The following is a 461,373-nucleotide window of genomic DNA, read 5'->3' on the forward strand; positions in this document are numbered from 1 at the left end:
GTCGCCGGCGCTGGCCATCAGTTCGAGCACGATCCACGCCAGCGGCAGGCCGAGCACGGCGGCCAGCCCCAGGCCCTTGAGCATGTCCGCCAGGAACAGGCCGGGCGTCATCTTGTTGAAGCCGAAGCGTTCCTCGAGGCGGAACTGGCGGTACCAGTCGATCGGCACGTCGATCAGCCCGGAGATCGCGGCGAATGCCACCAGCAGGCCGATCTGGTAAGCCATGCCGCCGCCGGTCAGGCCGAACACCTGCACCGACAGCCATTGCAGGCCGCCCAGCAGGGTGAACCCCACCAGCACGGCGGCATTGATGAACATGGTGACGATGCCGAACTTGGTGCGCGCCACTGTGTAGTCGGCCGCTTTCTGGTGCGCGGCGAGCGGAATCGTGGCGGCGAATTCGGCGGGCACGGCGCCGCGATTGGCCAGTACGTGCCGCAGCTGGCGCGACGCCAGCCAGAAGCGGACGGCCAGCGTGAGCAGCAAAAAGGCGACAAACAACATTGAAAACGCGTGTGAATACATTCTGTGCCTGTGAGAAAATGGCGGTTTAGTCTGGCCAAGAGAGAATTATGTCACAAGCGAACGATACTTCCGTTACCACTCCGGTCGCCCCCCAGCAGCAGCGTCCCAACGAGATGAACCTGGTCTGGGTCGACATGGAAATGACGGGCCTGGAGCCCGATACCGACCGCATCATCGAAGTGGCGATGGTGGTCACCGACATGCACCTGAACGTGCTGGCCGAAGGGCCCGTGCTGGCGATCCACCAGTCCGACGCCACGCTCGATGCGATGGATTCCTGGAACAAGGGCACGCATGGCCGCTCCGGACTGATCGACCGCGTCAAGGCTTCCACGATCTCGGAAGAACAGGCCGAGGCGGAATTCATCGCCTTCATGAAGCAGTGGGTGCCGAACGGCAAATCGCCAATGTGCGGCAACACCATCGGCCAGGACCGCCGCTTCATGGTGCGCTACATGCCGAAGCTGGAAGCCTTCTTCCACTACCGGAACGTGGACGTGTCGACCCTGAAGGAACTGTGCCGTCGCTGGAAGCCGGAAGTGGTGTCCGGCTTCAAGAAAGCGCAGAAGCATACCGCGCTGGCCGACATCCTCGAGTCGATCGAGGAATTGAAGTACTACCGCGAGCACTTCATTAAGCTGTAATGCGCAAGCTGTAGTGCGCAAGCTGTAGGGCGCAAGCTGCAGGGCGCCGGCCGTGAAGCCGGAGCGGTGCGTTCCCGACGTACCGCACCGGACGCCATATCACCGCCGTGGCGGCGCGCGACGATTGCCGTGCGCCACGTTGCGTTGAGTCAGCTCAAGCATGCCGGCGAACGGCCGGAGTGCCCGCCAGCGCGGCACTACCATGTCCTGATGACCACGACATGGAGCTGCGATGAACCGTCCGTTCCGCTATCGCCTGATCGATGCGCTGCGCGGCACTGCCGCGCTGGACCTGCTGGACGATTTGCGCGAGCAGCAATACTGGCCGGCCAGCCGGCTGCTGGCCGGCGCCGAAGCGCGCCGCGCCGAATACTTCGCCGCGCTGCGCCGCGACATTCCCCTGTTCCGCGACGCCAGGCACTTCGATGACTTGCCGGTCATCGACAAGCGCTTTATCAACACCCACCACGAAGCCTTGCGCAACCGGCAGTACCGGGGCCGGGTACTGCGCAAGAAAACCAGTGGTTCCACCGGCGAGCCGACGGTCTATTACACCGGCACGCCATCGCAGTCCTACCTGTGGGCCGGCCTGTTCCTCGCCTGGGAAACGGCGGGGTTCCGGCTGGGCGAGAAGGTGGTGTACCTGGCCGGTTCCGCGCTGTTCCGCCAGGGCTGGCAACTGGGCGCATTCTACCGGCTGATGCGGGTGGAGATCATGTCGGCCTTCGACATGTCCAGCGCACGCATGGACGACTACGCGCTGGCGTTGCGGCAGCGCGGATACCGTTTGCTGTATGGCTATTCCTCGGCGATCCACCGGCTGGCGATCCACGTGCTGCAGCGAAGGGGCGGGGCGCGCACGTCGCTGCGCGGCATCGTCTGCACGGCCGAAACGCTGACCGAACGGATGCGGAACGACATCGAACGGGCGTTCGGCGTGCCGTGCTTCGGCCAGTATGGCTGCAACGATGCCGGCGTTTCCGCGTTCGAGTGCGAAGCGCGGCAGGGTTACCACCTGATCTCGCCGCGCTGCCACGCCGAAGTGCTGGGCGACGGGCGCCTGGTGTCCACCGACCTGTCCAACCAGGCCATGTACCTGCCGCGGCACGACACCGGCGACCTGGTCCGCATGTCCGGCCGGGCATGCCGTTGCGGCCGCGGTTTTCCGCTGATCGAGGAAGTGCTGGGGCGGCAGTACGATTTCCTGGTCGACGCGGCCGGCAATCCGATGCACTACCAGTTCTTCATGTTCCTGCTGCGCGAGGATCGCCGCGTCCATTCCTTCCAGGTCGTGTACGACGACGAGACGCTGGTGCTGAACCTGCACACGGTTCCCCTGAGCGGGGCCGAGCAGGCGGCGATGGCCAGGCCTTACCGGGACCGCATCGCCGCGTCGCTGGTGTTCGGCGACATCCGCTGCGTGTTCAACCAGCCGTATATCGTGCAGGCCAACGGCAAGCACCGCTTCCTGCTGCGCCGCAGTACCAGTGTCATGACGGGTTGACCAAGCATCGGGGTTGACCACGCACCGGGTTGATCACGCACCGGGTTGACCGCACGCTACCGCGGCGCAATCGCCGCGCGCGGACAGTACCGGCCGGGCGTTCGCTGTTGTCAGGCGTCCGGCGTGGCGCCGCAGCACTTCTTGTATTTCTTGCCGCTGCCGCAAGGGCAGTCGTCGTTGCGGCCCACCTTCGGGTCTTCGCGCTTGACGGTGGTCACCGGCGCCTTGCGGCGCGGGATCCAGAACTTGTGGATCGCCGGCAGGTTCGCCTCGATCTCCAGCGCCAGCTTGTGCGCCTTCAGCGGATCTTCCACCTCGGGCAATTCCTCTTCCTCGATCTCGTCGGCGCCCAGCAGGTAGATCGGGCGCATCAGGTCACCGATCTCGGAATCCCAGATCTCGTCCCACGAGCCGGGGCGCAGCTCCATGCCTTCCCAGAAGCCCCAGCACCACGCTTCGGCATTCATCAGCGGCTTGCCGTCTTCCTCGTATTCGACGAACAGGGGCTCGAATTCCTTCGGCGCCACCTCGAACGTGATCGTCACTTCGTTATAGAAGCGCATGATCAGGTTGAAGATGCGGTCCGCTTCCTTCTCGTTCTTGTATTTCGGCGCCTGCTTGCCGTCGTCGCCCCAGATACGCGGGATCCACTCGGACGGCATGATGGTTTCCGGGCCGATCGCGATGGCGGTCATGTAGCCGTGCAGGTGGTCGAGCGTCATCGCATCTTCCGGAGTGCGCTCGCCCAGCAGGAACTGGTCCAGGTCGTCGAGTTCTTTTTCGGAGAGGGGCTGGTCGAGTTGCATGGTGGTTTCTTTCAAAGGTAATCCGACAGTATACGCTGGTCGCCGCGCCGTGGCGAGGCGCGCCGCCGTACAATGGCGGCATGACCACTGCATCCACACATCCATTTGCCGCCCTCGGCCCCGACTGCGTGCTCGATGCGCTGGCCGCCGTCGGGCTGTACGGCGACGGCCGCCTGCTGGCGCTGAACAGCTACGAAAACCGGGTTTACCAGGTGGGCATCGAGGATGGCAAGCCCGTCGTCGTCAAATTCTATCGGCCGGGGCGCTGGAGCGACGCCGCGATCCTCGAGGAACACGCTTTCCTGGCCGAGTTGCACGGGCAGGAAATTCCCGTGGTGCCGCCGCTGGCGATCGATGGCCGCACGCTGCACGGCTTCGGCGGGTTCCGCTTCGCCGTCTTCGAGCGGCATGGGGGCAGGGCGCCCGAGCTGTCCGATCCCGGTGTGCTGGAATGGACCGGCCGCTTCATCGGCCGCATCCATGCCGTGGGCGCGATCCGGCCGTTCGCCGAGCGGCCCGCGCTGGACATCGACACGTTCGGTATCGCCTCGCGCGATTACCTGCTGGCCAATGATTTCCTGCCTGCGGAACTGGTGGATGCTTACCGCAGCGTTGCCGCCCAGGCGCTGGACGGCATCCATCGCTGTTACGAGCGGGCCGGCAGCGTTCCGCAGCTGCGCCTGCACGGCGATTGCCATGGCGGCAACGTGCTGTGGACGGACGCCGGGCCGCACTTCGTCGATTTCGACGACGCCCGCATGGGGCCGGCGGTGCAGGACCTCTGGATGATGCTGTCCGGCGAGCGGCCGGAGATGGTGCGGCAATTGTCCGACATCCTGGCCGGCTACGAGGATTTCGCCGAATTCGATCCGCGCCAGCTGTACCTGGTCGAAGCCCTGCGCACGCTGCGGCTGATGCATTACGCCGCCTGGCTGGCGCGCCGCTGGGACGACCCGGCATTTCCCGCGGCATTCCCCTGGTTTAACACGCAACGCTACTGGCAAGACCGGATCCTGGAATTGCGCGAGCAGGTGGCGCTGATGGACGAACCGCCGCTGTGGCCGGTCTGAGCCGCGGCAAGCGGCGAATTGGCGGGGAAAACCCGCTCTGCTCCAGCCCTGGCCGTGGCTGAACGGCCGGGATAATGACAGCTCGGAAATCCCGTAACCCTCGAGCGAGACTGTCATGCAAGCACAATTGGCCCACACCCTGCACGTCGCCTACTCCGCCGATGACGCCGACCACGACCTGGCCGAACCGGCCGAAGCGGCCAGCGTAGTCAAGCCGGACCGTGCCGACGCGGAAATGCGCGCCATCCAGCAGGCGATCGCGCGGGTGGAAGCGGAAGCCAAGGCCGCGTGCGCCGCGGAGAGCCGGGCCCATGCCGAGGCCCGAGCCCGCTCACTGGCCGAGGACCGGGCCGCGATGGATACCGCCGCGGCCGCCGTCGCGCTGCAGAATGCCCAGGCTGCCGAGGATGTGATCGCCGCCAACCGCGAGCGGCTGGAAAGCCTGCGTGCCGCGGCCCAGGCCAGCGTGGCCAAGCTGGAAGCCGTCAAGCAGGAAACAGCCGAACTGCGTGCCCGCGTGGAAGCGGACAACCAGATCCGCCAGGCCGCCGAGGTGCGCGCCCGTGCCGAAGAGGAATCGCGCCGCCGCGCCGCCGAGCAGATGGAGGCGGAGGCGCACCTGGCCGAACAGGCCAACCAGGCCGCAGAGGAATTGCAAAAGCACACGCAGCACGCGCGCCTGCAAGCCGCCGAGCGCGTCGCCGCCGTGCAGGCCGCGAAAGAAGAAGTGATCGGCATCGCCACCGCCGATGCGCGCATGGCCACGCTGGCACGTGAACGCGAGCGCCACGCTTTTTCCGCCCGCCAGACCGCGCAGCAGCTGGCCGAGGCCGAAGCCGAGGCGCTGGACGCGACCCGCCAGCGCGAGCGTGCCGATCACGTGGCGCTGGAATCGGCGTTCGCCCGCGCCGCTGCCGAAGTACATGCCGCCGAAGAGGCCCGGGCCCTGGCCCACCTGGAACAGGAACGCGAAGCGATCGCGCTGGCGAAGGCCGAGTCGGACCGCAGCGCCGCCATGTCGCTGCACCTGCGCCTGCAGACCGAAAAGGAAATCCGCGACGCCGCCCAGCACCGCGAGCGCCTGGAAGCGATGGCCGCCACCACGGCGCAAGCGCGCCGCGATGCCGATGCCCGCATCATCGCCGCCACCGAAGCGCGCATCGCTGCCGACCGCGAACTGCATGCCGTGGCGCTGGGCCGCGCGGAAGCGGAACAGCAGGCCGAATTCGATGCGCGCGGCAAGCTCGAGGCCGAGCGCCACGCCACGGACCAGGCAAGGCTGCGCCAGCAGGCCGAACAGGCCGCCGCCGAGGCCGCCCGCGCCGAAGCGGAAGAGCAGGCGCGTGCCGCCCGGCTCGCCGAGGAGCGCGCCGAACTGTCGCGTGCCGCCGCCGCGCTGGCGCAGGCAAGGAACGATGCCGAAAGCGCCGAGGTGGCCACGCTGGCCGAGCACGCGGCCGCGCTGGATGCCGCCAGCGAACTGGCGCGCCAGAAGGCCGATGACGCGGCCCGCCTGCTGGCGGCGGAGCAGGCCCGCGCCGCTGCCGAGCAGGAAGCGATTGCCGCGTTGAAGGCGCGGCTGGTCGAGGAAGAGCGCGCCACTGCCGCCGCCGAGGCACGTGCCGCGGCCGAACGCGAGCAGGCCGAAGCCGCAGCCCGCCATGCCGCCGCGGAAGCGCGCCGTGCCGAGGCGGTTCGCGAAGAGGCGGCCGCGCTGGCGATGATGGCCGAACAGTGCGAAGTGGAAGTGCAGCAGAAGGAAGAAGCGGCCCGCGCCGCTGCGGCGCAAGCCCGCCTCGGCGCCGAGCTGTCCGAGGTGCACCGTGAGCGGGCCCGCGCCGAACTGGCCAAGGCGGCCGCCGTGCAGGCGCAGATCGAGGCGGAACGCGCATTCATCGCCCGTGAGGAAGCCGCGCTGGCGCTGCTGGAGCAGCAGACGGCGCAACAGCGCGCCGCCGCCGTGGCCGAGGAAGAGACGGCGCGTGCGATCGAAAACCGGATGGGTTCGGAAATCGCGATCGCCACCACCGCCCGGGAACGCGCCGATGCCGAGCTGGCCGCCGCGGCCATGCTGCGCGAACGGGAAATGCTGGAATCGGCCGCCGCGGCGGCCGCCCGCGACAAGGCGGCACACCAGCAATCGCTGCTCGAAGCGGCCCGGGCCCACGCCGCGATGCAGCGCAAGGCCGCCGACACGACCGCCGCGCTGGCCGCCGCGAAACAGGCGCTGCTGGAACAGGAAACCGCCCGCTACGAAGCCGCCCAGCGCTCGCTGAACGCCGTGCAGCGCAAGCTGCAAGCCTGAAACAGGGGCGCGAAAGCAGGACAAGAACAGGGACGGACCCGAAAACAGGTACGACCCTGTTTTCAAGGAAACGTGGCTATGGTCGAGTGCACGACGGTTCCAGGAGCAGCCAGTCGCCAACTCGCCCCTGCCCCAGCCGGCACCATCCGTAAAAAAGGCTGCCGAGAAACTGGGCAGCCTTTTTTGTTTCCTGGAAAACAGGGTCTGTCCCTGTTGGTTGACTTCCTTACTGCACCTGCACCTTCTCGATGAAGTACTCGGTATTGCCGAAGCAGGTGGTCGGCACGGCCTTGTGCTGCTCATAGCTCAGCGTGACGCGCTTGCCGACGGCGGCCGTCAGCTGGGCGGCCACGGCATCGTCGCGCACGCTGAAGTGGAATTTCTCCGGGATCGCGCCCGGCATCGAGGTCAGCAGCATTTCGCCTTCCCAGGTCTTGCAGAACCAGCCCACCTTCGAGAATTTCTGCAGGAAGCCGTTGCGCTCGCCCTCGGAATACGAGAAGTTGAGCGTGGCCATGGCCCAGCCCCAGAACAGCAGGGCTGCCACGACAAGGATGCCGATGAGGATCAGGAGGGGAGAGCGTCGGGTGCGTTGGATCATGGTGGGCTGGTCAAGGTTGAAATGCTGCGATCTTACTGCATGCGCATCTGTTTACGGTACTTCACCGACGAGTACAGCGACACCACGATGAAGGCCACGCCGGACAACCCGGTGAACCACTCCGGCACGTGGTACCGCACGCTGGCCAGCATGATCACCGCCAGGATGCCGATGGCGTAGTGGGCACCATGCTCCAGGTAGATGAATTCGTCCAGCGTGCCCTTGTGCACCAGGTAGACGGTCAGCGAACGCACGTACATCGCCCCGATCGCCAGCCCCAGCATGATGATGACGACGTCGCTGGTGATGGCGAAGGCGCCGATCACGCCATCGAAGCTGAACGAGGCATCCAGCACTTCCAGGTACAGGAAGCCGCCGATGCTGCCACGCTGCACCACCTTGGCCAGGTCGCCGTTGCCTTCGCCTTCATGCTCTTTCTCTTCCAGCAGACCCGACAGCCAGCTGACGCCCAGGTAGATGGCGATGCCCGTGATGCCCGCGTACAGCACGGCGAAGCGGTGGGTTTCCTCGACCAGCTCGACACAGACCAGGATCGCCAGCAGCGCCAGCAGTACCGACAGGCTGCCCGTGCCGATCTTCACCGCCGCTTTCTCGATCCAGTCCAGCCAGTGCACTTCCTTTTCCTCGTCGAAGATGAAGTTCAGGAAAACCAGCAGCAGGAACGCGCCGCCGAACGCCGCCACTTCGGCATGCACGCTCATCAGGTGGCGCGAGTACTCGGCCGGCTCGGTGGTGGCCATGGTCCAGACCTGGACCAGGTCCAGCCCGGTGGCCACGGCCACGATGGCCAGTGGAAAGACCAGCCGCATGCCGAACACGGCGATCAGGATGCCGACCGTGAGGAACAGCTTTTGCCAGAACGCGTTCCAGTCCTTCAGCACGGAGGCGTTGACCACCGCGTTATCGAACGACAGGGAAACTTCCATGATGCCGAGCACGCCGGTGATCCACAGCGCCGTGAACAGGCCGGCCATGCCGCGCTGGCTGTAGCCCCACCAGCCGGCCAATATCATTAATGCCACGGTGACGATGATTGAAATCCTGAAATGCTTCATGCCCCATCCTTCATCAAGAGTTATTAGTTATGAAGAAACTGCGTGAACCAAAACTGCGTGAACGAAAACTGCGTGGAAGAAAACAGCGCGGAAGAAAGCAGCGGAAATAAACCAGCATGCCCGGCGATTCTACTTGAGCCGCTTCCTTCGGGGAGCCAGCTTCTGCGATAATGAAGAATTGCCAAAAAGGAATTCGAAAGTCACTCATGGATATCGCCTATCTCGTTACACCGCTGCTCACCTGGATTACCGTTGGTCCCATCAAATTCCTGATCAACAGTATCCGCGCCCGCAAATGGGCGTTCAATCTGGTGGGTAACGGTGGTTTCCCCAGCAATCACAGTGCCGTGGTGTCCAGCATGGCCACGCTGATCGCGCTGCGAGAGGGGATCGGCCATCCGGCATTCGGCGTGGCGGTCACGCTGTGCTTCATCGTGATCATCGATGCCAATAGCCTGCGCCAGCACGTGGGCCGGCAAGCCGCCGCGATCAACCGGCTGGCGGACGGTCGCCCGGATCACAAGTGGCTGCGCGAACGGATGGGCCACACGGTGGTGGAGATCTGCGGCGGCCTGGCAACCGGCATCGCCATCGGGCACCTGGTCCACGCCCTGTTCGGCCGGGGCTGACCGGGCAGGCGGATTCGGCCAGGCGTCCTGCCCGTCCCGCCTCATGTCCGATTCCGAGGTCATCCTGAAGCCCGCATCTTCCAATCCCTGCCGGTCCGGACATGGCCAATCACCGGGTGAAATGACGTGGCGGACAATGCCGGACGTCCGCCGCAATATCGTCCGGCTTCCCGGTCGTCCGGCCGTCCGGCAAGGTCTCTGCAGTCTGTCCATGCTTTTCAGCAGTCCAGCCACATTTTCCCGCAGTCTGGCCCCGGGTGAATTGACACTGCCTGCCGCACTGGACATACTCGGCGCTCCCGGTCATACAAAAAACATAACGCAGTCCATCAGCTGTACTTAATAAGCTCAGCAGTCCAAAACTCTCGGAGATCTTCATGTTGCGAAATACCTTGATCGCTCTCGCCGTCGCCACGAGCCTCGTCGCCTGCGGAAAACCACCCGGTGCCGATGGGGCCGCGAAAGGGGAGGAAAAGAAGACAGCCAGGCTGCTGGTCGCACCGGAAGATCTGCTGACCGTGCACAGCAACGCGCTGGCTTCCGGCCCCGTGATTACCGGCTCGATCCAGCCGGAACGCCGCGCCGACCTGCGCGCCGAAGTGTCGGCCATCGTGCTCCAGGTCCTCAAGGAGAATGGCGAACCCGTGAAGAAGGGCGACCTGCTGGTCAGGCTGGACGATACGTCGATTCGCGACAGCCTGTCGTCCAGCGAGGAGGGCGTTCGCAACGCCAAGCAGGTGGTCGACCAGGCCCAGCGCATGCTGGAGCGTAACAAGACGCTGCGCGCCTCCGGCATGACGTCGATGCAGGCGCTGGAAGATGCCGAGGTGCGCCTGAATACCGCGCAAAGCGAGCTGGCCGCTGCCAGGGCGCGGGCCGTGCAGGCCCGCCAGCAGCTGGACCGCACGCTGGTGCGCGCGCCGTTCGATGGCATCGTCAGCGACCGCAAGGTGTCGAGCGGCGATACCGCCCAGATCGGCAAGGAACTGATCAAGGTGATCGACCCGAACAGCATGCGCTTCGAAGGTCTGGTGTCGGCCGACAAGATCGGTGTCGTCAAGGTGGGCCAGCCGGTGCTGTTCCGTGTCAATGGCTATCCGGGCCAGAATTTCCAGGGCAAGATCCGGCGCGTGGATCCCGCTGCAAACGCTGTCACGCGCCAGGTCGAGGTGCTGGTCGACTTCGCCGGCACGTCGCAGCCGCGCGTGGCCGGCCTGTATGCGGAGGGCCGCGTCGAGAGTGAAACGTCGGATACGCTGATGGTGCCGGAATCGGCAATGGTGCAGGCCGGCGACGACCGCTACGTGTGGCGCGTGAAGGATAACAAGCTGACCAAGGTGACCCTGGCGATCGGCTCGCGCGACGAGCGCACCGGGCAGTGGCAAGTCACCAAGGGCCTGGCGGCCGGCGACACGGTGCTGCGCGCACCCGGCTCGACCGTGCAGGACGGCCAGCCCGTGCAGATGACCGCGGCGAAGAACGTTGCCTCCGCCAGCGGCAATGCCGCCAACAAAGGCAACTGAGCCTGACCAGGATACGTCACCATGTTCCTTTCCAATTTCAGTATCAAGCGCCCTGTCGCGACGGTCGTGCTGATCGTCACGCTGATGTGCGTCGGCCTGCTCGCCCTGAGCAAGTTGCGCGTCAACCAGGATCCGGACGTCGAGATTCCGTTCATCGTCGTCGCCATTCCCTACCCGGGCGCCTCGCCCGAGACGGTCGAGCGGGAAGTGCTGAACCGCATCGAGAAATCGCTGCAGAGCATCACCGGCGTTACCGAGATCAACGGTACCGCCGCCGAAGGTTCGGCAACCATCCTCATCAAGTTCACCTTCGAGCGTAACCTGATCGAAGCGTCGGACGATATCCGCAACGCGATCGCTTCGGTGCGCTACAAGCTGCCGAAGGAGATGCGCGAGCCGATATTGCAGCGCATCGACACGTCGGCCCAGCCGATCATGCAGCTGTCGCTGTCGTCCACGGCGCAGAGCCATGCCGAGATCTCGCGCCTGGCCGAGGACGTACTGGCCGAGAAGTTCCGCGGCATCGATGGCGTGGCCACGGTCAACGTGGATGGCGCACTGCGGCGCGAGCTGTCGGTGCTGCTGAAGGCCGAGAAGCTGCGTGAATACAATGTGTCGATCACCGACGTGGTCAATGCGCTGGACAAGCAGAACACCAATGCGCCGGTCGGCAAGCTGCGCGGCGCGCTGGACGAAAAGAGTATCCGCCTGGTCGGCCGCATCGAACGGCCGGAAGAGTTCCAGCAGGTCGTGGTCCGGCGCAATGGCGACGAAGTGGTGCGGCTCGGACAGGTCGCGACGATCGAGGATGCCTTTGCCGAGGTCAACGGCCTGTCGATGCGTTCCAACCAGCCCAACGTGGGGATCTCGATCATCCGCTCGCGCGACGCTTCCACGGTCTCGGTCTCCAAGCTGATCCATGCGATGGTCAAGGAAATCGAGCCCACGCTGCCCAAGGGCACCACGCTGGAGATCACCAACGACGGGGGCGAGGATGCCCAGAGCAGTCTCAACAACGTTATCGAGGCACTGGTGCTGGGTGCCGGGCTGACCATCTTCGTGGTCTACGCCTTCCTCAATTCCTGGCGCTCCACGCTGATCACGGCGCTGTCGCTGCCTACGTCCGTCATCGCCGCCTTCATCGGCGTCTGGCTGTGCGGTTTCACGCTGAACTTCATGACGCTGCTGGGCCTGTCGCTGGCCATCGGCGTGCTGATCGACGATGCGATCGTGGTGCGGGAAAACATCGTGCGCCACATGCAGATGGGCTCCGACCGCCGCACCGCCGCCATCAACGGCACCAACGAGATCGGGCTGGCGGTGGCCGCCACCACGTTCTCGATCATGGCCGTGTTCATTCCGGTGGCGTTCATGCCGGGCATCACGGGCGAATGGTTCCGGCCGTTCGCGCTGACGGTCACTGCATCCGTCGCCGTCTCGCTGCTCATCTCGTTCACGCTGGACCCGATGCTGTCGGCGTACTGGGGCGATCCGCCCGGCCACCACGATGCGCCGCGCAAGGGCGTCGAGAAGGTGCTGCAGCGCTTCAACCACTGGTTCGACCACCAGGCCGACCGCTACGGCAACGTGATCGCGTGGGCACTGCATCACCGGCGCTGGATGGCCGCGATCGCGGTGGCCAGCTTCGTCGCCGCCATCGGGCTGCAGATGAAATTCGGCGGCGGCTCGTTCCTGCCGACCACCGACTTCGGCACCATCATGATCGACGTGCGCACGCCGTCGTCCTCGAGCCTGGAGTACTCGAAGCTGAAGATGGTCAAGGCGGCCGAGATGGCGCATTCGATCAAGGAAACCAAGGCGACCAGCACCTACGTGAACCTGACGGGCGGCCGCATCTACGTGGACATCGGCAAGAAGAAGGAGCGCGACCGTTCCGCCACCGAGGTGGCAACGGAACTGCGTGAGAAGCTTGCGCAACTGGTGGGCGCCGAATACACGGTGCTGGAAGACTTGAACAACGGTGCGCGCAAGCCGGTGCAGATCGAGTTCATGGGCGAGGATTCGCGCAAGCTGATGGAAATCACCAGCCGCTTCATGGATGAGCTGAAGAAGGTGCCGGGCGCGGTCGATGTCAGCCTGTCCGAGCAGGATCCGAAGGATGAGCTGCAGATCGAACTGAACCGCGGCCTGGCGAACTCGATGGGCATTGGTGCCGGCGACGCCGCCACCGCGCTGCGCGTGGCCTTTGCCGGCATCGAAGTGGGCGACTGGGTCGATCCCACGGGCGAAACCCGCGACGTGGCCGTGCGCCTGGCGCCGGAAGACCGCACCAACGCGGAAAACATCGAGCGGCTGCCGATCGCCGTGTCCGGCACGAACCAGATGGTGCCGCTGGACCAGATCGCCACCGTCACGATGGGCAAGGGCCCGGCCAAGATCCAGCACAAGGATGGCAAGCGGGTGATTTCCGTGTCCGCCAATGTGCAGGGCCGCTCGCCGGGCGAGGTGACGGCCGATGCGATGAAGCTGGCGAAGTCGATGGACTTCCCGCCGGGTTACGGCCTGGCCGTGGCCGGTTCGGGCAAGGACATGCAGGAAGTGTTCACGCAGATGGGGATCGCGCTGGTCGCCGGCATCGGCCTGATGTACCTGATCCTGGTCATCCAGTTCGGTTCGTTCACGGCGCCGGTGGCGGTGATGCTGTCGCTGCCGCTGTCGCTGATCGGCGTGGTCGTCGCGCTGCTGCTGACCAAGGGCACCATCAACCTGATGAGCCTGATCGGCGTGATCATGCTGATGGGGCTGGTGGCGAAAAACGCGATCCTGCTGCTGGATGCGGCGCGCAAGCGTGAAGAAGAGGGCTATGGCCGCGAAGATGCGCTGATGTACGCGGGCCGCATGCGCCTGCGTCCGATCCTGATGACGACGTTCGCGCTGATCGCCGGCATGCTGCCGGTGGCGATCGGCCACGGCGAGGGCGGCGAGTTCTACCGTCCGCTGGCCGTGTCGATCATCGGCGGCACGATCACGTCGACCGTGCTGACCTTGCTGATGGTGCCCACGTTCTACGACAGCATCGAGATCACCCGCGACCGCATGTTCGCCAAGTTCAACCGCCGCGCCGAGCGCTGGAACGTGGCCGTCGCCGGCGTGATGACCTTCGTCGAAGCCATCCTGGCGCTGACGTTCGTGCGGCTCATCTATCGCCTGATCATGAAGGGCGTGCACAAGATCACCGGCCGCGGCACCAAGACGCCGCCGCCGATGGCCGAAGCCGCCTGATCACTACCGTCTTTCTCCGTTGGGGCCGCCACTCGCGGCCCCTTTTTTTGGGGTACTGCAGGCAGGAGCAGGGGGGACGTCGCGAGTGTTGTAAAAATCCTGGGGACTGTCCCTGCAGGAGGGACTGTCCCCATGTGGTTTCCCCATATGGTCCGTGTTGTTTTGCAACCAGCTGAGCGGTGGAAAACCTGCAGATTGGCGATGCAATTAAAACCAAAAAGTGCGCATTGTCTAGCGGATTGATCAAGCAAATTGTTACGAGAGTTGTTTTGACACATGTTGCAGTGCGAAAAACGTACGCTCGTATCAAAATTTCTGATGGTGTAGTATGCTCGCCCCGCAGCCCCAGCCGTTAGAGGGGAGCAATTATTCGAATGGCAAGAATAGACAGCGAGACTACCTTGGATAAAAAATACCTGACCCTGATCATCACGGCCGCGCTGGCGACCGTGTCCGTAACTGCCGGCGCTTCCGGCTACCGCTTCGGCTCGCAAAGCGTGTCGTCGCAAGGCACGGCCGAGGCCAACGGTGCCGAGGCGGCTGACGCTTCCACCATCTTCGCCAACCCGGCCGGCCTGTCGCGCCTGGAAGGCCGGCAACTGATGACCGGCGTGACCGGCCTGGTGCCGCACTCCACGTACTCGGACAGCGGCTCGACCCGCTTTGCCAATCGCGCCGGCACCCGCAGCACTGGCGGCCAGGCGCTGCAGGACGAATACGCGCCGACCGCGGTGGCGGCGCCCTCGCTGTACTTCAGCCAGAAACTCAACGACCAGTGGACCGCCGGCTTCGGCATGTTCGTGCCGTACGGCGCCAACCTGGCGTATGACTGGGACTGGTCCGGCCGCTACGCGCTGACGGACATGAAGCTGACCGCGATCGCGCTGAACCCGTCGGTGGCATTCAAGATCAACGAGCGCCATTCGCTCGGCTTCGGCATTACGGCCGAATTCATGAAGGCCAGCCTGGGCCAGATGGTCGACGTGCCGGGTTCCGTGGCGGCATCGCAGGCGGCCGGCACCGGCGCCGCGCTGGTCCGCCAGATCGTCGCACTGGGCGGCAACCCCGCTGCGCTGGCCTCGATCAGCGACGGCCGCGCCGAAGTCGAGGGCAAGGACTGGGGCTACGGCTTCAATGTCGGCTACCTGTACCAGCCGGCGCCGGGCACCCGCTTCGGCATCGCCTACCGCTCGCACATCGACCACAAGCTGGGCGGCGGCGCCGACTGGGATTTCTCCACCGTGACCAGCGACCGTGTCGTCAATGGCGTCATCGAGGCGGCATCGCACCATGAGGATTCCGCCGCGCGCGTGAAGCTGCGCACCCCGGAAACCCTGTCGGTGAACGGCTACCATGAGTTCAACGATCGCCTGGCAGGCGTGTTCGACGTGACCTGGACGCGCCACTCGCGCATGCAGAACATCAACATCGAATTCCTCGGCACCGACAACGGCGACGAAGTGATCCGCCAGCAGTGGAAGAACACCGTGCGTGTCGCCCTGGGCGCGAACTACAAGCTGAACGACCGCGTGCTGCTGCGCGCCGGTATTGCCCACGACGACTCGCCAGTGCGCAGCGACGAGCTGCGCCACGCCGCGCTGCCCGATTCGGACCGCAACCAGCTGTCGTTCGGCGCCAACTGGAAGCTGTCGGCCAACTCGTCGATCGACGTGGCGTACTCGTACCTCGATTTCAAGCAGGCCAATGGCAACTACACGAACGATTGCCGTCCGGGCCTGCTCGCCTGCACGGGCAATGGCGAGACCACCAAAGGCAGCTGGAACACGCACATGAACCTGCTGGGCGTGGCGTACAACTACAAGTTCTGATCGCGCCGCCTCGGCGGCATGCGCAGGAAATGCCGCCACGGCGGCACGAAAAAAAAGCCGGCACCTCGCGAGAGGTGCCGGCTTTTTACCTGGGTGCCGATCAGCGGTTCGGCGTGGTGCCGGTGCCCGAGGTGCCCGTATCGCCGGTGGTGCCCGACGTGCCGGACGTGCCGGTGCCCGAGGTGCCGGTGCCGGTCGTGCCGGTCGCCGGCGTGGTGGCGCCGTCCGCCGGCGGCGTCGTCGTGGTGGCGTCGGCCGGTGGCGTGGTGGTGCCGCCGGTAGTGCCCATGTCGCCGCTGGTGCCGCTGGCCGGCGGGGTGGCCGGTGCGGCCGGGGTGGTGCTCGTATCCGGCGTTACCGCCGGTGCCGTATCGGTTGCCGCCGGCTGGTCCGCATCGCGGTTCTTGCAGCCGGTCAGTGCGGCGGTGCCCAGCACTGCTGCCAGGATCAGGGCGGACGATTTACTCAGCTTAATCATGTCGACTCCTCATAAAGTGGGTGGGGTGCAACCACCGCCGGCGGTGGGACCGCCGGAATGGTTGCAGGTTCGAGATGTGCCTGATGTTAATAGCCGCTATCCCCCTCAGGCTGGGGCAAGCGTACGCAACAGGGCCGGTATTTCGGCCGAAATCTCCCGTGCCAGGTAACCCAGCACGCCGTACCGGATCGACAGCTGTTCGCCGGCGGACGCATGCAGCGCGATCCCCCATGCGGCAGCCTGCTCCAGCGTGGCGCCACGCGCCACGAGGCCGGCGATGATGCCTGCCAGCGTGTCGCCCGAGCCGGAAATGGCCAGGCCGACATTGCCGCCCTGGTGTTGCCACTGCTGGCCGTCGGGCGTGGCGATCACGGTGGTGGCGCCCTTCAGCGCCACGATCGCGTTCCAGCGCCGCGCGGCCTCCTGCGCCGCCTCGAGCGGGGCGTCGCAGATCCGTTCCTTGTCGCGCCGCGTCAGGTGCGCCAGTTCGCCGGCGTGCGGCGTCATCAGCACCGCTTCGCGGAAGCGGAAATGTTCCATGTCCTTCGGCTCTTCCAGCAGGTGCGGCTCGCCCTGTGCCCGCACCGCGCCCATCGCCGCCGCATCCAGGATCAGCGGCGTGCCGGCGAAGCGCGGCAGCAGGGCATGCACCAGTTCCGCCGTGGCGGCGTCGTCCTGCATGCCCGGGCCGACCAGCATGGCGCCGGGCTTGCTGCCGGCCTTGCCACTGGTGTTGCCGAACATGTCGCCGAGGCGGCGTGCCGCTTCCACCGTGAAACCGCCGCTGTTCGTTTCGGCCAGGCCGATCACCCGGGCCTCGGGGATCGCCGTCGCCACCAGCGGCGCCACGCTGGCGGCCGTGGCCATCGTCAGCTTGCCGGCGCCGGCCCGCAGCGCGGCCGTCGCCGCCAGCATCACGGCACCCGGCATTTCGCGCGAGCCGCCCACGATCAGCACATGGCCGCGGCCCTCCTTGTCGTCGTCGAACGAGGGTTCGGGCAGTGCCCATTCCCGTAACGTGGCGGCGGTGATCTCGGTTGTCATCGATGCTCCTGTCGTCATGCTTTCGGCGCGGCCGGCTGGTCCTTGCTTTTCGTGACCGGGGTACCGGTGGACGTCAGCGGGGCAACGAAGTTTTCCAGGTCGAGCACGAGCTTGCCGCGCTTGCCGGCGGCCGGGTCGAACCGGTAGGAAGTGACGCTGCAGTTCGGCACATCGGCGGCGCGGTCGATGGCCAGGATCGCATCCTCGTCCATTCGTTCCAGCAGGTAACGGAAGCAGTTGACGATCACCTGGTGCCCCACGATCAATACGCGTTCGCCGCGGTATTCGCGGGTGATGGTATCGAGCACGCTGCGCAGGCGCAGGATCACGTCGCACCAGCTTTCGCCACCCGGTGGCCGGAAGTAGAACTTGCCCACGTGGCGGCGCTGTTCATGCAGTTCGGGGAACTTGTCGGCAATGCCCAGCGGCGTCAGGCGGTCGACGATGCCGAATTCCTTCTCGCGCAGCCGCTCGTCGGTCGCCACTGTCAGCAGCTCGTCGCGATCGAGGCAGTCGACCACCGCCAGCGCCGTTTCGCGCGCCCGCACGTAAGGCGAGAACAGCACCACGTTGGGCCGCTGCTCCGGCGGCAGCGCACCGAACCATTGCCCCAGCGCGGCCGCCTGGCGCTCGCCCAGTTGCGACAGCGGCACGTCCATGTCCCGTTCGGCGATGTCGATCAGAAACTGCGAGGCCGCTTCCGCCGCTTCACGCGCGACGTTGCCGGCACTTTGTCCGTGCCGCACGATCCAGATCTGTTGAGGCCACTTTTGTTCCATCGCCGTCCGTCTCGATAATTCGGTTTGCGAATACTAGACGAAACTGCAAAACGGTGGCGCGAGATGGCGGCCCAACCGCGCGCGGCGGCGCGGCTTCCTCAGGCGGGGGTGGTTTCCGATTCGATATCCGCATCGGCATCGTCATCGCGCTCGAACACGGCGACATCCGTCTCGCCCATCACGCGCGAGGTCAGCGTGCCGGCCGTGATCGCGCCGGAAACGTTCAGCGCCGTGCGGCCCATGTCGATCAGCGGTTCGATCGAGATCAGCAGGCCGGCCAGCGCCACCGGCAGGTTCATCGAGGAAAGCACGATCAGCGCGGCGAAGGTGGCGCCGCCCCCCACGCCGGCCACGCCGACCGAGCCGATCGTGACCACGGCCAGCAGCGGCAGCAGGAACGACACGGTAAACGGATCGATGCCGACAGTGGGGGCGATCATCACGGCCAGCATTGCCGGATAAATGCCCGCGCAGCCGTTCTGGCCGATGGTGGCGCCGAACGATGCCGAAAAATTGGCGATGCCTTCCGGCGTGCCGAGCCGCTGCACCTGCGTCTGCACGTTCATCGGGATCGCGCCGGCGCTGCTGCGCGACGTGAACGCGAATGTCAGCACGGGCAGGATCTTTTTCGCGAAGCGCAGCGGGTTCAGCCCGGTGCCCGCGACGATGGCGAGATGAACGCCGAACATCAGCAGCAGCGCGCAGTAGGAAGCGGCCACGAAGCCGATCAGGTCCAGGATGTCGGCATAGCTGGAGGTGGCGACCACCTGGGCCATCAGCGCGAAGATGCCGTAGGGCGTCAGCCGCAGCACCAGCGTCACGATACGCATCACGATCGCGTGCGCCACCTTCACCGCATGCTCGAACGACACGAACAACTCCGGCTTCTTGTCGGCAATGCCGATCGCGGCAATGCCGACGAACACGGAAAAGATGACGACGGCGATGGTCGATGTCTTGCGCCCGCCCGTCATGTCGAGGAACGGGTTGGCCGGGATGAACGACAGGATCATGTTCGGCAGCGAGATCGCCTGCGCGTCGGCCAGCCGGCCCTCGAGGTAGGCACCGCGGGCAACTTCGGCCGCGCTGGAGGTCAGCCCGGCCGCCGACAGCCCGAACAGCTTGGCCATCAGGATGCCGATCGCGGCGGCCACCGCCGTGGTGGCCATCAGCGTGCCGATCGTCAGCGCGCTGATCTTGCCCAGCGACTTCGCATCGCGCAGCTTCAGGATCGCCGCCACGATCGAGACCATGATCAGCGGCATCACGATCATCTGCAGCAGCTTCACATAGCCGGTGCCGACGATATCGAGGTATTCGCCGGTGGTCTTGATGGTGGCGCTGTCGGCGCCGTACAGCGCCTGCAGCGCCGCGCCGAGCACCACGCCGAGGCCGATCGCCGTGAAGACCCGCACCGTGAAGGTGGCATGCCGGCGCTGCTGGTGGTAGAGGAACCCCAGCAGGAGCAGGGCGGCGGCGAGGTTGAGCAGAACGGGAAACGTCATCGTGATCCTGACCGGTTGAGGAGGCAATAAAGGAGTCGAAAAGATACTGGCCGCACTGGTGGGTGCGGGGAAATCGGGTAATAAAGTTTGGCAGCCATCGGAAACTGGCTGGCGAAATCAATGGATTGGCGTGGCTTCGACGAATTTTACCGCTGTAGCGCCGCTCGCGTGCGACTGCCCTGCCGTGCCCATGCGAATATTGCCTCATATCCTTATAAGTGAAATAACATGAAAGTCCTGCAAAAACTGTTTGGTGCCGGTTATATCGCCGTCGCGGTGTTCTTCCTCGTCTGCGGCATCGCGCTGGTCGGCATGGCGGCGTGGGAAATCTGGGAGGCACTGACGGCCGCGGTCGACGCCGAAACGCCGCCCCGCTTCGTCCGCATCCTCGAGTGCATCGGCCTGTTGACGATCGCGGTCGCCTCGTTCGAACTGGGGCAGACCGTGCTGGAAGAGGAAGTGCAGCGCGAAGCCAGCATCAGCACGCCGACCCGGGTGCGGCGCTTCCTGTCGCGCTTCCTGGTCGTGGTGGTCGTTTCGCTATCGATCGAGTGCCTGGTGTCCGCCTTCCAGTCCCTGCACGGCCATCCGGAACTGTTGCCGCACGCCGGCGTGATCGGACTGTGCGCCGCCGGACTGCTGGTGGCATGGGGCATCTTTGTCCGGCTCAACATCCCCGCCGAACACCTCGAGCCGCAAGCCATGCAGGAGGCCCAGGAAGAGGACAAGCACATCTCCACCTGAGTCCCCTGCGCGCCGCGCTGCACGGCGTTGCCGATTGGTCTTGCCTTCTCCGCTACAAACGGTCGCTGTAAGGTGACTGCAACAAAAAAAGCCGTGTATCCCGTAAAGGTCCGCCGCATCGCGCCGTAATCCAACCATGTATGTTACATTTCCGTGTGGAAATTAATTTTTCGGGTGGAGAGCCATGACGGTCAAGATTCAGGGTCCTGTTGTTTTCGGCAGCATGATGGACGATGTGCAAGAAGGAACGGATTGGGGCGATGTCTTCACCGGCGGCTTCGGCTGGACCGGCGATTACGGCGACGATGCCGTGTTCGGCCATGGCGGAAACGACACGATCAATGGTTCCGATGGCTACGACACGCTGAACGGCGGCGCGGGCAGCGACCTGGTCGACTACAGCGGGGCGTCCGGCGCCGTCACGGTGCACCTGGGCGACGGCACCGCAGCCCTCCAGCTGGAAACCCACAACTGGCGCAACGAACTGCTTGAAATGGACACGCTCGTCTCGATCGAGCGCGTGCAGGGTTCCGCCTTCGACGACCATCTCGTCGGCGATGGCGCCGACAACGTGCTGGCCGGCGGCGCGGGCAACAACACGCTCGACGGTGGCCTGGGGATCGACACGGCCAGCTATGCCGGCATGGCGGGCCCCGTGACGGCCAACCTGTACACCCGCCAGTCGAGCACCGGCGAGGGTACCGACACGCTGCGCAGTATCGAAAACCTGACCGGCAGCGATTTCGCCGACATGCTGATCGGCGATACCGCGGCCAACCGGCTCGATGGCGGCGCCGGCAACGACGTGCTGCACGCCGGCGCCGGCAACGACGACCTGGTCGGCGGCCTGGGCGACGACACGGCCGTGTTCACCGGCCAGCGCTCCGAGTACGCGATCGTCACGCTGCCCGATGGCCGGGTCACCGTGAGCGACCTTCAGGCCGGGCGCGACGGCAGCGATACGCTGGCCGGCATCCGCCACCTGAAATTCACCGACGGCACGTTCGACCTGGCCGGCGTCGATCGCCTGGTGGCCACAGGCGGGCAGGCAACGTCCGTGACGACCCTCGCCGATGGCACCTATGTGATCGCCTGGCAGGCGACCGATGGCAGCGGCAGCGGCGTGTTCTTCCGCCATTTCGACGCGAACGGCTTGCCGATCGGCGACGTCACCCGGATCAACGACGCGGCCGATGGCGACCAGGCCGCCCCGACGATCGCCGCGCTGTACGACGGCGGCTGGGTTGCCACCTACGCCAGCGGTTCGGACATCGCGCTGCAGCGTTTCAGCGCCGATGGCAGCAAGAACGGTGCGGAAATCGTGCTGGGCGGCGCCACCGGCAAGCTGGCGCCGAAAGTCACCGCGACCATCGACGGCGGTTTCGCCGTGACCGGGCATGCCGCGGCGGCCGGCGGGGGCAGCGATGTGCGGATCAGCCGCTTCGACGCCGATGGCGCCTCGCGCAGCGACCTCGTCGCCGGCACGTCGGTGGCCGCCGCCCACAGTGCGGTCGCTGAGCAGGACAATGGCTACATGGTGGCCTGGCAGGCGGCCGACGGCATCCTGGTGCAGCAGTACCGCTGGGACAACGAAGCGACCGCGGCCGAAGTCAAGCTGGCCACCAGCGGCGTCGTCGGCAGCATCGGCATTGCCACGCTGTACGGCAACGGCGGGCTGGAAGTGGCCGGCACGGTGGTCAGCTGGATCCAGGATGACGGCAACCCCGCCACGGCGGACGATGCGGTGATGGTGCAGCGCTTCGACGCGGCCGGCGCACGGATGGGCGGACCGGTCACGGTAGCGGCGGCCGATTTCCAGCAAGACGCGGCCGCCACCGGCTTGCGCGACGGCGGCTTCATCGTCGTCTGGAGCAACGTGGCCGCCGACGGTACCGCGTCCGTGATGGGGCGCCATTACCACCCCAACGGCACCGCCGCCGGCGCCGCATGGCAAGTCAACCAGGTGAAGCTGACCGGGCAGGTCGGCGCGCCCGCCGTGGCCGAAACGGCCGACGGCAGCGTGATCGTCAGCTGGACCACGACCACGGCCGATGGCGGCAGCCTGGTCTGGCAGCAGATGGTCGACCATGACGGCGCCGCCGAATTTGCCGCGTCGAGCAGTTCCGGCCAGCCGCCGGCCGCGCCCCAGTTCACGGTGCAGGAGGCCGATGCGCCGGGTACCACCCAGGCATCCGCCCTGGCCGGCCCGGTGGCGAACGACCTGCAGATCATCGACGAGGGCAGTTTCAACACCGGCAACCTGCTGGTCACCGGCACCGGTGCCGCCGGCGCGACGATCACGCTGTTCGATGCGGGCGCGCAGGTGGCCCGTGTGACGGCGGACGCGGCGGGCCGCTGGCGCGTCGAACTGAGCAGCCTGAAGGCCGGCGCGCACAGCTTCAGCGCCGTCGCCGTCGACGCCCTCGGCCAGACCAGCCAGGCCAGCAAGACGGTCGTGCTGGTCGTGCTGGGCACGCTGGAAGGCACCGCCGGGAACGACGGCGCCGATTACTTCACCGCGCTGGGCGCGAACGACACCGCCCAGGCACTGGACGGGAAGGAAGGCAACGACACGATCCATGGCGGCGGTGGCGCCGATACGCTGGCCGGCGGCGCCGGCGACGACACATTCCTCGTCGATAACAGCGGCGTGACCATCGTGGAGCAGGCTGCCGGCGGTACCGATACCGTGCGCGCCAGCGTGGACGCGACCCTGGCGGCCAACGTCGAGAACCTGGTCTTTACCGGTACCGGCGGGCGCGTGGGTACGGGCAATGCGGGCAATAATGCACTGGCCGGCAGCAGCGGCAATGACAAGCTGGACGGCGGTGCGGGCAATGACACCCTGGACGGTGGCGCCGGCAACGACACGCTCGATGGCGGCAGCGGCGCCGACGCGCTTGCGGGCGGCGATGGCAATGACCAGTATGTGGTCGACGATGCCGGCGATGTCGTTACCGAGAATACCGCGGCGGCGGGCGGCACCGATACCGTTGCCACCACGCTGGCCAGCTACACGCTCGGCGCCGGCGTCGAGAAACTGGTGCGCACCGGCACGGCGGCGTTTACCGGCATCGGCAACGCGCTGGACAACGACATGACCGGCAGCGCCGGCAATGACCGGCTCGAAGGCGGCGCCGGCAATGACACGCTGCGCGGCAATGGCGGCAGCGACGTGCTGGCCGGTGGCATCGGCAACGATGCGCTGTACCTCGGCACCGGCAGCGCCACCGTCGATGGCGGCGAGGGCACCGACACCCTGTACCTGGCGCGCGCGATCGGCGAGTACAGCCGTGCCAGCAGCGGCAGCGGACTGACGCTGACGGGCCCGGATGGCGAAGTGGTACGGGCCAGCAACGTGGAACGCTTTTCCTTTGCCGGCGGCACGCCGGTCGACCTGGCAACGCTCACGGTCAGTGCGTCCCCGGTCAGCCAGCAGCTGACGGGCACGGCCCAGGCCGACCAGCTCAATGGCGGGACGGGCAACGACACGCTCGACGGCGGCGCCGGCATCGACACGCTGGCCGGCGGTACCGGCAACGATACCTACGTGATCGACGTGGCGGGTGACCGGATCAACGAACTGGCCGACCAGGGCATCGACACGGTGCATGCCAACCTCACGGTACGCGGCACGACGTACGTCCTGGCGGACAACGTCGAGCATGCGACCGTCACGTCCACTGCTGCCGTGAACCTCACGGGCAACGGGCTGGCCAACCAGCTGACCGGCAACGCCGCGGCCAATACGCTGATCGGCGGCGCGGGCGACGATACGCTCGATGGTGCCGCCGGTTCCGACCGGCTCGATGGCGGCGCAGGCGACGACACCTACACGGTCGACACCTCGGGCGACAAGGTCATCGAGCTGGTGGACGGCGGGCGCGATACCGTGCTGTCCAAGTCCGCCGTGCTGACGCTGGCGGTGAACGTGGAAAACCTGCGGTACACCGGTACCCAGAAGGCAACGCTGACCGGCAATGCCAGCGCCAACGAGATCGTCAACGGCAATGGCGGCGGCCGGCTTTCCGGGATGGCCGGCGACGATACGCTGGTCGGCGGTACCGGTGCCGACAGCCTGGTCGGCGCCGACGGCGACGACGTGCTGCAGGCCGGCGGTGGTGCCGACACGCTCGATGGCGGAGCTGGCGACGATACCGCCGTGCTGGACGGCGCGCGCGGCGCGTGGACGATCACCCGCACCGCCGACCGGACCCTGGAGTTGAGCAGCGGCGGGGTCAAGGTGCTGGCGCGCGACGTCGAGAACCTCACGTTCGCCGATGGCACGCTGGCCTTCGGTGCGCTGATCGTCTCGGGCACCGCCACCAGCTGGAGCGACGCACTGGCAGGTACGGACGGCGCCGACGTGATGAACGGCCTGGCGGGCGCGGACACGATGACCGGCCTGGCCGGCGACGATACCTACCTGGTCGACAACAAGGACGACAAGGTCGTCGAAGCAGCCAGCGGCGGCGTCGACACCGTGGAAATCGCGATTGCCGCCGCGAATGTCACGTACGTGCTGGCAGAGAACGTCGAGCATGCCACGGTGACGTCGAAGTCGGCCGTGAGCGTGACCGGCAACGGCGCAGCGAACAAGCTGACCGGCAATGCCGGGATCAATACGCTGTCGGGCCAGGACGGCAACGACACGCTGGACGGTGCCGCCGGTAACGATGTGCTGAACGGTGGCGAAGGCAACGACAGCCTGCTGGGCGGCGCCGGCAACGACAAGCTCGATGGCGGTGCGGGCAACGACATGATCGATGGCGGTGCCGGCACCGATGTGATGAGCGGCGGCGCGGGCGACGATGTGTACATCGTCGATATCGCCGGGGACCGCGTGACGGAGCTGGCCGGCCAGGGCAATGACACGGTGCGCACGGCGCTCGCCACGTATGTGATGGGGGCCGAGCTCGAACAGCTGGTCTACACCGGCAGTACCGTGTTTACCGGCACCGGCAACGCGCTGGCCAACCGGATCGAAGGCGGCATCCGCAACGACAAGCTGGCGGGCGGCGCGGGCAATGACACGCTGGTCGGCAATGGCGGCAACGACACCCTCGATGGTGGCGACGGCAACGATACCGTGGTACTGGACGGCCTGCGTTCCACCTACACCATCGAAGCCACCGCCAGTGAAACGCTGCTGTCGTCCGGCACCGTGAAGATCGTGCTGAAAGGCGTGGAAACGGTGGTGTTCTCCGACCGCACGCTGACGGTGGCCGACCTGCTGGTGGGCGCCGCCACGGCCGGCGGCGACTCGATCACCGGCACCAGCGGCGACGACACGCTCGATGGCAAGGTGGGCGCCGATACCATGGCCGGCCTGAGCGGCGACGATACTTACCTGGTCGATGCGGTGGGCGACAACGTGGTGGAAAACGCCGAGCAGGGCACCGACACGGTGCGCATCGCCTTTGCGCAGGCCAGCCAGACCTACGTGCTGGCGGCCAACGTGGAGAACGCGATCGTCGCCAATACGGTGGTCACGCATGTCACCGGCAATGCCGGCGACAATGCGCTGACGGGCAACGCCGGCATCAACACGCTGTCCGGCGGCGAGGGCGACGACAGCCTGTACGGCATGGCCGGCAACGACAAGCTCGATGGCGACGCCGGCAACGACCTGCTCGACGGCGGCGCCGGCAGCGACGTGCTGGCCGGCGGGGTCGGCGACGATATCTATGTCGTCGACAGCAAGGGCGACAAGGTGATCGAGCTGGACGGCGAAGGCTACGACATCGTCCAGACAGCGTACTCGTCGCACACGCTGGCGGCCAACGTGGAAGACCTGGTCTATACCGGGACCAGCACCGCGGCCTTCTCGGGCACCGGCAACGACCTGGACAACCTGATTTCGGGCGGCCGCGGCAAGGACCGCCTGTCCGGCGGCGCCGGCAGCGATACGCTGTCCGGCGGCGCGGGCGACGATGCGCTGACCGGCGGTGCCGGCGACGACGTGTTCCGCCTGGACCTGGGCTCGAACGACACGGTGGCCGACTACAAGGCCGGCGAAGATACCGTATGGTTCGATGTGACGGGCCTGAAGCTGGGCGCCGGCGGCGCCGTGCAATCGGCATCGACGGGCGGCTTCTCCGCCGAAGCCAGCGTGGTGGTCTTCGAAGTGAACGCCAAGAAGCTCGACGTGGCCAGCGCCGCGGCGGCGATCGGCAGCGCCGGCGGGGCCTATGCGAACGGCGACGTGGCCTTCTTCGCGATCGACAACGGCACGGCGACCGGCCTGTATAAATTCGTGTCGAATGGCGCCGACGCTGTCGTATCGGCCGGCGAACTGACCCAGGTCGCCACGCTGACCGGCGTGAAGGATGCGTCGCTGGTGGAGTTCGACCTGTTCTTCGGCTGATCGCAAGCCTTCGTTAAAGATCGCATAGCCTGCGTTAAAAAAAGCCGCCCGGCACGAGCCGGGCGGCTTTTTTGTTTATCGGCCAGTGGCGCAGGACAGCGCGGTGGCGTGGCGCCGGTACGGCCATGGCAGGCAGCGCAGCGCGCGGCCGGCGAACAGGCCGTTGAACACGCCGTACAAGGCGCAGGCGGCGGTGGCGAACACGGTATTCCCGGCCAGCGCAGGGGCGATCGCGCAACTGGCCGCCACCGCGTATTTCGTCGCGAACGTGGCCAGCATCAGTGCCAGCGGCAGCCAGCTGCCGCGCTGCAGGACGGTAGCGGCCGTGGCGCCCGGCGCGATTACCCGCGGTGCCTGCGCCGTGAAGCGCCACGCCAGCATGGCCGCGGCCAGCGTGCCGGCCAGCCAGCTGGCCGCCGGCACCCCGTCGAAGCCGAAGCGGTTGGCCATGTCCTGTACCGACAGCGCCAGCAGCACGACAGGCAGGACCAGCGCCTGGCGCAGCGTCACCGCGCGGTCGCGGCTGGCGGCGAGGCCGCGCCAGACCAGCACGCCCAGCAGCAGCCAGATATGGAACGGGGTGTGGGTGACGATCTGCTGCAGCATGGCTTGCTCCTCGTGTGGTGACCGGTGGTCGATGAGGAGAGCATGCCTGGGCGCGCCGGCCGAAGCGAGGCGCCTGCGACGGAACCGCGCCGCCAGGCCGCGAAACGGGCCTGGGGCGGCGCGAAAAAACTGGCGAAGCGCCGTCGTCTCTAGAAGCCCGCCGGGCGCTCGCCGGCCACGCCGGAAAGCCGTTCGAGGGCCATGCCGGCACGGGCCAGCGTGCCTTCGTCGAACAGCCGGCCGATCAGCGTCACGCCATGCGGCACGCGCCGCGGCGGCGCGAACTTCGGTACCGGGCGCGAAGGGTGGGGCGCCCAGTCGCTGCGCGCCTCGCTCACCTGCACGAAGCCGGTGCGCAGGGTCAGCGACGGGTGGCCGGTGTGGTTCGAGATCGTCAGCATTTCATCGCGCAGCGACGGCACCAGCAGCACGTCGATCTGCGCGAACACCTTGGCCATATGCTCCGCGACCATGCGGCGCATGCGGTCGGCCTGCACGAAATCGACGGCCGACAGGAAACGCGCCTCGCGCAGCAGGTTCGGCCAGGCGTCCGGTGTCTGCTGGGACAGCAGCTCCATCTTGCCGGAGAAGGTCCATTCCTCGAACGCGGCGGCCGCTTCCGCGAACAGGATGGTGTTCAGCGAACCGTAGGGCCAGTCCGGCAGCGCCACCGGCACCGGCTTCATGCCGGCCTTCTTCGCCAGTCCCAGCGCGGCCCGGTCGACCTCGGTGCCTTCCTTCATCCATTCGGGCAGGTAGCCCACGCGCAAGCCGCGCACCGGCGCGGCGGGATCGAAATCGAGCCTGGCCGGCACGCTGGCAACGTCGCCGGCATCCGGGCCGCTGATCGCCTGCAGCACCAGCATCGCATCTTCCACCGAGCGTGTCATCGGGCCCAGCTTGTCGAGCGACCAGCACAGCGTCATCGCGCCCGTGCGCGGCACGCGGCCGAACGTGGGGCGCAAGCCGGTCACGCCGCAGCGCGTGCTGGGGCTGACGATCGAGCCGCCCGTTTCGCTGCCGATGGCGAAGGCTACCAGCGCCGCCGCCATGGCCGCGCCGGGGCCGGCGCTGGACCCGGAAGCGCCTTCCTCGGGCAGCCAGGGATTCATGGTCTGGCCGCCGAACCAGATGTCGTTCATCGCCAGCGCACCCAGCGACAGCTTGGCCAGCAGCACGGCGCCCGCCTCGCGCAGGCGAGTGATGACGGTGGCGTCGGTCACGGGCGTGCGTTCCCTGAGCGGTTCGGCGCCCCAGGTGGTGGCGATGCCGGCCGTGTCCAGCAAGTCCTTCACGCCATAGGGAATGCCGTGCAGCGGCCCGCGGTAGCGCCCGGCGGCGATCTCGCGGTCGGCCGCGCGCGCCTGTTCCAGCGCCTGCTCCGGCAGCAGCGTGATGATCGAGCGCAGCCGTGGATCGAACTGGCGGCAGCGCGCCAGGTAGATCTGCGTGAGCCGCTCGGAAGTCAATTTGCCGGCTTCGATCCAGCGCGACAGCTGGGCCACGCTGGCGTAGGCGATGTCGGCATCGCTGGCCGGCAGCGCGCCGGCATCGGCGTAGCCGCGCACGAAGCGGGCCCGCGCCGGGCCGGCCTTCATGCCGGGCAGCAGCGGATCGAAGCGTGACATCGGTACCACGCTGTCGTCGATGGCGAGCTTCTTCGGGCCGGCGCGGCGCGCCGTCAGGCCGGCCAGCGTGGTGGGCCAGGCCTGCGCGGCCATCTGGCGCTGGGCCGGCGTCAGTGTCACCTGGAGCAGCTTTTCCGCCTCCGCGAAGGTGGCGGGCGTCACTTGCGGCCCGGCCGGCGGCAGTGCGCCGAAGGTGGGCGGCGCTCCGGCGGTGGCGGCCGGCGGCTCGGCCGCGGCGGCCGTGGCGGTGGTGGTGGCGGTAGTGGCGGCCAGCAGGCCGAGCGGGGCATTGATCAGGAAGCGGCGGCGGTCGGTCATCTCATACGGAAGTTTGATTGGCGAGAAAATGAAAAATTCGCAGTCAAGTCTATCATCGGGGCGACATGGCAGCGCCCGTTGCCCTATAGTTTCACGTTTGTACCATTAACATCAAGAAGGAGCCCGCATGCCCACCCTCAACATCAACGGCACCGACACAGCGCTCGACGTGCCGGACGACATGCCCATCCTGTGGGCCTTGCGCGACGTGGCCGGCCTGACCGGCACCAAGTTCGGTTGCGGCGTGGCGCTGTGCGGCGCCTGCACCGTGCACCTGGACGGGCAGGCGATCCGTTCGTGCGTCACGCCCGTCTCGGCGGCCGCGGGCAAGAAGATCGTCACGATCGAGGCGATCGGCAACGACCCGGTCGGTGCCAAGGTCCAGGACGCGTGGCGCAAGATCGATGTCGTGCAGTGCGGCTACTGCCAGTCCGGCCAGGTGATGGCCGCCACCGCGCTGCTGGCGGCGACGCCGAAGCCGAGCGATGCCGACATCGACAACGCCATGTCCGGCAATATCTGCCGCTGCGGCACCTATGGCCGCATCCGCGCCGCGATCAAGATCGCGGCCGGCACGGTCACCGTCAAATGAAGGGGCACGCCATGGGAAACATGCTTGAAACAGTCAACGAACAGCTGGACGAGCGCGCCCGGGGCCGCCGCCGCTTCCTGCGCGTGGGCGCCGCCGCCGGAGGCGGCTTGCTGGTCGGCTTCGTGCTGCCCGGCTGCAATCGCAAGGAGAGCGACCGCCAGGAAGCACCGCCGGAAAAAGCGGTAGGCCATGCCGCCACCAAGGTGTCGGAAGCAGCGGGGCTGGCGCCGAACGCCTTCATCCGCATCGACCGCGAGGGCCTCGTCACGCTGATCATGCACAAGGTGGAAATGGGGCAGGGTACCTATACGTCGATCCCCATGCTGATCGCCGAGGAACTGGGCGTGGACCTGGCGAAGGTGAAGCTCGAACATGCGCCCGCCGACAACAACCTGTACAGCGATCCGCTGCTGGGCGGCCAGGTGACGGGCGGCTCGACGTCGATCCGCGGCGCGTGGAAGCCGCTGCGCGAAGCGGGCGCCGCCGCCCGCGCGGTGCTGGTGCAGGCCGCCGCGCAGACGTGGAACGTGGCACCGGATACGCTGCGGGTGGCCAATGGCGCCGTCACGAACGGGGCCGGCAAGACGCTGCATTACGGCGAGCTGGTGGATGCCGCCGCGAAGCTGGAACCGCCCAAGACGGTGACGCTGAAGGATCCGGGCGCCTACACGCTGATCGGCAAGAAGCATGCGCGGCTCGATTCGCCGCCGAAGGTCGATGGCAGCGCGCAGTTCGGCATCGACGTGAAGCTGCCGAACATGGGCATTGCCGCCGTGTCCGCCTGCCCGGTGATCGGCGGCAAGCTGATCGCGTCGAACGACCCGAAGGCGCTGGCCGTGCCGGGCGTGCGCGAAGTGCTCAAGATCGGCAATGCGGTGGCGGTCGTCGCCACCAATATGTGGGCCGCGAAGCAGGGCCTGGCCGCGCTCGCGCCGCAATGGGATTTCGGTGGCAACGCCGGCGTGACCACGGCGGGCATCGTGGCCGACATGATGGAAAAATCCAAGGCCGGCGGCGCCGTGGCGACCGACGAAGGCAACGCGCTGAAGGAACTGGACGGCGATGCCAAGGGCGGCCGCAAGATCGAGGCGATCTACGAAGCGCCGTTCCTCGCCCACGCGACGATGGAACCGATGAACTGCGCGGTCGACCTGCGCGCCGATGGCTGCGACCTGTACTGCGGCACCCAGGTGCCCAGCCTGGCGCAGGGCGCCGCCGCCAAGCTGACCGGCCTGCCGCTGGAAAAAGTGAAGGTGCATAACTTCTACCTGGGCGGCGGCTTCGGCCGCCGGCTCGAGGTCGACTACGTGACGCAGGCGGTGGCGTTCGCCAAGGTGCAGGCCAGGCCGGGGCCCGTGAAGTTCGTCTGGACCCGCGAGGAGGATATCCAGCACGACATGTACCGGCCGTACTACGTCGACCGCCTGGCCGCGAAACTGGACGACAAGGGCATGCCGCAGGCGTGGTTCCATCGCGTCACGGGTTCGTCGATCATGGCGCGCTTCGCGCCGCCGGCGGTGAAGAACGGCATCGACCCGGACGCCGTCGAGGGCGCGGCCGACCTGCAGTACACGATCCCGGCGCTGCGTGTGGAATACCTGCGCCATGAGCCGCCGATCCCGACCGCGTTCTGGCGCGGCGTGGGGCCGACCCACAATGTGTTCGTCGTCGAGAGCTTCATCGACGAACTGGCGCACGCCGCGAAGCAGGATCCGGTGGCGTACCGCCGCGCGCTGCTCGACAAGTCGCCGCGCCTGCTGGGCGTGCTGAACCTGGCGGCGCTGAAGGCGGGCTGGGGCAAGCCGATGAAGGCCGTGGCGGGCCGCAAGGTGGGCCGCGGCATCTCCGTGCAGTTCGCGTTCGGCAGCTACATGGCGCAGATCGCCGAGGTATCGGTGGGGCCGGAAGGCGACGTGACCGTGCATCGCGTGGTCTGCGCGCTCGATTGCGGCCAGCCGGTCAACCCGGACGGCATCGTGGCGCAGATGGAAGGCGGCATCGTGTTCGGGCTGACCGCCGCGCTGTGGGGCGAGATCACGCTGGAGGCCGGCCGCGTGGTGCAGACCAATTTCGGCGACTACCGGATGATGCGGATGAACGAGGCGCCGAAGGTGGAAGTGCACATCGTCGCCAGCAAGGATGAACCGGGCGGCATCGGCGAACCGGGGACCTCGGGGATCGCGCCGGCGCTGTGCAACGCGATCTTCGCCGCCACCGGCCAGCGCATCCGGAAACTGCCGGTGGCCACGGCGCTGAAGAAAGCCTAGCCGCCTTCAACCGCCACCAGCCGGGCTTACCCGCGCTGGTGGCGCCGCTGCCGGCAAGGCAGGGAGTCGATCAGTTCCAGCAGGCTGTCCGGCCGCACCGGCTTGACGAGGTACTCGTCGAAGCCGGCGGCCAGCGCGTTGGCGCGGTCCTGGGCCTGGCCGTAGCCGGACAGCGCCACTGCGAACACCTGGTCGCCGCCGGCGCGCAGCCGGCGGATCACTTCCAGGCCATCGAGCCCCGGCAGGCCGATATCGCAGATCAGCACGTCGAAGCCGCCGCCCTGCGCCAGCGCCAGGCCCGCGCTGCCGTCGTAGGCCGCCGTGACGTCGTGCGCGTCGAGCATCAGGAAGCCCTTCAGCGTATCGCAGACATCCACGTTATCCTCGACCAGCAGCACGCGGCATGCCTCGTGCTGCACGGCCGATGCCGCCGGATGTTCCGGCGTGGCCGGCATCGGCTCGCCGGCCGGCAGGTCCACCGTGAAGACGCTGCCCCGGCCGGGGCCGGCACTGTCGCCCTGCACGGTGCCGCCGTGCATGTGCACCAGGTTGCGCACCACGTTCAATCCGACGCCGAGGCCACCCTCGGAACGGGCCAGCGAACGGGGGCCCTGCGTGAACAGGTCGAAGATATGGGGCAGCACGTCGGCGGCGATGCCGGTGCCGTTGTCGCTTACCGTCACCCGCACGCCCGCCGCGCCGGCGCCCGCTTCCAGCACCAGCTGGCCGCCATCCTGGGTGTACTTCGAGGCATTGCCGAGCAGGTTGGAAAATACCTGCGTGAGGCGCACGCGGTCGCCGTTCAGTGTGAGTTCCGGCGCCGTCACCCGCACTTCCAGCCGCTGGGCCCGCTCGACGATGCGCGGCTGCACGGTTTCCACGGCGCGTTCGATCACGTCCGCCAGCGTGACGGGCGCCACGTCCAGCGTGATGCGGCCGCTGCTGATGCGCGCCGCGTCGAGCAGGTCGTCCAGCAGGCGGGCCATGTGCTCGGTCTGGCGGCTGATCACATTGCGCAGCGTGGCCAGTTCCGGCGTCAGGTCGGGCATGCGCTCCAGCATGGCGGCGGCCATGCTGATCGGGGCCAGGGGATTGCGCAACTCATGGGCCAGCATGGCCAGGAACTCGTTCTGGCTGCGGTTGGTCGCTTCCGCCTCGTCCTGCAGCGTTTGCGCCGTGACGGTGGCCTGCACCAGGTAGCTGTTGGCCTCGCGCAGCAGGTCGTTTTCAAAGCGGGCCTGGCGCAGCGCGAGCCGCAGCTCGGCCACGTGCTGCGAATCGTTGTGCTGCGGCTGGTCCAGGTCCGCCATCACGTCAGCCGCCGTCGCGTTGCGCGGAAGGGTGGCCGGACAGCATGCCGTCGAAGCGCACCTTGCTTTCCTCGATCTCGATGCCGGCGTCGGTGATGCGGAAGGAGCGCAGCGCGCTGCTGTGCGAACAGCCTCGCAGCTTGACGACCGAAATCACTTTCGTCAGCTCGCCCTGCATTTCCACGTAGCGGGTGGCGATGATGCCGTCCGTCAGGAACGACACCTCGGCATCGGAGAAGCGCAGCTCGGTGAAGCGGTCTTCCAGGCCCATCGTGACCATCACCGTCACGCCCCGCTTGGCCAGGTGCGACAGGATGCGGAACACGGTCACGCGGAATTCGCGGCGGAACTCGGGCGCCAGGTACAGCAGGAACTCGGACAGCGAATCGATGACGACGCGCTGCGCGCCGGTCTCGTCGATCGCCGCCAGCAGGTCTTGCAGCAGTTCGTCAGCGGTCAGGTCGAGGGCCTGGGTCTCGACGATGCGAACGTGGCCGCCCTGCACCATCTCCGCCAGCGCGGCATTGCGCAGGCGCGACGTACCCTTCTCGAAATAACAGGCCACGCCTTTCTCGCCCTGCCGGGCGCCTTCGGCGAGGAATTGCGTGCCGAGGATGGTCTTGCCGGAACCCGAGGGGCCGGCCACGAGGATCGAGTGGCCTTGCGGGATGCCGCCGTGCAGCAGCACGTCCAGCGTCGGCACGCCGCTGGAAATGCGGCGCGGATCGCGGTCCACCGGCACGCCGGGCAGCCGGTCGGAGGCCAGCGGCGGCAACAGGCGCGGGAAGATGCGCACGCCGTCGTCGCCCATGCGGAAGGTGTGCATGCCGCCCATGTGGGCCTGCCCGCGCATCTTGACGACGCGGATCTTGCGCACGATCGAATTGTCCTGCTGCGACTGCGACAGCGCCAGCACGCCGTCCGCCACGGTCATGATCGGGTTGGCTTCGGCTTCCACGTGCACGTATTCGCCGATCAGGAACGTGGTGGCTTGCCAGCTGGTCATCCGCGTTCCCAGTTCCTGGATGAAGTGCTGCAGGTCGGCGATGCCTTCGCTGCCGTTTTTCGCCGTCTGCGCCACGGAGCGGAACGAGTCGACGAACACCAGGCTGGGCGAGAATGCCTCGACTTCGCGCATGATGCGCTCCAGCACGCCGGAGAAATCACCGCTGCGCAAGTCATCGGCCAGGTTGACGTAGCGGATCGCGCTGCCGACCTTGTCGAGTTCGAAGAAATCGTATTGCTGCTGGTAGCGCAGCATCTTCATCGGCGGTTCGCCCAGCACGGTGAAGAACAGCGCGCGCCGCTCGGGCGTGGCCAGCGCGAACATCATCTGGTGCGCCAGCGTCGTCTTGCCGCTGCCGAGTGCCCCGGCGATCAGATTGAACGAATACTCGCCCAGTCCGCCGCCGAGCAGGGTGTCCAGCCCCGGTACACCGGTCTCCAGCAATCCCAGACTTACTTTTCCGCTCATTTACTTCTGCTCCCCTGCATTGTTTGGTGCCTGTACGCCGTTCCACGCGGTATCGATCAACTTGGTCGTCAAGCCTTCGCCGATCAACTCGGTCAGCAACCGTGCAAACGTGGCCAGCAGGGCTTCGTTCGCCTGCGCCGCCTGCGCCGGCTCCGCCCTGGCAAGGTCTTCCAGCAGTGTCCGGAACAAGGCATCGAGTGGCTGCGACGATGGACCCGTGGTGAGCCAGCCATGCTGTGCCGCCAGCAGCCGCCCGGTGCGCCCGTACAGTGCGCTGAAGCCGTTTTCCCCGATCAGGGGGCTCAAGTGCAACGCCAGCGAGCGCCAGGGCAGCAGGTGCCGCTCCGCCGCATCCGCACCGCCGGGCTGTGCCAGCATCGCGCGAATCAGTTGCGTGCGCTTGTCGTCTTTGTTATCCATGCATGCTGATCAGTGTGTAGGTGCTCGAGCGGAAATGCGCAGCCGCCGTGTAGCGCCATTATAAACGTTGCCCGATGAGCACGAATGGCACGTCGCCGATCGTGCCGGGGCATTGTCGCATGCGGCCTGAAAAGAAGGGGCGCGGGGCGCCCCTTGGGGCGAGTTTACGCACGCGCTTGACCGAGCACCTAATAAACCTGCATGGCCGCGTTGCAGCGTCGCGCCATGGGATACCGCCCTTGACGCCACTCCTGCCGTGGGGGTTTCGTCAGGTGCTCTAGGGCCGGGGGGCAGGCTGAGTGTCTAGCGGCAGGAGTGGTCTCGTCATAATCCGTATGTCGACGCGGCGGTTCGGCGCCTCACAGGCGATTCGCTGTGGGTGGTTTTTGCATGAGGTGATGACAGGCTCGCTGGAGCCTTTCGACTCGACGGCGATCATCAGTTCCATTCTGAGCTTTCGCGCTTCCCTGATCAGGTACAGTTGCACCTCTTCTGCTCGGCGTAGCGCGAGCCATTTGTTATGGGCGAGCGTCCCGACTGAGTCAGCATGTCCTGTAACCCGGATTTGTTCGACCCTTGGCGCCGAGGCGCTGATGGACCGGAGCAATTCGGCAAGTTGCTGCTTCCCTTCGTCACTCAACGTGAAACCATTGAAACCAAAGGATGAGTCGGCCTGGAGCGAGAGCAGCATGACCGGGCAGGACGAGCTCCGCTTTGCCAGCCGCTTGTCGACTTGGTCGAGGCGCAGTGCGCGAAACAAAAAGTCGACTTCCATTCCCTCTATCGCGGCGGTTGGAATTAGTACGGCCTTGATGTGGTACCCGCTCGCTTTGTCCTGTTCGCGGGAAGCGATACGCAGATAGCTCTCGCTGCCAACGCGCGACATGACGTGAACGTTACATACGTCGAACGCTTTTTCGCCGATCTCTTTGCAATCGAGCTCCAGATAGGGGGACAGCAATGGGCATGCCTTTCCTGACATCACGATCCGATTTGCACTGAAGTTGCCCAGTTTGGTAACGTGCGCGACACTCATCGGTAACACGCCCGGTGCGTGTGCCAGGATACTGGCGACCGGCGGAAGCGCGAATACCATCAGCGCGCATAGAATCCAGGCGCGGCGCCACCTAGGAGAATAGACAAGGTGAATGGCGAAGTAACCGACGATAGCGACCACCGCACCGGTCCAGAAGATGGCTTGCGCTGCAGCCTCCAAGTCGTCGTTCTGAAGGTCCGACGCGCCGCTCAGCAGCAGGAAGACAAAGCTAAGGGGGGAAGCGGTTAACAGGCCCACAAATATGGTGTTGCCGAAGCGGGTGATCCAGATGCCGCGCACGCGCCGCCATGCGCACAGCCGGTGATAGCGCAGAGCATTTTCCGGCGTGTAAATTTTGCTGTGCCGACGGCGGTGGCGCGACCGGACTGCGGTAAAGTACAGGCAGAAGATTAGTAACAGGAAGCTCAGGTACAGGAGCAGGACCCAATCCATGTCCCAATTCATGTAGGCGTAGCCAAGCAGGGCAAAACCGAAGAATATGAAGCAAGCTGCTGCTGTCACGACAAACCACAACAGCTCCATATTGAAATGTGCGTCACCATGGCGACGCGGCCTTGCCCGGATCCAAACGCCGATCATAACGTACGGCGATAGCAGCACAGCGGAAAACAATGCACATAGGGGCAGGACGACGAACGACAGGGAAAGCAGCAGACCGCCTATTGCTGCGGGGTCGAATGGTGGAAAATACGTGATATACACGAAATAGCCAAGCAGGCATGTCGTGCCTAACGCCGTCACCGTGGAAGCCACGAGTTTCAGCACACTCTCGTTGAACCAAGCCGGGCCTTTATCTTCTCGTAGAGGTTTTTCGGGTTCCGTGGTCACGTGTCAACAGCTCCTGGCGTCGAGGATGGTTTCTCCAACGACCGAGTATAGCCCGACGTTACTTGTGGGGCGAGTGCTTGCCGCCCGCTCCGTATCCCGACGTGCCTGGCGAAAAGCTACTTGCCCCGTGCCGCCCGCCAGCATTAGTTCGGCGCGTACGCCGGCCAGTTCCGGCTGCGCGGCAAGTTTCGTTACCTCGGCAATGTACTCGCCTTGCTGCAAGGCGATAATGGTGAGGTGGCGGGTCTTGCGCAGCGGGTCGCCATGCGAGCTGATGCATAGCGACTCCAAGGTCCGCTCGGCGACCACGGTTCCGCCGCGCGACGCGCGTACCACGATGCGCAGCGGCATCGGGCGTCCGAGACAATCACGTGCAAACGACGGTACCTGCGCATAGGGCCGGCCGTCGCAGTACGTGTTGTGGCGGTTGCCGATCGTCACGTTCCGGCGCATGGTATCGTCATCGGCGAACCTGAACGTGAACAACAACTGATACGACTTGTCGACAGGCGCCTTGAAGCGGGCTGTGGCGGTCGCGTCCGCCTGGTCCATCCGAATCGGCACGCCGTCGAAGAGTGGCGAGATGGCGCACTGCCACGTCACGACATGACCAGGCCGATTACCGGGTTGGCACAACGCGAATAGGCGATCGGTCCTATCGGCACTTCCTTTCTCATAAATATTGCCGTTATTGCACCGGTCACCTGTGCCGGCGGGGTGCAAGCAAACTATCACCGGCCGTGCTATCCTGCCCGGCTTTGTTTTGTCGTCGAACTAATTCATGCAACAAGTAGCACTGTCCGATACCACTCCCACCATCATCGCGCCGCGCGGCGCCGGCATGGCCGAGCTGGCGCTGGCCATCGGCGGCCTCGCCATCGGCACCGGCGAGTTCGCGTCGATGAGCATCCTGCCACTGGTCGCCCAGGATCTCGGCACCACGCTGCCCGACATGGGCCACATGATCAGCGCCTATGCGCTGGGCGTGGTGGTGGGCGCGCCACTGATCACGATCTTCATGGCGCGCATGCCGCGCCGGATGATGCTGATGTGCCTGATGCTGATGTATGCCGTCGGCAATATCCTCGGCGCGCTGGCGCCCACGCCGGGGCTGCTGATCCTGGCCCGCTTCGTGGCTGGCATTCCGCACGGCGCCTATTTCGGCGTGGCCGCGCTCGTGGCGGCGGCGCTCGTCACGCCCGACAAGCGGGCCCAGGCCGTTGGCCGCGTGATGCTGGGGCTGACCGTCGCCAACATCTTCGGCGTGCCGCTGGCCACGTGGCTGGGGCAGGCGATGGGCTGGCGTTCGGCATTTGCCATCGTCGGCGCGCTGGCACTGCTGACCGTGGCGATGGTGTTTGTCTTCCTGCCGTTCATCGCCGCCGGCAATGCCAGCATCCGCGGCGAACTGGGCGTGTTCCGCCGCTTGCAGGTGTGGCTGACCCTGCTGATGGTGGCGATCGGCTTCGGCGGCATGTTCGCCATGTACACCTATGTGACGCCGACCCTGCAGCAGATCACGCACGCGTCGCCGCTGGAGATTTCCGTGCTGCTGGGCCTGATCGGCGTGGGCATGACGGTGGGCAGCCTGGCCGGCGGCTGGCTGGCCGACCGCAATCAGACAGCGACGATCTTCGGCGTGCTGGTCTGGGAAGCGCTCGTGCTGGCCGCGTTTGCCTACACGAGTGCCAACCTGTGGCTTACCGGCCTGAACCTGTTCCTGATCGGCACCGGCATCGCCGTGGTGCCGGCGGTGCAGACGCGCCTGATGGACGTGGCCGGCGATGCGCAGACGGTGGCCGCGGCACTGAACCATTCCGCCTTCAACATCGCCAACGCCCTGGGCGCCTGGGCCGGCGGCATGACCATCGCGGCGGGCTACGGCCTGCAGTCGACCGCGCTGGTCGGCGCGATCCTGCCCTTGGGCGGCATCGCCGTGCTCGCCATATCGCTGGCCGTGGAGCGCAACAGCGGCCGCCGCGCCGCGGTTCCCGCAGCGTAGACACTTCCCGCATGCCGGCGTCATTAAAAAAAAACCGGTGACAGGCTCCGTTTTTTTGAAAACCGGTGACAGGCTCCATTTTTGAAGAAACATTGCAAATTAATCGGAGCCTGTCACCGGTTTTCTGGACGGTGCCGGAAGCCTTTGCGCCTGGTGGCGCACCTGTGCAACGGCGCGCCGGGCTGCGAGCTATACTCGTGGCCCGATATGAAACAGTGCGGCAATGACGGAAGAATTCGACGACGATCGGCTGAGCAGTGATCTCGGCCTGGCGCAGCGCGGCATCGCGCTGATGAAACTGGAGGGCAGGGTGTTCCTGCGCTTCGACGGCACCGCCGAGGCGGCCGGGCTGCGCGTGCCCTACGCCCTGGTGCCGGCACAGGGCGTGCTGGCCAAGCCATCGAAATGGCGCAAGCTCGATGCCGAGGCGCGCGCCGCGCTGGTCCGCGAACGCTCGACCGAGCGGGCACTGCGCGAACTGCACGACAGTGTCGACGCCTTCGTCGCGGAACTGGCGGGTGAATGCGACGAGTTCGGCCTGGCGCCGATGGATTTCCTGCATTCGCTGGCCGATGTACAGACATCCGAACCGGCTTCCGTGGTGTTCGACCGCATCCGCCAGCGGCTGGGCCATGCGGTGGAGCGGCAGCGCGAGGAGCAGCATGCCGAGCGCACCCGCCAGAGCATCAACCTGGCCGAATATCCCGCCTCGTTCGAGGTGGCACGGCGCCTGCCGCGCAAGTTCGTCGCGCTGCTGGGCCCTACCAATTCCGGCAAGACCCACAAGGCCATGGAAGCGCTGGCCAAGGCCGCCAGCGGCGTGTACCTGGCGCCATTGCGGCTGCTGGCGCTGGAGAACTACGAGCGCCTGCTGGAAGTCACGCGGCACGGCAAGCCGCTGGCCGTCAGCCTCGTCACGGGCGAAGAGCGCCGGATCGCGGAAGATGCCACCCATGTCGCCAGCACGGTCGAGATGCTGGATACCCGTACGCCGGTCGACGTGGCCGTGATCGATGAAATCCAGATGCTGGCGGACCGCGACCGCGGCGCGGCCTGGACCGCGGCCGTGTGCGGCGCGCCGGCCCGCACCGTGTACCTGGTGGGGGCGCCGGAGGCACGCCGCGCGGTGGAAGCGCTGGCCGAGCGCCTCGAATGCCCGATCGAAGTGCACGTGATGAAGCGCAAGGGGCCGCTGTCGATGGAGCCGGGCCCGGTGCGCAAGGTGAAGAACCTGCGCCCGGGCGACGCGTTGATCGCCTTTTCGCGGCGCGACGTGCTGATGTGGCGCGACATGGTGGCCGAGATGGGCCATTCGGTGGCCACCGTGTATGGCAACCTGTCGCCCGAGGTGCGGCGCGCGCAGGCCCAGCGCTTCCGGGACGGCGAAGCCGACATCGTGGTCGGCACCGATGCCATTGCGATGGGCTTGAACATGCCGATCCAGCGCATCGTGATGACTTCCACCGTCAAGTTCAACGGCGTCGAGGAAGAGGAAATCCCGGCACCGCTGGCGCGCCAGATCGCCGGCCGGGCGGGGCGCTACGGCATCCACGAGGAAGGCCTGGTGGCCGGCTACGACCCGGACAGCCACGAGGTGATGCGCTCGCTGCTGAAGGAAAAGCCGGTGCCCCTCAACACCAGCGGCTTCGCGGTGGCGCCCACCCTGGAACACCTGCACCGCATCGCCGCCGTGACGCAGGAAACCTCGCTGGCCAAGCTGCTGAAGCGCTTCATCCACAACATCGACGTGCCGGACGGTTTCTTCTATCCGCGCATCACCGAAGACCAGATGGAGCGCGCCCAGTGGCTCGACACGCTGCCGCTGTCGGTGGCCGACAAGTTCGCGCTGTCGCTGGTACCCGTGTCGACCAAGGTGCTCGCGCTGCAGCGCGCCTGGGAACACTGGTGCGTGGCGCTGTCGAAGAAGCGCATCACGCGGCTCCAGCCGGACGACCACCAGCTGCACTACATGACCCTGCAGGAAGTGGAAGATACCTGCCGGCTGTATTCCGCCTATGCATGGCTGGGCTACCGCCTGCCGGAACATTTCCCGGACATCGAACTGGCGCTGGAACTGTCGCGCTCGGCGTCCGAGCGGGTCGATGCGATGCTGCAGGACCAGAACACGTCGTCACGGCGCCGGCACCACCGCCGCCGCTGAGCGCCCGGCAACGCCGGCGCGGAAAAACGGTGACAGGCACCAATTACTTGGAAATGTTTCTCCAAAAATGGTGCCTGTCACCGTTTTTTTAATCGGAGCCTGTCACCGGTTTTCGGCGTTTGAAGCGTGCAAGTGGATGAGCAGCGGATGCTGGTAATTGGTAACGTTTTCATCCACAATGGCCGGCACGTTCATTTCCGACAGGATTGCGATGCCGCCAACTTCCTCCCGCCTCGATCTCGTCGATGCCCTGCGTGGCTTCGCCATCGTGTCGATCATGCTGCTGCATAACCTCGAGCATTTCGACCTCTACCACAAGCCGGCCGGGCAGCCGGACTGGCTGGTGGCGCTGGACCAGAATGTCTGGGACGGCATGTTCTTCCTGTTCGCCGGCAAGGCTTATCTGATCTTCGCACTGCTGTTCGGCGTGACTTTCCACCTGCAGTTCTCGCGCCGCGCCGCGGCCGGGGAAGACTTCCGGCCCCGTTTCGCCTGGCGCATGGTCCTGCTGCTGGGTTTCGGCATGCTGAATTCGCTGTTCTACCAGGGCGACATCCTGTCGTTCTACGCCGTGATGTCGTTCACGCTGCTGCCGGTGGCCAGGCTGGGCAGTCGCACGGTGCTGGCAATCGCCGCAGTCCTGCTGCTGCAACCGTACCTGTGGGCCCAGGTCCTGCAGGCGCTGCCCCAGCCGGATGCGAAGTTGCCGGACCCGGCGTCCTGGGCCTGGTTCGCCCGCACGACCGAGTACATGACAGGCGGCACGATGCTGCAGACCTACCTGGGCAACGTTACCATCGGCAAGACGGCGGCGGTGCTGTGGAGCTGGGAAAACGGCCGCTTCTTCCAGATCCCGGCGCTGTTCATGCTCGGCATGCTGGCCGGCCGCGCCGGCGTCTTCGCGCTGTCCGACGCCAACCGCGCCTTGTGGCGCCGGCTGCTGGTGGCCGCCGTGGTGTGCTTCGCGGTGCTGTATGCCGCCACCAGGGGGCTCGATGCCGCCGTGACCGGGCAGGCGCTGCAACGGCCGTTGATGGCGATCGTCAAGTCATGGTCGAACTTCGCGCTGATGGGCGTCATCGTTGCCGGGTTCGCGCTGCTGTACCAGCGCGGCACCCTGCTGCGGGTACTGGATGCGTTCGCGCCGCTCGGCCGGATGAGCCTGACCAGTTACGTGAGCCAGTCGATGGTGGGCACGGCGCTGTATTACGGTTTCGGTTTCGGCCTGTACAAGATCACGGGCGCCACCGCATGCCTGCTGATCGGTGCCGTGCTGGCGGTACTGCAGGGCCTGTTCTCGGCATGGTGGCTGAAACGCCACAGGCAGGGGCCGCTGGAGGCGCTGTGGCATCGCCTCACCTGGCTCGGCGCACCCGCTACGGCACTGGGTCGTCCAGCCAGCTGAGCCGCCCGTGGCCCGCCTCGTTCAGGCGCGCCACGAGTGCCTCGGCGGCATTGTCCGGCAGGCTGAAATGGAAGACCACGGCGTCGCCATGCGCCGCGTCCAGCAACGTGGCACCGGCGGCATCCAGCTCGCGCCGCAGCATGCCTTCCAGCGCATACGGCACGGCGCAGCGCAGTTCGCGCGACTTGACGATGGCGACACGCTCGGCCTGCAGCAGTGCCTGCGCCACGCCATCCGTGTAGGCACGCACGAGGCCGCCCGCACCCAGTTTGACTCCGCCGAAATAGCGCACCACGGTGGCCAGCACGCCTTCCAGGTCCTGGTGGCGCAGCACGTCGAGCATCGGCCGGCCTGCCGTGCCGCTGGGTTCGCCATCGTCGACCGCGGCTGACTGTCCGCCGGCCAGCAATGCCCAGCAGACGTGGGCAGCGCCGGGATGCTCGGCCTTCAGGCGCGCCACGACGGCCTGCGCGGCGGCGCGGTCGGCCATCGGCTGCACGCAGGCGATGAAGCGGCTTTTCTTGATCAGCAGTTCGGCGGAGCAGGGGGCGGCGAGGGTGTGCGGCATCGGTGCGGAAAGAAGGGAGGGCCGCCGATTGTAACCGGCGGCCCGGCCGCGCCGGAAGATGGGCGGTCACCCGGCATCGGCGGCCGCGTCAGGCGTAGCTGCGCAGGCGCGCCGCGAACTCGCGCAGCGCGCCGATGCCGGACAGCTCGGCGCGTTCGCACCATTCGCGCAGGTGCGCCAGCAATTCCTCCGGCGCGGCATGCTGGCGCTGCCACAGTTCGGCCAGTTCGGCACGCAGTTGCTGCATCGTCAGCAGGGCGCCGCGGTGGCGCAGGAACAATGCCAGCGAGGCCGCCTGTTCGCCTGTCACGAAGCCGGGATCGCGGCGCAGCAGCCGGTCGACCTGGGCCAGGAAGCGCTTGTCGAACTTCACCTCGTGCGCTTGTCTTGCATCTTGCCGGAACGCGCGCCGCAACATGCGCGCGTAGCGGGCCATCACTTCGTGCCGGTTGGCGATGATCGCGTGCAGCGTGTGCAGGTCCGCTTCCGGCTTGGGCGCCGCGCGGAGCGGCCGCGGTGCCACGCGCGCCACGCGGGCGAGCCGGCAGGCCTGCAGCAGGCGGATATACAGCCAGCCGACGTCGAACTCGAACCAGCGCGACGACAGGCGGGCCGATGTCGGGTAGGTGTGGTGGTTGTTGTGCAGTTCCTCGCCGCCGATCAGCAGGCCCAGCGGCCCGATATTGGTGGCGGCATGGGGACCGTCATAGTTGCGGTAGCCCCACCAATGGCCCAGGCCGTTGATGATGCCGGCCGCCGTGACGGGAATCCACAACATCTGTACCGCCCACACGGTGAGGCCGATGGCGCCGAACAGCACCACGTCGAGTACCAGCATGAGTCCGACCCCTTGCCACACGAAGCGGGAATACACGTGGCGTTCGACCCAGTCGTCCGGGGTGCCGGCGCCGTATTGTTCCACCGTGACGGGGTTGGCCGCCTCGGTCCGGTACAGTTCCGAGCCTTGCGTGAGCACGCGGCGAATGCCGAATACGGCGGGACTGTGCGGGTCGCCGTCGACCTCGCAGCGGGCATGGTGCTTGCGGTGCACGGCCACCCATTCGCGCGTGACCATGCCCGTGGTGAGCCATAGCCAGAAGCGGAAGACATGGCTGGCCGCCGGATGCAGTGTCAGCGCCCGGTGCGCCTGGCAGCGGTGCAGGTAGATGGTGACGGCGGCGATGGTGACGTGCGTCAGCGCCAGTGTCGCGGCCACGATCGCCCATGCGCTCCAGTCGAGTACGCCATGGTCGAGGAATGCGAGCAAGGCGGAAATGGCATCCATGCTGTTCTTTCCGTGACGGCAGGTGACCAGCATAGTCCCTTTTGGCGGGACCGTCGATGCATGCGCACCACACGGCTTCGCGCCGGTGCGATGGAAATGCCGGGCTGCGCGCGCAGCCCGGCATCAGGCGCCGGTCAGGCGCGCGCCAGCTGGCGGCGGCGCAGCGCGGCCACGCCGATCAGGCCAACGCCCAGCATCAGGTAGGTGGACGGTTCCGGCACGGCCAGCACCTGTACCGTGGCGGTGCCCAGCGTGGTGTCGATGTCGAGCTGGCCGCTGTCGAGCAGCAGCGTGTCGAAGAAGCTCACCGTCGAATTGCCGGCGCCGACAGCCTGGAACGAAATCGTGCCGAGGCTGCCCGTGCCGGACACGCCGGGAATGGCGCCGAGCAGCGAGCTGAACACGTAGGAAACCGTGCCGGCCGCGTTGTCGAAGCTGCCCGTGGAATTGAACGTGCCGCCGAGGAAGTCGCCCAGTTCCACGCTGCTCACTTGCAGTACGGTCGGATCGAACTGCAGGGAAAACTGGTAGCTGTACAGGTCGGTGACATCGACCAGTTGCACATCCAGTTCGACCGTCTGCCCAACGGTCGACGGGTTGGGCGCCGCAACGGGCGTCAGCGTGGCCGCATAGGCCTGCATGCTCGCCGCGCTCAGCAGCGCCGCGCCCAGGTATTTCTTCCATCCACTCATCTTGTTTCTCCTTATGCCGGGTGGGCAATATTCAGTACGTGATCGGGTACCTGATCGGGTACCTGAGCCGGTACGTGATTCATCGGAATTCGCTCGGTCAATATTCGCTTCATCGAAATGCGATGGTCATCCGTGCCGGGGCGAGCCCCGGCCGGTAGTGCCTCGTGACGCAGCAAGCTGCGTCACGAGCTCGACAACGGTCAGTTGCAGGACGTTCCCTCCGGCACGAGACGTGCCACGTAAGTCAGGTCCCGCACGTTGATGACGCCATCCTGGACGACGTCGGCCCGTGGATCGAAACCGGGCTGGCCGGTGCGCGTGCCGAAGGCGGCGCGGATGACACCCAGATCCCCACAGTTTACGACGCCGTCGGCGTTGACGTCGCCCGGCAGGTTGATCGTGAAGTTGGCGTTCGACACGTCGAAGAACACGTTGCCGAGTGCCTCCACCTTGAGGCGGGCGGTCTTCGAGGCCACGGCGGGCAGGGTGACCGTGGCGCTGCCGTCGTTCGGCGTGCTGGCGGCCAGCGTGTGCGGCCACGTCTTGCCGCCATCCGTCGACAGCGAGATCTTCACGTTGTCGACGCCGACCGGCGCCGTGTCGGTGTTGGCCACGCTCCACGTCACGGTCTGGGTCGCACCCGCTTGCAGCGTGCCGGCCGCGTTATGCGACGTGACCAGGAATGGCCCGGCACCGTGGGCCAGCACGAGCTTCGTATCGGCGCTGTTGACGCCGCCACGGCCGTCGCGCGCGGTCACCCGGAAGTTCAGTGCCGCCGGATTGGCGTTGCCTTCGTAACCTACGTAGGCCACGGTCGGCAGGAACTCGGCATAGCACTCGATATGGGCGGCGGTCGGCGCGCCGGAAGGCGTGGGGCAGGCGCCGCTTTCCGCATTGGTGTTGTTCGCCAGGATCTGGTCGATGTCCGGGAAGACGCGCGTCGGGTCGGTCGTTACCTGGTTTTCGCCAGGCGAGTTGTACTTGATCGTGTCCTGGCTGCTGACGAGGGCGCGCTTGCCGAACTGGCTGAACAGCGGGCCGTTCGTTTTCACGTTATCGGTCAGCGCCGTGCCGTCGAAGCTGCCCTGGTCGTTCTGCTCCCACAGGTAGGTGACGGTGTCACCGTCCGGATCGGTGGCACTGCCGGTCAGTGCGAATGGCGTGCGCACCGGGATCGTGTAGGCCGCCGGCGCGCTGACCTGCGGGGCGCTGTTGCCGCTCGACGTCACGCTGCCGCCGCGCATGGTCAGGCCGCCGGCGACGATCTCGCCGGTGAAGCCGGTCACGCCGGCGGAGAGGTTCGCCAGCCCCAGTTGTGGCACATTGGTGTCGGCCAGGGTGCCGCCGAATGTGACCGTGAAGCCGGTATTGCTCACGGCGCTGACAACGGCGGTGGCGCCGGCCGGCCAGCCGGCGATGGCCTGGATTGCCGCACGGATGCCGCCGGCCGTGTAGTTCGTGCCGCGCACGATCGGCGCGGACAGGTTGCCGTTCCAGCTGATCTGGAATTGCTGCCCGTTCGTGGTGAAGTTGCGCAGCACGCCCGCCTGCACTTCGTTGTTGGTGGATTCGGCGCCCGACGTGTAGGCGACGATTTCATCGAAGCTGCGTTGCGACCAGTACGGGTCGCTGTGCGGCTGGATGTCGTCCGTATCGCAAATGCCGGCGTAGGCCATGATCGACGTGCCGCTGCCGACTTCGACGGAAGTGTCCGGATTGCGGTTGCCGCCGGCGCAACTGCCGTTCACGCCGTTGAAGGTGTGGTTGCCCGAGAACTGGTGGCCGATTTCATGGGCCACGTAGTCGACGGCGAACACGTCGCCCACGGGGGTCGGCACGCCCGTGCAACCCTGCGCCTTGAACGCGCCGCCGACCACGCCGAGGCTGGCGATGCCGCCGCCATTCAGGCCGAAGCCGATGTGGCCGATGTCGAAGTTGCTGGCGCCGACCAGCAGGCCGGTCACGATGCGGTTGCGCCCCAGCGTGCTGCCGCCGCAGCCTTCGGCTTGCGAGGGCGTGTAGCAGGCCGCACCGCCGCACGGGCCGTTGGCGCCGGTCATCTGCGCGTCGGTATCCAGGTTCAGCGCATCGGTGGCGTCGACCAGTACCAGGCGGATCGACGTTTCATCTTCGTAGATCTGCGTGACGCGGTTGATCAGCGTGACCTTGGCAGCCGTGACGTTGGCCGAGCCACCGAAGTAGTTGGCGTAGGTGGGATCGGTTACCAGTGCCAGGCGATACGTGCGCAGCTGGTTGCCGACGGTGGCACTGGCGGCCGCGCCGGCATTGACCACGTGGTAGCCGGCGGTGGTGGTGGCGCGGCCATCGCTGGCCACGACTTCGAACGCGCCGGTGGAGCCGGCCGGCAGCGTCAATGCCACGACGCCGTTGCTGTCCGCGGTGGCGGTGGCGGTCTGCAGTGCCACGGTTTCACCTTCGGCGCGCACGGTGATGCTGACGCTGGCGCCCGGCGTGAAGTTCAGCCCGCGCACTTCCAGGTTGTCGCCTTCCTTGTAGAAGCCGCGCGACAGCGTCAGCTGCGCTTCGCCCAGCGCGGCTTCCACCAGCGGACCATGCTGGTTGGCCAGGTCGCGGCCGTAATAGCTGGCATACAGGCTGTCGTCGAGATGGTAGTACGGATCGACGTACCAGCCGCCCTTCGGCGAGCGCACCGAGGCGTGCAGGCCCAGCTTGGTGATGTCCATCCGCAGCGTGGCGGACGGGTCGTCGATGCCCTTGCCGCGGTAGGTCTTGATGTCGGGGTGCTTGGCCGCCAGGCCCGGTTCCATGATCGGCGATTCGACCAGGGCGAAGCGCTGGAAGCCGCCGTCCGGGTGGGGCAGGGAAATCGTCAGGGAATCGGGAACTTCGCCGAGGCCGCGTTCCAGCGGCGCCGCAGCCGTCACGCCCTTCATGCCATTCTTGTCGAGCGTGGCCGCGTGGTATTTCTTCAGTTTCAGCGCGGGCTTTCGGGCGCCGCCGGTGCTCAGCCCATCGGCCGGCTTGGCCACGCTTTGCCAATGCGGCGCGGCGCGCTGGGTGGACACTGCGGAAGTCGCCGTCTGTGCAGCGTGCGCGATCGGCGCGGCGGCAGTGAAGGCGAGGGCGATACAGAGGGCCAGGGAGGATCGCACGCCCGGTGCGGCGCGCATCATCTGGTTCCCGCCGTGGTGCGGCGGGGTCGACGGCTTGATTCTCATGCAATGTCCTTTCGCGACTGGTTTGCTCTACTCGGTGGTCTTGTTGTGTTGCCTCTTTGGTGCCTGTTCTAGTGCCTAGTGCCTGTTTCAGTGCCTGTTCTAGTGCCTGTTTTAGTACCTCATCCATGCCTCTGCGGTGCTTTTTGCTGCGTCCTGGTGCCGGCATCCCTGTGCATCCGCCGTCTGTGCGGCGGTGGTCCTGGTGCCTGATGCAAATAAGGCAATAGAACTCAACCATACTATTGCCGGCTTGTTACATAACTCAAGCACAATCTTTGGCGGCGTTGTAAAGACGTTGAAAAGCTTGCATTTCGCACTGGCCAAGGTGCCTTGAAAGGTCTTTGTTGCCGGGAATGGCCGGGTTTTCCGGCCGGCGTTTTCGGCCTGCTTTTTTGGCTTGCGTTTTCGGTCGGCATTCACGGCCGCGATATCGCCAGATCGCGAACAATGGTTGCGCCGCGATACAATGGCCGGTTTCTTTTTCGGGCGCGCGCTTGCGGCCGCTCCAGCAACCGTCTTGAACAGTAACCACTATCCACTTGAAAGCCGTCCCGATGCCGGGCTGGTCCGCGACCGGCAGCTGGTCGGCGCCACGGCGCTCGCCGCCCGGATCGCGGATGGCGCAGTGGCATCGCGGTGGCGCGTTGTCGAAGCCGGTTGCGGCACGGCGCACCGCTTCGCCGCGGCGCACATCCCCGGCGCGGCTTACCTGGATACCGCCGAGATCGAAGGTGGCTCCTTGTGGAACAGGGTGGCGGATGACGCGTTGCTGCGGGTGCTCCTCGCACATGGCATCCGGCACGATACGACGGTGATCCTGTATGGCCGCAACAACCTGGCGGCGGCGCGCGTGGCGCACCTGCTGCTGTACGCGGGCGTGGCCGACGTGCGGCTGCTCGATGGCGGATTCGCCGCCTGGCTGGCCGGCGGGTACCCTTGCGAAAGGGGGCCGGCGCGGCCATCCGGCGCCGCAACCGACTTCGGCGCGCCGTTCCCCGCCCATCCGGAATATGTCGTCGACATGGCGGCGGCGCGCGCCTTGCTGGCGCGGCCGGACGCGGCGCTGGCCAGCATCCGCAGCGAAGCCGAATTCCTCGGCAAGGTCTCGGGCTACAGCTACATCGCCGCGCGGGGCGACATCCCCGGCGCGCGGTGGGGCAGGGCGGGCGACGACGGCGACGTCAACAGCATGAGCGCGTACCACCTTGCCGATGGCACCATGCGGCCGGCCGGCGAGATCGCCGCGATGTGGGCTCGGAACGGCATCACGCCCGACAAGCGGATCGCCTTCTATTGCGGCACCGGCTGGCGCGCATCGATGGCGTTCTTCTACGCGTGGCTGATGGGGTGGGACGATATCGCCGTGTATGACGGCGGGTGGCTGGAGTGGAGTAATGAAGCGGCTGGCGGGAAACGGTGTATGGCGGGAATGGGCTGACCTGCACCCGGGTCAATTGGATGAAACGCCAGCTCAGCGTCGGCGCCTGCGCCGGCACTCCCTGCAGCCATTCAGACAGGTCTGGCTTCGATCCGGAAATGCCGCGAAAACTTGAGTTTCCGGGATACCCCAGTCGGATCGGAAACGAAGGGAAAAGCAAATTCCGGGCTTTTAAGTAGTACAAGACGCCATTCGGTGTCGGCGAAAAAATGAAACGTCACGGCATCGGGCAAGTGCAGGCGCAAGTCGGCAAATACGCCGGTGGAGTAGATCACACCGAGCTCGGCGGCATCGACCAGCACCATGTCGGCACTGAGCATATAGATGCGCAGCGTATCTTCGAAGGCAATGTCATCGGTGAAGAACGCTATGCGGAAGCCGTTCCATCCGATGGCCGCTTGCAGGATCGCTCCAGTCATGATCACGCCGGTGGGCTGACCGTTCAACACCAGTTCAGAAGATGCCAGCGCCGACTCCGTGTACGGAGATGCCAGCCGTGCTGAAAATTCGCGAGGTTGGAGTAATCTCACAGGCGCGCCTTACCAGATGAAGCCCGCACCGAAGGCCGCCAGGGCGCCTCCGACGAACGCGCCTGCAGTCATGCAACGGCGTTATCGAATACTTCTTCGTCGGATCGCGGCATCGTAAACTCCCGTCAAAGGTGTTCAACGAGACTACCTGGGTTCACGCGGAATGAGCGCAAGATGTGAAAAGTCCGTTGACCATGAGAGCGGGGAAGCGGCGGAAGGTCTTCCGAACCGGGCACAGGGGGCCGGAAAACAAAAAAGCCCACGAACCGGAATTCGTGGGCTTCTTCGAGGATTCTTGGTAGGCCGTGCGGGATTCGAACCTGCGACCAACGGATTAAAAGTCCGCTGCTCTACCAGCTGAGCTAACGACCCAAGGTAAAACCGAATTCAACAACACAACGCAAACAACGCAACATCCTGCAAGTGGTAGGCCGTGCGGGATTCGAACCTGCGACCAACGGATTAAAAGTCCGCTGCTCTACCAGCTGAGCTAACGACCCCCTGCAAGACTGACGATGCTGCTGTTTCCTTCGAGTGGTAGGCCGTGCGGGATTCGAACCTGCGACCAACGGATTAAAAGTCCGCTGCTCTACCAGCTGAGCTAACGACCCTCCGAAAGAAGCGGGATTATAGGATGGCCCGGCTGTTCCTGTCAAATGCTTAGGAGCATCGAATTATGCTGCGAACGGCCGGCCCCCCATCGGGGGAAGCGGGCCCGGCCAGGCGAAGGCTTACTTGGCGCCCAGGCGCTCCTTGGCGGTCCGCGCGGCGGCCGAGTTGGGGTAGGCCTTGATCAGCTCGTTCAGCGTCTTCTTGGCGTTGTTGACGGCTTTCAGCTCGGCCTGGCAGCTGGCGATGTTCAGCATCGCGTCGGCCGCCTTCGGGCTGTCCGGGTAGTTCTTCACCACGGCCTGCTGGGCCACGATGGCGGCCTTGCAGTCGCGCTGCAGGTAGTAGGCGCTGCCCAGCATGTACTGCGCGTTGGCCGCGTACGGCGAGCCGGGGAAGCGGCGTACGAAGTTCTGCAGCGCCGTGGCCGCGCCTTCGTAGTTTTCTTCCTTGAACAGCTGCATGGCCGCGTCATGGGCATTCTGCTCGGCCTGGTCGACCGATGCCGTCTGGCCGTCGATTTCCACCTGGCGCGGCTCCAGCGCGCGCAGGCGCTTGTCGATGTCGGCGTACAGGTCCTTCTGGCGCTTCGCGGTGACTTCGATCTCGTTCTGCAGGACTTCGACCTGGCCGCGGAGGCGGGCGATCTCCTGCATCGTCTGGTCATGCTGGGCGATCAGGTCCAGCGTCGACGTCTTGTCCGCCTTCGTGTCGAGTCGGCTGTTGAGTTCTTTCGTCAGCGCTTCCACCTTGGCGCGCAGGTCGAGGATCGCGCGGCGTGCTTCGTCGTCATCGAAGACGCCGGCGGAAGCGTGCAGGGACAGCGTGGCAACGGCCAGCGCAACGGCCGTCTTGGCGAATTTGATCATGTTCTAAACGCTTTCAATGAAAAAAACGGGGCAGCGCGCAGTATAACCCTGCGCGCTGCCCCGTCCACACGTGAGCCGGCTCGTGGCTCAGGTATCGCTTCCGCTATTACTTGTACACGATGTCGGCGCGGCGGTTCTGTGCCCACGCTTCTTCGTTGCTGCCGGTGGCTTTCGGCTTTTCCTTGCCCAGCGAAACGGCTTCGATCTGGCCGTCGGACACGCCCAGCGCGACCATCGAGCGCTTCACGGCTTCGGCACGCTTCTGGCCCAGGGCCAGGTTGTATTCGGCGCCGCCGCGTTCGTCGGTGTTGCCCTGGATCAGGATGTTGCGGCCGGTGTTCTTGGTCAGGTAGTCGGAGTGGTTCGTCACGACGGCCTTGCCATCTTCACGCACGGCGTAGCTGTCGAAGTCGAAGTACACGCTGCGCTGGGCCAGCACGCCTTGCGGATCGTCCAGCGGGTCGATCGACTTGGTTTCGACCGGTGCCACGGCGCGGGTATCCTGGGCTGCGGCAGGCGCTTCGGCCGGCTTGCTTTCCACTACGGGTGCCGGCTCGGAAACCTTGACGGGGCTCGAGCAAGCTGCCAGCAGGGCGGCGCTGCTGATGATGAAGGCGATGCTTTTTACGTTACGCATGTTGATTCTCCTGGTCATTGTGAAAGGTCTTTACTGCCTGTTTTACTTCATGAAAGGACCCCAGGTGGGTTCCTTTATTGCGCCGGCCTGAATGGTCAGGCGTTGCTTGACCCGGCCGTCCACCGACACCACCGCCAGGGCCTTGCGCCCGCCCGATTCGGTCGAGTACAGGATGTACTTGCCGTTCGGAGCGAAGCTGGGGGCCTGGTCGTTGGTGTTATCCGACAAACGTTGCTCCTGGCCGCTTGCCAGATCCAATACATAGAGCTGGAAGTTGCCGTTGCGCCGGGAAATATAAGCCAGCGTCTTTCCATCGGAGGAAATGCGCGGGCTGATGTTGTAGCTGCCGTTGAAGGTCACGCGCTGCGCTTCGCCGCCGTTTACGCTCATCCGGTAGATCTGCGGGCCGCCGCTGCGGTCGCTGGTGAAGTAGATCTGCTGGCCATCGGCGGAGAACTGCGGTTCGGTATCGATGCCGCTGCTGTTGGAGATGCGGCGGATGCCGCCGCCGCTGCTGTTGGCGATGTATACCTGCGTGTTGCCGGTCTTCGACAAGGCCAGGGCGATGCGGCTGCCATCGGGCGACCAGGAAGGGGCCGAATTGCTGCCGCGTTCGTTGGCGATCACGGTGCGCTGGCGCGTGATCAGGTTTTGCACGTAGATGACGGGCTTTTTCTGTTCGAACGACACGTAGGCCACCCTGGTGCCGTCGGGCGACCACGACGGCGAAATGATGGGCTCGTTCGACGACAGGGCCAGCTGCACGTTTTCGCCATCCGCGTCGGCCACTTCCAGGCGGTACGAGCGGCCCTGCTGGGTCACATAGGCGATGCGGGTGGCGAAGATGCCGCGCACGCCGGTCAGTTTCTCGTAGACGTCGTCGGCGATCTTGTGGGCCGACAGGCGGGTGAATTGCGCCGGGGCCTGCTGGTCCAGTTGCGAGATCTTCGTGTTCTGGATGGTCGACATGAGCTTGTAGCGCACGTCGTACGTGCCGTTCGGCTGCTTCTGCACGGTGCCCACCACCAGCGCATCGGCGCCGCGCGCCTTGTATGACGAGGCGTCGACGCTGTTCACGTCGGTAATCGTGCCGGCATCGATCACCTTGAAGGCGCCGCTGCGTTCCAGGTCGGTCTTGATGACCTTGGAAATCTGCGTCGGCGACTGGCCTTCGTCGACGAAGGCGGCCACGGCCACGGGGATCTGGTTGCTGCCGACGCCGGAGATTTCCACGCGCAACTGCGCCTGGGCGCCCAGGCTGGCCAGCATGCCAGCGGTGAGGAACAAGGTAGGTAGTTTTTTCATGTCAAGGCAAGTCTTTCAAATTAAACGTCGCGTTGATATCCCGCTCGACCGTGCCGTCTTTCTTTTTCGGCAGAGGCGACGATTTGGAAATCGCGTTCTCCACGGCGGCATCGTAGGCGGGAATTCCGCTGCTCTTGATCTTTCGGACCGAAACGATTTCCCCAGTCGGCAATTGCGTGATCTTGAACTCGGCGCGCGGATTGCCGGGAACGTCCTGGCTGCCCGCGTAGCTGATGTTGCTCTTGATCTTGGCCGTGATCGCGGCCACGTAGCCACTGTCCAGGCGCGGCGCGGTCGATTTCTCGGCCGTGCCCGAACTGCCGCCCGCCGCGCCCGTGATGCGCCGCATTTCCTCGGCGCGCAGCTTGGCGATGCGGTCGGCATCTTTCCTTTCCGCGGCCTTCTTGTCGGCCAGTTGCTTCTTCTTGGCGTCGTCTTCTTTTTTCTTCTCGGCTTTTTCCTCGGCGAGGCGGCGTTCCTTTTCTTCTTCCTCGCGTTTTTTCCTGTCGTCTTCCTTCTTCTTCTGCTCGGCGAGCTTGCGATCATCGGCGAGCTTCTGCTTGCGCAGCTCTTCCTTTTCCTCGGCGATGCGCTTTTCCTCTTCCTTCTTTTTCTTCTCGCGTTCCTTCCGCAGCGCGATCTCGGGATCGGGCTTCGGTGGCGTTACTTCACGCGGCGGCGGCGGGGCAGGGGCGGGCGGCGGCGGCGCCGGTTCCGGCTCGGGCCGCGGCTCCGGTTCCGGCTCCGGTGCCTCGGCGGGCGGCGGCGGCGGAGCGGCCTGCTGCGTCGTCAAGTCCCACACTTCCGCTTCCACGGCCACCGGTTCCGAACTCTGCCAGTTGATGCCACCCCACAGGAACAGGAACAGCAGCGCGTGCGTGGCCAGCGCGAGACCGAACGCGCGCCAGCCGCTGTCATGCCGGGGGACCCGGTACGGGCCACCCTTGTTTGCTTCACTCGTCGCCATGCCTTACTTCGTCGCCAGACCGACGCGGTTGATGCCCATCTTTTTCGCTTCGGAAATCAGCTGTATCACGTCGTCGTACTTGCTTTCCTTGTCGCCCGCGATCAGGACCGGATAGTCGGGATTTTCCTCGTGCAGCGCCGCCAGCTTGCGCACCAGCGCATCGCGGTTCGGCGCCGTCTCGGGCGCATCGGCATTCTTGCCCGCGATGCCGATCGACAGCGCACCATTGGGCTTGATCGTGACCTGGATGTACGCATCCGGCGGGCGCACCGATTTTTCCGCATGCGGCAGGTCGATCGAACTGGGGTTGTTCGAGCTCGGCATCACCATGAAGATGATCAGCAGGCAGAGCATCACGTCGATGTACGGCACGACGTTGATCTCGGACTTCAGCTTGCGGCCGCGGCCGCCACGCATGCTGCCACTGTTGAAGGAAGACGCCATGATGGACCCCTATCGCGACTGGCGCTGCAGGATGTTGGAGAATTCCTCGACGAAGCTTTCAAAGCGGATCGCCAGGCGGTCGATGTCGTGCGAAAAACGGTTGTAGGCCACCACGGCCGGGATTGCCGCGAACAGGCCGATCGCGGTGGCGATCAGTGCTTCGGCGATGCCGGGCGCCACGGCCGACAGCGTGGCCTGCTGCACGTTGGCCAGGCCGCGGAAGGCGTTCATGATGCCCCACACGGTGCCCAGCAGGCCGATATACGGCGAGACGGAACCGACCGACGCCAGGAACGCCAGGTGCGATTCGAGCACATCCATCTCGCGCTGGAACGCGGCGCGCATCGCGCGGCGAGCGCCGTCGAGCAGCGCGCCGCCATCGAACGTTTCACGGTTGGCCGCCACGGCCTGCTTGCCCTTGATGAACTCGCCCATGCCCGCTTCGAAGATGCGCGACAGCGCGCCATTGTTGGCGCGGTTGCTGCCGGCGGCCTGGTACAGCTGGTGCAGGTTGCCGCCGGCCCAGAAGGTTTTCTCGAAGTCGATCGTCAGGCGGCGCGCGGCGCGCACGTCGAACCATTTCTTGAAAATGTAGGTCCAGCTGACGATCGAGAGGCCGAGCAGCAACGCCATGATCAGCTGGACGATCAGGTGGGCGTTGGAGATGAGGGCGATGAAGGAAAGATCTTGGGAACCGTTCATTTATGAATTAGTTAGAATGTAAGTACGGCAAAGGGTCATGCTGGCGGTGGCATCCGCCTGCCCATCGGTGACGCTGCCCGGCTGGCGCTACGCTACATAGGCACGCATGCGCTCGGCCACTTCGTCGGGCACGGCGCGGGGACGCAGCGCGGAATCGACGCAGCCGATCTTGACCAGCGCCGTGTTGAGCAAGGTCGTGCCACGCCATGCCTGCTGCCGGAACACGATGGAGGCACGGCCAAGCTTCTCGATAACTAGTGTTAATTCTAGGGCATCGTCCAGTTTGGCCGGCGCATGATAGTCCGCGCTCACGTTCTTCACCACGAACATCGCATCATGGGCTTCCAGCAGCGCCTGCTGGCCAACGCCGATCGCACGCAGCCATTCGGTACGCGCACGTTCGAAGAACTTCAGGTAATTCGCGTAATAAACGATGCCGCCCGCGTCCGTATCCTCGTAATAGACACGGACTTCCCAGGTGAACTCTGATGGCATGATCATTTGTTACAAGTGTTATTAGGCAACATTCTACGTCATTTAGCACACAACGTTGCCAAAAGTTTGCTGACAGCATGTCAAGCTGGGCAGTTAAACAAATCCCCTGCAAACGACCAATACTTGTAACAATCGCTTACGAATGATTCGCCTGGGCAATGCACGGCGGAGCAACCGTCAGCCGGCGCGCTTGACCGCCAGCGGTCCCGCCGCCTGGCAGGTCGGCATCAGCTCGATCATGTTGATGTTGACATGCGGCGGCAGGGTGGCGATCCAGTACGCGGTGGCGGCGATGTCTTCCGCCGTCAACGGCGTGGTGCCTTCGTACACTTTCGCCGCCGCGGCATCGTCGCCCTTCAGGCGCACGTTCGAGAATTCGGTGCCGCCGCACAGGCCCGGCGCGATATTGGTGGCGCGCACGCCGGTGCCCACCAGGTCCGAGCGCAGGTTCAGCGTGAACTGGTCGACGAAGGCCTTGGTAGCGCCATAGACATTGCCGCCGGGGTAGGGGAAGCGGCCGGCCACCGAGCCCAGGTTGATGACCAGCCCGCTATTGCGTTCCACCATGCCCGGCAGGACGGCACGGGTCATCGTGACCAGGCCGGTGCAGTTGGTGGCGATCATGGTTTCCCAGTCTTCCAGCGCTGCTTCGTGCGCCGGACGGATGCCCAGCGCCAGCCCGGCATTGTTGATCAGCACGTCGATGTCGCGCCAATCGGCCGGCAGCGCCGCCAGTGCCGCGTGGATGGCCGCCTTGTCGGTCACGTCCAGCGGCACGGCGCGCACGTTCGGCCCCAGTTCGCCGGCCAGCGCTTCCAGCCGGTCTTCGCGGCGGCCGGAAATCAGCACGCGGTGGCCGTTGGTGGCAAAGATGCGCGCCATCGCGGCGCCGAAACCGGCGGTAGCGCCGGTGATGAAGACGATCATGTGCTTTCCTCGAGGTTGCGATTGTTGGCGGGATTTGGTCAAAACGGTCCGGCGAAGCCGGTCAACCCCCGATTGTAGCCGAAGCGACAGCATTGTGGTCGCGCTACCAATGGCGCGGGACGCCTGGCGCGGCACGCTTCCTTGCTCTTGCACAGTACATCACATACAATCTTGGCTCCATTTATGTCTCACGTAACTGGCGAAAAGCCAGCGGCGCCACCGGCACCGCGGGCGAAAGGTGGGGATCCACCGGGGAACGTGAGATGTCACAACGCCGTTCGCCTGGGCAGCCACGATGGAATCGCGCGAGTGTACGTGCGACCGGGCTGCCTTCGCTTACCCGGCCTTCGTCATTCGATCCTATCTGCCAGTCCTAATCGGAGTAATTTCATGTTCGCAAAAGATCACACCCTCGCCGCCATCGACCCGGAACTGTTCGGCGCCATCCAGAACGAGAACAAGCGCCAGCACGACCACATCGAACTGATCGCATCGGAGAACTACACGTCGCCGGCGGTGATGGAAGCGCAGGGCTCGCAGCTGACGAACAAGTATGCGGAAGGCTACCCGGGCAAACGCTACTACGGCGGCTGCGAATACGTCGACGTCGTCGAGCAACTGGCGATCGACCGCGTGAAGCAGCTGTTCGGCGCCGAAGCGGCCAACGTGCAGCCGAATTCCGGCTCGCAGGCGAACCAGGGCGTGTTCTTCGCCGTGCTGAAGCCGGGCGACACGATCATGGGCATGTCGCTGGCCGAAGGCGGCCACCTGACGCACGGCATGGGCCTGAACATGTCCGGCAAATGGTTCAACGTGGTGTCGTACGGCCTGACCGCCGAGGAAGACATCGACTACGCAGCCATGGAAAAGCTGGCCCACGAGCACAAGCCGAAGCTGATCATCGCCGGCGCGTCGGCCTTCTCGAAGAAGATCGACTTCGAACGCTTCGCCGCCGTGGCCAAGGCGGTCGGTGCCTACTTCATGGTGGACATGGCCCACTACGCCGGCCTGATCGCCGCCGGCCTGTACCCGAACCCGGTGCCGCACGCCGACTTCGTCACATCCACCACGCACAAGTCGCTGCGCGGCCCGCGCGGCGGCATCATCCTGATGAAGGCCGAACACGAGAAGATCATCAACTCGGCGATCTTCCCCGGCATCCAGGGCGGCCCGCTGATGCACGTCATCGCTGGCAAGGCCGTGGCCTTCAAGGAAGCCCAGTCCGAAGAATTCAAGGCCTACCAGCAGCAGGTGGTGAAGAACGCCGACGTGCTGGCGAAAACGCTGATCAAGCGCGGCCTGCGCATCGTTTCCGGCGGTACCGAGTCGCACGTGTTCCTGGTGGACCTGCGCGCCAAGAACCTGACCGGCAAGGAAGCCGAGGCGATCCTGGGTTCGGCCCACATCACCTGCAACAAGAACGGCATCCCGAACGACCCGCAAAAGCCGTTCGTCACGTCCGGCATCCGCCTGGGCAGCCCGGCCATGACCACGCGCGGCTTCAAGGAAGCGGAAGCGGAAGAAGTGGGCAACCTGATCGCCGACGTGCTGGACAATCCGCAGGATGCCGCCACGATCGAGCGCGTGAAAGCCGCCGTCAAGGTGCTGGCTGACAAGTACCCGGTTTACGCGTAATCGACACGTTGTTACTATCGGGGCGCCGGGCTGCGAGGCCCGGCGCTTTTTTTGATTCCACCCGGTCCCGCCATGAAATGTCCGTTCTGCCAGCACGATGAAATCCACGTCCTCGATACCCGCGTATCGGAGGAAGGGGATGCGATCAAGCGCCGGCGGCGCTGCGGCAAGTGCGACAAGCGCTTCACGACCTACGAGCGGATTGAACTTTCCATGCCGTTCGTGGTCAAGAAGAATGGCAGCCGCACCGAATACGCGGAAGCCAAGTTGCGCGGCAGCCTGATGCTCGCGCTGCGCAAGCGCCCGGTGGCCGCCGCCGCGGTGGACGACGCGGTCAAGGCCATCGCCGAAAAACTGCTGACGAGCGGCAAGCGCGAAGTCGATTCGAACCATATCGGCGAACTGGTGATGGCCGAGCTGAAGCGGCTCGACAAGGTGGCGTATATCCGTTTCGCGTCCGTCTACAAGAATTTCGAGGATCTCGCGGAATTCCAGGATGCGATCGAAGAGGCCGGGCAAGAGCGCAAGCGGCAGGAATAAGTAGCTGGGGCAGTAGCTGGGGCGGCGGGGGCTCGCATCGTTTCGCCAGCGCTTTGACCAGTATCGTTTCACCAGCGCTTTTACCAGTATCGCTTCACAGCATCGCTTCCCCGGCACCGTTTCATCGGCGTGGCCCACGCTATCCCTCCGGTTTCACCGTCCCGCGCTGGCGCTTGCCGTCACGAGCAATCCACCGCGGCGCCATGACAACGGCTTGCAAACGCTTGCAAGTCCTTTGCGCAACATTCCTCCAGATATTCTTCACCTGACCGGCCTGTTCTTGCGGGCGCTCAACCGCTTCAGTTCGCTACCGCCTAACTTGTACGGCAGAGCTGAAGGAGGTCGTGATGCGCCAGGTTGCCGGGTTCACCTTGCTGGAAGTGCTGATCGCGGTCCTGGTGCTCGCACTGGGCCTGATCGGCGGCACCGCCATGCAGTTGCATGCGATGCGCACGCGGCACGAATCGGCGCTGCTGTCGGCTTCGGTCCAGATGGCCACCGCGATGGCCGACCGCATCCGTGCCAATGCCGGGCTGGTACCCGCCATCTACCTCGGCGTTGATGTCAACGCCCATGCCGGACCGGTACCGGCCGCGCCGGACAATACCTGCCGGGACCAGCCATGCGATGCCGCGCAGATAGCCCGGCTGGATGTCTACGAACTGTCGCGGCAGGTGCGTGCCGCGTTGCCGGCGGGCCGGGCCCGCGTTTGCCGCGATGCGCAGCCGTATGTGGCGGGAAGGCTGCGCTGGGCGTGCAGCGGCGCGGCGGGTGACCCGGTCGTCGTCAAGGTCGGCTGGCGCGGCAAGCGGCCGGATGGCACGCCCGAACAAGACGGGGGCACCGTGCCCGGGGTGGCGATCGCGGTGGCGGGAGTCCGGCCATGAAGGGGCGGCAAGCCGGCATCGGCCTGCCGGAAATGCTGGTGTCGATGGCGCTCGGCCTGTTCGTCGCGCTGGCGGCGTCTGCGATGCTGCTGCTGGCGAACCGCGATTTCACCCACCAGGCAGCCGGCACGCGGCTCGACGACGGCGGCCGTTACGCGCTCGAATCGATCGGCCTGGCGCTGCGGCAGGCCGCCTGGAGCGACCTCGACAGCGGAGTGCCGCCGGCGGACGGCGACGCCGGCATCGGCGGCCTGGATGCCCGCACGCTGCCACGCATGGCGCCCGGCCTCGATGGCGCGCTGGTGGCCGGCAACGTGCAGGGCAGCGACGTGCTGGCCGTGCACTTCGGCGGGCTTGGCGCCGGCGGCGGCGACGGTTCCATGGTCGATTGCGCCGGCTTCGCGATCGGTGCCGGGGAAGCGGGCTGGAGCATCTTTTATGTCGGCGTCGCCGACGATGGCGAAACGGAATTGCGCTGCAAGTACCGCGCGCAGTCGGGCAACTGGAATGCCGACGCGATCGTGCGCGGTGTCGATTCGTTCCAGGTCTTGTACGGGCTCGACACGGACCAGCCGGCGGACGGCGTTCCCAACCGCTACCTGAACGCCAGCGGCATCCGCGCGCTCGACGCGGCCCTGGTGCTGGCCGGTGCGACGCCGCAGCAACGGGCGCAGGACCTGCGCCGCAAGACGCACTGGAAACGCGTCACCGTGGTGCGGGTGGCCTTGCTGTTGCATGGCGACGCTCATTCGCACACTGGCGCGCCGCCGGTGCGCTACCACCTGTTCGGCATTCCGGCCGGGCTGGACGACCCGGGCACCGTGATCGACGAAAGCACGCTGCCCGGACCATGGCGATGGCGTGCCCGGCGCCTGTTCGAACAGGCGGTACTGCTGCGCAACCGGGGCCCTTGACGATGCGCCGGCGGCAAGGGGGCGTCGCGCTGGTGGTCACCCTGGTGATGCTGGTGGCTGTGCTGATGCTGGCGGCAACGGCGGCGGGCATGGCATTGATGGGCGAAAAGGCGGCACGCGCCGGGCGGGACCGGCAGGTGGCGCTGCAAGCTGCGGAGGATGCGCTGATGGATGCGGAACGCGATATCGAAGAGGCCGGCCCCGAGCGGGCGGCATTGTTGGCGGCACCCGGCGATTTCGGGCCGGGCTGCGGCAGCGGCGCGGCGCTCGGCCTGTGCGGGCCTGCCGGGCCGGATGAAGCGCCGGCCTGGCAAGCCGTCGACCTGGCGGCCGATGGTGCCGAAGGTGCGGCGGTCGCCCTGGGTCACTTCACGGGCGCGGCGATGCAGACCGGCCAGGGCGCGCTGCCGATGCGGCGGCCGCGCTACATCATCGAACGGCGGCCCGACCATCGCCCGGGCGAGGAAGCCGGCGCCGCGGCGCGCTATTACTACCGCGTGACGGCCATCGGCTTCGCCAATCGCGAAGGGGTGCAGGTGGTGCTGCAGTCCGCCTGGCGCCGGCCCGGCGACTGAACGGGAGGATCCGATGGGCAGCTCCAGCAGCGTTGCCATGCCATCGCGCGGTGGACCTGGTGCGCCATCCCGGCGCCACCTCCGCGGCTGTATTTCACCGCGCCTGGCGCCGAACCTGGCGCTGGCCGTGGCCGCCGGCCTCGCGCTGTGCTGCGCGGTGGGCCTGCCGATGGGCAGCGCGCACCCGCCGCCCGTCGCGCTCGATGACCAGCCGGCCGCCCTGGCGTGCAAGCTTCATCGCACGGTGCAGGGCCCGCCCGTGGCCATCCCTACGGCACCGCCACCGCCATCAGGAACAGGCACGGACGGCGCGCCATCGGATGCAGGCATCTTCCGCGTCACGTACGACCTGGCGGCCGGCAGTGGCACGCTGCACCGTTTGCCGCTCGTCCAGGGCGAGGATGGCGATGCCCGGTTGCTGGCGCCACTGTGGGATGCCGCGGCGGTGCTGGCGACCACGCCGCCGGCCGCGCGCCGGATCTTCACGAGCCACGGCGACGGCCCGCGCGCCGGCACGACGGTACCGTTCGATTGGGCGTGGTTGTCGCCCTCGCAACAGGAGGCGCTCGACCGGCCGCCCGGCGGCACCGCGGGCGATGGCCTCGGCCCGGACCGCGTGGCGTGGCTGCGCGTCGACCGGACACTCGAGGGCGGCACGTTCCGCGCCAGGGCCGGCCTGCTGGGCGACGCGGTGCACGCCACGCCGCTGTATCTCGCCGCCGGCGCGAACCTGCATGGCGATGCCGCCTATGCGGCGTTCCAGGCGGGCACGTTGCGGCGTCCACCCGCCGTCTACCTGGGCGCGAACGATGGCATGCTGCACGCGTTCGATGCCGGCACCGGCGCTGAACTTTTCGCCTATGTGCCGGCGAAGCTGGTGCCGGTGCTGAACCAGCTGCCGGCGCCCGGCTACACGCATCGCGCATACGTCGATGGCCCGCTGGCGGCTGGCGAAGCCCTCGTCCGCGGGGCGTGGCGCAGCGTGCTGGTGGGTGCGCCCGGTGCCGGCGGCCGGGGACTGTTCGCGCTCGACGTCACCGACCCCGCCGCCTTCGATCCTGCTTCCAGTGCGAGCCTGGGCGCCCTGTGGGAGTTCACGGAGCGCGACGATGCCGCCATCGGCCACGTGATGCAGCCGGCGCAGGTGACGCGGCTCCAGCTGCGCACGCGCCATGGCAAGCCCGAGTACCGCCACTTCGCCGTGGCCGGCAATGGCATGAATGGCCGTGGTGCCGCCGGCGCGCTGTTCCTGCTGGCGCTGGACAAGCAGCCTGCCGAACGCTGGCGCCTGGGCGGCAATTATCATCGCCTCGACACGCCGCCCGGCGATCCGGCGCTGCCCGCCGGCCTTGGCGCGGCGGCGCCCGTCACCGACGCACACCACGTGCTGCGCCATGCGTATGCGGGCGACCTGCAGGGCAGGCTGTGGCGCTTCGATTTCACCCGCAACGCGCCGTGGCGTACCGACCCGGCAATGCAGCCGGTCTTCGTGGCCCGCGACGCGGACGGGCGCCCGCAGCCGATCACGCAGCCGCCGCGCATCGTGCACGCGGAAGGCGGCGGCTACCTGGTGCTGTTCGGCACCGGCAGCCTGTATGGCAGGGAAGAGCGCGATCCGGCACGCTTCGCGCCGCAGTCGTATTACGCGGTGTACGACGATCCCGCCGCCACGCCAGGCAGGCCGCTGGACCGTGCCGACCTGCTGGAGCGGCGCGCCGAGGGCGTGGCCGGCGGCGCCCACGTCATCCTGTCCGGCCGCGCCGCTTCGGTCGGCCCCGGGGACCGGGCCAGGGGCTGGTACTTCGACTTCGCCGACGGCGCCACCTCCGGCGAACGCAGCGTGGCGCCCGGCACGATCGCCGACGGCAAGCTGGTCTTCGCCACCGTGGTGCCCGGCGGCGATCCCTGCGCGGACAGCGCCAGCCGCACCTACGTGCTCGATGCGCTGGCTGGCTGGCCGGCGGACGCCAGCGGCGCGCCGCTGCCGCGTGGCGTGACGGGCGTGCTGGTGTCCGACCTGATCCACGGACCGCCCATGCTGCTGCCAGGGCGCCGCACGCTTGCGCCGCGCGATCCGACGGGGCGCATCCAGGTCGCGCGCGACACGGCGGTCGTGCGGTTCGGTACGCAAGGCGGGCCGGTCGCCGGTGGCACCAGCAGCGCCGGCTGGCCGGCGGGGCGCCTGGCGTGGCGCGAAGTGGCGAACTGGCGGCAGTTGCATCGCAAGGCAACGCAGGGGGAGCGGCCATGACGGCGCGCGGGCATCGGGCAGGCTTCACGCTGATCGAACTGATGGTCGTGGTAGCGGTCGCCGGCATCCTGGCCGCGATGGCCTATCCCGGCTACCAGCAGCATGTCACCCGCACCCGGCGCACCGAAGGGCAGGTTGCACTGCAGGCGCTGATGCAGCAGCAGGAGCGCTACTTCACGCAGAACAACCGCTACCTTGCCTTCAGTGCCGGCAGCACCGACGCGGCCGAGGCGCAGCTGTTCCGCTGGTGGTCCGGCGCCAGCGCCGCCAGCAGCGCCTACGAAATCGAAGGCCGGGCCTGCGATGGCGAAGCCATCGCCGACTGCGTGCAACTCATCGCCACGCCCGGCACCGCGCGCGTGGACACCAGCCATCGGGACCCCTCATGCGAACAGTTGATCCTCACCAGCACCGGGCTGCACCTGGCCACCGGCCCGGCCACCCGCTGCTGGCGCTGACACCGCCGGCCCGCCGGCCATCGCGCCCGGCCGCGTTCACGCTGGTCGAAATGCTGGCCGCCGCCGCCGTCGCCGCCATCCTGCTGGGCGCGGCGGTCCCGGGCTTTCGCGCGATGCTGGAACGCCATGCCGTGCGCGCCGCCGCCGCCGACCTGCTGGCGGCCCTGCACCTGGCCCGCTCGCTGGCGATCGGCCGCGGCGAAAACGTCGTCGTCGCGCCCGCCGATCCGGCCGGCACGGCCTGGCGCGACGGCTGGACCGTGTTCGCCGATACCGATGGCGATGCGCGGCCCGGGCCGGGCGAAACGGTGCTGTTCCAGCACGGGCCGGCGCCCGACGGGCTGCGCATCTGGTCGCGGCTGACGCACGCTGCGCCACCCTGGTATGTCGCCTATAATAGTGCGGGCCGTTCCTGCCGCGCGGGCAACAGCCTGGCCGCCAACTGGGGCACGCTGTCGCTGCAGCTCGGCCGTACACGGCGCAACATCAAGATCAACATGCTGGGCCGCGCGCGGCTGTGCGACCCGGGTGTGGAAACCGGCTGCGGCATGGCTGGCGAATGATGGCAGCATACTATTTTTCGGACCATGGAAAGCAACGACGCTCACAACGCGGCCCCCGCCGTGGACGATCCGGCCGGCCAGCACATCACCGATGATCTGGCCGGCATGCGCCTTGCGCTGCAATGGGCGGAGCGGGGTCTGTACACCACCTCGCCGAATCCGCACATCGGCTGCGTCATCGTGAAGGATGGCCTCGTCATCGGCGCCGGCGTCACCCAGCCGGCCGGCCAGGACCACGCGGAAATCCAGGCGCTCAAGGATGCGCAGCGCCGCGGTTTCGACGTGCGCGGCGCCACCGCCTACGTGACGCTGGAACCGTGCAGCCACTATGGCCGCACACCGCCGTGCTGCGACGCGCTGGTGCGCTCCGGTCTCGGCCGCGTGGTGGCGGCGATGGAAGATCCGAATCCCCTGGTGGCCGGGCAGGGCATGGCGCGGCTGGCGCAGGCCGGCATCGCGGTATCGTCCGGCCTGCTGGCCGACGAAGCCCGTGAGCTGAATATCGGCTTCTTCTCGCGCATGACGCGGCAACTGCCCTGGGTGCGCATGAAAAGCGCTGCCAGCCTGGACGGCATGACGGCGCTGCACAACGGCGCCAGCCAGTGGATCACCGGCCCGGCCGCGCGCGACGATGGCCATGCCTGGCGGGCCCGCGCCTGCGCGATCCTCACCGGTATCGGCACCGTGAAGGCGGACGATCCGCAACTGAACGTGCGGGCCGTGGAGACGCCGCGCCAGCCGCGCCGCATCGTCGTCGACAGCCGGCTCGACATCGACCCCGGCGCCCGCGTGCTGCAGGGCGGCGGCACATGGATCGTCTCGGCCGTGACCGACCACGAACGCGAAGCACGGCTGCGCGACACGGGGGCGGAAATCCTCACGCTGCCGAATGCCGGCGGCAAGGTCGACTTGCCCGAGCTGATGCGCGAGCTGGCCCGGCGGCAGGTCAACGAGCTGCATGTCGAGGCGGGCACCAAGCTCAATGGCTCGCTGGTGCGCGAAGGCTGCGTCGACGAACTGCTGTTGTACCTGGCGCCGGCGCTGCTGGGCGATGCGCAGGGCATGTTCGCGCTGCCGGCGCTGGCCGACCTGGCCGGGAAATACCCGTTGAAATTCCACGATGCGAAGATGGTGGGAGACGACCTGCGCATCCTGGCCCGCTTCGTCGACAAGGCCGGCAGCCCCGGCAAGCCACACTAGAACACTCATTGGAAAGAGAAGAGCACCCATGTTTACTGGAATCGTCGCCGCTGTCGGCAACATTGCATCCGTAACCCCGCTGCCCGGCGGCCATGACGCCGGCGTGCGCCTCGTGATCGATGCCGGCGGCCTGCCGCTGGCCGACGTGGCGCTGGGCGACTCGATCGCCATCAACGGCGCCTGCATGACCGTGGTGGAAAAAACGCCGGACAGCTTCGCCGTCGACGTGTCGCGCGAAAGCCTGAACTGCACCGCGGGCCTGGACAGCGTGGGCGAGGTCAACCTGGAAAAGGCGCTGACCCTGCATGAACGCCTGGGCGGCCACCTGGTGTCCGGCCACGTCGATGGCCTGGGCATCGTGCGCAAGTTCGAGCCGGTCGGCGAATCGTGGGAGCTGGTCGTCGAAGCCCCGGCCGCGCTGGGCAAGTACCTGGCGTTCAAGGGGTCGATCGTCGTCAACGGAGTGTCGCTGACCGTCAACCGGGTGGAGGATGTCGCCGGCGGCTGCCGCTTCTCGATCAACCTGATCCCGCACACGATCCAGGTCACCACGCTGAAGCACCTGAAGGTGGACAGCAAGGTGAACCTGGAGATCGACCTGATCGCCCGCTATGTCGAGCGCATGCTGTCGGTCGGTAAAGACGTCCAGGGCTGACCTGCCGATGAAGACGCTGGCCGGCCTGCTGTTCGCTGCATGCTGCGCCGGCACGGCGCAGGTCGGCATGGCGACCGGCCACATGCCGGTCGTGTTCGAACCGGCCGGCCCGCAGAAGATGCCCGGCCGCGAAGTCTGCAAGGACGATCCCGCCCAGGCCCCGGGCAACGACACGGCGGCCATGGCGGCCCTGCTGGCAGCGCCCGAATACGCCTCGGTGCGGCCGCTGTTCAACGCGGCCCAGCCGCAGGTGATGTGGTGGATCCGCAATGCCGCCTCGATGGACCTGCAGGCGCTGCTGACGGCGTTCCACGAAGCGAACCACATGCTCGACTTCGCGCTGTCCGCCTGCCACGGCAATCGCGCAGTCTTTCATTTCCGCGGCGAGATCCACGTGACCGACTACGTGCGTGGCCAGGCGCCCGGCTTCGTGCTGGCGGACAGTGAAATCCCGGCCGACATCAAGGCCCAGCCGAATGGCCGCTATGCCGTCTACTTCGGCAACCGCAACGTCAACCGGGGCGATTTCTTCCCCCTCATCGATGAACTCAATGCCCACGTGGCCGGCGCCGAGTTCGAGGTGGCCCTTGCCGACACGCCCGTGTACCGCGCCATGGCGGCGCGGGCCAATTCGATCAACGGCAATATCGGCGGCATGGCCGACTTCATGCTCTACACGGCCGCCTACCTGAAGGCATTGCGCGCCGCCGATCCGGATGCATGGAAGCGGCTCGTCGCCCGCAAGAAGATGATGGCCCATGTGCAGCGGCTGTGGACCGCCGCCGAAGCCGTGCTGGCCAGGGCGGCGCCGCTGGCGCCGGAGCACGGCGGCTTGTACCAGTATCCCGCGGCCGCGCTGAACGCGGCCTACGCGCCGGCGCTGCTGGCGGAACTGGAGGCCGCCGGCATCCGCCACGGCGGCCGCGCCCCGCAGCCGAAGGCCGTGCAGGCGCCGGTCAGCGCGCCTTCCGCGGAGCGATGAAGTCCTGCATCACCGCCGCCTTCAGCAGGTCCGGCGGCAGGATGCCCTGGGCGATGACGAAGTCGTTGAATTCCTTTTGCCGGAACCTGTCGCCCAGTTCGATCTCGGCCAGCGTGCGCAGCGCGCGCAGCTTCACATACCCGTAGTAGTACGAGGTGGCCTGGCCCGGCGAGCGGTAGGAGTAGCGGTCCACCTCCGACTGCGCGAACGGTTCCGACAGCACCACTTCGCGCATCAGGAAGGCCTTGGCCTGTTCCGGCGTCATGCGGCCCAGGTTGACCGCCGGATCGAGCATCGCCCGCGCCATCCGCAGCAGCCGCATCTGCAGCGACACCAGCTGGCTTTCCGGCGGCATGTGGGGCAGCATCAGCGCTTCCGAATACAGGCCCCAGCCTTCCACGTTGGTGCTGTTGAAGGCGAAGTTGGCGCGCGCGATCGACATGCCCTGTTCCACCATCGAGGCGAACTGCAGTTCGTGGCCGGGGCGCGCCTCGTGGGCCGACAGCGTCCACGCCATCGCCTCGTAATCGAAGTCGTCCATCTTGCCCTTCGATTTCGGGTTCGACAGCGGGATCACGAACTCGCCGTATTCGCCGGTATTGCCGATCAGGCGGGGAGGGCTCATGAACGGCGCCGGCGTGGCGGCCGCCTCGGCATTGGTGGCGGTGCGGATGTTCGGCGCCCGCTCGGGCAATGCCACGATGTCGTGCTTGCGGATGATTTCCTCGATTTCGTGCACGCGCTTGCGGTAATAGGGCAGCAGCTGGTCGGCCGGGATCGAGGTCTTCTTCAATTCCCGGATCACGTCGCGGTAGTCGGCGGACGGCAGCTTGCGCTGCGCGGCGACGGTGGCGGCGACCACCTGCATCTGGTCGCGCAATTCCTGGAAATCGAAGCTGGCGCGCTCGATCATCTGTTCCGGCGCGATATCCACGCCCACGTTGACGAGGCGGTCCGTGTACAGCGCCGCCGGCAGCCTTACCTCCTTGCGGGCGCGGGGCAGGACGCTGGCGCGGGTCCAGTCGTCATAGGCTTTCACCTGCTGTTTCAGCGTGGCGAAATCGGCCTCCCAGCCAGTCAGTTTCGCGGCCTTGAACAGCTCGGCGATGCCGTCGAGGTAAGTGGGGTTGTTGTTCAGGCCATCCTCGATCTCGGCCACGTACGGGCCGATCAGTCCCTTGCGCGCCAGTTGTTCCTCGCCGCGCTGGCGCGCCAGCGTGGCCAGCGGGGTGTAGCCCTGTTCACTGCCGGCATAGCGTTTCAGGCGCACCAGCGCGGCCTTTTGCCGCTCCGGCTTGTTGCGCGGGTCGAGCAGCGCCTGCAGGCCGCCGTACATCAGCTCCGCCACGTTCACGTGGGTCAGCAGGTACTGGCGCTCCAGCTTCATCGTGGCGATCTTCTTGGTGCGCGAGTCGATCAGGATGTCGAGGTCCTGGCGCACCTTCGGGTCCGTTTCGGCGGTGCGCAGCTGGCGCAGCGATACCAGGCGTTTTTGCGCATCCGCCAGCTCGCGTTCATAGTTGCGCGGCTTGAAATCGGCGACATCGGCATCGAATTCCTCGCTGCCCAGCGACGACGCGTTCTCGGGCAGGTACCTGCCGGCATCCTGCAGCACGGGTTGCGCAAGGGCGTCGCTCTTCGCGACCCAGGCGGGAGCGGCGGTGGCAAGCGCGCTGCACAGGAGCAGGGCGGTCAGGGTGGCAAGGCGGCCGGTGCTTGGCATGAAGCTTCCTTTCTGGTGAGGACCCGGATGGGCGAAGGCCCGATTGTATGCCGTGGCGCGGCCCGGTTGACGTAAACTTCAGGCATGACGATCTCCGACCTTCGCGAAGCCCTGCTGTTCCTGCTGCTGGCCGGGCTGGCCGTGCCCCTGCTGCAGCGCCTGCGCATCAGCCAGATGCCGGGCTTCCTGCTGGTGGGGCTGTGCTTCGGCCCCCATGGCCTGGGCACCTGGGCCGCCGGCCTGCCGTGGCTGGCCGACATCACCTTCCACGACGTCGAGGGCGTCAAGATGTTCGGCGAGCTGGGCATCCTGTTCCTGATGTTCATGATCGGCCTGGAACTGTCGCCGGCCCGCATCTGGGCGCTGCGGCGCGACGTGTTCGGCAGCGGCGTGCTGCAGCTGGTGCTGACGGCGGTGGCGATCGGCGCGATCGCTTTCGCCTTCGGCAACCCCGCCGCGCCGGCGCTGACGATCGGCATCACGCTGGCGATGTCGTCCACCGCGGTCGTCATGCAGCTGCTGGGCCGCGCCGGTACGCTGGCCACGCCGCTGGGGCAGGCCTGCTTCGGCATCCTGATGCTGCAGGACCTGGCCGTGGTGCCGGTGCTGATCCTCGTCGAGGGCCTGGCCGGCAGCACCGGCGGGGCATTGTGGTGGACCCTGCTGCTTGCGGTAGCCAAGGCCGCCGCCACCATTGCGCTGGTCTACGTGGCGGGGCGCCGCCTGGCGCGCCCGCTGTTCACCGCATTCGCCGTGCAGCGCCAGCCCGAAGTGTTCGTGGCGCTGATCCTTCTGCTGACGCTGGGCGTGGCGGCAGCCACCGCGGCGGCCGGGCTGTCGATGGCGCTGGGCGCGCTGCTGGCCGGGCTGCTGCTGGCGGATACGGAATTCCAGTACGAAGTCGAGATCATCGTCGAACCGTTCCGCGGCCTGTTGATGGGCATGTTCTTCATGGCGGTGGGCATGGAACTGGACTTGCGCACCGTGGCGCAGTATCCGCTGCTGCTGCCGCTGTCGGTGATCGGCCTGGTGTGCGTGAAGGGGGGCGTGGTGGCGCTGGTGCTGCGCCGGCTCGGCTGGCGCCAGGCCGCGCAGGCCGGCCTGCTGATGGGACAGGGCGGCGAGTTCGCCTTCATCATCCTCGGCTATGCGGTCGGTGCCGGGCTGCTGGCCGGACCGACCGGCCAGTTCATGCTGGTGCTGGTGACCGCCAGCATGCTCGTCGCGCCCGGTGCCGCCGCGCTGGGAGCGCGCATCGGGCGCAACGCGGCGAACGCCGGTGGTGCCGTCCCCGATCCGGCGGAGCATGCGCACCGTGCCGGCCACGTCATCATCGGCGGCTACGGCAGGGTGGGGCGGCTGGTGGCGGACGTGCTGGCGCGGCAGGGCATCGCCTGCGTGGCGGTGGAGCGCGACCACCAGCTGGCGGCGGCCGGCAGGGAGGGCGCATCGAACGTGTTCTCGGGCGACGCGTCGATGCCGGACATGATGGCGCGGCTCGGCGTCGGCCGTTCCGCCGGCGTGGTACTGACCATGGACGACCCGAAGGCGGCTTTGCAGGCAACGCACGCGCTGCGCCGGCAGTATCCGTCGATCCCCATCTTCGCCCGCGCGCGCGATGAAAAGCATGCCCGCCTGCTGAAGGATGCCGGCGCCAGCGGGGTGATTTCGGAAACGGTGGAGTCGGGCCTGCAGCTGGCCCATTTCGCCCTTGGCGCGGCCGGCATGCCGGAGGGCGCGGCCAGCTTCCACATCGGCGTGGAGCGTTCGGAACGGTTGGCCAGGCTGGCGCCCGAAGATCGCGAGGCGCCACGGGCGGGAGAGTGAAGGCCGCCACGTGAGGAACGGTGACGGGCTCCAATGCCGTTCAGTTAGGCGCTGCCGACACTTTGGAAGCGCATGCATTCACCCCAACAGCGAAGGGCAGGGGTCAGACCCGCCGGGTCTGACCCCGGAATTTGCACTTGGGGTGGGCGGATCCAAGCAGCAGCAAGAAAGGCGCGCGCCGCGCACCGCCTTACAGCAGCGTGGCTTCCAGCGTGATGTCCGCCTTCAGCAATTTCGACACGGGGCAGCCGGCCTTCGCCTTGGCCGCCAGTTCCTGGAATTTGGCCTCGTCGGCACCGGGGATCTTCGCCTGCAAGGTCAGGTGCACGGCGGTGATGGCGAAGCCGTCGTCCTGCTTTTCCAGCGTGACATCGGCCCTGGTCTCCATCTTCTCGGCCGTCAGGCCCGCTTCGCCGAGGATCAGCGACAGCGCCATCGTGAAGCAGCCGGCATGGGCCGCGCCGATCAGTTCCTCGGGGTTGGTACCCGGCTTGCCTTCGAAACGGCTGGCAAAGCCGTACGGGTACTCCTTCAATGCGCCGCTCTGGCTGCTGATGGCGCCCTTGCCATCCTTGATGCCGCCGGACCAGACAGCCGAACCGTTCGTCTTCATCGCGATCTCCTCCACAGGGTTGGTTGGTATAGCCCCCGTATCTTATGCCGGCCGGCCCGGCGCGACGTCTTGCTTGTGGTAGAGGCGCCGGCCGGCCGGATCGTTCAGATGAAACCCGGCCGAAATGCAGCCGAATTTCAGCCGAAGCGGGCCACCGGCACGCCGGCCACGTCGAGCTGCACGGAGAACAGCGCACCCGCCTGCGGATCGGCGTCCCGCGCGGCCGCATCGAAGCCCTGCCAGGCGCTGGTGATGTACAGCGTCTTCAGGTCCGCGCCGCCGAACGCCACGGACGATGGCTGGTTGACCGGCATGGGGATGGTTGCCAGCAGTTCGCCCGAGGGGCTGTAGCGGCATACGCGCGCGCCGCCCCACTGGGCGATCCACACGCAATCCTCGCTGTCCACCGTCATGCCATCCGGCGAGCCTTCGCCTTCGCCGAACTGGCGCCACAGCGCCGGCGCGCCCAGGCTGCCGTCGGCGTTCACCGCGTAGGCGTAGGTGCGGTTCAGGAAGCTGTCGTTGTGGTACATGGTGCGGCCGTCCAGGCTGAACGTCGGGCCGTTGCAGATGTGGTACTCGGGCAGCGCAACGTGCAGGCTGCCATCCGGGTCGAGCCGGAACAGCTTGCCGTCCGCGCGGCTCACGTCGCGTGCGTTCATCGAGCCGGCCCAGATGCGGCCCGCCGCGTCGGCCTTCGCATCGTTCAGGCGGATGCCGGTATCGGCGCCGGGCAGCCGGTGCAGGTATTCGAAACGCGGGGTGGCCGAGGCGGTATCCAGCCAGAGCCGCACGAAGCCGTCGCGCAGGCCGGCCATGTAGCCGTCGCCATCCTTGCGGGGAATCAGCCAGCACACATAGTCAGGCAGCGGCCAGGCGTGGCGCGTGCCGCCGGCATCGAGCGCGTGCAGCGTGTTGCCGACCAGGTTGACGAAATACAGGCGGTTCTGTTCGGGAATCCAGACCGGGCCTTCGCCCAGTTCGGCGCCCAGCGGCCACAGGTTTTGCGGTGTCATGGTAGTCCGGTAAGTTGAATGAAAGCTGAACGGGGAGCGCTCATCCACCGGAATTTACCCGAAAACGCCGGGCGCGTGGGCCGGCCGCGCGGGCCTGCGCGAAATTGTGATCGCAGCGCTTGCGCGGGTTATCGGTCGGCCGTGCCCACCGGTACCACGGGGTGTTGCGCCTGCGCCAGGTCGAACGCTTCGCGCACCGCCGCGCGCAGCTCGGTGTCGTCCCAGGGCTTGCCGAGGAACTTGTGGATCGCGCCCCGGTCGATGGCCTGCTGGATGCTGGCCACGTCCGCATAGCCCGACAGGATCATCCGCACCGTATGCGGATGCAGCTCGCGCACCCGCGCCAGGAGTTCCGTGCCGTCCATGTGCGGCATGCGCTGGTCCGACAGCACCACCTGCACGTCGTTGCTGGCCAACAGCTCCAGCGCCTGGCGCCCGCTGCTGCCCAGCAGCACCCGGTAGCCTTCGCGCCGGAATGCCCGCTCCAGCGCATGCAGCACGCCCGGTTCGTCGTCGACCAGCAGCAGCGTGCGCGCAGCCGGCGGCGGCAGCGCCACGGTCGCCAGCATCCGTTGTTCGAGCAGCAGCACGGACAGCTCGTCCACCGGCAGCGGGCGGCTGAACAGGTAGCCCTGGATCTTGTCGCAGCCCATGTCGCGCAGGAACGCCAGCTGGCCTTCCGTCTCGACCCCTTCGGCCACCACCACCAGGTTCAGGCCATGCGCCAGCGCCGTGGTGGCGCGCGCGATGGCGGCGCTGCGCGGATCGGTCGTGATGTTCTTCACGAAGGTCTGGTCGATCTTCAGCTTGTCGAGCCGGAAGCGCGACAGGTAGCCGAGCGACGAGTAACCGGTGCCGAAATCGTCGAGCGAGATCGACACGCCCATCGCCGACAGCTCGTTCAGCTGCATCTGCGTGTGCTCGCTGTCGTGCATCATCACGCTTTCCGTCAGCTCCACTTCCAGCCAGCGGGGCGCCACGCCGTTGTCCCGCAATGCCTTGCTGACCACGGCGGGCACCGTACCGGTGGCGAACTGGCGGGCCGACACGTTGACGGCCACCGTCATCGCCGGCAATCCCTTCGCATGCCATGCCTTCATCTGCCGGCACGCTTCCTCGATCACCCAGGTGCCGATGTCGAGGATCAGGCCGCTGTCCTCGGCCAGGGGGATGAAGTCGCCGGGCGGGATCATGCCCAGTTCCGCGCTTTGCCAGCGCAGCAGCGCCTCGACCCCGGTGACCCGGCCGTCCGCCAGCGACACCTGCGGCTGGAAATACAGGCGCAATTCGTTGCGCTCGACGGCATGGCGCAGGTGCACCTCGAGCGACATCCAGCGCAGCGCGTGCGCGTTCATTTCGCCCGTGTAGAAGTGGAAGTTGTTGCGGCCGGCTTCCTTCACGTGGGACAGCGCCACGTCCGCGCCCGTCAGCAGCGCCCCTGGCGTGACGCCGTCGCGCGGATAGATGCTGATGCCCACCGAGGCCGTCACATACAGGTCCTGGTCCGCCAGCCGCACCGGCTCGGCCACCTGGTCCATCAGCCTGCGCACGGTGACGATGATGTCGTCCACGGCCTGGAAGCGGATCAGCACGAGCGCGAATTCGTCCCCCCCCAGGTGCGCCAGCGTATCGCCGGGCGGCACGATGGCGGCTACGCGGCGGGCGATTTCCTGCAGCAGCGCGTCGCCGGTGGCGTGGCCGAGCGCGTCGTTCACGCGCTGCAGCCGGTCGATATCGAACAGCAGCAGCGCCACCTCGTTGCCGCCATGCTGCGCCGCCGTCAATGCCAGCTGCAGCCGGTCGTTCAGCAGGTTCCGGTTCGGCAGCAGCGTCAGCGGGTCGTGGTTGCTGACGAAGTCGAGCTGCGTGTGTGCTTCCTTCAGCGCGCTGATGTCGCTGGCCACGGACACATACGCCACGATCTCTTCACGCTGGTTGCGCACCGCGTTCATGCGCACGCGTTCCGGATAGACCTGGCCGTTCTTGCGGCGGTTCCAGACCTCGCCGGACCACTGGCCCTGGGTTTCCAGGCTGTGCCAGATGGCGCGGTAGAACGCGCTGTCGTGCCGGCCGGAGTCCAGCAGCCGCGGATGCTGGCCGAGCACCTCGCGCTCGCTGTAGCCGGTGGCCTGCTCGAAGGCGGGATTGACGGCGATGATGGTGGCGTCGGCCTTCATCATCATGATGCTGTCCTGCGCACTGTCGAATGCCTGGGCCGACAGCCGCAGGCGTTCCTCCAGTGCGCGGCGCGCGGTGATGTCGCGCAGGATGCTGGTGAAGATCGCTTCGCCGTTCACGCTGACCGCCGACAGCGCCAGCTCGCCGGTGAACTCTTCGCCACCCTTGCGCTTGAGCGTCAGTTCGACGATGCGGTTGCTGTACAGGCGCTCGCCGTGCTTGCGGTAGCGCTGCACGCGCTCGCGGTGCTCGGCCAGCGAGCATTCGGCGATCAGCAGCGTGATCGGCTGGCCCAGCATTTCCTGTTCCTTGTAGCCGAACATCGCCTCGGCGGCGCGGTTGAAGTGCAGGATGCGCTCGTCCTGGTCGGAACCGATGATCGCATCCGGCGCCGACTGTGTCATGGCCCGGTAGCGCGCTTCGCTGGTGCGCAGCGCCGCATCGGCGCTGCGCCGCGCCGACGCTTCCATCTGCAGCTGTGCCGCGTGGCGCTGCACCACCTCGTACAGGTTCATGTTCTCGTAGGCGACCGCCAGCTGCGCGGCCAGCATGCGGATGAACTGTTCGTCGGTATCGTCGAAGCAGGGCGCGCCGCGGCGGTTCGCCGCATACAGCCAGCCGTACAGGTGGAACTGGTCGCGCACGGCGAGGCCCAGCAGGTTGGCCACTTCAGGATGGCCACCCGGCAGCGCCGGCATGTCGCCATCGGCCCGGCAGCGGCGCAGCCCCTCGTGCTGGTCCATCATCGAGCCGGGGAACGCGCCGCGCTCGACCAGCACCGGCCGCACCAGGCCCACGTCGATGCCGACCGCTTCCACGTGCTGCACGCCGCTTTCATGCGCATCGAGCAGGCACAGGACCACGATGTCGGCATGCAGGATCGTGCTGGCGGCCGTGCAGAAGCGGCGCGCCATCGCACCGGCGTCGCGTTCGCCATTCAGGCGCAGCGACAGTTCGTGCAGCGCCGCCATCCGCTGCACGGTGTTGTCGGGCGATGCCGGCGCGCTTGGCATGGCGTTGGTCGATCCGGCAGCTGGCGTGGCATCGGAGGGCGCCGGGGCCGGTGGAGAATCGAAGAAAGCCGTGGCCGGTGGCGAATTGAAGAACCCCGCGGCAGCCGGCGCGGCGGCGCGGGCGACTTCGGCGGTCGACTTGGAGTACGCTTCATCCAGCCCCAGTTCCAGGTTCATGGCATCCAGGATCGCTAGCGGCTCGGCGGGTTTCGGCAGCACCGTGCGCACACCGCATGCCGCGCCCATCGCCCGCATTTCGGGCAGCGAGTACGTGGCGGAGAAAAAGATGACCGGCGTGGCGGCCAGTTCCGGCGTGGCGCGCAGGCGCTGCACGAACTCGTAGCCGTCCATCGTGGGCATCAGGATGTCGGTGATGACCAGGTCCGGGCGGTGGCGGTGGCACAGGTCCAGCGCCTGGGCGCCATCGGCCGCTTCGAGCACGTTATGCGGAGTGAAACCGAGCAGTGTCAGCAGGTAGTCGCGGTTGGTAGGGCGGTCATCGACGATCAGAATGGTGGGCATGATACCTTTTCGACAAGTCGATCCTGTAATTTCATGCTACTCCGCCATTCCCGTGGCGGGCGCACGACTGTTGTCTTTGGTAGCCCGAGCGGCAGGAAACGCACCCTGTACCGTACGGTCTGCCGGCCGATCATAGCCAGTACCGCAGAGGTTGCAAATGGTTTTGTTGGTTTTCAGATAAGCATGACAGATTGTTCCATTGGAATGCGGCGCATTCTCCGGCCCACTGGATAGTCGGGTGAAAGTGCGCCAAATCCATTAAAATAGCGGGTTGCGAAACACGCCAAGGATTTATTACATGACTATCTCCAGCACCGAAGAAATCGTCGCCGAGCTGCGCGCCGGGCGCATGGTGATCCTGGTCGATGAAGAAGACCGCGAGAACGAGGGCGACCTGGTGCTGGCGGCGGATTTCGTCACGCCGGAAGCCATCAACTTCATGATCCGCTATGCGCGCGGGCTGGTTTGCCTGACGCTGGCCGAAGAAATCGTCGACCGCCTGGAACTGCCGCTGATGGCCACCCGCAACGGCACTTCGTTCGGCACCAATTTCACCGTGTCGATCGAAGCCGCCGAAGGCGTGACCACCGGGATCTCGGCGGCCGACCGTGCGCGCACCATCCAGGTGGCCGTCGCCAAGGGCGCGCAGCCCTCCGATCTCGTGCAGCCGGGCCACATCTTCCCGCTGCGCGCCGTCAAGGGTGGCGTACTGATGCGCGCTGGCCACACCGAGGCGGGTTGCGACCTGACCGCGATGGCCGGCCTGACCCCGGCCTCGGTGATCTGCGAGATCGTCAAGGACGACGGCACGATGGCGCGCCTGCCGGACCTGCTGGAATTCGGCAAGGAGCACGGCCTCAAGATCGGCACCATCGCCGACCTGATCCATTACCGCAGCGCCAAGGAATGCATGGTCGAGCGGGTGGCCGAACGCGAACTGCGTACGGCGCACGGCGATTTCCGGATGATCGCGTTCCGCGACACGCCGAGCGGCAGTGCCCACCTGGCGCTGGTGCATGGCGACATCTCGGCCGACGATGAGGCGCTGGTGCGCGTGCACCAGCCGGTGTCGATCCTGGACTTGCTGGAAACCGACGCGACCACCCACTCGTGGAACGTGTCCGCTTCGCTGAAGGCCATCAAGGGCGCGAAGCAGGGCGTGATGGTGCTGCTGAACTGCGGCGAGACGGCCGAGCAGCTGTTCGGCCAGCTGGCCGCGCTGAACAAGGATGCCAAACCGCAGGGCCGCGCCGCCAGCATGGATTTGCGCACCTACGGCATCGGCGCCCAGATCCTGCGCGCGATCGGCGTGCGCCGCATGAAACTGCTGGCGAGCCCGCGCAAGATGCCGTCGATGACGGGCTTCGACCTGGAAGTGACCGGCTACCTGGCCAAACCCGAAGCTTGATTCTTCCCCACACTATATAAGAGGCCCATCATGACCGTAGGAACCTACGAAACCAATTTGAACGGCGAAGGCCTGCGCATCGGCATCGTCCAGGCCCGCTTCAATGAAGACGTGTGCCACGGCCTGCTGTCGGCGTGCCTCGCCGAACTGAAGCACCTTGGCGTGGCGGATGAAGACGTGCTGCACGTGACCGTGCCGGGCGCCCTGGAAATCCCGCTGGTGCTGCAGAAGATGGCCGAATCCGGCCAGTTCGATGCGCTGGTGGCGCTGGGTGCCGTGATCCGTGGCGAAACCTACCACTTCGAGCTGGTGTCGAACGAATCCGGCGCCGGCATCACCCGCATCGGCCTGGATTTCAGCATTCCGATCGCCAATGCCGTGCTGACCACCGAGAATGACGAGCAGGCCGAAGTGCGCATGGCCACCAAGGGTGCCGATGCGGCGCGCGTGGCCGTCGAGATGGCGAACCTGGCGATCGCGCTGGAAGAGCTGCAGCCGGACGTCGCGGACGACGAATAAGCTGCAACGAGAAATACAAAGGAATAACCATGAACGATAAAGCTGTGCACGCCAACCCCAGCAAGAACCGCACGCCGCGTCACCGCGCGCGCGAGTTCGCGCTGCAGGGTCTGTATCAATGGCTGCTGAACAATGAGCCGGCGAAGACGGTCGTCAACAACATCCGCGGCGCCCACGGCTTCGAGAAGGCCGACGGCGATTTCTTCGCGGCGCTGCTGTATGGCGCGATCGAGCAATCGGTCGAGCTGCGCGAAGGCTTCGCACCGCTGGTCGACCGGGGCATCGGCGAGCTGTCGCCGATCGAACACGCGGTGCTGCTGCTGGGCGCGTTCGAACTGAAGAACCACCCGGAAATCCCGTACCGCGTCGTCATCAACGAAGCGGTCGAACTGACCAAGTCGTTCGGCGGCATCGACGGCCACAAGTACGTCAACGGCGTGCTCGACAAACTGGCGCCGAAACTGCGCGCCGACGAAGTGGCGGCGGACAAGAAGCGCTGATCCACCGTCTTCGCACTCAAGCCACCTGCAGATGGCTTTTTTGTTGCCTGAAAAATGGACGGACCCTATTTTCCAGGCAATGTTTCCTGGAGCTGAATCGCATCCATTCACCCAAGTGCAAATTCCGGGGTCAGACCCGGCGGGTGTTTTGTCGGGACACATGGGTAACATCTGTCGGGAGACATAGGTAACACCTTTTATGATCATTGCACATCCATTAACGGGAGCGTGCAATGCCTTGGAAGGAGTCCACCTCTATGTCATCCCGACTGGAATTCGTGCTGCTCGTACTGAGCGCTTCGGCAAACATCGCTGAGCTTTGCCGCCGATTTGGCATCAGCCGCAAGACTGCTTACAAGTGGTTGGAGCGTTATCATGCTGAAGGCGAAGGGGGCCTGCAGGATCGCTCACGGCAGCCGCATTGTTCGCCCTGCACCGCTGACGGTGAGCTTGAGATGCAAGTTCTGGCGTTGCATTTTGAGTACCCGTACTGGGGAGCTCGCAAGCTTTGCGCGCTACTGCCGGATACGGTCAAGCGGCCCCATCACAGCACCGTTCATGCGATCTTGCAGCGCCATGAGTGCCAGGTTCTTGGCGTGCCGATTAGTCAGAGCGTCGTGTTCAAGCGCTTTGAGCATGAGTTGCCCAATGACCTTTGGCAGATGGACTTCAAAGGACACTTTGCACTGACAGACACAGCTGCGGGTCGGTGTCATCCGCTGACAATTTTAGATGACCACTCGCGATTTAGCCTATGTATCGCTGCTTGCGGTAACGAACGCTACGCCACTGTGCGCACGGCATTGCAGTCGACATTTGAGCGTTACGGAATGCCTGCTCGCTTCACCGCCGACAACGGCCCGCCATGGGGCAGCACAGGTCTCATCGGACTGACAAAGCTTGAGGTATGGCTGGCACGGCTGGGTATTGCTGTGGGCCACAGCAGGCCAAACCATCCGCAGACTCAAGGTAAGGATGAGCGTTTCCATCGAACCTTGAAACTTGAGGTAATAGGGCGAAGAGGCTACGGCTCGCTTGCTCAGTGTCAGAGCGCGTTCGATGCTTGGCGCGAGATCTATAACGCTGTACGACCTCACCAATCGCTCAATCAGCAGCCACCGATTAGCAGGTACCGGTGTAGCGGCAGGTCCTTTCCATCGGTCCTGCCACCTGTCGAATACCTCCCCGATGACCAGATCAGGAAGGTCGACAAGAACGGCTACCTCTCCTACGGCCATCACCGCTACTTCGTCGGCGAAGGCCTGCATGCTGAATCTGTGGCGATCCGTCCAACTTGCACCGACGGTCTACTGGAGGTCTTCTTCTGCAAACATAAAGTTCGGGAGATAGACCTCCAGAATCCGTCGTAACATAGGTCCATGATGTGTAACCCATGTCTCCCGACATGTGTTACCTATGTCCCCCGACCATACACCCGGCGGGTCTGACCCCAGCCCTTCGCTGTTGGGGTGAACGCACGCGCTTTCAATGCGCCGGGTAACCTTCAACTCAACGGCGATTGGCGTCCAACCCCGTTTTCGACAACACTTCCGCTAAATCCGGCGCCTGTAGCTAATGCCGTTAAGTTAAGGCGACATGACTATTTGAGTTGGCGTTGGGGTGCTTGGTGTCGGACATTTTTTCCGAGCGCTTCATCCGGAAAATCTGTCGGACACTGGTTTTTGCTCAGGAATCGGCAAGCTCATGCGAAGACCGGTCGGTCCGCCGCAGCGGTCCGGAGGAGGATGACTGCAAGCCATCACCGCGTGACAGGCGCGAAGCATGCTTCGCGAAACCCCTGCCAAGCCACCAATACGCCATCGCCCCGAACTACGTCGAATTCCGCTAACTGAACGGCATTAGGGACTGTCCCCGAACTCAGGAAACATTGCGGCGCAAGCCGGAGCCGGTGACGAATTTCCAGGCAATAAAAAAGCCACCGCAAGGTGGCTTGGATGCGATGACTGGGGCGGTTACAGGCCGGCCAGTTGCTCCGCTTCGGTTTTTTCCGTGGTAGCAGGCTCGGCGGGCTGCGGCTCGCGGCTCGCGGTCACCGTGACCGGGGCGGGGGCAGGGGCGGGAGGCCGCGTGAAGGTCGGTACTTTCTTGCCGGCGGAAACCTGCTTGAGGCGCTTCCATTCGGCCAGTACGCGCGAGCCGTAGCCGTCGTCCGTTTCAAAGGCGGCGGCGCCGACGTAATACTTCAGGCCAGCCTCGACCGAGCCGCCGCGCTTCACGTAATCCTTCAGGATCAGCGAGCCGACGCGGATGTTGGCCACCGGATTCAGCGCGGCCTGTACGCCGCCCATTTCCTGGAACTTGTCGTGGTGGACCTTCGACATCACCTGCATCAGCCCTTGCGCGCCCATCGGGCTTTCGGCAAACGGGTTCAGGCCGGATTCGATCGCCATCACGGCCAGGATCAGCAGCGGGTCGATCTTGATTTCACGGGCCGTCATGTAGGCGGTCGAGACCAGCATGTTGGCCGCGTCGTTGGCCACGCGGTAGCGCTTGGACAGCCAGTCCGTTACCCACTGCTGTTGCTTGCGGGTGCCCATCAGCGCCTTTTCATCGGCGGCGCTGAGCGGCTTGCCGCTGTCCGCGGCGGCGGTGATGGCTGGTGCTTCCATCAGTTCGTGCAGCGGCGGCGCGGTCACCGTGCTGGCGGCGGCTACCGGTGCGGGCATGGCGGACTCTTGTGGAGCCAGCGATTTCGTCAGCATGTGCGCCAGGTCGGGGCGAGCCCACAGTACGGCCAGGATGACGATGGCGGTCACGCCGAAGATCGTGAAGGCGTGTTGCGCAGTCGTGAAGACGCTGCGCAGGGTGATGCGCTGCGCGCCGAAGCGCGCGGCCGGTCCGGAGACCAGCGAGCGGCCGGCGGTAGCCAGCCCAGTGAAACGATTGATCATAGAACTCCCTGCAATGTCCGTAAAAGCATGCCCCCGCCGCGCGTGGTCGCGCGACACCGTTGCTGTGCAATTGCCGTGCATCAGATGTGTTATCGTCCGTCGCCGCCGTGGAGGCGCGCGAGCCGGAACGTCTTCATTGCTTGCCTGAGCTGGGATCCGAGCGGATGTGGTCGGTCACCAGTCGCAATACAACTTTTTTCGGGGAGCAGGTTTTCAACTCCGGCTTCGAACTCTGTAGTCGAAACATGCCGGTGAAACCGTTGAGGCAGACGCCTCGAGAAAAACACTCCTTAAAATGTCATGTGGAGCCCCGACTCCGTGAATGAATGAGCGACACGTAGTTGGCATTTTTGCCATGTCCTCTTCAAGTAGGTCGAATTGTAGAAGCCGTTTTATATCACGTCAATACTAACGAACGCGTTCTTTATAACTTTTGGATATGGTATTGTCGAGCAAGGGTAGGCAAATGCTAATAGAATCAACCACTTGTCCGGATGACTTGCAGCCGGCCGTCGAACGAGAAAAAAACGTAAAATTTGTATGAAATATTCAGATCTGCGGGATTTTATTGCCCAGTTGCAAAAAATTGGTGAATTAAAGTCAATTTCATTGCCAGTTTCGCCACATTTGGAGATGACCGAGGTCTGCGACCGCACCTTGCGGGCCGGCGGACCTGCTCTGCTGTTTCAAAATCCTACAAATTTCACCATGCCCGTGCTGGGCAACCTGTTCGGTACCACGCGCCGCGTGGCGCTGGGCATGGGCGCCGAGAACATGCAGGAACTGCGCCGCATCGGACACGTGCTGGCGCGCCTGAAAGAGCCGGAACCGCCCAAGGGGTTCAAGGACATCATGGACATGGGCTCGCTGGTGAAAGCCGTGTGGGACATGGCGCCGAAGGAACTGCGCGGCGCGCCGTGCCAGGAAATCGTCTGGGAAGGCAACGACGTCGACCTCGGGCGGCTGCCGATCCAGCATTGCTGGCCGGGCGACGTGGCGCCGCTGATCACGTGGGGCCTGGTCATTACCAAGGGCCCGAACAAGAAACGCCAGAACCTGGGCATCTACCGCCAGCAGGTGCTGGGCCGCAACAAGGTAATCATGCGCTGGCTGGCGCACCGGGGCGGCGCGCTGGACTTCCGCGAACACTGCATCCGGCACCCCGGCCAGCCTTACCCGGTGGCCGTGGCGCTGGGAGCCGATCCGGCCACGATCCTCGGCGCGGTCACGCCGGTGCCCGACACGCTGTCCGAATACCAGTTCGCGGGATTGCTGCGCGGCAGCCGCACGGAACTGGTCAAGGCGATCGGCAGCGAGTTGCGCGTGCCGGCCTCGGCCGAGATCGTGCTGGAAGGGCATATCTATCCGGACGAGAACCACCCGTCCGGCTATGAACATGCGCTGGAAGGGCCGTATGGCGACCATACCGGCTACTACAATGAGCAGGACTGGTTCCCCGTCTTCACGATCGACCGCATCACGATGCGCCGCGACCCGATCTATCACTCCACGTATACAGGCAAGCCGCCGGACGAACCGGCGGTGCTGGGCCTGGCCCTGAACGAAGTGTTCGTGCCGCTGCTGCAAAAGCAGTTCAGCGAGATCACCGACTTCTACCTGCCGCCGGAAGGCTGCAGCTACCGGATGGCCGTGGTGCAGATACGCAAGCAGTACGCGGGCCATGCGAAGCGGGTGATGTTCGGCGTGTGGAGTTTCCTGCGCCAGTTCATGTATACCAAGTTCATCGTGGTGGTCGACGAGGATGTCGACATCCGCGACTGGAAAGAGGTGATCTGGGCGATCACGACCCGCGTCGACCCGACGCGCGATACCACGCTGGTCGACCATACGCCGATCGACTACCTCGACTTCGCTTCGCCGGTCAGCGGCCTGGGCAGCAAGATGGGCATCGACGCCACCAACAAGTGGCCCGGCGAAACCACCCGCGAGTGGGGCACCACGATCCAGATGACGCCCGAGGTGAAGCGCAAGGTGGACGAGATCTGGCAGCAGCTGGGCCTGTAATGCCGGTAATTTCCTGTTTTGCGCCAGACCCGCTATAATGAGGTCTGGCGGGCCCCTGCGCATTGCGGCATGGTTTACCTGGTCAGGTCGGGAACGAAGCAGCCAAAGCCGTTCACCGCAAGTGCCGCAGATCAGGCTCGCCTCCCGATCATTGAAAGAAGCTGCCCCGGCAGCTTTTTTTACGCCTGCCTTTATTTCCCCGTTTTTTTCGTCCGCATCCTTATTCCCCGTATCACTACAGTACCGTTCACTACAGTACCGTTCACTACAGTACCGTTCGGCCGGCCATGGCGCGCGGGCTATTGTTGGCCTCACCGGCCCTGGTCTGCGGTAAAATCCCGGCATGTCCTATCAAGTCCTCGCTCGCAAGTACCGTCCCCGCAACTTTGAAACGCTCGTCGGCCAGGAGCACGTCGTGCGTGCGCTGACGCATGCGCTGGGCACGGGCCGGCTGCACCACGCCTACCTGTTTACCGGCACGCGCGGCGTCGGCAAGACCACGCTGTCCCGCATCCTGGCGAAATCGCTGAACTGCACCGGGCCGGACGGCAACGGCGGCATCACCGCCACGCCATGCGGCGCCTGCGAGGCATGCCGGGCCATCGACGGCGGGCGCTTCGTCGACTATATAGAGATGGATGCCGCGTCGAACCGCGGCGTGGACGAGATGGCGCAGCTGCTCGAGCAGGCCGTCTACGCGCCCAGCAACGCACGCTTCAAGGTCTACATGATCGACGAGGTGCACATGCTCACCAACCACGCGTTCAACGCCATGCTGAAAACGCTGGAAGAACCGCCCGAGCACGTGAAGTTCATCCTGGCGACGACCGATCCGCAAAAGATCCCCGTCACCGTCCTGTCGCGCTGCCTGCAGTTCAACCTGAAGCAGATGCCGCCCGGGCACATCGTCGGCCACCTGGAAAACATCCTGGGCCAGGAAGGCGTGTCGTTCGAACAGCCGGCCCTGCGCCTGCTGGCGCAGGGCGCGCATGGCTCGATGCGCGATGCGCTGTCGCTGGCCGACCAGGCGATCGCCTATGCCGCCGGCGCCGTCACGCTGGAAGCGGTGCAGGGCATGCTGGGCGCGCTGGACCAGTCGTACCTGGTGCGCCTGCTCGACGCGCTGGCCAGCCGCGATGGCGCCGACCTGATGGCGGTGGCCGACGAGATGGCCAGCCGCAGCCTGTCGTACAACGGCGCGCTGCAAGACCTTGGCACGCTGCTGCACCGCATCGCGCTGGCGCAGACGGTGCCTGCGGCCGTGCCGGAAGACTTGCCGGAATACGCGGACATCATCCGCCTTGCCGGCGAATTCGATGCGGAAGAGGTGCAGCTGTATTACCAGATCGCCGTCCATGGCCGCAACGAGCTGGGCCTGGCGCCGGACGAATATGCCGGTTTCTCGATGACGCTGCTGCGCATGCTGGCCTTTCGCCCCGGCGTCGGTGGCGCCGAAGCCGCACCTGGCGGCGCCCCGGCCAACACGCCGCTGATGTCGCGCCCGGCGCCGGGCAGTTCGCCGGCCCGCGCGGCCGCCGCCGCGGCGGCACCAGCCGTGGCATCGGCTGCGCCGCAGGCGCCACGCGCCGCTGGCCCCGCGGCCGCCAGCCAGCCCGCGGCCAGCCATGCCGCCGCGCCGCAGCCCGCCGTTGCGCCACAACCCGCCGCGGCACCGCGCGCCGCCGTCTTCACGCCGCCGCCCTCACCGGCACCCGCGGCACCCGCGGCACCCGCCGCGGCAGCCCGCCCATCCGGCCCCGTGAGCCCGGCGCGCGCCGCCATCAACGCGGCGCTGGAGGCGGCCCGCGCGGCGACGATGGCACGTACCGGCGCGCGTCCGCCGATGCGCCCATCCGCTCCGGAAGAGCCTGCGCAACAGGCACCCGCCATTCAGGCGCCGGCACCGCAGGCAGCCGCGCCGGCCAAGCCATTGCCGTGGGAAGAGGCGCGGCCGCAGGGCGATGCCGCGGTGCTCGAAGCGCCGCCCGCCGTGCAGGTCCGCCCGGCACCGCCGGAAGAGGACGACCTGCCGCCATGGGTCACCGAATTCTCGGATGACAGCGCGGTGGCTGCCCCGTCGCAGCGCGCGCCGAACCGGGCCGAAGCCCCGGCACAGCAGCGTGCCGATGTCCGCGCCGAAGCGCCTGCCCAGCATCGCGCCGAAGCACCCGCGCCAGCGGCGCCGGTGGCGGCGGCGCGCCAGCCGGCCCCCGCCCAGGCGCCCTATGCCTACGTGATCACGCCGGTCCCCGAACTGGAGTGGGACGGCAACTGGCCGCTGCTGGCGGCGCACCTGCCGCTGCGGGGCGTGGCGCAGCAGCTGGCCACGCAGGCCGAACTCATCCAATGCACCATCGACGGCAATGCCGTCGTATTCCGCCTGCGCTGCCCGATCGACACCTGGCGCACGCCGCCGAACGTGGAGAAACTGACGGCGGCGCTGGCCGAGCGCTTCAACCGCCCCGCGCGGGTGGAAACGGAACTGGGCCCGGTGTGGTACACCACCGCCGCCGAGCAGCAGGCGCACCGCGAAGCATGCCAGCGCCAGGCCGAAGACACGGTGCACAACGACGCGTTCGTGCAGGCGATGGTGCGCGAGTTCGGCGCCTTCGTCGTGCCCGGCTCGATCGTGGCCCCGATCACACCGGCTCACTGAAGCCCGCCCACAATCACTTAACCGCTACGGAGAAACACATCATGATGAAGAACCAGCTCGCCGGCCTGATGAAGCAGGCCCAGGCAATGCAGGACAATATGAAGAAGGCGCAGGACTCGCTGGCTTCCATCGAGGTGGAAGGCCAGTCCGGCGCCGGCCTGGTGAAGGTCGTCATGACCTGCAAGAACGACGTCAAGCGCGTGTCGATCGACCCGTCGCTGCTGGCCGACGACAAGGACATGCTGGAAGACCTGGTCGCCGCCGCCTTCAACGACGCGGTCCGCAAGGCCGAAGCCACCGCCGCCGAGAAAATGAGCGGCCTGACCGCCGGCATGAACCTGCCGGCCGGCTTCAAGATGCCGTTCTGACGGCGGCACGGGGCGCGCCATGTTCATCATCACGCTGACCTACCTGAAGCCCAACGAGGAGATCGATGGTCTCCTCGCCGCCCACCGCGCCTTCCTGCGCGAGCAGTATGCCAACGGCATGTTCGTGCTGTCGGGCCGGATGGTGCCGCGCACCGGCGGCATCATCATCGCCGATGCCGACAGCCGCGCGGACGTGGAAGCAGTGATCGAACTGGACCCGTTCAAGCAGGCCGGCGCGGCCAGCTATGCGATCACCGAATTCGTGCCGACCATGGCGGCCGATGGGCTGGAAGCCTGGCTGCCCGATCACCAGGCGTGAACATGGCGAAGCACCTGGCAACCCGGTTGGTGTCCTAGCACATGGCGAAATCGCTGGAATTCCTGACCGAGGCATTGCGCCGGCTGCCCGGCGTGGGGCCGAAGTCGGCGCAGCGCATGGCCTTCCACCTGCTGCAGCACGACCGCGAAGGCGCGGCCATGCTGTCGCGCGCGCTGTACCAGGCGGTGGAATCGGTCAACCATTGCGCGCTCTGCAATACCTTCACCGAGGCGGACGTCTGCGACATGTGCGCCGACGACACGCGCGACCGCCGCCTGCTGTGCGTCGTCGAAACGCCGGCCGACCAGGCGATGATCGAGCAGACGCTGACCTACAAGGGCCTGTACTTCGTGCTGATGGGCCGCCTGTCGCCGCTCGACGGCATCGGCCCGAAGGACATCCACCTGGAAAAGCTGCTGGCCCGCGCCGCCGATGGCGTCGTCGGCGAAGTGGTGCTGGCCACCAATTTCACCAACGAAGGCGAAGCCACCGCGCACTACATCAGCGAGATGCTGAAGGCGCGCGGCCTTGCCGTGAGCCGCCTGGCCCGCGGCGTACCGGTCGGCGGCGAACTCGAATACGTGGATGCCGGCACCATCGCCCGGGCCATGCTGGACCGGCGCAGCACGTAGGAGAAGGCGTTGTTGACACTGATGCCGTTTGGCTAAGCGTTACACAGCAACTTGAAAGTGCATGCATTCACCCCAACAGCGAAGGGCTGGGGTCAGATACCGTCTTGTTTTGCAAGGCCCGAATTCAAAAAATTCGGGTCGAATGGCTTGCCAGAGCAAACCACGCCGTAAATCAGATGAACCAGCTTGCGCATGACGGCGCCGGTGACGGCCTTGGGAGCCATGCCATTGGCGCTCAGGCGCTCGGCAAAGGTCTTCAGCAAGGTGTTGTACCGCTTGGCGACCATGCCAGGCATGTACAGTGCACTACGCAGATCATTGTTGCCGATCTTGCTCATGCTTGTCCGACCGCGCACTGATGTTCCAGAGCTTTTTTGCTTTGGACTGACTCCAATAAATGCCGCAAGTGCCTTGGCCGATCCGAAGCGCCTAATGTCACCAATGTGGCCCAGGACCTTAGCTATCGTAGTGCTGCCAATGCCCGGAATACTGCGCATCAGATCGGCGTCATGTTTCAGGCCAGGATGCCTGTCGATGTGATCGTCGATCTCCTTTTCCAGCTCGGTGATCTTTTGATCGAGCCATTGCACGTGCTCATCGACGTTTTTCACCAAGTCGGCCTGACCGGCAAAATCATGAGCTTCCATCCGGTTCTTTTCCTGTTGCCTGATGTCCTTGAGCGCAAGCAGCCGATCGCTCAAACCCTTGAGTTCACGCTGTTCCTTTGGAGGTGGCACCCAAACTGGCGGCCTCTTCGCAGCACAGAATCGGGCGATCAGCCCGGCGTCAATTTGATCGTTTTTGTTGCGGATGTTTTCGGACTGCCCAAAACCTTTGATGCAGCCTGGATTGATGACGCTCACCATAATGCCCGCATCGTGCAACCACAGAGCAAGCGGCTCGCTATAGACACCGGTCGCTTCCAGACACACGTGAGCGCTGTCTGGAGAGACCTTCTGCTTGACCAACCATTGAACCAGTTCCTGGTAACCCTCCGGCGTATTGCTGAGCGTCTTCGATTTCGCTTTGCCACTGACCAGCAGAACAATATCGAGCTTCTTCTTACTCACATCAACGCCAACTACCGGGGTTACTGCCATTTCCATCATTTCCTCTCTCGTATGCGGGCTTAGCGTAAGAACGCCGTCCCAAGATACCGTACGGACTTCAATGAAAGAAACAGGCAAGGCCACCTATCTGACCCACAGGCTCGAAGCCTTAATCCCGAGCGGTGTGACCTTGCCTGGCCGGAACTGCAGCGGAAGTATCCACTGAATTGTCGGTACGCTCAAGATACGAGACCCGCCGGGTCTGACCCCGGAATTTGCACTTGGGGTGGGCTTAACTAAGCGGCGTTACTGTCCGACCCCAGCACATCGCGTCTCAGGAACGAACGCCGTCCCCACCAGCATCTCCCCGATCGCTTCCCCCGAGGCGGGCCTGCCCAGCAGGTAACCCTGCGCCATGTCGCAGCGGTATTCCTCCAGCAGCGCCAGCTGTTCGCGGGTTTCCACGCCCTCGGCCACCACGGCCAGCTTGAGCCCGTGCGCCATGGCGATGATGGCGCGCGTGATCGCGGCGTTTTCCGAATCTTCCGGCAGTCCGTTGATGAAGCTGCGGTCGATCTTCAGCGCGCGCACGTCGAAGCGCTTCAGGTAGTTCATCGACGAATAGCCGGTGCCGAAATCGTCGATCGACAGGTACACGCCGATCGTCCGCAACTGTTCCAGCGTGGCCAGCGTGGCCACCGCATCGTCCATCAGCGTGCCTTCGGTCAGCTCCAGCTCCAGCAGGCACGGGTCGAGACCCGTATCGGTCAATACCGACAGCACCGTCTGCGCCAGGTTCTCGTCCTTGAACTGGCGCGCCGACAGGTTCACCGCCACCCGCACCGGGCGGCCGGCCTGTTCCTGCCATTCGCGCGCCTGGCTGCACGCGGTGCGCAGGACCCAGGCGCCGATCGGCACGATCAGGCCGGTCTCCTCGGCCAGCGGGATGAAATCGTTCGGCGCGATGATGCCATGCTCCGGGTGGCGCCACCGCACCAGCGCCTCGGCGCCCACCAGCCGCGCGCTGCGCACGTCGATCTGCGGCTGGTACTGCAGGTATAGTTCATTGTTCTGCAGCGCGCGGCGCAGGCCGATCTCCAGCTTCACATGGCTCATCATCTGCGTCGTCAGCGCGGAGCTGTACAGCTTCGCGTTGTTCCGGCCGCAGTTCTTCGCATGGTACATCGCCGTGTCGGCATACTTCAGCAGCGAGCTGGAATCGTCGCCGTCCTCCGGGTACAGCGAGATGCCGATGCTGGCGGTGACGAAGATCTCGTGCCCGTCCAGGTGGAACGGCCGGCGCATCGCATCCTTGACGCGGTGGGCCACGTTCAGCGCATCCTCCACGCGTTCCAGGTCGGGGATCAGGATGGTGAATTCGTCGCCGCCCAGCCGCGCCAGGTTGTTGCCGCGCCGTTCCGGCATGCCGCGCGACGGCACTTCGCCGAGTCCCTGGTGCGCCACCACGTCGCCGGGGCGGATGGTTTCATGCAGCCGCTCCGACACCACCTTGAGCAGCAGGTCGCCCACGTCGTGGCCCAGCGTGTCGTTGATGCGCTTGAACGAATCGAGGTCCATGAACAGGATGGCGAACTTGCGGCCATGCTGGCGCGAGCGCTCCAGTTCGCGTTCCAGCATCTCCAGGAACGCCTGCCGGTTCGGAATGCCGGTCAGGCTGTCGCAATAGGCCAGCCGGCGGATCTGTTCCTCGGTGCGCTTGCGCTCGCTGATGTCGCGCACCAGCCCCAGGACTTCGCCGGCGCCGGTGCTGACGAGGCGGGCCTCGAAGTGATGCACGGTGTCGTCCCGTTCCAGGGCATAGTCGACCGAACGGATCGAGTGGGTGTCGAGCACCGTCGCGAGCTGCTCCAGCAGGCGCTCGGCGATGGCGCGCGGCAGCACGTCGCGCACGTGCCGGCCAACGCACTGCTGCTCGGTGAACGCGGCGCCGGGATCGTGGCCCTGTTCGTAGTCGAGGTAGTAACCGTCGGGGCTCATGCGGAAGAAGGTATCCGGGATCGCCGCCAGCACGGCGCGGTTGTGCGCATCGGCGATGCGCAGGCGGGCGATGGCGTCGCTGGCGCGCAGCACGTACAGCACCCGGTGGCCGAGGATCGGCCAGTTGATCGGCTTCGACACGAAGTCGGTGGCACCGGCTTCGTAAGCCTGCGTCACGGCCTTCAGGTCGTCGTCGCCGGTCACCATCACGATCGGCACCGCGGTGGCATGGCCGCGGCCCTGTTCGCGGGCGCGGATGGCGCGGCATACTTCGAAGCCGTCCATGCGCGGCATTTCCACGTCGAGCAGCACGAGGTCGGGCGCCAGCCGGTCGAAGCAGGCCAGGGCCTGGTCGCCGTCTTCGGCCTCGATCGTGTCCAGCCCGACCTGGGCCAGCATTTCCAGCATCAGGAGACGCATCACGGGATCGTCGTCGGCCACCAGCACGGTACCGCGATGAGAGGGGAGGGGTGCTGCCATTCTAGGTCTCCTTGGCGAACATGGATGAGAGCGTGTCGCGTACCGTCGTGTATTCCCGCTCCATCGACGAGAGCAGGACGGCGGCGTCGCCGTTGATATCGTTGCGGCCCAGCTGTTCCATGTCCTTGCTCAGCTGGGCCAGCGTTTCGGCGCCGATATTGGCGCTCGAGGATTTCAGGCTGTGGGCCACCTTGCGCAGCGACCCGGCATTGCCGGCCGCGATCGCCTCGTGCAGCGAGGCCAGGCGCCCGGGCGTGTCGTCGATGAAGGCGTGCAGCACGCGCCGCAGCAGGACCTCGCCCTTGTCCGCACTGAGCGCGCGGATGGCGTCCAGCGCATGGCGGTTGATCGCACCGCGTACCGATGCATGGCGGTTGAGCGCGCCGAATGCCGGCGCAGATTGCGGCGCTGTGCCGCCGGATACCGTCCTGCGCGCTTCATCGTGGTGTACCAGCGCCGCGCGCGGCAGGGCGATCCAGCGCGACAGCGTCTCGGACAGCATGGCTTTCGTGAAGGGCTTCGACAGGTAGTCGTCCATGCCGGCGGCCAGGCAGGTTTCGCGGTCGCCCTGCAATGCGTTGGCGGTGATCGCGATGACCGGCAACTGGCGCGCGCGGCCTTGCTGCTGCTCGTGGCGGCGGATTTCGGCGGTGGCCGCGATGCCATCCATCACCGGCATCTGGCAATCCATCAGCACCAGGTCGAAGTCGCCTTCCTTCACGGCCGCCAGCGCCTCTTCGCCGTTGCAGGCGCGGTGCACGTGCAGGCCGAGGGCTTCGAGCATCGCGCTGGCCACTTCCACGTTGACGGGGTTGTCTTCCGCCAGCAGGACCGTGTGGCTTTGCCGCGCCGCTGCCTGCGGCGCCGTTCCCGCCTGCGCCATGGGCCCGGGCGGCAGTTGCGTCAGGCGGGCCGGCGCTGGCGGCGAGGCCACGCGCATGCCTTCGCTGGCCCGCAGCGGCGTCACGATGCACTCGTACAGGTCGCTCTCGCGGGCCGGCTTGATCAGCTGGAAAGCCACGCCCGCTTCGCGCCGCTGCACCGTGTCGGCCGCATTGCGCTCGGTCGACAGCAGCAGCAGGCGCACCGGCGCCAGCACCGGATCGGCCTTGATGTCCGCCGCCAGCACCAGGCCGCCCACCTTCGGCACCTCCATGTCCAGCAGCGCCACATCGTAGGGCTGGCCGCTGGCGAGCGCCGCGCGCAGCAGGCGCGTGGCTTCCTCGGCGCTGTCGGCGCCGTCGCATTTCAGGTGCCAGCGCGCCAGCGACCCTTCCAGCGCGGCGCGCGATTCGTCGCTCGCATCGACCACGAGGGCACGCAGGCCCCTGGTCGTCTTCTGGTTGAACGAGGCGTCGTCGGCGTCCACGCGGCGCTTGTCGAAGCGCACGGTGAACCAGAAGATCGAACCGCGGATCAGCGCGTTCTCGACACCGATCGTGCCGCCCATCAGTTCCACCAGTTGCTTGGAAATCGCCAGCCCCAGCCCGGTGCCGCCATGCTTGCGGGTGGTGGAGCCATCGGCCTGCGAGAACGAGTCGAAGATGCGCGTGCGCGCATCGCGCGACACGCCCACGCCGGTATCGTGCACTTCGACGCGCAGGCCGACCGACTGGGCATCCTCGCTGATGACGGCGATCCTGACCGTGATGCGGCCCGCATCGGTGAACTTGATGGCATTGCCCAGCAGGTTCACGACCACCTGGCGCAGCCGGTTCGGATCGCCGATGACGGCCACCGGGATGTCGTGGGCGATCTCGAAATCCAGCGCCAGGCCTTTCGCCTGCGCCTGCGGCGAGAACACGTAGTCGATGTCGTCCAGCAGTTCGCGGAAATTGAAGTGGATGTATTCGACTGTCAGCTTGCCCGCTTCCACCTTGGAAAAATCGAGGATGTCGTTGATGATCACCAGCAGGTGTTCGCCGGAGCGCTGCACCATGCTGGTGTAGTGCCGCTGCAGTTCCGAGAGCTCGGTGGCCAGCAGCAGTTCCGTCATGCCCAGCACGCCGTTCATCGGCGTGCGGATCTCGTGGCTCATGGTGGCCAGGAAGGCACTCTTGGCCTGGCTGGCCGCTTCCGCCGCGTTCTTGGCCTTTTCCAGCTGCTCGGTGCGCACGCTGACCTGGCGTTCCAGCTGGTCGCGGTACTGGGCCAGCTTGCCGTCGCGGCATTCGATCTGGGCCAGCATTTCATTGAAGCTGTCGATCAGCGTGCCCAGCTCGTCGGTGCGCTGGTGCTGCACCTGCGCGTAGGTCTGGCTGGACGTGACGCGCTGCGCCGCGGCGATCAGTTCGCCGATCGGCTGCGCGATGCAGACCGTGAAGCGCCTGGCCAGCCCCAGCGCCACCACGAACGAGATGGCCGCCGCGGCCGCCGTGATGCCCACGCTCTCCAGCATGCCGAGCCACATGCGCGCGGCGGCGGCCTCGATCATCACCGCGCCCACCAGGTGCCCGGCTACGTACACGGGCCGCACCACCCGCAGCGTGCCTGGGACCCAGCCTTGTATCGCGCTGTCCATCGCGCTGTCCATCGCGCTGCCCACCGTGTCGCGCGGCGTGCCCGCTGTTGTCTCCGTTGCAGTACCGGTGATTGGATCCGCTATTGGCGACGGCGCCATGTCGGTTGTCATGCCTGTTCTTGCGACCGCTGGCGTACCCGCCGTCGTGCTCATTCGCGCGCCCGCCGCCGCGCGCGCCAGCGTCTTCGCCGGTGGCGTCGTGGCACGCGCCGTCTTCAGGGCCGCCAGCCATTCCGGGGGGAGGGCCGGCGCCGGCTCCTCGCTGTCGGCCGGGAAGGTGGCGAAAGGCTTGCCGCTGCCGTCATACAGCACCGCCTGCGTGATCTCGCCCTGCACCGCGAGCGCCGCAAGCGCCTGTTCGGCCGTTGCGGCCTCGGCACGCAGCAAGGACGCCAGGGTGCCGACGGCGATGACGTCCGCCAGCGCAGTGATGTGCCGGGTCTGGTTTTTCGACTGGTTAAGTACACAGGTCAGGGCGAACGCGGCAAAGACCAGCAGCAGCGCGCTGCCAGTGGACAGCACGGCGATGAGGGTCAGTTTCCTGCTCAGGCCCGAACGTTCGAAGTCAAGCATGTTCGCCGCCGCTCAAGGATTCCATTCGGAAAACTTTATCTGTTCAGAAAGGCGACACCTTGAGCTTTATCTACGTTTCCAGAGGTAAATTTCCCGTTGTAAATATAATAATTGTCGAGTTACACTCGGTTTTTCATTCGGAAAGGGCAGATCATGAGTGACAACGGCATCGACGCGGCCTTCTGGGAACGGGCGGACGCGATTATCCACCTGGCAAACGAACAGGGCACGAAGGTGCCAAACAGCAACGTCAGCGCATCGCTGCTGTATGCCGCCGCCCGCTTCAACGCCTTCATCGTCGCCAGCGGCGCCACCAGCGCCGAAGCGATGGAAAAGGACAAGGAAGAAGCGATCCGCTACTTCACCGATGAGTATCGGAAAATGCTGAGCCAGAACCTGGACGACCACATCGCCAACTTCAACACCTACATGCCACGCACCCCCCAGCAGTAATGTTGCAAAAAAACCGGTGACAGGCACCGATTATTTATTTTAAAACCGGTGACAGGCTCCGATTATTTTCGAAATCGGAGCCTGTCACCGGTTTGAGGCAACGCCTGTTGCAGAATAATCGGAGCCTGTCACCGGTTTTCGGGAAATATTTCCGGTATGGACGGGGTTACGGTGCGGCGGGGGCGCCCAGTGCCTTCAGCCGCTCGACGGCGTTGGCATTCTTCGGGTTCAGCGACAGCGAGCGCCGGTAGTTGTCGATCGCCGCCTCGCGCTGCCCGGCCTTGGCCTGCGCCTCGCCCAAGCTGTCGTACAGGTTGGCGTCCTTGGCATGGAGCTGCGTGCCGAAGCGGAAGATGGCCACCGAGTCGTCGAGCATGTCGTCGCGCAGCAGGGCATAGCTCCAGCTGTTGAGGTCATGCGGTTCGAGCTTGAACGTGGGGCCCTGCGCCAGCAGCTCCTGGTGGATCGCCGCCGCCTGGTCGAAGCCGCGGGCCGCCAGTTGACCGGCGAAGTGCTCCAGCGTGGGCGGCACGCCGCTGCCGGGCCGCGCATCGAGCGATACCATGTGCCGCGGCACGCCGTTCGCCACCGGCTTGTTGGCCATGAAGGCGCGCGCCGCCGCGTCGTCCTTCAGGTAGCCGTCGTATGTGTCGGCATAGGTCATGCGGTTCAGCAGGCTGAAATCCGTGCTCTTCTCGCGCTGGTTCGATTGTTCGATCGAGTTCGGCCGCTGCGCCATGTACAGCATCGGCACCGCCAGCCGCGCCGGCGTCACATAGCCTATTGCCGACTTGCCGCCATCGACCATCTGCGGGAAGTAGCGCACCGAGCCATCCAGGCTGACGAGCGCCTTGATGCGGTCATCCTTCGCGGCGGCCACCACGTTGGCCAGTCCTCCCCAGCTGAAGCCGGCCACCGCCAGCCGCCCGGCGTCCGCATGGGGCAGCGTGCCGGCCTGGGCGATCAGCCAGCCGATGTCGGCGGCCTGGGTTTCCACGCCTTCGATATCGGCAGTCATCGAGCGCTGGCGGGCTCCCTGCGAAACGCTGGAGAGCACGATGTAGCCATGGCTTGCCAGGTATTCGCACAGGTCGGCATTTTCCGTCGCCCGGGCACTGAAGCTGGGCGCATAGATCACCACGGGGAATTTGCCCGCCTGCGCGGGCGCGTCGCGCACTGCCCGCATCGGGCGCGCCACCCCGGCCCGCCCCATGCAAAACGGCCCGGCCGCTTGCGCGACCGGGCCGTCCCTGGCAGGTGTTTCACGAAACGGGGAACCGCGTCAGCAGCAGCCGCCCCGCTTGCCGGCACCGCCGTAGCGCGCTTCCTGGCGTTCCTTGAAGAACTCCTCGTAGCTCATGATCGGCTGGTCCGGATGGGTAGCCTCGCAGTGCGCCACGTAGGTGTCGTACTCCGGCAGGCCCACCATCAGCCGCATGCTCTGGCCGAGGTAGCGGCCGGCCTTGACGATTTCATCGAACATCTCTGCCTCGCGACGTTTACTGCGCGGCCGGCATCAGCTGCGCCGGCGTTTCCTTGTGGCTCGGGTGGGCCGCGGCGTGGGCGCGCAGCGCCATGCGCACGCCGAACACCAGCACCGACAGCACCACCACCATGAAGAAGGCAGCGAGGCCAGCATTGATGTAGTCGTTGAAGATCACCTGGCTCATCTGCTCGAGCGACTTGGCCGGGGCCAGCACTTCGCCCTTGTCCAGCGCGTCCGAGTACTTGTCGGCGTGCGAAAGGAAGCCGATCTTCGGATTCGCGTCGAACACTTTCAGCCAGCCGGCATACAGGGTGCAGATCAGCAGCCAGATCGTCGGCACGATGGTCACCCAAGCATAGCGGGCGCGCTTCATCTTGAACAGCACCACGGTGGCAAGGATCAGCGCGATACCGGCCAGCATCTGGTTGGCGATGCCGAACAGTGGCCACAGCGTGTTGATGCCGCCCAGCGGGTCGACCACGCCCTGGTACAGGAAGTAGCCCCACGCCGCCACGCACAATGCCGTGGCCACCAGGCTGGCGAACAGGTTGTCGGTTTCCTTCATGGCCGGAGCGAAGGCGCCCAGCAGGTCCTGCAGCATGAAGCGGCCGGCGCGCGTGCCCGCGTCCACCGCGGTCAGGATGAACAGCGCCTCGAACAAGATCGCGAAGTGGTACCAGAAGGCCATCATGGCCTGGCCGCCGATCACGTTGGACAGGATGTGCGCCATGCCCACCGCCAGCGTCGGTGCGCCGCCGGCGCGCGAGATGATGGTGTGCTCGCCCACGTCCTTGGCCATCTGCGTCAGCATTTCCGGGGTCACGTAGAAGCCCCACTGCGAGATCGCCGCGGCGGCCGATTCCGGCGTGGTGCCGATCAGCGCGGCCGGGCTGTTCATGGCGAAGTAGATGCCCGGCTCGATGGTGGATGCGGCGATCAGCGCCATGATGGCGACGAACGATTCCATCAGCATTGCGCCGTAGCCGATGAAGCGGGCGTGCGTTTCGTTCTCGATCATCTTCGGCGTGGTGCCGGAGGAGATCAGCGCGTGGAAGCCGGACACGGCGCCGCAGGCGATGGTGATGAACAGGAACGGGAACAGGTTGCCGGACCAGACCGGGCCGGTACCGTCGATGAACTTCGTGATCGACGGCATCTGCAGCGTGGGTGCCACGATGATGATGCCCAGCGCCAGCGCGACGATGGTGCCGATCTTCAGGAACGTCGACAGGTAATCGCGCGGCGCCAGCAGCAGCCACACGGGCAGCACGGAGGCGATGAAGCCGTAGCCGATCAGCATCCACGTCAGTTCGGTGCCGGTGAACATGAACATCGGCGCCAGCGCCTCGTGTTCCTGCACGTACTGGCCACCGACGATGGCCAGCATCAGCAGCACGAAGCCGATGATCGACACTTCGCCGATGCGCCCCACGCGGATATAGCGCGAGTAGATGCCCATGAAGATGGCGATCGGGATGGTGGCCATCACGGTGAACGAACCCCACGGCGAACCGGTGAGGGCCTTCACGACGATCAGCGCCAGCACGGCCAGGATGATCACCATGATCATGAAGGTGCCCAGCAGGGCGATGTTGCCGGGGATCGGCCCCAGCTCGGACTTGATCAGGTCACCCAGCGAGCGGCCATCGCGGCGCATCGACAGGAACAGCACCATGAAGTCCTGCACGGCGCCCGCGAACACCACGCCGGCCAGGATCCACAGCATGCCGGGCAGGTAGCCCATCTGCGCGGCCAGCACGGGGCCGACCAGCGGGCCGGCGCCGGCGATCGCGGCGAAGTGGTGCCCGAACAACACGTTCTTGTTGGTGGGGACGTAATCGAGGCCGTCGTTGTGCTTGTAGGCCGGTGTCATGCGCCGCGCGTCGAGCTGCATCACGTCGCGCGCGATGAACAGGCTGTAGAAGCGGTAGGCGATCAGGTACACGCACACGGCGGCGATGACGATCCAGATCGCGCTGATCGGTTCACCGCGCTTCAGGGCCACCACGCCCAATGCGCTCGCGCCGGCCAGCGATAGCGCTGCCCAGCCGAATTTCTTCATTACGGGGTTCATGTTTCCTCCAGTTGTTTGCCGCGTTGCGCATGAGCGGGTTCACGCGCAGCCCATCACGGCTTTTATATATAGCAAGTATTCATGACCTGTATATCTCCCACAAGCGCACTTCTACGCAGATGTGCTGCGTAGTATTACGTAGAAAGCCACCCCGGCGCGCAACGTACAATCGCGCCATGAAACTCCGGCAAAAAGTCATCTTCCTCGCCATCACGCCCTTGATCCTGGCGCTGTGCGCGATCGCGCTGGCGGTGTGGCACCAGTCGGCCTTGCTGGCCACGCAGCAGAAGGCCGCCATCGAGCAGGCCTACCTGGCCAGCAAGGAAGCGGAACTGAAGCATTACGTGGCGCTGGCCGCGCACTCGGTGGCGCACCTGTACGACTCCGGCCGCACCGACCCGGCCGCGCAGGAGGAGGCCAAGCGCATCCTGGCTTCTCTCAGCTTCGGCGACGATGGCTACTTCTTCGTCTACGACATGCAGGGCAACAGCCTGATGCACCCGCGCCAGCCGGAACTGGTGGGCCGCAACCTGTATGCGATGCGCGACAACGCCGGCAACCCCACCATCGTGCGGCTGCTGGCGCGGGCGCGCGAGGGCGGCGGCCTGGAACGCTACCAGTGGGTCAAGCCGTCGACGCGGCAGGAAGTGGCCAAGCTGGGCTACGTCATCCCGATGCGGCGGTGGGGCTGGATGATGGGCACCGGCATCTACCTGGACGACGTGGAGCGCGCGCTGGCGAAGATCGACACGCAGCAGCGCGGCAACATCCAGAACACCATGCTGTGGATCGCGGCGATCGCGATCCTGTCGGCGCTCGCGGTCGGCTTTTCCGGGCTGGCGCTGAACATCAGCGAGTCGCGCGTGGCGGACGCGAAGCTGAAGGCGCTGGCCCAGCGCGTGGTCGAATCGCAGGAAGAGGAACGGGCGCGCCTGTCGCGCGACCTGCACGACGGCATCAGCCAGTGGCTGGTCTCGATCAAGCTGCAGATCGAGGCCGGCATCGAGCGGCTGTCCGGCCAGCCCTCGCAAACGGACAAGGCGCTGGCCGTGTTCGAGCACACGGCCGGGCAGCTGAACAAGGTGCTGGGCGAAGTACGCCGCATCTCGCACAACCTGCGCCCGGCTGTGCTGGACGATATCGGCCTGGCCCCCGCGCTGGCCCATCTGGCCGAGGAATTCCAGCACGACAGCGGCATGCCGGTGCGGTTCAGCGCCGCGGGCAGCACCGAGCGGCTGCCGGAAACGGCCAACACGGTGCTGTTCCGCATAGCCCAGGAAGCGCTGACGAACATCGAACGGCATGCGCGCGCCAGCCGGATCGCCGTCGCCCTGGCGGGCACCGCGCACGGCGTCACGCTGTCGATCGGCGACGATGGCGTGGGCTTCGACCCGGCCGATATCGCCCAGCACCCGAAGCGGGGCATCGGCCTGCGCAACATGATGGAACGGCTGGAAGCCATCGGCGGCCGCCTGGAACTGGACTCTTCCCCGGCCGGCACCACGGTGCGGGCCCATATCGATTACGGAACGTGACATGACGATCAGGATACTGCTGGTGGACGACCACCCGCTGGTGCGGGATGGCTTGCGGGCGCGGCTCGAAGCCGTGCCGGGATTCGAGGTGGTGGCCGAAGCCGGCAGCGCCGCCGAGGCGCTGGAAGCGGCCAGCGTGCACGCGCCGGGCCTGGTGCTCATGGATATCAATATGCGCGGCACGAATGGTATCGAAGCAACGGCGGCCTTCCGCGCGCGGTTCCCGGATATCGCCGTGCTGATCCTGTCGATGCACGACAAGCAGGAATACGTGTCGCAGGCGATGGCCGCCGGCGCCCGCGGCTACGTGCTGAAGGATGCGCCGGGCAAGGATATCGTGGTGGCCATCGAAACCGTGATGTCCGGCGGGATCTATTACAGCGCGGCGCTGGCCCGGCAGCTGGTGCGCGCACCGGCGCAGGAAGAATTGACTTCGCGCGAGCAGGAAGTGCTGCGCCACATCGCCAACGGCGAATCGAACAAGCAGATCGCCCGCGAACTCGACCTGTCGGTGCGCACCGTGGAAACGCACCGCCTGAACATCAAGCGCAAGCTCGGCATCGAAGGGCAGGCCGAGCTGATCAAGTTTGCCGTGCAGCGGGCACGCGACCTGTAGGCGCCCGGGGTCGGCAGTGGTCGGCGGTCGTCGGAAGGTGGTAGAAATGACAACTGTAGCAGGGAGTTACCGGAAGTAAGCGATTTTCTGTTGCTCGAATTGAACAGGGACCGGTGCATTTTGCGACTCCGTACCGTGCATGACCGTCTGGCGGTGGTTTTCTGATATATTCCCAAATGCATCTTTTTGCTTAATTGAAATATTCAGATAGCAATAGCCGATAGGTTTTGCCCTGCGCAGGGGGCGTGCTGTCCGTTCCAGCTTGCATGACCATTGCGCCCAACCGCAACGAGAAAACGATGTTCCAATCCGACCTGTTCCCCGTGCTGGGACTGGAAGCCGTAGCCGATACCCGGTATCAATGGACCGCGCTGGCCGTCCACCCGCATTCCGCCAGCGCACAAGGCGCCACACTGCTGGCATTGCTGAGCCAGCCCGACGCGCAAGCCGCCTTCGCTCCCCTCGACTGCATCGTTCCGCTCGCCGATCCGCTTTCCATCGACGCGCCGCAGGCCGCGCTGCTGCCCGCCGCCCGATTCGTGCTGCAGGTACCGGCCGCCGCGCTGCAGGATGCCGCCGTGCGCAAGCATTGCGCCGTGCTCGCCGAGCAGGGTTTCCGGCTGCTGGTGGAAGGGGAGGCGGGCGTGCATGCGCCGCAGGCCGGCATCCGCGGCATCGCGCATGGCGGCAAGGGCCTGCCGTCCGCGCTGTCGCTCCTCAGCCTGCCGGGCCCGCACTGGGCGCACGACGTGGAAGATACCGCCCGTTTCGCCGCCTGCCGCGATGCCGGCATGGGCTGGTTCAGCGGACCTTATTCGCGCCGCCGCGTCGCGGAAGCCGGCGACGGCACCTCGCGCAAGCGCCTGCTGTCGCTGCTTGGCCTGCTGGCGCAGGATGCCGATTCGCGCGAGCTGGAAATGCTGCTGAAGCAGGATCCGGCGCTGTCGTACCACCTGCTCAAGCTGGTCAACTCGGCGGCCTTCGGCTTCACGAACCCGATCCACAACTTCGGCCAAGCGATCAATGTGTTGGGCCGGCGCCAGCTACAGCGCTGGCTGCAACTGCTGCTGTACGCCCGCCCGCAACAGGATGGCATGCCGAACCTGCTGTTGCCGGAAGCGGCGCGGCGCGCCGCGCAGATGGAAGCGCTGTGCAAGGCCCAGGGCGGCGACCGCGACCGGCAAGACCTGGCCTTCGTGGTTGGCGTCTTCGCGCTGCTCGATGAACTGCTGGCGATGCCGATGAGCGAGATCGTTGCGGCACTGACGCTGGACCTGGACGTGGTGGGCGCGCTGCTGGACCGCGCGGGCCCGTTCGGCGCCATGCTGGCACTGGCGGAACAGCAAGTGCCCGATCCCGCCGCCATCGCCGCGCTGGGCCTGACGCCCGCGCAGTTCTGGGACAGCCAGCTGCAGGGCTGGCGCTGGGCGATCCAGGTCAGCAGGACCATCTGATGTCGCTGCACCCGCCGCCGGCACTCCCCTCCCGGACTCCATTGCCAGCAGCGCCGCGTTATGCGACGCGGTCCTGCGCCTGCGCGGCCCGGCCCTGGCCGCCGAACTGGGACGCATCGCCGGCGAAGTGACGCACAGCCCGTGGGCCCGCTACGTACCCGCTGACACGGCACCCGCCAGCGCGCCGCCGCCGGACGCGCTGGTGCAGGACATCGCGCACGACGATTGCCGCCTGGGCCGCTTCGAAGTCGCCGGCGGCCCAGGCGGCCCCGCCGAGCGCCGCAGCCTGGAAAACCTGGCCCGCCTGGCGGCCGGCGTGCTGCACGTGCACTCGCTGGCGCAGCGCTCCACCCACGCCTACGCGCAGGTGGAAGCGATGCTGCAGCACCAGGCGCAGATCCTCGACCAGATCCACGAATCGGTCGTCACGATGGACCAGCATGGCTTCATCACGAGCTGGAACAAGGGCGCCGAGCGCCTGTTCGGCTACACGCCGGTGGAAGCGATCGGCCGCAACATCCTGTTCCTGTACGACGACGAAGACCCCACTTTCCACGACCCGTTCCTGATGCAGGGCGGGCGCCTGATGGAAGTGCGGCGCAAGAAGAAGTCCGGCGAAGTGTTCTGGGCCAGCCTGTCGCTGTCGCCGCTGGTCGACGCGAACGACCGCTCGACCGGCCTGATCGCCTACCTGACCGACATCACCGAGCGCAAGCAGGCCGAGGAACGCATCCACCACCTGGCGTACTACGACGCCCTGACCGGCCTGCCGAACCGCACGCTGCTCACCAAGCTGGTGGACCAGGCCCTCTCCGTGGCGCAGCGCACGAAGTCGCACGGCTGCGTGCTGTTCATCGACCTGAACCGGTTCAAGCTGATCAACGACACGCTTGGCCGCGTGGCCGGCGACCAGCTGCTGCGTGAAGTGGCCCAGCGCTTCCGCATGGCGCTGCGCGAACAGGACGTGGTGGCGCGCCTGAACGGCGACGAATTCGCGGTGGGCCTGTTCGAACTCACCCAGCACTACGAAGCGGGCACGGTGGCGCAAAAGCTGATGGCCGCGCTGTCGCAACCGTTCCTGATCGATGGCCACGACCTGCGCGTGGGCGCCGCGATCGGCATCAGCGTCTACCCGGAGGATGGCCAGGACGCCGAAACCCTGCTGCGCCAGGCCGACATCGCCATGTACCGCGCCAAGCAGGGTGCCGAAGTGGATGGCGTGGCGTTCTACAGTGCGGACATGAACCAGGGCATGCATGAGCGCATGCGCATCGAATCCGGCCTGCGCCACGCGCTGGGCAGCAACCAGCTGCTGCTGCACTATCAGCCCAAGTTCTCGATCGGCGACGGCAGCATCATCGGCGCCGAAGCCCTGGTGCGCTGGCAGCACCCGGAACGCGGCATGGTGCCGCCCGGCGAATTCATCCCGCTGGCCGAAGCCACCGGCCTGGTAGTACAAGTGGGCGAGTGGGTGCTGGAAGCCGTGTGCGCCCAGGCGCAAGCGTGGAAGCGCGCCGGCATGCGGCCGATCCGGCTGGCCGTCAACGTCTCCGCCCGCGAATTCACCGCCACGCTGCCCGACCGCGTGCAGAACACGTTGCGGCGCTACGAGCTGGAACCGGAGTGGCTGGAACTGGAAATCACCGAGAGCACGCTGATGCACAACATCGACCGCGTGATCGCCATCATGGACCGCATCTCCGCGCTGGGCGTCACGCTCTCGCTGGACGATTTCGGCACCGGCTACTCGAGCCTTTCCTACCTGAAGCGCTTCCCCATCGACACCCTGAAGATCGACCGTTCCTTCACCACCGGCATCCCGCACGACAGCAGCGACTGCGCCATTGCCAGCACCATCGTCAGCATCTCCCGGCAGCTCTCGCTGCGGGTGATCGCCGAAGGGGTGGAGACTGTCGACCAGCTAACCTTCCTGGAGCGCGCAGGTTGCGACGAGGTGCAGGGCTACCTGTACTCCCGGCCCTTGCCGCCTTTGGAGTTCGAGCGGGCGCTTGTCGAGAAGGGCTGGGCGCCTTCCGCTGCGCACTCTGGCGGTGGGGAATGATTTCTGTATAATGCGGGGCACTTCGGGTTGGCTTGCTGTTGCCCGAGTCAAAAGGAAGCGTGGCCGAGTGGTTGAAGGCAGCAGTCTTGAAAACTGCCGACGGGGAGACCCGTTCGTGAGTTCGAATCTCACCGCTTCCGCCATTAAAATCCAATAAGTTGTTGAATTTAATGGGATTTTCAGAATTTACCGTAGGGTTACCCCCGTTTCTACCCACAGTTGCGTGCGAGCTTCATGCTTTCAGCGAAGGAGTTGACTTCGTTAAGCGACCATCGTGTGCATTTCCGTGACAGGCGGATAGGAGCAGGGAAGCCTGCCTTAGTAGTGCACCACAGCCATGCAGTGCTAACGCCAATCCCAAGAATGGTTGCCACATTGGTTACGGGGATAAGACGGTCAGTGTGAGTCATGTAAAACCTCCTTCAAAAAGTTAAAGCCGAAGCCTCCTATGTGTGTGTTTGCAATAGGCGTGCAGGATCGCCAGTAGTTCGCTACCATTCGCGAATTATCACACTGCTTCATCGTTTCTGCAATTAAAATCTTATGGTGCTGTAGCATCGGATGTCGGGCATGGTTCCCGTTAAAAACGAGGAATGCCCGTATAACCATCGCTTGTGTTAACACATTTCCAACAGGTGCAACCCTGATGTTGTCTAAATTGAAATATCGTGGTGTGGTTCTGGAGTTGCGATGAACCCCGCTAGCTTGGCTGCCAGGGTCGCGAAACTGGATGCCCACGCATCACGTCTGTTGGATGCATTCCTGATCTTGCGAGAGCGTTACGCGATGTTGCATCCGATGTTGTTTGATGAGCGGGTGCCTGCGGGGTATGGGTCGGGTCAGCGAACATGGGGTTACCAAATCCTTCGACATTCGCTCTTCTTGTCATGCTGCCAGGACATTGCAAAGCTCGTCATGGACGACTACGAGCGGACGCCTAGCATTAGGAAGTTGGTAGCGTCACTGGTGAACGATGATGTCCGTTCAACGCTAAAGGCGCAGTTCTGCGATGTTTCGCCAGCAGTAATGAGACAAGAGCCTGATGAGGGGCTTGCCGCACTACTACGTGACATGGATGCAAGGGAAGCTCTTGAGCGGGGCGTGGAATTTGACCGGCATTATTCGGACTTGGTGAGTGCGTGGGACCGTCTGTCCGTCTCTGCCACTGTCAAAGGTTTTGTGACTATCCGCGACAAGGTGTCGGCTCACAATGAGATTCAGTATCGGGACGACGCGTACGTGTTTTTCGACGTTGCGTCAGCCGGGATTGCTTGGGGTGACCTGAACAGAACCATTCGTGAAATGCAGCACGTAGTCGAGTTACTAGGTTTGGTTATCCGTGGTGCAGGTTTCGCCTGGGAGGCGCTAGATGGTCAGTTGCAACGGGCTGCTGCGGGTTTCTGGTGCACTGAGGGGTGACTATGGTCGTTGCGCCGGTCTTGATCGCGGGTCATAGCAGCCGGGTCACGTTATCATTAATATCTTAGCCAAGTCATCAATACCCTATGCAAAGATATAGCAGTACGTTGGCGGTCCCGAAGATGGACTGCCCATCCGAAGAGCGGTTAATCAGGATGGCGCTCGATGGAAAGCCTATGGTGCAAGAGCTTTCCTTTGATCTGTCCAGTCGCGAACTGCGAGTAGTGCATACCGGCGACGTAGCTACAGTAGTCGGGATTCTGGAACCTTTAAAGCTCGGGGCTAGGGTCAAGGACTCGGTGCCTCTGGCGGCAGACGCAACTGATCGTGCATTCAAGAGCATCTTTTCCGTTCCGAAAATGGATTGCCCATCCGAAGAGCGGTTAATCAGGATGGCATTGGAGGATCGTCAAGATATTCGCTCGTTGTCCTTCGATCTAGCTCAGCGAGAGTTGACCGTGATTCACCTGGATGATGTCGAAGGTATCCTTGGCCGGTTACAGCCGCTTGGCTTGGGGGCGGTGCTCAGCGGTTCTTCGCTGATTGCCGGGGAAGAAGCGATCCAGCAGGGGCAGTCGGACGATGTAGGTGAGGCTAAGGCATTGCGCTTGCTGCTGGCAATTAACGCCGTAATGTTCGTCTTTGAACTGGCTCTTGGTCTGTGGGCGCAATCTGCGGGTCTGTTGGCCGATTCTCTGGATATGTTCGCTGATGCTGCCGTGTACGGACTTGCTTTGTATGCGGTCGGTAAGGCAGCTAGCATGAAAACCCGTGCAGCGCATCTGGCAGGTTGGCTTCAGCTTTTGCTGGCGCTCGGTGCTCTCGCGGAAGTTGTTCGACGGTTTGTCTTTGGCAGTGATCCCGAGTCGGCTCTAATGATGGGCGTGGGGATGGTGGCCTTGGTCGCGAACGTAGCCTGTTTGATGCTAATCGCAAAGAAGCGGGATAGCGGGGTGCACATGAGAGCCAGCTACATCTTCTCGGCCAATGATGTCATTGCCAATCTTGGCGTCATCGTTGCTGGTGTGTTGGTGGCTTGGACCGGTTCCTCATACCCCGACTTGATTATCGGCACCGTCATTGCCGTAGTCGTCCTCAACGGTGCACGCCGAATTCTGCGGCTCAGATAGTTAATGCGGAGTGGTGGAGGGGATGCCAATCACTCCGTTATCGTTATGCTAACGCTATCCTTGGTTGTGCTTGGGATAGCTGATAAATGTGCTGCATCTTGCCGATCATGGCATCAAGCAGGTTATCGCCGGTCTTAATCTTGATCGGTACATCGCCGTTTACGACGGGTTTGCTACTTGTAATGGCAGCGACCGTCTTGTTTCGCTTTGGCCGGGAAGCGGAGAAAATCTGGCCTTCGTTCTCCCACTCTTCGTCGTGTTTGTCTCGGGCCTTGTAAATGTAACTGAGCCATTCCATAGCGTTTGCCAGTCGATCCGTTGCCTTTTCGGTAGCTCGATTGGTTGGGCCTAGGTACGGAAGTTGGGCGTAATGATTCTCGCCATGAATCTCGTTCTTCGGTGCTGCAATGAAGGGATTGTTAAGTCCTTTCTTGCTACATTCAATTGCTAGCCAGCAATCCTCGTACGTATTCAGCAGAGCTTGTGGAGGTGATCCGTCAGCGTCCACCAAAACGAAGATGTGGAGGTGTTCACCTCGCTCGCTGTTGCATTCTCGGGCAGAGAACCATTCGTGTTCGACCTTAGCGCGAGTAAGTCGTTGGCATAGTGCTGTCAGTACCTTCTTGTGCTGGCGATATGTATTACCAGACAAGATCAAATGGTACAGCCGGGGTTCCCGGTAATAGGTTAGGCACTGAATGATTCGAGTCTTGGCGGCTCGATATGCACGCTTACCTTTCGGGTGCCATCCTGCGTTCTTGCGTTTCTTTCCATGTACTACGTTATCGGGGTACGTGATTGTTGCCTTTGGCATGGGATTGTTCCTTTCGTTTAGTCGATAGTCCTCCTTGGCCTGATCCGGAGAGCAGACGCATTGATTCCTTTGATTTCGATGTTGGTTAATGGGTAGTCGGAAGACTGCCCCGTACTGACTGTCCCTGTTATTTTGGTGGACAATAGATAGGCTTGAGTAGAAGCCAGCTAGGGCTTACTTCTCAGCTACTACTACTACGACACTAAGGTAACGGGGATTTCCTCCTATGAAGGAGGCATTGCTCGGAGGATGCAGGGAGCGGCTAAAACGTAGAGCCTATGCGGCTTGCAGCGATGGCCGTGCACTGAAATGACGATGAATGTAAAACGTTCATAGCGAGCATTGTCAACCAGATACTTTAACACGGTTCTTTGCAAATTGCAATCGCTAATTGCAGGCCGGTTTAAACGGCCTTGGTGGCGTTTGTGCCGTTCAGGCTGGATTGGGTGCCTGAATGTATTGGGGCGCCTTCTTGGTGCCTTAGAAGGCCCCCTATTCGATTCATGGTGCGTGGGAGGGGGCGTACTTGCACTGTTACCCCATCTTGGGTACGGCTGGTGCCAGGAATTGAATAATGAACAAGGCTATCACATGCAGAACGGTACGAAATGCTTAATACTGCGTTGCCATCTCTGTCTGCGCAACAGAGCTTGGTTTTTCTTCGGTGCAATACACTGCCCAGTCATTCATTAATTCACGTCGCTTGTCAAACAGGTCGGACCGGAAGTACGCTGCCTCTGTTTTGTCTTTCATCGTATGAGCCAGGGCGGCTTCACAGACAGCATGGGGGTAGCTCGTTTGTTCCGCTGCCCAGTCCCGGAACGAGGATCGGAACCCGTGGACTGTGAACTCGTAACCAAGCCTGCGCAAAGTGGCCGTAAATGCCATATCCGAGTACGGCTTGCCCTTGTTGTTCGGGAAGATGAGCTTCGGGTGTTTCCCTCTTTGCGCTTCCAGAATTTCCAGTGCCCGTGGGGACAGAGGGACGCGGTGTTCATTACCTGACTTCATGCGTTCGCCTGGAATGATCCGGCGTTTTCCATCAAAATCAATCTCAGACCATTCTGCAAGACGTACCTCGCCAGTACGGGCGCCTGTCAGCACAATGAATTCCAGCGCCAACTTTGCCGAATCATCGCTGCCAGAGGTGCGAATCGCTGAAAGAGTAGATGCGACATCCTTGTAAGCGCACGCAGCGAAGTTGCCCCTGTTGCCTCTGCCAGCCGGCAATGCCCTTGTAATCTGTGCCCAAATCCCTGCGTCATGGTTGTGCCTATAGTCCTTGGCAGCCGCCCAGTCGAGTACTGCATGGATGCGTTGCTTTACCCTTGCCGCTGTCGCTGATTTCGTCGTCCAGATCGGAGTCAGGGCAGCAAGGATGTCTGCCTTCGACACGTCAGAGACGGCTTTCGTGCCGAATATCGGATACGCGTACGTTTTCAAGGTGTTCGTCCACTGGGAAGCGTGTTTCTCATTTCTCCACGTGTGCTGGTGTATCTGATGGTATTCCTCTGCACATTCAGCAAAGGTACGTTGCTGTTGCAAAGCGTTTCGTTCGTTATCCCTTGCGGTGATTGGGTCAATACCACTCTTCGCTAGTAGACGGCTAGCCGTCGCCAATTCCCGAGCTTTTGCTAGTGGTACGTCAGGGTAGGAGCCTAGCCCCATCTGACGCTCTTTCTTGTTGAGCGTGAACCGGTAAATCCATGACTTAGAGCCGGTAGGGGATATCTGTAGGTACAAGCCACCGCCATCCGGGAGGTATCCAACAGTCGTCGCCTTCTTTACCGCCACCGCACTGAGTCGTTCCACCTGTCGCTTACCCACGTTTCTACCCCCGTTTGTGTTGTAGATTCCAGTGTATCCGAATGGATGAGCTTAGACAAATACATGGCGTAATTCATAGGGAAGTCAGAGAGAGGCGGGATGGTAATGGATGGACTTGGATTAATAGTTAGACGGACACCGCTTCCGCCAGAGAACAAAGCAAAAAGACCGCCGCGGCGGTCTTTTTGCTTTTCTGGCGCAAGCGAGGAGAGCGCCTGCGCGCTCTCCGCGTGAGATTCGAAGGGCGCACGCCTGCTGGCGCAGCCCTATCCGAATCGCCCATCTGTCGTAGAGAAGTGATTTCCGCCCTGCGGAAATCACTTCTCTACGGCTTCGCGCGCCCTGCGCGCGCTCGTTCACACCGTTCAATGCGGCGTACGCGCCGGCTTGCCGGCGGCGTACGCCGCTCCAGCGACTCGGCGGAGCCGCGTCGCGCTTCGCTTTGCGACCTCGACTGTAGTGGTCGTGCTGCTAGCTTGCCTGGATTGTGCAGGCCTTCCAGGCGCCAGTCGCCGCATTGCGAAAGGGATGCCGCCGCTAGCGCGGACGCCTTCCCGTACTCGCAGGCGCTCATCAGCATATCGTCCAGTTGCATGGAAACCTCCCATCCGACGCTTTGACCGCGTCTTGACCAAATTGACGCGTGGCTTGGCATTGCCGCGTCGAAAACGCTGCCGAGGAACCGTTCGCCTATGAATATGCGGAAACCCAATGTTCATTCAACAAGTTCCTGCGAGTAAGATCGCAATCTTCGCTCTCAGGGAGTTGACAGAGCAATCCCCGAGCTTGCTGAGCATTATTACATCAATTGTAGAGGTTTCTCATCCTGTATTGGTATCATGGAAATATTTGTTATACACTGACCTGGCGTCGATAAATATCTCAATCAAGAAACTAATGGACGCCCAAGATGCCGACCGACATTGCCGAACTTCGCTCTCCATATGTACAGGTGCTCTCCTGTTGCGAAAATACGCTTGATACCTTAAGACGCGTGGAGCAGTTGCGTGACTGCATGCTGCCGGCGAAAGCCTCGCTGATTGTACGGATCGTCGTTACCAACGATGAGCCAACACTGGTGATGGGGGCCGAGAGAGCACGGGAGCTCGATGACTTGGCCGACCTCCTGTTAATTTATACCAGTATGCCTTGCTCTGAACTGGCCAGGCGAGTACAGCATGCCTTGTTGTTGCCGCTTACTTCATGGCAGCCGGTTAGCTGCGACATTACGGACGTTATATCCACTGTTCAAAGCGGCGCGAGTGGCCGCATGTTCTTTGCAACCGGAAAAGCGATGGGAGAAAATAGGACGATAACTGCAATGAGGCACGCAGTGGAAGATTTGAAAAGACAGCGTGGAAGCTTGCCCGAAGCGAGCGGCACCGTTATTGTCGTACGCAGCCCTGTGGGCGGTATTCCTCCGCTTGACCTGAAGCTCACATATACCGAGTTTAGAAGCACATTCAAAGCGCCGTGGCATATCCAGGGGTTGGCATACGATGGTGCTGCAGACACAGTCGAGGTGGACATACTGCTTATGATCTAAAATCTGATTGCAATGGTCTCTGTCACTAATGATGGCGTCATGGGATTAATGTATTGGATGAGTAGGTAGTCGAGTCTTGATTTTATTGATGAGGTAATTCATGCAAGAAACAGATAAATATCGCCTTAAGATATTGAAGACTTATTCAATAATGGTCGAATTTGACGGTGCTCCGCATCGTAGCAATGTACCAGGGCCTATAAAAGATGAGACTTTTGCTCAGTGGAAAAAACGAGTCTTGGGGCCGGGCGTTTCGAACGTCAGCGTTCTGGCGCCCTGGGAGCCAGCATCTCAAACGCGGATGCATACCGTCCAAGGATGGTCGGATCTTGAATGGCCGAAATTGATTGCCAGAGAGGTTACAGCAAAAAAGAACCAGGAACGCGATCGGCTTGTCAGTAAGGAGACTGACAAGGTCAGGAAGTCCTACGATCGATTCTCGGCAGAGACACTCCATGACCTCGTATCGACCATGGAAACCGACCTTCATCCAGCTGCAAAGGAATTTATTGGCAATAGGCTCGCGCAGCATAAAGATCTTGATACCCGGGAACTGGTCGGTTCACTCATTCGCGCCTACAATAGCGCGCTCTGCGAATTGCGTACGCAGCGTCATGCAAATCAATCCAAACAGAGAATTGCCATGGATGATCATGACCTTTCGGGGCCATCTGTCAAATGAAGCAATGGACGGAAAGAATCTCTGCGTTAACGGAGTTATGTAAATGCGGTTGATGTAAGCTTTCCCGAAGGCAGGACCAGTGGGCCTTGATCTCCAGTGTCCGTTCTGATTAATTGTATCGATCTATAAAGAGATTCATATGCTCAATGCGGAAATGTTTCAGAGGTTTGTAAGCGATCCAAGGCTCGGGGAGGCGATCGAATCTCTTAAAAGATCAAACGACATCTTCGACATCATCCGTCCATCGGAAAATCAGCATTCCGAGATCCTGAAGTGGTTGTTCAACCCTCGGGAAGGACATGGGCAGGGCGATATGCTACTCAAGGACTTCTTGACTGCGGCATATGGGGCTGCCAAAGATTGCACCTATTCGAACAAAATATTCTTCGAACACTGGACTCCTAGCCGCATAGCGAGTACGGGATTCCACTCGATATTCCTAATTCGCGAATACCGGCTTCGGAGCGATAAGCGACTTGACCTGTTGATGGTTGATGCGGACAACGAGTTATTCATCGTCGTCGAGAACAAGCACGGCGCACGATTTGGCGCAACCCAACTTGAAGAGTACTACACGGAAGTTGCAGCCGAATTGCGTCGGCGGCCCGCGTTTGCCAGCTTCAAAACCGCATATATTGCACTGAACCGGAACTATGTTAAGCAAGAAGGCGATTTTGAAAGCAGTGATAACCTGTCCAGCAGATGGGCACATGTGGATTACCAGTGGCTAGAGAACGGAGCAAAGAGAGCCGAAATGCAGATGCGTAGAGGGAATCAATCAGCCTCGTTGGTGGTTGCTTACTGTCAGATGCAGACCGATTATGCACCCAAAGAAGAAGAAAAACTTGCTGATACGCTGGCAATTCTCGTCCAGGAATACCGGCAGATACTTGGGGATTTCGCCGAGGTTCGGAAAAAAGCACTATCCGAGCTCACTCCAAAGGAATTGCAGGGGGATATGTGGATATATGTTAACCATCATTCCGAAATTATAGATCGAATGCTTGAAATGAAGTCGCTCGCATTCGTAGAGACTGGAATGAAAGGGAAACTTCCGCAGTGCGCTTTAATTTCGGAATACGGGGCACACTATCTGAGTATTTTCGAAAAGTCCTGGCAAAAGCTGATGAATTCGGATGGCATGTGGCCATTGTATTTGCATGTCCGGCGTATGAAGAATGCGAAATCTTCCGGTGTCAGTTATAGCATATCAACCGTTTATTGCGCCAGTGCGGCGGATGAGGCTTTGGAGCTGCAATTGAGGGATGCGCTTACGCAAGAGTTTCCTGAACTGGCAAAAGGGAAACTCGTTGCAAATTATCGCACGCTGGGTCGTCAGATTAACCTCACTGAAAAAGATGTCGAACCAAAGCTTCTGAAGCTTTTCGAACGCACGGCCAAAGTCATTGGCGAGGTGTTGGGTTAGCTGTGATGTAATGAGGCTGGCGGCGACATTCTGCTGAAATCTGTTGGCTTCGACATTGACACTCCGCTGTTCGACTGGACGTCGGAGCTTAGCCAGCGAATGCGACAGGGGCCATGATTGCCTGTCGCATCGGTCGGGCCACGGGGTTCGAACACTTCGCCATAACCACCCTTGCCGAGACTGCGCAGCACCGTGTAGGACGGCGAAGGCGCCTGCCGCGATGGTATGGCGAGTGTGGAGGCGGTGAGATCCATGTCGACGATATGGGCCGTGAGCGCGACTGGCCCGGCGGCCAGGCAAGCGGATGTTCGGTTCTAGCATAGCAGTGAACAGGGGAGGGGAACACCGGTGGCTTTCCGCGCGCACCAGCTAGCATTACGCTACTCGCCGCGCCGCATGGCAAGGTTGGCGGCAAGGATGGCGAGTGATTCAGCTGGCGCAGCCATTGGCCAGCTCCGGACAGGCATATTCGGGCGCGAACCGCGTGCAATCTGGGGATGCGCCGATTTGCCTTCATCTGCTGGGTTTTCCGATCAGTCGGAATCCGGATATGAATACTCCTCAAAGCCTCGTGATAGCCGCCATCCTCGTGGCGGGTTATCCCTTCCTGCATTCGATCATCGAGCGAATCCTGTATCCCATCCGGCCGGTGGCCATTCCCAAGACGCTCGCGCTTCCCGTTCTGGTCGAAGGTAGCGCAGTTCCAAGGCAGGACGCCGTCGACGCGATATCGATGCCCTCGTTCGTGCACCCTTCGCTGCGTGCGCCGTGCCAGGTATCGCGCAGAGCACGCACTTCCATGCCGGGCTGGTTGGCTGACTCCGCTTCCCAGCGGCGTGTTCACTATCTTCTCGCTTCTGCCAACTAGCTCGAGACGGTGCACAGCCAACGCTTACTGTCGTTACGCAGGGATAGTCATTGATCTCGCTCGCTCGTATTTCTGTTGCAAACCAACTTCTGTCTGTTGCGCCGGATCAAGAATCGCTATCTGATCCACCCCTGACCAAGGAGACAGAAATGGCAACCGATGCATATTTGAAGATAGATGGGATCAACGGAGAATCTGGAGACGAACGACATCGAAACTGGATCGAAGTGCAAAGCGTTGTCTATGCAGTTCACCAGCCAAGAGCTACGGTCCTGTCGACGGCAGGCGGGCATACAACAGGCAGGGCTAACCTCTATCCCATCACGTTTCAGAAACTGGCCGACCTGGCTTCCCCTATCCTTTTGCAAACCTGCGCCGTTGGGAAGACCCTATCCAACGCAGTATTCGAGTTCATAAGGGCTGACGGGGACGGCAAGCCGATTACGTACTTCAAGATCGAACTCGAAAACTTGATTATCGCAAGCATTACTCCGGATAGCGGCGATGGGGGAATTATTACTGAGCGGGTCCAGTTCGCGTACGCCAAAATCAAGTGGAATTACATACGCCAATCGATAAAGGGCGGAATGCAAGGTAATACGCAGGGCGGTTGGGATTGCTCCACTCATAAAGTATGCTGATCGGAGGAGCTATGTCTAAGCCCTATGACGGAGCCCGAATGATCATATGCCCTCTTGAGGAGGCAGACTTCAGACATGCCTGTGCGGTTATTGTGTCTGGCGACAGCTTCAACCCTTGTGGTCATGCGTTACTGCACGTCGGGAGTAACTGGAGTTGGTATGCGCATATTTCGGGCCCTTACGACATGCCTAAATTTATGCACGAGAGTGAATTCACGCGGTACCTGAACGAAAACGGCAAGCGGGAGATTCGTCGTTGGCCTATCGTTCTTAAGAACCCTAAAGGCGCGCATGATAAACTGCACGAACTGATGGAAAAGCCGTGGCTATGGGGAGGCTTGATTCACAATTGCGCTTCCTTTGTAGAGGAAGTGGTGCAGGCAGGCGGTAGTGAGGCTGGGATCTATCTGAATTGCCCTAGGGCGGAGTCATTTTCATGAAAACCCTACTCATTTCGATTGGCATTGCTTTTCTGGTAGCTGGAATTGTATATGTCTCGATAATTTTGTTCTATCCGAAAATGAATCTCGATTATGCGTTTGGTCTCCTTCTTTATTCTTTCGTCGGCTCAGCGTTCGTAACAGCGCTGGTGTTAATTTTTCGGAATCGTCGTCGTTAGTTGCGGGAGATGACCACATTTCTCGGGAAAGCAAAAGGCCGCTGCGGCGGACTTTTGCTTTAGGGGCTAATGTAATTGGAACAATTGCGTCCTACTGCACCGTCGGGAATTTCGGATAAGCACTCTGAACTCTACTCTTTGAATAGCATCGAATAACCGAAGCCAGCTCACTACTTCAATATCAAACTCGAATGGCTTTGTGGCGTTGTTCATGATAATTGCGCATCCTTCATCGAGGAGGTCGTGCAGGCAGGCGGCAGTGAGGCTGGGATTTATCTGAATTGCCCTATAGCGGAGTCATTCTCATGAAAAGCACATTCATTTCGATTGGTGTTGCTCTTCTGGTAGCTGTAGTTGTGTACTTATCGATAATCTTCTTCGATCCGCGAATGAGTATCGATATAGCGTTCGGCCTCATTCTTTATTCTTTCGTTGGCACAGCGGTCCTGACGCCACTGGTGCTATGGTTGCGGCGTCGTGGCCGCTAGGTAGTTCCGTCAGATCGAAAGTGCCCAGTTTTAACCCACCATCGCTAGCACATGACTTCCCATAGGCATTCTTCAGGTTGAAACCATTGGGCACGTTACGTAAAAAAAGCAAAAGACCGCCGCAGCGGTCTTTTCCATTTCAGCGAACGGGACGAAAAGACCTGCATCCCGGGGCACCATTCGGCAGCGCTAAGTGCCCGCCACCCGGATCAGTGGCTACGCGCCTCCTCATCAATCTTCGAACTGGCCGCGGTATCCCGCATGAACCAGCAAACCACCAGCGTGCACGCAATCACCCCAGTCACATACCAGTAGAACCCACTCTCCAGGTTGATCGACTTGAACCACAGCCCCAGGTATTCCGCCGTGCCGCCGAACACCGACACCGCGACGGCATAGGGCACGCCCACGCCGGTAGCGCGGATGGAAGCGGGGAACAGCTCGGCCTTGACCAGCGCATTGATCGACGTGTAGCCCGAGACGATGATCCAGGCACAAGCGATGAGCGCAAACGCTTCCCACGGGCCGCTGGCGTTGCGGATGGCGGTCAGCAAAGGCACCGTGAAGATCGTGCCGAGCAGGGCGAACGCCACGAGCAGCGGACGGCGGCCGATCCGGTCCGACAGCGCGCCATACAGCGGCTGCAGGCACATGGCGAACAGCAGCGAGGCGGCCGAGACAGCCGTGGTCTGCGCATCGGTCAGGCCCACGGAAAGGCGCAGGAACTTCTGCATGTACACGGTGTAGACATAGAAGGCCAGGGTGCCGCCCATCGTCAGGCCGATCACCAGCAGCACTTCCTTCGGATGCTGGGCCAGCTGCTTCAGGCCGCCCATCGGCTTGGCCTTCTTGCGCGCTGCCTCGAAGGACTGCGTCTCGGGCATGTCATGGCGCATCATCAGCGCGACCAGCGCCAGCAGCGCGCCAATCACGAACGGGATACGCCAGCCCCATTCGCGCAGTTGCTGGTCATCCAGGAAGTAGTTCTGCAGGACCAGCAGCAGCACCAGTGCCAGCAGCTGGCCGCCGATCAGCGTGACGTACTGGAAGCTGGCGTAGAAGCCGCGCCGTTTCGAGTCCGCCATTTCCGAGAGATAGGTGGCGCTGGCGCCGTATTCGCCGCCCAGGCTGAGGCCTTGCAGCAGGCGCGCCAGCAGCAGGATGCACGGCGACAGGATGCCGGCCGTGGCGTACGTCGGCGCACAGGCAATCAGCAGCGAGCCCACGCACATCAGCAGTACGGAAGCCATCAGCGCGACCTTGCGGCCATGCCGGTCGCCCAGGTGGCCGAACAGGATGCCGCCGAGTGGTCGCACGAAGAAGCCCAACGCGAAGATGCCTGCCGTCGACATCATCTGCGCGGTGGGGTCCTGGGAAGGGAAGAACGAGCTGGCGAAATACAGCGCGAACGCCGCATAGCAGTAGAAGTCGAACCATTCGACCAGGTTGCCCGCCGAGCCGACGAAGATCGCACGCAGCCGCGCGCCGGAGATGCGTTCGCTGGTGTCGGGGCGAGCGCCGCCGATCGCCTTGCCTGTGACTGTATTCATGGGTTGTCTCCTTTATCAGAAGACTCATTGTCGCCATCGGCACGGCGGCGGACATCCGCAACTTCCGGCGCTGCCGTCTCCGTAGAATTACGGAGGCGGTGCCGCGCCGGCCGTGCAACTGTTATCGTTCGCTGCTCAGAGTCACATGGATTGCGATGGCCACCTGGTTCAACCGACGCCGAATGCTGGCCCTTGCCGCCGCCGCGGGAGCGATCGTCCTGATCGTCGCTGCGGGGAACTGGGCCGAGCGGTTCGAGCTGCAAGTCAAGACGGACGCCCTGCGCCAGGCCGCGGCGGCGCACGCACTGGGTCTCCGGGGGCTGGTCGAGAAACATGACTTCCTGCCCCACGCCGCCGCGCGCCACCCGGATGTGCAGGATTTACTTCGCGTGCCCGGGGATCCGGCCCTGCGGGCACGCGTCAACGCCTACTTCGCCGACCTGCAGGTAACGACCGGCGCCGCCGCGCTGTTCCTGGTCGACCGCGCGGGCATGACGCTCGCCACCAGCAACTGGAACCTGCCAACGAGTTTCATGGGGCAGTCCTACCACCAGCGGCCGTATTTCGAGGATGCCATCCGCGGCAAGCGGGGGATTTTCTATGGACTCGGCCTTACGACGGGCCAATCGGGCCTGTTCATCGCCGAACCGGTCGGCGCGGCCGGCAAGATCCTCGGCGTGGTGGTCGTCAAGATCAGCCTGGAGCCGCTGCAGGCGACCTGGATGCGCGGCAGCGAGCCGGTGGTGCTGCGCGACAGCCGCGGCATCGTCTTCCTGAGCAGCGTGCCCGCCTGGCTGTTCCACGGCGTTCGCCCGGTCTCCGCTGCCGATGCGCGCTGGATCGCCGAGCATGTCCAATACGGCAACCGGCGGCGCTTCGATGTCCTGCCGTGGACTGTCAGCGCGCCCCAAGGCGTGGACGGTTTCATCCTGCGCACCACGCTGGACGGGCAGCGCGCCAGGCTGCTCGCGCTGGATACCCCGCTGCCGGAACTGGGGTGGACGCTGACCGTCACCTCCGACATGAAGGAAGTGGTCCAGGCTCGCCAGGCGGCACTGGCCCTGACCGCGCTCGCCGTGGCACTCGTCTTCGTCGGCGCGCTGTACTGGCGCCTGCGCGAGAAGCGCTATGCCGAGCAGCAGTCGGCACGGCTGGAACTGGAACGGCGTGTCGAGGAGCGCACCCGCGATTTACAGAAGGCGCACGCGTTCCAGAAGGCCATGGAAGACTCGCTGCTGGTCGGCATGCGCGCGCGCGATCCCGAAGGCAAGATCATCTACGTTAATCCGTCGCTGTGCGCGATGGTGGGATACAGCGCGGAAGAGTTGCTAGGGTGCCGGCCGCCGTATCCGTACTGGCATCCGGACGACCTGGAAAAGCAGGCCCGCGAGAGCGACGCGGCGCTGCAGGGAAGGGCGGCGCCGCACGGCTTCGAGTCGCGCATCCGGCACAAGGACGGCCACGATGTGATCACGATGGTCTACACGGCGCCGCTGGTCGATGCGCAAGGGCAGCACTGCGGGTGGATGAGTTCCGTGGTCGACATCACGGCGCAGAAACAGGCCGAAGCCCGGCAGCGCGAGCAGGAACTGCGGCTCCAGCGCAGTGCCAGGCTGGCCAGCGTGGGCGAGATGGCGTCCACGCTGGCACATGAACTCAACCAGCCATTGATGGCGCTGTCGAACTTCGCCGTCGCGGCGCGCGCGCTTGCCGCGCAAGGGCCATCCGACATGATTGCCGGGGCCCTCGATGAAATCGTCGACCAGTCGAAGCGCGCCAGTGAGATCGTCAAGCGGGTGCGGTCCTTCATCAACCCGCAACGCGCGCTGTATGAAAGGGTGCCGGTGGCCACCGTGATCGCCCATGCCGAGGCGCTGCTGCGGCCGGAGCTGCAACGCCATGGTGTCACCTTGCGCCTGTCGCTACGCGATGGCGGCGCTTCGATACGGGGAGACCAGGTCCTGCTGCAACAGGTACTCGTCAACCTGATCCACAACGCCGTGCAGGCGGTGCAGGATCTTCCCGCGCCACGGCGCTGCATCGACCTGGCCAGCGACCCGGCCGGGCCAGCGGTCAGCATCCAGGTGGCCGATCGTGGCCCGGGCATTCCGGCCGGACAGCTGGACCAGGTTTTCACGCCTTTCCACACCAGCAAGCCGGACGGCCTGGGGCTGGGATTGAGCATTTGCCGTACCATCGTGGAGGCGCATGGCGGTGCCATCGCCGTCGAGAACCGCGCCGGCGGCGGCGCCGCCTTCACCTTTACACTGCCCACCGTGCCATGAAAGATTTTCCCCTGACCTTATATGTCGTCGACGACGACGAGGCGCTGCGCCGTTCCCTGCTGCTCCTGCTGTTTTCGCAGGGCCTGGCGGTCCAGGCGTTCGACTCCGGCGAAGCCTTCCTCGAGGCGGTCGACATGCGCCAGCCGGGATGCGTGATCCTCGATTTGCGGATGGGCGGGATGAGCGGCCTGGCCGTCTTCGAGCGGCTGCTCGCTGCACACAGTCCGCTCGTTACGCTGTTCCTGTCGGCCCACGGCGATATCGCGACCGCCCTCGAAGCGGTACGGCGCGGCGCCTACGACTGGGTGGAAAAGCCGGATACCCGGCAACTGCTCGACAAGCTTCCCTCCGCCATCGCGCTGGCCCGCTCCCGCGCCCAGGCGCTGTGGCAATGGGCGCAGTTGACGCCGCGCGAGCGCGAGGTCGCCCGCCTCGTCGGCGTCGGCCAGCAAAACAAGGAGATCGCCCGCACGCTGGTGCCGCCATGCGGGCCACGGTCGGTGGAAACGCACCGTGCCAACATCTTCAGCAAGCTGCAATGCGCCAACGATAACGAACTGGGGCGCTGGCTGTCGGCGCATCCGTGGCTGGATTGATGTTGCGCCGCGAACGGGCGGCCTCGATTACAACCAATACTGGTCTTGCGCGCCTGTCTCGGATATCCCGATGACCGCCGCTGCTCCAGCATCTGGTCGAACGTCGGCGGCCGCCACGGGTCGTGCACTCACCAGGGAGGCAACCGCTTCACCAACTTCGTCCTGGTAAGCAAGGACGTTGGTTGTACTCTCGACGCCCTCCAGCAGATCACGTACCAGCGTGGCGGCTGCGGTGCCCGCATAACTGCCGGCCTTTGCCGGCGTATCCAGGCTGAGAGAGAAGTTCGTGGCCACGTCGATCTTCTTGTCGATCAGGGTCGCATCGAGCCTTCCTTGCGCGCTGTCGTTCGCCAGCGCGCCGGACATGATCGATATCGAAGCGTTGGCCCGACTCAATGCGCCCGAGTCGATTGCGCCGGTCCAGAATGCCAATCCCTCGGCATCGGGAGCCCGATCGAGGATGTTCGTGTAGATCGCGTTAACGAAGCTCGTCGTGTCACCGGAGTAAAGTTCTTTGGATTCAAGGCTGGTACCGAACGAATCAACCAGTGCTTTCACGGATGGGTCCGAGTTGTATCGGGCCGCGAAATCGATCACGTTGGTGGGCGCCTCCAGCGCGGACAACTGCAGCTGGAAGCTGGCCAGGGCACCAGGATCGGCCGCCCGGCCGAAATAGCCGATGTACAGGGCTTGCGTGACGTCACTGTATTCCAGATTGACAGTCGTATCGGAAAATTGAATATTCTCCACGGACTCCAGCGTGTCGGCAGATAGTGTGCCCATCTTTGGCGCGACGATGACTTCCGCGCCATTCTTCATTATCCGATAATCGCTGCCTGGCTTGAGGTAGCGAATGGTGTCGATACCGTCTCCGCCGCTGACACGATCTTCCAGAGCGGTCGCCAGGAATGTGTCGTTGCCGCTTCCGCCTTTGAGAACGTTCGCGGTCGGTGGAACCGGCACGGGTGGCGTTACCGGCGGGGTGCCCGGTGAAATCGCGACGATGGAGTCCACATTTTCATAGACCCCGACCGACACGGCGCGATAATACGAGCCTTGGTCCCACCCGGCAGAAAAATAGTAGGTTCCGGAGTAGGGAGCGACAAAGTCGAATACCATGTCGATGCCGTACGTGATATCGGGTCCATTGACAGCAACGACATTACCTGCGGAGTCGTAGACTTGAATCAGGAACGGATCGAAATAGCTATAGCTGAAAATGTCGTAAGTAGCACCTTCCCTGGCGGTAAACGAGAATGTCGAGTTGAGAATGGCATATTTCTCGGAAGTGTAATAGCTGGCACTATTGTCCCATCCAACACTATTATCTTCAGCTTTAGAAAGTTCCAGCCGGATGGCTGACTTCATTTCCGGGGAACTCAAGTCTGGTAAAAAGTCTAAGGTTTTGTATGTCGGCATTTTCTGACCTCCCTGTCAGTAGTGTGGCGTGCTGTTACGCCTTTTAGTTTTCTGTTAGATGACCATGGAATCTCTGGCGGTCGTCCAGCCAGGCGTCGCAGCGAGCGATACGTCGGCTCTGTCCAGGAATGATCGCTGCGGTGGCTATCGATATGAATGCCCGCGCCATGCTTCGTTAAATATGACCGGCATCGCGGTCAAGCTGAAGCCAGTCGCAAGGAAGCAGGCGTGAGCAAAAGGACCCCGTCGATAATTTTTGATTTCTCGTCTCCAGGCTGCCGGCGACTCGCATGTATCGTTACCGGAGCGCCTCGCCGCCCTTGACCTCACGGGAGATGGAGATGCCGGCGGCACGCGGGCGACATTGGTCGCAATTAATGCCGCATAGCAACCAAAGTAATTTGCGATTTCGTAATTAAGATTGAATAGTGGAAATTGTACAGGATTGTCTGGTAAGTAATTCTCACCAATACTCACGGCCATCCGCAATCGGTGAAGAGGTGGCTTCATTTTTTTGACCGCATGCCGCAGCGATCCTGCATCGCCGGCCTGCCTCGTCACTCTCAGTGGAAGAGAGGCTCGATGAAGTGTTGGGGTATGAAGTCATTTGACGGCATCTCCTCCGGGGGTCCCAGTGCTCATCCGCCCGATTCGTGGTTCATCCCGCGCCACCGTACCTCGTCGCATTCCTTTTGCACCCACGCTTTCCCAACGCCATACTCGCCCACACATCAACACACAGGGAGCGTGAATGGTCACCGAAAACAAACTGGGTCGCCTGGTCGGCCTCATGATGCTGCTGTCCATGGCCACCGGCATAGTTGGCTTCTTCGTCGTGCTGCCGCCGGCCTTCGACGACCCGGGCTATCTGGTGAACGCAGCCGCCAATGCCGGCAGCGTCAGGGCGGGCGCGATGCTGGTGCTGGTGCCGGCGGCCCTGATGCTGTGCATCGTGCTCGCGGGCTGGCCCGTGTGGCGCCGGAACGGCGAATGCCTGCCGCTGGCGCTGCTGGCCCTGGCGGCGACGGGACTGGCGGTAACGGTGATCGAGCAGGGCATGCTGCTGGCAATGTTATCCTTGAGCCAGGCCCACGCAGCGGCCAGCGCGCCACAGCAGGCCTTGTTCGATGCCGCCCAGGTGTTCGCCGGCAGCGCGCGCTACTGGATTCACTATCTTACCCTGTTTCTCAGCGGAGTCGCCAGCTTGACCCTGTATGCCCTGTTGTTCCGTTCACGCCTGCTGCCCCGTGCATTGCCCGCCTTCGGCATGGCGGCGGTAGCGCTGCATCTGGTGGCGATCCTGCTCCACGTAGCGGGACAGCCATTCAACTTCACCCTCGTGGCGCCGGCCGGTGCGAGCCAGCTTGCCACCGGCTGCCTGCTGCTGGCGCTGGGCTTCCGCGCGCGGCAAGGTGGCGCACAGCGCACCGTGGCACAGGCCTGACCCTTGCCGGCTGCCGTCACCTCCATCACGCGATTCGACGCTGCGGTGCTGCTGCGGCGCATCGCTGTCGCGGCCGCGGTGGCCATGGCGGCATGCGGGCCACTTGGCCTGCTGTTCGACGTGCCGTTGCCCGCGCTGTGGCTGCGTGCCGCCACGGTCGGGCTGGCAGGGGTGCTGGCGTTTTCCATCCTGGAGCGCTGGCCGCGGCGGTTGCCGAAGCGCGTGGCCCGCTGGGCGTTGCAGGTCGGCGGCGTGGCGCTGGCCGTGCCGTTCACCACGCTGTCGATCTATCTCTTCTCGACCGAGGCCGGCGCGCCGCCATTCTGGGCGGTTCCGGAGCGGCTCTCCGGGGTGGCGCTGCTCACCATGGCGGGCTTGCTGCTGGGGCCATGGACGGCGGTGGCCGCGCTGGTACGCCAGAAGGATGCGCTGGCGCGCCACCAGGCGCTGGCCTTCGACCTGGAACGCAGCGAACTGGCGCGCCAGGCCCTCGATGCGCGCCTGAAGCTGATGCAGGCGCAGGTCGCGCCGCACTTCCTGTTCAACACCTTGGCCAATGTGCAGGCGCTGGTCGACGTGGGCTCGCCCCAGGCACCGGCGGTCCTGCGCAGCCTCACGGCCTACCTGCGCGCAGCCGTACCGCAACTGCATGACGGCGGCGACACGCTCGGGCAGGAAGTGCGCCTGGTGGAAGCCTACCTGGCGCTGATGCACATGCGCATGCCGGACCGGCTGCGCTATACGCTGCAAGTGGACGCATCGCTCGAATCCGTCCTCTGCCCGGCGATGACCTTGCTGACGCTGGTCGAGAATGCCGTCCGCCACGGCATCGATCCGGGCGAGGAGGGCGGCAGCATCGATATCGGCATCGAGCGCCGCGGCATGCGCTGCCTGATCCGCGTTGCCGATAGCGGCGTCGGCTTCAGCCAATCGGGCCTGCCTGGCACCGGCCTCGCCACGCTGCGCGAACGCCTCGCCCTGACGTTCGGCGGCGACGCGCAACTGCGCCTGATGGCGCGCCAGCCCCAGGGCGTGTGCGCAGAGGTGGAAATCCCCGCACTGGAAAGCACGCCATGAACCATCCCACCGCCCTGATCGCCGACGACGAGCCGCTGCTGCGCGATGCGCTGGCGCGGCAGCTGGCCCAGGCCTGGCCCGAGCTGCGCGTGGTGGCACAGGCCCGAAACGGCCGCGAGGCCATCGAACAGTTCGAGGCGATGGCGCCGGACATCTGCTTCCTCGACGTGCACATGCCGGGCATCTCCGGTGTCGAGGCGGCCAGCCGCATCGGCCGGCGCGCGCATCTCGTCTTCGTGACGGCGCACGACCACTATGCGGTGCAGGCCTTCGCACAGGGCGCGCTCGATTATCTGGTCAAGCCGGTCGAGATGGCGCGCCTGGCCGACACGGTGTCCCGCCTGCAGGAGCGCCGCGCGGCCGCGCTGCCCGTCACGCAAACGGACGCGCTCCTGCGGCAACTGGCCTCGCAACTGGGGCGCGCCGCGCCGCCACGGCCGCTGAGCTGGATCTACGCCCAGGTGGGCCAGGCCCTGCGCCTGATCCCGGCCGACCAGATCGACTACCTGCGCTCGGACACCAAGTACACGGCGGTGGCCTGGCGCGACAACGGCCAGCCGGCCGAGGCGCTGGTGCGCACGCCGCTGAAGGAACTGCTGGCGCAGCTCGATGGCGACCACTTCGTGCAGGTGCACCGCGCCGTCGCCGTCAACCTGCGCGCCGTCAGCCACATCACGCGCGGCAGCGAGACCGCCACCATCCACCTGAAGCATCGCACCGAGTCGCTGCCGGTCAGCCGTACTTTCGTGCACCAGTTCCGGCAGATGTGAGCCAGGGAAATCGGCTGCAACGCCCGCGATCTCGCGGCCGGCCTTTCATTTTCGCGCGCCTTGATTATGGGCTGCCGGCATCGGTCGCCAGGCAATGCCGGAACTTGCCGGGCTATTGATCGGAGAGCAACACGGGATGTACACTGAAGAGCAGGTTCGCTGTCAGCCAGGAACCGTCCTTCGACCCGAACGCTGGTCCGCCTGCCCTGTGCCTGACTTCGATGGAGCTGAATCATGAGTCGTCCACAGCAAGAAATCCTGTTCGATATCGACCGGTTCGAGCCTGGCCCGGCAGACGATTGGCGTGGGCTGGACAGGCTCTTGATCGAGCTTTGGCAAACGAATGTGTCCGCAGCGTGCCTGCCGGTCCTGTTCCGCGTTTTCGAGCGATTCCCGGATGACCCCAGCGCAGGTGTCTGCTGGGGTATCGTGCATGGACTTGAATCGGCTGATCTCGACTATGCAGGAGCGTTGCGGGAATCGCTGGCGAGACAACCATCGGAGCTCGGCCAGATCATGCTCCGCCGTCTTGAAAAAAATAAGAACGAAGTATGAAAAAGGAAGCGAGATGCGCCAGGCCATCCTGACCGGCATCGCAGCCCTGGCGATCGCCACGCCTGGCCTGGCATGGTCCGCGCCCGTTCTTGTGCAGGCTGCGGCAATGCCGGTCGGCGCGGCCCGGGCGGTGGCGGTCACCATCGACAGCGCCTCGATCAAGGCCGTGGGCTGACGACCGGCGCGCAGGTCAGCTACGAGGACATCTATGCGCTGGGCTTCTACGGCCATGAAGCGCTGTATGCGCTGGGCTACGTGATGGCCCGCGCCATCGTTGCCGAGGAGGGCAAGGACGCCATTGCGGAACTGACAGGGCGGCCCGGCGCACTGTTCGTGGAGCGCTACCGCAAAGTGAAAGCCTATGGCCAGTCGGACGCCGTGCCCGCGCTGCATGCCGGGACATTGCGCTCCGCCGGCCAGCTTGCGGCTTGCGCGGCTGGCACGGAAGGCGCCCGCTTGCGCGCCGTTCCGCCCGCAGCGAACCACGAAGCGGCGCCTCGCTGACGCAGCGGGGCTGGCCAGCCGCTCACGGCTTCAGCGTGACCTTGTAGATCGCGGTATCGGTATTGTTGGGGATACTGTCCTTGTCGCCCGCGGCATCGCTGTTCGTCATCCACAGGTTCCCGTCGATCGTCGGTTCCACGGTGCGCAACCGGTCATAGGTACCGACGAAGAATTGCCGGACATTGACCAGCCTGTCGCCGCTGATCTCGCTGCGATACAGGCGCTTGCCCAGCAGGCAGGCCACGTACAGTGAATTGCGGACGACCGCGATGCCGCTGCACGACGCTTCGGTGTTGCGATACGTGTACTTGGGAGCGATATAGCCGGTCGTCGCGCAGCCCGTGCCCGAGCGGGAGATGACGCCTTCGCAGTTGGGCCATCCATAGTTTCCGCCTTTGACGATCAGGTTGGTCTCATCCTGGGAATCGCCGAACTCCTGTTCCCACAAACGGCCCAGCGAGTCGAAGGCGAGTCCCTGGGGATTGCGGTGGCCATAGCTCCAGACATAGTTGCCGAACGGATTATCGGGCGGCGGCGTGCCGTTGGCATTGAGCCGCAGGACCTTGCCCGACAGGTGGTTGATGTCCTGCGCATACGCGCCGTTCTGGGCATCGCCGGTGGTGGCGTACAGTTTGCCGTCCGGGCCGAAGCGCAGGCGCCCGCCGTTGTGGTACTTGTTACGGCCGATCCCTTTCAGCAGTACCTCGAGCGATGCCATGTCCAGCGTACCGTTCACGTACCGGACGCGGACGATGCGGTTGTCCGTCGGGCTGGTGTGGTAGATGTACAGCCACGGATTGCTGGCCGGGAATCCCGGCGCGATGGCCAGTCCCAGCAAGCCGCCTTCGCCATCGGTACCCTGCACGTTCGGGATGACCCCCAGGTTTTTCTTTGCGCCGGTGGCGGGATTGAGCGCGATGATGTCCTTCGCGTCGCGGCGGCTGTACAGCACCGTGCCGTCCGGGAGGGCCACCAGGCCCCAGGGAATATCCGTGTCCTGGGCCACCCTGGCCGTCGAGCAGATCACGTCGGTGCAGGCATTGCCCGAGGTGAGGGACACTGCGGCGCTGCGCGGCGAGACATTGCCCTGCGCATCCCGCGCGGCGACCGCGTACTGGTACGTCGTGTTGGCGGACAGTCCTGTGTCCGTGTACCCGAGCGTGCCGGATGCGCCGACCGCGATGTTGTTGCGGTAGATGTCATAGGCCGTCACGGCCACGTTGTCGGTGGAAGCGGTCCAGTTCAGGGTCACCGTGGTTCCGGCAACCGTGCCCCGCAAGCCCGTGGGAACGGAGGGAGGCTGGGTGTCCGCCTGGCACTGCGGCACTTGTACCTGGAGCGAGGTACTGGCCTGCGAAACGTTGCCCGCCGCATCGCGGGCGTTGACGTAGATGCCCCAGCTGGCCCCCGCTGTCAGCACCAGCTGGGCGGTGAGCGTGCTGGCGTTGACCGTGCCGAGGGCTTGCCCGTCCCGGTAGATGTCGTAGTAGGCCACGCCGACATTGTCGGTGGCGGCTTCCCACTTCAGCGTGGCCGAGCGGCAGGTGAGGGCGCTGATGGCCAGGCCGGACGGCGGCGTCGGCGCTTCCGTGTCATCCGGTGGCGGCTCCGTGTCGCCGACGATCCATTGCTGGTGGGCGGTGGCTTCGCAGCGCCATGTGTCGATGCCGGTGGCATTGGCGGTCTCGCCGCCTTTCACGGTCAGGCACAGCCCCGATGCCGGATTGACGATGGTCCGGTCCGCCCGCAGCGTCCATTTCTGGTTGGCGCCGCCATGGCATGGATACGATTGAACGACCGCCTGGGGCTGGGTGCTGGCACCGCGGATATCCAGGCAGCGGGCGCCGTCGAACGTGCGCAGTTCACCTGCCGCGGTGAATTCCCATTGCTGGTTGGCGCCGCCGTGGCAGTCGAAGATGATGGCTGGCGTACGCGGCTCCTGGCTGCCCCGGGCGATGTCCAGGCAGCGCTGCGAGTCGGCGCTGATCAGCGTCGCCGATTCGCCCGCGTACGCTGGCGCGGCGCCCAGTATTCCCATGGCGACGGTGGCCTGCACCGCCACACGGCAATTGGCCTGGAGCCGCGGCGCAAAGCGGCGGCGCGTCCCGGCGAACGCAGGCTTCACCCGCGGCCCGAGTGAAGTTGAACCATTCGGAAAATGTCGCATTGCATCGATCCTCATGAATACTCGGGGCCCGGCGGGCCAGCCAAGGGCAGCATAATCCAAGCCCGGTACGGCCTCCGCACCGTTAGACACCGCCAGGGAAGCGAACCGCGCTTGCGTAACAATCGTTGCGCAACAATACTTACGTAACAAACGCAGTTGCATGATGCTGATTTTGCGTTATCATGTAACTCCATAAAGTACATAAGGAGCGATCATGTTCGATGCGATCATCGTTGGCGGCAGCTTCGCCGGCCTGTCCGCCGCACTCCAGCTGGCACGGGCGCGCCGCAGCGTGCTGCTGGTCGATGCCGGCCAGCCGCGCAACCGGTTCGCCGCCACCGCGCACGGATTCCTGGGCCATGACGGCAAACCCCCGCAACAGATCCGGGCCGAAGCGCGCGAGCAGCTTGCGCGCTATCCCACCGTGACGTTCGCGGACGGATCGGCCACGGCCGCCACCCGGGCCGGCGACGGCTTTGTCGTCGAGATCGAGGGCACCGGCGGCCAGCGCCAGGAGCACGGCCGCCGCCTCGTGCTGTCGACCGGCGTGCGCGATGAACTGCCCGACTTGCCCGGCCTGGCCGAGCGCTGGGGCAGTACCGTCATCCACTGCCCGTACTGCCACGGCTACGAGGTTGCCGGCAGCACGCTGGGCATCCTGGGCGGCGACGCGATGGCCGCGCACAAGGCTGCACTGATTGCCGACTGGGGGCCGGCGATCCTGTTCACGCAGGGCGGCGAGGAGCCGGCAACGGAGCAGGCCGCGCTGCTGGCGGCACGGGGTGTGGCGATCGAGCGCGTGCCGGTGGCCGCGCTGCTGGGTAACACGCCGGACCTCGACGGCGTGCGCCTCGCCGATGGCCGCGTCGTCACGCTGGGCGCGCTGTTCGTGTCGCCAGGGGCAAAGCCGGCCAGCCCGCTGGCCGGGCAACTGGGCTGCGCATTCGACGAGGGCCCGTTCGGACCGTACGTGCGCGTCGATGAGCGCAAGCAGACCACCGTGCCCGGCGTGTTCGCGGCCGGCGACGCGGCGACGCCGATGCACAGCGCGACCCTGGCATCGGCCGCCGGCGTGCTGGCCGGCGTGCATGCGCACCAGTCGCTGGTGTTCGGCTAGCGCGGAGGGCCGCGAGGAGCGTGGCTGGCGCGCGGATGCCAGCCGCTGGGCTGCTCGTACCGAAGACCAGCCAAGCGAGCATGGCCGCTTGGCGCAGTCACTTCTTCATCAGTAAGGCGTCGCAGGCTTCAAGGCGTCGCAGGCTTCACAGCCGAACAGTTGCACGCTGCCATCCGGAAAAGTCATCCTTGCCGTGTTGCCAGCGCGAATTTCCCATTCCACTTGTCCCCGTGGCGACCGCGCGGCGCCGCGCACCCAGCATGGCAATGAATCGAACGCATCATGCAGCCGTTGTGGCGGCAATGTCCTGGCGCGGCCAAAGAATTCCTCGACCTGGCGGGGAGTCAGCCTGAAATCCTTGCAAAACTCCCCGCCTTGATCCGCGCCGCTGGCGCGTATTTCAACATGAGACAACGCGACAGCACGTTCGTCCGGCACCGCGCTCGAACAGCCGGTAGCCAGTACCAATGCCAGCAGAGTGCCCAGGTTGCACCCGGAGGACATCATGGGTTGGTCCAGTTTGCGGTGCTGCCTTCGCTGGCTTGCTTGTAAGCTATCGAGCCGTGGCGATAAATATCGTCTGCGTCCAATACAAGCTTTGTTTCCAATACGCCGACGAGCCACGACAAGGAAGTGTTCTGGTTCTTGTTGACAGTCGCATAGGTCTGCGATTTGGCGGAGAACTCGCCGACAATCTCGATCCCGAGTGAATCTTCGTTGATCGGATACCGGACAGGGTAAGCCTTGCCGGCTTCGTGCTGGCTCAGGCTCTTGATTCGTGCACTGTAGGATTCGCCTTTCTTGAACAGGAGGGCATTCACGGCTTTCAACGCATCGGTATCGCAGGCCTTCATTTCATTGCACCGCGAGCGGATGTTGCCGACGTGCCAGCACTTCTGGTCAATCCTTGCCGTTTGATAGATCGCGCCATCGGTATCGATCAAAAAATGTGCGCCATTCAATCCCGCATCGTAGCTGCTGAACGATGACTGCGCCGTCGCAGCGCCAGTCTGATGCACTACGATGGCGTTGACCCCAGCGAGAGTTCCCTTCTCGATTTTGCTGTTGACCTTGTCGGTCACCCTCGCGTGAATCAGTTTTCCACCCGACCAGACTATCTCGTCCGCCATGGACAGCTCCCTGTTCAATGATTCGTGGATCGGGGCCGGATGCGAGGCAACGTGCCACGCTCGCGCAATTCAAGATAGGCACACGGGAAGGCTTGCGCAAGAAAAAACCTGACGCCTGCCGTTATCGCGACAGCCGCCGCAGGTGATTGCAAAAGCAGCCGCGGTGAGCTGGCGCTCGGCATCGCCATATAATCGATGGCATGACAATTTCCTGTGTGCCGCCATGACCGGATTGCGCCGCCTGCCGCCCGCCGCCGCACTTGCCGCGCTCTTCTTCTGCATCCCCGCATCGGCCGGCGATACGATCGACGACCTGGCGGGCGACTACGGCCTGGCATCGTCGACCACCGTACCGGCCAGCAACTGGGGATATTCGAAAGGCCGCATCTCGATCCGGAAGCTGGACGACCGGCATGTGCTGATCCTGCTGGCCTGCGAGTGGAAGCGCGACCCGAAGGCCGTGTGCGGCGACCATTATTTTGCCCAGCAGCGCGATGGCGGCATCTATCTGCAGGACATGAATACCGGCTGGCTGCGGCTTTACTTCGATCCGGCGACACGCAGCCTGGCCATCATTTCACGGGGTGCCGATGCCCGGGAAAGCGTGCGCCGCGACATCTTCACGCCGACCTCGGCACCGCTCGGCGACCGTGCGCTGATCCGCCGCATGCAGCGCGAACAGCGCAGTGCCGGGCACCAGGAAAACCTGCGCGTGTTCGGCCATCACAGCCGGCGCGCCTACCTGAATCACCGCATCGAATTCCAGAGCACGCCGTGAGCCCGGCGTGCGTGTGGCCCGGTAAGCCGGACAGGCGCCGCCGCAGGGTTGCCCGTCAGCGGGGATACACGAACCCCGTTCGGATATCCATCGGCACCAGCCGCTGGCCATCGCGCACCGTCAGGCGCTGCGGCGGCTCATCCCCGGCCAGCGCGCGTGGCGCGACAGGCAGGCCTTCGCCCTTGCGCAGCAGCGCATCGCAGCGCTCGTAGACATTCGGGCAGCCGGTGGCGCTCAGCAGCGCCTGCACCACCGCCACTTTCCACAGGTCGACGCCACCAGCGTTGAACTGGCACACCAGATATCCGGCAGTGCCGCCATAACCCTGCACCACGAGCCCCGGCAAGCCATCCTTGTCGCCATCGACCAGCAGCACCAGCGCCTGGGGATCCGCGTTGCGCACGGCGGCGGCGCGGCGCGCCACGGCGGCCTGCACGCGCCGCTTCATCATCGCGTGGTCGACCGGTTCATCCTCGCGCAGGGTCCACACGCGGGCGGCGATCTGCGACTTGGCGTTATAGGCGGCCCGGGCCAGGAACTGGCGTGCCGACGATTGCACGATGGCCGTGGCGCCCGGCTTGTTCCGTTCCTGCGGCTTGCCGTCGACCTTCTCGATGGCGGAGGCATAGATGAACGGGTCGCCCGCCAGGAGGCTTTTTTCCTTGCCCTGCTTGATGGTGATGATGAGCATATGCGGCTTTCGTATAAGGGGCGGGATGATACAGCATGCCGCGCGGACAGAAGCGGGATTGTCGGGCTGAAGCGAGAGTTCCCGTGAATGCGTACACACCGGTTCATTGCATTTCGCTAGCCACAATCCCTGCGAACTTGCCCTGATTTGCCGAAATACTCCCCACGTCCAGCCATAAAAGTCGAGCATTTTCCAGCGTTTTATTTAGTTAAACGACTACAGTAAACTTATTTACAACATCGATGCCGATTCAGTACCAATCGTGCCGACATGCTTGGAAAAAACGTGGCACGCTGTGCGTTATCGAACGATGCCAGACACTTTGCCGCCACGCGCCAAGGCAGCAAAGCGAAGCTAGTCATGCTGAACGACCCATGCGCCCGGCCTGGGCCGTTATGCGATACCTGTCTCCTAACGCCGGGAATCAACCTGAGGAGCAAGAATCCCATGTATGTAGAAGACCAAACCACCGTGTCTGCCGAGCTGGCGGAAGCGTCGTCCGAAGTGTTCAGCGAATCGACGATCGAGAGCATCCTTGCCCTGATCAGCACGACGGAAGATCCCGAAATCACCATCGATAACCTCAGCGCGGCCAATAACGCCGTCATCAATCCGGACGATGAAACCGAACTGCTCTTCGTGGACCTCACTGGCACCACGCCAACGACGGTCACCGTCACCGGCGATACGGAAGTGATCGTGTTCCAGGGCGGCGGCGGCGTGGAGGCAACCTTCAATTCGGTCGCCCCGGCGGCTGCGCGAGTGGAAGGCGAGATCATCCTTGGCGCAGGGCCGCAGGCGGCCGAGGGCGACGAGATGTTCGAGCGGGTCATCGTGGGAACGGCGCAGGCGGACGAAATCACGATCCTGGATGACGTGGCCACCAAGGTCATCGCCGGCGATGGCGACACGATATTGGCGGGCGACGGACACACGGTGGTGGTCGCGGCGCAGGGCAGCAGCACGGTATTCGGCGGTGCCGACACGATGCTGCAGGCGGTCGGGCAGGATACCGACTTCACTGTCACGGCGGGAGACGGGTCCGTGATGATCGCCAATGCGACAACCGGGGTCGAGGTCGAGATATCGAATGCGCAGTACGTGATGCTCGACGATGGCGATGCCCTGATCTTCGCGGCGAACGAGGCGGAAGCGGCTGTGGCGAACCTGTACCAGGCGGTGCTGGGTCGAGCGGCGGACGCGGAAGGGCTTGATTTCTGGTTCGGCGCGCTACAGCAGGATCAGACCGTCGACGCGATCGCGCAAGGGTTCCTTAACTCCACGGAGTATGGCAACCCGGATCTGGACAACACCGAGTTCATCGCCGAGCTGTACCAGAACGCGCTGGGCCGAACGGCGGACACGTCAGGCGCGGCGTTCTGGGTGGCGGCGCTGGAGAGCGGGGCCTCGCGGGCCGGGGTGGTGGCCGAGTTTGCGAGAGTGGCGGCCAACCATGAAGAGTTGAACGAGCCAGGCGTGGTGGGTTCTGTCACCATCGTCGACAACATCATCAGTTGACGGTCGCTCGGCGCAGATGAAAGGGGGCTTCGGCCCCCTTTTTTTTGCTGGCCGAGACCCGTGAACACGGTCGGTGGACGGCGCGGCACAGGCCCGCTGAAGCGGCAAGGTCTTCGCGAACGTCCGCCCGGCATGTACCGGCGGATGGTCCAGTACAGTAAGGCATGCCGCTGTACTGCCCGGGCGCGCGCGATTGCCCTACGATGGCGCTTCCACCAGGAGCCCACATGAAAACCATCGGCCTGATAGGCGGCATGAGCTGGCAATCGACGGTGCCGTACTACCGTGAAATCAACCAGGCGATACAGCGGCGCCTCGGCGGCCGGCATTCGGCAAGGATCGTGCTGTACAGCGTGGACTTCCACGAGATCGCGGCCTTGCAGCACGCCGGCGACTGGGCTGCCGCGGGCGCCGCGCTGGCGGACGCGGCCACGGCGCTCGAGCGCGCCGGCGCGGACTTCATCGTGCTGTGCACGAACACCATGCATGCGGTCAGCGATGCCATCACCGCCGCGGTCGGCATCCCGTTGCTGCATATCGCCGACCCGACAGCCGATGCCGTGGTGCGCGCCGGTGCGGGAACGGTTGGCCTGCTGGGTACGCGCTTCACGATGGAGCAACCGTTCTATCGGGAGCGGCTGGTCCGGCGCGGCCTGGAGGTAATGGTGCCGCCAGCCGATGAGCGCGAGCTGGTGCATCGCATCATCTACGAAGAACTCTGCCAGGGGCGCATCGAACCGGCTTCGCGCGAACTCTACCGCCGCGTAATGGCGGGCCTGGCGGCGCGCGGCGCGCAGGCGATCATCCTGGGCTGTACCGAGATTTCCCTTCTCGTCAATGGAGACGATGCGGCCGTGCCGCTGTTCGATACCACCGCGCTGCACGGCATCGCGGCCGCGGAGCGGGCCCTGCGGGAAGGGGACTGAAGAGCGTGTTCAAGAGCGGCCGATAAAGGGCAGCTGCTGAAGGGCAGTTGTCGAAGGGGCACTGCTGAAGGGGATCTGCTGAAGTACAGCTGCTGAAGGACAGCCGATCAAGGCCAGCCGGTCAAGGACAGTCGATCAAGGCCAGCCGATCAAGGTCAGCTGCTGAAGGGCAAGCAACCAAAGGCCGCGACCGATGCACCCGCCATCGGTCGCAGCGCCGTGAGGCGGGCAGAGCGAGTTATGCGCCCCGCCTGGTACCGCGCCGCTGCGCGGGTTCGTCCAGCACGCGCCGGATCACCGGTGTCGGCACGCCATCGCGCGCCATCACCAGGGCGGCCTGGTAGCGGCTGATGTTCGGCATCAGGTCCACGGTGGCATCGACGGCTTCGGCCACCGGTTCGTTCGGCTGGGTGCGGCGTTCGTTTTGCATGGTTACCTCCGGTTGCCAGCTTACACTCGTCCAGCGCGGGCGGCCAGGAGGTTACCGCTGTTTTCGCTGGCGCCGCGCCGCCAGCACGGCCAGCGGCAAGCCCGCCAGCAGCAGCGCCCATGTGCCTGGTTCGGGCGCGGGAGAAATGGCAAACGTCGTTTGCGCTGTCCAGTGGTATTCCCACTCCTCGGAATGTTCGGGCCGGAACGAATAGCGGTACTCGCGTTCGCCGGAAAAGTAGAAATGGCCGTCACGGATCCAGCCTTCCGGATCGCTGCTGTACTGGCCGGCGGTGAAGGACAATGCGCCGTCCCGGTAAGCGAAAGCTTCCGCGCCACAATGCCAGTACTCGTTGCTCTGGCTTTCGCACGCAACGAAATCGAAGCCGTCGACGATGAGCGAGGTGATTTCCGAGCGGACCAGCACACCGTCGGCATCGGCATCCCGGCCATCGAAGCTGCCCGTCATCTTGCGGTCGGGCAGGAACTTCCCGGCCATCAAGTCATGGAAGCCCTGGTACTCGAAATGCCAGGTTTCGGCCTGGCCGGGAATGGCGCAGGCCGCCAGGACAACACAGAGGAATGTTCTCGACATGGCGGCCTCCCGAAATATCGCAAGGCTTCCAGTCTACGAGCAAGTGCGGTGCGATGGTCCCGGCAGTAGCAGCGATTTGTGGAGTTCCAGGCGCTGTCCGCGTTAAGTAGCTTTGCCGTTGAGCACGAAACTTCTTCGCATGCCGAGCGCGACAAAAGAACTGATCAGCTAGTCTGACGCACGGCAATGCGCAGCCATTGCCGCGGTGCCGTCAGCTCGGCGGCATCGAGCACACGTAGCCAGCCGGTGTAATTGGCCAGGTAGCGGCTGGCCACACCGTTGAATCGCCGCGGCCAGGTCTTGAAGCGGCCATGCCATCCGTTGACACCCTGGATATGGAGTGCGCCGCGTGCCCGCATGCCGGCACGCACATTGATCGCTTCGTGCGTGATGCCAGCCTGCTTCGCAAATGCCTGGTATGCCTTGGCGGCATCGGTCACCAGCAGCACATCGGGCGCCAGCACGGGCTTCAGGTGTTGCATCAGCTGGCCGGCGCTGACCGGACCGCGGCCCGTGACGAAGTCACACGTTTGCCGGTTGCGGTCACGAGCGACGAGGATGCAGTCCAGCTCGCTGCCGATGCCGCGCCGGCTGGCCTTGCCGCCGCGTTTGCGGGGCGGGCGGTTCAGGTGGCGCGAGCCCTTCTGTGATTCGAGATGATAAGGCGTAGTAGGGGTTTCGGCGAGCACCGCTCGTCGCCTACGCAGCGGTGCTCGCTTGCAAGCGAGCACTCCTCCTTCGTCAATCAACAATGCCGGACAACTGCGGACGGGGTGCCCGGAGGATGGCGGCCACAAAACGGTGGCGCCATCGAAAGCTGGTCGACTTGGCCACCGCCACGCGCCTAGCCGCTGAACGCACGGGGATCGACTCGATCAGGCACTGAAGATAATGCAGCCATTTGTCGCGCAGGCGCAGACGGGCAAGGGGTGTGCCGGTCAAGGCGTTGAAGCTGCGCCGGCACATCACGCAGCGATAGCGCTGCAAGCCACTGGCTTGTCCACAACGGTGGGACCGCTGGCAAGCGCAATGTGGACACGGCGGCCTTCCAGCGGCCTCCTCGATCAGGCGAAGACACTGCCCTGGTTGCTCGACGTTGGCCAGAAAACACTGCAACAACGCGACCTGATCTTCTGAAAGCTGTTGCCGGATCAACGCTTCGATCAATACCTGAACATCCGCTGCACCCATGTTGCCTCCCGATATACATGAAGTAGCTCAACAGGAGGTCAGATCATCATTCCGGCAGGAAGTTCCCATAATTACCGCTCACAGCGCCAAGTTCAATGTCCCGGTCAGGGATGCAGCAGGCCGGCGGTGCTGGGTGCGGGGCCCAATGGTCCAGAGCGCAGCTGCGTCAGTTCCGGCAGGTGATCGGTCACGAAGCGCGCCAGCGGTTCGCCCAGCAGCAGGCCGCACAGCCCGACCGCGGCGATGACGCCCATCGCCAGCGCGATCGACATCACGAAGCGGCGGTTCGGTACCCGCAGCACGAAAGGCAGGTTGATCGCCACGCTCGCCAGCGAAGCGAGAATCGCGCCGGTGGCGGCCACGTCCAGCTCGAGCTTGCCTTCGGCCGCCAGGCTCGCCGCCGCCGCCACCGCGCTGGCACTCGACACGGTGCCGCCCAGCGCACTGACGACATAGAAGCCCACGTTGCCGAAGTATTTTTGCGTCAGCACGCCGACGATATGCAACAGCAGGAAAACCAGGCCGTACTTCAGTGCGCTCCACAGCGAAAACGGCAGCACGATCTGGTTTTCCTGGCCGTCGGCGGGCAGCTGGACGTCCGGCGTCGCCGGGTGGCGCCGCACGAACACGAAAAAGGCCGTGGCCGCCAGCATGCCCGCGAAGGCACCGATCCCCGCCACGGCCACGGCCGGGGCCAGCAAGGCAAGGATCACGGCATTGCGCATCACCATCGCCACGGTCGCCAGCAGGATGCCGCGGTAGGCCGCCGCCGCCACGGCGCCCACCGCGCCGCCGCTGACGCGCGAGGCCAGTTCGTTGACGGTCACGCTGCTGTTAACCAGGCCGCCGAGGAAGCCGGCGATCGCCACGCCGCGCGCGCCGAAGGCCTTCCACAGCACGTAGTTGACGAAGCCGATGCCGGCGATCAGGATCACGGTCGCCCAGGCGGCGCGCGGCTGGATCAGGCCCATGGGCCCGATGCTGCCGGTCGGCAGCGCCGGATAGATGACGATCGCCAGGATCGCCAGCAGCAGCGCCGAGCGCAGTTCGCGCTCGGTGAGCCCGATCGAGAAGCCTTGCAGGATATCCTTCCACGCCAGCAGCGCGGTGGAGGACACCATGATGGCCGCGGGCGTCAACGTGTGGCCCTTGCCGCACATGATGCCGGCGATGCAGGTCACCAGCATGGCGGCGGACGTCGTCAGCTCGGTGCCTTCGTGGGTGCGCATGTCCTGCAGGTTCAGGAAGATCGTCAGCAGACCGGTCAGGCACAGCACGATGTAGGCGTACATATCGCCGAGCGAGGCGCCCACCGCGCCCAGCACGGCGATAAAGCCGAAGGTGCGCAAGCCCGCTTCCTTCTTGCGGCGTTCGCGTTCCAGGCCGATCAGCAGGCCGAGCGCCAGCGCCAGCGCGAAGCGCGTCAGCATTTCGAGGTAAGGCCAATCGGTGACAGGGTGAATGACCCCTGGCGCGGCCGGCAACGCGGAAATCAAACTCATGAGCCGACTGTACCGCCGAACGCGGCGCACCGCCCACACATTTTGGAGCGCGGCAATGCTGTGCGGCGAAAAAACGCGTTGGGCTAAGATGAATATTCGGATAACACAGGAGGCATCATGCAAAACGACGACAAGGAACGGCTCCAGCAGCCGCCGATCCATACGCACCTGCCGGACACGGTGCCGCCCGAGGACGTGAAGAAAATCGTCGGCGACGCGGTACCGCACGGCGCCGACTACAACCTGCCGCCGCCAGCGGGCGCCGGCAAATCGATGGGCAGCGGTCTCGATGACTCGGTGGGCGGCCCGACAATGGGCGCCGACCCGGCACCGCGCGGCCAGGCAGCCACCACGCGCGACCAGGACAGCCGCGCCGTCGACCAGCACATGGGCAACCTGCAACAGGGCAGCCAGCAGCAGGGCAGCCAGCAGCAGGGGAATCAGCAGCAAGGCAACCCGCAGCAGGGCAATCAGCAGCAGGGCAATCAGCAGCAAGGCAACCCGCAGCAGGGCGGCCAAGGTAGTAGCGCGGGGGGCCGTTCGGACAGCGCGTCCGGAGGCAGCCAGTCGGGGTCGCCCGGCAATACCCAGCGCGCAACGGAGCAAGCCGGAGCGCGTTCCGAAGGCTTGCTGCCTGCCGGCGGCGAGGCTGACGGGCGGTTCGAGGTGGGCGAGGAAGTCAGCTTCGACCAGCAATCCGACCAGGCGCGCAAGGTCGGCAGCATGGACGAGACGGCGAAAGGACCGCACGGCGAGAAGCTGTCCGATGCGGTGGCCGGTACGCTGGGCAAGGACAGAGACAAGACCTGATCATTGGCCGATCGTTGAAATTCCAATGCGTGGGGCAATCGGCTGGCTGAAACGCCGGCCGATTGCCCGCACGCGCATTGCGAAAAACACATTGCGCACATTTTTCGCCGCGACTTTTAAGCTGTATCAAATCTCCTGCTGAGCATTCCCTCAAGTCCCCTGCCTATACTGCGGAGTATTGCGCAACGCAACGTGTGTTGCCTAAGAAAAAGGAGACTTTCCATGCATCAGGATCCGCTGTTAGCCAGCATTGGTGGCATGCTGCGCCGCTTCAGGCGCGCCGAGGCGTGGTTACGCAAGGCCGGGCTGCCGGTGCTGCTGGCGCGCTTGCCCGTATGGCTGCTGTGCCTGCAATATTGCATCATGATGCGCGGCAAGACGGTGCGTATCACCCGCGTTTCCCAGCGCATCGGGCGCTGGCTTGAAACGATCACCGATCTGTCCTGGCATGAAACCGCGCGGACCGAGCTGCTCGACATGGATGGCGGCATGCGCAACGATATCGAGTCGACCAAGCGAACCCTGCTGCTGCTGCGCGATCTGTGCGTGGACATGGGCGGCATGTTCGACAGCATCGGCTTCCAATCCAGGGTCCTGGACCGCACGCAGGAAACCTTCCTCGCCATCGTCGACGAATCCTGCCTCACCGCCACGACGCTGCAGCGCGCGCTGGTCATGCACGATACGCGCGCACTCGCGCTGCTGCGCGAAATGCATGAGGCGGAACACGGACCCGGTGCGATTGGCGCCGATAGGGATGGCGCCGATAGGGATGGAGCCAACAGGGATGGCGCCAACAGGGATGGCGCCAACAGGGATGGAGCCGATAGGGATGGAGCCGATAAGGATGGGACCGATGCAGGTGCCGATGCAGGTGCGCCGCCGCAAGCGGGGCCGTACCGGGATATCGGCGTGGCGGCCAAGGCCTGATGCACGGTGATGGCAACCCGGCCATCATGCCAGGCACGATGTCCGGGCAGGACTTCCAGGAGCGGTGCCCGGCTGCATCCGCCGCCCAGCCAAGGCCGTATTTCAGCCTGCACCGCCTGTCCAGCCAGCCCGCGCCGCTTTCCCAGCCAATACGCTTTCCCAGCCAATACCGCTTGTCCAGCCTGCATCGCCTTCATGGCTGCACGCCTTCAGTCTGCATTGCCATCAGCCCGCACTGCCTTCGAGCCCGCATTGCCTTCAGCCCGCATTGCCTTCAGCCCGCATTGCCTTCGAGTCCGCATTGCCTTCAGACCGCATTGCCTTCCACCCGGTATCCGCCGCCCAGTTCCTCTGGCGTCCCACTTTTCTCACAGCCACCGTCAAGTCACGCCGGGACGTGGCCACCGGCACGGCTGCCGGCTGCGCTGCGGCACATGGAACGCGGCGGGTGAAGAGGTGCCGCCGCATGCCCCAGTGCGCTGGCCACGTCCGCCGTGAGCGGTTATCGCCGCACAGTCGTGGCCACTGTGCGACACTGCACAGATCGATTACTGTGCTTTGGACAAGATCAACAGCCAGCGGCCGAACAACAGGATCTCGATATGGCCCGGTTGCACGCCGGTATCGCATTCGATGATCGGGTTGACCGCATAGAAGCGCTTGCGGAAGTCGCGGCAGACCAGCATCTCGCGCTTGCCGAAGCGCACCAGGAAAGACGTTGGAGCGTACTCGAGGCCGAAACGCGATTCGAAACGCGAAGGGAGACGGCGAGGGTCGTAGTCGATGGTTGCCATGACAGTGTTCCTTATCGAAAAAGGATCAAACAAGAAGTTCGCAGTGCCAGCCGCACGCCAGGGGATACCAGGTAGGCGCCTCCAAGCTGCTGTGAAGCCGCTGCAGGGAAGCTGCCTGGACGCCTGGACACCGTACGCTGGCGGTGCCTGGCGCACTCCTGGAAGCATCCTGGGCCAGGTCCGCGAAGATTTGCCGGACCGGTCCTGGAGGCGCTTCCCGAGTGCTGCCTACTGGATAGAAGCTTAACATAACTACTGTACAAAAACACAGGGCTGTATGAAAAAACAGGTTTTTTGTCCACCCGTTGCAAAAGTGCGAAACCGATGAACCAGACCATGTACTCAAGGCTGCTGCGCTTCCTCGCAGCGCGTCTCACGCCCGGCGGCGAATTCGGCCTGCACATGACGGCCGGGCTGGCGCTGCTGGTCTCGGCCGTGGCGATATTCCGCGAAATCGCCGAAGCCGTCGGCGAGCAGGACGACGTCGCCCGCTTCGATGTCCACCTGGCCGAGTGGTTCAATACCCACGCGTTCGAACCGCTGACCACCATCATGCTGGCCATCACGCACTCCCACGGTATCGTCGGCATGTCGATCGCGTCGAGCCTGCTGGCACTGTGGTTCTGGCGCAGGAAGGCACAGTACTGGCTGCTGTGCGTCGTCATCGCGGCACCCGGCGGCATGCTGATCAACGTGCTGCTGAAGAACGTGTATGCGCGGCCGCGCCCCATGTTCGAGGAACCGCTGCTCACGCTGGCCACCTACAGTTTCCCCAGCGGCCACACGGCGGCCTCCACGCTGTTCTACGGCCTCGTCGCCAGCTATATCGTCACCACGTCGCCCAGCTGGCGGCGGCGCTTCACGGCGATGGTGGCCGCCGCCATCATGGTGCTGCTGGTGGCGTTCAGCCGCGTCTACCTGGGCGCGCATTATGTCTCCGACGTGCTGGGCGCGATGGCCTACAGCGCGGGCTGGCTGGCGGTCTGCATTGCCGCCGTGTCCACGCTGCGCCGCCGCCGGCTGGCACGCAGGGACGAGTGATGGCCCGGGCCATCGTGATCGTCAACGAGGGGGCGGGGCAGGGCCATGACGGCGAACGGGTCGCGGCGCTGCGCGACAAGTTCGCGGCCGTGGAGATCGAAGCCGACGTGACGCTGGCCGGCAGCGGCGAGGAGATGACCGGCGCGGCGCGCGCGGCGCTCGACAGCGGCATCGGCCTGGTGGTGGCCGGGGGTGGCGACGGCACCATGAATGCCGTGGCCTCGGTGCTGGCCGGCAGCGGCGCCACCTTCGGCGTGCTGCCGATGGGTACGCTGAACCATTTCGCCAGGGACCTGAACATTCCGCTGGCGCTGGACGATGCCATCGCCAACATCGCCCAGGGCCGGCCGATGGCCGTCGACGTGGGCGAGGTCAACGGCCGCATCTTCCTGAACAATTCCAGCCTGGGCCTGTATCCGGACATCGTGCGCGACCGCGTCAAGCAGCAGCGCCGGCTCGGCCGCGGCAAGTGGCTGGCGTTCTGCTGGGCCAGCCTGGCAGCCCTGCACCGCTACCCGTTCCTCAGCCTGCGGCTGCACGTGCACGGTGACGAACATGCGCGGCGCACCCCTTTTGTCTTCATCGGCAATAATGCCTACACGATGCAGGGCTTCAATATCGGCGAGCGTACGCGGCTCGACTGCGGCCAACTGAGCCTGTACGTGGCGCAGCGGCCCACGCGCTTTGGCCTAGTGCGCCTGGCGTGCCACGCGCTGGCCGGCAAGCTGGCGCAGGCCCGCGATTTCGACGTGCTGCTGGCCGACCAGCTCACCATCGATACCCGGCGCAAACTGGTGCGCGTCGCCACCGATGGCGAAGTGACGCTGATGGCGCCCCCGCTCAATTACCGTTCGCGCCCCGGCGCGCTGACGGTCATGGTACCCCGCTAGGAGAAAGCATGCGAATCATCGTGCACCTGTCCGACATTCATTTTGGCCGCGTCGACGAGCGGCTGCTCGCGCCGCTGCGCGCCACGGTCGAGGCGGTGCAGCCGCATGTCGTGGTGGTCTCGGGCGACCTCACGCAGCGCGCCCGCAGCGAACAGTTCAAGCAGGCCAGGGCCTGGCTCGACACGCTGCCGCAACCGCAGATCGTGGTGCCCGGCAACCACGACATCCCGCTGTACAACGTGGCGGCACGCTTCCTGGCGCCGCTGACGAAGTACCGCCGCTACATCACGCCGAACCTCGCGCCCGAATACGTCGACGAGGAGATCGCCGTGATGGGCCTGAACACCGCGCGCTCGCTGACGATCAAGGATGGCCGCATCAACCGCGAGCAGGTGGAACGGCTGCAGGAAAGGATGGCGAAGGTGGCTGCGAACGTGACGCGCGTCGTCGTCACGCACCACCCGTTCGACCTGCCCGAATCGTTCAACGAGGACGACCTGGTCGACCGGGCGCCGATGGCGATGGAAGCGTTCTCGAAATGCGGCGTGGACCTGCTGCTGGCCGGGCACCTGCACGCCAGCCATTCCGGCAACAGCGCGCGGCGCTACAAGATCGCCGGCTATTCCGCGCTGGTGGTGCAGGCCGGCACGGCCACGTCCACGCGGGGCAGGGGAGAAACCAACTCGTTCAACGTGCTGCGCATCGAGGGCGATGAAATCCAGGTCGAGCGCTACGGCTGGAAGGATGAAACGGCCGCGTTCGAGGTGGCCACGATCGAGATCTTCCGCCGCGACGGCAATACCTGGCAACCGCTGGGCACCGCCCCGGACATGCCGGAAGCGATCACCAGCGATGAAACCGTGGCGCCGCAGACTGTCAGCGGCTGAGGGCGGGGATGTGCTGCCGGCTGGTGTCCGATCCCGCTCAGAAAGGCCTACCCCAAGTGCAGACTGCGGGGTCAGACCCGGCGGGTCTGACCCCAGCACTTCGCCGTTGGGGTAGATGCATGCACTAGTAGGGCTACAGCCAGTAATCCCACACCTTCGAGGCGAACTCCTTCATCCGGTTGAGCAGGGGCCGGGCACGCCACGCGGTCAGCGTGACCTCGGTGGAATTCTTGACGTCGTCGCGGAAGGCCGCTTCCATTTCCTTGCCGAAGGCGTCGCCCAGCACGATCACGTTCACCTCGGCGTTGTGCTGGAAGCTGCGGCGGTCGATATTGGCCGAGCCCACGGTGGACCACACGCCGTCGATCACCATGGTCTTGGCATGGAGCACGGCCAGCTTCAGTTCATAAATCTGCACGCCCGCCGCCAGCAGCCGGTCATAGAACGCGCGGCCGGCGTGGAACACCATGCCGCTGTCGGAAACGCTCGGCAGCACGATGCGCACTTTCACGCCCCGTTTCGCGGCATCGACCAGCGCCTGCACCGTCTGCTCGTCCGGCACGAAATAGGCGCAGGTGATGTGAATCGACTTCTTCGATTCCTGGATCGCCAGCAGCATCGCCTTGTAGATCTCGTACTGTCCGCCCGGCTCGCTGCCGAGCACGCGCATCAGCTTGTCCCCGGCGATCACCGGGGTGGGGAAGTAGTCGGCCTCGCGCAGGTCGTCCGCATCCTGCCCGGTCCAGTGCTGGATGAACAACCACTGCATCGCCTGCACGGCGGGGCCCTCGATGCGCACGTGCGTATCGCGCCAGCCCACATCCTTTGCGTTGCGCGGCCGGCTCTTCGAGCGGAACGGCGAGCTCTTCGAATAGGTATCGCTGATGTTGATGCCACCCGTAAAGCCGATCTTGCCATCCACGATGAGCATCTTGCGGTGGTCGCGGTTGTTCACCTTCCAGCCGTTGCCGCGCACCTTGGCCGGGTTGACGGGGTTGTAGGCGATCAGGTGGACACCGGCGGCGCGCATGCGGTCGAAGAAGGCCTGGGGCACCATCAGCGTGCCCACGCTGTCGTAGATGATGTTGACCGTCACGCCCGACTTCTGCTTGGCGATCAGCAGGTCGGCGAACTTGTCGCCCATCTCGTCCTGGTCGAAGATGTAGGTCTCGAAGTTGATGTGGTTCTTCGCCCCCTCGATGGCCTTCATCATCTCGGCCATCGTCACGGGGCCGTCGAACAGCAGTTTCACCTGGTTGCCGGCGATCAGCGGCACGCCGGTGGCGGCTTCCTCGAGGGCGGCCTGGGCTTTCAGGTCGAGCGTGTTCTTCGACCAGCGCTTGGCCAGCAGTGCCTTGGCGCGGGCCGGCGACAGCTCGCCGTTGGCGGACTTGACGACCGGTACCGCCGAAGCGGCTTCCTTGGTCTTGTCGGGATCGACGGCCGGCAGCGACGCGCAGGCCGCCAGGCACCATCCGGCCAGGAGCACCGCCAGCGAGCGGCGCGGATTCCAGTGTTTCATTTCAACTCCTTGGTGCCAAAGAAAAAGTCCACCGGCGACTTCCACAGCCGGCTGCCCAGCGCCCGCAGCAGCAGGAAGCCGTGCTCGAAGGGGATGCGGCGCGCGCGCAGCGCCACCCACAGCGCAAGACCGAAACTGACCAGCAGGTTCACGGCCCCGATCGCCAGGAAACCGGTAACGGATGTCACGACCAGTTGCCAGCTCACATTGTGATCCAGCGCGACCAGGGCTGTCGCGAAATTGGCCGAGGAGAAAGTAACGTGGCGGATATCGATCGGCAGCCCCAGCAGCAGGCCCAGGGCGCTGGCCATGCCCAGCATGATGCCGAAGAAGAAATTGCCCATCAGGCTGCCCAGGTTGTTTTCCAGGTAGCGGCCCAGCCGGATCGTGCGCTCGGGGCCCAATATGTCGTTCAAACCGCGCAACTGGGCGATCCGGCGGCCCCAGCGGGTGTACAGGGCCTGGTTGTCGTAATAGCCGGACACCAGCCCCGCCAGGAACAGGCACACGCCGGCGATCGCCGCATAGAACAGGGCCGGCGTATGGATGGGATCGATGTCGTGCAGCAGGTGCATCGCCTTGCCCTGGCTGACCAGGTGCTCGCCGCTCAGTTGCAGCCAGCCCCAGGCGATCACCCAGGCGGTCGGCAGACAGGTGGCGATGTTGCCCAGCACGGCCGTGACCTGGGTGCGGAATACCTTGGTGATCAGCTCGGCCAGGCTGTCAGGGTCGATGTGGCGGCCGTCGCGGCTTTGCAGGCTGGCGGCGATGTGCGACGCCGTCATCGCCGGCTGCTTGGTCGCTACCGTGAAGTGCAGCAGGTGGATCAGCACGAAGCCCAGCGAGTAATTCATCGAGAACAGGAACGCTTCCACCAGCGGTGCCGCGCGCAGCGTGCCCAGCAGGATCTTGAACAGGGCCATGAAGCCGACGATCACGCCGGCGCCCGCCGCGGACAGGAACATGCCGCCCAGCGCGCGCCGGTTCTCGGCGATGTAGTGCTCGCCCGTGCGGCTGGCGTTTTCCGTCACGTTGCGGGCCAGCAGGTGGATATTGTCGCGGAACAGGTCGCGCACCGTGTACTTGTTGTTGTGCGCCTCGATCAGTTCCAGCGCCAGCGCCAGCGTGGCGGCACGGCGCTGGGCCTGCCGGGTGACGGGCACGCGCTGCGGCTGGATGCCCACCGTGCCCGTCACCAGGTTGACGGACGGCTCGGCACGCAGTTCTCCGGATACGTCGACCAGGAACAGCAGCTTGCGCAGCCGGTCGATGCTCTGGGTGAGTGTCACCAGCAGGTAGGTGAGGGCGATGGTGGTGCCCTGCACCAGGGCCTTGCGGCGGATGCGGGCGATCACGCTGTCGCACTGGTCCAGCATCACCAGCAGGTGCTTCGGATCGTCGAGCTCGATGTCCTCGCCCGCCATCAGGCGCGCGTAGCCGTCCAGGTAGTGCAGCACTTCGCGGTTCTGCACCAGGAACGGCGATTCGAACTCTTCCATCTCCGTGTGGAAATTGGTCAGCTTCGGTTCCAGCCCCACCGCCGCCACGCGGTACGACAGGGTGCGGATCGCTTCCAGCATCCCCGGCAGCATCACCTTGCGGTCGCGCCGGTGGAACACCAACTCGAACAGGTCGAGCCAGTCCAGCGAGGGTACCGCGCTGATCCATTGCCAGTCGCTCTGCTTGTAGAACACCTGGTCGAGCAGATCCGCCAGGTATTCGTCGCCCAGCGCGGGCGGCAGCATGCGGTAGGCGATACGCCGCTTCAGTTCGGTGAAGAAGCCGTCGTTCGACAGCACGCCCACTTCCGTGTACAGGCTGGCGTGGCGGCGCGCCTGCAACAGGCGCAGCACATAGGCGCGCAACTGGCGGGCGTGTTCCGGGTTACCGCGGAGCAGTTGCGTCAGGGTGCGGACATTGGCGGCGGCACGGATGTAGTTGCCGCGGCGGCGCGGGCGCAACTCGGCAACGAGCGCGACCAGTGCGGCCACCCCCGTGGTGTGTTCATCGATGCTGTCGAGGATGGCAAGCATGGGGCACTTGGTGAGGAAAGTCCGCAGTATACCGCTCAGCCATATCTCGTCTGTACGCTAGCGAACCCAAGCCCCGGCCGTGGTTTCCCGGGCGTGGCGCGGGTGAGTCATTTCCTTGTAACAACTTCATGTGCTCTGCAGTTTTTGATTCACTTTCACCGTGCAGGGGTATATGGTTGAACTACGAGTCCTAGTTTGTGAACCTCCGCACAGAGAGGCGGTGCAGGTCGGCGATAAACTTGCATCAAGCTTTAGGTACAAAGCACGCAAGGTGGCGGGGCCGAGCCAATCGGTCGTTGGACTTGACCTAGAGACGAATCATGAATACCAAGCTGATGGCGCTGGCCTGCCTGTTCCCGATGGCGGCGTTGGCGCAGGAATCCTCTTCGATCCGCGTGTATGGCGTGCTCGATGCCGGTGCCGTGTCCGAACACGATTGCCCGAACGGCGACTGCCCCAGCACGAAGATCTCCCCGGGTGTCTCCACTGGCTCGGTGCTCGGTTTCTCCGGCCAGGAAGACCTCGGCAACAACACGCGCGCCATCTTCACGCTGGAAGCGGGCGTGCGCAACGATACCGGCCAGTCCGACCAGGGCGGCCGCCTGTTCGGCAGCCAGGCCTACGTGGGCCTGGCCAACCGCTGGGGCGCGCTGACAGTGGGGCGGCAATACGACGTCGGCTATGAAACGCTGGTCGAAGTGGCCGACCCGTTCCGCACCGGCACCGCCGGCACGGCGACGAACCTGATCGGCAACGGCACGAAGCGTTCCGACAATTCCATCAAATACCGTTCCAGCAAGTTCCGCGGCTTCTCCGCCAGCGCGATCTACAGTTTCGGCGAATCTGCGTTCAGCACTTCGCGCAACCGCGCTTATGGCGCCACCATCGGCTACGAAGGCGGCCTGTTCACGCTGCGCGCGGCGCACCAGCGCAAGAACAACTTCCTGCAGGGCGCCGGCGCCACGACGCCGGTGGACCTGTCGGCGCGCAATTCGATCATCGCGGCCAACATGCACATCTCGAAGGCGGCAACGCTCTACACGGCCTACGCCGTCAACAAGGGTGTCGGCAGCTCGCCGTGGGACCAGGACAACCCGTATGGCGCGCTGGTGCTGGCATCGCCGTCCACGCGCAGCAACGACGCGCTGGCCGGCGTGTCGTACTCGGCCGGTCCCGCCACGTTCATGGTGTCGTACATCCGCAAGGACGACCGCACGCTGGCCAACCAGGATGCCAACCAGGTGGCTGTCGGCATGACGTATTCGATGTCGAAGCGCACCGCGTTCTATGCCGCCTACGCGAAGATCAAGGATGAGAACAACGCGCCTTACCGGGTCGGCAACTTCAGCGAACAGGGCAAGGGGCGCAGCGCCTTCAACGTGGGGTTGCGGCACGCGTTCTGACGGATGGGGAGGACACTGGTGTCGGACACCGATCTCACCCCAAGTGCAAATTCAGGGGTCAGACCCGGCGGGTCTGACCCCAGCCCTTCGCTGTTGGGGTGAGTGCATGCGCTTTCAATCTGCCGTATGAGACGCAACTCAACGGCAACAGTGTCCGACACCATGAGTGTCTGACACCATTTCTGGATGAAGCGCCCGAAAAGAGTGTCAGACACCAGTGCTCATGCGGAGAGGCGTGAGTTGGAGCTGACAGGAGGCAGACAACGGCGGCCAGTGCGCCGCCGCGATCTCACTGCACCGGCGGGGTACTTCCGCACTCCGCGGACAGCCAGCGCCCGGCGCTTTCCACCGTCATCTGCTGCGCCTGGCCCTGCACGGTGCTGTCCACGTTCATGCGCATCGAATAGCCGCTGTCGCCTTCGAAGATCACCTGGCCGGTGCCGGACGAGGGCGGCCGGCTGCACTTGAACGCGATGTTCAAGCCGCCGGGCACGGGCGTCTGCGTGGTGCTGCACTGGCCAGGCTGGCCCGATGGCAGCCGTGGATTGGCGGCCTGTTCCTTCGACAGGCAGAAGTTTACCTTGACGCCACCGCCCTCGGCCAGCTGCATCGTCACGCCGTGCTGGGCCAGCATCTGGTCGATGGCGCGGCGCTGCTCGGGTGGCAGCCCGGCCATCTGCTGCTGCGCCATTGCCAGCGCCTGCATCGTCTCGGGCGAGGCGGCGGCGACCTTGCTGGTCATTTCCCACAGCCCCGGTTTCAGCGCGGCGCCATGGGCCGCCTGCGCGCAGGCGGCGGCGAACACCACGGCAAGCAGGCGTGACGATGTCATCGTGGCCTCCGGGGTCAGGAACGCGGTGCAGGTTCGGCCACGTAGATTTCCACGCGGCGGTTGCGGGCACGGCCGCTGTTGTCGTCGTTCGACGCGATCGGTTCGCGCGCACCGCGGCCTTCGACCACCACGCGCGTCGGCGATACGCCGCGCGAGGCGAGGTAGTCGCGCGTGTGCGAGGCGCGTTCGACGGACAGGGGCTGGTTGACCGAATCGGAACCCGTGCTGTCGGTATGGCCGATGATCGTCACCGTGGTCGCCGGGTTTTCCTTCAGCGTGGTGGCGAAGCGGTCCAGGATCGGGCGGAAGTTGTCCTTGATGTCGGCACGGTTGGTGTCGAACGAAATATCGCTCGGGATCTCCATGCGCAGGCGGTTGTCGGCGGTCTGCGAGACTTGCACGCCGGTGCCGGCGGTCGCCTGTTCCATCGCCTGCTTCTGGCTTTCCATCCGTTTCGACCAGATGTTGCCGACCACCGCGCCAGCGGCCGCGCCCAGCACGGCGCCGCCCGCGGCACGGCCGCCGCCACCGCCACCGGTGGTGGCACCCAGGATGGCACCCAGCCCGGCACCGACGCCGGCACCCGTGGCGGTGCCGCGATCCGTCGAATCCATGTTGGCGCAACCCGTGGCGCCAACGGTCATCGCGGCGGCCACGGCGACAGCCACGGCCTTGCGCATTGCATAGGGAATGTTCATGATGTTCTGTCCTCCTTGTCAGTGCATTCTAGCCCCATCGAGCCGGGCCATAAAAACAAGGCGGCGCTGCAGTCGAATGCAGCGCCGCCGCGGTGCCCGTCAACGCTACAGGCCTCGTCCGCTGATCAGGCGCAGCAGGATCATGATGACCGCGACTACCAGCAGGATATGGATGAAGCCGCCGATGGTGTAGGAGGTCACCAGGCCCAGCAGCCAAAGGATAATAAGTACTACAGCAATGGTATAAAGCATGATCGTATCCTCTCGTCTCGGGTTATATGTCCGGCCTGTTGCCGTCATGGATTTCAGTATGCGACCGGCTGCCGCGCCTTTCTGTACGGTGCCGAACAAACTTTGTCATTTTTTCATTGCGCCGGGCGGCGCCACCCAGCCCAGCAGGCCAAGCAGGCCGGTCACGCCGAGCAGGCCGGCCAGCAGCCCGCCCGTCAGCAGGACCAGCGCCAGGACTTCGGGTGCGCCGCCTTCCACCACCTGTCTCCCGGCATCCAGTTCCAGGTACGCGATCCGCGCCAGCAGCAAGCCCGCGGCGATCAGCCAGCCCCACAGCATCCTGTTCATGTGTCCTCCGCGCGCCCCATGGCGCATGACTTATTGTCGGGTTCACTCATCAGGAGGCTCTGTTCGCTGGCAGATAGAACGAAAAAAAGCCCCGCGCGGTGGCGGGGCTGCAACAGGACAGGAACGGATCAGCGCGACTGCAGCTGGCCCTCGACCACCTTGACCTGGTCGCCGCCACGCCACACGGGCGAATCGGTGTAGAAGGTGCGCAGTTCGCCATCCTGCATGCGCACCACGACTTCGTAATTGCGCTTGCCTTTCAGGTTGCCTTCGACCTGGTTGCCGATCACGGCGCCACCCACGGCGCCGGCCACCGTGGCCAGGTCGCGGCCACGGCCATCGCCCACCTGGCGGCCCAGCAGCCCGCCGACCACGGCGCCGCCGGCGGCACCGAGGCCACTGCCTTCGCCGCGGGTCTTGCCGTCCTTGACCGATTCCACCGTGCCGCATTCCCGGCATGCCGTTGCCGCGCGCTGCGGTTCCTGTGCCTTGTCCTCGGCGCGCTCGCGTTCACGTTCGCGCTGCAACGCCTTGTCGCGCACCGGGGCCGCGACGCGCTCTTCCTGCGCAGGCACCACCGGCGCCGGCACCGAACCGCCGCTGCTGCCGCTGGCCGAATTGCCGGAGGTCGACACGTCACCCGCGGGGGCGCCGTTGATGGTGCCCGCACCGGCCGCATAGTGGCTCGACTGGGTGGCTGGCGTGGCCGGCGCGACTGGCGCCGTGGCCAGCTGTTCGGCAGGCGGCGTCATCAGTTCGCCGGGCCGGCCGGCGTGCTTGTTCGACGGCAGCCAGCCCATCAGGGCGGCGATGCCGACACCGGCGAACAGGATCAGCACGATGGCCACGATGATGGCGAAGGCAGGCTTGTTCTGCTTGGTGGGAGGGGTGCTGGGGTGATTCATGTCGAGTCCTTTTTTGTGTGTGTGGCGGCCATTGCTGGCACGGTGAAACGATTGTCCTGCCGCACCGGCGGGTGTTCCGTGCGTCACCGTACATACACCCCTGTAAGGAATCGTTAACCTCGTTACAAGATGTGCACATGCCAACCGATCAGACCAACATGAACCTGAATTTTGACACCGCGCACAGCAATCCCGCACTGCCCCCACCGGTGAGCAATCGCCTGCTGGCGAGCCTGCCGGAAGAAGACCTGGCGCAGATCGAGGCCCTGTGCGAAACGGTGGAAGCCGACGTGGGCGAAGTGCTGTACGAGCCGGGACGCCCGATCTCCTCCATTTACTTTCCCATCGATGCGCTGGTCTCGCTGCTGGCCGTCGCGGAAGGCCGCATGACGCTCGAAGTGGGCTCGGTGGGCCGCGAGGGCATGCTCGGCGCCTCGGTGGCGCTGGGCCACCGGCAGGCGCAGGTACGCGCCGTGGTGCAGCGCGCCGGTACCGTGCTGCGCATGCGCGCCGAGGACTTCCGCGCCGAATTCGCCCGTATGGAATCGCTGCAGCACCTGCTGCACCGCTATACCGATACGCTGCTGGCGCAGGCGATCCAGATCGCCGTGTGCAGCCGCTTCCACGTGCTGGAAGCACGGCTGGCGCGCTCGCTGCTGATCACGCGCGACCGCCTGCAGTCGGAGAAATTCCACCTCACGCACGAGTTCCTCGCCCATGCGCTCGGCGTGCGGCGCGTCGGCGTCACCAAGGCCGCCAGCGCGCTGCAGAACCAGAAGCTGATCACCTACAGCCGCGGCAATATCGAGATCCTCGATTCCACCGGGCTGGAAGCCGTGTCCTGCCGCTGCTATGAACTGGTGAAGGAAAACGGCGCGATCGGCATGGGCACGGTATTCGTCTAGAACGCCAGCGTTGGAACGCCAGGCGCCTAGAACTCCAGGTCGCGCGCCGTGAACAGGCGTGGCGGCACGCCTTGCAGGATCACGCCCATGACCGTGTTCATCGTCACCGGATCGTTGTCGAAGCCGCCGTGCGTATTGCTCTGCGTGCCCATGCCGGACGGTGACACGTTCCCCGCCACGAACACGCCTGGCAGCATGGCGCCAGCGTCGCCGTGCGGCCGGGGCGCCCGCAACGGCGCCAGCGCCGCATCGGCATCGAGGAATTTCTGCATGCCCAGCAGCGGTATCGCGCGCGACGGTTCGAACGCGTTGCTGACCAGGTACAGCAGCGACTTGCCATACGGGCCCACGTCGTCGTCGAGTTCGCCCACATCGCTCAGTACGTACAGCTGCGGCAGCGGGCAGCGCTCGCCCACGGCCGGCTCGAAGAGGCTGCGGTAGTCGGCCACCGTGATGGCCGGCGCCAGCAGCTGGGTGGTTTTCCATGGCACCCCGGCTTCCATCAGGAGCGGCGCCGCCGACGCGGCGAAGATCGAGCCGGCGCTATGCCCGACCACGTGCAGTTCCCATGCCTGCAGCCCGGCCGGCGGCAGCGCGGCGGTGGCCTGGCGCACCGCATTCGCAACGATGCGCATCGCGCCTTGCGCGCCTTCCGATGCCAGGCGGGCGTTTTCCTTCATCTCCTGCCACAGGGCGCCGCCGGGCTTGGCCAGCGTCAGCTCGAACATGCGGTCGCGCGCTTCGCGCACCCAGTCCTTGAACGACCAGCCGGCGCGCTGGTCCTGGCTGGTGAACAGGTCTTCGAGCATGCCGACGGTGGAGCGGAACCAGTCGCTTTCCCACATGATGTGCAGCGGGTAGATCTCGTTTTGCAGGCACACGTCGCGGAACGCCACGACGCGCTTGGCCACGGCCTTCTCGTCGTTCAGGCCACCGTGCAGGAACAGCATCACGCGGCGCTTGCGCCAGCCCGCGGTCTGCCGGGGAATCGTTTCCGTGAACAGGCGGGCCACGTCTTCTTCCGAGGTCCAGTAGTCGCCGCTTTTCGACAGCAGGCCGTTGTTGCCGATGTTGATGACATACGGCCGGATATCGCCGAGCGGGATCACTTCGCCGGCGCGGTGGCGGCCGCTGAGCACGTCGGCCGCGCCGCGTTCCCACAGGTCCGCGGTGACCGGCACGCCCAGCTGCGCCACCCACACGTCGGTGGCATGCATCATGAAGTCCTCGTAGGGCAGCAGGGCGTAGCCGCCATTGCCCCAGCCGCGGCCCCACGAATTCTGGATGATGAAGCCGCGCGCGGTATAGCCCACGATGGCCACCGCGTGGCCGGCATCGGCGCGCCCCTTGCGCATGATGACGGGCAGCGCCATGGCGGTGGCGCCGTCCACGTCCACGTCCACGGTGGGTTCGTCGCCTTCCAGGCCCCAGCCCTCGTGCACCATCAGCGTGGCGAAGGCGATGCCCGCTTCGTTCAGCGCGGCATGCAGGTGTCGTACCTGGCGGAAGTCGACCCGGTAGTAGGCGCCGCCCGGCACCTTGCGGGACAGGATGCCCAGTTCGTCGGACAGGTGGCCCGGCCCGTGCAGCTCGTCCGGCCAGCGCTCGCGGTCGCACACGCCGTGGCGCTGCCAGCCCTTCATGGCGCCCCGCGCGGACGAGCCTTCGTATTCCTCGCCGGGCCATTCATCGTAGCGCCGCGCCATCTCGTACAGCATGCGCGGGCTGACCCGCGTGGCGCAGCCCCGTTGCGCCTGCAGGTAGTTGATCACGGCGGCCAGCGCGAAACCGGTGCAGGCGCCTTCGCGTCCCTGGTCCAGCACTACCGGCACCGCGCCGATGTTGACCAGCTGGTCGGGCAGGGCGCGCAGCGTCGGCCGGTAGGGCCAGTCGCCCGCATCGAAGCGGTCCGGAAAGGCGTCGAACGTGCGGCTCAGCGGTATTTCGACGGATTCGTTTTCCGCGTCGTCGCGCCGCGACGGTGCCTCGGGGCGGGTGGTCTTCGGCGCGGATTCGCGGGCTACGCCGGCGGGCGTGGTCGCGGTGCTGTCATCGGTATGGGTGGTCATCTCGGTCCTCCAGAATGGGCGTCAGGATGCGCGGCGCGCGCCTGCCCGGGGCGCCGTCGCCGATCGCTTGCGCGAATCCGCGGCCAGGAAGAGTGACTTGTATTTGTAGACTGACAGTATGCGAGCCACCCGCCAGGCGGGCGCTGCGGTGTTGCGGACTCGAGCGATATTTCTGGTGCCGCGAGAATTGGATGGATTTGCGCTATCCATCGGCGGACAATGGGGAGGGGGTAGGAATAGTCTGAACACTTTCCGATGCACAGCGCCCACAAAAAGGCGCTGTTAGCGTTAAGTAGCCTTGCCCTTGGTCACGGAACTTTCTTGCATGCCGAGCGCGACAAAGAGCCGACGATCCTCGGCTGGCACCACGGCAATGCGCAACCATTGCCGTGGTGTCGTCAACGCGGCGCCATCGAGCAGACGCTGCCAGCCGGTGTAATTGGCCAGGTAGCGGCTGGCAACACCATTGAACCGGCGCAACCAGGTCTTGAAGCGGCTATGCCATGCATTGACACCCTGGATATGGATTGCGCCGTGCGCGCGGATGCCGGCGCGCACATTGATCGCTTCGTGCGTGATGCCGGCCTGTGTCGCGAATGCTCGGTACGCCTTGGCGGCATCGCTCACGAGCAGCACATCGGGCGCCAGCACGGGCTTCAGGTGTTTCATCAGCTGGCCGGCGCTGACCGGGCCGCGGCCCGTGACGAAGTCGCAGGTTTGCCGGTTGCGGTCACGGGCAACGAGGATGCAGTCCAGCTCGCTGCTGGTGCCGCGCCGGCTGGCCTTGCCGCCACGCTTTCGGGGCGGGCGGTTCAAATGCCGCGAGCCTTTTTGTGATTCGAGACGATACGTCTCATCCGCCTCGACGATGCCGGACAATTGCGGGCGTGGCGCCCGGAGAATGGGCGATGAAACGGTGGTGCCATCGAAAGCTGGTCGACCTGGCTACCGCCACGCGGCTAGCCGCCAGACGCACGGGGATCGACTCGATCACGCACTGAAGATATTGCAGCCACTTGTCGCGCAGGCGCAGGCGGGCAAGCGGTGTGCCGGTCAAGGCGTTGAAGCTGCGCCGGCAAGCCACGCAGCGGTAGCGCTGCAAGCCACTGGCCTGTCCGCAACGGTGAAACTTCTCGCGGCCGCAATGCGGACACGGCGGCTTTCCGGCGGCTTCCTCGATCAGGCGAAGGCACTGGCCTGGTTGCTCGACGCTGGCAAGAAAGCCCTGCAGCAACGCGACCCGATCTTCTGAAAGCGGTTGCTGCATCAACGCTTCGCTCAGTACTCGAACCTCCGCCGTGCCCATGTCGCCTCCTGATATACATGAAGTATCTCAACAGGAAGTCAGACCGTGGTTCCGGCAGGAAGTTCCCCCAATTAGCGCGCACAGCGCCCACAAAAAACGGAGCACGCGGCTCCGTTGTTGTCAGGGGTTCAGCGGGCTCAGCGGGTCGGCTTGCTGACCTGGTTGCCGATCACGCCGCCGACAGCGGCGCCGCCCACGGTGCCCAGCGCGGAACCGCCGGACAGGGCGGAACCTGCCACTGCCCCGACACCGGCGCCGATGGCGGTATTGCGGTCCTGGGCGGACATGTTGGCGCAGGCCGACAGGCCCAGCACAGACGCCACGAGGGTGGCGCGCATTGCGATTTGCTTGATGTTCATGATGCACTCCTTCATAAGTTGCCCAGCGGGTTTGCCGGAGCGGCCGGTCATGCCGGCGTGGCCGTTACTTCACCTTCATGTCGTTCCTGACGACCTTCACGCCGGTGATGCTGCGCGCCGCCGCCACCGCCTTCTCCGCCTCTTCGGGGCTGGCGGCAAAGCCGGACAGGCGCACTTCACCGTCGTACGCTTCCACCATGATGTCGGCGGGATTCAGGCCGGGCTGGTTGGCCAGGCTGGAGCGCACGTTGGTGGTCAGCGTGCTGTCGCTCATCTCCACGCTGGCCGGCGGCGCCACGTCCACGGACGCGCACGCCACCAGCATCGCCAGCACCAGGCCGGACAGCACAGTAGTCGGGGAAGTCAGGTTGTTCATGGCTCGCTCCTCTTTTGGAAACGGGTGCCATGGCGGCACCGATGGAACCAGCTTATGAAAACGGTATAAACCGAACTGTTCGCGAACGCACGCAGTAACGCTTTGTTACGTTTGTGTTCCAGGGTTTAACGTTGCAAGCCAGCTGCCCAGCCAGCCCGGCCACGGAGGAGCGGGCCGTTTCGCCACGCCAGCGTGCGCCAGCGCACCCTGGCACCGCTGCCATGTCCCCGTTGCCGCAACGATATCGGCTTATGTGCGGCACCGTACCGAAGCCATGTTGTCCATTCGGCTATAACTTCACTACGTTCCGCAAACCCAGTCGGATTCACCCATTGAGGAGAAAAAGAATGAGCCCTCGTTATACCCTGCCGATGCTGTGCGCCGTCGCGGCCCTGCTGTCGGCATGCGCCACCGAAAAAGCCCCGGCCACCGCCGACGTTGCCGTGTCGCGCGCCGCCGTTGAAAATGCCGCCCAGGCGGGTGCCGCCGAACTGGCGCCTGCCGAGCTGCTGGCTGCCCGCGAGAAGGTGCAGCAGGCCAGCCGCGCGCTGGCCGACAAGGACTACAAGCTGGCGCGCGACCTGGCCCAGCAAGCCGAGGCGGATGCCAAGCTGGCCCAGAGCAAGGCCACGTCCGCCAAGGCCACCGATGCCGCCAACGCGGTGCAGGACAACGTTCGCGTGCTGCGCGAAGAACTCGACCGCGCCAACAGCGCCAACCAGTAAAGGAGGAGCACCATGAGCACAAGCCCAATGACGCGCAAGCTGACGCCCCTGCTGGTGTCGCTGGCCATCGCCCTGTCCGCCTGCAGCTCCACGCCGCTGACCACCAGCACGCTGGACCAGGCCCGCAGCGATTACGTGGCGGCGCAAAGCAACAGCGCGGTGTCGCAATACGCGGTGCGCGAGTTCAACGACGCCACCGCGGCGCTGACTGCCGCCAACAATGCCGCTTCCGAGCGCGAAAGCATCGAGAAGGTCGACCAGCTGGCCTATGTGGCCAAGCAGAAGATCGCCACCGCGCAGGAAGTGGCGCGCGCCCGCAAGGCCGAAGTGGACCTGAAGCAGTCGGCCCAGGAGCGCGAGCAGGTGCGCCTGCAGGCCCGCACCGCCGAGGCCGAAGCGGCCAAGCGCTCGGCCGAACAGGCACAGGCCGAAGCGGAAGCGGCGCGTGCCCGCGCCGAGCAGGCCAACGCCGCCACCCAGAGTGCCCAGGCACAGAACCAGGCCCTGGCGGCGCAACTGGCCGAACTGCAAGCCAAGCAAACCGAGCGCGGCACCATCATCACGCTGGGCGACGTGCTGTTCAATGTCGACCAGGCCGTGCTCACGTCCGGCGGCCAGGCCACCGTGCAGAAGCTCGCCACGGTGCTGCGCGAGAACACCGACCGTACCGTGCTGATCGAAGGTTTCACGGACAGCACCGGCTCCACCGCCCACAACCTGGAACTGTCGCAGCGCCGCGCCGAAGCGGTGCGCAGCGCGCTGTCGCAAGCGGGCATCGACCGTTCGCGCGTGGAAGTGCGCGGCTATGGCGAAGCCTACCCGGTGGCCGGCAATGAAACGGCGGGCGACCGCCAGCTGAACCGCCGTGTCGAGATCGTGCTGTCCGAACCGGGCAAGCCGATCCAGGCACGTCGCTGATTACACCGAAAGGAACACCATGTCCGAAACGACCCCCACCCAGGCCAGCGGTATCGATACCGCGGCCATCCGCGCCGCCGCACAGAACCTGTCGGACGGCGCGGTCACGGCAGGCTACAAGGGCGACCGCGAAGCCGTGCTGAAGATGCTGAACGACGCGCTCGCAACCGAGCTCGTCTGCATCAACCGCTACAAGCGGCATTACTACACCGTCAGCGGCAAGAACAATTCGGCGGTCAAGGCCGAGTTCCTCGAACACGCCGGCGAAGAAGAAAAGCATGCCGACTGGCTGGCCGAGCGCATCGTGCAGCTGAACGGCGCGCCCGACTACAACCCGGCCACGCTGCACGAACGCAGCCATGCCGAATATGACGATTCGCTCGAGGTGCAATCGATGGTCCGCGCCAACCTGATCGCCGAGCGCGTGGCCATCGAAGCCTACCGGCAGATGATCGAAAAGATCGGCGACACCGATCCCGTCACCACGCAGCTGCTGGTCAAGATCATGGCCGAGGAAGAAGAGCACGCGGATGACATGCGGGATCTGCTCGAGTGAGCATGTCGCGCGATTTGCTCGAATGAGCATGCCGTTGTAAAGTTGATACTCAACACTGTGAAAAGGAGCTTTAATCATGCTGGAAAATAACATCAGTACCGTCAACAACGACGTGAAAACCCTGGTCAAAGACGCGCAAGCCCTGTTCACTGCCGCCACCGCACTGACTGGCGAAAAGGCGGAAGAACTGCGCGGCCGCGGCATGCGCGCGCTGGATTCGGCGCTGGCCAAGGCCCAGGATGCACAGGTGAAGGCGGTTGAAACCGGCAAGCAGGTCGCCGCCAGCACCGATGTGTATGTGAAGGAAAACCCATGGCGTTCGATCGCCGTGGCGGCCGGCGTCGGCCTGCTGGTCGGTGTGATCCTGGGTCGTAAATAAACCCCCGGAACTGGGAGACGCCATGGAGCACTCCGAGCATACCGAACCGCGCGCTCCCGGCCTGATCGGTTCGTTGTCGGGATTGGTCAAGAACGCCTTGCGTCTTGTCCTGTCCCGCCTCGAACTGGCACTGGCGGAACTGTCGGAAGTCCGCGATCATCTCATCCGGCTGGCGGTGCTGTTCGCGCTGTCGATCCTGGCGGCCTGGTTTGCGATCGCTTTCGGCACCGCGACACTGGTCTTCCTGCTGTGGGATGCGCTGGGCTGGAAGATCCTGCTGATCCTTGCCGTGGTCTTCGTGGTGATTGCCTACCTTCTCGTGAAGGCGGCGATGGCCAAGGTCCGCAACGGCTCGCTGGCGCTGCCGGCGACGATGGCGGAACTGAAGGCCGACCGCGACATGCTGTTGTGAAAGGAAAGCGATGAGCGACAACGAACAACGCAAGGCCGCGCTCGATGCCACCAAGGCCCGGCTGATCAAGGAAGGTGAGCTGTACCGCATCGGCGTACTGGCCGGCAAGCACCACATGGCCCAGGCACTGCACCCCGAGGTGCTGCTGCATGGCGCCGTCGACCTGGCGGTCGGCACGGTGCAAACGCGGCTCGCCGGCGTGATCGGCGGTACCGCGGCCGCGGCGGGCGCCGGTGGACTGCTCGCCAACTACAAGACGATCATGCCGATCGCCATGTCGGTGGGCTCGTTCATCTCGCGCAAGCGTCTTGTGAAGCCGGCGATCGGCGTCGGTGCCGTGCTGGCCGCGGTCGGCGCGTGGCTCTACAAGCGCAAGCAGAGCGGCTCGCTGTAAGGCACGCATGCGTCGCCCCGAACGCCGCGGACTTCCGCGGCGTTTTTTTTCACCGTACGGCAGAGCTCGTGTCATGGTGCCTGCAATGCGGTGCGGTGCACCGCGAATTAGATGCAATGGAAGGAGTGATCCCTTGCAAGGGATCACCGCATTGCAGGCGCGGTGCGGTGCACCGCGAATTAGATGCAATGGAAGGAGTGATCCCTTGCAAGGGATCACCGCATTGCAGGCGCGGTGCGGTGCACCGCGAATTAGATGCAATGGAAGGAGTGACCCCTTGCAAGGGATCACCGCATTGCAGGCGCGGTGCGGTGCACCGCGAATTAGATGCAATGGAAGGAGTGATCCCTTGCAAGGGATCACCGCATTGCAGGCGCGGTGCGGTGCACCGCGAATTCCCTGCAATGCCACCCTGACACGGCCATAGCCATTTCAGCCCCAGGCCCGGCGCGCGTGACGGTGGCGCGCTACAATCCCTGCCAGTGCTTTTCTTTCAACGAGGAGGTGTGCCTTGAGCGATGCGGATTCCCATCCACTGAACCCGAACGGCATGCGCGTCGTGCTCGTGCTGCAGGGTGGCGGCGCCCTGGGCGCCTACCAGGCCGGGGTGTACCAGGCGCTGCACGAACACGGGCTGGCGCCGGACTGGGTCGTGGGCACCTCGATCGGCGCGATCAATGCCGCGCTCCTGGCCGGCAACCGGCAGGAAGACAGGCTGCAGCGCATCCGGGAATTCTGGGACCGCATGTCCCAGCGCGATCCCTACAATCCCCAGTGGATGACCGAGGCGCAGCGGCGCCAGAATATCCGGCTGTCGACGCTGCACGCGATGGTGTCCGGCATCCGCGGCTTCTTCCGGCCGCGGCCGTTCAGTCCATTCGGCCTCGGCTTGCAGGTGCCCGCCGAGCAGGCCAGTTTCTATGACACCGAGGAGCTGGCGGCCACGCTGAACGAACTGGTCGATTTCGATGTGCTGAACAGCCCGGAGGGCATGCGCCTCACCGTCAATGCGCTGCGCGTATCGACTGGCGGCCTGGTCAGCTTCGACAGCCTCGATCCCGGGCGCATCACCGCCGACCACATCCGCGCCAGCGGGGCGCTGCCGCCCGGTTTCGCGGCGGTGCGCATCGATGGCGAGCTGTACTGGGATGGCGGCCTGTATTCGAACACGCCGCTGCAGACCGTGCTGGACGACACGCACCGGCCGGTCGATACGCTGTGCTTCATGGTCGACCTGTGGAGCGCGCAAGGGCCGGAGCCCGACACGTTCGAGGAAGTACAGACGCGGCAGAAGGACGTGACCTTCGCCTCCCGCTCGCAGCGCCATCTCGACGACTATGTCAAGGTGCGCCGCCTGCAGCAAAAGCTGCGCGAGCTGTACGCTTCGATGCCGCCGGCGCAGCGCACTGCGCAGCACGCGCGCGACCTCGCCAATCTGGGCTGCGACACGACGCTGCACGTGGTGCGTATTCCCTACGCCGGCCACGACTGGCACATGCCGCTGAAGGACATCAATTTCTCGCGAGGGTCCGTGGAGTGGCGCTGGAGCCAGGGCTATGCGGATGCACAGCGTGCCATCGGGGCGGCGGGCTGGCTGGCCTTCGTCTCGGAAGATACGCCGCTGGTGGTGCACGAGCTGCCGCCGCTGCCGGATTCGCCGGCCGCGGGCGCGCAGCAGCTGCCGCTCGGTCCCGAGGAAGCGGCGCGCTGAGCGGCAGCCCCGGTCCACGGTCCGCAATCGACGTTCCGTAACCAGCAGCCTGCCGCCAGCAAACCGCATCCGCAGTCAGCAGCCCAGTCCGCAACCCGCAGTCCGCGCCCCGCAGTCCTCAACCTTATTCCGACGGCCCGGCGGTGTCGTACACGCCGCCCATCTGGTTCGACTGCGCCACCAGTTCCTTCACATTGGCCATGTCGCGCTGGTAGGTTGCGCGGGCCTCCCGCATGCAGGCCTGGCGTTCGGCGCGGCCGGCTTTCTTGCAGTCGTTCATCGCCTCATTGAGCGCCGCGCCGATTTCCTTGCGCTTGGTGGCGATCTGCGCCTGCACCGAGCCGTCGGCCTTCATCCAGCGCGCCGGCTCGCCGCGGGCGAGTTCCCGTTCCTGGTGCTGCGCCATGGCCGGCGATGTGCTTTGCGCCCATGCCGTGCTGCCCAATCCGGCAAGGCCGGCGGCGAGCGCGGCACCGATGATGATCCGTTTCATGATGTACCCCCATCAAGTGAGCGGGGCGCCGCAGCGCCCCGTGTTTTCCGTTACAGCCTGCCTGTCAGCAGCATGATCAGCAGCACGACGACGATCAGGCCGGCGATGCCGCTGGGCGCGTAGCCCCAGTTCCTGCTGTGCGGCCAGGTCGGCAGTGCGCCGATCAGAACGAGTACCAGAATGATCAAGAGAATGGTGCCCATGGTTGCTCCTTTATGTGTTGGTGTGATTCCTGGGACTCTGTCGCAACGCGCCACGCGGGACGCGCGATGGGGACGCGCGCCTGCCGATCACGGCGCGCTTCCGTTGGTCCGCAGCGGTGTCGGCAGCGTGCCGCCTTGCCGTGGTCAATAGCGGTAGACGCGGCCGTCGACCATCCGCACGCGGCTGCCCACGCGCAGGTCGTAGGCGTTGTCCTGGTTCACGGTGCGGTAGTCGCCGTTATCCAGGCGGATGCTGATCTGGTACATGTCGTGCGGGGCATTGCGGTTCGATTCGATCTGGTTGCCCACGACGGCCCCGCCGATCGCGCCGGCCGCCGTGGCCGCGGTGCGGCCGCCGCCCGATCCGATCTGGTTGCCCACGAGGGCCCCGACCAGGCCGCCCGCGACCGCCCCTGCACCACTGGTGGCGGGATCCACGCGTACGACCTGGATATTCTCGATCGTGCCGTAGGTGGATGCGTCGGCCTGGGTCGAGTAGTTGGTGCTGGTCGGTTGATTACTGGCGCAACCCGCGGTCAGCAGAGTGACCGCGACCATCGCTGCGCTCAAGGCGTGAGTTGGTTTCATTTCGATCCTCCTTGATGATGTGGCGCCAGATTAGTCCCGCGATGCGGCCGGGGTCTGTGCGATGCCGCACCCTGTCCTGCCGAGCCGCGGCCGGCAGGGCAGGGCACTCAAGTTGTTGTAAAACTTGCACTGAATGTACGCCAGCGTACAGAAAGGCCGGCCCGGTTAGCGGACACTGTCGTCATGGAGAACAGGCATGGAGCGATCGGCATGAAGGCGGCACCTGTCGTAACAGAGCGCGCATTGAAGTGCCCGACTGAGCGCCCGGCAGAGGGTGCTGCAAATGGCGTGGCAAACATGGCAGGACGAAGCGCGATGCGTGCGCTGTTGACGCACGCGGCCAGCATCGTATTGTTTGCATGCGCTACTGCGGCCAGTGCCGCCACGCCGGAAGCGAAAGCGCTGTTCGAGCAGGCCAGGTCGGCCGCGGCCGCGGAATACAAGGCGGTGCGCGAGCGCTGCAACAGCCTGGCAGGCAATCCAAAGGATGTCTGCATTGCCGAGGCCAAGGCCGCGCGGGTACGCGCCGAAGCCGATGCCACGGCGCAGTTCCGCAACACGCTGCGGGCCTATACCAAGGCGCGCATCGACATCGCCAATGCCGACTTCGCGCTGGACCGCACCCGCTGCGCCGCGCTGGCGGGCAACGAACGCGATGTCTGCGTGGAACGGGCCAAGGCCAGCCGCACGGCGGCGCTGGCCGATGCGCGGGCGGACAAGAAAGTCATCGAGGCGCGCAGCGATGCGCGCGAGGACAAGAGAATCGCCGAGTACAAGGTGGCCGCGGAAAAATGCGACGCCTTGTCCGGCACGGCCAAAGACCAGTGTGTCGCGGCTGCGAAATCCCAGTTCGGCTATTGAGGTCGGCCGCTGGTCAGAAGCTCGTTTCCGGGCATTTTTACAACACGAAGAAGGAGTACTACCATGATCGCTAAAAAATTCGTCGCTCAAAAAATCGCCACTGCCGTCTTCACCGCCGCCACCGTGTTCACCGTTGTCGGCTGCGCCGGCTCGGCCACCAAGGAAGGCACCGGCGAATACATCGACGACGCCGTCATCACCACCAAGGTGAAGTCGTCGATCTTCAACGAGCCGACCCTGAAAGCCACCGAGATCAACGTGGAAACGTTCAAGGGCACCGTGCAGCTGTCCGGCTTCGTGGCCCAGCCGGGTGACATCACCAAGGCCGGCGAGATCGCCCGCGGCGTGAAGGGTGTGCAGTCGGTGAAGAACGACATCCGCGTCAAGTAATCGGGACGCGGCCGGACCGTCCAGCGAGCCCCATCGAGGCGCGCGGGCGGCACCGGTCGCGATGCATTGGATGGACCGTCCGCACATCGTTTCCCAGGAGCCGGCCGCACCGGCCGAGCAAGCATCGGAAGGCGGCGAGCACGCGTCCAAGCTGCAGTTACCCCTGCATGTGCATGCCAAGGGGCTGGCGCTGGGCATCATCGCCACCGTCGCCTTCCTGTATGCGCTGCAGTGGGGCAGGAACTTCCTGGTTCCCCTGTTACTGGGGATCTTCATCGCATACACCCTCAATCCCCTCGTCAACTGGCTCGAACGCCTGCACGTCAAGCGCATCATCGGCGCCACGCTGGTGACCGGCGCGATCTTCGGCGGCTCCGTCGTCGTCATCGACAAGGTGCATGGCGAATTCCAGAACATCGTCGAGGAATTGCCGACCATTACCCATAAGCTTTCCCGCCTGCTCGCCTCCACCACGGGGTCCAGCACCAGCACCATCTCGCGCATCCAGGCCGTGGCCAACGAAATCGAGCAGGTCACCGCGGGCAGCAGCGCGCGCCGCGCCGCCAAGCGGCAGCAGGAGGCCACCGCGACAGCCGCCACCGCCAATACCGGCGGGATCCGCGTCATGGACTGGGTTTGGGTCAGCGCGCGCGGGCTGGTCGGTTTCCTCTCGCAGGCAACGATGGTGATCTTCCTGGTGTTCTTCCTGCTGCTGTCGGGTGATACGTTCAAGCGCAAGCTCGTCAAGCTGACCGGGCCTTCGCTGACGAAGAAGAAGATCACCGTGCACATCCTGGAAGACATCAACACGTCGATCCAGGCCTACATGTTCATGCTGCTGGTGACCAATGTGCTGCTGGCGCTGCTGATGTGGATCGCGCTGCGCGCCATCGGCCTGGAGAACGCCGGCGCCTGGGCCATCGTGGCCGGGCTGCTGCACATCATGCCGTACTTCGGGCCGCTGCTGATCACCAGCGCCACCGGCCTGGTCGCCTTCCTGCAATTCGAATCGCTGCAGATGGTGCTGCTCGTGACCGGCGCGTCGCTCGGCATCGCCACGCTGGTCGGCACCTTCGTCACCACCTGGATGACGGGCCGCATCGCCCGCATGAACGCCGCCGCCGTCTTCGTCAGCCTGCTGTTCTGGGGCTGGCTGTGGGGCGTGTGGGGGCTGCTGCTGGGCGTGCCCGTGATCGTGATCGTCAAGGTCGTCGCCGAGCGGGTGGAAGGGATGGAGATCGTCGCCGAACTGCTGGGCGAGTAGGGCGCTCACGGCTTGCTCGCCTGCCGGTAGCCAGTCCCTCGCGGCCCGGCCGGCGCCAACGTAAAACCCGTGACAGGCTCCGATTCTTTCGGATTCCCTGGCAACACTCGAGAGATCCGCTCAGATAAGCCCACCCAAGTGCAGATTCCGGGGTCAGATACCGTCTTGTTTTGCAAGGCCCGAATTCAAAAAATTCGGGTCGAATGGCTTGCCAGAGCAAACCACGCCGTAAATCAGATGAACCAGCTTGCGCATGACGGCGCCGGTGACGGCCTTGGGAGCCATGCCATTGGCGCTCAGGCGCTCGGCAAAGGTCTTCAGCAAGGTGTTGTACCGCTTGGCGACCATGCCAGGCATGTACAGTGCACTACGCAGATCATTGTTGCCGATCTTGCTCATGCTTGTCCGACCGCGCACTGATGTTCCAGAGCTTTTTTGCTTTGGACTGACTTCAATAAATGCCGTAAGTGCCTTGGCCGATCCGAAGCGCCTAATGTCACCAATGTGGCCCAGGACCTTAGCTATCGTAGTGCTGCCAATGCCCGGAATATTGCGGATCAGATCGGCGTCATGTTTCAGGCCAGGATGCCTGTCGATGTGATCGTCGATCTCCTTTTCCAGCTCGGTGATCTTTTGATCGAGCCATTTTACGTGCTCATCGACGTTTTTCACCAAGTCGGCCTGACCGGCAAAATCATGAGCTTCCATCCGGTTCTTTTCCTGTTGCCTGATGTCCTTGAGCGCAAGCAGCCGATCGCTCAAACCCTTGAGTTCACGCTGTTCCTTTGGAGGTGGCACCCAAACTGGTGGCCTCTTCGCAGCACAGAATCGGGCGATCAGCCCGGCGTCAATTTGATCGTTTTTGTTGCGGATGTTTTCGGACTGCCCAAAACCTTTGATGCAGCCTGGATTGATGACGCTCACCATGATGCCCGCATCGTGCAACCACAGAGCAAGCGGCTCGCTATAGACACCGGTCGCTTCCAGACACACGTGAGCGCTGTCTGGAGAGACCTTCTGCTTGACCAACCATTGAACCAGTTTCTGGTAACCCTCCGGCGTATTGCTGAGCGTCTTCGATTTCGCTTTGCCACTGACCAGCAGAACAATATCGAGCTTCTTCTTACTCACATCAACGCCAACTACCGGGGTTACTGCCATTTCCATCATTTCCTCTCTCGTATGCGGGCTTAGCGTAAGAACGCCGTCCCAAGATACCGTACGGACTTCAATGAAAAAACAGGCAAGGCCACCTATCTGACCCACAGGCTCGAAGCCTTAATCCCGAGCGGTGTGACCTTGCCTGGCCGGAACTGCAGCGGAAGTATCCACTGAATTGTCGGTACGCTCAAGATACGAGACCCGGCGGGGCGTAGCCGGGGTTTCGAGGAGCATCGCTCCTTGCCGGCGTAGCAGTGCTCGCCTACCGGCGAGCACTCCTCCCTGACCCCAGCCCTTCGCTGTTGGGGTGAATGCATGCGCTTTGCCACCGCTCTTGCCGGTGCGTTTTACTTCGCCTTCACCTTCAACTGGCCGTTTTCATCGCGCGGATGATGCTTCAGGCTGCCGATCTGCAGCGCGTACTGGCGGGCGAACTCGGCACCGAGGAAGAAGATCTGCGCCGAGTAATACACCCACAGCAGCAGCGCGATCGTGGAGCCGGCGGCACCGAAGCTGCTGGCCACGCCGCTGTTGCCGATATAGGCGCCGATGCCGAACTTGCCGATCATGAACATGATGGCGGTGCCGATCGCGCCGATGATCACGTCTTGCCAGGCCAGCTGGATGCGCGGCAGCAGCTTGTAGATCACGCCGAACATGGTGGCGATCACGAGGAAGCTGATGGTGTGGTTCAGCACGGTGATCAGCACCGTCGCGTCCGGCCAGTAGCGGTTCCAGAAACGCTGGAAGATTTCCAGCGCGGCGCTGACCACGAGCGACGTCAGCAGCAGGAAACCCAAAGCCAGCACCAGCCCGAACGACAGCAGCCGCGTGCGGATCGTGTCCCACACGGTATTGTCGGTCACCGGCGGCAGTTGCCAGACTTCGTCCAGGCTTGCCTTCAGCTCGGCGAACACGCTGGTGGCGCCGAACAGCAGCAGGGCGCCGGCGATCAGCGTGGCGATCTTGCCTTCTTCCTCGTTGTGCGCGCCGGCCAGGATCAGCTGGATCGCTTCCGCGCCCTGTGCGCCGACCATGCCGCGCAGTTGCGCGAACAGCTCGCCCTGGGCGGCTTCCTTGCCATAGAAAATGCCGGCGATCGCGATCACGAGCACCAGGATCGGAGCGAGCGAGAACAGCGTATAGAACGCCAGCGCCGCACCCTTGCTGCTGCCGCGGTGGTCGAACCATTCCATCAGCGCGCAATACAGCAGGTTGGGGACCTTCTTGGCGATATGGGGGAACTTTCTCCAGTTCATTATCTGCTCCGTTTAAACAAAAAGGGGCCGAAGCCCCTTTTTTGTACAGCGATCGTCGTGGACCGCAGCGGTGAGCTGGCCTGGCCAGTCATCGCTGCGGCAACCCGCCAGACGGCAGGTCGTTCCATTACGCCGATCAGTTCACGCGACGTTCGATCGTGATCTGCTCGACTTCGACGCGGCGGTTCGGTTCCAGGCACTTGATCAGGTCCGAGCGCTTCTTGTCGTTGCACTGGACGATCGGCTGGGATTCGCCCTTGCCTTCGGTGGTCAGGCGGTCGGCGGCGATGCCCTTGCCGACCAGGTATTCCTTGGCGGCGGCGGCGCGTTTTTCCGACAGCGTCTGGTTGTACTTCTCGGAACCGATACGGTCGGTGTGGCCGGAGATCGTAATGCCCGTCAGGCTCGGGTTCTCGGTCAGCACGCGCGCGATGTCATCGAGCTTCGGCTGGTCGCCGCGCAGCTTGGCGCTGTCGAACTCGAACAGTTCGGTGGCCGACATCGTGACCTTCTCGAAGCGTGCTGGTGGCGGCGGCGGCGGCGGAGGAGCGACCGGTGCCGGTTCAGCCGCGGCTACTGGCGGCGGTGCCGGCGGTGCCGATGGCTGCGGCGACGGGCCCAGCGCGTAGTTGAAGCCCACCGTGGCGTAGACGTTGTTCGAGCGGTCGTGACGGAAGTCGTCGCTGCCGATGAAGCCGTACACGCTGCGCACATCCGCCTGGAACGACCAGCGGTCGTTGATGACGGACTGGAAGCCCAGGCCGGCCGACACGTACGGTGAGGTACGGTGCGGTTCGGCGAGGCTGCGGAACGGGTTTTCCTTGTCGCGCTGGGCACCGAGGCCGACCAGCACGAACGGGCGGAAGGTCTTGCGCGAGAACAGGTACAGGAAGTCGACACCCAGCGTTTCTTGCTGGTAGCGCGCGCCGTTCTCGCTGGAGCGGGCGTAGGTGTAACCCAACTGGATATCCCAGTTTTCCGACAGCGGCTTACCGAACTTCAGGCCGCCACCATAGCCGGTCTTGTCGGTCGCCCAGTCGGAATCTGGTTTCATGGCGTTGACGCTGGGCTGGATGTACCAGTTCGGATTGATGACGGCATCCTGCGCCGAGGCGGCGAAGGAAGCGCACAGCAGGGCTGCGGCGATTGCGATCTTGTTGGATTTATTCACTGATAACTCCTGATGCGTTGGAAGAAATTTTTATCAACAGCAATATTGAGAGAAGTCGCTGTGGCTGTTCTTGGCCAGCTCTGCTTTCAATTGCAGCTTTTGCATTGCTGTTGCGTCAAGTTTATGGTGCTGGCAACCCCACCTTCGGTGCGGTACCGCACAATAAGCTTGCGTTATATCAAATGTGTGGCGATATTACAACGGGAACTGAAACATTGTCCTTCCGTCCAACGGGAGGGAAGCCGAAAAAAACGCGCCATCTCGGCGCGTTTCATGGGCATGTCGTCTGCGATCTCGTTGTCGTGAGCAACTCATGTCGTGAGTAACTCATTGTCGTGAGTAACCCATGTCGTGAGTAACCCATGTCGTGAGCAATCGCACCCCAGCCTGAACCCCGCTTGACACCTCCGGCTGGGGCAAAGCCCTTTGCTGGATCACGCCTTGTTGCTGTCCTGCTGCGAAGGAATGCCTTCGCAAAACCAGGCTTCCCTGAGGAAGCCCGCTACCGCGAAGGCGCTTACTGGGTCGTGGTGCCGCCAGCTGGCGGCGTGGTGCCGGCCGGCGTGGTGCCGGTGCCTGCCGGAGCCGTGGTGTCGGCTGGCGGGGTGGTGGTATCGGCCGGTGGCGGCGTCATGGTGTCGGCCGGTGCGGCGGCCGGGGCTGCCGGCTCGGTTGCGGCTGGCGCCGTTGCCGGTGCCGTGGTGTCGGTGGCCGGCACGTTGTTTTCCGACTTGTTGCAGGCCGACAGGCTCAGGGCGGTGATGGCCGCCAGCAGGATGGAGTATTTCATGGTGTGTCCTCTCTTTAAGGTTGGTCCGGGATGCACTTTAAACAACAAGAACCAGGCGTTCTGTTCGCGAGCGCACATTCAGGGCCGAACGTGGCGGTTTGAATACATCGCGAATTCCATGCAATTACGGCGCGAAGACATCGCGATGGCGCCAGCAGTGCGCCGAAGTGGCTTTAACTTTTGAACCATTTTATGTTCGTTGCCGCACAGACTTGTACAACGCATAACGGCAATCTGGAGCCCAATGAAGGAATGAATGCGCAGTGACCCCGCACCGCGCTAACCGGCTACCGTTATAAGGAGTGTTCAAATGCACGCAATCAGAGATTCTCACGACCTGTCGAACAGCGATGTGATGGCCTCCCAGCCCGCCGCGAAGCCGCGCCTGGCGCTGGTGGAGCGCCCGGGTCCGGGGACCGAGCGCAAGGCATTGTCGCTGGCGCCGATCGAGCGCGTACGGTCCACCTCGGCCACGCTGCGCCGTATCGAAAACATGCAGAAACTGATCGGCGAGCTGCAGCAACATGAAATGCTGGCCGACGAAATCGCCTGGTTCCTCAAGTTTTCCCCGTCCGGCGCCCGCAAGTACATCCGCGACCTGCGCGAAGCGGGCGTGATCGAACTGGCCCGTTACATCGAGGGCACCGCCACCTACCTGGGCAAGGCCGTCTACCGGCTGACCCCGGATGCCGAGCGCGTGCAAGCCTTCCTGGCCGCGATCGCCCAGCCGAAACGCGAAGGCTCGCCGCCGCGCAAGGAACGCCCGAGCCTGCGCGAGCAGAGCATGGCCGGCAGCGGCCGCCACTTCCATATCCTGGCGGACGATACGCATTACGCGATCCGCGTGAACCGCGGCCCCGTGACGCGCGACCCGCTGGTGGCCGCCCTGTTCGGCGCCCCGCAATCGTTGCAGAAGGCCCAGCAGTAAGGACGACCGGCGGCGCGGCGTCGCCAGCGCTCGCGCGGCGACCCGGCCGGCCTGCCGCGCCGAACCGTGTTTCGGACCGCTTCCGTACCGGGTTCCGTACCGGGCCGCGCACCTTGTAATATGTTCATCGCGCATTGATTGAATTGCCGGCAACGCTCCCCATCTGTGGCGACATATATCGTTATGGACGGCCACTATGGACGCATTGCTTGGTTTGACGGTCGTGGCGCTGGCAGTGGCCACGCCATTCCTGTACCCCCGCCTGACCTTGCGCCGGGCATTGGCCCGGCCACTGCCGCCAGCCGCGCTTGCCGCGCTGCGCCGCTACGTTCCCATCCATGATCGCCTCGCACCGGAGCTGCAGGAACAACTGCACCGGCTCGTCAAGCAATTCCTCCACCAGAAAAAGTTTGTCGGCTGTGCGGGGCTCGACGTCACGGACGAGATGCGCGTGGCCATTGCCGGCCAGGCTTGCCTGCTCCTGCTGAACCGCGCCACCGGCGTCTTTCCTTCGCTGCGCACGATCCTTTTGTATCCGGGCGCCTTTGCCGCGGCGCGGCAGGACGTGGGGCCGGGCGGTGTCGTCACGCATTTCCGCCAGACCATGCTGGGCGAGTCGTGGCAGGATGGCCGCGTGGTGCTGTCCTGGGACGATACCGAGCGTGGCGCGCTGGCCTGGGATGGCCATAACGTGGTGCTGCACGAATTCGCCCACCAGCTCGACAGCGAATCGGGTGCCACCAATGGCGCACCGTACCTGGGCAGTAGCGAAAATTACCGCAACTGGTCCGAGGTCCTGTCCCGCGATTATGCGCACCTGCGGCGCGCCGCATGGATGGGCAGCCAGGACAGCGTGCTCGATCATTATGGCGCCACCAGCCCGGCCGAGTTCTTCGCCGTCGCCACCGAGACATTCTTCGGCAAGCCATGGCAGCTGGCGCAGCGCCACCCGGCGCTGTACGACGAGCTGGCGAAGTATTACCGTGTCGATCCGCGCGCGTGGCTGGACGAACCGCCGGCCGCGTTCGAGCCGGACCATCCGGCATCGCTGGGGCCGGCCGTGTCGCCGGCGCTGCCCGCCAACCGCTCGTTTGCCTGGGCCAGCTGGTAATGCACTTCGAAGAGTTCGATGCCTCGCCACCATCCGCCACACCTTCTGGCGCGGCGCGCTCCGATCCCGCGCCAGCCGGCGCCGTGCCTTCCGATCCCGCGCTGCCCACCCGCCTGCAATACCTGATCGACAACACCCCGGCGCTGATCTACTCCACGGTGCCGAGCGGCGACTTCAGGATGACGTTCGTCAGCAATAACGCCTTCAACATGCTGGGCTACCGGCCTGCCGACATGCTGGCGGACCCGAATTTCTGGTTCGACCATATCCATCCCGACGACAAGCCGCGCATCGTTGCCAGCCTGGCGGAAGTGTTCACCGAAGGGCAGCGGGTATACGAATACCGTTTCCGCACGGCGGACGGGCGCTACCTGTGGATGCACGATACCCTGCGGCTGATCCGCGACGCGGCTGGCCGGCCGCTGGAAGTGATCGGCGCGCTGACCGACATCACCGACCGCAAGGCAATGGAGGACGCGCTGCTGGCGAAAGGCATCGAACAGCAGCAGCTGATCGGCAAGCTGCGCGAAGCCCATGAGCAGTTGCTGCAGGCCGAAAAGCTGGCCTCCATCGGGCAACTGGCGGCCGGCATCGCGCACGAGATCAATAACCCGATCGGCTTCGTCAATTCCAACATGAGTTCGCTGCAAGGCTACGTGGGCGCGCTGCTGCGGCTGGTCGACGAGTACCACGGCGCCATTGCCGGGTACCCTGAGCTGATCGGCCACATGGCGCCGCTGCGGCGGCATGCCGACCTGGACTTCCTGCGCGACGACGCCACCGCGCTCATCGGCGAATCCATCGACGGCTTGCGGCGCGTGAAGGAAATCGTGCAATCGCTGCGCGAGTTCTCGCACGTCGGTGAAACGGAATGGCAATTCGCCGACCTGCACCGTGGGCTGGACAGCACGCTGAACATCGTCGCCAACGAATTGAAGTTCAAGGTCACCGTGGTCAAGGAATACGGCAACCTGCCCCTGGTGGAGTGCCGAGCGTCGCAATTGAACCAGGTCTTCATGAACCTGCTCGTCAATGCCGGCCAGGCGATCGCCGAACGGGGCGTGATCCGTATCCGTACCGGCGTGCAGGGCGACTGGGTGTGGGTGGAAATCGCCGATACCGGCGCCGGCATCGCGCCGGAGCACCTGACCCGCATCTTCGAGCCATTCTTCACCACCAAGCCGGTGGGCAGCGGCACCGGCCTGGGGCTGTCGCTGTCGTATGGCATCGTCAACCGGCATGGCGGGCGCATCGAGGTCCAGTCCCAGCCGGGCCAGGGCACCGCGTTCACCGTCTGGCTGCCGCAGCGCCCGCCGCATCGGGAAGCCGGCGCCGCTGGCTGACGCATCGCTCCGCACCACCCCTGATTCCGCTATCACGATGCCGGCCGGCGAACTTGCGCCAGGCTATGTGCGTCAACGTACGGAAACACACTGGAGCGCGCGGCAAGCTGAGTGCGTCCAATTCATGCAGGAGATAACAATCATGACAACCATCATCGCCGGCCATTTCCAGCTGCAGGAACAAATCGACGGCGCACGCCAGGCCCTGCTGGAAGCGGGCTACCCGGAAGACCGCATCAGCTCGTTTTATGTGAACCAGCCCGGCCAGCATGACATGCATGCCCTGGGCGGCGACCGCACGCTGTCGCCTGGCGCCAAGGATTCCCCGGAAGGCCTGGCGAAGGGGGCCGCCACCGGCGGCGCGATCGGCGCGGCCATCGGTGCCGCGACGGTGCCGCTGACCGGCCCCGCCGGCCCGGTGGTCGGCGGCCTGCTGGGCGCGCACGTGGGCTCGCTATACAGCTTCTCGCACATGAAGGAGAAGGGTGAACCGGAGGCGGGCGGCGAAAACACGGTTGCGCCCCGCAAGTCCGGCATGCTGGTCGCGGTCGCCTTGCCGGACGGTGACGAGGACCGCGTCGTGCAACTGCTGCGCAGGCTCGGCGCCAACGACATCGAGCGTGCCGACGGCACCATCGCCGGTGGCGACTGGAAAGACTTCGATCCACTGTCGCTGCCGCGGCGCATCGCCTGATCGCCGATCGGGCCCGGCACCGTCGCGCCACGTTACTTCTGGAGGGGCGTGCATGACACACGCATGGGTAGAGCTCACGGGGCCGGATGGCCACAACGTGCAGGCACCGACCGAGGCGCAACTGGCTGCCGCGCTGTCGGAAATCTACGAGGGTGATGGCGCCGGCGCCGATGGCATCCCGCCCTCGGCGGTGCTGCGCTTCGGCTATGACGATGGGCTGATGTACCAGATGGAAGTGGTGCGCGGCGATACGGGCGGGGGCGCGATCCGCTTCGAGGAGTGGTCGGACCGCGATTGCGAGATCGCGCTGGCCAGTCCGCGCCGCATGTCGGCCGGCAAGGAAGACGCGCTGCAGTTATGGAAATGGATGGCCCAGCGCCAGGTGGCGAAGATCCGCGACCAGGACTGGCAGGAATAAAGCGGAGCGTGCCGTGTGCACGCATTCGAAATGCCGCTTATTTCCTTATCTCATTGCGATCTCAGTGCGCCATCAGCACCGGCATCGTCATGGCTTCCAGCACGGTGCGCGTGACGCCGCCCAGCAGGGTTTCGCGGAAGCGCGAGTGGCCGTACGCGCCCAGCACGACGAGATCGCAGCCGGTTTCACCGGCCAGCATCAGCAATGCCTCGCCGACATCGCCCGGACGCTTCAGCAAGCCCTGACGGGCGGTCTGGCGCACCTGCGTATCGGCCGAGATGCCGTGGCGCGCCAGCCATGCCAGCACGTCGGCGCCCGGCGTGTCGCCGAATGCCGCCGGGCGCAGGTCGGCATCGATCATCGCCAGCGTTACCTTGTCGGCCCGCGCCAGCAGCGGCAGCGCCTCGCGCACGGCGCGTGCGGCTTCCTTGCTGGCATTCCACGCAACCAGGATGTGGCGGCCGGGCGAGGGCGCGCCCGGGCTTGCCACGCCGGCCGGGGTGACGGAAATCGAACCGCGCGGCCGTGCCGTGAAGGGCACCACCATGACCGGGCAGCCGGACTCGGTGAGCACCTCGGCCGGGAAGGCCGCCGGAGACCCGCTGCGACCATCCGGCGGCGCCTGGCCGACGATGGCCAGGTCCGCATGCCGTGCCACCAGCGCCAGGCCGGCGCCGGGTTCGTCGTCGAGCACCCGTTCCTCGACACTGTGCACGCCCAGCGCATGCAACTGCGGCGCGAAGCCGGCCAGCGCGCGGCGGGCGCGCTCGCGCAGCACGTCGAGATGCAGCGCGAGGTTGGGGTCCTCGTCGTCGACCATCTCGTTCTGGTACAGGAAGCGGGAGACGCCGGTCAGCGCCACGCCGATCACGTGCGCGCCGTGCTGCAGCGCCAGGTCGGCCGCCATCAGCACCCGCGCCGCGGAGTGGGGTGCCTCGTCCACGTGTACCACGATCGTCTTGTAGCCCATGGGGGAATTATAGGACGGGTGGGCGGGTTGGCTGCGCACATCACGGCGTCGGTTGCCACCCGTGCTCAACGCCGGTGCTGCTCCAGCCGGGTCTGGCAAGCGATGCAGAAGCGCGCCTCGGGGCGGGCTTCCAGCCGGGAATAGCCGATCGGCTCGCCGCAGTTTTCGCAATCGCCATAGTCGCCGGCCTCGCCGCCACCGCCACCATGGCCGCCATCGCCATGCGGGCCGTCATCGTCGCCGTCGAATTTGGCCAGTGCGTGGCGGATCGACGACAGTTGCGCCAGCCGAAGTTCGTCCGCCTCCGCTTCCAGCTGGTTCAGCGTGCGGTTGCTGGCGCTGTCGGCGGGGGAGGTTTCCACTTCCTCGACAGCCTGGGCACGGTTGGACTCGCCCGCCGGCCGGGCCGCAAGCTGCCGCAGCAGCGCGAGCTTGCGCTGCTCGAGCGAGGCATGCAGCGCCGCGCGCTGGACCGGGGTCAGGGCATTCATGTCTCCATTGTATGCCCGTCCCCGGCGGGGAGGGAGGCCTTCTTGGCAGTGTCCGGTAATGCGGCGAGGTGTTCCTTCAGGTCTTCCAGCGCGGGCACCAGGGCTTCCGGCTTCAATGCCGCGATCGCGGCGGCCGCGTTCAGCAGCGCCGAGGCAATCCCGGCCAGTTCCTTCGCGCGGTCGATGCGCCGGATGTGCTCGCGGGCACGCGCCGCCAGGTCGAGCAGTTCGCGGGCCGGCAGGGCCAGCCCCCGGGCGGCGTATCCGGTCGCGTCCGCATACAGGGCGTTGGCTTGCTGGCGCAGGGCGATTTCCTGCTCGAACAGCGCCTGCGCCTCGCCATGCGATATCGACTGGCCGGAGGTGGCGGCATTCTTGCGGATTGCCGCCATAATGCTTTTGTGCAACGCATGCGCGCTGTCGGACAGGCTGTCGGCCAGTGCTTCGATGTCCGCGGCAGACATGGCAACAGCCGCGCCGGCAGCGCCGCCGGCACCGCTGGTGTCGTCGGTGCGATTGGTGTCGCCGGTGCCGCCGGTTCCGTCGGCGCCTGTGGCGCCCGTGCTGGTGGTCTGGTTCATGGCGTGCCTCCTGCCTGGTTGGCGGCGACGCGTGCCGCCGGTTGCGGATCGGCCGGCGCCGGGGCCAGGCCGCGGTACAGCGCTTCATGGCGGTCGCGGATCGCCTGCAAGTGCTGCCGGGCCAGCGTGTGGCGCCGGCCCAGCAGCCGGTATTCATCGAGCTTGTCCTGCCGGTGGGCTTTCGCCAGGGCCGCCAGCAGCCGCTCCTGCGGACTGTCGGCAAACGGGATCTCCGTTTCCAGCATGCCGATCACGATGGCCTGCTCGTTGTCGTGGTTCTTGTCGTAATAGCGCAGCACGGTGCTCATCGCGTCGAGCGAGTCACGGAGTGGCTCGTAGCCGTCGCGCAGCATGTCCTGCACGGCCTGGTCCTGGGCGCGCCCGGTGCCGATGCGCGCCAGCAGCCGTGCCAGGCCGGACACCGCATTCACGTGGCGGTCCGTCAGGCCCGTGTCGGGCCAGGCCTTGATGCCTTTCGCCACATCCTTGATCTGGTCGCCCGGGTCGAACTGGTCGCCGCCGGCCAGCTTGCCCAGCGTGCGCAGGTAGGCGACGACCGCCTCGTGGATCGCCACCAGGTCCGGGTAGGCGGCGCGGCGCTGGGCGTCGATGGCTTGCTCGCGGCGATCGGCGGCCGGGCTCAGGTACGGTTGTTCACGCTGGTAGGTATCGCGGTAACGCTGGCTCAATTCCGCATAACCGTTCAGCTTGGGCGCTTCGGCGGCAAAGGCGCGCACTTCCTTCAGGCGCGCGTTGCCGGCGCACCCGGCCAGCAGGGCGGCCAGCAGCAACAGGATCGTCAAGCGAAGGATCGGGGAACGAAGGATCGGGGAACGAAGGATCGAACAGCGGGGGATGGAACGGCCGGCGGGCGGCAGGAACCGTGGCAGGAAGGAAGGGCGCATGATGTTCCCGTTTCGTGAGCGGAATTAACATCTTGCGCCTGCAAGAGCGTCACTGTTTGCGGCAACGCAAACAGCGGGAGCCGGGCGGCAAAGTCAGGCGGCGGGATTCAGGCAGGCAACGGCTGGCAGCGCCGCGGCGGACGCACCGCTGCGCCACTGCAAGCCGGCCACCGTGTCGCCGAGGGGCTGGTATTCGCAGCCGATCCAGCCGTCATAGCCCAGTTCGTCCAGCAGGGCGAATACCCCGTCGAAGTCGATCACGCCGGTACCGGGCTCGTGGCGGCCCGGTGCATCGGCCAGTTGCACGTGGCGGATATGCGGCAAGGCGCGCCGCAGCATCGCCGGCACGTCTTCGCCCATGCTGTGCATGTGATAGATGTCGGATTGCAGGAATACGTTGCTGCTGTCGCAGGCGGCGATGATGTCCAGCGCCTGCTCGGTGCGCGACAGGAAATAGCCGGGCATGTCCACCGTGTTGATCGGTTCGATCAGCAGGCGGATACCGCGCGGGCCGCACAGGTTCGCGGCGTATTCGACATTGAACAGGTAGGTTTCGCGGGCGCGGCGCAAGTCCATGCCTGGCGGAATCACGCCGGCCAGGCAATGCAGCTGGGGCACACCGAGCAGCGTGGCGTATTCCAGCGCGCGGTGCACGCTGTTGCGGAAGTCCTTGTGGCGGCGGGGATCGCAGGCCAGGCCGCGATCGCCGGCCGCCCAGTTGCCTGCCGGCAGGTTGAGCAACACCATGCGCAAGCCGCTATCGTCGAGCCGGCGCCGGATCGCCGCCGGCTCGTGCTCGTAGGGGAACTGGCATTCGACGGCATCGAAACCGGCCGCGCGCGCGGCAGCAAACCGGTCCAGGAAAGGCAGTTCCGTGAACAGCACGGTCAGGTTGGCGGCAAATTTAGGCATGTGCGTTGGTCATGTGCGGCTAGTTATCTGAAAGCCACTATGGTATCAACCGCGGGCGGGGTTAGCAATTATGCACGGTTTCCCATCTGGCCACCAACACGGCAGCCAGCCAAGCCTGAATCTGCGCCAGGTGAGGCGGAATCAGCGCCCGCGGCCGCCACTGCCGCCACGGTTGCCGCCCCCGCCACCGCCGCCACCGCCGGAACGGGAGGGGGCGTTGCCGGCCGGGCGCTGGCCACCGCGGGGGGCGGCGCTGCGTGCGCCCGGAGCCGCTGCCGGCCGGGCGCCACCGCTGTTGCCACCGCCGCTGCCGTTGCTCGCACGCGACACGCCAGGCTTGCCGCGGCCGCCGCCGGGGTTGTTGCCGCCGGCGCGCGGATTGCGGTGCGGGCCGTTGCCGCTGCGCAGCTGGATCGGCTGCGGGCGAGCGGTCGGGTCCGGCTCGAAGCCGGCGATCACTTCGCGGGGCAGGGTTTGCTTGATCAGCTTTTCGATGTCTTTCAACATGTCATGCTCATCCACGCACACCAGCGACACGGCCTCGCCCTTGGCGCCGGCGCGGCCGGTGCGGCCGATGCGGTGCACGTAGTCTTCCGGCACGTTCGGCAAGTCGTAGTTCACCACGTGCGGCAGCTGGTCGATATCGATGCCGCGCGCGGCGATGTCGGTCGCCACCAGCACCTGCAGCGTGTTGTCCTTGAACTCGGCCAGGGCGCGGGTGCGCGCCGACTGGCTCTTGTTGCCGTGGATCGCCATCGCCTTGATGCCATCCGCGCCCAGCTGGTCGACCAGCTTGTTGGCGCCGTGCTTGGTGCGGGTAAATACCAGCACCTGCGTCCACTTGTGCGTGCGGATCAGGTGCGACAGCATCGGGTGTTTCTTGTCGCGGTCGACCGGGTGGATCTTTTGCGCGATGATTTCCACCGTCGAATTGCGCCGCGCGACTTCGATCGTGGCCGGCTTGTCCAGCAGGCCATCGGCCAGCGCCTTGATCTCGTCGGAGAAGGTGGCCGAGAACAGCAGGTTCTGGCGCTTGGCCGGCAACGCGGCCAGCACCTTGCGGATATCGCGGATGAAGCCCATGTCCAGCATCCGGTCGGCTTCGTCCAGCACCAGGATCTCGACCTTGTCCAGGTTCACGGTGCCTTGCTGCATGTGGTCGAGCAGGCGGCCCGGCGTGGCGACGAGGATGTCGACGCCATGCTTGAGCTGCTTGATCTGCGGATTGATCGACACGCCGCCGAAGATCACGGCCGAGTTCAGTTTGGTGTATTTGCCGTACACGCGCACGCTTTCCTCGACCTGGGCGGCCAGTTCGCGGGTGGGCGTCAGAATCAGCGCACGGATCGACCGGGTCGAGGTGTTGTTCGCCAGCTTGGCGCCGACCGCGTCGGTAGACAGGCGATGCAGCAGGGGCAGCGTGAAGCCGGCGGTCTTGCCGGTGCCGGTCTGGGCGCCGGCCAGCAGGTCGCCACCGTTCAGCACGGCGGGAATGGCTTGGGTCTGGATGGGCGTCGGCGCGGTATAACCCGTTTCGGTCACGGCACGGACGATCGCATCGGACAAGCCGAGTTGGGAGAAGGACATAGTTGCTCTGGAAGAATACAGCCCCATGCCAGTCGCAGGCAGGGAAAATGTTGAATGAGGCCGGACTGGTCGGCAATTTCTCTCAGGCAGTATATCAGTATTGAGGGAAACTGAATTTCGTAATAGAAATAAAAAAGGCCCCGAAGGGCCTTTTTTGTATCAAAGCTACACGAAATGTTGATCTCAGGCAAATTCAGCAAGTAAACCGACCATCTGGCCAAACACGCGCGGGCTGCCGGCGATCACGTGGCCGGTCCGCATGTAGTTCGATTCGCCATTGAATTCGCCGGCGATACCGCCCGCCTCGGTCACCAGCAGCGTGCCGGCGGCGATATCCCACGGCTGCAGGCTCTTTTCGTAATAGCCATCCAGGCGGCCGCTGGCCACGTAGGCCAGGTCCAGCGCGGCGGAGCCGGCACGGCGCACGCCGTGGCAGCGCTCGGCCATGATGCCGTACATCTTCAGGTATTCATCCAGCGCCTTCGGGCTGCCGTTCTTGTAGCCGGTGCCCAGCAGCGCGCCGGCGATGCGGTCCAGCTTGCGCACGCGGATACGCTTGTCGTTCAGGAACGCGCCGGCGCCTTTTTCAGCCGTGAACAGTTCGTTGCGCACCGGGTCGTAGACGACGCCCAGCGTGATCACGCCGCGCTGCTGCAGCGCGATCGATACCGCGTACTGGGGAAAACCATGGATGAAGTTGGTGGTGCCGTCCAGCGGATCGATGATCCACACGAATTCGCTCTCGTCGTTCACGTTGCCGGTGGTGCCTGATTCCTCGCCCAGGAAGGCGTGGGAAGGGTAGGCCTTCTGCAGCACCTCGATGACGGCCTCCTCGGCGGCGCGATCCACGTCGGTGACGAAATCGTTCGGATTCTTTTCGGCGAAGCTGACCCGGTCGAGGTCGAACGAAGCGCGGTTGATGACGGCGGCGGCGCGGCGCGCGGCCTTCACGGCCGTGTTGAGCATTGGATGCATGGCAATTCCGTAGAAAAATGACAGGCCGCCATGGCAGTCGGATGCCTGCGCGGCGGTGGCTGTGTGAACAGGAGCGAATTAAAAGAGCGGCGCAAAACGAAAGGCACAACAACGAAGCAGACCACGTTGCGCACATCGGCAAACATCACGCCGATGGCGGCAAAACGCAGCGCAAACCCCGGGCGTTGTAAAATCTTCCGTTTCGCGAAAACCGCTATTCTAAATGATGCCGCAGGAAATGACACTGAGCACGCCGCCTTCGCAGCCTCCGCAGCCGCTTTTCCAGCGCCTGAGGGTCGTGCTGGTCGAAACCAGCCGCCCCGGCAATATCGGTTCGGTCGCCCGGGCCATGAAGACGATGGGCTTTGCCGAGCTGGTGCTGGTCAATCCCCGTGTCGAGGGCGCCCTGCAGCACGAGGAAGCGGTGGCCTTCGCCAGCGGCGCGCAGGATGTGCTGGCCAGTGCCCGCATCGTCGCCACGATGGCCGAGGCGCTGGAGGGCATCAACTTCGCCGCCGCCGTGTCGGCCCGGCTGCGCGAGTTCTCGCCACCCGTGCACACGCCGCGCGAAGTGGCGGTGCAGGTGGCCGCGGCTGCCGAGCTGTACCCCGCGCTCATCCTGGGCAACGAGCGCTTCGGCCTGCCGAACGAGATCGTCGAACGCTGCAACGTATTGATCAATATCCCCGCCAATCCCGCGTATTCGTCGCTGAACCTGGCCCCGGCCGCGCAGGTGCTGCTGTACGAGTGCCGCATGGCGGCCCTGGACGGCGCGGTACCGGCCGCCTCGCCGGTCGGCTTTTGCGGCGACGCGGCCAGCCAGGCGCAGATCGAAGGCATGTACGCGCACCTCGAGCAGGCGCTGGTGGCGATCGGCTTCCTCGACGCGGACAATCCCCGCAAGCTGATGCCGCGCCTGAAGCGGCTGTTCGCCCGCACCGGCCTGGAGACGGAAGAAGTCAACATCCTGCGCGGCATCGCCCGGCAGATGATGGCGCACGGGCGCAAGCCGGAGGAGTGAATTCGGCTGGCACGGGAGGCTCTGGTGTCGCATGCCGTTTTCCGTGAGAATGGTGCCTGATAATGTTGCTTGATACCGGTGCTTGATACCGATGCTTGATACCGGTGCCTGATACCGGTGCTTGATACCGGTGCTTGATACCGGTGCCTGACAACGGTGCTTGATACCGGTTGCCGGATTCCGTTCGGGTACGCCGTCCCATTCACGGCTGGCGAATCGGCTGGCGAATCGGCTGGCGAATTGGCTGGCGAATTGGCTAACGAAATGGCTGGGGAAATGAAATGGTAGTCCGCATCCTGCTGGCAATCATGGTGGTGCAGATCGCGGCGGCGCTGGCGATCTGGTATGCCGCCGCGCGCTATGTGCCGCTCGACCTGGCCTTGCTGCTGGCGCTGCTGTCGGTGGTGCTGGTACGCGGCGCGATCAGTGCCAACAATTTCCGCATGGCGCGCAAGTTTTCCAGCGACGTGCCGGCCGAGCACCAGCTCGACCTGGCGGCCCGGCTGTGCCTGTTCTGTGGCGAATTCCGCGCCTCGATGCTCACCTCGTCCTGGACCATGCTGCGCCACCGGCCCGCCCCCTTCTTCGCCCCCGAGGCCAGGGCGCTGCCCGTGCTGCTGGTGCACGGCTATGGCTGCAACGGCGGCTTCTGGGCGGCCCTGCGCGCCCGGCTGCGGTGCGAACGCATGAGCCACGATACCGTCGACCTCGAACCGGTCACCGCGCCGCTGGACGATTACGTGGAACACGTCGAACGCGCCGTGCAGCGGCTGCTCGCCGCCACCGGCGCGCCGCGCGTGGTGATCGTCGGCCACAGCATGGGCGGGCTGGTGGTGCGCGCCTGGCTGCGCCGCCACGGCGCGGCGCACGTGGCGCGCATCGTCACCGTCGGCACGCCGCACCACGGCACCGGCCTGGCCGCGCTGGGCATCGGCGCCAACGCGCGGCAGATGCGCCAGGATGCCGAATGGCTGGCGCAGCTGGCGCAGGACGACGCGGCGCACCGCGCGCTGGTCACGTCGATCTGGTCGTGGCACGACAATATCGTGGCGCCGCAGACGTCCTGCCGCCTGGCGGGCGCGAAGAATATCGCCTTCGGCGGCATCGGCCACGTGGCGCTGGGCAGCGATCCGCGCGTGCTGTGCCGCATCCTCGATGAAATTCTCACCGCCGGCCCTTTGACGCGGCCGCTTTCCCCCGCTACAATCTGTTGACGTACGGCAATACTTACTTATGTCGGGACAATAACCGCCAAGGGAGGACGGGCACGCCTGCCGTGCATCGCGTCCGTACGGAATAAGGGATACTGACAGGACGGGGAGGGCTGCTGCCCGGCAACTACAATGTAAAACAAGAGGGAGGGACACGTGTCTGCACGCATCCTCATCATCGAAGACAATCCCACCAACATGGAGTTGATGGTGTACCTGCTGCGCGCCTTCGGCTACACGCCGCTCACCGCGAGCGACGGCGAAGAAGGCGTGGCGGCAGCCCGGCGCGAGCTGCCGGACCTGATCATCTGCGACGTGCACCTGCCCAAGCTCGACGGCTACGGCGTCGTCACCACGCTGAAGGCCGATCCGGCCACCCGGCGCATTCCCGCACTGGCGGTCACCGCGCTGGCCATGGTGGGCGACCGCGAACGCCTGCTCGGTGCCGGGTTCGACGGCTATATCGGCAAGCCGATCGAGCCGGACAGTTTCGTCACGCAACTCGAGTCTTTTTTGCCAGGGGAGATGTCGCCCCGTAAAACAGACGACATCGCAACGATCCTGATCGTCGACGATCATGTGCTGAACCGGCAGTTCCTGATGACCCTGCTGGGCTTTTCCGGCCACCGCCTGATGGAGGCGGCCAGCGGCATCGAAGCGCTCAGGCTGATGGAGCGCGACCGGCCCGACCTGATCATCTCCGACATCCTGATGCCGAACATGGATGGCTACGAATTCGTGGCCCGCGTGCGCGACAATCCGGAAACGGCCAACGTGCCGATCATCTTCTATACCGCCACCTACCGCGAGCGCGAAGCGGTGGCCGTGGCACAGTCGTGCGGCGTGCGCTGGGTGCTGCCGAAGCCCTCCGATCCGGACGTGATCATGGCCACCGTGCAGGAAGCGCTGGGCGTGCCCGCCGGCCAGGCCGACGTGCCGGACTTTTCCGCCGGGCTGGCCGCCGGCCTGGGCGATTCGCCGGGCGATGACAGCAAGCTGGGCGGCATTGGCCACAAGATGGCCGAGTACCTGGACGAAGTGGAATCGTCGACCCAGGTGATTTCCGAACTGGCCCACCATGAAACGCCGGACGGCGAAACCGAGCGGCTGCGCTCGATGACGCAGAGGCTGTCGAACAGCCTGTCCAGCCTGCAGGCGGTGAGCCTGCGGCTGACGGCGCTGATCGAACTGGGCATCGACCTGTCCGCCGAGCGCGAGCCGCAGGCGCTGGTCGATATCGGCTGCAAGGTCGCGCAGAACATCTGCGTGGCGAAATACGCCTGCATCGGCGTGCTCAATAGCGAGGGCGAGGGCGAGGGCGGCGGGCTGGGCTGGTTCAGCCACTGCGGTACCGCCGAGGGCGTCCAGGCGGTGTGCGCCACGCCGAAGGCCGGCATCCTCAACCGCATCCTGCAGGAACGCCAGCCGGTGCGCCAGCACGCGCTGCCGGGCGACCCGGCGCACCTGGGCCTGCCGGAAGGGCACCCGGCCGTGCATTCCTTCCTCGGCGTGCCGATCGCATCCGGCACGCGCGTGCATGGCTGGCTGTACCTGGCGGACAAGCTGGGCGACGCCGGCTTTTCCGAAGTCGATGAACGCATCGCCGTCACCGTCGCCGCGCAGATCGCCGTATCGTATGAAAACCTGCAGCTGTACGAGGAAGTACGCCGCAGCCACGCGCAGCTGCAGCAGGACATGGCGGCGCGCAACCGGCTCACCGAAGACCTGCGCCGCTTCCGCCTGGCGATGGATGCCACGGCGGACGCCATCTTCCTGGTCGACCGCGCGAATACCTGTTTTGTCGACGTCAACGTGACCGCGTGCCGCATGCTGGGTTTCGAGCGCGAGGATTTTCTGCTGGTGGGCCAGCGCGAGCGGGGCAGCGCGCCGATGCAGCTGGTCGACCTGTACGACAAGCTGCTGGCCGGCGACCAGGGCGGCGCCATGGCCGAGCTGATGCTGCACCGGCGCGACGGCTCGCTGATGTCGGTCGAGGTGCAGCGCCGCACGCTGCGCTCCGGGCAGAACTGGATCCTGGTGGCCGTGGCGCGCGACATCACGGAACGCAAGGAAGCCGAACGCCGCCTGCTGAAACTGGCCCATTTCGACACGCTGACGAACTTGCCGAACCGCAGCCAGCTGTATGAATCGCTGACCCATTCGCTGAAGCAGGCCGCCGAGCACCGCTGGGCGCTGGCCGTGCTGTTCCTCGACATGGACCGCTTCAAGAACATCAACGATACGCTGGGCCACACCATCGGCGACGAATTGCTGAAGCAGTTCTCCAGCCGCCTGGTCGACTGCCTGCGCGTGCGCGATACGATCGGCCGCTTCGGCGGCGACGAGTTCGCCGCCATCCTGATGCTGCCGGAAGGGGTGCAGGGCGCGCTGCCCGTGCTCGAGAAGCTGCGCGAGGCCATGCGCAAGCCGTTCGACCTGCAGGGGCATGAAGTCACCGTCACCGCCTCGATCGGCATTTCGGTCTACCCGGACGACGGGCAGGATGCCGATACGCTGATCAAGTATGCCGACACGGCGATGTACCGTGCCAAGGAAGCGGGGCGCGACGCCTACCGCTTCTTCACGGCCGAGATGAACGCCCAGTCGCTGGCCCGGCTGGACCTGGAAAACGCGCTGCGGCGCGCCATCGACAACCGCGAGTTCGTGCTGTATTTCCAGCCGAAGATCGACATCGGCACGGGCCGCATCAGCGGCGCCGAGGCGCTGCTTCGCTGGAACCGGCCCGGCCACGGCATGGTGTCGCCGGCCCTGTTCATCCCCTTGCTGGAAGAGACCGGCCTGATCGTGCGGGTGGGCGCCTGGGTGATCGATGAAGCGTGCCGCCAGATCGCGCAGTGGATCAAGAGCGGCGCGGGCGCGGTACAGATTTCCGTGAACGTGTCGGGTATCCAGTTCTTCGTCGGCGGGCTGGAGGAAGAAGTGCTGCGCGCACTGCGCGAGCACGATATTCCGCCCGAGCTGCTGGAGCTGGAGCTGACGGAAAGCTCGCTGATGAGCAATGCCGAGGAAACCATCACGATGCTGCAGAACCTGAAGGAACTGGGCATCAAGATCTCGATCGACGACTTCGGCACCGGCTATTCGTCGCTGGCCTACCTGAAGCGCTTCCCGATCGACAAGCTGAAGATCGACATCGCCTTCGTGCGCGAAGTGACCTCGAACCCGGACGACGCGGCGATCGTGCTGGCCATCATCAACATGGCGCACAGCATGAAGCTGAAGGTGATCGCCGAAGGCGTGGAGAAGGACGCCCAGCTGGCCTACCTGCGCCGGCACGACTGCGACGAGATGCAGGGCTATTTCTTTTCGCGGCCGGTGCCGGCCGACGATTTCGAACTGATGCTGCGCGAGAAGCGCCACCTGGCCGCGCCGGCCGACGATGTGCCCGACGATGGCAGGCCGACCCTGCTGATCGTCGACGACGACGCCTTCATGCTCGACGTGCTGTCGGACTTCCTGGCCCAGGACGGCTACCGGATCCTCACGGCGCAAACGGCGCTGGAAGGCTTCGACATCCTGGCGCGCCACAACGTGCAGGTGATCCTGTGCGACCAGTGCATGCCGACGATGAGCGGCACCGAGTTCATGCAGCGCGTCAAGAACCTGGCGCCCGACACCTTCCGCATCATGCTGTCGGCCTACGCGGACCTGACGCCCATCATGGCCGCCATCAACCAGGGCGCGATCGACCGCTTCTATACCAAGCCGTGGAAGGGCGCGGTCCTGCGCGAAAACATCCGCGAGGGCTTCCGGCTGTATTCGCAGTCGAGGAGGGCCCAGGCGGCCTAGGAGAGCACATCATGGTGAAGAAACGCATCCAGGCAATCTGGCAGGCCGGGCTCGAAGACTTCGCGGCGCGCCGCGAACACGCCGAAGCCCTGCGCGCCGCCGTGCGGCATGAATCGGCCGCGTCGCCGAAGCGGCAGTTGCGCGACCGGGCGATGGAAGAGCAGGTCCAGCGCGCCGTGATCGCCGCCACCGCGCCACTGCGGCAGGAAGTGGAGGCCCTGAAGCAGCAGGTCGATGGCTTGCGGGCCCAGGTGGGCAAGCTGAAGAAGGACCGCTAGCGCTCCCCTGGCCCGCCGCGGCCCGCGCGGCCGGGACAACTCCGCACGGCCGTGCCATCGGTGTTATGCTGGCGACCAAAACAACAGCACCTCCGGCCATGTTACAGAAAGCTCCCAGAAGAACACGCGAACGCATCCAGGAATTGTCGCTGCGCCTGTTCAACGAATTCGGCGAACCGAACATCACCACGACCGTGATCGCCGAAGAACTGAGCATCTCGCCGGGTAACCTGTACTACCACTTCCGCAACAAGGACGACATCGTCAACTCGATCTTCGTCCAGTTCGAGCAGGAAATCGAACGCATCCTCCACGTACCGGCCGGGCGCCGCTCCAACATCGAAGACGTGTGGCAGTACCTGCACCTGATGTTCGAGCTGATCTGGCGCTACCGCTTCTTCTACCGCGACCTGAACGACCTGCTGTCGCGCAACCGCAAGCTGGAACTGCACTTCAAGCAGATCCTGGCGCACAAGATCAAGGTGGCCAGGCAGCTGTGCGAAGACTTGCGCAGCGAAGGCGCGCTGGAAGCGAACGACGTGACGATCGATGCGATGGCAACCAATATGGTGGTGGTGGCCACCTACTGGCTGTCGTATGAATACGTGCGCAACCCGCGCAAGTACACCGAGCAGCAGTCGATGGCCGACGCATTGGCGCGCGGCTGCTACCAGGTGCTGATCCAGGTCGAACCCTACCTGCGCGGCGAAACGCTGGCGCGCTTCCAGAAACTGTCCGACGACTACCTCAAGAAACTGAACAAGTGAAATCTGTCTGTGTGTACTGTGGCGCCAATGCCGGCGCCAGCCCGCTGTATGCGGAACGTGCGCGTGCCCTGGCGGCCGCGCTGGTCGATGCCAACCTGGCGCTGGTCTATGGCGGCGGCAACGTGGGGCTGATGGGCGTGATCGCCGACGAAGTGCTGCGCCTGGGCGGCGAGGTGACGGGCGTGATCCCCACCGCGCTGGTCGAGCGCGAAGTGGGCCACACGGGGCTGACGCGGCAATTCATCGTCAAGGACATGCACGAGCGCAAGGCCATGATGGCCCAGCTGTCCGACGGCTTCATCGCCATGCCCGGCGGGCTGGGCACGCTGGAAGAACTGTTCGAGATGCTGACCTGGTCGCAGCTGGGCATCCACGACAAGCCGATCGCGCTGTACAACGTGGATGGCTTCTACGACCGGCTGATCGATTTCGTCGCGCACGCGCGCGAAGAAGGCTTCATCCACCCGCGCAACGCGGAGCGGATGCTGGTCGAGGCCGAGCCGGCGGCGCTGGTGGCGCTGCTGAAGGGGCAGCGGGGCGGGTGATGGTATGAAGATCGACCGCCTGACACACGCCGACACGCGCAATGAAATCATCTGCGATGCCTTTCTCCTGACCGGCATCGAGACCTTCGCGCAACTGGTAGCGGTCCATGATGACCATGCGCGCAGGTTTCCCGGCCAGTCACTGCTTTTCTCGCTCGATGATTTTGGCCAGGCTGCATACACTTGCAGCCATGCAATCATGACGCATGACTTGGACGATACTGATGGCCATGACCTGTCGCTGGTCGACCCCGCCGCGTTCGAGGATGGCGAACACCTCGGCTACCTCTCGACTCCCTCGGAATTTTTTATCCGGCGCGATAACTTCATTGCAAAGTCGGCCAATGCAGGCTTCGAGGATGCCTGTGCCAGGGGTCTGCGCCTGGACGACGAGGAGCTCGACGAAATCCTTGGTGTCAATGCCGCGCCCGAACTGGTACTGGACGACCGCATCGTCATGTGGGTGGTGCCGGTAAGCAAGCAGCCGCTGGCGCTGTGCGCCTTCCCGAACGGCTATTTCAGCGCCGACCTGAACCCTTTTGAAAATTACGCGTTGGCGGTGCGCCTGCAGGAACGATACGGTTACGCTTTGTTCGGTATCGGCGCGTCGTGGATCGGTTTCCGGCGCCATGCACCGCTGGACCGGCAAGCTGCCTTGGCACTGGCGGACGATATCGGACGGCTCTACCACCTTGAAGGCAGAGGTGAAAGCGCCGCGAAAATCATGGATATCCTGGAGCACCGTGACTGGCTGTTCCTCCGCTATACGGAGTAGTCTTGCCTGCTGGGCAGCATTCCGTCCAGCCAGGACCAAACGGCAAGCGCTACGGGCTGGAACGGTGAGCCGGGGCCGAACCAGAAGCCCGCGCGATCAGGCAAAGTCCGCGTGCAAGCCATCGCGGATCGGCACGAAGTCGGCACTGGGCACCACCAACCGGTCCGGATGGGCAACATTCAGCGCGGTGAGCGCGGTGCCGGCATCCGCCACCTGTGACATGGTGGCGGCCGGCTTGGCGGTGGTCGGCTTCATGGGCCGCCGCCGCGACCAAGCTTGATCGACTGGCATCGCGGCCTGACGCTACGCCGTATTCCGTGGCGCCAAGCCAACCGTGCGATGATCACGCCTGGTGTCGCGCGCTATGGCGGCGCCGTTGACTGGAATGCAGACAGGGAGCAATGCCGATGCGATGTAGCCGCCTGGGACTGGGGTTGACCGGCATCAACGCTGCCGGAACCGCCGCGGCGCTCGTCGCAGCGCTATGCTGGGCGGAGCCCGGCGATCCCAAGGGGAGCTATGTCTTGCTGCAATTGCCGATCGCCCTGCAATTGGCGGCGTTGCCTGACAGCCTGTTGCAGCGGATGGGCGGCATGTCGTGGACGATGGCCTACCTCGCCATCTGGCCGCCGACCGTGCTTGCACTGTATGCGCTCGGCCACTGTGCCGGCTATCCGTTCAGGCGGCGCCGGTAACGCGATGCCGCCAGCCAGTGCGGCGGGTGTCCCGATCGCAATTCGTCGATCTTGCTCAACGATCCTGCAAGCCGGGACACCGGGAAAGCGCTGGCTGGGGCGCCGATTACTTGGCGGCGGTGGCCAGCGGGCTGTTCTTGACGGCCGAGTTGAACTGGTTCACCGCGGCGTTCACGTTGGCTTCGATGGTGTCCGAAGCCTGCTTTGCCGAACGGGTGAGCTGTTCGTAGCCGGCGTCGGCGTTGCCCAGTGCGGACTTGAACAGGGCGACGGCGTTTTCGCTGCCGGCCGGCGCGTGCTTGCTGGCTTCGTTCACCAGCGAAATCACCTTGCGGCTGTTTTCCGTGATTTGCGCCTTGGCCGCTTTCGAGAACTCGGCAGCCGTTTCGGCAGCGATCGACGACACCTGACGGCCGTACGCCAGGGCTTTTTCAGCAGCCGGCTGGGCCTGGGCGGTGCTCAGCGAGAAGAACTCTTGCGGGTTGCTGGCCGACAGCAGCTGCCTGGCGGTGACGGAAGAACCCTCCAGCGATGCCTTGGCAGTGGCCATGTTCAGTGCAGCCAGTTTCTGGAAACCTTCCAGCGCCGTGTTGGTCAGGGCCGAGAAGCTGGCGAACTGGTTGTCGAAGCTGGCCTTGGCGGCGTTGGAAAATTGCTCGGGAATCGTGGACATGGTGTTCTCCATTGAAATCGCATTGATGAGGGGTCGTGATTGACCACTCAAGCTAATCTATTGTGCAGCGCAACAAAGTCCAGTGTACAGGGATGAGGGTGGAAGTCAAGCGAAGTTTTGTGCAGTGCACAATGCAGCGACCGTCGAGCTGGGGTGATCGGCGATCAAGGCCGGACGGGGCCGTGCCCACGGCAAGTGCTGGTCGATGCGCCAGCCGGGGGAGTTCGCGCCGGAGCGACGCAGTCCGGCGCTGCGCGTGGCGCCACATTTTCTTGATTACGTTGTCGATTTAACCCATCATCGTTCGTCGTCAGAATGCCAGACCCGTTATTCCACCCACCTTTATCAGCTGAGGATGTCATGAATAAACAGATCTTCGTCAACCTGCCGGTCAGCGACCTCGACAAATCCAAGGAGTTTTTCCAGGCGCTCGGTTACACGTTCAATGCGCAATTCACCAACGAGAGCGGTGCCTGCCTGGTCATCGCCGAGGGCAGCATCCATGCCATGCTGCTGACGCACGCGTTCTTCAAGACCTTCATCGACAAGCCCATCGCGCAGGCGAAGGAGGCGACCGGGGTGCTGATCTGCCTGAGCTGCGAAAGCCGGGAGGAAGTCGACGGGATCGTGGCCAAGGCGATCGCCGCCGGCGGCCGGGCGCCGCGTGCGCCGCAAGACCATGGCTTCATGTACAGCCATGCCTTCGAAGACCTGGATGGCCATGTGTGGGAACTGGTGTGGATGGCACAGCAGGAGTGAGGACGACGAAACATTCCCGTTGACCCCAGGGGTATCATCCACGGGCCAGCCATCCCAGGTCTCCGTGGCGGACCAGGCGATGTGATTTCCTGTGCCGATGCAGCATTCATTGCTACTATTGCCGGAATAACAAAACGGATCCGGCCGACATGGATGCATCCATTCAGCGTTCTTCCCCTGAACCGGCGGCACGCATCGTGTCCGCCGACCCCTTCCTGGTGCCGATCCCAGGGTTGGCCAGCGTGTCGCGCGCGTCGGTCGGCGGCAAGGCGCTTTCATTGGCGCGCCTGGCATCGGCCGGCTTCCAGGTACCCCCGGCCCTGGTCTTGACCGCCGATTTCTTCTCCCCATGGATGGCCAGGATTCGTGCCACACCTGCCTGGCAGGCACTGGTTCGCGCCGCGCCGCGCGACTGGGCCTCGCACTGCGCCGAACTGCAGCGGCATGCGCGTTCGCTCGACTGGGAGCCTGTGCAGCGCGAGACGCTCGACAGGCTGGCGCTGCGCTGTGCCGCCGACCACTACGATGCCGGCTATGCGGTGCGCTCTTCGTCGCCGGATGAAGACATGGACCGCGTCGTTCGCGGGCGTGTACCGGACTTGCCTGGGCGTGCCCGCCAGCGATCTCGAACAGGCTGTGCGCACCTGCTTCGCCTCCTGCCTCGGCGTCCCGGCCTTCGCGTACAAGGCCAAACGCGAATTGCCGGTGTTCGAACCCTCCATTGCCGTCATTGTCCAGCGACAGCTCGATAGCGATGTCTCCGGCGTGGGTTTTTCCATCAATCCGCTGAACAACGACCATGACGAGGTGGTGATCAGCGCCAACTGGGGGCTGGGCGATCCGGTGGTCGATGGACGCAGCATGGCTGACCAGTTCGTGCTGGAGAAAGCCGGCGGCCGCCTGGTCGGCAGCGTGCTGGGCGACAAGCGCATCGTTAGCGCAGTGGCGCCGGCGGGAGGCACGCAAGGCCGTGAACCGGGCCCGCGCGGCCAGCTTTGCCTGGCGCCCTGGCAACTGGATGAACTGGTGCCCACGCTCGAGCGCATCGAATGCCTGTTCGGCGTACCGGTCGACGTGGAATTCGCCTATGCCGGCCAGATCCTGCATATCCTGCAGGCCCGTCCGATCACGACCCACGTCCCGCTGAGTCCGGCCATGGTCTCGCAGCCCGGTGCGCCGCGCACGCTGTACATGGATATCGCGCTGGCAAAGGGACTGACCATCAATGCGCCCGTCTCGGCGATGGGACAGGACTGGCTGAAGCGCACCATTCGCAGCATGGTCGGCCACGCCGCGGGCCGCGTCGACCTTCCCATGGACCAGCCCGACGGCTGGCTCTACATTGGCAGCGGGCGCATGTACCTGAACCTGTCGCGCGTGCTGTGGCTGGCCACGCCACGGCAGCTTGCACGCAGCAATGCGCCCACGGACGCACTGCTCGGCGAGGCATTGGCCACCGTCGACGTCACGCGCTACCGGTCGCCGGCGCGGCCATCGCTGTGGCCCATGCTGCGCCTGTTGCCGCGCATGGCGTGGAAACTGCGAAGGCCGCTGTGGCGCAGCCTCGCAGCGTTCCTCGCACCGCGCCATGCGCACAGTCAGTTCCTTGCGCGGCTGGGCAAGGCCGAGCAGCTGCTGTGCGCCGCCCCGGCCGAGGGAACCACCCTGTCCGGGCTGCAGCAGCGGCTCGGCGCGGTGGCTGCCGAGGCGATCGTCGACGTGGCCATGCCGGCGATGGTGGCCGGCGTGGGCGCAATGACGGCGATGATGCGCCTGGCCCGCACCGATTGCGCCATCGAACAGCGGCTGGCCGCGCAGCTCGTGCGTGGACTGGACGGGAATCCGGTGGTCGAGATGAACATCGCCATGTTCCGCCTGGCGCACATGCTCGCGCCTGGCGATTTCGCCGATCCCGAAGCACTTGCCGCACGCATCGAGCAGCGCGACATACCCGAGCCGTTCCTGGCCGAGTGGCAGCGGTTCATGGCGGCATATGGCTGCCGCGGTCCGGGCGAAATGGACCTGGCGAATCCGGCGTATCGGGACGATCCCCGCCTGCTGCTGCGCCAGATGTCCTTCATGGCATCCTCGCCCGAGGAATACGATCCGGCGCTGGCGCATCGGCAGCTGGCGAAGCAGCGACACGACGCCTGCCAGGCCTTGCTGGCCCGCTTCGGTCCACTGCGGCGGCCGTTGCTGAAGCGCCTGTATGCGATGACGGTGCTGTTTGCCGGAACACGCGACACGCCGAAACACCTCAATCTGCTGTTCCGCCACCAGGTGCGCAAGCTGGCACTGGCGGCCGGCACCGAACTGGCGGCCGCCGGCAAGCTGGACGCGGCCCACCACGTCTTCGACTTGTCCTGCGCGGACCTGGAAGCGGCGGGCGGCGGCCACGGCGCCTCCCTGCGTGACCGGCGGGCGAGCGGCAACCAGTTCGGTGAGCTGCTGGCGCGGCGGGTCGAAAGCTTCCCGGCGCTCATCGTCTCGCGGGGACGGATCCTGCGCGCACCGCCGCGTGCCGAAGCACCCGGCCAGCTTTGCGGGATGGCGCTGTCGCCCGGGGTGGCCAGGGGCCGGGTGAAATGCCTGCGCAACGCCCACGGCCAGTCGATCGAGCCGGGCGATATCCTGGTGGCCTACACCACCGATCCGGGCTGGACGCCGCTGTTCGTCAATGCCGCGGCGATCGTGCTGGAGATCGGCGGCATGCTGCAGCACGGCGCACTGGTCGCCCGCGAATTCAACAAGCCCTGCGTGGCCGGGATCGCCGACGTGTTCACGCGGCTGTGCGACGGCCAGCTCGTCGAGGTGGATGGCGCCCGGGGCACGGTGACCGTGATCGATGAACCGCCCGTGGCGGCGCGCGGCCCCGCAATGGCCGCGTCGCAGGACGCGTCCATGATCCCTCCCTGAACGATCGGCTGCGAAAGCGGCACCCGGTCGCCTCGCTCCCGGCGCAGCGCGGCGCGAATCGATGGATGCCGTTTTCGGTATCGGAGCCGGTCATTTCGTGATCGCAGAAGGGGCCGCCGCGCCGGATTGCCGAGTTATCATCATGGGCGCTCGATCCGGGGGAGAAGACCGTCCGACGATTCCGCAGCCGCTGGCTCGAGGATCGGCGGGCGCCGGATCGAAGACGACGACAACGCGGAACCTGCCCCTGTCGACACTTGAAGGCGGCGGTCCATCCGATCATCCAATTCCTGGCAGAGCATGAACCCACACCGCAGAAACCTTCTTACCGCCTCCATCCTCACCGGCCTGGCCAGCGTGGCCCCTGCTGTGACCCCCACCATCGCCAGCGCGGCAACGGCCACCCCGGTGCGCAAGGCCAGGGAGCTGGCGCCGACCCCGCCGATGGGCTGGAACAGCTGGAACTCCTTCGCCACCACGATCACCGAAGCGCAGGCGCTGGAAAATGCCCGCATCATGGCCGATAAACTGCTGCCGTCCGGATATGACGTGTTCACCGTCGACATCCAGTGGTACGAGCCGAACGCCAACAGCTATGAATACCGCAAGGGCGCGGAACTGACGATGGATGCCAACGGCCGCCTGCTGCCGGCACCCAACCGTTTCCCCAGCGCGGCCGGCGGCGGCGGCTTCAAGGCCCTGGCCGACCAGGTCCACAAGCTGGGCATGAAGTTCGGCATCCACGTGATGCGGGGCATTCCGCGCCAGGCCGTGCGCGCCAACACGCCGGTGCTGGGCACGCAGTATCGCGCGCAGGACATCGCCAACACCAATTCGATCTGCGCGTGGAATCCCGACATGTACGGCGTGGACATGAGCAAGCCCGGTGCCCAGGCCTACTACGATTCGATCTTCGCGCTGTACGCGTCATGGGGCGTGGACTTCGTCAAGATGGACGACATGTCGCGCCCCTACGATGCCAACTGGCCGGAAATCGAGGCGGCGCGCAAGGCGATCCAGAAGACGGGCCGGCCGATCACCCTCAGCCTGTCACCGGGGGAGACGGACCTGAAGTGGGCCCTGCACGTGCCGCACTATGCGCAGATGTGGCGCATCTCGGACGACTTCTGGGACGAATGGAAGCTGCTGCACGAGCAGTTCACGCGGCTGGAAAACTGGAATCCGTACATGGCCGCCAACGCCTGGCCGGATGCCGACATGCTGCCGCTGGGCCGCCTGGCACTGGGCGAGCGCGACACCAAGTTCACGCCGGACGAGCAGCGGACGCTGATGACGCTGTGGTCGATCGCCCGCTCGCCGCTGATCATGGGCGGCGACCTGCGCCACCTGGATGAGCGCACGCTGGCGCTGCTGACCAACCCGGAAGTGCTGGCCGTGAACCAGCGCAGCACGGCGAACCGGCCGCACCGGGCCGATGCCGGCACGCGCATCTGGAGCGCCCAGCCGGCCGGCCAGGGCAGCGTCCATTATCTCGCCCTGTTCAATACCGGCGACAGCGCCACCGAACTGGTGTTCGACCTGTCGCGCCTGAACCTGGGCGGGCGGCAGGTGAAGTGCCGCGACCTGTGGGCGCGGCGCGACATGGCGCCCGTCACGGGCAGCGTCAGGCAGGCACTGGCGCCGCACGCTTCCGTGCTGCTGCAGCTGACCGCGTAGGTTCCTTAACGCTCGCGCACCAGCCCGAACTGCCTGGCCTGCCGGTTGTAGGTGTCGGCGGTGCGCCGGACGTAGGCGGTCAGCGCCTCGCCCGTCAGCGTGAACGGATACAGCCCGGCCTGCGTGCGCATCTGCGCGAAGCCGGGCGCCGTTTCGATGCCGGCGAAGGCCGCCACCCAGCGGCGGTAGTCGGCCTCGGGCACGTCGGGCCCCATCCACACGCCGCGGATCACGGGCCAGACCACGTCATAGCCCTGTTCGCGCGCCGTCGGCACGCCGGCCAGCAGGCCGGGCAGGCGCCGTTCGGCCAGCACGGCCAGCACCCGCACCTTGCCGGGGCCGGCGTTCAGCAGCGCTTCGGAGGTATCGCCCGACACGGCCTGCACATGGTTGGCCTGCATGGCGACGAACTGCTCGCCGCCGCCTTCCAGCGCCACGAAGCGCAGCTTGCGCGGGTCGATGCCAGCCAGGCGCGCCAGCAGCGCCATCTTGATCCAGTCCTGGCTGCCCACCGTGCCGGACATGCCGATCAGCACCTGGCGCGGATCGCGCTTCAAGGCGCCGACCAGGTCGCCCAGCGTGCGATACGGTGAATCTGCGCGCACGGCAACCATGCCGTAGTCGGCGCCGAACGCCGCCACCCAGCGCACGTCGTTGACATCGGCCTTGCCGAACTTGCCCAGGGCCAGGTTCAGGATGGACCCGCTGGAAAAGGTGACCAGCGTGTTCGGTTCCGCGCGGCGCTGCGATACCAGCGTGTGCCACGCTACCGCGCCCACGCCGCCGGGCAGGTAGCTCAGCTTGAGCTGCGGCGCGGCCGGGGTCTGCTGCAGGGCTTGCCGGGCCAGCTTGCAGGTCAGGTCCATCGCACCGCCCGGCTTGGAGGGGATCAGGCATTCCGCCTCGGGCGGCGCGGCCCGGGCCTGCCCCAGGCAGAGCAGGGCAAGCCACGGCAGCAGGCGCGCGGGGAAGTTGCGAGGCAGGAGATTCATGTGCCCATCATAGCGCGCCGCGCGGGCGCGCCCGGGATCAATTAAACGATGGTCAGAAGCGGTGCTGGATGCCGGCCGTAATGCCGCTCTGCGTGGTGCCGGTGCCCGCGTCGTCGCGCGACAGCCCGACCAGCCGGCCTTCGTCGGCCTTGGCATGCGCGGCCGACACGTACAGCGTGGTGCGCTTGGACAGCGCCAGCATGGCGCGCGCCACGAACATCGTCGGATCGGCATCCTGGCCGGCCGGCAGGTTGCGCGTGTCGATGTGGTAGACGGCGCCGGTCAGCGTCACGTCGTCGATCACGCGGGTGATGCCGCCCCAGTAGGTATTGCCGCGCAGGTCGGCGGTCGCGGCGGCGCCATGGCGCAGCTTGTACGCGCGCATGCCGGCCGTGTAGCGCCAGTCGCCCGTCGTGTAGTCGCTCGCCAGGTGGCAGCCGTTGGTCCGGTCGCGCCGGATGGCCGGGGCGACCGTGGTCCCGTTGACCTGTTCGCAGGCCGCCATCAGGCCGAGTCCCTTGCCGAACCACGAACCGCCCAGCGCGATCTTGCGGCCTTCGTCCGCATTGCCGGCCCGTTCGCCCAGCCCGATCGAGGCGCCATAGGTAAAGCCGCCGCTCTTGCCGGTGTATTTGACCATGTTGTCGAACGACGTCGTCATGCCGTACTTCGACGGCCCGGTGGCGCCGCCGGTGGTGGCCCACGAGTAATTGGGCGCGAAGCCCAGCGGATCGAACTTGATCACCAGGTCGTACGTGGTGGTGAACGAGCGGCCGATGATGAGCCGGCCATACTTGCCGTCCAGGCCCACGTAGGCCTGGCGCTTGAACAGCGCGCCATCGGCGGCACCGGTGTCCATCAGGATGCCGCCTTCCAGGTTGTACACGGCCTTCAGGCCGCCACCCAGGTCTTCGCTGCCGCGGATGCCCCAGCGCGAGGTGTTCTTGCCGCCCGAGATCACGCGCGCCAGGCTGCCGCCGTCGTCGCCGGCATGGTTGACGTATTCGACGCCGACGTCGAGCAGGCCGTAGAGCTCCACGCTGCTCTGGGCGAAGGCCGAATGGTTCAGGGAAAACGCCGCCAGGATGGCGAGCGCGAGTGCTGGTTGCTTCATGGTGTCTCCTGATCTGTCATTGTTGTGTGCCGCTTGTCCACGGGGCGGGGCGGACGGCTTTGAGCGGACTATATGCGCAGCGAGCTTTCAATTCCCTTTCAGTGCACGCAAGCCCCTGCCGGTACGCTCATCGCATTGCAGTGCAGTCGTTCTGGTGTCGGACACCGGTTTTCGCCGGATATTGCCCACGCGGGTAGAAAAACCGGTGTCGGACACCAGGGTGTCCGACACCAGGCATTTGCGCGGACCGCCAGCCTTTCCGCGGCGGGCGGTTTGCGCTTACACTGGCGCGATGAGAATCCTGTTAGTCGAAGACCACGTCGAGCTGGCCCATTGGGTATCGAAGGCTTTGCGCGATGCCAACCTCACCGTCGAGTGCGCCGCCACCGGCGCGGACGCGGACACGCTGCTGCATACCCAGGACTACGCGCTGGTGATCCTCGACCTGACCCTGCCGCGGATGGACGGGATGGAAGTGCTGCGCCGCCTGCGCGCCCGCGGCGGCAGCCGCGGCGGCACGCCCGTGCTGATCCTGACGGCGCGGGGCGGGCTGGAAGACCGGGTGCAGGGCCTGAACGAAGGCGCCGACGATTACCTGGCCAAGCCATTCGAGCTGGCCGAGCTGGAGGCGCGCGTGAAGGCGCTGCTGCGGCGCCGCAGCGGCAACGAGGCCCTGGTGCACCGCTGCGGCCAGCTGAGTTTCGATACGGTGTCGCGCATGTTTTCCTACTGTGGCGAACCGCTTGCGCTCACGCCGCGCGAGCATGCCGTGCTGGAGGCGCTGATCGCCCGGCCGGGCCGCGCCCTGTCGAAGGAGAAGCTGTTCCAGGAAGTCTTCGCGCTGGAAGACGACGTCAACCTCGACGCCATCGAGCTGTATGTCCACCGCATCCGCAAGAAACTGGAACGCCGCCCGGATGGCGGCGCGTCGATCGTCACGCTGCGCGGCATCGGCTACATCATGCAGGAACGCCCGGCCTGACGCCGGCGCCGCCATGTCCTGGTTCGCCGCACCGTCCGGCCGCAACGGCGCCGCCACGCCGCTGGGCAGCCTGCGCAACCAGCTGCTGCGCTGGCTGATCCTGCCCCTCGTGGCGCTGGTGGCGCTGAACGCCGTGTCGGTGTACCGCGACGCGCTGGAAACCGCCGACATCGCCTACGACCGCTCGCTGCTGTCCTCCACGCGCGCGCTGGCGGAACGGGTTTCCGTGCGCGACGGCAAGGTCGTCGCCAATGTGCCCTACGTGGCGCTGGACAGTTTCGAGACGGATACGCTGGGCCGCATCTATTACAAGGTGACCGGGCTGCACGGCGAAACCGTGTCCGGCTACGGCGACCTGCCGGCGGTGCCGGCCAGGGAACCCCGCTCGGACCTGTATCCGGCGCTGGTGCGCTTCTACCATGCCGACTACAACGGCGAGCCGGTGCGCATCGCGGCGCTGCTGCAGCCGGTCTACGACGATACGATGCGCGGCATCGCCCTGATACAGGTGGGGGAAACGCTCGATGCGCGCCGCGCCCTGTCGCGGCGCATCCTGGTCAACACGCTGCTGCGCCAGGCCCTGCTGGTGCTGGCGGTGGCCACGCTGGTGTGGTTCGCCGTGCGCCTGGTGCTGCGCCCGCTGATGCGGCTGAAGAACGAGTTCGAGACGCGGCCGCTGTCGGACCTGTCGAACATCGACCAGGCACTGGTGCACCGGGAAGTGCGGCCGCTGGTGGCGGCCATGAACGGCACCATGGCGCGCATGCAGGCCCTGGTCGCCAGCCAGCGCCGCTTCATCGCCGACGCATCGCACCAGTTGCGCACGCCGCTGGCGGTGCTCAAGACGCAGGCCGAGATCGCCCTGCGCGAAGACGACCCGGCGGCCATGCGCGCCATCGTGCGCTCGATCGCCGGCACCACCGATTCGGCCATCCACCTGGCCAACCGGCTGCTCACGCTGGCGCGCATCGAACATGGCGGCGGCAGCACGCCCGCCGGGCCGGTCGCGCTGGCGGCCGTGGCGGCCCAGGTGGGGCTGGAGCTGGCCGTGCCGGCCGTGCAGAAAGGCATCGACCTGGCGCTGGAGGCGGAGGAGGGCGCCGATACCACGGTGCACGGCCAGGAACTGCTGCTGCATGAGCTGGTCGCCAACCTGGTCGACAACGCGATCCGCTACACGCCGGCGGGCGGCAGCGTGCTGCTGCGGGTTGCCCGGCGCGAAGCCGGCGTACTGCTGGAAGTGGTGGACAGCGGTCCCGGCATCCCGGCCGGGGAACACGACAAGGTGCTGATGCCGTTCTACCGCGCCCAGGCCACGCTGGAAGCCAATCCCGGCGGCACCGGCCTCGGGCTGGCCATCGTGCGCGACATCGCCGGCCTGCATGGCGCCACCGTGGCGCTCGGCAGCGGGGAAGGTGGCCGCGGCCTGAAGGTCAGCGTGGTGTTCGAGGCCGATCCGGGCCACTGAAAGCCAGTTGAAAGCAACGCAAGCTTATAGTCGTTATAAGCAAGCGCAATAACGCGTGGCACAACGCGCCGACAACGACTGGAGACACGATGAACAAACCACTTTCGCGCGCGCCGTCCTGGCGCCGCCGATCCCGACGATTCCGGCATTGCCCCTGAATCCTGGCCCACGCGGCGTCGTTGCCTGAACCCGGCAGCATTCGCAGCGCTTCCCGACCCCACAGCAAGAACGCAGGTTTGCACCTGCAAGGAGATCCATAATGTTGACCACCCTGGCCTATTCGATGGTCGTAGTGTTCATGTTCCTGATCATGACCAAGCGCCTGCCGGCGCTGGTCGCGCTGATCATCGTGCCGATCGCGTTCGGCATCATCGGCGGCTTCGGCCCCGAACTCGGGCCGATGATGCTCGACGGGATCAAGAAGCTGGCGCCCACCGGCGTCATGCTGATGTTCGCCATCCTGTACTTCGGCATCATGATCGATGCCGGCCTGTTCGACCCGGTGGTGCGCCGCATCCTCAAGATCGTCGACGGCGATCCGATGAAGATCGTGGTCGGCACGGCGGCGCTGGCGATGTTCATCTCGCTCGATGGCGACGGCGCCACCACCTACATGATCACCGTGTCGGCCATGCTGCCGCTGTACAAGCGCATGGGCATGAGCCGGCTGGTGCTGGCCTGCGTGATCATGCTGGCGGGCGGCGTGTTCAATATCCTGCCGTGGGGCGGGCCGACCGCCCGCGCCGCGAGCGCGCTGGGCGTGGATGTCAGCGAGATCTTCGTGCCGATGATCCTGCCGATGGCCGTCACCGCGCTGTGGGTGCTGTTCGTGGCCTACATGCTCGGCATGAAGGAGCGCAAGCGCATCGGCTTCGCGGCATTGCCGGCCAGCGGCGCCGAGCGCAAGGCCGCGCCCGCGGCCGGTTTCCCGCAGCCTGCCCTGGCCGGCATGCCGCCGACCGCCGAGCTGAATGCGATCGCCGACCAGTGGGTTGCCCATGGCGGCAGCGCCGACGCGGCCGGCGTCCAGGCCGCCGCGGCTGGCAGCGGCCCATCCGCCCCGGCAGCGTCGTCGCCGGAGATCACGCTGTCCGGCACGGGCATCGCACGGCCCAGGCTGATCTGGATTAACTTCCTGCTGACGGCGGCCCTGATGGTGCTGCTGATCATGGGCGCGCTGCCACTGCCGGCACTGTTCATGATCTTCTTCGCCATCGCCATCATGGTCAACTACCCGGGCCTGCAGGAACAAAAGGAGCGCATCGCTTCCCATGCCAGCAACGCCGTGCCCGTGGTGTCGCTGATCTTCGCGGCCGGCATCTTCGTCGGCATCCTGCAAGGCACCAAGATGGTCGATGCCATCGCCAACAGCGTCATCGCCGGCGTGCCGGAATGGATGGGGCCTTACCTGGCCGTGGTCACGGGCATCCTCAGCATCCCGTTCACGTTCTTCATCTCGAACGACGCGTTCTACTTCGGCATCGTGCCGGTGCTGGCCAAGGCGGCCGAGGTGTACGGCATCACCGCCGCCGAGATCGGCCGCGCATCGATCGTCGGCCAGCCGGTCCACCTGCTCAGCCCGCTCGTGGCCTCCACCTACCTGCTGGTCGGCATGTCGGAAGTGGAATTCGGCGACCACCAGCGCTACACGCTGCTGTGGTCGATCTCGGCAACCCTGGTGATGCTGGTCGCGGCGATCCTGTTCGGCGTGATCCCGCTGATGGGTAATGCATGAGCTGACTCATCCAATGCCGCCTGGTTAAGCCAACCCCAGGCGCAAAAATCCGGGGTCGGACCCGTCGGGTCCGACCCCAGCAGTTCGCTTTTGGAGTGGAGGCAGGCGTCGGTAACATGCTGGAAATTCTAAGGAACTGGCATTAGCGTTACACCCTAGCCGCTCACCGGCTTGAGCGGTAAAGCCATAGATTTGTATCGTATATATGAAGTACACTGGGGCCCTCCCGTTCATGAAAGGGCACCATGAAAGCTGTCGTTTGCGAATCCCCCGGCGAGCTGCGGCTGGTCGACCGGCCCATGCCGCAGGCTGGCCCGGGCGAAGTGCTGCTGCGGGTCCGCCGCATCGGCCTGTGCGGCACGGACATGCACATCTTCCGCGGCACCCAGCCCTACCTGGAATATCCCCGCGTGATGGGCCACGAACTGTCCGGCGAGGTGGTCACGGCGCCGGAGGACAGCGGCCTGCGGGCCGGCGACCAAGTCTACGTGATGCCTTACCTGTCGTGCGGCCACTGCGTGGCCTGCCGCAAGGGCAAGACCAACTGCTGCACCCATCTGCAGGTACTGGGCGTTCACCGCGATGGCGGCATGGCCGAGTACCTGGCGCTGCCCGCGCAATTCGTTTTCAGGACCGGCGGGATCTCGCTGGACGACGCGGCGATGCTGGAATTCCTCGCCATCGGCGCCCATGCCGTCCGGCGTGGCGACGTCAAGCCCGGCCAGAACGTGCTGGTGGCGGGCGCCGGGCCGATCGGCATCGCGGTGGCCCTGTTCGCCGGGCTGCAAGGTGCCACGGTCAGCGTGCTCGATACGCGTGAAGACCGGCTGGCGTTCTGCCGCCAGGCGCTGGGCATCGAGCGCACGGTGACGGTGGGCGAACATGACAAGGCCGCGCTGGCGGCAATCACGGGCGGCGAATTCTTCGACGCCGTGTTCGACGCCACCGGCAATGTGCGGGCGATGGAGCGCGGGCTCGAATTCGTCGCGCATGGCGGCAGCTACGTACTGGTGTCGATCGTGCGCGACCGCATCTCGTTCGACGACCCGGAATTCCACAAGCGCGAGACCACCCTGCTGGGCAGCCGCAACGCCACCGCCGCCGATTTCCAGGCAGTGCTCGCGGCCATGCAGGCCGGCCGGGTGCCGACGGCGCTGATGAACACGCACCGCGCCACGCTGGCCGGCTTCGTCGACGTGCTGCCGCAATGGATGGACCCGGCCGCCGGCGTCATCAAGGCCATCGTCGAAGTGTGATGGCGCCGGGAAGCCGATGCGCGCATGAGGGGGTAGAAGAGTGGGCATATAAGTGGGCAAACAAGCGAGCAAATAAGTGGGCAAATAAGCGGGCAAATAAGCGGGCAAATAAGCGGGCAAACAAGCGGGCAGGTAAATGGCCGGCCAGGCGGGCAGGTAGAATGCCGGATCATTCATCTTGCGCCGCCAGCGCGGCCCGTTGCCCGCCCCATGTCCAAGCTGCCCACCACTTCGCGACGCTGCACCAACCTGCTGCTGCAGTACATCGACGACCATGTGGCGGTCGGCGAGCCGCTGCCCACCGAGGTGAGGATGACGGAGCTGGGGCAGGGCAGCCGCACCGCGATCCGCAGCACGCTGGCGTATTTCATCGAGCGCGGGCTGATCGCCGGCATGAAGGAGCGCCAGTTGCTGCGCAAGCCGCGCGAGGACGACTGGTTCGACGTCGCCGAACTGCACAGCGGCACCGAGCGGCTGCAGCAGGTGCTGATGGAACGCATCTACCAGCGCGACCTGCCGCCGGGCGCCGAGTTTTCCGAGGCGGAGCTGGCCCGCGCGTCCGGCGTCAGCACGATCGCCGTGCGCGAATTCCTGATCGGTTTTTCCCGTCACGGCCTGATCGAAAAGAAGCCGCGCGGCGGCTGGCGCCTGTGCGCCTTCGATCCATCGTTCGCGCACGAGCTGGGCGAAGTGCGCGAAATGTTCGAGCTGAAGGCCATCGAACGGGTAGCCGCGCTGCCGGCCGGCGATCCGGCTTTCGAGCGCCTGGCCGAGCTGCTGGCGCGGCACGAGGCGCTGGGCGCCGCGCCGGCGGCCAGCCATGCGGAATTCCCGCCGCTCGACCGGGAATTCCATACCTTCCTCATCGGCCTGCTGGGCAACCGCTTCGCGAACAGCCTGAACGACGCGGTCTCGCTGGTCTTCCACTACCACTACCAATGGGACAAGCGCGACGAGCTGCCGCGCAACCAGTACGCGGTGCAGGAGCACGTGGCGATCCTGCGGGCGCTGGTGGCGCGCGACGTGCCGGCTGCGCTGGCCGCCATGCGCACGCACCTGCAATCGTCGCGCAGCACGATGCTGCGCGCCCTGCGCAACCGCGAGAAGGCGTTGCGGGAAGCGTGATCGCGGAGGGTGATGCCATCCTGCCGCGCCGTCCCGGCATCCCGTCAATTTTCCAGGACAGCCAATGACCGACTTCCGCATTACCGCCGCCCTGTGCGCGTTCGCAATGATGGCCAATGCCGCCGCGGTGCCCGCCGATGGCCTCGTGCTCCACTACGACAAGCCCGCCGCGGCGTGGACCGAAGCGCTCCCGGTCGGCAATGGCCGGCTCGGCGCCATGGTGTTCGGCCGCCCCGGCGAGGAACTGCTGCAGCTGAATGAAGCCACGCTGTGGAGCGGCGGCCCGGTGGCCAGGGACCTCAACCCGGGCGCCTTCGATGCGCTGGGCAAGGCACGCGCGGCCCTGGCCCGCGGCGACTACGCGGCCGGCAGCGACTGGGCGCGCCGGATGCAGGGGCCGTACACGGAAAGCTACCTGCCGCTGGGCGACCTTGCCATCCGGCAGGACTACCAGGGCGAAGCCACCGGCTACCGCCGTGCGCTGGACATCCGCGACGGCATCGCCACCACGTCGTTCACGGCCGGCGGCGTGCGTTACCAGCGCGAGGTGTTCGCTTCGGCGCCGGACCAGGTGATCGTCGTGCGGCTGACGTCCGACCGGCCGGGCCGCCTGAACCTGGACGTGGCGACGGCAAGCCAGCTGCGTGCGCGGACCGCGGCCAGCGGCACGGCGCTCGTCATGGCGGGCAAGGCGCCCGCCCACGTGGACCCGAACTACGTGAACGACAACGCCGAACCGGTGGTGTGGAACGATCCGGCCGGTTGCCGGGGCATGCGCTTCGAACTGATCGTGCAGCCCGTCGTCAGGGATGGCACGGTCGAGGCCAGCGGTGGCCGTATCGCCATCCGCGGTGCCTCCGAAGTGGTGCTGCTGCTGTCGGCCGCGACCAGCTTTGCCGGCTTCGACCAATGCCCGGACAGCGCCGGCCGGGACCAGCACGCGCTGGCCCTGGCGCACCTCGAACGTGCCGCGAAGCGCGACTATGCGGCGCTGCGCGCGGCGCACGTGGCCGACGTGCGCCAGCTGTTCGACCGCGTGGCGTTGACACTCAACCCCGATGAACCGGACCGCGCCGGGCTGCCCACCGACCGCCGCCTCGCCGAGTTCACGGGCGGCCAGCCTGACGCGGCGCTGGAAGCGCTGTACGTGCAGTTCGGCCGCTACCTGCTGATCGCGTCGTCGCGCACGCGTGGCGCGCCGGCCAACCTGCAGGGCATCTGGAACAATGCGGTGCGGCCGCCGTGGAGCAGCAACTACACCACCAACATCAACGTGCAGATGAATTACTGGCCGGTGGAAAGCGCCAACCTGCCGGAACTGTTCACGCCGATGGATGACCTGATCCGCAACCTGGCCGTCACCGGGACCGGCACAGCGGCCTCGTACTACCGCGCGCCCGGCTGGGCGGTGCACCACAATGCCGATATCTGGGCCGCCAGCAATCCGGTCGGCGATTTCGGCAAGGGCGACCCGAAATGGGCCAACTGGTCGATGGGCAGCGCGTGGCTGAGCCGCCACCTGTGGGAGCATTACCAGTTCACGGGCGACCGGGCCTACCTGCGCGAGGCCTACCCGCTGATGAGGGAAGCGGCGCGCTTCACGCTGGCCTGGCTGCACCCGGATGCGGAAGGCTACTTGGTCACGTCGCCCTCCACCTCGCCGGAGAACGATTTCTACTACGGCGGCGGCAGGCAGGGCACCGTCAGCGTCGGCTCGACGATGGACCTGGCCATCGCCCGCGACCTGTTCGAGAACGTCGGCGCGGCGGCGCAAGTGTTGGGCATCGATAGCGCGTTCCGCGACGAGCTGGAGGCCGCGACAGCTCGCCTGCTGCCGTTCCGCATCGGCGCGCGCGGCCAGTTGCAGGAGTGGTACCGGGATTTCGAGGAAGTCGATCCGCACCACCGGCACGTGTCGCACCTCTACGCGCTGCATCCGGCGCGCACCATCTCGCCGCTGGCCACCCCCGACCTGGCCGCCGCCGCGCGCCGCACGCTGGAATTGCGCGGCGACGACGGCACCGGCTGGGCGCTGGCCTGGAAAGTCAACTTCTGGGCGCGGCTGCTCGACGGCGACCGTGCCCACAAGCTGTTCCGCAACCTGCTGCGGCTGACGAAACCGGGCGACAAGCACGGCGGCGCCTACGCCAACCTGTTCGACGCCCATCCGCCATTCCAGATCGACGGCAACTTCGCCGGCACGGCCGGCGGGATCGAGATGCTGCTGCAAAGCCAGCACGGCGAACTGCACCTGCTGCCGGCGCTGCCCGCCGCCTGGCGCGACGGATCGGTGAAAGGCATCGTCGGGCGCGGCAATTATGTCGTCGATATCGCGTGGCAGGGCGGCCGGCTGCGCAATGCGCGCATCGAAGCGCGCCAGGACGGCCAGTGCGTGCTGCGCAGCGCCGTACCGGTCACGGTGGACGGCGTGCGCAGCCAGCCCGCCGCGATGGGCCATACGGTGGCGTTCAAGGCGGAGAAAGGCAAGGTGTACGAGGTGCGGCCGCAGTGATGCGGGGCTGGCCGGTTGACATGCGTGAATGTGGAATCGATAATTATCGTAATAATAATCGTTCTCATTCTCATTGGATCCAACTCCTTATGTCGACCGCCCCGCAACGCCGGCTGGCCAGCCTGCTCGTGCTCTCCGCCTTCGCCCCAACCGCCTGGACCCAGGAAACGGCTGCCGCCGATCCCGCGCAGGTGATCGTCAGCGGCACCAGCTACCGCACCACCGGCACCAAGTCGGACCTGAAGCCGATCGAAGCGCCGATGAGCTACGAGGTGTACGGCAACGAACAGCTGGCCGCGCGCCAGGCCGACAGCGTGAACGAGGCGCTGCGCTATGTGCCGGGTGTCACCCCCGAAAGCCGGCCCACCGTGACCATCTTCGACCAGTACACGATCCGCGGTTTCGAAAGCTACCGCAACTACTATGACGGGCTGCCGCTGCAGTACAACGGCTTGTGGAACCTGGCGCCCCAGGTCGACGTATTCGCCACCGACAGCGTGGAGATCCTGAAAGGGCCCGCCTCGGTGCTGTATGGCTCGGCGCCGCCGGGCGGCATGGTCAACCAGACGGCCAAGCTGCCGCGCTCGCGGCAGGAAACCGCCATCCGCGCGCGCGCGGGCACCAATGACCTGCGCGAACTGGGCGTGGACAGCACCGGCCCGCTGTCGAAGGATATCGATTACCGCCTGGTGGCGCTGGTGCGCGAACGCGACGGCCAGCAAGCCACGACGAACGAAGAGCGCCGCCTCGTCGCGCCCTCGGTCACGTGGCGGATCGGCCCGGCCACGCGGCTGCACGCCAACCTGTATTACCAGGACGACCCGGCGCTGATCCCGTCGACGCCGCTGCCGGCGCTCGGCACGCTGCGCCAGGCGCCGTACGGCCTGCTCGCACCGGACACCTTTGCCGGCGACGCGGGCTGGTCGGGCATGACGCGCGAAACGACGATGGCGGGCTGGAAGTTCGAGCATGCCTTCAACGACAGCGTGAAGTTCCTGCAGAACTTCCGCTACACGAAGGCGCGCGGCCTGCAGCGCAACACCTACAACAACGGCCTGCTCGAGGATGACCGCACGCTGACCCGCTCGGCCTATTTCACCGACGAGCGCCAGCACGGCTACGTGGTCGACAACCAGCTGGCGTTCCGGCTGGCCACGGGCGCGCTGGTGCATCGCCTGCTGGCCGGCGCCGACTACCAGAAGCTGCGCTCGACCGTGGGCTATGGCGACACGCTGGGCACCGATACGCCGTCGATCGATCTCGGCAACCCGGACCACTTCCTGTTCGACCCCGCCGCGCTGCCATTCGGCTTCTATACCGAACGGCATGCCATCCGCCAGTCGCAGCTCGGCCTGTACGTGCAGGATGAAATATGTGTCGGCGCGCTGACGCTGGTCGGCGGCCTGCGCCGCGACCGCTACCGCAGCGAGGACGTCAACGCGTCGAGCTATGCCGGCGCGCCATCGGCCGCCACCACCGCCATCGCCCAGGAAAAGACCAGCGGCCGCGCCGCCGCGATCTACCGCTTTGGCAATGGCATGGCACCCTACCTGAATTACTCGACATCGTTCGAGCCCGCATCCGGCGTCGATTCGCTGACCGGCCAGGGGTTCAAGCCGACCACCGCGAAACAGATCGAGGCCGGCATCAAGTACAAGTCGCCGGACAGCCGCACCGAGCTGACCGCCGCGTGGTTCGACATCCGCAAGCAGAACGTGGTCGTCAACACGCCGACCTTCAACCAGTACACGCAAAACGGCGAGGTGCGTTCGACAGGCATCGAGCTGTCGTGGAACCAGGCGCTGACCGAGCGCCTGGACTTCACGCTCGGCCTGACGCACCTGGACATGGAGGTGACGAAGAACGCGCTCGATCCCGCGCTGGTCGGCAAGACGCCGGTCTGGGTGGCCGACAAGGGCGCATCCCTGTGGCTCACCTACACCCCGCTCGACACGCTCGACCTGAGCGCGGGGATCCGCCATGTCGGCGCCAGCCAGATGGATGAAGCCAATACGGCGCAGGTGCCGTCGTACACGCTGTTCGACGCGGCCGCCATGTTCCGGGTGAACAGGACGTGGAGCGTCGGCCTGACCGCCAGCAACCTGGGCGACAAGCGCTACGTGGGCGCCTGCCACAGTGCGCAGAACTGCTGGATGGGCGCCGAACGCAGCGTCGAGCTGACCGTTCACGCACGGTTCTGACGAAGCGCTTGCCGGCCTCGGGGGCCATCCACCGGCGGACCAGCGTCGCAGCTGTGCCGTTCACCTCATCAGCGCACGCGCCGCGGCGGCCAGGTGCGAGTCGCCGGCCGCCAGCACATCGAGGATCTCGAAGTGGTTCACGTCCTGCAGGACGAAGGTGCCGGCGAGCCGGCCGGCCGTGCGCAGCGTGGAAGCCATCACGCTGCCCTGGCGCCTGAATTCCGGGCTGTCGCCGCTGCCCCACGCGACGATGACGGGGCAGGGCACGTCGCGCAGTTTGTGGACCGGGCTGAACTCGGTGCGTTCCTGCGGCGTGAGCTGCAGGTGCCGGTTGCCCGCGGCCAGCACCACCGGCTCGAGATCGCACAGGCCGCTGAGTACCAGGCCACCTTTCAGCAGGTCCGGCGGCATGCCGAAACGGGGCCAGTCGGTGGTCAGCATCATCGCGGCCAGGTGTCCGCCGGCGGAATGCCCGCCCACGTAGAGGCGCGCGGGATCGATGCCGAACTGCGCCGCGTGCCTGCCGGTCCACGCGATCGCGCGGCGGCACTGGTCGACCATGCCGGGCAGCGTATTGTCCGGAATGCTGGCGAATTCGGGAGCGATGAACACCATGCCGTGCTCCGTGAAGGCGGGCGCCAGGAACGACACCGTTTCCTTCGAGCCGAAGCGCCAGTTGCCGCCGTGGATGAAGATCATCGCCGCGCGGCCGGCCGCCGTGCCTGGCGGAGCAAAGATGTCCAGCTGTTCCCGCGATGCCGCCCCGTAGCCGGTTGTCCTGGGCGGCAGGCGTGCCCGCAGCCTGGCACTGGCTGCCGCCTGCCCGGCAAGCAGTTGCCGCATGTTCGGCGCCCACTTGGCATCCGAGTACGCGTCGTCCAGTTCCTGCCGGGTGTAGTGGAGATAGATCTTGTCTTGCGCGGTTTGCCCGGCCGCGGGCCCGCCGAGCCACAGGGGGCCGGCCGCCAGCGCGGCACTACCCGACAGGAACCTGCGTCGCTCCATGGTATCTCCTTGCCAGACCAGGGTTATCGCGGCAGCCGGCCAGCCATCGCCGCCCGATCGAGCGTAACGCATTTTTCACGCGGGGCGGGAAGCGCGGGGGATGCGCAGCCTGACTGTTGTGAAAAAACACCCGGCCGCGCCGGTGCCGCAAGCGTGTCAGGCCGAAGGCGGCTCGCCGCTGTTTGCGGCCAGCAGCGCGGCGCCGTCGCCCAGCGCCAGCGGCATGCCCCGCGCCCAGCGGTTCGACGACAGCGAGAACGTCAGCGCACGCACCTGGTGGAACCAGCCGGCCGGCACGTACAGCATGTCGCCGGGGCCGACGATGCACTCGATCGTGCTGGCCTGGCGCGCCAGCGGGAACCGGTCGAAATCGGGACATTCGGGATCGAACGGGGAGCCGAACAGGATGGCGTTGGCTTCGTTCGGGTACAGGAACTCGTCGTGGTGCGGCGGCGCCAGCATGATCCGCTTGCTGCCCCAGACCTGCGCGAAGACATTGTCGTCGTAGTCGCAGTGCAGCGGCGTGACCGTGCCGGCGGGGCCCAGCCAGAAGCGCGGCGGCCCCACCTTGTCGAAGTAGGCGGGCCAGTGGCACAGCCGGTTCAGTTCGCGCAGCTCCAGGTTGCCCAGGTAAGGGGGCAGGCCCTCGGTGCCGGCAGCCACCAGGTCCAGGTACTCGAGCATCCCCATGTCGCGCATCGCCCGGTCGGCCGCGAAGGCCGTGCTGACATAGTCGCCGACGCGGGCGCGCACGGGCAGGTGGCTGTAGTGCTCGCGCAGCGACTGTACCGTCAGCGCGGCCAGGGGCCAGCGGTCGGTGACGCCCATCATCAGGAAGGGCAGGCCCTGGGCGGCGCGGGCGCGGAACGCCGCCTTGTCGAGCGCCTCGATGCGCGGTACTTCGGCAATGGCCGGCAGGGTGCGCGCGGCCGCCTTGATGGCCTCGCGCATGGCCGCGATCGATGGCACGCCACGCACCTGGGCATCCCTGCGCTCGCGTGCCGCGCGGTGGGCGGCGCGGTCGGCGGCCGCCGCTTCGGATTCTTCACGGGTCGGCGGCAGGCGCGGCGCCTTGCGCACCGGGGTCTCGTTCACCACAGCTTCTGCCCCGAATGGTCCAGCTCCGTCAGGTACAGGCGCACGTCGAACTCGTACTGGTGGTAATGGGGCTCCATGTAGGCGCACAGTTTGTAGAACGCCTTGTCGTGCTGCTTTTCCTTCACGTGCGCCAGTTCGTGCACGGCGATCATGCGCAGGAACTCGATCGGGCAGTCGCGGAACATGGTGGCCACGCGGATTTCATGCTTGGCCTTCAGCTTGCCGCCCTGGATGCGCGAGATCGACGTGTGCAGCCCGAGCGCGTGGTTGATCACATGGATCTTGCTGTCGAAGAGAACCTTGTCGATCGGCGCGGCGTTGCGCAGGAATTCGTCGCGCAAGTCCTGTACATAGTCGTACAGCGCCTTGTCGTTGCGCACTTCGTGGGCTTTCGGATAACGTTTCTTCAGCACGTCGCCGAGGCGGTTCTGGTTCAGCAGGGCTTGCACCTGGTGGCGCGTGTCGTCGGAGTAGGCGCCGAGATATTTCAGTGTGGCTGTCATGGCGGCGAGACTGTACCACAGCACTACCTTACAGCCCTACCTTACAGTCGCATCTTACAGCGTCGTATTTCGATCTTGCCTGGCCACGTTGCCCCGCCGTATCATGGCGGGATGCGCACCCATGTCAATTCAGTGGGACTGCTGATCCGCGCCGATCCCGCACTCCTGTTCAACTATCCATCGCACATCCCGCGCGACTGCATCGATGTCCTGCCGCAGCAGCCGGGCATCTACATCTTCCGCGACGAAGCCGCCACGCCGATCTATATCGGCAAGAGCGTCAACCTGCGCCACCGCGTGCTGTCGCACCTGCGCACGCCCGAGGAAGCGCAGATGCTGGCGCGCACCCGCCACATCGACTTCGAACGCACCGGCGGCGAACTGGGCGCGCTGCTGCGCGAGGCGATGCTGATCCGCGAGCACCAGCCCGTGTTCAACGTCAAGCTGCGCCAGCAGCGCGACATGTGCTCGATCGCGCTGCGCGAGCACCGGCCGGAGATCGTCTTCGCGAAAGAGGTGGATTTCGGTGGCACCGACGGCCTGTATGGCCTGTTCGGCACCAGGAAGGCGGCGCAGGAAACGCTGAAGAACGTGGCGCAGGCGGCCAGCCTGTGCTCGGTGCTGACGGGACTGGAAAAGGGCAGCCCCGGCCGGCCCTGCTTCGCGCGGCAGATCGCGCGCTGCCGCGGCGGCTGCACCGGCGAGGAAAGCCTGGCCGAGCACGGCGCGCGGCTGCAGGCGGCGCTGGGGCACATGCTGGTCCAGCGCTGGCCGTACGACGGGCCGATCGCGATCGTCGAGGAATCGGACGGCTTGCGGCAGCGGCAGCTGGTCGATAACTGGTGCTACCTCGGTACCGGCAAGCTGAAGAAGAAGCGCGGCGCTGCCCGCTTCGATGCGGCGGTCTATCACATCCTCCGGCGGCCATTGCTGGAGGGCGCCCTGGCCATCGAAATGGCGTAGCGCCATTGCCACGCCGCGCGCTGGATGCGGCTGATGGCCGGGTGATGGCAGGCCGAAAACCGGCCGATGGCAGGCTCGATTATCCGGCGCCACGATGCCGGCGTATGGCGTCAGCAGTATATCCGGCGCTATATATTCAGCTATATTACGGTTTTCCGTTTTCCGTCCCCGACGAGGTTCCATGCGCCAGCCAGCTTTGTTCCCGCTTTTCGCCAGCGCGCCGCCCTGATGGCCGATGCCTGGATCGCCCTCGGCCTGTCGCTGAAGGTGGCGCTGTGCGCCACGCTGATCGACCTGGTGCTCGGCGTGGCCATTGGCTGGGTGCTGGCGCGGCGGCGCTTTCCCGGCCGCGAACTCCTCGATGCGCTGCTGACCTTGCCGATGGTGCTGCCGCCCACGGTGCTGGGCTATTACCTGCTGGTCGTGATCGGCCGCAACGGTCCGCTGGGCGGCTGGCTGCACGCCACGTTCGGCATCAACCTGATCTTTACCTGGCAGGCGGCCGTGATCGCCGCGGCCGTGGTCGCCTTCCCGCTGGTGCTGAAGGGGGCCCGGTCCGCCTTCGAGACGGTCGATCCGCAACTGGAGCAGGCCGCCCGCGTGCTGGGCGTCTCCGGCCCCGGCGTGTTCCTGCGCGTGACGCTGCCGCTGGCCTGGCGCGGCGTGCTGGCCGGAACCCTGCTGGCATTCGCCCGTTCGATGGGCGAGTTCGGTGCCACGCTGATGGTGGCCGGCAGCATTCCAGGCCAGACGCAAACCCTGTCGATCGCCGTCTACGAAGCCGTGCAGGCGGGCCAGGACGATACCGCCAACCTGCTGGTGCTGGTCACCTCGGTAGCGTGCGTGGCCGTGCTGTTGCTGGCCAGCCGGCTGGCGCCACCGCGGAAGGCGCTGCCATGATCCGCGTGCACATCGATGCCACGCTGCGTGCCGGCACCCGGACGTTCCGGCTCGACGCCCGTTTTACCTCGGACAGCCAGCGCGTGGTCATTTATGGCGCTTCCGGCGCGGGCAAAAGCCAGATGCTGAAGGCCGTGGCCGGGCTGGTCCGGCCCGATGCCGGCCATGTCGAGCTGGCGGGCCGCGTGCTGTTCGACAGCGCCAACGGCATCGACGTGCCGCCGCAGCGGCGCAATGTGGGATACCTGTTCCAGGATTACGCACTGTTTCCCCACCTGAACGTGCGGCAGAACATCGCGTTCGGCTTGCGCCGCGGCCTGCTCAATCCGCCCCGCAATGCCGACGGCGCGGCGATCGCCTACTGGCTGGAGGCATTCGGGCTCGCGCCGGTGGCGCTGCAGTTGCCGGACCAGTTGTCCGGCGGCCAGCGGCAGCGCGTGGCGCTGGCCAGGGCCTTGATCGCCGAGCCGGCCGCGCTGCTGCTCGACGAGCCGTTCGCCGCGCTCGATCCTGCGCTGCGCGTACGCATGCGCGCCGAGCTCGACGCCCTGCAGCGCCGGCTGGACATCCCCATGCTGATGATCACGCACGACCCGGACGATGCCGTCGCGTTCGGCGGCCATGTCCTGACGATGGCCGATGGCGCCATCCTGCCGGAAGTCCCGGCAAACATCACGATGAAGGAAGCGCCATGACGGATCCGGTGACACCCGGCCCCCTGGAATTGCACGGCAAGCTTTGGCTGAGCGCCGGGGGCGCCACCTGGGCGGGCCGGACCGCATCGCGCTGCTGGCCGCGATCGCCCGGCACGGCTCGATCACGCAGGCAGCCAAGGCGGTGGGCATGAGCTACAAGGGCGCATGGGATGCGGTGGATGCCATGAACAACCTGGCCGGCACGCCGCTGGTCGAGCGGCTGGCCGGCGGCAAGGGCGGCGGCGGCACGCGGCTGACGGAAAGGGGCGGGCAACTGGTGGCACAGTTCCGAAGGCTGGAAGACGCGCATCGCCGCTTCATCGAACAGCTGGGCCGCAACCAGGATGCGGAAGGCTTGCCCGACATCGATCTCCTACAGGTGATGAACATGAAAACCAGCGCGCGCAACCAGTTCCTGGGTACCGTCGAAAAGGTGACGCGCGGCGCCGTCAACGATGAAGTCGTGCTGCGCATCGTCGGCGACCAGCGCATCGTGGCGGTGGTCACACATGAAAGCGCGGCGAGCCTGGGCCTGGCGCCGGGCACGCAGGCCTTCGCGCTGGTGAAGGCGTCGTCGGTGATCGTCGCGGCCGGGCTGGAGGGCGCGAAGCTGTCGGCGCGCAACCAGCTGGCCGGTACCGTGGCGCGCGTGGTGCCGGGCGCCGTGAATGCGGAGGTGACGATCGCGCTGCCGGGGGGCGGCACGATCGCGGCGACCGTGACGCGCGACAGCGCGGAAGGCCTGGAACTGGTTGCCGGCATGCCGGCGACCGCGCTGTTCAAGGCCTCCAGCGTGATCATCGGCGTGTTGTAGCGGCAGCCGGGGAGATGAAACAAGCCTAGGGGGCTCGGTCGACGGGAAGGGAAAAGCGGTGCCGGCCCGCGGGCCGGCGGCTTGCCATCAGGCGGTACGGGTCGATTCGAACAGGAACCAGATGCGCTGTTCCGCTTCGTCGATCCAGTTTTCCAGCAGGCTCGCCGTGGCGATATCCTGGTCTTCGTCGCACACGTCGTGGACTTCGCGCATGGATTTCACCAGCGCCTGGTTGTCGTTGCGCAGCTCGTCGAGCATGGCGATCGCGTCGACGAATGGCGCGTCGTTGTCCTTGATGCGTTGCAGTTCCGAGATATGCCTGATCGAGCGGATCGTGGTACCGCCCAGCTTGCGCACGCGCTCGGCGATCGGGTCCAGCATCGCGTAGATCGCGGTGGCCTGCTCGTCGAGCAGCAGGTGGTAGGAGCGGAAGTGCGGACCGCTCACGTGCCAGTGGAAGTTCTTGCATTTGATGTACAGCGCGAAGGTGTCCGCCAGCAGCGCGTTCAAGCCTTCAGCCACTTCCTTGCGGGCTTTGTTGCCGAGGTCGGTTGGCGTTTTCAGTGCGTCCTGTTGTGCCTGGTCGTTCATGTCTGCCTCTTCTGAATGTGGAAATTCATTGTATCGCAGACAATGAAATGGCGTGATGAACCGTGCGGGCAGGGTCCACCACTCCCGGAAGGGGGAGACGCCCCGCGCGCAGGCGGATTCCGCGCACGAACACCTGCGGCGCATGCGTGGACCGCGGCAAATATAAACGGGGCAATCGCGGGACATGCCAGGGAGGACATGTTGGTGGGGCCGGGGGACGTCATTTCGATGGATGACCGGATGACGCGGGCGGCGGCGAAAGAATGGCGGGCACCGGGAAGATGACCCGGCCCCGCCGTGATGTGGATGCGCCGGTGGCGCGGCTGTTGACCGGTCAGCGCTTTTCTTCCTTGGCCCCCTGGCGCGCCAGCCGGCTGGCCGACTGGCGGCTTTCACCGCCCTTGCGGCCGATTTCCGCCATGTGCTCGCGATCCCTGCTGACCGCCTCGCCGCCTTTCTGGCCGGCGCGGCGCGCTTCCTCGGAATCGAATTCGTGCGCCGTGCCTTTCTGGTGGGCGGCCTGCCCCCCCTTGCTGGCGATCATCCGCTGGGTTGCCTCGTCCATTGCGGCAAAGCCCCGTTTGCTGGCAGTTTTTCCGCCGCCCGGCGCCTCCGCCCGCTGGCTGTTCCCCTTGTCCGGTTCGGACCGCTGTTCGGTTCCCGCTTCGTTGCCGTTATGTGTAGCCATGTGTCACCTCTCTCTCTCTAAGAATCGAATCCAAGGATCGAATCGATCCAGTCGATCAATCAGTCGATCAAGCCACTCGAATCGCACCGGCCGAATCGCACCGGTCGAATCGCACCGGTCGAATCGCACCGGTCGAATCGCACCGGTCGAATCGCACCGGTCGAATCGCACCGGTCGAATCGCACCATTCGACTCATGCCGGTCGACCCGAATGAACCGGATGAATCGTAAGGATCAACGAGTCAGATGGATCAATGACCCGAAAGGCTCGAAGTATCGATAAGGCTCGAAGTATCGATAAGGCTCGAAGTATCGATAAGGCTCGAAGTATCGATAAGGCTCGAAGTATCGATACGGCTCGAAGTATCGATATGGCTCGAAGTATCGATAAGGCTCGAAGTATCGATATGGCTCGAAGTATCGATCGATCGAATGAATCGAAACCGGGCCGTGGCCCGGACGCCGAAGCGGCAAGGTCGGCCGCTTCGTGTGGTTAGAGGAGGAGGTCGTCGCGTAAGTTCCGGCGTCAGGTCAGGAATCGGCCTTGCCGATGGCGGAGCGTTCGCCGACGGCTTCCCGGGTGCCGCTGCGCAACGGGCGCGCACCCATATCGTGTTCCAGCTGCTCCTTGCGGTCGGCCAGCTGTTCGCATAGCGCCGTGAGGTCCGCGCCACCCTGGCGCGCCTGCGGGAACATTTCCTGCTCCTCTTCCTGCACATGGTGTTCGATCGCCTTGCGCAGCATGGCCACGGTGCTGTCGAGGTCTGGATCGTCGCCGGACATGCCCTGGATATGGGCGATCAGCTCCTTCGCCTCGGCGTGTTCCTGGATGGCATCGCGCACCATGTCCTCGTCGCCGGTTTCGGCGCGCACGGCAGGGTAGAAGATTTCCTCTTCGATCATCGTGTGGATTTCCAGTTCCATGCAGATCTGCAAGGCCAGGTCGGCCTTCAGGCTGATGTCGCCGATGTTCTGCAGCCGCTCGTATTCGCGGAACAGTTGCTTGACCTTGTCATGGTCGGCGGTGAGCAGGGCGACGGCATCCTTGGACTGCGCGCCCTGGCTGCTGCGCGGCATGCCGATCGGCGGGTGGTTGCCGCTGCTCGGCATCGGGACGGGATCTTTGCTGTTGGTGGTCATGGGTGGCTCTCCTGTTGTGTGTTGAGATGCCGCGCAGGTTTTCGGTCCAACGCATTGTTGTCCATGCATCCCGGCCCGGTACATCCTGGGCCGATGCATTTTCGTCAACGCGCCGCGCGGCGGCTGCCTGTTACCTGCGTTCGAGTATAGGCCTGGCGCCATAATGCAGGCGCGCCCTTGCCATATTGGTATGCTCTGCCGTTCGTGCGACAATAGCGCCCTTCGCCGGCGCATCCGGCCGACTTTTAGCTCACCTGACCATGCATCCCGAATACATCCTCACGCTTTCCTGCCCGGACCAGCGCGGCATCGTCCACCGCGTCTCCGGCTTTCTTGCCGAGCACGGCTGCAACATCATCGATTCGGCGCAGTTCGGCGACCAGGAAACCTGCCGCTTCTTCATGCGCGTGCACTTCGCCGCCGAGGATGCCGCGGTAGCCGACAGCGTGCTGCGCGCCGACTTCGCCGAACTGGCCACCGCGCTGCGCCTGGAATGGATGCTGCACGACGCGCACCGCAAGCCGCGCGTGCTGCTGATGGTGTCGAAGATCGGCCATTGCCTGAACGACCTGCTGTTCCGCTACAAGAGCGGCCTGCTGCCGGTCGAGATCCCGGCCATCGTGTCGAACCACATGGATTTCTACCAGCTGGCGGCCAGCTACAACATCCCGTTCCACCACCTGCCGCTGGCCGCGGGGGCGCCGGAAAGCGCCAAGCTGGCGCAGGAAGCGCGCATCGTCGACCTGGTGGAATCGCACAACATCGACCTGGTCGTGCTGGCGCGCTACATGCAGATCCTGTCGCCGTCGCTGTGCGCGAAGCTCAAGGGCAAGGCGATCAACATCCACCATTCCTTCCTGCCCAGCTTCAAGGGCGCCCGGCCCTACGCGCAGGCGCACCAGCGCGGCGTGAAACTGATCGGCGCCACCGCCCACTTCGTCACGGGCGACCTGGATGAAGGCCCGATCATCGAGCAGGACGTGGAACGCGTGGACCATTCGATGGATGCGGAAACGCTGTCCGCCATCGGCCGCGACGTGGAATGCGTGGTGCTGGCGCGCGCCGTCAAATGGTTCGTCGAGCACCGCGTGCTGCAGAACGAACACCGCACCGTGATCTTCAAATAAGACTGTACCAATGGCACTCAAGGCAACAATCTACAAGGCGGAACTGTCGATCGCCGACATGGACCGCAATTACTACGGCACCCACACGCTGACGCTGGCGCGCCACCCGTCGGAAACCGACGAACGCATGATGGTGCGCCTGCTGGCGTTCGCGATCCACGCCAACGAGGCGCTCAGCTTCACCAAGGGCATGTTCGACGTCGAGGAACCGGACCTGTGGCAGAAGGACCTGACCGACGCGATCGAACTGTGGATCGAGGTGGGCCAGCCGGAAGAGCGCCGCATCCTGAAAGGTGCCGGGCGTGCCGGGCACGTGATCGTGTACAGCTACAGCACGGCCAGCCCGATCTGGTGGAAGAACATCGCCAACAAGATCGAGCGCGCCAGGAACGTGTCGGTCGTCAACCTGCCGTCGGAGACCACGGCGGCACTGGAAAAGATGGCGCAGCGGAACATGCAGCTGCAATGCACGATCCAGGATGGCCAGATCTGGCTGACCGACGGTACCGATACCGTGCTGGTCGAGCGCGAGGTGTGGAAGGCCGAGCGTTAAGCTTCCCTAGATAAAATCCTTGTACGCGGCGTTGCGCACGTCGCGCGGGAAGGCGCCCGCCATCCCTTCGAACGTGGTGTTGGTGAGCTGCACCACGACCAGGTCCGCGAGCGGATCGAAGAACCAGTAATGGCCATACGCGCCGCCCCACTGCAGCGTGCCGGCCGATTGCGGCGAATGGGCCTCCTTCGGGTGGCCCAGCACCGCGCCCAGGTAGCCGAAGCCCCAGCCGGGGCCCTGCGTCATCGCGCCGGTGCCGGTGCGGTCCACTTCGGCGGCGCGCAGGATCGCCCGGTTCGCTGTCCTCAGGCTGAGCAGGAAACGCATGACATCGTCCGCCGTGCCGGCCATGCCGGAGCCGCCGGACGGATACGCCGCGGCATCGAAGATCCGGCCCGGCGTGAAGCGGGCGATCCCCTCCATGAACGGCACTTCTTCTTCGCTTCCCATGCGGATGGGCGGGGCGGGCTTGGCATCCCGGTAGGGGACGGCCAGGCGGTCCGCGTCGATGACGTGGAACGCCGTGTCGCGCATGCGCAGCGGGCCCGTCACCTCGCGCTGCACGATCGCCGGCAAGGGCATGCCGGTGGCTTCCTGCAGCACGGCGCCCAGCACGTCCGTGGCCACCGAATAGCGCCAGCCCGTGCCCGGTGGATACGCCAGCGGACAGGAGGCGATGCGCGCCAGGTTTTCCGCCAGCGACAGGCCCGGCTGGTCCAGCCCATCGGAAACCCCCGCCCGGCGATACGGGCCGTCGGCCGCTTCCAGGAAACCATACGACAGGCCGGCCGTGTGCGTCAGCAGGTGCTGCAGCGTGATGGTGGCTGCGCCGCCGTCCGGAAGGCGCGGGCGGAAGTCCGGCAGCCATTCCGTGACCGGTGCCGACAGGTCGATGGTTTCCTCGTCGGCCAGCTTCAGCGCGGCGGTGGCGACCAGCGGCTTGGTGATGGAAGCCAGGCGGAACAGGGCATCCTCGCGCAGCGCGATGCCCTGTTCGCGGTCCGCGCTGCCGGCCGCGCGGCGGTAGACGATCTCGCCGTCGCGCGCGGCCAGCACGACGGCGCCGACGATGCGCTGGCGCGCGATGGCGCCGTCGATCACTTTATCGAGGTGGGAAGCGGTCATGGTGGCCTTTCTGGACAGGGCGCCATCTTAATCGACAATGCCCGCGGCCGTGAACGCGCGCCGCTGCGGCGCGGGCTATAATCGGTGCCGATGAAAACCCCGTCCAACCGGCTGCTGCGAAGTGTGCAGGCATGGCTCGCGTGCTGCGCGATCCTGCTGAACGCGCTCGCGCCGGCGGTGTCGCATGCGCTGGCCGCCCAGCACTCGCAGCGGCAGGCGTGGGAAATCTGCCTGAACGATGGCACCACGCTGGCCGGCTTCGGCGAGCTGGACGAAGCCATGTTCGCCGCGCTGACCGATCGCGCCAGGCCGGTGCCGCCCGCATTCGCCGGCCATGGCATCGGCGACGCCATGCCGATGGCCGATTGCGGCTACTGCCTGCCGCATGCCGGCACGGTGGGCCTGCCGCCACCCGCGGGCCTGGTATTGCCAGCCGTCGCAGCCGGCGCGGAGCGCCCCTACCTGTACTACCATGCGCCGCGCCCGCTGCAAGCCTGGTCAAGCGCACAGCCCCGCGGGCCCCCTTTCGTCTCCTGAACCGTCGTTGCAAAGTCTTTCAACCCATTCAGGAGTCACCATGAAACACCTCGTTAGCGCCGCCTTGCTGGCGCTTGCTTCCCTGTCCGCCATTTCCGCCAACGCCCAGGTCACCGTCAAGGACGCGTGGGCGCGTGCCACCGTGCCTGCCGCCAAGGCGTCCGGCGCCTTCCTGCGGATCGAATCGAAGACCGATGCCCGCCTGGTCGGCGTCAGCAGCCCGGTCGGGATGGCCGAGCTGCACCAGATGTCGATGCAGGACAACCGCATGTCGATGGCCCATGTCGACGCCATCGACCTGCCGGCCGGCAAGGCCGTGCAGCTGGCTCCCGGCGGCTACCATGTGATGCTGATGGGCCTGAAGCGCCAGCTGAAGGAAGGCGAGACCGTGCCGCTGACCCTGGTCGTCGAGCAGAAGGGCGGCAAGCGCGACAGCGTCGAGGTGCAGGTGGCCGTGCGGCCGCTGACGTATGCGCCGCCGCAGCACACCCCGCCGCGCCACTAGGAGGCGCCATGACCCACCCCCCGAAACGACCGCTGGCAGCGATGCTGGCGGCGCTGGGCCTGTGCGCCCAGGCGCAGGGTGCCGGGCAGGCCGGGCTGGACGTCGTGACGATCCACGGCGGCAGGCCAACCTCGCTGCCCGCGCAGATTCCCACCACCATCGAAGGCATCGGCGCCGCGCAGATCGCCGAGCGCATCAATGCCTTCGACAGCGAGGATGCGCTGAAGTATTTCCCCAGCCTGAACGTGCGCAAGCGCTACATCGGCGACTACGACCACGCCGTGCTGGCCAGCCGCGCTTCCGGCACCGGCAACAGCGCCCGCTCGCTGGTGTATGCGGACGGCATCCTGCTGTCGAACCTGCTCGGCAACGGCGCCACCTACACGCCGCGCTGGGGCCTGGTCACGCCGGACGAGATCGAGCGCGTCGATGTGCTGTACGGCCCGTTCTCGGCCGCCTATCCCGGCAACTCGGTGGGCGCCGTGGTCGACTTCCAGACGCGCATGCCGGCGAAGCTGGAGGGCCACGTGCGGCTGGCCGGCTTCACCCAGCGCTTCGCCGAATACGGCATGCGCGACCGTTACAACGGCAAGCAGGGCAGCGCGGCGCTGGGCGACCGCCGCGGCGCGCTGTCGTGGTGGCTGCACCTGTCGCGGCAGGACAGCGACGGCCAGCCGATGGGCTACGCCAACCGGCTGGTGGCGAACGGCGTTGCCGATGGCGGCGGCGTGCCCGTGACCGGCGCGGTGGCCGGGCGCAATCCGTCGAACCGCGACTGGCTGATCCTCGGCGCCAACAACCAGGTGCACACCGTGCAGGACCACGCGAAAGTCAAGCTGGCCTACGATCTTTCGCCGGTGCTGCGCGCCAGCTACACGCTGGGCTGGTGGCGCAACGACGCCGAACGGCGCAGCGATTCCTGGCTGCGCGACGGGGCCGGCAACCCGGTGCGCGGCGGCGACATCGCGGTCGACGGCCGCCGCTACACGCTGCTGGCTTCCGACTTCGCGCCGCAGCGGGGCGACCTGGCGCACCTGATGCACGGCCTGTCCTTGAAGCGCCATGCGCGCGGCACGTTCGATTGGGAAATCGCCGCCAGCAAGTACGACTACCGCAAGGACCTGGTACGGGTGCCTACGGTGGTGCTGGCCGACCAGGAAGGCACGGGGCAGGGCAACGTGACCGACATGGCGGGCAGCGGCTGGCATACGCTGGCGCTGAAGGGCACGTGGCGGCCGGATGCCGCCCATGTCGTCGATGTCGGCGTGCAGCGCGACAGCGCGCAATTGCGCACGCGTGTGTTCGCGACGCCGGACTGGCTGGGCGGCACCGCCGGCCGCCATGTGTCGACCTTCAACGGCGCCACGCGCCTGACCAGCCTTTACGCGCAGGATACGTGGCGCATCGACCCGCGCTGGAAAGCCACGCTGGGCGCGCGCTGGGAACGCTGGCAAGCCCATGGTGGCGAGGTGTCCAGCGCCGGCAGCGCGCTGCTGCGCTTCGGCGAACGGCGCGAGGAGGCCTGGTCGCCGAAGGCCGCGCTGGCGTGGCGCTTCACCGAGGCGTGGACGCTGAAGGCATCGGCCGGCCGCGCGATCCGCAATCCCACCGCCGCCGAGCTGTTCCAGGGTTCCGTCGTCGATGGCCGCATCGTCAATACCGATCCCGGCCTGCGCGCCGAACGGTCATGGACGGAAGAGCTGACGGCAGAGCACCTGGCGGCGAACGGCAGCGTGCGCGCGACGCTGTTCCATGAGCGCACGCGCGACGCGCTGTACTCGCAGCCGCTGACGCCCACCGTGTCGACGGTGCAGAACGTGGGCCGCATCCGCACCGCCGGCCTGGAACTGGCGCAGCAGGCCGACGGCGTGCTGTTCCAGGCGCTGTCGCTGCAATCGAGCCTCACCTATGCCGACTCGCGGATCCGGGACAATGCCGCCTTGCCCGCCTCGGTGGGCAAGCGGCAGCCCCGCGTGCCGCGCTGGCGGGCCACGGCGCTGGCCACCTGGCGCGCCTCCGACCGGCTCTCGGCCAGCGCGGGCCTGCGCTACAGCGGTACCCAGTACGGCACGCTGGACAACTCCGACCCGAACGGTGCCGCCTACATGGGCGTGTCGCGCTATCTCGTGGCCGACCTGCGGCTGCGCTACCGCTTCGACCGGCACTGGTCCGGCGCGCTGGGTGTCGACAACCTGGGCAACGAGAAGTACTGGGCGTTCCACCCTTACACGCAGCGCACGCTGGTGGCGGAAGTGAAGTTCGACTTGTGACCGCGCCCCCCTGTCGATGAAGGGCGGGAAATGATGACAGCCCCGGCGGGTTGGACCTGCCGGGGCTGGCAAAGGGATGAAGGCCTGGCGCCGCCGCTGGTCTAGCGGGCGGACGTACCCAGGCGCTGGACGGTGCCGGAACCGGCCACCGCCTTCGTCAATTGCGCATCGCCGTAGTAGCCGACGTTGCCGGAACCGGTGACGTTGGCGGTGATGGCGTTGCGGGCCGACAGCAGCGACTGGCCGGAGCCGCTGACGCTCACGGTGGCGTGCTGCACGTTCAGGCGGGTGGTATCGGCCTTGCCGGAGCCGGCGATCGAGATGTCGGCGCGCGCCGCCTGGCCGGCCGCTTCGACCTTGCCGCTGCCCGCCACGCCCACTTCCACCGATTTCGCGTCGATGCCGTCGATATCGAGCACGCCGGAGCCGGCCACTTCGAGCGACAGCTTGTCGGCGCGCACGCGCTTCGCTTCCAGCCTGCCCGCGCCGGCCACGCCGAGGCTGTCCACGGCGCGCGCCCGCACCACGATGCGCACGCGGCGGCCATCGATCTGCATGTTCTTTTTCACCGGGCGGATCGTCAGCACGCCTTCGCGCACCACCGTTTCCACCAGCGGGACGATGTTGTCGTCGCCTTCGATCGTCAGCGTATCGTCGCCACCGGTGACGACTTCCACGTGCGCGCCGGTATTGAGCTCGACGCCGCGGAAGGGGCCCGGCTGGCGTGCCTGCGACACGATCTTGCCGCTGCCCTGCACGCGCTCGCCACCCAGCCACGCCAGCGACAATCCATCCGCCGCAGCCGGGAGGGCGGTCGCCAGCGTGGCGGCAGCGGCGATGGCGGTGGCGATCAGGGCAAGTTTGCTGGTGTTCATGGTGGCTTCTCCGGGATTGCTTTGTCGATGGGGGGATCGTACGCAAACCCGGCGCGCCGGTCGCCGTGCGTGCGATGGAATGCATGAGGAGGGGAATGGAATGCAGGGAAGCGGTGACAGCCAAGAGCAATGGCAAAAAAAAACGGTGACAGGCACCATTTCTTTTGAAATGTTTCAAATTAAATGGTGACTGTCACCGCTTTTTCGGAAACAGTTGGTATCGATGCTGACACCCAGGTGCAGAGACTGGGGTCAGACCCGGCGGGTCTGACCCCGGCAGTTCGCCCTTGGGGTGGATGCAGGCGCTAATGGCATGCCGAAGTAGCCTAGAGATGACACCTTAGTTGGTGCCTGTCGCCGTTCTTCCAGTCAGCGTTTTTCGGTGTGCGCCGCCGCGTCAATCCAGCGGCACGGCCCGGTACCGGTTGACGTCCACGCTGGACACCGGCGGCGCATTGTTGCCCCAGGCGCTGCGCAGGTACGACACCACCTGGGCCACCTCGGCATCGTCGAGCGCGTGGCTGAAGGGCGGCATGCCGTAGGGGCGGGGATTGCCGCGCGTGCCGGGCGGGAAGCCGCCATTGAGCACGATACGGATCGCGTTGGTGGCATCCGGCATGGTCAGCGTGCGGTTGCCGGCCAGCGGCGGGTAATGCGGTGGGGCTCCCGCGCCGGTGGCGCCGTGGCATTCGGCGCAGTGCTTGTCGTACAGCTTCGCGCCGGCTTGCAGCACGGCCGCCGCCTCGGGCGCCTTCGAGCGTTCGTAGGGCTGGTGGCCGTTGCCGGTGGCGGGCAGCGATTTCAGGTACACCGCCATGGCCCGCACGTCCGCCGCGGACAGGTGCTGCAGGCTTTCGCGGACCACTTCCGCCATCGGCCCTGCCACCGCCGCGCGCGGTGCGACACCGGTGTGCAGCAGTTGCGCGATCTCGTCGACCGGCCAGCTCCCCAGCCCCGCTTCCGCGTCGGACGCCAGCGACGGCGCATACCAGCCCAGCACCGGCAGCAGGCCGCCGGACAGTTCGCCGCCGCTGCCGCCGAGCGCATTGCGGGCACTGTGGCACGCGCTGCAGTGGCCGGGGCCTTCGACGAGGTAGGCGCCGCGGTTCCACTCGGCCGGCCGGTCCTTGCGTTCCTGGTAGACGCCGGGGCGGAAGTACAGCGCGCGCCAGGCCGCCAGCGCCGCCTGCGTGTTGTAGGGGAAGCGCAGCTGGTGCGGCTGGTTCCTGCGCGAGACGGCGGGAATGGTGCGGAAATAGGCATATAGCGCATCGGCATCGTCGCGCGTGATGGCCGTGTAGTTCGTGTATGGGAAAGCCGGGTACAGCAGCCGGCCGTCGCGCGCGCGGCCATTGTGCAGGGCGTTCCAGAAGTCGTCGGCGGTCCAGCTGCCGATGCCGGTTTCGGCATCCTGGGTGATGTTCGGCGCGACGATGGCGCCGAACGGCGTTTGCAGCGCGCGGCCGCCGGCATACTGCTCGCCGCCGCGCACCGTGTGGCAGGCCATGCAGTCGGCCGCGCGGGCCAGGTAGGCGCCGCGCGCGATCTTCTCGCCGGCCGGCAGCGCGGCAAAGGCGGCGCTGGGCGGCGGGCCGGCATCGTGGCGCGGCCACAGCAGGCCGGCCGCCACGGTCAGTACCATCGCCGTGCCGGCCGCGATCCAGCGCGCGCGCCGGCTCATGGCGCGGCTCCATGGTCCGGCACGCCGCCGCAGCGCATCGGCAGCGGGGTGTCGGGCGCCGCGGCGGGCCGCGCCGCCTGGTCGACCGGCTGGCTGGCCAGCCAGCCGGAAACGGCCGCCACGTCGGCCTCGGTGAGGCGGGCGGCGATGTCGGCCATGCAGTCCGGTGCCTGCGCGCGCCGCGCCTTGTTCTTCCACGCGCCGAACTGCGCATTGATGTAGTCGCGCGGCAGCCCGGCCAGGCCCGGAATCGCCGGCGCCACGCCAGCCAGCTGCTGGCCGTGGCAGGCCACGCAGGCGGGAATCCGGCGCGCCGCATCGCCCTGGCGCACCAGCACGCGGCCCCGTTCCAGCATCTGCGCCGTGGCGGTAACGGGCGGCGCGGGCGGGTAGGGCGGATGCTGGCTGGCGAAGAACTGCGCGATCTCGCGCAGGTAGGGCTCAGGCAGGTTGCCGACCATGTACGTCATCATCGGGAACTGGCGCCGGCCGTCGCGGAAATTGAGCAGCTGGTTGTACAGGTAGCCTTCCGGCTTGCCGGCGATGCGGGGGAAGAACGCATCGTTGCGGCCCTGCGGCTGGTGGCACGCCAGGCAGGGCGCCAGGCGCTGCGCCAGCGTGTCCGGCGCGGCCGCCGGAGCGGACCATGCGTGGTTGCACAGCAGCAGGGGCAAGGCCAGCGCGGCGAGCAGGCGTGCGCTCATGGCAGGCGCGGGCAGCGGATATCTGGGATTGGGCATGCCGTTCCTGGGCGGATGTCGACCGCCCAAGCATACCCCCGCGCGCGGCGGAAGAACAGGGGCGCGCGGTTCAGCCGCCGGCCGGGGTGTCCGGTGCGGGGCGGCGCGGGCGCGGCGCCTTCGGCTGCGGCAGCGTGTTGCCGAGCGCGAGCCAGTGGCGGTACACGCGCAGCGCCACCTGGGCATCGTCGGCGGCGTACTGCAGCTGCTTGTCCGTCAGCCGGGGCGACGCCCAGTTGGTGGTGGAGATCTTTTTCGACTTCTGCAGCTTCAGGCCGAAGTAATGCGCCACCGCGCTCTTCGCGCCCAGGTCGTGTTTCTGGCCGGGCACGCGCAATGCCTTCGACAGGTCAGCCACGCGGGCCGGCTCGATCGCCAGCTTGGCGCGCAGCCGCTTGACGTCGTCGGCCAGGCCGAAGCCCACCTTCAGCGTGTGTGTCGATTCGAGGATGGCCTTCAGCACCGGCAGCAGCGGCGCCACCTCCGGCCCGACCGGGAACAGCCAGGCCGCGTGCTCGTCGGCGAACTGCACCAGGTGCGGTCCGTCCGAGCTCTGGCCCTTGACGAAGGTGGGTTTCGATTCGGTGTCGAAGCCGATAACATCGTGCGCCAGCAGCGCGGCCTGGGCGGCCCGGGCTTGCTCGACGGTGCGCACGACATGGATATCGGCCAGCGCGATGCCCTGGTAGGGCGGCAGGTCGGGCTCGCGCGGCGGTGCTTCGGTATGGAACGCCATCAGCCCTTGCGGGAGAATTTCGCGGTCAGCTGTTCCAGCTTTTCCTGGCGGCGCTTGGTTGCTTCCTCGGCGGCCTGTGCCTCGCGCTCGGCCTTCTTGCGTTCCGCTTCCTTGCGGAAGCGTTCGCCCAGCGTATCCTTGGCGTGCTTGCGGTGCACGTCCGTGACTTCGGCGCCGGTCGAGCCATCCAGGTTATAGCGGATGGTGGCTTTTTCCATCGCGCGCAGGTAGCGCTGCGAACCGGTGTGGATGCCCAGCGCGGCACGCATCAGCTTGCGGTCGATGCCCGGCACCTGCGCGAGGATCTGCTTGTCGATGCCGATTGCCAGCGGCAGGAAATCGCGGAATGGCGGGAATTGCTGCGAAAGCTGCTTCAACAGCGCACGGGCGCTGGGCGCCTGGCCGGTTGCCGCGGTGGGTGCAGTGTGCTGTCCCGCGCTTTGCGCCGTGCTCTTTTCCGCACTGTCTTCCGCGCTCGGCTCCGCATTCTTTTCCGCGTTCACTTCCGCGCTTTTTTCCGTGTTCTTTTCCGACTCTGCAGGCGCGGCAGCCACCGTTTCGGTGGAAGCGGCGGCGTTGTTGGTGGATTCAGCGGATTCGGCAGATTCGTCGGCGGCGGACGTCTCGGGGGTAAGGCTGGTATTCATCGACTTCGTAGGTTGATCAGGAGGCGCCAGCATACCACGCCGCGCCCCGCGCGCGCGTTGCATTTTTCTTCATCATGCCGGCTTGTCCACACGTCTTTCGCGGCTCGCGGCGCGCCGATTCGCAGGAACCTTGCCGCAGCCGCGTGCCAGGCTGTGACAAAGCGTGCATAATGGCCGACGCACCAAAAGCAGGGCGGTGCAGATTCAGTCTGTTAAGGAGTTGTCCGCGGTCCCCTGAACAGGGCTTTCCGCATGCCGGCGTCCCGTTGTCCAGAATGCGTTGTCCAGGCAGGTTCACGATGAACATGCCGGGCCGGTTCAGGGACCACGACGGCGCGCCAGGGCCGAGCCCCCTCTTCTGTTCGCACTGAGTATTCACGGAATAACAACGGAATAACACGGAACTACCCCGGAATCCCAAGAATGGAGTCCGCGAAGCGAACCGGCATGGTTCGCGTTGCGCGGGCTTTTTTCATTCCGGATGATCCCCATATACGTACCGGCACGGCCTTTGCGAAGGCCGCGCTGGATTGTTCAATTTTTTTCACTTGCGTCGTGCCCGGCCAGGCACTGAAGAGATATTTGATGACGACGAAAACGCCGAAGACCCTAACGCTGTCCACCAAGAAGCCGCGCGCCGAAGCTGCGCCGCTGACGGTGCCGAAGACCACCTTATCCTATGTGATCGACAATGCGCAAGAGGCCGCCGGTAAAGTGACCGTTGTGAAGAAGAAGACGTCCCGCCTGGCCGTGCTGCCGGGCGACGAGGCGCTGGCCGCCGATGCGTCCGTGGCCGAGTCCGCCGACACCGCGGCGCCTGCCGGCGACGAGCCGAAGAAGGCCGTGCGCAAGGCCGCGGCAGGTGCCGACGAAGCGCCGAAGGCGCCCGTGGTGCGCGTGCGCAAGGCCAAGCTGGAAGCGCCCGCGCCGTCCCCATCGGCCCCGGCCGCCGTCAGCCAGGTGACCGATGCCGCCACGCTGGCCTCGATCGACACGTCCGGCTACCTGCTGCCTTCCGTGAAGGTGCCGGGCCGGCGCGGCCGCAAGCCGAGCGAATTCACGCCCGAGAACGATGAAGTGGCGGCACTGAACGCCGTCGAGCGCGCCGAACTGAAGGCCGCCTCGAAGGCGCGCGAGCGCAAGGCCAAGGGCCTGGACCCGTTCGGCGGCGAAGCCGGCATGTCCGGCGAGGACCTGGAGAAGCGCCGCCAGCAGTTCAAGAACCTGATCAACATGGGCAAGGACCGCGGCTTCCTCACCTATGCCGAGATCAACGACCAGCTGCCCGAGAACATCGTCGATCCGGAAGCCATCGAAGGCATCATCGCCACGTTCAACGACATGGGCATCGCCGTCTACGAGCGCGCCCCGGATGCCGAGGCGCTGCTGCTGTCCGACAACGTGCCGACCGCCACTTCCGACGACGAAGTGGAAGCTGCCGCCGCGACGGCGCTGTCCACCGTCGACTCCGACTTCGGCCGTACCACCGACCCGGTGCGCATGTACATGCGTGAAATGGGCGCCGTGGCGCTGCTGACGCGCGAAGGCGAGATCGAAATCGCCAAGCGCATCGAGGAAGGCCTGCGCGACATGATCCAGGCCATCTCCGCCTGCCCGACCACGATCAACGAGATCGTCGACCTGGCCGCGAAGATCGAGAACGACGAGCTGAAGGTCGATGACGTGGTCGACGGTTTCGTCGATCCCGACGAGAGCTCGGCACCGGCACCGGCGCGCGCGCCGGCCGCCGCCGCGTCCGACGACGAGGACGAGGACGAGGAAGAAGAGCTGGAAGAGGAAAGCGACGGCGACGCCAACGGCGGCGCGGCCGGCTTCTCCACCGAGCAGCTGGCGCAGCTGAAGGTCGATGCGCTGGAGCGCTTCGCCGTGATCTCCGCGCAGTTCGACAAGATGCGCAAGGCCACCTATGGCTCGGCGGTCTACCAGAAGGCGCAGGCCACCATTTCCGCCGAGCTGCTGGGCATCCGCTTCACGGCCAAGGTGGTGGAAAAGCTGTGCGATACGCTGCGCGGCCAGATGGAACAGGTGCGCAGCATCGAACGCGCCGTGCTGGAGCTGTGCGTGAACCGCTGCGGCATGCCGCGCGCCCACTTCATCAAGGTCTTCCCGGGCAATGAAACGAACCTGGACTGGGTCGACGGCGAAGTCGACGCGCGCCATCCGTACAGCGCGGTGCTGGGCCGTAACGTGCCGGCCATCAAGGAACTGCAGAACAAGATGATCGACCTGCAGGAACGCGTGGCGCTGCCGCTGGCCGACCTGCGCAAGATTAACAAGCAGATGGCGGCCGGCGAGAAGCGCGCCCGCCACGCCAAGCGTGAAATGACGGTGGCCAACCTGCGCCTGGTGATCTCGATCGCCAAGAAGTACATCAACCGCGGCCTGCAGTTCCTCGACCTGATCCAGGAAGGCAATATCGGCCTGCTCAAGGCGGTCGACAAGTTCGAATACCGCCGCGGCTACAAGTTCTCCACGTATGCCACGTGGTGGATCCGCCAGGCGATCACGCGTTCGATCGCGGACATGGCGCGCACCATCCGCGTGCCGGTGCACATGATCGAAACGATCAACAAGATGAACCGCATCAGCCGCCAGATCATGCAGGAAACCGGCAACGAGCCGGACATGGCGACGCTGGCCGCCAAGATGGAGATGCCGGAATCGAAGGTCCGCGAGATCATGAAGATCGCCAAGGAACCGATTTCGATGGAAACGCCGATGGGCGAGGATGGCGATTCGCAGCTGGGCGACTTCATCGAGGACAACACCACGCTGGCCCCGCTGGACGCCGCGCTGCATGCGTCGATGCGCAACGTGATCAAGGAAGTGCTCGATTCACTGACCCCGCGCGAAGCCAAGGTGCTGCGCATGCGCTATGGCGTGGAAATGTCGAACGACCACACGCTCGAAGAAGTGGGCAAGCAGTTCGACGTGACGCGCGAGCGTATCCGCCAGATCGAAGCGAAGGCCATGAGCAAGCTGCGCCAGCCGTCGCGCTCGGACAAGCTGAAGACGTTCCTGACGCAGAACTGATCCACGTTCCGGGTCGCATGAAAAGGAAGCTTCGGCTTCCTTTTTTTTCGATCGCGCCTTCCGGCGCACGAATGCCGAAATCACTGGCTGAACGGGGCGCCGGCCTGTATGCTCTGCCTTGGGCAGCATCCAGTCGTGATGCTGCCGCTGCACCTGATCTCCCGTCTCGCTTTCCCGCGGCCCTGCCGGTTAGCTACCCGCCGCATGGCTGCATGAGGGCTTTTATCATGCTGGCTCACTGACTGGAGAACTCCCATGGAAGACATGGATAATTGCGACACCGAAATGGTCGTGGCTGTACTGGAAGCGCTGCGCGAAGAAATGGCGGCCGACCTCGATGACATGGAACGCCGCATCCGCGGCATGCCCGAAGCCAGCCAGATCGACCCGCCACCCGGCGGCGAACTCGATGAATTGCGCACCGCGCGGGTTGCCCTGCACAGCGGCCTGGCCAGTATTCGCGAAGTGCTGGGCTGGATCGAGTGGATCACCGAAAAGGACCCCGAAGGCGAAACCGCGGTCGCGGCGCAGCCACTGCCGACGGTGCTCGGCTATCCGATCCACTGATGAACGTGCCAAGGGTCGAACCGTCCTGATGGTGAATCGCACCGATGGTCGAGCAGTACCGATCATCGAGTCATGCCAATGGTCGAGTCATGCCAATGGTCGAGTCATGTCGATGGTCGAGTCATGTCGATGGCCGGGTCATGCCAATGGTCGAGCCGTGCTAGGATGCCATTTTACAAGGCATCCTTCCGCACCATGAAACACCGGCTGTTCCTCTTCGACCTCGACGACACGCTGCTCGACTTCAAGGCTTCCGAACATCTCTCCTTTGCGCGCACGCTCGGCGCGCTGGGTTTCCACGCCCCGCTCGAAGGGCTGTTCGCGCAGTACCAGGCCATCAACACGGCGCTGTGGCGGCAGTTCGAGGCGGGTACCGTGGCCAAGGAATTTCTCAAGGTGGACCGCTTTCGCCAGACCTTCGCGGCGAACGGCCTCGACCTCGATCCGGAGGCGGCCAGCCGGCTGTTCGTGGAATCGCTGTCCGATACCGTGGTGCTGATCGACGGCGCGGCGCGCCTGTGCGAGGAACTGGCCGGGGTGGGCGAAGTCGGCATCGTCACCAACGGCGCCGAGCAGATCCAGCAGCTGCGCATCGCCAGCTCCGGGCTGGGCAAGCATATCTCGTTCGTCTGCACGTCCGAAGCATGCGGCTTCGCCAAGCCGGACGTGCGTTTCTTCGAGCACGCCGGCAAGCTGGCGCGGGCCTTTGCCCGGCACGAGGCGGTCATCGTCGGCGACCGGCTGGACGCCGACATCCTCGGCGCCAACCGCTACGGCATCGAAAGCTGCTGGTTCAATCCCGACGGCGCAGCCAACGATTCGCAAGCCGTGCCCACTTTCGAAGTGGCCAGCCTGCATGACGTGGTGCGGGCCCTCACGCCGGTCAGCTAGCCTGCCTGCGCCGGGCCGCGGCGGACCCGCGCCGCGACAGCAGCGCAACGCCGGCCGCGCCACCGACGATCAGCAGCACGGCGACTGCTTCCGCTTGCGTGCAATGGAACACGCCGAAATCAAGCACCGGGTTGTGGCGGATCTGCTCGATCAGCAGCCGCTCGATGCCCGCGCAGACCAGGTACACCGCAAACAGCCAGCCCGCCTGGAAGCCATGCCGGCGCAGTGCCCACAGCAGGCCGAAACCGGCCATGCACATCGCCGCTTCGTACAGCGGCGTCGGATAGACGCCAGGCGCCGCAATGACCACGCCGACGATATTGTTGTCATAGGTCTGCGCCCACAGCCACGCGGGCAGCCAGTCCGGCTTCAGCGCCATGTCGGCGGCGATGCCCCAGTCGCCGTCGCCGGACAGCTGGCAGCCGATCCGGCCCAGCGCATAGCCCAGCATCAGCGCGGGCGCCGCGGCGTCCAGCACGGTCAGCGCCGGCAGCTTCCAGCGCCGGACGCACACCAGGCCCGCCACCGTGCCGAAAATCAGGCCGCCGAAAATGCTCAGGCCCGAACGGGTGAAGATCATGGCGGCGGGATCGGCCAGGAACTGGTCGGTGTGCTCGAGGATGTGGAATACCCGGGCACCGGCGATCCCGGCCAGCAGCGTCACCAGCGTCAGGTCGGAAACGATGTGCGCCGGATCGACCGCGTGGTAGGCCGGCGCGCCGTGTGCCTTCCTGCCGCGCACCTGGGCGAACCCCAGGATACCGGCGGCGTGCAGCCTGGCCAGCTCGCGGCGCAGGAAGGCGCCGGCCACGAACATCGCCGCCACGACCGAAAGGCCGAACACGGGGATCGGCAGGGGAACATCGGCGCCGGTCAGCGCCCTGACGATGTCGCCCAGGTAGGGATATGCCATGTAACTCCTCAATAAATGGACGGCTTGCCCAGCACGCCATGGCGCCAGTGCTGGTAGCCCTTCCGCACGCACCAGCCCACCATCAGCACCAGCAGCGCCAGCAGCACGTAGTCCGACGACTTCGTCTTGTACGACAGGTCGATGGTCGACGGCATCGCGAACGCCTGGTAGCGGTGGCCCGTGTAATGGGCGCCAACCACCTTGCCGTCGTCGGTGATCTTGGCGGTCTCGTACAGGCCGTTGCGGTTCGGGTGGATGCGCATCCGGCCATCCTTGTAGACGAAGGTCAGCGGCGCGTTGTCGCGGAAGCGGATCGTGCCGGCCACGTCGCCGGCCGCGTTGATGCCGGTGGCATAGCTCTGGCCCTGCGCGATCATGGCGCCCAGGTCGATCATCTTCGTGCCATCGTGCAGGAAGGCATGCCACTGCCGGTCGGCCGTTTCCGACGCGCCCACCACCATCCCGGTGTCGTTGATCGCCGTGGCGACGCTGACCCGGCCGCCCAGCGTGCCCAGGTCGCGCATGCCGCCCGTTGGCGTCCACACGAAGGCGCGCCGGTAGCCGTTCTCCAGCTGTGCCGCGCCCACCACCGTGCCGCTGTTGTTGATGCCCGTGGCGTAGCTGGTGAGGCCGCCGAGCGTGCCCAGGTCCTTCATCCGCGCGCCATCGTGCACGAAGGCGTGGAAGCTGCCATCCTCGACGTCGGCATAGCCGGCGATCTGGCCGGCCTGGTTGATCGCGATGCCCAGGCTGCCTTCGCCGCCCAGCGTGCCGAGGTCCTGCATGCCTTCCTGCCGGCTCGCGGTGGCCGGCTGCCAGCGGAAGGCGCGCCAGCGGTTGTTACCGTTGCGTGCGCCGCCGGTGACCGTGCCGGCACTGTTGATGCCGGTCGCGTAGCTGTCGGTACCGCCCAGCGTGCCCAGGTCGGTAACCTGGCCGCGGTGGTAGACCACCGCGCGGCGCTGGCCATCCTCGGTGCGGATTTCGCCGGCCGTCAGGCCGGCGGGGTTGATGTCGGCGGCCAGGCTCTGTTCCACGCGGCGCTCGCCAAAGCCCGCCTGGGCCATGGCTGCGCCGTGCATCACGAGTACCGCGAGCAGGAAGCTGATGTTACGCATGCAGATCTCCTTCCGGTTGGATTCACTACATACTTCTACCCGCCGCGGCCGCGGCGGACCTTCAATAAGGCTTGCCGGTGACGTCGAGCGCGATGCGCCACAGTGCGCGGTCGCCCGTGATGAAGAGGGTGCGGCCATCGGCACCGCCGAAGGCCGCGTTGGTGACGTTGGCATCGACGCGGATGGTCGCCAGTTCCTTGCCCTGTGGCGAGAACACGCGCACGCGGCGCGCGCCATGCTCGGTCACGTACAGGTTGCCGTGGCAGTCGAGGGCCATGCCGTCGCCGCCGTCGATGCCCTGGATGAGCGTGCGGCCCGCGCCAGGCACGCCATCGGCGATCGGATAGGCCTTCACTTCGCCGTCGCCCGCGTTCACGTACAGCAGGTCGCCGGCGGGGGACAGGGCGATGCCGTTCGGGTTGCGCCGCGTGCCATCGACCAGCGTCACCTTGCCGTCGGTGCCCACGCGGTAGATACCGGTGACGGGTTGCCCGCCGGGCGCGGCGGCCTTCTGGTAATCCGGATCGGTGAAGTACAGCGTGCCGTCGGCGGCGATGGCGATGTCGTTGGGGGAATTGAACACCTTGCCGTCGAACCCTTCGGCGATGGCGCTGCGCGCCTTGCCCGGCATCGCGTAGCGCGACAGCGCCTTGTATTTGTGGGTGGCGGCGACCAGGTTGCCCTGCGCATCGACCGCCAGGCCATTGCTGCCGCTATCGTCGAGGAAGGTGCTGACGGTACCGTCGGCGGCCAGCTTGCGGATGCGCGAAGGGAAGGCGCCGGCATGGCTGAAGTCCGAGAAGTACAGCGCATCCTTGATCCACACGGGGCCTTCGTACAGCTGGGGGCCGGTGTGGGTCGGCTGCACGGCGGCCACTCGCTGCGCGGCCAGTTCGCCGGAAGGGGCCTTGCCGCAGGCAGCGGCCAGGGCCGCGCCGCAGGGCAGTGCGGCCAGCGCGGTGGCCAGGGCGACGGTCCGGGTGACGGAGCGGAAGGTGGGGCGGAAGGTGAAGCCGGAGCCGAAATTGGAGCTCGATCCGGTGCAGCCAGGTGCGGTGAATGCCATACATTGCCTCGAGTGGGAACCTCGGCGATTGTAGGCAGGTATTATTCTTGTGGCAATCGTTTTCGCGTGGCCGCGCCGGCAACGGCGCCGGCGCTTGTCTGCCCCGGCACTGGCCCGCCTTACACCTTGCGCACGAACTCCGATTTCAGGCTCATCGCGCCGAAGCCGTCGATCTTGCAGTCGATGTCGTGGTCGCTGTCGACCAGGCGGATATTCTTCACCTTGGTGCCCTGCTTGATCACGCCGCCGGAACCCTTCGGCTTCAGGTCCTTGATGACGGTGACGGTATCGCCGTCCTGCAGCACGTTGCCGGCCGCATCGCGGTACACGCGGGCAGCGGACGAAGAGGCAGCGTCGGCCGCGTCGGCCGCGGGCGACCACTCATGCGCGCATTCCGGGCAGACGAGGTTGGCGCCGTCCTGGTAGGTGAATTCGGAACTGCATTGCGGGCAGGGAGGCAGGGCGCTCATCGTGGATTCTTTGCGAAAAAGCGGGCAGTATACTCCCTCGATCGCGACGGAGAGACGAAGGAGACGACGATGGAAAGGCTGGCCAATCCGGTCTGGGCCGCGCTGACGGGCGGCCAGCGCCACCTGGCGCGCGAGCTTGGCGCCATGCTGCGCTACGAGCCCGACGTGGCGCCGTTCTGCGCGGTGCCGGAGCATGGCATGTTCGTGCCGGCCCGCGATCTCGTGCAGCTGGCCGAAGACGTGTACTTCGTCGGCGCGATCCCCGAGGTGCCGGACGGCTGGCGGCTGGCGGAGCTGGGCGGCGTGCTGCAGATGGTCTACCGGGGCGGCCCGGTCACGCCGCCACCGGCCGGCGGCATCGTCGAACTCGATGCCCTCGATCCGGCCATGGAAGCGCTCACCGCGATCGCCTTTCCCGGCTACTTCCGCGCCCGCACCGGCACCATGGGCCGCTACTTCGGCATCCGCGACGCCGGCCGGCTGGTCGCATTGTCCGGCGAGCGGATGGATCTCGGCACGCTGCGCGAAGTGAGCGCCGTCTGCACGCATCCCGGCCACACGGGGCGCGGCCATGCCAGGCAGCTGGTGCGGCACGTCATGCACGGCATGCTGGCGGAGGGCGTGACGCCGATGCTGCACGTGGGCGCGCGCAATGAGCGCGCCATTGCCCTGTATGAATCGCTCGGCTTCGAGCGCAACGGCGTACTGCGGCACGCCAGGCTGGTGATCAATCCCTGAGCGCCTTGCGGCTCAGTCGCCGGCCGTGACGTTGCCGATTCCGGACACCGACTTGTTCAGCGACTTCGGCTTGCCGAAGTAGGTCAGGCTGCCCATGCCGCGCACCACGGCGTTCAGCGTCTGGCTGGCGTGCACCTTCACGTCGCCGATGCCTTCGAAGTTCACGTCGGCGCGCTCGGCCTTCAGGTGCTCGGTGGTCACCTCTCCCACGCCGCGCGCCTTCAGCCGCAGCCACTTCGCGGTGCCCTTGGCCTCCATGCGGCCGGCGCCCTCGAACTGCAGGTCGAGCCGCTCTTCCTTCACGTTGTCGATGACCACCTGCCCGGCCCCCTCGACGACGCATTTCACCAGCGACGGCACGGTGATCACGATCTTGTCGCCGTCCTTGACCGATGCATTGTTCTTCTCTGCGTAGTCGATCTTCAGTTCGTCCGCCTTCACGCTGGTGAGCACCTTGCCGATGAACTCGGGCCGGCCGACCACCTTCACCGACTGCGCCTGGCCGGCACGGACCTCGATGTTGATCGGGCCGCGGATGGCGATGGCGCGGAAGGCGCCCAGCTGGCGCGCATCCTCGGCGCCGTGGGCCGGGGCGGCGAACAGGGTGGAGAACAGCAGGGAGCAGGCGAGCGTATGGGACAGGGCAGGGCGCATGGCAGGAACCTTTTGTTGTGTTGTATGGTGATGCGATTCTAGTGCCGCGGCTGGCCGGATCGGTGGCGATTGCGACAAAACGCCATTTTTCGGTGCCGGATTGCATGAAACGCGACAAATACCTTTACGTGAACTTACCTGCCTTGACGGCATTTCGCGGCGGCCCGCCGCACAATCGGCACTCCATGAAGGAGTAACGATGAAGCGATTGATCCTGGGGGCCGTCCTCGGCTACAGCCTGGCAACCCTGCCATGCCGCGCGGACGAACCCGTGCAGATACCAAAGCAAGAATTCGAGCAGATGCTCGACACTTACCGGCTCGTGCTGGAGGATTACGTTGATCCGGCCGACCGCAAGAAACTGTTCACGGAAGCGATCCGCGGCATGCTGTCGGCGCTGGACCCGCACTCGCGCTACCTGGACAAGGACGACCTGGAAGACCTGGAGCGCATCCATTCGGGCCAGTACGTGGGCATCGGCATCGGCGTGGAGATGCTCAACGGGCAGATCCTGGTCCGCGACGTTGCCGAAGACAGTCCGGCGGACCGGGCCGGCGTGCGGGCCGGCGATTCGGTCGTCGCGATCGATGGCGCGCCGCTGTTCGGCCTGCGCGACAGCCAGGTCGCCAGCCGCGTGCACGGCGAGCCGGGAACCACCGTGGAACTGACGCTGGCCCGGCGCGGCGCCACGCCGCTGCGCACCGTCGCCGTGGCGCGCGCCACATTGCGGGATCACACCGTCACCGTGCAGCGCCTGGACGGCGATATCGCGCGCATCCGCATCAGCGAATTCGGCGGCGGTACCGTGGCTGAGCTGATCGCGGCGTTGCGGCAGCTGGATGGCCCGCAGCCCGTGAAAGGCATCGTGCTGGACTTGCGTAACAATCCGGGCGGCCTGCTGCCGGCGGCGGTCGGCGTGGCCGGCGCCTTCCTGCCGCAGGGCGCGGTGGTGTTCACGTCCACCGGGCGGCTCCCGGAAAGCAACAGCACCATCGCCGTGTCGCCCCGCTTCTTCGGCAAGCCGGGCACCGCCGATGCGTATGACCAGCTGCCGGCCTTCGCGCAGGCCATCCCGCTGGCGGTGCTCGTCAACGGCTCCTCCGCATCGGCGGCGGAGCTGGTGGCGGGTGCGCTCCAGGACCATGGCCGCGGCAAGGTGATCGGCGCGCGCACCTACGGCAAGGGCTCGATCCAGACGGTGTTCCCGCTGACCGATGAATCGGCCATCAAGCTGACCATCGCACGCTATTACACGCCCAACGGCCGCGAGGTGCAGGCGCAGGGCATCGTGCCGGACGTGCAGGTCGCGCCGGCAGCCGCGAAGGATGGCGACGACACCCTGCTGTTCCGCGAGGCCGACATGGCCAATCACCTGCCCGCCAGCTCGGCCTCGCCGGACGCCGCGCCAGCGGGCCGGCCGGTCGTCGAGGACAGCAAGTCCTTCGGGTCGGCCAGCGACCGCGCGCTGCAGGCCGCCATGGTGCAGCTGCATCCCGCGCCGCCGTCCGGCCAGGCGCTGGGATCGGCATGGCGTGGCATCTCCGCCATGTTCCGGCGCTCGCGCAGCTGATCGAAAGCCTGTTGCGGGCAGGGTGGCGACACGGTCGTGCCGGTATCGCTACAGTTGAGCGAAACAGTCGCCATCCACTCAACAAGGAGCCCGTACCAATGAACATCCGCAGCCTGCTTCCCTCCATCCTGATCGGCGCCGTCGCCAGCGCCCGGTCGATGACGCCCATGGCCACCATCGCCACGGCACGCCTGGTCGGCCGCCACACGCCAGGCCACCTGGTGCTGCTGGATAATCCGTTATTCAAATATGGTGCGCTGGCGATGGGGGCCGGGGAGCTGGTCGGCGACAAGATGAAATCCGCGCCCGACCGCACCGTGCCCCTTGGGCTGCTGGCAAGGGTCATGAGCGCGGGGATCGCCGGGGCGGCGCTGGCACCGAAGGGGCAGGAAGCACAGGGCGCAGTGGCCGCGGTGGCAACCGCCGTGCCGCTCGCCTACCTGACACTGGCCGCCCGCAAGCAGGCGATCGCGGAAATCGGCCAGACCCGCAGTGGCTTGATCGAGGATGCGCTGATCGTCGCGGCCGGTGCCGCGATCGTGGCGCTGTCGGCACGCCAGTAAGCCGGCACGCCAGTAAGCCGGCACGCCGCGTGCGCCGCCGCGCGTCCCGGCCGAAGCGGCAGGCAAAGCAAATCAGGGTTTGGCAGGCGCATGCCGCTCGCCTAGAATGAGAGCGTTCCTTGGTATCGCGGGCAGTCGTCCAACCGATTCAGGCCAGGAGGCGCACCATGAAAGCGCGAAAAATCTACACCGCATTGCTCACCGCGGACCTTGCCGCGGCCGAGCGCTGGTACACCAAGCTGCTGGGCCGCAAAGCCGATCACCGGCCCATGGACACGCTGGTCCAATGGGAACTGTTCGACGACGCGGGGCTGATGCTGTCCAGCAGCGGCGAGATCGCCGGCAAGGGTTTGCTGTTCCTGTACGTCGACGATCTTGCCGCCGAGCGCCTGCGGCTGCAAGGCCTGGGGCTGGTGCTCGGGGAAGACATTCCCGGCGACTATTCGACACTGGCGCAGTTGCGCGATCCGGACGGTAACATCGTCACGCTGGCCACGCCGCCTGCCCGGCCGTTCCCGGCGGCGTGAGCGCGGCCGCGAGGGGCGGTGACATGCCGGGGCGTAGCCGCAAAAAGGGCGGTTAACTCCCTCGGAGCCCATCCAAGTACAAATTCCGGGTCAGACAATCGTGCCATGAAGTTAAGCGTTACCGGACATATTGAAAGCGCATGCATTCACCCCAACAGCGAAGGGCTGGGGTCAGACCCGGCGGGTCTGACCCCGGAATCTGCCCTTGGGGTGGGCTTGATTCAACGGCATCAGAGTCGGACAGGGCTGACGCAAGCCTTCGCTGCTGGGGTGAATGCATGCGCTTCCACGTTCAGGTGCCCAAAACGAAAAAAAAGCGGGCCAGCGGCCCGCTCCGGGTGAGGCTGGACAACTCACCCCGTATTGCGCAAGCCCGCAGCCACGCCATTGATCGACAGGTGGATTCCCCGGTGCACGCGGGGATCGGTCTTGTCGGCCAGCGCGCGGCGCCGCTTGATCAGCTCCACCTGCAGGTGGTTCAGCGGATCGAGGTAGGGGAAGCGGTTCTGGATCGAGCGCGCCAGCAGCGGGTTGCCGGCCAGGCGTTCGGACACGCCGGTCACGGTATCGAGCACGTCGAGCGTCTGCCGGTATTCATCGCCGATGCGCTTGAAGATCCGCTCGCGCAGTTCCTTGTCCGGCACCAGTTCCGCATAGCGCGAAGCGATCGCCAGGTCGGTCTTGGCAAACACCATGTCCATGTTGGACAGCAGCGTGGCGAAGAACGGCCAGTGCGCCGCCATGTCGCGCAACTGGCCGATGCGCTCGTCGCGGTTGCCGTCGGCGATCCAGCCAGCGACGGCGCTGCCGAAGCCATACCAGCCCGGCAGCAGCAGCCGGCACTGGCCCCACGAGAAGCCCCACGGAATCGCGCGCAGGTCTTCGATGCGCTTGGTCGACTTGCGCGAGGCGGGGCGCGAACCGATGTTCAGCTCCGCGATCTCGGCGATTGGCGTGGCGGCGAAGAAGTAGTCCGTGAAGCCCGGCGTTTCGTACACGAGGTTGCGATACGCCTTGTACGCGCGGTCCGACAGTTCCGCCATCACGGCCTCGAAGCCGGCCAGCTGCTCGCTGTGCTCGGGGTGCGCGGCGGGCATCAGGCTGGCCTCCAGCGTGGCCGCCACCAGGCGCTCCAGGTTGCGGCGGCCGATCTCCGCGTTCGAGAATTTCGACGCGATGATCTCGCCCTGTTCGGTCAGGCGGATCTGGCCGTTGACGGTGCCTTTCGGCTGCGCCAGGATGGCTTCGTAGCTGGGGCCGCCGCCGCGGCCGACCGTGCCGCCGCGGCCGTGGAACAGGCGCAGCTTCACGCCGGCCTTGCCGAACACCTCGATCAGCGCGATCTCGGCCTTGTACAGTTCCCAGTTCGACGTAAGGAAGCCGCCATCCTTGTTCGAGTCCGAATACCCCAGCATCACTTCCTGGATCTGGCCCCGTTTCGCGATCAGGTCCTTCACCAGCGGCAGCGCCATCACCGCTTCCATGATGCCGGCGGCACGCTGCAGGTCGGGGATCGTCTCGAACAGCGGGATCACCATCAGGTCCGCCGTCGTGTCGCCCGCGGCGTTCGTGCGCAGCAATCCCGTTTCCTGTTGCAGCACCAGCACTTCCAGCAGGTCGGACACGGTTTCCGTGTGCGAGATGATGTAGTTGCTGATGGCCCGCTCGCCATAGCGGCGGCGGATTTCGCACGCGGCGCGGAAGATCGACAGCTCGGTCCGCGTCTCTTCCGAATAGTCGAGGTACGGCGAGTACAGAAGGCGCGGCTGGGCCAGCTCTTCCAGCAGCAGCTTGACCTTGGCGTCTTCGTCGAGCTCCGCATAGTTCGGCAGGGCGCCCGCGCGCGCGAACAGTTCGGTCAGCACGCGCTCGTGCACGTCGGAGCTCTGGCGCATGTCCAGCGATGCCAGGTGGAAGCCGAAGATGTCGGCGGCACGTTTCAGCGTCGTCAGGCGCGGGCGCGCCAGCATGCCGCCGTGGTTGGCTTCCAGCGAATCGATCAGCACCTGCAGGTCGGCGGAAAACCCGGCGGCGTCCTCGTAAGGCTCGGCATGGCCCACTTCCTTGCGCAGGATGTTGGTCGCGCCCAGCTTGCGGGCGGTACTGGCCAGGCGGGCGTAGATACCGATCAGCGCGCGGCGGTAAGGCTCGTCCGCACGGTGGTCGGACTGGTCGGGCGACCCATCGGCCAGTGCCTGCAGCGCTGGGCTGCAGGGCACCATCAGCGTGGAGATCGACAGGTCCGCGCCCAGCGCATGCGCCTCGTCGAGGTAGAAGTCGAGGATCGTCGTGGCCTGGCGGGCCAGCGCGTGCTGCATCGTGTCGGCGTTCACGTTCGGGTTGCCGTCGCGGTCGCCGCCGATCCAGCTGCCCATCTGCAGGTAGGGCGCGTCGATGCGCGTAACTTCCTCCGGCGCGTCGCCGCTGCCGTACTGCTCGGCGATATCGGCTTCGATGTCGTCGTACAGGCCCGGCACCTCGGTCAGGAAGGTGATGCGGTAGTACGACAGCGCGTTCTCGATCTCGTCCGCCACCGTCAGTTTCGTGTAGCGCAGCATGCGCGTCTGCCACAGGGTGGCGATGCGCACGCGCAGCATGTGCAGGTTGGCGGCGCGTTCGCGCGGCGTCAGCGGCAGGTCGCGTTCGGCCAGCAGGCGCGCGATGTCGTGCTCCGCATCGAGGATCGACTTGCGCTGCACCTCGGTCGGGTGGGCGGTCAGGACCGGCGCGATCAGCGCACCCTGGAAGAAGTCCTGCACGGTGGCCTGGTCGACGCCGGCCTCTTTCAGTTTGGCCAGCGCATAACGTGTGCTGCCGCGCCGAGGTTGCGAGTGCGCCAGCAGGTGGGCGCGGCGGCGGCGGATGTGGTGCTGGTCTTCGGCGATATTGGCCAGGTGCGAGAAATACGAGAAGGCGCGCACCACCGAGATGGTCTGCTCCTTGGTCAGGATCTTCAGCATGCCGTCCAGCTCTTTCGCGGCCCCGGCATCGGCCTCCCGGCGGAAGCGCACGGCGGTCTGGCGGATGGTTTCCACCACGGCGAAGACTTCCTCGCCTTCCTGTTCGCGCAGCACGTCGCCGAGCAGGCGGCCGAGCAGGCGGATATCCTCTTTCAGTGGGGCGTCCTTGTCGACGGCGCCCGCGTCGTTGCCTTGTCCATTGTTCGACTCGGCTGCTTGGGTCACACTTGCTTGGGTCACACTTGCTTGATTAACCATGGAATGATCGCTACGAAGTGGCAAAGTTGAGGTTCGGTGCATTGGGCTCGTGGCCGCGGCTGCAAGGAAAGCGCGTGCTAGAATTTGAGGTCCATTTTGTGGACCATTCACACGCGCGGCTTACTGATGCACGGCGGTCAGCAGGCAGCAGTGAAAATTATGGCGAAATGATTTACGACGAAATGCGGTTACGACGAAATGCGGTTACGACGAAATGCGGTTGCAGCGAAACGCAGTCAAGCTAATTGCAGTTAAGCTAAGTACATCGAAAGTACAGGAAAGAAGCGGCTTTGAATACCTCTGAAACAGTCCAGTCTGAAGTGAGTTTGCAGGTTCCATCCAGGCTGGTGATCGCTTCGCGCGAGAGCCGGCTGGCCATGTGGCAGGCCGAACACGTGCGCGCACGCTTGTCTTTATTATATCCCCAGTGTTCCGTCGAGATCCTCGGCATGACCACGCGCGGCGACCAGATCCTCGACCGCACGCTGTCGAAAGTGGGCGGCAAGGGCCTGTTCGTCAAGGAGCTGGAAGTGGCGATGGCCGAAGGCCGCGCCGACCTGGCCGTGCACTCGCTGAAGGATGTGCCGATGGAGCTGCCGGAAGGCTTTGCGCTGGCGGCCGTGCTCGAACGTGAAGATCCGCGCGATGCCTTCGTCTCGAACGACTATGCGTCGCTGGCGGACCTGCCGGCCGGCGCCGTCGTCGGCACCAGCAGCCTGCGCCGCCAGGCCCTGATCGCGGCGCGCTATCCGCACCTGGTGATCAAGCCGCTGCGCGGCAACCTCGATACGCGACTGGGCAAGCTGGACCGTGGCGATTACGCGGCCATCATCCTGGCCGCCGCCGGCCTGAAGCGCCTGGGCCTGCCGCAGCGCATCCGCGCCGTGCTGGATCCGGAAGACAGCCTGCCGGCGGCCGGGCAGGGCGCGATGGCGATCGAGATCGCCGACCGAACCGACGGCGTCGACATGGTGGCGCTGCTGGCCCCGCTGAACCACGTGCCGACCGCGCAAGCCGTGACGGCCGAGCGCCGCGTGTCGAAGGTATTCGGCGGCAGCTGCCAGGTGCCGCTGGCCGCCCACGCCACCTTGGCCGGCAACCAGATGCACCTGCGCGCGATGGTCGCCACGCCGGACGGCAAGCGCATCGCCAGCGCCGAGGTGCACGGCCCGGCCACCGACGCGGCCCAGCTGGGCGACCAGGTCGCCGAGAAGCTGCGCGAACAGGATGCCGTGGCGATCCTGGCCTCCTGCCTCGCCGAGGCGGACGGCAGCGGCGCCTGACGGATGCCCGGCGCCGTCGTCATCACCCGTCCGCTCGCTCAGGCCCTGCCGCTTGCCGAGCGCGTGGCGGCGCTGGGGCGGCGTGCCGAAGTCCTGCCGCTGCTCGACATCGCACCGTTGCCGGACACGGGGCCGCTGCGCGCCGTGCTGGCGCGGCTGCACGAATTCGCGCTGGTGGCGTTCGTGTCGCCGAACGCGATCGACGCGGCGTTCGCCCACATACCGGCATGGCCGGCCGGCGTCACGCTGGCCGTGGTGGGCGAAGGCAGCCGCGCCGCGCTGGCGGCCCATGGCGTCACGGAGGCCAACGCCACCATCGTCAGCCCGCTCGATCCGGTCCACAGCGATTCCGAGCACCTGCTGCAGGCGCTCGACCTTCCCGCGCTGCGCGGCAGGCAGGTGCTGATCGTGCGCGGCGAAGCGGGCCGCGAACTGATGGGCGACGGTTTCCGTGCCGCCGGTGCGCATGTGACGGCGATCCCCGCCTACCGCCGCAGCGTGCCGCAACTGACGCCGGAGTTCGCCGCGCGCCTGCGGGCACTGCTGGCCGAAGAGAACGACTGGATCGTTACCAGCTCGGAAGCGCTGCGCGGCCTGTTCGTACTGCTCGAAGAACTGGCCTGTTCGGCCGGTGGCGATGATATTGTGGCAAAGATGCAACAACAGCACCTCATTGTCCCGCATGCCCGGATTGCCGAAACGGCGCGCCTGCTGGGTTTGTCCCGTCTGACGCTCACAGGATCCGGCGACGAGCGCCTGCTCGCCGCGTTACAATCACGGCCATGAACGAATTGCCTACCTTACCCGACCCGGCCGCACCGCAAGGCGGGGCCGCTTCGCAAGCTGGTTCCGTGGGCGGCGCGGCCGTTCCCACGGCCCCCGCCAGCCCGCCGCCCTCCGCTCCCGCCTCCGGCATGTCGAACCGCAACCTGACGATCGCCGTCGCCGTGCTGGCCGTGCTGCTGGCCGCGCAGGCGGTGAACACGCACACGCAGCTGCGGAAGGTGCGTTCCGAACTGGCGCTGCGGCTGCAGAAGGGCGATGCGCTCAACGCGGAGTCGAACCAGCTGGTGAAGACGGTGCAGGAAGCCACGCGCGACTTGCAGGTGAAGGTGGGCGTGCTGGAAAACCGCCAGCAGGAAGCGCAGGCCCAGCAACTGGCCCTGGAACAGCTGTACAACGACATGTCGCGCAACCGCGACGAGTGGGCGCTGGCCGAGATCGAGCAGGTGCTGTCGACGGCCAGCCAGCAGCTGCAACTGGCCGGCAACGTGCCGGGCGCGCTGATCGCGCTGCAGAACGCCGACCGCAGCCTGTCGCGCTCCGACACGCCGCAGTTCATCACGATCCGCCGCGCCATCGCGCGCGATACCGAAAAGCTGAAGGCGCTGCCGAGCGTGGATTCGGTGGGCCTGGCGGTGCGGCTCGATAACGTGATCGCCCAGGTCGACACGCTGCCGATGCTGGCCGATGCGACCACCGCGCCGGTGCTCACGGCGAAGCGGGGCAGGTCCGGCAAAGTGGAAAGCCCGGCGCCGCAGATGGAACCGGTGGTGCCGCAGGATACCTGGGTGACGCGCCTGCAGGCCGCCTGGAACGGCTGGAGCAGCGAGATGTGGACCGACGTCCGGCAACTGGTCCGCGTGCGCACCGTGGACAATCCCGAATCGATGATGCTGGCGCCCGAGCATGCGTACTTCCTGCGCGAGAACCTCAAGCTGCGCCTGCTGAATGCCCGCATGGCGCTGTTGTCGCGCAACGAAGCGGCCTTCCGCACCGACCTGCTGGCGGCACAGGAAACCCTGGCCCGCCACTTCGACACCCGGGCGCGCCAGACGCAGACGGTGCAGACCCTGCTGCGCCAGGTCCAGGGCAGCAACCTGTCGATCGAGATGCCCACGCTGTCGGACAGCCTGAACGCCGTGCGCAACTACAAGGCGAAGCCCTGACATGCGTGTATTCCTCTGGCTACTCGCGCTGATGGCGGCCGCCATCGGCATCGCCGTGACGGCCCGCTACAACCCCGGCAACGTGGTGCTGTTCTATCCGCCGTACCGGATGGACCTGTCGCTGAACTTCTTCGTGGTGCTGCAGGTCCTGCTGTTCGTGCTGCTGTATGCGGTGGTGCGCGCCGTGCGCGCCACGGCGAAGATGCCGGCGCGCGTGGCTGAATACCGCCAGCGCAAGCGCGAGCGCGACGGCAACAAGGGCTTGCGCGATGCGCTGAAGGCGCTGTTCGAAGGCCGCTTCGGCCATGCCGAGAAGGCTGCGCTGCGTGCCGCCGACCTGCCGGAAAACGCCGGCGTGGCTGCGCTGATCGGCGCCCGCGCCGCGCACCGCATGCGGCAGAACGCCCGCCGCGACCAGTGGCTGGCCCGCGTGGCGGACGATCCCGCCATGAAGACGGCGCGCCTGATGACGATGACCGAACTGCTGGTCGACGACCACCAGCCGGAAGCGGCACTGGCCGCCGTGCGCGAGCTGAACGCCAGCGGCACGCGCCACATCCACGCGCTGCAATGGTCGCTGAAGGCCGAGCAGCAGGCCAAGAACTGGCCCGAAGTGCTGCGCCTGGTCCGTTCGCTGGACAAGCACCGCGCGCTGCACCCGGCACTGTCGGCCCGGCTGCGCGAGCTGGCCTATGAAGACCTGCTGTCGGACAAGGCGCACGATGCCGAGTCGATCATGCGTGTCTGGTCCACCATCCCCACGGTGGACCGCGTGAAACCGTTCGTGGCGTGCCGTGCATCCAGCGCGCTGAACGCCCGCGGCCTGCACGATGAAGCGCGGCAGGTGGCCGAGGAAGCGCTGAAGGCCAACTGGGACGAGCGCGTGGTGCGCGCCTACCGCGATGCCGCCGCCCCCGCCGGCTCGGCCGCGCTGCTGGCCCAGATCGAGCATTGCGAAGCATGGCTGCTGGAACGCCCCAACGACGCCGAACTGGCCCTCACGCTGGGCTCCCTGTGCCTGAAGCAGAAACTGTGGGGCAAGGCGCAGCGCTACCTGGAACAGGCGCTGTCCGACGCCACCGACCCCGCCATGGTGCGCGAAGCCCACCTGAAGCTCGCCCAGCTGCACGAAGCGCTGCAGCAGCCCGAGGAAGCCGCCAGCCACTACCGGCAGTGCGCGCTGGCCACGATCCTGTAGCGGTGCAGAGGAACCGGTGTCAGACACCTTTTCGGATGAATCGTCCCGAAAAGGTGTCTGACACCAGGCTCACATGCTGCGCCGCACCAGCTTGCATTTGGCTATAATTGCGCGGTTTAGCCAATTGACAAAGCTGTATTACCGAGGAAAAACATGAGTCTGAATAAAGTATCCGCCGGCCGCGACGTGCCGAACGACTTCAACGTGATCATCGAAATTCCGATGAACGCCGATCCGATCAAGTACGAAGTGGACAAGGAATCGGGCGCGATCTTCGTCGACCGCTTCATGGGCACCGCGATGCACTACCCGTGCAACTACGGCTATGTGCCGAACACGCTGTCCGCCGACGGCGACCCGGTCGACGTGCTGGTCATCACGCCATTCCCGCTGATCCCTGGCGTGGTGGTGCGCTGCCGCGCGATCGGCGTGCTGAAGATGACGGACGAAGCCGGCCAGGATGCGAAAGTGCTGGCCGTGCCGGTCGACAAGGTGCTGCCGATCTACAAGCACTGGCAAAAGCCGGAAGACCTGCAAGACCTGCGCCTGCAGCAGATCCAGCACTTCTTCGAGCACTACAAGGACCTGGAGCCGGGCAAGTGGGTCAAGGTCGACGGCTGGGCCGGTCCGGAAGAAGCCAAGCAGGAAATCCTGTCGGGCGTGGCCGCCTACCAGAACGGCGAATCGAAGTAATCGTTTCGCGCACCAATATGAAAGGCAGCTTCGGCTGCCTTTTTTGCTTCTATGCCGTCTGGATGAGCCTACCCCAGGTGTAAATACCGGGGTCAGACCCGGCGGGTCTGACCCCAGCCCTTCGCTGTTGGGGGTAATGCATGCGTATTCAAAGCGTCGGGTAACGATTAACTAAGCGTCACAGCCTCCGGCCACCGCAGCCACTTCGATATCGCAGCCCGGTCCCCGCCTGGCAAGTTCCATCTTGTTCAGGCATTGTCCCTGTGCCCACGCCTCCTGCAGGCGTTCCCTGGCGTCGAGCAGGGCCTGGCGCTGGTTGGCCAGCGTGGCCATCAGGCCGTCGATCTCGCCGAGCCGCGCGTCGAGGCCCTGCAGCAGGCCATCCTGCAACGCCGCGCCCTGCAGGCCAAGCACGGTGCGGATGGCATCCAGCGAAAAGCCCAGCTTCTGCCCCACGTCGATCAGGTTGAGCTGCTCCAGCGTCGATTCCTGGTAGGTCCGGTAGCCATTCGCGCCGCGGCTGGCCTTGGGCAGCAGGCCTTCCTGCTCGTAATAGCGGATCGTCGATGCCGCCATGCCGCTGCGGGCGGCCAGTTCACCGATCTTCATGTTCGTCCCCATGCTCGCGCTGGTGCCCATGTTCGTGCTCCTATTCGTATCCATTTACCGCTTGACCTTCAAGTTGACTTGAAGCTTAGGATACCTCATCCCTTCACCCATTCCGAGGTTTCCATGATGTTTACCCCGCTCGTGTTGCCGAACGGCGCCACTGTTCCAAACCGCCTGGCCAAGGCCGCCATCGAAGAAAACATGGCGGAGGCGGGCCAGCTGCCGGGCGCCGCGATCCATCGCCTCTACGAGCGCTGGGCCGAAGGGGGCGCCGGCCTGATCATCACCGGCAACGTGATGGTCGACGGCCGCGCGCTGACCGGTCCCGCCACGCTGGTGCTGGAAGCGCACACGCCGCTCGAACCGTTCCGGCGCTGGGCGCAGGCGATACGGCAGCACGGCGCGCAGGCGTGGATGCAGATCAACCACCCGGGACGCCAGGTGATGGCGAACATGGGCGGCAGGGCACTGGCGCCATCGGCCATCGCGCTCGACATGGGCAAGCACAGCAAGCTGTTCGCGCAACCGGTGGCCATGACGGCCGCCGATATCGACGACGTGGTGGCCCGCTTCGCCGCCACGGCCCATGCCGCCGAAGCCGCCGGCTTCACGGGCGTGCAGATCCACGCCGCGCATGGCTACCTGATTTCGCAGTTCCTGTCGCCGCTGGCGAACCGGCGCACCGATGCGTGGGGCGGCAGCCTTGCCGGGCGCGCCAGGCTGTTGCTGGACGTGGTGCGCGCCGTGCGTGCCCGTGTGTCGCCCGGCTTCTGTGTGTCGGTCAAGCTCAATTCGGCCGACTTCCAGCGCGGCGGCTTTTCCGAAGCCGACGCCAGGGAAGTAGTGCTCATGCTGAACGAACTGGCGGTGGACCTGGTGGAACTGTCCGGCGGAAGCTATGAAAGCCCGGCGATGCAGGGCGTGACCGCCGATGGCCGCACGCTGGCGCGGGAAGCGTATTTCCTCGATTTCGCCCGCGAGCTGGCGGCGGTGGCACGCATGCCGGTAATGACCACCGGCGGAATCGCCCGCCGCGCCGTCGCCGAACAGGTGCTGGCCAGTGGTGTCGCCATGGCCGGTATCGCCACGGCGCTTGCCGCCATGCCGGACTTGCCACGGCAATGGCAAGCCGGCCACGATGCGGTGGCACACATGCCGGCCGTCAGGTGGAAAGACAAGACCCTGGCCGGCCTGGCGCGGCTGGCGCTGGTACGCCGCCGTATCCGCCTGCTGGGCGCCGGTCGCAATGGCACGCTCCGCTACCAGCCCATGTGGACACTGCTCGTCGATCAACTGCGTTCAGCCTGGATGGCGAAGCGCTACCGCGCCTGGCTCGCAGGCCAGCCCGTCCCCTGAACGCCGCATATCGGTATGCGGTGGCGTCTCATAACATTATGCAAAGTTATTCGTAGCCGGCCACATAACCCCTCCTTATGATGAGCTTACTTATCTATAGCCATCTCATCTAAAGGAGGTTTTCATGGCAGCATCAGCCCGGCTGGCAATCCATCCGCTGACACGTTCTCTCATTCGTTCATCCAGCCGCGCCGCCGTGGCGCTGGCCGTGTGCGCCGCCAGTGCCGGCAGCGCTCTGGCCAACCCGGTCGCCGCCGCCGTCGCCGCCGCGCCTTCGGGCATCGCGCTGACTGTCGCCGCAAGCGAAACTTCCGCCGGTGCCGGCGCCGTTCGCGAGGAGGAGGCCAAGTGAGCACCGACCGCCCATTCAATCCGAAACGCCGCGCCGTCGTCGGCGGACTGTCCGCCCTGGCGGCCTTGCCGGCCATCGCTCTCGGCCAGGCAGCGCGCGGCGGCCACGGGGGCAGGCCGAATGCGAAGCCGAATATCATCTTCATCCTGGCCGACGACCTGGGCTGGGCCGACCTGTCTGTGTACGGCAACACCGAATTCAGGACGCCGAACCTGGACAAGCTGGCCGCGCAGGGCCTGCGCCTGACGCAGCATTACTCGAACTCCGCGGTGTGCTCGGCCACGCGCTTCGGCCTGATCACGGGCCGCTACCAGTACCGGCTGCGCGGCGGCCTGGAAGAACCGCTCGCCGGCGCCTCGGACACCATCGGCCTGCCGCCGAACCACCCCACCTTGCCATCGCTGCTGAAGGCTGCCGGCTACCGCACCGCGCTGTTCGGCAAGTGGCACCTGGGTTCTCTGCCGAACTTCGGCCCCTTGAAGAGCGGCTATGAAACCTTCTACGGCAACTACGGCGGCGCGATCGACTACTTCACGCACAAGCCAGGTGTGGGCCCGAACGTGAAGGAAGACCTGTACGAAGGCGAGACGCCCGTTTCCGAAGTGGGTTACTACACCGACCTGCTGGGCGACCGCGCCTCCGCGTACATCAAGAAGCATTCGTCCGACAAGCCCTTCTTCCTGTCTCTGCACTACACCGCGCCACACTGGCCGTGGGAAGGCCCGAAGGACGAGGAAGTGTCGCAGCAGATCACGAACATCTTCCACTACGACGGCGGCGACCTGGCCACCTACGCGAAGATGGTGGTGGCGCTGGATGCCTCGATTGGCCGCGTGCTGAAGACGCTGGAGCGCAAGGGCCTGGCCGACAACACGATCGTGATCTTCACCAGCGATAACGGCGGCGAGCGCTTCTCGAAAACCTGGCCGTTCTCCGGCCAGAAGACCGAACTGCTGGAAGGCGGCATCCGCGTGCCTGGCATCGTGCGCTGGCCCGACAGGATCCGGCCAGGGCAGGTCAGCGACCAGGTGGCGATCAGCATGGACTGGCTGCCCACCCTGCTGGCCGCCGCCGGCACTGAACCGGCCGCGTCACATCCGCCCGACGGCACGAATCTGCTGCCGGTGCTGGTGGGCGAAGAAAAGCCGGCCGAGCGCACGCTGTTCTGGCGCTACAAGGCCAACTCCCAGCGCGCCGTGCGGGCGGGGGATTGGAAGTACCTGAAGTTGAACGGCAATGAATTCCTGTTCGACCTGTCGAACGACCCGCGCGAACGCGCCAACCTGGCCGGCAAGCACCCGGACAAACTGGCCGACCTGAAGGAACAGTGGGAGCAATGGGATGCCGAGATGCTGCCGATCACGCCGGAGGTGAGTACGCATGGCGTGACCGGGAAGGTGCAGGCGGATAAGTATGCGCCGGAGGGGACGGATTGAGTCGGTCCCGCGGCTGTCTTCGATAGCGTTTGCTTGGCGGTATGGGGTGGGCGCTTCGTGTGCCCGCTCTGCGTGTGCGTTCACCTGCACCTTTGCACGGCCGCCGCTTGGAATCGAAGCACCTCGGGCGGTCGCCATGCGCTCTTCCGGCTATTCCTCTTCGATCAAATCATCGAGATCGAGCTCTCGCGGGTGGATTTGCCCCATGATGATCTGGCGGAGGAGGCCGTGCTTCTTTCGGAGCCATAGTGCACGCATCGCAAACAGCGGGGAAAACTCGAGGTCCTTCATCGGTGCGTGTCCGATGATGACCGGCAAGTTGTAATACACGTTCCTGGGATCATCCAGCGGAAGGTGCCAACGCCCGTTGTACTCGATCCTGACAATTTCGCCGATGAGCCGTCCAAAGGAAATGATCAGGCTCTCCCGATCATCCTCGCTGGCGTCCCTGGTCAGCTTGAAGAACAGAAGCTCTATTTTCTCCAGGCTATCCATCGTGTGGGTCAAGTGAAGACCATGCTTTTCGGCTTCGGCCTCGATCGCCTCGATGCGGTCATCCATCTCGAAAATGAAATTGTCGAAAATTTCCAGGGCTTCATCGATGTTGAGCATATGTGCAGTCTTTCGTTGTTTTTGTTCTTGATTCTTGAATGGTTCTTACACCATTAACTACCGGGTAGTCCATAGCGTAGCGCCACGTTGGCAGCGCAGCCTGCTGTCGTGCTTCCGTCAGCTAGAGACGCAGCTCGCCCCTTCAATCGACGAAGTCAATCGGATCGACTTTGCTGGGCGTACTTTGGGTAAGGCTTCGTCAACACGAGATGAACCAGTACATCGCTGTTGTGAGTGCAAGTGAATCCCTCGACAACCCTGCCAGATTTCCGCACTTTGGCAGAGTAATAATGGCAGTTGTCACTCTCCGTAACTGCGATTTTATTGGAGGCTTCGCGTCTGAGAACCGCCTTCCATCGTTCTGATAACCAGGGGCGTCCCGCATTAGGCATGATCACCCAGGCCTGACCGATTGGCAATTTCTTTTTCGACGCCCACGATGCTGCCACGTTGTCAAACTCTGCGATCAGAATCACGAAATCGGTAGGCCCAGGGACACCCCCGGCCTCGGGAATTTGGAATATCTCCCACTTGCCAGAAGTGGAGGGGATATCCAAATCGATCTGCGTGCGGATTTCTTCAATGTTCGAAGAGAACTTGCCGGCAGATCCGGGGCACCCTGCGAGGAATAGCGGGAAAGCAAAAAAAGAAGACGCCATCGAAAGTGGCGGGAAATTTTCGAAGGTATCATTGTAAAATTCATCATGCAACGTTGGTTATTAGAAGTGCATGTATCTCGCTCGGCCCAGTCATGAACTTTCTACTTTTCCAAGCCTCTATCGCTATTCTCCACATGTTCTACGGCATCTGCAGCCATGATTCGGAGCTTTGCGGCGCTATGAAAAGGTACGAGCGGACGGTCTCCATTTACTTGAATATCCGCCGCTGGTACGACTTCTGCAGTCAGGTCGACTTGTTCCGGGCTGAGCGCAAGGATGGTATGCTGAGATATGATCGCATCCAGAGCAATAGAATCACCAGGCTTGATGATCGTGAACTCTTCAAGTAGACGACGTGGTGCAAGGTTGGTTCTGAGTGGCCGTTCTTTCCCGCTTTTGTTATCGATTAATTTAATTGATGGGCCGCGTTGCGTTACAAACTCCAACGGGTAACCGATATCTTCCGTACTTGTATTTTTTATGATAATGTCTATTGTTAAATTTTCCCCGGAGAATACGCACAACCGGTTGTTCCGGCAGGTCGCTGTGACGCTTAGATATGTAGATCCCAAATGGGGGGCATTTTGTTCTCAGATGCGAGAATCCCAGAGGATAAGAGAAAAATAATAAACCCAAGCATTGTAACTCCTCTCAATAATTCTTTGATTGGTTTCAGGTCGTCATATTCGCCGACTAGACTACCGTGTTGGTGGCGACCTTAGTTATCTCTCAAATTTAAATGAGTAAATTCGATTTCTGAAATTTGCGATAGCAAAACCAAGTGTGGCACTATTTTCTCTTTAGTTAAATTTCCGAGCTTAGCGGCCCCGCCTAAACCGAGTGCCGGTGTGAACCCATACATTTCATCGCTTTTGCGTGGGCCAAGCTTTTTCAAGGCACGTCGAAAAAGTGGTTTATCTTTAATGTCTTCACAATCAAAGTCGTCTTTGGCACTTGAAAGAAAAAAACCGGAAATCTGGGCGTCTGCTGAAACATTTTTGAAATTGCTCTCTACCGTTGTAATGGAAGAAAAGTGGGGATCAATAATTAAGCTCATTCCACTTTCTTTTCCCCATAAAAAAAGCTTCCCGAAAGCGCTGCGTGCTACGACGCTATACAGATCATGTTTTAAAAGAGCGGAGTCGCCCAACCAGGCCTCGACAACTGGCGAAAATTCGGCAGGATCGGTGCTCCAGAATATCCCTTCAGCATAGCCCGACCATCCCGCCTTGGCCCAGAAATCGATAAGTGCCGTCGGTATATTACCTTTAAAATCCTTAAGTCGGGTTTGGGGAGGAAGTATAGGATCAAGCTGCGGCGAAAAATATTCTAAAAATTCTGCGAAATGTACGTTCATATTTTAGAAAATTGGCAGTTTAACACTCATCATTGTGGTCCCTTGCGTGTTCGCCGGAATCCTTTTTGTTTCGGTATCAATCGATTCCACGCGATTGCGCCACTGCGCCCTGATAGACGAGTTGATGCCGCGATCACCCATATTATTAACGATATCCTTTCCGCCAGCATAGCCAAGCGCGCAGATCAGCATGAACATCGTCGCTAGCACCCACAGCGGAAAGTCAATGCGCAGCTTGTTGACGATCTGGTCGGGCCGGTCTGCATGGGGGGGGGCAAAGCCGCCGCGTTTACCTGTGGGCGATCCCCATTGCCGTTCTCGCAAAGGAGATCTCAATGTATTAATGAACTGGAATTTTCTTCATCTTACGCGTCATTTTTCTTGCTCATTGCTCCGGCTCGAAGTGAAAATCTCTTGGTTTAATATCAGCCATTATTATTCTCCGAAGTAGTCCTTGCTTCTTTCGCAGCCAAACGACTCTCATTGTATGTATGGGGGAAAACGCCAGTCCATCTATTGGGGTATGGCCAATTAATACAGGATAGTTATAGTAAATGTTTTTCGGATCCGCTAGCGATAAATGCCATTTTCCGTTGTAAGTGATTCGCACGATTTCTCCAACATATCGGGCAAACGAGACTATCAAACTGTTTCGTTCATCCTCGGTAATATTTTCAGATAACTTAAAGAAAAGTAGTTCCAGTTTTTCCAAGCTATCCATTGTCGGTTCTAGTGAAATGCCATGCTTTTCCCCTTCAGCCTCTATGGCCTCTAACCGATCTTCCATAATGAATAGAAAATTGTCGAAAGCCTCTTTTGCTCTATTGATATCTAACATTCAATATTTACCTAAAGCTTGGGTTTAGTAACCTAGTCAATTCCGACTTCCTCTAAAGCTTCCAAATAAGGCTTGGAAGCGCTTCTTTCCAAAATCTACTCAACCGTCCATCCCCGGTACAGGGTGCAGATCGGGCGCGTGGCCAGTTCCTGCGTGACGTCGAACTCGAAACGCAGTTGCGGATAGTCGGCGAACAGTTCGGTGACGATGTCCTGGGCGTTCTTGTCCTGGAAGATGTAGCTGGACTAATTCGTTATGTAAGTGCTGCCATCGGATACATGCGGGAATACAAAGTACGAGCACAGGAAACCGAGAACAAGTCGTGGTTATCAAATCGTTAGCCGACGTTGCGATGGCGTTGATCTGTCTCAAACGCTGAGTGGTCGCGAACGTCTCAATAAAAATAACTATTCCCGTTTATTCCGGGAATTGCTTCTCACGGATATGGAAAAACTGCAGTCTTTTGCGTTGAATCACTCGTAAGCATTAGCGAAACGGTTTTAATTTTGCCCGTCGCTTATCCCACGATCCTTGAGGAAACAGGGTTAAAGCTTTTTGGGAAATGTCGTCGTCGTGAAAACCCGTCATTGTAATGCCAATTTTAAGCAAAACAACAAACCCGAGGTAAATGTAAGGATCCCCATCTTCTTGTATGAGCTTATCCAAAACCACTTCGCTGTCATCTAAGAATATTTTCAGGCCTCTAAATTCAACCCCTTCCATCTGGCGGCCAAATCCAATATGAGTTAAACCTTCGCTAAGATCTGCGGCGTAGCCCACTTTCATGTTCGAACGGAATTCGACACGCTGTTTGAGGTGATTCAGTGTGACACTATCGGCTACGCCGTAAATTTTCTCAACTTCTTGGGGGCTCATTCGGAAACGGACTCTTCCGGCTCCAATATAGGGAACAATTTCAAATGGCTCATTGTGCTTCATTTTTAGCTTCCGTTAGTAGTCCGTGCTTTTCGAGGCACTTGAAATACTCCAGCATCTCTAACATTGCCTCATTATACTTTCTGGCGTTGCCGATATCCTTCGCGACTCGTCTGACGTCTTGAATTCCATTCGCATCACCTCCCTCCACTTGTTCTCTGACAGCAGCATTCCCAATTCTTCGGGGTATTCGATAGAGCCTGCCATCTGACCGTTACTGGATGTTTTGGCCTGGTCATGCTCGAAACGCCACGACAGGCCTTCGGAAGCCATCAGGCGTACGAAGAAGTCGTAGTCGCTTTCGCGGTATTGCGTGCAGATCGGGCGCGTGGCCAGTTCCTGGGTGACGTCGAACTCGAAGCGCAGTTGCGGATAGTCGGCGAACAGTTCGGTGACGATATCCTGCGCGTTCTTTTCCTGGAAGATGTAGCTGTCGCGGCGCAGGCGCAGCAGGGCCAGCGCCGGTTCCAGGTGCAGGCGGTAGCGCGCCACGCCGCCATCGGCACCGAGCCAGTCGGCGCGGGTGCAGATGCCGTGCCAGGCGCGGCGCGAGTCGTCCGGCTGCAGCAGCGTGACGGTCAGCTCTTCGCCGATGAAGGCGTCCAGCGGGAGGTCGGTCGATGTGCTGAGGGCGTCGACGTCGAACGCATACAGCTCGTTGACCGCTTCGCGGCCGGCGAAGCGCTCGGCCATCAGCGATTCGGGCAGGCTGCGGTCCTGCGCGCTGGCGAGCGTGATCAGCCGGGCATGCTGCGACAAGCCGGTACCGAAGCGCCCCAGCGCCGAAATAACGGACTGCAGGTCCATCAGGGCAGGGTGATGGTCAGGTTGGCCGCGCGCGGCGCCATCTTGACGACATCGTTGTAGGCCGCCATCCGCTGTTCGGTGTTCTTGCCGATCATGGTGCGCAGGCCGATGTAGCCGAGCGCGCAGATCAGCATGAACATCGTCGCCAGCACCCACAGCGGGAAGTCGCTGCGCAGCTTGTTGACGATGTCGTCGCCTCAGTGCGAAGTGAGGCAGTTTCGTCCGAAATCACTTAGTTGGATTACCTTCGTACCCGTCACCTGCACGACCACCATTTCCCCGGTGGCAAAGTTTCGCCCTGAAACTGTATCGTCTGATCTGCGAAGTGGTCTTCATCGCTGAATGCGTGATCCTTAGCAAATTGGACTGAGTCTCTTCTCAAGCGTTAAAAACGTGATTCTTTCATGGATGCTATCACTAGGCGCCTTTTAAACTAATCGGCTATTGGATTGCTTCTGTGATTGACTCGTGTCCAAGTTGTTCCGTCGAAATATGCGATCTCCTTCGGGCTAAACGACCACAGCATATCCGGAACTGAATCCAGCTTGTAGGTCATCAGACCAGATGGAAATTCCGTCTCTGGCTGGATTGATGAGCCGTCGTATACGAAAAGTTGTTCGCCGGCCGTTGAGGTATAAATTTTTCCTTGGAATTTGGTCAGCGACCAGAAGGTTTCATTATCATCGATACTGCTGACGTCAGTGAAGCCGTCCCGAAAGTTCCCCGTCAAAAGGGTTCCGTTATAACCGCAAGCCCATACTTCGTCTGGTGAGATACAACGGACACAATTTAAATTCTCATCGGTTGTGAGATGCAGGCGGGACCAAGCGGTACCGTTGAAATGGTAGAGGCGCCCTTCATCGCCGCACGTATAGATATCGTTCTCGCCAGAGCCATCGATACTCGTTAGAAATCCGACATCGTCGTCCAATGCGTTTCGGATTTGAAGCGGTGCAGACGTGATCAACGTCCATGTTCCATCATCTTGACGTCGGTAGACTTGATCGGCAAACCCGCATACGTAAAGGCTGTTTCCGATCTCACGTATTTGAGTCACGTATCCTCTGGAACCGAGACCAACGCCTGCCTCAGGTATTTTCTCCGATATAGTACTGCCATCCTTATTCGAATAGATTTCGACTTCGCCTTCCCTCGACAGCGACACGAATCTGCGACCAATTGTGGGGGTAGCCTTTTTAACGCATACAGAAACAACGTCCTGCTGAACTGCGCGGTAAAACCATTTTTCGCCTTCTACGCGCCCTATCCAAGATAGCAGATAGCTAAACGCATATTCCTCCGGATCTACATTGTCGGCATATGCAGCCACATATATATAGTCGGCTTCAGCTGCGCAGCCTGCCACAAAGGTGATTTGATCATCGTAGTCGGTTTCCAAAACATTCTCCAAAAATTATTCGATGCCGGTGTGGCCGCGATTACCGCGGGGCGTAGCTTTGGATCAGGATTCGTTCCGTTGCCTAGTAGATCCGCGCGTACTACCGTATCAGGCGGAAGCCCTTTTGATTGATGATATTCGCGCGATTGTCGCGGGAGACACTTTTTGTCACAGCCAGTAACCTTCGCGACCGACCGCGCGCCAGTCCTCCCCGATTGCATGGAGCGGTGCCGTACCTTTGGGATCGCCAATCGCGCCTGCCGAGCATGGTGCGCAGGCCGATATAGCTCAGCGCGCAGAACACACACAGCTCGTTGACCTCTTCACGGTCATAGACGCGTTCAGCCATCAGGGCGTTGGGAAGGGTACGGTCCTGCGTGCTGACGAGGGTGATCAGCCGGACGTGCTGCGGCGAATCCGGTGCCGAAGCTGCCCAGTGCCCAAATGACGGGATGCAGGTGCATCAGGGCAGCGTGATGGTGAGATTACCCGCGCGCGGCGCAATCTTGACGACATAGTGATGGCCGGCCAGGCGCAGGTCGGTATTCTTGCCCAGCATGATGCGCTGCCAATGCATCCGAGGGCTTAGCTCAGCATGAAGGTGGTGGACAGCACCCACAGCGGGAAATCGCTGCGCAGCTTGTGCACGATCTGGTTGGCCGGTCCGCATGGGGGAGAAGCCGCCGCGTTTGCCCTTCAACGAGTGTGCCTTCGCCGTCAATCCGCAACGGGAGGGGTTCAGGTATTTGAAGCAGGCGAGAACGCGCAAACGGCTCTGGAGTAGGCCCAACTCAGAAAAGGGAGGCGGCGAATAGGAAGATGGCTAAACGAAGCTAAACAGATCTTCTCCCAAGAATAATTCGACGCTATCACCTTAAAACTTAAGCAGCAACCGCGCGCACGCTTTGACTTGCATCCCCTCTAGGACCAGTGAATAATACATTGATCGCTGTCCATTAATCATTATTGCAGTAGGTTCTTGAAGATGCCTATTATGAAAAGTTAGTGCCTTACGAAAGCGGACTGATCTCTAAAAATTTCACGACTTTCAGAAAGGCTTATTTTGCCGTCTGAGATCAGGTGATACGATAGCCATAAAAGTACTTTTCACCGTGAGCCCACTGCATCGAAGAAATTTGTGAAACGAAGCTCATGACCTCCTCAAATTTTTCATCGCTAATAAGATCATCATAAAATACAGGACATTGCACGCCACTCCACATTGATAACAATGTTGGAATATCAGCAAGCGGGAAGGACGTTTTCTTTTGCCGGGCTATGGCAGTAGCTTCAATAAGGGTTCTGGTTAAAGTCCCTGCAAACGCCTCTATGCCACTGTAATAATATTTCTTCAATTCACATTTTTTTGCAAACTCGGTGAAGCTAGCACTTAATTCATTAATATCCGCATTTTCGCTATCAGATTTTAACGGAAGAATTTTTCCAATTGATGTAAGAACGGTTTCTTCAATTGAGGTGCCATCGTATTCCTCAAGCAAAGCAAAGAGATATGGCACGATCTGCAGGGAGAGAGTATGAGGAGCATAAAGTGCTACCGAGAATACCTCATCATGATCGCCACGAGCTAATAAATTTCCGAGGAAATCAACGTCTTCATGCCTCGCAATATAACAATACAGCCTTATAGCTTGCCGCCGAATAGCAGGCTCAGAGCATGTAAGAATGAAGCCCTCGAGTGAAGATCTTGCCGAGAAATCACCGTATTTCAATCGCGAACATAATTCCAGTAGTTTTGTCTTCGCGTCTTCATTCGATCGTTTCTCAATAAGGTCCATTGAATCAGTTTTTGGTCCAAACCAAGGCCCAGGATGTAAAATATCAAATTCTTTCATTGGCATACTCCAAAATTAACGAAGACCTTGTGCGCGCTGCCATTTTAATACTTGATTTTGAAACACGGTTGCTTCCGTATGTCGTGGATTTAAGCCAAACTTGAATATTCCACCAGGTGTTTCCTGGTAGATTTTCAATATCTTAGCGTTTTCTTTTCCATGGCCAGCTGCGCTATAAAAAGATAAGTCCAGTCCGTTAAGTGTCGACGCAGGTATGGTTGATTCACCTGTAAAGGTTATATTTTCCGGAGTATTCTTTCCGCCAAGAGCAAGCCCTTGGACATGATGTCCTTTCGGTAATACTCCTTGTTGTACTGCTACTTGATATTCGCGACGTGCCTCCTGAAGACTAGCGCCAGAGACCACAGATGTGCCTGGAGTATCTGGATGAGGAAAGAATTCAGGGTTTTGGTCATGCAGCTTTTTAGCTCTTTCATAATGAGGTCCATAAACTTGTTGGCCGATAGTTGTTTTGCTTTGGCCATGTAGCGCCTTCTCATTACTGCTATTTCCAGTGCCACAATTCTCACAGTCGTTGTCTTTTCCTGCCTTGGCGGCGCCGTTCTGACCATCAGCTGTCTGCTTAGCAGATTTCTCCAATGCTGCTTCGCTAGCCTCCTTGGCAATCTTAGCCTCTTTCGCGGCCGCTTCAGCAGCCTCAGCCTGCTTTTCAGCCTTCTTCAGCTCCGCCAGTTTAGCGGTCATCTTCGCCAGCGTCTCGCGCAGCGCATTGATCTTCTTCGCCGCGCGCACCGCCTTGGCCGGCTTGGCCAGCGCATCGCCAACGTACGGCACCATGCTGGCAACGCTCATCCCTGCGCCAAACCAGTCGCCTTTACGTACCGCAAGACCCGCTCCGATCAGGTCGGAAGTCGGGGTCGGATCGACCATCCCCGCCACGTCAGCCGCGCTGGCGGCCAGTTCCCATTTCAGTTCAGTGTCAGCCTTGGCCAGCGCCTCGGTAGCTTCCGCGATCTGCTTGCGGATATCCGCCAAATTCATCATTGTCATCGTTATCCCTTCGCTCAGGCCAGGGCCGATGGTTGATGTTCGAACAGCGCGTCATAGCGTTTGTTCTGAGCGATCTGGTCCCACACCGCTTCATCAAGATCGTCGATGACACGCTCCAGGCGTTCATCCGGCGGGATGGATTCGTCGCGCAAGCCGCGTCGCACCGAGGGATGGTCGTCGAACGATGGAGAGACCGACATCATCAGACCTGCGAACAGAACCTGGTCATCGGCAGTGTGGATGCCATAGCTGGAGCAGCGGGCAACGGCCGCGATGGCGATCTCGCGGACCATGGCGTGCTCCATGCCATCGAGAGACTCCGGGCAGGTCTCGACCCAGTGCTGCACGATGCGGTCGTACAGCACTTCCTTGTCGTAGTACATCAGCTGCTCGCGCTGTGCGTCGGTCAGGGGCATCGGCATCGCGACATAGCGCGACACGGGAGCTGCATCGTGTGGCGCAGTGATCGTGTAGTACTGCCGGCGTCGTGGTTCCCATGCCGTCCATTCGCGCACGGGCGCGAAGAAGTGCCGCCGTTGTTCGGCGTCGAGGGCGGAGGGCAGTCCCAGCAGGATGCGCGGGTCCCAGAAACGCAGCACCACGAGGTCATCGTCGTTGATCACGCAGGGCATGCGGCTGGTGAGCATCGAGCCCAGTACCGGCAGGCTGAGGTGGCTGTCGATCCAGGTGACGCTCGGCGTCCTGCGCTCGTACGGCAGCAGCCATTCGTGCAAGGCGCTGCGTGTATCGTCGGCCGGGACTTCGATGAGAATCGGCGAGGCCGACAACAGGTCTTCTTCAGGCGTGTCTTCGAACAGCGAATACCAGCGGACACTTGCGAACCGGCTGGTCAGTTCTCTGAAAGCGTCGTCATGGACGGCGCAATCGACGAGTGCGTAGCGCTGGATGGGGCCTTGGTCTTGATTGAGCATGGATAAAATCGTTGTCACGCGTCAGCGCCGCAGGAAACTGCTGCCCTTCGCGGCAGCATTCTTCAGGCATTCAATGCAAATGGTGGTCTTAGCGGAAGGCAGGGCGGCCAGGTTCGCAGCCTCGTTGCCGCCGCTGTCGAAAATATGCTTCCCACCCTTCACCGTGAAATTCCCCGGGCAGGCAAACGTGATGTTCGATCCCTCCAGCGTCACGGACGACTGCCCGGCCTGCAGCACAATCTTCTGCTTGGCCTTGATCTCGATGCAGTCGTTGACGGAAATGACGATCACTTCCTTGTCCGCCAAAATCTCCAGCTGGTCGGTATGAGCCTGCAATGACACCGGTCCGTTCCCGGCAAACGCCTGTACGCCGCCTTCATACGTGTACAAGCCGGTCGCTTCGGCCGAAACGGAGGACACGGTGTGCGCCGCTGCCATGTGCAGGTCCGACTGGGTCGACCACTGCAACTGCTCGCCGGCGAACAGCACGGTCGATGCGGGAGAAGCCCAGTTGACGGTGGACGTCGAATCCATCACCACCAGCGGCGCCCCGAATTTTTCCACTGGTGCGGAGCCATCGAGCTCGCGCGTGCCGGCCTTCGCCTTCAGCGCATCCTGCCCGTTGACGGCACCTTCGTACTTGCCCTTTTCTTCCGGATCGATCAGCGCCAGCACATCCTTTTGTGCCTGCACCGCGGTCTCGCTGGTCAGCGCCTGCTGTGCCTTGGCCGATTCGAGCACCGCCTCGTCGAGCCTTTGCGCCGCCTTCAGCGAGCCGACGGCTTCCAGCGTGTCCATCTGTGTCGAAGCGACGCCGGAGCCCTGGCCCGGCCGAGAGGCCGTGGTCAGCAGCACGCCTTCACCCCCGCGCACCACGGCCCACGCATCGGTGCGCAATTCAAAGCCGCTGCCGCGATAGCTGCCGCGCTGGGCCGAGCCGGGCGACTGGGCGATCAGGTAGCCGAGGTTGAGCTGCGAAGCGGCCAGCGAAGTGGCCAGGCGCATGCGCAGCTGGCCCTGCGTGTCGTCGAGCTGCCACTGGTTGTAGCCGCCGCCGTCGAAGTTCTGCGTGTGGATGCCGGAAATCGTGCCAGCATGGTTCACGCCCGAGTCGATGCCGGCGGAGAACGGTGGCGTATCGGCGCCGGTGTACAGCTGCGCGACGATGACAGGGCGGTCGATGTCGTTTTCGAGGAAATCGACCAATACCTCGGTGCCGATGCGCGGCGTGAACTGGGAACCCCAGTTCGGGCCGGCCAGCGCTTCGGCCACGCGCACCCAGGTGCCCGAGCGTTCGTCGCCGGGAGCGCTGCCTTCCTCATCGATATCGTGCGCCATGCCGCCGGCATTGGCGGAGGCGCCACGCTGCCATGCGAACTGCACGCGCACCTGATGGTCGCGCACCGTGGTGGCCACCTCGTTGGCGACACCGACGACGAGGGCGGTTTGCGGGCCCAGCGCCGTATGGGCATGGGGCAGGGCGGTGGCGACGGGGACCAGCGACACCGCTTCGCGCACGCAGCAGAAGCGGTTGCGGTAGGTGCCCGGCTCGACCTTCGCGTGCCGGTCGGCCAGTTGCGGTTCGAAGTTGTTGCGCGCTTCGTGCTCGACCCACAGCACCTTGAAGGCATTGTCGCCTTCGTAGCGCTCGTGCTGCGTGAGCGTAAACGCGTGGCCGGCGGCCAGGCGCCGCACCGCGCCTTCGCCCGTAAACAGCTTGTTTTCCAGTTCCAGCGCCTGCAGCATCAGCTGGCTGTGGCTATCGCCATCGTCGCTGGCGATGCGCTCGCCGCTGCCATCGAACACGGGCAGTGGCGGCACTTCGCCGGCGTCGAGCATCGATTGCTGTTCGGCGGCCGGTGCCATTACCTGGGCCGGATCCCAGCTGCTGATCGACACCGCATTGGCGCGCACTTGCCGGCGTGCGCCGAAGGCGTCGATGGCGTCGTCCGTGTCGCTGGCGCGCATGCCGTGGAAGCGGATCGCCGGATTGCCGGGCGTGGCCGGGGCGGCGGCCAGGCTGTCGAAGATCACCAGCTTGTGGCGCGCCTGGCCGTCGCCGGTCGCTTCGGCCTGGTCATGCTCGAAGCGCCACGACAGGCCTTCCGAAGCCATCAGGCGCACGAAGAAGTCGTAGTCGCTTTCGCGGTACTGGGTGCAGATCGGGCGCGTGGCCAGTTCCTGGGTGACGTCGAACTCGAAACGCAGTTGCGGATAGTCGGCGAACAGTTCGGTGACGATGTCCTGCGCGTTCTTGTCCTGGAAGATGTAGCTGTCGCGGCGCAGGCGCAGAAGGGCCAGCGCCGGTTCCAGGTGCAGGCGGTAGCGCGCCACGCCGCCGTCGGCACCGAGCCAGTCGGCGCGGGTGCAGATGCCGTGCCAGGCGCGGCGCGAGTCGTCCGGCTGCAGCAGCGTGACGGTCAGCTCTTCGCCGATGAAGGCGTCGAGCGGCAGGTCGGTCGAGGTGCTGAGGGCGTCGACATCGAACGCATACAGCTCGTTGACCGCTTCGCGGTCGGCGAAGCGCTCGGCCGAGTGCGCGGATCAGTATGAACGTGGTGGCCAGCACTCGCGGCGGAAAGTCACTGCGCAGATTGCGGACGATCTGGTCGGGCCGATTATCTATAAAGTGAGCCGGGATTCAATCCGCTTATCAACGCTCACCTATTTGCTGCCATCAAAAAGTGTGTATGAGGTGCACAAAAATACCGCGCCGAGTTTATCAGTAGTCAAAATTAGCTTCAAATTTCCATGTGTCGTTCGGGCCAAGGCTTATTATATATTGCACCTTCGTCCAAGTTTTACCTTTCTGAGAAAAACACCTCACAAGCTGATAAAGGGCATCGATTAGCTCATGTGTAGCGCTGACTACCTCTCTATGGTCTTCTGGGCTGCTGATTGCAATCGCTAATTTTTCTTTGCCGCCATGCACGCGACGTTCGACAGTCATTACTGCCGAGTTCCAGTGCTCCGGAGTAGCCGCGATTAACTCCTCAACAATTAGTCGATCGATGGGTGCTTGTAGTTCCTGTAGTGTTGGCATACTTTACCTATTAAACACTCTAATAGCTTCGCCGACCTTCCCGTCGAGCGTGATCTAGGTGGAAACAGCGAACGGTCGTGTTCGCCAAAAATCCGCCAAGAGATCAATGACTCTGGATTGTCCGATCGCGAGGCCGCCAAGGTGTTCAATATCATTCGCGCCACCGCGGCCAAATGGATCAAGCGGGACGACGTGCAGGACCGCTCGCATCGTGTTCATACCCTGCATACAACCCTGAGCGTGGTCCAGGAACTCGTTGTGCTGTCATTGCGCCAGACGCTCTACTTGCCGCTGGACGATCTGCTTTACATCACCCGGCAATACATCAATCTGGAAGTATCTCGTTCGGGTATTGCACGACTGCTCAAACGCGAAAGCATGGCACGGTTGGAGAACGTAATTGCTCAAGCTGAAGGCGAAACAGTCACGTCCAAGAAGACCTTCAAGCACTATGAGCCAGGCTTTCTGCACGTCGACATCAAATACCTGCCGCAGATGCCAGACGAGACTTCACGCCGCTATCTGTTTGTGGCCATCGACCGCGCCACGCGCTGGGTGTTCCTGCACATTTACAGCGATATGACAGAGCGTAGCAGCGTTGATTTTCTACGCCGTTTGAAGCTCGCTTCTCCGATCAAGATTACCAAAATATTGACCGACAACGGCTCGCAATTCACCGACCGCTTTGCCACCAAAGACAAGAAGCCCAGCGGCAACCATGCCTTCGACAAGGTCTGTGTAGGCATGGCGATCGAACATCGCTTGGCGCCGCCACGGCACCCGCAAACCAACTGCATGGTTGAACGTTTCAATGGCCGCATCAGCGAACTCATAGCGCAGACACGCTTCGATAGCAGAGCTGATCTGGAGGCCACCTTGCTAAATTACCTCAAGCTTTACAACCACCATATCCCACAGCGAGCAATCGGCTCGACAACGCCAATCCAATCGCTCAAGGAGTGGCAAAAGCGCAAGCCTGAGCTATTCGTCAAACGCGTCTACGATCAGACGGGACGCGACAGTTACACTTCTTTTGTCGCCATCATCGATGAAGCCACTAATTGCGATACCGAGAACCGGAAATGTGTAAATGCCACCTCTTCCACCACGGAGCCATCCATAGCCACGAGCGCGTCCATTACGGCAGGCATACGAACAGCATACTGACAGCCTACGACCCGGATCCGAAAAGGATACGGACAGATTACGGGGCCGACCCACCCGTCAGTTTTGTGATCTTACGCCAGGTCCTCATGCCGCAATAAGGCGAAATCTTTCGCCCCTTGGTTTATTTTCTCCTGCAAATCCGCCGAACGTGCCGTGTCATTTACATAGAATAAAATTTGATGAGCTGGGAATGATATTTCAGCGGGCTCACCATCAATCGGGTCAACATTTCGTTTCAAGACAAAATGCTCATCATTAGTCTTTCCCCACTGAAAATACTCCCCTCCCTGATAGTCACTTTCTCGAATATTGAATTGGATGCCAAGGGAGGATTCCAAAACATTCTTGGCCCCTTCAATGTCATCCGACACGAAACCGTAAAGGTCGTAGACCGCCATATGCTCATCTCTTTCCAGGTAATATCACGCTCGGCGCTCTCTGAGCAGCCGTCGCCGGATTGTTATAAATCATAAAATTGACTTCCCTGCCAGCTTGCTGCCCCATTTGGCTCGACAGATCTCGTAAGCCAAGTGCCCGCAAATCGCGCGCTGATAGGGGGCCAGTACGAGTTCCACCTGAGCGTAAGCCTATGCCCAAATCTTGCGCTCGGGCCAACAAAGCAGGATCTGCAAGTGCAACATCAAAGTCACTCAAGCGGCCAACATCGAAAGGCTGGCCAGTTTTGAAGCTCTTACCGGTGACAGCACTTCCTTGAAGTAACGGCTCCGCATTCTCGTAACCGGCACGGCCCAGCCCGGTACGCATATTGCTACCGAATTGGGCAAACTCTTCCATGTTGGCGAAGCCATGCGGCACTGTGCTATTTGCCCCCTTTGTGCCGCCATCATTTGCGTTACCCGCTTGCTTGCCACCACCCGAACCGCAATCCTCACAGTCCTTATCTTTTCCTGCCTTGGCTGCGCCCTTCTGACCATCAGCTGTCTGCTTGGCAGATTTCTCCGCAGCCGCTTCACCAGCTTCCTTGGCAATCTTAGCCTCTTTCGCCGCGGCCTCAGCAGCCTCGGCCTGCTTCTCAGCCTTCTTCAGCTCCGCCAGTTTAGCGGTCATCTTCGCCAAGGTCTCGCGCAGCGCGTTGATCTTCTTCGCCGCGCGCACCGCCTTGGCCGGCTTGGCGAGCGCGTCGCCAACGTAAGGCACCATACTGGCAACGCTCATCCCGGCGCCAAACCAGTCGCCCTTGCGTACAGCGAGGCCAGCGCCAATCAGGTCGGAAGTTGGCGTGGGATCGACCATCCCCGCCACGTCCGCCGCACTGGCGGCCAATTCCCATTTCAGTTCAGTGTCAGCCTTGGCCAGCGCCTCGGTAGCTTCCGCGATCTGCTTGCGGATATCCGCCAGGTTCATCATCGTCATCGTTATCCCTTCGCTCAGGCCAGGGCCGATGGTTGATGTTCGAACAGCGCGTCATAGCGCTTGTTCTGAGCGATCTGGTCCCACACCGCTTCATCAAGATCGTCGATGACACGCTCCAGGCGTTCATCCGGCGGGATGGACTCGTCACGCAAGCCGCGTCGCACCGAGGGGTGGTCATCGAACGAAGGAGAGACGGACATCATCAGTCCTGCAAACAGAACCTGGTCATCGGCAGTGTGGATGCCATAGCTGGAGCAGCGGGCAACGGCCGCGATGGCGATTTCGCGGACCATGGCGTGTTCCATGCCATCGAGCGACTCCGGGCAGGTCTCGACCCAGTGCTGCACGATCCGGTCGTACAGCACTTCCTTGTCGTAGTACATCAGCTGCTCTCGTTGCGCGTCGGTCAGCGGCATCGGCATCGCGACATAGCGCGACACGGGTGCCGCATCGGACGGTGCGGTGATCGTGTAGTACTGCCGGCGTCGTGGTTCCCAGGCGGTCCATTCGCGCACCGGTGCGAAGAAGTGCCGCCTTTGTTCCGCGTCGAGGGCGGAGGGCAGTCCCAGCAGGATGCGCGGGTCCCAGAAACGCAGCACCACGAGGTCATCATCGTTGATCACGCAGGGCATGCGGCTGGTGAGCATCGAGCCCAATACCGGCAGGCTGAGGTGGCTATCGATCCAGGTGACGCTCGGCGTCCTGCGCTCGTACGGCAGCAGCCATTCGTGCAAGGCGCTGCGTGTATCGTCGGCCGGGACTTCGATGAGAATCGGCGAGGCCGACAACAGGTCTTCTTCAGGCGTGTCCTGGAACAGCGAATACCAGCGGACACTTGCGAACCGGCTGGTCAGTTCTCTGAAAGCGTCGTCATGGACGGCGCAATCGATGAGTGCGTAGCGCTGGATGGGGCCTTGGTCTTGATTGAGCATGGATAAAATCGTTGTCGCGCGTCAGCGCCGCAGGAAACTGCTGCCCTTCGCGGCAGCATTCTTCAGGCATTCAATGCAAATGGTGGTTTTCGCGGAAGGCAGGGCGGGCAGGCTGGCAGCCTCGTTGCCGCCACTGTCGAAGATATGCTTCCCACCCTTCACCGTGAAATTCCCCGGGCAGGCAAACGTGATGTTCGACCCGTCCAAGGTGACGGAAGACTGCCCCGCCTGCAGCACGATCTTCTGCTTGGCCTTGATCTCGATGCAGTCGTTGACGGAAATGACGATTACTTCCTTGTCCGCCAAAATCTCCAGCTGGTCGGTATGGGCCTGCAGCGACACCGGTCCGTTCCCGGCAAACGCCTGCACGCCACCTTCATACGTGTACAAGCCGGTGGCTTCTGCCGAAACGGAGGACAGGGTGTGCGCGGCCGCCATGTGCAGGTCCGACTGCGTCGACCACTGCAACTGCTCGCCGGCGAACAGCACGGTCGATGCGGGAGAAGCCCAGTTAATGCTGGACGTCGAATCCATCACCACCAGCGGCGCCCCGAATTTTTCGACGGGTGCTGAGCCATCGAGCTCGCGCGTGCCGGCCTTCGCCTTCAACGCATCCTGCCCGTTGACAGCACCTTCGTGCTTGCCTTTTTCTTCCGGATCGATCAGCGCCAGCACATCCTTCTGCGCCTGCACCGCGGGTTCGCTGGTCAGCGCCTGCTGCGCCTTGGCCGATTCGAGCACCGCCTCGTCGAGCCTTTGCGCCGCCTTCAGCGAGCCGACGGCTTCCAGCGTGTCCATCTGCGTCGAGGCGACGCTGGAGCCCTGGCCCGGCCGTGAGGCCGTGGTCAGCAGCACGCCTTCACCCCCGCGCACCACGGCCCAGGCATCGGTGCGCAATTCAAAGCCGCTGCCGCGATAGCTGCCGCGCTGGGCCGAGCCGGGCGACTGGGCGATCAGGTAGCCGAGATTGAGCTGCGAAGCGGCCAGCGAGGTGGCCAGGCGCATGCGCAGCTGGCCTTGCGTGTCGTCGAGCTGCCACTGGTTGTAGCCGCCACCGTCGAAGTTCTGGGTGTGGATGCCGGAAATCGTGCCGGCATGGTTTACGCCCGAGTCGACGCCGGCCGAAAATGGTGGCGTATCGGCGCCCGTGTACAGCTGCGCGACGATGACAGGGCGGTCGATGTCGTTTTCGAGGAAATCTACTAATACCTCGGTGCCGATGCGCGGCGTGAACTGGGAACCCCAGTTGGGGCCGGCCAGCGCTTCGGCCACGCGCACCCAGGTGCCCGAGCGTTCGTCGCCGGGGGCGCTGCCTTCTTCGTCGATATCGTGGGGCATGCCGCCAGCGTTGGCGGAGGCGCCACGCTGCCACGCAAACTGCACGCGCACCTGATGGTCGCGCACCGTGGTAGCCACTTCGTTGGCGACACCGACGACGAGGGCGGTCTGCGGGCCCAGCGCCGTGTGGGCATGGGGCAGGGCGGTGGCGACGGGAACCAGCGGCACGGCTTCGCGCACGCAGCAGAAGCGGTTGCGGTAAGTTCCCGGTTCCACGCGCGACCGGCCATCCTTCAGCTGAGGCTCGAAGTTGTTGCGCGCCTCGTGCTCGACCCACAGCACCTTGAAGGCATTGTCGCCTTCGTAGCGCTCGTGCTGCGTGAGCGTAAACGCGTGGCCGGCAGCCAGGCGGCGCACCGCGCCTTCGCCGGTAAACAGCTTGTTTTCCAGTTCCAGCGCCTGCAGCATCAGCTGGCTGTGGCTATCGCCATCGTCGCTGGCGATGCGCTCGCCGCTGCCGTCGAACACGGGCAGTGGCGGCACTTCACCGGCGTCGAGCATCGATTGCTGCTCGGCGGCCGGTGCCATCACCTGTGCCGGATCCCAGCTGCTGATCGACACCGCATTGGCGCGCACTTGCCGGCGCGCGCCGAAGGCGTCGATGGCGTCGTCCGTGTCGCTGGCGCGCATGCCGTGGAAGCGGATCGCCGGATTGCCGGGCGTGGCCGGGGCGGCGGCCAGGCTGTCGAAGATCACCAGCTTGTGGCGCGCCTGGCCGTCGCCGGTCGCTTCGGCCTGGTCATGCTCGAAGCGCCACGACAGACCTTCCGAAGCCATCAGGCGCACGAAGAAGTCGTAGTCGCTTTCGCGGTACTGCGTGCAGATGGGGCGCGTGGCCAGTTCCTGCGTGACGTCGAACTCGAAGCGTAGTTGCGGATAGTCGGCGAACAGTTCGGTGACGATGTCCTGCGCGTTCTTGTCCTGGAAGATGTAGCTGTCGCGGCGCAGGCGCAGCAGGGCCAGCGCCGGTTCCAGGTGCAGGCGGTAGCGCGCCACGCCGCCATCGGCGCCGAGCCAGTCGGCGCGCGTGCAGATGCCATGCCAGGCGCGGCGCGAGTCGTCCGGCTGCAGCAGCGTGACGGTCAGCTCTTCGCCGATGAAGGCATCGAGCGGCAGGTCGGTCGAGGTGCTGAGGGCGTCGACATCGAACGCATACAGCTCGTTGACGGCTTCGCGGCCGGCGAAGCGTTCGGCCATCAGCGATTCGGGCAGGCTGCGGTCCTGCGCGCTGGCGAGCGTGATCAGCCGGGCATGCTGCGATAACCCGGTACCGAAGCGCCCCAGCGCCGAAATAACGGACTGCAGGTCCATCAGGGCAGGGTGATGGTCAGGTTGGCCGCGCGCGGCGCCATCTTGACGACATCGTTGTAGGCCGCCATCCGCTGTTCGGTGTTCTTGCCGATCATGGTGCGCAGGCCGATGTAGCCGAGCGCGCAGATCAGCATGAACATCGTCGCCAGCACCCACAGCGGGAAGTCGCTGCGCAGCTTGTTGACGATCTGGTCGGGCCGGTCGGCATGGGGAGCGAAGCCGCCGCGCTTGCCCTTCATGTGGGCGATCTCGTCGCCCAGGCGCGAGGTGAAGTAATTGAGCTTCTCGGAGCCTTCGAGCATGTAGCGGCCCTCGAAGCCCAGCAGCAGGCACATATGGAACACTTCCAGCGCCTGCAGGTGCGTGCTGCCGCGCACGCGCAGCGCCTCGAGGCGGTGGTAGAAGTTTTCGCCGGCCAGCTGCTCGCCGAACAGCATCAGCTGCAGCGGTTTCCTGCCCCAGCTGTCGCGGATCGAGAAGTTACTCTTCAGGATGATCTCGTCGACCGCCGCGCAGAACGCGTACTTGGCGGCGTCGATATCGTCGGCCGAGGCGCCGTGCTTCTTGGCGTTGCGGCCGAATTCATCGAGGAACTGCGTCATCCGGGTGGCAAAGTCGCTGTCGTTCTGCGGCGCGTTGCCGTTCTTGAGCATGAACAGCGCGTAGAAGCCGTCGTACATCAGGTCGAGCAGGGTCTGCGGCGCTGCGCTGGCATTGGCCGCGGCGGGCGCGGCATCCATCAGGGAAGGAGCTGTCATCGTATTCATCAAACGGGGAATCCTCGGGCGTTCCGGGCAAGTGTCAGGGGAAGTCAGGAAGTTACGGCGACCAGTTCGAGTTTCAGTTCATGCATGCCCATCGGCACGTAGATCGAAATCGACTGGGCCTTGAGCATGCGTTCGTACATTTGCCCCTTGGCCTCCAGCGTGAAGTAGACCGTGTCGGGCCGTACGGGGATCGCGGCGGGCACCTGCGGCGCGTGCTGCAGGCGCACGCCGGGCATGGCCGACAGCACGAACTTGTCCACGTCGTCCGGCGCGCCGACCTTGAAGCGCAGCGGCACCGTGTCGATCAGTTCGATGGCTGGCATCGCCGCCGAAACGGCCAGGTAGAACGCCGTCTTGTCGTCGATCTTGCCCGAATCGAGCTTGCCGAGGTGGAAGGAGGGCCGGGTCTCCTCGAGCGCGATGGCGAAGTAGCGCGACGAGATCACGGTGTCGATCAGCTCGCGGATGATCAGGTGCAGCCGCGCGAAGCCGGGGCCCGGGTCCTGGTGCTGGTAAGCGGGCAGGTCGGCCAGGGTCCAGCTTTTCGAGAACGTCATCAGCGCGCCGGCCAGCCCGAGCAGCTGCTCGAACAGGCGCTCGGGGTGCAGCGCCGGATGATGGAAGTAGTGCGTCAGCGATGCGTAAGCCGAGCTGGCGGTATGCAGCAGCCAGAACGACGACATGTCGCCCGAGCGGTATTCGATCACGTTGCGGCTCGGTTCGCGGTGGTGGCCGTACAGCGCGCTCACCTTGGCCTGCAGCGCGTCGAGCAGGCGGCGCAACTGCTGCGCCAGCACGGGCACGCTTTTTACCGACAGGGCCGGCGGCATGAACTCCGGATCGAGCTCGAAGCCGCCGGTGGCCAAGCGGCGCAGGCGCAGCAGCGGGAAGCTGGTGTACGAATCGCGCGGCTCGAACTCGGAGACCAGCCGCACCGATTTCTTCAGGTAGGCCAGCTGCGCTTGCGCCGCCTGGGTGTACAAGTCCGGTGTATCGCGGTTGTCCTGCACGTAGCGGGCGCTGTCGAGCACCTGGCCCGGCGGGCAGAAGTTGCCGCCGAAGGGCTTGAAGGCGGGCAGGGCGGCGTAGAACGTCACGTTCTGCTGGCTCTGCAGCATGCCCGACAGGTCGACACTGGGCGGCAGCGCATCGGCCGCCGGCGCGTCGACCAGCTCGCCGTCCTGGAAGCGCAGCGACAGCTCGAGCACGCGCAGCACATTGTTGGCCAGCGCATCGGTATCCACGCGCAGGTGATTCACGCCCCATGCGTACGGATGCACCGCACTCAGGCTGTGGTGCAGCCGGTGCTCGTGATACTGGTCCTGCTGCTGGAAGTGCTGCGGGCGCAGGAAAAGGCCCTCACCCCATAAAACTTTGCTCGTCATGCGATCGCTACCCGGTTAATTGCCTATTGACCAAATTCTGAAATTGGCGGAACAATAACACTTTTGTGGGGCTTTCAGGAATAGTGTGAGTATTCAAACGTGCGCGTGTACCAGAAAGTGAGAATGTGTGAGATTCAATTGAGTTCTACAGTCCTAACTTTTCTGTTATTGTGCCGCCTATTCCGAAGTATTGAATTAAATGCAATTACGACTTGTTACAACATCGGGGATTTTGAATGACCATCAGTAAGCATCTCTCGCGTGCCGGCGCTGCCGCCGCATTGGCCGCGGCGTTGTCCGCCTGCAGCACCACGCCGCCAGCCCTGCCACCGGTGCCGACCCTGCAGCAACTGATGTCGGATGCCAGCAAGGCCGCCGACAGCGGCAACAAGGAACAGGCCGTTACGCTGTGGAAGCAGAGTGCCGTCGCGTTCCCGTCCGAGAAAACGCCGTGGATCCACATCGCCCAGACCCGCTACGAGGCTGGCCAGTACGGCGATGCCATCCAGGCTGCTCTCGAAGTGCTGGTGCGGGATCCCAACGATCAGCTGGCCAACAGCATCATCGCCATCAGCGGCCTGCGCCTGTCGACGCGCGCGCTGAATGACCTGAGCCGGCAGAATGGCCTGTCGGGTTCGGTCAAGAGCGAATCGCAGGACCTCGCCAAGCTGCTGCGCGAAAGCCTGGGCGAGACCGTACTGGTGCCGCCGCCACCACCACCGGCCGTGCGCGAACAGCGTCCGGCCCGTACGGCGAAGAAGGGCAAGACCGCCAAGCCGGCCAGCGGCGCGAGTGCCGGCGCCAATCCGTTCGACGCGCTGAAGTAAGCCTCAATACGACTCATCAACAAAGGAATTCTCATGTCTAAATCAGAAAGTGTGCAAAAGCGCCTGCAGAAAGTCCGGGCCCCTCGGGTGCAGATGACGTATGACGTTGAAATCGGCGATTCCATCGAAAGCAAGGAACTGCCATTCGTGATGGGCGTGGTCGGCGATTTCGGTGGCAATTCGGAAGTGGAACAGAAACGCCTCAAGGAACGCGCCTTCGTGAATGTCGACCGCGATAACTTCGACGAAGTTCTCAAGGGCGTGCAGCCGCGCGCGACTTATCAGGTTGAAAACACCCTGGCCGGCGATGACAGCACGTTCGCGGTGGACCTGAAATTCAATTCGCTGGACGACTTCCGCCCGGAAGCGGTGGTGCAGCAGGTCGAGCCGCTGAGGAAGCTGCTCGAAGCGCGCACCAAGCTGGCCGACCTGCGCAACAAGCTGGCCGGTAACGACAAGCTGGAAGACCTGCTCAACGACGTGTTGAACAGCACCGAGAAACTGGCCGAGCTGGGCCAGCAAGCCAACACCAAGAAAGACTGACCATGTCCGCACAACTGAACACCGAGGGCGCCGCCGCCGCCCCCCAGGAGGTCGCGCTGCTCGACCAGATTGTCGAGGAAAGCCGGGTCGCCCGCTCGAGCACCGAGCATGAGCGCGCCAAGGACCTGATTACCGAACTGGTCCACCAGGTCATGGAAGGCACCGTGGTCGTGTCGGACAACCTGGCCGCCACCATCGATGCCCGCGTGGCCGAGCTGGACGAGATGATCTCGCAGCAGCTGTCGGCCGTGATGCATGCGCCGCAGTTCCAGAAGCTGGAATCGAGCTGGACCGGCCTGAACTACCTGGTCAAGAACAGCGCCACGGGCCAGAACATCAAGATCAAGATGCTCAACGCGACCAAGAAGGAACTGGTCAAGGACTTCCAGAGCGCGATCGAGTTCGACCAGAGCACCATGTTCAAGAAGGTCTACGAAGAAGAATTCGGCACCTTCGGCGGCGCCCCGTTCGGCGCGCTGATCGGCGACTACGAGATCACCCGCCAGCCGGAAGACATGTACTTCATCGAGCAGATGTCGCACGTGGCCGCGGCCGCGCATGCGCCGTTCATCAGCGCCGCCTCGCCGGAACTGTTCGGGCTGGACAGCCACAGTGAACTGGGCCGCCCGCGCGACCTGGCCAAGCTGTTCGACACGATGGAATACTACAAGTGGAAGGCATTCCGTGAGTCCGAGGATTCGCGCTATGTCGGCCTGACGCTGCCGCGCTTCCTGGGCCGCCTGCCGTACAACCCGGCCGATGGCGCCATCACCGAAGGCTTCAACTTCGTCGAGGACGTGGACGGCACCGATCACCAGAAATACCTGTGGTGCAATGCCGCCTATGCGTTCGCCAGCAAGCTGACCGGCGCGTTCGAGAACTATGGCTGGTGCGCGGCGATCCGCGGCGTGGAAGGCGGCGGCCTGGTCGAAGACCTGCCGACCCATACCTTCAAGACCGACGAAGGCGAAGTGGCGCTCAAGTGCCCGACCGAGATCGCCATCACCGACCGCCGCGAGAAGGAACTGTCGGACCTCGGTTTCATCTCGCTGGTCCATTGCAAGAACACCGACTACGCGGCCTTCTTCGGCGCGCAGTCGGCGCAGAAAGCCAAGAAGTACGCCTCCGACGCGGCCAACGCCAACGCGGTGCTGTCGTCGCAGCTGCAATACATCTTTGCCGTGTCGCGCATCGCCCACTACATGAAGGCGATGATGCGCGACAAGATCGGCAGCTTCGCCGCCGCTTCCAATGTCGAGGATTTCCTGAATCGCTGGCTGACCCAATACGTGCTGCTGGACGATAACGCCAGCCAGGAACAGAAGGCCCAGTTCCCGCTGCGCGAAGCCACGGTGCAGGTCTCCGAAGTGCCGGGCCGCCCGGGCGTGTACCGCGCCGTGTCGTTCCTGCGTCCGCACTTCCAGCTCGACGAGCTGTCCGTTTCACTCCGTCTGGTCGCGGAGCTTCCATCGACCAAAGCGTAATTTACAACCACCACCACTGAAAGGAACAACATGGCAATCGACGTATACCTGCAGATCGACGGTATCAAAGGCGAATCGGCTGACTCCAGCCACAAGGACTGGATCGAAGTGAAATCCGTGAACTGGGAAGTGCTGCAGCCGAAATCGGCAACGGCATCGACCGGCGGCGGCCACACTGCCGAGCGTACCGAGCACCGCGACATCGTGATCTCGAAGCTGGCCGACCTGGCAACCCCGCTGCTGCTGCAGAATTGCTCTTCGGGTAAGACGCTGCCAAAGGCAAAGTTCGAATTCCTGCGTGCTGACGGCCAGGGCGAACGCGTCAAGTACTTCGAGATCGAACTGGAAAACGTGCTGATCTCGAGCGTTGCTCCATCGGTCGACCCAGGCGACATCCTGACCGAAGACGTGAAACTGAAGTACTCCAAGGTCAAGTGGAAGTACACCCAGCAGAAGGTCGGCGGCGGCACGGGTGGCAACACCTCGGGCGGCTGGGACCTGTCGACCAACAAGGTCGTCTAAGCGTCGCCCAGCGAGGTGCCAGTGCAAGGTTTCACGCCAGGCCTGTTTGACCGCCTGATGGATGCGCCCGTCAACGGCGCCTCGCACGCAACGGTAACGAGATTGTCGGTCGAGGACCTCAAGGAACTCGTGGCCCGCGATCTCGAAGCGTTGCTCAACACCCGCATAGCACTGCCGGATGAACTGCTCGAGCAGTTCCCGCAGTGCCGTCGTTCGCTGGTGACCTACGGCCTGCAGGATTTCGCGGGCCGTTCGCTGTCGAGCTTCGACGACCGGGCATATATCTGCGCCTGCCTCGAGCAGGCCATCGCGCGCCATGAACCGCGCCTGCGCAACGTACGGGCCACGCTCGAACTGCGCGAGGACGCGGTCAATTGCCTCAATTTCGCCATCACCGCGCTCCTGGTCGTCAATCCGGCCCAGGAACCGGTCAATTTCGACGCCATCCTGCAACCCACCAGCCAGCATTACACGATCAGCAAGGCGCGCCGGCCAGGATCGGCAGGAGCATGAGTTGGAAGAGTTACTCCCGTATTACGAACGCGAGCTGGGATTCCTGCGCCGCTATTCGCGCGAATTCTCCGAGCGTTACCCGAAGATCGCCGGCCGCCTGCTGATCGGCGGCGAGGTCTGCGAAGATCCCCATATCGAACGCATGATCCAGGCGTTCGCGTTGCTCAATTCGCGCATTTCCAAGCGGCTGGACGACGATTACCCGCAGTTCACCGAAGCGCTGTTCGAGGTGCTGTACCCGCACTACCTGCGGCCTTTTCCATCGTGCTCGATCGTGCGCATGGACTACGCCAGCCACGCCGCGCAGTTGACGGGCGTGTCGGAGATCGCGCGCGGTACCCGCCTCACCACCCGCAAGGCCAAGGGCGCCGCGTGCACGTTCCGCACCGCCTATCCGGTGACGATCGCGCCGATCGCGCTGAGCCGCGCCGTGTTCGCGCCGATCATCGATGCGCCCGACATGGTGCGCCTGCCCGCGGGCGTCACGTCCGGCATCAGCATCACGCTGTCGTCCACCGCCAGCCAGGTGCCGCTCGGCCAGCTCAAGCTGGGCAAGCTGCGTGTCTTCCTCGATGGCGAGGCCTCGTTCTGCGCCGCGCTGCGCGATGCGCTGTTCATGCGCACGCAGGCGGCGTACGTGGAAGAGGGTCATAGCGGGCGCTGGATCCCGCTGGGCAGCGTGCCGCTGGCTCCGGCCGGCTTCGGCGAAGACGATGCGCTGATCGATTTCTCGGCGCGCTCGCATACCGCCTACCGCCTGCTCACCGAATATTTCTGCTTCCCGGAGAAGTTCAACTTCGTCGACATCGACGTGGCCGCGCTGACGGCGCTGATCCCGTCGGGCACGCGCGAGCTGACCCTGCACCTGGCCCTGTCGGGCCTGCGCACCGATTCGGATACCTCGCGCATGCTGGGCAGCCTGTCGACCAACAACCTGCTGCTGGGCTGCACCCCGGTGGTCAACCTGTTCAAGAAACGCGGCGAACCGATCCGCCTGACCCACACCAAAGCCAGTTATCCGGTGCTGGCCGATGCGCGCCGGGCCTTTGCCTACGATGTCCACGCGATCGACTCGGTCAAGCTGGTGCGCCAGACGCCGCAGGGCGAATCGGTGATCGAATTCCGCCCGTTCTACTCGCTGCGGCACGGCCAGACGCCCGAGAAGAACGGGCACTACTGGGTGATGCGGCGCGACCAGGATGCGGCCGACAAGCACCCCGGCTACGGCACCGAGGTGTCGATCGTCGACATCGACTTCGATCCGGCGGCGATCGAGACCGATACGCTGAGCCTGGAGCTGACCTGCACCAACGGCAACCTGCCGGCCACGCTGACCTACGGCCTGCCGGGCGGCGACCTGTTCATGGAGGGCGGCGCGCGGGTGTCCGCCATCAGTTTCCTGCGCAAGCCCACCCAGTCGCATCACTTCGCGCGCGGTGCCGGCGCGCACTGGCGCCTGATCTCGCACCTGTCGCTGAACCACCTGTCGCTGGCCGACGGTGGCGTGGAAGCCTTCCGCGAGATGCTGGCCATGTATGATCTGCCCCGTTCGCCGGCCTCGCAGCGCCAGATCGGCGGCATCGCGCAGGTGGCGCACAAGCCGGCCAACGCCTGGTTGCCCGGCAATCCGTTCGCCTGCCTGGTGCGCGGCATGGAAGTGCGCCTCACGGTGGACGAGGAAGCCTTCGTCGGCAGCGGCATCCACGCCTTCGCCCACGTGATCGAATGCTTCCTGGGCCTGTACGTGCATGCCAACAGCTTTACCCAACTCGTCATCGTGTCGTCCAAGACTGGAGAAGAATTATTGAAATGCAGCCCGCGCAGCGGCGATTTGAGCCTGCTGTAATCGAGCGCCTGTTCGCGCAGCCACACCGCTTCGAGTACTTCCAGGCGGTGCGCATGTTCGAGCTCTGGCTCAAGCGCCATGGCCGGGTGCGCGAAGGGGCGGTCGCCAACTTCCTGCGCTTCTCGAACTCCACGTCGCTGGCCTTTCCGGCCAGCGAGCTGGAAGCCATCCAGGCCGAGCCGCGCGAGGCCGGGCTGAAACTCGGCCTGGACCGGCATTCGCTGGGCGCCGCGTTGCGCGATGCCACCCTGCGCTACGTGCGCATCACGCCGGCCTTCATGGGCCTGCTGGGCGGCATGGGCGCGCTGCCGGCGCACTACACGGAACGCATCGCCTCGCACATGATCACCACGCGCGACGACGGCCCGCGCGCGTTCCTGGACACCTTCTCGAACCGCGCGCTGGCGCTGTTCTATGAAGCCTGGCGCAAGTACCGGCTGGAGCTGAAGTACCAGATCGACGGCAAGGACGGCTTCCTGCCGCTGCTGCTGTCGCTGGCCGGCGTTGGCCAGCCCTCGCTGCGGCGCCGTTTCGCCGACGGCGAGCATGGCGAACTGCTGGACGAATCGGTGGCCTATTTCGCCACCGCGATGCGCCACCGGCCCGCGTCGAGCGTGCAGATCGCCCGCGTGCTGTCCGAGTACTTCGGCGTGCCGGTCAAGACCGAGCAGTTCATCGGACGCTGGTACGACATGCCCGCGGCGCAGCAAAGCCGGCTGGGCTTCGGCAACGCCGTGCTGGGCGCGAGCGCCATGGCCGGCGCGCGCGTGTGGCAGCGCGACCTGCGCCTGCGCCTGCTCATCGGCCCGCTCAAGCGCGCCCGCTTCGAAGCCTTCCTCCCCGGCGGCAAGGCGGCGCGCGCGCTGGCCAGCATGCTGTCGATGATGACCGGCGTCTCCCTCGAATACGAGGTGCAGCTGGTGCTGTGCGCAAAGGAAGTGGAGGGCGCCACGCTGTCGGAAACGCGCAGCGGCGGCCGGCTGGGCTGGGATACCTTCCTGGTCACCGGCGACAAGTCGCGCGACCGCGACGATGTGCGCTACGACGTCCATGCGCTGTAGCGCACGTGCACTGGTTCACGCATTTTGCTTCACGTAGTTAGTTTTCAACATCAACACCTGACATGACAAGGGACCACCCGCATGAGCCTGAACCTCAAGACGCTGATCGGTAAGCTGAACGACACCTGCCGCACGGCCGCCACCCGGGCCGCCGGCCTGTGCGTGTCGCTCGGCCAGTTCGAAGTCGACCTGGAACACCTGTTCCTGGCCCTGCTGGAGCAGCCAAAGAGCGACTTCGCCATCATCGCGCGCCAGAGCGGCATCAGTGCCGGCATGCTGGAAGCGGACCTGCAGGCCGAGGTGGCGCGCTTCAAGAACGGCAACGCGCGCACGCCGGTATTTTCCGCGCGCCTGCCCAAGCTGTTCGAGCACGCCTGGCTGATCGCCTCGCTCGACATCCCGAATGGCCGCCCGGCCGAGATCCGCAGCGGCCACCTGCTGCAGGCGCTGCTGACGGACGCCGAGCTGTCGCAGCTGGCCTACCGCGGCTCGAAACTGTTCGACAAGTTCGACGTCGACCAGATCAAGCACAATCTCGACAAGATCGCCGCCGGCTCGCAGGAAGCCGCGCCGCCCCAGGCCCAGGCGGACGCCCGCGCGCAGGCGCACGGCAGCGACCCGGTCGGCGAGATGTCGGCCACCACGCCGTCGAAGACGCCGGCGCTGGACCAGTTCACCACCAACCTCACGCAGCGCGCGCGCGACGGCAAGGTCGATCCGGTGATCGGCCGCGACACCGAAATCCGCCAGGCCATCGACATCCTGATGCGCCGCCGCCAGAACAACCCGATCCTCACCGGCGAGGCCGGCGTGGGCAAGACCGCCGTGGTCGAAGGCCTGGCGCTGCGCATCGCCACCGGCGACGTGCCCGATGTGCTGAAGGGCGTCGAGATCCACACGCTGGACATGGGCCTGCTGCAGGCCGGCGCCTCGGTGAAGGGCGAGTTCGAGAACCGCCTGAAGAACGTCATCGACGAGGTCAAGAAGAGCCCGCACGCGATCATCCTGTTCATCGATGAGGCGCACACGATGATCGGCGCGGGTGGCCAGGCCGGCCAGAACGATGCCGCCAACCTGCTCAAGCCGGCGCTGGCGCGCGGCGAGCTGCGCACCATCGCTGCCACCACGTGGGGCGAATACAAGAAGTACTTTGAAAAGGATGCGGCGCTGGCGCGGCGCTTCCAGGTCATCAAGGTGGAAGAGCCCAGCGAGGAGCTGGCCTGCGCCATGTTGCGCGGCATGGCGCCGCTGATGGAAAAGCATTTCGGCGTGCGCGTGTACGACGAGGCGATCACCGAGGCGGTACGGCTGTCGCACCGCTACATCAGCGGGCGCCAGCTGCCGGACAAGGCCATCAGCGTGCTCGATACCGCCTGCGCCAAGGTGGCGCTGGGGCAGAATGCCACGCCGGCCCTGATCGAGAACCTGGCGCGCCGGCTGGAGCGCATCGATGCCGAAGCGGCCGCGCTGCAGCGCGAGCAGAGTTCGGGCAGCGGCCATGCCACCCGGCTGGCCGAACTGGAAGAAGCCCGCGCGGCCGCATCCGGCGAGCATGCCAGCCTGAGCGAGCGCTGGGAAAAGGAAAAGGCGCTGACCGAACGCATCATGCAGGGCCGCCGCACGCTGGAAGAAGCGGGCGAGGGCAATGCCAGCGCCGGCAACGACGTGCAGGCGCTGGTGGCGGAATTGCGCGCGCTGCAGGGCGAAACGCCGATGGTGCCGGTGCAGGTCGACGGCCATGTGGTCGCCGAGATCGTCGCCGGCTGGACCGGCATCCCGCTCGGCAAGATGGTCAAGGACGAGATCAAGACGGTGCTGAACCTGAAGGACCTGCTGGAAGAACGCGTGCTGGGCCAGCCGCACGCGATCGAAGCGGTGGCGCAGCGCGTGCGCACCGCCCGCGCCAACCTGGACGATCCAAACAAGCCGAAGGGCGTGTTCCTGTTCGTCGGCCCGTCCGGCATCGGCAAGACGGAAACCGCGCTGGCGCTGGCCGACGTGCTGTATGGCGGCGAGCGCAAGCTGGTCACCATCAACATGAGCGAATACCAGGAGGCGCACAGCGTCTCCGGCCTCAAGGGCTCGCCGCCGGGCTACGTGGGCTACGGCGAAGGCGGCGTGCTGACCGAGGCGGTGCGCCGCAACCCGTACAGCGTGGTGCTGCTCGATGAAGTGGAGAAGGCCCACCCGGACGTGCTGGAGCTGTTCTTCCAGGTCTTCGACAAGGGCGTGATGGACGATGCCGAAGGCCGCGAGATCGACTTCCGCAACACCATCATCATCCTCACCTCGAACGTGGCGTCGAGCACCATGATGCAGGCTTGCCTGAACAAGAGCGAAGAAGAGATGCCGGCGCCGGACGCGCTGGAAGAACTGATCCGCCCGCACCTGATGAAGCAGTTCAAGCCGGCGTTCCTGGGCCGCCTGAAGGTGGTGCCGTACTACCCGCTGTCGGACGACGTGCTGGTCGAGATCATCGAGCTGAAGCTGAAGCGCATCGCCAAGCGCATCGCCGTCAACCACAAGGCCGAGTTCTCGTACGACGAGGCGCTGGTCGAAGCCGTGCTGGCGCGCTGCACCGAAGTCGATTCCGGTGCCCGCAACGTGGACAACATCCTCAACGGCACGCTGCTGCCGGAAGTGGCGGAATCGGTGCTGGCGAAGATGGCCGAAGGGGCCAGCATTTCACGCATCGCCGTCACCGCCGACCAGCAGGGGCAGTTCAGCTATGTGATCGAGTAAGCCCGCGGCTTGGGCGCACTGGTGTCGAACAGTTTTTTCGGGCGCTGTATCCGGAAAAAGTGTGCGACACCGGTTTGCCCCGCCGGCACTTGTATCAGCGCCGAGCCAGAACCATCAAGCACGCTCCCACTGCAGGATCACCTTCTCCCTGCCGCCAGCCATCGCATCGAACTCCGGCAGCAGCGCCACCGACTCCCCCCGCACCGCCAGATACCGCCCCAGCCCACGTTGGTAGATCACGGTCGGCTGATCCAGCTTGATGTCTCCCTGTCCGATGACGAAAGTTTCGTCCGTCACCGCGTTCCAGAAGAGTGCGATATCGATCTTCCCGAACTGGTTTGACTTGTGGTTCAGGATCCACCAGTCGCCGTGCCCCTGGCGTACGCCGAGGTTACCGAAGGTGGAGTAGGGCGTGCCACGGGCCATGCCCGAATGGCCGAAGTGCTTCAGCAGGCAGGTATCGTGCGCCATCGTGGCAAAGTCCAGCCGGTGCATGCGCAGGTGCGACTTCGTGCCGGTGAAGAACACCACCGTTTCGCCACCCAGGGCGATCACGCCTTCGGCCAGATCGTAGAGAGGCTTCGGAAGCCGCAGGAAGTCCGCTGCCGTGATGGGCCCTTCCGCAATGGCAATGTGCGCGTCGCCGTCAACGATCACGCAGCGCGCCGCATCGCCGAACGGGAAGACGTGCAGCTCCTTGCGTGAGCCGTACCAGCTTTCCGACGCGCCCGCTGAAAGGCCCAGGACTTCGTATGCCGGCTTGCCATGCGCATCCGTCTTGTCGCACACATGGATCGCCTGGCCGCACATCCATTTCACGCCATCGTCGTGGCCCGGAATACTGGCGCCATCGCAAAGCCAGGCCGGCGTCCAGGCCTGCAGGTCGTCGATCCGTGCCAGCCTGAATGCCGGTGCGCCGCCCCCTTTCGGTTCCATGCAGGTCCAGATGTCGCGTTCCCCATCCCGGTGCAGGTGCCGCCAGCGCCTGGCGAAATCGGCGTTCTCCGCGAAGCCCGGCAGCGGCAGTTTCACCGGCGGCCAGCGGGAGAAATCAAAGAAGGTGCCGTTGTCGGTGTGATCGGAATATGGCGAGCGCAGCAACGAAATGCCGCGATCGATGTCGATGTCTGGTTCTGCGGGGAGGTCGACGATTTCCACGGCGAGCGTTCGCCTTGCGTTCGCTGACCTGGCAGGTGCCGCGTTCGTCGGCTGGATGCGGCGCAGCTGGGGCATGAAATGCCGCGTTTCCTCTGGATCAGCCTGGAAGCCCTCGGTCCAGCTGACTTTGAAGGCTTCGACTCCTTCTGTCGGCACCACCGCCATGTGCACGGTGTCCTCGGCGCAATCGACCTGCCACAGCTCCAGCCCATCCGCGGAAATCAGGTTTGCGAGCGGCTGGAAACTGTGCTTGGCCAGGTCGTTGGTGAATGCGTCGGCCAGGGCCTCGAAAGAGTCCGAATAGAGGCAAGGGTAGTCGAACGCTTCGCGCACCAGCAACAGGAAATAAGAGCCGGTGCTGCTGGCATCAAACGAAATGATAGGCAAAGGCATAGGCATTGATGAATAGATCACGGCGATTGGCGACGTGGCAGGGCTTCACCCAATGAAGCGCCAGACTGTCAGACCATAGACCGATCCCGTATGCGGCATCGCTTGTTGTTCGCTTAGAGTGATTGTTCGTGGCGGCGTGTCCAGCGATTGCCAGTCGCCTCCCTTCGGACACGGGTCGCCAGCTTTAGCGCGCAGTTCTCCTTCCACGGGGCCGGGAAACCCTCTGGGCTCGTATGCTTCTGTACTCTGACGCGCAAAATCAACGAGATCAGCCGGGTAGAACTGCGCGTGCCGATATGGGGTGTCATCAATGTCAAGAGCAATCGTAATGGCTGCCGCTTCCCAGCTCCAGTAGCCCTGGAATACCGATCCTCGCTTATGACTGTCAAAATATGGCTCTCGCCGGCTTGCTTCGTACCAGTCCTCAAGATATTCAGCTACCAGTGCGCTGCGTTCGCTGGCAGGGGCAGTGAAAATCCTGATCGTGTTGTAGTACGGGAGATGGCGGGTACATTCATCTGGCAGATCAGTACGGTCTGCCAGATATCGGGAAAGTATACGCTCGAGCATGCCATCCCTGTCCGGATTATTGTAATCGATTATTTTTGGAATTTTGTAGAGAAGATTCTTCCATCCGAGCAAAATGCCAAACGCCACCAGCCGATTTGCGTAGGAAAAGGGCAGGTCTTTGAGAGGTATATGGGCAGAATGCGATGATTGACCGGTTTCTGTTTCGTTATGCAGGACCGAGTAATGTGCGTAGCGCTCCCAATCTGCAAGAACAGTCGGATAATATGATCGCAGTTCGCTCAGCTCGTGACCGGCACTATATGCTCGGGTCAAGAGTTCCAGACGTGACTGAGCACTTTGATGTGTGGCAGCACGGAAATTGGCAACGGGAATTTTGGCCAGTTCCTCAGGGTCCTTTTTTAACGAAGCTTCCAGAATTTCCAGTCCACGTGTCGTCAGGTCAAAATTGCTCGAATAGACCTTGTAGTCCATCAGTTTCTCTCGCCTCGACGAGAACTCTTCCAAAGATAATTTTTGCATACTAGGAGTGCAGGATATTGTCGGGTAAGGTTAGTGTGATCTGAATATTATGCGTGGCACCCTTGGATTGCTGGTGTATGCGCAGCTGGCGTCCAGTCACGAGGCAAATCCATCGATGGTATGGGGCCGGAGCGTTTGGATTAGCCACCTGCGAGAATCGGTAGAGCGTGATCGCTTCTCTGAGCGCTTCTCCATCTTCGATCAGTTCCTCCTTTTCGAGCCGGCTCTGGATCCAGTCATGGCTCATCTGAGTCGCGAGCCCGGTCGGTGTGCCATGCTTGTCGATGCCTGGCTTGTTGACGCCCTTGCGCACGATTTCTTCCGCTTCGGGTGACGTTCCGACGCCTACGTTCCGATTTGCCAGCTCGTCCCTGCCCGTGCTATCGAAAATATTCGGTTTCCCACTTGACGGAACAGGATTGGCTGCCTCGTCCGCTCTCAATGCGTTGAACTGTGCCGCAAGATCGGCTGGCAAGGCAGCAATCAATGTGAACGAGTCGAAGATGCTGGACTTGGTTTCACCAACGACGAATTTTTTTTCCGTGGCGGTAACGTTCTGCCATAGATGGTCCATGCCATTGTGCGGAGGACTGGTTTCTTCGGTAAGGCGACCATTATTGTTGATTTTTTTATAATTCCGGTGCTTTCTCCTTACACAATAGTCAGTGATATGTTCAGCCGGGATTCCAGTTGACCACTTTTGTTTTTTGGGCTCGGCCTTCTTCTTCGTACTGGTGGATGTCGAGTTCGGCGATGTACGCGGCAGTTTCTCATCTGCGGCGCGCTTGGCTGCGAGCCTTCGCTGCACTCGTTGTGCGGCGGCGCGCTGTTGTTGCAACGTGGGGGCGCGCTGTGGCGCCGCAGTGCGACGAACAGGCGGCGTAACTGCTGCGGTGTTACGTGGTAGCTGATCTCCCATCATCCGCCGGTGCATCGACCTCAGTTCCGCAAAAGCCTGGTCGATCATTTGCGGTCCCCGCCGCCGAACGGCCTGTAGTTCAGCAATCACTTGCGCGACTTCGCGCCGCCCAGCCACGACCTTCACGACCCAGCTGTCGATGCCGTCGATGAACGCATCCACGCTACGCAGGAACAGCGACTTCGACTGGGCCGCCAATGTTGCCCAGTTAATGTTACGCATGTAGCGCTCCACATTTCCCCGAAGCTTTGGCGATACAGCTTCCAGGACCCGCCCGAAGCTTTTCCCCTGCTTCATCAACTTGAAGCCGACCTTCAACGCATCGCCCAGAGCCGGGATGCACCCGATCAAATTGATGGCCAGGTTGACCCACGCACTGACGCTGGCAGGAGACTTGACGACGACGATGATCCCGATGACCAGGTCGCGGGCGTCCATGGCCTGTCCAACGCCAGGGACGACGCCAAGGATGCCAGTCACGATGATGTGCGAGGGCGAGGAGCCCGCGCCGCTTACCAGGTCCATTAGCCAGGTGCCGATACCGTTATTCGCTTGCCTGATGGCGCGTGTGGCGGGCGTGGCTGCACTCATGCCTGATCTCCCGGGCCGGTTTCATTGTCGTGGATGTCCCGGTAACTGCGTTCGTCTGCCTGGGCTGCGTTCGTTACCTCTTCATCATAGACATAGTCGTTCATATGGTAGTCATAGTCGAGTTCACTGGAGCCGTCACCTTCCGTTACGTCCACCCAGTCCGCGTCCATGTCCTCGATCTCGTCCGGGAAGAAATTCGACTTGTAGTACTCTGCTTCCTGGGCCAGGTATCGTTCCAGCAGCCGCTGCGCCTCCTCGTCCGACTTCGGCTTGCTGCCGGCCAGCGCGTTGGGCTTCTGTTTCTTGCGTGGCTGCGCATCGCGCTCGTCCTCGCCGAACGTGACCGACGCGCCGGTGGCCGGCACGTTCTCGAGCCGCGCGAAGCCATTCGCATCGAGCTTGCCGCTGCGGCTGGTGCCGTTATCGAACAGCACCTTGTATGGTGCCCCGACCATCGGCTGCAAGTCGTCCCAGCGATAGTTCAGCTCAAGGAAATTCTCGACCTGGCCCGGTTTCGGCAGCGCCGGCAACGATGGCGCTTCGCTCTTCGGTCCTGCCAGCTCCTTCATGCTTGCCTTGAACGACATCGTTCCCGGCCCATGCACCTCGATATTGCCGCCCGATAGCCTCAGGTAAGCGCCCTGTGCCGTCAGCAGCACGTGATCCTTCGCCGCCACGGTGACGCTGCTGGCCACGCTGGCGACGGTAACGGTCTTGTCCGCGGTCAGCCGTGTCGGGCCGGTCTGGCTCTGGCTGCTCACCTTGCCGCTGGCCGCGTGCAGCCGGATGCCGGTTTCCTGGTTCGGCTTCGTGGCCGCGCTGGCTTTGCCGTAGGTGAACAGGCCGATGCCCGCCTTGACCGCATGGGTGAGGTTGCGCTGCGCGGCCAGGTTGATGTCCTGGCCCGCGCCGACGCTCGACACGGTGCCGGCACCCACCACAGCGGAGGCCGGTGTAAGGGCAGCGATGCCCGCGGGGGACGATAGTTGCAGCTGCGCTTCGCCGTACTCGGCTGCCAAGCCGCCACCGCCCTGGTCGCCGCCGGTACCCGCCGTGGTGGCGCCCAGCGCTTCGCAAGTGGCGGCCAGGGCTGCGACCGCGGGCAGCTCTTCCGGCGTCCTCTCGTCCGGCAATTTCGCGTTGTGCTTTTGCGCCGTGTCCGCCAGCGCGGACAGCAGTTCCTGGCTGTTCGCCACCTGCGATAAAGCCGGGCCCGCCTCCATCGCGGACATCCCGGCGCTGGCGCTGTCCGTGGCCAGCAGCATCCCCCGCGCGGCCCGGAGTGCCACGCTGTGCTCGGTCTTCAGTTCCGCGCCGAAACCGACAGCGTCGAGCCGTGCGTTGTCGGCCTGGTGGCGCAACTGGCCGAGGTTCAGTTCCGCCGTGCCCTGGTGAGGCTCGGCATGTCGCTGCAAGGCTATCCGCGGCTGGCCGGGGCTGTCGTCGAACACCAGCTGACTGTAGGCGCCCGCACCGCCGGCGCTGCTTTGCAATGCCTGGCTCTTGAGTCCGGACAGCACGGCGGCGTGGGCGTGGCCACCGTTTTCGCCCGGGAACCAGACCGCGGCATTGCCGGTCGCCGCACCGGCGCCTTGCGTCACCCGGTTGGCTTGCGCATCGGCCTCGCCCTTGCCGTTGTAGACCGCGCCGATGACGATCGGCCGGTCGATATTGCCGTCAATGAAATCGACCAGCACTTCCTGGCCCACGCGGGGCAGGGCATGGCTGCCCCAGTTGGCCCCGGCCACCGGCGCCAGCGGCGTTGCCACGCGCACCCAGGTGCACGCCCGGTCGTCGGCAGGCGCACCCGAGTGGCCTTCCGGCGCCGGGTGGTCGAGCCGGCCATGGCTGGCGGTGCCGCGCTGCCAGTGGAATTGCACTTTTATGCGGTGGTCGCGGTCGGTATGGACCGGCGTGCCGGGCGGTCCGACCACCACCGCGGTTTGCTGGCCCCGCACGGTCGGGCGCGGATGCAACAGGCGGCCATGTCCATCTGCGTGGCTGCCGCGGTAGGGCACGCTGGCGCGGATGGCATCGAAGCTGTTGCGGTACACGGGCCTTTCGCTGATGCGCTTGCCCGTGGCGTGCAGGCTGTGCGCCAATGCGCGTGCGTTGAGGGCGGCAACCGGATCGCCGCCGAGGCGCTGGGTCAGCTGCGCCGTGATCTCGGCCTCGAGGTTGCTGTGCGCAAGGTGGCGCACCCGCACGATCAGGAAATCGTCCCGGCCATCGTAGCGGCTGTGCTCCAGCAAGGTAAACGTGGTGCCGGGCGCAAAGCTGCGCACCGTACCGGCGCCCACGTGTACTTCCTTTTGCGCTTCCAGCGCCTGCAGTTGGCGCTCGGCAATGCGTTCGCCGTGTTCCTGCGTGGCATAGGCATAGGCGCCGGGAACATCGCTGCTGCGCAGTTCGATGCCGGTGGCAGCCGAAGCGGAAGCGGTACGTACCGTACGTGTGCGGTAATCCCAGCTGCGCACGTCGATGGCGTTGGACAACAGCCGCGTCTCGGTGCGCCACCGGTCGATGCTGTCCGCTGTCATCACGGCGCCGGGCTGCGTGAAGCGCACCGCCCCCTGAGCATTCGGCGCGAATGCGTCGTTGCTGTCGCCGATCACCAGCGTATGGCTGCCGAGCGAGGGGCTGCCGGCATCGCGACCATGTTCGAAAAAGGTGAACAGGCCTTCCTCGCTCATCAGCCGCTGCACGAATGCCCAGTCGCTTTCCTGGTATTGCGTGACCAGGCTGCGCACCGGGTATTGTTCCCGATCCGCGTCGATGCGCCAGGCGGGAACAAGCATGCCTTTGCCGTTCCAGGCGGCAAATACGGTATCGATAATGTCCAGCACCGATTTGTCCTGGAACACGCGGCTGTCGCGGCCCAGCGCCAGGAACGCCGTCCACGGTTCGATGACCAGCCGGTAGCGCGCCAGCCCGCCATTGGCGCCGCACAGTTCGGCGGCGGTCACATGGCCGTGGAAGTGGCGCGTCGATTGCCCGGGGCCCGCCTGCAGCGCCAGCAATGCCGGCTGGCCGAGCAGGGATCTCAGGCTCAGCGCGGCGTCCGGCGACAGGGCCGACACCTGCAGCCGGAAGCTGCTGTCGAGCCCTTCCTCGCCGTGCAGCGATTCGGCCAGCAGCACGTCCGTGCCCAGGGGAGTATGGAGGTGGAGCAACCGGCTCGACTGGCTCAGTCCGGTCAGCGCAGCCAGGACCGCTTGCGCAAAGGATGGATCGCTGGTTGGATGCATGCGAAGCGCGTCAGCGGGTGCTGACCTGAGGGTTAGGTTGCGGTAAGTGTCGAGCCAACCCCGCCATTACACCCCAGAAGTATTTTTAAGACAACCCCGGTCCGGTTGAAATCACCGTCACTCCGACCCCGGCTGCACCCCCAGCAACTCCTCGATATGCGCCAGCGAGGCCGAGTCCTTGACCACGGAGCGCAGCCACGTGTGCAAGTCCTGTTCGCCGGCCTTGGCAGCTTTCTCGGCATAGTACGAGACCGGGCTGTGCGGCTCGGTGCGCCGGAAGAAGTCGGCGATGGCGCGCAGCTGGGCGATGGCCTGCTGGCGCGTGTGGATCGCACCAGGCGGGCCGCTCTGCGCGGGTGCCGCCATGGCCTGTTCGCCGCCGCCGATGACGATGCCGCTGTCCACGGCCTCCGGCGCGGCTTCCTCGACGGGCGCCGGCACCAGGGACTGGATGTCGCGCAGCGCATCGCGCGCGCCGACGAAGCCCGGCGCGTCATTGCCCAGGCGCTGGTCGGCCACCCGTTCCAGCTCCAGCAGCGCCTCCACGCACGCCTGCGCATCGGCCGCGAAGGCGCGGCGGAAGGCCGGCGAGGTGGCGCGCTTGGCGGCATCCAGTTCGGCGATGCGGCGTTCGTCGCCGCCTTGCCGGCGCGCGCTTTCGAAGTCCACCGCGGACCAGCCGCCGCCATTGCCGTCCGTGAGCGGCATCTCGCGCACCAGCGGCTTGATGCGGCCCAGCAGCCAGCCCAGCGTGCCGATGCGGCGTTCCTGGTCGCCATCTTCCGCTTCCGGATACAGTCCCTGGTCCCAGAAGCGCTCCAGCAGGCCGGCCATCACGCGCAGGCCTTCGGCCAGTCCGCGCAGGCGGTACTGCTTGGCGGCGGCTTCGGTCAGCCAGCCGGCCAGGCGCAGATCCTTGCTCGACTTTTCCAGCAGCCCGGCGCAGCTGCGCACCACGAATTCCCAGTCCGCTTCCTTCAGGTCGGTCACCCATTCGCCCTGGTCGAGCGACGGGTCGTCGAAGGTGCGGGCGTGGGCGATGGCGTCCAGCTCCGGGGAGAAGGACAGGTCGGCGCCGGCCGGCTGGTCCGGGCTGATCGGCTGCAGTAACTGCTCGGCTGAAAACATTGCTTGGTTCCTCATGCGTCGTGACCGCGCTTACTGCGCGATGCGGAATTCGATGCGGCGGTTGCGCGCGCGGCCTTCGGCCGTGTCGTTGCTGGCGATGGGGCGGTCGGCGCCCTGGCCGGAGGCGGTCAGCAGCTCGCCGTTGATGCCGTTGGCCGACAGGTAGGCCTTGACCGCTTCGGCGCGTGCCTGGCTCAGGCCCTGGTTGGTGGTGCGCAGGCCCTGGTTGTCGGTATGGCCGATGATCTCGATCTTGCGCTCCTTCAGCTTCTTCATCGCGGCCAGCATCTCGTCGAGGATCGCGCGCCCGGCCGGCGTCAGCGTCGCCTTGCCGCTCTCGAATTCCACGGTGCGGTTGGCCAGCGTGCTGTCGAGGATGCCCTGGTCGGCGCTGAAAACGCGCAAGCCGTTGTTGACGGTGTAGGTGGGATTCAGGCTGGTCGCCACGTCGCTGGCGATCTTCTGGCGCTGCGCCTCGTTGGCCACCTCGCCGCGCAGGCTGACGGTGGTGCCGTCGATCTTGAGCTGGCCGCGGCTGATCTGCTTCAGGTCCGGCGTGAGCAGCTTTTGCACATAGCCGTTCCAGTTGGCCGGGGTGGCGACCTGGCCGATGTCGATCTGGTCGACGACGCGGTCGGCACCGTAGATTTCGCGCAGGCGCGCCAGCACGGCGGCCTTGGTGGCTTCATCCGGCACGGTGCCGGCGACGGCGACCTGGCCGGGCTGCGGGGCGGCCGTCTGCGCGAGGGCCGGGCCGAAAGCAGCGCCCAGGGCGCAGGCGAGGAAGAGAGGGATCAGTCGTGACATCATCAGGTTCCAATAAAGGCCGTGCACAGCGAATCGAGCGCGGACTTGAGGGACAGGTCGGGCTGGGAAAGATAGGTGGACAGTTTCTTGACGGCGTAATCGTCGTTCACCTGGTCTTCCACCCAGTCCAGTTCATCGAAGGCGATGTGGCGTTCCAGGCCGGCTTGCGGATCCATGATGGCCTGCAGCGTGTGCGCCGAAGCGCCGGAGAAGCCGAGCACCAGGGCCGGGCGGCCGTCCAGGCGGGCGATGAACAGGGCCAGCTCGAAATCGGCGCGCGCCAGGAACGGCGTGACCAGGTGCATCCAGAACGCCGCCACCAGGCTGCGGTACATGGGATCGGCCGGCAGCGGCAGCAGCAGGCTCTTTTCCAGCCGGCTGGAGCTGCTGGCCATCACCGGCTGCAGCAGCATGCCCAGTGCCAGCAGGATCTGCCGCACCGATCCCGCATAGCCGCCGCCGGCCAGCTGCGCCTGCAGCGAACCCACCGTCTGCAGTTCGAGGAAGTCGGCGAACGCCGCGCCATAGGCGGCGGTGCGCAGGTCGAGCTCGATGGCCTGGCCGGCCGCGGCCTGCAGCGGGGCGCTGGGATCTTCCGCGCTGACCACGCTGTGGCTGAGCGCCGCCAGCCGGCTCCACAGCCGGTTCAGCACCAGCGGCGCATCGCTGACGAAGGCGGCCGGCTCGGGCACTTCCATGGTGCTCATCATCAGGAACGGGAAGCGCCGCTGCGACTGGTCGCTGCTGGCCACGATATGGCCGGCAATCGCATGGCGCCGGCGCGGGCCGATGATGGCGAAGTCCAGCGGTGCCACGGCATCGTAGCTGAGCTTCCAGCGCGCGTCGGCGCTCATCAGGTCCATCGCCTTGGCCAGCCAGTCGTCGAGCAGCTTGATCAGGGCAGGGTTGTCGCTGCCCTTGACGAAGTCGCCACGGGTGGGGATCTTGCCGAAGTAGCCGATGGTGGCGGCGGTGGTGGCTGTGCGGCTCATTGTGCTGCTCCTTCCACTGCGCCCGCCGCCGCGGAAACGACCGGGGCGGGGACGATGATGGTTTCCGGCAGGCGCAGGCGCTTGAAGCCCTGGCCCGGCTGCGGCGTGGCCGCGACAGGCGCCGGCTTGGTGGTGCCGATGATCTTCAGGTTGGCCGTCACCGTCACGCCCGCGTTGCTCCAGTTAAGCTCGAACACGCCATTGTCGCGGCGGTTGCGCGAAGCCGTTTCCACCATCTTGCGCAAGCCGTTCGGGCCCTGCTCGTTCAGCAGCACCACGCTGTTGCCCTGCGGCGTGATGGCGGTGATGCGCGCGCCCGGCGTGCCGCGCGCGTTCGGCCACACCATGTGCACCCAGGGCTGGGCCTGGCCGCGCCAGCGCAGCGCCTGGCCATCGATCTCGATGGTGAATTCGCTGGCGCCGATCGCGCGCAGCGCCTGCAGGTCGAACATGGTCTGCTCGACGGACGCTGTCGCCGCGGCGGTGGCAACGCCACCCTCGGACAGCGGTGTGACCTAGGCCGGGAAGCTGGCCAGCACCGCCGGCGACAGGTTGATCCCCATATTGGCCCAGGTGCGGGCGCTGAGCGCGTCGCCGCGCCGCACCACGAGCGGGCCGATGGTGGTGTCGAAGAACTTCGCGATGGAGCCTTGCGGGCCGAACACCTGGCCGATCTCGGCGTTGGTGGCTTCCTGCCGCGATTCGAGCGAGAACGGGTACTTGGCCACCAGGTTCTGGCGGAATGGCGTGAGCACCTGCGCCGCCCACACCTTGTCGATCTCGATCTCGGTCGGCTTGACGATCACGGCGAAGCTTTGCATCAGCGGGCGCACCAGCAGCGCGCGCACGGCCTGCTTCTGGGTGTCGCTCATGCCGGTCAGCATCTGCTCGTCGACGTACTTCAGCGCGTCGGCCAGCTCGGAGCCGTTGCCATCGAGGGTTTGCTGCATCAGCTGCTTGGCGCCCGGGCCCGTGTCGCCCTGGTTCTTGATGGTGTTGAAGCGGCTGCGCAGCTTCGACAGGTGGCCCATGTAGCCGCCCATCAGCGAAGCGTTGTTGTCCTTGGCGACGACCATGCGCGCCACGCCGGCAAACTCTCGGCCCACCGGTCCCAGCGGCAGGTTGGCATTCTTCGCGGTGCCCGATGCCGGGATGTTGATGTTTACGCGCGACGGGGTCTGGCGCAGGATCGTTTCACGGAACCAGGCGGCGATGCCTTTCTGCGCCTGGGCGATGCCGGCATCGGCCAGCGTCGGGTTGTCCCACGACGTCTGTTCGTAGACCACGGTGACCAGCTTGCCGATCGGCGAAATCTGCGGATCGCCCAGCCGGTTCATGGCGGCGGCGGCGGCATCGAATCCGGACAGGTCGCGGATGGTCACGCCCTGCAGGAAGCGCTGCCATTCGCGCGCGTATTCGGTCTTGTACAGGTCCACCAGGCTTTTCTGGATCTGCTCCGGCGAGCCTTCCAGCGTCAGGTCGTCCTTGGCCGAGGTGCGCAGCACCCAGTCGGCGCTTTGCAGTTCGCGGTTGGCGGCATCGCGGAACGCGTCGCGCACGAAGCCTTCCCACGCTTCACGGGTGAAGGTGCCCGGGATGGCATAGCTGCCCAGCACCAGTTCCTTGTCCTGTTCGCCCACGATGCGGGCCACCGTCATCGTCGGGAAGCGGGTCGCGGCGCGCGCCTTCACGTCGGCATACACGCGTTCGCGTGCCGGCATGCCGCGCACTACGCGCTTGAGGCTTTCACGCGTCTGGTCGACCAGGGCCAGCTTCGGTTCCAGGCGCGGCCAGGACACATCCTGGATCTGCGCGAGGTGGAACGTGATGATGCGCTCGGCGCCGCGGATCATCTGCTCGCGCGACATGGCGCCGCGGTTGGCATCGAGCCAGCCGCGCCAGAAGCGCGTCAGCTGGTCGTTCAGGTGCGCGCCTTCGGCACGCGCCGGATCGGCCAGCATCAGGTAGGTTTTCAGCGCGTTGTACGCATCCTCGCTGCTGGTCGGCGAGGAATCCTTGAATTGCTGGGCGGCTGCCTGCACCGTGGGGGCGGCGCCGGCGCCGGCGGCGGCAGTGCCAGCGGCCGCGCGCGTCTCCGGCTGCAGCTGGGCGGCGTTGCGGTTCACTTCCGCCAGGTAGCCTTCCAGTGCTTCGCCGACGGGTTTGAGCATCACCTCGCGCACGCCGCTGAAGTATTCCTCGCGCAGCTTGCGCTCCAGCTTTTCGCCCTGGTACAGGCCCAGGCTGAGCGACAGCGGACGGTTTTCCCGGTAGCTTTCCAGCTGCTCGATGCGGTCCTGCAGGATCTGCAGGGCTTCGAAGCGCGACTGCAGGTCGAGGCGCTTGTCCTGCACGCGCGCGGCCTGGGCCAGGTCGGCCTCGACGTTGGCCACCAGCTGGCGGTTGTTCACGTACGACCAGCTCCAGCCACCCAGCGCCAGGCCGGCGATCGCGGTGGCGGCGAAGAAGGCCGCGTAGCGCATGCGCGTCTTGGCCGGGCTGGCGTACTGCGCGACCAAGTCCTTGTCGGCGAAGATCACCTTGCGGAACAGGTTGAGCAGGAAGTAGCCCTGCTGCTGGTGCGATTCCTCGTGGTGGTCGTTCTTCAGGCGGATATCGAAGCGCTGCGCCACGCGCTTCGACGACGCCGACACCGGCGCGCCTTCCTGCAGCGCGCTGGTGAAGTAGAAGCCGCGGAACACGGGCTTGAACTGGAACGGGTTTTCCTCGAACAGGGTGGCGATGAAGGAGCGCAGCGGCGCCTTGATGGTGGAGAACTCGAGCGGGAACGTGAACACGCCCGGCGGCATGCGCTCGCGGCGCTGCAGCGACATGTTGGCCGCGCTCATGTCCTTCAGGCCTTCGTACAGTTCGTCGAAGCGGGCGTCGAACTGGTCCAGCACGTGCTGGCCGCCGGCGTTCTGGTGGTAGGGCAGGGTGGCGCCCCAGACGCGATCGCGCTCCGTGCGCTCGGCGTCGTGGAAGAATTCGGAGAAGCCGGTGATCAGGTCGGCCTTGGTGAACACCACGTAGACCGGGGCGTGCACTTCCAGCTTCTCGGTCAGCTCCTGCACGCGCTGGCGCAGGTTCTTGGCCAGGTTGATCACGAACTCGGGCCGGTTGCCGGTCAGTTCGGCCACGCTGGCGGCGATGATGACGCCGTTGATGGGCGCCTTCTTGCGGTATTTCTTGAGCAGCGACAGGAAGCCGAACCACTCGGCGCGGTCTTCGTCGGCCACCGAGTAGCGGCCGGCCGTGTCGATCAGGATGCCGTCGGTGGTGAAGAACCAGTCGCAGTTGCGCGTGCCGCCCACGCCCTGCACGATCTGCGAATCGGCAAACGGGAACTGCAGGCCGGAGCTGGCGATCGCCGTGCTCTTGCCCGCCGCCGGGTTGCCGATCACCATGTACCAGGGCAGTTCGTACAGCGCCGCGTCGCCCGACAGGTGGCCCAGCTTGGAACCCTTGATGGTGGCGATCGCATCGAGCATGCGCTGGCGGATCGCTTCCTGTTCCTGGCGCTGGGCGGCGTTGGCCTGCGGCGCGGCGACCACCGCCTGCTGCTCCAGCATTTCACCCAGTTCGGTGGCGGCATTGCGGTCGCGCCACCAGCGCCATGCCCACACGGCCGCGCCGATCGCGAGAGCCAGCACGAACAGCCCCACGGCCCACGCTGTCGGCAGGCCGAGGAGCCGGGTGGAGATCCACAGCAGCGCAGCCAGGGCGAGATAGCCGGTGGTGGCCAGGCTGGCGCGGGTGGTCAGGAATTGCCAGATAGTGTCAATCATCGTAAAACTCGTCAGGGTTCAGCAAAGGGGCTCGGCAACCAAGCTGGGTGGGTCGGTCAGGCAGTGCCGGTCAGGCTGGCTGGACCGGCGGGCGAACCAGCACGGCACTGCGGTAATGCGGGTCTTCGTTGCTCACGCAAAGCACCGGCGCCTGCCGCTCCAGTGCCTGCTGGTGCGCCAGCGCCAGCGCGGTGACGAAGGGTACGGCACCGGCATGGCCGCAGGCGCCGCCGGTGGCCAGCACGTCGGTGCCGGCATCGAGCTGGGCCAGTTCCTGGTTGGCCAGCTCCATCAGTTCCATCACGCGGCTGGTGCGGTGGCCCGTATCGGCCAGCAGCACCGCCACCTTGGCCGGTGCGACGGCGGCCTGCGTGCAGGCTTGCGTGCCCAGGCTGCGCAGCAGCGCCGCATCTGGCTTGCGCGCGACATCGGCCGAATCGTCGCGCCGGGCCGCCACCGTGTGCAGGTGGACCGGCTCGCTGTCGAAGAGGACGGCCTGGGTCGCGTCGGCCAGCAGCAGGCCGGCCGCGCCTTCGCCAGGGATCAGCCCCTGCTGCCGGTTCGCGCCGAACAGCCGGCCCTCGGCCGCCAGCGCGTTCACGCTGGCTTCGCCGATCTGCGAATCGCAGGACAGCAGCATGGCCAGGGTAGGCGTGCCGGCCGCCTGCGCCGTCAGCTGGATCAGCCAGTTCGACACCGCAGCGCCGGGCGCCGGCTGTGCCGCGATGCTGGTGCTGATCCGGCTTGCCGGCCAGCCGCTTTCGGCGACCACGTGGCCGATCCAGGCGCCGGCGGCGCTGCGCTGCGCTTCGTTCCAGGCGCCCGTGAGCGCGAGAAGAATCTGCAAGGTCGGCAGCGGCGATTTGGGGGCGATCTCTTCAGGCAGTGCGTGCGGATGCGCGCCGGCCCGGTGCGCCAGGTCGGCGGCCACGCCGGTGACCATGCCGAGGGCGCGCCAGTGTTCGTCGCCGAACTGCGGGTCGGGCAGGGCCTGCGCGCCGAGCCACAGGGCGATCGCCTCGCGCAGCTCCGGGCCGGCCGGATCCTCGACCCGCACGCTCATGACCGGATAGCCATCGTCGTCCAGCAATTCGGGATCGAGGTCGCTGCGTGCAAGCTGGTCCACGATGGCTTTGGCCAGTTCTTCCGCCGCGGCGCCGTGGGGCGTGGACAGGGCGGCCGCCAGCAATGCCAGCGACGGCCCGGCCACGGCTGGTGCCGGCATTGCCGCGTCGGCGTTGGCGGCGGCGGTTTCGGGCGCGGCCGGCTTGCGCAGGTGCCGCACCAGCAGCAACGCCGCCAGCAATGCCAGCGGCGCGGCGAGCAGCACGGCCGCCAGCTCGGTGTTCGACGGCGAACGGCCGGTGCCCTGCCACCAGGCGATGGCGCCACCCCAGCACAGGCCGAACACGACCAGCGCCGCCAGGCCGCCTTTCATCCAGGTGCCCATCGTCAGACCTGGTCGATGGTGTTCTGCTGTCCCGCGATCAGCGACGCGCCGCAAGCGGTCCTGTCGCCGTGGCGTGCTACCGCCTTGCCATCCACGATGCAGGTCTGGTCGCCGCTGACGATTGGCGGCGTGCCATGGCCGGGAATCGGGCAGACCGTCAGGTCGCCAACGCGCGCGATGCCGATGCCGCCAGTGTCGCTTACGCCCGATGCCCCGATGACCACGCCGCCATGCGTGGTCTTGTCACCCAGTCTGATCACAGGTCCCGCCATGTTCTACTCTCCTGTTTCCTTGTTCATTATGTGCTTCAACGTTTCATCACGCCGGGCACGCGCAGCTCCGTATGCCCCAGGTCCATCATTTTCCAGCGCCCGCCCCAGGTCAGGCCCAGCGATTCCGCCACTTCGCCATACAGCTGGTAGCCGCGCATCGCCCACGGATCCTTTTCCGAAATGACGATGCGGCCATTGCGCACGAAGGCGCAGTCGGCGGCCAGCCCGTACTGGTGCCAGCTCTGGAAGGCCGCCGCATTGGTGACGCCTGGCCCCATCGCCGCCAGCGCATCCTGCCGCTGCGGGCTGCGATAGCCTTCCAGGATCGCCATCTCGTAGCCGTGCTGCTCCTTCATGATGCGAAACACGTGCAGCAGGCGTTGCTGGTAGGCCGCATTGAGCAGCGCCCAGTCGCGGCTTGCCGAAGCAATCATCGGCCGTTCCTTCTGCACTTCCGCGCTGGCGAACGCCAACGGCGGCAGGGCAGGCGGCGGCACCAGCTGTTCGCCTTCGAGCAGCGTCGCCACCTGCGTGTTCACCTCGCGCGACGATTCCTCGAAACCGCTCAGCTGCGCATGCTTGCCACTGGTCAACGCGATCAGCGGCGGCACACCCAGCAGCAGGGCACCGCCCAGGCACAACAGGTAGTGGCGCCGGATGAACGCCCCGGCCTCGCGCAGCGAGGCACCGGACGTATTCCCGATCGCATCCAGCCGTCGGCTCTCCCGTTGCGCGGCCGCCCGCCAGCCGCGCTTGAGCCGGTTCCCCGTGCCGGCGAGCGCCTGGAGCACCAGTGCGCGGCCGGAGGGGAACAGCAGCAGCCAGCTGACCAGGCAAGCGAGCAGAAAATACAGGGTGACAGCGACGAACAGCACGTTAGGCCCGTTTTCTACAGGGTAGCCGATGGTGTTGGAAAAATGATTGCCCCGAAGTATAACTTAATCTAATGATAATCGGTCGCTTATAATATTGTGCGGAACAGGGGACTGCGCGCACGCGCGATTCCTGCTTGCATATTTTGCGCCAGGGGTTATATAAATCGCGTAAAGTTATGCATAAAATAATAAGGGAGTGTATTTTGCCGCAAAACGAAGAACCCGGCCGCACCAGCCGGCCCAGCCTTCTCCCCGAGCAGGCGCAGCAGGCCCCTGCGGGCGAAGACCAGAGCATCCTGAGCAAGCTGGATGGCCGCGCGAGCCCGTCCGGCTCGACGCATGCCCGGCGCAAACAGGGCCGCATGGCCGCCGGCATCGCCGCCGTGGTCGTGCTGGGTGGTGGCGCGCTGGCGTGGGCCATGCAGCAGGACAGTGCCGGCAACGCCGTGCAGGTCGCCGCCGCTCCCGCCGCGCCCGTGCAGAAAGCCGTCCCCGCACCGGTACCCGAAACGAGTTCCGGAGCCTCGGCCGACGAGCCTGTGCAGGAAGCCGCCCCCGAGCAGGCGCCCGTCGCGGCCGATTCCGACGTCAGCGCCGCGACGATCCTCGACGAGGTGCCTGGTGCCGCAGTGGCTGGTACCGCCGCGGGTGCGGCTGTCGCGGCGACCGCTCTGGCGGCGCGTGCGCCAGCCGGCGACAATGGCAAGGATGAGCTGACGGCATTCCTGGAGAAGCCCTCGGCCGCGAAGGACGACGCCGCCAAAGTGACGGACAAGGGCGATGCGACGAAAGCGGCCGACAAGAGCGAAGCAGTGAAAGTAGCCGACAAGGACGATGCGGCGAAAACGGCTGACAAGAGCGATGCGGCGAAAGCGGCGAACAAGGCCGATGCGGTGAAAGTGGCCGACAAGGCCGCCGCCAGCAGGCAGGCTGCCGCGAAGAAGGTCGCTCTCGCCAGGGCCGAGCGCAAGGCCAGGGCCAAGGCCGCCCGGGAAAAGAAAACCGCTATCGCCGCAGCGAAGAAGAAAACGCCGGCAAAGATCACGCCGAAAGTCGACACCGACGCGGCGCTGCTGGCCGCGCTGCTGGCCCATTCGAAAGCTTCGCCGGCGCCGCGCGCAGCCAAGCCTGCCACCGATAGCAAGCGCTGCGCACCGCAAGCTGCGGCCAAATGCCCCCCACAGCCGTGCGAGAGTGCCTCCAAGCCACGAAACGACTGCAAAGGCCCTGCCGTGGCCGAGATATCGGGTTGACCATGGCGGGCGAACTGATCGATGAAGTGCGGGCCGCACTGGCCCAGTTTTCGAGCGTCACGCGGCTGTATGCGCTGGACGTGGGCGACGGTAACCTGGAGCTTGGCGCCGGCGGCCTGCTGGTCGAGGCCTTCGTGGCCGAAGACCTGGTGCAGGGCGTGGGCGCGCGCGATGTAATCGCCGTCTCGACCAGCGCCTTCGTCGAGCTGCCTTCGCTGCTGGGCCAGCCGGCCAGCCTGCAGGTCAGCCTGGCGGACGGCACGCGCACCACCTTCGCGGGCGAGGTCAGCGAATTCGCCCAGCTGGGCAGCGAAGGCGGCCTGGCCCGCTACCGTGTCCGCATCTCCCACTGGATCTGGCGCCTGGCGCACGCGCGCAACAGCCGCGTGTGGCAAGACATGAGCGTGACCGACATCGTCGACGCGGTATTCGGGGAGCATGGCGCGGCCGCGCGCTGGCGCTGGAGCGACGAAGTCATGCCGTTCATGGAGGCAGCGACACCGCGCAGCTACTGCTGCCAGTACCGCGAGACCGACCTGGCCTTCGTCGAGCGCCTGCTGGCCGAGGAAGGCCTGGCCTGGCGCTTCGAGCACGGCGAGGACGGTCCATCGATGGTGCTGTTCGCCGACAGCAGCAGCACCAGCGGCGTGCCGGACGATCCGTCCAGCGCGGGCATGGGCATACGCTTCCACGGCGCCCACTCGCGCGAGCAGAGCGACACCGTGCAGGCGCTGGCCTCGATGCGCAGCGTGGGCCCGTCCAGCAGCACGACGCTGAGCTACGACTACAAGTCGAAGAAGGCCGTGGCGGCCACGTCGCCATCGTGGCTGTCGAACGGCGCCAAGCTGCCGCCGCTCGAATCGTTCGACACGCCGGGCCAGTACGCGCACGCCGATGGCGGCCAGGCGCAACGCTGGGCCGACCTGCAGATGCAGGCGCGCGAGGCGCGCAGCCAGCTGTGGCGGGGCCGCTCGACAGTGCGCACGTTACGCGCCGGCACGAAATTGACCGTTACCGGCGCACCGCTGCAGCGCCTGGGCGAAGCGGCCGGCTACACGATCCTGCGCGTGGTCAGCGTGGGCGTGAACAACCTGCCGTCGAAGGCGACCGAAGCGCTGGCCGAACTGTTCGGCCCCATCCCCGAGCTGTTGCAGGAAATGGCGCGTGACCTGCCATCCGACTTCGACCTGGCCATTGCGCAGGCCCGCAAGGCCGGCTACGCCAACTGCTTCGAAGCGGTGGCCAGCGACGTGATCTGGCGCCCGGTACTGCCGGGCAGCGACGGCCGCGCGCATCCAAAACCGACCGCGCACGGCGCGCAGACCGCGATCGTGGTCGGCGCCGATGGCGGCGAAGCGCTGTCCGGCTCCGACGAACTGTATTGCGACGCGCTGGGCCGTGTGCGCATCCGCTACCACTGGCAGGACAGCGGCGACGCCACCTGCTGGGTGCGCGTGGCGCAGAGATTGGCCGGCGGCGGGATCGGCAGCCAGTTTTTACCGCGCATCGGCCAGGAAGTGGTCGTGCAGTTCATGGAAAACGACATCGACCGGCCGATCATCGTGGGGGCGGTCTACAACGGCCAGGGCGAGGGCGGCGTTGCGCCGACGCCCGGTGGCGAAGCTGCTACCAGTACCGATGGCGCCGCGCTGTTCAAGCCGGCAAATGATCACGGTATTTCCGCGCAGGGCAACCTGGCTGGCGGCAATGCTCCCGTATGGCACGGCGCCTCGGGCGACGACGCCGGCCACCGCAACGCCACGGCGCAGTGGGGCGTACGCACCAAGGAATTCGGCGGCGCGGGCTACAACCAGCTGGTGTTCGATGACACGGATTCCCAGGGCCGGGTGCAGTTGCGCACGACTTCCGCTGCGACCGAACTCAATCTGGGGCACCTGATCCATACTGCCGACAACTACCGTGGCTCGCTGCGCGGCCATGGCGCCGAACTGCGCACCGATGCCTATGGTGCCGTGCGCGGTGGCGCTGGCTTGCTGGTGTCGAGCTACAAGATTGCTCATGGCGCGGCGGCCCGTGATCCCGTAGGCGACAACGCAGCGGGTATCGCGCTGATGAAGCAGGCGGTCAAGCTGGGCGAGACGTTCAGTAAAGCGGCTGTGACGCATGAGACGGTGGGGCTGGCTTCTCATCTTGGGGCGGCGAAGGCTTCGTCCAGCGTGGTCGATGAGAAGGCTGCGCCCTTGGCTGCTCTTCTTACTGCGGTGTCAGGAATGGTTGCTACTGATAGTCTTGATGCCGCGCAGGGTGATGCCGCTTCCAGGAATATCAGTCCTGGGGATGGCAAGGTGCCGCATGCCACGGATGCTGTCATTGCCATTTCCGCCAAGGCTGGATTGGCTGTCGTTGCCGGGCAGGCCATGCAATTGTCGAATGGCGAGACCGTCAACCTGATGAGTGGGCAGGATTCGCAGTTCGTGACGGGTGGGCAGATGCGCTTGCAGACCGGGCAGGCTATCGGCATGCTGGCTGGCGCTGTCAAGCCGGGCGCGGAAGGTGCCGGGCTGAAGGTCATTGCTGCCAAGGATGCGATCGATGTGCAGGCGCAGGCGGATGTTTTAAAAGTGCAGGCGCGGGATGAGGTCAATATCGCCAGTGCCAATGCGCATATTGATTGGGCGGCGGCCAAGAAGATCAGTTTGTCGACGGCGGATGGTGCGAATATCACCATTGAGGGTGGGAATATTACCGTGCAGTGCCCCGGAAAGATCATGGTGCATGCGGCGAAGAAGAGTTTTATAGCGCCCGAAGATTTTTCCTACAAATTGCCAATCATGCCACAATCCGTCTGCGTCGAATGTCTTGCAAAGCGAGCCGCACAGCGTACCGCCTTTATCAATAAAGGGGCTTGAGAATGTCCGCTCGACACTTCATCGAAATCTGCGGCGAGGTAGCAAGTGGCAATTCTCAGCTTTATTGGTACGCGATAGCGGACAGCGCGCAAGACGCTTCGTTGCCGGAAGTGCTCAGTAGGCCGAGCCGTTCATTATTCGACGCGGAACCTGGAAGCCCATTAGCTAGGAAGTCCCCTCATCTGGTGGACTTGGGTCCGCCCGGTAGAGGAATAAAAGCTTGGGAGTGGATTGCGCGAAATTCGTCCAAGACACCAAGCATAACAGTAATCACAAGTTTGTTGTCGTTCAGTCCGTTATTAGCCAAACTTAAGTCGTGCGCAGAAATCATTCTCCCCGATGGCGATATGATGTTCTTCGCCTTTTGGGACCCAGCTATCCTGGGGACGCTGCTCGGCCAGCAAGACGACTTGACACTGCATGTGCCAGGCCCCGTTCTTACCATCGAGCAACGAAGCTATTTTGCAGGCGTAGTTCAACGGTGGTGGTACTGGGACCGGAACGAAACTATTCATGAGATCCAATTTAATTCAGGAGCTGAAATTGTTGAGAGTGCCCCCTTCCAGCTCAGTCAAACACAGATAGATCAATTGGTCGAAGCGAGCCTGCCAGATAATCTGCTATATTTCGTAGATCTGAACCAACCGTATCTGCTATATGGGATGAGTAAACGCGCGCAGTACGAATTCGTAAGGACTAGTTTGTTTAGCGCTCGCGAAATCGGGCTCGAGTCGATGCGAGATTTAGTGAATTACGTATGCTTAATGCTTATATGCAAACGCGATAATGAGCCTAATCCACATATTGCTGTACTTTTAGATAGGGTGCGCGACAAGGAGCTAACTTTTGACGATGCTATGAAAAGTTTACCTTGATACATGTATGCTTACGAAGCTGCCTATTATGTTTTCTCGTCGGATTTTTATTGCTACGACGTTTTTGATATTTTCTTTATCGGCCTGCGGGGCGCCAAAAATGACTGTAACTCTTGATATCGTGTATTTTAACTATTTGGACAGACCCATCTACAACGCGTCCATTGATGGAAAGGCGAGCCGTAGCTTGGATCCTTTCCCAGAAACCGGTGGCAGCACGATCTCAGGCGTTTCATTGAGCATTGGTCCTAAAGTAGTGTCTTGGATCCTTGATGGCCCTGCTGGCGCCCCGCGGAACGGAGAGAAAGTTTCTGCGAAGAATTCGCTTCATTTGAGTGATATTCCAGATGATGCCCAGTACTTGAGTATCCATATATATCCGGACGAAACTGTTGAGCTTATTCCGTCGCGCCATTATCCACGGGCGACTGAAAGAGGTATTTCTTCGGCGTCAAAGCGGAGTAAATAATGTCCGGGGACGACGTTCGTGCTGCAATTTCAGCTAATCGTGATGTTGAGGGAGCGGCGCCTGGTCCTTATCAGGACTGCCGAGATGTAGTTCATATATCCATTTTCTTTGACGGAACTGGAAATAATCTTGATGCAGACGAAGCTACTGCCAGTTGGAGTAACATTGGCCGTATGTTCGATGCTGCTGTCGATGATCCAGCCAAAGGAATTTACTCGATATACATATCGGGTGTCGGTACAAAGTTTAACGGCACCTTGCCAAATTGGTTGGCAGCAAAGTCTGCAATGATTGAGGATGGGTTGCCAGGCATGGGTCTGGGGGCTGGCGGGGACAGGCGCATGGAGTTCGGGTATGCACGAGTCAACGACCGACTGCGCGATTTTCTTATCCTGAACGCGCAAAAGCAAGGAGGCGATCTCGAAAAGTATGCAAATGAAGCGGGAAATAAAAGTTTTTCCGAACTAAACCGTGCACTAGGGCGCCATAGATTAATAAAAACCATAAGCATATCCGTCTTCGGGTTTTCCCGAGGCGCTGCGCTGGCTAGAGCATTCACAAATAGAATAATAAAGCAGTGTACTGATGGGGCGGGGAGTTTGCTTTACTCAGGATATCCGCTCCGGATTAACTTCTTAGGGGTGTTCGATACCGTAGCCTCTTTTGGAGTTCCATCTCAGAATGCGCGAACTCCTTTTACCGAGCGCGAACTCCTAGTATCACCGAAAGTTGAGCGTTGCGTTCATTATGTGGCTGCGCACGAGGTGCGCTTTGCGTTTCCTGTGGATCTAATTCGGAAAAATGGAAAGCTCCAAGGGGGGTGGGTTGAAAAACTTTATCCGGGTGTTCACTCAGACGTTGGAGGCGGATATGAACCAACAGCGCAAGGAATTGATAACAATTATGCGCGCATACCTATGCGTGACATGATGGCTGAGGCCGTTGGAGCCGGAGTGCGCTTGCGAAGTTATGGCGAAATTGCACGTACTAGACGGGAACGTTTCACGGCTCGTTTTGAATGCCGAAACGAAACGGCAGAAAGCTACCGAAGGTACATGGCATACGTGGGTTCTCCCTCCGGGCCAATTGAAGGGCAGATTAAACAGCATATGAAACTGCTCTATAGTGCGTACGGCACAATGCATCGGAGAGGAATGGAAACGCCGGGGCAGCGCAGGCTCAAGGAGGATAAATATAAATACATCGGCCCGAAGGGAATGGCTTGGGAAGTTGGGAAATACCGCTTTGCATCGCGTCTGGGTAAGGCAGTCAGGATCGGTGGGGGAGTAGCTAACAGTTATGCACAGTTTGTGAAGCCTCAGGATTGGCAACTCGAATGCTGGGACTCAAACGCGCCTGATGGGGTGCTTCATTTTGTGGCTCAGTATGTTCACGATTCAAAAGTGGATTTCATTGTAAATTTAGGCGATCCATTTAGCTATTTTTCCGCGCGTGAAGTGCTTGAGTCCACGATTAGCGTTTGGGCAGTGGCTGGTAATTGGTTAGATACTAAGACAATACCAATCCGAAATGCTGTGAACGATGGCATTGAGCGAAGTAAGCAAACTATCACAAAAGCTGTTGATAGTACGACTGCGGCTGTCAGACAGACTACCGAGTCCGTTGCGCAGGCTGCGCGTGAAAAAGCCTTGCTGGCCAAACGGAAGGCCGTTGAGGCTGCAGATGTAGCGCGGCGAGAACTCTTGAATGCCAAGAAATTCGGCTCTGAAGTGATTGATGAGGCTGCAAATACTGCTCAACATGCCGCGGGCGTCGCCCAGCAACGTGCTGAACAGGCGGCTACTTACGCGGAGAAGCTTGCCCGTGACGCCGAAGCTGCTGCTGTTACGGCAGTCAATGATGTTCAACAGCGTGCCAGCAAAACTAGTGAAGCTGCCAGTGTTTTGCTAGCTGAAACTGCAGACGGTGCGGAACGACTCCTTGATTCGGGCATCGTGTGGATCAAGAAAGCTGTCCGCGACTCGACCGACGACGCTGAGTCGAAAAGGCGATAAAGCTAAAATGTGATCGCCGTCTCTACCAGCGCGTTCGTCGAGCTGCCTTCGCTGCTGGGCCAGCCGGCCAGCCTGCAGGTCAGCCTGGCGGATGGCACGCGCACCACCTTCGCGGGCGAGGTCAGCGAATTCGCCCAGCTGGGCAGCGAAGGCGGCCTGGCCCGCTACCGCGTGCGCATCTCCCACTGGATCTGGCGCCTAGCGCACGCGCGCAACAGCCGCGTGTGGCAAGACATGAGCGTGACCGACATCGTCGACGCGGTATTCGGGGAGCATGGCGCGGCCGCGCGCTGGCGCTGGAGCGACGAAGTCATGCCGTTCATGGAGGCAGCGACACCGCGCAGCTACTGCTGCCAGTACCGCGAGACCGACCTGGCCTTCGTCGAGCGCCTGCTGGCCGAGGAAGGCCTGGCCTGGCGCTTCGAGCAGGGCGAGGATGGCCCGTCGATGGTGCTGTTCGCCGACAGCAGCAGCACCAGCGGCGTGCCGGACGATCCGTCCAGCGCGGGCATGGGCGTGCGCTTCCACGGCGCCCACTCGCGCGAGCAGAGCGACACCGTGCAGGCACTGGCCTCGATGCGTAGCGTGGGCCCGTCCAGCAGCACGACGCTGAGCTACGACTACAAGTCGAAGAAGGCCGTGGCGGCCACGTCGCCATCGTGGCTGTCGAACGGCACCAAACTGCCGCCGCTCGAATCCTTCGACACACCGGGCCAGTACGCGCACGCCGATGGTAATCAGGCGCAACGCTGGGCCGACCTGCAGATGCAGGCACGCGAGGCGCGCAGTCAGCTGTGGCGCGGCCGCTCGACGGTGCGCACGCTGCGCGCAGGCACGCGCCTGACCGTCACCGGCGCACCGCTGCAGCGCCTGGGCGAAGCGGCCGGCTACACGATCCTGCGCGTGGTCAGCGTGGGCGTGAACAACCTGCCATCGGAAACCGCCGATTATCATAAACTTCTCGCGTCATTAAGTTCGCATGACTATCCTTAAAATTTTTATCGTCACTGTCTTCGGATTTGGGCTTGGTCAGGCGAAAAGCGCTGATTCAACAGTTTTCTCACCCACTAGGGGCGTTTCAGTCAGTATTACTATCGAAGGACCGCGGGTTGACTACGAAATAAGGAAGGCGGGTAGTGTTGTCTCCCATGAATATGTTACGCGGACTGAAAATCCGCTGAAGCTGGTGTTGGCTGATTATAATTTTGATGGCTATAAGGACTTTTCCGTATTTCATATAGACGACGGCATGGGAACTTATACTGTTCACTATATCTTCGTATATTCTCCGAAAGCCAATACGTTCGTTGAGTTAATCCCTAAATGTGGCCATATGTTTGCCAACTTAGTGCGTAATAAGAAGGGGCATACCCTTACGCATATGTACTACGTCCATAATGTTCCGACGGCTTGCACGAGAAAATATTAGTCACACATAGCTTTTAGTGGGTTAAGGACGGCTTGGCGGTGTACTATTCCCCAGCAGCACTACGGGTCTGACCAAGGCTCTGGCGGTACGCACAGTTCGCTAATTACTGCTCAGACGTAGACCTGACCCGAACGCAGTGGTTTTTACTTGCGAAAAATATTATTTCAGTGCAGGAAGTGCAGAGCGTAGAGCGGCAATATCAAGAGGATATGGATACGATACTGCACTCGGAGCTGTTTAGCTAAAACGGCGACACCGCGCAACTACTGCTGCCAGTACCGTGAGACCGACCTGGCCTTCGTCGAGCGCCTGCTGGCCGAGGAAGGCCTGGCCTGGCGCTTCGAGCAGGGCGAGGACGGTCCATCGATGGTGCTGTTCGCCGACAGCAGCAGCACCAGCGGCGTGCCGGACGATCCGTCCAGCGCGGGCATGGGCATACGCTTCCACGGCGCCCACTCGCGCGAGCAGAGCGACACCGTGCAGGCACTGGCCTCGATGCGCAGCGTGGGCCCGTCCAGCAGCACGACGCTGAGCTACGACTACAAGTCGAAGAAGGCCGTGGCGGCCACGTCGCCGTCGTGGCTGTCGAACGGCACCAAACTGCCGCCGCTCGAATCCTTCGACACACCGGGCCAGTATGCGCACGCCGATGGCGGCCAGGCGCAACGCTGGGCCGACCTGCAGATGCAGGCACGCGAAGCGCGCAGCCAGCTGTGGCGCGGCCGCTCGACGGTGCGCACGCTGCGCGCCGGCACGCGCCTGACCGTCACCGGCGCACCCCTGCTGCGCCTGGGCGAAGCGGCCGGCTACACGATCCTGCGCGTGGTCAGCGTGGGCGTGAACAACCTGCTACCTTGCCCGATTTTCAGAGACTTTTGGGAAACGTAAGGGAGGGTGCAGACTACTCATCCGAAATTGATGCCTTGCCACACACATTCTGGCAGGATGCTCGTGGTTGAACTTTTAAGAAACTATATCGAAGGTAGCGTTTGTGAAATTTTTTTTCATATTTATGATGGCACATTGTCTTAGCGCTTGTGCAATCGCAGAGTCGGCGCAGTTGAACACTTACAATGCGAGCATTGGTATTGTAAACCACACGAATAGATACATTTATGCTACGCGCGTTGGATCAGACGCAGGTGGGCACGCTGCACGCTATAGCGCGGGGATTGCAAATATGTGCTGTGTAACATTACCCTTGCAATGGCACTCGGGACTAAGCTTAATGGTGCAATGGGACATGCCTGAAGGTACTAGGCATATTTGGAAGAAAAAAGAAGTGATAGTGGAAAAATATGGAAAACCCGGTAGTGTATATTTACATTTTTTTCCCAATGACGAAGTCCGCATTGTCGTAACTGATTGGGTCGGAGGCTCATTGAAGCATCCGATTCAGCCTCGAGATGAGCCATCGAACTAACCCTAATCCCTTAACGCTATGATCGAAGCAACTCCGCAGGACGTTCCATTTCCCGTGCTTCGGTCAAGATTCCAAACTTTACCAGAATTTCAAAACTGCTTCGTAATGTGAGGGCAGGGGCGGATTATGCGGCCCAGATTGAGAATGTAACTGACGAATTTTGGGACAAAGCGAGCCTCTAATATTATAAAATTAGATGAAAGCTAACATGAAATATCTCACAGTCTTAGGTGGGGCCATGATTTTAAGTGCGTGTGCGGCCGCTAAGCAGGATCAAGCCGAGATGTATGGCGCAAGTATTGGAGTTGTAAATCATACAGACAAGTACATCTATGCGACACAAGTTGGAAATAATGGCGGTGGACACGCCGGCCGTTATAGCGCAGGCGTTGGAAGTGTTTGTTGCGTGATGTTGCCAGTAACATGGCATGCCGGTTTGCGATTCAATGTGCACTGGGATGTGCCGGAGGGTACCAAGCATATCTGGAAGGAGAAGTTGGTTGATGTAGAGAGGTATGATGAGCCAGGTAGTCTCTATTTACACATCTTCCCCAATGATGAAGTCCGTATCGTCGTAACTAAATGGGCAGGTGGCTCGCAGAAACATCCTATTCAGCCGCCTGTAAAAACACCAGTTCAATGATTCTTACACTAATCTATGATCGAACCTACCGCTAGTAAAAACCCCTATCCTTTATGAAAGTGATTCGTTTCTTTATCGCCATGTGCTTGGGCGTAGTGTCGCAGCATTCAACGGCTCTTGACAATGCAGCTCCTCCCTCAGTCAAGTTCGTCTTAGGTAAAGCAAAAAACCTAGGTGTAAGCCGCCCGACATCAAGTGTATCCGTTGAAACTCTTAAAATTATCGCCATCGAAGGTTTGCAGCCTAAGATTCTTGATAAGATTACTGTACAACTCCTGGAAAAAGAGAAAAATATGCCACGCGAGGTGAAGCTCTGTGGTTCTTGTGCCCAAGGTCATCCTTGGGGTTTTCACCTTGAGTTTAAAAGAATCTTGGTTTCAGAGGATTATATAAGCACTGTTTTCGAAAGGTCTACTGTTTGCGCCGGCTCTCCTGATATCGAGAAGGTTCCCATGGTATTTTCAAGGCTAAACGGAGCATTAATTCCGGCAGAGAATTTGATAAAGAAGTTTGTGTCTGCTGCGGTTATCAAGCCTAGTTATGAAGGTAAGGTAGAGCTTAACGAGGAATCGATAGAGCAAATGATTTCTGACAGTGAGGCGGAAGGCATCAGCAGTAATGAGGAGTGTGAATTTTATCTGAAGAATACGCCTTATTCGGTTTGGGTTGACGGTAAGAGATTAGTGCTTTCTCCCGAATTTACTCAAACCAATTCCAATTGTATGAAAGAGTATATAATTAAAAGGTGAATAATCGGAATTCTGCGCTGTGACCTACTCATCACCGACCCAAACTTCGGCGCGTCAGTCATGTCCCGGTATGCCGGGAAGACGATTCACGCAAAATTAGCCGTTGAAAGATAATCGCCTGACTTGGTGCAGAGAATAGGCGCGCGCGATGTGATCGCCGTCTCCACCAGCGCGTTCGTCGAGCTGCCTTCGCTGCTGGGCCAGCCGGCCAGCCTGCAGGTCAGCCTGGCGGACGGCACGCGCACCACCTTCGCGGGCGAGGTCAGCGAATTCGCCCAGCTGGGCAGCGAAGGCGGCGTGGCCCGCTACCGTGTCCGCATCTCCCACTGGATCTGGCGCCTGGCGCACGCGCGCAACAGTCGCGTGTGGCAAGACATGAGCGTGACCGACATCGTCGACGCGGTATTCGGCGATCACGGCGCGGCCGCGCGCTGGCGCTGGAGCGACGAAGTCATGCCGTTCATGGAGGCAGCGACACCGCGCAGCTACTGCTGCCAGTACCGCGAGACCGTCCTGGCCTTCGTCGAGCGCCTACTGGCCGAGGAAGCCCTGGCCTGGCGCTTCGAGCAGGGCGAGGATGGCCCGTCGATGGTGCTGTTCGCCGACAGCAGCAGCACGAGCGGCGTGCCGGACGATCCGTCCAGCGCGGGCATGGGCATACGCTTCCACGGCGCCCACTCGCGCGAGCAGAGCGACACCGTGCAGGCCTTGGCCTCGATGCGCAGCGTGGGCCCGTCCAGCAGCACGACGCTGAGCTACGACTACATGTCGAAAAAGGCCGTGGCGGCCGCGTCGCCATCGTGGCTGTCGAACGGCACCAAACTGCCGCCGCTCGAATCGTTCGACACACCGGGCCAGTACGCACACGCCGATGGCGGCCAGGCGCAACGCTGGGCCGACCTGCAGATGCAGGCGCGCGAGGCGCGCAGCCAGCTGTGGCGGGGCCGCTCGACAGTGCGCACGTTACGCGCCGGCACGAAATTGACCGTCACCGGCGCACCACTGCAGCGCCTGGGCGACGCGGCCGGCTACACGATCCTGCGCGTGGTCAGCGTGGGCGTGAACAACCTGCCGTCGAAGGCGACCGAAGCGCTGGCCGAACTGTTCGGCCCCATCCCCGAGCTGTTGCAGGAAATGTCGCGTGACCTGCCATCCGACTGGCCATCGCGCAGGCCCGCAAGGCCGGCTACTCCAACTGCTTCGAAGCGGTGGCCAGCGACGTGATCTGGCGCCCGGTACTGCCGGGCAGCGACGGCCGCGCGCATCCGAAGCCGACCGCGCACGGCGCGCAGACCGCGATCGTGGTCGGCGCCGATGGCGGCGAGGCGCTGTCCGGCTCCGACGAACTGTATTGCGACGCGCTGGGCCGCGTGCGCATCCGCTACCACTGGCAAGACAGCGGCGACGCCACTTGCTGGGTGCGCGTGGCGCAGAGATTGGCCGGCGGCGGGATCGGCAGCCAGTTTTTACCGCGCATCGGCCAGGAAGTGGTCGTGCAGTTCATGGAAAACGACATCGACCGGCCGATCATTGTGGGCGCGGTCTACAACGGCCAGAGCGAGGGCGGCGTTGCGCCGACGCCGGGTGGCGAAGCGGCTACCAGTACTGATGGCGCCGCGCTGTTCAAGCCGTCGATCGACCACGGTATTTCCACGCAGGGCAACCTTGCGTTTGATGCATACTAGCGGCTTTAGAAAATTTCCAAAACTGGTAGCTAAGATTAATGTCAAAGATTATTCTGGCGGATGCGATGAGTTCGCTGATATTACTAATGGTGGCACGAAGGGTCCAGTGACGAGGCGAAAATCGGAAATGCAGATGTTTAGGCACAGCGTATATGATTCGACTCACTAAGGTAAGAGAGATGAGAAAGTTTTTCGTTTTATTGCTTGTAAGTAATTTTGTTTTCGGGGCAATGGCACAAGCTGCCTCGGCGAATAGCACTTGGAAATATGTCGGAGCTAAAGAATATTTTGGTGATGCTAATCTTATCGAGCCCTTTCACGTTGGAAGTGTACAAATTATCGATGGGAAGCTTTCCTTATCACCTTCGTGCGCCACAACTGTTAAGGCCGAACCCTATGATTCCTCAAGGATTTTCCAAAGTTTGTTACGTCAGAAGATAAGCTTGGCTGAGGTCAGGAAATACTTTAAGGATCGGTTGCAGTTCGAGCTTGATAGCGTAACTACTGTATACACGGCGGATGTTTCTGATTGCTCAAGAATATTTGCGAAAATATTAATTCAGGGTGATCGCATGGTTGCTGTGCATCAAGCGACTACTTTTTATATGTTTACACGTGAGGTTGCGCCAATACAGAATGTTGGACGCCCAGGAAGTCATTCAACATTGAAGGTAACGCCTCTTCCATTAAACCTAACTAATTATGTCAACTTATGTCAGCCAGCAATTCCAAGAAAGCACGGGATTCCGCAAGTTTCTGCGGTTTGTGCACCTGATTTTTACCCGTATGTAGCAGATGATCATAGTGGTGATGTGTTATCAAAGGTAGTGGGTACCCACAATTACATAAGTTACCGTAACGATGCGAACGGTGACTATGACAACCCATTTTTGAAAAAGTTACACCCAGTTTATCTTGTTTTACCGTCGTTCAATGGTGTATCCATTCTTAGGGTTGATGATATTGAATCTACCGGCGACGAGCGCGACGCGTTTAGTGGCGCGTACTTGACGATTAAGGACGGGAAGGTCGTTGATCAATTAAATGAAGGGTGCAGTATGAATGTTAAGTATGTTTGTAAAGACGACACTGGAAACGAGGTAGCCCGCATACTTCTTTCAGGTAAGTTTCAAAGAAATTAGTGCTATTTGTTAGAATTGCCTAGTCACTGAGTCCATAGCGATTTATTCAGCGTTGAGTGTTACTGCTGTATTCTCTTGGTTCCAGAGTTGGCTGGCTAAGGATATTGCATGTCGTCAGCGTGGGCGTGAACAACCCTGCCGTCGAAGGCAACTGAAGCGCTGGCCGAGCTGCTCGGCCCCATCCCCGAGCTGCTGCAGGAAGTGGCGCGCGACGTGCCGCCCGATTTCGACCTGGCCATCGCGCAGGGCCGCAAGGCCGGCTACGCCAACTGCTTCGAGGCGGTGGCCAGCGACGTGGTCTGGCGCCCGGTGCTGCCGGGCAGCGACGGCCGCGCGCATCCGAAGCAGACCGCGCACGGCGCGCAGACCGCGATCATGGTCGGCGCCGATGGCGGCGAGGCGCTGTCCGGCTCCGACGAACTGTATTGCGACGCGCTGGGCCGCGTGCGTATCCGCTACCACTGGCAAGACAGCGGCGACGCGACCTGCTGGGTGCGCGTTACGCAGAGATTGGCCGGCGGCGGGATCGGCAGCCAGTTTTTACCGCGCATCGGGCAAGAGGTCGTCGTGCAGTTCATGGAAAACGACATCGACCGGCCGATCATCGTGGGCGCGGTCTACAACGGCAGACTACCTAAGCAGTGGTTTCCTGGGATACAGGTTCGGGTACGTGCCACCTATTGGCTTCCAAGGACGCCGACGGCAAGCTGCCAGAGATTACAAAAGTGCATACTGTCGACGTTCCAAAGTACGTTGATGGTGAGGTCGGTGAGCTTTGGGTGTTGCGAACCAAGGAAGGAAACATAGAGGTAGTATCGAGCAATTATCAGCCAAATCATCCTAGTTGGCTTGGCAAGATAAAAGGTTGGCCTGAGCCATCATTGGAATACCAGCGGGAACGTTGGGCTATTATAAGAACACCGCTGAGATGCATGTGCGAAATTATCGAAAACTCCTCGATAAACCAAATTCCTCGCCATTGGAGTATAGATCTAAAATCTTGGAGCTTGGCTGTGAGGTATAATAAGAAGGAAATCGCCAGTTTCAAAGGATCAGATGATCCAGTGTAGCTGGAACACCTAAAGTCTGATTATGCAAAAGGGCTGAAAAGTTCGGAAAAGGAACGCAAAGGAATAATGAAGAGGAAGCCTTTGGAACGATGCTTTGCTTTCTATACAGCCGGCTTTGACTTCTGCCCAACATGCCGAAGTATTCTTCGGGCCATATGTCTGGCGTGAGTTGTCTATCGGATGAATTTTGGAATTCTGCAGGCGGGAAAATTTTATGATTTTCTCGAAACGGAATGATATGATGAAATATATCGCTGCGTTCGTTTTCTTTTCGATAGTGTGTGCATGTGCGGACGCACAAAGTGATTCGACAGGCACCTATGGTGCACAAGTCGGAATCGTAAACCATACTGGACGGTACATTTATGCAACCATGGTCGGTGACAGTGGCGGGGGCATTCTGGTAAATACAATCCTGGGGTAGCAAATATCTGCTGTGTAACGTTACCAGATAAGTGGAATCCGAAACTGGAGTTCCTGGTGCGATGGGACATGCCGGAAGGTACCAAACACGTGTGGAGGGAGAAGCTTGTTAAAGTTGAGCAATATGAAAAGCCCGGAAGTCTTTATCTGCACTTTTTCCAAGATGACGAAGTACGAATTGTTGTAACAAATTGGGCCGGGAGCTCGCCGAAGCATCCTATTGCACCACCTCCTGAAGCAGAGTAAGTACTTTAGCCAGATTAGGATGATACTTGCTACAGTCAGCAAAATTGCTCTTGCTAGAAGCAGTATGTGATCAACGTCGGCAAATAAGGGGATCATATGCGTGCGGCAATAGACGTGTTGCCTTACGCGAGCATAGCGATCCACCATTGGCCTCTCATCCCGCCGCATTGTAGGGATCCCGATCCAGCAGTGTATGTATAACCAGTAGAGTCGACGGGCCGATTTTAGATACGGCTCCGCGGAAAGTTGATGCATACGGAAAAGCTGGGAAAAATGCGTTAGCAGACGTGTAATCGTGGCACTGGGCCGTACGCTGCGCACATCACGCAGATTCTCTCGACAAGCAATAAATATACAGGAGCAGAATGATAAAGCACATTGTTCTCGCTGCCGCCATGTTTGGCGCCACGGCCGCGCGAGCTGAAGTACTGGCCGAAACGGAATGCTACGTCCGCGTAACACCGAGTAATGACGGGAAAATCGTCCGTCTCATATTCCGCCGCTACGTGGACGTGGAGCTGAAAAAGGAGGTAGGCTCATTCGTACAGTACAACCATACGAAAGAGATCATCCCGCTAGTACTTTCCACGCACTTGGATACAGACACCGAATCCCCAGATCTGGGAAATTATGAGGACACCAGGATAGAAATCTTGGGCAATAGAGTGACCGGGGAGTACAAGTTTATTCAGACCGGCGCCGGTCATAGACAAGGACGATACGTACGCTATACAAGCGCGAAGAACGTAAAACCGGTCATCTTCCACCATACGGGCAGTGACGACGACACCTCGTGCAAGTTAACTACTAAGAATTGACCATTCAATCTGTGAGGTTGGTATGGAGTCAATCCGGAGCGTGAAAGGCAAAGCGAAATGGTGATGAGACTATCCTGCTCGACGAGCTTTGATCAAACCGATGTTTTAGAAAAATGAGGTAAGCGTGTCTACTCTGCAGAAAGCGATTTCCATCGCAATAGAAGCGCATGCAGGACAGTTCGATAAGGCAGGTGCGCCTTACATATCGCACCCATTACGGGTCATGCAGCGATGCATGACTGAAAGTGAACAGATTGCAGCCGTGCTGCACGATGTGGTGGAAGACACGAACGTCACGATGTGTGACCTTCAGCGTCATGGCTTTTCCGATGAGATCATTGCCGCATTGCAGTGCCTCACGAAAAAGCATGGGGAGCACTATGAGGACTTTATCTCTCGGGTGATGACCGACCGCCTAGCGCGGCGTGTAAAAATGGCCGATCTGATTGATAATCTGGACTGTTCACGCTTGCGAACGGTAGATGAAAGTGATCTGGCGAGGATAAAGCGATATGTGGTGGCACTGAACCGTTTGCGCGATGAGTGATGCCGCGACGTTTCCTGACGCCACTGCCGTCTTTGGAAAGCTAGGATCTGGCTGAGAGTTGCCACGTACCCCGAAGCAAGGGCATAGCAGCGGCGGAATAGCCTAGGATTCCAATGATGCGAAGACCCATCAGGAATAAATGTCGTCCTGAACAACCGATCGTAATTCGACTTTGCAATCGAACAGACGAAGCACGTCTCCGCTTATTTCTTCCTTAGTTGCCAGGACGGTCGCACATGAAATATCTCATACTTTTAGCTGCAGCCACCTGTCTAAGTGCATGCGCAGCCGCGCCACCGGAAGGGCCTGAAGAATACGGTGCGACGATTGGAATCGTGAATCACACTGACAAATACATCTACGCAACGGAGGTAGGCACCAGTGGTGGTGGACACGCGGCACGCTATAGCGCAGGCATTGCAAATGTTTGTTGCGTAGTGGTGCCCGTCAAATGGCACGCTGGATTGCGAATGAATGTTCAATGGGACATGCCGGAAGGCTCTGAACATGTTTGGAAGGAAAAGATGGTCGAGGTCAAGAAGTACGATGAACCCGGTAGCGTCTATCTCCACTTCTTTGACAATGATGAGATACGTATAGTAGTGACTGATTGGATTGGAGGCGCACCCGAGCATCCGATCCCGCCACCAGTGAAACCGTTAGTCAATGATCCTCCTATGCGATATGATTCTGCCGGAAAAAACAAGTCATCCCTTGCTTTGTCAGCCGCGACTCAGGGATCCGTTCCAAAGCGGTAGGCTTGTGTCGGATGTAGGGGCTCAAGTCGGCATCAGTCATATTGCGTTGGAACTCTTGTGGATTTATTGACTGAACTGATGCCAGATTTGTGATGATGAATGGCTGGAATTCAAAAGGCTGCCCCGTGTGCCGTCACCAATGGACCAGCGGAAAACACCCCCCTGAGCTGGCCGTGAACCTGGCTTTACACGCCAGGCTTCATCGTTGCACAGCCTGCGCGACCTATTGGGAACAAAATGAACGCTACGCCAATGTCGTCGAAGAAGCGTACGTGCGCGAGAACTACCCCGAATGCATACCCCCGCAGAAATGACACGGCACGATCCTAAAAGCCGATCGCGAATGAGAGCGTTCAATGGTTGACGCGGCCGACCGGATACTGCGCGAACTCGCAGCGCATCCCACAGAAAAGGAAGGCTTCGCCAGGGATGATTTCGATGCCCTGACTGACCAGCAGCGGCATTTGCTGGTCGAGCCATTCTTCGCCGATCTGGCGGATGGCGATGCAACAGCAGTGGCCCCCCTTCAATGGCTACTGGGCGAGCAGTATGTGTCCTGCCTTGAGTCACGCCTGAAAAGCTTGCCGGGCGGTGCGCCAGGGCTCGTGTTCATTCCCTACTGGCTGTACGAGGCCACCCGGGATGAATCGTACCTGGCAAGGATGATGGCGGAAATCATGCGGTCCGACGCGTCGTGGGCGCGCCGGCGTCATGCGGTCGGTGGCTATCTGCGGAGAGCGATCGGAAAAAGTCCCGTGTTCTGGGATTTCTGCCGGTACCTGATCCTCCACGATAGCGATCCTTCGATGAAGAAAACAGCGCTGGTCTGGCTGGCCCAGGAAAAAGAATACGGGCTGGTCGAGCTCACGCTGGATCACAGGCTGGCCAACTGCCTCGCGGGCATGACGGGGCCGGACGCCCCAACGGTGGAGGCCATGGAAATCCTGGATGCCGTGCATCCCGACACGGGAGCCTTCGCCGCATCGATGGAACGAGCGAAAAACGATTCCACCACGACTCGCCGTTCCGACTACTCCAACTAAACACACGTAACGCCATGGATGCATACCAGCGATTCCTCGATTTCTTCGAGATGCACAATAAAGAGCGGCTGGATGGCCTGGATGACAGTTATTTTGCCGCGATGTCCCCTGATGAACGAGCCAGGGCATTCGAGTTCTTGCTGGAGAAGGTCGAGGCGGGCGGTTCCGAGGAAAGCGTGCACGGCCTGTTTCGGGCCAATGCAGTTCGGGCCACCGAATCCGTCAAGGCTTTACTCGAAAGCGGGCGGCTGCGTCCGCGGGCGGAGATCGCCGCGGCGTGGAACCTTTGTCGCACCGGTGCCGACGTACCGGTGCTGCCCGTCTTCATCAAAGGCATGTCCAGCGCCGATAGCGAGGCGAGGACGAACGCGGCGTACTACGTGCCCGTCGATCCTTTGACGGATGAAGTCAAGGCGGCATTCGAGAAAATGATTCGTACGGAAACGGAGCAACTGGCGCGGATTCATGCCGTCAACGGGCTGTTGAGCGGGTGTGGCGTCAGCAAGGAGTCGGTCGGCAAAAGCACCTTTCTGGAAATCTACCGGGGCTTGCACAGCGCCGATATGCGGGCCAAGCAAGCGGCGTTCGAACGCCTGGATGCGATCCGCCAGACGATGAACTGAAGCCGCCAGCCTTCGCCAGCGCTGGTGAAGTCCGGACCGCGAACTTGACCGTTACGACTAGCTCGCGCGGCACCGTACGCGCATCTTCCTCCCGCCCACCGCCCTGAACGCGTGCCGTTCGTAAAACTGCAGCGCCCCGGCAAACTCCGGCAGCGGCGGCGTGCACAGTTCCATACACGCCCAGCCACGCTGCGGCGCCAGTGCCAGAGCGGCCTCCAGTAACGCCGAGCCGGCCGATTGGCTGCGGTATTGCGGCAGCACGTAGCATTCCTGGATGATGCCGATCTTCCCTTCGGCATACAGCGCATGGCTCTCGGCGATCGTCACCACGCCTACCGCCTGCTCACCGCTGTACGCAAGCAGCGCGGTATAAATGCCTTCCTCAATCCAGCGCGCGCAGAGCCGCGCGGTCAGCGGTTCGTTGTGGTCGAAGTGGCTCTGGTCGTTGGTACGGTTGCAGATTTCCTGCGTCAGGGCGGTGATCAGCGAGGCGACGACGGTGGCGTCTGCGGAATTGGCGGGGATGACATGAAGACTCAACGTAAACGCTCCAGTTTATGCACTCGCGGCCTGCGATGGCCCGCAAGTGTGCGGTTGTTAAAAACGCACGATGATAGCGTACGGGGCGCCTTCGATCGGGTCCAGGCGGCTGGTAACGACCGCGGTTGCTGTGGAGCGAGGACCTGGGCCACCAGCCGCGGCTCAGGGGGTCGATCGCCCTGAGCAACGTGTGCTTCTTCTAAAAGCGATGTTTCGGTGGGGCTCGGCCGACGGATCAATGGCCCTTGGAATTGCTGACGTGGCAAATTATTCGGACAATTTTCCCTTAATATTGCGACATTGGATTGTGGTCTGCCACGCCTGGTTCGTTGGTGACCGGGCTTGGGAACTGGCGTGAATGGAATGGACATGATGATGCGTTATCTTTTGAGTATTTTCGCTGCTTTATCGTTGGCTATGCTCTGTGCAAGTTCGCAGGCATCCGATAAAGTGCTTGCACCTTCACTTGAATTCTCGATCAAGACCTTCGAGCTCCCCGCGCGGCGCGGCAAGGTTGAAGACGTGTCCATCAAGACATTGAGATTAGTGTCCGTGAAGGGAATGTCGACCAAAGGACTCAAGAGGGTGAATGCCCGACTTCGCTCCTTGGAAAAAGAGATGCTGCGCGAGGCAAAACTCTGCCGCACCTCTGCGGACGGTCATCCGTGGGGCTATGAAATCGCATTCGAGAAAATCGCGGTTTCAAAAAGGTACATCAGCGCCGTCTTCAAGAAATTTATGGTCTGTGCGGGCTCTCCTGATATCGAGAAGGTTGCCCTCGTTTTTGCAAGGTCGAGTGGCCGGTGGGTCCCGGGTGTGAGTCTCGTAAAAGAACTCTTCCCGCCCTCGGTAGACGTCGTGGCCAGTGACTGGAGCGATCCTGAAAGAGTGAAGCTGGACGATCACTTGACGGAAAAAATGATCGATGACAGCAAAACCGCCGGTATCGAGTTAGACGAACGGTGCGATTTCTACCTGAAAACTGCATACTACATGGTATGGGTCGACGGCCAGCGGCTGAAGTTTTTCCCTGAGTTCAATCAGCCGATGTCAATCTGCCAAAAGGAATACATGATCGTGCCAACAGCAGATCAACGGGATTTTTAAAGGTACTCCTATGACCATGGTATTCGACATTGTCCATTTCAACTATACCGACCGGCCCATTTTCGATGCCTTCATTGATGGAAAGGCTGGAGGCACAACCAGTCCGTATCCTGCGACCGGGGGAGGTTCGATTTCCGGTGTGGCGCTGGTGTCGGGGCCGAAGAAGGTGACGTGGCGGCTCGATGGTCCGCCTGGAATGCCGAGAAACGGACACACCGTTTCGGCAAAGAATGTACCGATGCTCACCGGTGTGCCGCCAGATGCCCGGTACCTGGGTGTCCATATTTACCCGGATACGACAGTCGAACTGATACCGTCACGCCACTACCCGCGACCCACGGAAAAGGGCGTTGCGCTTGCGGGAAAAGGAGTATAGCGATGACGGCTACCGGCCTTGGCTGCCGCTGGTGGGTAAAACCCCGTTAACAGTTCTTGAGCGATTCGAACACTATCAACAGGATGTCATGAACCAGCTGAAAATCCTTGCTTTCGCGAGTCTTCTCCTGGCGCTCAGCGAAGCAAGAGCGGCTAACCCGACTGTATTCTCGCCCCGAAACGGTATCTCGGCCAAGGTGCTGATCGACGGAACCGTCGTCAGGTATGAGGTTCGCACTGGGAAAACAGTCAATGGCGATGAGATTGACATCCATACGGAGAATCTGCTGAATGTCGAGCTCGCTGACTACAATTTCGATGGCTATCAGGATTTTGCGATCCACCATATCGATGACGGCAAGGGAACGTACACGCTCTTCTATATCTATGTGTATTCACCGAAAGCCAACACCTTCATCAATTTGAGACCGAAATGCGGCGACGAATTCGTCAACGTAAGAATCAACAGAAAAACGCGTACTCTGACGAACATGCATTGGGTGCACAATGCCGTCACGTCATGCACCAAGAAATACTAGTAGTGTAGTCCGTTGCCGAGTCCGTGCACGCAGCGTGGTGCAATAGACTTGCTGCATGCGGTGGCTAACTCCATCAAAAACGCCAGCCGGGCTCTGGTCGATCCGGTGCGGGACCAGTTGTCCTGTTATCGAAGCGCCGAGGCCTGGCTTCAGCAGCGACAAGTCATCGAAAGGGCAAAATATAAAGTGGGTTATCACGTCACCATCCTGCGCACCGAAGCAGGGATCCGGCAGCCGATCACGGAGGACGAAGTGCGCAGTGCCATCGTGCCCATGACCGGGCGGCTTGAAATCATCCCGGGTGCGAAGGAGTGGTGCCTGGGCCAGCCCGAGTTGGGAGACGACAGCGAGGCGCTATGGCTGGACGATGGCGAATTGTGGACGAAGAATCCCAGCGAGCCTTTCGTCGCGCTGATGATCGAGCTGGCGGGCTACCTTGGCGCGCGCGTGCGCGGTGACGAAGGCGAAACCTATCGTTCGCTCGACGATGTGTACATCCACCCCGACGACAAGGCCGATCTGCATGCGGCTGATGCGCCCGGGCCAGGCAACGCCCGCATTGCATGGGGAACGTGGTGGCGGCGCGGGGTGCTTGGCTTCGTCATCGTCGTGGCGGCGGTCCAGCTGTATCGCCATCTCGCATAAGGCCCTCCCATGAACAGGATCCTCGGCTGCCTCGTGCTCGCGCTCACGGCCAGCATCGCCCGTGCCGCCCCGGCATTCCCGGATGCGCTGGAAGACGCCGTCAACGCAGGCCTGCGCGCCACCGGCGCGCGCGGTCTGGCCCTTGCCGTCATCGAGCCGGGCAAGCCTGCCTTCATCCGCACCTGGGGCGAGCGCAACGCAGCCGGGGCAAAGCTCGAACCGGACACCATCATGTACGGCGCCTCGCTGACGAAGACCGTGTTCGCCTACCTGGTGTCGCAGCTGGCCAGCGAAGGGAAGCTCGACCTGGACCGCCCTCTGGCCGATTACCTGGCAAAGCCGCTGCCCGATTACGGCAACTTGCCGGCCTATGGCAAATGGGGCGACCTGCGCGGCGACGAACGCTGGCGTCGCATCACGGCGCGCATGGTGCTCACCCACTCGACCGGCTTTGCCAATTTCGCCTTCGTGGAACCGGATGGCAAGCTGCGCATCCACTTCGAGCCGGGCAGCCGCTATGCGTACTCCGGCGAAGGCATCATGCTGCTGCAGTTCGCGCTGGAGCAGGGGCTCAAGCTGGACGTGGGCGCCGAACTGCAGCGCCGCTTGTTCGACCGCTTCGGCATGCGCGATACGAGCCTGCGGTGGCGGCCGGACTTCGCGCGGAACCTGGCCGATGGCTGGACCATCGAGGGCAAGCCGGAACCGCACGATGAGCGCAGCCGCGTGCGCGCGGCGGGATCGATGGATACCACCATCACGGACATGGCGCGGTTCGCCGCCGCGCTGGTCGATGGCGAAGGCCTGGGCAAGGCCGCGCACGACGACATGCTGCGCCCGCAACTGCCGATTACCACGCGCTCGCAGTTCCCCACGCTGCAGGCGGAGGCGCCCCAGGCAGCGCGTATCGCCGGGCTGTCCGTGGGGCTCGGACTGGTCACGTTCACGGGGCCGCAAGGGCCGGGCTTCTTCAAGGGTGGCCACAACGAGTCGACCGGCAACATGCTGGTGTGCCTGCGCGTGCAGCGGCGCTGCGTGGTCATCCTGTCGAACGACGTGCGGGCCGAACCGGCGTTCAGCGCCATCGTGCGCGCCGCGCTCGGCGACACGGGCATGCCGTGGCACTGGGAGTATGGCAAGCCGTGACAGGCATCCGCCGTCACGCAACGATCAACTCCTTGATCGAAACGTCGCGCGGAACCGTAGTGGTAACGTGAACACATACCGTAAGTCACTCGTGGCGGCAAGCTGATATTTCAGCTTGTTGCTGCGTGCCGACTGTTCATCCTGTATCACTCAACTCACTGACTGTTTGGCAATACACCGCTCAAATGCCGGTGCTGGTCTTCTAGAATCGAATCGAGAGGCAACTGCCTTTCATATTGATAATAAGATTCCGGAGACCAGAAACATGCCATCGAACCGCTCCACGCGTGACCGTATCCGCCCAACGGTGTGCGCCACCGCTGTCGCCACCGCCCTGTCCCTGCTGGCGTTTGAAACGGCCAGCGCCCAGCAGGCCCCCGCTGCCCAACAGGCTTCCAACGTTGTCGTCGTTTCCGGTACCCGGGCATCGGTGGCGTCGGCGATCGACCGCAAGAAAAACGCTTCCACGATCGTCGATTCGATCGTGGCCGAAGACATCGGCGAATTCCCCGACAAGAACGTGGGCGAGGCGCTGTCGCGCGTGACCGGCGTGCAGCTGTCGCGCGATTTCGGCGAAGGTTCGCAAGTGAACATCCGCGGCGTAGAAGCCAACCTGAATCGGGTGGAGATCAATGGCCTGTCCGTGCTGTCGACGAATGGCACCGCCGGCCGCGGCGCGGAGCTGCGCGAACTGCCGGCGGAACTGATCAAGTCGATCGACGTGGCCAAGGGCGTGACGGCTGACCAGACCGAAGGTGGCATCGGCGGTACGGTGAGCATCAAGACGAACATGCCGCTGGACTTCAAGACGCGCACGCTGGTCACCAAGCTGGAAGCGGAACACAGCACCAACCGCGGCGGCGTCGACCCGCGTGGCAGCATCCTCTTTGCCGACAAGTTCCTGAACGGCCGGCTGGGCGTGATGGCCAACGTGGTGTACGACAAGGTCATGACGCAGAACGACTATGCGCGCAACAGTAACTGGCGCTACTTCCGCGACTGGGATTTGTCGCCCGAGAAAACCAACACCAGCCTGAATCCGGCGGCCGCCGCCGTTGCCGACAAGGCCGGCTGCGCCGCACTCGCCGGCGCCAACAAGTCCGCCTGCGAAAGCCAGTGGAACGATTATTCGCCGGGCGTGCCGCGCTACGGTATCTGGACGCGCGACCACAAGCGCTCCAGCGCGGAGCTGACGGCGCAGTACCGCATCAACAACGGCTTCGATGTCTGGGCGCGCTACAACAAGAACGACCAGAAGCAGATGCTGAACGACCGTAACTACACCACGGACTTCGGCTCGCTGCACCGCTTCTCCACCGGCGGCGTGGCGCCCACCTATGGCGCCGATGGCAACATCCTGGCAGGTTCGCCGACCGCCACGTGCGCCAACCCGGCCGCCGGCGTAACGCCGCCGGGCATGACCTTCGTGAACCACGTCATGACCGAGTTCTCTGCCGGCACGTGCCAGAACGTGCCGGGGCAGGGCGCCTCGTACAACTTCGATACGGCGGCGCGCGACTTCGCGCTGAACATCAAGTCGAACTACAAGTCGGCCGGTTTCAACTGGAAGAACAGCCAGTGGTCGGTCGATGGCCTGGTGGCCAAGTCCGACTCGTTCTACGAGCTGCACACGAACCTGATCTCGATGGCCGGCAACATCCCTGGCCTGAAGGTCAAGCTGGATGACCAGGGCCTGCCGAAGTTCACCTTCCCGGCTGGCTATGATCCGAAGGACAGCAGCACTTATACCCGCATCCGCTCGCAGTACCAGCCGTCGTTCACGGACAACACGGAAGACCAGGTCAAGCTCGACCTGAAATGGCGGCCCGATTTGCCGTTCCTGAAGTCGATCTGGTTCGGTGGCCAGGGCCGCCGCGCCACGGCCGAACAGTATCGCTGGACCGGCTACCTGGTCCCCAACAATCCGGACAGCACCTCCGACGACGTGTACGTGCGCAGCCCCGAAGTGCTGCACGAGATCATCCACGACCCGCGCAACACCAGCGGCGTGCTGCGCAACAATGGCGCCATCATCCCCGGCACGAACCTTACCGCCAACAACACCACGCGCTACGTGACGGCGGGCGAGATGGCTTCGCTGGTCGACGCGATCCGCACCAACACGCCGGGCAGTTTCCTGAACGGCTATAGCGGCCTGTCCGGCTACCCGGACGGCTGGATGGCGCCAAGCTTCGCCCAGTCGACACAGTACTTCGACCTGTCGCGCTACAACCACGACCTGCTGACGCAGTCGATCGGCAACGACGGCAAGAGCTATCCGATGCCGCCGCAGTTCGCCGTCGAGGAGCGCATCCGCGCATTCTACGTGCGGGCCGACTTCGCGCATGAGCTGTTCGGTATCGAGTGGGACGGCAACGTGGGCGTGCGCTATACGGGCACGCGCACCCGCGCCAAGGGCCTGCAATCGTCGCGCGCCTACCGGCTCGATTCGAACGGCGTGCGCGTCGAGGACATCAAGTCGAACCAGATCATCACGGTGGAAAACAAGTACAGCGATGTGCTGCCGAGCTTCAATCTGGCCGGCTGGCTCGTGCCGGACAAGCTGGTGGCCCGCATCGGCTGGGGCAAGGTGATGTCGCGCCCGCCGATCGACAAGCTGACGCCGAACTACAGCTGCATCGCCGGCAGCGGCCAGTCGATCTTCAGCGGCGATGGCGGCACCGACGACTGCACGGCCGGCAACGTGAACCTGGAGCCGTTCCGCGCCACCAACAAGGATGCCAGCGTGGAGTGGTATCCGTCGGTGGACAGCCAGCTGTCGCTGGCCTTCTTCCGCAAGGATATCAATACTTACATCCAGAACGACGTGACGCTGCCGAACGTGAACCTGTTCGGCGACGGCGTGCTGTGGGACGTGAAGACGTCGATCAACAGCCGCGGCACCACCACGAAGGGATGGGAGCTGGCAGGGCGCACGGCGCTGACGATGCTGCCTGGCCTGTTCAGCGGCCTGGGGCTCGATGCCAACTACACCCGCATGAGCTTCAAGTACGCGCCGGGCAACGAGCTGTTCAACCCGCTGGACAACTCGGTGCTGCCGTACCCCGGCCTGTCGCGCAACAGCTACAACGTGGGCGTGTGGTATGACCTCGGCAAGTGGAACGCGCGCCTGGCCTACAACTACCGCGATGGCTATTACACGGGCACGGTGGATGCGAACGCCCAGCTGCCGGTGTATGGCGAAAAGACCGGCTTCCTGGACGCCAAGCTGCAGTTCCGCGCGACCGACAACCTGACGCTGTCGGTCGAAGGCAAGAACCTGACGGACGAGGGCCAGTTCCTGAACGCCGGCTCGACGTCGCGGCGCAACGAGCTGGCCTGGTCGGGACGGCGCTACTTCGTGGGGGCAACCTACAAGTTCTGATGCACCGGTGGCCTTGGCACCCTTCTTGCAACGCAAAGCGGCATCGCTGCGAACAGCACAGGAGGTTGACCATGGCTCACCATTTCAATGCACCGTTGCGCACGCTGCTGGCGCTGGCCTGGTGGTCCGGTGCCGCCAGCGCCATGGCCGCCAACCCGCTTGGTTTCGCCGTTGCCGCCGCCCCGTCGATGTTCGTGCTTGCCGTGGCGGAGGCGGCGCCCGACAGCGCCGATGGCAAGGCCGTGAAGGCGGTGGAGCCACGCCAGCCGCCGCCCGAGACGCCGGCGCCGGATGCGCGGCCCAGCCGGCAAGCCGCCGCGCAGCCCGTGTCCGAAGAACGGGTCGACGACCGCAAGGTCTCGCTGCGCTGAGGCGCGCTGTGCGGCACCGCGCCGGTGCACCAGTGCCTCGCTACAGGGACGCTGCCCCGAATGCGGGCACCGGCGTGGTCCTCACAGCTTGAACGGATTGCGCTCGTTCAGCTCATCCATGTAGGCTTCGATCCCGCCGCTTTCCCGTTCCAGGAAGCGCTCGACGGCATCGGCGAAAGCCGGATGCGCGAGCCAGTGCGCCGACCAGGTGCGCGTCGGCAGGAAGCCGCGCGCCATCTTGTGCTCGCCCTGCGCGCCGCCCTCGAAGGTGGCGATGCCCTGTTCGATGCAGAATTCCAGCGGCTGGTAATAGGCGGTCTCGAAATGCAGGCAGGGCACGTGCTCCAGCGCGCCCCAGTAGCGGCCGTACAGCGTGTCCTCCGTATGGATCAGCAGCGATGACGCGATCGGCCTGCCGTCCCGCTCCGCGATGACCAGCAGGATATTGTGCGGCATGGCCGCGCCGATGCGCTGGAAGAAATCCAGGTTCAGGTAGGGCGACGAGTGGTGCTCCGCGTAGGTGTTGCGGTAGCAGCGGTGGAAGAAACGCCAGTCGGCATCGGTCGCATCCACGCCGCGCACGCGGCGCATCGTCACGCCGGCCTCGCGCACCTTGCGCCGCTCGGCGCGGATGTTCTTGCGCTTCTTGTGCTCCAGCGAGGCCAGGAAGGCATCGAAGTCCGCGTAGTGCTCGTTGAGCCAGTGGAATTGCACGCCGCTGCGCAGCATGAAGCCGGCGTCGCGCAGCGTATCGGCCTGCGCCTGCGGCGGATACAGCACGTGGGTGGACGATACGCCGGAGCCTTCCTGCTGCTCGCTCAGCAGCGCCACGAGCGCCGCCCTGGCTTCCTCGGTGCGCGCCATCAGCCGCGATCCCGTCACGGGCGTGAACGGAATCGCCGACAGCAGCTTGGGGTAGTACTCCACGCCGTTGCGGTGATACGCATCGGCCCAGGCCCAGTCGAACACATATTCGCCATACGAATGGGATTTCACGTACAGCGGCATCGCGGCGGCCAGCTCGTCGCCATCCCACAGCGCCAGGTATTGCGGCTGCCAGCCGGTTTTCTCGCTGGCGCTGCCCGATTCGTGCAGCGCATGGAGGAAGGCGTACGACAGGAAAGGGTTCGGCGCGCGGCCGGGGTCCTGTTGCGCGAGCAGTGCGTTCCAGGCGGCTTCGCCAGCCTGCGAAAGGGAAGAAAGGACGGCGGTTCGAAAGCTCATCGGGGCATTGTACGGGAGTTCTGCGGGCGTTGCCGGCCGCGAGGATGGGTGCAAACCGGCGGACGCGGCATGCCGTTTCCCGTGCCTGGCATGGCGGTCGGGGCAGGGGTGCGGGACCGCGGCGGCATTGCCGAGGGGTCAATGTTAAAATCTTCGGCATTCGACGCGAAGACAAGCCCCATGCCGCAATCCTTCCACAACCTGTACACCCATGATTTCGTCCGCGTAGCCGTGGCCGTGCCGCGCTGCCGCGTGGCCGATCCGCTCTACAACGCCCAGCAGACCATCGCGCTGGCCGAGCAGGTCGCCGCCAGGGGCGCCGTGCTGGCGGCGTTTCCCGAGCTGGGCCTGTCGGCCTATACGTGCGACGACCTGTTCCACCAGCGCGCGCTGCTCGACGCGGTGCAGGTCGCGCTGGGCAAGATCGTCGAGTCATCGATCCGCATCCCGGTAACGATGATCGTCGGCATGCCGCTGCGGGTCGACCACCGGCTGTTCAATTGCGCGGTGGTGGTGCACGGCGGCCGGATCCTCGGCGTGGTGCCGAAGATCTACCTGCCCAACTATAACGAGTTCTACGAGGTGCGGCAGTTCAGCTCCGCGGACGATGCGGTGGCCACCGAAGTCGAGCTGCTGGGCCAGCGCGTGCCGTTCGGCGCCGACCTGCTGTTCCAGGCCGCCAACCTGCCGCTGTTCCGCTTCCACGCCGAGATCTGCGAGGACGTGTGGGTGCCGATCCCGCCATCGTCCTACGCGGCGCTGGCCGGCGCCACGGTGCTGGTGAACCTGTCGGCCTCGAACATCGTGGTGGGCAAATCGGATTACCGCCACCAGCTCGTGGGCCAGCAGTCCGGCCGGTGCATGGCGGCCTACCTGTATTCGTCGGCGGGGCGGGGCGAGTCTAGCACCGACCTGTCGTGGGATGGCCAGGCGCTGATCTACGAGAATGGCGAGCTGCTGGCCGAGTCCGAGCGCTTCCAGGACGACTCGCATACGATCTTCGCGGACGTGGACCTGGAGCGGCTGTCGCGCGACCGCATGCGCACCAATACCTGGGGCGACTCGGTGCGGCGCCATGCGCAGCAGGTCGAGGCGTTCCGCGTCGTCAAGTTCGCCGTGGAGCTGCCGGTGCAGGATGCGCTGCCGCTGCAGCGCACGGTGGCGCGCTATCCGTACGTGCCCGCTAATCCGGCCGTGCGCGACAAGCGCTGCATGGAGGTCTACAGCATCCAGGTGCAGGCGCTGGTGCAGCGGATGGGCGCCATCGGCATGAAGAAAGTCGTGATCGGCGTTTCCGGCGGCCTCGATTCCACGCACGCGCTGCTGGTGTGCGCCAAGGCGATGGACCGGCTGAACCTGCCGCGCACGAATATCCTGGCGTACACGATGCCCGGCTTCGCCACCAGCACGCGCACGCTGGAGCAGGCGCGCAAGCTGATGGATTTCGTGGGCTGCACGGCGCACGAGATCGACATCCGGCCCAGCTGCATCCAGATGCTGAAGGATATCGGCCACCCGTACTCGGAAGGCAAGGAAGAATACGACGTCACGTTCGAGAACGTGCAGGCGGGCGAGCGCACCAACCACCTGTTCCGGCTGGCGAACCACCATAACGGCATCGTGATCGGTACCGGCGACCTGTCCGAGCTGGCGCTGGGCTGGTGCACGTATGGCGTGGGCGACCACATGTCGCACTACAACGTGAACGCCAGCGTGCCGAAGACGCTGATCTCGCACCTGGTGCGCTGGGTGGCCGAGAGCCGCCAGTTCGGCGAAGCGGATTCGCAGGTGCTGCTCGACGTGGTCAATACCGAGATCAGCCCTGAGCTGGTGCCCGGAAAAGCCAACGACGCGGCTCCCGCACAGAGCACGCAGAGCGTGATCGGCCCGTACGAACTGCAGGACTTCAACCTGTACTACACGCTGCGCTTCGGCTTCGCGCCGGCCAAGGTGGCATTCCTGGCGCTGCATGCGTGGAAGGACCGCTCGGCCGGCGCATGGCCGGAAGACGCCCACGTGGTGCGCAACCAGTATGCGCTGAAGGACATCAAGCACAACCTCGGCATCTTCCTGCGCCGCTTCTTCCAGAGCCAGTTCAAGCGCACCTGCGTGCCGAACGCGCCGAAGGTGGGCTCGGGCGGTTCGCTGTCGCCACGGGGCGACTGGCGCGCGCCGAGCGATGCGGAATCGGTGGTGTGGCTGGAGAACCTGAAGACCGTGCCGGATGCGTGATGCGGAACGTGGAATGATGCAAGCGGAATGCCTGGCGCCTGCGCCGGGAGCCGGGTCCGGCGCCTGACCCAACAATTTTTATAAGGAGAATGCCATGAAACAGATTACCGCCATTATCAAGCCCTTCAAGCTCGACGAAGTGCGCGAGGCGCTGGCCGAAGTGAACGTGACGGGCCTGACCGTCACCGAAGTCAAGGGCTTCGGCCGCCAGAAGGGCCATACCGAGCTGTATCGGGGCGCCGAGTACGTGGTCGACTTCCTGCCGAAGGTGAAGGTGGAAGTGGTGGTCGACGACGGCGTGGCCGAGCAGGTGGTCGATGCCGTCATCAAGGCTGCCCGCACCGGCAAGATCGGCGATGGCAAGATCTTCGTGCAGAACGTGGAGCAGGTGGTGCGGATCCGTACCGGCGAGACGGGGCCGGACGCTGTTTGAGGAAAACAGTTTAAGGAAAACCGGTGTCAGACACCAAGGCCGAACCCGGGCCGGACGCGGTGTGATTTAGCTGCCTGTCGTGAAGCGCATGCGTTCACCCCAACAGCGAAGGGCTGGGGTCAGACCCGACGGGTCTGACCCCGGTATTTGCACTTGGGGTGGGCTTATTTGAATGTGTCAGACACCGGTTCTCCCAAGAGTCACCCCGTCAGGGCCGCCCCACCCGCAAGTCGAACTTCCACGTCACCAGTCGCAGCACGGTGATCGTCGCCGCGGACGACCACAGCGCGATATCCTCCGTCACGCCCACCTGCTGCAGCAGGATGTACAGCCAGCAGCCGAAGAATGCGCAGATCGCGTAGGGCTTGCCATCCCTGAACACCATCGGCACTTCGTTGCAGACGATGTCGCGCAGCACGCCGCCGAAGATCCCCGTGATCACGCCCATCATCGCCGCGATGAAGACCGGCATGTCCGCCGCCAGCGCCTGCGACACGCCGGCCACGGCGAACAGGCCGAGGCCCATCGCGTCGGCCACCACGATCAGGCGCTCGGACACGATGTGCCGCAGGTGCTTCATGAACGGCGCCACGGCCAGGGCCAGCACGAACAGCAGGATCGTGTATTCCTGGTGCTGCACCCAGAACAGGGGTCTTTTGTCGAGGAGGATGTCGCGCAGCGTGCCGCCGCCGAACGCGGCGATGAAGGCCACGATGATGACCCCCACGATATCCATCCGCTTGCGCCGCGCCTCGACGAATCCGGAAAACGCCCCGACCAGGATCGCGATGACTTCGATGACGGTGACGAGGGAAACGTGGGGAACGATTTTCATGCGGGCAGGGGAAGTGATGGTGCCCACAGGTTAACAGAATTTGGGGTACTGCATGGGAAATCCGGTGTCCACGTCCCGGACGTTGCACGGGAAAACCGGTGTCTGACACTAATGCAGCCAAGTTAAGCGATATTCGACACCATGGAAGCGGATGCATTCACCCCAACAGCGAAGGGCTGGGGTCAGACCCGCCGGGGTGAAGCAGGGGTTTCGCGAAGCATGCTTCGCGCCTGCGGAACGATGCTGGCATGCATGCCAGCATTCCTCCCTGACCCCGGAATTTGCACCTGGGGTGGGCTTAGCTAAACTGCATTAGTGTCTGACACCGGTTTTCAACGGATCAGCAGCAGCCCGGCGTTACCGTTCCGGCCGCAGGGCGGCCCGCAGCAGCACGATCAGCGCGCCTTCGCCGCCCTCGGCGGCCTGCGCCTGGCAGAAGGCGATCACGCCGTCGGTCTGCACCAGCCAGCTGTGCACCATGGACTTGAGGACGGGTTCGCCGCCGCGCGAGCCGAAGCCGCGGCCGTGGATCACGCACACGCAGCGCTGGTTGCGCTGGACCGCCTTGTGCAGGAAGGAGGCCAGGGTTTCACGGGCGTCGTCACGGCGCAGGCCGTGCAGGTCCAGTTCATCCTGCACCGGCCAGTAGTTCTTGCGCAGGCGCTTCATCACGTCGCTGCCCACGCCGGGGGCGAGGTAGTTCAGCGACGGTTCTTCTTCCATGTAGTGCTCGACGCCGAACAGGTCGGACAGCGATTCGCGCAGCACCGCCGCGTCGTCGTCCTTCTGCTCGGACGCCGTCAGCTTGCGCTTGGGCGGCGCGGGCGGCGTGATGACCGGTTTCGGCAACTGCGGCACGTAGCGGTTCGATTCGGGCAGCTTGTTGACGCCCTTCATCGTGGTGCGGAAGATGCTCGCCTCGGCCACGCGCTGCTTCTCGCGCTCGAGGCGCTCGGCCTCGGCCTTCGCGCGTTCGGCTTCCTGCCTGGCGCGCTCCTCGCCCTTGCCCTTCAGTTGCTGGGCCAGGGCCTTCAGCTCGGCGAAATCCTTCAGGCTGCCTGCCATGGGCATTCTCCTTCTTACTCCTGTGCTTCCAGGTAGCGCTGCGCATCCAGCGCGGCCATGCAGCCGGTGCCGGCGCTGGTGATCGCCTGGCGGTAGACGTGGTCCTGCACGTCGCCGGCGGCGAACACGCCCGGGACGGACGTGGCGGTGGCCATGCCTTCGGTGCCGGCGCGCGTTTTGAGGTAGCCGTTGTGCATCTCCAGCTGGCCTTCGAAGATGCCCGTGTTGGGCTTGTGGCCGATGGCCACGAACAGGCCGTGCACGGTGATCTTCGACTGTTCGCCGTCGTTCGAGCGCAGCGTCAGGCCGGTCACGCCGCTGTCGTCGCCATTCACTTCATGCAGGTTGTTGTTCAGCTTCAGCTCGATCTTGCCTTCGGCGACCTTGGCCATCAGGCGGTCGACCAGGATCGGCTCGGCGCGGAACTTGTCGCGGCGGTGGATCAGCGTGACCTTGCTGGCGATGTTCGACAGGTACAGGGCTTCCTCGACGGCGGTATTGCCGCCGCCGATCACGGCCACTTCCTGGCCACGGTAGAAGAAGCCGTCGCAGGTGGCGCAGGCCGACACGCCGCGGCCCATGTACGCTTCTTCCGACGGCAGGCCCAGGTACTGGGCGGAGGCGCCGGTCGCGATGATCAGCGCGTCGCAGGTATATTCGCCGGCATCGCCGATCAGGCGGAACGGTTTTTCATCCAGCCTGGTCGTATGGATATGGTCGAACACGATCTCGGTATTGAAACGCTCGGCGTGCTGCAGCAGGCGCTGCATCAGCTCCGGACCCTGCACGCCCAGCGGATCGCCGGGCCAGTTTTCCACGTCCGTCGTCGTCATCAATTGGCCGCCCTGTTCGACGCCGGTGATCAGCATCGGCTTCAGGTTGGCACGCGCGGCGTACACCGCGGCGCTGTAGCCGGCGGGACCGGAGCCAAGGATCAGGACGCGGGCGTGTTTGGTAGTGGTCATGGAAGCTTCTCTGCGAAATTAGGAAATAAGGCGATGCATGCAAGCCGGTCAATGTCAGCCGACCGAAGTTAGCCAATCAATGTTAGCCACTCAATGTTAGCCAACGGATAAGCCGACTGTGGACACCAGTCCTGGATAAGGGTACCAACCGTATATGGAGGCCTTGCCGAATCGCACAAGTGGTCCGGTCCAGTCGCCCGGTCGACAAAAGCGAGATTATATGCGAACCCCCACTTTCTTGAATCGGGAGGCCTGAAGAGGCCGGGATGCCTTAAAATAAGCGCAATAGAAACAATTCCCCTGGCGCAACTTCTGACTTGACCGTCCTGCGCCCACTCACCGCACAGCATTCATCGAAGCAGCAATGAGCAAAACCACGCAACAGACGAGCAATTCCTACCGGCGTACGGCAACCGAAAGACAACCGTTGCCGAGCCGGCTGGTGCGCCTGCTTTCGGAGGCACGCTGGCTGGCGCTGGTGTTCGCCTGCCTGTATTTCGTCCTGATCCTGGCGAGCTACCACGAAGGCGATCCGGGCTGGTCGCATGCCAGCGTGGTGCCGGACGTGAAGAACCTGGGCGGCCGCGGCGGCGCCTGGCTGTCCGACCTGATGCTGTACATCTTCGGCTTCTCGGCCTGGTGGTTCTGCGTCTACCTGGTGCGCTTCGTGTGGCGCGGCTATCGCCGGCTGACCAACAAGTTCGTGCTGGAGCAGGAAGAAGACGAAGAGCACAGCCATGAGGGCATCATCCGCCTGATCGGCTTCGTGCTGCTGCTGACGGGCAGCATGGGCCTGGAATACCTGCGCATGTATTCGCTGCCGGCCGACCTGCCGCGTGCGCCCGGCGGCGTGCTTGGCCAGCTGGTCGGCCATGCGGCGCACGTGGGGCTGGGCTTCACAGGTGCCACGCTGATCCTGCTGCTGTTGCTGGGCATGGGCATTTCGCTGTTCTTCCACGTCTCGTGGCTGACTGTGGCCGAGCGCATCGGCGCCGGCATCGAGACGGCGATCGAATGGGTCATGCTGCGCTACGAGGATGCGCAAGACCGCCGGCAGGGCGCGGCGGCCACCATGAAGCGCGAGGAAGTCGTCGTCAAGGAACGCGTCAAGCACGAGGAAAAGCACCCGGAAATCCTGCCGCTGAAGGTGGAGCCCCAAATGGTGGTGGTGCCGAAGGCCGAGCCGGTGGAGAAGCCCGAGCGGGTCTCCAAGGAAAAGCAGCCGTCGCTGTTCACGGAGGCGGAACTGCCGCGCGAAAGGCCGGTGCTGTTCCAGAATATCGACAACACCGACCTGCCGCCGCTGGCGCTGCTGGACGAGCCGCCGCCCGCGCAGGAAACGGTGTCCATCGAAACGCTGGAATTCACCAGCCGCCTGATCGAGAAGAAGCTGTCCGACTTCGGCGTGGAAGCGAAGGTCGTCGCCGCCTACCCCGGCCCGGTGGTCACGCGCTACGAAATCGAACCCGCCACCGGCGTGAAGGGCAGCCAGATCGTCAACCTGGCGCGCGACCTGGCACGCTCGCTTTCGCTGACGTCGATCCGCGTGGTCGAAACGATCCCGGGCAAGAACTACATGGCGCTCGAGCTGCCGAACCTGAAGCGCCAGATCGTGCGGCTGACCGAGATCCTCGGCTCGAAGGTCTACAACGACAGCGCCTCGGCGCTCACCGTCGCACTGGGCAAGGACATCGCCGGCAAGCCGGTGGTGGCCGACCTGGCGAAGATGCCGCACCTGCTGGTGGCCGGTACCACCGGCTCGGGTAAGTCGGTGGGTATCAATGCCACCATCCTGTCGCTGCTGTACAAGGCCGATCCGCACGATGTGCGGATGATCCTGATCGACCCGAAGATGCTGGAAATGTCCGTCTACGAAGGCATCCCGCACCTGCTGGCGCCGGTGGTCACGGACATGCGCCAGGCCGGCCATGCGCTGAACTGGGCCGTCAACGAGATGGAGCGCCGCTACAAGCTGATGTCGAAGCTGGGCGTGCGTAACCTGGCCGGCTACAACGCCAAGATCGCCGATGCAAAGAAAAAGGAACAGCACATCCCGAACCCGTTCTCGCTGACGCCGGATTCGCCGGAACCGCTGGAGAAGCTGCCGACCATCGTCATCATCATCGACGAGCTGGCCGACCTGATGATGGTGGTGGGTAAAAAGGTGGAAGAGCTGATCGCGCGGATCGCGCAAAAGGCGCGTGCCGCCGGCCTGCACTTGATCCTGGCCACGCAGCGCCCATCTGTGGACGTGATCACGGGCCTGATCAAGGCGAACATCCCGACCCGCATCGCGTTCCAGGTGTCGTCGAAGATCGACTCGCGCACGATCCTGGACCAGATGGGCGCCGAAACGCTGCTGGGCATGGGCGACATGCTGTACATGCCGCCCGGGACAGGCTTGCCGGTCCGCGTGCACGGCGCCTTCGTCTCCGACGAGGAAGTGCACCGCGTGGTGGCCCACCTGAAGGAACAGGGCGAGCCGAACTACGTGGATGGCATCCTCGAAGGCGGTACGCTGGAAGGCGAGGGTGGCGGTGCCGATGGCGCCATGGCCGGCGAGGGCGGCGGCGAGGCCGACCCGATGTACGACCAGGCCGTGCAGGTAGTGCTGAAGAACCGCCGCGCTTCGATCTCGCTGGTGCAGCGCCACCTGCGCATCGGCTACAACCGCGCGGCGCGCCTGCTGGAACAGATGGAACAGAGCGGCGTGGTCTCGGCCATGCAATCGAACGGCAACCGGGATATCCTCGTGCCGGCCGCTTCAGCGGAATAAAGGACAAGAATGGCAAACCAGCATATCAATCGTTTCATCGCCGCCGCCGCCCTGGCGGTGTCGTTCGCCGGTGCCGCGCAAGGCGCCGCACTGGACCAGTTCAAATCGTTCGTGGGCTCGACCAAATCGGCGCGCGGCGAGTTCACGCAGACCATGACGAAGAACGTCGACGGCGCGAGGAAGACCTCGGCGCCATCGACCGGCACCTTCGTGTTCGCCCGTCCGGGAAAGTTCATCTGGACTTACCAGAAGCCGTATGAACAGGTGCTGCAGGCCGACGGCGAGCAGCTGTTCATCTACGACCGGGACCTGAACCAGGTCACCGTGAAGAAGCTGGGCGATGCGCTGGGCTCTTCGCCGGCGGCGATCCTGTTCGGCTCCAACGACCTGGAAAAGAACTTCACGCTGAGCGAAGGCGGCACGCGCAATGGCCTGGAATGGCTGAAGGCCGTGCCGAAAGCCAAGGACACCAGTTTCGAGCTGATCGCCATCGGCCTGAAGAACGGCCAGCCGGAAGCGATGGAGCTGACGGATAACTTCGGCCAGGTGTCGACGCTGGCGTTCCGCAAGTTCGAGAAAAACCCTTCGCTGGGCGGCACGGCGTTCAAGTTCGACGTGCCGAAGGGCGCCGACGTCGTCAAGCAGTAACGCCGTCGAACAATCACGTCGTTAACAGTAAATACATGGCCGATCTCTTTTCCACCGAACCCCGGCAGCCGCTGGCCGAGGCGCTGCGCCCGAAAACGCTGGACGAAGTGATCGGCCAGGGCCACCTGCTGGGCGAGGGCAAGCCGCTGCGCCTGGCGTTCCAGGCCGGCAAGCCGCATTCGATGATCCTGTGGGGTCCGCCGGGCGTGGGCAAGACCACGCTGGCGCGGCTCACCGCCAATGCCTTCGACTCGGCCTTCATCGCGCTGTCCGCGGTGTTCGCGGGCGTCAAGGACATCCGCGCCGCGATGGAACAGGCGCAGCAGAACCTGGACCAGTTCGGCCGCCACACGATCCTGTTCGTCGACGAGATCCACCGCTTCAACAAGGCGCAGCAGGATGCGCTGCTGCCGTTCGTCGAATCGGGCCTGGTAACCTTCATCGGCGCGACCACGGAAAACCCCAGCTTCGAGGTCAACTCGGCATTGCTGTCGCGCGCCCAGGTCTACGTGCTGAAATCGCTGACCGATGCGGAGATGCGCCAGCTGCTGGAGAAGGCCCGCTCGACCGCGCTGCCGGGCCTGACCTTCGACGACGTGGCCATCGACACGCTGGTCGGCTTCGCCGACGGCGATGCGCGCCGCTTCCTGAACCTGCTCGAACAGGCCGACACGGCGGCACGCTCGGCGCGCATCACGCATATCGACGCGAAGTTCGTCGAGAACGCGATGACCCTGAACGCGCGCCGTTTCGACAAGGGCGGCGACAATTTCTACGACCAGATCTCGGCGCTGCACAAGTCCGTGCGCGGCTCGCATCCCGACGCGGCGCTGTACTGGTTCTGCCGCATGATCGACGGCGGCGCCGATCCGCGCTACCTGGCGCGCCGCATCATCCGCATGGCCTGGGAAGACATCGGCCTGGCCGATCCCCGCGCGCTGACGATCGTCAACGATGCCGCCGAGACCTACGAGCGGCTGGGCTCACCCGAGGGCGAACTGGCGCTGGGGCAGGCCGTGGTCTACCTGGCCATCGCCGCCAAGAGCAATGCCGGCTACAACGCCTTCAATGCCGCCATGGCCTTCGTGAAGAAGGACAAGTCGCGCGAGGTGCCTGTCCACCTGCGCAACGCGCCGACCAAGCTGATGAAGGAACTGGGCTACGGGCACGAGTACCGCTATGCCCACGACGAGCCGAATGCCTATGCCGCCGGCGAGACCTACCTGCCGGACGGGATTCCCGAGCCGCGCTGGTACAAGCCCGTGCCGCGCGGCGTGGAGTCGAAGATCGCGGAGAAGCTCGCGTGGCTACGCGAGCTGGACCGGCAGGCGGGCGAAGAATAACAACTGTGGAGGGCATGTGGCAGCGACACTCATCGGCAATACCCGAGTCTTCGTCGACGGCACCGGCCCCGACACCATCCTGATGCTCCACGGCTGGCCCGACACGGCCGCCATGTGGGAGCCGCAAGTAGCGGCGCTGAGCCCACATTTCCGCTGCGTGCGCTTCACCTGGCCCGGCTTCGAGACCGGCGCGGCGCGCAAGGAGTACTCGCTCGATGAGCTGCTCGGCCTGTGCGAACGGGCGGTCCGTGAAACCAGCCCGGATCGCCCGGTCACGCTGCTCGTGCACGACTGGGGTTGCGTGTTCGGCTACCAGTTCGCCCAGCGCCACCCGGACCTTGTCGCGCGCGTGATCGGCGTGGACATCGGTGACGGCGGCTCGAAGGCGCACCTGGACGAGATCGGCCTGAAGGGCAAGCTCGGCATCGTGTCATACCAGCTGTGGCTGGCGGCTGCCTGGAAGATCGGCGGCGGCATCGGCGAATCGATGACGCGCTCGTTCGCGAAGAAGGCCGGCGTGCCGGTAGCGCCCGAGGCGCTCACGCCTGAAAAAAACTACCCCTACTACTCGACCTGGACCGGCAAGTACAAGAGCATGAAGCCGTTCCGGCCGGCGTGCCCGATGCTGTTCATCTACGGCACGCGCAAGCCGTTCATGTTCCACTCGTCGGCCTGGGCCGCCGAGCTGCGCGGCAAGCCCGGCAGCGAGGTAGTGGCGATGGATACCGATCACTGGCCGATGCTGCGCCAGCCTGCGCAGTTCAACGACATCGTGATCGGCTGGCTGCGCGGGAATGCGCTTGCCGGTCTCGCGGCAGCCGCGTCCTGAAGCGCGGGCGGGAGTGGCTGGATGACGCGGTCAGGCTGGCTGCCTGCCTGGCCGCCGGCCGGACTTCCAGCCTATGAATGCAAGGCCGGCGGCAAGCATGGTCCAGGTCGCCGGTTCTGGAACGGCGGCCAGCGGATCGAGGCGGATTGCATAGCAGCCGGTCGTCACGACGCAGCCGGTGCCGATGATCTGGCCGGCGTCGTTGATTCCCGAAAGCGCACTCCACCCCACCCACCAGCGCGGGTCGTCGACCAGCTGCTCGATGCTGTAGGCACTACCGTCGGGGAATCCCAGCATGCCGACCTGATTGGTGCGATGATCGAGCCCGGTCGCCAGTCCGGTGGCGTTCATGTCCGTGATGGCGCTCAGGCGATAGGACGTTTCGACCACGCCGTCGCGGAACACGATTGCCTCGGTATGTGCCACGGTACCCGAAAGACGCACGCCGTAGTATCCGCCATCTGGCGCGAATCCGGTCAGGGCCAGATCGGTGTCGATGACGGTCATCGCGCCGTTTTCATAAACGAAGTTCTTCCACGTGCCGGCGATATCCTGTGCCTTTCCCAGGACGCGCCCGTCCTCGTGGATCGCAGTTACCGCGCTGCCTTCACCGCCCAGCGTGCCGATGACGACCATGCCACCGGCTTCCGTATAGACGAAGCCGCGCTGGGACCGTTCTCCTGTGCCGAGGTGCCCGATCACGGTACCGGCATCATTGATACCGGTAGCTATGCTGCGGGCACCGCCGATTGCCCGCATGACGTTGTCTTTCCATATGAACGCCCGCAGCTGGTTGCTCGCATCTTGGGAGCGTCCAACGACCGTATTGCTGCTGTTGATGTCATGCCCGTAAGTGGCGTGGCCGCCCAGCGTGCCCAGCATCGTTTGCTGCACGCCGTCCGTTACGATGGGGCGGCTGTCGTTCCAGTTCGATTGCGACAGCAGGACCGTGCCATTGTTGCCGATGGCCGCGGTGTACCAGTCTGTAATGCTGAGGATGACGACTTCATATTTCGGCGTGCCGGCCGCCAGGGCGGAAGCGGACAACGTCAACAGTGCAACTGCAGTGGCTATGTTTCGCATTTCCATCTCCCGTTTGCCAGGCCGGCGACCCGGTCAAACCAGCTTAGTCCATCGCCAAGGGAAAGTCGCCCACGGCTTTGGCTTTTCCGTGCCGAGGTAACCGTTACCTGTACCATTCCGCCTGGACGGGCGAGCTGGGCTATGAAGCCGCGAATCGACGGTCGCTGGCCGATCGACAATCCGATGCCCCGCACGTCCGGTGCAAAACCGACCCGTGCCGGACAGGCCGGGTCTTCGACGACAAGGAACCTACTCATGCACTACCTGCTCACTTATGAACTGGCCGGCGACTACCTGCAGCGCCGCGGCGAGTTCCGCGACGAACACCTGAAGCTGGCGTGGGATGCCGTCGAGCGGGGCGAACTGCTGCTGGCCGGGGCGGCCGGCGAGCCGATCGACGTTGCCCAGCTCGTCTTTACCATCGACGCACCGGATATCGCCGAAGCGTTCGCGGCCGCCGATCCATACGTGAAGCACGGCCTCGTCAAGCGCTGGACCGTGCGCAAATGGCACACCGTCGTGGGTGAACTGGCCAGCACGCCGGTCCGGTAACGCCCCTCATCGGCTGGTGAAATCGTTTGCCACCTGATTAATTCCCCAGCAGTAATCCCTTCCTGATTTTTCTCAGTTGCCTCCTTGCGTTCGCGCAATCGGCGGGGCACGTGGCAGCCTAAGCTGTGATCCTGGTCAAGCCAGCTCCGGCACGGTTTTCATGCATCTCATGCCGCGTTTTTCACGCTTCGTCGCACGTCGATGGAGACGCAGAACGCCTTTAGGTACAGTGCAAACATACCGGAACGTCCTGCGGCACGAACCGGAACCCGCCAAAAACCAACCACCATCGGAGCCCATCATGAACGCACTGAAACACATGGAAGCCATCTTCTTCACGGTCGCCGCCGTCGGCGTCAGCTTCGCCATCGCCACCAGCGAAACCCAGCCGCTCGTCGTGGCCGCCGACCGTCCGCTGTTCATCCATCCGGACGTGCAGATGCCGGTCGTGACAGTGGCCGCCAAGCGCCTGAGCGCCGCCGAAAAAGCCGAGCTGATGTAACGCGGCCGGCCCGGCAGGGCCGCGCCGCGAGGGCGTAAAACTCCTGGGAAGCAGCGTCCTCTTGGTACAATTGCGGTTTCGACATTCGCTGCGATTGCCCCATGATTGACATCCAACTTCTCCGTAAAGACATCGACACCGTGGCCGCCCGCCTGGCGGCCCGCAAGTTCCAGCTGGACGTTGCCGGATTCACCGCCCTGGAGTCCGAGCGCAAGGCGATCCAGACGCGTACCGAGGAACTGCAAAGCAAGCGCAATTCGCTGTCCAAGCAGATCGGCATGTTGAAGGGCAAAGGGGAAGATACTTCCGCCGTGATGGCGGAAGTGGCCGGCATCGGCGACGAGTTGAAGAACAACGAAGCCGCGCTGGCCGTCCTGCAGCACAAACTCCAGGCCTTCCTGCACGCTGTGCCGAACGTGCCGCATGAATCGGTGCCCGTCGGTACCGACGAATCGGGCAACGTGGAAGTGCGCAAGGTCGGCACGCCGCGCAGCTTCGACTTCGAGGTGAAAGACCACGTGGACGTCGGCGCCGCGCTGGGCCTGGACTTCGACACCGCGACCAAGCTGACCGGTTCGCGCTTCTCCGTCATGAAGGGTGGCATCGCGCGCCTGCATCGCGCGCTGGCCCAGTTCATGCTCGACACGCATACCGACAAGCACGGCTACACCGAGTGCTACACGCCGTACATGGCCAATGCCGACTCGCTGCTCGGCACCGGGCAGTTGCCGAAATTCGAAGCCGACCTGTTCTCGGTGAAGAAGGGCGGCGCGGAAGGCGAGGGCGAAACCTTCTACCTGATCCCCACGTCGGAAGTGACGCTGACGAACACCGTGCGCGACGAGATCGTGCCGCTGGAGGCGCTGCCGCTGAAGATGACGGCGCACACGCCATGCTTCCGTTCGGAAGCCGGCAGCTACGGCCGCGACACGCGCGGCATGATCCGCCAGCACCAGTTCGACAAGGTCGAGATGGTGCAGATCGTCCACCCGGATGCTTCCTACCAGGTGCTGGACGAGATGGTGGGCCACGCCGAGACGATCCTGCAGGCGCTGGGCCTGCCGTACCGCGTGCTGTCGCTGTGCACCGGCGACATGGGCTTCAGCGCCGCCAAGACGTTCGACCTGGAAGTATGGCTGCCTGCGCAGAACACATACCGCGAGATCTCGTCGCTGTCGAACTGCGAAGCCTTCCAGGCCCGCCGCATGCAGGCCCGCTTCCGCAATGCGCAGGGCAAGCCGGAACTGGTGCACACGCTGAACGGCTCCGGCCTGGCCGTGGGCCGCACGCTGGTGGCCGTGCTGGAGAACTACCAGCAAGCCGATGGCAGCGTGGAAATCCCGGAAGTCCTGCGTGGCTACATGGGCGGCCTGACGCACCTGAAAGCCTCGCAGTAAAGCTTGACCTCGGCTTGTGAAAATAGCCCTTCCATTTTCTTTTTGGGGTGGCTATAATCTTGCCTTCTCGCAGCGATGCGGGAAAGGAGAGGTGGCAGAGTGGTCGAATGTACTTGACTCGAAATCAAGCGATGGGGCAACCCATCCGTGGGTTCGAATCCCACCCTCTCCGCCATGAATAAACGAAAACGGCCTTCCCTGCGGAAGGCCGTTTTTGTTTATTCGGACGGAGAGGGTGGGATTCGAAGACCCGCGCTTACCAGCGCGGGGCTCTCCTAATCGCCCATTTGTCGCTGCTTCGCAGCGGCTTCGCCGGAGCTCCGCGCTGGCGCTCGTTCCTGACTTCTGCACCTCTCCGCCATGAATAAAGAAAAACGGCCACCCCTGCGGGTGGCCGTTTTTTTTATTCGGACGGAGAGGGTGGGATTCGAAGACGACGCGCCTGCAGGCGCTAGGCTCTCCGAATCGCCCATTCTTTGGCGCTCCGCGCCGCCTGCACCATCAAAACGGCCTTCCCTGCGGAAGGCCGTTTTTGTTTATTCGGACGGAGAGGGTGGGATTCGAAGACCCGCGCTTACCAGCGCGGGGCTCTCCGAATCGCCCATGCATACAGCCCCACCAAACAAACCGCCTCCTCATTCGTCTAATGATCAGCTGCCTGCCTGCGCCTACCCGCGCGGCCAGGCAAAGCGCCGTTCCTCCGCCGCCCGAAGGCAAAGCAGGAGGCGAGGGCGCCACACCGGCCGACCAGAGCCGGAGCCATCCGAAGCGCCCGCCATCCGCCAGTAGCGCTCCCGCTCCCATGCGAGCACGCCGGCCGCCCGTTGTGCGCCGGCCTTACCGTCCAGACCGCAGTTGTCCACCATGAAAAAACCAGATCACATCCGCTTCCCATCCCGGCCACGACATTGCGCGAGCCGCCTCGCTGGTCATGCCATGCTTGTTTGCGTATCGCTCTCGGCAACTGGCGCGAACGCGCAAGAGCCACCCGCCGCCGGTAGTCACGAAACGGTCCTGCCCACCGTCTACGTCACCGGCGCCAGTCCTGGCGAAGAGCCGGTACAGGGCTATGTCGCCACGCGAAGCGGCACGGCGACCAAGACGGATACGCCCATCCATGAAACGCCGCAGGCGGTATCGGTGATAACGCGCGAGGAAATGAGCGTGCGGGGCGTCCGCGACATTGGCGAGGCAGTTGCCTATACCGCTGGTGCCTCGGTCGGAGCCACCGGGGAGACCGCGCTCTTCGGCGGCAACAGCGTTCGCGTACGCGGCTTCGGCGGCGGCGGCACGGCCGGCTATTCCTTCAACGAGTACCTTGACGGCATGAAGCTCCAGGGCACCGGCTACGACGGCGGCAACCTCGACCCCTATCTGCTGGAGCGGGTGGAGGTGGTGAAGGGGCCGGCATCCGTCCTGTTTGGCCAGACGCAGCCTGGCGGTATCGTCAACATGGTCAGCAAGCGCCCCGGCCCGGGCGTGGTCAACGAAGTGCGCCTCGGCGCCGGCAGCCGTTCGCGCGCCGAGGGAGCTGTCGACGTCGGTGGCAGCCTGGGTGCGCAGCTCCACTTCCGGGTGACCGGGCTGGCGCTGCGGGAAGACCTGCAGCAGGATCCTAGCGGGCGCAAGCGCCGGGTGCTGGCCCCGGCGCTGTCCTGGTCGAACGGCCGGACGTCACTGACCGCGCTGGCGCACTGGCAGCGCGACGAGATCGACGCCACGCTGCTGAACATCGTTCCCGCCGCCGGGCTGTTCGGCAACCCGCATGGCCGGGTGCGCAGCGATATCCGCGTCGGCGAGCCGGGTTACGAATACTGGGATCGCACGACGATGGCGATCGGCTACCTGTTCAGCCATGCCTGGAGCGACACACTGGTCTTCCGCCAGAACCTCCGCTACAGCCGCAACGAGCTCGATTCGCAATGGGTGTACCGGCGAGCACTGGCTGCCGATGCGCGCACCCTGAACCGCAGCGCCTTCGCAGCTTTCGAGGATGCCCGCACGGCGACGCTCGATAACCAGGTGGAGTGGCGCTTCGACACAGGGGCGGCGCGCCACACCCTGCTCGCCGGCGTGGATTACCAGCGGCGCACGAACGACGCCGTGCGCCACTTCGGTACCAACGCCGTGCCTGCGATCGACCTGTTTGCCCCGGTCCACCACCAGTCCATTCCCGCCCAGCCGGTCTACCAGAGCGAGGAGGTCACGGGACGCCAGCTGGGTCTTTACCTGCAGGACCAGATCCGCTTCGGCGCACTTTCCGTGCTGGTCGGCGGCCGTCGTGACGATGCGCGCAGCCGCTTGCTGAACCGCCTGGCGGGTGCGTGGATGGAGCAGGACGACGACGCGTTCACCGGCCGCGTCGGCGTCATCTACAACCTGGCCAGTGGCTTCGCACCGTATGCCAGCTATGCGGAATCGTTCGAGCCGGTCAGCGGGCGCGCTTTCGATGGCACGCTGTTCGAACCGATGGAAGGCCGGCAGTACGAAATCGGCGTGAAGTACCAGCCCCATGGTGCGGGCTTGCTGGCGACGGTGGCGGCGTTCGACCTGACGCAGCGGAACATGACCACCGGCGACCCCGAACACACGGGCTTCAGCATCCAGACCGGCGAGGTGCGCACGCGCGGCATCGAACTGGAAGCGAAGGCGCAACTCGGCCGCAACCTGGACCTGGCCGCGGCCTATACCTGGCTGGACGACAAGGTCACGCGCAGTAACGGCACCGACCTTGGCAAGCGGCGTGCGCAGATCCCCGCGCATGCCGCATCGGTGTGGGCATTCCATTCGGTGCGCAGCGGCGTGCTCGCCGGACTGGGCATCGGCCTGGGCGCGCGATACACGGGCAAGACGCAGGGCGATGCGGCCAACACGTTCACGGTGCAGGGCCTCGCGCTGTTCGACTTCGCGCTTCGCTACGACCTGCGCGCATTGGCCGGCCACGGCAACTGGGCGCTCGAACTCAATGTGCACAACCTCGCCGACAAGGACTACGTTGCGTCCTGCTTCGCGACGCACAGCTGCTACATCGGCCTGGGGCGTTCGGTGCGCGGCGCATTGAAGTACCGCTGGTAAGGCGAGCGCTGCCGCGGTGCTGCCTCACGCGAGGCCGAGCGCCGTCCTGCAGGATGCGTGCGCGTCGCGCACCAGAAGTTGACGGTCGTAGCCGATACCCCCAGCCGCAAGCCGACATCGCGCTGGCTGAGTCCATCCAGGCGATGCAGCTCGAAGGCGTGCCGGGTCCGTTCAGGCAGCATGTCGAGGGCACCCGTCACGCGGCTCAAGTGCTGCCGCGCCGCGGCGATGCATTCGGGCGTGCCGGCCCCCGCGTGCTCGGCCGGCGTGTCGCCATCGGCCGCGAAGAGCCGCGCTTCCCTGGCCGTGAGCCGGCAGTGGTCGATCGCCAGGTTGCGCACGACCTGGCACGCATATGCCAGCGGCTGCCGTGCCCCGCCGCGTGCCATGCCGAGCGTCCTGATGAACGCTTCGTGGACGATATCGTCGGCCAGCTCCGGCGCTCCCAGGAACCTGGTGGCCACCCGGAGCAGTTGCGCGCGATGCGCAACGAAGACAGCCGACAAGGCGCCAGCCTGCGGTTCGGGGTCCAAGCGTTTCTCCTCGAGCCTGGCTTCGCCCGTGGCGCGCAGGAGTGGCGCCGTTGGCGAGGGCACCGTTGGTTGGTGGCCGTGGCTGGAGCGGGTAGTGGAAGCAGGTGACGGCAGTGTAAACCGCCCTTGTTCAAATAACAATGAGAAGTATTCGCATTGATGGCTGCTGCTTTTGCAGCCGCAGGCACAGGCACTCTCTTTGATTTGACGCAACATCGATGCTGATATAGAATCATGCCTCTCGAGTTGCAGCGAGCGTTGTGCGGCTCAAGAATGTCGAACGCGGAGTCAGCGTTTTGCATGTACCACCCAGGAGAGGTGGCAGAGTGGTCGAATGTACTTGACTCGAAATCAAGCGATGGGGCAACCCATCCGTGGGTTCGAATCCCACCCTCTCCGCCATGAACAAATAAAAACGGCCACCCCTGCGGGTGGCCGTTTTTATTTGTTCGGACGGAGAGGGTGGGATTCGAAGACGACGCGCCTGCAGGCGCTAGGCTCTCCGAATCGCCCATTCTTTGGCGCTCCGCGCTGCCTGCTCCATCAAAACGGCCTTCCCTGCGGAAGGCCGTTTTTGTTTATTCGGACGGAGAGGGTGGGATTCGAAGACGACGCGCCTGCAGGCGCTAGGCTCTCCGAATCGCCCATTTGTCGCTGCTGCGCAGCGGCTTCGCCGGCGCTCCGCGCTGGCGCTCGTTCCCTCACTTCTGCATTTCTCCGCCATGAACAAATAAAAACGCCCCCTGCGGGTGGCCGTTTTTATTTGTTCGGACGGAGAGGGTGGGATTCGAAGACGACGCGCGTGCAGGCGCTAGGCTCTCTGAATCGCCCATTCTTTGGCGCTGCGTGCCGCCTGCTCCATCAAGACGGCCACCCCTGCGGGTTTAATGCCGTTAAGTTAAGCCGACCCCAAAGGCAAATTCCGGGGTCAGACCCGGCGGGTCTGACCCCAGTCCTTCGCCGTTGGGGTGAATGCGTGCGCTTTCAATGTGTCGGGTGACGCTTAACTTAACGGCATTACCCTGCGGGTGGCCGTTTTTATTTGTCCGGATCAGCGCAAAGTCATTCCATATCGTACCCAGATCGCGCAAAAACGCCTTTCGAAATAATCAGACGTCTGACAAGTTAAACTCTGCTGAAACTGGAATTGCCCGGCCCAGCGGCCGGGCCGCCACCCTACGTCCGCGCCGCGTGCGCCTCCAGCGCGCGCCGCAGCCGCTCGCGGCTGTTGTTCAGGTGGGTGTGCATGGCGGCGCGCGCCGATTCGGCGTCCTGGCGCGCGATCGCGCCATAGATATCTTCGTGTTCGCGCCGCACGCGCTCGATGAACACGTCCGGCGTATCGCGCGGCAGGTCGCTGAGCAGGGCCCGTGCGCGCGGCAGCAGCTCCTTGCTCAGGTGGCTCAGCACGTCGTACAGATACGTGTTGCCGGAGGCCTGGGCGATGGAGAGGTGGAACTCGGTATCGTTGGCGGCATTGTTCCTGCCTTCGTCGCATTGGGCCAGGAAGATGTCCAGCGCTGCGCGGATGCGCGCCAGCTGCAGCTCGCTGCGGCGCCGCGCCGCCAGGCCGGCTGACTCGGTCTCCAGGCTGAGGCGCAGTTCCAGGATGGCCAGCACATCGTGCTGGCGCATCTCCGCCGGCACCTGCAGCCCCATCGGCTGAACGCTGCGGTCGAGCACGAAGGTGCCCTTGCCCTGCCGCGTTTCCACCATGCCGGTCGCCTGCAGCTGCGACATGGCTTCCCTTACCACGGACCGGCTCACGCCCAGCGCCTGGATGATCTCCGCCTCCGACGGCACTTTTTCCCCTGGGACGATCCTGCCGTCGCGGATCAGGTCGGTGACATAGCTGATCACGGCGTGGGCCAGGTTGCGGGGTTTGGCGTGGCGGGGTGGCAGGTGGTTGTTCATGGGCGGCATCGGCTTCCAAACATGATTGCGTTTTTTGAATGCCGTAATTATACTTGGCCGTAAGATGTCAGATGACCGACAACCGAGTGAGAACAAAACAAGGCGCACAGCGCCCGCAGGCAGCGCCTGCCGCATGACCAACCATCGTATAACTTTGGAGGAGACACCATGCATCACAGCCATCACCCGGTTCCGCGCCGGCTTGCCTTGAGCGCGATCGCGCTGGCGGTCGCGGCCGTTGCCGGCCAGGCCGCCGCGCAGGAGGCGGTACAGGAAGCCGTACAAGCCACGCAGGAATCAGCGCAAGCCACGCAGCAAGCGACAGAAGCCACGGCGGCACAGCAAGCAGCACCGGCGGCCACGGGCGAAGTCATCAAGGTCGAAGTCACGGGTTCGACCATCAAGCGCGTGGCCGGGGAAATGGCGCTGCCGGTCTCTTCCGTGAAGGCCGACGACATCGCCAGCGCGGCGCTGACCACCGTGGCCGACCTGGCGGTATCGCTGCCCTCGAGCGCCACCAACGCGCCTTCGTCGGCCGGCGCGGGCACCAACATGAACATGCGCGGCATCGGCATCAACCGCACGCTGGTCCTGCTCAACGGCCGGCGCATGGTCAACGAGCCGCTCAGCAATGGCTTCGTCAACGTCGACCTGATCCCCATCAGCGCCCTGAACCGGGTCGAGGTCCTGCGCGATGGCGCGTCGTCCACCTACGGTACCGATGCCATGGGCGGCGTCGTCAACTTCCTGACCCGGCGCAGCTACAAGGGGCTGGAACTGACCGGGCAGGTGGTGCGGCCGGAAGCGTCGGGCGGCGGCCGCGAACACCGTGTCAGCGTGCTGGGCGGCATCGGCGACCTGGCGGCGGACGGCTGGAACGTGTATGCCACGGTGGACGTGCACAAGCGCAGCAAGCTGGAATCGGCCGACCGCCCGGAGCTGACCAACCCGGCGCTGCTGGGCAGCCTGGGCATCGCGCCGAAGGCCGCCAGCGGCACCTATGCCTGGCCCGCCAATGTGTTCTCGCCCAGCACGGGCATCACCGGCAATCCGTACTATGCGAGCGGCTGCCTGCCACCGTACTCCGTGCCGGCCACCCGCAACACGTGCATCCAGGATGCCAATTACGTGCTGGCACTGCCGGCCAACGCGCAGGCCCACTTCTTCGCCAAGGGCAGCATCAAGCTGCCCGGCGACCACCTGGTCACGGCCGAACTGCTGCATGCCAAGGAGCATATCGAAACCCAGAAGCCGCCCACCACCACGGTCGGCTTCAACGGCGCGGTGGCGCGCATCACGCCGGACAGCCCGTACTATCCGGGCGGCAGCGCCGGCGTGCCGGCCATGGCGGGGATCAATGGCTCGCCGCTGAACGTGTCGTGGAGCGTCGCCGAACTGGGCCCCGCCATCGCGAAGGACGAGCAGAAAATCACCCGCGTGGTGGTGACCGGCGAAGGCACCATCGGCCAGTGGGATTACCGGCTGGGCGGCATCTACGGCCGCGGCAAGCGCGATTCGTATTTCGTGCAGGGCTACCTGAACGGCGCCAGGCTGCAGGCGGGCGTCGCGAACGGCGTACTGAATCCGTTCGGCACGCAGAGCGCGGCCGGCCTGGAGTACCTGAAGAGCATCTCGGCGGACGGCGGCCAGATCCGCCATACCACCAACCGCTACTACGGCACAGACCTCACGCTCACGCGCGAGCTGATGCAGCTGGGCGGCGGCGCCATGACCCTGGCGCTGGGTGCCGAATACCACCGCGACGCGAACGACGACCGCGCGCTCGATGGCGTGATCGACGTGCCGTACCAGAACCGCCTGCCCAGCTATGCGGAGGGCAGCCGCGATATCTCGGCGGTGTTCGCCGAACTCGACCTGCCGGTGACGGCGGACCTGAGCTTCAACGTGGCGGCACGCCACGACCGTTATTCCGACTTCGGCGGCACCAGCAATCCCAAGGCCAGCTTCCGCTGGCAGCCCATGAAGCAGCTGATGTTCCGCGGTTCGGCCAGCACGGGCTTCCGCGCGCCGACATTGTTCGACCGGTATGGCTACCGGCTGCCCGGCGCCACCTCGCTCTCCACCAGCAAATGGGACGATCCCGTGCTGTGCCCGGGCACGACGGGCATGGCCGGCACCGGCACGGCGGTCCCCGGCGCCAACCCGCTGCTGGTCTGCAATACGGCCTTGCCGATCCAGCAGGGCAGCAATCCGGAAGTGCAGCCGGAAACCTCGCGCAACCTCACGCTGGGCGTGGTGATCGAGCCGGTGCGCAACCTGATGGTCATGCTGGACTACTACGACATCCACGTGAAGGACAGCATCGGCCAGCTGGCGCAGAACGCCATCTTCACCAACACCGCGAAGTATGCCGACCTGTTCGTGCGCAATCCGGACGGCTCGCTGGCCTACGTGAGGAACACGGTCGACAACCTCGGCGACCTGCGCACCGCCGGCATCGACGTGGGGCTGTCGTATGCGTTCCCGAAGGCGTCGTACGGGCAGTTCAAGGCCGCGCTGGACGGCACCTACGTGACCCGCTTTGAAAACCAGACCGAGAAGGATGGTCCGTGGATCTCCAACCTGGGCCGCTTCGGTTCCGTCGGCTCGGGCAATGTCAGTGCCAGCCCGACGTACACGTTCCGTTGGAAGCACACGCTGCGCCTCTCCTGGGAACGCGGCGACTGGTTCAGCCAGCTGACCCAGTTCTACAACACCGGTTATCACGACCTGAACAACGTGCCGGCGCAATTCCACCGCGATATCGAGCCCTATTCGGTGTGGAACATGACCGTCAACTACAAGGGCATCAAGCACGTCAAGGTATCGCTGGGCATCAGCAACCTGTTCGACGAGAATCCTCCCGTCACCAACTCGAATTCCACCGCGTACGCCAACAATATCGCCAGCCCCATCGGCCGTGCCTACAACGCGCGCGTGACCTATGAGTTCTGAATGTACGAGTTCTGAATGTATGAGTTCTGAACGCAGCAGTTCTGAATGCAGGGGGTCCGAATGGTCGAGTGCTCAAAATATGAGTACCAGGCGTACGAGTGCTCAAAGTACGGGTTCCAGACGTACGAGTCCTGAACAACGAATCCACACTACGAGTTCCCAGAAAGGCAGTCCATGAAAATCGAACGTGTACAAGGCACCGTTTTCCACTATCCGAGCAGGCGCAGTGTCGACAGCGCCGGCCACGCGCATCCCGGTCCCGAAAAGAACGTGCAGATGGCCATGCTGACGATCACCGCCGACAATGGTGCCCGCGGCTACGCGTTCGGCCCGGTCGAGGTGGTCCGTCCCCATGTGCTGGAAGCCTATGTGCGCAAGGTGCTGGTCGGGCAGGATCCGTTCGACCGCGAGCGCCTGTGGCAGGACCTGGTGCACTGGCAGCGCGGCAGCGCGGGGCAGCTGACCGACCGCGCACTGGCGGTGGTGGAACAGGCGCTGTGGGACCTGGCCGGCCGCGCGCTGGGCGTGCCGGTGTACAAGCTGCTGGGCGGCTACCGCGACAAGGTGCCGGCCTACGGCAGCACGATGTGCGGCGACGAACTGGAAGGGGGCTTGTCCACGCCCGAGGAATATGCCGCCTTCGCGGAAAAGCTGGTGGCGCGCGGCTACAAGGCGATCAAGGTGCATACCTGGATGCCACCGGTATCGTTCGCGCCCAGCCCGGCCATGGACATCAAGGCTTGCGCGGCGGTGCGCGAGGCGGTCGGCCCCGATATCGCGCTGATGCTGGACGGCTATCACTGGTACAGCCGCGGCGAAGCGCTGGCCATCGGCCGCGCCCTGGAAAAGCTCGATTACGCCTGGTTCGAGGAAATGATGAACGAGCAGAGCATCGCATCCTACGCCTGGCTGGCCAACCAGCTCGACATACCGATCGTCGGCCCGGAAACCATCTCCGGCAAGCACCACAGCCGCGCCGACTGGGTGCAGGCCGGCGCCTGCGACATCCTGCGCGCCGGCGTGCCGGGAGTAGGGGGCATCACGCCGACCATGAAGGTGGCGGCGCTGGCGGACGCCTTCGGCATGGACTGCGAGGTGCATGGCAACGGCGCGGCCAACCTGACGGTGGTGGCGGCGATCAAGAACTGCCGCTGGTACGAGCGCGGCCTGCTGCATCCCTTCCTCGACTACGATGTGCCGCCGGCCTACCTGCACCGCCTGCCCGATCCGATGGACGCCGACGGCTTCGTGCACCTGTCCCAGGAGCCGGGCCTGGGCGAGGACATCGACTTCGAGTACATCGACGCCAACACCGTGCAATCCTACTAGGGCGCGCCCATGAGCTTTGCACGAATCTCCTCCATGCGCGGCGCCGGACGGCTGGCGGGCATGCTCGCGCTTGTGCCCGTGCTGATGTTCGGGTTGATGCTCGCGCTCCTGCTTGCGCTCCTGTCCTCGCCGCCGGCGCAGGCCGCCACGCCGCGCGACCAGCTGGTGATCGGCATGAACATGAACAACCTGCTGTCGATCGATCCGGCCGGCGCCACCGGCAACGACGTGCTGGGCGTGGTGGCCAACCTGTACGACTACCTGGTCGAACTCGATCCGCGCGACCTGGCCAGCGTGAAGCCTGCACTGGCCGAATCGTGGGCCTTCGGCGACGACCGCCGCAGCCTGACGCTGACGCTGCGCCAGGGTGTGCGCTTCCAGTCCGGCCGCCCGCTGACCGCGGAGGACGCGGCATGGTCGCTGCACCGGGTGCTGAAGCTCAATCTCGCCATGGCCTCGCCATGGAAGAGCTACGGCTTCAGCGCCGCCAATGCGCCGCGCATGATCCGCGCGCTCGATGCGCGCACGCTGCGCATCGACTTCCCCGAGCCGACCGATCCGAAGATGGTGCTGTACACGCTGGCCACCTCGGTCAGCGCGGCCATCCTGGACCGCGATGCGGTGCTGGCGCACGAGCGCAACGGCGACCTGGGTGCGGCCTGGCTGCTCACGCACGCGGCGGGCTCGGGCCCGTTCTCGCTGACGGAATGGCGCGCCAAGGACGCCATGCTGCTGGACCGTTTCAACGGCTACTGGCGCGGGCCGGCCAGGCTGCGCCGGGTGGTCATGCGCCATGTGCCGGAATCGCTGTCGCTGCGCTTCATGATCACGCGCGGCGATGTCGACCTGGCCGCCGGCATGGCCGGGCCGGATATCGAGGCGCTCAAGCACGACGCCAGCGTGGTGGTGCAGCCGGTGCTGCGCGGTACCTCGTACTACGTGGCGCTCAGCATGAAGAACCGCCGTTTCGCCGACCGCCGCGTGCGCCTGGCGCTGCGCAGCCTGATCGACTACGACGGCATCAACAAGGCCATCATGCCGAACTACGGGGTGGCGCACCAGCGCCCGGTGATGATCGGGCTGGCGGCGGCGTTGCCCGACCCCGGCTACCGGCTCGACGTGGCGCGCGCCCGCCGGCTGCTGGCCGAAGCGGGTTACCCGCAAGGCTTCCGCACCACCATCCGGGTGTTGTCCGATCCGCCGCTGATCAACATCGCCACGTCGCTGCAGGCCACGCTGGCCCTGGCCGGCATCGAGGCCGAAATCCTGTCCGGTACCGGCAACCAGGTGTATGGCGCCATGCGCGACCGCAAGTTCGATATCGTGGTCGGGCGCGGCGGCGGCGGCGTGGAGCCGCATCCGCACGCCAACCTGCGCGCCCTGGTGTACAACCCGGACAACAGCGATGCCGCCCGGCTCACCAACTTCCAGGGCTGGCGCACCGGCTTCCACAGCCCGGCCATCAACCGGCTCATCGAGGAAGCCGTGCGCGAACCCGATGAAGCGCGGCAGAATGCGATGTACCGCGAAGTGCAGCAGCTGTACGACAGCGAAGTGGGGGCCATCCAGCCCATCGCGCAGATGCAGGAAACCGTCGTCTTGAGCAAGCGCGTGCACGGCTATGTCGGCCATCCATCCGCCACCACCCACCTGCGCGATGTCTACAAGGACTGAGCGCGGCCCGACAGGAGACACCATGTCCACCTCATTGGCCACCTCGTTGGCCACCTCATTGTCAACTGTATGGGCACGCGCCGGCGCCCAGCGGGCGCGCTTGCTGAGTACCCTGGTCACGCTGTTCGGCCTGCTGGCGCTGACCTTCTTCGTCGGCCGCGTGATGCCGATCGACCCGGTGCTGTCCATCGTCGGCCCGGATGCCGATGCGTCGACCTACCAGCAGGTGGCGGTCCAGCTGGGCCTCGACCAGCCGCTGTGGGTGCAGTTCGGCCGCTACCTCAACGAACTGGCGCACGGCAACCTGGGCACCTCGCTGCTGACCGGGAACGCCGTCAGCGCCGATATCGCGCGCGTGTTCCCGGCCACGCTGGAACTGGCGACCTTCGCCATCGTGCTCGGCACGCTGGCCGGCGTGCCGCTGGGCGTGCTGGCCGCCAGCCACCGCGGCCGCTGGCAGGACAACGCGGTGCGCGTGCTGAGCCTGACCGGCTATTCCACCCCGGTATTCTGGTTCGGCATGATGGGGCTGCTGGTGTTCTACGCCTGGCTGGGCTGGGCCGGCGGTTCGGGGCGCATCGACCTCGAATTCGATGGCGTGCTGCCGCCCGTCACGGGCCTGATGCTGGTCGACAGCGCGCTGGCCGGCAACTGGCAGGCGTTCGGCAACAGCGTGCGCCACCTGATGCTGCCGGCCGGGATCCTCGGCCTGCATTCGATGGCGTACATCAGCCGCATGACGCGCAGCTTCATGCTGGCCCAGCTGTCGCAGGAATACATCCTGACGGCGCGCGTCAAGGGCTTGCCGGAATCGCGCGTCATCTGGGGCCATGCCTTCCGCAATATCCGCGTGCAGCTGCTGACCATCGTGGCGCTGGCCTACGGCGGCCTGCTCGAAGGCGCGGTGCTGATCGAAACCGTGTTCGCGTGGCCCGGCTTCGGCCAGTACCTGACCAACAGCATGCTGCTGGGCGACATGAGCGCGGTGATGGGATGCGTGCTGGTGGTCGGCATCATCTTCGTCGGCCTCAATCTCCTTTCCGACCTCCTGTACCAGGTCTTCGACCCGAGGATGCACTGATGACCACTTCCACCCTGATGCCTTCCGCCGCACTGATGACCGCTCCCATGCCCGCCCGCCGCCAGGCCCTGCGCCGCGCCATGGCCCACCTGCTGCACAACCCCATGACGCTGGCCGGCGTGGTGGTCATCCTGCTGCTGGTGGCGGTGGCCTGCGGCGCGCCGTGGCTGGCCACCCACAACCCCCTGCTGCAGGACCTGTCGCAGGCATTGCAGCCACCCGGCGCCGCGCACTGGTTCGGCACCGACGAGTACGGGCGCGACTGCTTCAGCCGCCTGGTCTACGGCGCCCGCACCACGCTGTACATCGTGGGCCTGGTGACGGTGGTGGTCGGCCCGGTCGGGCTGGCCATCGGCACCGTTTCGGGCTACTTCGGCGGCTGGGTCGATGCGCTGTTCATGCGCGTGACGGACATCTTCATCTCCTTCCCCAGCCTGGTGCTGGCGCTGGCCTTCGTGGCGGCGCTGGGCCCGGGCCTGGAGCATGCGGTGATCGCCATCGCCCTGACTGCCTGGCCGCCGATCGCGCGGCTGGCGCGCGCCGAGACACGCTCGCTGCGCAAGGCCGACTTCGTGGCGGCCGTGCAGCTGCAGGGCGCCTCGCCGCTGCGCATCCTGCTGCGCCATATCGCGCCACTGTGCCTGTCGTCGGTGCTGGTGCGGCTGACCATGAACATGGCCAGCATCATCCTCACCGCCGCCGGCCTGGGTTTCCTGGGCCTCGGCGCGCAGCCGCCGTCGCCGGAGTGGGGCGCCATGATCTCGGCCGGGCGGCGCTACATGATGGAGTGCTGGTGGCTGGTGGCCATGCCGGGTGCGGCGGTGATGCTGGTCAGCCTCGCCTTCAACCTGCTGGGCGATGGCCTGCGCGACATGTTCGATCCCCGCAGCTGAAAGGAACGGCGATGACCGATACCAAACTGGAAGTGGAAGACCTGAGCGTGCGTTTCGCCACGCGCGACGGCCTGGTGGATGCCGTGCGCGGCGTGTCGTTCACACTGGGCAGGGAAAAGCTGGCCATCGTGGGCGAGTCCGGCTCGGGCAAGTCGACCGTGGGCCGCACGCTGCTCAAGCTGCACCCGGCCAGCGCCCGCATCGACGCGCGCGTGCTGCGCTTCGGCGACACCGACCTGCTGCGCGCCGGCGAGAAGGCGATGCATGCGATCCGCGGGCGGCGCATGTCGATGATCATGCAGGACCCGAAGTACTCGCTCAATCCCGTGATGCGCGTGGGCGACCAGATCGCCGAAGCGGTGCTGGCCCACCAGCGGCTGCCGCGCGCACAGGTGCGCGAGATGGCGATCGCCATGCTGGAGAAGGTGCGCATCCGCGAGCCGCAGCGTGTCTACGACCGCTATCCGCACGAGATCTCGGGCGGCATGGGGCAGCGCATCATGATCGCCATGATGCTGATTCCGAACCCGCAGGTGGTCATCGCCGACGAGCCGACGTCGGCGCTGGACGTGTCGGTCCGCTCGCAGGTGCTGTCCGTGCTGGACGACCTGGTGGACGAACGGGGACTGGGGCTGCTGTTCATCAGCCACGACCTGAACCTGGTGCGCAGCTTCTGCGACCGGGTGCTGGTGATGTACGCGGGGCGGGTGGTGGAGTCCATCGCGGCGGCGGACCTGGACCGCGCGCAGCACCCCTACACGCGCAGCCTGCTGGCGGCCTTGCCGGACATCGACCATCGCCGCGCCGTGCTGCCCGTCCTGCAGCGCGATCCGGGCTGGCTTACTCACTAGAATCAGCAGGAGACCGACGCATGATCACGGTAAAAGGTTTGCAAATGGGGTTCGGTAACAGTAGCGGCAGCGGCAGCGGATACCAGCAGGTGCTGCATGACGTGGACTTCACGGTGGCCGAGGGCGAGGCGTTCGGGCTGGTCGGCGAATCGGGCTCCGGCAAGAGCACGGTGCTGCGCTGCCTGGCTGGCCTGTACAGCCACTGGCGGGGCGATATCGCGATCCGGGGCGAGGCGCTGGGCCGCAAGCTCACGCGCGAACGCTGCCGCCTGGTGCAGATGGTGTTCCAGGATCCCTACGGGTCGCTGCATCCGCGCCATACCGTCGGCGCGGCGCTGCTGGAACCCTTGACGATCCACCGGATGGACCGGCCGCACGAGCGTGTTGCACAGATGCTCGCCAAGGTGGGCCTGAACGAATCGTTCCGCCAGCGCTATCCGCACCAGCTGTCGGGCGGCCAGCGGCAGCGGGTGGCCATCGCGCGCGCCCTGATCCTCGAGCCGCGCATCCTGCTGCTGGACGAGCCGACTTCCGCGCTGGACGTGTCGGTGCAGGCGGAAATCCTCAACCTGCTGGCCGAGCTGCGCGCGCGCGAGGGGCTCACCTATATCCTCGTCACCCACGACCTGGGCGTGGTGGTGCACCTGTGCGACCGCCTGGCCGTGATGCAGCAGGGCCGCATCGTCGACACGCTGCCCACCAGCCAGCTCGGCAATGGTGGCGTGGCCTACACGCGCACCCTGGTCGAGGCCACCCGCAGCTACTCGCGCTCGCGGGAACGTCCACGGGAGGCCGCGGCGGGCCACTGACCGGCCATCGCCTCCGATCCCCGCGCAGCGGTTACACTTCGCCCCTGCAAAAGGAGGGGTAAACATGTCGAGCCGTCGTATCGTCCTGCTCGGGCTGGTGATGTTGTGGGAGCTGGCGATGTCGCATGCCGCCATGGCGGCGCCGTCGTTCGAGCGCCGGGTCTGGACGCGCGCCGATGGCGCGCCGCAGTCGGCCTATGCCATCGCCCAGGATGCCGACGGCATGCTGTGGTTCGCCACCGTCACGGGCCTGTACAGCTTCGATGGCGTGCGCTTCGCGCGGCAGGAATCGGTGTACGGCCACGCGCTCCGGTCGAACAATGTGGTGAACCTGCTGGCCACGCGCGACGGCATCGCCGTCGGCTACCAGTTCGGCGGCGTATCCGAATTCACGCGTGCCGGCGCACGCCACTACACCACGGCCGACGGCCTACCCGCCGGTTCCGTTGGCGTGCTGGCGGCCGATGCCGCGCACACGCTCTATGCCGGCACGAGCACGGGCCTGGCACGCCTCGATGCGAAGCGGGGGAAATGGACCGGCATGGCCGGCCTTTCCGCCGCGCGGAGCTACATCCTGTGGGCGGCGTTCGATGGCGAGGGCACGCTGTGGGCGGTGTCGAATTCGATGCTGTACGCGATGGAGAAGGGCGCGGCAAGGTTTCGGCAAGTGGCGCCGCTGCCCCAGAATGCCTTCCCGGCCATCATCGGGGGCAAGCTGGTGGCCTACACGGGCGCCGGCCAGCTCACCCGCTTCGCCGCCACCGGCGCGCCGCAGGTGTGGCCGAATGCCGTCGGTTACAACCGCGACCTGACGCTGTTCGCCGGGCCGGACGCCACCGTGTGGGCCTGGCTCAAGCAGGGAACCACCGTGCTGCGCAGCGGGACCGACGGCGTGCTGCGCGCGGCCCAGGCGTTCGAGGGCGGCGGCCTGCCCGGCCGGATGGTGTCGCGCACGCTGGTCGACCGGGAGAACAACCTGTGGGTCAGCACCCTCGACGGTGTCGAGCGCTACCGCGTGCGGCGCTTGACGGAACTGCCGCTGCCCGCCACCGAGCTGGCATTCCTGGCCGGCCGGGGCCTCGGCGACGACATGCTCGTCGCCAGCGGCGCGGAAGGCCGCGTGTGGCGCAGCGCCGCCGGTGCGATGCAGCCGCTGCCTGGCCCGGCGGGCATCACCGCCATGTACCGTGAACATGCCGGCAGCGTATGGCTTGGCGGTACCGCCGGCCTGTTCCACATGACGCCGGCCGGAACGGCGGCATGGCCGCTGCCTGCCCATGTCGGCAAGGACTTCGACGTGCAGGCCATCACCGTCGACCGCACCGGCAAGACGTGGGTGTCCATCGTCCGGCATGGCCTGTTCCAGTTCTCGAACGGCACGTGGACCAGGCTGCAAAGTGTGCTGGCCGGTGGCGACGAAACGCCCATCTGCATGCTGACCGGCGCTTCAGGGCGCACCTGGCTCGGCTTCACCAACGGCCGGCTGGGCGAATTGACGGATGCGGGCGTCCGTCTCGTCGCCCCCGGCCTGGCCAGCCCGGTCGGCAACATCCTCAGCCTGCTGGAGCACGACGGCGCGCTGCTGGTGGGCGGCGACCGTGGCGTTGTCCTGCTGCGGGACGGCGTGGCGTACCCGCTGGTCCCGGAACGCGCTCCGGCTTTCCTCGGCATATCAGGCATGGGCGTCGACCGGCGCGGCGACCTGTGGCTGCACGGACCGGACGGGCTGCTACACATCGCTGCCGCTGAGCTGCTCCGCTTCCGGGCCGACCCGGCGCACCGCCTGCCGTGGGAAGCGTTCAACTTCGAGGATGGCATGCGCGGCCAGGTCGCTCAGATCCGGCCGCTGCCTTCGCTGGCCATCGCCACGGATGGCAAGGTCTACTACGCCACGGGGTCGCAGGTGGGCCGGATCGATCCAGCCGCGATCCGCCGCAACGCCCGCCCACCGACCGTGCTGGTGCAATCGGTTCGAACCCGCGGCGGCAGCTGGAACGCCTCGCAGGGAATGACGCTGGCACCCGGTACGACGGCCGTGGAGATCGACTACACGGCCACCGCGCTGTCGATCCCGGAACGGGTGCGCTTCCGCTACCGCCTGGCCGGCGTCGACCAGGAGTGGCAGGAGCCGCAGTCCGGGCGCGCGGCCCGCTACACCAACCTGGGACCGGGCGATTACCGCTTCCAGGTGGCCGCGGCCAACGAGGATGGCGTATGGAACGAGTCCGGTGCCACGCTGGATTTCCGTATCGCGCCGACGGTCTGGCAGACCGTGTGGTTTCGCGCCGCGGCCGCCATCGCGCTGGTCTCGCTGCTGTTCGCACTGTACCGCTGGCGCATCGCCGCGGCTGCGCGCCGTGCCGCCGAGAAGACCGCCGCGCGGATCGAAGAGCGCGAACGCATCGCCCGCAACCTGCACGACAACCTGCTGCAGGGTGTCCAGGCGCTGATCCTCAATTGCCACGCCGTGCTGGCGCGGATGCCGAAGGGCAGCCCGGAGGAAAAAACGTTGGGCGACGCGCTGGCGCGGGCCGACCTCGTGATCGAGGATACCCGCGACGAAGTCATGAACTTGCGGCGGGAAGCGGCGCAGGCGCCCCTGGTCGCGCGCCTGGCCCATGCCATCGAAGGGCTCGATCCGGCGGTGCGGGGCCGGGTGGAACTGGCGGTCACCGGCTGCCCGGAGCTGCTCGATGCCGCCGCTGCCGACGAACTGTTCTACGTGCTGCACGAAGCCATCGTCAACAGCGCCCGGCATTCGGGCGCGGCGCGCATCGCCGTGTCGCTGCATGCCACGGCGGCGGGCGTGGAAGCGTCGGTCGCCGACGATGGCTGCGGTATCGAAGCCGGGGTGGCGCAGGCCGGCCGGGCAGGGCACTGGGGGCTGGTCGGCATGCGCGAGCGGATCGCCCGCCTCGGCGGCACGCTGCGGATCGGCGGCGGCCCCGGGCAGGGCTGCGTGGTATCGTTCAGCGTTCCGCTGGCGCCGAAGGCTTGATCGGGGATTGACCGAAACAGGGTAGGCAACAAATGGCTGAACGCGCCTCCGCCGGCTCGCTACTGCGCCCCTCCGGACATCGGCGCGATCGCCTTCATGATCTGGATCATCGATGGCCCCAGCAGCACCACCAGCAGACTGGGGAAGATGAAGAAGATCAGCGGGAACAGCAGCTTCGTGGCGATCTTCGCGGCGCGCTCTTCCACCAGCTGGCGGCGCCGGGTGCGCAGCTGCTCCGACTGGATGCGCAGCGCCACGCCGATGCTGGTGCCGAAGCGGTCGGCCTGGATCAGCATCTTCACCAGCGCGTCCACGTCTTCCACGCCGGTGCGCAGCGCCAGGTTGCGCAAGGCCTTGTCCTTGGCGCTGCCGGCGCGCAGTTCCAGCGTGACCAGTTGCAGTTCTTCCGACAGCACGGCGCTTTTCAGGCCGATCTCCGCGCCCACGCGGGCCAGCGCGGCGTCCATCGCCAGGCCCGCCTCCACGCACACCGTCATCAGGTCGAGCGCGTCGGGAAACGACTCGAAGATCTCGCGCTGGCGATGGGCGATGCGCCGTTTCAGCACGAGGTCCGGCGCATAGTAGCCGCAGGCGGCGGCGATCGCCAGGTACAGGAACGTGGTGCTGCCGGCGCGCTGCGGATCGCTGCCCAACAGCAGCCATGTCGCCAGCGGCAGGCCGATCGTCAGCGCCGTCTTCCCTGCATGGAACAGGCCTGGCGTCGACGGTGCGCGCCAGCCGGCGTTGATGAAGCGCAGGCGCACGGGGGAGTTTTCCCACCCTTCGGCCGGCACCGACAGCCTGGCCAGCGGCTCGGCCAGGCGCGACAGGCGTTGCAGCCAGTCCCGGGCCGGCGGCGCGGCCAGGGTGTCGCGCTCGTCGAGGGTGGACAGGCGGTGTTTCACCGGATCGCGCGTCAGCACGAGCATCGCCAGCGCCGCGGCGCCGAAGATCAGCACGAAGACGGCGGCCAGGATGAGGATCTGTACGTGGTTCATGGTTTGTGCGGGCCGGTCAGATGCGGATGCGGATGATCTTGCGGATGGCCAGTACACCGGTGACCATCATGGCCGCGGCGATGCCTACCAGCTTGCGGCCGCCCGGGTCGGTGGCCAGCACCCCCATCGATTCCGGATTCGCCGCATACATCATGGCGCCGGCGCCGAACGGCAGCAGGCACAGGATCCAGGCCGACATGCGGCCTTCGGCCGACAGCACCTGCACCTGGCCCAGCAGGCGGTGGCGGTCGCGGATGATGGCGCTGATCGAGGACAGCAGTTCGGTCAGGTTGCCGCCCGTCTCGCGCTGGATCAGCACGGCGACGACGAAGTATTGCAGGTCCATGCTGGGCACGCGCTGGGCCAGGTTGTTCAGCGCATCGCCCATGCCGATGCCGAAGTTGACTTCGTCGAAGGCGGCCTTGAATTCCTCGCCGAGCGGAGCGGCCATCTCGTCGCCGACCAGCTTGAGCGCGGTGGGGAAGGCGTGGCCGGCGCGCATCGCGCGGCCCATCATGTCCAGTGCGTCGGGCAGCTGGTGCTCGAAACGCACCAGGCGGCGGTCGCGCGCGCGCGAGAGGTAGAGCAGCGGCAGGCTTGCCGCGGCCGCGCCGGCGAGCGGCCACGCCAGGGCCGGCAATGCCAGCCAGGCGGCCAGCAGCAGGCCGGCCGTGAATCCCGCGGCGCACAACGCCAGCAGGCGGGCCGCCAGGTAGCGCACGCCGGCCTGCATCAGCATGCGGTCGAGCCGGCGAACGCCGGGCAGGTGGCGCAGCAGGGCATCTATGTCGGCGCTTTCGCTGAGCCGGCGTTCCTTGACTATGGTGACTTCCGACTGCCGCGTTTCACCGCCGATGATGCCGCGCAGGCGGCGCGCCACGCGCTCCGCTTCCGGATCGCGGTGCGCCGCCCAGCCCGTGTAGACACCCCATACCAGCAGCATCACGGCGGCGAACAGCAGCACCACGAACAGCGCGAACGTCGTGTTCATCGCGCCGGCTCCATGCGCGGCTCGAACACGCCCGGCGACAGCGCGACGCCGAAGGTGCGCAGCCGTTCGGCGAAGCGGGGCCGCACGCCGCTGGCGCTGAAGTGGCCCTGCACGGTGCCGTCGTCGGCCACGCCGGTCTGCTTGAACGAGAAGATCTCCTGCATCGTGATGACGTCGCCTTCCATCCCCGTCACCTCGGAGATCGACAGCACCTTGCGCTTGCCGTCGGTCAGCCGCGACACCTGCACCACCACGCCGACGGCGGAACTGATCTGCTGGCGCATCGCCCGCGGCGGCAGCGTGGCAGCCGCCATGCTGACCATGTTTTCCAGGCGCGTCAGCGCATCACGCGGCGTGTTGGCGTGGATCGTCGCCATCGAGCCTTCGTGGCCGGTGTTCATCGCGCCCAGCATGTCCAGCGCTTCGGCGCCGCGTACCTCGCCCAGGATGATGCGGTCGGGCCGCATCCGCAGCGCGTTGCGCACCAGCGCGCGCTGCGTGACTTCGCCCTTGCCCTCGATGTTCGGCGGGCGGGTTTCCAGGCGCACCACGTGCGGCTGCTGCAGCTGCAGTTCGGCGGCGTCTTCCACCGTCACGATGCGTTCGGTCTGGTTGATGAAGCCGGAGATCACGTTCAGCATCGTGGTCTTGCCGCTGCCCGTGCCGCCCGAGATCAGGATGTTCACCTTGGCCTTGCCCAGCCCCTGCAACACTTCGGCCATGTCGGCCGTCACGCTGCCGTACGACACCAGGTCGGCCAGGCGCAGCGGGTCGGCCGAGAAGCGCCGGATCGACATCACGGGGCCGTCGATCGCCAGCGGCGGGATGATGGCGTTGACGCGCGAACCGTCCGGCAGGCGCGCGTCGACCATCGGGCTCGACTCGTCGATGCGGCGGCCCACCCGCGAGACGATCTTGTCGATGATCTTCATCAGGTGCGCATCGTCGGTGAACGTCACGTCCGTCAGTTCCAGGCGGCCGCGCCGCTCCACGTACACCTGCTTGTGCGTGTTGACGAGGATGTCGGACACGGTGGGATCTTCCAGCAGCGGTTCCAGCGGGCCGAAGCCCAGCATCTCGTTCTGGATGTCGCGCGTGAGGGTCTTGCGCTCGGCATCGTTGATGACCACCATCTCTTCCTCGAGCAGGCGCTCGACCAGCAGGCGCAGTTCCTGGCGGATCTGGTCCGGCGTCAGGCGCTGCATGCTTTCCAGGTCGATCCGGTCGAGCAGGGCTTCGTGGATGCGGCTCTTCAGCTGGTGATAGGCGCGGTTGTCGATGGGGCCGCGCTGCGCGGTGGGGCGCGGTGCGCCGCTGCCGAGGCGTTCGCGCAGGGAGGAGGAGGGCATGTTCATCGCGTTCTTTCCGTCAATCGTCAATCCGTGATTCCGTCATTCCGTCGTTGGCCGGGGCATGGTTCGGTCGGGGCGCGGTTCAGGCGGCGCGCCGGCTGAACAGGCGCGACATCAGGCCGGCGGCCTGCTTCGGCGCCGCGTCGCCCGTCAGGCCGCGGGCCATGTCGACCAGCGCTTCCGACAGCGGGCTGTCCGGCGCCAGGCGCGTGATCGGCACGCCCTGGTTGACCGATTTCGCCGCCGCGTCGTAATGGTTCGGCATGGTGCGCAGCACGCTGGTCTCGAACGCTTCCTCGAGATCCTTCAGGCGGATATCGCTGTTCTTGTCGTGCCGGTTGACGATCAGCTCGATCTTGTCCTTGCCGTAGTCCAGGTTGCGGAACACGGTGAGCAGCCGCTTGCCGTCGCGGATGTAGGGCAGGGTCATCTGCAGTACCGGGAAGATCGTGTCCGCATGGTCGAGCGCGCGGATGCTGACCGGGTCCAGGCTGCGCCCCACGTCGAGCACGATGAAGTCGTACTGACGGCGCGCCAGCTTGACGATGGCGTCGATGTGCTCGGGCTTCACGTCGCTGGCGTGCGCCGGGTCGGACGGCGCTGCCAGCACGCTGTAGTTCGGCGTCACGCTGACCATGCTCGATGCCAGGAACGAGGGATCGAGGCGGTGGATCTGGCTGGCCACGTCGGACAGCGTGGCGAGCGGCTTGATGTCGGAAACGAACAGCGAAGCGTCGCCGAACTGCAGGTTCATGTCGATCAGCGCCACGCGCCTGGTGCCGCCGGCGGACAGCGCATAGGCCAGGTTGGTGGCCAGGAACGTGGAGCCGCTGCCGCCCTTGCAGGAAATGAAGGCCAGCACCTTGCCGTTGCTGCCGCCCTGGGTGCCCAGCTTCTCGGCGACGCGGTCGAGCGCCTGCTCGAGCGCCGCGGCGGCCGGGCTGGCCGGCAGCACTTCGCGCACGCCGGCGCGCATGGCGCGCAGCAGGAAATCCTGCGACAGGTCGCCCGAGAGCACGACGAAGGCCATGCGCGGGAACAGGTGGCCGAGGCGTTCGAGCTGGTCCAGCTCGCCTTCCTCGGCGCGCGGCTGGTCCACCACCAGCACGTCGGGCACGGCATCGTCGGCCAGCGTGGTCAGGCGCGCCGGCGTGCCGGCGATCATGTCCACTTCATCGGCGCCGGGGCGGTTGCGCAACTGGCGGGCCACCTCGATCAGGTGGCGGTCGTCGCGCGACAGGACTGCGATCTTCATGGGGTCTCCTTACTTGTTGCCGATGCCGGAACCGACCATGGCGCTGTCGCCCTGCGGCGTCGGCGTCACGTAGGAACGCACGTAGTTGGCGTAGCCCGCCACGGCGGTACCGGCATCGGTGCCGCTGGCAGGGCGCGGCTGGGGCGGCACGACCTGGCTGGCCATGATGGCGCGCACGCTGCCGCCGTTGGCCGACGTATCCCGGGCGGCGCAGCCGCCCAGCATGGCGACAATGGTTACCGTCACGGCGGTGAGACGGAGGTGATTCGGTAAGTGGTTCATGGCTGCTCTTTCGGAGTGGGACCTGCCTTGCCTTCGTGCTGGCCGCCGATCAGGAACTGCGCGCGGCTGGGCTGCACGTAGTCGTCCGTCGGCAGGCGTGGCGCCGCCGGCAGCGGCTTGGCCAGGTGCGGCGTGACGATGAACACCAGTTCGGTGCGGTCGTTCTGGAAATCGCTGCTGCGGAACAGCGTGCCCAGCACGGGAACCTCGCCCAGGAACGGGAAACGCTTGATGTTGCTGGTCACGTTGTTGCGGATCAGGCCACCGATCGCGAAGCTCTGGCCATCCTGCAGCTGCACGGTGGTGCTGGCGCGCCGCGTGGTGAACGCGGGCAGGATCGCCGTGGCGTTCGTGGTGCCGCTGCTGATGCCGATGCCTTCGCGGTTGAGCTCCGACACTTCGGGTGCCACGCGCAGGTTGATGCGCCCGCCCGCCAGCACGGTCGGCGTGAACTTGACGGCCACGCCGTATTCCTTTTCTTCCAGCGTGATGGTGCTGCCGCCGATCCCGTTAGCCTGCGCGACGGGGATGAAGATCTTGCCGCCGGCGAGGAAGCTGGCTTCCTGTCCGCTGATCGCCATCACGGTGGGTTCGGCCAGGATCTTCACCAGGCCGTCGCGCTTCTGGCCGTCGATCACCAGCTGCGTGGTGGCGCTCTTCACGGCCCCCAGCACGTTGCCGGTTTCCGCCAGCAGGCTGGAGGCGATGCCGTAGGTCCAGTTGCCGTTGGTCTTGGTGAAGCCCAGGTTGGCGCCCAGCTGGTCGACCAGCGACTTCGACACTTCGGCGATCTTCACTTCCAGCAGCACCTGCTGCGGTGCCGCCACCTGCAGCATGTTCAGCACCTTGGCGGCATTGCCGGCGGGCGCCGCGGCGGGTGCCGCGCTGGCGGCCGCGCTCACGCCGCTGGCGGGCGGAGTGCCCGAGCCGGCGCGTGCGCCGGCCGCGGATGCCTGCGCGCTTTCCTGGTACGCCGTGGCCAGTGCCAGGACCTGGCTGGCCACGGCGGAGTCGCTGACCATGCCGGAGAGCACCAGCGCATTGCCGGTGCTGTCAAGCTGGATGTCCTTCTCCGCCGGGAACAGCGTATCCAACTGCCTGCGCAGCGGCGAGGTATCGATCCCCACGACGAGGTCGAACACGGTGGAACGGCCGTCGCGGCCGGACACGATCAGGTTCGTGGTGCCCACGCTGCGCGCCACGATCACCACTTCGCTGGCGTTCGGCACGACCACGTTGGCGATCTCCGGCGCGCCCACGGTGACCTGGGCGGCCGGCTTGCAGAAGCGCTTGAGCGTCGACTTGCCGCGCACCAGTTGCAGGGTTTGCGCATCGCCGCGGCCATGGAGGTCGATGCAGTCCGGCGCCGCGGCCAGGCTGGTGCCGGCCGCCAGCGCAAGGGCGCCGGCCAGCAGGGTCTTGTTGCGGAAGTTCGGGAGGTGTGTCATGGCGGGCTTCTTACTGGATGGCTTGCGGGGCGGCGTCGAGTCCGCGGATCACGAGTACACCTTCGGTCCGGCGTACGGGAGCGGGGGCGGCGGCGCGCTGCGGTGCCTCGGCGCGCACCGGCGCGGGGGCCGGGGCGGCGGCGCGGGCCGGCTTCAGCGGCGGCAGGCCGAGCACGGATTCGCGCGTGGCGCCGCCCGTGTTGGCGGGCTGCGGGTCCACCTGGTTGCGCAGCACCAGCGACAGCGAACCGACGCTGCGCGCCAGGTCGAGTTTTTCCACCTGGTCCGGCGCCAGTTCCAGCGTCACGGCATTGACCACGCGCGGCTTGGTGTCGTCGCGATTCGATTCCTGCGCCACGGCCAGCACGAGGATGCGTTCCAGCACGATCTTCGAGATCGGCTGTTCGGCATTGCCGTTGTCGCCGGCCGAACCCTGCATGCTGACGAGGATGTCGACATCATTGCCGGGCAGCGCGAAGCCGGCCACGCCCACCACGTCGTTGACGCGCACCGTCATCGCCCGCTTGCCGGTAGCGACCGCGGCGGACAGGCCGCCCGTGGTGCCGGGCGGCGCCAGCTTCGATTCCAGCACCGGTTCGCCCTTGGCGATATCGGTGCGGGTGACGCGTTCGGCCAGCGGCTTCGGGTCGGTCACGGCGCCGGGCGGTACCGAGCCGGAGGGCCAGTCCACCAGCTGCACGCTGGCCGCTTCGAGCCGGGAACCCTGGCCGATGTCGGCGGCGGCCACCGCCACGCGCGTGCCGGCCGGGCCCTGTTCGCCCATCCACTTGGCGGCCACCAGCACCGCGGCCAGCGCCAGGAACAGCGCCACGCCGATGATCAGCAGTGGTCTGGAATTTCGCATCAGTCATTCTCCAATCGGTTGTCCTGCGTGCCGCGGTCGCGGCGCTCGAGCTCCAGCGCGCAGCCCTGCTGGCTGCCCGCGGCAAAGTAGTTGTCCCAGGCCCAGTCCACGGTGTGGCGGCTTAGTTCCGGCGTGCGGTCCTCGTAGCGGGCCAGGTCGCGCAGCTGCCGCACCAGGTCGCGCGGATAGCACGCCAGCAGCGGCACGCCGCGTTGCCGGTGGCATTCCAGCAGGTAGGCGAAGGTGTCGGCGAAGCGCTCGCCATCGGCCTCGATGCCGGCCTGCGCGCAAGCCTGGCGGAACAGCAGCGCGTATTCGTCGCTGGACGCCGGCGGCACTTCGATCTTGTAGCCCAGCCGGCGCAGGAAGGCGCCATCGCTCAGGCGGTGCGGCACGAAGTTCGACGAGAACACCACGATCACGTCGAACGGCACCTGGAAGGTGTGGCCGGTGTGCAGCGTGAGGTAGTCGACGTTGCGGTCCATCGGCACGATCCACCGGTTCATCAGCGCTTCCGGCGAGCAGCGCTGGCGGCCCAGGTCGTCGATGATGAAGATGCCGTTGTTCGATTTCAGGTGCGGCGGCGCCTGGTACAGCCGGGTGTGCGCATCGAAGCGCAGGTCCAGCATGTCCAGCGTCAGTTCGCCGCCGGCCAGTGCCGCCGGGCGGCGCACGCCGCGCACCCAGCGCGCGTCGGGCGCCGTGCCGCGGTCGATGCCCGTGCTGGCGGCCACGGCGTCGGCCGCCGGCAGGTGCTGCACGCTGTCGAAGAACGGGATGGTTTCGCCGTCCACCATCAGCGCGTACGGCACCGCGATGGTGCCGGTCAGCAGGTCGCGCAGGCGTTCGGCCAGGTAGGTCTTGCCGCTGCCGGCCTGCCCGTGCAGGAACAGGGCGCGCCCGGAATTCATGGCCGAACCCAGTTGCGCCAGCACGCGCTGGTTGGCGACGATGCCGTCGAACGCGGCCGCCATGTGGGCACGCGTGACCTGCACGCCGGCCACGCTCTGCGCCTGCACCTGGGTCGTGTAGGCCGCCAGCGTCACGGGTGCCGGGCCGGCATAGGCATTGCGGCCCAGCGCCGCCGCGGCGCGCTGCCGGCCGCCTTCAGTCAGCAGGTAGGAGATGTCGGCATCGGTGCCGCTGTTGCCGTTGCGGGCCACTTCGCACAGCTTTTCGGCGCGCAGGAAATGCATCAGCGGATCGATCACGCCGACGCCCAGCTTCAGGTGCGAGGCCAGTTCCGGCAGGCGCAACTGGCCGCGCTGGTGCAGCACTTTCGCCACCAGCTCGGCGAGGAACAGGAAGGGCAGGCCGGTTTCCTCCACCGTGCGGGGAGCGCGCGCCTCGGCCGGCGCCGGCGGCAGCGCGCTCACAGCGGCAGCTCCCCATGGAGGCGCAGCCACGCCAGGCACGCCACGGTGCCGGTGGCGATCGCCACGGCATATGGCAGGCGGCCGCTCGGCGCGGGCAGGTCCAGGCCATCCGTCATCCGCGACAGGCCGGCCTGCAGCACGGTCTGGTAAGTACTGTCCAGGACCCGGCGCAGGATACCCTGCCGCGCCGCCACGGCCAGCGCGAGCACGCCGCCGGCCAGCAGCGTGGCGATGCCCACCGCCGCGATGTCGCCGGCACCCATGAAGGTGCCGACCATCGCCAGCATCTTCGCATCGCCGGCGCCCATCAGGCCGAACGCGTACATCGGCAGCAGGATGGCCAGGCCAATGGCGAGCCCGCCCAGTGCGGAGGCGATGCCCAGGCCGCCCATCGGCGTGCCGAACAGGCCGGCTCCGGCGGGCAGCAGCGCATGCAGCGCCAGTCCCAGCAGCGCACCCGGGAATACCAGGGCGTTCGGAATGCGGCGCGCGCGCACGTCGTGCCAGACGGCGAGGGCGAGCAGGGCGAGCAGCAGCAGGAGCGGGAGCCAGGATGGGAGCATTGTCGGTCTGATGGTCTGGAAACAGCGCGGTACAAATAAAAATCCGGAACGGGCGACCCGTTCCGGATTTTTCACGGGCACACCGGAATCAGGCGGTGGCGGCCTTCAGCTTGTCGGCGATCGTCGTAAACACGCCGTTGATGCCGTCCTCGAGGAGGCCGAAAGCGGCGGCGATGATGCCGGCCACGACAGCGGCGATCAGTGCGTATTCGATGGCGGTGACGCCGTCTTCTTCCTGGATGAAGTTCTTGATGAATTGCATGGTGTGTCCTTTGATGTAGTGTTGGTCGGTGCCTATGCGCCAGTCCAGGCGGCCAATACCGCAATCAGACCGACGACCGCAACGAGAACCGAGAGCACCACGTAGGGCATGGTGGAATCCTCGGTACGTTCGTAGTGCTGTTCCGGGAATTCTTCCTTGTCGTGCACGTTCGCTCCAGTTCGGTTGCCGTCGCGCCGCTCGAATCAGGCGCAGCGCATGAACAGCATCGTACCGGGCCACTTCCCGCCGCACATCCGTCAAAGCTCCCCTTTTGCATGGGACCTTGCGACACCCCGGCATGGGACATATGTCCTACGCCCCGTGCCGCTGCGCGCCCTCAGCCCAGCCCGTGGCGGGTGGCGTACATGTACAGCTCGAGGCGGTTGGCCACGTTCAGCTTGCCGTAGATGGCCGTCAGGTGATTGCGCAGCGTGCGCTCGGAGATGAAGGCTCGCTCGGCCAGCTCCTTGTTCAGCGCGCCGTTGCCCTGCACGATCATGCCGATCACCTCGCGTTCGCGCGAGGTCAGCGAGGCGATGCGCTGCGCTTCGGGATTGGCGGCCGGTGCCGGCGCCACCAGCTGGCCGAGCAGCGCCTGCATCAGCGGCTGGTCGAGCCACAGCTCGCCGCCATGCACCTTGCGCACCGCGGCCAGCACGTCCTCGGTGGGCGACTCCTTGCTGACCACCCCGCGCGCGCCCAGCTTGACGGCACTGGCCAGCGTGGCGTGGTCGCGGTTGGCGGACAGGATCACCACGCGGGTCGCGCCATTGGCCACCAGCGCGGGCAGGATGTCGAGCGAACTGCTGCCCTTCAGGTCCAGGTCGAGCAGCACGATGTCGGGCGCGTGCAGCGCGCACAGCGCGGCCGCTTCGACCGCGTCGCTGGCGCTGGCCACCAGCGTGAAGGCCGGCGCCTCGGCCTGGATCAGGCGTTCCAGGCCCCACAGCATGGTCTTGTGGTCGTCGACCAGCATGATGCGGATCGTCATGGTTCCTCCGGTATTCTTGTTGGTTCGGATGTCACAGCGGCATGCGCACGCGGATCACGGTGTGGCCCGCGCCGGGCTCCACGGCCAGCCGGCCGCCCAGCGCGTAGACCCGTTCCGCCAGCGACACCGGCAGGAACGGCTGGCATGGCGTGGCGCCATCGGCCGGATTGGCGATATCGATCGCCAGGTGGCCGTCCTCGGTCGCCATGTGCACATGGGCGGTGCGCGCGCGGGTGTGCTTGCAGATATTGCTGATGCCTTCGCTGACGACCTGGAACACTTCGGCGGCCATGCGGTCGCTGATCAGCGGCGCGTGCTGCGCCTCGAGGGTCACGTCCACGTCGAAGAACGAGCGCACCTTGGCCAGGTGCCGCCGCAGCGCGATCAGCAGCTCCGGCTCTTCCTGCCGGCCGTTGCGGAAGCGGTGCGCGAACTGGCGCATGTCGCCGATCACCTCGGTGCACATCGCCAGCAGGTGGTCGAGTTCGGGCGTGACGGCGTTGTCGTCGCCGGCGCCGTTGCGGATCGCGGAGACCGCGTTGCGCAGGCCGATGTACGGCTGGATCGTGCTGTCGTGCAAGTCGCGCGCGATGGTCTGGCGCTCGCGGAACGCGGCTTCCGATGCCAGCCGGTCCAGCAGGTCGATGGTTTCGATGACGGGGAAGGCCTGCTGCAGGATATGGTTCAGGAAGGTCGCATCGGCGCGGCGCAGCGCGTGCGGGGCCGTGACGAAGATGCGCCCGGAGCCCTTGCGCAGGGGCAGCGCGGCACTGATGAAGAACGCCGTATCGAGCAGGTCGGCGATGCCGGCACAGGCATCCGGCGCCAGGTCGCTCCAGCGCTCGCCGGCCGCCAGCTGTCCGGCGCGGGCCGGCGCGGCGCGGAACAGCACCGTGGCGGCATCGCCCAGTGCCAGCAGCGGCTGCACGGCATCTTCTCGCATCGTGCTGCGGCTGACCGCGCGCCCGGCGCTGGGGTGGTGCACCGTGTTCAGCGTCCAGCGGCCCGTGGCGTCCTGCATCAGCAGCACGCAGGTGGTGCCGCCGTAGAAGCGCAGGATCTTCTCCATCAGCGAATCGAGCGTGTGCTGCACGCCGAAGCGGGGATTCGACAGGCGGCTCACGTCGCGCAGCAGCGACAGGCGGCGCCGCTGGTCGACGGCCAGGCCGCCCCAATAGGCGATCATGTAGCCCAGCGCCAGCACGAAGGTGGCGCGCAGCAGCAGCAGCTGGATCGATGCCAGCCCCTGCACGGCAAGGACGGCGAGGGTGGACAGGAAGGCGGCGCCCAGCGTCAGCCGGGCGCCGTCGTCGAAGCCGCGGCGGAACGAGGCGGCCAGGATGGCGAAGAAGAAGAACGAAAAGAACGGGCTGGGCGCGCCGCCCGTGGCGTACACCATCAGGCCATACCAGGCGATGTCGACCCAGTAGATCATGGGGCCGTGCCAGAAGCCGGCCCGTACCCGCGCCACGCCCAGCAGGATCGCGCTGTGCACCACGTAGGCCAGGAAGAACAGCCAGGTCCAGCGGCCCGCCACGATCAGGTCGGCCTGCCCGATATACAGCGTCAGCAGTGCGGAGATGGCCAGCAGCACGCGCATGCCGAACACCATCCATGCTTCGGCATCCGGGGCGGCGGCGCGCGGGCGCGGTTCCTGCGATGCCTGTCCCTGCAAGGCCTGGTCCTGCAATGTCTGGTCGTACATGCTTTTAATTCACTCTTTGTTGTTCTGGCCCGACAGCGGCGTTGCTGATTACTTTCGATCCATATCGGAAGTAAACTTGCATTGTAGAATCGCAAGCTTACTGCATTCAACGCTTCCGATCCGCCAAAATCCCTCATGTCCATCAAAAGTCGTCAATCTGGCGCCACAGTCGTTGAAATGGCGATCGTCATGCCGGTCTTCCTTCTTGTCTTGCTGGCATTGGTCGAGTTCGGCATGATGTTTTTCGTCACGCTGACGATGCAGTACGCGGTGCGCGAGGGCGCTCGCTATGCGATCACGGGGCAGGCCGACCTCGACCCGAACAAGGCCAGCCAGCAGCGCCACGCGGCGGTGATCCAGAAGATCCGCGACAATTCCTTCGGCATGTACGACAGGCTGGCGCCCGTCATCTCCGTCAATGGCACGTCGTACAAGCCGGCCGCCTACGGCAATGCGATGTTCGGCGGCGCCGGCAGCATCATCGTGCTGAAGATCGATTGTTCGTGGACCGTGACGACGCCGTTCGTGTCCCGCGCCTTCACCGACGGCAAATACAAGTTCGCCGTGGCGGCGACCATGCGCAACGAGTTCTTCCAATGACCCGGCCCATGCGGTACGCCACCCGCCAGCGCGGCATCGCCGCCGTCGAATTCGCCCTGATCCTGCCGATCCTGCTGATGCTGTTGTTCGGCATGATCGACGCCGGCCGTGCGTTGCAGGCCAACATCATCATGGTCAATATCGGCCGGGAGGGCGCCAACATGGTCGCCCGCGGCAACACGCCGCTGGAAACGGGCAGCCAGGACATCATCTACTTGCTGATGGCCAGTGCCCCGCCGCTGGACGTCAACAAGCGCGGCATGGTCTACATCACCCGGGTGATGGGCGTGACCAGCGGCGGCGTGTCGCGCAGCGTGGTGCTCGACCAGTACCGCTGGGACGACGCGGCGCGCGGGCTGGGCTACCGCTTCAGCAAGTACGAACCGGCCAGCAAGGTGTATGGCTGCACCGCGTGGAACGCGGCCGCGTGCACCAGCATCAGCAGCAAGACCCGCCCGGCCACCACGATCATGAGCGGCAAGCTGGCCGATGGCGAGGTCGTGCACGTGGTGGAGACGTTCTACGACTTCGACATGCTGGTGGCCGACAAATTCAACGTGTCCGCCTTCGGGCCGGACCTGTACTCGATGACGATCTTCTGATGACTCCATTCCTCAACCGGCAACGCGGCGCCGTTGCCATCATGGTCGCGCTGTCGATGCTCGTGCTGCTTGCCGTGACGGGCCTCGTGGTCGACGCCGGCATGGCTTACCTCGTCAAGGCAAGGCTCAACGCCGCGGTGGACTCGGCGGCGCTGGCCGCGGCGCGCGCCGTGACGTCCGGGAATAACCAGACGGAACAGACGGCCAGCGCGCAGGCCGCGGCAAGGCAGTTCTTCGCGGCGAACATGCCCGCCAGCTACCTGATGTCGAAACCGGCCCTGCTGGGCACCACGGTGACGTTCAATGCCGGCACGGTCACCATCGACGTGAAGGCCCAGGCGCCGATGGCCGTGTCGCTGATGCAGGCGCTGGATACCACGTCGCTGATGCCGACCGCCGCCGCGCAGACGGTGCGCAAGGACCTGGACATGGCGTTCGTGGTCGATACCTCGGGATCGCTGCAGCCTTCGGCCGCGACGGTCAGGACGTCGGCCAAAAGCTTCCTGAACAAGTTCAATGTCACGCAGGACCGGGTCGCGCTGCTGCACTTCGCGTCGGGCGTGGAAGTGGACCAGCCGATCGCCACCTCCGGCCGGGGTTTCAAGCGCGATGCGATGCTGTCGTCGATTTCGGGCTACGCATTCTCGGGCGGCACCTCGTCGTTCGAAGGGATGCGGCGGGCGCGCGACGAGCTCAACGCGATCCCGACCCTGAGCCGCTCCAGCCTGCGCGTGATCGTCTTCTTCTCCGACGGCGCGCCCACGTCGTTCGGTGTCAACCTGCCGTTCGGCGCCTGCGCCAGGCCCGGCGCGCTCGATGCGGTCGGGCAGGGCTTGCTCAGGCTGGACACCGAGTACGAGTTCGTCAGCACCGCCTGCAAGGTGGAAAGCGAAGCGTGGAAGACGATGAAGAAGCTGCCGAAGTTCTATAACGCGGTCGATCCCGCGGCAACCGAATTCCCGATCGTGTCCACGCCGACGGCGACGCTGCCGCGCCCGGTGACCGAGGATATCGGCTCCGAGTCGATGTACAAGCAGAACGTCAGCCGCGCCGCGCGCAACCTTGCCGAAGCCATGGCCGCCAGGGCGCGCAAGGACGGCATCTTCGTCTTCACGCTGGGCATGGGCTCCTCGCTGAAGGAAAAGAACGCCGACAACGAAACCGGCGAATCCATCCTGAAATGCATGGCCAACGTGGCCGACGGCCCATCGCGCTGCTACGACGCCAGCAAGCCGGTCGGCATGTACTGCTACGCGGCCACGGATGCCGACCTGACGCCGTGCTTCTCGAAGCTGGCCTCGGCGATCCTGCGCATTTCCAAATAGATTCCGGCGGCTGCCGCCTGCGCTTGTGTGAACCCGTTCATGTCCGCTATGCTTCGGCTGGTTTTCCTCCAGCCCGCGTGCCCGCCATGACCGTCTCCGCTTCCAGAACCGATCGCTCTTTCGTCATCGTCTCTGGCAAGTCGCCATCGCGCTGGATGATTTCACCATCGTCGGCGAGCGCGAAGTGGCCAGGCTGCCGACTTCGATTTGATACCATGCCTGCCAGGAGTGAACCATGAGCGATGCCGGTGAAGTGGTAAAACCGAAGATCGGCAGCTACCGGCGCCACCTGCTGGTGTGCACGGGCCCGCGCTGCAGCGCGGACGGCGCGTCGCAGGCGCTGTTCGACAGCCTGGGCGACATGCTGAAGGAAGCCGGTCTCACCACCGGCGAGCTGCGCGTCAAGCGCAGCCGCGTGGGCTGCTTCGCCGCCTGCAAGGGCGGCCCGATCGTGTGCGTGCAGCCGGACGGCACGTGGTACTACAACGTCACGCCGGAGAACATGGACCGCATCATCGGCGAGCACCTGTGCAACGGGCGGCGCGTCGACGACCTGGTGTTCCACCAGGCCGGCGAAGACTGATCAGGCCGCGGGAGGCTTTGCCGTCACGCCCCAGGCATTCTCGTACAGGATCTCGCCCAGGTCGCGGCGGCTGTCCCAACGCTCGGCCTGCAGCATCGGTTCCGGATAGAACTCGTCGACATGGCCCACGCACAGCAGCGCGATGGGGCGGCTGCCGTCGGGCATCCCGCACAGCGCGCGCACCTGCTCAGGATCGAACAGCGATACCCAGCCGACGCCGATGCCCTCGGCGCGCGCGGCGAGCCAGAAGTTCTGGATCGCGCAGGACGCTGACGCCAGGTCCATGTCCGGCATGGTGCGCCGGCCGAACACGAATTTTTCGCGGCCTTCCACGAGTCCCACCACGAGCAATTCTCCGCACGCCAGGATGCCTTCCACCTTGAGGCGCATGAATTCCCCGGAGCGCTCGCCCAGTGCCTCGGCGGTGAGCACGCGCTCGGCGTCCACGTGGGCGTGCAGCTGGCGCCGCAACGCGGCATCGGTGATGCGCAGGAAGCGCCATGGCTGCATGTAGCCCACGCTCGGTGCGCTGTGCGCGGCGGCGATGAAGCGCGCCAGCTGCTCCGGGTCGATCGGATCGGGAAGGAAATGGCGCATGTCGCGGCGTTCGCGGATGGCGCGGTAGACCGCGTCGATGGCGTCGCTGTCGTACTGGTGGGGGTTGGTCATGAAGGCACCGGCGCTGGCGGAAATGGCGACTCTATCATGTGCCCGGCGCAGCGGGAAAGGGCGGTGGCGGCGCGAGTCCACCCCAGAAGCAAATTCCGGGGTCAGACCCGCCGGGTCTGACCCCAGCCCTTCGCCGTTGGGGTGAATGCAAGCGCTGTCGACGCGCCGAAAAATGCTTGACTTAACCGCATTGGTGTCCGACACCAAACCCGAGAACCGGTGTCCGACACCAGGCACGCGGCCGCTGTCCGGCACGTTATTTCTTCCCGACCGATTTCGGCAGCTCGCGCACCTGCGGGGCTTTCTCCGCCTCGGCGATCGCCGCCTTGCAGTTCGTGTCCGGCACCTTCGACACGTTCACCAGCGGCAGCACGGCCGCCAGCGGCGATACGGCGCCCAGCGCGATGGCCGCGCCGGCCTTCAGCGCCAGCGGGCCCTTGTACGGCCCCACGTCCGGATCGGCGAACGTGCCTTTCGCATACAGCGGCGTGCGCAGCGAGAAGATGCGGGTGCCCTTGGTTTTCGGGCGCACGTCCAGGTTCAGCTGTTCCTGGGCCAGGTCCACGTAGCCGCTCACGTCGACCACCGCTTCATCCGTGTCGAGCACGAAGCGCTGCACGTTGGCGCGGCCATTGCGCACCGCCGCCTCGGCGGCCAGGCAATTCATGTTGATCTGCTTGTCGCCGAACACCTTCACGAACACCGCATTGGCCACGTTCAGGCCGGCCAGTTCCAGGATGAACTGGCTGACCGAGCCTTCCGTCACCACGGCGTTCAGTTCGCCGTTCGAGGTCGCCAGCATCGAGGCGACCGTGTTGCCCCTGCCGGCCAGCGCGGCGTCGCCATTGATCTCGCCGAAGCTGCCGCGCATGGATTCCAGTTTCGGGAACAGCCGGTTGATCTTCAGGTGCCGCGCCGCCACGCGGGCCTGCGCATCGATGGCCTTGTCGCGCCCGTCGAGCGAGATGTTGGACGTGACCTTGCCGCCCGCCATGCCGAAACTGAGCGGGGTGAGCTTCAGGACCTTGTCCTTCATGTGCAGGTCGGCGACGAGGTTTTCCAGCGGGATGTCGTTGGTGCGCACGATGCGCTTGCCGGTGAATTTCACGTCCGCGTCGAGCGCGCCCCATTTCGCGGTATTGAATTCGTTGACGGGCAGGGCCTTGCCGGCCGGCGGCGCCTTCACCTTGCCGGCCTGTTTCGTGCCGGCGCCGGTGTCGGCGCCCACCGATGGGCCCAGGTCCGCCAGCCGCAGTTGCTGCGACGTCAGCTCGCCGCGCAGCAGCGGGCGCGGCTTGCGCTGCGAATAGGCCAGCGTGCCGGCGATATCGCTGGCGCCCACCTTGCCGGAAAACTTCTGGTACGTGAAGGTCCACGCATTGGCGTCGTTCTTCTCGCCCAGCAGCCGGCCGTGGGTTTCATAGGGTGGGGTCGACGGCAGCAGCACGCCGGTCAGCGGATACAGGTCGGCCATGCTGGGGCCGGCCAGCTTCAGTTGCAGGTCCATGCCGGACAGCGATTTCGGATCGCTCAGCGTGCCTTTCACGGAAATCCGGTTGCCGCCGAGGTCGGCGTTCGCCTCGACCGGGAAGGTGATGTCCGAACCCGTCAGCGTCAGCACCGCGCCGGCCTTGCCGCCGCCGGTCACCGGCGCCTTGTTGTAGCGGCCGCCCAGCGTGAAGGCCAGGCCATACGGCTGGGCCCCAGGCGCGGCGGGCGTGGTATTCCCGTTGATGGATTTCGCTTGCGCGTTCAGGTCGAGGCCGATCGCTTCATCCAGGTAGCGCAGCGTGCCGCTGGCGAAGGCCAGGCGCTGGATGTCGACTTCCCACTCGGACGGCCCGTTATCCTTCAGCGTCCAGGAATTGCTGCCATCCTTGCGGCGCTGCAGCGCCACGTTCGGCTCGGCCAGGCGCAGGTCGGTGATGACGAATTCCTTGCCCAGCAGCGGCAGGATGCGGAAGCCCATGTCCACCTTTTTTGCGCTGGCCATCTGCCTGCCCACCGTGCTCCACGCCGGGTTGCTCATGCGGATATCCTCGGCGCTCACATACGGCCGCGGCACATAGCGGCGCCAGCCCGTTTCGCTGTCGAGGCCGCGATGGAATTTCACGTCCAGGTTGCCCTGGATGGCGAATTCGCGCCCCGTGGTCTCGGACACCTTGCGGTTGATGTAGGGCTTGAGCATGTTCCAGTCGAACAAGGCGAACAGGATCAGCAATCCCACGATTGCCGCGAGAATGGCGCCGCCGATCTTGACGGCCCTGGAGTTTTTTTTCATGTCAGTCGCCACCTGGTTGAGCGGCGCCGCCGCGGCCGGAATCCGCTTTGTACGCCAGAAAACACAAGCCTACCGCCAGCCGCATGCCTTGTTTGTTAGACACACAACCAAGTGTGCATATTCGCCATGCCCGCTTGCCAACTGTGTGAGATGCAGCCGACAAACGGGAGTAAAAATACGCGAATTCTCACCAATTGCTGGACACGCTTTTGCAAGTAACGGTACTGTTGCCTTGCGTCACTTCCTATACTAGCGAGCCTGTCATGCGCCACTTATCCATCAAGCAAGCCTTCATCGCAACCTTCCTTCTGACCCTGTTGCTGGCGGCTGCGACGCTGTGGGCGCTGCTGCGCGTTTCCGACAAGCAGGCCTCGGCCACGGCGGCCAGCCAGGCCCGCTACCAGTCCTACCTGCTGGCCGACGAACTGCGGCAAAGCTCCGACGACCTGACGCGCCTGGCGCGCACCTACGTGGTGTCCGGCGACGCGTCGTACGAGCGGCAGTACATGGAGATCCTCGACATCCGCAACGGCAGCAAGCCGCGGCCGGAAAACTACGAGCGCATCTACTGGGACTTCGTGGCCGGCGGCCTGCCGGTGCCGCCGTCTTCCGGGCAGACCGTCTCGCTGCAGGACCTGATGAAGCAGGCCGGCTTCACCGAGCAGGAATTCGCCAAGCTGCGGCAAGCCCAGGCCAATTCCGATGGGCTGGTCAAGACCGAAGTGATCGCGATGAATGCCGTGAAGGGCCGCTTCGACGATGGCAAGGGCGGTTTCACGCGCGAGGGCGAGCCGGACATGGAGATGGCGCGCCGCATCATGCACGACACCGCGTACCACCAGAACAAGGCGCGCATCATGCAGCCCCTGAACGAATTCCTGGCCATGCTCGATGCCCGCACGTCAGCATCGGTGGCCCAGGCGGAAGGCGAAACGCGCACCGCTTTCGCCATGGCGGTGGTGCTGCTGGCCCTGTCGGTGGGCGGCACCGTGCTGTGCCTGCTGCTGGTGTACCGCTATATCGCACGCAACCTGGCCAGCGCCACGGCCACCGCCGCGCGCATCGCCCAGGGCGACCTGACCGAGGACATCCGCGTCGTACACGACGATGAAGTGGGCATCCTGATGCGCGCCATCGCCACCATCAACGGCAACCTGGCCGGCATGATCGGCCAGATCCACGCCAGCACCGATGAAATGGCGGTTGCCACCGACGAGATCGCACGCGGCAATGCCGACCTGTCGGCCCGTACCGAATCGCAGGCCAGCTCGCTGCAGGAAACCGCCAGCTCGATGGAATCGCTGACCCACGCGGTGCAGCGCAACGCCAACGACGCGGGCGAGGCGAACCGGCTGGCCGCCAACGCCTCGGCCATCGCCGCACAGGGTGGCGAGGTGGTGTCGAAGGTGGTCGGCACGATGGGCGCGATCCGCGAAAGCTCCACGCGCATCGGCAACATCACCAGCGTGATCGACGGCATCGCCTTCCAGACCAATATCCTGGCGCTGAATGCGGCGGTGGAAGCGGCCCGCGCGGGCGAGCAGGGCCGCGGCTTCGCCGTGGTGGCCTCCGAAGTGCGCAACCTGGCGCAGCGCAGCGCCGCGGCGGCGCGCGAGATCAAGGAACTGATCGGCGATTCGGCGGGCACGGTGGAGCAGGGCGCGCGCATGGTCGACGAGGCGGGCAAGACGATGGGGCAGGTAGTGGACGCGGTGCGCCAGCTGGAAAGCATCATGGCCGGCATCACCAGCGCCAGCGCCGAGCAGAGCACCGGCATCCAGGAAATCAGCCGCGCCGTCACGATGATGGACGATATCACCCAGCAGAACGCGGCCCTCGTCGAACAGGCCGCGGCGGCCGCCGAAAGCCTGCGCCAGCAGGCGAACGGCCTGTCGCAGGCGGTCGGCAGCTTCCAGCTGCGCGAGATTCCCGCTGCGCGCCCTAGGGGAGCCGCGCAGCGCGACCTGCTCCTGGCGCACTGACCGGAACCGCCCCGCAGCTCAGCGCGCGATACTGCGGTCGAGGAACTCCAGCATGGCCGCGCCGATCTCCGCGCCATGCGTCTCGATGGCGAAGTGGCCCGAATCGACGAAGCGCACCTCGGCTTTATCGTTATCGCGCCGGAATGCTTCGGCGCCGGCCGGCAGGAAGAACGGATCGTTCCTGCCCCAGATCGCCAGCGTGGGCGGCTGGTAGCGCCGCAGGAAAGCGTGCAGCTGCGGGTAGTGCGCGATGTTGCTGCCATAGTCGACCAGCAAGTCCATCTGCGCGTCGACCCCGATGCGTTCGATCGCCGCGTGGGCCAGTTGCCAGGTTTCCGGCGCGACCAGCGACACATCCTTCACTCCCTCCACGTACTGCCAGCGCAGCAGGTCCAGCGTGTTGAAAGCGCGCAGGGCTTCGCGGTTGGCCGGCGTCGGCTCGGCCCAGGCCCGGCGCATGGGCGCCCAGCCCTCGCTCAGTCCCTCCTCATAGCCATTGCCGTTCTGGCTCACGATCGCGGTGATCCGTTCCGGGTTGTTCACGGCCAGGCGCCAGCCGACCGGGGCGCCGTAGTCGAACACGTACATGGCATAGCGCTCCAGTCCCATGGCGCGGGTGAACGCGTCGATCACCGCGGCCAGGTTGTCGAATGTCCAGGCAAATCCCGCTGGCACGCTGGTCTGCCCAAAGCCCGGCAGGTCCGGCGCGATCACGTGGTAGCGGCCGGCCAGTTGCGGGACCAGTGCGCGGAACATGTACGAGGAAGCGCCGAAGCCGTGCAGCAGCAGCACGCCCGGGGCATCCGGCGCGCCGGCCTCGCGGTAGAACAGGTCGACACCGTCGACTTCCATGGTGCGGTAGTGGACTTGCGTGGCGCCTGGCACGGTAGTGACTTCGTCATTGGCGGTCGGGGCATTCATGATTTCTCCTTGTCGGGCAGGGCCGGGTGGGTTGGATAACCTGTATAATTTCATTTATTCGGTTACGTGAAGCGGAGTGTGCTCCGCTTCTGATAACCTGTCAAACGAATTTTAAGAGGTTACTCGATGACGAATGCCGACACCGGCCGCACCGTCGATCCGGCCGGGCCGCCGCTGCTGGCCGATCACCTGGCACTGGACCTGCTCAATACCGAAGCCCGCGTCGATGGCGCAGCCGTCGAGTTCTGGCACACGGGCGACGACGTGCTGCGCTGGCTGGCGCGGCAGGCCATCGTTCCGGCACCGGGCACCGAGGTCGATCCGGCCGCGCTGCTGGCGCAGGCACGCGCGTTGCGCGCGCTGGCGCGCGAACTGGTCGGCCGGCACAAGGAAGGCAAGCCGGCCGACGCCCGCGGCTTGAACGCCTACCTGCACGCCTATCTCAGCGCGCCGCACCTGGGGCAGGACGCCGATGGCCGGCTGGTGCTGGGCCGCGTGCCCCGCGGTGACGCCATCGCGGCCCTGCTGGGCCCCGTGGCCGAGGCGGTGGCGCAACTGCTGGCGGACGGCGATTTCGCCCTGGTCCGGCAATGCGAGCACCCGGACTGCGTGCTGTGGTTCTACGACCGCACCAAGGCGCACAAGCGCCGCTGGTGCAGCATGGCGCTGTGCGGCAACCGCCACAAGGCAGCCCAGTTCAGGAAGAAAGCCAGCCAGGGGGCCGCGGCATGAGCACGGGCATGAGCGCGGACCTGGGCACGCTCGCGCTGGGCCCGCAGGCTTTCTCCACCCACGTGCTGCTGGTATTGCTGGCCATCCTGCTGGCGACCGGCGTGGCGGGCTGGTTCTACCGCCGGCGCGGCGTGGATGCCGGCCCGCTGGTGTGGAAAATGATCATTGCCGGCTTTGTCTGCGCGCGGGTGGTGTTCGTGTTGAAGCACCGCGACATCTATGCCGCCGCGCCATGGACCGCGCTCGACATCCGCGATGGCGGCTTCGAACCGGCGCTCGGCCTGGTCGCCGCCTGCGTCATCGGCGCGGAGGCAGTAAGGCGCAGCGACGCCTTGCGGCGCCCGCTGCTGGCATCGGTGCTGGCCGGGCTGGCGCTGTGGGGCGGCGGCACGCTGGCGCTGCAGGCGATGGCGCCGGCGCATGCGCCGCTGCCCGATGTCACGGTGCGCCAGCTCGACGGCACCGAGATCGCCCTGGCGCGCTTTGCCGGCAAGCCATTGGTGGTGAACCTGTGGGCCACCTGGTGCCCGCCATGCCGGCGCGAAATGCCGGCGCTGCACGCCGCGCAGGCGGCCAATCCGGACATCGCCTTCGTCTTCGTCAACCAGCGCGAATCGGCCGACACGGTGCGGCGTTTCCTGGCGGGCCAGGGTCTGCGCTTGCAGAACGTGGTCACCGATCCGGCCGGGCGGCTGGCCGCCGCCACCGGCTCGGCGGCCTATCCCACCACGCTGTTCTACGACGGCGCCGGGCGGCTGGTGCTGCGCCACGCCGGCGAGCTGTCGGCGGCCACGCTGCGCGACAAGATCGAGCGGATTCGCTGAGCTCTTCCATGGCCGCCGCCGGACCGGTGGCGCGGTCCGCTCCCGTGCGCTTGCGGCTTGCAAGCCGTGCGCGTATCCTTCACCCATCCACAGTCGAGGTTTTAGGCCCGACTGGACCGGGGCGTGCAAGCGAGGCACACGTGCCAACGTGGCAGATGTGCAGATGTGCAGATGTGCAGATGTGGCAGATGTGGCAGATGTGGCAAAACCCGGCATAGCCGGCGCAGGCGGCACAGGCGGAACTAGCGGCACAAGCGGCACAAGCGGCACAGGCGGCAAACGTGCATGGACAGTAGCTCCCACAGGGAGAATGGATGGACGGGTCAAAGAGCATTGCGCTCGCGTCGCGCGCCCTGCGCACGACACGGGCCGCGGCCCTGCCGATTTTCGCCTGGCCCTTCTTCGGGCTGGTCGTTGCCTGCACCTGCTGGATCTACCTCATCCAGGTGCTCGACGCGGAGCGCCTGCAGTTCGAGCGCGGTGCCTACGACGCGGCAAGCCGCGTCGCCGCCAGCCAGGCGGCCCAGCTGTCGCGCGACCTGACGATGATCGACCAGGTCCTGGTGCTGGTGGGCTCGCACTGGCAGGCCGTCGGCGGCAAGGCCGAGCAGGGAGCGCTCGATGAAGTGGTCGGGCCCGACAAGGCCATCCTCAACATTTCCGTGGTCAGTCCCGCAGGGGAAATGCTGTTCACCAACAGTCCGTCGGCCTGGTCGCAGGAAGAGCAGGCCAACCTCGTGCGCCAGCCGTTCTTCGTCGAGCAGAATCGCAATCCGGCGGACACGATGTACATCGGCCCGCCCCGCAGGATGACGGGGCAGGACCGTCCCTTCACCCGCTTTTCGCGCAAGATCCTCGATGCCAGCGGCAGCCTGGCCGGCTTCGTCGTCGTCGCGCTCGACAGCGATGCGCTGATTCCCGCGTACGACAGCAGCGTGCTCGGCAGGCACGGCTTCGTCACGTCGGTCGGGCTCGACGGCCTGGCCAGGGCGTTCCGGGCCGGTGGCGGTGCCCGGCAGTTCGCGCCGTTGCCGCCATCGCTGCGCTTTGCGCTGGATTCGCCGCAAGGCCAGATCCATGTTTCCGGCAAGGAGTTCGGCGATGATGTCAGCCGGTTCGTGTCGTGGACGCGGGTGGATGGCTTTCCGGTCGTGATGGTGGCGGCCGCGGACCAGGCCGATGCGCTGGCGGCCCTGAACGAACGCCGCGCCGCCTCGCTGCGCGTGGCCGCGGGGGCGAACTTCGTGCTGGCCGTGTTCGTGATCATTGCAACGATGATGTCGACCCGTTTCCACCGCGAGCGCCGCCAGCTCGAGCTGTCCCAGGCTGCCTACCGCAAGGCCACGGAAGGCGGCACGGAAGGGTTCTTCATCTGCCAGCCAGTGCGCGGCGAGGGTGGCGCCATCGAGGATTATTGCGTGGTCGATTGCAATGAGCGCGGCGCCGGCTTCCTCGGTTCGTCGCGGCCGGCGATCACGGGCGTGCGGCTCGGCGGCCTGCGCGGCGGCCTGGCCACCGAACCGTTCAAGCAGCTGCTCGACAAGGCTTTCCGGCTGGGTTCGGCGGACGAGGATTTCCTGCTCGAAGCGGTCAACCGGCAGGAGCGCCGGCAGTTGCGCGTGGGCGTGGTCAGGGCGGACGGCGTGCTGGCCATTACCGTGCGCGACGTCACGCTGGAAAAGTCGCACCTGGCGGACCTGGAGCGGCGCGGCAACGAAGATACGCTGACCGGCCTGCCGAACCGCGCCTGGATCCGCGCGCACCTGCCGGCCATGCTGGAGCGGGCCGACAAGGCGGGCGCCAAGGTGGCCGTGCTGTTCGTCGACCTGGATGGCTTCAAGCTCGTCAACGACACCTTCGGGCATGGCGCCGGCGACGAGGTGCTGCAGCACGTGGGCCGGCGCCTGAAGGTATCCGTGCGGCCGATGGACCACGTGGTGCGCCTCGGCGGCGACGAATTCGTCGTCGTGCTGGAACTGGCCGGCAGCCAGGCGGAGGCCGAGCAGGTGGCCGAACGCATCCTGCACGCGTTCCATGCGCCGTTCTCCACGTCGAAGGGAACCGCCTCGGTCGGCACGTCGATCGGCATCAGCCTGTACCCGGTGGATGCGAAGGACATGGAGACCCTGTACCAGCACGCCGACCTGGCGATGTACCAGGCGAAAACCTCGGGCAAGAACCGCTATCACCTGTTCAACCCGGCGTTCTACGAGGCGATGCGCCTGCGCACGCGGCGCGAGAAGGAACTGCGCGCCGCCATCGCGGAAAACCAGTTCGTCATGCATTACCAGGCGCGGGTGGACTGCAAGAGCGGCAAGGTGACGAGCCTGGAAGCGCTGGTGCGGTGGAACCACCCGGCCGAAGGCTTGCTGGGGCCGGACGAATTCATCGGCCTGGCCGAGGAAACCGGGCTGATCCTGAACCTGGGCGAACTGGTGATCGACCTGGTCTGCACCCAGATCGCCCAATGGGAGCATGGCGTCTACGGCGGCGTGCCGGTGTCCGTCAATGTATCGAGCCGGCAGTTCAACGAGCGCGACATCCGCGAAAGCATCGCCAGCGCGCTGGCCCGGCACGCCATCGATGCCTCGTCCGTCGAGATCGAGCTCACCGAGTCGTCGATGGTGGTCGACCCGGTGCGCACGGCCGACAACCTGCAAGCCATCCACGCGCTCGGCGTGAAACTGCTGGTCGACGATTTCGGCACCGGCTACTCGTCGCTGTCCATGCTGCACAACATGTCGTTCGACGTGCTGAAAGTCGACAAGTCGTTTACCAGCCGGCTGGGCGTGGATGAAAACGGCGAAGTGTTCTTCCGCGCCATCATCACGATGGCCCATTCGCTGGGCATGCGCGTGGTGGCCGAGGGTGTCGAAACGGCCGAGCAGGCGCGCATCCTCGAAGCGCTGCAGTGCGATGAACTGCAGGGGTTCTACCTGTTCCGGCCGGTGCCGGCGGAACAGCTGCCCGACAGCCTGGAATTGCAGGCGAGCGCGGTACCGGCAACGTGAAGCCGGCAACCTGAAGCCACCGACCTTAAGTCACCGAGCTTAAGTCACCGAGCTTAAGTCACCGAACGTGCCGCTTGACTTCGAGCGCGCTCGAAGTCTTAGCCTGTGGGCGTGCGTGACCCCACGCACCCGCGCCCGGTGGCGCGGACAACCACGGCTTCGAGGGAAGGGCAACAACCATGGTGAACACGACGACAGCGATCTCGGCGGGATTGATGGTGGCAAGCGCACTGGCCGCAGCGCCGGCCACGGCGGCGGAGAACGATGCGAGACGGGCGCGGGGCGAGGGGGCGCTGGCGAAGATCACCGGCGCGGAAGGGCGCACGGTGGTGGAAACGATCCGGCGCACGTCGCCGGAACTGGGCGACTGGATCGTCGATTTCGCCTATGGCGATGTGTTTTCGCGCCCCGGGGTATCGCTGTGCACGCGGGAGCTGGCCACCGTGGCGGCCCTGACCGCGCTCGGCAATGCCCAGCCGCAGTTGAAGGTGCATGTCGAAGGCGCGCTGAACGTGGGTTGCAAGCCCGATGAGATCGTTGAAATCATCATGCAGATGGCCGTCTACGCGGGCTTTCCCAGTGCCTTGAACGGTATCGCCGCGGCCAGGGATGTGTTCGAGAAGAAGGGTGTGCAGACGTCCGCGATGAAGGCTGCGACGGACGCCTCGCAGCCGGCCGCTGCCCCGGGCCGCTGAGCCGCCGCCTGGGCCGGTGCCTGGGCCGATGCTTCGGCCAATGCTTCGGCCAATGCTTGTGGCGATGCTTTAGCCGATGCTTGTGCCCGCGCTCCACTCGCCATACAGTAGCGGGGCAGCAGCCCATCCACTTTCCCGTGAGCGCGCATGGAACCACACCTCTCCATCGATGAAGTTGCCCAACGCACCGGCCTGACCGCGCACACGCTGCGCTACTACGAACGCATCGGCCTGATCGCCCCCGTGCGCCGGGCCGGCGGCGGCCAGCGGCGCTACGCGGCGGCCGACCTGGCCTGGATCGAATTCCTGCTGCGGCTGCGCACCACGCGCATGCCGATCAGCAAGATGCGCGCGTTCGCCAGGTTGCGCGCCGCCGGTGAATCGACCATCCCGGAGCGCCGCGCGATGCTGGAAGCGCACCTTGCCGAGGTACTCGCCGACATCGACGCGATGCGCGGGGCGGCCGGGGTCTTGCGGGAAAAGATCGGTTTCTACCGGAATGCGGAGGAGGTGGCCGTGGAGCCGGCCTGCGGCGCCAGTGCTGGCGCCAGTGCCAGTGGCAGCGCCGGGCTCGCGGCCGATGCCGGCAGGGTGCTGGCGAAGAACGCCTGACAGTGCTTGAGTTCACCCCAACAGCGAAAGGCTGGGGTCAGAGAGGAGTACTGGCCTGCAGGCCAGTACCGCTACGCCGGCAAGGAGCGATGCTCCTTGAAACCCCGGCTACGCCCCGGCGGGTCTGACCCCGGAATTTGCACTTGGGGTGGGCTTATCCAGGCGGCACCACTGCCTTGTGGAGCCTGCGCCGGCGCTCGCTCCCTTATTTGCGCTTGGCTTCGCCGATCGGGTTGCCGTTCATGCGCACCACGAGCGCGGTGGCGGGGCCGCTGGCATCGGCCTTGAACTCGACCTCGGCATTGTTTTCCTTGACGAGGAAGGTGTGCGGCTTGTCCAGCGGATGCAGCACCAGGTTCTTGCCTTCGAACGCCACGGTCAGGTCGTTGCCCGCGCGCGAGAACGCCAGTGGCGGCATGCCCTGGCCGGTGAACTCGCCGACATAGCGTTCGATCTGTGCCGCGGTCAGCGCGCTCTTGGCGGCCGCGGTGGCCGGCGCCGCGCCGAACGGCTGGTGGTCATAGCTGACCGCGCGCGACAGTTCCCATGTGCCCGGGCTCTTCTGCAGCCACACGTGCGAATAGCGTGCCTTGCCCTCCGTCGCTTCCGCGGCCGTGCCGCGCTTGATGTGGAAAGTATGGGTGCCGCTGACCAGCGCGCCGTACACCTGGGCGCCCTGCTTGAGCAGGAAGACCTGGGATTCGCCGGCCTGGCGGCGCGTCTTCTCCTGCGGATTGCCGCAGATGTTGTTGCGCACGGCCGCGCCCAGGCTGTCCTTGCCCTTCAGCGCGCCACCCATGTCATGGTAGAACTCGACGTCGCCGGCCAGCCGGCTGGCGATCGTGGCGTGGTCGCAGGCGTTATAGGCTTGCCAGAACGCCGCTTCGGCCGCTTCCACCTGGGATTGGGGAGTGGCCTGGGCGTTGGCGAACAGGGGTGCCGCGGCCAGCAGGGAAAACATGAAGGTGCGCGCGGAAGTTTTATACGTCATTGAATTGTCTCCTGGTTTTTGGTCGTTCATCATACCTGCAAGACTGAACTTTTTGGCAACTCCCCGATGTAATTCTCAGCCCGCTGATTCACCCGGCTTATTCACCTGCTTATTCACCTGCTTATTCACCCTGAACTACCGCCAATTGTCTCGGATTGTCATGAAATGTGCCCAGACGTAATGGACATTATTAATATCTTCTCGATAATTGACGATATGACATCGCGTCGGATTTAATCCCTCCCTGCTCGCCAGAGGTCGGCGAGGAAGACACTGCGGAGAACGAATACGCCCCCTTTCATCGATTACGCGAACCATTCGCGTGAACAGGGACAGGGCATGCGCATTCAGCGACGCCACCAGAGATCGATTAATCCTTATTGGCCCGGCCGCCGATCGCTACCGGCGCAGGCCGCATCCAGAACACATCATCAGGGAGATGAATAAACATGACCTCGAATATCACGCCCGGCGCTGCCGCATTGAATCCGGTACCGCTGCTGGCCAGCACGGACGGCAACGATTCGATTCCCGGCAGCATTGGCGCGGACAGCCTGTCCGGCCTGGGCGGCAATGACACCATCCGGGGCCAGATCGGCAACGATACGATACTGGGCGGTACCGGCGCAGACCTGCTGTATGGCGACGCCGACCACGACAGCATCGCTGGCGACAGCGGGAATGACCGGCTGAATGGCGGCACGGGCGACGATGTCATGACGGGCGGCACCGGCGACGACGACCTGTACGGCGAAGCGGGCGCGGACCGGCTCGATGGCGGCGCGGGCAAGGATTATCTGGCGGGCGCCGCGGGCGCGGACGTGTACCTGTTCGGCAAGGGCAGCGGCGTGGACACGGTCTACAACTACGACAGCGATGCCGTCGGCGTGAACGCCGACAAGGTGCTGCTCGGTGCCGGCATCGCCACCACCGGCGTGACACTGCTGCGCTCGTACGGCGACCTGGTGCTGAAGATCAACGGCACCGGCGACCAGCTGACGGTGCAAGGCTATTTCAGCGGCGACGGCGCCACCGCGTCGGCCGTCGAAACCATCCAGTTCGCCGATGGCACCACGTGGGACGTGGCGGCCGTGAAGAGCAGGGTGCTGGCCGCCACGGCCGGTGCCGACACGATCGTCGGCCTTGCCAGCGCCGACAGCGTGGCCGGCCTGGACGGCAGCGACAATATCCAGGGCCAGGGCGGCGACGACACCGTGGCCGGCGGCACCGGGGCCGATACGCTGTACGGCGACGAAGGCAACGACACCCTTGGCGGCGACGCTGGCAATGACCGCGCCCAGGGCGGCGCCGGCGACGATGCCGTGACCGGCGGCAGCGGCGACGATGAACTGTACGGCGACGCGGGCGCGGACCGGCTCGATGGCGGGACCGGCAAGGATTACCTGGCCGGCGGCACGGGCGCCGATGTGTACGTGTTCGGCAAGGGCAGCGGCCAGGATACCGTCTACAACCACGACGGCGACGCGGTGGGCGCCAATGCCGACAAGGTGCTGCTCGGCACCGGCATCACCGCGGCCGGCGTGAAGCTGCTGCGCTCGAACAGCGACCTGGTGCTGAAGCTCAACGGCACGAACGACCAGCTGACGATCCAGAACTATTTCACCACCGACGGTTCCACGGCGTCGGCGGTGGAAACGATCGAGTTCGCCGATGGCACCAGCTGGGACGTGGCCATGGTGAAGAGCAAGGTGCTGGCCGGCACGGCCAGCCACGATGCGATCACCGGCTACGGCACGGCGGACAGCCTGTCCGGCCTGGACGGCAACGACAGCGTCCAGGGCAACGGCGGCAACGATACGGTCGCCGGCGGCAACGGTGCCGACACGGTGTACGGCGACGAAGGCAATGACAGCCTGGGCGGCGACGCCGGCAACGACCGTGGCTGGGGTGGCGGCGGCAACGACACGCTGGCCGGCGGCACCGGCGACGACGAGCTGTACGGTGACGCGGGCGGCGACCGCCTCGATGGCGGCGCGGGCAAGGATTACCTGGCCGGCGGCACGGGGGCCGATGTCTACCTGTTCGGCAAGGGCAGCGGCCAGGATACCGTCTACAACTACGACGCCGATGCGCTGGGCACGGATGCCGACAAGGTACTGCTCGGTACCGGCGTCACCCCGGCCGGCGTCACGCTGGTGCGCTCGTCCAGTGACCTGGTGCTCAAGCTCAACGGCAGCGACGACCAGCTGACGATCCAGGGTTACTTCACCGGCGAAGGCACCACCGCGTCGGCGGTGGAAACGATCCAGTTCGCCGACGGCACCGCCTGGGATGTGGCGGCGGTCAAGGCGCGGCTGACCACGCCGGCCGTCATCCCGCCGAAGACACTCTCCGGCACGGCGGCGGGGGACACCCTGACCGGCGGCGGCGGCAACGACTCGCTGTACAGCTACGCCGGCGGCGACCGCCTCGATGGCGGGGCGGGCAACGACCTCCTGGACGGTGGCACGGGCAGCGATACCTACCTGTTCGGGGTGGGCTCGGGCAGGGATACGATCAGCTCGCACGACCTCACGGCGGGCAAGGTCGACACGATCCAGCTGGGCACCGGCGTGTCGGCCGCGAACCTGACGGCCTCGCGTGACGGCTGGAGCCTGGTCTTGAAGATCAATGGCACGACCGACGAGCTGCGCGTCACCAATTACTTCCACGGCGACGGCGCGGGCGGTTACCAGGTCGAACGGATCAAGTTCGCCGACGGCACCAGCTGGGATGTGGCGACGGTGAAGGCCAGGGTCCAGGTCGCGACGGCCGGGACCGAGGTGCTCTACGGCTATGCGGCCGCCGACGTGCTGGCGGGCCTGGGCGGCAACGACACGCTGTACGGCGCGGCCGGCAGCGACAAGCTCGATGGCGGCGCGGACAACGACACGCTGTACGGCGAGGACGGCGACGACAGCCTGGCCGGCGGCGCCCACGACGACCGCCTGGACGGCGGCATCGGCAACGACACGCTGCAGGGCGGCACCGACCGCGACACGCTGTACGGTAACACCGGCAACGACCAGCTGGACGGCGGCGCTGGCGACGATGCGCCCGACGGCGGCACCGGCAACGACACCTACCTGCTCGGCTGGGGCGCGGGCCGCGATACGATCAGCGCCTACGACGCCACCGCGGGCAAGGTGGATGCGATCCAGCTGGGCACGGGCATCCTCGCGACCAACGTGACGCTCACCCGCGACAATTCGTCGCTGGTGCTGTCGCTGAACGGCACCGGCGACGAGCTGCGCGTCGCCAGCTACTTCAGCGCCGACGCCACGGGTGGCTACCAGGTCGAGCAGATCAGGTTCGCCGACGGCACCATCTGGGATATCGCGGCCGTGAAGGCGAAGGTGCAGGTGGCCACGGCCGGGAACGACGTGCGCCACGGTTACGCGACGGGCGACGCGCTGGCCGGCCTGGGCGGCGCCGACATGCTGTACGGGGCCGCCGGCAACGACAAGCTCGATGGCGGCGCGGACAACGACACGCTGTACGGCGAGGACGGCGACGACAGCCTGGTGGGCGGCGCCCACGACGACCGGCTCGACGGCGGCAACGGCAACGACACGCTGCAGGGCGGAACCGACCGCGACTCGCTGTACGGCTATGCCGGCAACGACCAGCTCGACGGTGGCGCGGGCGACGATGCGCTCGACGGTGGCACGGGCAACGATACCTACCTGTTCGGCTGGGGCGCCGGCAGGGACACGATCTCCTCCTACGACGGCACGGCGGGCAAGATCGACGCGATCCAGTTGGGCGCCGGCATCGCCACCACGAACGTGGCGCTCACGCGCGACGGCACGGCGCTGGTGCTGGCGCTGAACGGCACCGGCGAAGAGCTGCGCGTTGCCAGCTACTTCAGCGCGGACGCCACGGGGGGCTACCAGGTCGAGCAGATCAGGTTCGCCGACGGCACCATCTGGGACGTGGCGACCGTGAAGGCGAAAGTGCAGCTTGCCACGGCCGGGAACGACGTGCGCCACGGTTACGCGACGGACGATGTGCTGTCGGGCCTGGGCGGCGACGACATGCTGTACGGCGGCGCCGGCAACGACAAGCTCGACGGTGGCGCGGACGTCGACACGCTGTACGGCGAAGAGGGCAGCGACACCCTCGATGGCGGCGCCCATGCCGACTACCTCGCCGGCGGCAACGGCGACGACCTGTATCTCGTCGGCGACAGCGCCGACCGGGCAATCGAGTACACCGGCGGCGGCAACGACACGGTGCAGAGCACCGCCAGCTTCGTGCTGGAAGCGAACGTGGAAACCCTGCTGCTGGCCGGCAGCGCGGCGATCAACGGCACCGGCAGCGCGCAAGCCAACACGATCACGGGCAACGCCGCCGCGAACGTGATCACGGGCGGGGGTGGCGCCGACATGCTCAAGGGCGGCGGCGGCAACGATACGTTCGACTTCAATGCGCTGGCCGACACGGGCATCACGGCCAGCACCTGGGACGTCATCGGCGACTTCGTGCGCGGTGCGGACAAGGTCGACCTGGCCACGCTCGATGCCAACACGGCAACCACCGGCAACGACGCGTTCACCGGCTTCATCGCCAGCGCTGCCGCATTTACCCAGGCAGGGCAGCTGCGCTTCGCCGACGGTGTGCTCTACGGGAACACCAATGCCGACAGCGCGGCGGAGTTCGCGATCCGGCTGGTCGGCATCACGGCGTTCAATGCGAGCGACGTGGTGATGTAACAGACCCGGCACCCCGCCAGGCGAGCCGCTCCGCGACGGCTCGCCCGGCGTCCGGCCGATGCCGGACAGTATTTCCGCGCACGGTTGCCGCGCACCGTTGCCGCGACGCTGCATGCCGCATATAATGAGTACACACTCATTCATCCAGCCGATCCGTGGCCCGACCCAAGAGCGAAGAAAAACGCCTTCAACTGCTGCACGCGGCCGCCGAAGCCGTGGCGCAGCGCGGCGTCGGCGCGCCGACGGCCATGATCTCGGCCATGGCCGGCGTGGCCGAAGGCACGCTGTTCCGATATTTCCCGACCAAGGAAGCACTGCTGAACGAGCTGTACCTCCATCTGTTCGGCCACATGTGCGCGGCCCTGGCGGAAGCGCTCGATCCCTCGCAGCCGCTGGTCCAGCGCGCCCGGCAGCAGTGGAACGCCTACATCGACTGGGGCCTGGCCCATCCGTCATGGATCAGGGCCATCAACCAGCTGGCCGTGACCGATATCCTGACGCCGCAGACGCGCGCGGCCGAACTGTCGCTGTTCCCGGACCTGGGCCTGGTGGAAGCCACCAGCATGAACAGCGGACTGTTCCAGGGCCTGCATCCCGCCTTCGACGATGCCATCATCATCGCGATCGCCGATGCCACGCTGGACTTCGCCACGCGCGAACCGGCGCGCGCCGCCGAGTACAAGCTCAGCGGTTTCAACGCCTACGCGCGCATTTTCTTGCCGCCTTCTTGACCCTTTGCCATTTAAATGAGTGAGTAGTCACCAATATAAGGTTCGAAGCCATACAGAATAATGCTCTGCGGTGGAATTGCCGCGGGGCTGGCATGCATACGAAGGGACTGACACATGACTGAACGATCGGCCAGCGCCGGGGACCCGCCGGTGCGCTGCGATTCCCGCGACATGGAAGCCGCCGGGGCCACCGGCCCGCTGCCGGCCCGCCTCCATATGGCCGGGCCGGTGGCCGGCAAGCGCGACACGCTGGTGGTGTTCTTCCACGGCGGCGGCTTCGTCGGCGGCTCGATCGACGAAGCCGACGAGTTCCTGCGCCAGCTCGTCATGGCCGATCCCCGGCAGGTGGCGCTGGCGGCCGGCTACACGCTGGCATGCGCCAGCCCGTTCCCGGCGGCGGTGGAAGACGCCCATGCGGTGCTGCTGTGGGCGAAGAAGAACAAGGCCAAGCTGGCCTGGAACGGCAAGCGGCTCATCGTGGCCGGCATCGAGGCGGGCGCCAACCTGGCCGCCGTGGTGTCGCTGGTGGCGCGCGACCGCGGCGGGCCGGCCCTGGCCGGGCAGGTGCTGATCATGCCGATGCTCGACCCGGGCCTGTCGACCTGCTCGATGCGCACCATGCCGGCCTGCCTTGACAAGGCTACCGTGGTCGACGACGTGGCGCGTACCTGCGCCGAAGGCTACCGCGCCTACCTGCCCAATGCCGCCGACCGTACGCACCCTTACGCATCGCCATTGCAATCGTCGCGCCTGAAGAACCTGCCGCCGGCGCTGATCCTGTCGGCCGACGACGACCCGCTGCGCGACGAGGCCGAACAGTACGGCGCCCGGCTGATCGGCGCCGGCATTCCCACGGCCGTGAAGCGCCTGCCGCCTCCACCCCTCGAAGAACCCGGCGGGCGCAGCGACTGCGTGTGCACGTTCGCGCTGGCGGAGATCGCTGCGTTCATCGACCTGCAGCATTGACGGCCTGATGGCGCCATGAAGGCTGCACCGGCCGGTCACGCGACCGGTCCGGTGCCGCCGGCCTGCCGCGCCTGGCGACGTGCCGTCAGCCAGACCAGCACGGCGGCGCCCAGCAGCATGGCGGCGCTGGCCATGAAGGCACTCCGGTAGCCGCTGCCATCGAACAGCAGGCCCCCGATGGTCGATCCGAGGGCAATCGCCAGCTGGATCACCGCCACCATCAAGCCGCCGCCGGCTTCCGCATCCCGCGGGAAAGTGCGCGGTATCCAGGCCCACCAGCCCACTGGCGCCGCCGTAGCGATCAAGCCCCAGAAGCCCAGCAGTGCAGCGACGATGCCCGCCTGGCTGCCAAAAGCGACCAGGCCAATGGCCGCCGCCGCCATCAGCACGGGGATTGCCGCCAGCGTTCGGTAGAAGCCGCGTTTCAGCACCGTACCGACGAACAGCGTGCCGATGAATCCCGTGAGGCCGATGACAAGCAGGACCAGCGACAGCGTGCCCGGATCGACCCGGGTCACGGTTTCGAGGAACGGCCGCACATACGTGAACAGCGTGAATTGCCCCATGAAGAACAGGCCGACGGCCAGCATGCCGAGGCTGACGACTGGATCGCGCAGCAGCGTGAAGATCGCCAGTGGCCGCCGGGCACCTGCCACCTGCGGCGCGGCCGGCATCGAAGGCAGGCTGATCCACTGCCAGGCCAGCGCGACGAGCGACACCGGCACCAGGCACAGGAAGGCGCCGCGCCAGCCGATGACCGAACCCAGGTAGGCGCCGAGGGGCGCCGCGACGACCGTGGCCAGTGCGTTGCCGCCATTGAAGATCGCCAGCGCACGCGGAACCTGCTGGAGCGGCACCAGGCGCATGGCGGTGGCCGCCGACATGGCCCAGAAGCCGCCGACGACGACGCCGATCAGCGCTCGGCCGGCCATGTAGACGGCATAGTTGGGCGCCAGCGCGACGACGGCGCCGGACAGGCCCATGGCGCCCGTCAGCAGGAGCAGCAGCGTCTTGCGGTCCATGCCGCCGGCCAGCGCGGAAATGCACAGGCTCGTGACGACGGCAAAGGCGCCGGAGACGGCGATGCCCCGTCCCGCCATGCCCTGGGTGACATGCAGGGCCCCGGCGATCGGCGTCAGCAGGCTGACCGGCATGAACTCCGAAGCGATCAGCGCGAAGACGCACAGCGTCATGGCGAAGACGCCGCCCCAGGCGGCGGGACGATCGGTGGAGAGTACGGCGGCTGGACCATGCATGCGGGATTCCCTTCGATATTCACGGGCGTTGGCACGCCGAACAGCGGGGAATGGTAAGGGTGAAGCAGGGCGCGTGACGGCCCTGGAATTGCTTGCCCATATGAACCAGGTTCATGAATACTGCGCCCGATTGCTTAAGCGGCGTCATAAAATACCTGGCTGGCGGGGGGCGTACCCCGCAGACCTGTTTTTCCCCACACCGGCCGGAGTGCGCATGGCACGCGACAATATCAATGACATCATCGTCTTCCTCGCCGTGGCCCGGGAACGCAGCTTTACGCGTGCCGCGGCCAGGCTTGGCGTGACGCAATCCGCACTCAGCCACATCATCCGCGGCCTGGAAGGGCGCCTGGGCGTACGCCTGCTGACCCGGACCACACGCAGCGTCTCGCCGACCGAGGCGGGAGAACGGCTGCTGCAGAACGTCGGCCCCCGCCTCGAAGAGATCGAGGCCGAGATCGCGGCCGTCAGCGACCTGGGCGACAAGCCCGCGGGCACGGTACGCATCACGGCGATCGATCACGTGGTCAGCAGCGTGCTGTGGCCCCGGATCGCGCCCATCCTGCCGCGCTACCCCGACCTGCATGTGGAGATCAGTTCCGACTACCGGCTGGTCGACATCGCCGCCGAACGCTTCGACATCGGCGTGCGCTATGGCGACCAGGTCGAGAAGGACATGATCGCGGTCCGGCTGACCGGCGAGGTGCCGATGGCGATCGTCGGCTCGCCCGGCTATTTCGGCTGGCACCCGAAACCGGCCGTGCCGGCGGACCTGATGAAGCACAACTGCATCACCCTGCGGCTGGCGAGCAGCGGCGGCATCTACGCATGGGAACTGGAGAAGGACGGGCAAAAGCTGGAAATGCGCGTGCGGGGGCAAGTCGTCTGCAACAGTGCCGGCCATATGCTCGACGCGGCCTTGACGGGCTGCGGTCTGGCCTTCGTTCCCGCCGACATGGCCGGCCCGCACGTGAGCATGGGGCGGCTGGTGAGCGTGATGGAAGACTGGTGCCCGCGCTTCCCCGCGCTGCATGCCTACTACCCGAGCCGGCGGAATTCGTCCCGCGCGGTCACGCTCGTGATCGACGCGCTGCGACTGTAGACCTGAGGCCGGACCCGCGGGCGTTCCGGAGCGTCCTGCTTGCCATGTCCATCAGCGGATTCATGACGGAAATTCATGAGCCCATGCAGATTCGCCACGGCTTCGCGCGTTCTTCCCTGGCTATGATTCCTGCTTCGCGATGGACGCCTGTCGAGTCAACCAGGAAGCCTGATGAGAGCATTGTTCGTTTTTCTCGCCCTGTCGATCGGTTCGCCCACCGCGCCGGGAGCCGCCATGCCGGGCGAGCCAGACGCGCAAGTGAACCAGCGATCGGGAATTCAACAAGTGAAAACAGCTTTAAGGATCCAGGTCGACGTGCAGGGGACGCCAGTCTTCGTGACGCTCGACGATAACCAGACGTCGCGGGATTTCATCGCGATGCTGCCGCTCACCCTGACCCTGGAGGACTATGCCGCTACCGAGAAAGTGGCTGACCTGCCTCGACGCCTGTCGACGGCCGGGGCGCCCGCCGCGATGGTCCCGCGCACCGGCGACGTGACCTACTACGCCCCGTGGGGCAACCTGGCGATTTTCTACAAGGATGGCCACCATTCGCCCGGACTCATCAGACTGGGCGGCATCGGCGAGCAGGTCGCCCTGTTCAGGCGCACCGCTCCTCTGCGCGCCACGATCACGCTGGCTGAAGAGTGACCATGACCGCCACCCCTAGAAACGCAGCGTCAGCTTCAGCAGCACGCTGCGCCTGAACATGCTGCGCCCGGGATTGTCGCCGAATTCGGGGTGGGAGCGATGCAGCAGGTTGCGCCCGACCAGCGCCACGTCGAGGTTCGGGCGCGGGCGCCACGTCCACTGTCCATCGAGCTCGTAATACGATGGCACGGCCGGATCCGGCAGCGCTCCCACGTAGCGCAGCGTCAGGTCCAGCGCGCTGTCGTCTGTCAGGTCGTGCGAGGTGCGCAGCAGCCAATGGCGCTTCGGGTCGTTGGTCGTGAGGCCGCTGCTGGCGCTGGTGTCCTGGCTGCCCGGCAGCAGGGAAGTGCGCACATTCTGCAGCACCAGGCCGGCGTTGATCCTCCAAGCTGGCGTTGCCTGCCACTGGCCCCACATCTCGATGCCCCGCGTGGTGCCTTCCCGCAGGTTCTGGAATTCCAGCAGCGCCGGCGCGGTGGGGCTGGCTTGCGGCTCGAGCGTGCGCAACCTGTCGTAGCGGCTGTAGTACGCCGTCGCCGACCAGGACAGCGTGGCGGCGGGCTGCGCACGATAGCCCAGTTCGACGACCCTGGCCACTTCGGACTGGAAATCGGGACCGCCGCCGATCAGGTAGACCGCGCGCCCGCCGGCGTTCATCGGCGCGCTCGGCGAATGCAGGTCGCGGTCGAAGCGCGATGGCGCGCGCACGGTGCGCGCCACGCTGCCCCAGACCAGCTGGTCCGCGCCCGGTGTCCACGCCAGGCGCAGGCTGGGCAGGTATTCGGCGCCCGTGTAGATGTTGTGCTCGACCTTTGCGCCGGCGGTCACTTTCAGCGCCGGCGAGACGGCGTATTCGTTTTGCAGGAACAGGTTGGACCAGCGCAGGTTCAGGTCGCCGGGCAGGAAGCCCAGGCCGGGCGAGTTCGTCACCCTGTCCCAGCTCTGGCGGAAGCCGCCGCCCCATGTCAGCAGGTTGCGTTCGCCGAGGCGCACGTCGTGCTGGGCTTCCAGGTCCAGCGTGGACAGGCGCTCGACGAAAGCCCCCGGCTGGTTCCGCTCGGTGTGGTCCAGGATGACCTGCAGGCGCAGATTGGCGTCGGGCGACAGTCTGCGCGTCAGCCGGCCCAGCAGGTTGGCGCCGGAAATCTGCACGGGCAGGGCGGCCAGCTGGCCCAGCTTGCCCTGGTAGGCGTCGCCGGACACGGTCAGCTCGCTGTCCCGCAGCTTCCAGTCGGCGCGAAAGCCGGCCTGGGTGCGGTGCATGCCGGTGTTGGTGTCGATTCCGGTGGCGGTCAGGGTATTGTCCAGCTGATGGTACTTCCCGTACACGCGGTAGGTGCCGCCGCCGGCCAGCGTGCCGCCGTAGCGCAGCGAGGCATTCTTGTCCTGCGCGCCGCCGGCCGCCGCGAACTGCCCGCCTTGTGTATCGGCCGACGACCGCGTGATGACATTGATGACGCCGTTGACGGCGTTGGCGCCCCAGATCGTCGCGCCGGGCCCGCTGATGACTTCGATGCGCTCGATGTCTTCCATCACCACGTCCTGGGCATCCCAGAACACGCCGGAAAACAGCGGGGTGTAGATGCTGCGGCCGTCGATCAATACCAGCAGCTTGTTCTCGAACGGGGTATTGAAGCCGCGCGCTGTCACGGCCCAGTTGCGCGCATCGACCTGGGCCACCTGCAGGTTCGGCGCCAGGCGCAGCGCCTCGGGCAGCGACTGCGCGCCGCTGCGCCGGATGTCGCCGCCGCTGATGATGAAGACGGATGCGGCCGTGTCGCTGAGCCGTTCCTCCTGCCGCGACACCGACGTTACGACGACATCGCTGAGCTGTTCGAGCGACATGTCGGCGAAGCGGTTGCCGAATGACTCCATGGCGTGGGCCGGCGCCGCACCCACCATCACTGCGACAAGTCCTGCGCGTGAAAAGCTGGCTCTTCTGGTCATATCGTTCCTGCGGCTGCCGTCTTCTCCGCCACCGTCGCCACGGCGGCGACACGGGGGAAAGGCGCGGGCTGATGCGCGTGTCACGAAATTATAGAGCACCCGACACATTTTCCCCTTCAAATTTTTGCTTGTGCGCAACACTCGAGCGTGGATGCCCGCCGGTGGATGGGCTTCGGGAACATCGGCAACGGCGTGTCGCCATCCGGTTCCCAGGCACGATGGCGAAAAGGGTCTTGACGGTACGCAAGGGTGTCACTACAATCATGCCTCTTTCAGGGAGGTTAGCTCAGGGGTAGAGCACTGCATTCACACTGCAGGGGTCGCAAGTTCGAAACTTGCACTTCCCACCAGGATTCTTTTGATCAGTCGGTTTGATCACTCAGTTTGACCGCTGGTTTGACCACTTAAAGGCTTGCAACGTTTGGTTGCAGGCCTTTTTTGTTTGGCGCGATGAAACGCGAAATAAGCCTGGCCGGCTGCTGGGTGGCACCACTGCGGGCTGCCGCTCGCCTCAGGCGCAGCGCGAGCCGGCCGCGACCAGCGCAGCGTCTGCAATGGGCGTTTTGCTCTACACTTCCCACCGCCCTCGTGGATCAACAGCGCCGGCGCATACCTCGCGGCGCGTGGGGAGGGGCGCACGGACGTGAAGTACCCGCCCGGTGCGCATCGGCCTACTTTTCGCCCCTACAACCTGGCATCAATGGAGATCTGGACAACATGAAATCGAGCATGCTCGGCCTCGCCACCACTTTCTCGCTCACCCTGCTCGCGTTCGCCGCCGCGCCGGCCAGTGCATTCGCAGCCGGCCTGCCTTTCGAGGTCAAGCCGGTCGGCACCTTCAAGAACCCATGGGCGATGGCATTCCTGCCCGATGGCAAGATGCTGGTGACGCAAAAGGAGGGGACGATGATCCTGTTCGATCCCGCAACCGGCGCCAGGCGGACGGTGTCCGGCACACCCGCCGTCAGCAGCAGGGGCCAGGGCGCGCTCATGGACATCGTGCCCGCTCCCGATTTCGCGGCCAGCAAGCGGCTCTACTTCAGCTACTCCGAGGCGGGTTCGGGTGCCGGCAGCCGGGTCGTGCTCGCCACCGCGACACTGGACCAGGCAGGCGGCACGCTCAAGGATACAAAGGCCATTTTCCGCGGCCAGGATGCGTCGACCGGCGGGCACTATTCGGGCCGTATCGGCTTCTCGCCGGATGGCAAGCATCTCTTCTTCACCAGCGGCGACCGCCAGCTTTTCGATCCGGCGCAGGACCCCAAATCGACGCTCGGCAAGGTGCTGCGCCTGAACCTCGACGGTACGCCGGCCGCCGGCAATCCGCTCGCGGCCAAGGGCTTCCATGCAGCCGTCTGGTCGTATGGCCACCGCAACCTGCTGGGCATCGCCTTCGACAGGCAGGGGCGCCTGTGGGAAATGGAGATGGGGCCGCGCCATGGCGACGAGATCAACCTGATCAAGCCAGGCCTCAACTATGGCTGGCCGAAGGCATCGAACGGCAGCCACTATGACGGCCGGGACATCCCCGACCATGCCCCTGGCGACGGCTTCGAGGCCCCGAAAGTGTCCTGGGATCCGGCCATCTCACCGGGCGGCCTCGCCTACTACGATGGGGACCTGTTCCCGAGGTGGAAAAATTCCCTCTTCATCACCGGTCTCTCGGGCCAGTCGCTGGACCGCATCGCCCTCGACGGCGAGAACGCGACCAAGGCGGACCATTGGGACATGGGCGAACGCATCCGCGCCGTGCGTACCGGGCCGGATGGCGCGCTATGGCTGCTGGAAGACGGTTCGCGGGGCCGGCTGCTGATGCTGACACCGAAGAGGTAGGCCAGCGGGAAGTGCGTGGCGCAACAAGGGACCAAGGGTCCCTTTTTTTATGTCTCAAGGCTATTGCTTTGGAGCGCTTAACAAATCAGCCGCTTGTCCTTGGAGCAACGACATCGTAGACTAAGCCATTGCGCAAGGCCGCTATCGGCCCAGGCTGTGTAAAAACGCCGGCAGTGTAAACGAAACCAGTTCGGTAAACGTTGGGTGAGTATCTCATCAACCGGGGTGCAAGATGAAGCGTTTCATCGAAGGCGAAGACCGAGGACAGGGGACGTTGCTGCCTGAGCTGCTGGACGACTACGTGGCCGAGAACAATCCGGTTCGCGTGGTCGATGTATTTGTAGAAGAACTCGACTTGGGAAAACTCGGCTTCGGGCGTGTGCAGCCGGCCAGGACCGGACGACCGTCCTACCATCCAGCAGTACTGCTCAAGCTCTACATCTACGGCTACCTCAACCGCATTCAGTCGAGCCGGCGGCTCGAGCGTGAAGCGCAGCGTAATGTGGAACTGATGTGGCTGACGGGGCGGCTGACGCCGGACTTCAAAACGATTGCCAACTTCCGAAAGGACAACGGCAAGGCGATTCGCAATGTCTGCCGGCAGTTCATCGTACTGTGCCAGCAACTGGACCTGTTCGCCGATGCAATGGTCGCAATTGACGGCAGCAAGTTCAAGGCAGTCAACAGCAGTGATCGCAATTTCACGCAGGCCAAGCTCAAGCGCAGGATGGAAGAGATCGAGGCCAACATCGGTCGTTACCTGGCAGACCTGGACACGGCTGACAGGCAAGAACCGGCGACGAAACAAGCGCGCAGCACCCGGCTGAACGATAGAATCGCGGCGATGAAGTCGCAGATGGCTGTCCTTAAGGAAATCGAAGCGAAGCTGGAAGCGACTGGCGAAACGCAGATCTCGCTGACCGATCCGGATGCCCGTTCAATGATGACGCGAGGCTCGGGCATCGTCGGGTACAACGTCCAGACCGCGGTCGACGCCAAGCACCACCTGATCGTCGAGCACGAGGTAACCAATATCGGCAGCGACCGCGATCAACTGTCAGGGATGGCCAAGAAGGCCCGCACTGCAATCGGGACCAACACGCTAACTGCGATCGCTGATCGCGGCTACTTCAAAGGCGAGGAAGTCCTGGCATGCAGCCAAGCCGGCATCACTGCAGTAGTGCCAGCGACAAAGACGTCCAATGCCAAGGCCGACGGGCGATTCGACAAAGCCGATTTCGTCTACGATCGGGAGAAGAACGAGTACCGCTGCCCAGCTGGCCAATCCCTGATCTGGCGATTTTCCGGCGTTGAAAAGGGCATGACGCTTCATCGCTACTGGAGCTCGAACTGTAAGGCTTGCCCGCTCAAGGATAAGTGCACGCCGAGCCAGGAGCGCCGGGTGACGCGCTGGGAACACCAGGACGTGCTTGACGACATGCAGGAGCGTCTTGAACAAAATCCGGACGCCATGCGAATCCGGCGTTGCTCGGTCGAGCATCCCTTCGGGACGATCAAGTCATGGATGGGCGCCACGCATTTCCTGACAAAAGGACTTGAGCGTGTGAAGGCCGAGATGAGCCTGCACGTGCTCGCCTATAACTTGAAGCGCTTGATGACGTTACTTGGTGTCGATGGCATGATCGAAGCAGTCAGGGCATATGCCCTTTTACAGGCATTACAACGTGCGTTTGCAGCGGTTATCCTACTGGTCCAGTCGCCGAGCTCGAAAGATGGGAACAGCTCACGTAGCGCCCCATCAAACCGCAGAAATGCAGTGGCCGGGTGCAAACTGATCACCTCTATCCATTTCTGAGTTTTTACACAGCCTGGGCCAAAAGCGGTCGTTGCTGACCGACCGATAAACTAAATTTTCAGGCACGGCACATGGTTCCGTATGGCTTGACTCAAGCACAATTTCAAGCGATGTATCGGCGCAAGCTTGACGGTCTTTCCAAGCATGCTATCGCCCATATCAGTACGCTTTTATCTATACCGGTATCACCAGACGTCGATGAGGCGCACGTCGAAATTTTCCCTGGAGAGGACGGCGGATCACCAGACGTTTGGATGTACTGGCGTGGTAAAAATAATAAGGTCGATCACGCGGACCTGAGTCTATTTGCCGGCAGATCAATGCATTTGGAACTCGGCCTTGAAATCCTTGCTGAGCTCGACGAGCAATATTTCCTCGATCCGGACCAGTTTCCTGGACTTGAGTTGGCTGTGCCTATCTTGTCCCGCTGGGTGTCTGAATGTTGGTGGAAGGCTGGCGGCTGGCGGTACCCAGTGCCGGTCACGCTAGCAGTTCACGATTTCGGGACTTGCGGCTCAGTGTTGCTTTCCGAAGGCGGTGCCTAACTCAGGTGTTCAATGTCCGGTATGGGGCGGAAGCGGTCGTACACAAAGCGGCAACTGACCAAAGGCAGGCCGAGCTCACCAGACCCACCCTATGATCCAGTCGATTACTCTGAATCTTCCTTATGACTTTCCGATGCTGACTGGGATAAGGTCTCCGCGGTGTATCGATCCATGGATGGGTGGCTTGAAGAGCATTTATCCTGGTTCGGCCCCTGGGGCAGCGAGCGCTTTACTGCGGCTTCCGTCGAGCCAAGCGGCCTGCTGGTTGAGGGAAATGTCGACCCACTGCTTTTCAGGGGATGGATGACCAAACTGTGCGCCAAGCTCACGGCGGCGCTTGGGAAAGAAGTCTACGACGCCGAGTTATAGACGTCCGACGTGCGGGCGGAGGCTCGAGCAATTGCTGGATCTTGAAAACACGTCCATCCTCGGCACCCGCAATGGGCTTCCCACAATTTCACGGTCGGTCTATACCGGTCGAAAGCGATCGATAATCATCTAATTCGCTCTCCTTCACACGTGCTGGCATCGAATATCGTCTAAAAATTCAGCGGCCGGAGTCTGATCCGATCCATATCAAGCATCCCGAAGTCTAAAACAACCTTATTCCCGCGCCTCGGTCCAAGGTATTAGACCCATTCAGAAAGGACCGATCATGGAATACGAGGCGAAGCAACCGGTATATCTTCCCGTTCAGGGTTTTCTGCAGTTGGAACTACATCTCGCCGAGACCCGCCCAGGCGCCAAAGTGGATGCTGTCGTAGTTGAGCTGCTCAGGCGTTGGTTGGCAACGGAGAGTAATCGAAACTTCTTGCGCAAGAATGGCCCGGCCTTGAGGGGCTTTCAATGGAAGACGCTGTTCCTGCCAGAGGGAACGATATTGCGCACCGCTTATGGCCAAACCGCAGGGTTTGCCAAAGTTGGGGGCGACCACATTGTTTCGGATGACGGCGCGACACTGACGCCTTCGCAGTTCGCCAATCGCCACGCCAAGGGGCGGAACGCCTGGCGCTTCATCTGGCTGCGCTTCCCCGGCGATGATGGCTGGGTTCGGGCCGACAACTGCCGGGCGCGTGAGGCGGACCTCCCGCTAAAACGGTCCAATGCGACAGCAAGCCGGTCTAAAACGATCTGGAATAACCATGCTGGGCAGTCTAACCCAGTTCATGCTTCACACGAAAAAGGCGATTCTGGTCTAAAAAATCGAGCGCGGCACTGATTGAAGACCGTTTTAGACTGAAGGGGACGGTTTTAGTGCGATGTAGAGCGCCTGACAAAACCGGTAGCGGGTCCTCGGAGCACCAACATCGTACACTGACGCATTGCGACCAGCCCGGGTTGGCCGGGAGCGTTCTCCACTGCCTGCGCTGAGGCAGCATTGCTGACATTAGCCGACCGACCGTCGCCTTGGCCCACCTCCGCCAAGGCACGCTGATCGCCGAGCTGGCCAGCGGCGCTTCCGACGCGGTGGACTGCCCGGGCTTGCGTACGGATGAGCTCCGTGCACATCCAACCCCTCCGGCGCGTCTGCTACACTGGCCTGTTCATTCACCCAGATAACGCACCAGATTGATCCAGATTCCTGCCCCTGACGGCCTGCCGCCCGTACTTGCCGGTCCCATCCTGCGCCGACTCGAACCGGGCCGCCTGGTGCTGTGGCTGGTCGGCAGCGTGCCGCTCGAGCTGACCCTGCTGCTGGCGCCCAGGGGAGGCGCGTCGTGGCGCCTGCTCCTGGATGGAAGCCACTGCCGCGTGGTGCCTGTCGGCCGGCACGCCTTCGTGCACCTGGTCGATGTGCCGCTGGCCGAGCCGCTGCCGCAAGACACGGTCATCGAGTACGACTTGCTCATCAAGCATGGTGACGGGGATGAGGCCGGCATCGCGCAGTGGGCGCCGCACCTGCTGCATGAAGGGGCGGCGCGGCCGAACATGGTGCTGCGCAGCCGCAGCGACAATATCCTGTACGGCTCGTGCCGCAAGCCGCATTTTCCGGCGCCGGACGGCCTGGCGCGCGGCGATGCCGTGCTGGCCGAGTGCATCGAACGGGCCGACGAGCGGCCCGCCATGCTCATCATGTGCGGCGACCAGGTGTATGCCGACGATGTGGCGGGGCCCACGCTGGTGGCGATCCATGCGCTGATCCGGCGCCTGGGCCTGTTCGCCGAATGCCTCGAAGGCGCCGTGGTCGCCGACAGCGAGGAGCTGTACCGCCATCCGGCCAGTTACTACCGGCGCGAGGAGTTGCTGCCCGCCGCCACCTCCAACGAGGCGCTGCGCGACCGCTTCTTCGGCGGCAAGGAAAAGCCGATCTTCACCACGGCCAATGCGCAAAACCACCTGATGACATTGTCCGAGATGATGGCCATGTACCTGCTGGTCTGGTCGCCCGTGCCTTGGCGGCTGGTGGCGGTTGCGCCGCCGCCCGGGCTGGAACCCAGGCATGCGGAGCGCTGGCGGCGCGAGTCGAAGGCGATGGAGGGTTTTTGCGGCAGCCTGCCTCGGGCCGCGCGGCTGCTCGCGCACGTGCAGACCCTGATGATCTTCGACGACCATGACGTCACCGATGACTGGAACCTGTCGGCCAAGTGGGAAGCCGCCGCCTACGGGCACCCGTTCTCGCGCCGCATCGTGGGCAACGCGCTGATCGCCTACATGTTGTGTCAGGGCTGGGGCAACCGCCCCGATGTGTTCAAGGCGGCGCTGGAGGACATGGCGGTGCTGGTCGCCACGGCGGCGCCGGACGATGGTGCCGTTGCTGACAATCGCCTGGATGCGCCGGTCCAGGACGCGCTGATCGGGCGCCTGCTGGCTTTCCGCCGGTGGGATTTCGTCATACGAACCAAGCCCGCGATCATCGTGCTCGATACCCGCACCCGCCGCTGGCGTAACCGGCGCCGGCCCAGTCATCCGTCGGGCCTGATGGACTGGGAAGCGCTGACCGAACTGCAGCACGAGCTGCTGGATGAATCGGCCGCCGTCATCGTCTCGGCGGCGCCCATGTTCGGGGTCAAGCTGATCGAGGTGGTGCAGCGGATCGCCACCTTCATCGGCCAGGCCCTGATCGTCGACGCCGAGAACTGGATGGCGCACCGCGGCGCGGCCAGCAGCATGCTCAATATCTTCCGGCATTCGCGCACCCCGGGCAATTACGTGGTCCTGTCGGGCGACGTGCACTATTCCTTCGCCTACGATGTCGAGGTGCGCGAATCGGACCGCACGCCGCATATCTGGCAGATCACCAGCAGCGGCATCAAGAACGAATTCCCGCGCGGCCTGCTCAACTGGCTCGACCGGCTCAATCGCTGGCTGTATTCGCCGCGCTCGCCGCTGAACCTGTTCACCCAGCGCCGCGATCTCGCCATCACGCCCCGCCTGCCGGACGCACGCCACCACGGCGAGCGGGTCTGGAACGGCGCCGGCATCGGCCAGGTGTGGCTCGACGCGCAAGGGCGTCCGATGCGGATCGTGCAGCACAATGCCGATGGCCGGCCGTCGACCCGGTTCCTGGCGCCGGGACAGGAGGCTGCCGCCGCAGCGGCTGCCGAGCAGCGGCTGGGAAGCACTGACTGATCCTGGCGGCGATCGCGGCCTGCAAGAAAACAAGCTGCCGGCAAAACAACAAAGCCTGCAACGTCGCGTTGCAGGCTTTGTTGTTTTGCGAAGTGTTGCAATTCGCCAGGCAAGAAAAAGCCGCCATCGCGGCGGCCCTAAAACGGCGCTGGAAGAGCGTTGCCGGATCAGTTCCAGCCGCCGGCGTTCAGGCGGTAGTCCAGCCGGGCTGGCTGGGCGATTTCGGCCTGCTTGCGCAGGACCAGCATGGCGCGGCCGTGGGCGGCGGAGAGCAGGGTGCGCACGGCGGTGGCGATGACGTTTTTCATGATGGACTCCCGGATGACGGTGCAATAAGCGGTTGCTGTGGGGATCGCAACGCGACCCGATGCTACCGTTATATAGGCGACCCGCCCGGAATTCCAATTCTCAAATGCAATACCAGATATGCCGATCGTGAATGTTAAACGAGCTGCCTCCCTAGCCAACTACGTATTCCGTCCAGGGAACGAAATTCCGTGACGGAACGGCAGGCGATCGCGGGGTGGCGCGCCTGCAACATGCGCGACAGCGCGGCACCGGGACCGAGCTCCAGCGCGACTGTAGCGCCGGCTTCCGCGCAGGCGTCCATGCATTCCAGCCAGCGGATCGGTTCGGCGATCTGGCGCGACAGGTGATCCGTCGCCTGCGCGGCATCCCACACGGGTTCGGCAGAAATGCCGGACAGGACCGGAAAGAGCGGAGCGCTCCACTGCTGGCGAGCCAGCAATTCGGCGAACGGTGCCACGGCGCCGGCCAGCAGCGGCGTGTGCGACGCCACCTCGACCGGCAGCACGGTGGCCCGGCCTCCGGCGGCCAGGGCGGCTTCGGCCAGGCCATCGCTTTGCGCGGCAGGCCCGCCGGCGACCAGGGTGTCCTCGCCGGTGACGATGGCGGCATGAAAACCAAGGCGCTGCATCAGTGGAGCGGCCGTACCGTCGGGCATGGCGGAGAGTGCCACCATGGCCTGCGGCGCGCCGCTCGCCACGCAGGCATCCATCAGCGCCGCGCGCTTGAGCGCCAGCTTCACCGCGGCGGCAGGTGCCAGCGCGCCCGCGACAGCATGGGCCGACAGTTCGCCGATGCTGTAGCCGGCCACCAGTGCCGGCTGCGGCAGAGTATCGGCCAGCGCCGTCCACATGGCCAGCGTCGCGGCGACGATCGACGGCTGCGCGATGCGGTTGGCGAAACGCGCGGTGCCATCGGCGGACGCTTGCAGCGGCTCGGCCAGCACCGGATCAGCGAACCAGTCGTCGAGCAGGCGGCCGGCGGCGGGATCGGTGCGCGCCAGGTCGAACATGGCGGGATGCTGGGCGCCCTGGCCAGGGCACAGCACGACGAGCCGGGCCGCCATGTCAGGCGTGCCCGCCGCGTATCGCCTGCCCGCCGCTCTCCGCCTGAGTCGAGCACACCGCCTCAGTCAGGCAGGCCGCCTCAGTCAAGCACGCCGCCTGCACCAGGCAGACGGCGCCGAGCAGGTCGGCCGCGCCACCGGGCGACAGGCGCGCGGCAACGAAGCTGCGGTGGCAGGCCAGTGCGCGCGCTTCCCAATCCGGCGCGGCGGTGCCGCCTCGGGCGACAAAGGCGCGGGCCTGGCGCCGCACGGCCAATGCGCCGCCAGGGCCGCCGCGGTGATAGACGTTGGTGTCGCTGACATGCGCCATCAGCGCGAACAGCGCATCGATCCGTGCGCACCGCGTGTCGCGGCCAGCGGCAAGCGCATGCCGCAAGGCCGGCAAGCCGACGGCGAACACGGAAGGAAAGCCGCGCGCGCCTTCCTCGCGCGCGCCGCTGGCGGCATAGCGCAGCAGTGCCGCCGTGCCATGCGATGGCGTCGCCAGGTCGGCGCTGTGGGCGCCGAGCGCCGCCCCCCAATGCCGCAACAGCGCGGACTGGATCGCGGCCGGCGCCAGCGCGATGCCGCTCGCCCGGCAACGTCCGATGGCGGCGCACAGCAGGCCGAGGCAGAAGATCGCGCCGCGGTGAGTGTTGATGCCGCCGGTGGCGCGCAGCATGCGCGCCTCGGCCTCGATGCCCAGGCGTTTCAAGTCATGGAAGGGCGCATCGGCCATGCCGGCTTCGGCGATGCGCAGGAAATAGCGGCGCAGCGCGAACAGGCTGCGCACGAAGGTGGCCGCCGTCATGTCCTCGTGGCTGCCGTTGTCGACCAGGGAGACCAGGCCGGGCTTGGGATACAGCGCCAGTTCCGCATACAGGCTGCGCACCGCCAGGCGCGCCACGCGCTGGCAGAACGCACGGTCGGCGGCAAGGCGGAGGGCAGGCGGCCGCTGGACGGGCAGCAGCGCCGCGTTCAGTTCAGGCATCGCGCATCCTCCAGCGTGGCCAGCAGGTCGTCCGCCACGGCCAGGGCCACCCGCTCCAGGCTTTTCGCCAGCACGCGCGTGCCGGGCGTGGCAGCGAGGGCCATGCGCAGCTCCTTCCATGCCACCGCGCGCCCATCCGGGAAGACCACTTCGCCATCGAGCGGCAGGCGCGCCGCATGCCGGGCCACCAGCGCCAGGCCGGCCGCCAGTTGCGCGCGGTCCGTGGGGCGCAGCAGCAGGTCGATGTCCGACGACGGCGTGACATAGCGCTGCCCCGTGAGCGCGGCCAGGGCCACCGAGCCATACACGGCCAGGTCGAGCCCCGCGCCGCCAGCCTCGCGTGCCAGCGCCGCCAGCGCCGCGCGCCAGTCGTCGGGCACCGCGCCGAGCGCGTCCGCGAGTGGCAGGGCGGGCGCGCGGCGGACGATATCGGCCGCGTCGACGCAAGCGCCGATGCGCACTTTGCGGCCATCGCCGGGCCGCGGAGGCAGGGCGAAGCCGATCGCCACCTGGCCCGGTGCCGCGCCGGCTTCCGCGCGCCGCACCACGGCGGGCCAGCCAGCCTCGCACCACCTGTCCAGCGCCATCGACACGTCGGGCGCCACGCCGGCGCGCACCTGCCGCCAGCCCCGCTCCGCCAGCCACACGAAATCATGCCGGGCGAACATGGCCACCCGTCCTGACTGCCTCGGCAACGGGCTGCGCCAGCAGGCGCCCGCCCCGGTCCTGGCCCAGCGCCATGCGGCCATCGGCCGGGTCGGCACTGGCCAGAGCCCCGGCCAGCCGGTTGGCCAGGTCGTCCGCCCAGATGGCGTGCAGGCCGCCCATGCGCAGGTAGTTTTCCGGCCCCGGCGCGAACACGGGATTGTCCCGCGCCAGCTCGGTCAGCCGCTCTTCCGGCACCTTGGTGATGCGCGCCATCGCCGGCAGGCCCATCACGCGGATGGTGGCTTGCGGCAGCGCGTAGCAGGCACTGGCGATCAGGCCGCTGGTGATGAAGCCGCCCGACAGAGCCTGGTCGTACACCAGCCCGATCACGGCATGGCCGCGGCGCCGCGCCAGGTCGACGCACTTGCCCAGGTGGGCCATGTAGCTGTTGATGCCCAACATCTCGTCGCGGTGGCGCAGGCGCTGGCCCTGCGTGTCGACCAGGATCAGGATCGGCCGGCCGGGATGCCGCTGCACAATCTGCAGGATCGCCTGGGCCTGGGCCAGGGCGATCTCGATGCCGATCGGGACGTGCTCCGTGGTGCCGATCACGGCCACGGTCTGGCCGTCGACCTGCCCGCTGCCGGACAGGAAGTTGTCGTGCTCGGCGATGTCGTGCCCGCCGGGGAACAGCTGGTTTGCCAGGGTTTGCCAGGTCATCGTGGTCCTCCCGCGCGGTGCGGTGCCGCCAGTTGCATGAAGGCGTCCGTGTCCAGCATCGGCACGCCGGCCGGATCGGGCACGCCCAGTTGCCGCCACACGTCGACCGGGTCGGGCAGGCCGGCGGTGTCGCGCAGGCGGCGCGCCAGCAGGTCCTGTTCTGCCAGCAGGCCTTCCAGGCTCAGGCTGGCGCTGCCGGCGCGGATCTCCGCGATGGCCTGCAACGCGGCGGCGCGGAAGGCGGCGGTGTCGTCCGGCACCAGCACCTGGCAGTCGCCCAGCAGGTAGCGGTGCTTGCCGCCGGTGGTGCGCCACACCAGCGCGCGGTCGCGCGAGTCGAATTCCTCGACGCCGCTGGCGGTCTCGATCACCTCGGGGCCGGACATCGCCAGCCGGCCTTCCTCCGACATGATCACCGTGTTGGCGCAGCGCGCCGAGATGCCCATGCCGCCAAAGCAGCCGTTGGCACCGCCCACCAGGGCTACCACGGGAATGTTCGCCGCGCGCGCATCGAGCATGGCGCGCATCACTTCCGATACCGAGATCAGGCCGGCATTGGCCTCGTGCAGCCGCACGCCGCCCGATTCGAGCAGCAGCAGTACCGCGTGGGCCTGTTCGTCGATGGCGCGGCGCAGCATGCCGACCAGCTTGGCGCCATGCACCTCGCCGACCGAGCCGCCCATGAAGCCGCCTTCCTGGGCCGCGCCGAACACCACCTGGCCGCCCAGCAGGCCGCGCCCGACGATGACGCCGTCGTCGAACGACACGGGGGCGTCGAGCTGCGCCAGGTGCGGGCTGACGATGCGCGCCGACGGCGGCAGGAATTCCTCGAAGCTGCCGGGATCGAACAGGGCGGGGATGCGCTGGCGCGCGGTCAGTTCCAGGTAGCTGCTCATGGCGTGCCTCCCGCCAGCGATTGCGCCGCCTGGTCCAGCCGCAGGCTGACCACGGCCGGCGTGGCGCCCATGTCGTTGATGCAGATGCGCGCGTCGGCCAGGCTCCAGCGTTCGTGGAAGTCCGTCATCACGGCCTGCCATGTCGCGCCGAAGCCCACGGCGGCGGTGCGCACCTCGATTTCGCAGGCGCCGGCCAGCGCCGCCGGCTCGATCAGCACCTCGAGATTGCCCGAGCCGACCACGCCCACCAGCTGGGCCGTGCCGGCCAGCGGGCGGCTGCCCTGCTCGAACCTGAATTGAAGGGTTTCCATGGTGTGTCCTTACCAGTTCCTGAAACGTTTCGGCGGATCGTACAGCCCGCCCGAGGCGCGCACCAGGTCTTTCATGTTCCTGGCCGCCAGCAGGTCGCGCGTGGCCAAGCGCTTGTCGATGCCCAGGTCTTCCGGGCGGCGGATGATGCCGCGGTCGCGCAGGTTCTCCACCATGCGCTTGTCCCGACCCAGGCCCACCGGCGTGTAGCCGGCCACGCCGCGGATGGCCTGTTCGCGTTCCTCGTCGCCGCGGCACAGCAGAAGGTTGGCGATGCCTTCCTCGGTCAGGATATGCGTGACGTCGTCGCCGTAGATCATCACCGGCGGGATCGCCATGCCGGCCTGCTCGGCCAGCTGCCAGGCGTCGAGCCGCTCGACGAAGGCCGGCGCCATGTGCTCGCGGAAGGTCTCGACCATCTGCACCACCAGCTTCTGCCCGCGCGGGATCATGTTGCGGCCGGCGCGGGCCTGTTCGCCCGCCTTCAGCCAGGCCGCGCTGGGGTGGCGCCGCCCGCGCGCATCGGCGCCCATGTTCGGCGCGCCGCCGAAGCCGGCGATACGGCCCAGCGTCGCCGTCGACGAATTGCCCTGCAGGTCGATCTGCAGCGTGGAGCCGATGAACATGTCGCAGGCATAGTGGCCGGCCGCCTGCGAGAAGGCGCGGTTGCTGCGCATCGAGCCGTCCGGGCCCGTGAAGAACACGTCGGGCCGGGCCCGCAGGTAATTCTCCATGCCCAGCTCGGAGCCGAACGAATGGACCGATTCGACGAACCCCGCCTCGATGGCCGGGATCAGTGCCGGGTGCGGATTGAGCGCCCAGTGGCGGGCGATCTTGCCCTTCAGGCCCAGGCTGGCCGCATAGGTCGGCAGCAGCAGCTCGATGGCGGCGGTATCGAAGCCGATGCCGTGGTTCAGGCGCTCGACGCTGTATTCGGCATAGATGCCCTTGATGGCCATCATCGCCATCAGCACCTGGATCTCGGAAATCAGCGCCGGGTCGCGGGTAAACAGCGGCTCGATATAGTAGGGCGTGGGCGACTGCACCACGTAGCCCACCCAGTCCGCGGGAATGTCCACGCGCGGCAGCTTGTCGACGATGCGGTTGACCTGGGCGATCACGATGCCGCTCTTGAAGGCCGTGGCCTCGGCGATGGCCGGCGTGTCCTCGGTATTCGGCCCCGTGTACAGGTTGCCCTCGCGGTCGGCCATCTCGGCCGCCACCAGCGCCACGCGCGGCGTCAGGTCGACGAAGTAGCGCGCGAACAGTTCCAGGTAGGTATGGATGGCGCCGATATTGAGCTTGCCGGCCTGTGCCAGCCGGGCCAGGCGGCTGGCCTGCGGGCCCGAGAACGAAAAGTCCAGCCGCGCGCCGATGCCTTTCTCGAACACGTCGAGATGCTCGGGCAGCGACAGCACCGACAGCAGCATGTGCAGGTTGTTGACGCGCGCCGGATCGAGCCTGGCCAGCGCCTTGCCGAGGAAGTCGGCCTGCTTCTGGTTGTTGCCTTCCAGGCAGACCCGGTCGCCCGGTTCGAGCACCTGGTGCAGCAGCTCGGCGATATGCGAGGCGGCGACGATCTTGCCGTCCAGCGCATCGCCCAGGGCTTCGCGGGCGCGCGCCAGGCGGGCGTCGCGGTTGCGTTGCTGGGTAGTCCAGCGGCCTTCGGGTGAATTCATGGATTATCCCAGGTTAATGTGGCGGTCACGGGGGCGGTCACAGCACCACGAACAGCAGCCAGACCACGACCGGCGCGACCAGCGTCACGATACCGCCATAGATCATCAGCTGGCGCAGGAATACGTCGCGGTCGATATGCTGGGCGCTGGCCAGCACCAGCGCGCCGTTGGTCGAGAACGGGCTGACGTCGACGATGGTGGAGGCCACCGCCATGGCGGCGATGAAGCCGATCGGATCGACGCCGGTGCCGGCCTGCAGGAACGGCACGGCCAGCGGGATCAGGGAACCCAGCACAGCGGTGGACGAGGCGAACGCCGACACGATGGCGCCGACGAACAGCAGCAGCAGCGCCACCACCAGCGGCGAGGTCAGGCTGGCCACGCTGTCGCCCACCCAGCTGATGGTGCCCATCTTCTGCATCACGCCGACATAGGTGCTGACGCCCACGATCAGCATGATCTCCGGCCACGACACCTGGCCGATGGCGCGTTTCTGCACCTGCGGCGACATCAGCGAGATCACCAGGCCGATCGAGATGGCGACGAAGCCGATATCGAGCTTGTACAGCAGCGTCAGCACGGCCAGCGCGACCAGGCCGGCCACGGTGACGATCTGCTGGAAGGTCGCGCCTTCGTTCAGCGCCACGCCGGCGGCAGCGCCGGCGCTCGCACCCGCACCTGCTTCACCCGGCGTGCCGATGGCGCCCACGGCAGCGCTGGAGCGCTCCCGCGTGAGCCGTTCCTCGCTGGCCGCCTCGTTCTCGGCGTCGCCGTAGATCTGCGGTCCCTGCGCCGCCACCGCGACGGTCGCGCCGAACGGCGGCATCGGATCGCTGCGCCCGGCGGCGGCCTTCGGCACCTGCTGGCGCATCAGCTTCATGCCGCCGAACACGAAGAACAGCAGCAGCGAGACGGCGAAGTTGACGCCCAGGCTGACGAAGGCGGTGGTCAGTTCCGAGATCGGCAGCCCGGCTTCGTTGACCACCTTGTTGGTGATGCCGCCGTAGATGCTGATCGGTGAGAAGCCGCCGCCCTGCGCGCCGTGGATCACCATCAGCCCCATCATCAGGGGATTGATGTGGTACTTGGCGGCGAAGCCCAGCGCGATCGGCGCGATGATGGCTACCGCCGCCGGGCTGACGGCGCCGACGGAAGTAAGCAGGGCGGTGACCGCGAACATCACCCAGGGAATGGCGGCGATGCGCCCGCCGACGGCGCGCACCGCCAGCCGCACCAGCCAGTCGATGGTGCCGTTGTTCTGGGCCTGGGCGAACAGGAACGTGATGCCGACGAGGGTGAGAAACAGTTCGGCCGGAAAACCGGCCATGATGCCCTTGGCCTGCATGCCGGCGACCAGCGTACCGACCAGGAAGGCACCGACGAAGGCGATGACGCCCATATTGATGGGCAGCGCGGTGGCGATGACGAACATCAGCGCCAGCACGCAAATGGCAATCAGGTGAGTGGACACGGCATTACTCCTGGGATTGCGGTGCCGGCCGGGGCCGGACCGCGGGTGATATGTCTCCATGCATTCCCCGGCCGGGCAAGTCGTGGCGCGGGCATGCTCTTTTTTTGCTCTTTTAATATCGTGCAGCCAAGGTAACGTGGAAAGGCACCCGGATCAATTACTGCCGCAGGCCGACGTTTACTCTGAGAGGAAATATCGGCGGTCCGGCCGGGCTGGTTTCCGGCGCACGGACAGCATGGAAGAGACAGATTTCAGGCTGCAACCATGTCAAAATGCGCACATGGAAAATCCCCCCGCATTCCGCCCGTCGTTTGCCGGCGAGGGCGTGGTCCGCGCACTGCTACGCGCCCGTGACTGGAGCAACTTTCCCTACGGGCAACCCGAAGCCTGGCCCAGGGAAATCCGCAGCACCATCGAGATGGTGCTGGACGCCGCCGCGCCGACGGCCTTCTACTGGGGGCCGGACTGCCTGTACTTCTACAACGACGCGTACCTGCAGGTCCTCGGCGACAAGCATCCGGCCGCCCTGGCCACGCCGTTCTGGGGCAGCTGGGAAGAATTGCGCGAGGGCTTCGCCCCCATCCTGGCCGAGGCGCTGGCCGGCAAGGCATGCAACCTGAGCGACATCCGCTTCACCGTGGTACGCAATGGCGTGCCCGAGACGGCGTACTTCAGCTATGCGCTGTATCCGGTGTTCGGCGCGCGGGGCGAGGTCGCCGGCATCCTCAATCCCGCGGTCGACAGCACGGCCGCCATGGTGTCGAACCGGCGCCGCGAATTCCAGCTCCGGCTGGGCGACCTGATCCGGGAGCTGACGGATCCGGGCGACGTCGTCGCCGGTGCCAGCGCGCTGCTGGGTGAATACATGGGCGTCGATCGCGTGGTGTACCTGACCGTCGACGACGCGGGCGAGGCGGGCAGCATCGGGCGGGACTGGAGCAACGGCCACCTGCCGTCGATGGCCGGCGTCACGGTGCGCCTGGACGACTACGGCGCCTTCGCGGCGCAGGGCGCGCGGGCAGGCAGGCACCTGATCATCAGCGATGTCGTCGCCGACGAGCGCAGCGCGCCGTTCGCGCACGCCTACGCCGCCCTCGGCGTGCGCGCCGTGCTGGCGATCCCGCTGCTGAAGAATGGCCGGCTGCGCGTGATCCTCAGTGCCCACGACTCGGCGCCGCATGTCTGGACGAAGGCGCAGATCGGCATGGCCGAGGACATGCTGGAGCGCACCTGGTCCGCGGTGGAGAACGTCGGCGCGCAGGCCGAACTGCGCCGCGAGCGCGACCAGAGCGAGTACATCTTCGACAACATGGCCGAAGGCTTCGCCATGCTCGATACGGCGTGGCGCATCGTGCGGATGAACGGCGAAGGCTTGCGCCTGACGCACAAGACGGCGGCCGACGTCATCGGCCGCAGCCACTGGGAAGTGTGGCCCGGCCTGCTGGGAACGCCGCTGGAGGCGCTGTACCGGCAGGTGATGGACGATTGCCGGTCCGGCGTGATCGAGGTGCCGTGCGCCACGCCGCAGGGCGAGATCTGGATGGAAGTGCGCGCCTATCCCGCCCTGGACGGCGGCCTGGCAGTGTTTTTCCGCGACGTCACCGCGCGCAGGAAGTCGGACGAGAAGCTGCGCGAAACGGACCGCCGCAAGGACGAGTTCCTGGCCATGCTGGCCCATGAACTGCGCAATCCGCTGGCACCCATCAGCGCCGCGGCCGAGCTGCTGCAACTGGGCAAGGTCGACGAGGCGCGGGTGCGGCAGACCAGCCAGGTGATCGGCCGGCAGGTGCGCCACATGACCAGCCTGGTGGACGACCTGCTCGACGTGTCGCGCGTCACGCGCGGCCTGGTCGAACTGGACATGCAGCCGATCGACATCCACCGCATCGTCACCGATGCGATCGAACAGGTCACGCCCCTGATCCGCACGCGCCGCCATCACCTGGGACTGGAGCTGACGCCGGACATCCCGCTGGTCTCGGGCGACCGGAACCGGCTCGTGCAGGTCTTCGCGAACCTGCTCAACAATGCCGCCAAGTACACCCCGGAGGGCGGGCATATCGGCCTGCGCACCGAGGTGCGGCCCGATCACGTGCTGTTCCACATCACCGACACCGGCATCGGCATGGCGCCTTCGCTGGCGGCCCGCGCGTTCGACCTGTTCTCGCAGGCCGAGCGCTCGTCCGACCGCTCGCTGGGCGGTCTCGGGCTGGGGCTCGCGCTGGTGAAGAGCCTGGTGCACCTGCATCGCGGCACGGTCACCTGCAGCAGCCCGGGCCTGGGGCAGGGCAGCAGGTTTACCGTGTGCCTGCCGCGGCTGGCCGCGCAGGAAGAACAGGCCGCGGCACCGCCCCAGGAGGCGCCGCGGCCACGCAGCGGCGGCCCGGCGCTGCGCATCATGGTGGTCGACGACAATGCCGACGCGGCCTCGGTCCTGGCCATGCTGCTCGAATCGGCCCGGCACGAAGTCATCGTCGAATACGATGCCAGCGAGGCGCTGGCGCTGAGCGCGGCAAGCGGCTGCGACGTGTTCCTGCTCGATATCGGCCTGCCCGGCATGGACGGCATCGAACTGGCCCGGCGGCTGCGGGCCCAGCCCGAAACGGCCGACGCCGTGCTGGTCGCCATCACCGGCTACGGCTTGCAGAGCGACCGCATCCAGACGGCCGCCGCGGGCTTCGACCATCACCTGGTCAAGCCGGTCGATATCGACGAACTGTTCGCGATCCTGGCGAATGTCGGGCAGCCCGGCGACTGACCGGCCCGGCGGTGGCTAGGGTTGTGGCGATGGCGAGAGCCGTGGCTACTGCCGTTGCTTCGGCTGTGGCGCCTGGTCCGGCTTCGGCTTCGGCTTCGGCTGTGATGCCAGATACGGCGCGATGGCGGGTACTGCCTGTGCCAGTTCCCCGGCCACCATCGCGCCGAACAGGGCGGCGCCCTTCGGCCCCAGGTGCGTCCAGTCGAACTTGCTCTTGCCCTTTTTGCCGTCCGGCGCGGGCGGCGGCGCCGGTTCCTCGGCCAGCGTGTCCGCTTCGGCCTGGCCCATCGCCTGCACGGCCGCTGCGCTGCCGGCATTCAGGTCGAGCACGGCCACGTTCTCCGCCGCGGCGGCCCGGCGGGTGGCCGCGCCCCACGGCGCCAGCGTATCGCGCAGGTACGGTCCCTTGAACGTGCGGCGGGTCAGCGGGGTGACGAGGATGGGCACGCCGCCCAGCGCCCGCACATCGCGCGCATAGCGTGCCATGTTGGCGGGGAACTCGGTTACCAGGTCCGTCGCATGCCGCTTGCCCGGCTGGTCGTTGTGGCCGAACTGCACCAGTACGTATTGCACATGGAAGCTGCCCGCTTCGCGCAGCAATTCCTGCACCTTGTCCCAGCGGCCCTCGGCCCGGAAACTCTTCGAGCTGCGGCCGTTCGCGCCCAGGTTCACGCAGGCCACCTCGGGCACGAAGCGGGCGCACAGCGCGTCGCCATAGCCGTTGCCGGGTGCCACGGTGGAGTCGCCCACCAGGATCACGCGGACCGGCGGCAGGGGAGCGGCGTGGGCGGTGTGCGCCGTGGCGCCGATGGCGGCACCGGCGGTGCATGCGGCCAGCAGGGACAGGCGGCGCCGCATGTCAGCCCGCCAGTTTCCGGTTGACGACCTGGCCGCCGATCTTCACGTTCGCCAGCACCACGTCCTTCGCGTTGTGCAGGAAGACCGGCTCCTTGCCGTTGCGCGGCGTGCCGAAGTCGCAATCGGTGATCGTCACGTTCGACACCGGCACGATCGCCGCGCCGGCCGGCCCGTTGTAGCTGGCGGCGACCGGCCCGAGGATCAGCACCGCCTGCCAGCACGAGTAGGCGCCGTCGGCCATCCTGGCGTTCCCGGCGCGCAGGTTCGAGATGTGGATGTCCGACACCTGTGGCGGCCGGGTACGCACGGCGTCGTCGCCGGCGGCATAGTTGCAGTCGATGGTGACGATGGCGCCGCTGCCGGTGGCCAGGCCCCGGAAGGCATTGGCGGCATCGGGCGGCGCGCTCTTGCGGGCGCGCGCGTCGACACCGTTCGGCACGGTCACGTCGCGCACGTACAGGTGGCGCAGGAAGCCGCCGCGGTTCATGTTGGTCTTCAGGCGGATGGCGCTGCGCAGCGGGTCGGTGGCCCAGTAGGCGTTGCGGAACTCGATGCGCTGCGCGTACACGTGCTCGATGCCGGCGGCCATCTCGCTGCCCAGCGTCACGCCGCCATGGCCGCTGTTCATCACGCAATCCTGGATCACCACGTTGCGCGTGGGGCCCAGCTGCGTGTCGCGGTTCTTGCCGGACTTGATGGCGATGCAGTCGTCGCCCGTGTTGAACGTGCAGTGCTCGACCAGCACGGTATCGCAGGATTCGGGATCGAAGCCGTCGTTGTTCGGCCCTGTGCTTTCCATGTTCACGCTGGCGAAGCGCACGTTGCGGCAGTTCACCGGGTGGTGCAGCCAGAACGGCGACGCCACCACGTGGTAGCGTTCCAGCAGCATGTCGGTGCAGCCGAGCAGTTCGTTCATGCAGGGGCGCAGGAAGTGGCCGATGCCGAAGATGCGCCTGGCCACCGGCACGCCCGCCTCGGACAGTGCCGGCAGGTAGCGCGTATCGCCGTTCCAGCGCGGGTGCGTGCCCTGGATCAGCGCGCGCTGCGCGGCCGGCAGGTCCGGCACCACCTGTTCCAGCGGCAGGTTGCGCGGATTGACGCTGCCGGCGTTGACCTTGCCTTCCTTGCGGTCGATCCAGTCCCACCACGGGCCGGCGCCGGCATCGACGTGCACGCCGGCCTGGCCATTGAGCACGCTGGTGGCGTCCTCGCCGGTCAGTGCGATGTTGGACTGGTTGTACGCGTACACCAGCGGAGAATAATTCAGCACGTCGTTGCCCTGCCAGCGCGACAGCACCAGCTTGCCGGCCTTGCCGCAGTCGATGTCGCCGTATTTCGCGTAATCGGCCGGGTCGGCACCGAAATACACCTGCGCGCTGGCGGCCAGGTGCACGTGCACGTTCGACTTCAGCACGATCGGGCCCTTGCAGTACCAGTTGCCGGCCGGGACCAGCACGCGGCCGCCACCCGCGCGGCTCGCGGCGGCAATGGCGGCGGCGATGGCCGGATAGCAGTCGGGCGAACCGGGCGCCGGCGTCGCCACGTCCAGGATCTCGGTGCGCCACACGGATTTCGCCGGCACCGTGGCGCAGCTTTTCGCGCCGAACGCGGTGATGGGGAAATCCTCGTTGCGGAAGGCGAGGGGTCGCCGGCACCGCTCCACGATCTGCTGGGCGCGCTGCCATGGATCGGCCGCGGCGGCCGTGGTGGCCGCGGTGGCAATCTTCGCCAGGGGCGCGGCGCCGGTGGCCAGCAGGGCGCCGGCGGCGGAGGTGCCGCGCAGGAAGCGGCGGCGCTGGGTATCAAATAAATCAGGCATATCAAGCAAGTCGGTCGGATTCGTCATCTGTTCATCTCGGTTCGTTTCATCCGGGCAGCGGCCGTTCATGGCAGCGGCATGAACCCTTCGGCTTTGACGACCCAGCTGCCGTCGGCCGGGAATCCCGGCGTGGGCCGCGTGGCGCCATCCCAGCCGCCCGCCATCAGCGCCACGGCGGCCAGCAGCGAGCCGTTGCCGGGCAGGTAGACCGGCAGCCGCTTGTTCGGATTGTGGCCGGCCCGCGTGTAGCCATTGTTCGGGCCATCCGATTTCAGCAGCACGCCCACCGCGAGGTCGGGCGCATCCAGGCGCGCCGCCGTCATCGCGATCATGGGGTAATCCCAGCCCCAGATCTTGGTTTGCCAGTCCCAGCTGGCCAGTACCGCGTCGAGCGTGCTGCGCATGACCTTGCGGTCCACGCCATCGCCCGGCAGCTGGCCCAGCGCCATCAGGAACGATGGGTGGTCGTGGCGGCTGTCGACGTTGTCCCAGGTATCCGGGGTCGATTCGATCGCCACGTACTTGCCATCCTTCTGCGGCAGCTTCGACAGTTTCGTCCTGCGCTGTTCCCAGCCGGCGTCGCGCGGCATGCCGAGGCGTTCGCGCCACTGCTGGGCGATCTCCAGGCCGCGCGCCCAGTAGCTCAGTTCATAGGTCGGGTTCATGCTGGTGGCCTGGTCGTAGATTTCCTGGGCGATCCACAGCGGTGGGCCGAGCACGTAGCGCTGGCCCTTGTCGTCCCAGTGCAGCATCGACGCCATGCAATCGGCCGTCTCGAACACCAGTTCGCGATAGCGTTCCAGCGTTTCCCTGGTGGGATCGGCGCGGTACAGCAGTTCGGCCAGGTGGATCGGGTGCGGCTGGTTCCAGATGATCAGCGGGTTGCCGCCCGGGCTTTCGCGCCCGCCCGGCCCCGTCATCTTCATCCAGCGCGCGCCTTTCAGCCCCCGCTCCGCCGCCACGGCGCGGGCCACCGGCAAGGTGCGCTGGAACCAGGTCAGCGTGCGCGCCGTGAATTCGGGACGGCCCCACAGCGCGAAGTGGGCGGTATGCCACCACACCATTTCCGTGTGGTGCTTGCCGTACCAGGTCGATGTCGTCAGCCCGCTTTCCGAGGCCGGCATCTCGTCGCCCAGCTGGATCGCCGCCAGGTACTGCGACAGCACCACCCGGCGTTCCAGCTCGGCCGCGCGGGGATCCTTGCTGCCCGCGAAATCGATGGCGGCGCCGCTGCGCCAGAATTTGTCCCAATGCGCGCCGCTGGCGGCGAACACGGTGGCCACGTCCTGCGCCCCGGCGATGCCATCCTTCGCGAACGACACCGTCAGCTCCAGCGTCTCGCCCGATTGCGGGGCGATCTCGAACACGTGCGCGCCGGCCCTGGTGATCTTCAGGGGCGCGCCGCTGGCCACCGTCATCGCGTAGCGGGCGGTGTCGCGGATGTGCTCGACCACCAGCTTGCGGCCGGACTGTTCCAGCACCTTGCTCTGGTGCCCGGCCGGGTGCGACCAGTCGAGCGGCGGATTGTGGTGGGCGCCCGGCTGGTAGCCGTAGGGCAGGGCGATGCGCACGGCCACGCGGCCGCTGGCCAGCAGCGGCGAACGGATGCGCAGCGCCAGCGTGTCGCTGTCGGGGCTGACGGCGCTGCCGACGCTGACCGGCTGGCCCAGCATGCGCACGCGGCTGTCCAGCTGCCCCTTCCACATGTCCAGCCGCTGGTCGACGGACGTGACGTCGGCAGGGACCAGCGCGCGCGCACCGGCACCGGTCATGATGAAACCGATTTGCGGCAGCGGGTGGATGTGCGGGTTTTCCCGCAGCCACTGGCCGGCCGGGATCTTCGTGTTCATCGGGTAACCCACGGTGCGGCCCCAGGCCGTGTACTCGCGATTCACATCCGACAGCTTGTAGCCGTTCGGGTTGGCGTGTTCGTGCCACGACCAGCGCGCGCCCGTCTCGGTCGGCGTGCCTTCGCGGTGGTAATGGTCGGGCAGGGTCTGCAGGCCGGTCACGTCGGCCGTGAAGGCGAAGCGGCCGTTGCCCACGCTGAGCGGGGACATGAAGTCGATCGCCGCAAGCTGCGGGTTGTGCCGCGCGACGACGGCCTGGCGGTCGATCGGTGCCGCCTGCGCGGCCATGGCGATGAAGGGCAGGCAGGCGAGGATATGGCGTTGAGTCATCGCGGTCAACCTTCCTTCTTCACCGGATCGCGGACCACGAAGGTGCCGGCCGGCAGGCCGTCCACGCGGCTGTCCTTGCCCACTTCCACCGGCGCTTCGGCCGGCAAGGTCAGCTTCGTGTTGGTGAAGCGCCAGTCCTGCGCCTGCTGGATGTAGCCACCGCTTTTCGCTTCGATGTCGATGCCGTCGAACGCGAAGCGCTGCAGCGGCGCCTCGGCGATGCCGGCCACCTCGAACGCGCTCTTCGCGCCGGTGGCCCGGATGTTCCAGATCTTCACGTCGCTGAAGCGGGCAATGCCCTTTTCCTTCGGCACCGGCGTGGCCATCACCTTCCAGTGCGGCGGCACGTCCTTCTCGCCGGGCGGAATGGCGGCGTAGCTGTAGTTCGGATTCCAGTTCATGTTGATGCGCATGACGATCGGCGTGCCCTTCATCGTGATGTCGTGCAGGCGCAGGTTCTCGCCGAAGCCGCCGCGCGTGTGGGCGGACTTGAACAGGATGCCGACCGGCGTGTTCTCGTCGAACGTCATGTTGTAGGCTTCGATATTGCGGAAGCCGCCCGAGGTTTCGCTGCCGAAGGTGATGCCGCCCTTCGAGGCGCGCACGATCACGTCGCGGATCACCACGTCCTCGGTCGGGCGGTTCACGCGCAGGCCATCGGCGTCGCGTCCCGCCTTCAGCACCACGGCATCGTCGTTGACGGAGATGTCGGCGTTCGCCACCAGCACCTTGCGCGACGAATCGATGTCGATGCCGTCCGTGGACGGCCCCTTGCCATCGTCGTTGTTGCGGATGGTGACGCCATCGACCGTCACGTCGGACGAATAGCACACGTGCACGGTCCAGAACCCGGCGCGGCGCATCAGCAGGCCGCCGCCCACCTTCACGTTCGAAGCTTCGAACACCTGCACCAGGCGCGGGCGGCGCGCGTCGTAGTCGGATGCCCAGCGCAGGCCGCGCGGCTGGTACTCCTTTCGGAGCGCCCAGTAGTAGTCCCAGAACGGCTTGCCGTCGCCATCGATGGTGCCTTCGCCGACGATGGCCGCGTTGTCCTGCCGGTAGATGTTCACGAGCGCCGCGGGCCACGTCATCTCGATGCCGGCGATGCGGGTCGGCATCAGCGGGTAGTCGGCGATACTACGCGAGCCGAGCAGGGTCACGCCCTTGTCGAGTTTCAGGGTGACGCCGGACTTGACGAAGACGGAGCCGGTAAGATACGTCCCGGAGGGGAAGACCACCGTGCCGGCCTCCTTCGCGGCGGCATCGATGGTCTTCTGGATGGCGGCGGTGTTCATCGTCACGCCATCGCCGTTGCCGCCGTAGTCGCGCACGTTGAAATCGGCCGCGCAGGCGCCGGCGGCGAACAGCAGGGAGGTGGCGAGGATGGTCAGTCGCATTGGCGGTCCTTGTCGGCTTGGTTCGGCGGTACTTGATGAATGGCAGTACCTGACACATTGAAGTACATGATGAAGTACATGAACTTGGTAGTACTTAATAAATAACGGACACAGTGTAGCGATGTTTCGGCGTGATGCACGCCGCCGGCGCACTTGCTCAAGAAGGTGACCAGTTCGCCGGCCAGCCTGCGATCGCCGGGCACCAGCCGGGTGACCAACCAGGTAATCACGCGGTAACCGATCCGGTAACCACCCAGGTGACCGGCCGGTTTGCTCCTCCGCCGCACATCCCGGGCTATAATTTATTGAATACCTCTTCGAGACCACATGGCCAGACCACCACTCGTCTTCAAGCGCAGCACCAACGTGCTGCTCCAGCATATCGCCGGTCACGTGGCGATCGGCGAACCGCTGCCGACCGAGCAGCACATGGCCGAACTGGTCGAGGGCAGCCGTACCGCGGTGCGCAGCGTGCTGGCGCACCTGCATGCCCAGGGCCTGATCGGCGACCTGAAGGAACGCCGCCTGCTGCGCAAGCCGCGCCGCAAGGATTATTTCGATATCGCCGAATTGCAGCCGGGCTCGGACCGCATCCGCGAAGTGCTGATGGAGCGCATCTACCAGCGCGACATGCCGCCCGGCGCGGAATTCTCCGAGGCCGAACTGGCCCGTGCCTCCGGCACCGGCACGATCAGCGTGCGCGAGTTCCTCATCGAGTTTTCCCGCTCCGGCCTGATCGAGAAGAAGCCGCGCGGCGGCTGGCGCCTGTGCGCGTTCGACCGCTCGTTCGCGATGGAGCTGGCCGACGTGCGGCAGATGTTCGAGTTCGCCGCCATCGACCAGTTCGCGCTGTTGCCGCCGGACGATCCCGCCTTCGCGCACCTGGCCGACCTGATCGCCCGCCACGAGCAGCTGGGCTCCGTGATGCCGGCCCGGCACAAGGATTTTCCCGCCCTCGACCGCGACTTCCACACGTTCCTCATCGGCCTGCTGCACAACCGCTTCGCGAAGAGCCTGTACGACGTGGTATCGCTGGTGTTCCATTATCACTACCAGTGGGACAAGGACGAGGAACTGGCCCGCAACCAGTACGCGGCGCACGAGCACCTGGACATCCTGCAGGCGCTGGCGCGGCGCGATTTTTCCGGCGCGCGCGAGGCCATGCGCATCCACCTGAATTCGTCCCGCAGCACGCTGCTGCAGGGCATTCGGGCCAGGGAACAGAAGGCCCAGGCCAACAATGGCTGAGCTGGTATCAAAACAACACCGGGGACAGTCCCCAGGGTTTTTACAACACTTGCGGTAATCGATCAGCATTCCAACCAACGATAGCGAGACAAGCCACCCATGAGCGACATCGACCAGCGCCGCCGTACCCTGTGCACGCAACTTCTCGGCGGCCTCGCCGGCATCGCCCTCGGCGGCCCGGCGTGGGCCCGGCCTTCGGTCGATGAAGCCGCCAAGGTGTTCCGGCTCGATGGCGCCGGCGTGACGTACGCGTTCGGTGTCAACCAGGATGGCCAGTTGCAGGCGCTGTACTGGGGCAGCGCGCTGGCACCCGAGGACAAGCTGCCGGCGCCCGTGCCGGTGCCGGAAAACTCGTCCAACGAAATGCCGGTCAACCTCACGCCGTTCGAATACCCGGGCTTCGGCGGCGGGCTGACCGTGGAGCCGGCCCTGAAGGTTACGTTCCCCGATGGCGTGCGCGATCTCGTGCTGCGCCACGTCGATCACCGCGTCGACGGCGAGCGCATCGTCATCCGGCTGAAGGATGTCAGCCGCGCGGTGCACGTCACGCTGACCTATGCGATGGATGCCGCCACCGGCATCCTGGCCCGCTCGGCCGTGGTGGAGAACCGCACCGCCAGCTGGATCCAGGTCGACCAGCTGGCGGCGGCCGCCATCAACCTGCCGTACAGCGACGATTACCGGGTGTCCTACCTCACCGGCCGCTGGGCGGGCGAGTTCGCGTTGCAGACGCGCCCGATCGCGCCCGGCTCGATCGTGATCGAAACCCGCAAGGGCGTGACGTCGCACCAGGCCAACCCGTGGATCGCCATCAGCCGCGGCGCGACGGAGGAGGAGGCGGGCCCGGTCTGGTTCGGCGCGCTGGGCTGGAGCGGCTCGTGGCGCATCCATGTCGACATGGATGCGCTGGGCGGCCTGCGCACGACGGCCGGCTACAACCCGTTCGATTTCGCGTATCGCCTGAAGCCGGGCGAGAAGCTGGCGTCCCCCGTGTTCCACGCCGGCTATTCCGGCGAAGGCTTCGGCGGCGCATCGCGCGTGTTCCACCGCTACCAGCGGGAGAAGATCCTGCCGGGCGCGCCGACCCCGCGCCTGCGGCCGGTCCTCTACAACTCCTGGGAAGCCACGCTGTTCGCCGTCGACGAGGCGGGGCAGACCGCGCTGGCGGAGAAGGCGGCCAGCATCGGCGTGGAACGCTTCGTGATGGACGACGGCTGGTTCGGCTCGCGCAGTAGCGACAAGGCCGGCCTGGGCGACTGGGTGGTCAACCGCAAGAAGTTCCCGAACGGCCTGCAGCCGCTGATCCGGCGCGTGAGGGATCTCGGCATGGAGTTCGGCCTGTGGGTGGAGCCGGAGATGGTCAACCCCGACAGCGACCTGTATCGCGCCCACCCGGACTGGGTGATCCACTTCCCCGGCCGGCCGCGCTCCGAGGCGCGTACCCAGCTGGTGCTGAACCTGGCGCGCAAGGACGTGTACGAGCACCTCCTGACCATGCTGGACCGCCTGCTGAAGGAGCACGACATCGCCTTCCTGAAGTGGGACCACAACCGCGCATGGTCGGAACCGGGCTGGCCGGAGGTGGCGCCGGCCGAGCAGCAGCGGCTGTACGTGGCCTATGTCGACAATTTGTACAAGCTCCTGGGCGAGCTGCGCCGGCGCCACCCGAAGGTGGAAATCGAATCCTGCGCCAGCGGCGGCGGCCGTGTCGACCTGGGCATCATGGCGCTGACCGAGCAGGTGTGGACGTCCGATAACACCGATCCGTTCGACCGCCTGCTGATACAGGACGGTTTTACGCGCGCCTACACGCCAGCCATCATGATGGCCTGGGTGACCGATGCGCCGAACTTCGTCAACCGGCGCGTGACGTCGCTGGAATACCGCTTCCTGTCCGCCATGCAGGGCGGCCTGGGCATCGGCGCCAACCTGAATCACTGGAAGGACGAGGACTTCGCCAAGGCCCGGCAGCTCGTCGCCGAATACAAGACCATCCGCAAGACCGTCCAGCAGGGCAAACTGTACCGGCTGGTGTCGCCGCAAGGCGGCTCGCGCCGCTCTGCCACGCTGTCGGTGGCGCAGGACGGCGGCCAGGCCGTGCTCTTCGCGTTCCTCCATTCGAGCGGCTTGCGCGAGGCACCGCCGCGCATTCAATTGCGCGGTCTCGATCCGAACAAGACCTATGCGCTGCGCGCGATTGCGGGCAAGGCCGCGGCGCAGACGCCGAAGCGGGCCAGCGGCGCCTACTGGATGGGGCACGGGCTGGCGGTGGACATGGCGGGGGATTTCCAGGCCGCGGCGTTCGTGCTGGAAGCCTAGCGCGTGTCCGGCTGGCCGCGGGCCGGACTGTCCGGCAGCGCAACGCGATCCTCAGCGCTGGCGCATGGCTGGCCAGCAGGGCATGAGCGCCGCCTGTTCAGCCGCGCCGCCGCCGGCTCCGCGCCGCCGCACCCATCGTCAGCAAGCCGGCACACAGCATGGCCCACGTTCCCGGTTCGGGAACCGGTGCCAGCGCCAGGATCTCGGACTGGGTGTGCACATACAGGTACACCAGCAAATCCTGGTCGCTGCCGTTCCCATACGTTAGCAGGAAATCCTCGTCCAGCCCGGGCGCGATGATCTCGTCCAGCTGTGTGTAGGAATAGCGATGCAGGAAGGTTGCGACGTGGAGGTTTTCGTCCGCGACCATGACGGAAACCTCGCTGTACGGGTTGTAGGCGAAGTCGTCGTCGATACCAGCGGCCGCGGTGGTGAGGTGGCCGCTGACCGTCAACACCGTGTTGGGCCGCAGCGTCAGCCACACCAGCTGTTCGGAAACCCCGGCGATCACGAAGTCCCAGGCGTTCGCATAGGCCGTAGCATCGGTCGAGAGATCGCCCAGCATGCCGCTGGTGCGCGCTTCGCCGAACGATGAGCCGTGGTCGATGCGCACGCTGGCGGGCTGGTTGGGCTCGGGGGAGATTTCCTGCGTCGATAGCTCCGCTGCCGTGCCGAACACGGCCTGCAGCAAGGCCGATGCTTCACCGATGTCGTATCCGGCGGCGATACCGTCGTCCGGCGTCAGGTCGAGGGTGCCGAGCCGGAGATGGGACAGGCTCGCCGAGGTGCTGGCGGCCGCCAGGGCGGGGCTGCCGTACAGCAGCGGGAGCGCGGCTGCCAGCACGGCAACGAGGAGGAGCGGTGATTTCATGGAATTCTCCGTGAGGTAAGGAACCAACCGAGCGAACCGGGCGAACTAAGTTAATGAAGCGAACCGGGCGAACCAGGTTGTCTAGGCGAACCGGGCGGGCGCGTTGTGGCGCGACAAGGAAACGCTTGCGTCATCTCATCGTATGGTCGGGTCGTTCCAGCCACTTGATCTTGCTCACGGCGGCGGGCGGAACTATTACCGCAGGGGGAGGGCGGCGCTGCGCGCCGGCGCGTTCAGTCGAACAGCGTCAACCCGTCGTAGGGCGCCACGCGCAGCGACGCCAGGCGCGATGCCAGGCTGCCGGCGTGGATCTCCAGCTTGTGCCCGTCCGGGTCGAGGAAATACAGCGAATCGCCTTCGCTGCTGTTTTGCTGCCATGGCGTGACGCCGCGAGCTTCCAGCGCGGCGGCATGGGCCGCGAACCGCGCCTCGTCCACGGTGAAGGCGATATGGGTGTATTCGGCCAGCGGCCCGCTCCGGCATTGCCTGTCGAGCGTGAGGCACAGCCACAGTTCGCCGGCGGACAGGTAGGCGCCGCGCGCCCATTTCGCCCGCGGCCGGAAGCCCAGCGTCCCGGCATAGAAAGCGAACGACGTCTCCAGGTCGGAGACGGACAGCGTGATGTGGTTGAGCGCGGAAATCATGCCGTCCCGCGGTTCAGCCCAGCCAGGTGATGACGGCGTGGCCCCGGGCCGCCGCATCCCGGTAGAACGCGCGCAGGCTTTGCAGGTGCGTGGCGAGGTAGTCCATCGCTTCCTCGCCTTCATCCCAGATGTTGGGATACACCTCGTCCATCGCGGCGGGGTCGAAGCGGGCGCGCAGCTCATCGTCCGTCACCCCGTCGAGCGCCGCCGCGATCGCCGCCACGTCCGCCGCGTCGGTCCCCATCGCCGGGCCATAGCCGAGATCTTCCTCGCCGATGGGGGCCAGCCCGAACACCACGTTGCCCAGGGGGCCGGCGGCGGGGCCGACCTGGCCGGTCAGCAGGAAATGGATGCCATGCCAGGCTTTTTCGATGTCCAGCGCGTCGTCTTCATGGTCGGTGAACAGGACCTGGTCGATCTGCTCCGGATCGGCGCGCAGCGCCTCCAGTTCGGTTTGTGGCACGGCGAGAAAGTGGCCGATCATCGACATGAAAACTCCGTTGGGTAAGGATGCAGGGGCCGCGACCCGGCGCGGCCATTGCATGCCGGGCAGGAGCGAACGAGTGGCGAGCATAGCAAAATGCACGCGGTAGAAATGCACGCATTGTCACGGCATGCCTTGGCAAATGCAACTAACCGAACGAAAGATGGCGGAAGGACTGGACCGTGATCGCCTGTGACGGTGCCGTTGAAGGCTTGCAGAAGGCTCCTGGACTTGCCGAAGCACCGCAAGACGTACGGCATCGCCAGACTGGACGGGGCAGGAACCAATCGAACCGGCCGCTGTCTCACTCACTGCCGAGTAACCCGTGCCGATGAGGAGAATGAACCGTGAACGACAAGAACGAAGTGCCGAATGAACTGCCCGCCGCAAACCGTACCAGGCTCCGGGGGTGGGGCGACGCCGAACAGCAGATGTGCGCGGGCATCGCCGCCCTCGGCCAGCTGGCCGGCGTCGACGTCGGCCTGGGGCGTGGGCCCGCGGACATGGATGCATTGCTGGTCGAGGCGGCCTATCAGTGCTATTTCAACGATCCCGAATTCATGGACGGGCCGTGCTGCTTCGGATTCGTGAAAAGCGCCACCGATATCGATATCCTGAAGCTGCAGGCCGATGCGGTGGTCCAGGGCCTGGTCGCGTACATCCGCAAGCGCGGCGACGGGGCGGCTGTCCGGGAGGCGGAAGTCCACGTGGCCATGATCGATGCAACGTTCGCATGGCTGAAGAAAGCCAGGCGGGAGGCAAAAAGCTGGCCGATGGATGGCAGTGCGCTCATCAGGCGGCGCCCGGTACCGGTCGCCACCCCCGATCGCTGACCGCCGCCGGCGGCATGGGCCGTCAACCGCGCCGCGCCGCCTCGATCGTGGCGATGTCGATCTTGCGCATGCCCATCATCGCCTCGAAGGCGCGCTTGGCCGCGGCCCGGTCGGGATCGGTGAACGCCGCGACCAGCGCGCGCGGCGTGATCTGCCACGACAGGCCCCACCGGTCCTTGCACCAGCCGCACTGGCTTTCCTGGCCGCCGTTGCCGACGATCGCGTTCCACAGGCGGTCGGTTTCCTCCTGGTCGTCGGTGGCGATCTGGAAAGAGAACGCTTCGCTGTGCCTGAATTCCGGCCCGCCATTGAGGCCGATGCAGGGGATGCCGGCCACGGTGAATTCAACGGTCAGCACGTCGCCTTCCTGGCCCGCGGGGTAGTCGCCCGGCGCCCGGTGGACGGCGCCCATCGCGCTGTCGGGGAAGGTTGCCGCGTAAAACCGTGCGGCGTCCAGTGCCGTGCCATCGAACCAGAGACAGATGGTGTTCTTCGCAACCATGGCGTTCCTCCAATGGATAGGTGAGCGGACAGCTTAGTCCACGCCGGTTGCCCGGTCCAGCCCGCTGGCGGGATTTATACGAGGCCGACTACAGGCAGGCCGAATACAAATGGCCGAATACGAGTGGCCGAATACGAGTCGGCCAACTACACAGGCCAACTACACAGGCCAAATACAAGTGGCCGTTCACAGGTGTCCAATCTCCACCGGCGGGGTTTCCCAGTCATCGTTCTTGCCGTCGAGGTAGGTGATGGGCGCGTTGGCCAGTTCCTCGGCGGTGGCGTCGTCCAGGCACGTCACATTCACGCCGTAGAATTCGCCCCACCTGGGCGAACGGCCGATGACGAAAGGACGCACGCCGCAATGGCGGCAGAACAGGTGCTGGTCCCGCTTCGCCAGGAAGCGGTATTCCGTGAGCTCGGCCGCGCCGGCAAGGAGCCTGAAAGCATCCGGCTGCACGATGGCCGGCCAGAAGCGCGCCTTCAGGCAGATCGAACAGTTGCAGCGCAGCGTGCCCCGGGCCAGGTCGATGTCGGCTTCGAAGCGCACCGCGCCGCAATGGCAGCTGCCGTGGTAGGTCTTCATCGAGCTTGTCATTGCCGGGCTCCGGGCAAGCCGTTGCCGATTGCCATCGTTACATAGTCGACAGGAACGCCGCCGTACTGCCTCGTCACGCTGCCGACGGCGACGAAGCCATGCCTTTCATAGAACCGCCGCGCGCCGGCATTGGACTTCGCCACGTTCAGGACGAGCCCCGGAGTACTGGCGAGGACACTGCGCAACAGCGTGGTGCCGACGCCCGTTCCACGCGCATCGCCCAGGACGAACAGCGCCCGCAGCTGTGCGCCGTGGACGGCGGCGAAGCCGACCACCTCGCCGGCCTCGAACACGGACACGGTCGATTCGCGGAATGCCGCGAGGAGGGCCGGGTCCCGGTCCAGTGGCGTGATCTCGACACTGCCCGCCTCGAATTGCAGCTCGGCGCGCCTGGCGTCCTCGTAGATGCGGCAGATTGCCGGAAAGTCGCCGCTGGCATAGCGTCGTACTGTCATGATGGTCCCCTCGATGTGCGGCCCGCCCTTGCGGGAGGCGGATCTGCCGGCGCTTGTCATTTCGCTGATGCAACAGCCGGGAAGCATAGCAAACCGCCACCCGCAAAAAATGCGTGCTTTGTCACAGGGAGCGCCAGCGGCGCGCGCCCCCGGCACGACCCCGCAGCCATCCGCCGTGGTAAAGAATCGGCTCCGCCGGCCTAACGCGTGGTCATCGATCGCCAGGAAACGTTACAGTGTCGACACTTGTTACCTGTTGAGCGACGGGGAGTGATGTGAACGATCCAACCGACAATCCACCGCCATGGCGCCTGCTGCTGGCCACCGACATGACCGCCCGCTGCGACCGCCCGCTGGACCGCGCGAAACAGCTGGCCCTCGAATGGCGCGCCGATCTCACGGTGCTGGTGGTGCAGGAAGGCCCCAGCACGCCCGAGGAAGTTTCCGCCTGGCTGGACGGCGGCAATACCGGCCATGCCTTCGCGCCGGCCGCGCGCGCCGAACTGGCCGAGGAATTCGCCGGCACGGGCCTGCTGCCCGCCCTGCAGGTGCTCGATGGCGACGTGACCGACGGCATCCTCGGCGCCGCGGCCACATTCACCGATGCACTGGTCGTGATCGGCGCCTCGACGCATGCGCCGGTGCAGGAGATCATCCTGGGTTCCACCGCCGCGCGCCTGGCGCAGGCACTGGCCCATCCGCTGCTCGTGGTGCGGCAGCGCACCCGCGGCAGCTATGGCCGCATCCTGGTCGCGAACGATTTTTCAGCCGCGTCGCGCCGGGCGCTCGATACCGCCATCCGCCTGTTCCCCGGCCGTCCGGTCACGCTGGTGCACGTGCTGGAAGAGAGGGCGGACGCGGCGCCGGTCTTGCCTGCCGACGCCATGCGGGAAGTGCAGGAAAAGAGCGAGCGCTTCCTGGAACGCTGCCCGCTGGCCCTGGCCGAGCGCGGGCGCATTCGCATCGCGGCGGGCCACGGGCTGGTCACGGAGGCGCTCACGCGCCATGTCGTCGAAGAGAGGATCGGGCTGGTGGTGCTGGGCGTGCACCGGCAGTCGGCCGTGGCGCGGGTGTTCATTGGCAGCAAGAGCGAAGACCTGATGCAGCAGTTGCCGTGCGATGTGCTGCTGGTGCGCGCGCTCGAGGGCAGTGACGATGGCGGCGACGATGGCTGAGCGGCCGGCGCGCGCCGGCAACGACCGCGTCGCCGGAGGCTGACGATGCTCCTGCTGCTGCTCCTGCTGCCGTTCGCCGCGGCCCTGATGACCGCCTGCATGCCGGGCGGCTCGCGCGACCGTCCCGCCGCCGTGGCGGGCATCGCCAGCCTGGTCGCGCTGGTGCTTGCCGCCAGCCAGTTCGGCGTCATCGCCGGCGGGGCCGTTCCGGCGATGCGCTTTGCCTGGCTGCCCGCGTTCGGGCTCGAGATCATCCTGCGCATGGATGGCCTGGCGTGGGTCTTCACGATGCTGGTGCTGGGCATCGGCCTGCTGGTGCTGCTGTATGCGCGCTACTACCTGTCGCGGCGCGATCCGGCCCACCGCTTCTATGCGTGCGTGATGGCGTTCATGGGCGCCATGCTGGGCGTGGTCCTGTCCGGCAACCTCATCCAGCTGGTGGTGTTCTGGGAATTGACGAGCGCCACCTCGTTCCTGCTGATCGGCTACTGGCAGGAGCGCAACGACGCAAGGCGCGGCGCGCGCATGGCGTTCACCGTCACCACCGCCGGCGGCCTGTGCCTGCTGGCGGGGGTGCTGCTGCTCGGGCACATCGCCGGCAGCTACGAGCTGGAGAAGGTGCTGGCCGCCGGCAACGCGATCCGCGCGCATGCCTGGTACGTGCCCGCCCTGGTGCTGGTGGCGCTCGGCGCGCTGACGAAGAGCGCGCAATTCCCGTTCCACTTCTGGCTGCCCCACGCGATGGCCGCGCCCACGCCCGTCTCGAGCTACCTGCATTCGGCCACGATGGTCAAGGCGGGAATCTTCCTGCTGATCCGGCTGTGGCCCGCGCTGGCCGGCACGGAAGAGTGGACCTGGCTGCTCGGCACGGCCGGCGTGTGCACGCTGCTGCTGGGTTCCTGGTTCGCCATCTTCCAGTGGGACATGAAGGGCCTGCTGGCGTATTCGACGATCAGCCACCTGGGCCTGATCACGGTGCTGCTCAGCATCGGCACGCCGCTGTCGGTCGTGGCGGCCATCTTCCACACGATGAACCATGCCGTGTTCAAGGCCTCGCTGTTCATGGCGGTGGGTATCGTCGACCATGAAACCGGCACACGCGACATGCGTTTGCTGCGCGGCCTGCGGCGGGCGATGCCGCATACGGCGGCGCTGGCGGTGGTGGCCAGCGCCGCCATGGCCGGGGTGCCGCTGATGAACGGTTTCCTGTCCAAGGAAATGTTCTTCGCCGAGACGATGATCGTGGGCGGCAGCGACAACTGGTGGATGTCGGTTGCGGCCGTGCTGATGGGCTTGTTCAGCGTGGTGTATTCGCTGCGTTTCATCAGCGTGTTCTTCGGGCCGCTGGCGCAGGGCTTGCCTGCCGAACCGCACGAACCGGCGCGGTGGATGCGCGCACCGATCGAATTGCTGGTGCTGCTGTGTATCGCCGTGGGCGTGATGCCGGAGCGGGTGGTCGGCGACGTGCTCGCGGTGGCGGCGCGCTCGGTGCTGGGCCCCACGGTACCCGACTACGATCTCGCCATCTGGCACGGCGTCAACCTGCCGCTGCTGATGAGCTTTGTGGCGCTGGCCGGCGGCGTGGCGGTGTACCTGCTGCTGCGCAAGCGTTTCGGCCTGGCCGAGCGCGACCGCGTGCCCGTGCTGCACCGCCTGAAGGGCGCGCAATTCTATGAAAACGTGATGTTCGGGCTGTCGCAGGGCGCAGCGCGGCTGGTGGGCCTGGCCGGCACGCGCCGCCTGCAGCCGCAGTTGCGCGTGCTGCTGGCCGCCTTCGTGGCCGTGCCGCTGCTGCTGGCCTGGCCCATGGCGGCCTTGCCGCTGCCGGCGCCCGGCACGGCCGATCCGCTGCTGGCGCTGCTCTGGCTGATCGGCGCCGGCTGCGCGCTGGCCGCCGCCTGGCAAGCCAAGTACCACCGGCTGGCCGCGCTGGCGCTGGCCGGCGGCACCGGGCTGGTGACCTGCGTGACCTTCCTGTGGCTGTCCGCGCCCGACCTGGCGCTGACCCAGTTGATGGTGGAGACGGTGACCACGGTGCTGGTGCTGCTCGGCCTGCGCTGGCTGCCGCCGCGTCGCCAGCCCGCGCACCTGGCCGGGCGGGCTCCGGCGAAGACGCAGTTGCGGCGTGCGCGCGATGCGGCCATCGCCGTGGCGGGCGGACTGGCGCTGGCCGCGGCCAGCTATGCGGTGCTGACCCGGCCCGGGGTGCCCAGCATCCGCGATTTCTTCGTGCTGCGCGCCCTGCCCGAGGGCGGCGGCGCCAACGTGGTCAACGTGCTGCTGGTCGACTTCCGCGGCTTCGACACGATGGGCGAGATCACCGTGCTGTCGGCGGTGGCGCTGACGGTGTACGCGCTGCTGCGCCGCTTCCGCCCGGCACCGGAAAGCATCGCCATCCCGATGCAGCAGGCCAGCGACGTCGACCCGGCGATCGGCCAGAAACCGGCGCAGCAGGCGCGCGACGGCTACCTGATGGTGCAGGCGGTGTACCTGCGCTTCCTGATGCCCGTGATGGGCGTGGTCGCCGTGTACTTCTTCATGCGCGGCCATAACCTGCCGGGCGGCGGCTTCGTGGCCGGCCTGATCTTCGCCGCCACGCTGATCGTGCAGTACATGGTGGCCGGCACCGACTGGGTGGAATCGCGCCTGCGGCTGCGGCCGAACCGCTGGATCGGCTGGGGCCTGGCGTGCGCCCGCGGCACCGGCCTGGGCGCCTGGCTGTTCGGCTACCCGTTCCTGACCAGCCATACCGCGCATGTCACGCTGCCTGTGCTGGGCGAGCTGCACGTGCCGTCGGCCTTCCTGTTCGACCTGGGCGTGTTCCTGGTGGTGGTCGGCACCACGATGCTGATCCTGGTGGCGCTGGCCCACCAGTCGCTGCGTGCCCGCCGCCCGCAGCCCGGGGCGGTGCGCGGCGCCGACCTTGCCGCCGCCGTCAGCGCCATCCCCCCACCGAAGGAGATCCAGTAATGGAAGCCGTACTCGCCCTCGGCATCGGCATCGTCTTCGGCGCCGGCATCTGGCTGGTGCTGCGCCCGCGCACCTTCCAGGTGTTGACCGGGCTGATGCTGATGTCGTATGCCGTCAACCTGTTCATCTTCGCGATGGGGCGCCTGGCCGTCGACCGGCCGCACTGACACCGGCCGCCGACGTGGCCAAGTCGGTGGTGGACCCCGCGGCGCTGGCCGATCCGGTGCCGCAGGCGCTGGTGCTGACGGCGATCGTGATCGGCTTCGCCACCACGGCGCTGTACCTGGTGGTGATGATCGGCGCGCGCGGCCTGGCCGGTACCGACCATGTCGATGGCGAGGAGCCCGAGGAATGAGCCTGGCATGGACCCAGCACCTGGTCGTGGTGCCGATCCTGCTGCCGCTGCTGTGCGGCGCGGCGCTGGCGCCGCTCACGCAGGGCTGGCACCGCCTGAAGTTCGCCGCCGCCTACGCCAGCGTGCTGGCGCTGCTGGCCAATGCACTGGCGCTGGCCGCGCTGGCCGACGGCGGCTGGCCCGATGGCATCGGCGTCTACCTGGCCGCCAACTGGGCCGCGCCGTTCGGCATCGCGCTGGTGGCGGACCGGCTGTCGGCCGCCATGCTGGTGCTCACGGCCGTGCTGGCGCTGGCCGCGCTGCATTACGCGCAGCCGCGCTGGAGCCGCATCGGCGTGCATTTCCATACGCTGTTCCAGTTCCTGCTGATGGGGATCAACGGCGCCTTCCTGACGCACGACCTGTTCAACCTGTTCGTGTTCTTCGAGGTGATGCTGGCCGCGTCGTACGGGCTGGTGCTGCACGGGTATAACGTGGAACGCCTGCGTGCCAGCCTGCAGTACATCGCCGTCAACCTGGTGGCCGCGCTGTTCTTCCTGGTCGGCACGGCGCTGCTGTATGCCACCACCGGCACGCTGAACATGGCCGACATGGCGCAGCGCATCGCCGCGCTGGCCGCCGGCGGGCAGTCCTCCACTCTCGTCCTGCTGCAAACCGGCGTGGCGGTGCTGGCGCTGGCCTTCCTCGTCAAGGCGGCCATGTGGCCACTGGGCTTCTGGCTGCCCACCACGTATGCGGCCGCCTCGCCGCCGGTGGCCGTGATGCTGGTGCTGATGACGAAGGTGGGCGCCTACGTGATCCTGCGTCTCTGGCTGCTCCTGTTCGGCGATGGCGCCGGCGCGGCGGCGCGCTACGGCTACGAGGCGCTGGCGTGGAGCGGCATGGCGACCATCGTGTTCGGCGCGGCGGGCATGCTGGCCACCGACACGGCCGGCCGCCTGGCGGGCTACGCGGCCATCGTGTCATCCGGCACGCTGCTGGCCGTGATCGGCTACGGGCAGCCATCGCTGGTCACCGCCGCGCTGTACTACTTCATCGCTTCCACCATCGCGATCGCCGCGTTCGTGCTGCTGATCGAGCTGGTCGACCGGATCCGCACGCCGGGCGCGGCGATGCTGGCGCTGACAGCGGAAGCCTTCGCCGTCGAAGACACGCCCGCCGAGCCGAAGGGCAGGGGCGTGCCGGCGGCGATGGCCTTCCTGTCGCTGGCGTTCGCGGCGTGCGCGCTGACCATCGCCGGCCTGCCGCCGCTGTCCGGCTTCGTCGCCAAGTTCGGCATGTTCCACGCGCTGGTCAACCCGGGTCCGGACGCGCCGGCGATCGGCCCCGCCGGCTGGACGCTGATGGCGCTGGTGTTTGTTTCCGGCCTGGCCGCCATCGTTTCGCTGATGCGTTTCGGCGTGCGCACCTTCTGGGCCACGGAGGCGGCGGCACCGCCCGCGCTGCATGCGGCCGAAGTGGTGCCCGTGGCGGCGCTGCTGTTCGTTTCGGTGCTGCTGACGGTGCAGGCACGGCCCGTGTTCGATTACCTGGCGCGTGCCAGCGAGGGCATCCACCGCCCGGCGCTGTACGTCGATCGGGTGCTGGGCACGCTGCCTGTCCCAGCGCCTGTTCCCGCGTCTGCTCCCGCTTCCACTGCGGAGGCGCCATGACACGCTGGCTGCCGCACCCCGTCGCGTCGCTGGCGCTGTGCGCCCTGTGGATGCTGCTCAACCAGGCGCTCGACCCGGCGAACGTGCTGTTCGGCGCGGCGCTCGGCATCGCCGTGCCGCTGCTGACGCGCCGCCTGCAGCCTCTCGGCTATCCGCGGCTGCGCAGGCCGGCCGTGTTCCTGAAGCTGATGGCGATGGCCACGGTGGAGATCGTGCGCTCATGCTTCGGCGTCTGCCGCGTCATCCTGTTCAAGGATTACGCCCGCGTGAACTCGCAATTCATCCGCGTGCCGCTGGCGATGCGCGACCCCTACGGGCTGGCGATGCTGTCCTGCCTGATCAACATGACACCCGGCACCGTGTGGGTGGAAATCCTGCCGGAACGGTACGAACTGGCGCTGCACGTGTTCGACCTGCACGACGAAGCGTGGTGGATCGACACGATCAGGACCCGCTACGAGCGTCCGCTGATGCTGATTTTTGAAACGGAGAACGACCATGGGAACCCTGCTTGAAGTGGCGATCGCCTACGCCGTGGTGTGCGTGCTGGTGGCGATGGCATTGTGCGCGTTGCGGCTGCTGATCGGCCCCGCCGCGCACGACCGCGTGCTGGCGCTCGACACGCTGTGGATGTGCGGCATGCTGCTGGCGATCGTGCTGGGCATCCGCTTCGGCACGCAGGTGTATTTCGAGGTGGCGATCCTGGTCGCGCTGGTGGGCTTCGTGTCGACCATCGCCATGGCCAAGTTCCTGATGCGCGGGGAGATCATCGAATGAGCGGCATCGAACAGCTGCCCGGCTGGGCGGCGCTGCCGGTGGCCCTGCTGCTGGTGCTGGGCGCCACCATCATCCTCGTCGGGGCACTCGGCCTGCTGCGCCTGCGCACCTTCTACCAGCGCATGCACGGCCCCGCCATCACCGTCACGCTGGGCGCCGGCTGCGTGCTGCTCGCGTCGATGCTGTACTTCACGGTCGCGCAATCGCGGCTGGTGATCCACGAACTCATCATCACCGTGTTCATCCTGCTGACGGCCCCCGTGGTGGCCATGACCATCATGCGCGCCGCCGTCTACCGCGACCTGCGCGCCAGGAAGACCGGCTCCGGCGTCACGGCGGGGCAGGTGTACACCCTTCCCGACAACGCCACCGAAGGCCCTGCCGAACCACGCTAGCACCCCCTGCGCGGCCGCTGCCACGGTGTTGTAAAAATCGCAAGAGACTGTTGTAAAAAACCTGGGGACTGTCCCTTCCAGGGGGACAGTCCCCAGGTTTTTTACAACACACGTGAGATCAGCGGTTTACGTGTATCCGGCTATTGCCGAGCTGGTTGTAAAACAACGGTGCTTGCAAGGTTGAGATACCGATACCGGTATCGCACTTAAACAAAAAGCAATTGGATTCGCATCGGCGAGGCGTTCTACCATCGCCGCAGGCCACGCTTTGCCGTGGCGATAACGATAAGTAAAACATCAGGAGATGACCACCATGAACCACCCGTGTCCGGGCCGCGCGAGCGACGCCCGCAGGAACCCCTTTGCCCTCAACATCGTCGCCGCCGCGCTGGCGGGCGCCGGACTGCTGGCCGCCGCGCCGGCGCTGGCGCAGGATGCGCAGGTCGCGGCCGAGAAGGAGCTGGCGGAAGCGCAGAAAGCGCAACCCGTCAACGCCGTCATCGTCACCGGCGTGCGCAAGGCGGCGCAGAGTGCGCAGGCGATCAAGCGCAATTCCGATGAAGTGGTCGATTCGATCGTGGCCGAGGAGGCCGGCAAGTTCCCGGACAAGAACGTGGCCGAGATCCTCGGCCGGGTGACCGGCGTGCAGATCCGCCGCGAGTTCGGCGAGGCCAACAGCGTGATCGTGCGCGGCCTGCCCGGCCTGGCGACGCTGCTCAATGGCCGCGAGGTGTTCACCTCCAGCGGGCGCAACCTGTACCTGGCCGACATCCCCACCACGATGCTGCAGCGGATCGACGTGTACAAGACCCAGGGCGCCGAGATGGTGGAGGGCGGCACGGCGGGCGTGATCGACGTGCGCACCTCGCGCCCGTTCGACTTCAAGGGCTTCACGGCCAACCTGAATGGCCGCCTGGAGCACCGCGACAAGTCCAACACCAACGACCCGCAGGTGTCGGGCATGCTGTCGAACCGCTGGAAGGGCGCGTTCGGCGAGGTGGGCGTGCTGGCGGGCCTGTCGTACCAGAAGGGCAATTACCACGATGAAGTGACGTGGAATTCGGCGCCCGAGCACCCGGTGGCCGGCAACCGCACCGTCACCGGCCCGTTCGACGTGGGCCACGTGAACTACCAGGGCGAGCGGATGCGCTACGCGGGCAACTGGGCGGTGCAATGGCGCCCCGTGCGCGAGGTGGAGCTGTTCGCCGAAGGCTGGTCGACACGCATCGACCACGACGCCGAGCGCCAGTTCTTCACCGGCCACCTGGGCTGGAACGCCCAGCCATGGACGCCGAGCGGCGGCGTGGAGTGGGGTGCCGGGCAGTACACCAACCCCACCTATACGCTGTTCCCGGGCACCAGCCAGATCGACAGCGTGACGGCCACCAGGCCGGCCGGCAACTACCACTTCTTCGCCGCCAGCGGCAGCCAGGCGCCGCGCGACGATTCGGAAGGCCACCAGGGCGCCATCGGTGCGCGCTGGGATGTGACGCCGAAGCTGCGCGTGACGGCGGAACTGGCGCGCACCATCAGCCGCTGGAAGCAGGAAATGCCGATCATGGAACTGCTGGCCGACCCGCAGACCATCACGGCGCGCACCTACGTCAACGGCGGCGCGTGGTTCGATTATCCGGGCACCGACATGATGAACCCGAACAGCTACCGCCTGGGCGCGTTCACCGACAACTGGTCCGGCTCGCGCGGCCAGTCCACCGACTGGCGTGCCGACGCCACCTGGGACAATGGCGAAGACCGCCTGTTCCGCGAATTCTCCACCGGGGTGCGCGTCGCCTCGCGCAAGGCGTCGTACCAGCACGAGAGCAACAACTTCGTGCCGGCGCACGCCAATCTACCGGCCGTATCGGCGCTGCCCGGCGGGGCGGTCTGCCCGTCGATGCCATTGTCCGAGGACTACGGCATGAACCAGTGGCTGACGCTGTGCGGCGACTACATGCACGCCAATATCGACGCGGTCCGCAAGATGTACCTGCGCGACGGCAAGACCGCACCGTGGCCGTACTCGCGCTACAGCAATATGGAAGACACCACGGCCTTCTACGCCAAGACCAAGTTCGGCTTCGCGGTAGGCGGCATCCCCGTGGAGGGCACGGCCGGCGTGCGCTATGTGAAAACCGAGCTGGACGTGAACGGCTTCTCCAACGTGCAGAACAATCCGGTACCGGCGCACCGCAATACCAGCGACAACGACATCCTGCCCAACCTGACCCTGAAGGCGCTGCTGACGCCGGACCTGATCGCCCGCTTCAATGCCGGCAAGGCGATCCAGCGCCCCAACTTCGGCGACTTCAATCCCGGCGAAACGCTGGGTACCGCGCCGAACGGCCAGGGCATCTACGAGGGCAATGGCGGCAACCCGGACCTGAAGCCGGTGGTCGGCAAGAACTACGACGTGGCGCTGGAATGGTATTTCGCGCCCACTGGCAGCCTCACCACCACGCTGTTCAAGCACGATTTCGAGAACTACATCGTGCGCCGCTTCGGCATGGAAACCATCGGCGGCCGCGAATACCGCATGGACCGTCCGCGCAACGTCAACGAGGGCCAGCTGAAGGGTATCGAGATCGGCTACCGGCAGTTCTACGACTTCCTGCCGGGCTGGCTGGGCGGTTTCGGGCTGGAGGCGAACTACACGTACATGAAGGGCCACCTGCTGGAAGGCAGCGTGCGCAATCCGTTCGTCGGCATGTCGAAGAATGCCTACAACCTCGTCGGCCTGTACGAGCGCGGCCCGTGGTCGGCACGGCTGGCCTGGAACTACCGCAGCCAGTTCGTCGACGCCTACAACTACCGTGCCCTGGGCTTCGACCTGATCGTGGAACCGATCAAGACGGCCGATGCGTCGCTGTCGTACCGCTTCAACGAAAACATGGGCGTGACGCTGGACGTGGAAAACATCACCGACCGTACCTACAACGACTACCACGGCATTGCCAGCAACCCGCGCGACGTGCGGCGCTATGACCGCGTGGTCGGGCTGTCGCTGCGCTGGCGGATGTAGGCGGAGGAAGCAAGGAGGGCAGAGGAGGCGGAAAAACAACGTACCGCGGAAGCAGGGGGCTCGCGAGGCAACGTCCTACATCCGCACAGGCATTCAAGCCTGCCGTGTCAGCTGGTCAGCAGGTAAAGTATCAAAAAAAACATGCAGGAGACCCGATACCTCTACAGGAGTCTTCAATGATACAAGCCTTATGTGAACAGTGGACGCGGTTGGCGTTCATGCCCCTGAGCTTTCACGGTGCAACGAACGACCCGGCGCTCATGCCGGGCGACATCGGGGTGGCTTCCAGTGCTGCTGCCAGTGCTCTCGCCAATCCTGTTGCCGGTGTTGTTGCCAATGCGCCCCGCTTCCTCAACAGGACCTTCAACTCCAGCCAGGGATCGCTGGCCTACAAACTGTACATTCCCGCGTCGTACAGCGGCCACGATCCCACCCTGGTCGTGATGCTGCACGGCTATGGCCAGAGCGCCGACGATTTCGCCAACGGCACCGACATGAACCGGCATGCCGAGGAGGCGGGTTGCCTGGTGATGTATCCCGAGCAGACCACGTTCGGCATGGTGGGCGGCTGCTGGAACTGGTTCGACAAGGCGCACCAGCAGCGCGGCCAGGGCGACGCCGCGCTGATCGCCGGCGCCACGCGGGAAGTGATGGAGGCCCATGGCGTGCCGCCCGGCCGGGTGTTCGTCGCCGGCCTGTCGGCCGGGGCCGCCATGGCCGTGGTGCTGGGGTCCGCCTACCCGGACATCTATGCGGCGGTGGGCTGCCATTCCGGCCTGCCGCTCGGCTGCGCCACCGATACCGCCACCGCGATGGAAGCGATGCGCAACGGCGCATCGATCGACCAGGCGGCCGTGCTGGCGCAACAGGCCGTGCCCGTCATCGTTTTCCATGGCGATAACGACCAGACCGTCCACAGCGCCAACGGGCACACGGTGGTCAGGCATACGCTGAGCGCCACCTGCGCCAACGATGCGCAGGGCACCGAGGTGGTCAAGGAAACGGGCATGCTGCACGGACGCGACTTCACCCGGGAAGTGCACCTCGGTCCGGGTGGCGCGGTGCTTGCCGAGCACTGGGTGATCCACGGCGCGGGCCATGCCTGGTCGGGCGGCAGTGCGCGCGGCAGCTATGCCGACGAGAAGGGTCCGTCGGCCAGCGCCGAGATGCTGCGCTTCTTCCGCAAGGTGGGGTACGCGGCGGCGGCCTGACGGCCGCTACCTTATCCGTGTTGGCCTGTCCCCGCGGCGTCGTGTTCCTCCGGCGCGGCGCGCAGGCCGTCCGCGGTGCGCCGCACGAATGGCCGGCAATCGACCGGCACGTCGATCGTGAAGGTGGTGCCGTCCTCGTCGGAACTGTCGACCGACACGCTGCCGCCGTGCGCTTCGGCCACGTCGCGCAGGAAGGGCAGGCCGATGACCCAGCCCACCGTGCCCGGGCCGCCATAGCGGAACAGGTAGCCGAAAATGCGTTCGCGCCGCTCGGCGGGGATGGCCGGCCCGCTGTTGTGGACCGACAGCGACAGCCTGCCCCGGCCGCTTGAAACATCGATCCGGACCGCGCCGCCCGCGCCGTACTTGACGGCATTGGCGACCAGGTTTTCCAGTGCCCGGCGCATGGTCGGCACGCACCAGTGGCCTTCGACGTTTTCGCCGGTGACGGTGAACGGGCCGCCACCCTGCTCGCCGAACTGGCGGGCGACATCCAGCGCCAGGTCGCGCATGTCGAACGACGCCAGCGCGAGCGGCGGCAAGGCTTCGCGCATGACCGTCAGCGCCTCGAGCAGTTCACCCATCATCGATTCGAGCCGCCCGGCGTGGCGCAGGATCTTGTCGGCCGAGCGCCTGGCCACGTCCAGGTCGCCGGTCTGGGCGACCAGCTGCGCGCCGGTGGCGATCACTCCCAGCGGCGCGCGCATGTCGTGCGACAGCGCGGCCGCCACGCGCCGGCGCAGCGCCTCGTGCGTGGCGGCATATTCGCGCAGCGATTCGCAGGCGGCGATCTCGATGGACCGGCTGATGGTGGCCCATACGTCCGCCGGCCAGCGGATGCCGTGCGCCTGGGCGACATCGCGGATGGCATCCCGGAACAGCTGGTACTCGCGCAAGACCTCGTCGGGGCCGAAACAGGTCATGCGTGCACGCTCGCTGCCATGGGACATGGCGGCCGTGGTGTGCTGGGTGGCGGTTTCGCGGGCCTGGCCGGGGCTGATCGCCTCGGCGAGGTTGTCGTAGAGATTGGGCAGGTTGTCGGTCAGCGCCGGGCCGAGCAGCTCGGCGGCGCCCTTGATCTGGGCCCGGACCGAGGCTTCCCAATGGTCGAGCACCGCCTCGCGGATCGACAGCAGCTCGCGCGCTCCCTGATGGGCCGCCTGGTCTGCGTGGTCTGCCGCCTGGGCTGCCGTCACACGAGCCGCCTCATTGGCCACCTCGTTGGCCACCTCATCGGCTGCGCTTGTCACCGGATGTGCCGCCTCATGGGCCAGCTCATTCGCTGCCGCGTTCGCTATCTCATTGGCCACCTCATTGGCTACCTCATTGGCCACCTCATTGGCCACCTCAAGTGCCAGCTGATGTGCCATCGCCTGCGCGTCCTGTTCCGTTCCCTGGTGTGCCTCCCTGTTCGCTCCATCGGACAAGCGCTTGCCATCGTAATCGTGGTCGGTAGCCAGATTCATCGCAGTTCCATGTTTGGCCGGTTCAGCCTCGATAGACCGGCAGGTCGTGTGCCGGCAGGTTGATGGTGAATATTAACCTGAAATCACCACTGCGCGGTGTCCGGCCATGGGCCGTCAGCGCTGGCCGTGGCCGCCGGCCGGAAAGTGCAGCGTGAACCGGACGCGATCCTCCTCGGCATGCACGGTTGCCGTCCCCCCGTGCAGCGCCATGATCGCGCGAACAATCGACAGGCCGAGACCGGTGGAAGCGTCGCCATGGCCGCGTGCCGCGTCGGCACGGTAAAAGCGTTCGAACAGGTGCGGCAGGTGTTCCGGCGCGATCGGCGTGCCGGTGTTTTCAACGCTCAGCGTGGTGCCGCCGGCTGCCGCTTCGGCGCGCAGCACGATCGTGCTGCCCGGGCTGGCATGCCGCACGGCGTTCGACAGCAGGTTGGCCAGCGCGCGCCGCAGCAGGGCGGGATCGGCCTGCACCACGCCGTCGCCGTCGCCCGCGCACGCCAGGCCCAGGCCGCGTTCCTCCGCCATGCCTTCGTAGAAATCGGCCACCTTCGCCAGTTCGTCCAGCGCCCGCAGCGGCTGGCGGGCCGGCGCTACCTCGTCCTGCCCGGCGCGGGCCAGGAACAGCATGCTTTCGATCATGCGGGCGAGCCGCTCCAGTTCTTCGATGTTCGAGGCCAGCAGGCCTTCGTACTCGGCGGTGCCGCGCGGCCGGGCCAGCATGACCTGGCTCTGGCCGAGCAGGTTGGCGACCGGGGTGCGGAATTCATGCGCGAGGTCGGCGGAAAAGGCCGACAGGCGCGCATAGCCTTCCTGCAGCCGCGCCAGCATGGCATTGAGGGCGCCGACCAGCGGCTGCAGTTCGGATGGGGCATCGCCGGCCTCGAGCCGGTGGCCCAGCGTGCCGGGCCGCACCAGCGCCGCGTGGCGGGCCACCACGCGCAACGGCCGCAGACCCCGGTGCAGCATCCACCCGGCGCACAGCGCCGCGGCCAGGGCGCTGATGGCGGCCGCGCCGGCGATGCGGTGGCGGAACCGGGTGAGCATGGCGCTGCGGTCGGCGTAGGCGCGGGCAACGATGACCGTGACGGTGGCCGTGGCGCTGCCGCTGCCCAGCCTGGCTGTGCCCGCCACCACGCGGCCCGGGGCGCCGGCGCGGCTGGTCCAGCTTGCGATAGCCCCGCGCCCGGCGGTGGCACCGGTGGCCGGCGGTACCGGATAGCGCTCGTCGCCGGGGTTGATGTCGGCCAGCACGGTGCCGTCCGGCGCCACGAAGCGCACCAGCGAATTCTCCTGGCCGCTCATGGTGTCGCGGAACAGGTCGGGCTGGGTGCGCAGCAGGTCGGCCGCGCCCGGGCGGCCGAGCAGCAGCTGGATCTGCCGCAGCTTGCCCAGCAGCGCGAGATCGTCGCGCCGTTCGATTTCCGCCACGAAGGACAGGTACAGCCAGGTACCGAGTCCGGCCGCCGCCAGCGCGACGATCAGCACGAACATGGCGGTCACGCGCGCCGCCAGCGAACCGCGCAGGCCCGCCATCACGTGCCGGCCGCCGGTTCCACCTCGCACACATAGCCCATGCCGCGCCGGGTGTGGATCAGCCTTTGCGGGAAGGGATCGTCGATCTTGCGGCGCAGCCGTCGCACCGCCGCGTCGATCACGTTGGTATCGCTGTCGAAATTCATGTCCCACACCTGCGAGGCGATCAGGGAGCGCGACAGCACCTGGCCTTCGCGCCGCGCCAGCAGGTGCAGCAGGGCGAATTCCTGGGCCGTCAGCACGACCGGCGTGCCGTCGCGGCGCACGCGGCGGCGGATCACGTCGATCTCCAGGCCGCCGATGCGGATCAGTTCATCTTCCCGCACCGGCCCGCGCCGCAGCAGCGTGCGCAGCCGCGCCACCAGTTCGACGAACGCGAACGGCTTGACGAGGTAGTCGTCGGCGCCCAGTTCCAGGCCGCGCACGCGGTCGTGCACTTCGTCGCGCGCAGTCAGGAACAGCACGGGGATCTGTTCGGTCGCCGGTGCGCCGCGCAGCGCTGCCAGGACCTGCCAGCCATCCATGCCGGGCAGCATCACGTCGAGCACCACCAGGTCGATGCCGCCTTCGCGCGCGATGGCCAGGCCGTCGCGGCCATTGCGCGCGAGGCGGACGGCAAAGCCGGATTCGGCCAGGCCGCGCTGCAGGTAGTCGCCGGTCTTCGGCTCGTCTTCGATCACGAGGATGGTCATGGGCGCCGCGCAAAGCCCCATTGTATGCCTGCGCGGGCCGGCGCTGGATGACGAAATTGTCATCTGGCGGTCATGCGGCCGTGGCCGGGCGGCAGCCACAATGGCCGCTCAAGTCACGAAAGAACGGCAACGAAAGAACACCATGCAACGAAAGAACGCCATGTCCCGTCTCACTGTCCGCCTGATTGCCCTGCTGGCCACGCTGGCGGCGCTGCCCGCCGCCGGCCAGGTGCGCCAGCAGCCCGACCTGACGCTGCAGACCGCCAGCCGCCTGGTGGCCGGCGCGCTCGACGCGTGCCGGCGGCAGGACCGCGCGATCGTGGCCGCGGTGCTCGACCGCGGCGGCAACCTGCTGGCGCTGCAGCGCGCCGACACCGTGGGCCCGCACAACATCGAGGCGAGCCGGCGCAAGGCCTACACGGCGCTGTCGACCCGCACCGCGACGCTGACCCTGGCGCGCGCCGCGGCGGCCAATCCCGATGCACGCAACCTGGCCGCGCTGCCCGAACTGCTGCTCCTCGGCGGCGGCGTGCCGGTGGCCGCGGCAGGGCAGGTGGTGGGCGCGATCGGCGTCGCGGGCGGCGGCGGGGCGGTCAACGACCATGCCTGCGCCGTGGCGGCGATTCGCGCCATGCCGGAACTCGACCAGCCGGCCACCGACTGACTTTTCACTCATCAAGGAAAACACCATGTACCCGATCAGGCACATCCTCGCCGCCGGCCTGTTTGCCGGCCTGCTGTCCACCGCCCCGGCCATGGCCGCGACGGCGCCCAACCCGCTCAGCGTCCACGTGCTCGACCTGCAGAGCGGCCAGCCCACCGCCGGCATCCGTGTCACGCTGGAGCAGCGTGCCGGCGACGGCTGGCGCGCGCTCGCCGCCGGCGTCACCAATGCGCAAGGCCGCATTCCCGCCCTGTTCCCGGAAGAGCGCGCGATGCCCGCCGGCGACTACCGCATCGTGTTCGAGACGGGCGAGCACTATGCCCGCCTGAAGCAGGACACCTTCTTCCCCCGCATCCCGGTGGAGTTCCGCGTGGACGCGGCGGCACAGCACTACCACGTACCATTGCTGCTGAGCCCATTCGGTTATTCCACCTACCGGGGGAACTGAGCGCCGCCATCTCTCCGGCTTTTCTATACTCGCCGCTCCATGTGATCGCCCGAAACCACACACATAACGGAGCTGGCCGATGCTGAAATCGCCCTGGATGAAATGGAGTTTCGTGCTCGGGATCGCCCTGGGCGGCTTCTTCGACGGGATCCTGCTGCACCAGGTATTGCAGTGGCACCATTTCCTCAGCCTGGTGCCGGGCATGGACGACCTGCGGCTGCAGGTCATGTGGGACGGCTATTTCCACGTGCTCATGTACGTGATCGCGGTGGCCGGCCTCTGGGGCCTGTGGCAGGCCCGCCGGCGTGGCGTCCCGGCGCCCGGCGCGACGGCGCTGGCCGCCGCCGTGCTGCTGGGCTTCGGCGTCTGGAACCTGATCGACGTGGGCCTGGCGCACTGGATCCTGCGCATCCACCGCATCCGCCTCGATACGCCCGACCCGCTGTTCTGGGACGTGCTGTGGCTGGCCGTGTTCGGCCTGGTGCCGCTGGCGCTGGGCTGGTGGCTGCGCGGCCGCCCGTCCGGGCCCGGCAGCGCCACTGCCGCGCTGCTGGTGTTCGCCACGGGCACCGCGCTGGCCGGCGGCTGGGCCTTGCGCGAGCCGCCGGGGCAGAATTTCACGGCCGTCGTCTTCGCGCCGGGCACCACGCCGGCGCAGGTTTTCGATGCGCTCGATGCCAGCGAAGCACGCCTGGTGTGGAGCGACCGCCCAATGGGCGTGGTGCTCGTAGCCGTGCCGAAGGACAAGCGCTGGCGCTTCTACCGCCACGGCGCGGTGCTGGTCGGCGGCACGGGGCTGCCGGCCGGCTGCATCGGGTGGAGCAAGGTGTAGTGCGCACCTCCGGCGATGTTTCCCGGCCCGGTGATTTGCCGGAGAATCTGGCCGGGAAATTCAGCCAGTAAATATGGCTGGGAAACATCGGGGCTGGCCTCGATGCAGTCAATTGAAGCGTTACCCGATACATTGAAAACGCATGCATTCACCCCAACAGCGAAGACCTGGGGTCAGACCCGCCGGGGTGAAGCAGGGGTTTCGCGAAGCATGCTTCGCGCCTGCGCAACGGTGCTGGCCTGCAGGCCAGTATTCCTCCCTGACCCCGGAATTTGCACTTGGGGTGGGCTTATCCAAGCGGCATCAGGGCCGGCCTGGAAATTCCGATGGAGAAAATATCCAAAGGCAGCCGAACCGGGTCATCGAAAATAATCCGAAAATAAGCCAGAAATCACTGGGCATTCCCGGCAATGTGCTGTATCTTTCGTCTCGCACTACATCAAGTCGTTGTTATTGTTGGTTTTTCTCTCCCGCCTCGCCGTATGCCCCAGGGTCATTTGGCGGTCCTGTTTGATTTCCTCCGTTATCCCTCTTGGTCGACCGTGCACCCGGGCGTCTTGCCCATGCAATATTTAAAGGACTGATTAAATGACTACTCAAACCGGCACCGTAAAATGGTTCAACGATTCCAAGGGCTTCGGCTTCATTACGCCTGACGCAGGCGGCGGCGATTTGTTCGCCCATTTCCAGGATATTCAATCGGAAGGTTTCAAGAGCCTTTCCGAGAACCAGCGCGTGTCGTTCGAACGCTCGACCGGCCCGAAAGGCGAAAAAGCCGGCAATATCCGCGCGATCTGACCGATCCCAGCGGCCAGGCTGCGCGCCGGCCCGCACCACGCAGATAGCGTGGGCGCCGCCAGGCGTGCAACCGGCACAGCAAAAGCCCACCCGCAGCATGCCTGCCGGTGGGCTTTTTGCATCCAGGCATCCAAGCATCTACCGCATCCGCCGCGCCTACTGCATCGTGACGGCGCCAGCCGGGCTGGCCGGCATCTGCATCAGCGCATTCTTCATTTCGGCCGCCTCCAGCGCGGGCGTGCGCCCGAAGAACCGCTTGAACTCGCGGCTGAACTGCGAGCTGCTTTCATAGCCCACGCGGTGGCAGGCGGTGGCAGCGGTCAGGCCATCCTGCACCATCAGCAGCCGCGCCTTGTGCAGGCGTGTCGTCTTCAGGTACTGGATCGGCGTGGTTTGCGTGACCGCCTTGAAGTGCGCATGGAACGCCGCCACGCTCATGCCGGCCTCGCTGGCCAGCGTGCCGACGTCGATCGGGCGGTCGTAGTTCGCATGGATGCGCCGCAGCGCCTTGCCGATCTTGCCGAAGTGGCTTTGCTGGGTGAGCGCCGCATGGATCGCGCCGCCCTGCGGGCCCGTGAGCACCCGGTACACCAGTTCGCGCACGATGCCGGGGCCGAGGATGGCCGCATCGGCATCCGTCTGCAGCGCTTCGAGCAGGCGCAGCAGCGTGTCGCTCAAGGCATCGTCGAGCGGTGTCGAGACGATGCCGGCCGGCTGCGCGGCGCGCTGCCGGTGCTTCTGCTCCAGGGCCAGCACCAATTCGGCCGCCACCTTCAGGTCGATCGGCACGGACACCGCCAGCATCGGCTCGGCGGGGCTGGCTTCGGTCTCGGACTCGAACGGCAGCGGCACCGACAGCACCAGGTAGTGGTGCGCATCGTAGACATAGGCCGTGTCGCCGAGGAAGCCGCGCTTGCGGCCCTGGCAGACGACGACGATGCAGGGATCGTACATGACCGGCGTGCGCGGGATGCTGCCATTGGCGCGCATGAATTTCAGGCCGGGCAGGGCCGACAGTGTGTAGCCCTCGTGCGGCGCCAGGCGCTCCAGCAGGCTGACGATGCGGCATTGACGCGAGTCGTTCAAGGGTGCATTCACGGCGGATCCTGGGTCTGGAAAGGGATTGGAGAATCAGGCAACCGGCGAATATTAATGGATATTTTCCACGCCGGTGCGAACGCCCATACTGCTTCCATCGCAACCCACCACGGAGAACACCATGAACGCAGCAGAACGGAAAGTCGTCCTGATCACCGGTGCCAGCAGCGGCATCGGCGAAGCCACCGCCAGCCACCTCGCCGCGCGCGGCATGCATGTCATCCTGGGCGCGCGGCGCACCGACCGGCTGGAGGAACTGGCTGCCCGGATCGCCGCCGAGGGCGGATCGGCGGCCGTGCGCAAGCTCGATGTGACGAGCCTTGAAAGCATGCAGCAGTTCGTCGACTTCGCGCTGGACCGGCATGGCCGCGTCGATGTCATCGTCAACAACGCCGGCGTGATGCCGCTGTCGAAGCTGGAAGCGCTGAAGGTCGACGAATGGAACCGCATGATCGACGTGAACGTGCGCGGCGTGTTGCACGGCATCGCCGCCGCGCTGCCGGTGATGCAGCGCCAGAAGAGCGGGCAGATCATCAACCTGGCCTCGATCGGCGCCTACACCGTCAGCCCGACCGCCGCCGTGTACTGCGCCACCAAGTTCGCCGTCGCGGCGATTTCCGAAGGTTTGCGGCAGGAAGTGGGCGGCGACATCCGCGTCACTGTCGTCTCGCCCGGCGTGGTGGAATCGGAGCTGGCCGAGTCGATCTCCGACCCGGGCGGCCGCGAGGAAATGCGCGGCTTCCGCAAGATCGCCATCAAGCCGGAGGCGATCGCCCGCACCATCCACTTCGCCATCGAACAGCCGGCCGACGTGGATGTCAGCGAGATCATCGTGCGGCCGACCGCCAGCCCGTACTGACGGGAGCACGGGGAACGCTGCGGCAACCGGCAACGCAAAGCGCGGGTGCGGTCCGTCATCCGCTACACTCTCCGGTTCGAGCACAACGTGGATGCACCATGGCGAACCAGCAGACCCATTCCCCGCAATTCCTGCCCGAAGGCAGCCGCGACGAGCAGGTGCCGGCAGTCGCGGCGTCCATCGAACAGCGCCGGCACCAGATCTTCCCGGTGCTGGCCGAGCACGAGGTGCAGCGCCTGCTGCGCTTCGGTACCGTGCGCCACTATGCCGACGGCGTGCGAATCCTGGAAGCCGGTTTCACGCCATTCGGCATGGTGCTGGTGCTGGCCGGCCGCATGGCCTCGCACCGCTACGACGGCCTGGGCAACTCGGCGCTCGTCAAGGAGCACGGGCCGGGCGAGTTCACGGCCGAAGTGTCGCAGCTCGCCGGCCGGCCTTCGCTGGTGAACGTGACGGCGGTCGGCCCGGTCGAGGCGCTGGTGATTCCCGCCGACCAGTTGCGCGCCCTGGTGATCGCCGAGGCCGAGCTGGGCGAACGCATCGTGCGCGCGCTGATCCTGCGCCGCGTGAACCTGATCGAATCCGGTTCCGGCGGCCCGGTCCTGGTGGGCCCGCCGGGCCACCCGAACGTGTTCCACCTGCAAAGCTTCCTGACGGCGAACGGCCATCCGCACACGGTGCTCGAACCGGACGGGGAAGAAGACGCCCGCGCGCTGTGCGAGCACTACCGGCCCACGGCCGGCGACTGGCCGCTCGTCGTGTGCCCGGATGGCAGCGTGCTGATGAACCCATCCTTTGCCGACATGGGCCGCTGCCTGGGCATGCTGCCGGAACTCCCGGCGGACAAGGTATGGGACGTGATCGTGGTCGGTGCCGGCCCGGCTGGCCTGGCCACCGCGGTCTACGCGGGCTCCGAAGGCCTGTCCGTGCTGGCGCTGGAGCAGCGCGCGTTCGGCGGGCAGGCCGCGGCCAGCGCGCGCATCGAGAACTACCTCGGGTTCCCCACCGGGATCTCCGGCGGCGCGCTGGCCGGCCGCGCCTACGTGCAGGCGATGAAGTTCGGCGTCGAGGTGGTCATCCCGATGGCGGCAAGGCATCTGGCCTGTGATGCATCGCCACTGGCGCTGGAACTGGCCGATGGCCGGCGCGTGCTGGGCCGCACGGTGGTGCTGTCCTGCGGTGCCCGCTACCGGCGGCCGTCGCTCGCCAACATCAAGCAGTTCGAAGGCCGCGGCATCTACTACTGGGCTTCGCGCATCGAGGCGAACCTGTGCGCCGGCGCGGAAGTGATCCTGGTCGGCGGCGGCAATTCGGCCGGGCAGGCGGCCGTGTTCCTGTCCGCCCATGCCGCCAGGGTCCACATGCTGGTGCGCGGCGACGGCCTGAAGGCCACCATGTCCACCTACCTGATCGAACGCATCCGCGCCACGCCGAACATCGAACTGCATCCGCACACGGAAATCGTGGCGCTGGAGGGTGACGATGAAGGCTTGCAGGCGGTGCGCTGGCGTAACCACCGCACGCTGGGAGAAAGCGAGTGCAAGGTATGCCGGGTCTTCCTGTTCATCGGCGCCGAGCCGAACACGGACTGGCTGGGCGACTGCGGCGTGGAAGTCGATGCGCAGGGCTTCATACGCACCGGCGACGCGGTCACCGCGCCTGCCGAAGGAGGAGCTGGAAGCACCCGCTCCACGCTGGAAACCAGCGTGCCCGGCGTGTTCGCGATCGGCGACGTGCGCTCCGGTTCGACGAAACGGGTGGCGGCCGGCGTGGGGGAGGGGGCGCAGGTGGTGGCGCAGATCCATGCGTACCTGGCCATGGAACGCTGATTTCTTCGCGCCGGAAGCGCGGCGGCCGCGATTCGGGCTCTCTTCCACCCGCATCCATCGCGGCATGCGTTGCACCCTGGCCAGGCCGGAATAACCAGGTGTGTCGTCCTGGAACCTGCCCCTGCCGGGACAGGTTCTTCATCGCCCTTTATCGGGCGTTCACCTTCAGCCAGTTCAGATTCCACTCCTTCCCGACGGACTTCAGGCGCAGTGTGTGCTCCCCCGCGGTCATGGCGAAGGGAACACTCGTCTGCGTGCTCCAGGTTTGCCAGCCGCCCGTGCCGGGCACAGGCATGGCACCCACGGCTTTCACGCCATCCACCCAGACCTCGAAGCCGGTACTGCCGCTGGCGGTCGCGACACGGTAGTCGATGGTGAAGTTGCCGGCGGTCGCCACGCTGATCTTGTACTCGACGTAGTCGTCGGCTTCGAAGTGGCCGACGTTCCGGCCGCCGCCAGTGTCGCTGCAGGTCTCCGTCTGGACACCGCTCATGGCGGTGAAGTCTTCCGCCTGGAGCGTCGCCGGTACCGGTACGTACTTGATGCTGGTGCTGGCAACATCGCTGTGGAAGCTCTCGTCGGCGGCCGTGAGAGCGGTCACGGCGTAGTAGTACGTGGTGCCGGCCGCGGCAGTGGTGTCGGTATACGTGGGCGTCGCGACCTTGTCGGCCACCTTGGCGTAGCTGCCTGCCACGCTGGTGCTTCGATAGACGTTGTAGCCGGCGACCCTGGCATCCGTGCTGGCGTCCCAGGCGAGCACATTGCCTCCCGCGCCTTCGGTCAGTTTCAGGCCGGCAGGCCGCGCCGGCAGCTTGAATACCTCGGGAGCCGTCGTGCCGGCCATCCATTTGACCAGGCCCGGGTGAGCTTCGTAGGGCTGCGTTGCGTAGCTCTTGAACAGCGTCTCGATCTCGGCCACGGTGGCGGTGGTGAAGTCCACTTTGCCATTCATGTCGATGACGTCCTTGCCTGCAACGGGGGGCTTGTCGAGCAGGTACATCTCGGCCCAGGTACTGGCGCTGCCGTTGTCCTTGAAGACGCCGCTCAAGGTGTACGTCCTGCCGCCTTGCAGCGTGATCGCCTGGTAGACGCCACCATTGATCCCGCCGCTGACACCGGCGGGGCGGGTGACGCGCAACACGGCGCCGCTGCTTCCCGCCGGGGTCTTCCCGGCCGTCCTGTTGCTGAAGTCCAGCGACAGGCTGCCGTCGATGGCCAGCGTGGTCCAGCCGGCATTCGAGCCGAAATCGCCGTTCGTGATGACCTCCGCGCTGGAACCGGTGTCGACGATGCTGATCCTGTCGAAGCTCACATCCGGGTCGCTGCCGGCCAGCGCGCCGGTCTTGATGATGAAGTAGTAGGTCTTCGGGCCGGTACCACCCACCCTGATGGTGGCGGCCTTCTTCGCGCAGGCGTTGGCAAAGCTGGCGTTCCAGCCCGCGCAGTCCCAGGTGCTGGCCTTGGCGACCAGGCCGACGCCCGCGTCGAGGCTGGTATTGACCGCATTGGTCACCATTCCCCACGTGCCATTGCCCGTGCCCCCTGCCGCGCTGACCACCTTGTAGGACCACGAGGTGGATGCCCAGCCGTAGCTGGCATACGTGTCATACGTTGCCCGGCCGATCTGCCCGCCCAGTTCCACGCCGGCGCCTTGCCAGGGCTGGAACTCGCCCATGAGCAGCGGGATCTTCAGGCCGCTCAATTGCTTGTTGTACGCGCACACGCCCGTTGCGCCGGTCGGCCCGCACAGCAGCCAGTCGCGGTGGACCATGTAGGGCGTGTCGCCCGGCCGGTCGCCGAACAGGCCGGGATAGGGGTGAAGCTCGAAGGCCACGTTGGTGAAGCCCTTGGCGGCCGGGTCGCCGTAGGCGTCGATGCTGCCGTAATGGCTGGGCAGCAGCACGATGTGCCTGGAATCGATGGCGCGGATGGTCTTGTACAGGTCCTCGATGCGCGTGACCATGGCGTCGGCCGTCGAGCCCCAGGGCTCGTTGAGCGGGTCGTAGGCTGCGACCACGGGTTCGTCCTTGTACCTGGTCGCGATCTGTTGCCACAGCCAGCGCGTCCGCTCCTGCGCGTTTGCATCGGTCCAGTACTTGTTCTGCCCGGCGCATCCCGTGTGGTCGTTGGGTGTCTGTCCGCCGGGGGCGCCGTGCAGGTCGAGAATGACATACATGCCGCGCTTCCTGGCCTCGGCGATACTCCAGTCCAGGTATTTCCACGCGTCTGCGCGCAAGGTCTTCGGCTTCCTCTCGTCTTCGATGACACTCCACAGGATGGGCAGGCGAACCACGTTGAAGCCGAAGACCTTCAGCTGGTCCCAGTCGCGCTCCGTCATCCAGCTGTCGCGGAACAGTTTGATCAGGCGTTCCTTCTCTTCATAGCCAAAGCGCTCCGTCAGCCTGGCCTCCAGCGTGCACTGGTCCGTCACGCCGTTGCCACCCTGGTCCATCATCCAGAACTCCTGCACCAGCCAGTTACCGAGGTTGGTACCCTTCAGCAGGACCTGCTTGCCGTCGGCGTCCACCCATTTGGTGCCATCGGTCTTCAACATGGCCGGGCCCGGGGATGGCGCAGGTGACGGTGCCGGGGCTGGTGCCGGTGCCGGAGCCGGCGAAGGCGCCGATGAACTGCCGCCACCGCAACCTGCCAACAGCGCTGTTGCCATCAATCCACCCAGCACCGCACCTCGCGCGGCGCTGCCGAATGGTGCGGCCCTGCTGCCAGTCAAGTGCTTCGTTCGCATTCCAGCCATGTCCTGTCTCCGTCTTATGAATTTGGGAATCGTTTTCAATCGAACTTGGAATCGTTTCCACTCAAGTATGTTTTATGTCGTGTCCGATGTCAACCGGGGCTGCACGATGCCCGTCGCGGCGCCCGCAGCTATGGGGGAGGAGGGTCAACAGGAGCCTCGGACCAGGAGGTGAACGTGTATTCACCGGCGTCGGAGATCAGGGGGGCGAGGTGCTTGCCTCGAATGACAAGGCGAGGCTTGCCAGGAATGCCGCTTAGTCAAGCATTTGCCGACACATTGAAAGCGCATGCATTCACCCCAACGGCGAAGGGGCTGGGGTCAGACCCGGCGGGTGTATGGTCGGGGGACATAGGTAACACATGTCGGGAGACATGGGTTACACATCATGGACCTATGTTACGACGGATTCTGGAGGTCTATCTCCCGAACTTTATGTTTGCAGAAGAAGACCTCCAGTAGACCGTCGGTGCAAGTTGGACGGATCGCCACAGATTCAGCATGCAGGCCTTCGCCGACGAAGTAGCGGTGATGGCCGTAGGAGAGGTAGCCGTTCTTGTCGACCTTCCTGATCTGGTCATCGGGGAGGTATTCGACAGGTGGCAGGACCGATGGAAAGGACCTGCCGCTACACCGGTACCTGCTAATCGGTGGCTGCTGATTGAGCGATTGGTGAGGTCGTACAGCGTTATAGATCTCGCGCCAAGCATCGAACGCGCTCTGACACTGAGCAAGCGAGCCGTAGCCTCTTCGCCCTATTACCTCAAGTTTCAAGGTTCGATGGAAACGCTCATCCTTACCTTGAGTCTGCGGATGGTTTGGCCTGCTGTGGCCCACAGCAATACCCAGCCGTGCCAGCCATACCTCAAGCTTTGTCAGTCCGATGAGACCTGTGCTGCCCCATGGCGGGCCGTTGTCGGCGGTGAAGCGAGCAGGCATTCCGTAACGCTCAAATGTCGACTGCAATGCCGTGCGCACAGTGGCGTAGCGTTCGTTACCGCAAGCAGCGATACATAGGCTAAATCGCGAGTGGTCATCTAAAATTGTCAGCGGATGACACCGACCCGCAGCTGTGTCTGTCAGTGCAAAGTGTCCTTTGAAGTCCATCTGCCAAAGGTCATTGGGCAACTCATGCTCAAAGCGCTTGAACACGACGCTCTGACTAATCGGCACGCCAAGAACCTGGCACTCATGGCGCTGCAAGATCGCATGAACGGTGCTGTGATGGGGCCGCTTGACCGTATCCGGCAGTAGCGCGCAAAGCTTGCGAGCTCCCCAGTACGGGTACTCAAAATGCAACGCCAGAACTTGCATCTCAAGCTCACCGTCAGCGGTGCAGGGCGAACAATGCGGCTGCCGTGAGCGATCCTGCAGGCCCCCTTCGCCTTCAGCATGATAACGCTCCAACCACTTGTAAGCAGTCTTGCGGCTGATGCCAAATCGGCGGCAAAGCTCAGCGATGTTTGCCGAAGCGCTCAGTACGAGCAGCACGAATTCCAGTCGGGATGACATAGAGGTGGACTCCTTCCAAGGCATTGCACGCTCCCGTTAATGGATGTGCAATGATCATAAAAGGTGTTACCTATGTCTCCCGACAGATGTTACCCATGTGTCCCGACAAAACACCCGGCGGGTCTGACCCCGGAATTTGCACTTTGGGTGGGTTTATCCGAGCGGCATTGTGGCTTGCCGGCCGATCTCGCGGAACGAAGTGACGCGAGACGTGCGAGAACGACAGGGCCGGCATCGGCCGGCCCTGTCCAGCTATGTCAGAACCGGTAATCCACCGTCACGCCCACGCGCCGGAACGAGTTCTCGCCCAGCCCGTAAGCGAAGCCGGAGCCGGCACCCTTGCCGGGCAGCGGATAGATGATGGCGTTCGGCACCCGCGT

At 65.0% G+C, this 461,373-nt stretch carries 399 protein-coding genes, 7 tRNA genes, 1 other RNA gene, 9 pseudogenes and 1 riboswitch (2 of these 417 only partly in view); of the genes and pseudogenes, 224 read left to right on the forward strand and 192 right to left on the reverse strand.

The features are described from left to right. Window positions 1-525, reverse strand: partial view of a M48 family metallopeptidase gene (locus tag OU994_RS09960; protein WP_281610615.1) — the start only. The gene continues 744 nt to the left of window position 1, outside the view; only the first 525 of its 1,269 coding nucleotides appear in the window; the start codon lies at window positions 523-525; its stop codon lies beyond the left edge, outside the window. A gap of 47 nt (window positions 526-572) precedes the next feature. On the opposite strand from OU994_RS09960, the gene orn reads away from it, so the two are divergent. Both orn and OU994_RS09970 read left to right on the forward strand, forming a co-directional pair. Further along, the gene (gene orn, locus OU994_RS09965; RefSeq protein WP_131147040.1) at window positions 573-1,169 is read left to right on the forward strand and encodes an oligoribonuclease; all 597 of its coding nucleotides are present in this window, start codon (window positions 573-575) and stop codon (window positions 1,167-1,169) included. A 232-nt stretch (window positions 1,170-1,401) separates the two neighbouring features. Further along, the gene (locus tag OU994_RS09970) at window positions 1,402-2,673 is read left to right on the forward strand and encodes a hypothetical protein (RefSeq protein WP_281610616.1); all 1,272 of its coding nucleotides are present in this window, start codon (window positions 1,402-1,404) and stop codon (window positions 2,671-2,673) included. 110 nt (window positions 2,674-2,783) lie between these two features. Here OU994_RS09970 and OU994_RS09975 read toward each other — a convergent pair whose 3' ends face one another. Next, window positions 2,784-3,479 carry a UPF0149 family protein gene (locus OU994_RS09975; protein WP_131147038.1) on the reverse strand — a complete coding sequence of 232 codons (696 nt, stop codon included), beginning with the start codon at window positions 3,477-3,479 and terminating at the stop codon, window positions 2,784-2,786. Window positions 3,480-3,559: 80 nt separating this feature from the next. Here OU994_RS09975 and OU994_RS09980 point away from each other — a divergent pair, with 80 nt between their 5' ends. Then, window positions 3,560-4,549, forward strand: coding sequence for a serine/threonine protein kinase (locus tag OU994_RS09980; protein ID WP_281610617.1), 990 nt, complete (start codon window positions 3,560-3,562; stop codon window positions 4,547-4,549). A 115-nt stretch (window positions 4,550-4,664) separates the two neighbouring features. After that, on the forward strand, window positions 4,665-6,854 hold the full coding sequence (locus tag OU994_RS09985; RefSeq protein ID WP_281610618.1) for a hypothetical protein: 2,190 nt from the start codon (window positions 4,665-4,667) through the stop codon (window positions 6,852-6,854). 226 nt (window positions 6,855-7,080) lie between these two features. Here OU994_RS09985 and OU994_RS09990 read toward each other — a convergent pair whose 3' ends face one another. Further along, window positions 7,081-7,455, reverse strand: coding sequence for a hypothetical protein (locus tag OU994_RS09990; protein WP_281610619.1), 375 nt, complete (start codon window positions 7,453-7,455; stop codon window positions 7,081-7,083). Between the two features lie 32 nt (window positions 7,456-7,487). After that, on the reverse strand, window positions 7,488-8,531 hold the full coding sequence (locus tag OU994_RS09995) for a DUF475 domain-containing protein (RefSeq protein WP_131147034.1): 1,044 nt from the start codon (window positions 8,529-8,531) through the stop codon (window positions 7,488-7,490). Window positions 8,532-8,737: 206 nt separating this feature from the next. On the opposite strand from OU994_RS09995, the gene OU994_RS10000 reads away from it, so the two are divergent. From OU994_RS10000 to OU994_RS10015, 4 genes are all read left to right on the forward strand, one after another. Next, on the forward strand, window positions 8,738-9,160 hold the full coding sequence (locus tag OU994_RS10000; RefSeq protein ID WP_131147033.1) for a divergent PAP2 family protein: 423 nt from the start codon (window positions 8,738-8,740) through the stop codon (window positions 9,158-9,160). A 377-nt stretch (window positions 9,161-9,537) separates the two neighbouring features. Further along, a complete protein-coding gene (locus tag OU994_RS10005; RefSeq protein WP_281610620.1) occupies window positions 9,538-10,683 on the forward strand; it encodes an efflux RND transporter periplasmic adaptor subunit in 1,146 nt (381 codons plus the stop codon). Between the two features lie 21 nt (window positions 10,684-10,704). Continuing rightward, window positions 10,705-13,926 (forward strand): efflux RND transporter permease subunit, encoded by a 3,222-nt coding sequence (locus OU994_RS10010; protein WP_281610621.1) that lies wholly within the window; start codon window positions 10,705-10,707, stop codon window positions 13,924-13,926. A gap of 401 nt (window positions 13,927-14,327) precedes the next feature. Further along, window positions 14,328-15,755: an OmpP1/FadL family transporter gene (locus OU994_RS10015; RefSeq protein WP_281610622.1), complete on the forward strand. Its 1,428-nt coding sequence runs from the start codon at window positions 14,328-14,330 to the stop codon at window positions 15,753-15,755. 100 nt (window positions 15,756-15,855) lie between these two features. Here OU994_RS10015 and OU994_RS10020 read toward each other — a convergent pair whose 3' ends face one another. The 4 genes from OU994_RS10020 to OU994_RS10035 all read right to left on the reverse strand — a co-directional run bounded on the left by OU994_RS10020 (window position 15,856) and on the right by OU994_RS10035 (window position 19,561). Further along, window positions 15,856-16,233, reverse strand: a complete 378-nt coding sequence (locus tag OU994_RS10020; protein ID WP_281610623.1) for a hypothetical protein — start codon at window positions 16,231-16,233, stop codon at window positions 15,856-15,858. Between the two features lie 105 nt (window positions 16,234-16,338). Continuing rightward, complete coding sequence (locus OU994_RS10025) at window positions 16,339-17,277, reverse strand: NAD(P)H-hydrate dehydratase (RefSeq protein WP_281610624.1); 939 nt, start codon at window positions 17,275-17,277, stop codon at window positions 16,339-16,341. A gap of 14 nt (window positions 17,278-17,291) precedes the next feature. Continuing rightward, window positions 17,292-18,056, reverse strand: coding sequence for a histidine phosphatase family protein (locus tag OU994_RS10030; protein ID WP_281610625.1), 765 nt, complete (start codon window positions 18,054-18,056; stop codon window positions 17,292-17,294). Window positions 18,057-18,154: 98 nt separating this feature from the next. Beyond that, the gene (locus OU994_RS10035; RefSeq protein ID WP_281610626.1) at window positions 18,155-19,561 is read right to left on the reverse strand and encodes an L-cystine transporter; all 1,407 of its coding nucleotides are present in this window, start codon (window positions 19,559-19,561) and stop codon (window positions 18,155-18,157) included. Window positions 19,562-19,789: 228 nt separating this feature from the next. Between OU994_RS10035 and OU994_RS10040 the strand changes: the two genes are divergently transcribed. After that, complete coding sequence (locus OU994_RS10040; RefSeq protein WP_281610627.1) at window positions 19,790-20,305, forward strand: hypothetical protein; 516 nt, start codon at window positions 19,790-19,792, stop codon at window positions 20,303-20,305. A 184-nt stretch (window positions 20,306-20,489) separates the two neighbouring features. Beyond that, window positions 20,490-26,672 carry an Ig-like domain-containing protein gene (locus tag OU994_RS10045; RefSeq protein ID WP_281610628.1) on the forward strand — a complete coding sequence of 2,061 codons (6,183 nt, stop codon included), beginning with the start codon at window positions 20,490-20,492 and terminating at the stop codon, window positions 26,670-26,672. A 75-nt stretch (window positions 26,673-26,747) separates the two neighbouring features. Here OU994_RS10045 and OU994_RS10050 read toward each other — a convergent pair whose 3' ends face one another. Together OU994_RS10050 and OU994_RS10055 are read right to left on the reverse strand one after the other, a co-directional pair. Then, window positions 26,748-27,278 (reverse strand): DUF6622 family protein, encoded by a 531-nt coding sequence (locus OU994_RS10050; RefSeq protein ID WP_281610629.1) that lies wholly within the window; start codon window positions 27,276-27,278, stop codon window positions 26,748-26,750. A 149-nt stretch (window positions 27,279-27,427) separates the two neighbouring features. Next, entirely contained in the window at window positions 27,428-29,224 is a 1,797-nt protein-coding gene (locus OU994_RS10055) for an amidase (protein ID WP_281610630.1), read from the reverse strand. Window positions 29,225-29,351: 127 nt separating this feature from the next. Here OU994_RS10055 and OU994_RS10060 point away from each other — a divergent pair, with 127 nt between their 5' ends. Next, window positions 29,352-29,816, forward strand: coding sequence for a (2Fe-2S)-binding protein (locus OU994_RS10060; RefSeq protein WP_131147021.1), 465 nt, complete (start codon window positions 29,352-29,354; stop codon window positions 29,814-29,816). A gap of 11 nt (window positions 29,817-29,827) precedes the next feature. Beyond that, entirely contained in the window at window positions 29,828-32,083 is a 2,256-nt protein-coding gene (locus OU994_RS10065; RefSeq protein WP_281610631.1) for a xanthine dehydrogenase family protein molybdopterin-binding subunit, read from the forward strand. A 26-nt stretch (window positions 32,084-32,109) separates the two neighbouring features. On the opposite strand, the gene OU994_RS10070 is transcribed toward OU994_RS10065, so the two are convergent. The 5 genes from OU994_RS10070 to OU994_RS10090 form a co-directional block, all read right to left on the reverse strand. Then, window positions 32,110-33,393: a hybrid sensor histidine kinase/response regulator gene (locus OU994_RS10070; protein WP_281611611.1), complete on the reverse strand. Its 1,284-nt coding sequence runs from the start codon at window positions 33,391-33,393 to the stop codon at window positions 32,110-32,112. A 4-nt stretch (window positions 33,394-33,397) separates the two neighbouring features. Then, window positions 33,398-34,867, reverse strand: coding sequence for an ATPase domain-containing protein (locus OU994_RS10075; RefSeq protein ID WP_281610632.1), 1,470 nt, complete (start codon window positions 34,865-34,867; stop codon window positions 33,398-33,400). Next, entirely contained in the window at window positions 34,868-35,287 is a 420-nt protein-coding gene (locus OU994_RS10080) for a hypothetical protein (protein ID WP_281610633.1), read from the reverse strand. A gap of 277 nt (window positions 35,288-35,564) precedes the next feature. Beyond that, the gene (locus OU994_RS10085; protein WP_281610634.1) at window positions 35,565-37,172 is read right to left on the reverse strand and encodes an OmpA family protein; all 1,608 of its coding nucleotides are present in this window, start codon (window positions 37,170-37,172) and stop codon (window positions 35,565-35,567) included. Between the two features lie 3 nt (window positions 37,173-37,175). Further along, window positions 37,176-37,724 carry a DUF5625 family protein gene (locus tag OU994_RS10090; protein WP_281610635.1) on the reverse strand — a complete coding sequence of 183 codons (549 nt, stop codon included), beginning with the start codon at window positions 37,722-37,724 and terminating at the stop codon, window positions 37,176-37,178. A gap of 229 nt (window positions 37,725-37,953) precedes the next feature. Between OU994_RS10090 and OU994_RS10095 the strand changes: the two genes are divergently transcribed. The 3 genes from OU994_RS10095 to OU994_RS10105 all read left to right on the forward strand — a co-directional run bounded on the left by OU994_RS10095 (window position 37,954) and on the right by OU994_RS10105 (window position 42,740). Further along, on the forward strand, window positions 37,954-39,174 hold the full coding sequence (locus tag OU994_RS10095) for an MFS transporter (RefSeq protein WP_281610636.1): 1,221 nt from the start codon (window positions 37,954-37,956) through the stop codon (window positions 39,172-39,174). A 223-nt stretch (window positions 39,175-39,397) separates the two neighbouring features. After that, a complete protein-coding gene (locus OU994_RS10100; RefSeq protein WP_281610637.1) occupies window positions 39,398-41,335 on the forward strand; it encodes a helicase-related protein in 1,938 nt (645 codons plus the stop codon). Window positions 41,336-41,546: 211 nt separating this feature from the next. Further along, window positions 41,547-42,740, forward strand: coding sequence for a DUF418 domain-containing protein (locus OU994_RS10105; protein ID WP_281610638.1), 1,194 nt, complete (start codon window positions 41,547-41,549; stop codon window positions 42,738-42,740). Here the strand turns inward: OU994_RS10105 and OU994_RS10110 are convergent. The 4 genes from OU994_RS10110 to OU994_RS10125 all read right to left on the reverse strand — a co-directional run bounded on the left by OU994_RS10110 (window position 42,712) and on the right by OU994_RS10125 (window position 48,485). Next, window positions 42,712-43,308 carry a YigZ family protein gene (locus tag OU994_RS10110; RefSeq protein WP_281610639.1) on the reverse strand — a complete coding sequence of 199 codons (597 nt, stop codon included), beginning with the start codon at window positions 43,306-43,308 and terminating at the stop codon, window positions 42,712-42,714. The genes OU994_RS10105 and OU994_RS10110 overlap by 29 nt on opposite strands. A gap of 88 nt (window positions 43,309-43,396) precedes the next feature. Then, window positions 43,397-44,593: a fatty acid desaturase gene (locus OU994_RS10115; RefSeq protein ID WP_281610640.1), complete on the reverse strand. Its 1,197-nt coding sequence runs from the start codon at window positions 44,591-44,593 to the stop codon at window positions 43,397-43,399. Window positions 44,594-44,727: 134 nt separating this feature from the next. Continuing rightward, window positions 44,728-45,285 carry a cohesin domain-containing protein gene (locus OU994_RS10120; protein WP_281610641.1) on the reverse strand — a complete coding sequence of 186 codons (558 nt, stop codon included), beginning with the start codon at window positions 45,283-45,285 and terminating at the stop codon, window positions 44,728-44,730. Window positions 45,286-45,485: 200 nt separating this feature from the next. After that, on the reverse strand, window positions 45,486-48,485 hold the full coding sequence (locus tag OU994_RS10125) for a M12 family metallo-peptidase (RefSeq protein WP_281610642.1): 3,000 nt from the start codon (window positions 48,483-48,485) through the stop codon (window positions 45,486-45,488). Window positions 48,486-49,002: 517 nt separating this feature from the next. Here OU994_RS10125 and OU994_RS10130 point away from each other — a divergent pair. After that, complete coding sequence (locus tag OU994_RS10130; RefSeq protein ID WP_281610643.1) at window positions 49,003-49,923, forward strand: sulfurtransferase; 921 nt, start codon at window positions 49,003-49,005, stop codon at window positions 49,921-49,923. A gap of 71 nt (window positions 49,924-49,994) precedes the next feature. Here OU994_RS10130 and OU994_RS10135 read toward each other — a convergent pair whose 3' ends face one another. From OU994_RS10135 to OU994_RS10190, 12 genes are all read right to left on the reverse strand, one after another. Further along, window positions 49,995-50,453: a hypothetical protein gene (locus OU994_RS10135; protein WP_281610644.1), complete on the reverse strand. Its 459-nt coding sequence runs from the start codon at window positions 50,451-50,453 to the stop codon at window positions 49,995-49,997. A gap of 296 nt (window positions 50,454-50,749) precedes the next feature. Then, window positions 50,750-50,825 (reverse strand) — tRNA-Lys (locus OU994_RS10140). A gap of 52 nt (window positions 50,826-50,877) precedes the next feature. Then, window positions 50,878-50,953, reverse strand: a tRNA-Lys gene (locus OU994_RS10145). Between the two features lie 35 nt (window positions 50,954-50,988). Then, window positions 50,989-51,064: transfer RNA gene (locus OU994_RS10150), tRNA-Lys, on the reverse strand. A gap of 120 nt (window positions 51,065-51,184) precedes the next feature. Continuing rightward, window positions 51,185-51,931, reverse strand: a complete 747-nt coding sequence (ybgF, locus tag OU994_RS10155; protein WP_131147009.1) for a tol-pal system protein YbgF — start codon at window positions 51,929-51,931, stop codon at window positions 51,185-51,187. Between the two features lie 106 nt (window positions 51,932-52,037). Continuing rightward, window positions 52,038-52,568 carry a peptidoglycan-associated lipoprotein Pal gene (gene pal, locus OU994_RS10160; RefSeq protein ID WP_281610645.1) on the reverse strand — a complete coding sequence of 177 codons (531 nt, stop codon included), beginning with the start codon at window positions 52,566-52,568 and terminating at the stop codon, window positions 52,038-52,040. Window positions 52,569-52,610: 42 nt separating this feature from the next. Then, a complete protein-coding gene (gene tolB / locus OU994_RS10165; RefSeq protein ID WP_131147007.1) occupies window positions 52,611-53,873 on the reverse strand; it encodes a Tol-Pal system beta propeller repeat protein TolB in 1,263 nt (420 codons plus the stop codon). Between the two features lies 1 nt (window position 53,874). Further along, entirely contained in the window at window positions 53,875-54,840 is a 966-nt protein-coding gene (gene tolA / locus OU994_RS10170; protein ID WP_281610646.1) for a cell envelope integrity protein TolA, read from the reverse strand. Window positions 54,841-54,843: 3 nt separating this feature from the next. Then, window positions 54,844-55,284 carry an ExbD/TolR family protein gene (locus tag OU994_RS10175; RefSeq protein ID WP_229420469.1) on the reverse strand — a complete coding sequence of 147 codons (441 nt, stop codon included), beginning with the start codon at window positions 55,282-55,284 and terminating at the stop codon, window positions 54,844-54,846. 9 nt (window positions 55,285-55,293) lie between these two features. Then, window positions 55,294-55,986: a protein TolQ gene (tolQ, locus tag OU994_RS10180; RefSeq protein WP_131147005.1), complete on the reverse strand. Its 693-nt coding sequence runs from the start codon at window positions 55,984-55,986 to the stop codon at window positions 55,294-55,296. Window positions 55,987-56,073: 87 nt separating this feature from the next. Continuing rightward, a complete protein-coding gene (ybgC, locus tag OU994_RS10185; RefSeq protein ID WP_131147004.1) occupies window positions 56,074-56,481 on the reverse strand; it encodes a tol-pal system-associated acyl-CoA thioesterase in 408 nt (135 codons plus the stop codon). 177 nt (window positions 56,482-56,658) lie between these two features. Beyond that, a complete protein-coding gene (locus tag OU994_RS10190; RefSeq protein WP_131147003.1) occupies window positions 56,659-57,408 on the reverse strand; it encodes an SDR family NAD(P)-dependent oxidoreductase in 750 nt (249 codons plus the stop codon). Between the two features lie 182 nt (window positions 57,409-57,590). Further along, a riboswitch (ZMP/ZTP riboswitch) is annotated at window positions 57,591-57,703 on the forward strand. A gap of 95 nt (window positions 57,704-57,798) precedes the next feature. Here OU994_RS10190 and glyA point away from each other — a divergent pair. From glyA to OU994_RS10245, 11 genes are all read left to right on the forward strand, one after another. Beyond that, the gene (glyA, locus tag OU994_RS10195) at window positions 57,799-59,043 is read left to right on the forward strand and encodes a serine hydroxymethyltransferase (protein WP_131147002.1); all 1,245 of its coding nucleotides are present in this window, start codon (window positions 57,799-57,801) and stop codon (window positions 59,041-59,043) included. A gap of 72 nt (window positions 59,044-59,115) precedes the next feature. Further along, window positions 59,116-59,583 (forward strand): transcriptional regulator NrdR, encoded by a 468-nt coding sequence (gene nrdR, locus OU994_RS10200; RefSeq protein WP_131147001.1) that lies wholly within the window; start codon window positions 59,116-59,118, stop codon window positions 59,581-59,583. Between the two features lie 347 nt (window positions 59,584-59,930). Next, window positions 59,931-60,470, forward strand: a complete 540-nt coding sequence (pilV, locus tag OU994_RS10205) for a type IV pilus modification protein PilV (RefSeq protein WP_281610647.1) — start codon at window positions 59,931-59,933, stop codon at window positions 60,468-60,470. Next, window positions 60,467-61,384 carry a PilW family protein gene (locus OU994_RS10210; protein WP_281610648.1) on the forward strand — a complete coding sequence of 306 codons (918 nt, stop codon included), beginning with the start codon at window positions 60,467-60,469 and terminating at the stop codon, window positions 61,382-61,384. The genes pilV and OU994_RS10210 overlap by 4 nt, the downstream gene beginning before the upstream one ends. A gap of 2 nt (window positions 61,385-61,386) precedes the next feature. Beyond that, window positions 61,387-61,959, forward strand: coding sequence for a PilX N-terminal domain-containing pilus assembly protein (locus OU994_RS10215; RefSeq protein WP_281611612.1), 573 nt, complete (start codon window positions 61,387-61,389; stop codon window positions 61,957-61,959). A 13-nt stretch (window positions 61,960-61,972) separates the two neighbouring features. Beyond that, complete coding sequence (locus tag OU994_RS10220) at window positions 61,973-64,210, forward strand: pilus assembly protein (RefSeq protein ID WP_281610649.1); 2,238 nt, start codon at window positions 61,973-61,975, stop codon at window positions 64,208-64,210. Beyond that, the gene (locus OU994_RS10225) at window positions 64,207-64,668 is read left to right on the forward strand and encodes a type IV pilin protein (protein WP_281610650.1); all 462 of its coding nucleotides are present in this window, start codon (window positions 64,207-64,209) and stop codon (window positions 64,666-64,668) included. The genes OU994_RS10220 and OU994_RS10225 overlap by 4 nt, the downstream gene beginning before the upstream one ends. After that, window positions 64,596-65,231, forward strand: a complete 636-nt coding sequence (locus OU994_RS10230) for a GspH/FimT family protein (RefSeq protein WP_281610651.1) — start codon at window positions 64,596-64,598, stop codon at window positions 65,229-65,231. Before OU994_RS10225 ends, OU994_RS10230 begins: the two co-directional genes overlap by 73 nt. Window positions 65,232-65,336: 105 nt before the next feature. Then, window positions 65,337-66,431: a bifunctional diaminohydroxyphosphoribosylaminopyrimidine deaminase/5-amino-6-(5-phosphoribosylamino)uracil reductase RibD gene (gene ribD / locus OU994_RS10235; protein WP_281611613.1), complete on the forward strand. Its 1,095-nt coding sequence runs from the start codon at window positions 65,337-65,339 to the stop codon at window positions 66,429-66,431. 28 nt (window positions 66,432-66,459) lie between these two features. Continuing rightward, complete coding sequence (locus OU994_RS10240) at window positions 66,460-67,086, forward strand: riboflavin synthase (protein WP_281610652.1); 627 nt, start codon at window positions 66,460-66,462, stop codon at window positions 67,084-67,086. Window positions 67,087-67,093: 7 nt separating this feature from the next. Beyond that, on the forward strand, window positions 67,094-68,068 hold the full coding sequence (locus tag OU994_RS10245) for a hypothetical protein (RefSeq protein WP_281610653.1): 975 nt from the start codon (window positions 67,094-67,096) through the stop codon (window positions 68,066-68,068). Here the strand turns inward: OU994_RS10245 and OU994_RS10250 are convergent. Continuing rightward, the gene (locus OU994_RS10250) at window positions 68,043-69,791 is read right to left on the reverse strand and encodes a DUF885 domain-containing protein (protein WP_281610654.1); all 1,749 of its coding nucleotides are present in this window, start codon (window positions 69,789-69,791) and stop codon (window positions 68,043-68,045) included. The genes OU994_RS10245 and OU994_RS10250 overlap by 26 nt on opposite strands. Window positions 69,792-69,875: 84 nt before the next feature. On the opposite strand from OU994_RS10250, the gene OU994_RS10255 reads away from it, so the two are divergent. Next, entirely contained in the window at window positions 69,876-71,618 is a 1,743-nt protein-coding gene (locus OU994_RS10255) for a cation:proton antiporter (protein ID WP_281610655.1), read from the forward strand. A 190-nt stretch (window positions 71,619-71,808) separates the two neighbouring features. On the opposite strand, the gene OU994_RS10260 is transcribed toward OU994_RS10255, so the two are convergent. From OU994_RS10260 to OU994_RS10270, 3 genes are all read right to left on the reverse strand, one after another. Then, entirely contained in the window at window positions 71,809-72,231 is a 423-nt protein-coding gene (locus OU994_RS10260) for an OsmC family protein (protein ID WP_281610656.1), read from the reverse strand. A 137-nt stretch (window positions 72,232-72,368) separates the two neighbouring features. Continuing rightward, window positions 72,369-73,247 (reverse strand): SMP-30/gluconolactonase/LRE family protein, encoded by an 879-nt coding sequence (locus OU994_RS10265; protein WP_281610657.1) that lies wholly within the window; start codon window positions 73,245-73,247, stop codon window positions 72,369-72,371. Window positions 73,248-73,375: 128 nt separating this feature from the next. After that, a complete protein-coding gene (locus OU994_RS10270; RefSeq protein ID WP_281610658.1) occupies window positions 73,376-76,960 on the reverse strand; it encodes an EAL domain-containing protein in 3,585 nt (1,194 codons plus the stop codon). A 298-nt stretch (window positions 76,961-77,258) separates the two neighbouring features. Here OU994_RS10270 and ribBA point away from each other — a divergent pair, with 298 nt between their 5' ends. From ribBA to OU994_RS10290, 4 genes are all read left to right on the forward strand, one after another. Continuing rightward, a complete protein-coding gene (gene ribBA / locus OU994_RS10275; RefSeq protein ID WP_131146988.1) occupies window positions 77,259-78,368 on the forward strand; it encodes a bifunctional 3,4-dihydroxy-2-butanone-4-phosphate synthase/GTP cyclohydrolase II in 1,110 nt (369 codons plus the stop codon). A gap of 30 nt (window positions 78,369-78,398) precedes the next feature. After that, window positions 78,399-78,887: a 6,7-dimethyl-8-ribityllumazine synthase gene (gene ribH, locus OU994_RS10280; RefSeq protein WP_131146987.1), complete on the forward strand. Its 489-nt coding sequence runs from the start codon at window positions 78,399-78,401 to the stop codon at window positions 78,885-78,887. A gap of 29 nt (window positions 78,888-78,916) precedes the next feature. Further along, window positions 78,917-79,387 carry a transcription antitermination factor NusB gene (gene nusB, locus OU994_RS10285; protein WP_281610659.1) on the forward strand — a complete coding sequence of 157 codons (471 nt, stop codon included), beginning with the start codon at window positions 78,917-78,919 and terminating at the stop codon, window positions 79,385-79,387. 233 nt (window positions 79,388-79,620) lie between these two features. Continuing rightward, window positions 79,621-80,757: an IS481 family transposase gene (locus tag OU994_RS10290; RefSeq protein ID WP_281608087.1), complete on the forward strand. Its 1,137-nt coding sequence runs from the start codon at window positions 79,621-79,623 to the stop codon at window positions 80,755-80,757. A gap of 603 nt (window positions 80,758-81,360) precedes the next feature. On the opposite strand, the gene OU994_RS10295 is transcribed toward OU994_RS10290, so the two are convergent. Beyond that, entirely contained in the window at window positions 81,361-82,299 is a 939-nt protein-coding gene (locus tag OU994_RS10295) for a lytic transglycosylase domain-containing protein (protein ID WP_281610660.1), read from the reverse strand. A gap of 540 nt (window positions 82,300-82,839) precedes the next feature. On the opposite strand from OU994_RS10295, the gene ubiD reads away from it, so the two are divergent. The 6 genes from ubiD (at window position 82,840) to recR (ending at window position 88,299) form a co-directional block, all read left to right on the forward strand. Further along, window positions 82,840-84,324, forward strand: coding sequence for a 4-hydroxy-3-polyprenylbenzoate decarboxylase (ubiD, locus tag OU994_RS10300; protein ID WP_281610661.1), 1,485 nt, complete (start codon window positions 82,840-82,842; stop codon window positions 84,322-84,324). 46 nt (window positions 84,325-84,370) lie between these two features. Further along, window positions 84,371-84,469, forward strand: an RNA gene (gene ffs, locus OU994_RS10305) — signal recognition particle sRNA small type. Window positions 84,470-84,667: 198 nt separating this feature from the next. Beyond that, a complete protein-coding gene (locus tag OU994_RS10310; RefSeq protein ID WP_281610662.1) occupies window positions 84,668-86,980 on the forward strand; it encodes a DNA polymerase III subunit gamma/tau in 2,313 nt (770 codons plus the stop codon). A 41-nt stretch (window positions 86,981-87,021) separates the two neighbouring features. Next, the gene (locus OU994_RS10315; RefSeq protein WP_131146982.1) at window positions 87,022-87,348 is read left to right on the forward strand and encodes a YbaB/EbfC family nucleoid-associated protein; all 327 of its coding nucleotides are present in this window, start codon (window positions 87,022-87,024) and stop codon (window positions 87,346-87,348) included. Between the two features lie 19 nt (window positions 87,349-87,367). Then, a complete protein-coding gene (locus OU994_RS10320; protein WP_131146981.1) occupies window positions 87,368-87,667 on the forward strand; it encodes a YciI family protein in 300 nt (99 codons plus the stop codon). 41 nt (window positions 87,668-87,708) lie between these two features. Further along, complete coding sequence (gene recR / locus OU994_RS10325) at window positions 87,709-88,299, forward strand: recombination mediator RecR (RefSeq protein WP_281610663.1); 591 nt, start codon at window positions 87,709-87,711, stop codon at window positions 88,297-88,299. Window positions 88,300-88,391: 92 nt separating this feature from the next. Here recR and OU994_RS10330 read toward each other — a convergent pair whose 3' ends face one another. The 3 genes from OU994_RS10330 to OU994_RS10340 form a co-directional block, all read right to left on the reverse strand. Next, window positions 88,392-89,408 (reverse strand): IS110 family transposase, encoded by a 1,017-nt coding sequence (locus OU994_RS10330; RefSeq protein ID WP_281608807.1) that lies wholly within the window; start codon window positions 89,406-89,408, stop codon window positions 88,392-88,394. Window positions 89,409-89,654: 246 nt separating this feature from the next. Continuing rightward, window positions 89,655-91,826, reverse strand: a complete 2,172-nt coding sequence (locus tag OU994_RS10335; RefSeq protein WP_281610664.1) for a bifunctional diguanylate cyclase/phosphodiesterase — start codon at window positions 91,824-91,826, stop codon at window positions 89,655-89,657. Window position 91,827: 1 nt separating this feature from the next. Continuing rightward, window positions 91,828-94,920, reverse strand: a complete 3,093-nt coding sequence (locus OU994_RS10340) for a response regulator (protein ID WP_281610665.1) — start codon at window positions 94,918-94,920, stop codon at window positions 91,828-91,830. Window positions 94,921-95,073: 153 nt separating this feature from the next. Here OU994_RS10340 and OU994_RS10345 point away from each other — a divergent pair, with 153 nt between their 5' ends. Continuing rightward, window positions 95,074-95,373 carry a DUF3144 domain-containing protein gene (locus OU994_RS10345; protein WP_281610666.1) on the forward strand — a complete coding sequence of 100 codons (300 nt, stop codon included), beginning with the start codon at window positions 95,074-95,076 and terminating at the stop codon, window positions 95,371-95,373. A 166-nt stretch (window positions 95,374-95,539) separates the two neighbouring features. On the opposite strand, the gene OU994_RS10350 is transcribed toward OU994_RS10345, so the two are convergent. From OU994_RS10350 to OU994_RS10360, 3 genes are all read right to left on the reverse strand, one after another. After that, window positions 95,540-96,559, reverse strand: coding sequence for a dienelactone hydrolase family protein (locus OU994_RS10350; protein WP_281610667.1), 1,020 nt, complete (start codon window positions 96,557-96,559; stop codon window positions 95,540-95,542). Window positions 96,560-96,655: 96 nt separating this feature from the next. After that, window positions 96,656-96,856, reverse strand: a complete 201-nt coding sequence (locus OU994_RS10355) for a YbdD/YjiX family protein (RefSeq protein ID WP_131146975.1) — start codon at window positions 96,854-96,856, stop codon at window positions 96,656-96,658. 16 nt (window positions 96,857-96,872) lie between these two features. Then, window positions 96,873-98,933: a carbon starvation CstA family protein gene (locus tag OU994_RS10360; protein ID WP_281610668.1), complete on the reverse strand. Its 2,061-nt coding sequence runs from the start codon at window positions 98,931-98,933 to the stop codon at window positions 96,873-96,875. 176 nt (window positions 98,934-99,109) lie between these two features. Between OU994_RS10360 and OU994_RS10365 the strand changes: the two genes are divergently transcribed. The 7 genes from OU994_RS10365 to OU994_RS10395 all read left to right on the forward strand — a co-directional run bounded on the left by OU994_RS10365 (window position 99,110) and on the right by OU994_RS10395 (window position 107,149). After that, window positions 99,110-100,468: a cache domain-containing protein gene (locus OU994_RS10365; protein ID WP_281610669.1), complete on the forward strand. Its 1,359-nt coding sequence runs from the start codon at window positions 99,110-99,112 to the stop codon at window positions 100,466-100,468. Window position 100,469: 1 nt separating this feature from the next. Beyond that, complete coding sequence (locus OU994_RS10370) at window positions 100,470-101,084, forward strand: response regulator transcription factor (RefSeq protein WP_131146972.1); 615 nt, start codon at window positions 100,470-100,472, stop codon at window positions 101,082-101,084. 299 nt (window positions 101,085-101,383) lie between these two features. Then, window positions 101,384-102,538, forward strand: coding sequence for an HDOD domain-containing protein (locus OU994_RS10375; RefSeq protein ID WP_281610670.1), 1,155 nt, complete (start codon window positions 101,384-101,386; stop codon window positions 102,536-102,538). A 40-nt stretch (window positions 102,539-102,578) separates the two neighbouring features. Continuing rightward, window positions 102,579-104,600, forward strand: coding sequence for a bifunctional diguanylate cyclase/phosphodiesterase (locus OU994_RS10380; RefSeq protein WP_281611614.1), 2,022 nt, complete (start codon window positions 102,579-102,581; stop codon window positions 104,598-104,600). Window positions 104,601-104,653: 53 nt separating this feature from the next. Further along, window positions 104,654-104,743 (forward strand) — tRNA-Ser (locus tag OU994_RS10385). A gap of 547 nt (window positions 104,744-105,290) precedes the next feature. Continuing rightward, window positions 105,291-106,019 carry a hypothetical protein gene (locus OU994_RS10390; RefSeq protein WP_281610671.1) on the forward strand — a complete coding sequence of 243 codons (729 nt, stop codon included), beginning with the start codon at window positions 105,291-105,293 and terminating at the stop codon, window positions 106,017-106,019. A 176-nt stretch (window positions 106,020-106,195) separates the two neighbouring features. Further along, complete coding sequence (locus OU994_RS10395) at window positions 106,196-107,149, forward strand: cation transporter (protein ID WP_281610672.1); 954 nt, start codon at window positions 106,196-106,198, stop codon at window positions 107,147-107,149. A 43-nt stretch (window positions 107,150-107,192) separates the two neighbouring features. Here the strand turns inward: OU994_RS10395 and OU994_RS10400 are convergent, their stop codons facing one another. Further along, window positions 107,193-107,963: a hypothetical protein gene (locus OU994_RS10400; RefSeq protein ID WP_281610673.1), complete on the reverse strand. Its 771-nt coding sequence runs from the start codon at window positions 107,961-107,963 to the stop codon at window positions 107,193-107,195. Window positions 107,964-108,575: 612 nt separating this feature from the next. Then, on the reverse strand, window positions 108,576-109,790 hold the full coding sequence (locus OU994_RS10405) for a site-specific integrase (protein WP_281610674.1): 1,215 nt from the start codon (window positions 109,788-109,790) through the stop codon (window positions 108,576-108,578). 910 nt (window positions 109,791-110,700) lie between these two features. Between OU994_RS10405 and OU994_RS10410 the strand changes: the two genes are divergently transcribed. From OU994_RS10410 to OU994_RS10435, 6 genes are all read left to right on the forward strand, one after another. Next, the gene (locus OU994_RS10410; protein WP_281610675.1) at window positions 110,701-111,336 is read left to right on the forward strand and encodes a hypothetical protein; all 636 of its coding nucleotides are present in this window, start codon (window positions 110,701-110,703) and stop codon (window positions 111,334-111,336) included. Window positions 111,337-111,436: 100 nt separating this feature from the next. Further along, entirely contained in the window at window positions 111,437-112,018 is a 582-nt protein-coding gene (locus OU994_RS10415; protein ID WP_281610676.1) for a hypothetical protein, read from the forward strand. A gap of 139 nt (window positions 112,019-112,157) precedes the next feature. Continuing rightward, window positions 112,158-113,444: a PD-(D/E)XK nuclease family protein gene (locus OU994_RS10420; RefSeq protein WP_281610677.1), complete on the forward strand. Its 1,287-nt coding sequence runs from the start codon at window positions 112,158-112,160 to the stop codon at window positions 113,442-113,444. A 424-nt stretch (window positions 113,445-113,868) separates the two neighbouring features. Next, entirely contained in the window at window positions 113,869-114,312 is a 444-nt protein-coding gene (locus OU994_RS10425) for a hypothetical protein (RefSeq protein ID WP_281610678.1), read from the forward strand. A gap of 149 nt (window positions 114,313-114,461) precedes the next feature. Beyond that, window positions 114,462-114,953, forward strand: coding sequence for a type VI secretion system tube protein Hcp (locus OU994_RS10430; protein ID WP_281610679.1), 492 nt, complete (start codon window positions 114,462-114,464; stop codon window positions 114,951-114,953). Window positions 114,954-114,964: 11 nt separating this feature from the next. Further along, complete coding sequence (locus OU994_RS10435; protein ID WP_131146963.1) at window positions 114,965-115,393, forward strand: hypothetical protein; 429 nt, start codon at window positions 114,965-114,967, stop codon at window positions 115,391-115,393. Window positions 115,394-116,269: 876 nt separating this feature from the next. Here the strand turns inward: OU994_RS10435 and OU994_RS10440 are convergent. Beyond that, complete coding sequence (locus OU994_RS10440; RefSeq protein ID WP_281610680.1) at window positions 116,270-117,610, reverse strand: MFS transporter; 1,341 nt, start codon at window positions 117,608-117,610, stop codon at window positions 116,270-116,272. A gap of 182 nt (window positions 117,611-117,792) precedes the next feature. Here OU994_RS10440 and OU994_RS10445 point away from each other — a divergent pair, with 182 nt between their 5' ends. Both OU994_RS10445 and OU994_RS10450 read left to right on the forward strand, forming a co-directional pair. Then, window positions 117,793-119,895 (forward strand): ATP-binding protein, encoded by a 2,103-nt coding sequence (locus OU994_RS10445; RefSeq protein WP_281610681.1) that lies wholly within the window; start codon window positions 117,793-117,795, stop codon window positions 119,893-119,895. After that, window positions 119,892-120,491 (forward strand): response regulator transcription factor, encoded by a 600-nt coding sequence (locus OU994_RS10450; protein WP_281610682.1) that lies wholly within the window; start codon window positions 119,892-119,894, stop codon window positions 120,489-120,491. The genes OU994_RS10445 and OU994_RS10450 overlap by 4 nt, the downstream gene beginning before the upstream one ends. 27 nt (window positions 120,492-120,518) lie before the next feature. Here OU994_RS10450 and OU994_RS10455 read toward each other — a convergent pair whose 3' ends face one another. Continuing rightward, window positions 120,519-121,910 carry a DUF4214 domain-containing protein gene (locus OU994_RS10455; RefSeq protein ID WP_281610683.1) on the reverse strand — a complete coding sequence of 464 codons (1,392 nt, stop codon included), beginning with the start codon at window positions 121,908-121,910 and terminating at the stop codon, window positions 120,519-120,521. A 751-nt stretch (window positions 121,911-122,661) separates the two neighbouring features. Between OU994_RS10455 and OU994_RS10460 the strand changes: the two genes are divergently transcribed. The 5 genes from OU994_RS10460 to OU994_RS10480 all read left to right on the forward strand — a co-directional run bounded on the left by OU994_RS10460 (window position 122,662) and on the right by OU994_RS10480 (window position 126,260). Continuing rightward, the gene (locus OU994_RS10460; RefSeq protein WP_281610684.1) at window positions 122,662-123,354 is read left to right on the forward strand and encodes a DUF4386 domain-containing protein; all 693 of its coding nucleotides are present in this window, start codon (window positions 122,662-122,664) and stop codon (window positions 123,352-123,354) included. A 3-nt stretch (window positions 123,355-123,357) separates the two neighbouring features. Next, complete coding sequence (locus OU994_RS10465; protein ID WP_281610685.1) at window positions 123,358-124,431, forward strand: sensor histidine kinase; 1,074 nt, start codon at window positions 123,358-123,360, stop codon at window positions 124,429-124,431. Beyond that, window positions 124,428-125,201 (forward strand): LytTR family DNA-binding domain-containing protein, encoded by a 774-nt coding sequence (locus OU994_RS10470; protein ID WP_281610686.1) that lies wholly within the window; start codon window positions 124,428-124,430, stop codon window positions 125,199-125,201. The genes OU994_RS10465 and OU994_RS10470 overlap by 4 nt, the downstream gene beginning before the upstream one ends. 234 nt (window positions 125,202-125,435) lie before the next feature. Continuing rightward, window positions 125,436-125,756: a hypothetical protein gene (locus tag OU994_RS10475; RefSeq protein WP_281610687.1), complete on the forward strand. Its 321-nt coding sequence runs from the start codon at window positions 125,436-125,438 to the stop codon at window positions 125,754-125,756. 72 nt (window positions 125,757-125,828) lie between these two features. After that, window positions 125,829-126,260 carry a hypothetical protein gene (locus tag OU994_RS10480; protein ID WP_281610688.1) on the forward strand — a complete coding sequence of 144 codons (432 nt, stop codon included), beginning with the start codon at window positions 125,829-125,831 and terminating at the stop codon, window positions 126,258-126,260. Window positions 126,261-126,282: 22 nt separating this feature from the next. On the opposite strand, the gene OU994_RS10485 is transcribed toward OU994_RS10480, so the two are convergent. Then, the gene (locus OU994_RS10485; protein ID WP_281610689.1) at window positions 126,283-128,385 is read right to left on the reverse strand and encodes a PQQ-dependent sugar dehydrogenase; all 2,103 of its coding nucleotides are present in this window, start codon (window positions 128,383-128,385) and stop codon (window positions 126,283-126,285) included. A gap of 253 nt (window positions 128,386-128,638) precedes the next feature. Here OU994_RS10485 and OU994_RS10490 point away from each other — a divergent pair, with 253 nt between their 5' ends. After that, window positions 128,639-129,544 carry an NAD(P)/FAD-dependent oxidoreductase gene (locus tag OU994_RS10490; RefSeq protein WP_281611615.1) on the forward strand — a complete coding sequence of 302 codons (906 nt, stop codon included), beginning with the start codon at window positions 128,639-128,641 and terminating at the stop codon, window positions 129,542-129,544. A 108-nt stretch (window positions 129,545-129,652) separates the two neighbouring features. Here the strand turns inward: OU994_RS10490 and OU994_RS10495 are convergent, their stop codons facing one another. Next, entirely contained in the window at window positions 129,653-130,051 is a 399-nt protein-coding gene (locus OU994_RS10495) for a hypothetical protein (RefSeq protein WP_281610690.1), read from the reverse strand. Next, on the reverse strand, window positions 130,048-130,674 hold the full coding sequence (locus tag OU994_RS10500; protein ID WP_281610691.1) for an N-acetylmuramoyl-L-alanine amidase: 627 nt from the start codon (window positions 130,672-130,674) through the stop codon (window positions 130,048-130,050). The genes OU994_RS10495 and OU994_RS10500 overlap by 4 nt, the downstream gene beginning before the upstream one ends. 223 nt (window positions 130,675-130,897) lie before the next feature. Between OU994_RS10500 and OU994_RS10505 the strand changes: the two genes are divergently transcribed. After that, window positions 130,898-131,452 (forward strand): hypothetical protein, encoded by a 555-nt coding sequence (locus tag OU994_RS10505; protein WP_281610692.1) that lies wholly within the window; start codon window positions 130,898-130,900, stop codon window positions 131,450-131,452. 55 nt (window positions 131,453-131,507) lie between these two features. Here OU994_RS10505 and OU994_RS10510 read toward each other — a convergent pair whose 3' ends face one another. Next, complete coding sequence (locus OU994_RS10510) at window positions 131,508-132,143, reverse strand: SAM-dependent methyltransferase (protein ID WP_131146949.1); 636 nt, start codon at window positions 132,141-132,143, stop codon at window positions 131,508-131,510. A 447-nt stretch (window positions 132,144-132,590) separates the two neighbouring features. Between OU994_RS10510 and OU994_RS10515 the strand changes: the two genes are divergently transcribed. Together OU994_RS10515 and OU994_RS10520 are read left to right on the forward strand one after the other, a co-directional pair. Further along, complete coding sequence (locus OU994_RS10515) at window positions 132,591-133,661, forward strand: DUF4214 domain-containing protein (RefSeq protein WP_281610693.1); 1,071 nt, start codon at window positions 132,591-132,593, stop codon at window positions 133,659-133,661. 227 nt (window positions 133,662-133,888) lie between these two features. Then, a complete protein-coding gene (locus tag OU994_RS10520; protein WP_281610694.1) occupies window positions 133,889-134,587 on the forward strand; it encodes an aspartate/glutamate racemase family protein in 699 nt (232 codons plus the stop codon). 238 nt (window positions 134,588-134,825) lie between these two features. Here OU994_RS10520 and OU994_RS10525 read toward each other — a convergent pair whose 3' ends face one another. The 5 genes from OU994_RS10525 to OU994_RS10545 form a co-directional block, all read right to left on the reverse strand. Then, a complete protein-coding gene (locus tag OU994_RS10525; protein ID WP_131146946.1) occupies window positions 134,826-135,017 on the reverse strand; it encodes a hypothetical protein in 192 nt (63 codons plus the stop codon). A gap of 51 nt (window positions 135,018-135,068) precedes the next feature. After that, window positions 135,069-135,611 carry a PEP-CTERM sorting domain-containing protein gene (locus tag OU994_RS10530; RefSeq protein WP_281610695.1) on the reverse strand — a complete coding sequence of 181 codons (543 nt, stop codon included), beginning with the start codon at window positions 135,609-135,611 and terminating at the stop codon, window positions 135,069-135,071. Window positions 135,612-135,775: 164 nt separating this feature from the next. After that, window positions 135,776-136,300, reverse strand: a complete 525-nt coding sequence (locus OU994_RS10535; protein WP_281610696.1) for an IS1595 family transposase — start codon at window positions 136,298-136,300, stop codon at window positions 135,776-135,778. A gap of 52 nt (window positions 136,301-136,352) precedes the next feature. Further along, window positions 136,353-136,802 carry a hypothetical protein gene (locus OU994_RS10540; RefSeq protein WP_281610697.1) on the reverse strand — a complete coding sequence of 150 codons (450 nt, stop codon included), beginning with the start codon at window positions 136,800-136,802 and terminating at the stop codon, window positions 136,353-136,355. A gap of 104 nt (window positions 136,803-136,906) precedes the next feature. Further along, window positions 136,907-138,304, reverse strand: a complete 1,398-nt coding sequence (locus OU994_RS10545; RefSeq protein WP_131146944.1) for a DUF4010 domain-containing protein — start codon at window positions 138,302-138,304, stop codon at window positions 136,907-136,909. A gap of 117 nt (window positions 138,305-138,421) precedes the next feature. On the opposite strand from OU994_RS10545, the gene OU994_RS10550 reads away from it, so the two are divergent. Continuing rightward, window positions 138,422-139,114, forward strand: coding sequence for a hypothetical protein (locus tag OU994_RS10550; RefSeq protein WP_281610698.1), 693 nt, complete (start codon window positions 138,422-138,424; stop codon window positions 139,112-139,114). Between the two features lie 222 nt (window positions 139,115-139,336). Next, window positions 139,337-140,044, forward strand: a complete 708-nt coding sequence (locus OU994_RS10555; RefSeq protein ID WP_281610699.1) for a hypothetical protein — start codon at window positions 139,337-139,339, stop codon at window positions 140,042-140,044. A gap of 548 nt (window positions 140,045-140,592) precedes the next feature. Here the strand turns inward: OU994_RS10555 and OU994_RS10560 are convergent. Next, the gene (locus tag OU994_RS10560; protein ID WP_131146942.1) at window positions 140,593-140,838 is read right to left on the reverse strand and encodes a hypothetical protein; all 246 of its coding nucleotides are present in this window, start codon (window positions 140,836-140,838) and stop codon (window positions 140,593-140,595) included. Window positions 140,839-141,162: 324 nt separating this feature from the next. Here OU994_RS10560 and OU994_RS10565 point away from each other — a divergent pair, with 324 nt between their 5' ends. From OU994_RS10565 to OU994_RS10575, 3 genes are read left to right on the forward strand one after another with little or no spacing between them, the layout of a single operon-like run. Next, the gene (locus OU994_RS10565; RefSeq protein WP_281610700.1) at window positions 141,163-141,879 is read left to right on the forward strand and encodes a phosphatase PAP2 family protein; all 717 of its coding nucleotides are present in this window, start codon (window positions 141,163-141,165) and stop codon (window positions 141,877-141,879) included. Next, entirely contained in the window at window positions 141,879-142,769 is an 891-nt protein-coding gene (locus tag OU994_RS10570) for a diacylglycerol kinase family protein (protein WP_281610701.1), read from the forward strand. Before OU994_RS10565 ends, OU994_RS10570 begins: the two co-directional genes overlap by 1 nt. 8 nt (window positions 142,770-142,777) lie before the next feature. After that, on the forward strand, window positions 142,778-143,656 hold the full coding sequence (locus OU994_RS10575; protein WP_281610702.1) for a metallophosphoesterase: 879 nt from the start codon (window positions 142,778-142,780) through the stop codon (window positions 143,654-143,656). Between the two features lie 133 nt (window positions 143,657-143,789). On the opposite strand, the gene cls is transcribed toward OU994_RS10575, so the two are convergent. Both cls and OU994_RS10585 read right to left on the reverse strand, forming a co-directional pair. Beyond that, entirely contained in the window at window positions 143,790-145,178 is a 1,389-nt protein-coding gene (gene cls / locus OU994_RS10580) for a cardiolipin synthase (protein ID WP_281610703.1), read from the reverse strand. Next, on the reverse strand, window positions 145,175-147,211 hold the full coding sequence (locus OU994_RS10585) for a site-specific recombinase (RefSeq protein WP_281610704.1): 2,037 nt from the start codon (window positions 147,209-147,211) through the stop codon (window positions 145,175-145,177). The genes cls and OU994_RS10585 overlap by 4 nt, the downstream gene beginning before the upstream one ends. A gap of 320 nt (window positions 147,212-147,531) precedes the next feature. Here OU994_RS10585 and OU994_RS10590 point away from each other — a divergent pair, with 320 nt between their 5' ends. Further along, window positions 147,532-148,614 carry a porin gene (locus OU994_RS10590; protein ID WP_281610705.1) on the forward strand — a complete coding sequence of 361 codons (1,083 nt, stop codon included), beginning with the start codon at window positions 147,532-147,534 and terminating at the stop codon, window positions 148,612-148,614. Between the two features lie 289 nt (window positions 148,615-148,903). On the opposite strand, the gene OU994_RS10595 is transcribed toward OU994_RS10590, so the two are convergent. The 5 genes from OU994_RS10595 to OU994_RS10615 all read right to left on the reverse strand — a co-directional run bounded on the left by OU994_RS10595 (window position 148,904) and on the right by OU994_RS10615 (window position 151,628). Continuing rightward, window positions 148,904-149,446, reverse strand: coding sequence for a DUF3617 domain-containing protein (locus tag OU994_RS10595; RefSeq protein WP_281610706.1), 543 nt, complete (start codon window positions 149,444-149,446; stop codon window positions 148,904-148,906). Window positions 149,447-149,460: 14 nt separating this feature from the next. Next, window positions 149,461-150,126, reverse strand: a complete 666-nt coding sequence (locus tag OU994_RS10600; protein WP_131149215.1) for an OmpA family protein — start codon at window positions 150,124-150,126, stop codon at window positions 149,461-149,463. Between the two features lie 123 nt (window positions 150,127-150,249). Next, on the reverse strand, window positions 150,250-150,396 hold the full coding sequence (locus OU994_RS10605; protein WP_121670992.1) for a lmo0937 family membrane protein: 147 nt from the start codon (window positions 150,394-150,396) through the stop codon (window positions 150,250-150,252). Between the two features lie 105 nt (window positions 150,397-150,501). Continuing rightward, window positions 150,502-150,723 (reverse strand): hypothetical protein, encoded by a 222-nt coding sequence (locus OU994_RS10610; RefSeq protein ID WP_281610707.1) that lies wholly within the window; start codon window positions 150,721-150,723, stop codon window positions 150,502-150,504. Window positions 150,724-150,851: 128 nt separating this feature from the next. Continuing rightward, window positions 150,852-151,628 carry a glycine zipper 2TM domain-containing protein gene (locus tag OU994_RS10615; protein ID WP_281610708.1) on the reverse strand — a complete coding sequence of 259 codons (777 nt, stop codon included), beginning with the start codon at window positions 151,626-151,628 and terminating at the stop codon, window positions 150,852-150,854. A 158-nt stretch (window positions 151,629-151,786) separates the two neighbouring features. Here OU994_RS10615 and OU994_RS10620 point away from each other — a divergent pair, with 158 nt between their 5' ends. Beyond that, window positions 151,787-152,533 carry a Crp/Fnr family transcriptional regulator gene (locus OU994_RS10620; RefSeq protein ID WP_281610709.1) on the forward strand — a complete coding sequence of 249 codons (747 nt, stop codon included), beginning with the start codon at window positions 151,787-151,789 and terminating at the stop codon, window positions 152,531-152,533. A gap of 26 nt (window positions 152,534-152,559) precedes the next feature. Here OU994_RS10620 and OU994_RS10625 read toward each other — a convergent pair whose 3' ends face one another. From OU994_RS10625 to OU994_RS10645, 4 genes and pseudogenes are all read right to left on the reverse strand, one after another. Next, window positions 152,560-154,602, reverse strand: coding sequence for a C1 family peptidase (locus tag OU994_RS10625; protein ID WP_281610710.1), 2,043 nt, complete (start codon window positions 154,600-154,602; stop codon window positions 152,560-152,562). Between the two features lie 288 nt (window positions 154,603-154,890). Continuing rightward, a pseudogene (locus OU994_RS31720) lies at window positions 154,891-155,908 on the reverse strand (IS1595 family transposase). A gap of 137 nt (window positions 155,909-156,045) precedes the next feature. Further along, a complete protein-coding gene (locus tag OU994_RS10640) occupies window positions 156,046-156,270 on the reverse strand; it encodes a glycine zipper 2TM domain-containing protein (protein WP_174800456.1) in 225 nt (74 codons plus the stop codon). Window positions 156,271-156,331: 61 nt separating this feature from the next. After that, window positions 156,332-156,643: a BON domain-containing protein gene (locus tag OU994_RS10645; protein ID WP_131146930.1), complete on the reverse strand. Its 312-nt coding sequence runs from the start codon at window positions 156,641-156,643 to the stop codon at window positions 156,332-156,334. 347 nt (window positions 156,644-156,990) lie between these two features. Here OU994_RS10645 and OU994_RS10650 point away from each other — a divergent pair, with 347 nt between their 5' ends. The 7 genes from OU994_RS10650 (at window position 156,991) to OU994_RS10680 (ending at window position 161,738) form a co-directional block, all read left to right on the forward strand. Then, on the forward strand, window positions 156,991-157,368 hold the full coding sequence (locus tag OU994_RS10650) for a DUF4398 domain-containing protein (protein ID WP_131146929.1): 378 nt from the start codon (window positions 156,991-156,993) through the stop codon (window positions 157,366-157,368). 12 nt (window positions 157,369-157,380) lie between these two features. Continuing rightward, window positions 157,381-158,286 (forward strand): OmpA family protein, encoded by a 906-nt coding sequence (locus tag OU994_RS10655; RefSeq protein WP_281610713.1) that lies wholly within the window; start codon window positions 157,381-157,383, stop codon window positions 158,284-158,286. A gap of 19 nt (window positions 158,287-158,305) precedes the next feature. Beyond that, window positions 158,306-158,842: a ferritin-like domain-containing protein gene (locus OU994_RS10660; protein ID WP_131146928.1), complete on the forward strand. Its 537-nt coding sequence runs from the start codon at window positions 158,306-158,308 to the stop codon at window positions 158,840-158,842. Between the two features lie 76 nt (window positions 158,843-158,918). Further along, complete coding sequence (locus OU994_RS10665) at window positions 158,919-159,221, forward strand: YqjD family protein (RefSeq protein ID WP_131146927.1); 303 nt, start codon at window positions 158,919-158,921, stop codon at window positions 159,219-159,221. 22 nt (window positions 159,222-159,243) lie between these two features. Then, window positions 159,244-159,633 carry a phage holin family protein gene (locus OU994_RS10670; RefSeq protein ID WP_281610714.1) on the forward strand — a complete coding sequence of 130 codons (390 nt, stop codon included), beginning with the start codon at window positions 159,244-159,246 and terminating at the stop codon, window positions 159,631-159,633. A gap of 10 nt (window positions 159,634-159,643) precedes the next feature. Continuing rightward, on the forward strand, window positions 159,644-160,027 hold the full coding sequence (locus OU994_RS10675; protein ID WP_131146925.1) for a hypothetical protein: 384 nt from the start codon (window positions 159,644-159,646) through the stop codon (window positions 160,025-160,027). A gap of 511 nt (window positions 160,028-160,538) precedes the next feature. Then, complete coding sequence (locus OU994_RS10680) at window positions 160,539-161,738, forward strand: patatin-like phospholipase family protein (RefSeq protein WP_373922575.1); 1,200 nt, start codon at window positions 160,539-160,541, stop codon at window positions 161,736-161,738. 124 nt (window positions 161,739-161,862) lie between these two features. Here the strand turns inward: OU994_RS10680 and OU994_RS10685 are convergent, their stop codons facing one another. From OU994_RS10685 to OU994_RS10695, 3 genes are all read right to left on the reverse strand, one after another. Beyond that, on the reverse strand, window positions 161,863-162,231 hold the full coding sequence (locus tag OU994_RS10685; RefSeq protein WP_281610715.1) for a hypothetical protein: 369 nt from the start codon (window positions 162,229-162,231) through the stop codon (window positions 161,863-161,865). Window positions 162,232-162,281: 50 nt separating this feature from the next. Further along, window positions 162,282-162,434, reverse strand: a complete 153-nt coding sequence (locus tag OU994_RS10690; protein ID WP_130185456.1) for a DUF3309 domain-containing protein — start codon at window positions 162,432-162,434, stop codon at window positions 162,282-162,284. A gap of 144 nt (window positions 162,435-162,578) precedes the next feature. After that, window positions 162,579-163,022, reverse strand: coding sequence for a glycine zipper 2TM domain-containing protein (locus OU994_RS10695; protein ID WP_131146923.1), 444 nt, complete (start codon window positions 163,020-163,022; stop codon window positions 162,579-162,581). Between the two features lie 315 nt (window positions 163,023-163,337). Here OU994_RS10695 and OU994_RS10700 point away from each other — a divergent pair, with 315 nt between their 5' ends. The 3 genes from OU994_RS10700 (at window position 163,338) to OU994_RS10710 (ending at window position 165,537) form a co-directional block, all read left to right on the forward strand. Next, window positions 163,338-163,883 (forward strand): hypothetical protein, encoded by a 546-nt coding sequence (locus OU994_RS10700; protein ID WP_281610716.1) that lies wholly within the window; start codon window positions 163,338-163,340, stop codon window positions 163,881-163,883. A 63-nt stretch (window positions 163,884-163,946) separates the two neighbouring features. Then, the gene (locus OU994_RS10705) at window positions 163,947-164,273 is read left to right on the forward strand and encodes a BON domain-containing protein (RefSeq protein ID WP_131146922.1); all 327 of its coding nucleotides are present in this window, start codon (window positions 163,947-163,949) and stop codon (window positions 164,271-164,273) included. A 70-nt stretch (window positions 164,274-164,343) separates the two neighbouring features. Then, entirely contained in the window at window positions 164,344-165,537 is a 1,194-nt protein-coding gene (locus OU994_RS10710) for an AI-2E family transporter (RefSeq protein ID WP_373922576.1), read from the forward strand. 153 nt (window positions 165,538-165,690) lie between these two features. Here the strand turns inward: OU994_RS10710 and OU994_RS10715 are convergent, their stop codons facing one another. From OU994_RS10715 to OU994_RS10730, 4 genes are all read right to left on the reverse strand, one after another. Further along, complete coding sequence (locus OU994_RS10715) at window positions 165,691-166,707, reverse strand: IS110 family transposase (RefSeq protein ID WP_281610717.1); 1,017 nt, start codon at window positions 166,705-166,707, stop codon at window positions 165,691-165,693. A 338-nt stretch (window positions 166,708-167,045) separates the two neighbouring features. After that, on the reverse strand, window positions 167,046-167,957 hold the full coding sequence (locus tag OU994_RS10720) for a YihY/virulence factor BrkB family protein (RefSeq protein ID WP_281610718.1): 912 nt from the start codon (window positions 167,955-167,957) through the stop codon (window positions 167,046-167,048). A gap of 136 nt (window positions 167,958-168,093) precedes the next feature. Beyond that, window positions 168,094-169,128 carry an OmpA family protein gene (locus tag OU994_RS10725; protein ID WP_281610719.1) on the reverse strand — a complete coding sequence of 345 codons (1,035 nt, stop codon included), beginning with the start codon at window positions 169,126-169,128 and terminating at the stop codon, window positions 168,094-168,096. 517 nt (window positions 169,129-169,645) lie between these two features. Beyond that, window positions 169,646-169,918 (reverse strand): hypothetical protein, encoded by a 273-nt coding sequence (locus OU994_RS10730; RefSeq protein ID WP_281610720.1) that lies wholly within the window; start codon window positions 169,916-169,918, stop codon window positions 169,646-169,648. A gap of 355 nt (window positions 169,919-170,273) precedes the next feature. On the opposite strand from OU994_RS10730, the gene OU994_RS10735 reads away from it, so the two are divergent. The 5 genes from OU994_RS10735 (at window position 170,274) to OU994_RS10755 (ending at window position 174,412) form a co-directional block, all read left to right on the forward strand. Next, on the forward strand, window positions 170,274-170,846 hold the full coding sequence (locus tag OU994_RS10735) for a winged helix-turn-helix domain-containing protein (protein WP_165497856.1): 573 nt from the start codon (window positions 170,274-170,276) through the stop codon (window positions 170,844-170,846). Between the two features lie 196 nt (window positions 170,847-171,042). Continuing rightward, window positions 171,043-171,957: a zinc-dependent peptidase gene (locus OU994_RS10740; RefSeq protein ID WP_281610721.1), complete on the forward strand. Its 915-nt coding sequence runs from the start codon at window positions 171,043-171,045 to the stop codon at window positions 171,955-171,957. Beyond that, on the forward strand, window positions 171,957-173,300 hold the full coding sequence (locus tag OU994_RS10745) for an ATP-binding protein (RefSeq protein ID WP_373922577.1): 1,344 nt from the start codon (window positions 171,957-171,959) through the stop codon (window positions 173,298-173,300). The genes OU994_RS10740 and OU994_RS10745 overlap by 1 nt, the downstream gene beginning before the upstream one ends. Before the next feature lie 142 nt (window positions 173,301-173,442). Continuing rightward, the gene (locus tag OU994_RS10750; protein WP_281610722.1) at window positions 173,443-173,994 is read left to right on the forward strand and encodes a glycine zipper domain-containing protein; all 552 of its coding nucleotides are present in this window, start codon (window positions 173,443-173,445) and stop codon (window positions 173,992-173,994) included. A 52-nt stretch (window positions 173,995-174,046) separates the two neighbouring features. Beyond that, entirely contained in the window at window positions 174,047-174,412 is a 366-nt protein-coding gene (locus OU994_RS10755; RefSeq protein WP_281610723.1) for a hypothetical protein, read from the forward strand. 61 nt (window positions 174,413-174,473) lie between these two features. On the opposite strand, the gene OU994_RS10760 is transcribed toward OU994_RS10755, so the two are convergent. The 7 genes from OU994_RS10760 to OU994_RS10790 all read right to left on the reverse strand — a co-directional run bounded on the left by OU994_RS10760 (window position 174,474) and on the right by OU994_RS10790 (window position 180,824). Continuing rightward, window positions 174,474-175,382: a universal stress protein gene (locus OU994_RS10760; protein ID WP_281610724.1), complete on the reverse strand. Its 909-nt coding sequence runs from the start codon at window positions 175,380-175,382 to the stop codon at window positions 174,474-174,476. A gap of 65 nt (window positions 175,383-175,447) precedes the next feature. Continuing rightward, window positions 175,448-175,873, reverse strand: a complete 426-nt coding sequence (locus tag OU994_RS10765) for a TraR/DksA family transcriptional regulator (protein WP_131146912.1) — start codon at window positions 175,871-175,873, stop codon at window positions 175,448-175,450. Continuing rightward, window positions 175,870-176,454 carry a hypothetical protein gene (locus OU994_RS10770; protein ID WP_281610725.1) on the reverse strand — a complete coding sequence of 195 codons (585 nt, stop codon included), beginning with the start codon at window positions 176,452-176,454 and terminating at the stop codon, window positions 175,870-175,872. The genes OU994_RS10765 and OU994_RS10770 overlap by 4 nt, the downstream gene beginning before the upstream one ends. After that, a complete protein-coding gene (locus OU994_RS10775) occupies window positions 176,451-177,257 on the reverse strand; it encodes a hypothetical protein (protein ID WP_281610726.1) in 807 nt (268 codons plus the stop codon). Before OU994_RS10775 ends, OU994_RS10770 begins: the two co-directional genes overlap by 4 nt. Window positions 177,258-177,452: 195 nt before the next feature. Continuing rightward, complete coding sequence (hyi, locus tag OU994_RS10780; protein WP_281610727.1) at window positions 177,453-178,271, reverse strand: hydroxypyruvate isomerase; 819 nt, start codon at window positions 178,269-178,271, stop codon at window positions 177,453-177,455. A gap of 141 nt (window positions 178,272-178,412) precedes the next feature. Continuing rightward, window positions 178,413-179,858, reverse strand: coding sequence for a DEAD/DEAH box helicase (locus OU994_RS10785; RefSeq protein WP_281610728.1), 1,446 nt, complete (start codon window positions 179,856-179,858; stop codon window positions 178,413-178,415). Between the two features lie 183 nt (window positions 179,859-180,041). Further along, a complete protein-coding gene (locus OU994_RS10790) occupies window positions 180,042-180,824 on the reverse strand; it encodes an inositol monophosphatase family protein (protein ID WP_281611619.1) in 783 nt (260 codons plus the stop codon). Between the two features lie 232 nt (window positions 180,825-181,056). On the opposite strand from OU994_RS10790, the gene OU994_RS10795 reads away from it, so the two are divergent. The 7 genes from OU994_RS10795 (at window position 181,057) to OU994_RS10825 (ending at window position 189,240) form a co-directional block, all read left to right on the forward strand. Further along, window positions 181,057-181,854 (forward strand): RNA methyltransferase, encoded by a 798-nt coding sequence (locus tag OU994_RS10795; RefSeq protein WP_281610729.1) that lies wholly within the window; start codon window positions 181,057-181,059, stop codon window positions 181,852-181,854. Window positions 181,855-182,135: 281 nt separating this feature from the next. After that, window positions 182,136-183,068, forward strand: coding sequence for a triacylglycerol lipase (locus OU994_RS10800; protein WP_281610730.1), 933 nt, complete (start codon window positions 182,136-182,138; stop codon window positions 183,066-183,068). Window positions 183,069-183,221: 153 nt separating this feature from the next. Beyond that, on the forward strand, window positions 183,222-186,875 hold the full coding sequence (locus OU994_RS10805) for an EAL domain-containing protein (protein WP_281610731.1): 3,654 nt from the start codon (window positions 183,222-183,224) through the stop codon (window positions 186,873-186,875). A gap of 11 nt (window positions 186,876-186,886) precedes the next feature. Then, the gene (locus OU994_RS10810) at window positions 186,887-187,153 is read left to right on the forward strand and encodes a hypothetical protein (RefSeq protein ID WP_281610732.1); all 267 of its coding nucleotides are present in this window, start codon (window positions 186,887-186,889) and stop codon (window positions 187,151-187,153) included. Window positions 187,154-187,251: 98 nt separating this feature from the next. After that, complete coding sequence (locus OU994_RS10815; protein ID WP_281610733.1) at window positions 187,252-187,920, forward strand: TetR/AcrR family transcriptional regulator; 669 nt, start codon at window positions 187,252-187,254, stop codon at window positions 187,918-187,920. Continuing rightward, window positions 187,917-188,465 carry a TIGR00730 family Rossman fold protein gene (locus OU994_RS10820; RefSeq protein WP_137316869.1) on the forward strand — a complete coding sequence of 183 codons (549 nt, stop codon included), beginning with the start codon at window positions 187,917-187,919 and terminating at the stop codon, window positions 188,463-188,465. The genes OU994_RS10815 and OU994_RS10820 overlap by 4 nt, the downstream gene beginning before the upstream one ends. A gap of 4 nt (window positions 188,466-188,469) precedes the next feature. Further along, window positions 188,470-189,240, forward strand: a complete 771-nt coding sequence (locus OU994_RS10825) for a hypothetical protein (RefSeq protein ID WP_281610734.1) — start codon at window positions 188,470-188,472, stop codon at window positions 189,238-189,240. Window positions 189,241-189,336: 96 nt separating this feature from the next. Here OU994_RS10825 and OU994_RS10830 read toward each other — a convergent pair whose 3' ends face one another. Beyond that, entirely contained in the window at window positions 189,337-189,495 is a 159-nt protein-coding gene (locus tag OU994_RS10830; protein WP_281610735.1) for a hypothetical protein, read from the reverse strand. A gap of 179 nt (window positions 189,496-189,674) precedes the next feature. On the opposite strand from OU994_RS10830, the gene OU994_RS10835 reads away from it, so the two are divergent. Continuing rightward, complete coding sequence (locus OU994_RS10835) at window positions 189,675-189,935, forward strand: hypothetical protein (RefSeq protein WP_281610736.1); 261 nt, start codon at window positions 189,675-189,677, stop codon at window positions 189,933-189,935. Window positions 189,936-190,041: 106 nt separating this feature from the next. Here OU994_RS10835 and OU994_RS10840 read toward each other — a convergent pair whose 3' ends face one another. After that, window positions 190,042-190,608, reverse strand: a complete 567-nt coding sequence (locus OU994_RS10840) for a phasin family protein (protein ID WP_281610737.1) — start codon at window positions 190,606-190,608, stop codon at window positions 190,042-190,044. Window positions 190,609-190,968: 360 nt separating this feature from the next. Between OU994_RS10840 and OU994_RS10845 the strand changes: the two genes are divergently transcribed. After that, window positions 190,969-191,367 carry a VOC family protein gene (locus OU994_RS10845; protein ID WP_281610738.1) on the forward strand — a complete coding sequence of 133 codons (399 nt, stop codon included), beginning with the start codon at window positions 190,969-190,971 and terminating at the stop codon, window positions 191,365-191,367. A gap of 163 nt (window positions 191,368-191,530) precedes the next feature. Here the strand turns inward: OU994_RS10845 and OU994_RS10850 are convergent, their stop codons facing one another. Next, entirely contained in the window at window positions 191,531-191,740 is a 210-nt protein-coding gene (locus tag OU994_RS10850) for a hypothetical protein (protein ID WP_281610739.1), read from the reverse strand. A gap of 185 nt (window positions 191,741-191,925) precedes the next feature. Here OU994_RS10850 and OU994_RS10855 point away from each other — a divergent pair, with 185 nt between their 5' ends. Then, window positions 191,926-194,283, forward strand: a complete 2,358-nt coding sequence (locus tag OU994_RS10855; protein ID WP_281610740.1) for a PEP/pyruvate-binding domain-containing protein — start codon at window positions 191,926-191,928, stop codon at window positions 194,281-194,283. A 300-nt stretch (window positions 194,284-194,583) separates the two neighbouring features. Further along, the gene (locus OU994_RS10860; protein WP_281610741.1) at window positions 194,584-195,960 is read left to right on the forward strand and encodes a glycoside hydrolase family 27 protein; all 1,377 of its coding nucleotides are present in this window, start codon (window positions 194,584-194,586) and stop codon (window positions 195,958-195,960) included. Between the two features lie 5 nt (window positions 195,961-195,965). On the opposite strand, the gene OU994_RS10865 is transcribed toward OU994_RS10860, so the two are convergent. Beyond that, entirely contained in the window at window positions 195,966-196,952 is a 987-nt protein-coding gene (locus OU994_RS10865; protein ID WP_373922578.1) for a tripartite tricarboxylate transporter substrate binding protein, read from the reverse strand. Between the two features lie 52 nt (window positions 196,953-197,004). Beyond that, window positions 197,005-198,066 carry a porin gene (locus tag OU994_RS10870; protein WP_281610742.1) on the reverse strand — a complete coding sequence of 354 codons (1,062 nt, stop codon included), beginning with the start codon at window positions 198,064-198,066 and terminating at the stop codon, window positions 197,005-197,007. A 292-nt stretch (window positions 198,067-198,358) separates the two neighbouring features. Between OU994_RS10870 and OU994_RS10875 the strand changes: the two genes are divergently transcribed. The 7 genes from OU994_RS10875 to OU994_RS10905 all read left to right on the forward strand — a co-directional run bounded on the left by OU994_RS10875 (window position 198,359) and on the right by OU994_RS10905 (window position 209,345). Further along, the gene (locus tag OU994_RS10875; protein WP_131146899.1) at window positions 198,359-199,048 is read left to right on the forward strand and encodes a response regulator; all 690 of its coding nucleotides are present in this window, start codon (window positions 198,359-198,361) and stop codon (window positions 199,046-199,048) included. Between the two features lie 13 nt (window positions 199,049-199,061). Next, window positions 199,062-200,516, forward strand: a complete 1,455-nt coding sequence (locus OU994_RS10880; protein ID WP_281610743.1) for a sensor histidine kinase — start codon at window positions 199,062-199,064, stop codon at window positions 200,514-200,516. A gap of 259 nt (window positions 200,517-200,775) precedes the next feature. Next, window positions 200,776-202,251, forward strand: coding sequence for a CitMHS family transporter (locus tag OU994_RS10885; RefSeq protein WP_281610744.1), 1,476 nt, complete (start codon window positions 200,776-200,778; stop codon window positions 202,249-202,251). A 245-nt stretch (window positions 202,252-202,496) separates the two neighbouring features. Beyond that, window positions 202,497-203,507 (forward strand): zinc-binding alcohol dehydrogenase family protein, encoded by a 1,011-nt coding sequence (locus OU994_RS10890; RefSeq protein WP_281610745.1) that lies wholly within the window; start codon window positions 202,497-202,499, stop codon window positions 203,505-203,507. 210 nt (window positions 203,508-203,717) lie between these two features. Then, window positions 203,718-204,632 carry a GntR family transcriptional regulator gene (locus OU994_RS10895; protein WP_281610746.1) on the forward strand — a complete coding sequence of 305 codons (915 nt, stop codon included), beginning with the start codon at window positions 203,718-203,720 and terminating at the stop codon, window positions 204,630-204,632. A gap of 64 nt (window positions 204,633-204,696) precedes the next feature. Further along, a complete protein-coding gene (locus OU994_RS10900) occupies window positions 204,697-207,144 on the forward strand; it encodes a glycoside hydrolase family 95 protein (RefSeq protein ID WP_281610747.1) in 2,448 nt (815 codons plus the stop codon). An 89-nt stretch (window positions 207,145-207,233) separates the two neighbouring features. Further along, the gene (locus OU994_RS10905; protein ID WP_281610748.1) at window positions 207,234-209,345 is read left to right on the forward strand and encodes a TonB-dependent siderophore receptor; all 2,112 of its coding nucleotides are present in this window, start codon (window positions 207,234-207,236) and stop codon (window positions 209,343-209,345) included. 60 nt (window positions 209,346-209,405) lie between these two features. Here OU994_RS10905 and OU994_RS10910 read toward each other — a convergent pair whose 3' ends face one another. From OU994_RS10910 to OU994_RS10920, 3 genes are all read right to left on the reverse strand, one after another. Beyond that, window positions 209,406-210,350, reverse strand: coding sequence for an alpha/beta hydrolase (locus tag OU994_RS10910; protein ID WP_281610749.1), 945 nt, complete (start codon window positions 210,348-210,350; stop codon window positions 209,406-209,408). A gap of 156 nt (window positions 210,351-210,506) precedes the next feature. After that, window positions 210,507-211,445 (reverse strand): cupin-like domain-containing protein, encoded by a 939-nt coding sequence (locus OU994_RS10915; protein ID WP_373922579.1) that lies wholly within the window; start codon window positions 211,443-211,445, stop codon window positions 210,507-210,509. Further along, entirely contained in the window at window positions 211,442-211,951 is a 510-nt protein-coding gene (locus tag OU994_RS10920) for a YgjP-like metallopeptidase domain-containing protein (protein ID WP_281610750.1), read from the reverse strand. Before OU994_RS10920 ends, OU994_RS10915 begins: the two co-directional genes overlap by 4 nt. A 111-nt stretch (window positions 211,952-212,062) precedes the next feature. On the opposite strand from OU994_RS10920, the gene OU994_RS10925 reads away from it, so the two are divergent. The 4 genes and pseudogenes from OU994_RS10925 to OU994_RS10940 all read left to right on the forward strand — a co-directional run bounded on the left by OU994_RS10925 (window position 212,063) and on the right by OU994_RS10940 (window position 215,323). Beyond that, window positions 212,063-212,914, forward strand: coding sequence for an endonuclease (locus OU994_RS10925; protein WP_281610751.1), 852 nt, complete (start codon window positions 212,063-212,065; stop codon window positions 212,912-212,914). A gap of 228 nt (window positions 212,915-213,142) precedes the next feature. Further along, window positions 213,143-213,814 (forward strand): molybdate ABC transporter permease subunit, encoded by a 672-nt coding sequence (gene modB, locus OU994_RS10930; RefSeq protein WP_281610752.1) that lies wholly within the window; start codon window positions 213,143-213,145, stop codon window positions 213,812-213,814. Continuing rightward, window positions 213,811-214,509 carry an ATP-binding cassette domain-containing protein gene (locus tag OU994_RS10935; RefSeq protein ID WP_281610753.1) on the forward strand — a complete coding sequence of 233 codons (699 nt, stop codon included), beginning with the start codon at window positions 213,811-213,813 and terminating at the stop codon, window positions 214,507-214,509. Before modB ends, OU994_RS10935 begins: the two co-directional genes overlap by 4 nt. Next, a pseudogene (locus OU994_RS10940) lies at window positions 214,506-215,323 on the forward strand (TOBE domain-containing protein). Before OU994_RS10935 ends, OU994_RS10940 begins: the two are co-directional and overlap by 4 nt. 87 nt (window positions 215,324-215,410) lie before the next feature. On the opposite strand, the gene OU994_RS10945 reads toward OU994_RS10940, so the two are convergent. The 3 genes from OU994_RS10945 to OU994_RS10955 form a co-directional block, all read right to left on the reverse strand. After that, the gene (locus OU994_RS10945; RefSeq protein WP_131146886.1) at window positions 215,411-215,914 is read right to left on the reverse strand and encodes a Dps family protein; all 504 of its coding nucleotides are present in this window, start codon (window positions 215,912-215,914) and stop codon (window positions 215,411-215,413) included. A 334-nt stretch (window positions 215,915-216,248) separates the two neighbouring features. Then, window positions 216,249-216,602, reverse strand: coding sequence for a KGG domain-containing protein (locus OU994_RS10950; protein WP_281610754.1), 354 nt, complete (start codon window positions 216,600-216,602; stop codon window positions 216,249-216,251). Window positions 216,603-217,133: 531 nt separating this feature from the next. Then, on the reverse strand, window positions 217,134-217,742 hold the full coding sequence (locus OU994_RS10955) for a hemerythrin domain-containing protein (protein WP_281610755.1): 609 nt from the start codon (window positions 217,740-217,742) through the stop codon (window positions 217,134-217,136). A 260-nt stretch (window positions 217,743-218,002) separates the two neighbouring features. On the opposite strand from OU994_RS10955, the gene purU reads away from it, so the two are divergent. Together purU and OU994_RS10965 are read left to right on the forward strand one after the other, a co-directional pair. After that, a complete protein-coding gene (purU, locus tag OU994_RS10960) occupies window positions 218,003-218,869 on the forward strand; it encodes a formyltetrahydrofolate deformylase (protein WP_131146885.1) in 867 nt (288 codons plus the stop codon). Window positions 218,870-218,879: 10 nt separating this feature from the next. Continuing rightward, the gene (locus OU994_RS10965) at window positions 218,880-219,422 is read left to right on the forward strand and encodes a YaeQ family protein (RefSeq protein WP_281610756.1); all 543 of its coding nucleotides are present in this window, start codon (window positions 218,880-218,882) and stop codon (window positions 219,420-219,422) included. Between the two features lie 6 nt (window positions 219,423-219,428). Here OU994_RS10965 and OU994_RS10970 read toward each other — a convergent pair whose 3' ends face one another. Beyond that, window positions 219,429-220,547 (reverse strand): serine hydrolase, encoded by a 1,119-nt coding sequence (locus tag OU994_RS10970; RefSeq protein ID WP_281610757.1) that lies wholly within the window; start codon window positions 220,545-220,547, stop codon window positions 219,429-219,431. A 90-nt stretch (window positions 220,548-220,637) separates the two neighbouring features. Here OU994_RS10970 and OU994_RS10975 point away from each other — a divergent pair, with 90 nt between their 5' ends. From OU994_RS10975 to OU994_RS10985, 3 genes are read left to right on the forward strand one after another with little or no spacing between them, the layout of a single operon-like run. Next, window positions 220,638-221,084 (forward strand): DUF2946 domain-containing protein, encoded by a 447-nt coding sequence (locus tag OU994_RS10975; RefSeq protein ID WP_281610758.1) that lies wholly within the window; start codon window positions 220,638-220,640, stop codon window positions 221,082-221,084. Window positions 221,085-221,124: 40 nt separating this feature from the next. Further along, a complete protein-coding gene (locus tag OU994_RS10980; protein ID WP_281610759.1) occupies window positions 221,125-221,589 on the forward strand; it encodes a copper chaperone PCu(A)C in 465 nt (154 codons plus the stop codon). A gap of 8 nt (window positions 221,590-221,597) precedes the next feature. After that, window positions 221,598-223,859, forward strand: a complete 2,262-nt coding sequence (locus tag OU994_RS10985) for a TonB-dependent receptor (protein ID WP_281610760.1) — start codon at window positions 221,598-221,600, stop codon at window positions 223,857-223,859. 101 nt (window positions 223,860-223,960) lie between these two features. Here the strand turns inward: OU994_RS10985 and OU994_RS10990 are convergent, their stop codons facing one another. From OU994_RS10990 to OU994_RS11010, 5 genes are all read right to left on the reverse strand, one after another. Next, window positions 223,961-224,734 carry a head GIN domain-containing protein gene (locus tag OU994_RS10990; RefSeq protein WP_281610761.1) on the reverse strand — a complete coding sequence of 258 codons (774 nt, stop codon included), beginning with the start codon at window positions 224,732-224,734 and terminating at the stop codon, window positions 223,961-223,963. A gap of 397 nt (window positions 224,735-225,131) precedes the next feature. After that, entirely contained in the window at window positions 225,132-226,415 is a 1,284-nt protein-coding gene (locus OU994_RS10995) for a cytochrome c (protein ID WP_281610762.1), read from the reverse strand. Continuing rightward, window positions 226,412-227,155, reverse strand: a complete 744-nt coding sequence (locus OU994_RS11000) for a cytochrome c (RefSeq protein WP_373922580.1) — start codon at window positions 227,153-227,155, stop codon at window positions 226,412-226,414. Before OU994_RS11000 ends, OU994_RS10995 begins: the two co-directional genes overlap by 4 nt. Before the next feature lie 70 nt (window positions 227,156-227,225). Beyond that, a complete protein-coding gene (locus tag OU994_RS11005; protein WP_281610763.1) occupies window positions 227,226-227,891 on the reverse strand; it encodes a 3'-5' exonuclease in 666 nt (221 codons plus the stop codon). Then, window positions 227,891-228,271: a ProQ/FINO family protein gene (locus OU994_RS11010; protein ID WP_229420933.1), complete on the reverse strand. Its 381-nt coding sequence runs from the start codon at window positions 228,269-228,271 to the stop codon at window positions 227,891-227,893. Before OU994_RS11010 ends, OU994_RS11005 begins: the two co-directional genes overlap by 1 nt. 852 nt (window positions 228,272-229,123) lie before the next feature. Between OU994_RS11010 and rpoD the strand changes: the two genes are divergently transcribed. The 3 genes from rpoD (at window position 229,124) to OU994_RS11025 (ending at window position 233,050) form a co-directional block, all read left to right on the forward strand. Beyond that, window positions 229,124-231,592, forward strand: a complete 2,469-nt coding sequence (gene rpoD / locus OU994_RS11015) for an RNA polymerase sigma factor RpoD (RefSeq protein ID WP_281610764.1) — start codon at window positions 229,124-229,126, stop codon at window positions 231,590-231,592. 255 nt (window positions 231,593-231,847) lie between these two features. Next, on the forward strand, window positions 231,848-232,159 hold the full coding sequence (locus tag OU994_RS11020; RefSeq protein ID WP_131146873.1) for a hypothetical protein: 312 nt from the start codon (window positions 231,848-231,850) through the stop codon (window positions 232,157-232,159). A 195-nt stretch (window positions 232,160-232,354) separates the two neighbouring features. After that, window positions 232,355-233,050 carry a YjjG family noncanonical pyrimidine nucleotidase gene (locus tag OU994_RS11025; RefSeq protein ID WP_281610765.1) on the forward strand — a complete coding sequence of 232 codons (696 nt, stop codon included), beginning with the start codon at window positions 232,355-232,357 and terminating at the stop codon, window positions 233,048-233,050. Here OU994_RS11025 and OU994_RS11030 read toward each other — a convergent pair. From OU994_RS11030 to OU994_RS11045, 4 genes are all read right to left on the reverse strand, one after another. Then, the gene (locus OU994_RS11030) at window positions 233,043-233,963 is read right to left on the reverse strand and encodes a prolipoprotein diacylglyceryl transferase (RefSeq protein ID WP_281610766.1); all 921 of its coding nucleotides are present in this window, start codon (window positions 233,961-233,963) and stop codon (window positions 233,043-233,045) included. The genes OU994_RS11025 and OU994_RS11030 overlap by 8 nt on opposite strands. Window positions 233,964-233,971: 8 nt before the next feature. Further along, complete coding sequence (locus OU994_RS11035) at window positions 233,972-235,081, reverse strand: HAF repeat-containing protein (RefSeq protein WP_281610767.1); 1,110 nt, start codon at window positions 235,079-235,081, stop codon at window positions 233,972-233,974. A 61-nt stretch (window positions 235,082-235,142) separates the two neighbouring features. Continuing rightward, a complete protein-coding gene (locus tag OU994_RS11040; RefSeq protein WP_281610768.1) occupies window positions 235,143-236,147 on the reverse strand; it encodes an SMP-30/gluconolactonase/LRE family protein in 1,005 nt (334 codons plus the stop codon). 119 nt (window positions 236,148-236,266) lie between these two features. After that, the gene (locus tag OU994_RS11045; RefSeq protein ID WP_281610769.1) at window positions 236,267-236,617 is read right to left on the reverse strand and encodes a zinc ribbon domain-containing protein YjdM; all 351 of its coding nucleotides are present in this window, start codon (window positions 236,615-236,617) and stop codon (window positions 236,267-236,269) included. Between the two features lie 69 nt (window positions 236,618-236,686). Here OU994_RS11045 and OU994_RS11050 point away from each other — a divergent pair, with 69 nt between their 5' ends. Continuing rightward, window positions 236,687-237,355, forward strand: a complete 669-nt coding sequence (locus OU994_RS11050) for a GNAT family N-acetyltransferase (protein ID WP_281610770.1) — start codon at window positions 236,687-236,689, stop codon at window positions 237,353-237,355. Window positions 237,356-237,367: 12 nt separating this feature from the next. Here OU994_RS11050 and OU994_RS11055 read toward each other — a convergent pair whose 3' ends face one another. Then, a complete protein-coding gene (locus OU994_RS11055) occupies window positions 237,368-238,009 on the reverse strand; it encodes a GIN domain-containing protein (RefSeq protein WP_281610771.1) in 642 nt (213 codons plus the stop codon). Between the two features lie 199 nt (window positions 238,010-238,208). Here OU994_RS11055 and OU994_RS11060 point away from each other — a divergent pair, with 199 nt between their 5' ends. The 3 genes from OU994_RS11060 (at window position 238,209) to OU994_RS11070 (ending at window position 240,669) form a co-directional block, all read left to right on the forward strand. Continuing rightward, window positions 238,209-239,579, forward strand: a complete 1,371-nt coding sequence (locus tag OU994_RS11060; protein WP_281610772.1) for a S41 family peptidase — start codon at window positions 238,209-238,211, stop codon at window positions 239,577-239,579. Window positions 239,580-239,677: 98 nt separating this feature from the next. Next, window positions 239,678-240,142: a hypothetical protein gene (locus tag OU994_RS11065; RefSeq protein WP_131146863.1), complete on the forward strand. Its 465-nt coding sequence runs from the start codon at window positions 239,678-239,680 to the stop codon at window positions 240,140-240,142. 167 nt (window positions 240,143-240,309) lie between these two features. Further along, entirely contained in the window at window positions 240,310-240,669 is a 360-nt protein-coding gene (locus tag OU994_RS11070) for a VOC family protein (protein ID WP_281610773.1), read from the forward strand. A gap of 353 nt (window positions 240,670-241,022) precedes the next feature. Here the strand turns inward: OU994_RS11070 and ppc are convergent, their stop codons facing one another. Beyond that, entirely contained in the window at window positions 241,023-243,929 is a 2,907-nt protein-coding gene (ppc, locus tag OU994_RS11075) for a phosphoenolpyruvate carboxylase (protein WP_373922581.1), read from the reverse strand. Window positions 243,930-244,213: 284 nt separating this feature from the next. On the opposite strand from ppc, the gene hemC reads away from it, so the two are divergent. From hemC to ppa, 5 genes are all read left to right on the forward strand, one after another. Next, entirely contained in the window at window positions 244,214-245,170 is a 957-nt protein-coding gene (gene hemC / locus OU994_RS11080) for a hydroxymethylbilane synthase (protein WP_373922582.1), read from the forward strand. 3 nt (window positions 245,171-245,173) lie between these two features. Further along, on the forward strand, window positions 245,174-245,956 hold the full coding sequence (locus OU994_RS11085; protein ID WP_281610776.1) for a uroporphyrinogen-III synthase: 783 nt from the start codon (window positions 245,174-245,176) through the stop codon (window positions 245,954-245,956). After that, window positions 245,953-247,119: a uroporphyrinogen-III C-methyltransferase gene (locus OU994_RS11090; RefSeq protein ID WP_281610777.1), complete on the forward strand. Its 1,167-nt coding sequence runs from the start codon at window positions 245,953-245,955 to the stop codon at window positions 247,117-247,119. Before OU994_RS11085 ends, OU994_RS11090 begins: the two co-directional genes overlap by 4 nt. A gap of 1 nt (window position 247,120) precedes the next feature. Then, window positions 247,121-248,317 carry a heme biosynthesis protein HemY gene (locus OU994_RS11095; protein WP_281610778.1) on the forward strand — a complete coding sequence of 399 codons (1,197 nt, stop codon included), beginning with the start codon at window positions 247,121-247,123 and terminating at the stop codon, window positions 248,315-248,317. 153 nt (window positions 248,318-248,470) lie between these two features. Then, window positions 248,471-249,010 carry an inorganic diphosphatase gene (gene ppa / locus OU994_RS11100; RefSeq protein WP_131146856.1) on the forward strand — a complete coding sequence of 180 codons (540 nt, stop codon included), beginning with the start codon at window positions 248,471-248,473 and terminating at the stop codon, window positions 249,008-249,010. A gap of 171 nt (window positions 249,011-249,181) precedes the next feature. On the opposite strand, the gene OU994_RS11105 is transcribed toward ppa, so the two are convergent. After that, entirely contained in the window at window positions 249,182-249,649 is a 468-nt protein-coding gene (locus OU994_RS11105) for a MerR family transcriptional regulator (RefSeq protein ID WP_281610779.1), read from the reverse strand. Between the two features lie 93 nt (window positions 249,650-249,742). On the opposite strand from OU994_RS11105, the gene OU994_RS11110 reads away from it, so the two are divergent. From OU994_RS11110 to OU994_RS11120, 3 genes are all read left to right on the forward strand, one after another. Then, window positions 249,743-250,975, forward strand: a complete 1,233-nt coding sequence (locus OU994_RS11110; protein WP_281610780.1) for an NADH:flavin oxidoreductase/NADH oxidase family protein — start codon at window positions 249,743-249,745, stop codon at window positions 250,973-250,975. Between the two features lie 124 nt (window positions 250,976-251,099). After that, the gene (locus tag OU994_RS11115) at window positions 251,100-251,327 is read left to right on the forward strand and encodes a hypothetical protein (protein WP_281610781.1); all 228 of its coding nucleotides are present in this window, start codon (window positions 251,100-251,102) and stop codon (window positions 251,325-251,327) included. Window positions 251,328-251,401: 74 nt separating this feature from the next. Beyond that, complete coding sequence (locus OU994_RS11120; protein ID WP_281611622.1) at window positions 251,402-252,763, forward strand: sulfatase; 1,362 nt, start codon at window positions 251,402-251,404, stop codon at window positions 252,761-252,763. 150 nt (window positions 252,764-252,913) lie between these two features. Here OU994_RS11120 and OU994_RS11125 read toward each other — a convergent pair whose 3' ends face one another. From OU994_RS11125 to OU994_RS11200, 16 genes and pseudogenes are all read right to left on the reverse strand, one after another. Continuing rightward, on the reverse strand, window positions 252,914-253,375 hold the full coding sequence (locus tag OU994_RS11125) for a hypothetical protein (RefSeq protein ID WP_281610782.1): 462 nt from the start codon (window positions 253,373-253,375) through the stop codon (window positions 252,914-252,916). A 155-nt stretch (window positions 253,376-253,530) separates the two neighbouring features. Beyond that, entirely contained in the window at window positions 253,531-254,085 is a 555-nt protein-coding gene (locus tag OU994_RS11130; RefSeq protein WP_281610783.1) for a hypothetical protein, read from the reverse strand. 50 nt (window positions 254,086-254,135) lie between these two features. Next, window positions 254,136-254,558, reverse strand: a complete 423-nt coding sequence (locus OU994_RS11135) for a hypothetical protein (protein ID WP_281610784.1) — start codon at window positions 254,556-254,558, stop codon at window positions 254,136-254,138. 194 nt (window positions 254,559-254,752) lie between these two features. Beyond that, a complete protein-coding gene (locus OU994_RS11140; protein ID WP_281610785.1) occupies window positions 254,753-255,391 on the reverse strand; it encodes a GAD-like domain-containing protein in 639 nt (212 codons plus the stop codon). A 3-nt stretch (window positions 255,392-255,394) separates the two neighbouring features. Beyond that, window positions 255,395-255,715 carry a polymorphic toxin type 15 domain-containing protein gene (locus OU994_RS31725; RefSeq protein WP_373922583.1) on the reverse strand — a complete coding sequence of 107 codons (321 nt, stop codon included), beginning with the start codon at window positions 255,713-255,715 and terminating at the stop codon, window positions 255,395-255,397. A gap of 61 nt (window positions 255,716-255,776) precedes the next feature. Beyond that, complete coding sequence (locus OU994_RS11155; RefSeq protein WP_281610786.1) at window positions 255,777-256,229, reverse strand: hypothetical protein; 453 nt, start codon at window positions 256,227-256,229, stop codon at window positions 255,777-255,779. 486 nt (window positions 256,230-256,715) lie between these two features. Next, window positions 256,716-257,168, reverse strand: a complete 453-nt coding sequence (locus OU994_RS11160) for a hypothetical protein (protein ID WP_281610787.1) — start codon at window positions 257,166-257,168, stop codon at window positions 256,716-256,718. Window positions 257,169-257,225: 57 nt separating this feature from the next. Continuing rightward, window positions 257,226-257,972, reverse strand: coding sequence for a type VI secretion system tip protein VgrG (locus tag OU994_RS11165; RefSeq protein ID WP_307731868.1), 747 nt, complete (start codon window positions 257,970-257,972; stop codon window positions 257,226-257,228). Continuing rightward, complete coding sequence (locus tag OU994_RS11170) at window positions 257,972-258,112, reverse strand: hypothetical protein (RefSeq protein ID WP_281610788.1); 141 nt, start codon at window positions 258,110-258,112, stop codon at window positions 257,972-257,974. The genes OU994_RS11165 and OU994_RS11170 overlap by 1 nt, the downstream gene beginning before the upstream one ends. Before the next feature lie 293 nt (window positions 258,113-258,405). Further along, entirely contained in the window at window positions 258,406-259,371 is a 966-nt protein-coding gene (locus OU994_RS11175; RefSeq protein WP_281610789.1) for a hypothetical protein, read from the reverse strand. Between the two features lie 1,076 nt (window positions 259,372-260,447). Continuing rightward, window positions 260,448-261,224, reverse strand: coding sequence for an Imm47 family immunity protein (gene imm47 / locus OU994_RS11180; RefSeq protein WP_281610790.1), 777 nt, complete (start codon window positions 261,222-261,224; stop codon window positions 260,448-260,450). A gap of 15 nt (window positions 261,225-261,239) precedes the next feature. After that, window positions 261,240-262,235, reverse strand: coding sequence for a hypothetical protein (locus OU994_RS11185; protein ID WP_281610791.1), 996 nt, complete (start codon window positions 262,233-262,235; stop codon window positions 261,240-261,242). 14 nt (window positions 262,236-262,249) lie between these two features. Further along, window positions 262,250-263,167, reverse strand: a complete 918-nt coding sequence (locus tag OU994_RS11190; RefSeq protein ID WP_281610792.1) for a DUF4123 domain-containing protein — start codon at window positions 263,165-263,167, stop codon at window positions 262,250-262,252. A gap of 21 nt (window positions 263,168-263,188) precedes the next feature. Beyond that, window positions 263,189-263,908 (reverse strand): DUF2345 domain-containing protein, encoded by a 720-nt coding sequence (locus OU994_RS31640; RefSeq protein ID WP_307731921.1) that lies wholly within the window; start codon window positions 263,906-263,908, stop codon window positions 263,189-263,191. 9 nt (window positions 263,909-263,917) lie between these two features. Next, window positions 263,918-265,684, reverse strand: a pseudogene (locus OU994_RS11195) (type VI secretion system Vgr family protein); the annotation flags it as partial. A gap of 205 nt (window positions 265,685-265,889) precedes the next feature. Then, complete coding sequence (locus OU994_RS11200; protein ID WP_281610793.1) at window positions 265,890-266,210, reverse strand: hypothetical protein; 321 nt, start codon at window positions 266,208-266,210, stop codon at window positions 265,890-265,892. Window positions 266,211-266,300: 90 nt separating this feature from the next. Here OU994_RS11200 and OU994_RS11205 point away from each other — a divergent pair. After that, a pseudogene (locus OU994_RS11205) lies at window positions 266,301-267,230 on the forward strand (IS481 family transposase); the annotation flags it as partial. A 218-nt stretch (window positions 267,231-267,448) separates the two neighbouring features. On the opposite strand, the gene OU994_RS11210 reads toward OU994_RS11205, so the two are convergent. The 6 genes from OU994_RS11210 to tssK are packed head-to-tail and all read right to left on the reverse strand — an operon-like array spanning window position 267,449 to window position 274,484. Further along, window positions 267,449-267,775, reverse strand: a complete 327-nt coding sequence (locus OU994_RS11210) for a hypothetical protein (RefSeq protein WP_281610794.1) — start codon at window positions 267,773-267,775, stop codon at window positions 267,449-267,451. Between the two features lie 4 nt (window positions 267,776-267,779). Continuing rightward, window positions 267,780-268,751 (reverse strand): hypothetical protein, encoded by a 972-nt coding sequence (locus OU994_RS11215; protein ID WP_281610795.1) that lies wholly within the window; start codon window positions 268,749-268,751, stop codon window positions 267,780-267,782. A gap of 14 nt (window positions 268,752-268,765) precedes the next feature. Further along, the gene (locus tag OU994_RS11220) at window positions 268,766-269,683 is read right to left on the reverse strand and encodes a DUF4123 domain-containing protein (RefSeq protein ID WP_281610796.1); all 918 of its coding nucleotides are present in this window, start codon (window positions 269,681-269,683) and stop codon (window positions 268,766-268,768) included. A 21-nt stretch (window positions 269,684-269,704) separates the two neighbouring features. Further along, a complete protein-coding gene (locus tag OU994_RS11225; protein WP_281610797.1) occupies window positions 269,705-272,332 on the reverse strand; it encodes a type VI secretion system Vgr family protein in 2,628 nt (875 codons plus the stop codon). Beyond that, window positions 272,332-273,099 (reverse strand): type IVB secretion system protein IcmH/DotU, encoded by a 768-nt coding sequence (icmH, locus tag OU994_RS11230; RefSeq protein ID WP_281610798.1) that lies wholly within the window; start codon window positions 273,097-273,099, stop codon window positions 272,332-272,334. The genes OU994_RS11225 and icmH overlap by 1 nt, the downstream gene beginning before the upstream one ends. 44 nt (window positions 273,100-273,143) lie before the next feature. Continuing rightward, the gene (gene tssK, locus OU994_RS11235; protein WP_131146836.1) at window positions 273,144-274,484 is read right to left on the reverse strand and encodes a type VI secretion system baseplate subunit TssK; all 1,341 of its coding nucleotides are present in this window, start codon (window positions 274,482-274,484) and stop codon (window positions 273,144-273,146) included. 236 nt (window positions 274,485-274,720) lie between these two features. On the opposite strand from tssK, the gene OU994_RS11240 reads away from it, so the two are divergent. The 8 genes from OU994_RS11240 to tssH all read left to right on the forward strand — a co-directional run bounded on the left by OU994_RS11240 (window position 274,721) and on the right by tssH (window position 284,022). Beyond that, a complete protein-coding gene (locus OU994_RS11240) occupies window positions 274,721-275,311 on the forward strand; it encodes a M48 family metallopeptidase (RefSeq protein ID WP_131146835.1) in 591 nt (196 codons plus the stop codon). A 33-nt stretch (window positions 275,312-275,344) separates the two neighbouring features. Then, window positions 275,345-275,854 carry a type VI secretion system contractile sheath small subunit gene (gene tssB / locus OU994_RS11245; protein WP_131146834.1) on the forward strand — a complete coding sequence of 170 codons (510 nt, stop codon included), beginning with the start codon at window positions 275,345-275,347 and terminating at the stop codon, window positions 275,852-275,854. Window positions 275,855-275,856: 2 nt separating this feature from the next. Beyond that, a complete protein-coding gene (gene tssC, locus OU994_RS11250; protein ID WP_131146833.1) occupies window positions 275,857-277,338 on the forward strand; it encodes a type VI secretion system contractile sheath large subunit in 1,482 nt (493 codons plus the stop codon). Between the two features lie 30 nt (window positions 277,339-277,368). Next, a complete protein-coding gene (locus OU994_RS11255; protein ID WP_281610799.1) occupies window positions 277,369-277,860 on the forward strand; it encodes a type VI secretion system tube protein Hcp in 492 nt (163 codons plus the stop codon). A gap of 21 nt (window positions 277,861-277,881) precedes the next feature. Beyond that, a complete protein-coding gene (gene tssE / locus OU994_RS11260; protein WP_131146831.1) occupies window positions 277,882-278,373 on the forward strand; it encodes a type VI secretion system baseplate subunit TssE in 492 nt (163 codons plus the stop codon). A 1-nt stretch (window position 278,374) separates the two neighbouring features. Beyond that, a complete protein-coding gene (tssF, locus tag OU994_RS11265) occupies window positions 278,375-280,219 on the forward strand; it encodes a type VI secretion system baseplate subunit TssF (protein ID WP_281610800.1) in 1,845 nt (614 codons plus the stop codon). After that, window positions 280,183-281,280, forward strand: coding sequence for a type VI secretion system baseplate subunit TssG (tssG, locus tag OU994_RS11270; protein WP_281610801.1), 1,098 nt, complete (start codon window positions 280,183-280,185; stop codon window positions 281,278-281,280). Before tssF ends, tssG begins: the two co-directional genes overlap by 37 nt. A gap of 81 nt (window positions 281,281-281,361) precedes the next feature. Further along, window positions 281,362-284,022, forward strand: coding sequence for a type VI secretion system ATPase TssH (gene tssH, locus OU994_RS11275; RefSeq protein WP_281610802.1), 2,661 nt, complete (start codon window positions 281,362-281,364; stop codon window positions 284,020-284,022). A gap of 114 nt (window positions 284,023-284,136) precedes the next feature. Here the strand turns inward: tssH and OU994_RS11280 are convergent, their stop codons facing one another. From OU994_RS11280 to OU994_RS11330, 11 genes and pseudogenes are all read right to left on the reverse strand, one after another. Continuing rightward, complete coding sequence (locus OU994_RS11280) at window positions 284,137-285,573, reverse strand: hypothetical protein (protein WP_281610803.1); 1,437 nt, start codon at window positions 285,571-285,573, stop codon at window positions 284,137-284,139. Between the two features lie 45 nt (window positions 285,574-285,618). Further along, a complete protein-coding gene (locus tag OU994_RS11285; protein WP_281610804.1) occupies window positions 285,619-286,575 on the reverse strand; it encodes a PoNe immunity protein domain-containing protein in 957 nt (318 codons plus the stop codon). 49 nt (window positions 286,576-286,624) lie between these two features. Then, on the reverse strand, window positions 286,625-288,133 hold the full coding sequence (locus OU994_RS11290; RefSeq protein ID WP_131146825.1) for a hypothetical protein: 1,509 nt from the start codon (window positions 288,131-288,133) through the stop codon (window positions 286,625-286,627). Then, entirely contained in the window at window positions 288,130-291,381 is a 3,252-nt protein-coding gene (locus tag OU994_RS11295; RefSeq protein ID WP_281610805.1) for a type VI secretion system Vgr family protein, read from the reverse strand. The genes OU994_RS11290 and OU994_RS11295 overlap by 4 nt, the downstream gene beginning before the upstream one ends. Before the next feature lie 117 nt (window positions 291,382-291,498). After that, entirely contained in the window at window positions 291,499-292,509 is a 1,011-nt protein-coding gene (gene tssA, locus OU994_RS11300) for a type VI secretion system protein TssA (protein WP_281610806.1), read from the reverse strand. Window positions 292,510-292,539: 30 nt separating this feature from the next. Further along, window positions 292,540-293,319: an OmpA family protein gene (locus OU994_RS11305; RefSeq protein ID WP_281610807.1), complete on the reverse strand. Its 780-nt coding sequence runs from the start codon at window positions 293,317-293,319 to the stop codon at window positions 292,540-292,542. Next, a complete protein-coding gene (gene tagF, locus OU994_RS11310; protein ID WP_131146821.1) occupies window positions 293,319-294,308 on the reverse strand; it encodes a type VI secretion system-associated protein TagF in 990 nt (329 codons plus the stop codon). The genes OU994_RS11305 and tagF overlap by 1 nt, the downstream gene beginning before the upstream one ends. Beyond that, window positions 294,305-298,096: pseudogene (gene tssM, locus OU994_RS11315) on the reverse strand (type VI secretion system membrane subunit TssM). The gene tagF and the pseudogene tssM overlap by 4 nt, the downstream one beginning before the upstream one ends. A gap of 70 nt (window positions 298,097-298,166) precedes the next feature. Further along, window positions 298,167-299,546 carry a hypothetical protein gene (locus tag OU994_RS11320; protein WP_281610808.1) on the reverse strand — a complete coding sequence of 460 codons (1,380 nt, stop codon included), beginning with the start codon at window positions 299,544-299,546 and terminating at the stop codon, window positions 298,167-298,169. A gap of 2 nt (window positions 299,547-299,548) precedes the next feature. After that, a complete protein-coding gene (locus tag OU994_RS11325; protein WP_131146818.1) occupies window positions 299,549-299,818 on the reverse strand; it encodes a PAAR domain-containing protein in 270 nt (89 codons plus the stop codon). Window positions 299,819-299,853: 35 nt separating this feature from the next. Continuing rightward, complete coding sequence (locus tag OU994_RS11330; RefSeq protein ID WP_281610809.1) at window positions 299,854-300,693, reverse strand: M15 family metallopeptidase; 840 nt, start codon at window positions 300,691-300,693, stop codon at window positions 299,854-299,856. 203 nt (window positions 300,694-300,896) lie between these two features. Here OU994_RS11330 and OU994_RS11335 point away from each other — a divergent pair, with 203 nt between their 5' ends. From OU994_RS11335 to OU994_RS11420, 21 genes and pseudogenes are all read left to right on the forward strand, one after another. Then, entirely contained in the window at window positions 300,897-301,946 is a 1,050-nt protein-coding gene (locus OU994_RS11335) for a hypothetical protein (RefSeq protein WP_281610810.1), read from the forward strand. Between the two features lie 2 nt (window positions 301,947-301,948). After that, window positions 301,949-304,816, forward strand: coding sequence for a type VI secretion system Vgr family protein (locus OU994_RS11340; RefSeq protein ID WP_281610811.1), 2,868 nt, complete (start codon window positions 301,949-301,951; stop codon window positions 304,814-304,816). A 2-nt stretch (window positions 304,817-304,818) separates the two neighbouring features. Beyond that, a complete protein-coding gene (locus OU994_RS11345) occupies window positions 304,819-305,691 on the forward strand; it encodes a DUF4123 domain-containing protein (protein ID WP_281610812.1) in 873 nt (290 codons plus the stop codon). Window positions 305,692-305,698: 7 nt separating this feature from the next. Beyond that, window positions 305,699-306,160, forward strand: a complete 462-nt coding sequence (locus OU994_RS11350; RefSeq protein WP_281610813.1) for a hypothetical protein — start codon at window positions 305,699-305,701, stop codon at window positions 306,158-306,160. After that, the gene (locus OU994_RS11355; RefSeq protein ID WP_281610814.1) at window positions 306,160-308,175 is read left to right on the forward strand and encodes a DUF2235 domain-containing protein; all 2,016 of its coding nucleotides are present in this window, start codon (window positions 306,160-306,162) and stop codon (window positions 308,173-308,175) included. Before OU994_RS11350 ends, OU994_RS11355 begins: the two co-directional genes overlap by 1 nt. Window positions 308,176-308,184: 9 nt before the next feature. Continuing rightward, complete coding sequence (locus OU994_RS11360; protein ID WP_281610815.1) at window positions 308,185-309,168, forward strand: type VI secretion system Vgr family protein; 984 nt, start codon at window positions 308,185-308,187, stop codon at window positions 309,166-309,168. Continuing rightward, window positions 309,155-309,604 carry a hypothetical protein gene (locus tag OU994_RS11365; RefSeq protein WP_281610816.1) on the forward strand — a complete coding sequence of 150 codons (450 nt, stop codon included), beginning with the start codon at window positions 309,155-309,157 and terminating at the stop codon, window positions 309,602-309,604. The genes OU994_RS11360 and OU994_RS11365 overlap by 14 nt, the downstream gene beginning before the upstream one ends. A 213-nt stretch (window positions 309,605-309,817) precedes the next feature. Then, a complete protein-coding gene (locus tag OU994_RS11370) occupies window positions 309,818-310,492 on the forward strand; it encodes a phage late control D family protein (RefSeq protein WP_281611624.1) in 675 nt (224 codons plus the stop codon). Window positions 310,493-310,619: 127 nt separating this feature from the next. Next, window positions 310,620-311,027 (forward strand): DUF3304 domain-containing protein, encoded by a 408-nt coding sequence (locus OU994_RS31730; protein ID WP_373922613.1) that lies wholly within the window; start codon window positions 310,620-310,622, stop codon window positions 311,025-311,027. Between the two features lie 208 nt (window positions 311,028-311,235). Continuing rightward, window positions 311,236-311,670, forward strand: a complete 435-nt coding sequence (locus tag OU994_RS11375) for a DUF3304 domain-containing protein (RefSeq protein WP_281610817.1) — start codon at window positions 311,236-311,238, stop codon at window positions 311,668-311,670. Between the two features lie 53 nt (window positions 311,671-311,723). Further along, window positions 311,724-312,419, forward strand: coding sequence for a hypothetical protein (locus OU994_RS11380; protein WP_281610818.1), 696 nt, complete (start codon window positions 311,724-311,726; stop codon window positions 312,417-312,419). 126 nt (window positions 312,420-312,545) lie between these two features. Continuing rightward, window positions 312,546-313,643 (forward strand): phage late control D family protein, encoded by a 1,098-nt coding sequence (locus OU994_RS11385; RefSeq protein ID WP_307731923.1) that lies wholly within the window; start codon window positions 312,546-312,548, stop codon window positions 313,641-313,643. Then, window positions 313,640-314,104 carry a phage baseplate assembly protein V gene (locus tag OU994_RS31645; protein ID WP_307731869.1) on the forward strand — a complete coding sequence of 155 codons (465 nt, stop codon included), beginning with the start codon at window positions 313,640-313,642 and terminating at the stop codon, window positions 314,102-314,104. Before OU994_RS11385 ends, OU994_RS31645 begins: the two co-directional genes overlap by 4 nt. Window positions 314,105-314,283: 179 nt before the next feature. Then, window positions 314,284-315,246 (forward strand): hypothetical protein, encoded by a 963-nt coding sequence (locus OU994_RS11390; RefSeq protein ID WP_281610819.1) that lies wholly within the window; start codon window positions 314,284-314,286, stop codon window positions 315,244-315,246. A 101-nt stretch (window positions 315,247-315,347) separates the two neighbouring features. Next, window positions 315,348-315,876, forward strand: a pseudogene (locus OU994_RS11395) (phage baseplate assembly protein V); the annotation flags it as partial. Window positions 315,877-316,724: 848 nt separating this feature from the next. Then, window positions 316,725-316,985 (forward strand): annotated as a pseudogene (locus OU994_RS31735) (DUF3304 domain-containing protein); the annotation flags it as partial. Window positions 316,986-317,350: 365 nt separating this feature from the next. After that, a complete protein-coding gene (locus OU994_RS11400; RefSeq protein WP_281610820.1) occupies window positions 317,351-317,803 on the forward strand; it encodes a hypothetical protein in 453 nt (150 codons plus the stop codon). A gap of 124 nt (window positions 317,804-317,927) precedes the next feature. Next, window positions 317,928-318,350 carry an HD domain-containing protein gene (locus OU994_RS11405; protein ID WP_281610821.1) on the forward strand — a complete coding sequence of 141 codons (423 nt, stop codon included), beginning with the start codon at window positions 317,928-317,930 and terminating at the stop codon, window positions 318,348-318,350. A gap of 236 nt (window positions 318,351-318,586) precedes the next feature. Next, on the forward strand, window positions 318,587-319,108 hold the full coding sequence (locus OU994_RS11410; RefSeq protein ID WP_281610822.1) for a DUF3304 domain-containing protein: 522 nt from the start codon (window positions 318,587-318,589) through the stop codon (window positions 319,106-319,108). Between the two features lie 356 nt (window positions 319,109-319,464). Beyond that, the gene (locus OU994_RS11415) at window positions 319,465-320,151 is read left to right on the forward strand and encodes a hypothetical protein (RefSeq protein WP_281610823.1); all 687 of its coding nucleotides are present in this window, start codon (window positions 319,465-319,467) and stop codon (window positions 320,149-320,151) included. Window positions 320,152-320,165: 14 nt separating this feature from the next. Continuing rightward, the gene (locus OU994_RS11420) at window positions 320,166-320,774 is read left to right on the forward strand and encodes a hypothetical protein (RefSeq protein WP_281610824.1); all 609 of its coding nucleotides are present in this window, start codon (window positions 320,166-320,168) and stop codon (window positions 320,772-320,774) included. A 57-nt stretch (window positions 320,775-320,831) separates the two neighbouring features. Here the strand turns inward: OU994_RS11420 and OU994_RS11425 are convergent, their stop codons facing one another. Then, complete coding sequence (locus OU994_RS11425; RefSeq protein WP_281610825.1) at window positions 320,832-321,314, reverse strand: GNAT family N-acetyltransferase; 483 nt, start codon at window positions 321,312-321,314, stop codon at window positions 320,832-320,834. 369 nt (window positions 321,315-321,683) lie between these two features. Between OU994_RS11425 and OU994_RS11430 the strand changes: the two genes are divergently transcribed. From OU994_RS11430 to OU994_RS11460, 7 genes are all read left to right on the forward strand, one after another. Further along, window positions 321,684-322,421: a hypothetical protein gene (locus tag OU994_RS11430; protein WP_281610826.1), complete on the forward strand. Its 738-nt coding sequence runs from the start codon at window positions 321,684-321,686 to the stop codon at window positions 322,419-322,421. A gap of 10 nt (window positions 322,422-322,431) precedes the next feature. Beyond that, window positions 322,432-322,797: a hypothetical protein gene (locus OU994_RS11435; RefSeq protein WP_281610827.1), complete on the forward strand. Its 366-nt coding sequence runs from the start codon at window positions 322,432-322,434 to the stop codon at window positions 322,795-322,797. Beyond that, complete coding sequence (locus OU994_RS11440; protein WP_281610828.1) at window positions 322,772-323,335, forward strand: hypothetical protein; 564 nt, start codon at window positions 322,772-322,774, stop codon at window positions 323,333-323,335. The genes OU994_RS11435 and OU994_RS11440 overlap by 26 nt, the downstream gene beginning before the upstream one ends. Before the next feature lie 48 nt (window positions 323,336-323,383). Next, on the forward strand, window positions 323,384-323,980 hold the full coding sequence (locus tag OU994_RS11445) for a hypothetical protein (protein WP_281610829.1): 597 nt from the start codon (window positions 323,384-323,386) through the stop codon (window positions 323,978-323,980). Window positions 323,981-323,989: 9 nt separating this feature from the next. After that, complete coding sequence (locus OU994_RS11450; protein ID WP_281610830.1) at window positions 323,990-325,126, forward strand: serine hydrolase; 1,137 nt, start codon at window positions 323,990-323,992, stop codon at window positions 325,124-325,126. A gap of 265 nt (window positions 325,127-325,391) precedes the next feature. Then, complete coding sequence (locus OU994_RS11455) at window positions 325,392-328,511, forward strand: TonB-dependent receptor (protein ID WP_281610831.1); 3,120 nt, start codon at window positions 325,392-325,394, stop codon at window positions 328,509-328,511. 71 nt (window positions 328,512-328,582) lie between these two features. Then, window positions 328,583-328,882: a hypothetical protein gene (locus OU994_RS11460; protein ID WP_281610832.1), complete on the forward strand. Its 300-nt coding sequence runs from the start codon at window positions 328,583-328,585 to the stop codon at window positions 328,880-328,882. An 81-nt stretch (window positions 328,883-328,963) separates the two neighbouring features. Here the strand turns inward: OU994_RS11460 and OU994_RS11465 are convergent, their stop codons facing one another. After that, complete coding sequence (locus tag OU994_RS11465; protein WP_281610833.1) at window positions 328,964-330,106, reverse strand: GNAT family N-acetyltransferase; 1,143 nt, start codon at window positions 330,104-330,106, stop codon at window positions 328,964-328,966. Between the two features lie 180 nt (window positions 330,107-330,286). On the opposite strand from OU994_RS11465, the gene OU994_RS11470 reads away from it, so the two are divergent. Next, the gene (locus OU994_RS11470) at window positions 330,287-332,338 is read left to right on the forward strand and encodes an NAD(+) synthase (protein ID WP_131146792.1); all 2,052 of its coding nucleotides are present in this window, start codon (window positions 330,287-330,289) and stop codon (window positions 332,336-332,338) included. 94 nt (window positions 332,339-332,432) lie between these two features. After that, complete coding sequence (locus tag OU994_RS11475; RefSeq protein ID WP_131146791.1) at window positions 332,433-332,771, forward strand: P-II family nitrogen regulator; 339 nt, start codon at window positions 332,433-332,435, stop codon at window positions 332,769-332,771. A gap of 208 nt (window positions 332,772-332,979) precedes the next feature. Here the strand turns inward: OU994_RS11475 and OU994_RS11480 are convergent, their stop codons facing one another. The 3 genes from OU994_RS11480 to trxB all read right to left on the reverse strand — a co-directional run bounded on the left by OU994_RS11480 (window position 332,980) and on the right by trxB (window position 335,636). Continuing rightward, on the reverse strand, window positions 332,980-333,606 hold the full coding sequence (locus OU994_RS11480) for a trimeric intracellular cation channel family protein (RefSeq protein WP_131146790.1): 627 nt from the start codon (window positions 333,604-333,606) through the stop codon (window positions 332,980-332,982). 357 nt (window positions 333,607-333,963) lie between these two features. Beyond that, window positions 333,964-334,671 (reverse strand): Smr/MutS family protein, encoded by a 708-nt coding sequence (locus OU994_RS11485; protein WP_281610834.1) that lies wholly within the window; start codon window positions 334,669-334,671, stop codon window positions 333,964-333,966. 14 nt (window positions 334,672-334,685) lie between these two features. After that, a complete protein-coding gene (trxB, locus tag OU994_RS11490) occupies window positions 334,686-335,636 on the reverse strand; it encodes a thioredoxin-disulfide reductase (RefSeq protein WP_281610835.1) in 951 nt (316 codons plus the stop codon). A 364-nt stretch (window positions 335,637-336,000) separates the two neighbouring features. Between trxB and OU994_RS11495 the strand changes: the two genes are divergently transcribed. Genes OU994_RS11495 through OU994_RS11510 form a run of 4 tightly spaced genes read left to right on the forward strand, consistent with a single transcriptional unit; the run spans window position 336,001 to window position 341,232 of the window. Continuing rightward, window positions 336,001-338,412 (forward strand): DNA translocase FtsK, encoded by a 2,412-nt coding sequence (locus tag OU994_RS11495; RefSeq protein ID WP_281610836.1) that lies wholly within the window; start codon window positions 336,001-336,003, stop codon window positions 338,410-338,412. A gap of 9 nt (window positions 338,413-338,421) precedes the next feature. Continuing rightward, on the forward strand, window positions 338,422-339,060 hold the full coding sequence (gene lolA, locus OU994_RS11500) for an outer membrane lipoprotein chaperone LolA (RefSeq protein ID WP_281610837.1): 639 nt from the start codon (window positions 338,422-338,424) through the stop codon (window positions 339,058-339,060). A gap of 35 nt (window positions 339,061-339,095) precedes the next feature. Beyond that, the gene (locus OU994_RS11505) at window positions 339,096-340,403 is read left to right on the forward strand and encodes a replication-associated recombination protein A (RefSeq protein WP_131146785.1); all 1,308 of its coding nucleotides are present in this window, start codon (window positions 339,096-339,098) and stop codon (window positions 340,401-340,403) included. Window positions 340,404-340,419: 16 nt separating this feature from the next. Next, window positions 340,420-341,232 carry an alpha/beta fold hydrolase gene (locus tag OU994_RS11510; protein ID WP_281610838.1) on the forward strand — a complete coding sequence of 271 codons (813 nt, stop codon included), beginning with the start codon at window positions 340,420-340,422 and terminating at the stop codon, window positions 341,230-341,232. 30 nt (window positions 341,233-341,262) lie between these two features. Here OU994_RS11510 and OU994_RS11515 read toward each other — a convergent pair whose 3' ends face one another. Beyond that, entirely contained in the window at window positions 341,263-342,315 is a 1,053-nt protein-coding gene (locus tag OU994_RS11515; RefSeq protein ID WP_281610839.1) for a PEP-CTERM sorting domain-containing protein, read from the reverse strand. 255 nt (window positions 342,316-342,570) lie between these two features. Between OU994_RS11515 and OU994_RS11520 the strand changes: the two genes are divergently transcribed. The 5 genes from OU994_RS11520 (at window position 342,571) to OU994_RS11540 (ending at window position 347,841) form a co-directional block, all read left to right on the forward strand. Beyond that, window positions 342,571-342,867, forward strand: a complete 297-nt coding sequence (locus OU994_RS11520; protein WP_131146783.1) for a YciI-like protein — start codon at window positions 342,571-342,573, stop codon at window positions 342,865-342,867. Window positions 342,868-343,168: 301 nt separating this feature from the next. Beyond that, a complete protein-coding gene (locus OU994_RS11525; protein WP_281610840.1) occupies window positions 343,169-343,369 on the forward strand; it encodes a hypothetical protein in 201 nt (66 codons plus the stop codon). 101 nt (window positions 343,370-343,470) lie between these two features. Continuing rightward, entirely contained in the window at window positions 343,471-344,766 is a 1,296-nt protein-coding gene (gene serS / locus OU994_RS11530) for a serine--tRNA ligase (protein WP_281610841.1), read from the forward strand. An 85-nt stretch (window positions 344,767-344,851) separates the two neighbouring features. After that, a tRNA-Ser gene (locus OU994_RS11535) sits at window positions 344,852-344,941 on the forward strand. Between the two features lie 761 nt (window positions 344,942-345,702). Then, window positions 345,703-347,841, forward strand: coding sequence for a TonB-dependent siderophore receptor (locus OU994_RS11540; protein ID WP_281610842.1), 2,139 nt, complete (start codon window positions 345,703-345,705; stop codon window positions 347,839-347,841). Here the strand turns inward: OU994_RS11540 and OU994_RS11545 are convergent. Then, on the reverse strand, window positions 347,790-348,374 hold the full coding sequence (locus OU994_RS11545) for a sigma-70 family RNA polymerase sigma factor (protein ID WP_281610843.1): 585 nt from the start codon (window positions 348,372-348,374) through the stop codon (window positions 347,790-347,792). The genes OU994_RS11540 and OU994_RS11545 overlap by 52 nt on opposite strands. 312 nt (window positions 348,375-348,686) lie before the next feature. On the opposite strand from OU994_RS11545, the gene OU994_RS11550 reads away from it, so the two are divergent. Next, window positions 348,687-348,776 (forward strand) — tRNA-Ser (locus OU994_RS11550). Between the two features lie 774 nt (window positions 348,777-349,550). Here OU994_RS11550 and OU994_RS11555 read toward each other — a convergent pair. After that, a complete protein-coding gene (locus OU994_RS11555) occupies window positions 349,551-350,288 on the reverse strand; it encodes a FadR/GntR family transcriptional regulator (protein ID WP_281610844.1) in 738 nt (245 codons plus the stop codon). A 168-nt stretch (window positions 350,289-350,456) separates the two neighbouring features. On the opposite strand from OU994_RS11555, the gene OU994_RS11560 reads away from it, so the two are divergent. From OU994_RS11560 to OU994_RS11595, 8 genes are all read left to right on the forward strand, one after another. After that, a complete protein-coding gene (locus tag OU994_RS11560) occupies window positions 350,457-353,243 on the forward strand; it encodes a TonB-dependent siderophore receptor (protein WP_281610845.1) in 2,787 nt (928 codons plus the stop codon). A 174-nt stretch (window positions 353,244-353,417) separates the two neighbouring features. Next, the gene (locus OU994_RS11565; protein ID WP_281610846.1) at window positions 353,418-354,572 is read left to right on the forward strand and encodes a mandelate racemase family protein; all 1,155 of its coding nucleotides are present in this window, start codon (window positions 353,418-353,420) and stop codon (window positions 354,570-354,572) included. 9 nt (window positions 354,573-354,581) lie between these two features. Continuing rightward, entirely contained in the window at window positions 354,582-356,246 is a 1,665-nt protein-coding gene (locus OU994_RS11570) for an ABC transporter substrate-binding protein (protein ID WP_281610847.1), read from the forward strand. Between the two features lie 22 nt (window positions 356,247-356,268). Continuing rightward, window positions 356,269-357,327 (forward strand): ABC transporter permease, encoded by a 1,059-nt coding sequence (locus OU994_RS11575; RefSeq protein ID WP_281610848.1) that lies wholly within the window; start codon window positions 356,269-356,271, stop codon window positions 357,325-357,327. Continuing rightward, the gene (locus tag OU994_RS11580) at window positions 357,327-358,220 is read left to right on the forward strand and encodes an ABC transporter permease (protein ID WP_373922584.1); all 894 of its coding nucleotides are present in this window, start codon (window positions 357,327-357,329) and stop codon (window positions 358,218-358,220) included. Before OU994_RS11575 ends, OU994_RS11580 begins: the two co-directional genes overlap by 1 nt. 11 nt (window positions 358,221-358,231) lie before the next feature. Continuing rightward, window positions 358,232-359,071, forward strand: a complete 840-nt coding sequence (locus OU994_RS11585) for an ABC transporter ATP-binding protein (RefSeq protein ID WP_131146773.1) — start codon at window positions 358,232-358,234, stop codon at window positions 359,069-359,071. A gap of 20 nt (window positions 359,072-359,091) precedes the next feature. Beyond that, entirely contained in the window at window positions 359,092-359,880 is a 789-nt protein-coding gene (locus OU994_RS11590) for an ABC transporter ATP-binding protein (RefSeq protein ID WP_281610849.1), read from the forward strand. 64 nt (window positions 359,881-359,944) lie between these two features. Next, the gene (locus tag OU994_RS11595) at window positions 359,945-362,878 is read left to right on the forward strand and encodes a sensor histidine kinase (RefSeq protein WP_281610850.1); all 2,934 of its coding nucleotides are present in this window, start codon (window positions 359,945-359,947) and stop codon (window positions 362,876-362,878) included. Window positions 362,879-362,937: 59 nt separating this feature from the next. Here the strand turns inward: OU994_RS11595 and OU994_RS11600 are convergent, their stop codons facing one another. The 13 genes from OU994_RS11600 to OU994_RS11660 form a co-directional block, all read right to left on the reverse strand. After that, a complete protein-coding gene (locus OU994_RS11600; protein ID WP_281610851.1) occupies window positions 362,938-363,876 on the reverse strand; it encodes a type II secretion system F family protein in 939 nt (312 codons plus the stop codon). A gap of 16 nt (window positions 363,877-363,892) precedes the next feature. Continuing rightward, window positions 363,893-364,867, reverse strand: coding sequence for a type II secretion system F family protein (locus OU994_RS11605; RefSeq protein ID WP_281610852.1), 975 nt, complete (start codon window positions 364,865-364,867; stop codon window positions 363,893-363,895). Further along, entirely contained in the window at window positions 364,864-366,222 is a 1,359-nt protein-coding gene (locus OU994_RS11610; protein ID WP_131146769.1) for a CpaF family protein, read from the reverse strand. The genes OU994_RS11605 and OU994_RS11610 overlap by 4 nt, the downstream gene beginning before the upstream one ends. A 79-nt stretch (window positions 366,223-366,301) precedes the next feature. Beyond that, on the reverse strand, window positions 366,302-367,474 hold the full coding sequence (locus OU994_RS11615; RefSeq protein WP_281610853.1) for an AAA family ATPase: 1,173 nt from the start codon (window positions 367,472-367,474) through the stop codon (window positions 366,302-366,304). A 9-nt stretch (window positions 367,475-367,483) separates the two neighbouring features. Then, on the reverse strand, window positions 367,484-367,756 hold the full coding sequence (locus tag OU994_RS11620; protein WP_281610854.1) for a hypothetical protein: 273 nt from the start codon (window positions 367,754-367,756) through the stop codon (window positions 367,484-367,486). Further along, the gene (locus OU994_RS11625; protein WP_281610855.1) at window positions 367,753-369,204 is read right to left on the reverse strand and encodes a type II and III secretion system protein family protein; all 1,452 of its coding nucleotides are present in this window, start codon (window positions 369,202-369,204) and stop codon (window positions 367,753-367,755) included. The genes OU994_RS11620 and OU994_RS11625 overlap by 4 nt, the downstream gene beginning before the upstream one ends. A 10-nt stretch (window positions 369,205-369,214) precedes the next feature. Beyond that, window positions 369,215-370,069, reverse strand: coding sequence for a Flp pilus assembly protein CpaB (gene cpaB / locus OU994_RS11630; RefSeq protein ID WP_281610856.1), 855 nt, complete (start codon window positions 370,067-370,069; stop codon window positions 369,215-369,217). Beyond that, entirely contained in the window at window positions 370,069-371,445 is a 1,377-nt protein-coding gene (locus OU994_RS11635; RefSeq protein WP_281610857.1) for an ATP-binding protein, read from the reverse strand. The genes cpaB and OU994_RS11635 overlap by 1 nt, the downstream gene beginning before the upstream one ends. Beyond that, the gene (locus OU994_RS11640; protein ID WP_281610858.1) at window positions 371,442-372,008 is read right to left on the reverse strand and encodes a prepilin peptidase; all 567 of its coding nucleotides are present in this window, start codon (window positions 372,006-372,008) and stop codon (window positions 371,442-371,444) included. The genes OU994_RS11635 and OU994_RS11640 overlap by 4 nt, the downstream gene beginning before the upstream one ends. Window positions 372,009-372,096: 88 nt before the next feature. Next, the gene (locus tag OU994_RS11645) at window positions 372,097-372,270 is read right to left on the reverse strand and encodes a Flp family type IVb pilin (RefSeq protein ID WP_281610859.1); all 174 of its coding nucleotides are present in this window, start codon (window positions 372,268-372,270) and stop codon (window positions 372,097-372,099) included. 32 nt (window positions 372,271-372,302) lie between these two features. Then, window positions 372,303-372,437, reverse strand: a complete 135-nt coding sequence (locus OU994_RS11650) for a hypothetical protein (RefSeq protein ID WP_259772402.1) — start codon at window positions 372,435-372,437, stop codon at window positions 372,303-372,305. A 170-nt stretch (window positions 372,438-372,607) separates the two neighbouring features. Then, entirely contained in the window at window positions 372,608-373,261 is a 654-nt protein-coding gene (locus OU994_RS11655; RefSeq protein WP_281610860.1) for a response regulator transcription factor, read from the reverse strand. A gap of 31 nt (window positions 373,262-373,292) precedes the next feature. Continuing rightward, entirely contained in the window at window positions 373,293-374,966 is a 1,674-nt protein-coding gene (locus tag OU994_RS11660; protein WP_281610861.1) for a sensor histidine kinase, read from the reverse strand. Between the two features lie 135 nt (window positions 374,967-375,101). Between OU994_RS11660 and OU994_RS11665 the strand changes: the two genes are divergently transcribed. The 4 genes from OU994_RS11665 (at window position 375,102) to OU994_RS11680 (ending at window position 378,076) form a co-directional block, all read left to right on the forward strand. Beyond that, complete coding sequence (locus OU994_RS11665; protein WP_281610862.1) at window positions 375,102-375,566, forward strand: TadE/TadG family type IV pilus assembly protein; 465 nt, start codon at window positions 375,102-375,104, stop codon at window positions 375,564-375,566. Next, window positions 375,563-376,168, forward strand: coding sequence for a TadE/TadG family type IV pilus assembly protein (locus tag OU994_RS11670; RefSeq protein ID WP_281610863.1), 606 nt, complete (start codon window positions 375,563-375,565; stop codon window positions 376,166-376,168). The genes OU994_RS11665 and OU994_RS11670 overlap by 4 nt, the downstream gene beginning before the upstream one ends. Continuing rightward, window positions 376,168-377,493, forward strand: coding sequence for a vWA domain-containing protein (locus tag OU994_RS11675; protein ID WP_281610864.1), 1,326 nt, complete (start codon window positions 376,168-376,170; stop codon window positions 377,491-377,493). The genes OU994_RS11670 and OU994_RS11675 overlap by 1 nt, the downstream gene beginning before the upstream one ends. 235 nt (window positions 377,494-377,728) lie before the next feature. Further along, on the forward strand, window positions 377,729-378,076 hold the full coding sequence (locus OU994_RS11680; protein WP_281610865.1) for a ferredoxin: 348 nt from the start codon (window positions 377,729-377,731) through the stop codon (window positions 378,074-378,076). Here the strand turns inward: OU994_RS11680 and bluB are convergent, their stop codons facing one another. Both bluB and OU994_RS11690 read right to left on the reverse strand, forming a co-directional pair. Then, complete coding sequence (gene bluB / locus OU994_RS11685; protein ID WP_281610866.1) at window positions 378,077-378,745, reverse strand: 5,6-dimethylbenzimidazole synthase; 669 nt, start codon at window positions 378,743-378,745, stop codon at window positions 378,077-378,079. Between the two features lie 256 nt (window positions 378,746-379,001). Continuing rightward, window positions 379,002-381,026: an AsmA family protein gene (locus OU994_RS11690; protein ID WP_281610867.1), complete on the reverse strand. Its 2,025-nt coding sequence runs from the start codon at window positions 381,024-381,026 to the stop codon at window positions 379,002-379,004. 263 nt (window positions 381,027-381,289) lie between these two features. On the opposite strand from OU994_RS11690, the gene OU994_RS11695 reads away from it, so the two are divergent. Next, complete coding sequence (locus OU994_RS11695) at window positions 381,290-383,008, forward strand: methyl-accepting chemotaxis protein (RefSeq protein ID WP_281610868.1); 1,719 nt, start codon at window positions 381,290-381,292, stop codon at window positions 383,006-383,008. Window positions 383,009-383,026: 18 nt separating this feature from the next. On the opposite strand, the gene OU994_RS11700 is transcribed toward OU994_RS11695, so the two are convergent. Then, window positions 383,027-383,929 (reverse strand): alpha/beta fold hydrolase, encoded by a 903-nt coding sequence (locus OU994_RS11700; protein WP_281610869.1) that lies wholly within the window; start codon window positions 383,927-383,929, stop codon window positions 383,027-383,029. Window positions 383,930-384,055: 126 nt separating this feature from the next. Between OU994_RS11700 and OU994_RS11705 the strand changes: the two genes are divergently transcribed. From OU994_RS11705 to OU994_RS11725, 5 genes are all read left to right on the forward strand, one after another. Then, window positions 384,056-384,661: an ABATE domain-containing protein gene (locus OU994_RS11705; protein ID WP_281610870.1), complete on the forward strand. Its 606-nt coding sequence runs from the start codon at window positions 384,056-384,058 to the stop codon at window positions 384,659-384,661. Between the two features lie 8 nt (window positions 384,662-384,669). Further along, the gene (locus OU994_RS11710) at window positions 384,670-385,485 is read left to right on the forward strand and encodes a TlpA disulfide reductase family protein (RefSeq protein ID WP_281610871.1); all 816 of its coding nucleotides are present in this window, start codon (window positions 384,670-384,672) and stop codon (window positions 385,483-385,485) included. Between the two features lie 314 nt (window positions 385,486-385,799). Then, window positions 385,800-388,496, forward strand: coding sequence for an EAL domain-containing protein (locus tag OU994_RS11715; RefSeq protein ID WP_281610872.1), 2,697 nt, complete (start codon window positions 385,800-385,802; stop codon window positions 388,494-388,496). 215 nt (window positions 388,497-388,711) lie between these two features. Next, window positions 388,712-389,191: a carboxymuconolactone decarboxylase family protein gene (locus OU994_RS11720; protein ID WP_373922614.1), complete on the forward strand. Its 480-nt coding sequence runs from the start codon at window positions 388,712-388,714 to the stop codon at window positions 389,189-389,191. A 147-nt stretch (window positions 389,192-389,338) separates the two neighbouring features. Then, window positions 389,339-389,803, forward strand: coding sequence for a MerR family transcriptional regulator (locus OU994_RS11725; protein WP_281610874.1), 465 nt, complete (start codon window positions 389,339-389,341; stop codon window positions 389,801-389,803). 205 nt (window positions 389,804-390,008) lie between these two features. Here the strand turns inward: OU994_RS11725 and OU994_RS11730 are convergent, their stop codons facing one another. Further along, window positions 390,009-390,794, reverse strand: a complete 786-nt coding sequence (locus OU994_RS11730) for a nuclear transport factor 2 family protein (RefSeq protein WP_281610875.1) — start codon at window positions 390,792-390,794, stop codon at window positions 390,009-390,011. Window positions 390,795-391,243: 449 nt separating this feature from the next. On the opposite strand from OU994_RS11730, the gene OU994_RS11735 reads away from it, so the two are divergent. From OU994_RS11735 to OU994_RS11745, 3 genes are all read left to right on the forward strand, one after another. Further along, window positions 391,244-395,509: a calcium-binding protein gene (locus OU994_RS11735; RefSeq protein ID WP_281610876.1), complete on the forward strand. Its 4,266-nt coding sequence runs from the start codon at window positions 391,244-391,246 to the stop codon at window positions 395,507-395,509. A gap of 155 nt (window positions 395,510-395,664) precedes the next feature. Continuing rightward, window positions 395,665-396,240 (forward strand): TetR/AcrR family transcriptional regulator, encoded by a 576-nt coding sequence (locus tag OU994_RS11740; protein WP_281610877.1) that lies wholly within the window; start codon window positions 395,665-395,667, stop codon window positions 396,238-396,240. Between the two features lie 114 nt (window positions 396,241-396,354). Next, window positions 396,355-397,206: an alpha/beta hydrolase gene (locus OU994_RS11745; protein ID WP_281610878.1), complete on the forward strand. Its 852-nt coding sequence runs from the start codon at window positions 396,355-396,357 to the stop codon at window positions 397,204-397,206. A 35-nt stretch (window positions 397,207-397,241) separates the two neighbouring features. Here OU994_RS11745 and OU994_RS11750 read toward each other — a convergent pair whose 3' ends face one another. Next, window positions 397,242-398,462: an MFS transporter gene (locus OU994_RS11750; RefSeq protein ID WP_281610879.1), complete on the reverse strand. Its 1,221-nt coding sequence runs from the start codon at window positions 398,460-398,462 to the stop codon at window positions 397,242-397,244. Window positions 398,463-398,676: 214 nt separating this feature from the next. On the opposite strand from OU994_RS11750, the gene OU994_RS11755 reads away from it, so the two are divergent. Both OU994_RS11755 and OU994_RS11760 read left to right on the forward strand, forming a co-directional pair. Next, a complete protein-coding gene (locus tag OU994_RS11755) occupies window positions 398,677-399,564 on the forward strand; it encodes a LysR family transcriptional regulator (protein ID WP_281610880.1) in 888 nt (295 codons plus the stop codon). 171 nt (window positions 399,565-399,735) lie between these two features. Beyond that, window positions 399,736-400,215, forward strand: coding sequence for a cyclophilin-like fold protein (locus OU994_RS11760; protein WP_281610881.1), 480 nt, complete (start codon window positions 399,736-399,738; stop codon window positions 400,213-400,215). 15 nt (window positions 400,216-400,230) lie between these two features. Here the strand turns inward: OU994_RS11760 and OU994_RS11765 are convergent, their stop codons facing one another. Further along, window positions 400,231-402,090 (reverse strand): TonB-dependent siderophore receptor, encoded by a 1,860-nt coding sequence (locus OU994_RS11765; RefSeq protein WP_281610882.1) that lies wholly within the window; start codon window positions 402,088-402,090, stop codon window positions 400,231-400,233. A gap of 347 nt (window positions 402,091-402,437) precedes the next feature. Here OU994_RS11765 and OU994_RS11770 point away from each other — a divergent pair. The 6 genes and pseudogenes from OU994_RS11770 (at window position 402,438) to OU994_RS11795 (ending at window position 409,926) form a co-directional block, all read left to right on the forward strand. Then, a tRNA-Val gene (locus tag OU994_RS11770) sits at window positions 402,438-402,512 on the forward strand. A 367-nt stretch (window positions 402,513-402,879) separates the two neighbouring features. Next, window positions 402,880-403,995 carry a PQQ-dependent sugar dehydrogenase gene (locus OU994_RS11775; RefSeq protein WP_281610883.1) on the forward strand — a complete coding sequence of 372 codons (1,116 nt, stop codon included), beginning with the start codon at window positions 402,880-402,882 and terminating at the stop codon, window positions 403,993-403,995. A 232-nt stretch (window positions 403,996-404,227) separates the two neighbouring features. Beyond that, a pseudogene (locus tag OU994_RS11780) lies at window positions 404,228-405,655 on the forward strand (IS1182 family transposase); the annotation flags it as partial. A gap of 227 nt (window positions 405,656-405,882) precedes the next feature. Next, window positions 405,883-406,356 carry a hypothetical protein gene (locus OU994_RS11785; RefSeq protein ID WP_281610884.1) on the forward strand — a complete coding sequence of 158 codons (474 nt, stop codon included), beginning with the start codon at window positions 405,883-405,885 and terminating at the stop codon, window positions 406,354-406,356. 655 nt (window positions 406,357-407,011) lie between these two features. Beyond that, window positions 407,012-407,575 carry a hypothetical protein gene (locus OU994_RS11790; protein WP_281610885.1) on the forward strand — a complete coding sequence of 188 codons (564 nt, stop codon included), beginning with the start codon at window positions 407,012-407,014 and terminating at the stop codon, window positions 407,573-407,575. A gap of 353 nt (window positions 407,576-407,928) precedes the next feature. Then, window positions 407,929-409,926, forward strand: a complete 1,998-nt coding sequence (locus OU994_RS11795; RefSeq protein WP_281611626.1) for an alkaline phosphatase family protein — start codon at window positions 407,929-407,931, stop codon at window positions 409,924-409,926. 167 nt (window positions 409,927-410,093) lie between these two features. Here OU994_RS11795 and OU994_RS11800 read toward each other — a convergent pair whose 3' ends face one another. The 9 genes from OU994_RS11800 to OU994_RS11840 form a co-directional block, all read right to left on the reverse strand. After that, a complete protein-coding gene (locus OU994_RS11800; RefSeq protein WP_281610886.1) occupies window positions 410,094-410,234 on the reverse strand; it encodes a hypothetical protein in 141 nt (46 codons plus the stop codon). Window positions 410,235-410,368: 134 nt separating this feature from the next. Beyond that, on the reverse strand, window positions 410,369-411,298 hold the full coding sequence (locus tag OU994_RS11805) for an ACP S-malonyltransferase (RefSeq protein ID WP_281610887.1): 930 nt from the start codon (window positions 411,296-411,298) through the stop codon (window positions 410,369-410,371). 1 nt (window position 411,299) lies between these two features. Further along, on the reverse strand, window positions 411,300-412,268 hold the full coding sequence (mdcB, locus tag OU994_RS11810; RefSeq protein ID WP_281610888.1) for a triphosphoribosyl-dephospho-CoA synthase MdcB: 969 nt from the start codon (window positions 412,266-412,268) through the stop codon (window positions 411,300-411,302). After that, the gene (gene mdcG, locus OU994_RS11815; RefSeq protein ID WP_281610889.1) at window positions 412,256-412,936 is read right to left on the reverse strand and encodes a malonate decarboxylase holo-[acyl-carrier-protein] synthase; all 681 of its coding nucleotides are present in this window, start codon (window positions 412,934-412,936) and stop codon (window positions 412,256-412,258) included. The genes mdcB and mdcG overlap by 13 nt, the downstream gene beginning before the upstream one ends. Further along, entirely contained in the window at window positions 412,920-413,636 is a 717-nt protein-coding gene (mdcE, locus tag OU994_RS11820) for a biotin-independent malonate decarboxylase subunit gamma (protein WP_281610890.1), read from the reverse strand. Before mdcE ends, mdcG begins: the two co-directional genes overlap by 17 nt. Continuing rightward, window positions 413,633-414,532 carry a biotin-independent malonate decarboxylase subunit beta gene (locus OU994_RS11825; RefSeq protein ID WP_281610891.1) on the reverse strand — a complete coding sequence of 300 codons (900 nt, stop codon included), beginning with the start codon at window positions 414,530-414,532 and terminating at the stop codon, window positions 413,633-413,635. The genes mdcE and OU994_RS11825 overlap by 4 nt, the downstream gene beginning before the upstream one ends. Next, window positions 414,529-414,843: a malonate decarboxylase acyl carrier protein gene (mdcC, locus tag OU994_RS11830; RefSeq protein WP_281610892.1), complete on the reverse strand. Its 315-nt coding sequence runs from the start codon at window positions 414,841-414,843 to the stop codon at window positions 414,529-414,531. Before mdcC ends, OU994_RS11825 begins: the two co-directional genes overlap by 4 nt. 9 nt (window positions 414,844-414,852) lie before the next feature. Then, window positions 414,853-416,520 carry a malonate decarboxylase subunit alpha gene (mdcA, locus tag OU994_RS11835; RefSeq protein WP_281610893.1) on the reverse strand — a complete coding sequence of 556 codons (1,668 nt, stop codon included), beginning with the start codon at window positions 416,518-416,520 and terminating at the stop codon, window positions 414,853-414,855. A gap of 37 nt (window positions 416,521-416,557) precedes the next feature. Then, the gene (locus OU994_RS11840) at window positions 416,558-417,991 is read right to left on the reverse strand and encodes an SLC13 family permease (protein WP_281610894.1); all 1,434 of its coding nucleotides are present in this window, start codon (window positions 417,989-417,991) and stop codon (window positions 416,558-416,560) included. A gap of 280 nt (window positions 417,992-418,271) precedes the next feature. Between OU994_RS11840 and OU994_RS11845 the strand changes: the two genes are divergently transcribed. After that, complete coding sequence (locus tag OU994_RS11845; protein ID WP_281610895.1) at window positions 418,272-420,749, forward strand: ATP-binding protein; 2,478 nt, start codon at window positions 418,272-418,274, stop codon at window positions 420,747-420,749. A 45-nt stretch (window positions 420,750-420,794) separates the two neighbouring features. On the opposite strand, the gene OU994_RS11850 is transcribed toward OU994_RS11845, so the two are convergent. The 5 genes from OU994_RS11850 to OU994_RS11870 all read right to left on the reverse strand — a co-directional run bounded on the left by OU994_RS11850 (window position 420,795) and on the right by OU994_RS11870 (window position 427,233). Further along, window positions 420,795-421,607 carry a rhamnogalacturonan acetylesterase gene (locus tag OU994_RS11850; RefSeq protein ID WP_281610896.1) on the reverse strand — a complete coding sequence of 271 codons (813 nt, stop codon included), beginning with the start codon at window positions 421,605-421,607 and terminating at the stop codon, window positions 420,795-420,797. 1 nt (window position 421,608) lies between these two features. Beyond that, window positions 421,609-423,426 carry a glycoside hydrolase family 28 protein gene (locus OU994_RS11855; protein ID WP_281610897.1) on the reverse strand — a complete coding sequence of 606 codons (1,818 nt, stop codon included), beginning with the start codon at window positions 423,424-423,426 and terminating at the stop codon, window positions 421,609-421,611. A gap of 65 nt (window positions 423,427-423,491) precedes the next feature. After that, a complete protein-coding gene (locus OU994_RS11860) occupies window positions 423,492-425,606 on the reverse strand; it encodes a hypothetical protein (RefSeq protein WP_281610898.1) in 2,115 nt (704 codons plus the stop codon). Between the two features lie 5 nt (window positions 425,607-425,611). Then, window positions 425,612-427,003, reverse strand: coding sequence for a glycoside hydrolase family 28 protein (locus OU994_RS11865; RefSeq protein ID WP_281610899.1), 1,392 nt, complete (start codon window positions 427,001-427,003; stop codon window positions 425,612-425,614). After that, a complete protein-coding gene (locus tag OU994_RS11870) occupies window positions 426,994-427,233 on the reverse strand; it encodes a hypothetical protein (RefSeq protein ID WP_281610900.1) in 240 nt (79 codons plus the stop codon). Before OU994_RS11870 ends, OU994_RS11865 begins: the two co-directional genes overlap by 10 nt. A 97-nt stretch (window positions 427,234-427,330) precedes the next feature. On the opposite strand from OU994_RS11870, the gene OU994_RS11875 reads away from it, so the two are divergent. Then, complete coding sequence (locus tag OU994_RS11875) at window positions 427,331-428,251, forward strand: GntR family transcriptional regulator (protein WP_281610901.1); 921 nt, start codon at window positions 427,331-427,333, stop codon at window positions 428,249-428,251. A gap of 99 nt (window positions 428,252-428,350) precedes the next feature. Beyond that, a complete protein-coding gene (locus OU994_RS11880; RefSeq protein ID WP_281610902.1) occupies window positions 428,351-430,570 on the forward strand; it encodes an alpha-galactosidase in 2,220 nt (739 codons plus the stop codon). 97 nt (window positions 430,571-430,667) lie between these two features. On the opposite strand, the gene OU994_RS11885 is transcribed toward OU994_RS11880, so the two are convergent. From OU994_RS11885 to OU994_RS11895, 3 genes are all read right to left on the reverse strand, one after another. After that, window positions 430,668-431,441, reverse strand: coding sequence for a PEP-CTERM sorting domain-containing protein (locus tag OU994_RS11885; protein WP_281610903.1), 774 nt, complete (start codon window positions 431,439-431,441; stop codon window positions 430,668-430,670). 233 nt (window positions 431,442-431,674) lie between these two features. After that, a complete protein-coding gene (locus tag OU994_RS11890; RefSeq protein WP_281610904.1) occupies window positions 431,675-432,085 on the reverse strand; it encodes a VOC family protein in 411 nt (136 codons plus the stop codon). Between the two features lie 13 nt (window positions 432,086-432,098). Next, window positions 432,099-432,575: a YfbM family protein gene (locus tag OU994_RS11895; protein ID WP_281610905.1), complete on the reverse strand. Its 477-nt coding sequence runs from the start codon at window positions 432,573-432,575 to the stop codon at window positions 432,099-432,101. A 341-nt stretch (window positions 432,576-432,916) separates the two neighbouring features. On the opposite strand from OU994_RS11895, the gene OU994_RS11900 reads away from it, so the two are divergent. Then, complete coding sequence (locus OU994_RS11900) at window positions 432,917-433,402, forward strand: hypothetical protein (protein ID WP_281610906.1); 486 nt, start codon at window positions 432,917-432,919, stop codon at window positions 433,400-433,402. A 22-nt stretch (window positions 433,403-433,424) separates the two neighbouring features. Here the strand turns inward: OU994_RS11900 and OU994_RS11905 are convergent, their stop codons facing one another. The 3 genes from OU994_RS11905 to OU994_RS11915 all read right to left on the reverse strand — a co-directional run bounded on the left by OU994_RS11905 (window position 433,425) and on the right by OU994_RS11915 (window position 434,956). Beyond that, window positions 433,425-433,904 (reverse strand): VOC family protein, encoded by a 480-nt coding sequence (locus tag OU994_RS11905; protein ID WP_281610907.1) that lies wholly within the window; start codon window positions 433,902-433,904, stop codon window positions 433,425-433,427. Window positions 433,905-434,090: 186 nt separating this feature from the next. Next, window positions 434,091-434,501 (reverse strand): GFA family protein, encoded by a 411-nt coding sequence (locus OU994_RS11910; RefSeq protein ID WP_281610908.1) that lies wholly within the window; start codon window positions 434,499-434,501, stop codon window positions 434,091-434,093. Next, a complete protein-coding gene (locus tag OU994_RS11915; RefSeq protein WP_281610909.1) occupies window positions 434,498-434,956 on the reverse strand; it encodes a GNAT family N-acetyltransferase in 459 nt (152 codons plus the stop codon). Before OU994_RS11915 ends, OU994_RS11910 begins: the two co-directional genes overlap by 4 nt. 275 nt (window positions 434,957-435,231) lie before the next feature. Between OU994_RS11915 and OU994_RS11920 the strand changes: the two genes are divergently transcribed. The 9 genes and pseudogenes from OU994_RS11920 to OU994_RS11960 all read left to right on the forward strand — a co-directional run bounded on the left by OU994_RS11920 (window position 435,232) and on the right by OU994_RS11960 (window position 446,510). Continuing rightward, on the forward strand, window positions 435,232-436,131 hold the full coding sequence (locus OU994_RS11920) for a universal stress protein (RefSeq protein WP_281610910.1): 900 nt from the start codon (window positions 435,232-435,234) through the stop codon (window positions 436,129-436,131). 45 nt (window positions 436,132-436,176) lie between these two features. After that, complete coding sequence (locus OU994_RS11925) at window positions 436,177-439,101, forward strand: monovalent cation/H+ antiporter subunit A (protein ID WP_281610911.1); 2,925 nt, start codon at window positions 436,177-436,179, stop codon at window positions 439,099-439,101. Next, window positions 439,101-439,456, forward strand: a pseudogene (locus tag OU994_RS11930) (Na+/H+ antiporter subunit C). Before OU994_RS11925 ends, OU994_RS11930 begins: the two are co-directional and overlap by 1 nt. Continuing rightward, window positions 439,453-441,108: a monovalent cation/H+ antiporter subunit D gene (locus OU994_RS11935; protein WP_281610912.1), complete on the forward strand. Its 1,656-nt coding sequence runs from the start codon at window positions 439,453-439,455 to the stop codon at window positions 441,106-441,108. The pseudogene OU994_RS11930 and the gene OU994_RS11935 overlap by 4 nt, the downstream one beginning before the upstream one ends. After that, entirely contained in the window at window positions 441,105-441,623 is a 519-nt protein-coding gene (locus OU994_RS11940; protein WP_281610913.1) for a Na+/H+ antiporter subunit E, read from the forward strand. The genes OU994_RS11935 and OU994_RS11940 overlap by 4 nt, the downstream gene beginning before the upstream one ends. Further along, on the forward strand, window positions 441,607-441,885 hold the full coding sequence (locus OU994_RS11945) for a K+/H+ antiporter subunit F (protein ID WP_281610914.1): 279 nt from the start codon (window positions 441,607-441,609) through the stop codon (window positions 441,883-441,885). The genes OU994_RS11940 and OU994_RS11945 overlap by 17 nt, the downstream gene beginning before the upstream one ends. Next, window positions 441,882-442,280: a monovalent cation/H(+) antiporter subunit G gene (mnhG, locus tag OU994_RS11950; protein WP_281610915.1), complete on the forward strand. Its 399-nt coding sequence runs from the start codon at window positions 441,882-441,884 to the stop codon at window positions 442,278-442,280. Before OU994_RS11945 ends, mnhG begins: the two co-directional genes overlap by 4 nt. A 313-nt stretch (window positions 442,281-442,593) precedes the next feature. Further along, window positions 442,594-445,299: a TonB-dependent receptor gene (locus OU994_RS11955; RefSeq protein WP_281610916.1), complete on the forward strand. Its 2,706-nt coding sequence runs from the start codon at window positions 442,594-442,596 to the stop codon at window positions 445,297-445,299. A 218-nt stretch (window positions 445,300-445,517) separates the two neighbouring features. Further along, window positions 445,518-446,510 carry a PHB depolymerase family esterase gene (locus tag OU994_RS11960; protein ID WP_281610917.1) on the forward strand — a complete coding sequence of 331 codons (993 nt, stop codon included), beginning with the start codon at window positions 445,518-445,520 and terminating at the stop codon, window positions 446,508-446,510. Window positions 446,511-446,521: 11 nt separating this feature from the next. Here OU994_RS11960 and OU994_RS11965 read toward each other — a convergent pair whose 3' ends face one another. From OU994_RS11965 to OU994_RS11975, 3 genes are all read right to left on the reverse strand, one after another. Next, window positions 446,522-447,976: a HAMP domain-containing sensor histidine kinase gene (locus OU994_RS11965; RefSeq protein ID WP_281610918.1), complete on the reverse strand. Its 1,455-nt coding sequence runs from the start codon at window positions 447,974-447,976 to the stop codon at window positions 446,522-446,524. Between the two features lie 114 nt (window positions 447,977-448,090). After that, window positions 448,091-449,539, reverse strand: a complete 1,449-nt coding sequence (locus OU994_RS11970; protein WP_281610919.1) for a heavy metal sensor histidine kinase — start codon at window positions 449,537-449,539, stop codon at window positions 448,091-448,093. Further along, a complete protein-coding gene (locus OU994_RS11975; RefSeq protein ID WP_281610920.1) occupies window positions 449,509-450,201 on the reverse strand; it encodes a heavy metal response regulator transcription factor in 693 nt (230 codons plus the stop codon). The genes OU994_RS11970 and OU994_RS11975 overlap by 31 nt, the downstream gene beginning before the upstream one ends. Window positions 450,202-450,343: 142 nt before the next feature. Between OU994_RS11975 and OU994_RS11980 the strand changes: the two genes are divergently transcribed. The 4 genes from OU994_RS11980 to OU994_RS11995 all read left to right on the forward strand — a co-directional run bounded on the left by OU994_RS11980 (window position 450,344) and on the right by OU994_RS11995 (window position 452,943). Then, the gene (locus tag OU994_RS11980; protein WP_281610921.1) at window positions 450,344-450,865 is read left to right on the forward strand and encodes a heme-binding protein; all 522 of its coding nucleotides are present in this window, start codon (window positions 450,344-450,346) and stop codon (window positions 450,863-450,865) included. 25 nt (window positions 450,866-450,890) lie between these two features. Further along, window positions 450,891-451,313: a hydroxyisourate hydrolase gene (uraH, locus tag OU994_RS11985; protein WP_281610922.1), complete on the forward strand. Its 423-nt coding sequence runs from the start codon at window positions 450,891-450,893 to the stop codon at window positions 451,311-451,313. A 79-nt stretch (window positions 451,314-451,392) separates the two neighbouring features. Further along, on the forward strand, window positions 451,393-452,145 hold the full coding sequence (locus OU994_RS11990) for a DUF2243 domain-containing protein (RefSeq protein ID WP_281610923.1): 753 nt from the start codon (window positions 451,393-451,395) through the stop codon (window positions 452,143-452,145). Between the two features lie 588 nt (window positions 452,146-452,733). After that, the gene (locus OU994_RS11995) at window positions 452,734-452,943 is read left to right on the forward strand and encodes a cold-shock protein (RefSeq protein ID WP_130185255.1); all 210 of its coding nucleotides are present in this window, start codon (window positions 452,734-452,736) and stop codon (window positions 452,941-452,943) included. Between the two features lie 156 nt (window positions 452,944-453,099). Here the strand turns inward: OU994_RS11995 and OU994_RS12000 are convergent, their stop codons facing one another. Beyond that, complete coding sequence (locus OU994_RS12000; protein WP_281610924.1) at window positions 453,100-454,041, reverse strand: AraC family transcriptional regulator; 942 nt, start codon at window positions 454,039-454,041, stop codon at window positions 453,100-453,102. Between the two features lie 121 nt (window positions 454,042-454,162). Here OU994_RS12000 and OU994_RS12005 point away from each other — a divergent pair, with 121 nt between their 5' ends. After that, on the forward strand, window positions 454,163-454,900 hold the full coding sequence (locus tag OU994_RS12005; RefSeq protein WP_281610925.1) for an SDR family oxidoreductase: 738 nt from the start codon (window positions 454,163-454,165) through the stop codon (window positions 454,898-454,900). 98 nt (window positions 454,901-454,998) lie between these two features. Then, window positions 454,999-456,729, forward strand: a complete 1,731-nt coding sequence (locus tag OU994_RS12010; protein WP_281610926.1) for an FAD-dependent oxidoreductase — start codon at window positions 454,999-455,001, stop codon at window positions 456,727-456,729. Window positions 456,730-456,877: 148 nt separating this feature from the next. Here the strand turns inward: OU994_RS12010 and OU994_RS12015 are convergent, their stop codons facing one another. From OU994_RS12015 to OU994_RS12025, 3 genes are all read right to left on the reverse strand, one after another. Then, window positions 456,878-459,283, reverse strand: coding sequence for a cellulase family glycosylhydrolase (locus OU994_RS12015; RefSeq protein ID WP_281610927.1), 2,406 nt, complete (start codon window positions 459,281-459,283; stop codon window positions 456,878-456,880). Between the two features lie 597 nt (window positions 459,284-459,880). Further along, a complete protein-coding gene (locus tag OU994_RS12020) occupies window positions 459,881-461,017 on the reverse strand; it encodes an IS481 family transposase (protein WP_281608087.1) in 1,137 nt (378 codons plus the stop codon). A gap of 233 nt (window positions 461,018-461,250) precedes the next feature. Beyond that, window positions 461,251-461,373: the final stretch of a TonB-dependent receptor gene (locus tag OU994_RS12025; RefSeq protein ID WP_281610928.1), read on the reverse strand. 2,199 nt of this gene lie beyond the right edge of the window; the window shows 123 of its 2,322 coding nt (coding positions 2,200-2,322); its start codon lies beyond the right edge, outside the window; its stop codon occupies window positions 461,251-461,253.

It is taken from the genome of Pseudoduganella sp. SL102 (assembly GCF_027856995.1).
GTDB classification, from domain to species: domain Bacteria; phylum Pseudomonadota; class Gammaproteobacteria; order Burkholderiales; family Burkholderiaceae_D; genus Rugamonas; species Rugamonas albidiflava.

Excerpts from the sequence above, each read along its gene's own strand:
- OU994_RS10475 (WP_281610687.1), top strand. The coding sequence starts at position 125,436 with ATGAGTCGTCCACAGCAAGAAATCCTGTTCGATATCGACCGGTTCGAG.
- glyA (WP_131147002.1), top strand. The coding sequence starts at position 57,799 with ATGTTCGCAAAAGATCACACCCTCGCCGCCATCGACCCGGAACTGTTC.
- OU994_RS12020 (WP_281608087.1), bottom strand. The coding sequence starts at position 461,017 with ATGCCTTGGAAGGAGTCCACCTCTATGTCATCCCGACTGGAATTCGTG.
- cls (WP_281610703.1), bottom strand. The coding sequence starts at position 145,178 with ATGAAACACTGGAATCCGCGCCGCTCGCTGGCGGTGCTCCTGGCCGGA.
- trxB (WP_281610835.1), bottom strand. The coding sequence starts at position 335,636 with ATGACCACTACCAAACACGCCCGCGTCCTGATCCTTGGCTCCGGTCCC.
- tagF (WP_131146821.1), bottom strand. The coding sequence starts at position 294,308 with ATGAGCCGCACAGCCACCACCGCCGCCACCATCGGCTACTTCGGCAAG.
- OU994_RS11105 (WP_281610779.1), bottom strand. The coding sequence starts at position 249,649 with ATGGGCACCAGCGCGAGCATGGGGACGAACATGAAGATCGGTGAACTG.
- OU994_RS10910 (WP_281610749.1), bottom strand. The coding sequence starts at position 210,350 with ATGGAGCGACGCAGGTTCCTGTCGGGTAGTGCCGCGCTGGCGGCCGGC.
- OU994_RS11345 (WP_281610812.1), top strand. The coding sequence starts at position 304,819 with ATGTCCGCTCGACACTTCATCGAAATCTGCGGCGAGGTAGCAAGTGGC.
- OU994_RS10815 (WP_281610733.1), top strand. The coding sequence starts at position 187,252 with ATGTTACAGAAAGCTCCCAGAAGAACACGCGAACGCATCCAGGAATTG.
- OU994_RS10560 (WP_131146942.1), bottom strand. The coding sequence starts at position 140,838 with ATGGCAACCATCGACTACGACCCTCGCCGTCTCCCTTCGCGTTTCGAA.
- OU994_RS10445 (WP_281610681.1), top strand. The coding sequence starts at position 117,793 with ATGCTGGCCCTTGCCGCCGCCGCGGGAGCGATCGTCCTGATCGTCGCT.
- OU994_RS11225 (WP_281610797.1), bottom strand. The coding sequence starts at position 272,332 with ATGGACCTGCAGTCCGTTATTTCGGCGCTGGGGCGCTTCGGTACCGGG.
- OU994_RS10715 (WP_281610717.1), bottom strand. The coding sequence starts at position 166,707 with ATGATGGAAATGGCAGTAACCCCGGTAGTTGGCGTTGATGTGAGTAAG.
- ribH (WP_131146987.1), top strand. The coding sequence starts at position 78,399 with ATGACCGTAGGAACCTACGAAACCAATTTGAACGGCGAAGGCCTGCGC.
- OU994_RS10225 (WP_281610650.1), top strand. The coding sequence starts at position 64,207 with ATGACGGCGCGCGGGCATCGGGCAGGCTTCACGCTGATCGAACTGATG.
- pilV (WP_281610647.1), top strand. The coding sequence starts at position 59,931 with ATGCGCCAGGTTGCCGGGTTCACCTTGCTGGAAGTGCTGATCGCGGTC.
- OU994_RS11890 (WP_281610904.1), bottom strand. The coding sequence starts at position 432,085 with ATGATTTCCGCGCTCAACCACATCACGCTGTCCGTCTCCGACCTGGAG.
- OU994_RS10670 (WP_281610714.1), top strand. The coding sequence starts at position 159,244 with ATGGAGCACTCCGAGCATACCGAACCGCGCGCTCCCGGCCTGATCGGT.
- OU994_RS11400 (WP_281610820.1), top strand. The coding sequence starts at position 317,351 with ATGATAAAGCACATTGTTCTCGCTGCCGCCATGTTTGGCGCCACGGCC.
- OU994_RS11640 (WP_281610858.1), bottom strand. The coding sequence starts at position 372,008 with ATGCTCCCATCCTGGCTCCCGCTCCTGCTGCTGCTCGCCCTGCTCGCC.
- OU994_RS11765 (WP_281610882.1), bottom strand. The coding sequence starts at position 402,090 with ATGGAGTCATTCGGCAACCGCTTCGCCGACATGTCGCTCGAACAGCTC.
- OU994_RS10955 (WP_281610755.1), bottom strand. The coding sequence starts at position 217,742 with ATGACCACCAACAGCAAAGATCCCGTCCCGATGCCGAGCAGCGGCAAC.
- OU994_RS10270 (WP_281610658.1), bottom strand. The coding sequence starts at position 76,960 with ATGCCCACCATTCTGATCGTCGATGACCGCCCTACCAACCGCGACTAC.
- OU994_RS10945 (WP_131146886.1), bottom strand. The coding sequence starts at position 215,914 with ATGAACGACCAGGCACAACAGGACGCACTGAAAACGCCAACCGACCTC.
- tssG (WP_281610801.1), top strand. The coding sequence starts at position 280,183 with ATGCAGCCCGCGCAGCGGCGATTTGAGCCTGCTGTAATCGAGCGCCTG.
- OU994_RS11720 (WP_373922614.1), top strand. The coding sequence starts at position 388,712 with ATGGTGGCAAGCGCACTGGCCGCAGCGCCGGCCACGGCGGCGGAGAAC.
- OU994_RS10470 (WP_281610686.1), top strand. The coding sequence starts at position 124,428 with ATGAACCATCCCACCGCCCTGATCGCCGACGACGAGCCGCTGCTGCGC.
- OU994_RS11095 (WP_281610778.1), top strand. The coding sequence starts at position 247,121 with ATGCGTGTATTCCTCTGGCTACTCGCGCTGATGGCGGCCGCCATCGGC.
- OU994_RS11000 (WP_373922580.1), bottom strand. The coding sequence starts at position 227,155 with ATGCCCAATCCCAGATATCCGCTGCCCGCGCCTGCCATGAGCGCACGC.
- OU994_RS10585 (WP_281610704.1), bottom strand. The coding sequence starts at position 147,211 with ATGCTTGCCATCCTCGACAGCATCGATGAACACACCACGGGGGTGGCC.
- OU994_RS11190 (WP_281610792.1), bottom strand. The coding sequence starts at position 263,167 with ATGCTCAATCAAGACCAAGGCCCCATCCAGCGCTACGCACTCGTCGAT.
- tolB (WP_131147007.1), bottom strand. The coding sequence starts at position 53,873 with ATGAAAAAACTACCTACCTTGTTCCTCACCGCTGGCATGCTGGCCAGC.
- OU994_RS11170 (WP_281610788.1), bottom strand. The coding sequence starts at position 258,112 with ATGTTCATGCTGATCTGCGCGCTCGGCTACATCGGCCTGCGCACCATG.
- OU994_RS11450 (WP_281610830.1), top strand. The coding sequence starts at position 323,990 with ATGAACAGGATCCTCGGCTGCCTCGTGCTCGCGCTCACGGCCAGCATC.
- OU994_RS10455 (WP_281610683.1), bottom strand. The coding sequence starts at position 121,910 with ATGCCGACATACAAAACCTTAGACTTTTTACCAGACTTGAGTTCCCCG.
- OU994_RS11540 (WP_281610842.1), top strand. The coding sequence starts at position 345,703 with ATGCTTGTTTGCGTATCGCTCTCGGCAACTGGCGCGAACGCGCAAGAG.
- OU994_RS10995 (WP_281610762.1), bottom strand. The coding sequence starts at position 226,415 with ATGAGCCGGCGCGCGCGCTGGATCGCGGCCGGCACGGCGATGGTACTG.
- OU994_RS10520 (WP_281610694.1), top strand. The coding sequence starts at position 133,889 with ATGAAAACCATCGGCCTGATAGGCGGCATGAGCTGGCAATCGACGGTG.
- OU994_RS11390 (WP_281610819.1), top strand. The coding sequence starts at position 314,284 with ATGAGAAAGTTTTTCGTTTTATTGCTTGTAAGTAATTTTGTTTTCGGG.
- OU994_RS11460 (WP_281610832.1), top strand. The coding sequence starts at position 328,583 with ATGGCTCACCATTTCAATGCACCGTTGCGCACGCTGCTGGCGCTGGCC.
- OU994_RS11995 (WP_130185255.1), top strand. The coding sequence starts at position 452,734 with ATGACTACTCAAACCGGCACCGTAAAATGGTTCAACGATTCCAAGGGC.
- bluB (WP_281610866.1), bottom strand. The coding sequence starts at position 378,745 with ATGACCAACCCCCACCAGTACGACAGCGACGCCATCGACGCGGTCTAC.
- OU994_RS10060 (WP_131147021.1), top strand. The coding sequence starts at position 29,352 with ATGCCCACCCTCAACATCAACGGCACCGACACAGCGCTCGACGTGCCG.
- OU994_RS11605 (WP_281610852.1), bottom strand. The coding sequence starts at position 364,867 with ATGAACACGACGTTCGCGCTGTTCGTGGTGCTGCTGTTCGCCGCCGTG.
- OU994_RS10605 (WP_121670992.1), bottom strand. The coding sequence starts at position 150,396 with ATGCTTTATACCATTGCTGTAGTACTTATTATCCTTTGGCTGCTGGGC.
- OU994_RS10175 (WP_229420469.1), bottom strand. The coding sequence starts at position 55,284 with ATGGCGTCTTCCTTCAACAGTGGCAGCATGCGTGGCGGCCGCGGCCGC.
- OU994_RS10790 (WP_281611619.1), bottom strand. The coding sequence starts at position 180,824 with ATGCTCAACACGGCCGTGAAGGCCGCGCGCCGCGCCGCCGCCGTCATC.
- OU994_RS11155 (WP_281610786.1), bottom strand. The coding sequence starts at position 256,229 with ATGTTAGATATCAATAGAGCAAAAGAGGCTTTCGACAATTTTCTATTC.
- OU994_RS10415 (WP_281610676.1), top strand. The coding sequence starts at position 111,437 with ATGCAAGAAACAGATAAATATCGCCTTAAGATATTGAAGACTTATTCA.
- OU994_RS11665 (WP_281610862.1), top strand. The coding sequence starts at position 375,102 with ATGTCCATCAAAAGTCGTCAATCTGGCGCCACAGTCGTTGAAATGGCG.
- OU994_RS11570 (WP_281610847.1), top strand. The coding sequence starts at position 354,582 with ATGAGCTTTGCACGAATCTCCTCCATGCGCGGCGCCGGACGGCTGGCG.
- OU994_RS11555 (WP_281610844.1), bottom strand. The coding sequence starts at position 350,288 with ATGAACAACCACCTGCCACCCCGCCACGCCAAACCCCGCAACCTGGCC.
- OU994_RS10080 (WP_281610633.1), bottom strand. The coding sequence starts at position 35,287 with ATGGATAACAAAGACGACAAGCGCACGCAACTGATTCGCGCGATGCTG.
- OU994_RS11710 (WP_281610871.1), top strand. The coding sequence starts at position 384,670 with ATGAGCGCGGACCTGGGCACGCTCGCGCTGGGCCCGCAGGCTTTCTCC.
- OU994_RS10600 (WP_131149215.1), bottom strand. The coding sequence starts at position 150,126 with ATGCGCAAGGCCGTGGCTGTCGCCGTGGCCGCCGCGATGACCGTTGGC.
- OU994_RS10340 (WP_281610665.1), bottom strand. The coding sequence starts at position 94,920 with ATGCTTGACTTCGAACGTTCGGGCCTGAGCAGGAAACTGACCCTCATC.
- OU994_RS10840 (WP_281610737.1), bottom strand. The coding sequence starts at position 190,608 with ATGTCCACGATTCCCGAGCAATTTTCCAACGCCGCCAAGGCCAGCTTC.
- OU994_RS10395 (WP_281610672.1), top strand. The coding sequence starts at position 106,196 with ATGGTGCAAGAGCTTTCCTTTGATCTGTCCAGTCGCGAACTGCGAGTA.
- OU994_RS10450 (WP_281610682.1), top strand. The coding sequence starts at position 119,892 with ATGAAAGATTTTCCCCTGACCTTATATGTCGTCGACGACGACGAGGCG.
- OU994_RS10735 (WP_165497856.1), top strand. The coding sequence starts at position 170,274 with ATGGCCTCCCAGCCCGCCGCGAAGCCGCGCCTGGCGCTGGTGGAGCGC.
- OU994_RS11325 (WP_131146818.1), bottom strand. The coding sequence starts at position 299,818 with ATGGCGGGACCTGTGATCAGACTGGGTGACAAGACCACGCATGGCGGC.
- OU994_RS11050 (WP_281610770.1), top strand. The coding sequence starts at position 236,687 with ATGGAAAGGCTGGCCAATCCGGTCTGGGCCGCGCTGACGGGCGGCCAG.
- OU994_RS10895 (WP_281610746.1), top strand. The coding sequence starts at position 203,718 with ATGTCCAAGCTGCCCACCACTTCGCGACGCTGCACCAACCTGCTGCTG.
- OU994_RS11320 (WP_281610808.1), bottom strand. The coding sequence starts at position 299,546 with ATGGGCACCTGGATGAAAGGCGGCCTGGCGGCGCTGGTCGTGTTCGGC.
- OU994_RS09975 (WP_131147038.1), bottom strand. The coding sequence starts at position 3,479 with ATGCAACTCGACCAGCCCCTCTCCGAAAAAGAACTCGACGACCTGGAC.
- OU994_RS11660 (WP_281610861.1), bottom strand. The coding sequence starts at position 374,966 with ATGTACGACCAGACATTGCAGGACCAGGCCTTGCAGGGACAGGCATCG.
- OU994_RS11410 (WP_281610822.1), top strand. The coding sequence starts at position 318,587 with ATGAAATATCTCATACTTTTAGCTGCAGCCACCTGTCTAAGTGCATGC.
- OU994_RS10925 (WP_281610751.1), top strand. The coding sequence starts at position 212,063 with ATGCGCACCCATGTCAATTCAGTGGGACTGCTGATCCGCGCCGATCCC.
- lolA (WP_281610837.1), top strand. The coding sequence starts at position 338,422 with ATGGCAAACCAGCATATCAATCGTTTCATCGCCGCCGCCGCCCTGGCG.
- OU994_RS11745 (WP_281610878.1), top strand. The coding sequence starts at position 396,355 with ATGACTGAACGATCGGCCAGCGCCGGGGACCCGCCGGTGCGCTGCGAT.
- OU994_RS11880 (WP_281610902.1), top strand. The coding sequence starts at position 428,351 with ATGAGCGACATCGACCAGCGCCGCCGTACCCTGTGCACGCAACTTCTC.
- OU994_RS11065 (WP_131146863.1), top strand. The coding sequence starts at position 239,678 with ATGAACATCCGCAGCCTGCTTCCCTCCATCCTGATCGGCGCCGTCGCC.
- OU994_RS10355 (WP_131146975.1), bottom strand. The coding sequence starts at position 96,856 with ATGTTCGATGAAATCGTCAAGGCCGGCCGCTACCTCGGCCAGAGCATG.
- OU994_RS10890 (WP_281610745.1), top strand. The coding sequence starts at position 202,497 with ATGAAAGCTGTCGTTTGCGAATCCCCCGGCGAGCTGCGGCTGGTCGAC.
- ybgC (WP_131147004.1), bottom strand. The coding sequence starts at position 56,481 with ATGCCATCAGAGTTCACCTGGGAAGTCCGTGTCTATTACGAGGATACG.
- OU994_RS10720 (WP_281610718.1), bottom strand. The coding sequence starts at position 167,957 with ATGAACTGGAGAAAGTTCCCCCATATCGCCAAGAAGGTCCCCAACCTG.
- OU994_RS10685 (WP_281610715.1), bottom strand. The coding sequence starts at position 162,231 with ATGAAACGGATCATCATCGGTGCCGCGCTCGCCGCCGGCCTTGCCGGA.
- mnhG (WP_281610915.1), top strand. The coding sequence starts at position 441,882 with ATGAGCGGCATCGAACAGCTGCCCGGCTGGGCGGCGCTGCCGGTGGCC.
- OU994_RS11290 (WP_131146825.1), bottom strand. The coding sequence starts at position 288,133 with ATGAGTGCAGCCACGCCCGCCACACGCGCCATCAGGCAAGCGAATAAC.
- OU994_RS11955 (WP_281610916.1), top strand. The coding sequence starts at position 442,594 with ATGAACCACCCGTGTCCGGGCCGCGCGAGCGACGCCCGCAGGAACCCC.
- OU994_RS11910 (WP_281610908.1), bottom strand. The coding sequence starts at position 434,501 with ATGACAAGCTCGATGAAGACCTACCACGGCAGCTGCCATTGCGGCGCG.
- OU994_RS11625 (WP_281610855.1), bottom strand. The coding sequence starts at position 369,204 with ATGACACACCTCCCGAACTTCCGCAACAAGACCCTGCTGGCCGGCGCC.
- OU994_RS10370 (WP_131146972.1), top strand. The coding sequence starts at position 100,470 with ATGACGATCAGGATACTGCTGGTGGACGACCACCCGCTGGTGCGGGAT.
- OU994_RS10800 (WP_281610730.1), top strand. The coding sequence starts at position 182,136 with ATGGTAGTCCGCATCCTGCTGGCAATCATGGTGGTGCAGATCGCGGCG.
- OU994_RS10345 (WP_281610666.1), top strand. The coding sequence starts at position 95,074 with ATGAGTGACAACGGCATCGACGCGGCCTTCTGGGAACGGGCGGACGCG.
- OU994_RS10565 (WP_281610700.1), top strand. The coding sequence starts at position 141,163 with ATGAACCAGACCATGTACTCAAGGCTGCTGCGCTTCCTCGCAGCGCGT.
- OU994_RS10885 (WP_281610744.1), top strand. The coding sequence starts at position 200,776 with ATGTTGACCACCCTGGCCTATTCGATGGTCGTAGTGTTCATGTTCCTG.
- ribBA (WP_131146988.1), top strand. The coding sequence starts at position 77,259 with ATGACTATCTCCAGCACCGAAGAAATCGTCGCCGAGCTGCGCGCCGGG.
- OU994_RS10210 (WP_281610648.1), top strand. The coding sequence starts at position 60,467 with ATGAAGGGGCGGCAAGCCGGCATCGGCCTGCCGGAAATGCTGGTGTCG.
- OU994_RS11850 (WP_281610896.1), bottom strand. The coding sequence starts at position 421,607 with ATGCGGCGCCGCCTGTCCCTGCTGGCCGCATGCACCGCCGGTGCCGCC.
- OU994_RS10980 (WP_281610759.1), top strand. The coding sequence starts at position 221,125 with ATGAAACACCTCGTTAGCGCCGCCTTGCTGGCGCTTGCTTCCCTGTCC.
- OU994_RS11990 (WP_281610923.1), top strand. The coding sequence starts at position 451,393 with ATGCTGAAATCGCCCTGGATGAAATGGAGTTTCGTGCTCGGGATCGCC.
- OU994_RS10115 (WP_281610640.1), bottom strand. The coding sequence starts at position 44,593 with ATGGATGCCATTTCCGCCTTGCTCGCATTCCTCGACCATGGCGTACTC.
- OU994_RS10590 (WP_281610705.1), top strand. The coding sequence starts at position 147,532 with ATGAATACCAAGCTGATGGCGCTGGCCTGCCTGTTCCCGATGGCGGCG.
- OU994_RS10495 (WP_281610690.1), bottom strand. The coding sequence starts at position 130,051 with ATGATGTCCTCCGGGTGCAACCTGGGCACTCTGCTGGCATTGGTACTG.
- OU994_RS10660 (WP_131146928.1), top strand. The coding sequence starts at position 158,306 with ATGTCCGAAACGACCCCCACCCAGGCCAGCGGTATCGATACCGCGGCC.
- tssK (WP_131146836.1), bottom strand. The coding sequence starts at position 274,484 with ATGACGAGCAAAGTTTTATGGGGTGAGGGCCTTTTCCTGCGCCCGCAG.
- OU994_RS10975 (WP_281610758.1), top strand. The coding sequence starts at position 220,638 with ATGAAAACCCCGTCCAACCGGCTGCTGCGAAGTGTGCAGGCATGGCTC.
- OU994_RS11255 (WP_281610799.1), top strand. The coding sequence starts at position 277,369 with ATGGCAATCGACGTATACCTGCAGATCGACGGTATCAAAGGCGAATCG.
- OU994_RS10545 (WP_131146944.1), bottom strand. The coding sequence starts at position 138,304 with ATGAGTTTGATTTCCGCGTTGCCGGCCGCGCCAGGGGTCATTCACCCT.
- OU994_RS11615 (WP_281610853.1), bottom strand. The coding sequence starts at position 367,474 with ATGAAGATCGCAGTCCTGTCGCGCGACGACCGCCACCTGATCGAGGTG.
- OU994_RS10865 (WP_373922578.1), bottom strand. The coding sequence starts at position 196,952 with ATGAATCTCCTGCCTCGCAACTTCCCCGCGCGCCTGCTGCCGTGGCTT.
- OU994_RS11565 (WP_281610846.1), top strand. The coding sequence starts at position 353,418 with ATGAAAATCGAACGTGTACAAGGCACCGTTTTCCACTATCCGAGCAGG.
- recR (WP_281610663.1), top strand. The coding sequence starts at position 87,709 with ATGGCGAAATCGCTGGAATTCCTGACCGAGGCATTGCGCCGGCTGCCC.
- OU994_RS11925 (WP_281610911.1), top strand. The coding sequence starts at position 436,177 with ATGCTCCTGCTGCTGCTCCTGCTGCCGTTCGCCGCGGCCCTGATGACC.
- orn (WP_131147040.1), top strand. The coding sequence starts at position 573 with ATGTCACAAGCGAACGATACTTCCGTTACCACTCCGGTCGCCCCCCAG.
- OU994_RS10000 (WP_131147033.1), top strand. The coding sequence starts at position 8,738 with ATGGATATCGCCTATCTCGTTACACCGCTGCTCACCTGGATTACCGTT.
- OU994_RS11945 (WP_281610914.1), top strand. The coding sequence starts at position 441,607 with ATGGGAACCCTGCTTGAAGTGGCGATCGCCTACGCCGTGGTGTGCGTG.
- OU994_RS11860 (WP_281610898.1), bottom strand. The coding sequence starts at position 425,606 with ATGACTCAACGCCATATCCTCGCCTGCCTGCCCTTCATCGCCATGGCC.
- OU994_RS11165 (WP_307731868.1), bottom strand. The coding sequence starts at position 257,972 with ATGGACCTGCAGTCCGTTATTTCGGCGCTGGGGCGCTTCGGTACCGGC.
- OU994_RS11865 (WP_281610899.1), bottom strand. The coding sequence starts at position 427,003 with ATGCGACTGACCATCCTCGCCACCTCCCTGCTGTTCGCCGCCGGCGCC.
- OU994_RS11600 (WP_281610851.1), bottom strand. The coding sequence starts at position 363,876 with ATGAACCACGTACAGATCCTCATCCTGGCCGCCGTCTTCGTGCTGATC.
- tssH (WP_281610802.1), top strand. The coding sequence starts at position 281,362 with ATGAGCCTGAACCTCAAGACGCTGATCGGTAAGCTGAACGACACCTGC.
- OU994_RS09990 (WP_281610619.1), bottom strand. The coding sequence starts at position 7,455 with ATGATCCAACGCACCCGACGCTCTCCCCTCCTGATCCTCATCGGCATC.
- OU994_RS11855 (WP_281610897.1), bottom strand. The coding sequence starts at position 423,426 with ATGCCTGATTTATTTGATACCCAGCGCCGCCGCTTCCTGCGCGGCACC.
- OU994_RS11755 (WP_281610880.1), top strand. The coding sequence starts at position 398,677 with ATGGCACGCGACAATATCAATGACATCATCGTCTTCCTCGCCGTGGCC.
- OU994_RS11470 (WP_131146792.1), top strand. The coding sequence starts at position 330,287 with ATGCCGCAATCCTTCCACAACCTGTACACCCATGATTTCGTCCGCGTA.
- mdcC (WP_281610892.1), bottom strand. The coding sequence starts at position 414,843 with ATGGAAACCCTTCAATTCAGGTTCGAGCAGGGCAGCCGCCCGCTGGCC.
- OU994_RS10250 (WP_281610654.1), bottom strand. The coding sequence starts at position 69,791 with ATGCCAAGCACCGGCCGCCTTGCCACCCTGACCGCCCTGCTCCTGTGC.
- OU994_RS11595 (WP_281610850.1), top strand. The coding sequence starts at position 359,945 with ATGTCGAGCCGTCGTATCGTCCTGCTCGGGCTGGTGATGTTGTGGGAG.
- OU994_RS10030 (WP_281610625.1), bottom strand. The coding sequence starts at position 18,056 with ATGGAACAAAAGTGGCCTCAACAGATCTGGATCGTGCGGCACGGACAA.
- OU994_RS11485 (WP_281610834.1), bottom strand. The coding sequence starts at position 334,671 with ATGGCAGGCAGCCTGAAGGATTTCGCCGAGCTGAAGGCCCTGGCCCAG.
- OU994_RS11415 (WP_281610823.1), top strand. The coding sequence starts at position 319,465 with ATGGTTGACGCGGCCGACCGGATACTGCGCGAACTCGCAGCGCATCCC.
- OU994_RS10215 (WP_281611612.1), top strand. The coding sequence starts at position 61,387 with ATGCGCCGGCGGCAAGGGGGCGTCGCGCTGGTGGTCACCCTGGTGATG.
- OU994_RS10240 (WP_281610652.1), top strand. The coding sequence starts at position 66,460 with ATGTTTACTGGAATCGTCGCCGCTGTCGGCAACATTGCATCCGTAACC.
- OU994_RS11760 (WP_281610881.1), top strand. The coding sequence starts at position 399,736 with ATGAGAGCATTGTTCGTTTTTCTCGCCCTGTCGATCGGTTCGCCCACC.
- OU994_RS11045 (WP_281610769.1), bottom strand. The coding sequence starts at position 236,617 with ATGAGCGCCCTGCCTCCCTGCCCGCAATGCAGTTCCGAATTCACCTAC.
- OU994_RS10220 (WP_281610649.1), top strand. The coding sequence starts at position 61,973 with ATGGGCAGCTCCAGCAGCGTTGCCATGCCATCGCGCGGTGGACCTGGT.
- OU994_RS10695 (WP_131146923.1), bottom strand. The coding sequence starts at position 163,022 with ATGAAACCAACTCACGCCTTGAGCGCAGCGATGGTCGCGGTCACTCTG.
- OU994_RS10610 (WP_281610707.1), bottom strand. The coding sequence starts at position 150,723 with ATGAACAGGATGCTGTGGGGCTGGCTGATCGCCGCGGGCTTGCTGCTG.
- OU994_RS12010 (WP_281610926.1), top strand. The coding sequence starts at position 454,999 with ATGGCGAACCAGCAGACCCATTCCCCGCAATTCCTGCCCGAAGGCAGC.
- OU994_RS11675 (WP_281610864.1), top strand. The coding sequence starts at position 376,168 with ATGACTCCATTCCTCAACCGGCAACGCGGCGCCGTTGCCATCATGGTC.
- OU994_RS11515 (WP_281610839.1), bottom strand. The coding sequence starts at position 342,315 with ATGCGAAACATAGCCACTGCAGTTGCACTGTTGACGTTGTCCGCTTCC.
- OU994_RS10760 (WP_281610724.1), bottom strand. The coding sequence starts at position 175,382 with ATGGGCTACAAGACGATCGTGGTACACGTGGACGAGGCACCCCACTCC.
- OU994_RS10125 (WP_281610642.1), bottom strand. The coding sequence starts at position 48,485 with ATGAGAATCAAGCCGTCGACCCCGCCGCACCACGGCGGGAACCAGATG.
- OU994_RS11965 (WP_281610918.1), bottom strand. The coding sequence starts at position 447,976 with ATGAATCTGGCTACCGACCACGATTACGATGGCAAGCGCTTGTCCGAT.
- OU994_RS11060 (WP_281610772.1), top strand. The coding sequence starts at position 238,209 with ATGAAGCGATTGATCCTGGGGGCCGTCCTCGGCTACAGCCTGGCAACC.
- OU994_RS10350 (WP_281610667.1), bottom strand. The coding sequence starts at position 96,559 with ATGCGGGCAGTGCGCGACGCGCCCGCGCAGGCGGGCAAATTCCCCGTG.
- nrdR (WP_131147001.1), top strand. The coding sequence starts at position 59,116 with ATGAAATGTCCGTTCTGCCAGCACGATGAAATCCACGTCCTCGATACC.
- OU994_RS11220 (WP_281610796.1), bottom strand. The coding sequence starts at position 269,683 with ATGCTCAATCAAGACCAAGGCCCCATCCAGCGCTACGCACTCATCGAT.
- OU994_RS10615 (WP_281610708.1), bottom strand. The coding sequence starts at position 151,628 with ATGAATCACCCCAGCACCCCTCCCACCAAGCAGAACAAGCCTGCCTTC.
- OU994_RS10810 (WP_281610732.1), top strand. The coding sequence starts at position 186,887 with ATGGTGAAGAAACGCATCCAGGCAATCTGGCAGGCCGGGCTCGAAGAC.
- OU994_RS11805 (WP_281610887.1), bottom strand. The coding sequence starts at position 411,298 with ATGGCGGCCCGGCTCGTCGTGCTGTGCCCTGGCCAGGGCGCCCAGCAT.
- OU994_RS11365 (WP_281610816.1), top strand. The coding sequence starts at position 309,155 with ATGACTATCCTTAAAATTTTTATCGTCACTGTCTTCGGATTTGGGCTT.
- OU994_RS10335 (WP_281610664.1), bottom strand. The coding sequence starts at position 91,826 with ATGGCAGCACCCCTCCCCTCTCATCGCGGTACCGTGCTGGTGGCCGAC.
- OU994_RS11705 (WP_281610870.1), top strand. The coding sequence starts at position 384,056 with ATGACGAATGCCGACACCGGCCGCACCGTCGATCCGGCCGGGCCGCCG.
- OU994_RS10755 (WP_281610723.1), top strand. The coding sequence starts at position 174,047 with ATGACACACGCATGGGTAGAGCTCACGGGGCCGGATGGCCACAACGTG.
- OU994_RS10505 (WP_281610692.1), top strand. The coding sequence starts at position 130,898 with ATGACCGGATTGCGCCGCCTGCCGCCCGCCGCCGCACTTGCCGCGCTC.
- OU994_RS11005 (WP_281610763.1), bottom strand. The coding sequence starts at position 227,891 with ATGGCGTTCCATACCGAAGCACCGCCGCGCGAGCCCGACCTGCCGCCC.
- OU994_RS11715 (WP_281610872.1), top strand. The coding sequence starts at position 385,800 with ATGGACGGGTCAAAGAGCATTGCGCTCGCGTCGCGCGCCCTGCGCACG.
- OU994_RS10515 (WP_281610693.1), top strand. The coding sequence starts at position 132,591 with ATGTATGTAGAAGACCAAACCACCGTGTCTGCCGAGCTGGCGGAAGCG.
- OU994_RS10410 (WP_281610675.1), top strand. The coding sequence starts at position 110,701 with ATGCCGACCGACATTGCCGAACTTCGCTCTCCATATGTACAGGTGCTC.
- OU994_RS10730 (WP_281610720.1), bottom strand. The coding sequence starts at position 169,918 with ATGAAATACTCCATCCTGCTGGCGGCCATCACCGCCCTGAGCCTGTCG.
- OU994_RS11680 (WP_281610865.1), top strand. The coding sequence starts at position 377,729 with ATGAGCGATGCCGGTGAAGTGGTAAAACCGAAGATCGGCAGCTACCGG.
- OU994_RS11380 (WP_281610818.1), top strand. The coding sequence starts at position 311,724 with ATGAAAGTGATTCGTTTCTTTATCGCCATGTGCTTGGGCGTAGTGTCG.
- OU994_RS10260 (WP_281610656.1), bottom strand. The coding sequence starts at position 72,231 with ATGAAGACGAACGGTTCGGCTGTCTGGTCCGGCGGCATCAAGGATGGC.
- OU994_RS11935 (WP_281610912.1), top strand. The coding sequence starts at position 439,453 with ATGAGCCTGGCATGGACCCAGCACCTGGTCGTGGTGCCGATCCTGCTG.
- hyi (WP_281610727.1), bottom strand. The coding sequence starts at position 178,271 with ATGCCTAAATTTGCCGCCAACCTGACCGTGCTGTTCACGGAACTGCCT.
- OU994_RS10785 (WP_281610728.1), bottom strand. The coding sequence starts at position 179,858 with ATGTCCTTCTCCCAACTCGGCTTGTCCGATGCGATCGTCCGTGCCGTG.
- OU994_RS10555 (WP_281610699.1), top strand. The coding sequence starts at position 139,337 with ATGCATCAGGATCCGCTGTTAGCCAGCATTGGTGGCATGCTGCGCCGC.
- OU994_RS11140 (WP_281610785.1), bottom strand. The coding sequence starts at position 255,391 with ATGAACGTACATTTCGCAGAATTTTTAGAATATTTTTCGCCGCAGCTT.
- OU994_RS10765 (WP_131146912.1), bottom strand. The coding sequence starts at position 175,873 with ATGAATGCCCTGACCCCGGTCCAGCGCGCGGCGCTGCATGCCTCGCTC.
- OU994_RS10665 (WP_131146927.1), top strand. The coding sequence starts at position 158,919 with ATGCTGGAAAATAACATCAGTACCGTCAACAACGACGTGAAAACCCTG.
- OU994_RS11435 (WP_281610827.1), top strand. The coding sequence starts at position 322,432 with ATGACCATGGTATTCGACATTGTCCATTTCAACTATACCGACCGGCCC.
- OU994_RS10095 (WP_281610636.1), top strand. The coding sequence starts at position 37,954 with ATGCAACAAGTAGCACTGTCCGATACCACTCCCACCATCATCGCGCCG.
- OU994_RS11960 (WP_281610917.1), top strand. The coding sequence starts at position 445,518 with ATGCCCCTGAGCTTTCACGGTGCAACGAACGACCCGGCGCTCATGCCG.
- OU994_RS10970 (WP_281610757.1), bottom strand. The coding sequence starts at position 220,547 with ATGACCGCTTCCCACCTCGATAAAGTGATCGACGGCGCCATCGCGCGC.
- tssA (WP_281610806.1), bottom strand. The coding sequence starts at position 292,509 with ATGTTTTCAGCCGAGCAGTTACTGCAGCCGATCAGCCCGGACCAGCCG.
- OU994_RS11295 (WP_281610805.1), bottom strand. The coding sequence starts at position 291,381 with ATGCATCCAACCAGCGATCCATCCTTTGCGCAAGCGGTCCTGGCTGCG.
- OU994_RS11340 (WP_281610811.1), top strand. The coding sequence starts at position 301,949 with ATGGCGGGCGAACTGATCGATGAAGTGCGGGCCGCACTGGCCCAGTTT.
- nusB (WP_281610659.1), top strand. The coding sequence starts at position 78,917 with ATGAACGATAAAGCTGTGCACGCCAACCCCAGCAAGAACCGCACGCCG.
- OU994_RS10075 (WP_281610632.1), bottom strand. The coding sequence starts at position 34,867 with ATGAGCGGAAAAGTAAGTCTGGGATTGCTGGAGACCGGTGTACCGGGG.
- OU994_RS11215 (WP_281610795.1), bottom strand. The coding sequence starts at position 268,751 with ATGACGATGATGAACCTGGCGGATATCCGCAAGCAGATCGCGGAAGCT.
- OU994_RS11895 (WP_281610905.1), bottom strand. The coding sequence starts at position 432,575 with ATGTCGATGATCGGCCACTTTCTCGCCGTGCCACAAACCGAACTGGAG.
- OU994_RS09980 (WP_281610617.1), top strand. The coding sequence starts at position 3,560 with ATGACCACTGCATCCACACATCCATTTGCCGCCCTCGGCCCCGACTGC.
- OU994_RS09995 (WP_131147034.1), bottom strand. The coding sequence starts at position 8,531 with ATGAAGCATTTCAGGATTTCAATCATCGTCACCGTGGCATTAATGATA.
- OU994_RS10365 (WP_281610669.1), top strand. The coding sequence starts at position 99,110 with ATGAAACTCCGGCAAAAAGTCATCTTCCTCGCCATCACGCCCTTGATC.
- OU994_RS11825 (WP_281610891.1), bottom strand. The coding sequence starts at position 414,532 with ATGAGCAGCTACCTGGAACTGACCGCGCGCCAGCGCATCCCCGCCCTG.
- modB (WP_281610752.1), top strand. The coding sequence starts at position 213,143 with ATGGCCGATGCCTGGATCGCCCTCGGCCTGTCGCTGAAGGTGGCGCTG.
- OU994_RS11280 (WP_281610803.1), bottom strand. The coding sequence starts at position 285,573 with ATGCCTTTGCCTATCATTTCGTTTGATGCCAGCAGCACCGGCTCTTAT.
- OU994_RS10550 (WP_281610698.1), top strand. The coding sequence starts at position 138,422 with ATGCAAAACGACGACAAGGAACGGCTCCAGCAGCCGCCGATCCATACG.
- OU994_RS10855 (WP_281610740.1), top strand. The coding sequence starts at position 191,926 with ATGAAGACATGGACCGCGTCGTTCGCGGGCGTGTACCGGACTTGCCTG.
- OU994_RS11560 (WP_281610845.1), top strand. The coding sequence starts at position 350,457 with ATGCATCACAGCCATCACCCGGTTCCGCGCCGGCTTGCCTTGAGCGCG.
- OU994_RS10740 (WP_281610721.1), top strand. The coding sequence starts at position 171,043 with ATGGACGCATTGCTTGGTTTGACGGTCGTGGCGCTGGCAGTGGCCACG.
- OU994_RS11455 (WP_281610831.1), top strand. The coding sequence starts at position 325,392 with ATGCCATCGAACCGCTCCACGCGTGACCGTATCCGCCCAACGGTGTGC.
- OU994_RS10230 (WP_281610651.1), top strand. The coding sequence starts at position 64,596 with ATGCGAACAGTTGATCCTCACCAGCACCGGGCTGCACCTGGCCACCGG.
- mdcA (WP_281610893.1), bottom strand. The coding sequence starts at position 416,520 with ATGAATTCACCCGAAGGCCGCTGGACTACCCAGCAACGCAACCGCGAC.
- OU994_RS10320 (WP_131146981.1), top strand. The coding sequence starts at position 87,368 with ATGTTCATCATCACGCTGACCTACCTGAAGCCCAACGAGGAGATCGAT.
- OU994_RS11735 (WP_281610876.1), top strand. The coding sequence starts at position 391,244 with ATGACCTCGAATATCACGCCCGGCGCTGCCGCATTGAATCCGGTACCG.
- OU994_RS11030 (WP_281610766.1), bottom strand. The coding sequence starts at position 233,963 with ATGGCATATCCCTACCTGGGCGACATCGTCAGGGCGCTGACCGGCGCC.
- OU994_RS11620 (WP_281610854.1), bottom strand. The coding sequence starts at position 367,756 with ATGAACCACTTACCGAATCACCTCCGTCTCACCGCCGTGACGGTAACC.
- OU994_RS10390 (WP_281610671.1), top strand. The coding sequence starts at position 105,291 with ATGAACCCCGCTAGCTTGGCTGCCAGGGTCGCGAAACTGGATGCCCAC.
- OU994_RS10965 (WP_281610756.1), top strand. The coding sequence starts at position 218,880 with ATGGCACTCAAGGCAACAATCTACAAGGCGGAACTGTCGATCGCCGAC.
- cpaB (WP_281610856.1), bottom strand. The coding sequence starts at position 370,069 with ATGCGAAATTCCAGACCACTGCTGATCATCGGCGTGGCGCTGTTCCTG.
- OU994_RS10985 (WP_281610760.1), top strand. The coding sequence starts at position 221,598 with ATGACCCACCCCCCGAAACGACCGCTGGCAGCGATGCTGGCGGCGCTG.
- OU994_RS10430 (WP_281610679.1), top strand. The coding sequence starts at position 114,462 with ATGGCAACCGATGCATATTTGAAGATAGATGGGATCAACGGAGAATCT.
- OU994_RS10310 (WP_281610662.1), top strand. The coding sequence starts at position 84,668 with ATGTCCTATCAAGTCCTCGCTCGCAAGTACCGTCCCCGCAACTTTGAA.
- OU994_RS10625 (WP_281610710.1), bottom strand. The coding sequence starts at position 154,602 with ATGACCACCCATACCGATGACAGCACCGCGACCACGCCCGCCGGCGTA.
- OU994_RS10330 (WP_281608807.1), bottom strand. The coding sequence starts at position 89,408 with ATGATGGAAATGGCAGTAACCCCGGTAGTTGGCGTTGATGTGAGTAAG.
- OU994_RS11885 (WP_281610903.1), bottom strand. The coding sequence starts at position 431,441 with ATGAAATCACCGCTCCTCCTCGTTGCCGTGCTGGCAGCCGCGCTCCCG.
- OU994_RS10045 (WP_281610628.1), top strand. The coding sequence starts at position 20,490 with ATGACGGTCAAGATTCAGGGTCCTGTTGTTTTCGGCAGCATGATGGAC.
- OU994_RS11520 (WP_131146783.1), top strand. The coding sequence starts at position 342,571 with ATGCACTACCTGCTCACTTATGAACTGGCCGGCGACTACCTGCAGCGC.
- OU994_RS10675 (WP_131146925.1), top strand. The coding sequence starts at position 159,644 with ATGAGCGACAACGAACAACGCAAGGCCGCGCTCGATGCCACCAAGGCC.
- OU994_RS11355 (WP_281610814.1), top strand. The coding sequence starts at position 306,160 with ATGTCCGGGGACGACGTTCGTGCTGCAATTTCAGCTAATCGTGATGTT.
- OU994_RS11020 (WP_131146873.1), top strand. The coding sequence starts at position 231,848 with ATGGAAGACATGGATAATTGCGACACCGAAATGGTCGTGGCTGTACTG.
- OU994_RS10105 (WP_281610638.1), top strand. The coding sequence starts at position 41,547 with ATGCCGCCAACTTCCTCCCGCCTCGATCTCGTCGATGCCCTGCGTGGC.
- tssB (WP_131146834.1), top strand. The coding sequence starts at position 275,345 with ATGTCTAAATCAGAAAGTGTGCAAAAGCGCCTGCAGAAAGTCCGGGCC.
- tolA (WP_281610646.1), bottom strand. The coding sequence starts at position 54,840 with ATGGCGACGAGTGAAGCAAACAAGGGTGGCCCGTACCGGGTCCCCCGG.
- OU994_RS11645 (WP_281610859.1), bottom strand. The coding sequence starts at position 372,270 with ATGCAATTCATCAAGAACTTCATCCAGGAAGAAGACGGCGTCACCGCC.
- rpoD (WP_281610764.1), top strand. The coding sequence starts at position 229,124 with ATGACGACGAAAACGCCGAAGACCCTAACGCTGTCCACCAAGAAGCCG.
- OU994_RS10065 (WP_281610631.1), top strand. The coding sequence starts at position 29,828 with ATGGGAAACATGCTTGAAACAGTCAACGAACAGCTGGACGAGCGCGCC.
- OU994_RS11785 (WP_281610884.1), top strand. The coding sequence starts at position 405,883 with ATGGTTCCGTATGGCTTGACTCAAGCACAATTTCAAGCGATGTATCGG.
- OU994_RS12015 (WP_281610927.1), bottom strand. The coding sequence starts at position 459,283 with ATGTTGAAGACCGATGGCACCAAATGGGTGGACGCCGACGGCAAGCAG.
- OU994_RS10255 (WP_281610655.1), top strand. The coding sequence starts at position 69,876 with ATGACGATCTCCGACCTTCGCGAAGCCCTGCTGTTCCTGCTGCTGGCC.
- OU994_RS11475 (WP_131146791.1), top strand. The coding sequence starts at position 332,433 with ATGAAACAGATTACCGCCATTATCAAGCCCTTCAAGCTCGACGAAGTG.
- OU994_RS10500 (WP_281610691.1), bottom strand. The coding sequence starts at position 130,674 with ATGGCGGACGAGATAGTCTGGTCGGGTGGAAAACTGATTCACGCGAGG.
- OU994_RS11750 (WP_281610879.1), bottom strand. The coding sequence starts at position 398,462 with ATGCATGGTCCAGCCGCCGTACTCTCCACCGATCGTCCCGCCGCCTGG.
- OU994_RS10825 (WP_281610734.1), top strand. The coding sequence starts at position 188,470 with ATGAAGATCGACCGCCTGACACACGCCGACACGCGCAATGAAATCATC.
- OU994_RS10480 (WP_281610688.1), top strand. The coding sequence starts at position 125,829 with ATGGTCCGCGCCCGTTCTTGTGCAGGCTGCGGCAATGCCGGTCGGCGC.
- OU994_RS10655 (WP_281610713.1), top strand. The coding sequence starts at position 157,381 with ATGAGCACAAGCCCAATGACGCGCAAGCTGACGCCCCTGCTGGTGTCG.
- OU994_RS11025 (WP_281610765.1), top strand. The coding sequence starts at position 232,355 with ATGAAACACCGGCTGTTCCTCTTCGACCTCGACGACACGCTGCTCGAC.
- tssC (WP_131146833.1), top strand. The coding sequence starts at position 275,857 with ATGTCCGCACAACTGAACACCGAGGGCGCCGCCGCCGCCCCCCAGGAG.
- OU994_RS11350 (WP_281610813.1), top strand. The coding sequence starts at position 305,699 with ATGCTTACGAAGCTGCCTATTATGTTTTCTCGTCGGATTTTTATTGCT.
- OU994_RS10710 (WP_373922576.1), top strand. The coding sequence starts at position 164,344 with ATGGACCGTCCGCACATCGTTTCCCAGGAGCCGGCCGCACCGGCCGAG.
- OU994_RS10900 (WP_281610747.1), top strand. The coding sequence starts at position 204,697 with ATGACCGACTTCCGCATTACCGCCGCCCTGTGCGCGTTCGCAATGATG.
- OU994_RS10360 (WP_281610668.1), bottom strand. The coding sequence starts at position 98,933 with ATGAACCCCGTAATGAAGAAATTCGGCTGGGCAGCGCTATCGCTGGCC.
- OU994_RS11160 (WP_281610787.1), bottom strand. The coding sequence starts at position 257,168 with ATGAAGCACAATGAGCCATTTGAAATTGTTCCCTATATTGGAGCCGGA.
- OU994_RS11800 (WP_281610886.1), bottom strand. The coding sequence starts at position 410,234 with ATGAAAAACGTCATCGCCACCGCCGTGCGCACCCTGCTCTCCGCCGCC.
- ubiD (WP_281610661.1), top strand. The coding sequence starts at position 82,840 with ATGAAATATTCAGATCTGCGGGATTTTATTGCCCAGTTGCAAAAAATT.
- OU994_RS11980 (WP_281610921.1), top strand. The coding sequence starts at position 450,344 with ATGCAACGAAAGAACGCCATGTCCCGTCTCACTGTCCGCCTGATTGCC.
- OU994_RS11655 (WP_281610860.1), bottom strand. The coding sequence starts at position 373,261 with ATGACGATCCGCATCATGCTGGTCGACGACCACAAGACCATGCTGTGG.
- OU994_RS11070 (WP_281610773.1), top strand. The coding sequence starts at position 240,310 with ATGAAAGCGCGAAAAATCTACACCGCATTGCTCACCGCGGACCTTGCC.
- OU994_RS10620 (WP_281610709.1), top strand. The coding sequence starts at position 151,787 with ATGAACCTGAATTTTGACACCGCGCACAGCAATCCCGCACTGCCCCCA.
- OU994_RS10860 (WP_281610741.1), top strand. The coding sequence starts at position 194,584 with ATGAACCCACACCGCAGAAACCTTCTTACCGCCTCCATCCTCACCGGC.
- OU994_RS11975 (WP_281610920.1), bottom strand. The coding sequence starts at position 450,201 with ATGACCATCCTCGTGATCGAAGACGAGCCGAAGACCGGCGACTACCTG.
- OU994_RS11580 (WP_373922584.1), top strand. The coding sequence starts at position 357,327 with ATGACCACTTCCACCCTGATGCCTTCCGCCGCACTGATGACCGCTCCC.
- OU994_RS10540 (WP_281610697.1), bottom strand. The coding sequence starts at position 136,802 with ATGGGTGCAGCGGATGTTCAGGTATTGATCGAAGCGTTGATCCGGCAA.
- OU994_RS10870 (WP_281610742.1), bottom strand. The coding sequence starts at position 198,066 with ATGAAGCAACCAGCACTCGCGCTCGCCATCCTGGCGGCGTTTTCCCTG.
- OU994_RS10700 (WP_281610716.1), top strand. The coding sequence starts at position 163,338 with ATGCGTGCGCTGTTGACGCACGCGGCCAGCATCGTATTGTTTGCATGC.
- OU994_RS10525 (WP_131146946.1), bottom strand. The coding sequence starts at position 135,017 with ATGCAAAACGAACGCCGCACCCAGCCGAACGAACCGGTGGCCGAAGCC.
- pal (WP_281610645.1), bottom strand. The coding sequence starts at position 52,568 with ATGCGTAACGTAAAAAGCATCGCCTTCATCATCAGCAGCGCCGCCCTG.
- OU994_RS11240 (WP_131146835.1), top strand. The coding sequence starts at position 274,721 with ATGACCATCAGTAAGCATCTCTCGCGTGCCGGCGCTGCCGCCGCATTG.
- OU994_RS10295 (WP_281610660.1), bottom strand. The coding sequence starts at position 82,299 with ATGATCAATCGTTTCACTGGGCTGGCTACCGCCGGCCGCTCGCTGGTC.
- OU994_RS10090 (WP_281610635.1), bottom strand. The coding sequence starts at position 37,724 with ATGGACCAGGCGGACGCGACCGCCACAGCCCGCTTCAAGGCGCCTGTC.
- OU994_RS10400 (WP_281610673.1), bottom strand. The coding sequence starts at position 107,963 with ATGCCAAAGGCAACAATCACGTACCCCGATAACGTAGTACATGGAAAG.
- imm47 (WP_281610790.1), bottom strand. The coding sequence starts at position 261,224 with ATGAAAGAATTTGATATTTTACATCCTGGGCCTTGGTTTGGACCAAAA.
- OU994_RS11055 (WP_281610771.1), bottom strand. The coding sequence starts at position 238,009 with ATGCGCCCTGCCCTGTCCCATACGCTCGCCTGCTCCCTGCTGTTCTCC.
- OU994_RS10510 (WP_131146949.1), bottom strand. The coding sequence starts at position 132,143 with ATGCTCATCATCACCATCAAGCAGGGCAAGGAAAAAAGCCTCCTGGCG.
- OU994_RS10020 (WP_281610623.1), bottom strand. The coding sequence starts at position 16,233 with ATGATTAAGCTGAGTAAATCGTCCGCCCTGATCCTGGCAGCAGTGCTG.
- OU994_RS11915 (WP_281610909.1), bottom strand. The coding sequence starts at position 434,956 with ATGACAGTACGACGCTATGCCAGCGGCGACTTTCCGGCAATCTGCCGC.
- OU994_RS10290 (WP_281608087.1), top strand. The coding sequence starts at position 79,621 with ATGCCTTGGAAGGAGTCCACCTCTATGTCATCCCGACTGGAATTCGTG.
- OU994_RS11210 (WP_281610794.1), bottom strand. The coding sequence starts at position 267,775 with ATGGCGGTCTACGACCTTTACGGTTTCGTGTCGGATGACATTGAAGGG.
- OU994_RS10055 (WP_281610630.1), bottom strand. The coding sequence starts at position 29,224 with ATGACCGACCGCCGCCGCTTCCTGATCAATGCCCCGCTCGGCCTGCTG.
- OU994_RS11700 (WP_281610869.1), bottom strand. The coding sequence starts at position 383,929 with ATGAATGCCCCGACCGCCAATGACGAAGTCACTACCGTGCCAGGCGCC.
- OU994_RS10245 (WP_281610653.1), top strand. The coding sequence starts at position 67,094 with ATGAAGACGCTGGCCGGCCTGCTGTTCGCTGCATGCTGCGCCGGCACG.
- OU994_RS11690 (WP_281610867.1), bottom strand. The coding sequence starts at position 381,026 with ATGAAAAAAAACTCCAGGGCCGTCAAGATCGGCGGCGCCATTCTCGCG.
- OU994_RS10690 (WP_130185456.1), bottom strand. The coding sequence starts at position 162,434 with ATGGGCACCATTCTCTTGATCATTCTGGTACTCGTTCTGATCGGCGCA.
- OU994_RS10435 (WP_131146963.1), top strand. The coding sequence starts at position 114,965 with ATGTCTAAGCCCTATGACGGAGCCCGAATGATCATATGCCCTCTTGAG.
- OU994_RS10035 (WP_281610626.1), bottom strand. The coding sequence starts at position 19,561 with ATGACGTTTCCCGTTCTGCTCAACCTCGCCGCCGCCCTGCTCCTGCTG.
- OU994_RS10990 (WP_281610761.1), bottom strand. The coding sequence starts at position 224,734 with ATGAACACCAGCAAACTTGCCCTGATCGCCACCGCCATCGCCGCTGCC.
- OU994_RS11185 (WP_281610791.1), bottom strand. The coding sequence starts at position 262,235 with ATGACAATGATGAATTTGGCGGATATCCGCAAGCAGATCGCGGAAGCT.
- OU994_RS11480 (WP_131146790.1), bottom strand. The coding sequence starts at position 333,606 with ATGAAAATCGTTCCCCACGTTTCCCTCGTCACCGTCATCGAAGTCATC.
- OU994_RS10845 (WP_281610738.1), top strand. The coding sequence starts at position 190,969 with ATGAATAAACAGATCTTCGTCAACCTGCCGGTCAGCGACCTCGACAAA.
- OU994_RS11200 (WP_281610793.1), bottom strand. The coding sequence starts at position 266,210 with ATGCCAACACTACAGGAACTACAAGCACCCATCGATCGACTAATTGTT.
- OU994_RS10875 (WP_131146899.1), top strand. The coding sequence starts at position 198,359 with ATGAGAATCCTGTTAGTCGAAGACCACGTCGAGCTGGCCCATTGGGTA.
- OU994_RS10440 (WP_281610680.1), bottom strand. The coding sequence starts at position 117,610 with ATGAATACAGTCACAGGCAAGGCGATCGGCGGCGCTCGCCCCGACACC.
- OU994_RS10705 (WP_131146922.1), top strand. The coding sequence starts at position 163,947 with ATGATCGCTAAAAAATTCGTCGCTCAAAAAATCGCCACTGCCGTCTTC.
- OU994_RS11525 (WP_281610840.1), top strand. The coding sequence starts at position 343,169 with ATGAACGCACTGAAACACATGGAAGCCATCTTCTTCACGGTCGCCGCC.
- ppa (WP_131146856.1), top strand. The coding sequence starts at position 248,471 with ATGAGTCTGAATAAAGTATCCGCCGGCCGCGACGTGCCGAACGACTTC.
- OU994_RS11790 (WP_281610885.1), top strand. The coding sequence starts at position 407,012 with ATGGAATACGAGGCGAAGCAACCGGTATATCTTCCCGTTCAGGGTTTT.
- OU994_RS11375 (WP_281610817.1), top strand. The coding sequence starts at position 311,236 with ATGAAATATCTCACAGTCTTAGGTGGGGCCATGATTTTAAGTGCGTGT.
- OU994_RS11090 (WP_281610777.1), top strand. The coding sequence starts at position 245,953 with ATGAACGAATTGCCTACCTTACCCGACCCGGCCGCACCGCAAGGCGGG.
- OU994_RS11725 (WP_281610874.1), top strand. The coding sequence starts at position 389,339 with ATGGAACCACACCTCTCCATCGATGAAGTTGCCCAACGCACCGGCCTG.
- purU (WP_131146885.1), top strand. The coding sequence starts at position 218,003 with ATGCATCCCGAATACATCCTCACGCTTTCCTGCCCGGACCAGCGCGGC.
- OU994_RS11495 (WP_281610836.1), top strand. The coding sequence starts at position 336,001 with ATGAGCAAAACCACGCAACAGACGAGCAATTCCTACCGGCGTACGGCA.
- OU994_RS11505 (WP_131146785.1), top strand. The coding sequence starts at position 339,096 with ATGGCCGATCTCTTTTCCACCGAACCCCGGCAGCCGCTGGCCGAGGCG.
- OU994_RS10420 (WP_281610677.1), top strand. The coding sequence starts at position 112,158 with ATGCTCAATGCGGAAATGTTTCAGAGGTTTGTAAGCGATCCAAGGCTC.
- OU994_RS10650 (WP_131146929.1), top strand. The coding sequence starts at position 156,991 with ATGAGCCCTCGTTATACCCTGCCGATGCTGTGCGCCGTCGCGGCCCTG.
- OU994_RS11465 (WP_281610833.1), bottom strand. The coding sequence starts at position 330,106 with ATGAGCTTTCGAACCGCCGTCCTTTCTTCCCTTTCGCAGGCTGGCGAA.
- OU994_RS11115 (WP_281610781.1), top strand. The coding sequence starts at position 251,100 with ATGGCAGCATCAGCCCGGCTGGCAATCCATCCGCTGACACGTTCTCTC.
- OU994_RS11585 (WP_131146773.1), top strand. The coding sequence starts at position 358,232 with ATGACCGATACCAAACTGGAAGTGGAAGACCTGAGCGTGCGTTTCGCC.
- OU994_RS10880 (WP_281610743.1), top strand. The coding sequence starts at position 199,062 with ATGTCCTGGTTCGCCGCACCGTCCGGCCGCAACGGCGCCGCCACGCCG.
- icmH (WP_281610798.1), bottom strand. The coding sequence starts at position 273,099 with ATGAATACGATGACAGCTCCTTCCCTGATGGATGCCGCGCCCGCCGCG.
- serS (WP_281610841.1), top strand. The coding sequence starts at position 343,471 with ATGATTGACATCCAACTTCTCCGTAAAGACATCGACACCGTGGCCGCC.
- OU994_RS10265 (WP_281610657.1), bottom strand. The coding sequence starts at position 73,247 with ATGACACCGCAAAACCTGTGGCCGCTGGGCGCCGAACTGGGCGAAGGC.
- mdcE (WP_281610890.1), bottom strand. The coding sequence starts at position 413,636 with ATGACCTGGCAAACCCTGGCAAACCAGCTGTTCCCCGGCGGGCACGAC.
- OU994_RS10905 (WP_281610748.1), top strand. The coding sequence starts at position 207,234 with ATGTCGACCGCCCCGCAACGCCGGCTGGCCAGCCTGCTCGTGCTCTCC.
- OU994_RS10100 (WP_281610637.1), top strand. The coding sequence starts at position 39,398 with ATGACGGAAGAATTCGACGACGATCGGCTGAGCAGTGATCTCGGCCTG.
- OU994_RS10120 (WP_281610641.1), bottom strand. The coding sequence starts at position 45,285 with ATGAGTGGATGGAAGAAATACCTGGGCGCGGCGCTGCTGAGCGCGGCG.
- OU994_RS31730 (WP_373922613.1), top strand. The coding sequence starts at position 310,620 with ATGGCACATTGTCTTAGCGCTTGTGCAATCGCAGAGTCGGCGCAGTTG.
- OU994_RS10010 (WP_281610621.1), top strand. The coding sequence starts at position 10,705 with ATGTTCCTTTCCAATTTCAGTATCAAGCGCCCTGTCGCGACGGTCGTG.
- OU994_RS10570 (WP_281610701.1), top strand. The coding sequence starts at position 141,879 with ATGGCCCGGGCCATCGTGATCGTCAACGAGGGGGCGGGGCAGGGCCAT.
- OU994_RS12005 (WP_281610925.1), top strand. The coding sequence starts at position 454,163 with ATGAACGCAGCAGAACGGAAAGTCGTCCTGATCACCGGTGCCAGCAGC.
- OU994_RS11670 (WP_281610863.1), top strand. The coding sequence starts at position 375,563 with ATGACCCGGCCCATGCGGTACGCCACCCGCCAGCGCGGCATCGCCGCC.
- OU994_RS11775 (WP_281610883.1), top strand. The coding sequence starts at position 402,880 with ATGAAATCGAGCATGCTCGGCCTCGCCACCACTTTCTCGCTCACCCTG.
- OU994_RS10950 (WP_281610754.1), bottom strand. The coding sequence starts at position 216,602 with ATGGCTACACATAACGGCAACGAAGCGGGAACCGAACAGCGGTCCGAA.
- OU994_RS10750 (WP_281610722.1), top strand. The coding sequence starts at position 173,443 with ATGACAACCATCATCGCCGGCCATTTCCAGCTGCAGGAACAAATCGAC.
- OU994_RS11575 (WP_281610848.1), top strand. The coding sequence starts at position 356,269 with ATGTCCACCTCATTGGCCACCTCGTTGGCCACCTCATTGTCAACTGTA.
- mdcB (WP_281610888.1), bottom strand. The coding sequence starts at position 412,268 with ATGCCTGAACTGAACGCGGCGCTGCTGCCCGTCCAGCGGCCGCCTGCC.
- OU994_RS11110 (WP_281610780.1), top strand. The coding sequence starts at position 249,743 with ATGATGTTTACCCCGCTCGTGTTGCCGAACGGCGCCACTGTTCCAAAC.
- OU994_RS10830 (WP_281610735.1), bottom strand. The coding sequence starts at position 189,495 with ATGAAGCCGACCACCGCCAAGCCGGCCGCCACCATGTCACAGGTGGCG.
- OU994_RS10040 (WP_281610627.1), top strand. The coding sequence starts at position 19,790 with ATGAAAGTCCTGCAAAAACTGTTTGGTGCCGGTTATATCGCCGTCGCG.
- OU994_RS10315 (WP_131146982.1), top strand. The coding sequence starts at position 87,022 with ATGATGAAGAACCAGCTCGCCGGCCTGATGAAGCAGGCCCAGGCAATG.
- OU994_RS10645 (WP_131146930.1), bottom strand. The coding sequence starts at position 156,643 with ATGAACAACCTGACTTCCCCGACTACTGTGCTGTCCGGCCTGGTGCTG.
- OU994_RS11695 (WP_281610868.1), top strand. The coding sequence starts at position 381,290 with ATGCGCCACTTATCCATCAAGCAAGCCTTCATCGCAACCTTCCTTCTG.
- OU994_RS11125 (WP_281610782.1), bottom strand. The coding sequence starts at position 253,375 with ATGCTCAACATCGATGAAGCCCTGGAAATTTTCGACAATTTCATTTTC.
- OU994_RS10575 (WP_281610702.1), top strand. The coding sequence starts at position 142,778 with ATGCGAATCATCGTGCACCTGTCCGACATTCATTTTGGCCGCGTCGAC.
- ribD (WP_281611613.1), top strand. The coding sequence starts at position 65,337 with ATGCGCCTTGCGCTGCAATGGGCGGAGCGGGGTCTGTACACCACCTCG.
- OU994_RS10935 (WP_281610753.1), top strand. The coding sequence starts at position 213,811 with ATGATCCGCGTGCACATCGATGCCACGCTGCGTGCCGGCACCCGGACG.
- OU994_RS11730 (WP_281610875.1), bottom strand. The coding sequence starts at position 390,794 with ATGACGTATAAAACTTCCGCGCGCACCTTCATGTTTTCCCTGCTGGCC.
- OU994_RS10025 (WP_281610624.1), bottom strand. The coding sequence starts at position 17,277 with ATGACAACCGAGATCACCGCCGCCACGTTACGGGAATGGGCACTGCCC.
- OU994_RS11085 (WP_281610776.1), top strand. The coding sequence starts at position 245,174 with ATGCCCGGCGCCGTCGTCATCACCCGTCCGCTCGCTCAGGCCCTGCCG.
- OU994_RS10190 (WP_131147003.1), bottom strand. The coding sequence starts at position 57,408 with ATGATCGTCTTCATCACCGGCGCTACCGCCGGTTTCGGCGCCGCGATG.
- OU994_RS11305 (WP_281610807.1), bottom strand. The coding sequence starts at position 293,319 with ATGATGTCACGACTGATCCCTCTCTTCCTCGCCTGCGCCCTGGGCGCT.
- OU994_RS10920 (WP_281610750.1), bottom strand. The coding sequence starts at position 211,951 with ATGACAGCCACACTGAAATATCTCGGCGCCTACTCCGACGACACGCGC.
- OU994_RS10745 (WP_373922577.1), top strand. The coding sequence starts at position 171,957 with ATGCACTTCGAAGAGTTCGATGCCTCGCCACCATCCGCCACACCTTCT.
- OU994_RS10530 (WP_281610695.1), bottom strand. The coding sequence starts at position 135,611 with ATGTCGAGAACATTCCTCTGTGTTGTCCTGGCGGCCTGCGCCATTCCC.
- OU994_RS10795 (WP_281610729.1), top strand. The coding sequence starts at position 181,057 with ATGATGCCGCAGGAAATGACACTGAGCACGCCGCCTTCGCAGCCTCCG.
- OU994_RS11285 (WP_281610804.1), bottom strand. The coding sequence starts at position 286,575 with ATGGACTACAAGGTCTATTCGAGCAATTTTGACCTGACGACACGTGGA.
- OU994_RS11940 (WP_281610913.1), top strand. The coding sequence starts at position 441,105 with ATGACACGCTGGCTGCCGCACCCCGTCGCGTCGCTGGCGCTGTGCGCC.
- OU994_RS11040 (WP_281610768.1), bottom strand. The coding sequence starts at position 236,147 with ATGGCATTCACCGCACCTGGCTGCACCGGATCGAGCTCCAATTTCGGC.
- OU994_RS11905 (WP_281610907.1), bottom strand. The coding sequence starts at position 433,904 with ATGGTTGCGAAGAACACCATCTGTCTCTGGTTCGATGGCACGGCACTG.
- OU994_RS10460 (WP_281610684.1), top strand. The coding sequence starts at position 122,662 with ATGGTCACCGAAAACAAACTGGGTCGCCTGGTCGGCCTCATGATGCTG.
- ppc (WP_373922581.1), bottom strand. The coding sequence starts at position 243,929 with ATGCACCGAACCTCAACTTTGCCACTTCGTAGCGATCATTCCATGGTT.
- OU994_RS10110 (WP_281610639.1), bottom strand. The coding sequence starts at position 43,308 with ATGCCGCACACCCTCGCCGCCCCCTGCTCCGCCGAACTGCTGATCAAG.
- OU994_RS09970 (WP_281610616.1), top strand. The coding sequence starts at position 1,402 with ATGAACCGTCCGTTCCGCTATCGCCTGATCGATGCGCTGCGCGGCACT.
- OU994_RS11875 (WP_281610901.1), top strand. The coding sequence starts at position 427,331 with ATGGCCAGACCACCACTCGTCTTCAAGCGCAGCACCAACGTGCTGCTC.
- OU994_RS10375 (WP_281610670.1), top strand. The coding sequence starts at position 101,384 with ATGTTCCAATCCGACCTGTTCCCCGTGCTGGGACTGGAAGCCGTAGCC.
- OU994_RS10005 (WP_281610620.1), top strand. The coding sequence starts at position 9,538 with ATGTTGCGAAATACCTTGATCGCTCTCGCCGTCGCCACGAGCCTCGTC.
- OU994_RS10050 (WP_281610629.1), bottom strand. The coding sequence starts at position 27,278 with ATGCTGCAGCAGATCGTCACCCACACCCCGTTCCATATCTGGCTGCTG.
- OU994_RS10595 (WP_281610706.1), bottom strand. The coding sequence starts at position 149,446 with ATGACATCGTCACGCCTGCTTGCCGTGGTGTTCGCCGCCGCCTGCGCG.
- OU994_RS10770 (WP_281610725.1), bottom strand. The coding sequence starts at position 176,454 with ATGAACCAGACCACCAGCACGGGCGCCACAGGCGCCGACGGAACCGGC.
- OU994_RS11430 (WP_281610826.1), top strand. The coding sequence starts at position 321,684 with ATGATGATGCGTTATCTTTTGAGTATTTTCGCTGCTTTATCGTTGGCT.
- OU994_RS11035 (WP_281610767.1), bottom strand. The coding sequence starts at position 235,081 with ATGCGTAACATCAGCTTCCTGCTCGCGGTACTCGTGATGCACGGCGCA.
- OU994_RS10070 (WP_281611611.1), bottom strand. The coding sequence starts at position 33,393 with ATGGCGGACCTGGACCAGCCGCAGCACAACGATTCGCAGCACGTGGCC.
- mdcG (WP_281610889.1), bottom strand. The coding sequence starts at position 412,936 with ATGTTCGCCCGGCATGATTTCGTGTGGCTGGCGGAGCGGGGCTGGCGG.
- uraH (WP_281610922.1), top strand. The coding sequence starts at position 450,891 with ATGTACCCGATCAGGCACATCCTCGCCGCCGGCCTGTTTGCCGGCCTG.
- OU994_RS09985 (WP_281610618.1), top strand. The coding sequence starts at position 4,665 with ATGCAAGCACAATTGGCCCACACCCTGCACGTCGCCTACTCCGCCGAT.
- tolQ (WP_131147005.1), bottom strand. The coding sequence starts at position 55,986 with ATGAACGGTTCCCAAGATCTTTCCTTCATCGCCCTCATCTCCAACGCC.
- OU994_RS11845 (WP_281610895.1), top strand. The coding sequence starts at position 418,272 with ATGGAAAATCCCCCCGCATTCCGCCCGTCGTTTGCCGGCGAGGGCGTG.
- OU994_RS11610 (WP_131146769.1), bottom strand. The coding sequence starts at position 366,222 with ATGAACATGCCCTCCTCCTCCCTGCGCGAACGCCTCGGCAGCGGCGCA.
- OU994_RS11590 (WP_281610849.1), top strand. The coding sequence starts at position 359,092 with ATGATCACGGTAAAAGGTTTGCAAATGGGGTTCGGTAACAGTAGCGGC.
- OU994_RS11420 (WP_281610824.1), top strand. The coding sequence starts at position 320,166 with ATGGATGCATACCAGCGATTCCTCGATTTCTTCGAGATGCACAATAAA.
- ybgF (WP_131147009.1), bottom strand. The coding sequence starts at position 51,931 with ATGATCAAATTCGCCAAGACGGCCGTTGCGCTGGCCGTTGCCACGCTG.